Annotated in this window: 425 protein-coding genes, 1 tRNA gene, 1 other RNA gene and 8 pseudogenes (2 of these 435 cut by a window edge); 246 read left to right on the top strand and 189 right to left on the bottom strand. The window is 40.9% G+C overall.

Annotated features, from left to right (window positions below):
* Positions 1-899: the 5' portion of a helix-turn-helix transcriptional regulator gene (locus F946_RS10545; protein WP_004982057.1), read on the bottom strand. Its footprint begins 103 nt before the window's first position; 899 of the gene's 1002 nt are visible here — the first part of the coding sequence; the start codon lies at positions 897-899; its stop codon lies beyond the left edge, outside the window.
* 239 nt (positions 900-1138) lie between these two features.
* Here F946_RS10545 and F946_RS10540 point away from each other — a divergent pair, with 239 nt between their 5' ends.
* From F946_RS10540 to F946_RS10520, 5 genes are read left to right on the top strand one after another with little or no spacing between them, the layout of a single operon-like run.
* Positions 1139-2689: a circularly permuted type 2 ATP-grasp protein gene (locus F946_RS10540; protein WP_004982054.1), complete on the top strand. Its 1551-nt coding sequence runs from the start codon at positions 1139-1141 to the stop codon at positions 2687-2689.
* A gap of 25 nt (positions 2690-2714) precedes the next feature.
* Positions 2715-3317, top strand: a complete 603-nt coding sequence (locus F946_RS10535) for an alpha-E domain-containing protein (protein WP_004982053.1) — start codon at positions 2715-2717, stop codon at positions 3315-3317.
* Complete coding sequence (locus F946_RS10530; RefSeq protein WP_004982050.1) at positions 3314-4093, top strand: transglutaminase family protein; 780 nt, start codon at positions 3314-3316, stop codon at positions 4091-4093. The genes F946_RS10535 and F946_RS10530 overlap by 4 nt, the downstream gene beginning before the upstream one ends.
* 24 nt (positions 4094-4117) lie before the next feature.
* Complete coding sequence (locus F946_RS10525) at positions 4118-4852, top strand: proteasome-type protease (protein WP_004696423.1); 735 nt, start codon at positions 4118-4120, stop codon at positions 4850-4852.
* Between the two features lie 47 nt (positions 4853-4899).
* Positions 4900-5325: a BLUF domain-containing protein gene (locus tag F946_RS10520; protein ID WP_004982048.1), complete on the top strand. Its 426-nt coding sequence runs from the start codon at positions 4900-4902 to the stop codon at positions 5323-5325.
* Positions 5326-5357: 32 nt separating this feature from the next.
* Here the strand turns inward: F946_RS10520 and alr (F946_RS10515) are convergent, their stop codons facing one another.
* From alr (F946_RS10515) to ppsA, 14 genes are all read right to left on the bottom strand, one after another.
* Positions 5358-6428 (bottom strand): alanine racemase, encoded by a 1071-nt coding sequence (alr, locus tag F946_RS10515; RefSeq protein ID WP_004982046.1) that lies wholly within the window; start codon positions 6426-6428, stop codon positions 5358-5360.
* Positions 6429-6475: 47 nt separating this feature from the next.
* Positions 6476-7921 carry a replicative DNA helicase gene (dnaB, locus tag F946_RS10510; RefSeq protein ID WP_004696432.1) on the bottom strand — a complete coding sequence of 482 codons (1446 nt, stop codon included), beginning with the start codon at positions 7919-7921 and terminating at the stop codon, positions 6476-6478.
* A gap of 272 nt (positions 7922-8193) precedes the next feature.
* Positions 8194-8640 (bottom strand): 50S ribosomal protein L9, encoded by a 447-nt coding sequence (rplI, locus tag F946_RS10505; RefSeq protein WP_004696433.1) that lies wholly within the window; start codon positions 8638-8640, stop codon positions 8194-8196.
* Between the two features lie 9 nt (positions 8641-8649).
* Positions 8650-8877, bottom strand: coding sequence for a 30S ribosomal protein S18 (gene rpsR, locus F946_RS10500; RefSeq protein ID WP_004278792.1), 228 nt, complete (start codon positions 8875-8877; stop codon positions 8650-8652).
* Between the two features lie 11 nt (positions 8878-8888).
* The gene (gene rpsF / locus F946_RS10495) at positions 8889-9275 is read right to left on the bottom strand and encodes a 30S ribosomal protein S6 (RefSeq protein ID WP_004696436.1); all 387 of its coding nucleotides are present in this window, start codon (positions 9273-9275) and stop codon (positions 8889-8891) included.
* 144 nt (positions 9276-9419) lie between these two features.
* Complete coding sequence (locus F946_RS10490) at positions 9420-10175, bottom strand: DUF3142 domain-containing protein (RefSeq protein WP_035326723.1); 756 nt, start codon at positions 10173-10175, stop codon at positions 9420-9422.
* 7 nt (positions 10176-10182) lie between these two features.
* Positions 10183-12297, bottom strand: coding sequence for a PA5441 family protein (locus F946_RS10485; protein ID WP_004982039.1), 2115 nt, complete (start codon positions 12295-12297; stop codon positions 10183-10185).
* A 106-nt stretch (positions 12298-12403) separates the two neighbouring features.
* Complete coding sequence (gene cyoE, locus F946_RS10480; RefSeq protein ID WP_004982036.1) at positions 12404-13282, bottom strand: heme o synthase; 879 nt, start codon at positions 13280-13282, stop codon at positions 12404-12406.
* Between the two features lie 10 nt (positions 13283-13292).
* Positions 13293-13622: a cytochrome o ubiquinol oxidase subunit IV gene (locus F946_RS10475; protein ID WP_026056475.1), complete on the bottom strand. Its 330-nt coding sequence runs from the start codon at positions 13620-13622 to the stop codon at positions 13293-13295.
* Complete coding sequence (cyoC, locus tag F946_RS10470; RefSeq protein ID WP_004696446.1) at positions 13619-14239, bottom strand: cytochrome o ubiquinol oxidase subunit III; 621 nt, start codon at positions 14237-14239, stop codon at positions 13619-13621. The genes F946_RS10475 and cyoC overlap by 4 nt, the downstream gene beginning before the upstream one ends.
* A 4-nt stretch (positions 14240-14243) precedes the next feature.
* Positions 14244-16232, bottom strand: coding sequence for a cytochrome o ubiquinol oxidase subunit I (gene cyoB / locus F946_RS10465; RefSeq protein ID WP_004982033.1), 1989 nt, complete (start codon positions 16230-16232; stop codon positions 14244-14246).
* Positions 16233-16235: 3 nt separating this feature from the next.
* Entirely contained in the window at positions 16236-17309 is a 1074-nt protein-coding gene (gene cyoA / locus F946_RS10460) for a ubiquinol oxidase subunit II (protein WP_004696450.1), read from the bottom strand.
* Positions 17310-17610: 301 nt separating this feature from the next.
* Complete coding sequence (locus tag F946_RS10455) at positions 17611-18378, bottom strand: RDD family protein (RefSeq protein ID WP_004982031.1); 768 nt, start codon at positions 18376-18378, stop codon at positions 17611-17613.
* Between the two features lie 342 nt (positions 18379-18720).
* A complete protein-coding gene (gene ppsA / locus F946_RS10450; RefSeq protein ID WP_004982030.1) occupies positions 18721-21099 on the bottom strand; it encodes a phosphoenolpyruvate synthase in 2379 nt (792 codons plus the stop codon).
* A gap of 156 nt (positions 21100-21255) precedes the next feature.
* Between ppsA and ppsR the strand changes: the two genes are divergently transcribed.
* Together ppsR and F946_RS10440 are read left to right on the top strand one after the other, a co-directional pair.
* A complete protein-coding gene (ppsR, locus tag F946_RS10445; protein ID WP_004696455.1) occupies positions 21256-22092 on the top strand; it encodes a posphoenolpyruvate synthetase regulatory kinase/phosphorylase PpsR in 837 nt (278 codons plus the stop codon).
* 78 nt (positions 22093-22170) lie between these two features.
* Positions 22171-22899, top strand: a complete 729-nt coding sequence (locus F946_RS10440; protein WP_004982026.1) for a hypothetical protein — start codon at positions 22171-22173, stop codon at positions 22897-22899.
* Positions 22900-22933: 34 nt separating this feature from the next.
* On the opposite strand, the gene F946_RS10435 is transcribed toward F946_RS10440, so the two are convergent.
* The 4 genes from F946_RS10435 to F946_RS10420 form a co-directional block, all read right to left on the bottom strand.
* Positions 22934-23497 carry an NAD(P)/FAD-dependent oxidoreductase gene (locus tag F946_RS10435; RefSeq protein WP_004982023.1) on the bottom strand — a complete coding sequence of 188 codons (564 nt, stop codon included), beginning with the start codon at positions 23495-23497 and terminating at the stop codon, positions 22934-22936.
* A 243-nt stretch (positions 23498-23740) separates the two neighbouring features.
* Entirely contained in the window at positions 23741-24742 is a 1002-nt protein-coding gene (locus tag F946_RS10430) for an LLM class flavin-dependent oxidoreductase (protein ID WP_004982019.1), read from the bottom strand.
* Positions 24743-25030: 288 nt separating this feature from the next.
* The gene (locus F946_RS10425; RefSeq protein ID WP_004982017.1) at positions 25031-25558 is read right to left on the bottom strand and encodes a hypothetical protein; all 528 of its coding nucleotides are present in this window, start codon (positions 25556-25558) and stop codon (positions 25031-25033) included.
* 224 nt (positions 25559-25782) lie between these two features.
* Positions 25783-26208 (bottom strand): glycine zipper domain-containing protein, encoded by a 426-nt coding sequence (locus F946_RS10420; protein ID WP_004696467.1) that lies wholly within the window; start codon positions 26206-26208, stop codon positions 25783-25785.
* A 461-nt stretch (positions 26209-26669) separates the two neighbouring features.
* Between F946_RS10420 and prfA the strand changes: the two genes are divergently transcribed.
* Positions 26670-27758: a peptide chain release factor 1 gene (gene prfA / locus F946_RS10415; protein ID WP_004982013.1), complete on the top strand. Its 1089-nt coding sequence runs from the start codon at positions 26670-26672 to the stop codon at positions 27756-27758.
* Positions 27758-28576 carry a peptide chain release factor N(5)-glutamine methyltransferase gene (gene prmC, locus F946_RS10410; protein ID WP_004982010.1) on the top strand — a complete coding sequence of 273 codons (819 nt, stop codon included), beginning with the start codon at positions 27758-27760 and terminating at the stop codon, positions 28574-28576. The genes prfA and prmC overlap by 1 nt, the downstream gene beginning before the upstream one ends.
* Before the next feature lie 56 nt (positions 28577-28632).
* On the opposite strand, the gene F946_RS10405 is transcribed toward prmC, so the two are convergent.
* From F946_RS10405 to F946_RS10375, 6 genes are all read right to left on the bottom strand, one after another.
* The gene (locus tag F946_RS10405; RefSeq protein WP_004982007.1) at positions 28633-29454 is read right to left on the bottom strand and encodes an ABC transporter permease; all 822 of its coding nucleotides are present in this window, start codon (positions 29452-29454) and stop codon (positions 28633-28635) included.
* On the bottom strand, positions 29454-30413 hold the full coding sequence (locus tag F946_RS10400) for an aliphatic sulfonate ABC transporter substrate-binding protein (RefSeq protein WP_004982005.1): 960 nt from the start codon (positions 30411-30413) through the stop codon (positions 29454-29456). Before F946_RS10400 ends, F946_RS10405 begins: the two co-directional genes overlap by 1 nt.
* A 289-nt stretch (positions 30414-30702) precedes the next feature.
* On the bottom strand, positions 30703-31056 hold the full coding sequence (locus F946_RS10395) for a hypothetical protein (protein WP_029575052.1): 354 nt from the start codon (positions 31054-31056) through the stop codon (positions 30703-30705).
* 479 nt (positions 31057-31535) lie between these two features.
* Positions 31536-32495, bottom strand: a complete 960-nt coding sequence (locus tag F946_RS10385) for a hypothetical protein (protein WP_004982000.1) — start codon at positions 32493-32495, stop codon at positions 31536-31538.
* A 9-nt stretch (positions 32496-32504) separates the two neighbouring features.
* Positions 32505-33827 (bottom strand): sphingomyelin phosphodiesterase, encoded by a 1323-nt coding sequence (locus F946_RS10380; protein ID WP_228128114.1) that lies wholly within the window; start codon positions 33825-33827, stop codon positions 32505-32507.
* 327 nt (positions 33828-34154) lie between these two features.
* The gene (locus F946_RS10375) at positions 34155-35180 is read right to left on the bottom strand and encodes an AraC family transcriptional regulator (protein WP_004981994.1); all 1026 of its coding nucleotides are present in this window, start codon (positions 35178-35180) and stop codon (positions 34155-34157) included.
* Positions 35181-35323: 143 nt separating this feature from the next.
* Here F946_RS10375 and F946_RS10370 point away from each other — a divergent pair, with 143 nt between their 5' ends.
* From F946_RS10370 to F946_RS10335, 8 genes are all read left to right on the top strand, one after another.
* Positions 35324-36094 carry a 3-hydroxyacyl-CoA dehydrogenase gene (locus tag F946_RS10370; RefSeq protein ID WP_004981992.1) on the top strand — a complete coding sequence of 257 codons (771 nt, stop codon included), beginning with the start codon at positions 35324-35326 and terminating at the stop codon, positions 36092-36094.
* Positions 36095-36339: 245 nt separating this feature from the next.
* Positions 36340-37476, top strand: a complete 1137-nt coding sequence (locus tag F946_RS10365) for an acyl-CoA dehydrogenase family protein (RefSeq protein WP_004981989.1) — start codon at positions 36340-36342, stop codon at positions 37474-37476.
* 260 nt (positions 37477-37736) lie between these two features.
* Entirely contained in the window at positions 37737-39383 is a 1647-nt protein-coding gene (locus F946_RS10360; protein ID WP_004981986.1) for an AMP-binding protein, read from the top strand.
* Between the two features lie 558 nt (positions 39384-39941).
* Complete coding sequence (locus F946_RS10355; protein ID WP_004981985.1) at positions 39942-40712, top strand: HesA/MoeB/ThiF family protein; 771 nt, start codon at positions 39942-39944, stop codon at positions 40710-40712.
* Between the two features lie 57 nt (positions 40713-40769).
* Positions 40770-42068 carry an ABC1 kinase family protein gene (locus F946_RS10350; RefSeq protein ID WP_004981982.1) on the top strand — a complete coding sequence of 433 codons (1299 nt, stop codon included), beginning with the start codon at positions 40770-40772 and terminating at the stop codon, positions 42066-42068.
* 141 nt (positions 42069-42209) lie between these two features.
* Positions 42210-42590: a dihydroneopterin aldolase gene (gene folB, locus F946_RS10345; RefSeq protein ID WP_004981980.1), complete on the top strand. Its 381-nt coding sequence runs from the start codon at positions 42210-42212 to the stop codon at positions 42588-42590.
* Entirely contained in the window at positions 42547-42990 is a 444-nt protein-coding gene (locus F946_RS10340; RefSeq protein WP_004981979.1) for a 2-amino-4-hydroxy-6-hydroxymethyldihydropteridine diphosphokinase, read from the top strand. The genes folB and F946_RS10340 overlap by 44 nt, the downstream gene beginning before the upstream one ends.
* Before the next feature lie 163 nt (positions 42991-43153).
* Entirely contained in the window at positions 43154-43591 is a 438-nt protein-coding gene (locus F946_RS10335) for a hypothetical protein (protein ID WP_051064950.1), read from the top strand.
* Positions 43592-43660: 69 nt separating this feature from the next.
* Here F946_RS10335 and coq7 read toward each other — a convergent pair whose 3' ends face one another.
* Both coq7 and F946_RS10325 read right to left on the bottom strand, forming a co-directional pair.
* Positions 43661-44296 carry a 2-polyprenyl-3-methyl-6-methoxy-1,4-benzoquinone monooxygenase gene (coq7, locus tag F946_RS10330; protein WP_004696505.1) on the bottom strand — a complete coding sequence of 212 codons (636 nt, stop codon included), beginning with the start codon at positions 44294-44296 and terminating at the stop codon, positions 43661-43663.
* Positions 44297-44300: 4 nt separating this feature from the next.
* Positions 44301-45620, bottom strand: a complete 1320-nt coding sequence (locus tag F946_RS10325) for an MFS transporter (RefSeq protein ID WP_004981974.1) — start codon at positions 45618-45620, stop codon at positions 44301-44303.
* A 176-nt stretch (positions 45621-45796) separates the two neighbouring features.
* On the opposite strand from F946_RS10325, the gene F946_RS10320 reads away from it, so the two are divergent.
* The 11 genes from F946_RS10320 (at position 45797) to gltS (ending at position 63464) form a co-directional block, all read left to right on the top strand.
* Entirely contained in the window at positions 45797-48550 is a 2754-nt protein-coding gene (locus F946_RS10320) for an autotransporter assembly complex protein TamA (RefSeq protein WP_004981972.1), read from the top strand.
* 25 nt (positions 48551-48575) lie between these two features.
* Positions 48576-53093 carry a translocation/assembly module TamB domain-containing protein gene (locus tag F946_RS10315; RefSeq protein WP_004981970.1) on the top strand — a complete coding sequence of 1506 codons (4518 nt, stop codon included), beginning with the start codon at positions 48576-48578 and terminating at the stop codon, positions 53091-53093.
* A gap of 207 nt (positions 53094-53300) precedes the next feature.
* Positions 53301-53504: a hypothetical protein gene (locus tag F946_RS10310; RefSeq protein ID WP_004981968.1), complete on the top strand. Its 204-nt coding sequence runs from the start codon at positions 53301-53303 to the stop codon at positions 53502-53504.
* A gap of 145 nt (positions 53505-53649) precedes the next feature.
* Entirely contained in the window at positions 53650-54084 is a 435-nt protein-coding gene (locus tag F946_RS10305; RefSeq protein WP_004981965.1) for an I78 family peptidase inhibitor, read from the top strand.
* A gap of 108 nt (positions 54085-54192) precedes the next feature.
* Positions 54193-54552 carry a hypothetical protein gene (locus tag F946_RS10300; RefSeq protein WP_004981963.1) on the top strand — a complete coding sequence of 120 codons (360 nt, stop codon included), beginning with the start codon at positions 54193-54195 and terminating at the stop codon, positions 54550-54552.
* A 121-nt stretch (positions 54553-54673) separates the two neighbouring features.
* Positions 54674-54943 (top strand): hypothetical protein, encoded by a 270-nt coding sequence (locus F946_RS10295; protein WP_004696516.1) that lies wholly within the window; start codon positions 54674-54676, stop codon positions 54941-54943.
* 294 nt (positions 54944-55237) lie between these two features.
* A complete protein-coding gene (locus F946_RS10290) occupies positions 55238-57877 on the top strand; it encodes a bifunctional aconitate hydratase 2/2-methylisocitrate dehydratase (RefSeq protein ID WP_004981961.1) in 2640 nt (879 codons plus the stop codon).
* A 135-nt stretch (positions 57878-58012) separates the two neighbouring features.
* A complete protein-coding gene (locus F946_RS10285) occupies positions 58013-59005 on the top strand; it encodes a restriction endonuclease (protein ID WP_004981960.1) in 993 nt (330 codons plus the stop codon).
* Between the two features lie 169 nt (positions 59006-59174).
* A complete protein-coding gene (locus F946_RS10280; RefSeq protein WP_004981958.1) occupies positions 59175-59390 on the top strand; it encodes a hypothetical protein in 216 nt (71 codons plus the stop codon).
* Between the two features lie 414 nt (positions 59391-59804).
* Positions 59805-62036, top strand: a complete 2232-nt coding sequence (locus F946_RS10275; protein ID WP_004981957.1) for a TonB-dependent siderophore receptor — start codon at positions 59805-59807, stop codon at positions 62034-62036.
* Positions 62037-62240: 204 nt separating this feature from the next.
* The gene (gene gltS, locus F946_RS10270; RefSeq protein WP_004981956.1) at positions 62241-63464 is read left to right on the top strand and encodes a sodium/glutamate symporter; all 1224 of its coding nucleotides are present in this window, start codon (positions 62241-62243) and stop codon (positions 63462-63464) included.
* A 232-nt stretch (positions 63465-63696) separates the two neighbouring features.
* Here the strand turns inward: gltS and F946_RS10265 are convergent, their stop codons facing one another.
* From F946_RS10265 to F946_RS10255, 3 genes are all read right to left on the bottom strand, one after another.
* The gene (locus F946_RS10265; protein WP_004696532.1) at positions 63697-64182 is read right to left on the bottom strand and encodes an Lrp/AsnC family transcriptional regulator; all 486 of its coding nucleotides are present in this window, start codon (positions 64180-64182) and stop codon (positions 63697-63699) included.
* 216 nt (positions 64183-64398) lie between these two features.
* A complete protein-coding gene (locus F946_RS10260; RefSeq protein WP_004981955.1) occupies positions 64399-65763 on the bottom strand; it encodes an amino acid permease in 1365 nt (454 codons plus the stop codon).
* Between the two features lie 216 nt (positions 65764-65979).
* Positions 65980-66837 carry an alpha/beta hydrolase family protein gene (locus tag F946_RS10255; RefSeq protein WP_004981954.1) on the bottom strand — a complete coding sequence of 286 codons (858 nt, stop codon included), beginning with the start codon at positions 66835-66837 and terminating at the stop codon, positions 65980-65982.
* Between the two features lie 123 nt (positions 66838-66960).
* Between F946_RS10255 and F946_RS10250 the strand changes: the two genes are divergently transcribed.
* The gene (locus tag F946_RS10250) at positions 66961-67419 is read left to right on the top strand and encodes a hypothetical protein (protein WP_004981953.1); all 459 of its coding nucleotides are present in this window, start codon (positions 66961-66963) and stop codon (positions 67417-67419) included.
* A gap of 67 nt (positions 67420-67486) precedes the next feature.
* Here the strand turns inward: F946_RS10250 and F946_RS10245 are convergent, their stop codons facing one another.
* Positions 67487-67723, bottom strand: a complete 237-nt coding sequence (locus tag F946_RS10245; RefSeq protein WP_004696541.1) for a hypothetical protein — start codon at positions 67721-67723, stop codon at positions 67487-67489.
* A gap of 493 nt (positions 67724-68216) precedes the next feature.
* The gene (brnQ, locus tag F946_RS10240) at positions 68217-69503 is read right to left on the bottom strand and encodes a branched-chain amino acid transport system II carrier protein (RefSeq protein ID WP_004981952.1); all 1287 of its coding nucleotides are present in this window, start codon (positions 69501-69503) and stop codon (positions 68217-68219) included.
* A gap of 350 nt (positions 69504-69853) precedes the next feature.
* Between brnQ and map the strand changes: the two genes are divergently transcribed.
* Positions 69854-70648 (top strand): type I methionyl aminopeptidase, encoded by a 795-nt coding sequence (gene map / locus F946_RS10235; RefSeq protein ID WP_004981951.1) that lies wholly within the window; start codon positions 69854-69856, stop codon positions 70646-70648.
* 302 nt (positions 70649-70950) lie between these two features.
* Here map and F946_RS10230 read toward each other — a convergent pair whose 3' ends face one another.
* The gene (locus F946_RS10230) at positions 70951-71859 is read right to left on the bottom strand and encodes a LysR family transcriptional regulator (RefSeq protein WP_004981950.1); all 909 of its coding nucleotides are present in this window, start codon (positions 71857-71859) and stop codon (positions 70951-70953) included.
* Between the two features lie 102 nt (positions 71860-71961).
* Complete coding sequence (locus F946_RS10225) at positions 71962-72402, bottom strand: hypothetical protein (RefSeq protein WP_004981948.1); 441 nt, start codon at positions 72400-72402, stop codon at positions 71962-71964.
* A gap of 62 nt (positions 72403-72464) precedes the next feature.
* Between F946_RS10225 and F946_RS10220 the strand changes: the two genes are divergently transcribed.
* Positions 72465-72791: a hypothetical protein gene (locus F946_RS10220; RefSeq protein ID WP_004981947.1), complete on the top strand. Its 327-nt coding sequence runs from the start codon at positions 72465-72467 to the stop codon at positions 72789-72791.
* Between the two features lie 59 nt (positions 72792-72850).
* On the opposite strand, the gene glnG is transcribed toward F946_RS10220, so the two are convergent.
* Entirely contained in the window at positions 72851-74332 is a 1482-nt protein-coding gene (gene glnG, locus F946_RS10215) for a nitrogen regulation protein NR(I) (RefSeq protein WP_004981946.1), read from the bottom strand.
* Positions 74319-75428, bottom strand: coding sequence for a nitrogen regulation protein NR(II) (gene glnL / locus F946_RS10210; RefSeq protein ID WP_004696555.1), 1110 nt, complete (start codon positions 75426-75428; stop codon positions 74319-74321). The genes glnG and glnL overlap by 14 nt, the downstream gene beginning before the upstream one ends.
* A 351-nt stretch (positions 75429-75779) precedes the next feature.
* Here glnL and rimO point away from each other — a divergent pair, with 351 nt between their 5' ends.
* The 12 genes from rimO to lpxA all read left to right on the top strand — a co-directional run bounded on the left by rimO (position 75780) and on the right by lpxA (position 88109).
* A complete protein-coding gene (gene rimO, locus F946_RS10205) occupies positions 75780-77123 on the top strand; it encodes a 30S ribosomal protein S12 methylthiotransferase RimO (RefSeq protein ID WP_004981943.1) in 1344 nt (447 codons plus the stop codon).
* A gap of 43 nt (positions 77124-77166) precedes the next feature.
* Positions 77167-77895 (top strand): UMP kinase, encoded by a 729-nt coding sequence (gene pyrH / locus F946_RS10200; protein ID WP_004696558.1) that lies wholly within the window; start codon positions 77167-77169, stop codon positions 77893-77895.
* Positions 77896-77974: 79 nt separating this feature from the next.
* Positions 77975-78529: a ribosome recycling factor gene (gene frr, locus F946_RS10195; protein ID WP_004981941.1), complete on the top strand. Its 555-nt coding sequence runs from the start codon at positions 77975-77977 to the stop codon at positions 78527-78529.
* A gap of 8 nt (positions 78530-78537) precedes the next feature.
* Positions 78538-79290, top strand: coding sequence for a polyprenyl diphosphate synthase (gene uppS / locus F946_RS10190; RefSeq protein ID WP_004696563.1), 753 nt, complete (start codon positions 78538-78540; stop codon positions 79288-79290).
* Positions 79291-79293: 3 nt separating this feature from the next.
* Complete coding sequence (locus F946_RS10185) at positions 79294-80118, top strand: phosphatidate cytidylyltransferase (RefSeq protein WP_004981939.1); 825 nt, start codon at positions 79294-79296, stop codon at positions 80116-80118.
* Positions 80119-81315, top strand: coding sequence for a 1-deoxy-D-xylulose-5-phosphate reductoisomerase (gene ispC / locus F946_RS10180; protein ID WP_004981938.1), 1197 nt, complete (start codon positions 80119-80121; stop codon positions 81313-81315). It begins immediately after the preceding gene.
* A gap of 2 nt (positions 81316-81317) precedes the next feature.
* Positions 81318-82673, top strand: coding sequence for an RIP metalloprotease RseP (rseP, locus tag F946_RS10175; protein ID WP_004981935.1), 1356 nt, complete (start codon positions 81318-81320; stop codon positions 82671-82673).
* A 45-nt stretch (positions 82674-82718) separates the two neighbouring features.
* The gene (bamA, locus tag F946_RS10170; protein WP_004981932.1) at positions 82719-85232 is read left to right on the top strand and encodes an outer membrane protein assembly factor BamA; all 2514 of its coding nucleotides are present in this window, start codon (positions 82719-82721) and stop codon (positions 85230-85232) included.
* A 33-nt stretch (positions 85233-85265) separates the two neighbouring features.
* Complete coding sequence (locus F946_RS10165; protein ID WP_010326985.1) at positions 85266-85760, top strand: OmpH/Skp family outer membrane protein; 495 nt, start codon at positions 85266-85268, stop codon at positions 85758-85760.
* A 3-nt stretch (positions 85761-85763) separates the two neighbouring features.
* Positions 85764-86831: a UDP-3-O-(3-hydroxymyristoyl)glucosamine N-acyltransferase gene (gene lpxD, locus F946_RS10160; protein WP_004981927.1), complete on the top strand. Its 1068-nt coding sequence runs from the start codon at positions 85764-85766 to the stop codon at positions 86829-86831.
* 7 nt (positions 86832-86838) lie between these two features.
* Entirely contained in the window at positions 86839-87324 is a 486-nt protein-coding gene (fabZ, locus tag F946_RS10155; RefSeq protein WP_010326983.1) for a 3-hydroxyacyl-ACP dehydratase FabZ, read from the top strand.
* Positions 87321-88109 (top strand): acyl-ACP--UDP-N-acetylglucosamine O-acyltransferase, encoded by a 789-nt coding sequence (gene lpxA / locus F946_RS10150; protein ID WP_004981924.1) that lies wholly within the window; start codon positions 87321-87323, stop codon positions 88107-88109. The genes fabZ and lpxA overlap by 4 nt, the downstream gene beginning before the upstream one ends.
* A gap of 59 nt (positions 88110-88168) precedes the next feature.
* Here lpxA and F946_RS10145 read toward each other — a convergent pair whose 3' ends face one another.
* Positions 88169-89014, bottom strand: coding sequence for a YbgF trimerization domain-containing protein (locus F946_RS10145; protein WP_004981917.1), 846 nt, complete (start codon positions 89012-89014; stop codon positions 88169-88171).
* 274 nt (positions 89015-89288) lie between these two features.
* On the opposite strand from F946_RS10145, the gene ffs reads away from it, so the two are divergent.
* Positions 89289-89385, top strand: an RNA gene (gene ffs / locus F946_RS17065) — signal recognition particle sRNA small type.
* 465 nt (positions 89386-89850) lie between these two features.
* The gene (locus F946_RS10135) at positions 89851-90633 is read left to right on the top strand and encodes a glycosyltransferase family protein (RefSeq protein WP_004981914.1); all 783 of its coding nucleotides are present in this window, start codon (positions 89851-89853) and stop codon (positions 90631-90633) included.
* Positions 90634-90743: 110 nt separating this feature from the next.
* On the opposite strand, the gene F946_RS10130 is transcribed toward F946_RS10135, so the two are convergent.
* From F946_RS10130 to F946_RS10115, 4 genes are all read right to left on the bottom strand, one after another.
* A complete protein-coding gene (locus F946_RS10130) occupies positions 90744-91349 on the bottom strand; it encodes a regulatory protein RecX (RefSeq protein ID WP_004981911.1) in 606 nt (201 codons plus the stop codon).
* A gap of 106 nt (positions 91350-91455) precedes the next feature.
* Positions 91456-92499: a recombinase RecA gene (recA, locus tag F946_RS10125; RefSeq protein ID WP_004981909.1), complete on the bottom strand. Its 1044-nt coding sequence runs from the start codon at positions 92497-92499 to the stop codon at positions 91456-91458.
* A gap of 114 nt (positions 92500-92613) precedes the next feature.
* Positions 92614-93057, bottom strand: coding sequence for an RNA-binding S4 domain-containing protein (locus tag F946_RS10120; protein ID WP_004696588.1), 444 nt, complete (start codon positions 93055-93057; stop codon positions 92614-92616).
* Positions 93050-93724, bottom strand: coding sequence for an HAD-IA family hydrolase (locus tag F946_RS10115; RefSeq protein WP_004981908.1), 675 nt, complete (start codon positions 93722-93724; stop codon positions 93050-93052). Before F946_RS10115 ends, F946_RS10120 begins: the two co-directional genes overlap by 8 nt.
* 670 nt (positions 93725-94394) lie before the next feature.
* Here F946_RS10115 and F946_RS10110 point away from each other — a divergent pair.
* The 4 genes from F946_RS10110 (at position 94395) to F946_RS10095 (ending at position 97347) form a co-directional block, all read left to right on the top strand.
* The gene (locus F946_RS10110; RefSeq protein ID WP_004696593.1) at positions 94395-94640 is read left to right on the top strand and encodes a hypothetical protein; all 246 of its coding nucleotides are present in this window, start codon (positions 94395-94397) and stop codon (positions 94638-94640) included.
* Positions 94641-94959: 319 nt separating this feature from the next.
* Positions 94960-95205, top strand: a complete 246-nt coding sequence (locus F946_RS10105) for a hypothetical protein (protein WP_004696594.1) — start codon at positions 94960-94962, stop codon at positions 95203-95205.
* 501 nt (positions 95206-95706) lie between these two features.
* Positions 95707-96561: a 3'(2'),5'-bisphosphate nucleotidase CysQ family protein gene (locus tag F946_RS10100; RefSeq protein WP_004981898.1), complete on the top strand. Its 855-nt coding sequence runs from the start codon at positions 95707-95709 to the stop codon at positions 96559-96561.
* A gap of 54 nt (positions 96562-96615) precedes the next feature.
* Positions 96616-97347: a histidine phosphatase family protein gene (locus tag F946_RS10095; RefSeq protein ID WP_004696597.1), complete on the top strand. Its 732-nt coding sequence runs from the start codon at positions 96616-96618 to the stop codon at positions 97345-97347.
* A 136-nt stretch (positions 97348-97483) separates the two neighbouring features.
* Here the strand turns inward: F946_RS10095 and F946_RS10090 are convergent, their stop codons facing one another.
* On the bottom strand, positions 97484-97924 hold the full coding sequence (locus F946_RS10090) for a hypothetical protein (RefSeq protein ID WP_004981895.1): 441 nt from the start codon (positions 97922-97924) through the stop codon (positions 97484-97486).
* A 472-nt stretch (positions 97925-98396) separates the two neighbouring features.
* On the opposite strand from F946_RS10090, the gene F946_RS10085 reads away from it, so the two are divergent.
* On the top strand, positions 98397-101021 hold the full coding sequence (locus tag F946_RS10085) for a M66 family metalloprotease (RefSeq protein ID WP_051064949.1): 2625 nt from the start codon (positions 98397-98399) through the stop codon (positions 101019-101021).
* Positions 101022-101256: 235 nt separating this feature from the next.
* Here F946_RS10085 and rpsT read toward each other — a convergent pair whose 3' ends face one another.
* Positions 101257-101523 (bottom strand): 30S ribosomal protein S20, encoded by a 267-nt coding sequence (gene rpsT / locus F946_RS10080; protein ID WP_004696602.1) that lies wholly within the window; start codon positions 101521-101523, stop codon positions 101257-101259.
* A 213-nt stretch (positions 101524-101736) separates the two neighbouring features.
* On the opposite strand from rpsT, the gene F946_RS10075 reads away from it, so the two are divergent.
* Genes F946_RS10075 through F946_RS10065 form a run of 3 tightly spaced genes read left to right on the top strand, consistent with a single transcriptional unit; the run spans position 101737 to position 103752 of the window.
* Positions 101737-102402: a Rossmann-fold NAD(P)-binding domain-containing protein gene (locus F946_RS10075; protein ID WP_004981890.1), complete on the top strand. Its 666-nt coding sequence runs from the start codon at positions 101737-101739 to the stop codon at positions 102400-102402.
* Between the two features lie 8 nt (positions 102403-102410).
* Positions 102411-102923, top strand: coding sequence for a ribonuclease E activity regulator RraA (gene rraA / locus F946_RS10070; RefSeq protein ID WP_004696606.1), 513 nt, complete (start codon positions 102411-102413; stop codon positions 102921-102923).
* Between the two features lie 49 nt (positions 102924-102972).
* Positions 102973-103752 (top strand): glutathione S-transferase N-terminal domain-containing protein, encoded by a 780-nt coding sequence (locus tag F946_RS10065; protein ID WP_004981887.1) that lies wholly within the window; start codon positions 102973-102975, stop codon positions 103750-103752.
* 157 nt (positions 103753-103909) lie between these two features.
* On the opposite strand, the gene F946_RS10060 is transcribed toward F946_RS10065, so the two are convergent.
* Together F946_RS10060 and F946_RS10055 are read right to left on the bottom strand one after the other, a co-directional pair.
* The gene (locus tag F946_RS10060) at positions 103910-104821 is read right to left on the bottom strand and encodes an alpha/beta fold hydrolase (protein ID WP_004981886.1); all 912 of its coding nucleotides are present in this window, start codon (positions 104819-104821) and stop codon (positions 103910-103912) included.
* A gap of 22 nt (positions 104822-104843) precedes the next feature.
* Entirely contained in the window at positions 104844-105383 is a 540-nt protein-coding gene (locus F946_RS10055) for a PadR family transcriptional regulator (protein ID WP_035326948.1), read from the bottom strand.
* 169 nt (positions 105384-105552) lie between these two features.
* Here F946_RS10055 and F946_RS10050 point away from each other — a divergent pair, with 169 nt between their 5' ends.
* The 3 genes from F946_RS10050 to F946_RS10040 all read left to right on the top strand — a co-directional run bounded on the left by F946_RS10050 (position 105553) and on the right by F946_RS10040 (position 109360).
* On the top strand, positions 105553-107577 hold the full coding sequence (locus tag F946_RS10050; RefSeq protein ID WP_004981884.1) for an NADPH-dependent 2,4-dienoyl-CoA reductase: 2025 nt from the start codon (positions 105553-105555) through the stop codon (positions 107575-107577).
* 191 nt (positions 107578-107768) lie between these two features.
* The gene (locus F946_RS10045) at positions 107769-108182 is read left to right on the top strand and encodes a nuclear transport factor 2 family protein (protein ID WP_004981883.1); all 414 of its coding nucleotides are present in this window, start codon (positions 107769-107771) and stop codon (positions 108180-108182) included.
* Positions 108183-108262: 80 nt separating this feature from the next.
* Positions 108263-109360: a YheT family hydrolase gene (locus F946_RS10040; RefSeq protein WP_004981882.1), complete on the top strand. Its 1098-nt coding sequence runs from the start codon at positions 108263-108265 to the stop codon at positions 109358-109360.
* A gap of 60 nt (positions 109361-109420) precedes the next feature.
* On the opposite strand, the gene F946_RS10035 is transcribed toward F946_RS10040, so the two are convergent.
* Together F946_RS10035 and dkgB are read right to left on the bottom strand one after the other, a co-directional pair.
* A complete protein-coding gene (locus tag F946_RS10035; protein WP_004981881.1) occupies positions 109421-110590 on the bottom strand; it encodes an MFS transporter in 1170 nt (389 codons plus the stop codon).
* 8 nt (positions 110591-110598) lie between these two features.
* Complete coding sequence (gene dkgB, locus F946_RS10030) at positions 110599-111405, bottom strand: 2,5-didehydrogluconate reductase DkgB (protein WP_004981878.1); 807 nt, start codon at positions 111403-111405, stop codon at positions 110599-110601.
* Positions 111406-111515: 110 nt separating this feature from the next.
* Between dkgB and F946_RS10025 the strand changes: the two genes are divergently transcribed.
* On the top strand, positions 111516-112406 hold the full coding sequence (locus tag F946_RS10025) for a LysR family transcriptional regulator (RefSeq protein ID WP_004981876.1): 891 nt from the start codon (positions 111516-111518) through the stop codon (positions 112404-112406).
* Between the two features lie 59 nt (positions 112407-112465).
* On the opposite strand, the gene F946_RS10020 is transcribed toward F946_RS10025, so the two are convergent.
* The gene (locus F946_RS10020) at positions 112466-112867 is read right to left on the bottom strand and encodes a hypothetical protein (RefSeq protein WP_004981875.1); all 402 of its coding nucleotides are present in this window, start codon (positions 112865-112867) and stop codon (positions 112466-112468) included.
* 226 nt (positions 112868-113093) lie between these two features.
* Here F946_RS10020 and F946_RS10015 point away from each other — a divergent pair, with 226 nt between their 5' ends.
* From F946_RS10015 to rodA, 6 genes are all read left to right on the top strand, one after another.
* Positions 113094-114734 (top strand): CTP synthase, encoded by a 1641-nt coding sequence (locus F946_RS10015; RefSeq protein WP_004981873.1) that lies wholly within the window; start codon positions 113094-113096, stop codon positions 114732-114734.
* Between the two features lie 31 nt (positions 114735-114765).
* Complete coding sequence (gene kdsA, locus F946_RS10010; RefSeq protein ID WP_004981871.1) at positions 114766-115623, top strand: 3-deoxy-8-phosphooctulonate synthase; 858 nt, start codon at positions 114766-114768, stop codon at positions 115621-115623.
* A 60-nt stretch (positions 115624-115683) separates the two neighbouring features.
* A complete protein-coding gene (gene eno, locus F946_RS10005; protein ID WP_004696631.1) occupies positions 115684-116973 on the top strand; it encodes a phosphopyruvate hydratase in 1290 nt (429 codons plus the stop codon).
* 7 nt (positions 116974-116980) lie between these two features.
* Positions 116981-117382, top strand: a complete 402-nt coding sequence (locus F946_RS10000) for a septum formation initiator family protein (RefSeq protein ID WP_078388790.1) — start codon at positions 116981-116983, stop codon at positions 117380-117382.
* Positions 117342-118061, top strand: coding sequence for a 2-C-methyl-D-erythritol 4-phosphate cytidylyltransferase (gene ispD, locus F946_RS09995; protein WP_004981869.1), 720 nt, complete (start codon positions 117342-117344; stop codon positions 118059-118061). Before F946_RS10000 ends, ispD begins: the two co-directional genes overlap by 41 nt.
* A 113-nt stretch (positions 118062-118174) precedes the next feature.
* Positions 118175-119311, top strand: a complete 1137-nt coding sequence (gene rodA / locus F946_RS09990) for a rod shape-determining protein RodA (protein WP_004696637.1) — start codon at positions 118175-118177, stop codon at positions 119309-119311.
* An 81-nt stretch (positions 119312-119392) separates the two neighbouring features.
* Here rodA and F946_RS09985 read toward each other — a convergent pair whose 3' ends face one another.
* The 6 genes from F946_RS09985 to betI all read right to left on the bottom strand — a co-directional run bounded on the left by F946_RS09985 (position 119393) and on the right by betI (position 127290).
* Positions 119393-119878, bottom strand: coding sequence for a hypothetical protein (locus F946_RS09985; protein WP_004981867.1), 486 nt, complete (start codon positions 119876-119878; stop codon positions 119393-119395).
* A 56-nt stretch (positions 119879-119934) separates the two neighbouring features.
* Positions 119935-121209: an MFS transporter gene (locus tag F946_RS09980; RefSeq protein ID WP_004981865.1), complete on the bottom strand. Its 1275-nt coding sequence runs from the start codon at positions 121207-121209 to the stop codon at positions 119935-119937.
* Positions 121210-121282: 73 nt separating this feature from the next.
* Positions 121283-122917 (bottom strand): malate dehydrogenase (quinone), encoded by a 1635-nt coding sequence (mqo, locus tag F946_RS09975; protein WP_004981864.1) that lies wholly within the window; start codon positions 122915-122917, stop codon positions 121283-121285.
* A 496-nt stretch (positions 122918-123413) separates the two neighbouring features.
* Positions 123414-125078, bottom strand: coding sequence for a choline dehydrogenase (gene betA, locus F946_RS09970; protein WP_004981862.1), 1665 nt, complete (start codon positions 125076-125078; stop codon positions 123414-123416).
* Positions 125079-125198: 120 nt separating this feature from the next.
* A complete protein-coding gene (betB, locus tag F946_RS09965; protein WP_004981860.1) occupies positions 125199-126671 on the bottom strand; it encodes a betaine-aldehyde dehydrogenase in 1473 nt (490 codons plus the stop codon).
* Positions 126664-127290 (bottom strand): transcriptional regulator BetI, encoded by a 627-nt coding sequence (gene betI, locus F946_RS09960; RefSeq protein ID WP_004981856.1) that lies wholly within the window; start codon positions 127288-127290, stop codon positions 126664-126666. The genes betB and betI overlap by 8 nt, the downstream gene beginning before the upstream one ends.
* A 544-nt stretch (positions 127291-127834) precedes the next feature.
* Here betI and F946_RS09955 point away from each other — a divergent pair.
* Both F946_RS09955 and F946_RS09950 read left to right on the top strand, forming a co-directional pair.
* A complete protein-coding gene (locus F946_RS09955) occupies positions 127835-129895 on the top strand; it encodes a choline transporter (protein ID WP_004981853.1) in 2061 nt (686 codons plus the stop codon).
* 12 nt (positions 129896-129907) lie between these two features.
* The gene (locus F946_RS09950; RefSeq protein ID WP_004981851.1) at positions 129908-130522 is read left to right on the top strand and encodes a MarC family protein; all 615 of its coding nucleotides are present in this window, start codon (positions 129908-129910) and stop codon (positions 130520-130522) included.
* A gap of 54 nt (positions 130523-130576) precedes the next feature.
* Here F946_RS09950 and F946_RS09945 read toward each other — a convergent pair whose 3' ends face one another.
* The 8 genes from F946_RS09945 to F946_RS09910 form a co-directional block, all read right to left on the bottom strand.
* Positions 130577-130879: a cyd operon YbgE family protein gene (locus F946_RS09945; protein ID WP_004696655.1), complete on the bottom strand. Its 303-nt coding sequence runs from the start codon at positions 130877-130879 to the stop codon at positions 130577-130579.
* 3 nt (positions 130880-130882) lie between these two features.
* Complete coding sequence (gene cydX, locus F946_RS17060) at positions 130883-130984, bottom strand: cytochrome bd-I oxidase subunit CydX (RefSeq protein WP_002120988.1); 102 nt, start codon at positions 130982-130984, stop codon at positions 130883-130885.
* Between the two features lie 24 nt (positions 130985-131008).
* Entirely contained in the window at positions 131009-132154 is a 1146-nt protein-coding gene (gene cydB, locus F946_RS09935; RefSeq protein WP_004981849.1) for a cytochrome d ubiquinol oxidase subunit II, read from the bottom strand.
* Positions 132151-133731 (bottom strand): cytochrome ubiquinol oxidase subunit I, encoded by a 1581-nt coding sequence (locus F946_RS09930; protein ID WP_004696658.1) that lies wholly within the window; start codon positions 133729-133731, stop codon positions 132151-132153. The genes cydB (F946_RS09935) and F946_RS09930 overlap by 4 nt, the downstream gene beginning before the upstream one ends.
* Positions 133731-133922 (bottom strand): cytochrome oxidase putative small subunit CydP, encoded by a 192-nt coding sequence (gene cydP, locus F946_RS09925; RefSeq protein WP_004696660.1) that lies wholly within the window; start codon positions 133920-133922, stop codon positions 133731-133733. Before cydP ends, F946_RS09930 begins: the two co-directional genes overlap by 1 nt.
* A gap of 703 nt (positions 133923-134625) precedes the next feature.
* Positions 134626-135243 carry an OB-fold-containig protein gene (locus F946_RS09920; protein ID WP_004981845.1) on the bottom strand — a complete coding sequence of 206 codons (618 nt, stop codon included), beginning with the start codon at positions 135241-135243 and terminating at the stop codon, positions 134626-134628.
* 18 nt (positions 135244-135261) lie between these two features.
* Positions 135262-135573, bottom strand: coding sequence for a Rieske (2Fe-2S) protein (locus tag F946_RS09915; RefSeq protein ID WP_171065413.1), 312 nt, complete (start codon positions 135571-135573; stop codon positions 135262-135264).
* Positions 135574-135587: 14 nt separating this feature from the next.
* The gene (locus F946_RS09910) at positions 135588-136592 is read right to left on the bottom strand and encodes an adenosine kinase (RefSeq protein ID WP_035326943.1); all 1005 of its coding nucleotides are present in this window, start codon (positions 136590-136592) and stop codon (positions 135588-135590) included.
* Between the two features lie 139 nt (positions 136593-136731).
* Between F946_RS09910 and F946_RS09905 the strand changes: the two genes are divergently transcribed.
* From F946_RS09905 to F946_RS09895, 3 genes are all read left to right on the top strand, one after another.
* A complete protein-coding gene (locus F946_RS09905; protein ID WP_004696669.1) occupies positions 136732-137181 on the top strand; it encodes a GNAT family N-acetyltransferase in 450 nt (149 codons plus the stop codon).
* A 159-nt stretch (positions 137182-137340) separates the two neighbouring features.
* Positions 137341-140280 (top strand): insulinase family protein, encoded by a 2940-nt coding sequence (locus tag F946_RS09900; protein ID WP_004981837.1) that lies wholly within the window; start codon positions 137341-137343, stop codon positions 140278-140280.
* A gap of 17 nt (positions 140281-140297) precedes the next feature.
* Entirely contained in the window at positions 140298-141437 is a 1140-nt protein-coding gene (locus F946_RS09895; RefSeq protein WP_004981834.1) for a phospholipase A, read from the top strand.
* Positions 141438-141497: 60 nt separating this feature from the next.
* On the opposite strand, the gene F946_RS09890 is transcribed toward F946_RS09895, so the two are convergent.
* Together F946_RS09890 and F946_RS09885 are read right to left on the bottom strand one after the other, a co-directional pair.
* The gene (locus F946_RS09890; RefSeq protein ID WP_004981830.1) at positions 141498-142847 is read right to left on the bottom strand and encodes a TrkH family potassium uptake protein; all 1350 of its coding nucleotides are present in this window, start codon (positions 142845-142847) and stop codon (positions 141498-141500) included.
* Entirely contained in the window at positions 142844-143497 is a 654-nt protein-coding gene (locus tag F946_RS09885) for a potassium channel family protein (protein WP_004981828.1), read from the bottom strand. The genes F946_RS09890 and F946_RS09885 overlap by 4 nt, the downstream gene beginning before the upstream one ends.
* 150 nt (positions 143498-143647) lie before the next feature.
* Here F946_RS09885 and F946_RS09880 point away from each other — a divergent pair, with 150 nt between their 5' ends.
* Positions 143648-144142, top strand: a complete 495-nt coding sequence (locus tag F946_RS09880; protein ID WP_004981827.1) for a hypothetical protein — start codon at positions 143648-143650, stop codon at positions 144140-144142.
* 40 nt (positions 144143-144182) lie between these two features.
* On the opposite strand, the gene ilvA is transcribed toward F946_RS09880, so the two are convergent.
* Positions 144183-145721: a threonine ammonia-lyase, biosynthetic gene (gene ilvA, locus F946_RS09875; protein ID WP_004981822.1), complete on the bottom strand. Its 1539-nt coding sequence runs from the start codon at positions 145719-145721 to the stop codon at positions 144183-144185.
* Between the two features lie 107 nt (positions 145722-145828).
* Between ilvA and rpiA the strand changes: the two genes are divergently transcribed.
* The 8 genes from rpiA (at position 145829) to F946_RS09835 (ending at position 153755) form a co-directional block, all read left to right on the top strand.
* On the top strand, positions 145829-146500 hold the full coding sequence (gene rpiA / locus F946_RS09870; protein WP_004696685.1) for a ribose-5-phosphate isomerase RpiA: 672 nt from the start codon (positions 145829-145831) through the stop codon (positions 146498-146500).
* A gap of 127 nt (positions 146501-146627) precedes the next feature.
* Complete coding sequence (locus F946_RS09865; protein ID WP_004981819.1) at positions 146628-147311, top strand: YgjP family zinc-dependent metalloprotease; 684 nt, start codon at positions 146628-146630, stop codon at positions 147309-147311.
* A gap of 259 nt (positions 147312-147570) precedes the next feature.
* Positions 147571-148605, top strand: a complete 1035-nt coding sequence (locus F946_RS09860) for a GGDEF domain-containing protein (RefSeq protein WP_035326700.1) — start codon at positions 147571-147573, stop codon at positions 148603-148605.
* 107 nt (positions 148606-148712) lie between these two features.
* On the top strand, positions 148713-149768 hold the full coding sequence (gene argC / locus F946_RS09855) for an N-acetyl-gamma-glutamyl-phosphate reductase (RefSeq protein ID WP_171065412.1): 1056 nt from the start codon (positions 148713-148715) through the stop codon (positions 149766-149768).
* A 79-nt stretch (positions 149769-149847) separates the two neighbouring features.
* Positions 149848-150594 (top strand): DUF6776 family protein, encoded by a 747-nt coding sequence (locus F946_RS09850; RefSeq protein ID WP_004696694.1) that lies wholly within the window; start codon positions 149848-149850, stop codon positions 150592-150594.
* A 17-nt stretch (positions 150595-150611) separates the two neighbouring features.
* Complete coding sequence (gene clpS / locus F946_RS09845) at positions 150612-151028, top strand: ATP-dependent Clp protease adapter ClpS (RefSeq protein WP_004981811.1); 417 nt, start codon at positions 150612-150614, stop codon at positions 151026-151028.
* A gap of 9 nt (positions 151029-151037) precedes the next feature.
* Positions 151038-153314: an ATP-dependent Clp protease ATP-binding subunit ClpA gene (gene clpA, locus F946_RS09840; RefSeq protein ID WP_004981809.1), complete on the top strand. Its 2277-nt coding sequence runs from the start codon at positions 151038-151040 to the stop codon at positions 153312-153314.
* Between the two features lie 87 nt (positions 153315-153401).
* Positions 153402-153755 carry a YnfA family protein gene (locus F946_RS09835; protein WP_004981808.1) on the top strand — a complete coding sequence of 118 codons (354 nt, stop codon included), beginning with the start codon at positions 153402-153404 and terminating at the stop codon, positions 153753-153755.
* 27 nt (positions 153756-153782) lie between these two features.
* On the opposite strand, the gene F946_RS09830 is transcribed toward F946_RS09835, so the two are convergent.
* The 3 genes from F946_RS09830 to F946_RS09820 form a co-directional block, all read right to left on the bottom strand.
* Positions 153783-154256: a hypothetical protein gene (locus F946_RS09830; protein ID WP_004981805.1), complete on the bottom strand. Its 474-nt coding sequence runs from the start codon at positions 154254-154256 to the stop codon at positions 153783-153785.
* Between the two features lie 89 nt (positions 154257-154345).
* Positions 154346-155266, bottom strand: coding sequence for an ornithine carbamoyltransferase (gene argF, locus F946_RS09825; protein ID WP_004981801.1), 921 nt, complete (start codon positions 155264-155266; stop codon positions 154346-154348).
* Between the two features lie 121 nt (positions 155267-155387).
* A complete protein-coding gene (locus F946_RS09820; protein WP_004981800.1) occupies positions 155388-156038 on the bottom strand; it encodes a TetR/AcrR family transcriptional regulator in 651 nt (216 codons plus the stop codon).
* 246 nt (positions 156039-156284) lie between these two features.
* Between F946_RS09820 and prpB the strand changes: the two genes are divergently transcribed.
* From prpB to F946_RS09795, 4 genes are all read left to right on the top strand, one after another.
* A complete protein-coding gene (prpB, locus tag F946_RS09815; RefSeq protein ID WP_004696708.1) occupies positions 156285-157169 on the top strand; it encodes a methylisocitrate lyase in 885 nt (294 codons plus the stop codon).
* A gap of 2 nt (positions 157170-157171) precedes the next feature.
* Positions 157172-158308, top strand: coding sequence for a bifunctional 2-methylcitrate synthase/citrate synthase (prpC, locus tag F946_RS09810; protein ID WP_004696709.1), 1137 nt, complete (start codon positions 157172-157174; stop codon positions 158306-158308).
* Between the two features lie 186 nt (positions 158309-158494).
* Complete coding sequence (locus tag F946_RS09805) at positions 158495-158956, top strand: DUF2147 domain-containing protein (protein ID WP_004981798.1); 462 nt, start codon at positions 158495-158497, stop codon at positions 158954-158956.
* Between the two features lie 268 nt (positions 158957-159224).
* Complete coding sequence (locus F946_RS09795) at positions 159225-160151, top strand: alpha/beta hydrolase (RefSeq protein ID WP_035326940.1); 927 nt, start codon at positions 159225-159227, stop codon at positions 160149-160151.
* A gap of 68 nt (positions 160152-160219) precedes the next feature.
* On the opposite strand, the gene F946_RS09790 is transcribed toward F946_RS09795, so the two are convergent.
* Positions 160220-161857 carry a long-chain-fatty-acid--CoA ligase gene (locus F946_RS09790; RefSeq protein WP_004981793.1) on the bottom strand — a complete coding sequence of 546 codons (1638 nt, stop codon included), beginning with the start codon at positions 161855-161857 and terminating at the stop codon, positions 160220-160222.
* A 603-nt stretch (positions 161858-162460) separates the two neighbouring features.
* On the opposite strand from F946_RS09790, the gene F946_RS09780 reads away from it, so the two are divergent.
* Entirely contained in the window at positions 162461-162697 is a 237-nt protein-coding gene (locus F946_RS09780) for a hypothetical protein (protein WP_035326937.1), read from the top strand.
* A gap of 67 nt (positions 162698-162764) precedes the next feature.
* Here F946_RS09780 and bioB read toward each other — a convergent pair whose 3' ends face one another.
* Both bioB and queG read right to left on the bottom strand, forming a co-directional pair.
* Positions 162765-163754, bottom strand: a complete 990-nt coding sequence (gene bioB / locus F946_RS09775) for a biotin synthase BioB (RefSeq protein WP_004981788.1) — start codon at positions 163752-163754, stop codon at positions 162765-162767.
* A gap of 301 nt (positions 163755-164055) precedes the next feature.
* The gene (gene queG / locus F946_RS09770) at positions 164056-165150 is read right to left on the bottom strand and encodes a tRNA epoxyqueuosine(34) reductase QueG (RefSeq protein WP_004981783.1); all 1095 of its coding nucleotides are present in this window, start codon (positions 165148-165150) and stop codon (positions 164056-164058) included.
* Between the two features lie 22 nt (positions 165151-165172).
* Here queG and F946_RS09765 point away from each other — a divergent pair, with 22 nt between their 5' ends.
* Both F946_RS09765 and F946_RS09760 read left to right on the top strand, forming a co-directional pair.
* Positions 165173-166642: a bifunctional ADP-dependent NAD(P)H-hydrate dehydratase/NAD(P)H-hydrate epimerase gene (locus F946_RS09765; RefSeq protein ID WP_004981782.1), complete on the top strand. Its 1470-nt coding sequence runs from the start codon at positions 165173-165175 to the stop codon at positions 166640-166642.
* Entirely contained in the window at positions 166639-166917 is a 279-nt protein-coding gene (locus F946_RS09760) for an acylphosphatase (RefSeq protein WP_004981777.1), read from the top strand. Before F946_RS09765 ends, F946_RS09760 begins: the two co-directional genes overlap by 4 nt.
* A 68-nt stretch (positions 166918-166985) precedes the next feature.
* On the opposite strand, the gene slyD is transcribed toward F946_RS09760, so the two are convergent.
* The 3 genes from slyD to F946_RS09745 form a co-directional block, all read right to left on the bottom strand.
* The gene (slyD, locus tag F946_RS09755) at positions 166986-167468 is read right to left on the bottom strand and encodes a peptidylprolyl isomerase (protein ID WP_004696728.1); all 483 of its coding nucleotides are present in this window, start codon (positions 167466-167468) and stop codon (positions 166986-166988) included.
* 139 nt (positions 167469-167607) lie between these two features.
* The gene (locus tag F946_RS09750) at positions 167608-168909 is read right to left on the bottom strand and encodes an NAD(P)/FAD-dependent oxidoreductase (RefSeq protein ID WP_004981774.1); all 1302 of its coding nucleotides are present in this window, start codon (positions 168907-168909) and stop codon (positions 167608-167610) included.
* 124 nt (positions 168910-169033) lie between these two features.
* The gene (locus F946_RS09745; RefSeq protein ID WP_004981773.1) at positions 169034-170344 is read right to left on the bottom strand and encodes a D-alanyl-D-alanine carboxypeptidase PBP6B; all 1311 of its coding nucleotides are present in this window, start codon (positions 170342-170344) and stop codon (positions 169034-169036) included.
* Between the two features lie 179 nt (positions 170345-170523).
* On the opposite strand from F946_RS09745, the gene F946_RS09740 reads away from it, so the two are divergent.
* Positions 170524-172227, top strand: a complete 1704-nt coding sequence (locus F946_RS09740) for a M61 family metallopeptidase (RefSeq protein WP_004981771.1) — start codon at positions 170524-170526, stop codon at positions 172225-172227.
* 86 nt (positions 172228-172313) lie between these two features.
* Here F946_RS09740 and uraH (F946_RS09735) read toward each other — a convergent pair whose 3' ends face one another.
* Entirely contained in the window at positions 172314-172712 is a 399-nt protein-coding gene (gene uraH, locus F946_RS09735) for a hydroxyisourate hydrolase (protein WP_004981768.1), read from the bottom strand.
* A 513-nt stretch (positions 172713-173225) separates the two neighbouring features.
* Between uraH (F946_RS09735) and F946_RS09730 the strand changes: the two genes are divergently transcribed.
* Complete coding sequence (locus F946_RS09730) at positions 173226-175457, top strand: NADP-dependent isocitrate dehydrogenase (RefSeq protein WP_004981766.1); 2232 nt, start codon at positions 173226-173228, stop codon at positions 175455-175457.
* Between the two features lie 170 nt (positions 175458-175627).
* Positions 175628-176383, top strand: coding sequence for a hypothetical protein (locus F946_RS17325; protein ID WP_004981763.1), 756 nt, complete (start codon positions 175628-175630; stop codon positions 176381-176383).
* Positions 176384-176484: 101 nt separating this feature from the next.
* Here F946_RS17325 and F946_RS09720 read toward each other — a convergent pair whose 3' ends face one another.
* The 3 genes from F946_RS09720 to F946_RS09705 all read right to left on the bottom strand — a co-directional run bounded on the left by F946_RS09720 (position 176485) and on the right by F946_RS09705 (position 178899).
* A complete protein-coding gene (locus F946_RS09720; RefSeq protein WP_004981758.1) occupies positions 176485-177276 on the bottom strand; it encodes a pseudouridine synthase in 792 nt (263 codons plus the stop codon).
* Between the two features lie 106 nt (positions 177277-177382).
* Positions 177383-177586: a helix-turn-helix transcriptional regulator gene (locus tag F946_RS09715; RefSeq protein WP_029575045.1), complete on the bottom strand. Its 204-nt coding sequence runs from the start codon at positions 177584-177586 to the stop codon at positions 177383-177385.
* A gap of 614 nt (positions 177587-178200) precedes the next feature.
* Positions 178201-178899, bottom strand: a complete 699-nt coding sequence (locus tag F946_RS09705; RefSeq protein WP_004981751.1) for a hypothetical protein — start codon at positions 178897-178899, stop codon at positions 178201-178203.
* 586 nt (positions 178900-179485) lie between these two features.
* On the opposite strand from F946_RS09705, the gene F946_RS09700 reads away from it, so the two are divergent.
* Complete coding sequence (locus F946_RS09700; protein ID WP_004981748.1) at positions 179486-180436, top strand: MobA/MobL family protein; 951 nt, start codon at positions 179486-179488, stop codon at positions 180434-180436.
* A 68-nt stretch (positions 180437-180504) separates the two neighbouring features.
* On the opposite strand, the gene F946_RS09695 is transcribed toward F946_RS09700, so the two are convergent.
* On the bottom strand, positions 180505-181353 hold the full coding sequence (locus F946_RS09695) for a hypothetical protein (RefSeq protein ID WP_004981744.1): 849 nt from the start codon (positions 181351-181353) through the stop codon (positions 180505-180507).
* A complete protein-coding gene (locus F946_RS09690; protein ID WP_004981742.1) occupies positions 181340-181681 on the bottom strand; it encodes a hypothetical protein in 342 nt (113 codons plus the stop codon). The genes F946_RS09695 and F946_RS09690 overlap by 14 nt, the downstream gene beginning before the upstream one ends.
* 1091 nt (positions 181682-182772) lie before the next feature.
* On the opposite strand from F946_RS09690, the gene F946_RS09685 reads away from it, so the two are divergent.
* From F946_RS09685 to F946_RS09655, 7 genes are all read left to right on the top strand, one after another.
* Positions 182773-183381 (top strand): hypothetical protein, encoded by a 609-nt coding sequence (locus F946_RS09685; RefSeq protein ID WP_004981740.1) that lies wholly within the window; start codon positions 182773-182775, stop codon positions 183379-183381.
* A gap of 27 nt (positions 183382-183408) precedes the next feature.
* Positions 183409-184779, top strand: a complete 1371-nt coding sequence (locus F946_RS09680) for a CAP domain-containing protein (RefSeq protein WP_004981738.1) — start codon at positions 183409-183411, stop codon at positions 184777-184779.
* Positions 184769-185533 carry a hypothetical protein gene (locus tag F946_RS09675; RefSeq protein ID WP_004981737.1) on the top strand — a complete coding sequence of 255 codons (765 nt, stop codon included), beginning with the start codon at positions 184769-184771 and terminating at the stop codon, positions 185531-185533. The genes F946_RS09680 and F946_RS09675 overlap by 11 nt, the downstream gene beginning before the upstream one ends.
* A 33-nt stretch (positions 185534-185566) precedes the next feature.
* Complete coding sequence (locus F946_RS09670; RefSeq protein ID WP_004981735.1) at positions 185567-185950, top strand: hypothetical protein; 384 nt, start codon at positions 185567-185569, stop codon at positions 185948-185950.
* Positions 185951-186045: 95 nt separating this feature from the next.
* Positions 186046-186291 carry a type II toxin-antitoxin system HicB family antitoxin gene (locus F946_RS09665; RefSeq protein WP_004981734.1) on the top strand — a complete coding sequence of 82 codons (246 nt, stop codon included), beginning with the start codon at positions 186046-186048 and terminating at the stop codon, positions 186289-186291.
* Between the two features lie 32 nt (positions 186292-186323).
* Entirely contained in the window at positions 186324-186605 is a 282-nt protein-coding gene (locus F946_RS09660; RefSeq protein WP_004981732.1) for a hypothetical protein, read from the top strand.
* Between the two features lie 26 nt (positions 186606-186631).
* The gene (locus tag F946_RS09655; RefSeq protein ID WP_004981730.1) at positions 186632-186907 is read left to right on the top strand and encodes a hypothetical protein; all 276 of its coding nucleotides are present in this window, start codon (positions 186632-186634) and stop codon (positions 186905-186907) included.
* A gap of 59 nt (positions 186908-186966) precedes the next feature.
* Here F946_RS09655 and F946_RS09650 read toward each other — a convergent pair whose 3' ends face one another.
* The 10 genes and pseudogenes from F946_RS09650 to F946_RS09605 form a co-directional block, all read right to left on the bottom strand.
* The gene (locus F946_RS09650) at positions 186967-187578 is read right to left on the bottom strand and encodes a hypothetical protein (protein WP_004981728.1); all 612 of its coding nucleotides are present in this window, start codon (positions 187576-187578) and stop codon (positions 186967-186969) included.
* On the bottom strand, positions 187578-187907 hold the full coding sequence (locus F946_RS09645; protein WP_004981725.1) for an STAS-like domain-containing protein: 330 nt from the start codon (positions 187905-187907) through the stop codon (positions 187578-187580). Before F946_RS09645 ends, F946_RS09650 begins: the two co-directional genes overlap by 1 nt.
* Positions 187900-188946: an ATP-binding protein gene (locus F946_RS09640; RefSeq protein WP_004981723.1), complete on the bottom strand. Its 1047-nt coding sequence runs from the start codon at positions 188944-188946 to the stop codon at positions 187900-187902. The genes F946_RS09645 and F946_RS09640 overlap by 8 nt, the downstream gene beginning before the upstream one ends.
* 85 nt (positions 188947-189031) lie before the next feature.
* Positions 189032-190213, bottom strand: a complete 1182-nt coding sequence (locus F946_RS09635; protein WP_004981704.1) for a ComEA family DNA-binding protein — start codon at positions 190211-190213, stop codon at positions 189032-189034.
* Between the two features lie 546 nt (positions 190214-190759).
* A pseudogene (locus F946_RS09630) lies at positions 190760-191690 on the bottom strand (IS5 family transposase).
* A 238-nt stretch (positions 191691-191928) separates the two neighbouring features.
* Positions 191929-192147: a DUF6500 family protein gene (locus F946_RS09625; protein ID WP_004981693.1), complete on the bottom strand. Its 219-nt coding sequence runs from the start codon at positions 192145-192147 to the stop codon at positions 191929-191931.
* 56 nt (positions 192148-192203) lie between these two features.
* Positions 192204-192422, bottom strand: coding sequence for a hypothetical protein (locus tag F946_RS09620; protein ID WP_004981691.1), 219 nt, complete (start codon positions 192420-192422; stop codon positions 192204-192206).
* A gap of 4 nt (positions 192423-192426) precedes the next feature.
* Positions 192427-193722 (bottom strand): Y-family DNA polymerase, encoded by a 1296-nt coding sequence (locus tag F946_RS09615; protein WP_004981689.1) that lies wholly within the window; start codon positions 193720-193722, stop codon positions 192427-192429.
* A gap of 12 nt (positions 193723-193734) precedes the next feature.
* Positions 193735-194370 carry a LexA family protein gene (locus tag F946_RS09610; protein WP_004981688.1) on the bottom strand — a complete coding sequence of 212 codons (636 nt, stop codon included), beginning with the start codon at positions 194368-194370 and terminating at the stop codon, positions 193735-193737.
* 134 nt (positions 194371-194504) lie between these two features.
* Positions 194505-195128 (bottom strand): SOS response-associated peptidase family protein, encoded by a 624-nt coding sequence (locus F946_RS09605; RefSeq protein WP_004981686.1) that lies wholly within the window; start codon positions 195126-195128, stop codon positions 194505-194507.
* A gap of 215 nt (positions 195129-195343) precedes the next feature.
* On the opposite strand from F946_RS09605, the gene F946_RS17280 reads away from it, so the two are divergent.
* Positions 195344-195484: a hypothetical protein gene (locus F946_RS17280; RefSeq protein ID WP_004981682.1), complete on the top strand. Its 141-nt coding sequence runs from the start codon at positions 195344-195346 to the stop codon at positions 195482-195484.
* Between the two features lie 67 nt (positions 195485-195551).
* On the opposite strand, the gene F946_RS09600 is transcribed toward F946_RS17280, so the two are convergent.
* The 4 genes from F946_RS09600 to F946_RS17485 all read right to left on the bottom strand — a co-directional run bounded on the left by F946_RS09600 (position 195552) and on the right by F946_RS17485 (position 199257).
* Positions 195552-197630 carry a catalase gene (locus tag F946_RS09600; protein ID WP_004981680.1) on the bottom strand — a complete coding sequence of 693 codons (2079 nt, stop codon included), beginning with the start codon at positions 197628-197630 and terminating at the stop codon, positions 195552-195554.
* Between the two features lie 290 nt (positions 197631-197920).
* Positions 197921-198604 (bottom strand): DUF421 domain-containing protein, encoded by a 684-nt coding sequence (locus tag F946_RS09595; RefSeq protein ID WP_004981678.1) that lies wholly within the window; start codon positions 198602-198604, stop codon positions 197921-197923.
* A gap of 71 nt (positions 198605-198675) precedes the next feature.
* A complete protein-coding gene (locus tag F946_RS09590; protein ID WP_004981674.1) occupies positions 198676-198972 on the bottom strand; it encodes a hypothetical protein in 297 nt (98 codons plus the stop codon).
* Positions 198973-199125: 153 nt separating this feature from the next.
* On the bottom strand, positions 199126-199257 hold the full coding sequence (locus F946_RS17485; protein WP_004981672.1) for a hypothetical protein: 132 nt from the start codon (positions 199255-199257) through the stop codon (positions 199126-199128).
* A 622-nt stretch (positions 199258-199879) separates the two neighbouring features.
* Between F946_RS17485 and F946_RS09585 the strand changes: the two genes are divergently transcribed.
* A complete protein-coding gene (locus F946_RS09585; protein ID WP_004981668.1) occupies positions 199880-201286 on the top strand; it encodes an iron-containing redox enzyme family protein in 1407 nt (468 codons plus the stop codon).
* A gap of 199 nt (positions 201287-201485) precedes the next feature.
* On the opposite strand, the gene F946_RS09580 is transcribed toward F946_RS09585, so the two are convergent.
* Positions 201486-201719 carry a DUF2171 domain-containing protein gene (locus F946_RS09580; RefSeq protein WP_004981666.1) on the bottom strand — a complete coding sequence of 78 codons (234 nt, stop codon included), beginning with the start codon at positions 201717-201719 and terminating at the stop codon, positions 201486-201488.
* A 264-nt stretch (positions 201720-201983) separates the two neighbouring features.
* Between F946_RS09580 and F946_RS09575 the strand changes: the two are divergent.
* A pseudogene (locus tag F946_RS09575) lies at positions 201984-202538 on the top strand (acyl-CoA dehydrogenase); the annotation flags it as partial.
* Here the strand turns inward: F946_RS09575 and F946_RS17050 are convergent.
* Positions 202530-202959: pseudogene (locus F946_RS17050) on the bottom strand (exodeoxyribonuclease VII large subunit); the annotation flags it as partial. The pseudogenes F946_RS09575 and F946_RS17050 sit on opposite strands and share 9 nt — an antisense overlap.
* A 565-nt stretch (positions 202960-203524) precedes the next feature.
* Here F946_RS17050 and F946_RS09565 point away from each other — a divergent pair.
* From F946_RS09565 to F946_RS17045, 3 genes are all read left to right on the top strand, one after another.
* On the top strand, positions 203525-203752 hold the full coding sequence (locus F946_RS09565) for a hypothetical protein (RefSeq protein WP_035326671.1): 228 nt from the start codon (positions 203525-203527) through the stop codon (positions 203750-203752).
* A 95-nt stretch (positions 203753-203847) separates the two neighbouring features.
* Positions 203848-204117: a hypothetical protein gene (locus tag F946_RS09560; RefSeq protein ID WP_004981656.1), complete on the top strand. Its 270-nt coding sequence runs from the start codon at positions 203848-203850 to the stop codon at positions 204115-204117.
* Positions 204118-204618: 501 nt separating this feature from the next.
* The gene (locus F946_RS17045) at positions 204619-204828 is read left to right on the top strand and encodes a hypothetical protein (RefSeq protein ID WP_004981654.1); all 210 of its coding nucleotides are present in this window, start codon (positions 204619-204621) and stop codon (positions 204826-204828) included.
* Between the two features lie 536 nt (positions 204829-205364).
* Here F946_RS17045 and F946_RS17530 read toward each other — a convergent pair.
* The 4 genes and pseudogenes from F946_RS17530 to F946_RS09545 form a co-directional block, all read right to left on the bottom strand.
* Positions 205365-205544, bottom strand: a pseudogene (locus tag F946_RS17530) (type II toxin-antitoxin system RelE/ParE family toxin); the annotation flags it as partial.
* Between the two features lie 16 nt (positions 205545-205560).
* On the bottom strand, positions 205561-207258 hold the full coding sequence (locus F946_RS09555; protein ID WP_004981653.1) for a DUF4394 domain-containing protein: 1698 nt from the start codon (positions 207256-207258) through the stop codon (positions 205561-205563).
* A 400-nt stretch (positions 207259-207658) separates the two neighbouring features.
* Positions 207659-208590: pseudogene (locus tag F946_RS09550) on the bottom strand (IS5 family transposase).
* 20 nt (positions 208591-208610) lie between these two features.
* The gene (locus F946_RS09545; RefSeq protein WP_004981648.1) at positions 208611-209255 is read right to left on the bottom strand and encodes an HvfX family Cu-binding RiPP maturation protein; all 645 of its coding nucleotides are present in this window, start codon (positions 209253-209255) and stop codon (positions 208611-208613) included.
* A gap of 158 nt (positions 209256-209413) precedes the next feature.
* On the opposite strand from F946_RS09545, the gene F946_RS09540 reads away from it, so the two are divergent.
* The 7 genes from F946_RS09540 (at position 209414) to F946_RS17180 (ending at position 212937) form a co-directional block, all read left to right on the top strand.
* Positions 209414-209722 (top strand): HvfA family oxazolone/thioamide-modified RiPP metallophore, encoded by a 309-nt coding sequence (locus F946_RS09540; protein ID WP_004981646.1) that lies wholly within the window; start codon positions 209414-209416, stop codon positions 209720-209722.
* Between the two features lie 70 nt (positions 209723-209792).
* A complete protein-coding gene (locus F946_RS09535; RefSeq protein WP_004981644.1) occupies positions 209793-210653 on the top strand; it encodes an HvfB family MNIO-type RiPP peptide maturase in 861 nt (286 codons plus the stop codon).
* Positions 210604-211362: an HvfC family RiPP maturation protein gene (locus tag F946_RS09530; protein ID WP_004981642.1), complete on the top strand. Its 759-nt coding sequence runs from the start codon at positions 210604-210606 to the stop codon at positions 211360-211362. Before F946_RS09535 ends, F946_RS09530 begins: the two co-directional genes overlap by 50 nt.
* On the top strand, positions 211359-211979 hold the full coding sequence (locus F946_RS09525) for an RNA polymerase factor sigma-70 (protein ID WP_004981640.1): 621 nt from the start codon (positions 211359-211361) through the stop codon (positions 211977-211979). Before F946_RS09530 ends, F946_RS09525 begins: the two co-directional genes overlap by 4 nt.
* A complete protein-coding gene (locus F946_RS09520; RefSeq protein WP_004981638.1) occupies positions 211973-212158 on the top strand; it encodes a zf-HC2 domain-containing protein in 186 nt (61 codons plus the stop codon). The genes F946_RS09525 and F946_RS09520 overlap by 7 nt, the downstream gene beginning before the upstream one ends.
* 215 nt (positions 212159-212373) lie before the next feature.
* The gene (locus F946_RS09515; protein WP_004981635.1) at positions 212374-212601 is read left to right on the top strand and encodes a hypothetical protein; all 228 of its coding nucleotides are present in this window, start codon (positions 212374-212376) and stop codon (positions 212599-212601) included.
* Positions 212602-212787: 186 nt separating this feature from the next.
* On the top strand, positions 212788-212937 hold the full coding sequence (locus F946_RS17180) for a hypothetical protein (protein ID WP_155118243.1): 150 nt from the start codon (positions 212788-212790) through the stop codon (positions 212935-212937).
* Between the two features lie 52 nt (positions 212938-212989).
* Here F946_RS17180 and F946_RS09510 read toward each other — a convergent pair whose 3' ends face one another.
* On the bottom strand, positions 212990-213958 hold the full coding sequence (locus tag F946_RS09510; protein WP_004981631.1) for a GlxA family transcriptional regulator: 969 nt from the start codon (positions 213956-213958) through the stop codon (positions 212990-212992).
* Positions 213959-214090: 132 nt separating this feature from the next.
* Here F946_RS09510 and F946_RS09505 point away from each other — a divergent pair, with 132 nt between their 5' ends.
* The 8 genes from F946_RS09505 to trxB all read left to right on the top strand — a co-directional run bounded on the left by F946_RS09505 (position 214091) and on the right by trxB (position 219845).
* On the top strand, positions 214091-214975 hold the full coding sequence (locus F946_RS09505; RefSeq protein WP_004981629.1) for an MBL fold metallo-hydrolase: 885 nt from the start codon (positions 214091-214093) through the stop codon (positions 214973-214975).
* Between the two features lie 84 nt (positions 214976-215059).
* On the top strand, positions 215060-215602 hold the full coding sequence (locus F946_RS09500; RefSeq protein ID WP_004981626.1) for a cysteine hydrolase family protein: 543 nt from the start codon (positions 215060-215062) through the stop codon (positions 215600-215602).
* A gap of 193 nt (positions 215603-215795) precedes the next feature.
* Complete coding sequence (arsC, locus tag F946_RS09495; RefSeq protein ID WP_004981624.1) at positions 215796-216230, top strand: arsenate reductase (glutaredoxin); 435 nt, start codon at positions 215796-215798, stop codon at positions 216228-216230.
* A gap of 57 nt (positions 216231-216287) precedes the next feature.
* On the top strand, positions 216288-216608 hold the full coding sequence (locus F946_RS09490; RefSeq protein ID WP_004981615.1) for a metalloregulator ArsR/SmtB family transcription factor: 321 nt from the start codon (positions 216288-216290) through the stop codon (positions 216606-216608).
* Positions 216609-216615: 7 nt separating this feature from the next.
* Complete coding sequence (locus tag F946_RS09485; RefSeq protein ID WP_004981612.1) at positions 216616-217089, top strand: arsenate reductase ArsC; 474 nt, start codon at positions 216616-216618, stop codon at positions 217087-217089.
* A gap of 7 nt (positions 217090-217096) precedes the next feature.
* Positions 217097-218164: an ACR3 family arsenite efflux transporter gene (arsB, locus tag F946_RS09480; protein WP_004981610.1), complete on the top strand. Its 1068-nt coding sequence runs from the start codon at positions 217097-217099 to the stop codon at positions 218162-218164.
* A gap of 5 nt (positions 218165-218169) precedes the next feature.
* Entirely contained in the window at positions 218170-218874 is a 705-nt protein-coding gene (gene arsH / locus F946_RS09475) for an arsenical resistance protein ArsH (protein WP_004981607.1), read from the top strand.
* A gap of 17 nt (positions 218875-218891) precedes the next feature.
* Entirely contained in the window at positions 218892-219845 is a 954-nt protein-coding gene (gene trxB, locus F946_RS09470) for a thioredoxin-disulfide reductase (RefSeq protein WP_004981603.1), read from the top strand.
* A 150-nt stretch (positions 219846-219995) separates the two neighbouring features.
* On the opposite strand, the pseudogene F946_RS09465 reads toward trxB, so the two are convergent.
* Both F946_RS09465 and F946_RS09460 read right to left on the bottom strand, forming a co-directional pair.
* Positions 219996-220928 (bottom strand): annotated as a pseudogene (locus F946_RS09465) (IS5 family transposase).
* A gap of 164 nt (positions 220929-221092) precedes the next feature.
* A complete protein-coding gene (locus tag F946_RS09460; RefSeq protein ID WP_004981593.1) occupies positions 221093-223663 on the bottom strand; it encodes a bifunctional diguanylate cyclase/phosphodiesterase in 2571 nt (856 codons plus the stop codon).
* A 246-nt stretch (positions 223664-223909) separates the two neighbouring features.
* On the opposite strand from F946_RS09460, the gene F946_RS09455 reads away from it, so the two are divergent.
* Positions 223910-224857, top strand: a complete 948-nt coding sequence (locus F946_RS09455; protein WP_004981592.1) for a sensor domain-containing diguanylate cyclase — start codon at positions 223910-223912, stop codon at positions 224855-224857.
* Between the two features lie 55 nt (positions 224858-224912).
* On the opposite strand, the gene F946_RS09450 is transcribed toward F946_RS09455, so the two are convergent.
* Entirely contained in the window at positions 224913-226292 is a 1380-nt protein-coding gene (locus tag F946_RS09450; protein ID WP_035326667.1) for a heavy metal sensor histidine kinase, read from the bottom strand.
* Positions 226289-226960: a heavy metal response regulator transcription factor gene (locus F946_RS09445; protein WP_004981589.1), complete on the bottom strand. Its 672-nt coding sequence runs from the start codon at positions 226958-226960 to the stop codon at positions 226289-226291. Before F946_RS09445 ends, F946_RS09450 begins: the two co-directional genes overlap by 4 nt.
* A 105-nt stretch (positions 226961-227065) precedes the next feature.
* Here F946_RS09445 and F946_RS09440 point away from each other — a divergent pair, with 105 nt between their 5' ends.
* From F946_RS09440 to F946_RS09430, 3 genes are all read left to right on the top strand, one after another.
* On the top strand, positions 227066-227554 hold the full coding sequence (locus F946_RS09440; protein WP_035326664.1) for a GlcG/HbpS family heme-binding protein: 489 nt from the start codon (positions 227066-227068) through the stop codon (positions 227552-227554).
* Between the two features lie 10 nt (positions 227555-227564).
* Complete coding sequence (uraH, locus tag F946_RS09435) at positions 227565-227966, top strand: hydroxyisourate hydrolase (RefSeq protein WP_004981585.1); 402 nt, start codon at positions 227565-227567, stop codon at positions 227964-227966.
* A 179-nt stretch (positions 227967-228145) separates the two neighbouring features.
* The gene (locus F946_RS09430; protein WP_004981583.1) at positions 228146-228400 is read left to right on the top strand and encodes a TIGR03643 family protein; all 255 of its coding nucleotides are present in this window, start codon (positions 228146-228148) and stop codon (positions 228398-228400) included.
* Between the two features lie 14 nt (positions 228401-228414).
* Here F946_RS09430 and F946_RS17040 read toward each other — a convergent pair whose 3' ends face one another.
* Positions 228415-228549: a DUF2256 domain-containing protein gene (locus F946_RS17040; protein ID WP_080632296.1), complete on the bottom strand. Its 135-nt coding sequence runs from the start codon at positions 228547-228549 to the stop codon at positions 228415-228417.
* A gap of 3 nt (positions 228550-228552) precedes the next feature.
* Positions 228553-230076: a cryptochrome/photolyase family protein gene (locus F946_RS09425; RefSeq protein ID WP_004981582.1), complete on the bottom strand. Its 1524-nt coding sequence runs from the start codon at positions 230074-230076 to the stop codon at positions 228553-228555.
* A gap of 383 nt (positions 230077-230459) precedes the next feature.
* Here F946_RS09425 and nudC point away from each other — a divergent pair, with 383 nt between their 5' ends.
* The 9 genes from nudC (at position 230460) to F946_RS09380 (ending at position 239572) form a co-directional block, all read left to right on the top strand.
* Positions 230460-231233 (top strand): NAD(+) diphosphatase, encoded by a 774-nt coding sequence (gene nudC, locus F946_RS09420; RefSeq protein ID WP_004981580.1) that lies wholly within the window; start codon positions 230460-230462, stop codon positions 231231-231233.
* 169 nt (positions 231234-231402) lie between these two features.
* The gene (locus F946_RS09415) at positions 231403-231951 is read left to right on the top strand and encodes a lipocalin family protein (protein ID WP_004981577.1); all 549 of its coding nucleotides are present in this window, start codon (positions 231403-231405) and stop codon (positions 231949-231951) included.
* 134 nt (positions 231952-232085) lie between these two features.
* Complete coding sequence (locus F946_RS09410; protein WP_004981576.1) at positions 232086-233072, top strand: acyl-CoA desaturase; 987 nt, start codon at positions 232086-232088, stop codon at positions 233070-233072.
* Positions 233069-234352, top strand: a complete 1284-nt coding sequence (locus F946_RS09405) for an NAD(P)/FAD-dependent oxidoreductase (RefSeq protein WP_004981575.1) — start codon at positions 233069-233071, stop codon at positions 234350-234352. The genes F946_RS09410 and F946_RS09405 overlap by 4 nt, the downstream gene beginning before the upstream one ends.
* Positions 234353-234361: 9 nt before the next feature.
* Positions 234362-235150 (top strand): DUF1365 domain-containing protein, encoded by a 789-nt coding sequence (locus tag F946_RS09400; protein ID WP_004981574.1) that lies wholly within the window; start codon positions 234362-234364, stop codon positions 235148-235150.
* The gene (locus tag F946_RS09395; protein WP_004981573.1) at positions 235147-236352 is read left to right on the top strand and encodes an SAM-dependent methyltransferase; all 1206 of its coding nucleotides are present in this window, start codon (positions 235147-235149) and stop codon (positions 236350-236352) included. The genes F946_RS09400 and F946_RS09395 overlap by 4 nt, the downstream gene beginning before the upstream one ends.
* Positions 236353-236376: 24 nt before the next feature.
* Complete coding sequence (locus F946_RS09390) at positions 236377-237156, top strand: DUF1295 domain-containing protein (protein WP_004981572.1); 780 nt, start codon at positions 236377-236379, stop codon at positions 237154-237156.
* Positions 237157-237164: 8 nt separating this feature from the next.
* Positions 237165-238214 carry an SAM-dependent methyltransferase gene (locus tag F946_RS09385; protein ID WP_004981571.1) on the top strand — a complete coding sequence of 350 codons (1050 nt, stop codon included), beginning with the start codon at positions 237165-237167 and terminating at the stop codon, positions 238212-238214.
* A gap of 35 nt (positions 238215-238249) precedes the next feature.
* Positions 238250-239572, top strand: coding sequence for a sensor histidine kinase (locus F946_RS09380; protein WP_035326925.1), 1323 nt, complete (start codon positions 238250-238252; stop codon positions 239570-239572).
* 17 nt (positions 239573-239589) lie between these two features.
* Here the strand turns inward: F946_RS09380 and F946_RS09375 are convergent, their stop codons facing one another.
* From F946_RS09375 to F946_RS09360, 4 genes are all read right to left on the bottom strand, one after another.
* Positions 239590-240276: a response regulator transcription factor gene (locus F946_RS09375; protein WP_004981566.1), complete on the bottom strand. Its 687-nt coding sequence runs from the start codon at positions 240274-240276 to the stop codon at positions 239590-239592.
* Positions 240277-240287: 11 nt separating this feature from the next.
* A complete protein-coding gene (locus F946_RS09370; protein ID WP_004981563.1) occupies positions 240288-240785 on the bottom strand; it encodes a chalcone isomerase family protein in 498 nt (165 codons plus the stop codon).
* Positions 240761-241333, bottom strand: coding sequence for a nuclear transport factor 2 family protein (locus tag F946_RS09365; protein ID WP_004981561.1), 573 nt, complete (start codon positions 241331-241333; stop codon positions 240761-240763). The genes F946_RS09370 and F946_RS09365 overlap by 25 nt, the downstream gene beginning before the upstream one ends.
* Before the next feature lie 113 nt (positions 241334-241446).
* Entirely contained in the window at positions 241447-242340 is an 894-nt protein-coding gene (locus F946_RS09360; RefSeq protein WP_004981560.1) for a LysR family transcriptional regulator, read from the bottom strand.
* Between the two features lie 102 nt (positions 242341-242442).
* On the opposite strand from F946_RS09360, the gene trpB reads away from it, so the two are divergent.
* Positions 242443-243654, top strand: a complete 1212-nt coding sequence (gene trpB / locus F946_RS09355) for a tryptophan synthase subunit beta (RefSeq protein ID WP_004981558.1) — start codon at positions 242443-242445, stop codon at positions 243652-243654.
* Entirely contained in the window at positions 243651-244439 is a 789-nt protein-coding gene (gene trpA, locus F946_RS09350; protein WP_004981557.1) for a tryptophan synthase subunit alpha, read from the top strand. Before trpB ends, trpA begins: the two co-directional genes overlap by 4 nt.
* Before the next feature lie 126 nt (positions 244440-244565).
* Here the strand turns inward: trpA and ribA are convergent, their stop codons facing one another.
* Together ribA and F946_RS09340 are read right to left on the bottom strand one after the other, a co-directional pair.
* The gene (ribA, locus tag F946_RS09345) at positions 244566-245168 is read right to left on the bottom strand and encodes a GTP cyclohydrolase II (RefSeq protein WP_004981552.1); all 603 of its coding nucleotides are present in this window, start codon (positions 245166-245168) and stop codon (positions 244566-244568) included.
* A gap of 459 nt (positions 245169-245627) precedes the next feature.
* Positions 245628-246359 carry a Fic family protein gene (locus F946_RS09340; RefSeq protein WP_004981551.1) on the bottom strand — a complete coding sequence of 244 codons (732 nt, stop codon included), beginning with the start codon at positions 246357-246359 and terminating at the stop codon, positions 245628-245630.
* A 147-nt stretch (positions 246360-246506) separates the two neighbouring features.
* Between F946_RS09340 and F946_RS09335 the strand changes: the two genes are divergently transcribed.
* The 4 genes and pseudogenes from F946_RS09335 to wecB all read left to right on the top strand — a co-directional run bounded on the left by F946_RS09335 (position 246507) and on the right by wecB (position 251147).
* Positions 246507-247505, top strand: a complete 999-nt coding sequence (locus F946_RS09335; protein ID WP_004981550.1) for a Fic family protein — start codon at positions 246507-246509, stop codon at positions 247503-247505.
* 444 nt (positions 247506-247949) lie between these two features.
* Positions 247950-248432: pseudogene (locus F946_RS17035) on the top strand (tyrosine-type recombinase/integrase); the annotation flags it as partial.
* A gap of 388 nt (positions 248433-248820) precedes the next feature.
* The gene (locus F946_RS09325; RefSeq protein WP_004981548.1) at positions 248821-249999 is read left to right on the top strand and encodes a tetratricopeptide repeat protein; all 1179 of its coding nucleotides are present in this window, start codon (positions 248821-248823) and stop codon (positions 249997-249999) included.
* Positions 250000-250001: 2 nt separating this feature from the next.
* Positions 250002-251147 carry a non-hydrolyzing UDP-N-acetylglucosamine 2-epimerase gene (wecB, locus tag F946_RS09320; RefSeq protein ID WP_004981547.1) on the top strand — a complete coding sequence of 382 codons (1146 nt, stop codon included), beginning with the start codon at positions 250002-250004 and terminating at the stop codon, positions 251145-251147.
* A gap of 1 nt (position 251148) precedes the next feature.
* Here wecB and F946_RS09315 read toward each other — a convergent pair whose 3' ends face one another.
* From F946_RS09315 to F946_RS09290, 6 genes are all read right to left on the bottom strand, one after another.
* Positions 251149-252018, bottom strand: a complete 870-nt coding sequence (locus tag F946_RS09315; RefSeq protein WP_004981544.1) for an alpha-amylase family protein — start codon at positions 252016-252018, stop codon at positions 251149-251151.
* A 2-nt stretch (positions 252019-252020) separates the two neighbouring features.
* A complete protein-coding gene (locus F946_RS09310; protein WP_004981543.1) occupies positions 252021-253844 on the bottom strand; it encodes a hypothetical protein in 1824 nt (607 codons plus the stop codon).
* Positions 253841-255094: a glycosyltransferase family 2 protein gene (locus F946_RS09305; RefSeq protein WP_004981541.1), complete on the bottom strand. Its 1254-nt coding sequence runs from the start codon at positions 255092-255094 to the stop codon at positions 253841-253843. Before F946_RS09305 ends, F946_RS09310 begins: the two co-directional genes overlap by 4 nt.
* The gene (locus tag F946_RS09300; RefSeq protein WP_004981539.1) at positions 255091-255984 is read right to left on the bottom strand and encodes a hypothetical protein; all 894 of its coding nucleotides are present in this window, start codon (positions 255982-255984) and stop codon (positions 255091-255093) included. The genes F946_RS09305 and F946_RS09300 overlap by 4 nt, the downstream gene beginning before the upstream one ends.
* Positions 255981-256742 (bottom strand): hypothetical protein, encoded by a 762-nt coding sequence (locus F946_RS09295; RefSeq protein ID WP_004981538.1) that lies wholly within the window; start codon positions 256740-256742, stop codon positions 255981-255983. The genes F946_RS09300 and F946_RS09295 overlap by 4 nt, the downstream gene beginning before the upstream one ends.
* A 478-nt stretch (positions 256743-257220) precedes the next feature.
* Complete coding sequence (locus F946_RS09290; RefSeq protein WP_004981537.1) at positions 257221-258021, bottom strand: undecaprenyl-diphosphate phosphatase; 801 nt, start codon at positions 258019-258021, stop codon at positions 257221-257223.
* Between the two features lie 637 nt (positions 258022-258658).
* On the opposite strand from F946_RS09290, the gene kdpA reads away from it, so the two are divergent.
* From kdpA to F946_RS09265, 5 genes are read left to right on the top strand one after another with little or no spacing between them, the layout of a single operon-like run.
* Positions 258659-260356 carry a potassium-transporting ATPase subunit KdpA gene (gene kdpA, locus F946_RS09285; RefSeq protein ID WP_035326659.1) on the top strand — a complete coding sequence of 566 codons (1698 nt, stop codon included), beginning with the start codon at positions 258659-258661 and terminating at the stop codon, positions 260354-260356.
* 16 nt (positions 260357-260372) lie between these two features.
* On the top strand, positions 260373-262385 hold the full coding sequence (kdpB, locus tag F946_RS09280) for a potassium-transporting ATPase subunit KdpB (RefSeq protein ID WP_004981531.1): 2013 nt from the start codon (positions 260373-260375) through the stop codon (positions 262383-262385).
* A 9-nt stretch (positions 262386-262394) separates the two neighbouring features.
* On the top strand, positions 262395-263030 hold the full coding sequence (gene kdpC, locus F946_RS09275) for a potassium-transporting ATPase subunit KdpC (RefSeq protein ID WP_004981529.1): 636 nt from the start codon (positions 262395-262397) through the stop codon (positions 263028-263030).
* A 12-nt stretch (positions 263031-263042) separates the two neighbouring features.
* The gene (locus F946_RS09270) at positions 263043-265691 is read left to right on the top strand and encodes a sensor histidine kinase (protein ID WP_004981527.1); all 2649 of its coding nucleotides are present in this window, start codon (positions 263043-263045) and stop codon (positions 265689-265691) included.
* Between the two features lie 10 nt (positions 265692-265701).
* Positions 265702-266412, top strand: coding sequence for a response regulator (locus F946_RS09265; protein ID WP_004981526.1), 711 nt, complete (start codon positions 265702-265704; stop codon positions 266410-266412).
* Positions 266413-266450: 38 nt separating this feature from the next.
* On the opposite strand, the gene F946_RS09260 is transcribed toward F946_RS09265, so the two are convergent.
* The 3 genes from F946_RS09260 to F946_RS09250 all read right to left on the bottom strand — a co-directional run bounded on the left by F946_RS09260 (position 266451) and on the right by F946_RS09250 (position 270405).
* A complete protein-coding gene (locus F946_RS09260; RefSeq protein ID WP_035326922.1) occupies positions 266451-267341 on the bottom strand; it encodes a DMT family transporter in 891 nt (296 codons plus the stop codon).
* A gap of 75 nt (positions 267342-267416) precedes the next feature.
* Positions 267417-268967, bottom strand: coding sequence for a galactarate dehydratase (gene garD, locus F946_RS09255; RefSeq protein WP_004981521.1), 1551 nt, complete (start codon positions 268965-268967; stop codon positions 267417-267419).
* Positions 268968-269043: 76 nt separating this feature from the next.
* Entirely contained in the window at positions 269044-270405 is a 1362-nt protein-coding gene (locus F946_RS09250; protein ID WP_004981520.1) for an MFS transporter, read from the bottom strand.
* A gap of 480 nt (positions 270406-270885) precedes the next feature.
* Between F946_RS09250 and kdgD the strand changes: the two genes are divergently transcribed.
* The 4 genes from kdgD (at position 270886) to F946_RS09230 (ending at position 274604) form a co-directional block, all read left to right on the top strand.
* Entirely contained in the window at positions 270886-271797 is a 912-nt protein-coding gene (gene kdgD / locus F946_RS09245; protein WP_004981518.1) for a 5-dehydro-4-deoxyglucarate dehydratase, read from the top strand.
* Positions 271798-271827: 30 nt separating this feature from the next.
* Complete coding sequence (locus F946_RS09240; RefSeq protein ID WP_004981517.1) at positions 271828-273414, top strand: aldehyde dehydrogenase (NADP(+)); 1587 nt, start codon at positions 271828-271830, stop codon at positions 273412-273414.
* A gap of 68 nt (positions 273415-273482) precedes the next feature.
* Positions 273483-273674, top strand: coding sequence for a type II toxin-antitoxin system Phd/YefM family antitoxin (locus tag F946_RS09235; RefSeq protein ID WP_004981514.1), 192 nt, complete (start codon positions 273483-273485; stop codon positions 273672-273674).
* 216 nt (positions 273675-273890) lie between these two features.
* Entirely contained in the window at positions 273891-274604 is a 714-nt protein-coding gene (locus F946_RS09230; RefSeq protein WP_004981513.1) for a FadR/GntR family transcriptional regulator, read from the top strand.
* 107 nt (positions 274605-274711) lie between these two features.
* Here F946_RS09230 and F946_RS09225 read toward each other — a convergent pair whose 3' ends face one another.
* Together F946_RS09225 and F946_RS09220 are read right to left on the bottom strand one after the other, a co-directional pair.
* On the bottom strand, positions 274712-275668 hold the full coding sequence (locus F946_RS09225) for an NAD(P)-dependent oxidoreductase (RefSeq protein WP_004981510.1): 957 nt from the start codon (positions 275666-275668) through the stop codon (positions 274712-274714).
* 307 nt (positions 275669-275975) lie between these two features.
* Positions 275976-276644 (bottom strand): GntR family transcriptional regulator, encoded by a 669-nt coding sequence (locus F946_RS09220; protein WP_004981507.1) that lies wholly within the window; start codon positions 276642-276644, stop codon positions 275976-275978.
* A 136-nt stretch (positions 276645-276780) separates the two neighbouring features.
* On the opposite strand from F946_RS09220, the gene madL reads away from it, so the two are divergent.
* From madL to F946_RS09175, 9 genes are all read left to right on the top strand, one after another.
* Positions 276781-277182, top strand: a complete 402-nt coding sequence (madL, locus tag F946_RS09215; RefSeq protein ID WP_004981506.1) for a malonate transporter subunit MadL — start codon at positions 276781-276783, stop codon at positions 277180-277182.
* 63 nt (positions 277183-277245) lie between these two features.
* Positions 277246-278007 (top strand): malonate transporter subunit MadM, encoded by a 762-nt coding sequence (gene madM, locus F946_RS09210; RefSeq protein ID WP_004981504.1) that lies wholly within the window; start codon positions 277246-277248, stop codon positions 278005-278007.
* Between the two features lie 21 nt (positions 278008-278028).
* Positions 278029-279684 (top strand): malonate decarboxylase subunit alpha, encoded by a 1656-nt coding sequence (mdcA, locus tag F946_RS09205; RefSeq protein ID WP_004981501.1) that lies wholly within the window; start codon positions 278029-278031, stop codon positions 279682-279684.
* Between the two features lie 5 nt (positions 279685-279689).
* Entirely contained in the window at positions 279690-279998 is a 309-nt protein-coding gene (gene mdcC / locus F946_RS09200; RefSeq protein WP_016166424.1) for a malonate decarboxylase acyl carrier protein, read from the top strand.
* Between the two features lie 3 nt (positions 279999-280001).
* Complete coding sequence (locus F946_RS09195) at positions 280002-280889, top strand: biotin-independent malonate decarboxylase subunit beta (protein ID WP_004981499.1); 888 nt, start codon at positions 280002-280004, stop codon at positions 280887-280889.
* Between the two features lie 4 nt (positions 280890-280893).
* The gene (mdcE, locus tag F946_RS09190) at positions 280894-281610 is read left to right on the top strand and encodes a biotin-independent malonate decarboxylase subunit gamma (RefSeq protein ID WP_004981496.1); all 717 of its coding nucleotides are present in this window, start codon (positions 280894-280896) and stop codon (positions 281608-281610) included.
* Positions 281611-281620: 10 nt separating this feature from the next.
* Positions 281621-282301: a malonate decarboxylase holo-[acyl-carrier-protein] synthase gene (gene mdcG / locus F946_RS09185; RefSeq protein WP_004981494.1), complete on the top strand. Its 681-nt coding sequence runs from the start codon at positions 281621-281623 to the stop codon at positions 282299-282301.
* Positions 282279-283157, top strand: a complete 879-nt coding sequence (gene mdcB / locus F946_RS09180) for a triphosphoribosyl-dephospho-CoA synthase MdcB (protein ID WP_004981493.1) — start codon at positions 282279-282281, stop codon at positions 283155-283157. Before mdcG ends, mdcB begins: the two co-directional genes overlap by 23 nt.
* Positions 283135-284052, top strand: coding sequence for an ACP S-malonyltransferase (locus F946_RS09175; RefSeq protein ID WP_004981490.1), 918 nt, complete (start codon positions 283135-283137; stop codon positions 284050-284052). Before mdcB ends, F946_RS09175 begins: the two co-directional genes overlap by 23 nt.
* A 127-nt stretch (positions 284053-284179) precedes the next feature.
* On the opposite strand, the gene F946_RS09170 is transcribed toward F946_RS09175, so the two are convergent.
* Positions 284180-284515, bottom strand: coding sequence for a gamma-glutamylcyclotransferase family protein (locus F946_RS09170; RefSeq protein WP_004981486.1), 336 nt, complete (start codon positions 284513-284515; stop codon positions 284180-284182).
* A 13-nt stretch (positions 284516-284528) separates the two neighbouring features.
* Positions 284529-285782 (bottom strand): MFS transporter, encoded by a 1254-nt coding sequence (locus F946_RS09165; RefSeq protein ID WP_004981485.1) that lies wholly within the window; start codon positions 285780-285782, stop codon positions 284529-284531.
* A gap of 96 nt (positions 285783-285878) precedes the next feature.
* Here F946_RS09165 and F946_RS09160 point away from each other — a divergent pair, with 96 nt between their 5' ends.
* Positions 285879-286790, top strand: coding sequence for a LysR family transcriptional regulator (locus F946_RS09160; RefSeq protein ID WP_004981482.1), 912 nt, complete (start codon positions 285879-285881; stop codon positions 286788-286790).
* A gap of 158 nt (positions 286791-286948) precedes the next feature.
* Here F946_RS09160 and rarD read toward each other — a convergent pair whose 3' ends face one another.
* Positions 286949-287854 (bottom strand): EamA family transporter RarD, encoded by a 906-nt coding sequence (gene rarD / locus F946_RS09155; RefSeq protein ID WP_004981479.1) that lies wholly within the window; start codon positions 287852-287854, stop codon positions 286949-286951.
* Between the two features lie 108 nt (positions 287855-287962).
* Between rarD and F946_RS09150 the strand changes: the two genes are divergently transcribed.
* The 7 genes and pseudogenes from F946_RS09150 to F946_RS17415 all read left to right on the top strand — a co-directional run bounded on the left by F946_RS09150 (position 287963) and on the right by F946_RS17415 (position 293327).
* A complete protein-coding gene (locus F946_RS09150; RefSeq protein ID WP_004981477.1) occupies positions 287963-288424 on the top strand; it encodes an Lrp/AsnC family transcriptional regulator in 462 nt (153 codons plus the stop codon).
* A gap of 294 nt (positions 288425-288718) precedes the next feature.
* Positions 288719-289540, top strand: a complete 822-nt coding sequence (locus F946_RS09145) for a hypothetical protein (protein ID WP_004981475.1) — start codon at positions 288719-288721, stop codon at positions 289538-289540.
* 69 nt (positions 289541-289609) lie between these two features.
* Positions 289610-291261: pseudogene (locus F946_RS09140) on the top strand (nitrite/sulfite reductase).
* 1 nt (position 291262) lies between these two features.
* Complete coding sequence (locus F946_RS09135; RefSeq protein WP_004981470.1) at positions 291263-291670, top strand: CidA/LrgA family protein; 408 nt, start codon at positions 291263-291265, stop codon at positions 291668-291670.
* A gap of 1 nt (position 291671) precedes the next feature.
* Positions 291672-292382 carry an LrgB family protein gene (locus tag F946_RS09130; RefSeq protein ID WP_004981467.1) on the top strand — a complete coding sequence of 237 codons (711 nt, stop codon included), beginning with the start codon at positions 291672-291674 and terminating at the stop codon, positions 292380-292382.
* A gap of 18 nt (positions 292383-292400) precedes the next feature.
* Positions 292401-293081, top strand: a complete 681-nt coding sequence (locus F946_RS09125) for an HPP family protein (protein ID WP_004981465.1) — start codon at positions 292401-292403, stop codon at positions 293079-293081.
* A gap of 57 nt (positions 293082-293138) precedes the next feature.
* Positions 293139-293327 (top strand): hypothetical protein, encoded by a 189-nt coding sequence (locus F946_RS17415; protein WP_228128107.1) that lies wholly within the window; start codon positions 293139-293141, stop codon positions 293325-293327.
* Between the two features lie 133 nt (positions 293328-293460).
* Here F946_RS17415 and F946_RS09120 read toward each other — a convergent pair whose 3' ends face one another.
* The 6 genes from F946_RS09120 to F946_RS09100 form a co-directional block, all read right to left on the bottom strand.
* Positions 293461-294867 carry an aminotransferase-like domain-containing protein gene (locus tag F946_RS09120; protein ID WP_004981462.1) on the bottom strand — a complete coding sequence of 469 codons (1407 nt, stop codon included), beginning with the start codon at positions 294865-294867 and terminating at the stop codon, positions 293461-293463.
* 79 nt (positions 294868-294946) lie between these two features.
* Entirely contained in the window at positions 294947-295069 is a 123-nt protein-coding gene (locus tag F946_RS17175; protein WP_004694789.1) for a hypothetical protein, read from the bottom strand.
* 14 nt (positions 295070-295083) lie between these two features.
* The gene (cydB, locus tag F946_RS09115) at positions 295084-296088 is read right to left on the bottom strand and encodes a cytochrome d ubiquinol oxidase subunit II (protein ID WP_004981458.1); all 1005 of its coding nucleotides are present in this window, start codon (positions 296086-296088) and stop codon (positions 295084-295086) included.
* Positions 296081-297541 (bottom strand): cytochrome ubiquinol oxidase subunit I, encoded by a 1461-nt coding sequence (locus F946_RS09110; RefSeq protein ID WP_004981457.1) that lies wholly within the window; start codon positions 297539-297541, stop codon positions 296081-296083. Before F946_RS09110 ends, cydB (F946_RS09115) begins: the two co-directional genes overlap by 8 nt.
* Positions 297542-298092: 551 nt before the next feature.
* Positions 298093-298788 (bottom strand): alpha/beta hydrolase, encoded by a 696-nt coding sequence (locus tag F946_RS09105; RefSeq protein WP_004981456.1) that lies wholly within the window; start codon positions 298786-298788, stop codon positions 298093-298095.
* 314 nt (positions 298789-299102) lie between these two features.
* Positions 299103-299930 (bottom strand): OmpW/AlkL family protein, encoded by an 828-nt coding sequence (locus tag F946_RS09100; protein ID WP_004981454.1) that lies wholly within the window; start codon positions 299928-299930, stop codon positions 299103-299105.
* Between the two features lie 464 nt (positions 299931-300394).
* On the opposite strand from F946_RS09100, the gene F946_RS09095 reads away from it, so the two are divergent.
* Positions 300395-301456 (top strand): heparin lyase I family protein, encoded by a 1062-nt coding sequence (locus F946_RS09095; protein ID WP_004981450.1) that lies wholly within the window; start codon positions 300395-300397, stop codon positions 301454-301456.
* Positions 301457-301736: 280 nt separating this feature from the next.
* Here F946_RS09095 and F946_RS09090 read toward each other — a convergent pair whose 3' ends face one another.
* Both F946_RS09090 and pdxR read right to left on the bottom strand, forming a co-directional pair.
* A complete protein-coding gene (locus F946_RS09090; protein ID WP_004981447.1) occupies positions 301737-303182 on the bottom strand; it encodes an amino acid permease in 1446 nt (481 codons plus the stop codon).
* 414 nt (positions 303183-303596) lie between these two features.
* Positions 303597-305099, bottom strand: a complete 1503-nt coding sequence (gene pdxR, locus F946_RS09085) for a MocR-like pyridoxine biosynthesis transcription factor PdxR (RefSeq protein ID WP_004981445.1) — start codon at positions 305097-305099, stop codon at positions 303597-303599.
* A gap of 576 nt (positions 305100-305675) precedes the next feature.
* On the opposite strand from pdxR, the gene gabT reads away from it, so the two are divergent.
* Positions 305676-306938, top strand: coding sequence for a 4-aminobutyrate--2-oxoglutarate transaminase (gabT, locus tag F946_RS09080; protein ID WP_004981443.1), 1263 nt, complete (start codon positions 305676-305678; stop codon positions 306936-306938).
* A gap of 16 nt (positions 306939-306954) precedes the next feature.
* The gene (locus F946_RS09075; RefSeq protein WP_004981439.1) at positions 306955-308403 is read left to right on the top strand and encodes an NAD-dependent succinate-semialdehyde dehydrogenase; all 1449 of its coding nucleotides are present in this window, start codon (positions 306955-306957) and stop codon (positions 308401-308403) included.
* Between the two features lie 211 nt (positions 308404-308614).
* Here the strand turns inward: F946_RS09075 and F946_RS09070 are convergent, their stop codons facing one another.
* Together F946_RS09070 and F946_RS09065 are read right to left on the bottom strand one after the other, a co-directional pair.
* Positions 308615-309526, bottom strand: a complete 912-nt coding sequence (locus tag F946_RS09070; protein WP_004981438.1) for a hypothetical protein — start codon at positions 309524-309526, stop codon at positions 308615-308617.
* A gap of 50 nt (positions 309527-309576) precedes the next feature.
* A complete protein-coding gene (locus F946_RS09065) occupies positions 309577-309999 on the bottom strand; it encodes an Lrp/AsnC family transcriptional regulator (RefSeq protein ID WP_004981435.1) in 423 nt (140 codons plus the stop codon).
* A 203-nt stretch (positions 310000-310202) separates the two neighbouring features.
* Between F946_RS09065 and F946_RS09060 the strand changes: the two genes are divergently transcribed.
* The 8 genes from F946_RS09060 (at position 310203) to alr (F946_RS09025) (ending at position 320835) form a co-directional block, all read left to right on the top strand.
* Positions 310203-311477 (top strand): Glu/Leu/Phe/Val family dehydrogenase, encoded by a 1275-nt coding sequence (locus tag F946_RS09060; protein ID WP_171065411.1) that lies wholly within the window; start codon positions 310203-310205, stop codon positions 311475-311477.
* A 77-nt stretch (positions 311478-311554) separates the two neighbouring features.
* Positions 311555-312772, top strand: a complete 1218-nt coding sequence (locus F946_RS09055) for an aspartate aminotransferase family protein (RefSeq protein WP_004981428.1) — start codon at positions 311555-311557, stop codon at positions 312770-312772.
* Positions 312773-312785: 13 nt separating this feature from the next.
* On the top strand, positions 312786-313817 hold the full coding sequence (astA, locus tag F946_RS09050) for an arginine N-succinyltransferase (RefSeq protein ID WP_004981426.1): 1032 nt from the start codon (positions 312786-312788) through the stop codon (positions 313815-313817).
* Positions 313817-315286 (top strand): succinylglutamate-semialdehyde dehydrogenase, encoded by a 1470-nt coding sequence (gene astD / locus F946_RS09045; protein WP_004981424.1) that lies wholly within the window; start codon positions 313817-313819, stop codon positions 315284-315286. The genes astA and astD overlap by 1 nt, the downstream gene beginning before the upstream one ends.
* Positions 315287-315309: 23 nt before the next feature.
* Positions 315310-316650 carry an N-succinylarginine dihydrolase gene (gene astB, locus F946_RS09040; protein ID WP_004981422.1) on the top strand — a complete coding sequence of 447 codons (1341 nt, stop codon included), beginning with the start codon at positions 315310-315312 and terminating at the stop codon, positions 316648-316650.
* A 21-nt stretch (positions 316651-316671) separates the two neighbouring features.
* Positions 316672-317649, top strand: coding sequence for a succinylglutamate desuccinylase (gene astE / locus F946_RS09035; protein WP_004981420.1), 978 nt, complete (start codon positions 316672-316674; stop codon positions 317647-317649).
* A gap of 403 nt (positions 317650-318052) precedes the next feature.
* On the top strand, positions 318053-319552 hold the full coding sequence (locus F946_RS09030) for an amino acid permease (RefSeq protein ID WP_004981418.1): 1500 nt from the start codon (positions 318053-318055) through the stop codon (positions 319550-319552).
* A gap of 56 nt (positions 319553-319608) precedes the next feature.
* Complete coding sequence (alr, locus tag F946_RS09025) at positions 319609-320835, top strand: alanine racemase (RefSeq protein ID WP_004981415.1); 1227 nt, start codon at positions 319609-319611, stop codon at positions 320833-320835.
* Positions 320836-320914: 79 nt separating this feature from the next.
* Here alr (F946_RS09025) and pcaU read toward each other — a convergent pair whose 3' ends face one another.
* Positions 320915-321739, bottom strand: a complete 825-nt coding sequence (gene pcaU, locus F946_RS09020; RefSeq protein WP_004981412.1) for an IclR family transcriptional regulator PcaU — start codon at positions 321737-321739, stop codon at positions 320915-320917.
* 280 nt (positions 321740-322019) lie between these two features.
* Between pcaU and F946_RS09015 the strand changes: the two genes are divergently transcribed.
* From F946_RS09015 to F946_RS08950, 14 genes are all read left to right on the top strand, one after another.
* Positions 322020-322700: a 3-oxoacid CoA-transferase subunit A gene (locus F946_RS09015; RefSeq protein WP_004981409.1), complete on the top strand. Its 681-nt coding sequence runs from the start codon at positions 322020-322022 to the stop codon at positions 322698-322700.
* A 13-nt stretch (positions 322701-322713) separates the two neighbouring features.
* Positions 322714-323364 carry a 3-oxoacid CoA-transferase subunit B gene (locus tag F946_RS09010; protein ID WP_004979749.1) on the top strand — a complete coding sequence of 217 codons (651 nt, stop codon included), beginning with the start codon at positions 322714-322716 and terminating at the stop codon, positions 323362-323364.
* A 251-nt stretch (positions 323365-323615) separates the two neighbouring features.
* Positions 323616-324821, top strand: a complete 1206-nt coding sequence (gene pcaF, locus F946_RS09005; RefSeq protein WP_004981405.1) for a 3-oxoadipyl-CoA thiolase — start codon at positions 323616-323618, stop codon at positions 324819-324821.
* 22 nt (positions 324822-324843) lie between these two features.
* Positions 324844-326199, top strand: a complete 1356-nt coding sequence (gene pcaB, locus F946_RS09000) for a 3-carboxy-cis,cis-muconate cycloisomerase (protein ID WP_004981403.1) — start codon at positions 324844-324846, stop codon at positions 326197-326199.
* A gap of 8 nt (positions 326200-326207) precedes the next feature.
* Positions 326208-326984: a 3-oxoadipate enol-lactonase gene (gene pcaD, locus F946_RS08995; RefSeq protein WP_035326919.1), complete on the top strand. Its 777-nt coding sequence runs from the start codon at positions 326208-326210 to the stop codon at positions 326982-326984.
* Positions 326985-327026: 42 nt separating this feature from the next.
* A complete protein-coding gene (locus tag F946_RS08990; RefSeq protein ID WP_004981398.1) occupies positions 327027-328382 on the top strand; it encodes a 4-hydroxybenzoate transporter PcaK in 1356 nt (451 codons plus the stop codon).
* 14 nt (positions 328383-328396) lie between these two features.
* Positions 328397-328831 (top strand): 4-carboxymuconolactone decarboxylase, encoded by a 435-nt coding sequence (gene pcaC, locus F946_RS08985; RefSeq protein ID WP_004981395.1) that lies wholly within the window; start codon positions 328397-328399, stop codon positions 328829-328831.
* Between the two features lie 26 nt (positions 328832-328857).
* Positions 328858-329583 carry a protocatechuate 3,4-dioxygenase subunit beta gene (gene pcaH / locus F946_RS08980; RefSeq protein ID WP_004981392.1) on the top strand — a complete coding sequence of 242 codons (726 nt, stop codon included), beginning with the start codon at positions 328858-328860 and terminating at the stop codon, positions 329581-329583.
* 15 nt (positions 329584-329598) lie between these two features.
* Complete coding sequence (gene pcaG / locus F946_RS08975; RefSeq protein ID WP_004981389.1) at positions 329599-330228, top strand: protocatechuate 3,4-dioxygenase subunit alpha; 630 nt, start codon at positions 329599-329601, stop codon at positions 330226-330228.
* Between the two features lie 156 nt (positions 330229-330384).
* On the top strand, positions 330385-331245 hold the full coding sequence (gene aroD / locus F946_RS08970) for a type I 3-dehydroquinate dehydratase (protein WP_004981388.1): 861 nt from the start codon (positions 330385-330387) through the stop codon (positions 331243-331245).
* Between the two features lie 43 nt (positions 331246-331288).
* The gene (locus F946_RS08965) at positions 331289-332749 is read left to right on the top strand and encodes a right-handed parallel beta-helix repeat-containing protein (protein WP_004981386.1); all 1461 of its coding nucleotides are present in this window, start codon (positions 331289-331291) and stop codon (positions 332747-332749) included.
* Positions 332750-332809: 60 nt separating this feature from the next.
* On the top strand, positions 332810-334132 hold the full coding sequence (locus F946_RS08960; RefSeq protein WP_004981383.1) for a carbohydrate porin: 1323 nt from the start codon (positions 332810-332812) through the stop codon (positions 334130-334132).
* A 445-nt stretch (positions 334133-334577) separates the two neighbouring features.
* Positions 334578-337001 carry a glucose/quinate/shikimate family membrane-bound PQQ-dependent dehydrogenase gene (locus F946_RS08955; protein WP_004981381.1) on the top strand — a complete coding sequence of 808 codons (2424 nt, stop codon included), beginning with the start codon at positions 334578-334580 and terminating at the stop codon, positions 336999-337001.
* 94 nt (positions 337002-337095) lie between these two features.
* Positions 337096-339213 carry a TonB-dependent receptor gene (locus tag F946_RS08950; RefSeq protein ID WP_035326652.1) on the top strand — a complete coding sequence of 706 codons (2118 nt, stop codon included), beginning with the start codon at positions 337096-337098 and terminating at the stop codon, positions 339211-339213.
* A 102-nt stretch (positions 339214-339315) separates the two neighbouring features.
* Here F946_RS08950 and F946_RS08945 read toward each other — a convergent pair whose 3' ends face one another.
* The 4 genes from F946_RS08945 to F946_RS08930 form a co-directional block, all read right to left on the bottom strand.
* Positions 339316-339702 (bottom strand): carboxymuconolactone decarboxylase family protein, encoded by a 387-nt coding sequence (locus F946_RS08945; protein ID WP_004981378.1) that lies wholly within the window; start codon positions 339700-339702, stop codon positions 339316-339318.
* Between the two features lie 254 nt (positions 339703-339956).
* On the bottom strand, positions 339957-340604 hold the full coding sequence (locus F946_RS08940) for a CoA transferase subunit B (protein ID WP_004981375.1): 648 nt from the start codon (positions 340602-340604) through the stop codon (positions 339957-339959).
* A 2-nt stretch (positions 340605-340606) separates the two neighbouring features.
* Positions 340607-341311: a CoA transferase subunit A gene (locus F946_RS08935; protein WP_004981373.1), complete on the bottom strand. Its 705-nt coding sequence runs from the start codon at positions 341309-341311 to the stop codon at positions 340607-340609.
* Positions 341312-341548: 237 nt separating this feature from the next.
* Positions 341549-342430 carry a LysR family transcriptional regulator gene (locus F946_RS08930; RefSeq protein WP_004694708.1) on the bottom strand — a complete coding sequence of 294 codons (882 nt, stop codon included), beginning with the start codon at positions 342428-342430 and terminating at the stop codon, positions 341549-341551.
* Positions 342431-343005: 575 nt separating this feature from the next.
* Between F946_RS08930 and F946_RS08925 the strand changes: the two genes are divergently transcribed.
* Together F946_RS08925 and F946_RS08920 are read left to right on the top strand one after the other, a co-directional pair.
* On the top strand, positions 343006-344430 hold the full coding sequence (locus tag F946_RS08925; protein ID WP_004981369.1) for a GntP family permease: 1425 nt from the start codon (positions 343006-343008) through the stop codon (positions 344428-344430).
* A gap of 37 nt (positions 344431-344467) precedes the next feature.
* On the top strand, positions 344468-345253 hold the full coding sequence (locus tag F946_RS08920) for a 3-hydroxybutyrate dehydrogenase (RefSeq protein ID WP_004981366.1): 786 nt from the start codon (positions 344468-344470) through the stop codon (positions 345251-345253).
* Positions 345254-345710: 457 nt separating this feature from the next.
* On the opposite strand, the gene F946_RS08915 is transcribed toward F946_RS08920, so the two are convergent.
* Complete coding sequence (locus tag F946_RS08915; protein WP_004694700.1) at positions 345711-345905, bottom strand: hypothetical protein; 195 nt, start codon at positions 345903-345905, stop codon at positions 345711-345713.
* 449 nt (positions 345906-346354) lie between these two features.
* Between F946_RS08915 and sbmA the strand changes: the two genes are divergently transcribed.
* From sbmA to F946_RS08890, 5 genes are all read left to right on the top strand, one after another.
* Entirely contained in the window at positions 346355-347551 is a 1197-nt protein-coding gene (gene sbmA, locus F946_RS08910) for a peptide antibiotic transporter SbmA (protein ID WP_004981363.1), read from the top strand.
* A gap of 143 nt (positions 347552-347694) precedes the next feature.
* Complete coding sequence (locus tag F946_RS08905; RefSeq protein WP_004981361.1) at positions 347695-348747, top strand: hypothetical protein; 1053 nt, start codon at positions 347695-347697, stop codon at positions 348745-348747.
* Positions 348748-348806: 59 nt separating this feature from the next.
* Entirely contained in the window at positions 348807-349670 is an 864-nt protein-coding gene (locus F946_RS08900; RefSeq protein ID WP_004981358.1) for a hypothetical protein, read from the top strand.
* A gap of 110 nt (positions 349671-349780) precedes the next feature.
* Entirely contained in the window at positions 349781-350299 is a 519-nt protein-coding gene (locus F946_RS08895) for a hypothetical protein (protein WP_004981356.1), read from the top strand.
* A gap of 147 nt (positions 350300-350446) precedes the next feature.
* Positions 350447-351046 carry a hypothetical protein gene (locus F946_RS08890; RefSeq protein ID WP_004981354.1) on the top strand — a complete coding sequence of 200 codons (600 nt, stop codon included), beginning with the start codon at positions 350447-350449 and terminating at the stop codon, positions 351044-351046.
* Between the two features lie 115 nt (positions 351047-351161).
* Here F946_RS08890 and F946_RS08885 read toward each other — a convergent pair whose 3' ends face one another.
* Together F946_RS08885 and F946_RS08880 are read right to left on the bottom strand one after the other, a co-directional pair.
* The gene (locus tag F946_RS08885; protein ID WP_004981352.1) at positions 351162-351740 is read right to left on the bottom strand and encodes a DJ-1/PfpI family protein; all 579 of its coding nucleotides are present in this window, start codon (positions 351738-351740) and stop codon (positions 351162-351164) included.
* Between the two features lie 224 nt (positions 351741-351964).
* On the bottom strand, positions 351965-352438 hold the full coding sequence (locus F946_RS08880; protein ID WP_004981350.1) for a hypothetical protein: 474 nt from the start codon (positions 352436-352438) through the stop codon (positions 351965-351967).
* 352 nt (positions 352439-352790) lie between these two features.
* Between F946_RS08880 and F946_RS08875 the strand changes: the two genes are divergently transcribed.
* Positions 352791-354209, top strand: coding sequence for an AAA family ATPase (locus F946_RS08875; RefSeq protein ID WP_004981348.1), 1419 nt, complete (start codon positions 352791-352793; stop codon positions 354207-354209).
* Positions 354206-355216, top strand: coding sequence for a hypothetical protein (locus F946_RS08870; RefSeq protein ID WP_004981346.1), 1011 nt, complete (start codon positions 354206-354208; stop codon positions 355214-355216). Before F946_RS08875 ends, F946_RS08870 begins: the two co-directional genes overlap by 4 nt.
* Before the next feature lie 29 nt (positions 355217-355245).
* On the opposite strand, the gene gatB is transcribed toward F946_RS08870, so the two are convergent.
* The 3 genes from gatB to gatC are packed head-to-tail and all read right to left on the bottom strand — an operon-like array spanning position 355246 to position 358567.
* Positions 355246-356721, bottom strand: a complete 1476-nt coding sequence (gene gatB / locus F946_RS08865; RefSeq protein WP_004981344.1) for an Asp-tRNA(Asn)/Glu-tRNA(Gln) amidotransferase subunit GatB — start codon at positions 356719-356721, stop codon at positions 355246-355248.
* The gene (gatA, locus tag F946_RS08860) at positions 356721-358199 is read right to left on the bottom strand and encodes an Asp-tRNA(Asn)/Glu-tRNA(Gln) amidotransferase subunit GatA (protein ID WP_004981342.1); all 1479 of its coding nucleotides are present in this window, start codon (positions 358197-358199) and stop codon (positions 356721-356723) included. Before gatA ends, gatB begins: the two co-directional genes overlap by 1 nt.
* Before the next feature lie 53 nt (positions 358200-358252).
* On the bottom strand, positions 358253-358567 hold the full coding sequence (gatC, locus tag F946_RS08855; protein ID WP_004694671.1) for an Asp-tRNA(Asn)/Glu-tRNA(Gln) amidotransferase subunit GatC: 315 nt from the start codon (positions 358565-358567) through the stop codon (positions 358253-358255).
* Between the two features lie 133 nt (positions 358568-358700).
* Between gatC and F946_RS08850 the strand changes: the two genes are divergently transcribed.
* From F946_RS08850 to F946_RS17275, 6 genes are all read left to right on the top strand, one after another.
* The gene (locus tag F946_RS08850; RefSeq protein ID WP_004694670.1) at positions 358701-359747 is read left to right on the top strand and encodes a rod shape-determining protein; all 1047 of its coding nucleotides are present in this window, start codon (positions 358701-358703) and stop codon (positions 359745-359747) included.
* Between the two features lie 15 nt (positions 359748-359762).
* On the top strand, positions 359763-360620 hold the full coding sequence (mreC, locus tag F946_RS08845) for a rod shape-determining protein MreC (RefSeq protein ID WP_004694667.1): 858 nt from the start codon (positions 359763-359765) through the stop codon (positions 360618-360620).
* Positions 360607-361098: a rod shape-determining protein MreD gene (gene mreD, locus F946_RS08840; protein ID WP_004981340.1), complete on the top strand. Its 492-nt coding sequence runs from the start codon at positions 360607-360609 to the stop codon at positions 361096-361098. Before mreC ends, mreD begins: the two co-directional genes overlap by 14 nt.
* Positions 361086-361652: a Maf family nucleotide pyrophosphatase gene (locus F946_RS08835; RefSeq protein WP_004981338.1), complete on the top strand. Its 567-nt coding sequence runs from the start codon at positions 361086-361088 to the stop codon at positions 361650-361652. The genes mreD and F946_RS08835 overlap by 13 nt, the downstream gene beginning before the upstream one ends.
* Before the next feature lie 38 nt (positions 361653-361690).
* Complete coding sequence (gene rng / locus F946_RS08830; RefSeq protein ID WP_004981336.1) at positions 361691-363145, top strand: ribonuclease G; 1455 nt, start codon at positions 361691-361693, stop codon at positions 363143-363145.
* Positions 363146-363276: 131 nt separating this feature from the next.
* Complete coding sequence (locus F946_RS17275; protein WP_004981331.1) at positions 363277-363450, top strand: PA1571 family protein; 174 nt, start codon at positions 363277-363279, stop codon at positions 363448-363450.
* A 63-nt stretch (positions 363451-363513) separates the two neighbouring features.
* Here F946_RS17275 and F946_RS08825 read toward each other — a convergent pair whose 3' ends face one another.
* Together F946_RS08825 and F946_RS08820 are read right to left on the bottom strand one after the other, a co-directional pair.
* Positions 363514-364893, bottom strand: a complete 1380-nt coding sequence (locus F946_RS08825) for a WS/DGAT/MGAT family O-acyltransferase (protein WP_004981328.1) — start codon at positions 364891-364893, stop codon at positions 363514-363516.
* Positions 364894-365054: 161 nt separating this feature from the next.
* The gene (locus F946_RS08820; protein ID WP_004981327.1) at positions 365055-365789 is read right to left on the bottom strand and encodes a phosphoadenylyl-sulfate reductase; all 735 of its coding nucleotides are present in this window, start codon (positions 365787-365789) and stop codon (positions 365055-365057) included.
* Between the two features lie 202 nt (positions 365790-365991).
* Between F946_RS08820 and thrH the strand changes: the two genes are divergently transcribed.
* Positions 365992-366609 carry a bifunctional phosphoserine phosphatase/homoserine phosphotransferase ThrH gene (thrH, locus tag F946_RS08815; RefSeq protein WP_004981325.1) on the top strand — a complete coding sequence of 206 codons (618 nt, stop codon included), beginning with the start codon at positions 365992-365994 and terminating at the stop codon, positions 366607-366609.
* Between the two features lie 78 nt (positions 366610-366687).
* On the opposite strand, the gene F946_RS08810 is transcribed toward thrH, so the two are convergent.
* Positions 366688-367926, bottom strand: a complete 1239-nt coding sequence (locus F946_RS08810; RefSeq protein ID WP_004981323.1) for an OmpP1/FadL family transporter — start codon at positions 367924-367926, stop codon at positions 366688-366690.
* Between the two features lie 329 nt (positions 367927-368255).
* The gene (locus F946_RS08805) at positions 368256-369587 is read right to left on the bottom strand and encodes an OmpP1/FadL family transporter (RefSeq protein WP_004981322.1); all 1332 of its coding nucleotides are present in this window, start codon (positions 369585-369587) and stop codon (positions 368256-368258) included.
* Positions 369588-370293: 706 nt separating this feature from the next.
* Here F946_RS08805 and F946_RS08800 point away from each other — a divergent pair.
* Entirely contained in the window at positions 370294-371049 is a 756-nt protein-coding gene (locus F946_RS08800) for a hypothetical protein (RefSeq protein WP_004981320.1), read from the top strand.
* Between the two features lie 168 nt (positions 371050-371217).
* Here F946_RS08800 and F946_RS08795 read toward each other — a convergent pair whose 3' ends face one another.
* The gene (locus F946_RS08795) at positions 371218-372237 is read right to left on the bottom strand and encodes an AraC family transcriptional regulator (protein WP_004981319.1); all 1020 of its coding nucleotides are present in this window, start codon (positions 372235-372237) and stop codon (positions 371218-371220) included.
* A 153-nt stretch (positions 372238-372390) separates the two neighbouring features.
* Here F946_RS08795 and F946_RS08790 point away from each other — a divergent pair, with 153 nt between their 5' ends.
* The 8 genes from F946_RS08790 (at position 372391) to F946_RS08755 (ending at position 380453) form a co-directional block, all read left to right on the top strand.
* On the top strand, positions 372391-373836 hold the full coding sequence (locus tag F946_RS08790; protein ID WP_004981316.1) for a coniferyl aldehyde dehydrogenase: 1446 nt from the start codon (positions 372391-372393) through the stop codon (positions 373834-373836).
* Positions 373837-373950: 114 nt separating this feature from the next.
* Positions 373951-375669, top strand: coding sequence for a GMC oxidoreductase (locus F946_RS08785; RefSeq protein ID WP_004981314.1), 1719 nt, complete (start codon positions 373951-373953; stop codon positions 375667-375669).
* A gap of 485 nt (positions 375670-376154) precedes the next feature.
* Entirely contained in the window at positions 376155-376589 is a 435-nt protein-coding gene (gene arsC / locus F946_RS08780) for an arsenate reductase (glutaredoxin) (RefSeq protein WP_004981312.1), read from the top strand.
* A gap of 57 nt (positions 376590-376646) precedes the next feature.
* Positions 376647-376967 carry a metalloregulator ArsR/SmtB family transcription factor gene (locus F946_RS08775; protein WP_004981310.1) on the top strand — a complete coding sequence of 107 codons (321 nt, stop codon included), beginning with the start codon at positions 376647-376649 and terminating at the stop codon, positions 376965-376967.
* 6 nt (positions 376968-376973) lie between these two features.
* A complete protein-coding gene (locus F946_RS08770) occupies positions 376974-377447 on the top strand; it encodes an arsenate reductase ArsC (protein ID WP_004981307.1) in 474 nt (157 codons plus the stop codon).
* A gap of 7 nt (positions 377448-377454) precedes the next feature.
* The gene (gene arsB / locus F946_RS08765; protein ID WP_004981305.1) at positions 377455-378522 is read left to right on the top strand and encodes an ACR3 family arsenite efflux transporter; all 1068 of its coding nucleotides are present in this window, start codon (positions 377455-377457) and stop codon (positions 378520-378522) included.
* A gap of 5 nt (positions 378523-378527) precedes the next feature.
* Positions 378528-379232 (top strand): arsenical resistance protein ArsH, encoded by a 705-nt coding sequence (gene arsH / locus F946_RS08760; protein ID WP_004981302.1) that lies wholly within the window; start codon positions 378528-378530, stop codon positions 379230-379232.
* 153 nt (positions 379233-379385) lie between these two features.
* The gene (locus F946_RS08755) at positions 379386-380453 is read left to right on the top strand and encodes an ArsO family NAD(P)H-dependent flavin-containing monooxygenase (protein WP_004981301.1); all 1068 of its coding nucleotides are present in this window, start codon (positions 379386-379388) and stop codon (positions 380451-380453) included.
* Positions 380454-380692: 239 nt separating this feature from the next.
* On the opposite strand, the gene F946_RS08750 is transcribed toward F946_RS08755, so the two are convergent.
* The 3 genes from F946_RS08750 to fahA are packed head-to-tail and all read right to left on the bottom strand — an operon-like array spanning position 380693 to position 383233.
* The gene (locus tag F946_RS08750) at positions 380693-381268 is read right to left on the bottom strand and encodes a VOC family protein (protein ID WP_004981298.1); all 576 of its coding nucleotides are present in this window, start codon (positions 381266-381268) and stop codon (positions 380693-380695) included.
* 21 nt (positions 381269-381289) lie between these two features.
* Positions 381290-381928 (bottom strand): maleylacetoacetate isomerase, encoded by a 639-nt coding sequence (maiA, locus tag F946_RS08745; protein WP_004981296.1) that lies wholly within the window; start codon positions 381926-381928, stop codon positions 381290-381292.
* A gap of 21 nt (positions 381929-381949) precedes the next feature.
* Positions 381950-383233, bottom strand: a complete 1284-nt coding sequence (fahA, locus tag F946_RS08740) for a fumarylacetoacetase (RefSeq protein WP_004981293.1) — start codon at positions 383231-383233, stop codon at positions 381950-381952.
* Between the two features lie 185 nt (positions 383234-383418).
* Here fahA and F946_RS08735 point away from each other — a divergent pair, with 185 nt between their 5' ends.
* Positions 383419-384240: an IclR family transcriptional regulator gene (locus tag F946_RS08735; RefSeq protein WP_004981292.1), complete on the top strand. Its 822-nt coding sequence runs from the start codon at positions 383419-383421 to the stop codon at positions 384238-384240.
* Between the two features lie 255 nt (positions 384241-384495).
* Here the strand turns inward: F946_RS08735 and F946_RS08730 are convergent, their stop codons facing one another.
* From F946_RS08730 to F946_RS08710, 5 genes are all read right to left on the bottom strand, one after another.
* Complete coding sequence (locus F946_RS08730; RefSeq protein WP_004981290.1) at positions 384496-385722, bottom strand: amino acid aminotransferase; 1227 nt, start codon at positions 385720-385722, stop codon at positions 384496-384498.
* A gap of 29 nt (positions 385723-385751) precedes the next feature.
* Complete coding sequence (locus F946_RS08725; protein ID WP_004981288.1) at positions 385752-387152, bottom strand: amino acid permease; 1401 nt, start codon at positions 387150-387152, stop codon at positions 385752-385754.
* Positions 387153-387316: 164 nt separating this feature from the next.
* A complete protein-coding gene (gene hppD / locus F946_RS08720) occupies positions 387317-388378 on the bottom strand; it encodes a 4-hydroxyphenylpyruvate dioxygenase (RefSeq protein WP_004981286.1) in 1062 nt (353 codons plus the stop codon).
* 677 nt (positions 388379-389055) lie between these two features.
* Positions 389056-389131 (bottom strand) — tRNA-Arg (locus tag F946_RS08715).
* 79 nt (positions 389132-389210) lie between these two features.
* Positions 389211-390563 carry an amino acid permease gene (locus F946_RS08710; RefSeq protein ID WP_004981282.1) on the bottom strand — a complete coding sequence of 451 codons (1353 nt, stop codon included), beginning with the start codon at positions 390561-390563 and terminating at the stop codon, positions 389211-389213.
* Between the two features lie 331 nt (positions 390564-390894).
* Here F946_RS08710 and prpF point away from each other — a divergent pair, with 331 nt between their 5' ends.
* Together prpF and F946_RS08700 are read left to right on the top strand one after the other, a co-directional pair.
* Positions 390895-392085, top strand: a complete 1191-nt coding sequence (prpF, locus tag F946_RS08705) for a 2-methylaconitate cis-trans isomerase PrpF (RefSeq protein WP_004981278.1) — start codon at positions 390895-390897, stop codon at positions 392083-392085.
* 316 nt (positions 392086-392401) lie between these two features.
* Positions 392402-393313, top strand: coding sequence for a polyprenyl synthetase family protein (locus F946_RS08700; RefSeq protein WP_004981275.1), 912 nt, complete (start codon positions 392402-392404; stop codon positions 393311-393313).
* 141 nt (positions 393314-393454) lie between these two features.
* On the opposite strand, the gene F946_RS08695 is transcribed toward F946_RS08700, so the two are convergent.
* The 4 genes from F946_RS08695 to F946_RS08680 all read right to left on the bottom strand — a co-directional run bounded on the left by F946_RS08695 (position 393455) and on the right by F946_RS08680 (position 396511).
* Positions 393455-394312 carry an SPFH domain-containing protein gene (locus tag F946_RS08695; protein WP_004981272.1) on the bottom strand — a complete coding sequence of 286 codons (858 nt, stop codon included), beginning with the start codon at positions 394310-394312 and terminating at the stop codon, positions 393455-393457.
* A gap of 15 nt (positions 394313-394327) precedes the next feature.
* The gene (locus tag F946_RS08690; RefSeq protein ID WP_004981271.1) at positions 394328-394801 is read right to left on the bottom strand and encodes an NfeD family protein; all 474 of its coding nucleotides are present in this window, start codon (positions 394799-394801) and stop codon (positions 394328-394330) included.
* 97 nt (positions 394802-394898) lie between these two features.
* Positions 394899-395816, bottom strand: a complete 918-nt coding sequence (locus tag F946_RS08685) for a patatin-like phospholipase family protein (protein ID WP_004981268.1) — start codon at positions 395814-395816, stop codon at positions 394899-394901.
* A gap of 65 nt (positions 395817-395881) precedes the next feature.
* On the bottom strand, positions 395882-396511 hold the full coding sequence (locus tag F946_RS08680; protein WP_004981263.1) for a 1-acyl-sn-glycerol-3-phosphate acyltransferase: 630 nt from the start codon (positions 396509-396511) through the stop codon (positions 395882-395884).
* A 136-nt stretch (positions 396512-396647) separates the two neighbouring features.
* On the opposite strand from F946_RS08680, the gene F946_RS08675 reads away from it, so the two are divergent.
* The 5 genes from F946_RS08675 to F946_RS08655 all read left to right on the top strand — a co-directional run bounded on the left by F946_RS08675 (position 396648) and on the right by F946_RS08655 (position 403254).
* Positions 396648-397904 carry an MFS transporter gene (locus tag F946_RS08675; RefSeq protein ID WP_004981261.1) on the top strand — a complete coding sequence of 419 codons (1257 nt, stop codon included), beginning with the start codon at positions 396648-396650 and terminating at the stop codon, positions 397902-397904.
* A 141-nt stretch (positions 397905-398045) separates the two neighbouring features.
* Positions 398046-399170, top strand: a complete 1125-nt coding sequence (locus F946_RS08670; RefSeq protein WP_004981258.1) for a porin — start codon at positions 398046-398048, stop codon at positions 399168-399170.
* 422 nt (positions 399171-399592) lie between these two features.
* Positions 399593-401251 carry a phosphoethanolamine transferase gene (locus F946_RS08665; protein WP_004981256.1) on the top strand — a complete coding sequence of 553 codons (1659 nt, stop codon included), beginning with the start codon at positions 399593-399595 and terminating at the stop codon, positions 401249-401251.
* Between the two features lie 3 nt (positions 401252-401254).
* Positions 401255-401935 (top strand): response regulator transcription factor, encoded by a 681-nt coding sequence (locus tag F946_RS08660; RefSeq protein ID WP_004981249.1) that lies wholly within the window; start codon positions 401255-401257, stop codon positions 401933-401935.
* 2 nt (positions 401936-401937) lie between these two features.
* A complete protein-coding gene (locus F946_RS08655; protein ID WP_004981245.1) occupies positions 401938-403254 on the top strand; it encodes an ATP-binding protein in 1317 nt (438 codons plus the stop codon).
* Here F946_RS08655 and F946_RS08650 read toward each other — a convergent pair.
* Positions 403244-403954 carry a phosphatase PAP2 family protein gene (locus F946_RS08650; protein WP_004981243.1) on the bottom strand — a complete coding sequence of 237 codons (711 nt, stop codon included), beginning with the start codon at positions 403952-403954 and terminating at the stop codon, positions 403244-403246. The two genes, F946_RS08655 and F946_RS08650, sit on opposite strands and share 11 nt — an antisense overlap.
* Before the next feature lie 164 nt (positions 403955-404118).
* Between F946_RS08650 and F946_RS08645 the strand changes: the two genes are divergently transcribed.
* Positions 404119-404811 (top strand): HAD family hydrolase, encoded by a 693-nt coding sequence (locus F946_RS08645; protein WP_004981241.1) that lies wholly within the window; start codon positions 404119-404121, stop codon positions 404809-404811.
* Between the two features lie 71 nt (positions 404812-404882).
* Here F946_RS08645 and F946_RS08640 read toward each other — a convergent pair whose 3' ends face one another.
* Entirely contained in the window at positions 404883-406070 is a 1188-nt protein-coding gene (locus F946_RS08640) for an ammonium transporter (protein ID WP_004981238.1), read from the bottom strand.
* 725 nt (positions 406071-406795) lie between these two features.
* Here F946_RS08640 and F946_RS08635 point away from each other — a divergent pair.
* Positions 406796-407518, top strand: coding sequence for a carbonic anhydrase (locus F946_RS08635; protein WP_004981237.1), 723 nt, complete (start codon positions 406796-406798; stop codon positions 407516-407518).
* A gap of 62 nt (positions 407519-407580) precedes the next feature.
* Here F946_RS08635 and F946_RS08630 read toward each other — a convergent pair whose 3' ends face one another.
* From F946_RS08630 to F946_RS08610, 5 genes are all read right to left on the bottom strand, one after another.
* Positions 407581-408306: an amino acid ABC transporter ATP-binding protein gene (locus F946_RS08630; RefSeq protein WP_010326224.1), complete on the bottom strand. Its 726-nt coding sequence runs from the start codon at positions 408304-408306 to the stop codon at positions 407581-407583.
* A gap of 14 nt (positions 408307-408320) precedes the next feature.
* Positions 408321-409004: an ABC transporter permease subunit gene (locus F946_RS08625; RefSeq protein WP_004981235.1), complete on the bottom strand. Its 684-nt coding sequence runs from the start codon at positions 409002-409004 to the stop codon at positions 408321-408323.
* The gene (locus tag F946_RS08620) at positions 409004-409747 is read right to left on the bottom strand and encodes an amino acid ABC transporter permease (RefSeq protein WP_004981232.1); all 744 of its coding nucleotides are present in this window, start codon (positions 409745-409747) and stop codon (positions 409004-409006) included. Before F946_RS08620 ends, F946_RS08625 begins: the two co-directional genes overlap by 1 nt.
* 68 nt (positions 409748-409815) lie before the next feature.
* Positions 409816-410760: a transporter substrate-binding domain-containing protein gene (locus F946_RS08615; RefSeq protein ID WP_004981231.1), complete on the bottom strand. Its 945-nt coding sequence runs from the start codon at positions 410758-410760 to the stop codon at positions 409816-409818.
* Between the two features lie 565 nt (positions 410761-411325).
* A complete protein-coding gene (locus F946_RS08610; RefSeq protein WP_004694572.1) occupies positions 411326-411748 on the bottom strand; it encodes a hypothetical protein in 423 nt (140 codons plus the stop codon).
* A 287-nt stretch (positions 411749-412035) separates the two neighbouring features.
* On the opposite strand from F946_RS08610, the gene F946_RS08605 reads away from it, so the two are divergent.
* The 4 genes from F946_RS08605 (at position 412036) to F946_RS17270 (ending at position 414758) form a co-directional block, all read left to right on the top strand.
* Complete coding sequence (locus tag F946_RS08605; protein ID WP_004981228.1) at positions 412036-412314, top strand: hypothetical protein; 279 nt, start codon at positions 412036-412038, stop codon at positions 412312-412314.
* Positions 412315-412478: 164 nt separating this feature from the next.
* The gene (locus F946_RS08600; RefSeq protein WP_004981226.1) at positions 412479-414185 is read left to right on the top strand and encodes a mechanosensitive ion channel; all 1707 of its coding nucleotides are present in this window, start codon (positions 412479-412481) and stop codon (positions 414183-414185) included.
* Positions 414186-414246: 61 nt separating this feature from the next.
* Positions 414247-414438 carry a hypothetical protein gene (locus F946_RS08595; protein WP_004981225.1) on the top strand — a complete coding sequence of 64 codons (192 nt, stop codon included), beginning with the start codon at positions 414247-414249 and terminating at the stop codon, positions 414436-414438.
* A 167-nt stretch (positions 414439-414605) separates the two neighbouring features.
* Positions 414606-414758, top strand: a complete 153-nt coding sequence (locus tag F946_RS17270) for a hypothetical protein (RefSeq protein ID WP_004981224.1) — start codon at positions 414606-414608, stop codon at positions 414756-414758.
* A 21-nt stretch (positions 414759-414779) separates the two neighbouring features.
* On the opposite strand, the gene F946_RS08590 is transcribed toward F946_RS17270, so the two are convergent.
* From F946_RS08590 to F946_RS08570, 5 genes are all read right to left on the bottom strand, one after another.
* Positions 414780-415979: a BaiN/RdsA family NAD(P)/FAD-dependent oxidoreductase gene (locus F946_RS08590; protein WP_004981223.1), complete on the bottom strand. Its 1200-nt coding sequence runs from the start codon at positions 415977-415979 to the stop codon at positions 414780-414782.
* Between the two features lie 64 nt (positions 415980-416043).
* On the bottom strand, positions 416044-416913 hold the full coding sequence (locus F946_RS08585; protein WP_004981218.1) for a 1-aminocyclopropane-1-carboxylate deaminase/D-cysteine desulfhydrase: 870 nt from the start codon (positions 416911-416913) through the stop codon (positions 416044-416046).
* Positions 416914-416976: 63 nt separating this feature from the next.
* Positions 416977-418137: an HlyD family secretion protein gene (locus tag F946_RS08580; RefSeq protein ID WP_004981217.1), complete on the bottom strand. Its 1161-nt coding sequence runs from the start codon at positions 418135-418137 to the stop codon at positions 416977-416979.
* A gap of 32 nt (positions 418138-418169) precedes the next feature.
* Entirely contained in the window at positions 418170-419819 is a 1650-nt protein-coding gene (locus tag F946_RS08575; protein ID WP_004981215.1) for an MFS transporter, read from the bottom strand.
* Between the two features lie 12 nt (positions 419820-419831).
* Entirely contained in the window at positions 419832-420380 is a 549-nt protein-coding gene (locus F946_RS08570) for a TetR/AcrR family transcriptional regulator (protein WP_004981214.1), read from the bottom strand.
* Positions 420381-420925: 545 nt separating this feature from the next.
* Here F946_RS08570 and F946_RS08565 point away from each other — a divergent pair.
* Positions 420926-421129, top strand: coding sequence for an NF038215 family lipoprotein (locus tag F946_RS08565; RefSeq protein ID WP_004981212.1), 204 nt, complete (start codon positions 420926-420928; stop codon positions 421127-421129).
* A gap of 207 nt (positions 421130-421336) precedes the next feature.
* On the opposite strand, the gene F946_RS08560 is transcribed toward F946_RS08565, so the two are convergent.
* Both F946_RS08560 and F946_RS08555 read right to left on the bottom strand, forming a co-directional pair.
* A complete protein-coding gene (locus F946_RS08560; protein WP_004981209.1) occupies positions 421337-421792 on the bottom strand; it encodes a DIP1984 family protein in 456 nt (151 codons plus the stop codon).
* 470 nt (positions 421793-422262) lie between these two features.
* A complete protein-coding gene (locus tag F946_RS08555) occupies positions 422263-423882 on the bottom strand; it encodes an oleate hydratase (RefSeq protein WP_004981208.1) in 1620 nt (539 codons plus the stop codon).
* A gap of 444 nt (positions 423883-424326) precedes the next feature.
* On the opposite strand from F946_RS08555, the gene F946_RS08550 reads away from it, so the two are divergent.
* The 4 genes from F946_RS08550 to F946_RS08535 all read left to right on the top strand — a co-directional run bounded on the left by F946_RS08550 (position 424327) and on the right by F946_RS08535 (position 426800).
* A complete protein-coding gene (locus tag F946_RS08550) occupies positions 424327-424950 on the top strand; it encodes a LysE family translocator (RefSeq protein ID WP_004981207.1) in 624 nt (207 codons plus the stop codon).
* 110 nt (positions 424951-425060) lie between these two features.
* Positions 425061-425732, top strand: a complete 672-nt coding sequence (locus F946_RS08545) for a CsgG/HfaB family protein (RefSeq protein WP_004981206.1) — start codon at positions 425061-425063, stop codon at positions 425730-425732.
* A gap of 13 nt (positions 425733-425745) precedes the next feature.
* On the top strand, positions 425746-426123 hold the full coding sequence (locus F946_RS08540) for a DUF4810 domain-containing protein (RefSeq protein WP_035326643.1): 378 nt from the start codon (positions 425746-425748) through the stop codon (positions 426121-426123).
* Entirely contained in the window at positions 426120-426800 is a 681-nt protein-coding gene (locus F946_RS08535) for a DUF799 domain-containing protein (protein ID WP_004981203.1), read from the top strand. The genes F946_RS08540 and F946_RS08535 overlap by 4 nt, the downstream gene beginning before the upstream one ends.
* A gap of 106 nt (positions 426801-426906) precedes the next feature.
* Here F946_RS08535 and F946_RS08530 read toward each other — a convergent pair whose 3' ends face one another.
* Positions 426907-427872 (bottom strand): MBL fold metallo-hydrolase, encoded by a 966-nt coding sequence (locus tag F946_RS08530; protein ID WP_035326641.1) that lies wholly within the window; start codon positions 427870-427872, stop codon positions 426907-426909.
* Between the two features lie 107 nt (positions 427873-427979).
* Here F946_RS08530 and F946_RS08525 point away from each other — a divergent pair, with 107 nt between their 5' ends.
* Positions 427980-428828, top strand: coding sequence for a restriction endonuclease (locus F946_RS08525; RefSeq protein ID WP_004981198.1), 849 nt, complete (start codon positions 427980-427982; stop codon positions 428826-428828).
* 66 nt (positions 428829-428894) lie between these two features.
* Here F946_RS08525 and metG read toward each other — a convergent pair whose 3' ends face one another.
* Entirely contained in the window at positions 428895-430964 is a 2070-nt protein-coding gene (gene metG / locus F946_RS08520; RefSeq protein ID WP_004981194.1) for a methionine--tRNA ligase, read from the bottom strand.
* Positions 430965-431314: 350 nt separating this feature from the next.
* Between metG and F946_RS08515 the strand changes: the two genes are divergently transcribed.
* Together F946_RS08515 and F946_RS08510 are read left to right on the top strand one after the other, a co-directional pair.
* A complete protein-coding gene (locus tag F946_RS08515; protein WP_004981191.1) occupies positions 431315-432115 on the top strand; it encodes a hypothetical protein in 801 nt (266 codons plus the stop codon).
* A 149-nt stretch (positions 432116-432264) separates the two neighbouring features.
* Positions 432265-432729: a hypothetical protein gene (locus tag F946_RS08510; protein ID WP_004981189.1), complete on the top strand. Its 465-nt coding sequence runs from the start codon at positions 432265-432267 to the stop codon at positions 432727-432729.
* A 44-nt stretch (positions 432730-432773) separates the two neighbouring features.
* Here the strand turns inward: F946_RS08510 and F946_RS08505 are convergent, their stop codons facing one another.
* Positions 432774-433103, bottom strand: coding sequence for a hypothetical protein (locus tag F946_RS08505; RefSeq protein ID WP_004981187.1), 330 nt, complete (start codon positions 433101-433103; stop codon positions 432774-432776).
* Between the two features lie 316 nt (positions 433104-433419).
* On the opposite strand from F946_RS08505, the gene apbC reads away from it, so the two are divergent.
* The gene (apbC, locus tag F946_RS08500; RefSeq protein ID WP_004981185.1) at positions 433420-434697 is read left to right on the top strand and encodes an iron-sulfur cluster carrier protein ApbC; all 1278 of its coding nucleotides are present in this window, start codon (positions 433420-433422) and stop codon (positions 434695-434697) included.
* A gap of 51 nt (positions 434698-434748) precedes the next feature.
* Here the strand turns inward: apbC and F946_RS08495 are convergent, their stop codons facing one another.
* The 3 genes from F946_RS08495 to F946_RS08485 are packed head-to-tail and all read right to left on the bottom strand — an operon-like array spanning position 434749 to position 438238.
* Complete coding sequence (locus F946_RS08495; protein ID WP_004981183.1) at positions 434749-436761, bottom strand: TRAP transporter permease; 2013 nt, start codon at positions 436759-436761, stop codon at positions 434749-434751.
* Positions 436758-437231: a DUF1850 domain-containing protein gene (locus tag F946_RS08490; protein WP_004981174.1), complete on the bottom strand. Its 474-nt coding sequence runs from the start codon at positions 437229-437231 to the stop codon at positions 436758-436760. Before F946_RS08490 ends, F946_RS08495 begins: the two co-directional genes overlap by 4 nt.
* The gene (locus F946_RS08485) at positions 437228-438238 is read right to left on the bottom strand and encodes a TAXI family TRAP transporter solute-binding subunit (RefSeq protein WP_004981173.1); all 1011 of its coding nucleotides are present in this window, start codon (positions 438236-438238) and stop codon (positions 437228-437230) included. The genes F946_RS08490 and F946_RS08485 overlap by 4 nt, the downstream gene beginning before the upstream one ends.
* A 361-nt stretch (positions 438239-438599) precedes the next feature.
* Here F946_RS08485 and F946_RS08480 point away from each other — a divergent pair, with 361 nt between their 5' ends.
* From F946_RS08480 to F946_RS08455, 6 genes are all read left to right on the top strand, one after another.
* Positions 438600-439193, top strand: a complete 594-nt coding sequence (locus F946_RS08480; RefSeq protein WP_004694517.1) for a LysE family translocator — start codon at positions 438600-438602, stop codon at positions 439191-439193.
* A gap of 113 nt (positions 439194-439306) precedes the next feature.
* Positions 439307-439876, top strand: coding sequence for a dCTP deaminase (dcd, locus tag F946_RS08475; RefSeq protein WP_004694514.1), 570 nt, complete (start codon positions 439307-439309; stop codon positions 439874-439876).
* Positions 439877-440113: 237 nt separating this feature from the next.
* The gene (locus tag F946_RS08470; RefSeq protein ID WP_004981172.1) at positions 440114-441556 is read left to right on the top strand and encodes a hypothetical protein; all 1443 of its coding nucleotides are present in this window, start codon (positions 440114-440116) and stop codon (positions 441554-441556) included.
* 9 nt (positions 441557-441565) lie between these two features.
* Positions 441566-442249, top strand: coding sequence for a hypothetical protein (locus tag F946_RS08465; RefSeq protein WP_004981171.1), 684 nt, complete (start codon positions 441566-441568; stop codon positions 442247-442249).
* A 26-nt stretch (positions 442250-442275) separates the two neighbouring features.
* On the top strand, positions 442276-444561 hold the full coding sequence (locus F946_RS08460) for a DUF6160 family protein (RefSeq protein WP_004981170.1): 2286 nt from the start codon (positions 442276-442278) through the stop codon (positions 444559-444561).
* Between the two features lie 24 nt (positions 444562-444585).
* Positions 444586-445881 carry a hypothetical protein gene (locus F946_RS08455; RefSeq protein WP_004981169.1) on the top strand — a complete coding sequence of 432 codons (1296 nt, stop codon included), beginning with the start codon at positions 444586-444588 and terminating at the stop codon, positions 445879-445881.
* 58 nt (positions 445882-445939) lie between these two features.
* On the opposite strand, the gene F946_RS08450 is transcribed toward F946_RS08455, so the two are convergent.
* The 4 genes from F946_RS08450 to F946_RS08435 all read right to left on the bottom strand — a co-directional run bounded on the left by F946_RS08450 (position 445940) and on the right by F946_RS08435 (position 452702).
* Positions 445940-447658, bottom strand: a complete 1719-nt coding sequence (locus F946_RS08450) for a proline--tRNA ligase (RefSeq protein ID WP_004981167.1) — start codon at positions 447656-447658, stop codon at positions 445940-445942.
* A gap of 95 nt (positions 447659-447753) precedes the next feature.
* Positions 447754-450858: an efflux RND transporter permease subunit gene (locus tag F946_RS08445; protein WP_004981165.1), complete on the bottom strand. Its 3105-nt coding sequence runs from the start codon at positions 450856-450858 to the stop codon at positions 447754-447756.
* Between the two features lie 20 nt (positions 450859-450878).
* Positions 450879-452006, bottom strand: a complete 1128-nt coding sequence (locus F946_RS08440; RefSeq protein ID WP_004981162.1) for an efflux RND transporter periplasmic adaptor subunit — start codon at positions 452004-452006, stop codon at positions 450879-450881.
* A 57-nt stretch (positions 452007-452063) separates the two neighbouring features.
* On the bottom strand, positions 452064-452702 hold the full coding sequence (locus F946_RS08435; protein ID WP_004981161.1) for a hypothetical protein: 639 nt from the start codon (positions 452700-452702) through the stop codon (positions 452064-452066).
* 280 nt (positions 452703-452982) lie between these two features.
* On the opposite strand from F946_RS08435, the gene pilG reads away from it, so the two are divergent.
* The 6 genes from pilG to F946_RS08405 form a co-directional block, all read left to right on the top strand.
* The gene (gene pilG / locus F946_RS08430) at positions 452983-453366 is read left to right on the top strand and encodes a twitching motility response regulator PilG (protein WP_004694493.1); all 384 of its coding nucleotides are present in this window, start codon (positions 452983-452985) and stop codon (positions 453364-453366) included.
* 27 nt (positions 453367-453393) lie between these two features.
* Complete coding sequence (locus F946_RS08425; protein ID WP_004694491.1) at positions 453394-453762, top strand: response regulator; 369 nt, start codon at positions 453394-453396, stop codon at positions 453760-453762.
* A 5-nt stretch (positions 453763-453767) separates the two neighbouring features.
* Positions 453768-454304: a chemotaxis protein CheW gene (locus tag F946_RS08420; RefSeq protein WP_004694490.1), complete on the top strand. Its 537-nt coding sequence runs from the start codon at positions 453768-453770 to the stop codon at positions 454302-454304.
* A 50-nt stretch (positions 454305-454354) separates the two neighbouring features.
* On the top strand, positions 454355-456427 hold the full coding sequence (locus F946_RS08415) for a methyl-accepting chemotaxis protein (RefSeq protein ID WP_004981158.1): 2073 nt from the start codon (positions 454355-454357) through the stop codon (positions 456425-456427).
* A gap of 165 nt (positions 456428-456592) precedes the next feature.
* Positions 456593-461092, top strand: a complete 4500-nt coding sequence (locus tag F946_RS08410) for a hybrid sensor histidine kinase/response regulator (protein WP_004981155.1) — start codon at positions 456593-456595, stop codon at positions 461090-461092.
* Between the two features lie 4 nt (positions 461093-461096).
* Positions 461097-461373: the 5' portion of a hypothetical protein gene (locus F946_RS08405; RefSeq protein WP_004981152.1), read on the top strand. Its footprint extends 179 nt past the window's final position; the window shows 277 of its 456 coding nt (coding positions 1-277); the start codon lies at positions 461097-461099; the stop codon falls past the right edge of the window.

Below are 461373 nucleotides of genomic sequence, written 5' to 3'. Positions count from 1 at the left end.
AAAGGGACGGTCGCATGAACCAAGATTTGCCCATTTTCAAGCGGTTCTAAAACCTGATTGGTACTGAGTTTGGTTTCTTCCAAATACAGTGCATCTATTTCAGTCATAGTCAGGGTAAGTGCAACGGTTTCTGTGGGTTTTGAAAAGTCTACACGGAAACCTAATGCACCCGATTCGATGTATTCATCGATATCAAAATTGACTGGGTGTAAGGCACGTGTGTTTAAAACCGTCGCTGATTTGAAACGGTGCAGTGCAAAGGTTTGAATATCGGTTTTGTCGTGGCGCGTACAAATTAGATAAATAATTGCACCTTTTTGAACCAATGCGAGTGGATTGAGCGTATAGGTTTTTGCTTCAGCCGCTTGGTTTAAACCTTGATAAACGCATTCCAGTTGTTTGTCTTGGAGCAGTCCTTCATAGATGGCTTGCTGTGCTGTTTTCTCCACAATTGGGGGAATCAGCGGTTGTGTCGCAGGCACAATGCGTACGCGGTTAATCCATTGGCGCACATTGTTTTGGGTCGATAGGCTACGACGTGCTAAGTCAAACCATGGATTCATTTCTTCAATTAAGCTGGGTGGAAGAAGATGTTTAAGGTGTTCTTCAACCATCATAAATGTCACCGCTTGAGAGCTGGTCATGTGCGGTAAGCTTTGAATCGGGGCATCAGAACGCCAACGCCAGCCTTGAGGCACAGCCCCATTGTTTTCAATCGGAAAGCGTTGAGAGATTTGGTTTAAATCACGTTGAATGGTCCGTAAAGTAATATCGATGCCTTCACGTTGTAAAATCTCTTGCAGCTCTCGAGTGCCCATCCATTTTCCAGAGGAAAGGCGAGACAAAATTTGCCATTGGCGATAGAGACTATTGGACGTTTCTTTTTCTTGTATAGACATAGTTTAATAAAATATAGGAGTCGAAATTACTTACTTGAATGTGAACACAATAAGAAAACTCATTCGTTTAAGCAAGCTTTGCTTGAAATTTTTCAGTTATATTTTTTGACACAACTTAATGCGAAATAGAATTGAAGCAATGCGTTTTTTATCGATTAATAAACAAAGCATCTTTAGAAATCCATGGCATAGATATTGCTACGTATGGGTTACATATCGATAACAATTGAGAGGTTTGTATGTTTAAAGAAGATAAAGATACAAATGTAAATACGATGTTGGACGGATATAAGCTTAACTCTCCTGTATTAAATCCGATTCACTCTCATGATCGTCTATCGAGCCAGTCTGTTGGATTGTTTCATCAAATGACCTCGAATTTCTTTAATGAAATGACAGATGACCAAGCGATGTCTGGTGAGGCTTGTGCGCGTATTGAGCACTGGTTGTCACAGCATAGTGTAGAAGAACTCGAAGAACTGAACCAAATTGCCAAACAGCATTTTTTATATGAAGGTATTACGTTTACTGTATATGGTGAATCTGAGGGCATTGAGCGCACCATTCCTTATGATTTAATTCCACGTGTGATCGCTAAACAACAATGGAATAAAATCTCCCTTGGCTCTGCACAACGTGTGCGGGCTTTAAATCTATTTTTACATGATATTTACCATCAACAAGACATTCTCAAAGCTAAAATTATTCCAGAACTGCAAGTTTTGACGCATGAAGCTTATCAACCGCATATGTATGAGCACCGTTTAAAAGGTCAGATTTATAGCCAAATTAGTGGAATTGATATTATCCGTGATGGGCAGGGTGAGTTTTATGTGCTCGAAGATAATTTAAGAACGCCGTCGGGCGTGTCTTATATGCTTGAAAGTCGTAAGATTAGTGAAAAACTTATGCCTGATTTGATGCAGAAGAACCATATTTTAGGCATAGAACAATACCCACAATTACTAAAAGAAATCTTGGCTGAAAATGCTTATGTCGATCAGCCTTTCATCGTGGTGTTGACACCGGGACGTTATAATAGTGCCTATTATGAACATGCTTTTTTAGCCCGTGAAATGGATGTGCCTTTGGTGACATCGCGTGATTTGTTTGTAGAGCATGATAAAGTCTATGTCAAAACCATTCGTGGCCGTCAACGAATAGATGTGATTTACCGCCGTTTGGATGATGCTTATCTTGATCCGCTGTGCTTTATGCCGAATAGCACTTTAGGTGTCGCAGGGTTGATGTCCGCTTATTTGAGTCATAACGTGGTTATTGCGAATGCACCAGGCACAGGGGTTGCGGATGATAAATCGATTTATCCTTATGTCGATAAAATGATTCAGTTTTATTTAGGTGAAAAACCTATCTTAAAAAATGTTCCGACATATCAATGCCGTGACAAGCAAGACTTGGCTTATGTACTGGAGAACCTTGAGCAGTTAGTGGTCAAAGAGGCGCAAGGTTCGGGTGGGTATGGTATGCTGATTGGACCGCAAGCCTGTAAAAGCCAAATTGAGCAATTTAGAGATAAGCTCATGGCGACACCGCATTTATATATTGCCCAGCCTACTTTAGAGCTTTCAGTTAGTCCAACCATGACTGAATCGGGTGTGTCTGAACGTCATATTGACCTTAGACCGTTTGTGCTCAGTTCACCGTATCGTACTGAAATTGTCCCTGGCGGTTTAACACGTGTTGCGATGAAAGAAGGTTCGTTGGTGGTCAACTCATCCCAAGGAGGAGGAATTAAAGACACTTGGGTCGTGGAAAACTTACATTCATAAAATAAACAAATATGAGGGTAGAACTATGATTTTATTAAGCACCAATGCTGAAAATATTTTTTGGTTAGGGCGTTATTTAACACGTACTCAATATTTGTGTGCTCAGTTTCCTTTTACCCAAGACCAGCCTGCAATGGATTATGCGCATGCATTTTGTTTGCCTGCTTTTGATGCGTGCTCACTGAATGAGCTGATTTTAAACCCAAACAATCCTGCTTCATTTAATCAGCAATTTCAAAGCGCTAAGAGTAATGTACAAGACTTGCGCGGGATTTTATCTGCAAAGGCATATGCGGAACTGAATCAATTTATCAAAAATGCCACTGAAAACACCGCCTATATTTGTGATGTGGTTGGAGAGTGTCAGGATGTACTTGAGTCTGAAGCCAGTGATGTCTTTTTATTCTTTAGTTTAGGGCAAATGATTGAGCAGCTCGACCGTCAAATTCGCCTGAAACAAGATGCACAAAATACTTTAGTTGAAATAGAAAACATCGTCATGTTGTTAAAAGAAATGGGCTGGCTAAATTTGGCACAGGCTTGGCTAGAGCTCAAATCACAACCTGATGCGATGAATTTTTATCATTTTAGTGATTATATTCAACAATTGTTTGAGGTTGATGTATGAAACTTATGATCAATCACCAAACGCATTATCAATATAGTGAATTGGCGCTGAATAGCATTCAATATATCAAAATGACACCTACGAATAATTCACACCAAAAGGTATGTCATTGGCATGTGAGTGTGCCAGGAGAGCGTGAAGAAAAACGGGATGCCTTCCAAAATATTTGGATTACCAGTTCGCAACGTGAAGCCTATCAACAGCTGACCATAATGGCGCAGGGCATTGTTGAAATTAATAGCTTGGCAGAACATGGCATCCAAGATCGACTGAATCCCAATTTATTTTTACAGCCGACGCTCAATACCCAGTGCAATGCTGAAATGAAGGCATTTGCACATCAGTATGTGCCTGAGTTGAATCGGGAAAATTTGATGAAACTGTCAGAAGCAGTTTTAGTGCATATTCCTTATGTACCTGCCAAAACTTCGGTGTTAACTTCGGCAATTGATGCATTCAATGGGCAACAAGGTGTATGTCAGGATCATAGTCATGTTTTTATTGCTATGTGCAAGCATCTGGGCTTACCGGTACGTTATGTATCGGGGTATTTGCATGTGCCTGAAACTTCACACCTCGCCAGTCACGCGTGGGCCGAGGTGTATATTGATGATGCATGGTATTGTTTTGATACCAGTAATCAATTGTTCAAACCACAGTCACATATCTATGTAGCTATTGGGCGCGATTATTGGGATGTGGCTCCCGTTCGTGGCGTACGTGAAAAAGGTGGAGTGGAATCGATGCATTCCATGGTACAAGTTTTAAGTTGTTAAGGTTTAGCTGAAAAAGGATGTTCTATGACCTATTGTTGTGCACTTCGTCTTCAAGATGGTTTGGTTTTTATAAGTGATACGCGTACGAATGCAGGTGTAGACCATATATCCGTGTTTAGGAAACTGTATACCTTTGGTGTGGAGGGTGAACGTTTTATTGCGATTCAAACCTCAGGAAACTTAGCAACGACCCAAGCGGTGATTGGGCATTTAAAAAATCATCTGGAGTTAAGCCAAGAACCGAATTTATATAGTGTCAATACCATGTTCGAAGCGGCTGAGTTGGTTGGACATACTTTGAAAAAAGTCTTGGCGGATATGGCACCAGACACGCAAGAACAAAGTAATTACTACTGTAGCTTATTGGTCGGTGGCCAAATTAAAGGGGCAGAAATGCAACTTTATAATATTTATCCGCAGGGGAATTTTATTTGTGCGACCAAAGATACGCCGTATTTTCAAATTGGTGAAAGTAAATACGGAAAGCCTATTCTAGATCGTGCATTACGGTATGACATGCCCTTAGATGAAGCAGTGAAGTGTAGTTTGATTTCTTTTGATTCAACCTTACGCTCCAATGTTTCTGTTGGTTTGCCCTTAGATGCTTTGGTGTATACAAGAGATAGTTTACATATTCCAGTGGGTAAGCGGATTGATGAAGAAGATCCGTATTTTTCAAGCATCAGTAAACAATGGTCAGATACTTTAAGAAAAGGATTGCAAGAATTGGCAAAGCCGACGGATGACTATTTAGTATAAATGTACTAAATGCTAAAAATAATGAAATCAATAAATTGGGGAAGTCTATGCAGCAAATTTGCTATGCAAGTACTTCAACTTCGGATCACGTACAGCTTCTTCAAGATGTTCGAGACATTTTAAGCGAAGCACGTGATTTTAATGCAATACATAATATTTCAGGCGTTCTTTATTATGCAGATCAGCATTATTTCCAGTGCTTAGAAGGGGATGACGCTGCTTTAGAATTATTAATGTCGAAATTATTGAAAGACCATAGACATAAAGATATCAAAGTCTTTGAGGCGAAAACCATTCACGCGGCACATTTTAGAGCTTGGGGCATGAAGTATGTGCAACGTATGAGTAGTGTACATACCAAAATGCGTGAAATGGGTTTTGCAAAATTTGAACCACAGAGCATGAGTCAACAACAAATTGATCAGCTGTTGCAAGACCTTTATGATGCCCAGTCTGATGAAAGTCTTGGTTGAAAAAAGCCCAAGTAGAACTTGGGCTTTTTTGGTTAGATTTGCTTACGTGTAGGGCGATTGCTTAACCGACAAAGTAGTTCATAACCAATAGTTCCATTGGCTTCCGCAACATCGTCAACTAAGCGGTTTTCACCCCAGAGCTCAACCTTTGTACCGAGTTTGGCGTTTAACCCCGTCACATCGATCGCAATCATGTCCATCGCAACTCGGCCTACAACAGCTACTGCCTGTTCATTTATAGCAACATAGTTTTGCTTTTGAAATGCACGTGGATAGCCATCACCATAACCAATCGAAACAATGGCCAGTTCAGTTTCTTGGTTCGCGACAAAATGCGAACCATAGCCGACACCTTCACCTGCTTGAATGGTATTTAATGCAATAATTTCCGCCGTGAAGCTCATAACGGGCTTTAAGTCTAAGTCGTGTGCATTTTTATCGGCAAAAGGTGATGCACCGTAAAGCATGATGCCGGGACGAACAAAATCAAAATTAAGTTCTGGCCATTTAAATATAGCAGCTGAGTTACAACATGAAGCTAGGATGGGTGAACAGGCTTCTTTGATGTGTAGAAATTGCGCACGTTGCCGCTCATTGAGTGGGTGATCCGCATCGGCATTGGCAAAGTGCATTGCCAGTACGCATGTAAAGCCTTCTGCTTTTAAAGTGTTGATGACATCAATGATTTCGGCAACTTTAAAGCCTAAACGGTTCATACCGCTGTTGAGTTTGACCCATACTTTGAGCTTTTGATCGATATACGCTGCTTTGTGTGAGATTAACCAATCGACTTGTTGTTGCTGATGAACCACACACTCGATATTTTGCTCAATGACGGTTTGCATTTCATCTGCTGAGAAAACACCTTCAATCAGGGTAATCGGTTGTGTAAAGCCGAGTTCACGAATCTCTAATGCTTCTTCTAAACAGGCGACGCCAAAGGCATCGGTTTCACTTAAGGCTGCTAAACAGTCTTTGACTCCGTGTCCATAAGCATTGGCTTTGACCATGCTGACGATTTTCGCGTTTGGGGCAAGTTGTTTGACACGGTTTAAATTATATTGCAGCGCTTGGCTATCAATATAAACTGTTGCTTGACGCACCCTAATTACTCCTACAGGGTCATGGAAAGGCGACGATGAGGCTTTAATTATTCCTCATCATCGTACTGAGCATAAAACTCAGGGGATAAGTTACTAAAGCGGGTATATTGGCCTTCAAAAGCAAGTCGAACGGTACCAATAGGGCCGTTACGTTGTTTACCAATAATAATTTCGGCAGTGCCCGCTTCTTTGGATTCTTTGTTATAGACTTCATCACGGTAAATAAACATGATCAAGTCGGCGTCCTGCTCGATCGCACCGGATTCACGTAAGTCTGACATCACGGGACGTTTGTTTGGGCGGTTCTCGAGGGAACGGTTAAGCTGCGATAGTGCAATTACAGGGCACATCATTTCTTTGGCAAGAGCTTTTAGGCTTCGTGAAATTTCTGAAATCTCACCTACACGGTTATCACCCATACCTGGTACTTTCATCAGCTGTAAATAATCGACCATGATGCAGCCGAGTTTACCATCGTGCTGTTTGGCAATACGACGTGCGCGAGCACGAACTTCTGTAGGTGGAAGAGCAGAGGAGTCATCGATATAGAGCTTTTTCTCTTGCAGTTGCAAAATGGTGCCCGTAACTTTTGACCATTCATCACCATCGAGTTTACCTGAACGTAAATGTCCCTGATGGACTTTCCCGTAAGATGAAATTAAACGCATGGCGATGGAGTCGGCTGGCATCTCCATGGAGTAAACCAAGGCAGGTAAGTCATTATTAAACAGCACGCTTTCCACTAAATTCATGGCAAAAGTGGTTTTACCCATCGATGGACGCGCTGCAACAATAATCAAATCACCTGCTTGCATGCCCGAGGTTTTATTGTCGAGTTCAAGAAAGCCTGTAGTTAAGCCTGTAATGCTGCCTTCCATTTGCGACAGCTCATTTAGCTTATCAAAGACATCGGCCACAACTGTATTGATGGCTTTAGGCCCTTGAGCTTTGGCGTTGTTATTGTGTTGTTCTGCCAAAGAGAAAATATTGGTTTCGGCCAAATCTAAAATTTCACTGACGTTACGACCTTTGGTGTCATAGGCATTTTGTAAAATTTCAGAGCTGACCTTAATCATACTGCGCAAAGTCGAAAATTCTTTGATCTTAGTAGCATAAGTTTCCATGTTATAGAAACTAGACGGGGAGTCTGCCATCAATTGCATCAGGTACTCTTCACCACCAACCGCATCGAGTAGGTTTTGTGTGGTGAGCCAGTCATGAACTAAAACCGCATCATAGGGTGAGCTGTCTTTGGAGAGTTGCGCAATGGCGCGAAAAATATATTTATGGCGCGTCGCATAAAAGTCATTTTCAGTCAGTACATCGCCAACTTGTTCAAAGGATTCAGCAACCGTCATTAAAGCGGCAAGTACAGCTTGTTCCAATGCTAAGTTATGCGGAGGTGTACGGAATTCTTTCAGTTGCCCTGACTCATTTGGTTTATTGTCTTGTTTCGATGAGCTCTTTTGAGCAGTGGCATTCGCCTGTGACATATAACGCCCTGATTTTTAATACAGTAAGAGGGATAACTTAAGATAAATTTCACTGTAAATTTGGAAAAAATTACAGCCATTTAACTGTATGCACTTTATCAAAAAATGCAGCTGCTGTGTGCTGAATTCAAGGCTTATGGATAAAACCCATAATATTCAAATTTGGCATTTTGAGGGGCAGGCTGATGAATTTTTAAGCTGAGCGAAGAAACTACTTTTTCATAGAGATAAAAAAAGAGCATGCAAAAGCATGCTCTTTTTTTTGCAAGAAATTACTCAGATACGATAGTAACGAGAACTTCAGCAACAACATCATGGTGCAATTGGATTGCGATGTTGAATTCGCCAGTGTGACGAAGTGCACCGTTCGGTAAACGAACTTCTGCACGGTCAACTTCAAGACCAGCATTTGTTAACGCGTCAGCGATATCACGAGTACCGATAGAACCGAATAGTTTACCTTCGTCACCAGCTTTCGCAGTGATTACGATGTTAACTTCGTCTAATTGGCTAGCACGTGCTTGAGCTGCAGCTAAAACATCAGCTTCAGCTTTCTCAAGTTCAGCGCGACGAGCTTCAAAAGCAGCAGTGTTAGCTTCAGTAGCTGCTACTGCTTGACCTTGAGGGATAAGGTAGTTGCGGCCGTAACCAGCTTTAACTGAAACTTTATCGCCTAATTTACCAAGGTTTTTAATGCGTTGTAATAAGATAATATCCACAGCTCAACCTCACTTATGATTGTCAGTGTAAGGGATCAAAGACAAGTAGCGAGCTTGTTTAATAGCAAGCGCTAATTGACGTTGGTAACGAGCTTTAGTACCTGTAATACGGCTAGGAACAATCTTGCCGTTTTCAGTGATGTACTGTTTTAAAGTGTCGATATCTTTGTAGTCGATGTACGTAACGTTCTCAGCTGTAAAGCGGCAGAACTTGCGACGACGGTAAAAACGTGCCATTGATGTTCTCCTTATGCTTCAGCAGAGTCTTGAGCTTGTTGTGCTTCTTCACGTTGAGCTTTACGCGCACGTTTTTCTTCAGCACTCTTAGCCAATAGTGACTCTTCAGTGATAGCGTTCTCACGACGGATGATAAGGCTACGAATAATTGCATCGTTGTAACGGAACAATTCTTCTAACTCATCAAGAGTAGTTTGACCACACTCAACATTCATAAGAATGTAGTGAGCTTTGTGGATCTTGTTAATTGGGTAAGCCAATTGACGACGGCCCCAGTCTTCAAGACGGTGAATTTGACCTTCAGCTTCTTTGATGTGAGTTAGGTAGCGTTCTACCATACCAACGACTTGATCGCTTTGATCAGGGTGTACTAAAAGTACGATTTCGTAATGACGCATTGTCAGCTCCTTACGGTTTAAACAGCCCCTAACAAAAAAGTTGTTAGAAGCAAGGAGTCACAACCAAGGTTGTGTCGCATTAGATGCGAAGGGGGAATTTTAGAGACTTTGCTCGCCAAATTCAAGAACTTCTCTTAAAAAGCCCTAATTATTTTGAGGTTTTGAGCGCAAAAGGAAGACGACATAGCCTTTAAAGTTTGTATCATTTTCAAGCTTGGGCGGTCTACGCCACTGACCGTGTTGAACGATGCCAATTTTATAAGGCAGTTTCAGTGCTGAAACTTTTTTTAGATAAGCTGCATAGTTGGGTATGGTAGTTGAAACTTGATAAGTTTGAATGACCAACTCGTCGATGGTGTTATTCAGGAGGTTTAAAGTCTCCTGATTTGTCACATTGGTCCAGTCCATTAAACCCGTGATACTGAGTTGATAATGTTGAGGTAATTGTTTTCTTAATTGACTTAAGAATAGGGCATATTGGTGAATGTGTTTGGTTTTGGCATCGAAATCAATTTGTATGCCTTGAATATGATTCCCTGCATTTTCCCATTGCTGAACGCGTTTTAAAATGTGTGTAAGCTCTTGGCCTTGCCAGTCTAAATGATAATTACGAAAAACCAGCCACACCTTTTGCTGAGGAATTTTTAAGACGCTTATGCCTTGCGGTATAAGCTTAGAGTGACGTGTTAGGGAGTCTAAACGGATTTCACCTTGTAAAACATAAATTTCTTTAGCCGCATTTAGGTAAGGGGCAGATGAAATATTGCCCCAAATCCAAAATGCATCATAGTCTTCGGCATTTACCCGAGCAGATGTTGAAGCTGACTGACTCGGCTGACAAGCCATGATGCTCAGCATACAGATCAATGTCATAACAACTGAAAAAATCTGCTTCAACATAGACGTCTTACCAGTAATACTTTAAAGATTGTGCCCAAGCGGTAGTTGGATAGTCGCGTTTAATGTGGTCGAACCATTGTTTACGGGTGGATTTTTCAACTTCTGCATCCTGACAGTCATTCATCCCGCTTGGTGAATAACACATGATTGAGCGATAAAGAGCATACGCTTTTAAATCGGGTACAGAACTGGATTTGATGATGTCTTTATACACTTGACCACGGGCAAAAATTGCACCTTGGAAGCTAGAAGTTTCTTTTTCTAAAGCGGTGACATAGCTTATGTTGTAGCCTTGAGTCGTGCGTGCATATTCACCCAAACAAAGTCGGAGTTTTAAATCTTGAGGTGAATTTTCAAGTTTTTGAGTCAGACTGAATAAGTCAGGGCATTGCATTTGTGGCGTGATTTTTGTTCCAGCCCAGATGAAATCACTGAAAGGCGGTTGGTTTTTATAATTTTTATATGTTTCTGAGTCATATTTATACTTCTCGGCATCTTGTGGTAGTAGTACAAAGGCTTGATTAAACAGTTTAAAGTTCTGATGTACCAATGATTTTTGCAAAGTTTTAAATAAAGCTAAATTTTTTTGATCTGTATTCGATGCTTTGCTCTGTACAATTTGCATTAAGCTTTTTTCATTAGCTTCATTTTCAATAAAGCTTTTTTGCAATGAAGCTTGTTTGATTTTAGCATCTGAACCGATAAAGGCGCTGGCATTTTGCTGTTGGGTATAATGTGGATATAGCATCAGTTCAAATAAGCCATGCTGTTCAATGGATTTTGATTGACTCAGCCAACCTTCCCAGTATTGCTGTGCATTTTGAGTTTGTCCGAGTTTCTCTAAAATACGCCCTTTTAACAATATTTGACTGAGTTGAAGGTAACTATCGATTGAATTAGAGGAATGTTCTGGCACATATTTTAAAGCTTCGGCTGGTTTGTTCTGCACAAAGAATAAGTGATTGGCTTGTAGGAATTGGAACAGTTCTGGCTGACTCTTAAATAGTGTTTTTTGGTTGTTGAGTTCAGACCAGCTTAAGACTTTATCTTCTGCTGATGTTGCCTGACGCATTTGCATTAAATCTGAAATGGTCAGAAAGAAGGGATCTTTTAGATTTTTTGGATTGAATGAGTGGCTTTGAAAAACATGGCGATCCATTTCAAAGGCTAGATTATCGAGCTCTAAATTATAGTATTTGGAATCAGGATGATTGATTTGCCATGCGAGTTCGCTGGTCAGGAGTTCGGTATTTCCACTCAGCCAATAACAACGACGTAGTAAACCGCGTGCGCTTGCCGCATATTTTCCCTCAGGGAAGCGTTTGAAGTAGGTAGTGATATGCTCATAGGTATTTTTGAGTAAAGTCTGATTTACTTTATCGATTTTTAAATCACCATATTCACCGATACCCGACTGATAGCTTTCATTGAGGCTGCTACGGATCAACATATATTGCGATGTTTCTTTGATCCAAGACTGATCAACCGTAGTTAATACTGAGTAAATTTTAGTAGCTGTGGAAAAGTTACTATTATAAAAGGCAATGGTTGCATTTAAATAAGACGCATACTGACGTGCTTGTATAGACCAGTTCGGATTGACTTGGATGAGGGCAAGATCACGGTCACAGGCCGAGATATTTTGTCTTTCTTGAATCAGTAAATCTTTTTCCACTTTGCTGAGATTTTGGTCGGCTTTCACCTGTTGGGTAAATTGATCCGCACCATTGTCTAGACTACTGCAATGTTCTTGGTAAGGAGTCTTTTGATTGTTTGGTTTTAATCGGGCATTCGGTCGTTTATTGGTTGCGCTTTCAAACAATGTTTTAGCCGCAAATGGTACGTTGCTATATTCAGTTTCCCAAAGCGGACTATTTGGCTGATTAAAATTCAATTTGGCCAAGCCCATGTCGCTCAGGAGTAGGAGCATATTGGTTTGATTGTCATTGGCGGGCGTGAGCGCAGGCAAATTGTCACAGGCTGTATAGGCATTGGTTTGAATGTTGGTCGATGGGTAGCAAGTAACATCAAAACCAGAAAAACTGTGCGTGCTATAAGCAAGAGTGATAGGGAATAGACTAATAAAAATAGATTTTTTAAAAAATTGTGATGGCATTTTCATTACAGAGTATGAGTTATTGTTGTGTCTGCTATGGTAACAATTTAAAGACTAGACTTAAATATTGAATAAGTTGAAATAAAAAAAAGATAGAGAGAACTCTATCTTTTTAAAACAGCGGCAAATGTGGAGCAGGTGAGACATAGCTAAAACTAAAACTAAAACTTAATGCAGTAATTAAAATCACTGAATATAAGAAATAGCGTTTTGCCCAAACCTGATCATTTTCAGCTTTAAAACCAATGATTGATAAATATACCCAATAAGCACAGAGTGCGTTAAAGGTGATAAGAAAAAACATATTGGTATAGCCAAAACAATACAAACCATTTAACACCGCAGCAAACAGCAAGACATAAATCAAGCTTTCAACTTTCGTGCGGAAAATTGAACGTGCTACAGGTAAAATTGGAATGCCTGCATTTTTATAGTCGTCAAAGCGGTATACCGCAATTCCCCATGAATGAGGCATTTGCCAAAGTGCGTATGCTAAGAAAAGCAACAATGCGGCAACATCAAATTCATTGGTCACAGCTGTATAGCCGATCACTGGTGGACTAGCACCAGAAATACTTCCAATCACGGTTTGGTGAATGGATGTGCGTTTGCTCCATAGACTATAAAAAATCACATAAACCACAAAACCAAGTACAGCAAAGCCAAAGGCATAAGCATTAACAAAGAACCAGAGTAGGGCGAAACCTAATATTCCAAGCGCAGCAGAAAATGCCAAAGCAACGGAAGGACTGATGGTTTTTTTAACTAATGCACGGTTCATCGTCCGTTCCATCTTTTGATCAATATCTTGATCAATGACGTTATTGACGACACAGCCAGAAGCAACAACCAGTGTTGTACCGAGTAGGGTGATGAGAAGGAGGAGGAAATCTACAGACCCCTGAGCGGCTAAAAAGAAGCCGCCCAGAGTGGTAACGAAGTTACCAAAGAGAATTCCTGGTTTAGTCAGGAATAAATACTTTTTCAACATGACGATCAGTTTAGATCATCATGTTGTAGTGTAAGTAGTTCATAATCCATACAGAGCCGACTAGAAGTACAGCAATACAAAGTACTGTATAGATAAATGCAATCACGTTCCAACGTTGCTCTGAAGATGAGTTCATGTGCAAGAAGTAAACTAATTGAACTAGAACCTGAGCAACCGCTGTAATTGCGATAACCGCCATAACAATACCGCGACCAAAACCACCAGCCATTACCATACCGAATGGAATTACGGTCAGGATAACTGAAAGGATAAAGCCGATCGTGTATTGCTTGGTGTTACCGTGTGAAGCACCAGCTGAGTTATGATCGTGACTCATTATAGAACTCCCATCAAGTAAACTACGCTGAATACACAGATCCAAACGATGTCAAGGAAGTGCCAGAACAAGCTTAGGCAAGCAAGACGACGAGTGTTTGGAAGAGTCAAACCATTTTTCTTGATCTGAATCATCAAAATGATCATCCATACCAAACCTGAAGTTACGTGAATACCGTGCGTACCTACTAAAGTAAAGAACGACGATAAAAACGCACTTACGCTTGGACCGTGGCCAGCATGAACTAAGTGATTAAACTCATATAGTTCCATGCCGATGAATGAAGCACCGAATAACCAAGTGATCGCTAACCAAGTTAAAACTTGGTTGACGTTCTTTTTATATGCAGCAAGAACCGCAAAACCAAAAGTTACAGAAGAGATCAAGAGAGCGAAAGTTTCAGTTAAAACGAAACCTAAAGACTCACCGAATAATTCTTTTGCACTTGGTGTGCCCATAGGCACATGGCTACTTAAAACAGCGAATGCAATGAAGAGTGTACCGAATAGAATCAAGTCACTCATCAAATAAGTCCAAAAACCAAAGACGGTGATGTCAGTATCATCGTGGTGATGATGCTCATCGTGTCCGTGGTTTTCGTGATGAAGTACGTCAGCCATTGTCTTAGTCCTTCTTCAAATGTTTTTCAAGAATCGCGTAACGTTCATTTTCAATACGCTCAACTTCAGCAGCAGGAACATAGTAGTCCACTTTCTTCGTAAACGAAGACGCGATGAAGCTGATAATAGCAGCGATGAACATTACAACAACTAACCACCAGATATGCCAGATTAAACCAAAGCCCATAACAGTAATGAACATGGCAATCACAACACCAGCAGCACGATTCGTTGGCATATGAATGTCTTCGTATGAAGTAGGTTTCGCATACGCTACGCCATTCTCTTTGTCATTCCAGAACGTATCAATACCATTGATTGTTGGAAGATGAGCAAAGTTGTAGAACGGAGCAGGAGACGAAGTCGCCCATTCAAGTGTACGACCATCCCATGGATCGCCTGTAAGGTCGAGGTTGTCGTTGCGTTGTAAGTAACCAACAACAATCTGCATAACGAAACATGCAATACCAATCGCGACTAACACAGAACCGAAGAATGCAATAGCAATGTACGGATCCCATTCAGGGTTGTCATATGTATTCAAACGACGAGTCATACCCATGAAACCAAGGATATAAAGTGGCATGAATGCAAAGTAGAAACCGAAGAACCAGAACCAGAACGCAGCTTTACCCCATGCTTCATTGAGCTTCCAACCAAACATTTTCGGCCAGTAGAAGATGATGCCGGCAAACATACCAAACACCACACCACCGATAATTACGTTATGGAAGTGAGCAATCAAGAACAATGAGTTGTGTACAAGGAAGTCCGCAGGTGGAACCGCCATTAATACACCAGTTAAACCGCCAATACCGAATGTTACAAGGAAGCCAAGCGTCCATAACATAGGAGTAGTGAAGGTGATACGACCCTTATACATCGTGAATAACCAAGAGAAGATTTTCACACCTGTAGGAATCGCAATAACCATGGTCATGATACCGAAGAACGCATTCACGTTCGCACCAGCACCCATGGTGAAGAAGTGGTGAAGCCATACTACGAACGCAAGTACTGTGATCGCAATTGTTGCATACACCATTGATTTGTAACCGAACAACGTTTTACGAGAGAACGTTGATACAACTTCAGAGTAAATACCAAATGCTGGTAATACTAAGATGTAAACTTCTGGGTGACCCCATGTCCAAATCAAGTTTACATACAACATTGGGCTACCACCCATGTCATTTGTAAAGAAGTGGAAACCGAAGTAACGGTCAAGCGTTAACATCGCAATTGTTGCTGTTAACACTGGGAATGACGCAATGATCAATACAGCTGTACACAAAGATGTCCAAGTAAAGATCGGCATGTCCATAAGTGACATACCAGGCGCGCGCATTTTAATGATGGTAACGAAGAAGTTAACACCCGTTAATAGCGTACCTAAACCTGAAATCTGAAGTGCCCAGATATAGTAGTCCACACCCACGCCTGGAGAGTATTCGATACCTGAAAGAGGAGGATAAGCCATCCAACCTGTTGCAGCGAATTCACCAATTGCAAGAGATGCCATCATTAAGCCTGCAGCACCAGCAAATAGCCAGAAGCTTAGAGAGTTTAATAATGGGAAGGCAACGTCACGTGCACCAATTTGAAGTGGTACAGAGATATTCATTAAGCCAACAACTAGACCCATTGCTACGAAGAAGATCATGATTACACCGTGTGCGGTGAAGATCTGATCGTAGTGTTCTGGGTGTAAATAACCTTCACCGCCACCTTTTGCAAGGAACAGTTGAAGACGCATCATAATCGCATCGGCGAAACCACGCAAAAGCATGATGATCGATACGAAAAGATACATGATACCAATTTTTTTATGGTCGACTGATGTGAACCATTCGTTCCACAAGTAGCCCCATTTTTTAAAGTAGGTAATACCAGCAACAACTGCGATACCACCTAAGATCATCATTGCAACTGTGACCAGTACAATTGGATCGTGCGGAATAACGTCCGGACCTAACTTACCTAAGAAGCTCATGTCTTATTCCCCTACAACTGATGAAGCAGGTTCAACAGCGGCATGTGCTTCAGATGAAGCAGCCCCGTGAGCACCCGCAGTCGCTGAGTGATCAGCACCGTGATAGTTGCTCATATATTTGCTGATGACTGACTTAAACAAGCCTTCCTCTACAGAAGAGTAGTAAGTCACAGGGTGTGGCTTAGTTGGATAAGGCTTCATTGCCTCAGCAGCAGCCTTCTCTTCAGGAGTTTTTGCTTTTGAAATCAAAACTTCAATTTGGTGTTTACCACGGTTACCGTCACGTAAAGACTCAAATTCAGCTTGATCTAAAATTGTTTTTTGTACAGCTTTAGGATTAATGCTTGTACCGTTACCTGCTTTAACTGCAGCAACCCATTCAGCGAATTGAGCGTCAGTTACAGAGTGAGCACGGAAGCGCATTTGCGAGAAGCCGTAGCCTGAATAGTTTGAAGAGAAACCGCGGTAGCCTTCAGCTGGGCTAGTTCCATCTGCTAACAAATTCAAGTGCGTTTGCATGCCTGCCATTGCATAAATTTGACCACCTAACGCAGGGATGAAGAAAGAGTTCATCGTGAAGTTAGAGGTAATTTTAAGTGCAACTGGAGTTTTTTCAGGGAAACGAATTTCGTTAACCGTCGCAATGTTAAGATCAGGGTAAATGAAGATCCATTTAAACTGTTCTGCAATGACTTGAATATTTACAGGTGCTTTATCAGATTCGAGCGGGCGGTAAGGGTCATACTTGTGTGAACCCCACCAAGTTAACCAAGCCAGAATACCAATAATAATGACAGGAATACCCCAAACTACAATTTCAATTGCAGTAGAGTGTGCCCATGTAGGTTTATAGTCTGCATCTTTATTCGACGCGCGATATTTCCAACCAAACCATAATGCCATTACGACTGATGGAATAACCACCAATAGCATTAAATAGATCGCAGTCATCATTAAGTCAGATTGACCTTGTGCAACTGGACCTTTTGAGTTTAGAAGTACCATATCACCACCACACCCAGTTAAGAGCGCGGCGATCGCAGATAAAGACAATACAGCTAAAATCGTTTGTCTCATTTTACAACCTCGGTGAAGAGTCCCATTCCCTAATAAAATTGGGATAGCGATTAAAGTGTCGCATGATTGAAAAGTTTCTTTTTAAGTCTAAAAACACTTCTCAATCATAAGACACCGCTACGTTGTAGGGCATTATGCCTCATATCGACAAACTAAGCTATACGTAAAGATGCTTTAAATGACTGTTATAAAAACCGATTTTTTTACTCGGAATTTTATAATTTATTTATAGATTTATTTTGAATATCAATAAACTGCGGAAAACTGAGGGACGCCAAACCTCAGCTTAAATATGGTCGAATTACTGCTTAATGACCTTGGTTTTCGCCAGCTTATCGTGCAAAGTTTGACGCTTTGCAGTTAAACCAAAGACGTGATCGATGATGGTAATAAACGGCATGAACAGCATATTGAGCACAATAAAGACAACACTGCGCAATGTGAATACACGCAAAAGGCTGACTTTTTCGTTGGTTTCAACGTCTACAATTTTAATTTTGGTGATTTTTTTGCCAATACTTTGACCATTTTTTGCTAAGAAAAAAGCCTGGATACCGAGCATAATCAGCAGGTAAATGCCCATGGTGGTCCATGCTTCAGTTGGAATCAAACTGAACAGTTGTGCTTGCAGTTCACTGGCCTGTGTTGCTGTAGTAGCCGCTTGCATTTTTTGCTGAATTTCAGTGAGTTCACCAAATTTATCTGCTTGTAAAAAGAACGAGGGAATCGCAGCGGCAGGGAGCCAAAGAAGTAAATCAATGACTTTGGCTAAGACGCGTGTGCCTATTGATGCCAGTTCAGGTTGAGCAACTTTCACCGCTGTACGGTTTGGTTGTGAAAATTGATTTGGCGTATGTATTGGCTCAGGAATAGGGGGCTGAGGTTGATAACCTACAGGTTCATACGCCAGTTTTCCTTGGGTGAGTTCACCTAAAGCTTTCCATTCAGGCATACCCTGATGCCAAACTAAATCCGTCAATAAAACTTGTTGGCTTGCGAGCATTTGATTCAATTGCTCTAAGGTATATGGACCGGCTTGTTGATTATTTCGTGCCAAGTAAATCTGCATATAAACTTAATCTCAAAATATAAGTTGGGATATTCAAATAATAAATGTATTTGTTTTCAGATTAAAAACAAATAAAAAATCTATGGTAAAACATGCGGATAGTCTAGAGAATTTCAAGCTGAAATTAACCAAAACTACACAAAATGCAGGACAGTGTAGCAAGGATTATGCTGCTTCTTCTAGCTTTATCGCAATGGGATCTTTTTTCAATCAAGATGTTGATGCATGAATGCCAAACTTAGTCTAAATTTTTGTATCAATATGCTTGTTTTAGTGCGGATACGTTGAAAGAGTGGACATAAAAAAGACCCTTGAAAGGGTCTTTTTTATCGGATCAAAAAGTTAAGCTTTTTGAACTTTTTCTTCAGCAAGGAAGAACCAAGTGTCTAATACTGAGTCAGGGTTAAGTGATACAGATTCGATACCTTGTTCCATCAGCCATTGCGCAAGATCTGGGTGATCTGATGGGCCTTGACCACAGATACCCACATATTTTCCTGCTTTACGGCATGCATGAATTGCCATAGAAAGAAGCGCTTTTACGGCTGGATCACGTTCATCAAATAGGTGAGATACGATACCAGAGTCACGGTCTAGGCCAAGTGTTAACTGGGTTAAGTCGTTCGAACCGATAGAGAAGCCATCAAAGTGTTCAAGGAACTGTTCAGCCAATAATGCGTTCGTTGGTAACTCACACATCATGATCACTTTCAGACCATTTTCACCACGTTTCAGGCCGTTTAACGCCAATAATTCAATTACACGTTTCGCTTCATGTACAGTACGTACGAAAGGAATCATGATTTGAATATTGGTTAAGCCCATTTCGTCACGTGCTTTTTTCAACGCGCGGCATTCTAATTCGAAACAGTCACGGAAGTTGTCAGACACATAACGGCTTGCACCACGGAAGCCCAACATTGGGTTTTCTTCTTCAGGTTCGTATAACTTACCACCGATCAAGTTTGCGTATTCATTTGACTTAAAGTCAGACATACGAACGATCACAGGTTTGTCTGCAAATGCTGCAGCAAGGGTAGAAATACCTTCAACCAGTTTTTCAACATAGAATTCGATTGGCGATGCATAACCCGCTGTACGCGCCATCACCGCAGCACGTGTTTCACGTGGCAAGCTATCAATGTTCAACAATGCTTTAGGGTGGACACCGATCATACGGTTAATGATGAACTCAAGACGTGCAAGGCCAATCCCTTCATTTGGAATTTGTGCAAAGTCAAATGCGCGGTCAGGGTTACCGACGTTCATCATTACTTTGAACGGAAGCTCTGGCATAGATTCGATTGAATTGGTTTGAATCTCGAAATCTAAAGAACCTTCGTAGATGAAACCTGTATCACCTTCTGCACATGAAACAGTTACTTCTTGGCCGTCTACTAGAACTTCAGTTGCATTACCACAACCGACGATTGCTGGAACACCCAATTCACGCGCAATAATCGCTGCGTGACAAGTACGACCACCACGGTTAGTGACAATTGCAGCCGCACGTTTCATTACTGGTTCCCAGTCTGGGTCAGTCATGTCAGATACAAGCACGTCACCGTCTTGTACTTTGTCCATTTCTTTAATAGACGTAACAATACGGACTTTACCAGAACCGATACGTTGACCGATTGAACGACCTTCACAAATCACAGTGCCTTTTTGTTTTAAAAGGTAGCGTTCCATGGTGCCGACGTTTTCACGGCTCTTCACTGTTTCAGGGCGCGCTTGAACGATATAAATTTGACCGTCATCGCCATCTTTTGCCCACTCGATGTCCATTGGAGAACCATAATGGTTTTCAATGATCAGCGCTTGTTTTGCAAGTTCTTGTAGTTCGTGGTCGTTTAATGCGAATTGTTGACGCTCTTGTTTTTCAACATCAACCACAACAACTGATTTACCTGCAGATGCTTCTTCGCCATAAATCATTTTTTGGTGTTTAGAACCTAGATTACGACGGAGGACAGCGTGCTTGCCTGCATTTAAAAGAGGTTTAGAAAGGTAGAATTCGTCAGGGTTTACTGCACCTTGAACAACCATTTCACCCAAACCATAAGATGCAGTGATGAAGACTACGTCACGGAAACCTGATTCAGTGTCGAGTGTAAACATTACACCTGCTGCACCAGTTTCAGAGCGAACCATACGCTGAATACCAGCAGATAAAGCCACAACATCATGCGCAAAGTTTTGGTGTACGCGGTAAGAAATTGCACGGTCGTTATACAGTGATGCAAATACTTCTTTGATCGCGATCAATACGTTGTCGATACCGCGAATGTTTAAGAAGGTTTCTTGTTGGCCTGCAAAAGAAGCATCTGGTAAATCTTCTGCTGTCGCAGAAGAGCGAACGGCAACCGCGATGTCTGGGTTGCCGTTTGAAAGCTCTGCAAATGCTTTACGAACTTCTTGTTCGAGTTCTGCCGTAAGTGGAGTATCTACAATCCATTGGCGAATTTTCGCGCCTGTTTCAGCAAGAGCATTTACATCATCAACATTGAGGACTTTTAACTCTGCATTGATTTTAGCGTTTAGGCCACTTTGCTCGAGAAATTCACGATATGCTTGAGCTGTAGTAGCAAAGCCACCTGGTACAGATACACCTGCATTTGATAGGTGGCTGATCATTTCACCTAAAGATGAGTTTTTCCCACCTACAAGTTCAACGTCGTGTTTCCCTAATTTTTCTAGACCAATTACGCGCGCTTCCAAAGTTGTTACTCCACTTTTGCAGTATTTAATCACTATCTTGGCATCAGATTATAACAAATCTACTTAGCTTTTTGATTTTACTAAGCGACAGTCATGTAAGATCGGTTTACTATAAAGATTATATAGCACTAAGACAAATTTTTGAGGAGAATTTTAATGTCAGGAAGTAAACAATTTAAGCGGAGTGTTTTTTTTGTATCTGATGGTACTGCGATTACCGCTGAAACCCTTGGGCACTCGCTATTGGCGCAGTTTCCAAATGTTGACTTTGACATTCATATTATTCCTTATATTAGCTCTGAAGAAGCTGCTACAAATGTGGTTGCTGAGATCAATTTAAGGGCACAACAAGACGGACAAAAGCCACTGGTTTTTGACACTTTAGTCGACCCGTACGTGCGTGACATTATTAATACTGCAAATGCTATAAATCTTGATGTATTTGAAGGGCTTATTAGTAAATTGTCTGAAGAGCTAGGAACGCCGCCTACAACTTTAGTCGGACAGACCCATGCGGTGACCGATTCGGCGTCTTATAAAGCACGTATTGATGCGGTGCATTTTGCTTTAGATAACGATGACGGTGCACGCACACGCCACTATGACAAGGCTGACCTGATTCTGATTGGGGTGTCGCGTTCGGGTAAAACACCGACGTCAATTTATTTGTCATTACAGTTTGGGATTCGTGTTGCAAACTATCCTTTAACTGAAGAAGACTTGGATGACAACCGTTTACCTGCGGTACTTCGCGCGCATAAACAGAAGCTTTTTGGTTTGATGATTGATGCGGAACGTCTGGTTGCTATTCGCTCTGAACGTAAAGCCAATAGCCGTTATGCAAGCTTCAGCCAGTGTCAAATGGAGCTTCGCGCAATTGAAGGGATTTATATCTCTGAAGGGATTAAATACTTAAATGTCTCGGAAATGTCGATTGAAGAAATTTCAACCCGTGTACTGCAAATGACGGGCTTAAAACGTCGCATTGGTTGATATTGTCATTACATTATAAAGCGTCATATTGATGATGCTTTATAATGTCGATCAATATAAAAATACAGATTAGATCAAATGAAAATAATATCAAAATGCCTATTAGGTGTATTTTGTTTTGCTCATTTTAATATGGCTTTATATGGGAAAAATATATCAATTCAGCAGGCTGAGCAGGCGATTGATCAAAAATATGCAGCGCTAGATTTTTATGCAGTGAATCAACAGATCGAAAATGATGTGGTTGATTTAATCCGTGAAAATGCAGAAAGTTATGCTTATTCTTTCCCCAAATTGACTGAAAACCTTAGACTAAAGATTAATGCCTCACCGGACCAACTGCTTAAATTCTATACTTTTGATGTAGGTGGTGGCGGTACCATGGGTGAATTTTCATCCTATGTGCAGATGAAATCGAGCAAGTCCACTAAACTTCGGCCTTTAGAAACAGGCTATATTTTAAAGATTGACCAAGTGAAATGGGGTGCACAGCCGATTTATCTGATTCAAAGTTATTACAAAGGCGATAGTTGTCACGGTCTCTATCAAATTCAAGCCTTTAAAATGCATACCCAAGCTTTGACAGCAACACCAGTTTTTCAGACCAAGAACAAGCAACTAAGTTCGATTGAAGTAGATTATGACTGTCATTATGACGAAGAGCAGCGCGGTTCATATATTCGTGTTTCAAAAAGCTTAAACAAGATTGATATCATTTTATTAGATCAAAACAGCCGCCCGACTGGAAAATACTTACGGTATCAGCGCTCAAATACAGGGTATCAATGTACAGGTGTGACGAAATAAACAACGGGTAAGTAGGGAAACTCACCCTATATGGTTAATGATTATAGGTGGTAATGATCACATCGACGGGATATTCGGCGCCATCTAAACTTTGAATATCATGTTCTCGAATTTTGACGATCGGCCAAGTGATTAGCTTACAGTTGTCGCGCTGTAGGGCGTGATAATAATGATCGGACTTGAAAAATTTAAGTTTATCGGCAGCGGAGTTAGGTTTGAGTTGATGTCTAAGCCATGGGTCTTGAACTTGGGTTTCTAAAAAGCGTAGGGCCAGTAGGCATTTGATGCGTGTATTAAATAGGCGTCGGTTCTTAATAACCAAAGGATGTTGGATTAAACGCTGAATTCCGTTCTCTGTTTTTGGCAAGATGAATTGCGGTGCGTTTTGAAAAACACAGACCGATTGAGCGACCTGACAAATCGATTCGAGGGCAGTTACTGTATGCTGGTTGGTACCAATAATGGCGACACGTTGCTCGGCAAAAGTATGTTGTTTAATTTCTGAAGCAGCAATCAGTTGTCCTTTAAAATGCTGAAAATATTCGGGATGGTTTTGAAATAAACCAGATATGTTTTTTGTTGAATGCAAATTGACCATGTTCTATCCTTAATTGTTTTTTATCGTCTTTCCTTAATTTATGATTTTTAGTGCTTTTGCTCTAAAAAGGCAAAGTGATAAATTGTCTGAGCAGTCACGCTAACTTTAGTCTAGACATAACAGCAGTTTTTGCAGGGTTTTAAGGATTTTTTAGATATCGGCTGAGATTTTAGTTATTCATTTATGTATGTCGCCTTATGGGTATGCATTAATACGCATAAGGCGATTAGCTTTTATTTGTACTTAGCTATTTTTGATCTGCATGAGACGTTCAAAGTTTTCTAAACGTTTGTCCGTGTCATAGATGTCACAGGTGAAAATGAACTCATCGACATCATATTCTAAAAGAAGCTGTTTCAAGCCTTCTTTCACCGTGCCATTGGAACCGATTTGGGCCATGGCATAAAAACTATCTACCGACATTTTTTCCGCAGGTGACCATAGACCGTCCATGCTGGCAATTGGTGCTTTTAACTTTAAACTCTGACCGCGCATAAGACCTAAAACACGTTGGTAGGCACTGGTCGCAAGATATTCCGCTTCAGCATCAGTTTCAGCAACGACCGTCGGGACACCCATAGATACATAAGGTTTGGATAAGTATTCTGATGGTTCAAAGTTTTCACGATAGAGCTGAATCGCTTGTTTCAGCATACGCGGTGCAAAGTGTGATGCAAAAGAGTAGGGAAGTCCGAGTTTTGCTGCCAGTTGTGCACTAAATAAACTTGAACCGAGTAGCCATACAGGCACATGTGTCCCTTGCCCTGGAGTTGCAATGATGCGCTGATTCGGCTCAGCGTCTTTAAAGTAATGCAGAATTTCTAAGACATCTTGTGGGAACTGATCTTCAGTTTCTTGACGGCCACGACGAAGTGCGCGCATGGTCACTTGGTCTGTACCCGGCGCTCGGCCTAAACCTAATTCGATCCGGTTTGGATAGAGTGTCGCAAGCGTACCGAATTGCTCCGCTACGATCAGTGGAGCATGGTTCGGGAGCATGATACCGCCAGAACCCACTTTTAAGGTTGAGGTATTTGCGAGTAAATAGCCGAGTAGCACCGCAGTTGCAGAGCTGGCAATACCATCCATATTATGATGTTCTGCAAGCCAAAGTCGGTTATAGCCTAAACGCTCAGCTTGTTGGGCCAACTTTAAGCTATGCTGTAGGGTGAGTTGTACAGTTTGATCTTCGCGGACAGGAGCTAATTCTAAAATAGAAAATTGAGTCTCGGACAACGTGCGCATTCTACTTCTCAGTTTTGTTTTATATATCGAAATAATACGATATAAGTGCTATCTTGTATATCGATTTTATTCGATATTCTGATTGTTTTATAGTAAGGTATTGATTTAAAAATGAAACAAAATTTATATTCAACATTGTTGAACAGCACCAGCCACATATACGTTTAAAACCAAAGTGGTAAGCTGCTCATTCAGTAGAAACGATGCAGTGTCTTTTTTGAGTGTCGGTTGTGAGATAAATAAAAAGCACCGGAAGGTGCTTTTTATTTGAAAATATTTTATAGGTGCTTAACGTTTCCCGTTTTTGTACCAGCCCAAGTGACGGCCATTGTCACCACGATAGTCGCGACCATTATATTTATAATTGCTGTTACGGTAGCCGCGGCTGTCATAACGACGATCATAACGGTCATCGTAACGGCGGTCATATTCGTCATCATAACGACGGTCTTCAGAGACTTTTTTACCTAGAACTGCACCACCCGCTGAACCGAGACCTGCACCAATATATCCACCATTGGTACCGCCCATGTTTTTACCTACGGTATAACCACCTGCACCACCGAGTGCTCCACCAATAATTGCACCATTACGGTCACGTTTGTTGGCTGAAGCGGCTGCACCTGCACCACCACCAATGGCAGAACCAATCATCGCGCCTGTTTGTCCACCCATTTGGTTACCAATCGCGGCACCGACAACACCACCTAACGCAGAAGTCAGTGCGGTATTGGTTGTATTACCTGCATATGTTGTGGTCATCGTTAATGCAGAAGCTGCAATTACGGTACTCATTAAAATTGATTTAATTTTCATTTTTAAACTCCTAAGAGCATGTCTATTTTGTCTTGATTTCACTTTAGCGAAATAAGTTGGAAGAATAATGAAGAGAAATTTTATCGAAACCGTTGCTTTGGTAAGTGCTGTGTAACGACTCTTCGTATTTTCTACCAGTTTGGCTAGAGTGTTATTGCGTCTAAATCTGTGCCATAAAAAAGCACCCGAAGGTGCTTTCAATGACATCTTTAAGATGCAGCTAATTAATGGTGTTTATGTTTTTTCTTCCATTTTTTACCATGGTAAGAATCATATTGTTTGTCTTTTGAGATCTTGTTGCCGAGTGCTGCACCGCCCGCTGCACCTAATGCAGAACCAACGTAGCCACCATTGGTGCCGCCCATGCTTTTACCTACGGTATAGCCCGCACCACCACCGATCGCACCGCCAATAGCAGATTCAGTACGATGACGTTTGTCACTTGCAACTGCTGCACCACCTGCACCACCGAGTGCTGCACCGATGGTTGCACCAGTTGTGCCGCCCATGTTTTTACCAATCGCTGTCCCTGCAACACTACCTAAAGCACTGGCTGCTGCAACGCGAGTTGTGCTGTCTGCATATGCAGTTGCAGTAAACATAGATGCCGTTGCTAATGTTGCTGACATTAAGAGTGTATTAAGTTTCATGTGTTTCTCCATGTCCAACATTGGTTGAACTGTCTTACTTTTTTCGATGTGGCTAATGTAACAAAAAGATTCCAGTTAATTGTGGAGAGTTAAAACTAAATTGAAACCCGTTGGTTTCTTGTTTGTATCAGTTTTATTACAAATGTGAATAAGCAGAATGAAATTTATCCAAAATCATGCAAATGTGGATAAACCTAGGAGTGATGCAGTTCACACTCTGAATTTTGAGCTGAAATGACCTATTAAAAAGGTGTATATGAAATAAGCTGTTTTGCATTTTTTAAGCGTTAGTAAGCGCATAAACACGCTTTAAAAGTGTATCAATCCACTGAGGTGTATAAAGTAAACGTCGCTCAGGATTGAATAAAGATGTTCTTTGCGTGATAGAGCCGTTAAACTAAGCGCAAATTTTTTGGTGCTGTGAAACTGTATTGCAGCCTTTATATTGAGATATTTTCCTAATGAAAGAATCGTTACGTTTACGATTAGATCAACTTTCTGACCGTCACGAAGAATTAACAGCATTACTTGCAGATGTAGAAGTCATTTCGGATAACAAACGCTTTCGTCAGTTGTCACGTGAACATAGTGATTTAAGTGAAATCACAGAAGTTTGGACCAAGTACAAACAAGCAGAAGCTGATATTGAAACGGCTGAAGCGATGCTGTCAGATCCTGATTTTAAGGAAATGGCTGTTGAAGAAATTAAAGAAAATAAAGCCATTATTGCGTCTTTAGAAGCTGATTTAAATATCTTAATGATTCCGAAAGATCCAAATGATGCGAACTCTGCATATTTGGAAATTCGAGCGGGAACAGGCGGTGATGAAGCCGCTATTTTCTCGGGTGACTTATACCGCATGTATACCAAGTACGCTGAATCACAAGGCTGGCGTATTGAAGTGTTGTCTGAGAATGAAGGCGAACACGGTGGTTATAAAGAAATCATTTGCTTGGTGAATGGTGAAGGCGTTTACGGTCGTTTGAAGTTCGAAAGTGGCGCGCACCGTGTGCAACGTGTACCTGCAACAGAGTCTCAGGGTCGTGTACATACTTCGGCGTGTACCGTTGCGATTTTGCCTGAAATTGATGTCGATACAACGGTCGAGATTAATGCATCAGACTTACGTATTGATACTTACCGTGCATCAGGTGCGGGTGGTCAGCACATCAACAAAACCGATTCAGCTGTGCGTATTACCCACATTCCAACAGGAACGGTGGTGGAATGTCAAGAAGAGCGTTCGCAGCATAAAAACAAAGCCAAAGCGATGGCTTTACTTGCTTCACGCTTGGAAAATGCAAAACGTGCAGCAGCTGATGCAGCAACTTCTGAAATGCGCCGTGACTTGGTCGGCTCGGGTGATCGTTCAGAACGTATCCGTACCTATAACTACCCGCAAGGTCGTATGACTGATCACCGTATTAACCTAACTTTATACAAGTTAGATGCGGTTATGGAAGGCGATTTAACTGAACTATTAGATAGTTTGCATCGTGAATATCAAGCAGATCAGCTTGCGATGCTTGCACAGCAGAATGGTGGATAATGAATATTGCCCAAGCTTTGGCTTTACGTGGTGAAGCCGAGAGTTACGAACGTCAAGAGAACGCATGGTTGTTGGAACACATTACCAAAATTGATTCTTTTGATTTGGTTATGAAAAAAGATCAAGTACTGACCAATGAGCAAGAGCAAGCCTATGTTGCTGCCTTGGCACGAATTGAAGCAGGTGAACCTTTGGCCTATGTGACAGGTTCACAGCCCTTTTGGACATTAGATCTGATTGTCACTCCTGACACCTTAGTGCCACGTCCAGATACCGAGGTACTGGTAGAAACTGTATTACGTTTAGACTTACCTGAAGATGCCCGCATTGTCGATTTAGGTACGGGGACGGGTGCGGTTGCACTTTCATTGGCCAGTGAACGGGACACATGGGACATCACGGCTACCGATATTTATGAGCCAACTTTAGCCGTTGCGCAGCAAAATGCAGAAAAGCATGACTTAAATGATGTGACTTTTGTGTGTGGCAGTTGGTTTGCACCGCTAAATCGAAAGTTTTTTGATGTGATTGTCTCGAACCCACCGTACATCGATGCCGATGATGCCCACATGCAAGACTTAGCAACTGAGCCTGAACGTGCCTTAGTTGCGGCAGACCATGGTTTGGCTGACTTAAAAGTCATTATCCAGCAAGGCAAAAAGCATTTAACCCTTGATGGTTGGGTGGTTCTTGAGCATGGTTATGATCAAGGTGATGCTGTACAGAAAATCTTTAAAGAAGCGGGCTATAAACAAGTCCGGACTGTGAAAGATTATGGTGGAAATGACCGCGTTACTTTAGGGCAGTGGACACAATAATTTCTTTGTTCCCTTCAAAATAAAAGCGCATTCGATGCGCTTTTATTTTTTCTACCTTATGTTCCAAATACGTCACGCCAACGCAGTAGCCAAGTCTCGAGGGCTTTCATGATGCTATCACTGAGTTTTCCGAGCACGGCTAAAAGAATAATGGCTAAGATCACAATATCGGGGCGTGAAGTTTCTCGGCCATCACTCAGTAAGTAACCAATGCCTTGTGTCGCTGCAATCAGTTCTGCTGCAATCATAAACATCCATGCCAAACTCAAACTGTTGCGTAGTCCCGTTAAGATACCTGGAGATGCCGCAGGCAAAATAATCTGTTGCACTTGCTGCCAGTACTTCAGCCGATAGACTTGTGCGACTTCGATGAGTTTTCGGTCAACACCTTTAATTGCTGCGACCGTGTTGGTATAGGTCGGAAAAAATGCGCCAATTGCAATCAGGGTAATTTTCGATGCTTCATCAATTCCCAACCACAATAAAAGTAGCGGAATCCACGCTAAGCTTGGGATGGATTTAATCGCTGAAAAACTAGGTTCTAAAAATGCTTCAACCTGTTTGTTGAGTCCGACCAAAATCGCACAAATTAACGCCAGAGCACTGCCAATAAAAAAGCCTAAAAACACCCGCCATGTACTGGTCCAGACATGCATCCATAAATCTGCCTGCCATAAATCTAGAAAGGTTTGCCATAAACTACTGGGTGCAGGCAATAAATAAGGTTCAATAAAACCTGCACGGACCAGATATTCACAAGCAATCAGTAAAAGCACTGGAAGGGTGATCGCTTTGAGAACACGCTTCAATTTCAACTGAAATAAGGAACCCTTTTTCACTTCAACAGGGGTGAAAGAGCTCGCGACTGACTTGGTCATTATTTGCTTACAACCTTTTGTGCATATTGTGGCTTAAACAACTGAGTCACGACTTGATTAACATTGGTACCTTTACGGACTAGGTCTTCTTCATTCAAAATACTGCCAGACTTTTGTAGTGCGGCAATCTGTTTGGCTGACGGAATGTTTTGATCAAAGTTGGTACGGCTTAATTGTAATTTTGCGACATTCAACGGAAGTTTGGACTCGCGTGCCAATAACTCCGCCAGTTTTTCTGGATTGGCTTTGGCCCACTTACGTGCTTGCTCATAAGCTTTAATCACTGCTTCAATGGCTTCGGGACTTTGCTGAGTAAAAGACTCTTTGACACTGAGTACGCTATAGCTGTTAAACCCAATATTTCGATACAACAGTTTTGCGCCAGATTGCACTTGTGCCGATGCCATCAGTGGATCTAGGCCTGCCCAAGCATCGACTTGACCACGTTCTAAAGCCGTTTTGCCATCTGGATGTTGTAAATGAACCAGTTGTACATCGCGTTTATTTAGACCCACTGTATCCAGCGCTTGTAAGGTAAATAGAAATGGATCTGTGCCCTTGGTTGCGGCAATTTTCTTTCCTTTTAAGTCTTTAAGACTTTTAATTTGGGAGTTTTTAGCAACCACTAAGGCGGTCCATTCAGGTTGGCTTTGGATATAAACGGTATTGATTGGACTGCCGTTGGCACGACTGAGTACGGCTGCAAGCCCTGCGGTTGAAGAAAAATCGACACTACCACTATTTAAATATTCCAGTGAACGGTTACTGCCTTGGCTAAACACCCATTTAATTTCAGTTTTAGGTAAGGCTTTTTCTAACAGTTTTTGTTCTTTCACCACGAGGCTGGTTGGTGCGTAGTAGGCATAATCGAGTTTGAGCGTGTTTGGAATAGCGGCATGGGTATAAGTGCCGATCAAACCTAAAATCAGTGAAGTGCTCAGTAGTTTAAAGTTTTTCATGTTGCATCATTTAAATAAGTTCATTTGTGAGTTCTTTTAACCTGATGTATGCGAAAAATAAAAAAAGAAAAATCGATAACAAAATATTAAATTGAAATAAGTAGGTAATCTTGATTTAAGTGTATGAATTTTAATAACTTGATTGAGCTTTGTGTAGTTTTTGGAGTATAGAATAACTTTAAAAAAGCATAGAATAATTTCTTCTTATATGAAGATTGCATAACTAAATCATTCATTTTGAATGTAAAAAAGCGACTGTAATAGTCGCTTTTTTAAAGGGATTGCAAGCTTACATAGGATAGTCTTGTAAGCTGTCAAACACTTCAACTTGCTCTAAAGCATCAGTTTCAAGTGCAAGGCAAAGCGTCACAATTTTCTTTAGATCAGCTAAATATTGCTCATCTTTAAACGATGCACCTAACTGCAGGGCTTGAATACGGTCGGCGCTAATATCCAACGCTTGAGCAGCTTCAATCGCATTAACTTCATTAAAAAATGCAGTAACAGCATGATTTAATTCAAGGTCTGATGCATTGAGAATACCTTGGTCCAGTTGCTCTTCAAATTGTGGGGTAGGAGACTGCAAAGCTTGAGTAAAGTTTTGCACCAGACGTTGATCGAGAACATCAATCATTTTAAGCATGTCATAACCTTTAAAAGAAATAAGGTGATTAAACAGGGGGAGTACAGCCGGAAAATAAGCATTAAAGAATGCTTTAAAATTGGTTGAAAAATAATCCATTTTGGAACTTTTTGCAAATAGATTCCGATAAATGAAAGATGGATTTGTTAAGTAAATGAAAAGATTAAATTTATTAAATTGAGAGCATGTTTACATTTTACACTACTGTTGCAATGGACTCGGATTGATCAAAAAGAAGTATTCAATGCGAAATATTGTGGGGTTTTAATCAAAAAGTTCTTTTATTTTTGCTTAAGATATTAAATTATAATAACTTTATTGAAATTATCATTGCAGTAGTCTTTATTTTACGCTTCACTGATGCGAACTCAAAACATTGTGGAATTGCAATTTATAAGAACATGCTAAAGCAAGATGAGGTATATCATCTTGCTTTAGCTGTCTTTGTTTGATGTGGAGAATGATGAACGTTTAAGCCACTAGTTAAAGTGCTTTTGCCTCAGTTGTTCTAGACGGAGTTGATATTGCTGTTGCCATGCACTTTCAGCTAAGTTTTGTTTTTGCTGGTTCATTTCTTGGTTTAGAGCAGCAAGTTCAGATTGATAACTGGCGATCTGTTGTTGTTGTCGAGCGACTTGTTGTTCGCGTTCAGCCAACTGCGCCGCTTCTTTGCCTGAAAAGTAGCTGTTACGAATTTGTTGGGTAATTTCTTGCTGTTGTATTGGGTCGGTGATGCCAATTAAAGCCAATTTAAGGGCTTTATCATAACCACCACTTTGACCATCAATATTTTTGCTCGGGTTTTTATATTGTTGCTGTAGTTGTGAAAGTTCACTCAGTCGTTGTTGTAAGGTCATGTGCGGTGCGCGGCTCAAGAGCTCACCATAAGCAAACTGATAGCTAGCAAACTCTTTTTCTTCAGCAAAGCCGAGTAGTGTTTCTTGCTTACCTAAAGTCTGTTCGCGTAAGTTCCAAATCTCCTGATAACGCTGTTGCGGTGTCATTTGTGTGGACATGGTTTTAGCTTGCATTTCTTTTTCATACAGTGGCAGGCGTTCTATCAATTGTTTTAAAGTTTGAGCAAACTGCTGATCTGGATATTCGGCCAATACCTGTTTTAATAAGGCCTGACAGTTGGTATCGGGGCAGTTTTGCTGTAACTGGTTTAAGAATTGTGTGATATTGCCTGGATTTTTTTGAAAATATTGAATGATTTGTTGGATGGATTCTTGTTGCTGTTGTTGCTGCATTTTTGACTCGTCATTGTTTGCAGCGGCAAGCTTCTCTTGCAAACTGCTGGGTTGAGCAGTCTCTGTAAGGGACGGTGAGGATGCCTGAGTTTGACCCGATGTGGCATATGATGAGCCAAGGCCCAACCATATCACCACACCGATCACCAATACACTCAGCACCAAAGCGATAAGCCCAAAGCGCTTCATTATTATTCCTTATGGGTTGTATTGGAATTGACCCATTACTGGGAAGTGGTCAGATAAGTCCCAAGTCATAAATAAGGGATCGGCAGACGAACGAAGAATGCGGACATCGTTACGTGCTTGCATAGGCTGACGGTGGTTATTGGATGGCACCACGTAGTCTAAATACTCTACGGTAGAGCCACCCGTAAGTCCTGCACCTGCGAGTTTATTCACACGTGGATCGAAGGTCGATTCGGTATATCCTGTGCTGACTGGTACTGTACCATTCAAGTTAATTTGCATTTGCGCATAATCTTGCGGCCACAGGAGTTTGTTGACATTAAAGTCACCGCCCATGAGCACGGCATCAAATGATGGAATATTTTGCTTATCGACCAAAGCGCGGATTTGCTTAAATTGTTGCTGGCGCATATCACGTGCCGCGTCGGTATCAAACGATGCGGTATGCGTGGAGGTCACATGATAGGCTTTGCCATTCTTGAGAATTTCAGCATAAATCACGCCTTTATCGGCAAAACAGTCAATGCCTGTACAGCTCGGATAAATAAAATGATCTGTTTTTACAATAGGATGGCGACTTGCAACCAATATGCCGCTGTCATAGATATTGAAACCTGAACCGATTGGAATATAGGTTTGGTACGGATATTCCTGCGCTAATTTGGCCAACATGGAGGTACGACCAGAAGCAAAGGTTTCTTGGAACAAGATCGCGTCGTAGCCTTTTAGGTTTTGCGGCAGTTGTTCTAAACGCGAATCAATTTTACTTGCCACTAAAGGAAGAGCATAAATATTGTAGGTTAAAACTTTAAACTCATCGGCACTGTTGGCAACGGGTTCTGATACGGTATTTTGATGGATAGTGTAGTGGAAGTCGTCATAACCACCAGTGTATTCAGCTTTAAAAGCAGTCTGCGCTGCTTTTCCTGCATAATTGGTGTTGAAGCGCTGAATATTACGATCGTTGAACCATGGTGCAGAGAAATCACTGCCAGATGCAGAGTGTTTAATATCACTGCCAGACCAAGTGCCAGTCATAGATTGTTTCAGGGTGACACTTGAACCCCCGCCTGTAATCACGGTATCAAAATTATAGGTTTGACCTGACTTTACCCCAGTATAACGGTTAAAACGCAGTACACGTTTGGTTTCATAAGGTGCAATTTGGGTGGCTTCTTGAGCCCATTGACTCCCTTGAGTTAAGGTGCGTGTACCGTGATGATTAATATTGACGGATACCGTTTCAGGGGTGGTATTGGTCACATAAATGTATGAGTCTGCTATCGCTTGCTGACTGCACAGCAATAATGATAACCATCCGATATTTTTCATTAAGTTTTTATTTAATTGGGTGCTCATGTGTTCCCTCCATGATGTTTTTATTCAATATTGTGTAAAACAATATGTCGAGATCACTATGGCAGGTAATTTTTTTAAGTCAGTGACAAAGTGCGACAGCCCCCTGATTTTCCGATGAATGAGCATCAAAAATTCAATTTAATTTATAAGCTCTGTTGACATTTCATTTGGCAAATCAAAACCAAAGCTAGAACAATAGAATGTTGAGGTTTACTTTAACGAGAGAATGGTATGGGTTGGTTATTTGTTATGTGGAAAGAGCATGCGCGTCTCATTGCCACCTATATCAAACGGTCTAAGTTAAGCGTCCTTATTTTGACGATAAGCGCCAGGGCTGACCCCAGTCCACTTTTTAAAAGCACGATGAAAAGCACTCGGATCATGAAAATTGAGTTCAGTGCTAATGTCTTGTAATGATACTTGGCTATTGCTGAGCAGCTCAATCGCCATATCACGGCGTATATCATTTTTGAGCTGCTGATAACTGAAACCTTCACTTTTCAGTCGTCGCTGAATAGTCGCCTCAGACATATTGAAATGATGGGCAACTTCAGACAGTTCAAGCCACTGGATCGGGGGTTCTTGCATTAAATAGCGACGAATTTGAGAACTTGTTGAATGTGGGTTTTTATAACGGGTCAGTAAAATATGTGGGGTTTGCTGAATAAATTGATACCACGATTTACTGTCCTGTTTTATGGGCATTTTTAGATAATTGGCATCGAACTGAATATAGTTTTCAGCCATTTGATATTGGATATTTTCACAAAAACGAACTTTGTAATCGATGTCATCTGTAGGTGCATCACATTTGAGTTGAATTTGATTCAAAATCACCCGTTGACCCACTAACCAACACATTAGAGCATGAATCAGCATGATGTAAGTTGCGTAACTAAACATGCGCTTGGGCTGTTGTCGTTCATAAATCACAATATAGGCATAATGTTCTTGCACCATGAGTTGGCTACTAAAGTCGTCTAACACCAAATTCATAAATTGCAAAATATGCTGAATGGCTTGGTCCAGCTGGGTGGTGTGTAACAGTGATTTAGATAAAAACTGAAAACTGCCACGGCGCATAGCATGGCGATCCATTCCAAAAAACTCATCATTCATGACATTGGCCAGTTCAGTCCAGAGCTGTGCATATTGATTGACTGAGACCCGTGCTTTTGTCGCACTTAACAATTCGCTATTGATGCCTGCATTTTTCAAAATATCAGCAACTGCATATCCCTGCTTTTCAGCTTCAAACAATGCTTCGTGTACCAAAGCAATTGAAATGGAATCTTTCTGGGCGTTTGCATGTTCCGATGCAGTCATAGTGGCTTCCATATTTTTATTGTGCATTTTGAGCATTGTCCAAAACCATCATGGAAGATGCAATATTTGGAAATTGTACTCAAGTGCTTCTGTGTTTACATTTCTTCTTAAGTCGTAGCATTCAATCATACAAGGAAAAATAAATGAAGATTCAAGGGAAGGTTTTTGTTGTCACGGGTGGAGCATCGGGTTTAGGCGCAGCAACAGCACGTCATTTGATTGAGCAATGTGCGAAAGTCATTTTGGTGGATATGAACCAAGCTTTAGGTGAAGAGCTACAGCGTGAGTTGGGTGAAAATGCTCAGTTTAAAAGCCTCGATGTTACTGATGAGCACGCTGTGCAAAGTTTCTTCCAAGAAGTCGAGGCGGAATATGGGCAATTGAATGGTTTGGTAAACTGTGCGGGTGTAGCGCCTTCAGCCAAAGTGTTGGGCCGTGATGGTATTCATGAGCTGGCATTATTCCAAAAAGTATTAAACATCAATGTCTCAGGTACTTTTAATATGCTGCGTTTTGCTGCGCAGTTAATCGCGAAATATGAACTTCAAGCTGGTGAAGAAGAACGCGGAGTGATTGTGAATACAGCTTCGGTTGCAGCCTATGACGGACAAATTGGCCAGACCGCTTATGCAGCCTCTAAGGGCGCTGTTGTCTCGATGACTTTACCACTGGCACGCGAGCTAGCACGTGAGAAAATTCGAGTGATGACCATTGCTCCAGGCATTATGGAAACGCCAATGTTGAAGGCGATGCCGCAAAATGTACAAGATGCGTTGGGTGAAATGGTGCCATTTCCGAAGCGGTTGGCAAAACCTCAAGAGTTTGCTCAGCTTGTGGGGCATATTTTTGAAAATAGTTATTTGAATGGTGAAGTGATTCGTTTAGATGGCGCGATTCGTATGCAGCCTAAATAAGTTAGATTTTTATAGAAAATGATGATCTGTACAGCTGCAAATTTCTAATCGAATTAAAATAGCGTTGTGTCCGTATTCATTTTCTTTTGAAGGATCAAAAGAAACAAAAATCCTTTTCGAAACTGAAGATACATCCTTGTATCTCAGTTTCGGAGGCGACATCCATGTCGCCGTCACATCTATCCAAATGCTGTAAATAGTAGAAATTTTGAACTGAATATAATTGATATAGAAAAGGATATCTAATGCTTTTAAATGAAGAACAAAAAATGGTTCAGGATATGTTGCGTAGTTATTCGCAAGAAAAACTGAAGCCAACCGCGGCTGCACGTGACAAAACCGCACAGTTTCCTGCGCAAGAACTTAAAGAGTTGGGGGAGTTAGGCGCTTTGGGTATGACTGTTTCACCTGAATGGGGTGGTGCAGGCTTAGATTATATTTCATTGGTGGTGGCACTTGAGGAGATTGCAGCAGGTGACGGTGCGATTTCGACCATTGTCAGTGTACAAAATTCGCTGCCGTGTGGCATTACCCAGCGCTATGGAACTGATGCACAGAAGCAGAAATATTTAAGCAAGCTTGCCACAGGTGAGTGGTTGGGATGTTTTTGTCTCACAGAACCACAAGCAGGCTCAGATGCAGGTGCGTTGGAGTGTAAAGCTGTTCGTGAGGGGGATGAATGGGTGCTGAATGGAACCAAGCAATTCATTACCACAGGTAAGCATGCGCAAGTCGCTTTGGTTTTTGCAGTCACAGATAAAGCTGCGGGTAAGAAAGGTATTTCTTGCTTTTTAGTCCCAACCGATACCGAAGGCTATATCGTCTCTCGTATAGAGGAAAAGATGGGGCAGCACTGTTCAGATACGGCAACCATCGTTTTGGAGAACTGCCGCATTCCAGCAGATCATTTGCTAGGCGCAGAAGGTGAGGGCTATAAAATTGCGCTTTCGAATTTGGAGTCGGGACGTATTGGTATTGCAGCGCAATCAGTGGGTATGGCGCGTGCCGCTTTAGATGCAGCAGTTGAATATGCCAATGACCGTAAAGCCTTTGGTGTTGAAATTGTACAACATCAGGCAGTTGCCTTTCGTTTAGCCGATATGGCGACGCAAATTGAAGCGGCACGTCAGTTAATTTTCCATGCAGCCGCTTTGAAGGATGCAGGATTGCCATGTTTAAAAGAAGCTTCTATGGCCAAATTGTTTGCCTCAACCATGGCGGAGCGTGTTTGTTCTGATGCTATTCAAATTCATGGTGGCTATGGCTATGTTTCAGATTTTCCTGTTGAACGAATTTATCGGGACGTCCGTGTGAGCCAGATTTATGAAGGGGCGTCTGATATCCAGCGTCTTGTCATTGCACGTGAAGTCACCAAGGTTTAAGTCTACTCAGTTTTAGACCTTGGTCGATGTTCAAAGCCTGCACTTTCATTGAGGGATTTGGAAATTGTAGGTGCATTTAAAACATGGTTATCTAGGTACAGCGGTTAAGTACAGTCATTAAATAGAGCAGCTGAGCTGCTCTAGGTTTTCAAACAATATAGGACTGACAATGAGGTCAGTTCAACGCTTAAAACGATAAAGAACATGGACGGCCAAAGTGGATTTGGCCTTAAAAAAATGGATAATACGAGGTTGTCGTGATGAAGACATTAGAACAAGCCCACCAAGAATTTAACTATGAGCAACTGATTCAGGAACAATTGGTCGGCCAACCCAATGCAATAAATGCCTATATTGAGTGCTGTCAGCGTTATGTCGGGTTACAAAAAACAGCACTCATCTGGGAAGGAAAAAATGGTGAGTCAGAGCAATGGAGTTTTGAACAGCTCGATGTTGCCTCAGCACAGTTGGCAAATTATTTTAAAAGTATTGGCATTCAAGTGGGTGACTGTATCGCAGGGCTGTTACCGCGTACGCCTGAACTGCTGATTACGATTTTAGCAACATGGCGGATCGGTGCGATTTATCAGCCTTTGTTTACTGCTTTTGAGTCGAAGGCGATTGAACATCGAGTTTTAACTGCGAACACCAAATTGATCGTGACCAATGCAGAGCAACGTCCAAAGCTAAATCACGTTGAAGTCAAACATATCCTGACTGTGAATGCAGGAACAAACTTAGCTAGCAATGAAGCTGAATTTTGGCAGGAGGTCAAACAACAGTCTGATCAATGTGAAGCTGTTTTACGTAGCTTTGATGATGATTTCCTGATGATGTTTACCTCAGGCACCACAGGTTTGGCCAAATCAGTGCCTGTCCCTTTAAAAGCTGTTTTGGCTTTTAAGGGTTATATGCAACATGCGGTTGATTTAAGAGAAGACGATTCATTTTGGAATTTAGCCGATCCGGGCTGGGCTTATGGGTTGTACTACGGAATCACAGGGCCGCTCAGCTTGGGGCATAGCATCATTATGGATGAGCGCGCATTTAGCGTCGATCATGCGGTTGAAGTCATTAAAAAGTATCGCGTCAGTAATTTAACAGGTTCGCCTACAGCTTTTCGGATGTTCTTTGGTTTTAAAGAAAAGTTTGATCCTTCCATTAAGACCCATTTACGCGCCGTCAGTAGTGCGGGTGAGCCTTTGACCCCAGAAGTGATTCATTGGTTTAATAATGATCTGAACGTCAACATTTATGACCAATATGGACAAACTGAGTTGGGCATGGTGATTGCCAACCATCATGCACTGGAGCATGAGAAAAAAGTCGGGTCGGCAGGCTTTGCCAACCCAGGACACCGCTTTGCTGTGCTGGATGCGAATCACCAAGAAGTGAAGTGCGGTGAAATTGGAACGTTGGCGATAGACTTTAGCCAGTCACCACTGACATGGTTTAAAGGCTATGGTGGCAATAATCGTAAGTCCTTTGTGGGGCAGTATTATTTAACCGGTGATACGGTCAAACTGAATGAAATTGGCGGTATCGACTTTGTTGGGCGTGCTGATGATGTCATTACAACGTCAGGCTATCGAGTTGGGCCTTTTGATGTCGAAAGTACTTTGCTTGAGTGCGAAGAGGTTTTAGAGTCGGCTGTGATTGGTAAGCCTGACCCAGAACGTACTGAAGTGGTGAAAGCTTTTGTGGTGCTGAAACCTCAGTACCAAGCCTCTAAAGAGTTGGATAGCAAACTCCAAGCCTATGTGCGTTCACGTTTATCTAAACATGCGTATCCGAAAGAAATTGAGTTTGTTGAAAGCTTGCCGAAAACGTCGAGTGGCAAAATTCAACGTAATTTACTGAAACAGCAAGAAGTGGCAAAGATACAAACCTTACAAGCTGCAATTTAATTTAAAAATAAAAGGGTCTTAGTGGTAAGTCGAATTCGCAGTAATTGTTGATCTAACCGATTGAAAAAATTATCTTGGCGGAGTTTTATCGAATTTTCATCCAATTTCGTCATTAGCCTGCGGCTCGCCCTACTTTTGTTTCGGCAAAAGTAGGCAAAACCATTGTCACCTGCAAAACCTGTTCTTTTCTTGGATTTATTAAAAGATATCGAAGAAACATTATCTTGCTTAGACCATGCAGGTTGCAGATGACATTTTCGCGTATCATATTTTTTGTTGAACTCTAATTAGAATTAAAGCCAGCCAGTTCTAAATAGGCTGGCTTTTCTTTGATCCATTTATAGCGGATGTGACTTGTGGAACACCGTTCTAAACATGGTTAGAGATATAAATAGCCTAAGTCAAAATAGGCAACTAGTTTGGTTCAATCTCCGTAACTTAAAAATGGAAAAGCTTAGCTATGTAAAACACATAGCATTTATTGAATTTGTGCATAGCTAACCTTGGTTTCATGGTTATAATTCGCCATCAACATTTTCTTTAGCAAAAGGCTGAATCATGGACGAGTTAGATGAAAGTCTAGAACTCAGTAGTGCTGAAATGTATCTCTATAGCCGTCAAATTTTATTGGACGGATGGGATATAGAGGCACAAGAAAAACTAAAGTTGGCCAATGTACTCATTGTGGGCTGTGGCGGAATTGGTTGTATGACTGCAGAGTTATTGGCACGTGCTGGCGTAGGGAAAATCACCTTGATTGATGCTGATACCATCGAAGTGAGCAATCTCCAAAGACAGATTGCCTATGTAGAAAACAATGTCGGTTTTTATAAAGCAGAGGTTTTAGCCCAGCGTTTAAAGCAGATTAATCCCTATATTCAAGTCCATGCACATGCCGTAAAACTTGATACAGCCAATGCATCTAGCTTAATTTTAGGTCAAGATTTAGTTCTTGATGGTTGTGATAATTTTACGACACGGTATTTGGTCAATCAGCAGTGTAAAGCAGCCAATGTTCCACTCATCAGTGCATCGGCCATTGGTTTTCAAGGGCAGCTGTTTATGGTGGAAGGTGAGTCTGCTTGCTATGAATGTTTGTTCCCGAAAGAAGAACATGCGAATGAAAGCCTACGCTGTGCAGATTCGGGCGTTCTCGCCACCACGCCAAACGTGATGGCCAGCCTTCAAGCGCATCATGCACTCTTATATTTGGGTTTAAATGTAACTGCACTCAAACAACGCCTGTTGCTTTGGGACGGCTTAAGTATGAAACAACGTTTGCTTGCTTTCGAAAAAGATACAGATTGTCCAGTTTGTCAGGCAAGATAAGCCTGCAATTTTTTCATTCTTTGATACACTCAATACAATTTATTTTTGACCGATATTATGAAAAACAATATCTTTTTAGATGGACTGCGCTCTGTTGCCCGTGTTGGGGAAACAGCAGTCATTGCAGCACGTGCGGGTATTAAGTACGCAACTGAAAAACCAAGTAATGCCAAACTGATGCGTGAAACCTTTGAGTCTCTGGGTTCAACCTATATCAAGTTGGGGCAGTTTATTGCGAGTACACCTTCACTTTTTCCACGTGAATATGTTGAAGAGTTTCAAGGCTGTTTAGACCAAACGCCATCTTTACCATTTAGTTATGTGCAAGGGGTTTTGGCATCTGAGTTTGAAGGCCGAAACCTGTCTGAGATTTTTGCATCTATTGATGAAACGCCTTTAGCTTCAGCATCTATTGCCCAAGTCCATGCCGCAAAACTGGTGACGGGCGAAGATGTGGTGATTAAAGTACAAAAGCCAGGTGTAGAAACGATTCTCTATACCGACTTAAATGTTCTGCACTGGGCCACCAAGGTTTTAGAAAAAGCAGTGCCTAAAGTCAAATTTGCATCTCTTGCAGACATTGTGGAAGAAATCAAAACCCGCATGGTTCGTGAAGTCGATTTTATTGAAGAAGCCAGTAATCTGGATGACTTTGTGAACTATCTCAATATCACGCAAAACCATAAGGCGATGGCACCTAAAGTCTATCACCAGTATTCGACTCGCCGTGTGCTCACCATGCAGCGTCTTTACGGCGTGCCATTAACAGATTTTGAAGTGGTTAAAAAACGCTGTAAAGATCCTTCACAAGTCCTGATTATTGCTATGAATACATGGTTTGGTAGCCTGATGATGTGTAATAGCTTCCATGCTGATCTACATGCTGGCAATCTGATGCTGCTTGATGATGGTCGCGTGGGTTTTATTGATTTCGGCATTGTGGGGCAGTTGAAACCTGAAGTATGGACAGCTTGCATCGCGTTTATGGATGCCTTACAAAAAACCGATTATGCACTCATGGCGGAAAATATGCTGAAAATGGGCATGACCGCTGTGAAGATTGATACTCAGGTGTTGGCTGCAGATCTTGAGCGTTTATTTAGTGGTGTGTTGTTGGCAGATCCGCAAGAATTGCTTAGTTCAAACCCAGCAGATTTGAATGACATCATGATGGATATGGTCGCAGTGGGCGAGCGCCACGGGATTCGCTTCCCGCGTGATTTTGCCTTGTTATTTAAACAGATGCTGTATTTCGATCGTTTCATGCGCATTCTTGCGCCGTATACCGACATCTATGCTGACCAGCGTTTGCAAATGGTGCAAACTATGGACCCCAATGTGTTATTAAAAAACTAAATTTTTTAAAACATTCACCAAAAAATCCCTTTCAGTCCTTCTTTTGAAAAGAGGGACTGAAAACGCTTTCCTGCTTAAGGAATGAGGAACAAGGTTTCGTAAGGCAGGGATTAAAAGTCAAAATCTGTTAAAGGTAATAATGTGGACGCAATTATCATTGAAGGCTTAAAAGTTGAAACAGTGGTTGGCTGTTTTAACTGGGAACGTCAGATTATTCAGCCTTTAATGTTGGATATGATTATTCAAACAGATTTGGAACAAGCTTCAAACTCAGATGACTTAGACCATACCTTAAATTATGCTGAAATTTGTGAAATTGCAGCAAAGGTCATTCAGGATGCTAAGCCTGAACTGATTGAACATGCGGCAAGATTGGTCATCAACGCACTTTTTTCTACCTTTCATGCGATTGAATCGATTAATATTACCATCCGTAAGCCTGCCATTATCGCGCAAGCAAATTCTGTAGGAATTCGTCTTGAACGCCACCGAAACGATTTTCGCCCTAGCTCTGGCGAGTAATAATAATCCAAAGCAACATTTTTTATATGCCTCTGAGCAACTTGCTAAAATTGGGCAACTGCAATTTTCGAATATTTATTTAATTCCATGCCGTGATGGGGTTGGGGTAGATTATTGGAATGCAGCCTGTTTGCTGAAATCGTCTTTGTCCGTTACCGATATTTCGGTATTGCTGAAAAATATGGAAGCCACATCTGGGCGTATCCGCCCATCGCATCAGATTTCATTGGATGTCGATTTGATTGCATGGGGGAGAGACTTAGAACATATGCAGTTTAATCCCAAAAAATTGCCTTTGGCACTAGACGTTAAAATTCCAATGTTCGATGTGTGGAAGGATAAGGCATTTCAACATCAAGCGCATGTATTTCCAACGGTGAGCTGTTTGGAAGCCAAGTAACATATCGAAGTGTGATTGGCACTTGAACTGGCTTAACATACTTATAAAACACAATTCGCAGCGAGCTATTTTCATGAAAATACAAATTTTTAGCGCTCTTTCTTTAGCAGTGCTTCTAGCGGGCTGTCATTCAACTCCGTCCAAAACGACAGCGACAACTGCTATGGATATAACGAGTATATCTCAAACGACTGAAAAACAAGGGCTAAAACTAGCTGTGCAGGCCTATACCCAAGATCAATCGGATTATCAAACTAGCCTATATGATTTAAACCAAGACGGAATCGATGATGCCGTGGTGTTGTTAAGTGGGATGGAGTGGTGTGGTTCAGGTGGCTGTACGTTGTTGGTCTTTAAAGGTCTTGCAAATGGAAGTTTTCAACCGCATAGCAAAATGACTGTTTCATCTACCCCGATTTATGCTTTAAGTACCCAAACCCAAGGTTGGCGTGATTTATCGGTCTATACCCGAGGTTTAGGGCAAGTTGTACTGAAGTACAATGGGAAAAGCTATCCATCTAATCCATCACTAGCATCAAAATATACGGCGAATTTAAAGCAAGCGGGTAATACCTTATTACTGCCGATATCAGCGGAATAAGCAAATTGGAGTAAATAAAAAAAGCAGTGGTTTTTCCACTGCTTTTTTATTGGGCTAAAGCATGTTTGCTTAAATAAAATAACTGGTCTTGGTCATGAGTTTTGAAATAGCCGTCATGGTAATTTTGACAGGAATTGGCAAATCGACTCCGCCAGCATTCAGTGCTGTATCACGATGGTGTAATTCATCTTCATTCATTTGCACAAGAATATTACGTGAACGGTCATCTTGAGCAGGGAGTTGGCTGATGTGATGCTGTAAGTGCAGGCTCACTTGGCGTTCAGTTTCTGCAACAAAACCTAAGCTATATTTATCACCTGCAATGCCTGCGATTGCACCCATACCAAAGGATAAACCGTACCAAATTGGATTAAGCAGACTGGTATGGCTGTCTAGCTCTTTTAAGCGGTCTTCACACCATGCAAGATGGTCTTGTTCTTCAATCGCGGCTTGTTCCATTTCGCGGCGTACATTTGGCAATTTTGCGGTTAATGCTTGCCCATGATAAAGCGCTTGCGCACAGACTTCACCACTATGGTTGACCCGCATTAAACCTGCAACATGACGCGCTTCACTCACTGCGAGTTGAGTTTCTACCGCCTTGCCTGGGTTTTCACGTTGAGCAGACGTTGTGCCCGGAACTAAGCTGCGCAGGGCTTGATCAAAAGAATTGATAAATTTATCGATGCCAGTGTAATGACGCATAACTTTAGTCCTCTAACTCAGGTTGTACAGTTTTTAGCATGGGTTTGAGTCGATATAACAACCACAGCGTAAAGCCCGCACTCAATACAGCAGTAATGCTGAAAAGTATTTTAATATCAATCTTTAAAACACTTAAAATGATAATCGAAAATATAGCAGAAGACACCATAAACACCGCATTTAATATGTTGTTTGCGGCAACAACACGTGCACGATGTGAACGCGGTGAATAGGCTTGCATCATGGCGTATAGCGGCACAATATAAAAACCGCCACTGATGCCGAGTAAGGTCACCGCAAGCATGACATGGTAATAAATTGCACCGTGGTTAAACATATCCGCGACATTCATCATTGCGCCTGTACGCTCAGGTACAAAAGCCAGACTCAAAGCCAAGTAAAAGGCAAATAGGGTGAGCCCAATCGCACCGATTGGCACCATTTTAATATTCACTTCAGAGCCACCAATTCTACGACACAGCAGGGAGCCGACTCCAATCCCGACAGAAAAGAACGTGAGTAAAAGACTGACGACATTTTCTGATGCATGTAAATTTTGTTGAGTCAACTGTGGAATTTGGGTGAGATAGGTTGCGCCGTAAAACCAATACCACGAATTCCCCAGTAAAATCATAAAGATGAGGGGGAGGCTTTTGGCATATTTGAGTGTTTGAAAACTGGTTCTAAAGAAATTCCAGTCAATTTTTAAGTCAGGTGAGCTGACTGGCTGTTTTGAAATAAATCGACTGGATAGATAACCCAAAACGGCAATGATGACGACAGTGAGGCTGATCCAAATAAGATTGCCTTGAGAAACCGAAATAACTGCGCCACCAAAAATCATCCCAATTAAAATAGCAATCGAGGTGCCCGACTGAAATAGCGCATTGCCCGACATGAGTTCATTCGGTTTTAGAATCTCAGGTAAAATGGCGTATTTAATGGGGCCAAAGAAGGTGGAGTGTGTGCCCATCATAAATAGAGCCAAGAGCAGCAGCCATAAATTGCCCAATAAGAAACCCGCGGAACCGATGAGCATAATCACAATTTCTAGAACTTTGATGCCACGAATAAGTTGTGAGCGCTCAAACTTATCGGCAATTTGTCCTGCGGTTGCAGAAAAAATGAAGTAAGGCAAAATAAATAACAGCGCGGCTAAATTATTTAAGGTACTGACATCCGCGGCTTGTTGATTAATCCATCCATAAGTAATGACTAAAAGCAAAGCTTGTTTATAGACATTGTCGTTTAAAGCACCAAAAAATTGGGTAATAAACATGGGAAGAAAACGACGGGTACTTAATAGATGTTCATTGTTTTTCATGCTTTTTGCACTGCATTAAGTTTTATTAAGAAATGTGACTAATTGCTCAAACGTTCAATAAAATCATGTAAGATATTTAAAACCTGAAATTGGGTAAAATAATCAATAGATTTCAGTTCTTTTGTGACAATTCATTAGAGCAAATCCATAACGATTAAATAAATTTAGAGTTTTTTATGCTTGCCAAAACACAATTTAAAAAGTCGACTCTTTCATTGAGTATGAATTCTTTCATACCGTGGCATCATAACAATAAATATTTGTGTCTGAGTATCTTTTTAACGCTTTTGTCACAAGCGGCTTTGGCTGAAACACCCGTTGCGATTGAACCCAATAACGCACAAGTTGAGCCACAAACTTCTACTCAATTCACTGAAGACATTAAAAAAGAAGCAATTCGCCAAGGTATGAGCAGTGCGGACGAATTAAAAAAAGTTGAAAATTCTGTAGTTCAGCCCACGGTTCCAGACAGTATGCAAATGTTGCAACAGCAGCAGACGGCTTTAAAAAATTTACCTGAATTTGCACCGATTGAGTTTGAAGATCTTGAAGACTTGCCAACTGTGCAAGTTGATCAAGGTATGGCCAATGATATTTATCAGGTGGCTGAGCAAGCGAAAGCAGAAGCTCAAGCTTACCGAAGTGGTCAAACGACCGAGTTGGTGGTGAGTGATGCAACTCAGCAGGAAATGGCGGAAATTAATCAAGCTCCGGTCAATGTTGATCAACTGATGCAAAGCATTCAAGCAGACAGTAAAATTTCAGTAGAAGCCAACACGGAAGGCAATACTTTAGATTTTGGCATGAGTGCTGAAGAGCAAATTGCCAAAGAACCTAATTTCTTTAAACGCATGCTTTATAAAATTCGACCACCAAGAGAACTGGATACTGCAAAGGTGCCGCGGATCAGTGCGGATGTCGAAATCATCAATGCGAAATATGAAGGTGAAATATCCAATAAAGCGTATCAGGCCGCTTTGGTTAATTTAAAAGAAAATATCAAAGGCAAAGTTTCTAGCTTTACCGAAGAGTCTTTTGAAGACTTTCCTTCGGCATTGCCACAGTTGCGTTCACTTTCAAACCAAGCCGCACAAGCTGTCGGTTTTTATAATGCTGAATTTAAGTTTGAAAAAAACAGCAGTAACCGTGTGCGTATTCAGGTGGTACCGAATACCCCTGTGCGGATTGAAGAACAAAACATCGAGTTTAGTGGCGCAGGTCAGTACTTACCGCAGTTCCAAGTGATTAAAGTCTTACCTGAACAAGACGTTGGTGATGTATTGCACCACGGCTTATACGAGTCGACGAAAGCACGAATTAATGAAGCGGCCAGCAATAACGGTTTCTTTGATAGTTACTGGCGCTTACATGATGTGAAAGTTGAACAGCCGCAAAATACCGCAGACATTAACTTACGTTATGAAACAGGTCAACGTTATAAACTCGGCGGTGTTGAGTTTGTGATGAGTGACCCAAGCAAACCACTGCCTATTGATTTAGATGTTTTGCAAAGTTTAGTGACTTGGGAGCCTGGCGCGGACTATACTTTTTGGCGTGTTAATGGTTTGGCTAATAATTTGACCAACTCACGTTATTTTAACTACAGCTTGGTAGATGCAGTTCGTCCTGATCCAGTTGAAGGAATCCGTGAGTTACCGCCTGATTTACAGCAGTTGGTCGATGACCAACAACTTTCTCATCAGGATGTTTTGGTTCAAGAGAAAAAGGAGGTTGCTTCGAATCGTGAAGTGACACAGTCTGTGGTCAGTGAAGCACAGTTTGCCGGTGTCAATGATGCCGAGCAGAATAAAGCACAAGCAGCGCTTCGCACCGCACAAGAAACCAAACAAAGTGAAGAAGAGCGTTTAAAACTTGAAGCTCGGGAAACAAAAGTAATTCCTGTTAAAGTTACTTTAAATGCAGACCAGTTAAATAGTGTAGAAGTCGGGGCAGGTTATGGTAGTGATTCTGGTGCTCGTTTACGTACACAGTATCGCCGTGCGATTGTGAACCAGCGTGGACACTCTTTTGATGCCAACTTAGAACTTTCAGAAATTCGTCAATCTATCGATGGTCGTTATAATATTCCTTATAAACATCCACTAAATGATTATATCAGTCTCGTGGGGGGGTATGAGCGTGAAGAACGAGATGACATCGGACAAGGCGTAAACTTACTCACTGAGTCTGCTGTTGCCGGGGCTGACCGTGTTATTAAAAACCCGATGGGAAATTGGCAACATACTTATGGTGTACGTTACCGTTTAGATCGATTGACGCAAAAGGGTTCAGCGAAAGTAGATGATTTGCCTGATGCATTTATTGCAAATAATGACCCCGAGCAAGAGTCGCTTTTATTGGGTTATGAAATTTCTAGAATTGACAGTGATAAACGTGTAAACCCAAGTAAGGGAATTAAACAAACTTATAAAATTGAACTTGGAAGCGAAAGCCTACTTTCAGATGCAGATATGGCCATCGTAAATGCGGGTTGGCGCTTTATCTATTCATTGGGTGAAAATGACAACCACCAGTTTGTTGGACGTGGCGATCTCGGTTATATCTTTACTGAAGACTTTAATAAAGTTCCTTATAACTTACGTTATTTCACGGGTGGAGACCAAGGTATCCGAGGTTTTGATTATAAGAGTTTGTCACCTGTGGTCGATGGTTTTAAAGTGGGTGGTCAGGCCTTAGCTGTTGGCTCCATGGAATACAATTACCAGTTTAAAGAAGGCTGGCGTGCAGCAGTATTCAGCGACTTTGGTAATGCTTATGATACAGATTTTAGCAATGACACCGAATACAGTGTCGGTCTTGGTGTGCGCTGGGCATCACCGATAGGCCCGATTCGGATTGATGTAGCGTCAGGTATTTCTGATGATAGTCATCCGATACGTGTGCATTTCTTTATTGGCTCATTATTATAAAATTTAACACTTTTTTGGGAAGACTATGGCTGAAGTAGAACAGCAGCAAGAACCAACACCACCTACGCCGCTTGTCAAACAGCGACGTATTTTTAGAAGTGTCATGTTGACGCTGTTGTTGACGCTCATCTTGTTGGTGATATCGCTTGCGGTCATGTTTTCTACCGATAAAGGCAGTAAGTTCTTACTCGACCAAGTTTTACAACGTCAGCAGATTATTCAATATGAATATGAAGGCGGTAATCTGTGGAAAGGCATTATCCTTAAAAATGTGGTGGTCACCTTAAAGCCTGTCGATGTCAAAATTGACCGTGCTGATGTAAGTTTGGGTTGGCGCGCCATCTTAGATAAAGAGATTCATCTACGTGAAGCTGATGTGCGCAATTTGCGCATCATTACCAAAGGTGAACCGAGTGATGAACCCTTTAAGTTCAGCGAAATTAAATTACCCTTTGTTTTACGTTTAGATACAGCAGATGTTGATCATTTAAATATCCGGACTGCATCCGATGCCCAAGTAGATTTTTATGATGTGCATTTAAATAATGCCCTCTGGTCGGGGACAGAACTTGAGTTTGAAGACTCTCGCATGGACATGGGCTATTTAGCAGTTCGTAATGCAACTGGGAAAATGAAATTCTCAGGGAAATATCCACTTGAAGCGACCGCCATTGCCAACTTACCGGCACTGCGTGATAGTTTAAATGTGCATGATATTGCTGTACACGCAACAGGGACATTGGATACTATTCAAGCGGGTTTTGCAACGCGGACGCCTGACCTGTTGACGGGTTGGGCCATTTTGCACCCTGTACGTAAGCATGTACCGATGCAAGGTCAGCTTAAATTTAATCATTACAACTTACCACTCCTGACCGATTACAAACTCTATGCTGAAAAAGGCGTTGCTAAATTTTCAGGTGATATCGAACGTTTAAATATTGACTTAAACACAGATCTAAGTGGTAAAGACATTCCAAAAGGTCAATATACCGCTTTGATGCATACCGATTTGGTTCATCAACTTGATATTGATAACTTAAATGCTCAGTTGATGAAAGGTGCGGTCAATCTGGGTGGTGTGGTGAGTTGGAAAGACCATGTCACATGGGATGTACAAGGTCGTTTAGATAAAATCAATCCTAAAGACGATGTACTGCCACAAGTGGTTTCTGACTTTCTACCGCCGAGTTTGGATGCAAAAATTGCATCTAAAGGCACGCTTGAAAAAGGCTTACACTTAACCGCAGATCTAGACTTTGATCGTTATGAAGCATGGCATCTCGCACTAGACCAAAACCCAGAGAAAAATAACAAAGTCCAGCCAATGTTGATGGATGTCTCTTGGAAAAATATTGACCGTGCCGTGCCTTATATCGGCTGGTTAAGTAGTGCTTCAGGGGATGTAAAACTGGCGTTGGTTGAAGGTCAGCAAGATATTCATGTTGCAACTGTTGTGAGTCAACACGAAAAAGCGACGTTACCTGCGGGTAATTACCTTGCACAGTTAAATTTTAAAAATAATAATTTAAATGTGCCGAGTTTTAGTTATGTAGCAGGTAAGGGAAGCTTAAGTGGTAATGCGGTGGTTGAGCTACCAGATGAGAAACGTCAACTGAAGTGGAAAGCCGCTTTAAACGCGAAAGATTTTAACCCGCAAATGGTGGCAGAGGCTTCACCGGTTAATCTATTGAATGGAAAGCTACAAGCAAGTGGCTATGCCAAACCGAATCAGCAGATCATTCAGCTACAGGGCATTGATCTGACTGGAAAACTGGTGGGCAATAATGAAACGGTTCACTTAACTGGTCAGTCAACCGCGGCACTCCTGTTTAATGATGAAAAAGCTGGTGGTGCTTTCAAAGGCTATGCAGTGAACTACGATGGCGCTTTAAAAGCCAGCCAGTTTGAAGCCAGTCAGGGTACGTTGAACCTAAAACTTTCAGGAACGCCTGAATTTATTAAAGTGACTGAGCTGAAACATAATGGTGTGGCAGGCCAAATTAATGCCAGCGGTTTGGTGCATTTTATTCACGGCATCACTTGGGATGTGAATGCAGCATTCATTCGTTTTAAACCTCAATATTTTGCGTCTAGTGTTAAAGGCGAATTGTCTGGTGTAGTGAAAACCAAAGGTACATGGTCGGATGCTTTAAAACGCATTAACATTGAAAGCTTAAACCTAGCGGGTACGCTGAACAATAAGCCAGTCCGTGGCACAGGTAATTTAGCTTTGGTGCTCAACTCCAGCGAAAAGGGCTTTTTACCGCAACAGTTTGAAGCGAATAACCTACTGTTGGCGTATGCCAAAAACCAAGTACAAGCGACGGGTAATGCACAAAATCTAAAACTGAATATTAATGCACCTGCTCTGTATGAAATTTATGCGGGCTTACGTGGCCGTGCCTACGGCTATTTAAATATCCAATCTCAACCACGTTTAAGAGCTACGGCAAACTTAGCAGTGGATAATTTTGGCTTTAAAGATCTGATTGATATGCGTAAATTACGCATTGTCGGGCAATTGCCGACATCGGAAACAACACCGTCATTATTAACTGCAAAAATGGAAAGCTTAAGAAGTGGTAATCGTGAAATTCAACAAGGTGAAATTTCACTGGCAGGTATTCGTAAAGCCCATTTATTAAAAGTTTCTGCGCAAAACGAAAAGTCGAAATTTTATGTGCAATTGGCAGGTGGTTTTAATGCGCAAAATGATTGGTTAGGCCAAATCCAAAAAGGTGATTTTGACTCTTTGCGTGCACGTTTGGTACAGCGCCAAAGTGCAGCCGTGGTCTATAACAGTGCCAAAGCAGATTTGTTGATTGGTGCGCATTGTTGGATGAGTCAACAAAGTCAGTTGTGTTTTGACCAGCCGATTCGTGTCAGTAAAACACGTGGCAATATTTCATTCGTGACTCAAAACCTCGACCTAAACGACTTTGCTGCCTTTATGCCTGAAGGATTAGCGATTACAGGTAAGTTAAATGGACATGCTAAAGCGGTTTGGGCACAAGGGTCTAAACCAAAAATTGATGCGCGTTTAGTCACCCGAGATGGCGTGATTGGCTTGGCTGCGGATGACCCACAAGATATGGGCTCAACCTTAAAATATGAACAAGTGGCTTTGGTTGCCAAAAGCATCGCGGAAGGTTTACAAATCCGTTTGGATGTCAAAACACCTGAAATTGGTGTGGGCTATGCCAATGTGGTTATTGATCCTTATCGGGACAATATGCCTATGCGCGGTGAAATTGCATTTGATCAGATACAACTCAAAGTCTTTAAACCTTTCATTGCTGATGTACGTTCGATGGGCGGAACACTTTCGTATGCAGGTAAAATTAATGGAACGCTAAAAGCACCACTACTTACAGGCGATGTCCGTCTGAAAGATGGTTCAATTAGTATGATCTCACTTCCAGTCAATTTGACCAATATTCAGCTGTATTCCGCTATACGCCAAGACCAAGCCACCATCAATGGTGCTTTTAACAGTGGTCGTGGTGTGGGGACACTTACAGGGACGGTAGATTGGAAAAATGATCCACGTATTCAGCTTCAGTTGAATGGAGAAAATCTACTGATTCGCCAAGCGCCATTAATTACCGCGCTAGTGACGCCGAAAATCACACTGGATGTTTTACCGTTGAGTAAGAAATTAACCTTAAACGGTGAAATTCAAGTTCCTCGTGCGCTTATTTCGATGCCTGAAGCATCTGTACCTGTGGTGAACGTATCGTCTGATGTACGCGTGGTCAGAGAAGGTCAAAACCAATTGGCGATTTTAAATAGCGCAAAACCTTGGGACATTCGTGCTGATCTGATGGTTGGACTAGGTAATCAAGTTGTCTTCCAAGGGTTTAATAGTCGTATTCCATTGTTAGGACGTTTATATCTGTCGCAGCGTGGTGCAGAAACCGCAATGCGTGCCAATGGTGCAATTGGGGTAAGTCAGAAAGTTAAAATTGAAGCCTATGGGCAGAGTTTGGATTTAAACCGTGCCATTGCACGTTTTAACGGTGTGTTGAGCAACCCAACACTGGATGTTGATGCAAATAAAAATGTACAAGGCAGCACGGTGGGTTTCCGTGTGACGGGTACGGCAACATCACCAAATATTCAGGTCTATAACGATGCAGGGCTGTCTGAGCAAGAAGCTTTGAACGCGTTAATTACAGGCCGCATTAACGAAGGCACAAGCGGTTTAAGTCAAACTGAAGGCTTTAAGTCTGATGTCAATAACACCATTGCTGCCGCAGGGATTAGCTTAGGTTTAGGCGGGACACGCGCCTTTACTAACCAAATTGGACGTACTTTTGGCCTAAGCGGTTTGGCGTTGGATGCGCAAGGTACTGGGGATGACACACAAGTCAGTCTGACGGGTTATATTACACCTGACTTATATATTCGTTATGGCGTGGGTGTCTTTACACCAGTCAATAAACTGACTCTGCGTTATCAAATGAACAAACGTATGTACTTAGAAGCGAGTCAGTCATTAGAGCGTGCCATCGATGTCTTCTATAACTGGAAGTTCTAAAGCTGCTCTTCTGCTAAATAAAGCCTACATCATGTAGGCTTTATTTTTAGGTGTTAAAAAAGCTTAATTCGTCATTTGATAAAATTCTTTATTTGATAGATGAAGAAAACCTATGAATAACAGACACTAGATACTTAAAATCAATTAAACCATAATGAAAGTAGGTGTATAGTAAATGGACTTGCTAAATTTAGAGTGATGATCCCTATGCCGATCAATTTTGTAATACGCTTTGCAGTGATTTTATTTTCAGTTTTAATTTTAGTGGCGCTTGCTATTCAGTTTTTCTTTGATCCGCACTATACCGTGGTCTTTTGGATCTTTGCTATGCCGTTCATTTTAGGTACTCCAATTCTAGCATCTGTAGTTTTAACGAAAAATGAAGAACTTGATATTCACTCAGTCAATTAAAAATGACCTGAAAATATAGCCTTTCAGCATACAAAAGTCCGTCAAATGATGGGCTTTTTTATTAAACCTTAAATTTTGCAAAACTCTCACAATTTTTTTCAAACATATTTGCTATGTTGATCTTTTATTTAAAGAAATATTTTTTATGAAAAAAATCGTAATGCTTGGATTAATGGTTGCTGCTATTTCGGGATGTAGTACTGCGCAAAAGAATGAAACTGAAAAGCCAACTTTAGGTATGGCTAATCCTGCCAGTACATACTGTGTTGAACAGGGTGGTAAATTAGAGATTCGAAAAGAGGCCAATGGTGAAGTAGGCTATTGCCATTTGCCGAATGGTCAAGTCATTGAAGAATGGGCGCTTTTCCGTGCTAGTCAAAGCAAATGTGTTGCTGAGCAAGCGACAGCTTTGATTGGTCAGTCAAATTTAACTGAAGCACAGATTAAGCAAAAAACCAGTGCGAAGATGGTACGCTTAGTACAACCGGGGCAGCCTGTGACTATGGATTATCGCGAAGACCGTGTGACAGTAACAGTCGATACGAAAACCAATAAAGTGGTTCAAGCAAGCTGCGGTTAATTTTTCCAAGTATAAAAGCCCAAATTTGGGCTTTTATACTATTTAAAGTGGGTAATGGTTCTTCATTTGAAAAAGTTTGATTATGATAGGGCGAATAGGAGAGTTGTAATGAAAAAGTTATTCGCTTTGGCTGCTGTGATTGCACTGGTGGGTTGTGCTGAAAAAAAACCGTTAACACCAGAAGAGCAATGGCATGGCTATTGTAAAAGTATTGGTAATGCAGCACGTTCAATTATGTTAGATCGTCAAAATGCCATTGAAAAAGATAAAGCAATTGAGCATGCCAATAAAGTTGAAGACGAAATGACCAAGGCATTTGCGTTAGAAATTATTGAAGATGTTTATGCTTTACCTGAGGCTGAAATTAAGTCCGATATTGAAGGTGCGCGTGAAAAAATTCGTGTGAAATATACTGAAAAATGTATCACAACACCGCATACCGAAATGCCAGATTACAAACCGTTCTAAGGAACGGTTTTTTTATTTTTTGGATAGAACTTTTTGTGACAAAACTCTAAATCATATATATAGCAAAGCATATAAAAATAAAGAATAATGAACATAGAATAAAAAACGAGAGGAGCAGAAAATGGAAGTTGTTGGCTATTTAAATCACGCTGATTTACTCTTGGAAGATGAAAATGGTGTGGCCGTAATTGGCGGTGGTCATTATGTCCTTAGCTTGGGTGACCATGTATACTTCAAACACGCACTTGACCATGAACCTACACGAATTTCAGTACAAATTTCTTTTGCAAGCTCTGCACATCAAAATTTACATGAGGATGAAATTCAGATGAAATTTGAAGGCTGTCGTGAAAGTTTCAAACAATATATTCAAGCGACAACCGTACACTAAGGTTGAATATTTATATTGCGTAAAAAGAGGCAACATAGGTTGCCTTTTTTGTTTTTAAATGGCAGTTCAAAGTTAATGTGAAACAATTCCAAACGATCTGACTATATTGCTGTTTTTATGTGCAATCGATATGAACATCATTTAGTTAGAAAATAATGGGCATCACGAAGAAACACTTGTAGCGCATTAACTTTTAACTGGAATTTTAGTAAAATTAAGCAGTCCATATTATTTACGTAGCTTTATTTAAAGCAGGAATACGTAAATAATTTTTTAAAAAAGAGGAATAACACCGTGCTAGAAGCTTACCGCCAACACGTTGCAGAACGTGCCGCACTCGGAGTCCCACCGAAGCCACTTGACGATGCTCAAACAGCTGCATTAGTTGAATTATTAAAAAACCCACCAGCTGGCGAAGAAGCATTTTTAGTTGATTTACTAGAAAACCGTGTTCCAGCGGGTGTTGACCAAGCTGCATATGTTAAAGCTGCATTCTTAGCTGCTTTGGCAAAAGGTGAAGCGACTTCACCATTAGTTTCTAAAGAACGTGCGGTTTACTTACTAGGTACTATGCTTGGTGGTTATAACGTTGCTCCTTTAGTTGCTCTTCTTGACGATGCTGCACTTGCTGAATTAGCAGCTGAAGCACTTAAGAAAACGCTTCTTGTATTTGATGCGTTCCATGACGTTGCAGACAAAGCAAAAGCGGGTAACGCGAATGCACAAGCGGTTATGCAATCTTGGGCTGACGCTGAATGGTTCACGACTCGTAAAGATGTTCCGACTGAAATCAAACTGACTGTTTTCAAAGTCACTGGCGAAACCAACACTGACGACTTGTCACCTGCACAAGACGCATGGAGCCGCCCAGACATTCCATTGCACGCAAATGCAATGTTGAAAAACGTACGTGACGGTATCAACCCAGAAGTTCCTGGTGAAGTTGGTCCATTAAACCAAATCAAAGACTTGATCGCGAAAGGCAACCAAGTTGCTTACGTAGGTGACGTTGTTGGTACTGGTTCAAGCCGTAAATCAGCAACTAACTCTGTACTTTGGTTCTTCGGTGACGAAATTGCTCACATCCCGAACAAAAAAGACGGTGGTTACTGCTTAGGTTCTAAAATCGCTCCGATTTTCTTCAACACAATGGAAGATGCTGGCGCGTTGCCAATCGAAATTGATGTTGCAAACATGAACATGGGCGATGAAATCGTTCTTAACATTGATCATGCTGCTGCAAAAGTTACTGCAACTAAAGACGGCGCAGTCATTGCTGAAGCTGAACTTAAAACTCCAGTTCTTCTAGACGAAGTACGTGCGGGTGGTCGTATCAACTTAATCGTTGGTCGTGGTTTAACAACTAAAGCGCGTGAAGCTCTTGGTCTTGCTCCATCGACTTTATTCCGTACTCCAGTTCAACCTGCTGCTACTGGCAAAGGTTTCACTCAAGCACAGAAAATGGTTGGTCGCGCATGTGGTCTTCCTGAAGGTCAAGGTGTACTTCCAGGTACTTACTGTGAACCTAAGATGACGACTGTTGGTTCGCAAGATACCACTGGTCCAATGACACGTGACGAATTGAAAGACTTGGCTTGCCTAGGCTTCTCTGCTGACCTTGTTATGCAATCTTTCTGTCACACCGCTGCGTATCCAAAACCAGTTGACGTTCAAATGCAACACTCGCTTCCTGATTTCATCATGAACCGTGGCGGTGTGTCTTTACGTCCAGGTGACGGTATTATTCACTCTTGGTTAAACCGTATGCTTCTTCCAGATACAGTTGGTACTGGTGGTGACTCACATACTCGTTTCCCAATTGGTATTTCATTCCCTGCGGGTTCTGGTCTTGTAGCATTTGCTGCTGCGACTGGTGTTATGCCGCTGGATATGCCTGAATCTGTACTTGTTAAGTTCAAAGGTAAAATGCAACCTGGTATCACACTACGTGACCTTGTACATGCCATTCCTTACGTTGCGATTCAGCAAGGTGACTTAACTGTAGAGAAGAAAGGTAAGAAAAACATCTTCTCTGGTCGTATCCTTGAGATCGACTTAACAGAAATGGAAACAGACCTTACTGTTGAGCAAGCATTCGAACTTTCTGATGCATCTGCTGAACGTTCTGCTGCGGGTTGTTCTATCACTCTTTCTGAAGAGAAAGTTGCTGAATACCTGAAATCAAACATCACTATGTTGAAGTGGATGATTTCTGAAGGTTATGGCGATGCGCGTACTATGGCTCGTCGTGTTGAGAACATGGAAAAATGGTTAGCGAACCCATCACTTCTTAAAGCTGATGCTGACGCTGAATACGCGAAAGTGTATGAAATTGACCTTGCGACAATTACTGAACCAGTTCTTTGCTGCCCGAATGACCCAGATGATGCGAAATTGCTTTCTGATGTTCAAGGCGTGAAAATTGACGAAGTATTCGTTGGTTCATGTATGACGAACATCGGTCACTTCCGTGCAACTGGTAAGTTGTTAGAGAAAGTTCCTGGTGGCGTACTTTCAACTCGTTTGTGGATTGCTCCACCTACGCGTATGGACGAACGTCAATTGATGGAAGAAGGTTTCTACAATACTTATGGTAAAGCTGGCGCGCGTACTGAAATGCCGGGTTGTTCATTATGTATGGGTAACCAAGCACGTGTAGCGCCGAACACTACTTGTGTATCGACTTCTACGCGTAACTTCCCGAACCGTTTAGGTCAAGGTGCGAACGTTTACTTAGCTTCTGCTGAACTTGCATCTGTTGCTGCTGTATTGGGTAAACTACCAACTCCAGAAGAATACCAACAGTATGCAGCTCAAATTGATAGCATGTCTGCTGACATCTACCAATACTTAAGCTTCGACAAAATGGGCGACTATACTGACGCTGCTGCGAATGTTGATACGAAGAAAATTGCTGCTGCTCAATTGACTTAATGAGCTAGGATTAAGAGAAGCCGAAAGGCTTTTCCCTAGTGCAAGAGCAAATTTATGATTTGCTTTGAAAATTAAGGTTAAATGAGTTAAAAATAAGGGCTGAGTAATCAGCCCTTATTTTTTGCGTAGAGAAAAATGAAAAAATATTTAATGGTAAGAAGTCCAGAAGCATTAATAAATGATAATAAAATTGGCTATGGCTGGAAGCAAATAAATTTTGCAAGCCATAACAATATAAACTCTCTAATAAAAGCAATAATTGATACAAATGGTTCAATTGGTCGAATGACTAATCAAGTTAAAAATTATTTTAATTTGAAAAAAGACGATATTGTTATTGTTCCTTTAGGTAAAAATATTGCTATAGCTAAAGTCTTAGGTGAAAAACTTTTTGAATCTTCATTTACTGATGGACATGGAGCCAACCAGATACGTGTAGAGTTTTTTAGAAAAGAGAACAAAATTATTCGTATTCCAAGATCAACATTAAAACAAAATTTAGAAAGTAGATTAAAACTCCGAACAACTATTGGAGATTTATCGCGATTCTCTGAAGAGATTGAACATTTAATTCAGAACTTAAATAGTTATGGTAATTTTGAAGTAGATAATAGTTATCAAGAAAAAGCAGAGTTTTATGAAAGAGAATTTAAAAAAGAATTATTAAATGCATTGTGTAAAGGTAATACAAGATTAAAGGCAGGAGGAAGAGGTTTAGAGGAGTTGGTAAGAGAATTATTAAAAATAGAAGGATATTCTCAGGTCGATATTTTAGATAAGAAAAATGGGGAAGGTATTGCGGATGTTGATATTCAAGCGACTTCCGATAATAACCCATTTTTGAAAGATATTTTAGTGCAGGTAAAGCACCATAATGGTGAAACTAGTGCGCATGCGATTAAGCAACTAATTGCTTATGAAGATGAGGCAAGTTCAAATGCATATAAGTGGGTAGTCACAACTGGAAATATTTCTGATCAGTCGAAATTATTAGCTGAAGAAAATCAGATTAATATTATGGAAGGTGAACAGTTTGTAGATTGGATCTATACAAATTTAAATAAGCTATCTATAAAAACGAAAGCAAACTTAGGAATTGTTGATGTTCCAAAATTAAGTTGGTCTTAAATATAAAACTAACTAATTGGAATTTTGAATTGATTTAATATTTTAGATAAAGCCTCGCGTAGTCTTACTTACTGGTTCCTATACGAGTTTCGTGGGTTCTACTTTACACTCCAACGAATAAATCGTTTAATCCCCACATTGAAAAATGATTTAGAAAGTTGATGTAGTAATGGCTAAACAGTCCCGTTTTTTATGTATTGGTGGTTTCCTCAATGGAACTCAAGTCAAAGACCAAGGCGATAGCTTTGTCTGTGTGGAAAATAGCAAACAGGTGACTTATCGAAAAATGGAAATTTTCCATCAAGATGCGTGGGATCAAGACTACTATGTGTGTGAAACTACGACAGACCAACAAGCCAAAAACTGGGTCTATGGCATCGAGTAAGTCGTCGACAAGACCATGAGTTAAAAATAGACCAAAATACATTTGGTCTATTTTTTTGTTGTCATATTTATAATTATAGAAAAATAGAGCATTATAAATATCCATTGTTTATTTTTACTCAGTTTTCTGTGAAAAGGAACTTATATCGGCAATACAAATACCTTAAATCTAAATTAAAGATGTATTTGCTAATGATAATTAGTATCACTTATATTATTTTTTGTTTATAATTTTTCGAAATGGATTGATATGTAATGACTCAAACCACTGAGATGTTCGAAAAGGATTTTACGAATCTTAGTACTTGTGATGCTACAAAGGTACTTGTTTTACTTAAGCATAGTAGGCACGTGCGGACTTTAAAATTATCAATTCATTGTCTTATTTTTTCTCATTAGCTGTGAATATCCTGATATGTTTATACGTCCTCTGTCTACGCAAAAGCCACTTTATTTGGCGATGCAAATTATTTTCCTGTCTTCAACTGCCATGCTGTCTATGACACATGCAAACACGGTAGAAGAGGATGAGGCGAATGCAACGTCTCAGCCAAATGCACAGTTGGCGACCATTATTCTTACAGCCCAAGATAAAACAGCAGTCACCGAAAATACAGGCAGCTATACGACGAGTAGCACAAATACCGCAACCAAGTTAAATTTATCCCTGCGTGAAACGCCACAAACAGTCAAAGTCTATACCCGTGAATATTTAGAGGACCGAAACATTGAGTCCTTCCAAGATTTGATGAGTAATATTACAGGTGTATCTACTCCGCGTACGGACGAACGTCAACGACCTTATGCACGTGGTTTTGATGTAGATTATTTCCTCATCGATGGAAAGCCAACAACTGCAAACTTAGTGGCAGCTGACCTAGATTTAAGCATTTATGATCGTGTTGAAGTCGTAAAAGGTGCTAATGGTTTAATGACTGGAGCGGGAAGCCCAGCAATGGGTATTAATTTAATCCGTAAGTATGCAAATTCAAGGGAATTTGCTGGATCAGTAAGTGCATCGGCAGGTTCATGGAATAGTTATTCAAGCTCGGCAGATCTATCTGCACCTTTAAATAGTGATGGTTCACTTCGTGGACGTGTCTTCGTAAAACATTCTGATGAAGATTCATTTATGGATTTTTATGAGAAAGAGCGAAATATTGTTTATGGTGCAATTGATTATGATATTAGCGATAAAACGTTATTATCTTTCGCAGCATCTTATCAAGAGTTGAATCGCGATGGAGTGCGTTGGGGAGGCTTACCCGCATTTTATACCGATGGTACTAGAACTAATTTTGATCGATCACTGACAGTCAGTTCTGACTGGACGTATTGGGACGCAAAAACGACTATGCTTTTTGCTGACTTAAAGCATACTTTGTTTAATGATGTAAGTTTAAACGTTTCATATTTATACAGACAAGAAGATTCATCTTCAAACTTGTTGTACACAACAGGGCAAGTGAATAAAGAAACAAATAAACTTCCGGTCTATGATGAGACTACCAAAAAGTATAATGTTTCTGTTTATGCAGATGATCAACGAACCGATGAAAATAATGTCGATGTTTATATCGCAGCACCTTTTATACTTGCTGGCCGTGAGCAAGAGATTGTTGTTGGAGGGGCATGGAATAAATCTGAACTAAAGAAAAATAACTTTGGTGGTTCTTATTATACGGGGGGGAATGTATTAAATGTAGATGCATTAAACTTTAACGATATGAATACCCAAATTGTTGTACCTATAGAAAAAAATCAAAAAGGAGTACTCAATAATACAGTCCAAACCGCAGGTTACATTTCAGGTAAATTCCATATTTTAGATCCTTTAAAAGCCGTTGCAGGTGTTCGTGTTTCAAATTGGGAATACGAAGCAGCAGATGGTAAAGGGAATAGAGAGTTTAAAAATGAGATTACACCTTACTTTGGCCTTATTTATGACGTTGCGCGAGATTATTCAGCGTACGTGAGCTATACCAGTATTTTTAAACCACAAAACAGAAAAGATGTAAGTGGCAATTACCTTGATCCCATTGATGGTAAAAGCTATGAAATGGGTTTGAAAGGTGAATATTTGGATGGAAAGCTAAATGCCGCCTTATCTATCTTTAGGATTGAACAAGATAATGTTGTAGAGCAATTATATGATTCAAATGGAAAAGCAATAAAAGTTAAAGATATCAACGGAATTGATACTGCAGAAAATGCTTATTTCGCTGCTGAGGGTGTAACAAGTAAAGGGGTTGAGTTAAATATTGATGGTGAAATCAATGATAACTGGGGGCTTAGCTTTGGTGTTGCCAATTTTGATGCTAAGGATGCGAAAGGTGATGATTATAATCCTACAAACTCACGTACCACGGCTGATGTTTTTGTAAAATATAAGAATGATTCGTGGTATGCAGGTGCAGGCTTAAACTACTACAGTAAAATTTATATCGGTACAGGTGCTGCGCGAATTGATCGGGGTGATTTGTATCTTGCAAATGCGATGCTAGGTTATAAATTTGATGAAAATATGAGTATGCAAGCAAATGTAAATAATATCTTTGATAAGAAGTATTATGAAGGCATTGGTCCAAATGCTATGGCTTGGGGTGATCCATTAAATGCAACATTAAGCTTTCATTATAAATTTTAATTTTAAAGTTACGTTGCTATAAAAACAAAAAGACCCAATTGGATCTTTTTTGTTTTTTAAGATTATGTAGTTTTAAAATACTGAGCTCAGTTTTAAAACATCATGTAATCTAAAGCATAGAAATTGTACATTGAGAAATTTTAATCTATTCATCACTGACTTATCTGTTTTAGAATTAATGCAATAAGCATCATTGGATATCTCATGAACTATCAATTCGATGCATTTATGACCATTGTTGCAGCAGTTGCTGTACTATTGGTCGGTTATGTATTTGTGAATAAAGTCAGTATTTTAAAAAAATATAACATTCCCGAACCTGTTGCGGGTGGGTTGGTTGCAGCTGTTATCACTTATATCTTATTTAAAAGTTCAAACATAACTGTCAACTTTGATACCAATATTCAGCAAATTTTTATGCTGATGTTTTTCACTTCTGTGGGGTTAAGTGCAAGCTTAGTTAAGCTCAAAGAAGGAGGAAAGTCGCTGCTTATATTTTTGGTCTGCGTTATTGTATTTGTCCTGCTGCAAAATGTGGTTGGTATTAGCCTCGCCACAGTTTTAGGTCTAGATCCGCTGATTGGTTTAATTACTGGTTCGGTCACACTCACAGGTGGTCATGGGACAGCAGGTGCATGGGGCACGATATTTGAACAAGAACATGGTGTGCATGGTGCGATTGTGCTGGGTATGGCAAGTGCAACATTTGGTTTGGTCATTGGTGGAATGATGGGTGGGCCTATCGCTAAATTTCTGATACGTCGCTACCAGCTGGCTGAAGAAATTCCAGCTGCAACAGGGCGTAATGAAGCGCCACCCTCAGCACAAACGGCTCCATTTGAATTTCCTGAAAAAACGCGTCTGATTACGGCAGATGATGCGGTCAAAACCATGGGGATGTTTGCAATTTGCATCAGCTTTGCATACTTCATGACAGCGGCGGCTAAAGGGCAGTGGTTTGAGCTACCAAGTTTTGTTTGGGCGCTAATGTGTGGTGTGGTTTTACGTAATATTTTAGAGCATGGTTTGAAAGTTCAGGTCTTTGACCGCTGCATCGATGTATTTGGCAATGCTTCACTGGCACTGTTTTTAGCCATGGCGTTGATGTCCTTACAGCTTTGGTTGTTGGCAGATTTGGCTGGCCCTCTAGTGATTATCCTGATTGTTCAAACACTGTTCTTAGCACTTTATTTGTACTTTGTGACTTTTCGTGTGATGGGTAAGAACTATGATGCTGCGGTACTTTGTGCAGGCCAATGTGGTGTCAACTTAGGTGCGACACCTACAGCAATTGCCAATATTCAAGCGGTAACCAATACCTATGGACCATCCCATAAAGCCTTTTTGATCATTCCGCTGACGGGCGCATTCTTTGTCGATATTGTGAATGCTTTTGTGATTCAGCTCTCAATTGGTATTTTGGGTTAATATTTTTAGAGATGATATCGTTAATAAAAAAGCACTTTAGGGTGCTTTTTTATTGGTTACGGTTGTGCATTGGAATGATTTTCACTATCTAAAATATCAGTATTCTAAAACGTATAGACATTAAAAAGCCCCATGGTTAGGGGCTAGTCGTATGCACATATAAGGCACATACTGTAAGAGGCTCATCTCATACTGCGTGTATTAAACCACATTTACACAATATTTGCAGCAATCACTCAATCATAATGAGGTCTGATTTATTTTCGAGCTTCAAAGGGCGTAAGGCAAAAATGGAGCGTGTATGTCGTACACCTTTCATTGAGTACAAATTTTTACGCAAAAAGCGTTCATAGTGTTCCGCATTTTTCACTGCAACTTTGAGTAAGTAGTCGTAATCGCCAGTCACTAAATGTGCTTCAACCACTTCAGGCATGTAAGCCAGTGCTTCACTAAATTGTTCTAAGATTTCATCATCATGGCGTTCAAGCGTAATTTCAATAAAAAACAGCTCATTAATCCCAATGGCTTTTGAATTAATCTTTGCTGTATAGCCTTCAATAATATTGAGATTTTCTAGGCGTTTTACACGTGTCCAGCAAGGAGAAGAGGACAGCCCAACTTTCTCAGCCAACTGGGTAACGGTCAGACGGCCATCTTGGCGAAGTTCAGACAAAATACGACGGTCAATTTTATCTAAAACGTAGTGAGCGTCATTCATAACGTATTCCTGCGTATAATTTTCTTTATAAACTACTTTATGTGAAAATATTTCTCAATAAATGCTCAAAATAAGCAAATAAAAGAGAAACACTCTGCATCAGTCATGACTACAATAAAGTGATTGAATCAAAGTCATTTGGGAAATTGGCTTTGATCTGCAAACAGCATCTTTAAAGGGAAGGGTGCCTTTTAATGGCGCTGTTTGCTTACTTATTTATTGTATTTTTTGCGTTTTTGATCTTTGTTTAAACCAGTAAGTTAGGGTTAAGCAGCCAATCCAAAGTGGAATCAGCATCACTGCAATTCGCATATCAGGTGTGAGCCACATCACCACTAAAATACCAAGCATAAATACAATACAGATATAGTTGCTGATAGGGTAAATCAAAGTTGGAAACAAGGTTGATTTTTGCAATGCCAGCATACGTTGCTTGAATTTTAAATGGGTCAACGCCAACATCATCCAGTTAATCACAATGGCAGAAACCACAAGGCTCATTAGCAGCTTAAAGGCTTTTTCTGGGAAGATATAATTCAAGACGACACACAGTAAGGTTACCAATGCAGAGCATAAAATGGCTGCATAAGGAATGCCGCGTTGGTTAATCTTTTTTAAAAACTGTGGGGCATTACCTTGTTCTGCCAGACCTAGCAGCATACGACTCGTGCCATAGCTGGTACCATTATACACCGATATAGCTGCGGTTAAGACCACAAAATTCAGCACAGTTGCAACGCCTTGACTGCCTAAGGAGTCAAAAATCAAAACAAAAGGACTACCGCCTTCTGCGATTTGATTCCATGGAAACAATGAGAGCAGAACAATGATCGTAAGCACGTAAAACAGTAACACACGATAGACAATTTGATTGACCGCTTTAGGAATAGTCGTGGTCGGATTTTTAGTTTCCGCAGCTGCAATACCAACGAGTTCAATCCCGCCAAAGGAAAACATAATGATGGCCATCGCCATGATTAAGCCAGAAATGCCATTGGGAAAGAAACCGCCTAGAGCCCAGAGGTTGGAAATAGAGGCATGTGCACCACCGTGACCACTTGCCAGTAACCAAGCGCCATATCCAATCATACCAATGATTGCGAGAATTTTAATCATGGAGAATAAAAATTCTGTTTCACCAAAGACTTTGACATGTAACAGGTTGATGGCATTGATCAGTACAAAGAAACCAAGCGCTGAAATCCATGTGGGAATTTCAGGCCACCAATACTGGACATAGAGCCCGATGGCACTGAGTTCCGCCATGCAGACCAAGACATTGAGCACCCAATAGTTCCAGCCCGACATAAAGCCGGCAAAAGGGCTCCAAAATTTATAGGCAAAATAACTAAAAGAGCCACTCACTGGTTCTTCAACCACCATTTCACCCAACTGGCGCATCATGAAAAATGCAATTAAGCCCGCCAGTGCGTAGCCTAAAATAACGGAAGGGCCAGCCAGTTTAATGGTTTGCGAAATGCCTAAAAATAGGCCTGTACCAATAGAGCCGCCTAAAGCAATCAGCTGAATATGGCGGTTGCTCAGCCCATGCTTAAGCTGGGGTTGCTGTTGTGCAGACATGATTCATCCATCTCTAGCACATGCGATAGTCATCACATGAACTATGACTTAATAAAAATTCGTGGTGGAAATATAATATTTATTTATCGATTAATGAAATTAAATTTATCAATAGCGTTGGTTTTTATCTGAAAGCTGCAGTTTTGCGGTGAAAATAAAGCCAGTCAAGTAAGTGCTGCTTGAACTGGCGATAGGCTTGGCTTGATATGTACCGCCTTAAGATGAAAGCTGTGCTGCAATTTCAGGCCATAAGTTTTGATGGGAGCGCTTAAACATCGCCATATGTCCAATGACTTTATGACCATAAGCCTGTGGTTTGAGTTCAATTTGATCTGTTTGTGCATTTGGGTAAAGGCTGAGTAAGCCTTTAACATTCACTTGTGTGGCAATTTCATCATCCGAGGACCAAATAGCTGTGATTGGACAGCGAATATCATGGTGGAAGTCATCTTGTACTGTTTTGCCTAAGGCATTAATTACATAACCAGGTTTGCTGCAAAACTGTGCCCAATCGCGTGCCACGTCTTTGGGTAGGTTTTCGCCCATGCCAATGGCATTGGTCGGTCCATAACCTAAGGTATAACGTGCAATAGGAAAGATTAGTTTAAACATCACAGGAGCCAGCAATTTGGTACGACCTTTCAAATCTTTTACGTGGCCTGTTGATCCTGCAACAGCAACGACTTTTGCGACTTTTTCATAGTTTGGGTTAATACCTAAAAGTTGCCCACCTGCACTATGACCGAGCAAGATCACTTGTTCTGCTTGGGTCTTATTCAATAACACCTCCATCGCCGCTGGGATATCCAATTGCCCCCATTGCACGATGCTGGCTTTCGACTTTTTAAGTGGTTCATGCAGAGACTCACCAATACCGCGAAAGTCAAAAACCAAAACGGCATAGCCTTGTTCTGCAAGCCATGATGCAAAATGGTGGTAAAACTGCTGGGTAATACCTGTGGCAGGGCAGATTAAAACAGGTAGGGCTTGTTGTGTACCTTGGGCTGCATAAAAGCGTCCACTGAGTGAATAATGGTCAGAGCAGGTAATAGCTAAAGTTTCGTAATTTTGCATAATTGGTTAAGTATTGAATTTTTTTCTACTCTACCTAAGTTCCAAAAAGAAACTTGTCTAATCTATGACTTTGAAGTCAAGTAGATCTGTATAGAATAGAGTGAAAATAAAAAAGGAAAACACATGCAGTTTGTTGAATTAGATATGTCGGTAAAATTCGCACTTTTGTTTAGTGGGATTTTTCTGTTTGTTGGGATGCTGACAGGGGTATGGAAATATGCACAAATACGCAATGCACCGCAGTTTCGCGCGCACTATTATGTTGATATCGCACACCGCAGCAGTTTGTTATATGCACCTGCAAGTTTAATTATTGCGGTAATGGCCGCAATTTCAGTCTGGCCTGAACCTGTGAATATGCTGTTTGTGGGAATTAATTTATTCTTTTTTAGCTTTTCTATACTGAGCTATATTGTGCATGGGCTATTGCAAGACACCAATAACCAATTTCGTAGTCCGCATGTTTTAGGCAAATGGACTTTGCCCAAATCAATCATGCTGATGGCAATGATGGCATTGGTTGTGGGGGAAATTGTAGCGACGTTGGGTTTGTTGTGGGGAATGTTTTTAGGTTTATTTTAAGTTGTTCTTATAGCTTTTTAATTTTTATACTTTTACAAAGGTGGATGACTAATCATCCACCTGTTTGCTAGTCAATTGACTGTGTGGCCTTTCGGAATTTTTGATCGACGACTGCCCATAAATAAAAGGCAAATGATACGACGATAGCGTAAGCAAAATATTCAGCTTTAAGGTTACCTTGAATTAAGCCATGCATGATCATAATGACCATTAGGGCAATGGTGGTACTTAAATACGTCACCATATTCTTGTTTGCCTTCAGAGCGTTAATGAAGACTTGCTTGTTGAAATGTAATGATAACATCTCCATCCCTCCTTGAGTTTTTGACTAAAAACCAATGTGTTTAGTCGGATTAGTTCTTAATGTTGTACTGCTAAAACTTGCGTTGATCAAGAGCAAAAACAACTATTTTTCAGAGAAATTATGCTATACCAATCAGAAAATATGTATGTAGCATTTTTTTAGTGAATAAATAGTATTTCGTTACGGTATAAGATGACAAATAAATGATGTATGTAAGCTTATACATAGATTGTATAAAGCAATATTGATGCCATGAATGGCTTGCTAGGACAGGCTTTAAAGAATTTTTTATTTTCTAATATTAAATTTATAAGAGATATGAAGGTGTTGATATACGACTTTAGCGGTGTATATGAAATGTGTCAGTATGTACAAAAACTGATGTAGAAAGAAATGAAACAATATGTGTCCATTTGGATAAAATGTGACAAATATTGATCATGCTTAAAATCAGGTTTGGGTAAAACCAGATTTTAACAACATCAGTTTTTGCTTACTTTTTCACTTTGTCGATTACAACAGCAATTACAAAAACCACCAATGATGGGATAAGCCATGCAAGGTTTTGTTCTGCAAGAGGTAAGTGAGTCAGCGCATAAGGCAGTTCAAAGTTCGCAACTTTTAAACCGTCTAGAAGACCAAAGACCAAAGACACTGCTGTAACAGGTGCAATCACTCGGCGAGGATGATTAAAGAATTTCCAGCCAAAGCTCAGCATAATCACCACAATTGCAGGTGGATAAATTGCACTTAAAACAGGCACAGAAAAGGCGATAAGTTTGGTTAAACCTAAGTTTGAAATAATGAAAGAGAAACCAATCAGAATGAAGACCCAAACTTTATAGCCAATTTTAGTGATTGAACTGAAATATTCAGCACATGCACAGGTCAGGCCAATCGCAGTGACCATACAAGCAATAAAAATCATGGCAGAAAGGAAGATAGAACCTAAGTCACCAAATGCATGTTGAACATATGCATGCAGGATCACTGCACCATTGCTCGCATTTGCTGCGACTTCATGGCTTCCAAGGCCAAGTTTAAATAAGCTGAGGTAAACCACAGTTAAACCAATACCAGAAATGATACTCGCAATAACTGCATAACGCGTAATCAGTTTAGGGTTGCTGACACCGCGTGAACGAATGGCTTGAATAATCACAATACCAAAAACTAAAGCACCTAAAGTGTCCATGGTTAAGTAACCATTTACAAAACCTTCAGAAACAGGGCTGTCGACATAATTATTGATGGCCGGCGGAACGAAACCAGTTGGAATCATCATCGCCGCAATGCCAAGGATGGCCAAAGATAAAATCTTCAGTGGCGAGAGTACATAACCAACCGTGTCTAAAATCTTGTTTGGATACAGTGAAATGAGGGTGACTACACTAAAGTAGATTGCACTGTAGATCAGCAAGCTGCTGCTTGATGTTCCAAGATAAGATGAAAAACCAATTTCATAAGAAACGGTTGCAGTACGAGGTGTCGCAAAGAGTGGCCCGACAGTTAGGTAACACGTAATGGTTAAAATGAGGCTGGCTATTTTACCCAAAGGTGAACTTAAAATTTGAATCGAACCTTCGACACGTGACAGCGCAATAATGGTGATTACAGGTAAGCCCACAGCAGTGATTAAGAAACCAAAAGCTGCTAGCCATACATGCTCACCCGCTTGTTGAGCCACAATCGGTGGAAAGATAATGTTGCCCGCACCAATGAAGAGTGCGAAAGTCATAAAACCCAAAGCAACAATATCCCGAGTACGCAGACTTGTCATAAAAGGGAGATCGAGTTGAACAAAGGGGACGATTTTAGTGCATATGTGTTTTTTTGGCTAATTTATTTCATGGGTAGTATTAAATTTTTTTATAAGATGAAAAGTGAATATATCAACTTGTAAAAAATAGGTTGATATATGTGATTGATTATCCATTTTAAAATAGAAAAATTATAAATATGAAAAGCTTGAGACACTGTTTTTCCTAAATTAAAAGTTGTAGTGCAAATGCTTTAAAATTACACAAATTTTTTAAAGGCTGGTGTTTGGAGGCTATCCTAAGATTTAAGTTTGAACAAAAATATTGAGAAAAGGTCTATACTTGCGACTTCATAATTGAGGATATTTCAATGCGTGGCTTAAATGTGAGCATAAAAACTGAACAAGATGTAGAAAAACTTCGTATATCTGGTCGTTTGGCTGCCGAAGTTTTAGCGATGATTGGTGAACATGTAAAGCCGGGTGTTACGACTGAATATCTGGATGATATTTGTCATGACTTCATTGTAAATACCTTAAAAGTGACGCCTGCCAATATTGGTTATCATGGCTATACCAAAACCACTTGTATTTCTCCAAATGAAGTGGTCTGTCACGGTATTCCATCGCCGAATGTTGTACTCAAAGATGGCGATATTATTAATATTGATGTGGCAATTATTAAAGATGGCTACTTTGGTGATACCAGTCGTATGTACTATGTAGGTACAGTGAAACCAGAAGCCAAAAAGCTAGTCGATACGACTTATGAGGCGATGGTTGCAGGTATTCATGCTGTGAAGCAAGGTGCAACGCTTGGTGATATTGGTTATGCCATTCAAACAGTTGCGCACCGTGAAGGTTATAGTGTGGTACGCGAGTATTGTGGTCATGGTATCGGCAAGGTTTATCACGAACAGCCAAGCGTATTGCACTATGGTCAACCAGGTAAGGGGATGCAGCTTAAAGCGGGCATGGTGTTCACGATTGAACCGATGATTAATATGGGCAAAGCGCATGTCAAAGAACTTAAGGATGGTTGGACAGTCGTGACTGCAGATAAGTCTTTAACTGCGCAGTGGGAGCATATGGTACTCGTGACTGAAACAGGTTTTGAGTTACTATCACCTTGGCCTGAAGGTACGGGCGCTTATCCAGAAATTTAAGTTGATGTTTTGTAGGTGGTTGAATTTTAGACTTTGGTCTAGCTTTGTGGTCTAAAAGCTAAATTAAGTCTTAAAAGCAATCACTGATATTTCTGAACCCCTTTATTTATCGGGTTTTTGATTTTATATGATTAAAACTTATACATGCAAGCTATTGGTCTAGACTTCATTTTGTCACTAAAATTGTTTCCAAGATACTCGCTGTAGTTTCTTATTTTGAAAGTTTATGAGCTTATCCACCTCGGTTAAGCTCTTTTTTTTGCCTCATGGATTGGCTCAATGTCATTGAGCATGTGTAGAGTTTAAAGTGATTTATTTGAGCTAAGGTGTTCAATTAAATAGTCAATAAACACGCGGACAGCAGGCAATAAACCACGACGTGAAGGATACACCGCATGAAAAATACCGTGTGGTGCTTTCCAGTCGGGTAGGACACGAACCAGCTCACCACTTTTCACCATATCTTGTACGATGCTGTCTGGAAGTAAGGCAATGCCGCAGTTCTTACGGACCAGTTGAGCCAACATACTCAAATCAGAGCCCATCACTACAGGATTGACGCGTATTTTCTTTTGTTGCTGCGCATCATTATGCACGATGATATGTTGATCTAAATGCTCATCAACCATACTCAGTATATGATGTTGGCTTAAATCTTCAGGTTGTTTCAGTTCGCCAAATTCATTTAAGTAGGCTTGGCTGGCAAATAAATGCTGCTCGATATTTTCAAATTTACGAATTACCAAACTTGGATCATCGTCTAGATTGGAGCGGACGCGAAGGGCAATATCAAAACCTTCGTTGATAATATCCACACGGCGATTGGTTACCATCATTTGCACTTTAATTTCGGGATAGGTTTTTAAGAAACTTGGTAAAATGCGTGCAATTTCGTTTTGTGCAATCGATACTGGCAGGCTGAGTTTAATGACGCCACGCGGTTGTAAACTGAGATGATCGACCAAATCGTGTGCGGCTTGTGCAGCATTCATCATCACTTGCGCATGACGGTAAATATTCATACCAATATCGGTCACTGCGAAATGGCGAGAGCTGCGTTGAATTAGGCGTACACCCAAGCGCTCTTCGAGGTTATACACGCGTCGACTGAGCTTGGATTTAGGAATATCTGTTGCGCGTTCAGCTGCGCTAAAACCACCATGTTCAACCACTTGAGCAAAACAATAAAAATCATCTAAATCGCTTAACATTCACGATGTCCATTTGTGCAACGATAGGCTTAATTAAAAAGTGATCGTTGCAGTTTGTCAATTTTGAAATTGTAGAGATTTAATTGAAAATACTCAGCTATTTTAAGGGTTTCGCTGAGTTTTCGCTTGTTTGAGTATTTCAAGCACCACTTTATATTCTTCAAGTCGTGCAAAGTCGTCTGCTGTTGGATTGTTTATGCGCGTAAGGTTCATATTATCGAGTACATCAACATATTTCACTTGGGTTGCAAGAGGGTTTAATACAGTGCGCTTAGCCGCTTCCAAACGTGATTCACCTGTTTGTTTGGTCAGTGCTTGTATGGATTGAATGATCTCGGCACTAAAGCCAAGCGCTTTTAAGTCTTCAGCAGTCGTTGAGGTGTCTTCCAAAATGTCATGCAATATAGCAATGATTTGTAGGGTGGGATTGGAAAATTGCAACATGAGACGCAGTGGATGCAGGATGTAAGGTTGTCCGCCCTTATCGAGTTGCCCTGCATGTTGGGTTGCAGCCAGTGCAATGGCTTTTTCTAAAGTCGACATGATTATTCTAGGTACTTTATCCTATGCTAAACTTCGCAGCATCTTTGTTTAAAAACTAAATTATGACTTATCAATTGATCCCACTAGACTGTGAAGCGACAGATCCTGTAGCGTGTCCACACTGCCAACAACAGGTAATTGATTGGTCTCAGGAACAATACGTTCAGCCTTGTGAACATACCTTATTTATTGCGATGGACATTGGTTTCGAATATATCACAGATGAATTTGAAGCGACCATGCAGCGCAGTGTTGATGATCTCCATGCACATGATGATCAAGTGATTATGTTTGAAGAGTTAACTCAAGCCAATTACCCAAAATTTATCATGTTAAAAGCACCTCTTGGTGTTGAAGGCTATTCACGCTATTTGGGCTTTACGGCTTAAAAAATAAAAGCGCCATTGCGGCGCTTTTATTTTGAGTTGGCTGTGATTTTGAATCTGCTTTAGTTTTCTAAAGCTTCTTCTTCACTTTCATCATCTGCGGTATCCATACCCAGTTCTTTGAGTTTACGCGTAAGGGTGTTGCGCCCCCAACCGAGCAACTCAGCCGCATGCCGTTTACGGCCACGGGTTTGTTGCAGCGCAGCAATGATCAATGTGCGTTCGAACATTGGGGTGGCGATATCGAGAATTTTCATCTCGCCGTTTTTCAGCTTTTGCACAGCCCATTGACCCAATAACTCGTCCCAATGGTGGACTGCAATACGATCTAAGTTATGCGCGGCTTGTGCATCTTCACCTGAGCGGGTAATTGGAATTTGCTTCAGCTCTGACGGTAGGTCTTCAGGATAAACTTCACGTCCTGTAATCATGACCGTTAACCAGCGGCAGGTGTTCTCGAGTTGACGTACGTTTCCTTGCCAAGGTAACTGTTGCATATATTCTTGCGTTTCAGGGCGAAGGATTTTAGGGCTTACACCTAATTCTTTGCCTGCGCGTGCCAAGAAGTGCTGCGCTAACATTGGGATGTCTTCGCTACGATGCGCCAGTTTTGGAATGTGAATGCGAATTACGTTCAGACGGTGGTATAAGTCTTCACGGAAGCGACCATCATGTACCAATTTTTCTAAGTCTTGGTGCGTTGCCGCGACAATACGTACATCTACTTTTACTGGGATATGCCCACCGACACGGTAAAACTCGCCATCAGCTAGAACACGCAGTAAACGCGTTTGTGTTTCAAAAGGCATATCGCCAATTTCATCTAAAAACAGTGTTCCGCCATTGGCTTGTTCAAAGCGACCTTGGCGTTGGGTATTTGCCCCTGTAAAGGCACCTTTCTCATGACCAAAAAGCTCTGTTTCAATCAGGTCTTTTGGAATCGCGGCCATGTTTAACGCAATAAAAGGTTTACTGCTCCGTGGTGAGTGGCGGTGTAAAGCATGCGCAACCAACTCTTTGCCTGTACCTGATTCACCATTAATCAGCACTGTAATGTGTGACTGAGACAAACGACCAATCGCACGGAAAACTTCCTGCATAGCAGGAGACTCGCCAATGATTTCGGTCGATTGAATCGGTGGTACAGTTTTTGCCGATTCTTGCTGCTGCATTTTGGTAATGTGCAAAATCGCACGATTCACTAAAGCTAAGGCTTCATCAATATCAAAAGGCTTGGGTAAATACTCAAATGCACCTGTTTGATAACTTGAAACAGCAGACTCTAGGTCAGAGTGAGCCGTCATAATAATGACAGGTAGATCAGGATAGTTGGCTTTAACTTTCGCTAAAAAAGTTAAGCCATCGATGCCGGGCATTCGAATGTCGGTCAAAATTACATCGGGTGCATCTAAACTGAGTTGGTCTAAAGCAGATTGAGCTTCTTCAAAACTTGTGACGTCAAAACCTTCTTCTTTGAACGTTTTTTCCAGCACCCAGCGCATGGCGCGATCGTCATCAATTACCCATATTTTATTTCGCGACATGGTTTAACTCCCAAGGTATATATAAGCTAAAAGTTGTTTTTCCGGGAACAGATTGGCATTCAATCATTCCGTTATGTTGATGCATAATATTTTGCGCAATACTTAAACCCAGTCCTGTGCCTTTAGCACGACCCGTGACCAGTGGGTAAAACACGGATTCTAAAATTTCTTCTGGAACGCCCGGACCATTGTCTTCGATATCAATCCGAACTACGGAGCGTTGAAGTACACCATTAATGGTCACTAAACGTTGAATACGGGTGCGTAACATTAGTTCAGGTTGGTGGTCGACAAAGAACTCTTTATTTTCAGTCATGGCTTGCACTGCATTGACGCTAATGTTCAACATGACTTGTATCAACTGATCACGATCGGCCATGACTTCAGGTAATGACAAATCATAATCACGGGTGATCTTAATTTTCTTTTTGGTTTGGTTGGTTATGAGTGAGCGAACGCGCTCTAAAGGCTCATGTACATTGACCAATTCATAACTGGGGAGCTGACGAGAACCAAGCATGGTGTCTGCTAAATTACGTAAGCGATCAACTTCACTAATAATAATGTCGGTGAACTCGCTATATTGCGGATCATTGAGGCTACGCGCTAACAGTTGTGTAGCGCCGCGAATTCCGCCCAACGGATTTTTAATTTCATGTGCAACACCACGAATGAGTTGGCGTGCGACCTGATGTTGTTGTAGGAAATTTTCTTCCTTGGAAATTTTAAGCATCCGATCAATTGGATTGATCTCAATTAAAAGCAAAGGATGATAGGGTTTATTTGAATTCAACTGTGACACGGTATAGTCAACATGAATATCTTTAAAGTTGACCTTAATGATGGCTTCACGACGGGTGTAGTGTTGTCCCGAGTTTAGAGTATTGAGAAGTGCTTCTTCTGTATTGAACTCATCATTGGGTGCATGGAGTAAATTAAGTGCAGGTTGGCCAGAGGCACGTAAAAGACTGATATCAAATAATGCTTCGCAAGAGGAATTTAAGTAAAAAATATTTAATTTACTGTCGACCAATAGAATCGCAGTGGTCAAATTGTCCACTAAAAGGCGATAGTCGATAGAAATAGGGTGATCCATTAGCGAATGTATCCTGTATTAAAATAGCGCAATGGCATCTTGATAAAGCATTAACCGTTCCAAATAGCGGACTGAATTGATGCAAATAAAGCAAAATCCACGCCAACTTTGATTTTGTATAGTGAAATGAGCACACTTTTTTTGCGGAATGCGCTGTAAATGAACGATTAGCTAAAGATATAGCGGATTCTAAAAATCAAGTAAACCGAAAGTGACTTAAAATGGTGCGTTATGTTAATTCTACTACAGTGTTGGTTTTATTTTGGTGCATTAAACAAAGAGTGTGGAATCGATCTGTTTTTATAAACAGAAAAGACATACAATACGCGCATTCTAGTGGAGCGCAGATTCATGAAATCCCCCAAAGTCGGTTTTGTTTCTTTAGGTTGTCCTAAGGCATTGGTTGATTCCGAACGAATTTTAACTCAGTTGAAGACTGAAGGTTATGATGTAGCATCAGATTATGATGGTGCGGATTTAGTTGTTGTAAATACCTGTGGTTTTATTGAATCTGCAGTGCAAGAGTCTTTAGATGCCATTGGCGAAGCCATGAGTGCGAACGGTCGTGTAATCGTTACGGGCTGCCTAGGTAAAGACGAAGACAAAATTCGCCAAATGCACCCAAATGTCTTAAAAGTGACAGGGGCGGCTGCATATCAAGAAGTGATGGAAGCCGTGCACCAATACGTGCCTGAACCACCAAAACACAACCCATTTATTGACCTTGTTCCAGAACAAGGGATTCGTTTAACGCCGAAGCATTATGCGTACTTAAAAATCTCAGAAGGGTGCAACCATCGTTGTACCTTCTGCATTATTCCAAGTATGCGTGGTGACTTAGTGTCTCGCCCAGTCGGTTCTGTTTTAGAAGAAGCGGCTGCGCTTAAACGTGCCGGTGTAAAAGAAGTACTCGTTATCTCCCAAGATACTTCTGCTTACGGCCTCGATACCAAATACAAATTAGACTTTTGGAATGGTCAACCTGTTAAGACGAAGTTCTATGACATGTGTGAGGCCTTAGGTCAACTGGGTATTTGGGTGCGTTTGCACTATGTCTATCCATATCCACATGTGGATGCAGTGATTGACTTGATGGCACAAGGCAAAATTTTACCTTATTTGGATATTCCATTCCAACATGCAAGTCCAAAAGTTTTAAAACTGATGAAACGCCCTGCGCATAGTGAAAATACACTTGAGCGTTTAAAGCTGTGGCGTGAAAAATGTCCTGAATTGGTGATTCGTTCAACCTTCGTTGTGGGTTTCCCGGGCGAAACTGAAGAAGATTTTGAGATCTTGCTTGAGTGGTTGAAAGAAGCACAACTTGATCGCGTAGGCTGCTTTACCTATTCACCTGTTGAAGGTGCGACAGCAAACGACTTGCCAGATCACGTGCCAGAAGAGATTAAGCAACAGCGTTATGAACGCTTTATGGAAGTGCAACAGGCGATTTCTGCTGCAAAACTTCAAAAGCGTGTTGGTCAGAAAATGACGGTGCTGGTCGATGAACTGGATGAAGAATTCCCAGTTGCGATTGCACGTTCATACGCAGATGCTCCTGAAATTGATGGCAATGTCTTTGTGGAAGATATTGATAAAAGCCAGATCAAATCAGGCGATTTGTTAGAAGTCGAAATTACCGATGCAGATGAATATGATCTGTATGCACAATTGATTTCGATTAAATCGAATTAAGACACAAATAAAATTTTAAAATTTAGATATTGGAGTTATTGCGATGTTGGATTCTAAAAAACCACGTTTTGAACGTATCTTACTGAAACTTTCTGGCGAAGCATTGGCTGGAAATAAAGATATGGGTATTGACGCTCAAGTACTTGATCAAATGTCTTTGGCTATTGCGCACTTAGTAGGTTTGGGTGTGCAAGTCGGGATCGTTGTGGGTGGTGGTAACTTATATCGCGGTAGTCAATTACAAAAAGATGGTTTGGTTGGTCGTGTAACCGGTGACCAAATGGGTATGCTTGCAACCGTGATGAATGGCTTGGCATTACGTGATGCTTTGGTACGCCGTAATATCAAAACTCGTTTGATGTCAGCATTGCCAATTGGTGCTGTGGTTGAATCATACTCAAGCCGTGATGCGATTCGTCATCTAACACAAGGTGAAGTTTGTGTGTTTGTCGCAGGTACAGGTAACCCGTTCTTTACCACAGATACAGCAGCATGCTTACGTGGTATCGAGATTGAAGCCAACCTGATCCTAAAAGCAACGAAAGTTGATGGTGTCTACAACAAAGACCCAAGCAAATATGATGATGCCGTTAAATATGACACCTTAACTTTTGACCAAGTGTTAGATGAGAAATTGGGTGTGATGGATTTAACCGCGATTTGCTTGTGTCGTGACCATAATGTGCCGCTTCAAGTCTTTGACATGAATAAAGCAGGTTCATTGCTTTCAGTGGTTATGGGCGAAAAAGAGGGTACTCACGTAACGAACTAATGTACGTGACCTCGAAAGCTCTTTATACTACACCCTATTTTAGAATTTATATCTTTTCGAATTAAGTAAGGAAGATCACATGATTAACGATCTTAAAAAAGACGCAGAAGACCGTATGAACAAGTCACTTGACTCGTTAGAACACGGTTTTGCCAAGGTTCGTACAGGACGCGCGCATCCATCTATCTTAAACGGGGTAATGGTTCCTTACTATGGCTCAGATGTGCCATTAAACCAAGTGGCAAACGTGGGTGTTGAAGACTCGCGTACATTGTTGATTCAGCCATTTGAGCGCACCATGGTTGCGGCAATTGATAAAGCGATTCGTGAATCAGATTTGGGTTTAAACCCGATTACGGCTGATGCGATTCGTGTTCCAATGGCTGCACTGACGGAAGAAACACGTCGTGACATGCAAAAAGTTGCGCGTAACGAAGCTGAAAATGCAAAAGTTGCAGTACGTAATATTCGCCGTGATGTACTGGGCGACATCAAAGCATTGTTGAAAGAAAAAGAAATTTCTGAAGATGATGAACGTCGTGCATCTGATGATATTCAAAAAATCACAGATAAGTTTGTTGCTGAAATCGACAAACGTCTTGCGAATAAAGAAGCTGAGTTGTTGAAGGTCTAATTTGTATAATGACCGATTCAGAAGATAAGCTTACTCTTCCAAAACATGTTGCCATCATCATGGATGGCAACAATCGTTTTGCCAAAAAAAATGCAATGCAAAAGGGTGATGGTCACCGTGAAGGAAAAAATGTCCTTGACCCGATTGTAGAGCATTGTCGAAAAAGAAATATTCAAGCATTAACCGTTTTTGCTTTTTCGAGTGAAAATTGGAAGCGCCCTCAAGCTGAAGTTGATTTGCTCATGAAACTGTTGGAAGACACGATTCATGAACAGTTGCCTCGTATGCATCAATATCAAATGTCTTTACGTTTTATTGGTGATCGTTCTAAATTATCTCCGCAATTGCGTGACTTAATGTTGCATGCCGAACAAGACACTGCTAATTTCGACAAGATGACTTTGACCATCGCAATTAGTTACGGTGGGATGTGGGATATGGCGCATGCGGCTAAGCAGATTGCACTTGCTGTTCAATCTCAAGCGTTAGATCCTGAGCAAATTGATGAACATATTTTTGGCCAATACGTAAGTTTGAGTGATTTACCGGCTGTGGATCTATTGATTCGTACAGGTGGGGATTTTCGTTTATCGAACTTTATGTTGTGGCAAGCAGCTTATGCAGAGCTTTACTTCACTCCGACTCTTTGGCCAGAGTTCAGTGTAGAAGAGTTTGATGACGCCTTGGCTGTATTTGGTGGGCGTGAACGTCGTTTCGGGAAAACGACGGAACAAATTCTACAAGATAAAATTGAGAACTAATAAATGTTAGAGCGGATTATAACCGCATTGGTTTTGGTGGCCGTTGTACTGAGTTGTATGTTTGCAACCCAGTCACACTATCCAATGTTTGTGCTGATGATTATTGCGGCAGGGGTTGCAGGCTATGAGTGGTTTAAACTCATGCCCCGTACAACAAAAAATGTTAATAAACCTCTAGCATGGGGTTTTGGTTTACTCAGTGCTGGCCTTGCTACACTTGCCTTATACTTTAACGATATTGCACTTCTACTTTGGGCTGCCTCTATCCTATGTTGGCTGCTAAGCCTGTATTGGGTTAAATCCTATCCAAATTATGATGCTTGGTATAATTCAACCCTTAAGGTGGTTGGTATTGTTCTGATATCTTCAGCTGTGACCGCTATTTTTGCACTCTGGAAGATGTCTCCATGGTGGCTGATGTACCTGTTTTTATTGGTGTGGGGTGCTGACAGCGGGGCATATTTTGTTGGGCGTAAACTGGGTAAGCGTAAACTTGCACCTGAAGTGAGTCCAAATAAATCGTTGGAAGGTCTCTATGGTGGTGTGATTACGGCCATGATCATCGTGGTTGCTGTTGAAATCCTCTATTTAGACTTAACGTACGCGCAGCATTTATTATTTCTTATCTTATCTGTAGTGACTGTATTTAGCTCGGTGCTCGGTGATTTGTTTGAGTCTATGATTAAACGTCGGGCTGGAATTAAAGACTCGGGTCGTATTTTGCCAGGGCATGGTGGGGTACTGGATCGCATTGACTCACTACTGGCTGCTGCACCTATCTTTGCTGCGGGTGTATATGTGTTAAAACTTATTGGCGTAGATTTGTAAATGTCTCAATCTGTTTGTATTTTGGGTGTTACGGGTTCGATTGGGCAGAGCACCTTAAAAATATTGCAACAACATGCTGAAAGCTACTCTGTGTTTGCTGTTACGGCGCATAGTCGGATGCAAGAACTTGTTGATATCTGTCAGCAGTTTCAACCGAAAATTGCAGTTGTACCTCAAGCAAAAGTAGATGAACTACGCCAGCTACTAGTCGCAGCCAATTTGCAAAGCATTGAAATTTTGGCGGATGAGGTAGGCCTCATCGCAGTTGCTGAGCATCCGGAAGTGGATGTGGTGATGGCGGCTATTGTTGGCGCGGCAGGTTTAATGCCGACGCTAGCAGCGGTAAAAGCAGGAAAGCGTGTCCTTTTGGCAAATAAAGAAGCGTTGGTGATGTCGGGTGACATTATGATGCAGGCTGCTCACGACCATCAGGCTCTTTTGCTTCCTGTGGACTCTGAACATAATGCAATCTTCCAATGCTTACCGCAGACCTATTTACAAGCTGAGCGTCACGGACAGCCGAAACTTGGAGTTTCTGGTATTCTTTTGACTGCATCAGGCGGGCCATTTCTAAAACATAGTTTAGATGAATTACACAATGTAACGCCTGCGCAGGCGTGTAAACATCCTAATTGGTCCATGGGGCAGAAAATTTCGGTTGATTCGGCGACCCTCATGAACAAAGGGTTAGAGCTAATTGAAGCTTGTCATCTTTTTTCAATCGAAGAACATTTTGTTACAGTAGTTGTGCATCCGCAGAGTATTATTCATTCCATGGTGCAATATGTGGATGGTTCAACATTGGCGCAAATGGGAAATCCTGATATGTGTACGCCGATTGCACATGCGTTGGCATGGCCTGAGCGTATTCAAACCCATGTTCCAGCTTTAGATTTATTTAAAAATCATCAGTTGGATTTTCAAGCACCTGATACGCATCGATTCCCCGCATTAAGCTTGGCACGTCAAGCGATGAAAACTGGGGGTACAGCCCCTGCGATTTTAAATGCTGCCAATGAAATTGCGGTTGCTGCATTTTTAAATCAACAGGTGGGGTTTATGGATATTCCTGCTATTGTTGAACACACTTTGAATACCATCCCACATCAAGCAGCAACACAACTTGATGTTATTTTAGAAGCCGATCGAAACGCACGTCATGTTGCTCAGCAATATGTGGTGAATATAGGAATTTAAGCATGAGCGCCTTGTTTATGATTGTTGCGGCAATTTTGCTTTTAGGCCCACTTATTGCAATACATGAGTTTGGGCACTATTTTGTTGCGCGTAAATTGGGCGTAAAAGTTTTAGTTTATTCCATTGGTTTTGGACCAACGGTTTTAAAGTGGACGTCTAAAAAGTCTGGTATTCAATATCAGCTTTCAGCATTGCCCTTGGGTGGTTATGTCAAAATGCTGGATGAGCGTGAAGGTGATGTTGCTGAAGAGGATGTGCCTAAAGCATTTAATCGTCAGTCACCTTGGAAGCGTATCGCAATTGTTGCAGCTGGCCCATTGATTAACTTGGCATTCGCCATTTTACTTTTTTGGATTTTGTTTTTACCTGCACAAGAGCAGTTGAATACACGTGTGGGTAAAGTGTTACCTAATACACCTGCAGCACAAGTTCAAATGCAAGTGGGCGATAAAATTACCGTTGTTGATGGCTTAACGACACCCACTTGGGAAAAGTTGAATTTTGCCTTGGTTGATCGTGTGGGTGAAACGGGATCAATCCAAATTCAGGCCGAACGTGCGGGACAAGTTAAAACGTTTAGTTTACCTATTCAAAACTTTTTGAAAGATCAAACACAGTCTCCGCTTGATGTTCTGGGTTTTACGCCTTATCGACCTAAAATTCCTGCGGTCGTGACTAAGTTGAGCGAAGATGGTGCGGCCATTCGTCAGGGTATGCAGCAAGGTGACAAAATTGTCGCGATTGATGGCATCAAGATGAATGATTGGTTTGATGTGGTTCAAGTGGTTCAAGCCTCACCTGAGAAATTGTTAAAAATTGATGTGCTTCGTCAAAATCAATTGGTACAACTTGAAGTGATGCCGCAAGGTAAGCGTGACAATATGGGCAAGGTTTCTGGTGTCTTAGGTGTACAAAGTGACCCTGGGAAAATCAGTATTCCTACAGAATATAAACAAACGATACAATATAATCCTGCCGAAGCCTTCATGATGGCGGTGGATAAAACCAGTCAACTGTCGAGTATGATTTTGAACTCGATTGTGAAAATGGTGCGAGGTTTGATTGGTCTAGACAACCTATCAGGACCGATCACGATTGCCAAAGTTGCAGGACAAAGTGCGGAAATGGGTTGGCAAACTTTTATCTCATTTATGGCATTGATGAGTGTAAGTTTAGGGATATTAAATTTATTGCCTATTCCTATGCTTGATGGTGGACATTTGGTCTATTATTTTATAGAACTAATACGTGGTAAACCTGTTTCTGAACAAATACAATTGGTTGGTTTAAAAATTGGTATGGTATTGCTCGGAAGTATGATGCTTTTGGCATTATTCAATGATTTTATGCGTTTGTAAAAAAGCGTAGATACGGAATTAAATTTTACATCGGAAAAAACTGGCATGCAGCACACACATTTATTTATGCCTTTGGCACTCATCAGTGCTATGGCAACAGTACAACAAGTATATGCAGCAGAAGATTATATAGTACGTGATATTAAGGTTGATGGACTTGTTCGTTTAACGCCAGCAAATGTCTATGGAATGATTCCGTTGAATAGTGGGGATCGTGTGAGCGATGCAGCACTTGCCAATGCCATTCGTAGTTTATATGCAACAGGTTTGTTTGATGACATTAAAACAGAAAAGCAGGGTGATACGCTGGTTTTCAAAGTTGTCGAACGCCCACTAATTTCTAAAGTTGAATTTAAAGGTAATAAACTCATTCCTAAAGAGGCCTTGGAAGAAGGCTTGAAGAAGATGGGGATTACCGAAGGTGAAGTGCTGAAAAAATCAGCGCTACAGACGGTTGAGTCTGAGCTTGAACAACAGTACATGCAGCAAGGTCGTTATGATGCTGATGTTAAAGTTGTGACAACAGCGAAGCCGAACAACCGTGTAGACCTCACTATTGAGTTTGTTGAAGGTAAGGCTGCAAAAGTTGTAGATATCAATATTATTGGTAATACCGTATTTAAAGAAAGCGAAATTGAACAAGCGTTTGCGGTAAAAGAAAGTGGTTGGACATCCATTATTTCACGTAATGACCGTTATGCACGTGAAAAGATGGCTGCAAGCTTAGAGTCTTTACGTGCACTTTATTTAAACAAAGGCTATATCAACTTTAATATCAATCACTCAAGCTTAAATTTAAGTGAAGATAAAAAGAATATTTTTGTTGAAGTTTCAGTGGATGAAGGCGAACAGTTTAAATTTGGCGAAACCAAATTTTTGGGCGATGCTTTATACACCCCAGCAGAACTGAAAGCTTTACAAATTTATAAAGATGGCGATATCTATTCACAAGAAAAAGTGAATGCGGTTAAACAGTTGCTTCTGCGTAAATACGGTAATGCAGGTTATTACTATGCAGAAGTGAACGTCGTGCCTCAGATTGATAAAGAAACTCATCTGGTGGATTTAAATTATTACGTGAATCCAGGTCAGCAAGTGACTGTGCGTCGTATTAACTTTACCGGCAACACGAAAACTGCGGATGAAGTATTACGTCGTGAAATGCGCCAAATGGAAGGTGCACTCGCAAGTAATGAGAAAATTGATTTATCTAAAGTTCGTTTAGAGCGTACAGGTTTCTTTAAGACTGTCGATATCAAGCCGGCACGTGTTCCGAACACGGCCGACCAAGTTGATTTAAATATTAATGTTGAAGAGCAGCACTCAGGTACCAGTACTTTAGCAGTTGGTTTCTCGCAAAGCGGCGGTATAACCTTCCAAGCGGGTCTAAGTCAAACTAATTTCATGGGTACAGGTAACTCTGTTGCTATTGATTTATCCCGCTCAGAAACACAAGATTACTACAACCTAAGTGTGACCGATCCGTACTTTACGATTGATGGTGTACGTCGTGGTTATAACATGTACTACCGTAAAACCAAGTTGGATGAAGACTATAACGTCAACAACTATGTGACGGATAGTTTTGGTGGTGGTATCAATTTCGGTTATCCCATTGATGAAAACCAAAGCATTAGTGCAGGTTTAAACATTGACCAAACTGAAGTCACCACAGGTCCATATGTCTCGACCTATGTGCGTGATTACTTACTTGCGCATGGCGGTAAAACAAAAAGTACATCGACTTATTGTATGGTGGATTTAGTTCCTGATTCGGAAGGCGTTTATGTTTGCCCAGACGGTCAGACATCTGCTCCTTATGGTTCTGAGTTTACTGGTGACTTCTTAACCTATAACTTAAACTTAGGTTGGTCATATAACACCTTAAACCGTCCAGTATTCCCGACATCGGGTATGTCGCATCGTATTAATGGTGAAATTGCTTTACCAGGCAGTGATGTTGAATATCAAAAGCTGACTTATGATGCTCAGGCGTACTTCCCACTTGCGAAAGACTTTGTATTACGTGGCTATGGTAAGTTGGGTTATGGTAATGACTTACCATTCTATAAAAACTTCTATGCAGGTGGTTTTGGTTCGGTACGTGGTTATGATAACAGTACCTTAGGTCCGAAATACCCAGGCGTAACTTATAGTGAATCAAGATCTAAAGATAATGACTATGAAGAAGTCGGTGGTAATGCATTGATCCAATTTGGTACAGAATTGGCTTTGCCTTTACCATTTAAAGGGGATTGGACACGTCAGGTTCGCCCAGTTATCTTTGCTGAAGGTGCGCAAGTATTTGATACCCAGTGTGATGTTCCATCTGGTCAGTTATATATGACTGGAAGTAAAACGGATGCTGGTGTGGATGCGAAGCAATACTGTAAAGATAACTTCGGTTTCGAGCTTGATAACATGCGCTATAGCGTGGGTGTAGGCTTTACTTGGATTACGATGATTGGTCCATTGTCTCTCAGCTATGCATACCCATTGAATGATAAAGATGGCGATGAAACAAAGAACATTCAATTTGAAATCGGTCGTACCTTCTAAGGTCGACCGTTTCTCTACATGAAAGATATAAATATGAAAAAATTTCTTACAGCTTTAACACTTACAGCATTAACTTCTACAGTGGTGAATGCTGCTGGCTATGGTGTGGTGGATCTTGAGCGTGTTGTTGAAAATAGTAGCTATTTAAAACAGCAAAATTCGAGTTTTCAACAGAAAATTCAACCGCAAAGTACGAAGCTTGATCAACTTAGTAAAGAGCTTCAAGACTTACAACAGCGTTTACAAACAGGTGATAAGCTGAGCGCTGCGGATAAGCAAAAAATGGTGACTCAGTATCAAACCAAAATGAATGAGTTCAATACTTTGCAGCAAACCATGCAAAGCAGTGTGCAAAGCTCTATTCAGCAAGTACGTAGTGTATTTGATGGTCGCGTGAAGCAAGTTGCTGAACAATTGCGTAAAGAAAATCAATTAGATGTTGTTTTGAATAAAAACTCAGCACTTGCCTATGACGCTAAGTATGATTTAACTGATAAAATGATTCAAAAGGTTAACGCAATTAAGTAATCAATGAATCCTCAACAGTATCGCTTAGAAGATCTTGCTCGTTTAGTCCAAGGTGAGTGTGTAGGTCAAGCTGATTTAATCCTTAAGGGATTAGCAAGTCTAGATTCGGCAGAATCTAGACATCTTGCATTTGTAAATGGTGAAAAGTACTTAGAGCAAGCACAGCAGTCTAAAGCTGGAGCATTTATTGTTACAGCAGATTTGAAAGATCACTTGGTTGAACATCAAAACTTTATTGTTGTTGCCAATCCCTATTTAGCCTTTGCAATTTTAACCCATGCTTTTGAGGTTAAACACACTGAACAGGGCATTGAAAACACTGCGCAGATACACCCTTCAGCAATCATCTCAGATACTGCTTATATTGGTCATTATGTGGTCATTGGTGAAAATTGCGTTGTTGGCGATGACACGATTATCCATTCCCATGTCAGCATACATGATGGGGTTGAAATTGGCCGCGGTGGTTTAATTGAATCACATGTAAATTTGATGTCATGCAAAATTGGTGATCGCGTCCGTATTCATGCCAATACTGTGATTGGTAGTGAGGGTTTTGGTTTTGCCCCTTATCAAGGGAAATGGCATCGAATTGCTCAATTGGGTTCGGTCATCATTGGAAATGATGTACGGATTGGTTCAAATTGTAGTATTGATCGCGGTGCATTGGATGACACAATTTTGGAAGATGGTGTCATTATTGATAACCTTGTGCAAATCGCCCATAACGCTAAGATTGGTGCCAATTCGGCTTTTGCCGCCAATACCGCAATTGCGGGTAGTACAACCATTGGCAAAAATTGCATCGTAGGTGGTGGGTCTGCAATTGCAGGGCACCTAAATATTGTTGATAATGTTACGTTAACTGGAATGTCAATGGTCACAAATAATATTTCTGTGGCTGGAACGTATTCTTCAGGAATTGGACTGTTTGAAAATCAAAAGTGGAAACGCACCGTTGTTCGTTTAAGACAATTAGCAGATGTGCCATTGACCCAATTGGTAAAAAAACTTGATCATATGCAGGCTCAAATCGAGTCCCTTGAATCAACAATTAAATTGCGTAAATAGAAATATGATGACTGAGTCGAATTCTACTAGTTTCACGAAACCTGAATTGCCAATGACGATTCAAACTATTCGTGAGTACTTACCACACCGCTATCCTTTTTTATTGGTCGATCGTGTTGTTGATGTGACTGAAAATGGAATTGTGGCGTATAAAAATGTGTCTATTAATGAAGAGTTTCTTCAAGGCCATTTCCCTAATTATCCAATTATGCCTGGTGTTTTGATTGTCGAAGCATTAGCGCAAGTTTCAGGTATTCTTGGTTTCATCATGAATAATGAGAAACCAAGTGAAGGTTCTTTGTTCTTGTTCGCAGGTGCAGAGAAAGTTCGCTTTAAAAAGCAAGTCGTTGCAGGCGACCAATTGGTGTTAAAATCAGAATTGGTTATGCAGAAACGTGGTATTTACAAATATAATTGTATTGCCACCGTTGACGGTGTAGTAGCAGCATCTGCGGAAATTATGGTTTCGCATCAGAAAATAGAGCAATCATGAGCAATAACGAATTTATTCACCCAACAGCAATCATCGATGCATCTGCCGTGATTGCAGCAGATGCAAAGATTGGACCGTATTGTATTATTGGTCCAAATGTCACTATTGGTGCAGGTACGCAGTTACATTCGCATGTAGTGGTCGGTGGTTATACGCGTATTGGAGAACAAAATGAAATTTTCCAATTCGCAAGCGTGGGTGAGGTCTGCCAAGATCTAAAATATGCAGGTGAAGAAACCTGGTTAGAAATTGGTGACCATAATAAAATTCGTGAGCATTGTAGTTTACACCGTGGTACGGTTCAGGATCACGGTATAACCAAGATTGGTAGCCATAATTTATTGATGGTGAATACACATATTGCGCACGACTGCGTGGTCGGTGATCATAATATTTTTGCAAACAATGTCGGCGTAGCTGGTCATGTTCATGTTGGTGACTATGTGATTGTCGGCGGTAACTCGGGTATACACCAATTCTGTAAGATTGACTCTTATAGCATGATTGGTGGTGCATCATTGATTGTAAAAGATGTCCCTGCTTATGTGATGGTTTCTGGTAATCCTGCACATGCTTTTGCGATGAATGTTGAAGGCATGCGTCGTAAGGGTTGGTCTAAAAATGTGATTCAAGGTTTACGTACTGCATTTAAACTGATCTATAAAGAAGGTTTAACGACAGAGCAGGCTTTAGAACGTATCCGTGCAGAAATTTTGCCTGAAGTTGCTGAGGTACAGCTGCTTATTGACTCCTTAGAACAGTCAGAGCGCGGCATTGTGCGTTAAGCTTTTTCCAAATATAAAAAAAGACACTTCGCGTGTCTTTTTTTATATTTATAGGAAAATTACTTTTTAAAGAAAGAGGCTTCTTCAGACTTAGGATATTGCTTAAGGAGTTTGGCTTTGTATTGATTGGCCTGATTCGTGTTTTTATCCACTTCTTTGGCAATATTGTAGAGTTGATAGACGGCTCGAGGCGCGCGCGAAGAGTTAGGATATTGGTTTGCTACAATCCCGTAGTTTTTTTTCGCTTCTGCATAGTTGGTGGGTTCAATCGCTAAATTAAATTCAGCTAACCAGAAATATGCATTGCTGATGTAAACACTGTTGGGGTTGTTTTTAATAAAATTTTGCATGGGTGCAATCGCTTTCTTCGCACCACCTTGCTTATAGGCATCCAATGCGACAGTATACGCGGCTTTTTCTAGCTCAGATGGCTCTGATGTGTTTTGAGTGCTGACCACTACAGGTGCTTTGTTTACTGCGGCCGCGGTTGTGCTATTGCTGGCGTTGGTGATTGTAGTGTTACTGGGAGGAGTATCCTGTTGGTTATCCTCCGTTGTATTGTTCGCTTCAGGGTCTACTTTTTGCTGAAGCAACTCTAAGCGTTGATCTAGGTCAGCGTAACGGTTTTCCAACTCATGTTTGAGTTGAGCGATCTCATTGTCTTGTTCTTCAAGTTTGCCGCGTAAGCTACGCAAATCACTTTCTAATTGTTGATTTTTTTGCATGATTTGCCAATTAATATTGGTCGCTGTTGTGCTGGCGCCCGTGTCTACTGCGATGCTGGTTGGATTTACACTATTGTTCGTTGCTTGACTTAAGCTGCGAGATTCAATTGGAATATTGGCGAAAACAGGCGTTGTGCAAAGTAGGGTGAGGGCACATAGGCTATGCTTCTTTAGCATCATAAAATATCCGTGTTATAAGGCTTTGATGGGGAACACATCAAACGAAATTCATTTACCCCATTAAAAACGGCAACGTTATGAATTGCAATAAGCTTTTACATTGTTGTCGTATATTTAGGTAAGTGAATGTAGCCTAGTCGTTACCAATAATTGAGCGATTTTTCTTAAGGTTGTTTTATAAATAGTCAATTGAATGAAATGCTTATTGAAAAGTCGTTTATAGGCTTGCAACTTAGGGAAAAATCTCTATACTCTGTTCTTGCAATGGTAGCCCTGCCGGTTACTTCGCAATTGTATTCTACGAACCCCGCCAGGACCGGAAGGTAGCAACGGTAGTGGAAATATGATGTGCCGAAGGTTTGCTGGTAGGGTTGCCACCATATTTATAAATATATAAGAATAAAAATGAAAGTTTACTATGGCATTGATGCAGGTCTAGTCGTAAGTATTAAATCCTCTGAAAAAGTGAAAAGTATTCTGATTTTTCTTCTATTTTTTGCAATTACCATTATTTTTATCTATTTCTCAATTCTATATTTTATTTCAAATGGTTTTTTAAATTATATTGCCATAGGTGTTGTTATATCTTGCCTATATGTATTATTTTGCATTTTTTACTTATTGCTTGAAAGTATTAATACTGAAATCATTTTTAATGAAGATCATCTTCTCTATCGTAAAGTTTTTGCAGTCAAAAAGTTATTTATAGTGAAATAAAAGGCTACCAAATCTTACATTTTAAAAAAAGAAGTCGTTTATTATTGGTCGATCAGCATCATCAAGTGGTTCATATTAGTTCAGATTTTGAATCATATACAAGAATTTGTAATATGTTCATGGCGCATTTTGAAGATATTGAGGTTGTTAATAAACGAGAGCAAGAACAAAATTTTATACAAGAACATACAAAAAATATTTCCAGTGAACAGCAACAAAAATATTTAAAATATGCATTAAAATTTAGAAAAATTTTAGATGTATTGACGGTTATTATTTTCTTTTTAGCCCCTATATTTGATTTGTCAGATCTTTTATTTCATGGTATGGCTTTGGTTTATCTATACCTTAGTTATCCAAAGCATCATAATTTTTATATTGTTTATATGCAAAAGGCTAAAATCTCTACGGATGTGTTGGCTTTTCTGATTATGCTTGCATGCAATATTTTATTTCTTAGGGATATTATCGAGCATTACGATTTAGCTTTTTTATTTTATTCATTGATATGTATGAGCTTTCTGCTGTCAGCTCTATATGTTGTATTTAAAAAGAAGTTTGCTCAGAAAATGAAGCGGCAAATGATCATGGTGATCGCACTTGCTATACCTATTGTCGGTATTTATTCTGCAAGTTTGGTGCGTATTGTGAATGGCATAAATGATAACAGTATTTTAAGTGCTCAAGATGTACTGGTCGTAAATAAGGAAAAAAGTGAGAGCAGCAGTAGAAGAAATAGATATGCAAATTATTATTTGGATGTTCGAATGTCTGATGGTGAGGCGCGGCGTCTCAAAGTAAGATCTAGTGAATACTATAATACAAGTGTTGATGGTGGTTATAAGATGACACTACATAAAGGTAACTTAGGCATCACTTGGTCAGCTTATGAGCTGCAGTAAATTAGATTTTTAGCATTTAAGGTTTAATAGCTGATAAGCCTGTTTACGTTTTCTTGATATAGCTAGATGATAGATCAATCATGCGTAGGGTGGGGTAGGTAAATAGTCATTTAATCTTCCACTTTTCTAGAAATCGCTTTCATAATCGCATCCATTTCAAAGCCACGATACATCAAAAAACGTATTTGTTTGGCTTTTAGTTTTGGATCTGTTGCGACCTCAGTTCCATACTTTTTAATTTTGAGTTGATAGGCTTGTTCGACCCAATCCGTTTCTTTCAGTTCTTCTAAAATTAAACCAGTGTCAATTTTTTTAGTTTTAAGCGCCATTTTAATGCGATTAGGGCCTTTGCCTTTACGCTTTTGGCTCGATAGCATGATCTCAGCCACGCGTTGATCACTCTGATAGTTTTGTGCTGAAAGCTCTTCAACCAGTGTAATCACTTCTTCACGGTGCATTGCCCATGTAGCCAGTTTTTCAATCAATTCTGCTTTTGAATATTCCTTACGTGTCAGTACAGAAAATGCATAAGAACGTAGACGAGAACCTGTTAAACCTGTGGGTTTGGGTTGATTCTCTTCATCAAAATCTAAAGCATCAACAGTTTCTTGTGTTACTTGCGTGTGGCCGTATTGAGTAGCAGGAGATTCTTCCTCACCAAACTGTTGTTTGAGAGCGTCATAGTCAAGAAGTTTGGGGAATTTTGAATTAGGCATAATAGGCGATGAAATAGATCTGAATAAACAAAACGCCCCGTAGGGCGTTTCTTAGTGTAAGCCTAAATGTCGTGTAATAACATTTAATCTTTTTCGATACCTTTAATTAAGCATCTAAAAAGTCTGGCTCTTCTTCATTCTCTTCTACAGGCGCAGCATTTGCAGTCGTCAGTAGTTTTTCTCGAATGATTTTCTCAATGGTTTCAGCCAACTGAGGGTTTTCTTCAAGGTGACGGATCACATTGTTTTTACCTTGACCAATTTTATCACCTTGGTATGAATACCAAGCACCTGCTTTTTGTACGATTTCTTGTTGAACAGATAAGTCTACAAGTTCGCCCAAGTGGTTGACGCCTTTACCATATAGGATTTGGAAGAGCGCTTCGCGGAATGGAGGTGCCATTTTGTTTTTGACAACTTTCACTTTGGTTTCAGAACCAACGATTTCATCGCCTTCTTTGACCTGACCTACGCGACGAATGTCTAAACGCACAGACGCATAGAATTTCAACGCATTACCACCAGTCGTGGTTTCAGGGCTACCAAACATTACACCAATTTTCATACGAATTTGGTTAATGAAAATTACCATACAGTTTGAACGTTTTGCATTACCTGTAATTTTACGTAATGCTTGGCTCATTAAACGTGCTTGGAGGCCCATGTGTGAGTCGCCCATTTCACCTTCAATTTCCGCACGTGGTGTCAATGCTGCAACAGAGTCGACAACGATGAGGTCAATGGCACCAGAGCGAACCAGCATGTCTGCAATTTCAAGTGCTTGCTCACCATGGTCAGGCTGAGAAACCAGTAGATTGTCAATATCTACGCCAAGTTTACGCGCATACTGTGGGTCTAAAGCGTGTTCTGCATCGATAAATGCACATGTACCACCTGCTTTTTGACATTCGGCAATCGCTTGTAAAGTCATGGTTGTTTTACCTGAAGATTCAGGACCATAAATCTCAACGATACGACCTTTCGGTAAGCCGCCAATGCCGAGTGCAATATCAAGTGTCAATGAACCTGTAGATACCGCTTCAACGGCTTGTACGGTGTTGTCACCAAGACGCATTACTGTGTTTTTACCAAACTGCTTTTCAATTTGGCTTAGCGCAGCATTGAGCGCCTTGCTTTTATTATCATCCATCTTACAACCTCAAAACGATGTCACGGATATTTACTGAATATGCTCAGTATAGTGACAGATTTAGTCTGTATCTTCTATAAAAGTCAGATCGTGTGCGACACAATATGACGCATGTCATTCATCATCATTATAAGACCAATATTGGTCAAATTGTTGATCATTTTCTTGTCTAAACTTACTGATATCGCGTCGGTCTTTTTTACTTGGACGATGATCAGGTCGAGCTAGATTATGCAACTTTCTTTGGCTTGCAATCAATTCCCGTCGTGTAATACTGACTTCAGTTTCTTCATATAATTTTTGTGCAACAGGAGCGGGGCCACGCACGTCAGAGAGTTCTTTGATCACCACGGTTTTCTTGTCAATACCTTGTTGTATGGTGAGTTCCATTCCAACCCGAACTTCTCTCGACACTTTGACACGTTCGCCATTGTGGTGAACTTTGCCTCCCTCAATTGCATTTTTGGCAATGGAACGCGTTTTAAAAAAACGTGCTGCCCATAACCATTTGTCAATGCGCATGCCTACAGCATCTTCCGCTAAAGTGGATTTACGCATATTTGGCAGTGACCTCAGCTTGCTCTAAATAAGGAATTAAATCGGTGAGCTGATTTAAGATCGGATAAGGGCTGGATGTCTTGCTTTGACCTAGTGATGAGGGTTGAGCAATGGTAAATAGGTTTTGAATACCATAACTTTCAGCACCTTTTAATACTTTTTCAGTGTCATCGATAAAGTAACACTGTGTGGCTGCAAAAGGATGGCGTTCATGGAGATGTTGCCAAAACTCAGTAAACTCTTTGGCATGACCGAGGGTTTCGCTGCTAATAATGACATCGAAATATGAGGCTAGTTTCGTGTGTTCGAGTTTGAACTTGAGTCCCTCACAGTCCGCATTAGTGGCAAGCCAGCAAGGGTAGCCGTTACTTTTTAAATAGTCGAGAAGTTCAAGACAGCCTTCACGTAGGCTAACTTTATGCTTAAATTCCTGCTGCAAAGCGAGCGTATCTACGCCAACTTTAGCTGTCCAAAAGCGCGTAGAATACCAATTGAGTGTATGATTATGGGTTTGATAAAACTGAAACAGGGCCTGAGTACTTTGTTCTAAAGAGCACTGGTGTTGTTCAGCATAACGGATAGGAAGCTGATGATTCCAAATAAAATCATCATAGGCAAGATCCAGTAATGTACCGTCCATATCAAAAATGATAATTGGCTTTTCCACTCAAAAAATCTCCAATATTTCAAAGTTCAGCAATGGCTATAGAAAACAGTTAGCAACTGATTTAGCAGTTTTGCTTTATGCAAATATGACGTAATTATAGCGTATAGATGCATAAGATGACGGATTTGCATAGCCCATTGTCAAAAATTGAAGAATATGGGATCTCAATTTTTTTAAGTAAGAGCATATAAGATGTGTTAATCGCACATTGATCCACAACAATATTGAACTTCAGCATAAGAAATGATTCACCTTATGGAGAAGGAAGAGTTTTTGTAAACATCCGATGAGAACACTTAGAGCTGTCATTATTATCGAAAATCTCCACTGTTGTTGCTGATCTAAATCAGCCATGGATTACAACGGACAGCATCATTGGTTTTGTCAGCTTTTCAGTACTGCTTAACTATTCGGCTCACATGTCTATCTAATCTATTTCATCAAATGTTCATTTTATATCGATACCATTAAAACCACCTAAGGGTAGTTTTTATGTTTGAAGCTAAATTTAAACCACTTCAGCTGACGGAGAAAGATTCGTTGTATCCAGCCCAGCGCAATAAAAGTAAGTTTTCTGACAAAAATAAAAAATAAAGTGGTTTTGCTGGTTATTTAAACAAGAATCGGTTAAAAAAGATGTGGCGAATGAGAATAAAATAGAGAGGAATGGATGAGTGAATTAAATCTAGATTTTTTAGATGAAACCTTAGATAAATATGAAGCAAAAGGTAAGAAAAAGGCCATTAAAAAAATCCGTATTGGTTATATGCTCTATGCAAAATTTATGTCGAATAAAAAATTTGCAGAAAATGTAATGAGTTCATCTTTAGATCCAAATAAGCGGACTTATCGCAATACCAAGATTAAAATTACGCACGATGAATATGAGTTAACCTTTTTACGTAATGATGATTAAGTATTCAATTGTGTTAAAAACACTAAGGTTTCATTTATTTGAAATATTTGGGCTGTAAAGTGTGCGACATAAAGCAATGAAAATATAATGATTAGATGATGTTTGTGCAGTTAAGCCTGTTTATTTGGAGAGAGGTAAACAGGTTTTTTATTATAATAACTTTCTGGTCTGAGTGATTGCAGACAAAAAGCCCGATTTGTTTTTATACTGATCGGGCTTTTATTTTTCTATTGAAATGAAAATAGTGAGAAAGATGATTTCTGACATCTTTTGATCATATTGTTCATGGATAATCTTTTTTATTTTGAGTTGCTTCGATATGTCAATTGTTACTGCAAATGAACTAGACGATATTCTAAAAGAATTAATTTCCAAAAATAAAAAGCCTGAAAAGATTTTGATTGGTTATAAAGCATATAGCGAGCTTATGAATGATCGAAAGTTTTTGCATGAAGTCGCTAGCTCAGCTATGGATCCGAATAAAAGAAAGTATCAAAAGATTAAGATCAAAGTGACGCAGGATGAGTATCAATTAGAAGTGAAGTGTTCAGATAAAAATGAGTAGATGTACCGTAATTTAAAAAAACCGGAGAAAGAGTGTATTTTTAATTGATGTATTTAAAATACAGGTTTATACTGTACTCCAAATTAAAGCGCTGTAGCTTTTCTTGTTTTATATCCCACGCTCCCATGCGTGGGATTTTTTTGCGCGATGATTTTTCATAAAGAAATCACTTGGATGTATAAAGCTGAAAAGAAATTAAGCGTAAGCACAAATTAGAAACGGTCAGCTTGTGACTTTCTCTAGTCTCAATATTTAAGGTGTGGGTAAAGGCAAAGTCAAGTTGATTGGACTACTCAACCCAAAGTCAAAAGAAGAATTGGAATTGAGTGATATTTCCTGAGTGTCTTAGGCGTATAATATTTTTAAGGCAGTGTTGAAAAAGTGTTCGCGTGTTCTCACTTTGAGGTGACAGTATACCGTTGAATACGAGGCGATCAGCATGCTGCTATCCCAATAGATGAACTTCTCGATCTATAACTTAATGAATAATAAGGCGGTCTCATGTTTAAGCCCACAACTGCACCTCAAGATGCACTGATATTGCAACTTGTACCGATTGTGACTCAAGCGTGCGAGATTTTACGAGCAGAGTATCAAGCTTATGTTGCAGGTGGTGATTTTACAGTTGAACGAAAATCCGATCATTCACCCGTCACGCAAGCTGACTATCGTGTCAATCAATTTATTACCGATGCTTTAAACAAAGCCTTTCCTCATTTGCCTGTTCTTTCTGAAGAAGGGCAGCATGCGCATAGACAGCAGTGGCAGTCTTTTTGGATGCTTGATCCTTTAGATGGCACCAAAGAATTTTTGCATCAACGTCCAGAATTCACCATTAATCTCAGTCTTATTGAGGGTGCGCATACAACTTTTGCTGTGCTGGCTATTCCTTGTGAACAGCAAATTTACTTCTGTCCACTACAAGGTCAGCCTTTAAAATACAATATTGAAAAAGACGTATGGTATGTATATGTTCCAGTTGAAAACCACAGTGCTGTTCAAGTCGGCTTAAGTCAAAGTAGTCAGAGCAAACCGCAGTATCAAGTGTATTTAGAGCAGTTGGAAAAATTTACGCCTATTCAAGAGTATCGCGCTGGGAGCGCATATAAGTTCTGTATGGTGTTGGAAGATCGAGTCGATATTTACCCGCGCTTTCACCCGACGAGTGAGTGGGATACTAGTGCTGGACAGTGTTTATTGGAGCGGATCGGTGGAGGTTTGGTTGATTTTCAGGGACGACCATTCGTATATAATCAAAGATTGAGTTTACTGAATGGCGGTTTTATTGCATATCGAAATAACGATATGAAAAAACTGGCATTTCAAGCACTTGAACTAATGCCTTCGTCGGCTTGAGCTAAAAACTGAGCGTGCTATAGTGTTTTTTGAATTATTGAGTTGCTAGTGATTATGGCCTTAGAGTTACTCCCGCCTAGTATGTTGAAGGCAATCGATTTATTGCCAGATGCAAAAACGCCAGTGACGTTGTTTACACGTCATTCCATTCGTGAAGTTGTTACGGGTCAGGGGCTTGCAGGCTATGATTTACAGTTGACGCATCAAGGGCGAGATTTGGCGGAGGCTTGGGGTTCTTATCTGATCGATAATACGGATCGAGTGATACAACACTGTATTTCTAGCCCAATTCAACGTTGTATTGATACCGCTGCGCTAATGATTCAAGGGGCAGATGGACAAACCCTTGAGCCAAATACCCACCGTATTGAAATTATCGAACAAGGTTTATTGGTTGAGCCAGGCAGTTTTGTTTTGGATATTAAGCAAGCTGGGCCTTATTTTCAGCGTCAAGGTGCTCTAGGATTTATTAATAGCTTTGTTAATAATGCCTTACCCGGTATGAAGCATCCGATTCATGGCGTAGTAGATGTATTGGAACTCATATATAACACGCATCCGAACAATCCTTATGGTTTGAGCCTTGCGGTCAGTCATGACACGATTTTAGCTGCGATTTTGGCGGTTATTTCAGGGCGTACGATTGTGACCAAAGAAGACTGGCCGAAAATGATGGAAGGTCTTTTTGTGTGGTTTGAGGGGGATGTGTTTTTGGAATCAAAATTGAAATGGATTTGGCGCGGGGAAATGAATGAGCTGAATATTCATGAGTTTCAAAATCTGTAAGTGCTTTGTTTATTAATAAAAAATCAGCTATAAATCTCGTTCATTCATTTAGGCGTTCGTTTGAACGAGAAAAAGAATATACGAGATTTATAGATCGATCATTCGTCAACCTTATTAAATGCTATATCGCATAAGTTTAAATTTTGGCTTTGAGTCGATTGGGAAAATCGAGCAAGTCGATACTTAGGCCTTCATCATTTAAAGGCCATAATGAGGTATTCACCGCTACGCTGTGCTGATGAATACGATTGTATTTATCTGCAGCAATGAGCGTGGCAATCTCATGATTCGAAAGGGTATAAGCATTGACAACATCAGCTGGATATTGAGTGCGGTCATAAAACTCAGCTTCCGTTTCTCCTTGGTGCAGTGCAAAAATACGTTCAATTGCAGGTAAATAGACGCCATAGCCTAACCACGCGTCAACGCCCTGAGAGGCCTGAATTTCTGCGGTTCCACGCATATTTGAGATGACTTTGGCGAGTATGTCTTTTTCACCTTTGGCATGAAAATACTCAATATATTGTTGTTCTGTCAGTTGGAATTTTTCAAGTGTTGGAAGAAATTTATTAATCATGCTATTCCCCAGTAGAACATTCTATGTGGTTTCATTATAAGAAAACAGAATACCATAATTTATTTATGGGATTTTAATTTTAATCATTTTGGATTTAAAAATTAAAATAAGCTAAGTGCTTACAAAGAAAATTAATTGAAATATCTTTTTTTTAAAAATTAACTGACAAATATTGGCACTATATTGGTGCAAATTCAAATGTATAACTCATCATTATTTTTCATAAATTCAAGCCCTGTCACAGAACTTTTATTTTTCGGACATTAGTTTCAAGACCGATAAAAAATATGTCCTGAAGTGACAAATTATGTAAATTGAATATGTATAGAAAATAGTGTTAAATAATTAAGCTTTTGATTTATATGAATTATTAATGATTTTTTAATTTTTATTTGTGACTATTTTGGGGGAAGATGTGAAAAGTGTGAATGAGTTCTTGTATTGCAAGCTAAGTCTTTGCGTTGTAACACTGATGTTAGCTGCGTGTGGTGGAGGTGGTGGAGAAAGTGGAACCGAAAACTCTACAACGCCTGTAGTGAAAACCTATGCTGAACCTACACAGGATGTGGCTGATGGAAATACATTGGGGTATTTTGACTACGATGCAAACTCAAAAACACGTGTGATACGAAATGATTTAACTGGTAGCTTTGAGGCGATGTTGCAATTTGGTCAGAGTCATGTGGTTGATCCAAATGGTAATGAAAGTAAAAAAATGCCACGTTTAACGATGGAAAAAGAGGCATTGTTATTGGTTACACCCAGTCAAGCAATGGGAACAATCGAGAGGTTGAGTGCAGACATCTATATGAATAACCAATGGTTAAGAACTATTGAATTGGCTGATCCAACACACATTCCTCAGTCTGATCAAACTAATACTGATGACCGTCCGCGTGTGCAATATAGTAAGCGCGCGTGGAGTGCTCGACTCAATTGGGATGAAATACGTCCAGGTTTGCGTATTCAGCTCAAAGATTCTCTTGGACGTCAGGGGCAAATTGCGGAAGACAAAATTGATTTTGCCTCTCCAGGAGAGTTGGTCTTAAACAATATTCGTATCGGTATGTTAACTGCTCCCCCTGTTTCCAATGGTCACTATATGCTGAATGATCCCGTTCGGGCGGGTTCAGATTACTTTCAAACGATTCCAGCTGCTGAAATGACCGTTGCAAAATATGATGATATTCAGTTGGATCGCGTCATGATTGCAGACGGGACGATTTACGATACGGCAAGTGCCAGCCAAGGCGGAGTTTATGAGGGTGACATGCGTGAAAACGTGGGTAAGTCGACATTTAGCGTAGGCATTAATCTAGCAAACTGGGGCATTACCAGTGCTTCGATGGCAAGTCAAAATCAACCACAATTAACCCAAACCGTAGTTGCACACCATAGCCGTGGAAAATATGCCAATGGCGAAAGTAATCATGGTTTAAGTGGTGGTAACGGCATGCTGACGTTGTATGATTCGGTTGGAAACGAGTTTAGTCATGAAATTGGACACCATTATGGACTGGGGCATTATCCTGGGCAGGCGGGTGATAACCAGTTTTGGACTTCACATCATGCAGATAGTGGTTGGGGTTATATTCCGTATCGCAATATGATGCGGGGTAATTTGATTTGGAATAATAAGGATTTATGGGCTGCTTCTACAGGAATTGCAAATTTCTTAGCTTTATATCCACATAGCCGAGATGCAATGTCTGGCGGTTATGCATCAAGCTCAGTTTCACGTTATACCCACTATACGGGCTATAGCACTTATTTAAAAATTCAACCGCACTTTAACCGTTATGTGTGGGACAAGACTTCACCGACGGGTTATAAAAAATGGAATGAAGTCACACGGCAGATGGAAGTGGCTCAACCTACTATGCCAGATTCTGCTGCACCTGTTTGGTATCAACCAAAGCAAAACTATTTACGCCCACGTGTTTTTGGTGAGCCTGTAGTGACTATTTTGGGTGGCTATGACCCTGTTGCAAAGGTTGGGCTACTCTATCCTGCGGCACGTTCAAACTGGGGCAATGTCTATGATTTACCTGCTGCAAATACTGCGGTAAATCAGGATGCATGTTGGTTAAATGTACAGTATCCAAATACAGTAACTAATATTGCGCTGGCTCCGACACGATTAGGTAGTAATGCCAATAAATTGCATGTCAATTTAGCGCTTGCAGATCATCCTCAGAAAGTTGATTTATATTGTAAGCAGGTCAATGCTGCTGCCAAATTATTATCGACGACAGTGATTCCCCAATATGCTACGGCTATTACACCTACTGTTAAGATTGGGAAAGCACAGGGTTATAAAGCCTTACGCGATGTAGAGTTGCCTCTACTTGAGCAAGAGCTACTGAATCAAGCGGCGAACAATATTATTGTTTTGTCACCAAACGGTTTAATGCTTTATCAGGCTTATAAATCGTATAAAAATGAGATGAGTTTAGCTGCACAGCAGGTACTTGAGCGTTATGAAGAGCAAGAAACTAGGTGGATGCGTTTAAATCGTTGGGTAAATGTTTATTATGATGATTTGGCCAAAGATGTACCTGCTGCGATTGATGCACTCAAGGCTTTTATCAAACAGCTGGGTTTACAACAAGATGACCCACTTGCACATAGTGGATTGTTGAAAAATAACAAGAATTGCTTGAAAACAGAGCTGGCATCTAACCAAAAAATGGATGTTTACATTAGTGGCCCGTCGGCTTGTACTGCTGATGAGACCGAGCAGTGGGTTTATGACAGTTTAGGGCGTATCCATAGCAAGGCGACTATGGGGCAGTGTCTAACGGGTAATGGGGGAAGTGCTAAAGTCACCTTGACTGACTGTATGGTGAATAATGCAGCACAAGTGTGGTCAATGGATGCCACGACGTCTGCTATTAAACAATCAGGACAGTGCTTAGATTTAAACTCGGGTAATTTGGTAAATAACCGTCAGATTGCAATTCGATATGGCTGCTCTGGAAATAATAATCAAAGATGGACAATGCTGAACCAAAATACAAGCTTGATTTTAGCTGGGGCAACATCAAGAAATATTGGTATTTTAGTGAAAAACCTGAAAACTCAATCTTTGAATTAAACCACTGCTCATATGGTTAAATGATTGAACATGAAATGAAAACGAGCTCCCTAAAGGGGGGCTTTTTTTGTAAGTAGATGTTCTCATAAGTGCTAGAGAGCGCTTGCTAGATTTTATTTGAGTTTTAAGCTGTATTATTAATTACAGATGTACTGAAAAAGGTGTGCACATTATGAAAGTTCAAAAAATAGATACAAAAAAAGCCCTTTAAAAAGGGCTTTTTTTAATGCATAAATTAGTTAGCTAAAGCTTTAACTTGTGCATTTAAACGGCTCTTATGACGAGCAGCTTTGTTCTTATGGATGATGCCTTTATCAGCCATACGGTCGATTACTGGTACAGCAGTTTTGTATGCTTCAGAAGCAACTGCGTAATCACCAGCAGCGATAGCAGCTACTGTACGTTTGATGTAAGTACGAACCATAGAACGTAAGCTTGCGTTGTGTTTGCGTGCTTTAACGTTTTGACGAGCACGTTTTTTAGCTTGAGCAGAGTTTGCCACTCGTGCACTCCTTGAAATAGATTGGTCTGGGCGGGCTGAAATTCAAACTGAAAACCACATCAGAAGAACAATCACCAGCCCGTAAACAAGTGGCATATTTTGATTAATATACGCAGTGAAGTCAAGTCTTGACATGCTTTGACTATATTTAAGATACATAAAAATTCTAAAGAAAAGGTAAGATTAGCCATCTGCATGGGAGTTTGTATAAAAATGACACAAAATATAGAACAAGCGATTGTGATTGGAGCAACGGGTTTGGTGGGCTTAAACCTGATTCAACAATTACAACAACTGCCAAGTTGTAGCAAAATACTGGCTGTGGTCAGAAAGCATAATGTGCAGCTCGATCACTATGACAAAGTTCAGCAACTGGAGCTGGATGATTTTTTATTACTCAACCATGAGGATGTTCAGGGCTACAGTCATGCTTTTAGTTGTTTGGGGACGACTTTAAAGAAAGCTGGCTCAAAAGAGCAGTTTTATGCCATCGACTATGTGGTGAATGCACATTTTGCTGAATTGTTTGTTTTGACCAAAACCCATTATGTGTTGATCAGTGCCTTGGGCGCGCAAGCCAATTCGAAAATTTTCTATAATCGCGTCAAAGGTGAGCTTGAAGAGACCATTCGTGGACTCGATTTATATAAGGTCAGTATTATGCAGCCATCCTTACTGATCGGACAGCGTAATGAAGGTCGCATGTTGGAAGATATATTCCAAAAGGCTTATACCAAACTATCGCATTTTATACCAAAGCATTTTAAATATAAGCCAGTGACAGCAGAACAAGTGGCTCATACTATGGTCGAGGCTGCCCAAACGCAGACCGAGAAATTTGAAATATATGATAATTTACGCATACAAAAGACAAAATGAGGGGAAGTGTGGTGACGACAGCATTTGTGACATGCGATTTATTGGATGATCATCCTGAACTTGATTTACAAGTGGTCAGCCCATCAATGGATGGTAAGTTCTTTAAGAGCTATGGTGCGCGTAAAACCTTTGGTGGTCAGGTGGTTACGGTTAAATGCTTTGAAGATAACTCTCGGGTGAAAGAGCTGTTAGCAACAGATGGTACGGGTAAAGTATTGGTTGTGGATGGTGGCGCTTCGATGCGCTGTGCCTTGATGGGAGACTTAATTGCAGAGTCAGCAGTCAAAAATCACTGGAATGGTGTGGTGATTTATGGCTGTGTCCGTGATGTAGATGCGATTGCTGAACTAGATTTAGGTGTGCATGCTTTAGCTGCTATTCCACAAAAAAGTAACCGTAAAGGTGTAGGGGAAGTTGATATCAGCTTGCATTTTGGTGGTGTCACCATTCAATCAGGTCATTATCTCTATGCGGATAATAACGGCATTGTCATTGCAAAAGAAAAACTGGTCGATGCATAAGCACCAACCAGACTCATAACAACGTAAACAAAAGATATGGACGTGTAATATGGTGAAGCATCAAATTAAAGTGATTCAGGCTCTTTTTTCTGGGCTTGCGCAAGGTGGACGTGGTGTAACAGGAACGCCGCATCCTAAACAACCTGAGCAACCTTTAAAGCTCTATGAGTTTGAAGGCTCGCCATATTGTCGTCGTGTGCGTGAAGTATTGACTTTGTTGAACTTAGATTATGAAGTGTATCCATGTCCTAAGGGTGGAACTAAATATCGCCCTTTGGTGAAACAGTTGGGTGGGAAAACCCAATTTCCTTTTTTACTTGATGAAAATACAGACACCAAGCTGTACGAGTCTGAAGATATTATTCACTACTTATTTGAACAGTATGGCCGCAGTGGTAAAACACCGAAAAAGTATGCACATTATCCCAAAACACCTTATGTTGCTTATGTTGGGACATTGGTAAATGGAGCGAGTGGAGTGTGGATCAATAAGAACATTAAAGATCGCGTAGCGCCAGAACAGCTGTTACAACTTTGGGGATTTGAAGCCAGTCCTTATACTCGGATTGTCCGTGGTTTGCTGACCGAGTTGGAGCTGCCTTTTAAGTTTCATAATGTGCCTAAAGAACGTTGGCAAGATCAAGGCCCAGCAGTACTACGTTTAAAGCCGGGCAAATATGTGCCTCTGGCAGGTGGAAAGCGTGAGCAAGTTATGCAGGTGATGGGGCGCGATATTCAAGTGCCATATTTGGTTGATCCGAACACTGAAACGGCTTTATTTGAGTCGGCGGATATTGTTGCTTATCTCAAGCAGACCTATGCAGCATAAGAAAAAGGCATCTCTTAGAGATGCCTTTTTTAATTCCTAAACATTGGTGTTTTATCGGGTTGCTCTGATTTTTTGTCATTACAATGGAATGATTAAGTGTATATATATTTAGTTTTTATAAAAATATTCATTATTTGATTGATAATACGACACACATTCAAACATCCGTAGCGTTGAGGAAACGTGTAATTTCTTGGGAGAATTTGCGCGGTTCACTCAATAAAGGCGTATGCCCAGATTTTTTAAAGATCACCATTTTGGCATGCGGTACGCTTGAGGCAATCAGCTTTTGTCCTTGAGCAGGATAAAGTTTTGAGCCTTCACCAATAAAAAATGTAGCCGGTCGGTCAATCTGACTGAGCGCACTGCGATAGTCTTCTTGATGGTCAAGATAATTTTGAATGTACCAAGCCATATAGTCTAAACGCTGGATCGGGAGCATGAATTTTTGTAAGTGTATCTGTTGAAATGCTTTTTGAAATAAAGCCGCAGTTCGAGATGGTGTGGCTTGTAGTTGAATAAAAGCCAACCACTGGTTAACCAGTTCTGTACGCATGGACGCTGTTAAGTCTGAGACCAAACGATACTGCACATTTTGAGCCAATAGGTCTGCAATGTTTTGTAGGATGACTTTGAAATCGGCATGCTTTTCCGCAAATAAACCATGTTGCCAGTCTGCATCGACGCTAATCTTGGGGGTTTGGTCAATGTGTAAATAGCTGCGGATATGGTTTTGAAAGCGACCATACTGCATGCCATGCATGGCTGTCGTGGCGCCCATAGAATAGGCAATCACATGGAATGCTGTATCAGTATATTGTTTTAGAAAGCAGTTTAAATCTTGCCAGTGGCTGGAAATCGCATCCAGTGTGGGAATTTTGCACTGCGCTGAACCACCAAAACCCCGCCAGTCAGGAATGTAAAAACGGTACTTTTTACGGTGTTGATATAAAAAAGGTAGCCATTGCCAACTTTGCATCCCTAAGCCAGATAAAACCAGTACAGGTGTGCCTTGTCCAAATTCTCGAACATAGAGTTTTTCGCCATCTGGCATTAAATAATGTGGCATGGTCAATCCTTTGCGTGGTTTTTTATTTTTCGAAGTTTTTAAGTGCTGGAATCATGGTCTCTAGCCACTCAATCCAACCACATTCTAAATTAATTCCAAGTTGTAAAATCATTTTATGAATATATAAGGTACGATCATTTTCTTCAGCATGACCAAAGTCTTTGGCAAAAATGCTTTGGTAAATTTGTAGTTTTTCTTTGTGTAGTATGAGATGTCGTTCAAGTTCAGGCAAAACCGTGTTGCCGCCAAGCTGAGCCTCAACACGCAGTCTCACCATCAGTTCTTCACGGAGCTGGGCAGGTGGGCTTTGTTTTACCAGCCAGTCGGCAAGTTCTGTACGTCCAAGCTGTTCTGCCTGATAGGTTTTTTTACGCGAGGTTGCACCATCGTCTTCTATCGTTGAAATCCAGCCTTTGCTCTGCATAGCGCTGAGTTCTCTATATATCTGTTGATGTGTTGCATTCCAAAAGAAGCCCATTGAACGGTCAAAACGACGCGCTAACTCAATACCTGTGCTTGGTTTTTCAATCAAACTGGTCAATAAAACATGAGCTAATGACATTTCGGTAATATTTCGCAAATAAAATGGACGTAGAGTCATTATGCAACATGTTGCATAAAAAACAAATCTCGATTATAAAGATAAATATTATGCAACTTGTTGCATTAAATAATTTGATCTAACCTTGTATTTAAAATACCAGCCAGCGAAAGCACGCCAAGGAGTACACATGTCTAATTATCCGCATTTACTTGCGCCTTTAGATTTAGGCTTTACCACATTAAAAAACCGCGTATTAATGGGATCTATGCACGTTGGACTTGAAGAAGTTGAAGGTGGTTATGATCGCATGGCGGCATTTTATGCAGAGCGTGCCGCTGGCGGTGTAGGGCTAATCGTAACAGGTGGTATTTCACCGAATGATCATGGTGTGACTTTTCACGGTGGTTCTAAGTTAGATACTTTAGAAGAAGCGGAAAAGCATAAAGTCATCACACAAGCCGTACATGATGCGGGTGGTAAAATCGCATTACAGATTTTACATACAGGTCGTTATTCTTATCAGGCTGAAAACGTTGCACCTTCTGCAATTCAAGCACCGATTAACCCTGTAAAACCCCATGCTCTTACTTCGGCTGAAGTAAATCAGACTATTGCTGATTTTGCCAATTGTGCAAAATTGTCGCAAATCGCTGGCTATGATGGCGTTGAAATCATGGGTTCAGAAGGCTACTTAATCAATGAATTCATCGCGGCACGTACCAATCATCGTGATGATGAATGGGGCGGAAGCTATGAAAACCGTATTCGTTTTCCGATTGAAATCGTAAAACGAACTCGTGCAGAAGTTGGTGAAAACTTTATTATTATTTACCGTCTTTCAATGTTGGATTTGGTTGAAGGTGGTTCGACTTTAGAAGAAGTGATTCAGCTTGCCAAAGAAATTGAAAAGGCGGGTGCAACCATTATCAATACAGGTATTGGTTGGCATGAAGCGCGTATTCCAACGATTGCAACCAAAGTACCACGTGCGGCATTTACATGGGTGACCAAGAAGCTAAAAGGTTCGGTTCAAATTCCTTTGGTGACGTCTAACCGTATTAATACCCCTGAAATGGCTGAACATGTTTTGGCTCAGGGTGATGCGGATATGGTGTCGATGGCACGCCCAATGCTTGCAGATGCTGAGTTTGTACTCAAAGCAGAACAAGGCCGTAGTGATGAAATCAATACCTGTATTGGTTGTAATCAAGCCTGTTTAGATCAAATTTTCTCCATGCAAATTGCGACGTGTTTAGTTAATCCACGTGCATGTTATGAAACTGAACTGATTTTTAAAGAAAGTGCGGCTAAGAAAAATATTGCGGTGATTGGTGCTGGGCCTGCAGGTTTGAGTTTTGCGACTTATGCCGCTGACCGTGGACATCAGGTGACTGTTTTTGATGCAGCAAGTCAGATTGGTGGTCAGTTTAATATTGCGAAGACTATTCCTGGTAAAGAAGAGTTTTACGAAACACTGCGTTATTTCAAACGTAAAATTGAATTACAACCCAATATCAAATTGGTGCTGAATCATACCGCAACTTATGAGGAACTGAGCGCTGAGAACTATGATGACATCGTGGTTGCAACAGGTGTTACTCCACGTGAGCTGACTATAGAAGGGATTGATCACCCGAAAGTGTTGAGCTATATCGAAGTTCTACGTGAGCGTAAGCCTGTCGGTAAAAAAGTCGCGATTATTGGTGCGGGCGGTATTGGTTTCGATACAGCAGAATACTTAAGCCATGAAGGTGAAAGCGGTAGTTTAAACCCACAAAAATTCTATGATGAGTGGGGAATCGACACCAGCTATGCGCATGTCGGTGGCTTAAAACAGCCAGTCTTGGAGCAATCGGATCGTGAAATTTACCTTCTACAGCGTAAAGTGAAGGCAGTCGGTGCAAGCTTAGGTAAAACCACGGGTTGGATACACCGTACAGGGTTAAAACATCGCGATGTAAAAATGATTGCAGGTGCAAGCTACGACAAAATTGATGATCAAGGTCTCCACATTACAGTGAATGATCAGCCAACGGTTTTAGAGGTTGATCACGTGATTATCTGTGCAGGACAAGAGTCTTATACTGCAATGTACGATCAGTTAAAAGCCGATGGTAAAAATGTGCATTTGATTGGTGGCGCGAAAGAAGCAGGTGAGTTGGATGCGAAGCGTGCGATTCGTCAAGGCGCTGAACTGGCTGCGACCATTTAATCGATAACAATAATTTATCCGCTTAAATTTTGTAATAAAACTCCCTCTCCTGTGAGGAGAGGGTTTGGGAGAGATATTTGCTAAAATATTATCTTTTCCCTCGTGTTGCCTTTTCCATGAAACGTATGTGGTGTAAGAGAAGGTGCCTTTATTGCAGATTTGAGTGGATTCACTTTCATAAGGATATAAGAATGAGTTTAGCAACAACAAAACAAGCCTTGGTACGCTGGCATGATATGGTCACGACTCGTGATATGAGCATCTTAAATGAGCTTTTAGCAGAAGATGTCGTATTCCGTTCACCTGTGGCATTTAATCCTTATCCGGGTAAGCAAGTGGTTTTTTTTATTTTAAGTAATGTGATTCAGGTTTTTGAAAACTTTACTTACCACCGTGAATTTTTTACAGAAGATGGTTTAAGTGTCGTCCTTGAGTTTTCTGCCAATGTCGGCGAAAAGAAACTCAAAGGGATTGACATGATTCGTTTTAATGAGCAAGGTCAAATTGTAGATTTTGAAGTGATGATCCGTCCTAAATCTGGGCTAGAGGCCTTAGCTGTACAAATGGGACAGCGAATGGCAGCTTTTGCACCTCAAGCTGGATGATAAACGTGTGACTTGTTATTTATAGTTAGGCACGAAAATTGATGCATCACCAAGAAAGATAGGAAAAAGAAGGTACTGATATGAATGCTGTGTTCAGTTTGCTAAACCAATTAAGCCAAACGGCGTGGGATCGAGTGACTGGTGCGGAACAACCGAAGCTCTATATTAACCCACAAGGGCAAATTCAAGAGACTGTTGGGGCGCTTACACAGCTTCAAGAAAAGTACCGACCAACGCCGTGGTTATCCAACACACATGCCCATCTTTTGTATTTTGATGTGATTCGCAAGCGTCAGATTCAATTGGAATATGATCATTTTGATCAGTTAGAGATGCAAGACGGTGGGGTCACAGGTATTATGTGGTTTGGTTATGACTTGCCTGAAGCGACGCCAACGGTTGTGGTTATGCATACGATTACAGGCTCTCCTGAAAGTATGCGTGAGGTGGTGCGTGACTTAAATCGCTATACGGGTTGGCGTGTTGCACTGTGCTTACGCCGTGGACATGCAGACCTTCCAATGCCTGTACCCAAAATGAATCTTTTTGGTTCAACCGATGATTTACGTGAACAAATTGCCTTTATTCAAAGCACATTTCCAAATTCAATGTTGTATGCGGTAGGCTCTTCTGCAGGAACGGGGCTTTTGGTGCGTTACCTAGGCGAAGAAGGGAGTCAAACCCCTTTTAAGGCGGCTTTTGCCCTGTGTCCGGGCTATAACACGGAGTTGGGTTTTGTAAATGTGCATCCCTTTTACAGTAAAGTCATGACCAAGAAACTGTTTAAGAAATTTATTTTTCCCTACCAGCAAACGTGGCAACAAACAGCGTCTGTGTCGCAAGTCTTAATGACCAAAACCTTGGCTGAGTTTGAGTCGAGTTATTATGAAATGGCGGGTTTTGTGGACTATGACAGTTATAACCAGGCTACAAATCCAATTTATGTATTTGAAAATGTCACCATTCCATTGCTGATTTTAAATGCAGAGGATGATCCTGTCTGTCACATTAAAAATTTTGAACCGTATAAAGACATGATCCGTCAAATGCCGAATATTGCGGTAGTGACCACCAAAAAAGGCAGCCATTGTGGCTTCTATGAAGGGGCACTCAATACAGAGTCTTGGGCGACCAAGCTGATTGCGGATTTTTTGAAACTGGAACAACAAAAACACTAAGTATAAAAAAGACCTACAGCTGTGTAGGTCTTTTTTTGATTGGTTCAACAGTGTAAAGGTTTAAACGGCTTCACAGGATTTTTTGCTGAGACCGAACTTCATCTGCAGTAAGACCAAGATCAAGGCCATAAAGCTGAGTGCGGCACCTGCATATGAAACCGCTGCATAGCTGAGTTGCATACTCAGTACCGTTGCACCTGCAAAGGCACCTAAGGCATTGCCTAAGTTAAACGCGCCAATGTTAACTGAAGAGGCGAGACCAGGCGCATCTGCTGCGACTGACATGACGCGCATTTGCAGTGGAGGTACTACCGCAAATGCTGCTGCACCCCAAATCACTAAGCCAATCGCTGCCCCAACGGTTGTTTGCGCTAATACTGGGAAAACAAGCATCATCACCATCAAAAGTACAAGGAAGCCTATCAGGGTTTTCTCTAGGGATAGATCGGCAAACTTTCCACCCAAATGATTACCAATGGAGAAACCGATCCCGATTAAAACCAACATTAAGGTGATGGTTTGCGGTGATGCCTGCATAAATACGTGTAGGCTCGGAGCAATGTAGGTATATAACGCAAACATGGCGCCCGCGCTCATGACTGTGGTTAATAAAGCGAGGACGACAGGCGCCTGTGTTAAAACGCGCAATTCTTTTGCTACATTAGGTTTAACCACATCGTGATCCTGCGGGAGTGCTTTCCATAGTGCCAATATGGTCATAATGCCTAAGATTGAAATCGCAGCAAAAGCCATGCGCCAACTGGTATTTTGACTGAGCCACGTTGCAAGTGGCACACCGCCAATATTGGCAATGGTGAGGCCCATAAACATCATGGCGACTGCACTGGCTTGTTTGTCTTTAGGCACAACACTGGCTGCCACCACCGAACCTAAGCCAAAGAATGCACCATGGTTTAAACTGGTAATTAAACGTGCACCCATTAAGCTCATATAATCAGGTGCAACGGTTGCCAACACATTCCCGATCGTAAAAATAGCCATCAATAGGATTAAAGCTGTTTTCTTAGGAAAGCGTGCCAGCCATAAGGTCATGAGCGGAGCTCCAATCATGACGCCTACTGCATAGGCACTAATCAGCAGTCCGGCTTGTGGAATTGAAACGGACAAATCGTTGGCAATTTCAGGCAAAAAGCCCATGGGGGAAAACTCGGTGGTTCCAATGGCAAAAGCACCCACCGCAAGCGCCAAAAGTGGAAAATTAATTTTCATAGCGATGCTCAATCCCAAATCGGTGCTAATCCCTCAGGATTAACTTCACGTTGATTTCGGTCTAATTGCGTAATTGCCATCATTTCTTCAGTCGACAGTTGAATCTCTTGCGCCTTTAAGTTGGATATCAAGTGTTCACGTTTGGTTGAAGAAGGTATGACTGCAAAACCACGTTGTAATGCCCAGGCCAAGCTAATTTGTGCCGTCGATACCTGATGCTGCTGCGCGATGTGCATTAAAACAGGATCATTCAAAACCTTACCGTAAGCTAGTGTCATATATGAAGTGACATCAATGTTTTGAGCTTGGAGGAAATCAACCAGTTGATGGTTTTGTAGGTAGGGACTGAGTTCGATTTGGTTGGTCGCGATGTTTTCTAGCCCAATACTCTCAATCGCCTGTTGCGTCAACTCAATATTGAAGTTAGAAATACCAATGTGTTCAGTCAAACCTTGTTGTTTTGCCTCCAATAGGTTCTGCATGAGTTCTGTAATGCTCACACCTGTACTTGGGGCAGGCCAGTGGATCAAGGTTAAATTTACTGCATCGGTTTTTAGTTTATGCAAACTTTCTTTTAAGCTTGGAATCAATTTTTCTACTGAATAATTTTCCGTCCAGATCTTTGTGGTGAGAAAAAGATCTTGACGATTGATACCACTGAGTTCAATGGCTTGACCAACTTCAGCTTCATTACCATAGATTTGTGCAGTATCGACTGCACGATAACCGACTTCTAGCGCAGTTTTCACAGACTCAATGACAGTGTCACCTGTTAAACGGAAAGTACCTAGGCCGAATTGAGGAATGATATTCATTTCTTACTCGATAATTTGTTTCATGGAATGAGGCTATTTTGTAGAAAAAAGACTTGCTTAAAAACTGGGTAATTTGCAAAATATTATTGACTATTAATCAATAATTACACATGAAATCAAGCATAGAAGAATTAACGGCTTTTGTAAGCATTGTTGATAGTGGCTCTATCGTCAAAGCTGCGCAGCATTTGGATCAGACTACATCGGGTATCAGCCGTGCCTTACAACGTTTAGAGTCAAAGTTGAATGTGACTTTGCTGGAGCGAACGACACGGAAGCTCAAGCTGACCTATGAAGGGCAGCAGTTTTTGACAAAGGCACGTAAAATTTTACTCGACCTGACGGAAGCTGAAGAAAGTCTGCAAAATAATGATGCTGAGGCATCTGGTTTAATTCGGATTGATTCAGCAACGCCTTTTGTGCTGCATGTGATTGTGCCGTTGATTGAAGAGTTTATGCAGCGCTACCCAAAAATTGATATAGAAATTACCAATCACGATCAGGTTATAGACTTACTTGAACATAAAACCGATGTCGCGATTCGGTTTGGTGAGTTAGCGGATTCCAGCTTACATGCCAAGCTGCTTTGTAAAAGTCGGTTATATATTGTGGCTAGTCCTGTTTATGCGCAAAAACATGCTCTACCTAAAAATGCAGCAGAATTAAGCTCACATACTTTGCTTGGTTTTAGTCAGCCTGCACATTTAAATACGTGGCCTATTCAGTTGGAGGATGAACCTTTAACCATTCAGGCCAAAATTAAATGTTCAAATGGAGAAACGGTTCGTCAGTTGGCATTGCAAGGGGCAGGGATTGCGTGTTTGTCACGTTTTATGGTTGAAAAAGATATTCAGGAAGGGCGTTTTGTAGCTTTGTTTGAAAATGAAATAAAAATACATGAACAGAAAATACATGCAGTTTATTATCAGCAAAATTATGTGCCAAAGCGTATTCGCTTGTTTATTGAGTTTCTTGCCGAAAAATTAAAAGCCTACTTATAAACCAGCAATAAAAAAACCCGATATCAATCGGGTTTTTTTAATCATCTAAATAGTGATGATTAGTTTTCTAAAGCTGGTGTCGCTGCTGCAATGGCTGCTGCAACGGCATCGTCTTCAGTTTGTGTATTTGGGTTTGTATTACTTGGACGTGCTTGAGTTGGTTTTTCTTCAGCTTTTGGTGCTTCTGCTTTAGGTGCAGGCTCTGCTGCTGGAGCAGGTACTGGCGTTTCACGACGGATTTCAGTAGTTGTATTCGGTGTTTCTTCGCGAATCACTTCAACTTGCGCTGGAATCTCAGGCTCAGATGCTGCTAAAGGTTGAAGTTCAACAGTTTGTTGTTGCTCTGTAGTGACGACTTCAACTTGTTCTTGTTCATCTTCTTTAGGCGCTTCTTTCTTTACACATGCTGTTAATAGTAAGCCTGCTGCAATGGCACCACAAATTAAAAGTTTTTTATTCATAATTACATAAAATCGAGTGTTTGAAGGATCGCGCCATTATAACAGCAAAATGCAAGATGAAAATCCTATGAACTTAGCTTAATTTTATCTGCCAAATGCTGATAGAATATCCAATTGTTTATTGTTCTATGAATTGATGCGGATTGACTTTGCTTTATTGGTACAAGGTAAAGTAAAATTGCGCAACATTGCAGGCCGAATTAGGCTCGATTGTACGAGAAACCCAATGACCCATTTTATTTTCGTGACTGGTGGTGTAGTTTCATCACTAGGTAAAGGTATTTCAGCTGCTTCAGTTGCTGCGCTTTTAGAAGCCCGTGGATTAAAAGTAACCATGGTAAAAATGGATCCATACATTAATGTCGATCCAGGGACTATGAGCCCGTTCCAACATGGTGAAGTTTTTGTCACAGAGGATGGTGCAGAAACCGATTTAGACTTGGGTTATTACGAACGTTTCTTGCGTCGTGCGAAAATGACCAAGTTAAATAACTTTACTTCTGGTCGCGTATACCAAGACGTTTTAAATAAAGAACGCCGTGGTGACTACCTTGGTGGAACTGTTCAAGTTATTCCACATATTACAGACAACATCAAAGAACGTGTACTTCGCGCAGGCGAAGGTTATGACGTTGCGATTGTTGAAATTGGCGGCACAGTAGGTGACATCGAATCTCTCCCATTCATGGAATCTGTACGTCAACTTATGGTTGAACTAGGTCATAAGCGCACAATGCTTATGCACTTGACTTTGCTTCCATATATCAAATCTGCGGCAGAGTTGAAAACTAAACCAACTCAACACTCGGTAAAAGAATTGTTATCTATTGGTATTCAGCCTGACATTTTAATTTGTCGTACTGAATATGATGTTGATGCAGACACGACCCGCAAAATTGCCTTGTTCACTAACGTAGAAGCACGTGCAGTTGTGGTGTGTAAAGATGCACGCAGCATTTACCAAATTCCACGTACATTCTACGAACAAAACGTTGATGATTTAATTTGTGAACGTTTTGGTTATAACGATCTTCCTGAAGCTGATTTAACAGATTGGGATAATGTTGTAGAAGCATTACTTAACCCTGAATACACAGTACGTGTCGCAATGGTGGGTAAGTATGTTGAACTTCCAGATGCTTACAAATCTGTAAACGAAGCACTTTTACATGCCGGTATTCAAAACCGTGTGAAAGTGCAAATCGACTACGTAAACGCTGAAGAGCTTGAAAGCCAAGATGTAGCAGAAGTATTGAAAGATGCAGATGCAATCTTAGTTCCGGGTGGTTTCGGTGAACGTGGTACTGAAGGGAAAATGCAAGCGATTAAGTTCGCACGTGAAAACGGTGTTCCATTCTTGGGTATCTGTTTAGGTATGCAGTTGGCTGTGATCGAATATGCACGTAATGTCGTGGGTATTAGTGATGCGAGTTCGACTGAATTCAACCGTTCGACTAAGTCTCCATTGATTGGTCTAATCACTGAATGGTTAGATGAACGTGGTGAAGTTCAACAGCGTAATGTTGATTCTGATCTTGGTGGTACGATGCGTCTTGGTGCTCAAAAATCAGAATTGGTTGAAGGCACCAAAACACGTGAAGTGTATGGTTCAGCAGATATTATTGAACGTCACCGTCACCGCTATGAGATGAATAACCGTTTTATTCCAGCGCTTGAAGAAGCGGGCATGAAAATTTCGGGCTATTCACCTGTACAGCACTTAGTAGAAACAGTTGAAATTCCTCAACATCCTTGGTTTATTGCTGTACAATTCCACCCGGAATTTACAAGTTCACCACGTGATGGACACCCATTATTTGCTAGTTTTATTGATGCTGCAAAAGCACAGTACAAAAAAGCGAAGTAATTTGGGTTAAGCAATAAACTAGGAAGTTTAAATGTCACAATTAAAACCACAAGAAATTGTACGTTTAGGCGATATACAAATGGCAAACCACTTGCCATTTGTACTATTCGGCGGCATGAACGTACTTGAGTCTAAAGATTTGGCTTTTGAAATTGCAGAGACCTATGTCGATATCTGCAAGCGTTTGGAGATTCCTTACGTATTTAAAGCCAGTTTTGATAAGGCCAACCGTTCAAGCTTGAACTCGTTTCGAGGGCCAGGCCTAGAAAAAGGGATTGAGTGGTTAGCTGACATTAAAAAACATTTCAATGTACCCATCATTACTGATGTACATGAGCCTTACCAAGCTGCACCTGTAGCGGAAGTTGCGGATATTATTCAACTTCCTGCTTTCCTAAGTCGTCAGACTGATTTGGTTGAAGCGATGGCAAAAACTGATGCCATCATTAACATCAAAAAAGCACAATTCCTTGCACCTCATGAAATGCGCCATATTTTGCATAAGTGTTTAGAGGCAGGGAATGACAAGCTCATTATTTGTGAACGTGGTTCGGCATTTGGTTACAACAATTTGGTTGTAGACATGTTGGGCTTCGACATCATGAAAGAAATGAATGTTCCTGTGTTTTTTGATGTGACCCATGCGCTTCAAACTCCGGGTGGTCGTGCGGATTCTGCGGGCGGTCGTCGCGCGCAAATCACGACACTTGCTCGCGCGGGAATGGCAACAGGTCTAGCAGGTTTATTCTTGGAAGCGCATCCAGACCCAGAAAAAGCCAAGTGTGATGGACCATGCGCGTTGCGTATGTCTCAGCTTGAGCCTTTCTTGGCGCAGCTAAAAGAATTGGATACCTTGGTTAAAGGCTTCCAAAAGCTAGATACACACTAAATTATAAACTCATTGATGCCATCTAAAGCATCTCGTTATTAATCAACTGAGGAATTGTTCATGAGCCAAATCGTTGACATTCGTGCACGTGAAATTTTGGACTCTCGTGGTAACCCAACCATCGAAGCAGACGTAATCTTAGCATCTGGCGTAGTTGGCCGTGCATGTGCACCATCTGGTGCTTCAACTGGTTCTCGTGAAGCTTTAGAACTTCGTGATGGCGACAAAGCACGCTATTTGGGTAAAGGTGTTAAAACTGCGGTTAACAACGTAAACACGATTATCCGTGATGCTTTAGTGGGCAAATCAGTATTTGAACAAAAAGACATCGATAACACGATGATCGAACTTGATGGTACTGAAAACAAAGAAAAATTGGGTGCGAATGCAACTTTAGCGGTATCACTAGCTGCTGCACGTGCTGCTGCTGATGAAAAGAAAATTCCTCTTTTCCAATACATCGCAGACTTACGTGGTCAAACCATTTTGACTATGCCTGTACCGATGATGAACATCATCAATGGTGGTTCGCATGCAGACAACAATGTTGATATTCAAGAGTTCATGATTGAGCCAGTAGGCTTCACTTCATTCTCTGAAGCATTGCGTGCAGGTGCTGAAATCTTCCATTCTCTAAAATCAGTTTTAAACAAAAAAGGTTTAAACACTGCTGTGGGTGATGAAGGTGGTTTTGCACCGAACTTACGTTCAAACGAAGAAGCGATCACTGTTATTCTTGAAGCGATTGGTCAAACTGGTTACAAAGCAGGTTCTGACATTATGCTTGCTCTTGACTGTGCATCTTCAGAATTTTACAAAAATGGTCAGTACATCCTTGCTGGTGAAGGCAATAAAGCATTCACAAGCAACCAGTTCTCTGACTATTTAGCGGGCCTTGTCAACCAATATCCAATTATCTCAATTGAAGATGGTTTAGATGAATCAGATTGGGAAGGCTGGTCTTATTTGACGTCTATCCTTGGTGATAAAATCCAATTGGTGGGTGATGACTTGTTCGTTACAAACCCTAAGATTTTACAACGTGGTATTAATGAGAAAGTAGGTAACTCTATCTTAATCAAATACAACCAAATTGGTACGTTGACTGAAACTCTAGATGCAATCTATCTTGCGAAAGAAAATGGTTACTCTACAGTGATTTCACACCGTTCTGGCGAAACTGAAGATTCTACGATTGCAGATCTTGCGGTGGGTACTGCTGCTGGTCAAATCAAGACAGGTTCACTGTGCCGTTCTGACCGTGTTGCGAAATACAACCAATTGCTTCGTATTGAAGAATTGACAAATGCTGCTTACCGCGGTAAAGCTGAGTTTAAAGGTTTAAACTAAGCGACTGATGTCAATGTTCAATGTATTCGACTCGTTGATGAGTAAAGTACTACTAGGCCTTGCGATCATTTTGATCGCAGGGTTTCAGTATTTATACTGGTTTGGTGAGGGTGGTTATCAAGACCATTTACAACTCACACAAAAAATCCAACAACAAACTGAAATTAATAACGACTTAAAAGAACGTAATCGTGTCTTAGCGGCAGAAGTGTATGATTTGAAAAATGGTATTGAAGCCATTGAAGAGCATGCGCGTCTAGATTTGGGTTTAATCAAACCCCGAGAAACGTTTATTCAAATGAGTACCATTAGTACTCAATATAAGCCTGTTTATATTAATCCTAACGCCCAAATTGATTTGAGAACCAATGAAGACGATGAGCCTGAAACCCCTCCAGCTACCCCATAAATTGTGGGCTATTATTCCTGCTGCTGGCTCGGGTAGTCGCTTTTCTAAAACTGAACTAAAACAATATCAAATGATTGGACAAAAGACCGTACTTGAACATACGGTTTTACGCCTTAATCAATTGCCCTTGCAGGGCTATGTTTTGGCGATTGGTTCAGATGATGATGTCGCTCAAAGTTTGCCTTTTACCAACATGGAAAAAGCACATTTTTGTAAAGGTGGTGCTGAGCGTGTAGACTCAGTGCTCAGTGCGCTCAACTATCTTTCCACAATCGCTGATGCTGACGACTGGGTTTTTGTGCATGATGCAGCACGTCCATGTGTCACGCAGAATTGTTTATTTAAACTGGTTGATACTGCTATTCAGTCCAATAGAGGGGCAATTTTAGCTATTCCTGTTAGAGATACTTTAAAGCGTGTGATCTCAGCGCAAGATATTCAAGAAACGGTTGATCGTTCACAACTTTGGCAGGCACAAACTCCGCAGATTGCTAAACTGGGGGTGCTGAAAAAAGCAATTGAACATGCACTAGAGGCGCAAGCCTTAATTACTGATGAAGCCAGTGCTTTAGAGTTTGTTGGTGAAAAGGTTCAAGTCGTACAAGGGCGCTCCGATAATATTAAAATTACCTATCCAGATGACCTTGAGCTTGCGCGCCTGATTTTGGCGGCACAATAAGAATTATTTAGATTTATTGAGCTAAAACTACAGAAATATGGGTTTGAATGATGTTATCTAAAACACTTTGAACTTATAATTTGCCCTGTCTTTAGCTCATTCAATTTACGCAAATGATACCATCACAGCAGTATCGTTTTTTACGTCAGTCTTTACGTGACGGTAGAAGCATTAAACATGACTCATCTCGCTGGGCTAAATTGCATTTAGATCCATGGCTTTTATGCTTTCTGATTTTAAACGCCGTGTTGGGATTGTTGGTTATTTATAGTGCTTCAGCGCAAGATATGGGCATGGTGTTTCGCCAAGCCACAAGTTTTGCTGTGGGCTTCATTGTGATGATTATCTGTGCACAAATTCCACCCAAAGTCTATCAGGCCATTAGTCCTTATTTTTTCATCTTTGCTGTGATTTTAATGGTATTGGTCTTGGTGGTGGGCGAAACCCGCATGGGAGCTAGACGTTGGATTAGTCTACCGGGTATTGGTAGTATGCAGCCTTCTGAGTTTATGAAGTTTGCCATGCCTTTGATGATGGCGTGGTACTTTGCAGGCCGCGCATTCCCGCCGAAGTTTATGCATATTGTGATTTCGTTGGGTATCATGATGTTGCCGTTTTTATTGGCAGCTTTACAGCCCGACTTAAACCTAGGTCTCTTGATTCCTGGTGTGTGCGTCATTTTCCTCAGCGGTATCTCTTGGCGACTCATTGCTTTGGCCTGTGGGGCATTGGCTGTTGTTGCTCCCTTACTTTGGATGTTCTTTTTACAAGAGTACCAAAAAAAGCGAGTGCTCACTTTATTTGATCCAGAGTCGGATGCATTGGGTGCAGGTTGGAATATTATCCAATCCAAGATTGCCATTGGTTCAGGTGGCTTAATGGGGAAGGGCTTTACAGAAGGTACACAGTCACATTTGGGGTATTTGCCTGAGCACCATACCGACTTCATTATGTCTACGTATGCGGAAGAGTTTGGCTTTATTGGGGTGTTCTTGCTGTTTAGTTTGTTTGCGGCCATTATTATTCGTTGTTTGATTATTGGTATGAACAGCTTCCATAATTTTGGACGTTTATACGCGGGCGCTGTTGGCTTAACGTTCTTCTTCTTTGTATTGTTAAACTCTGGGATGGTGAGCGGGATTTTACCTGTAACAGGTGATCCATTGCCACTGATGAGTTATGGTGGAACCGCGGTGATTACCATGCTGGCGAGCATGGGCATTGTGATGTCGATTCATACTCATCGCTAAAGTTTAAAAGAATCAAGCCAGCGATATTGCTGGCTTTTTTGTGCTTAAAATAAGAAGAAAACGCTAACGGTTGTTTGATCTTTATAAAGCACCATATTGTTGCCATGTTTCGCCTGTATGCAGGCTATCATAATAGTTTTGCAGAGTGTTCAAGTCATGGTATTGCGTATAAGTCAGTATAAAAAGCCAAAAAATTAAAGCCATCTTCAATAGATTTAAACGCAAGTGCTGCTGTGAAAAATAGCCTAAGCTTAGTAAGGTGAGTATGACTGAGGGAAGAATGGCAATACTTTCATGCTGAGAAAGAAACGTCCAATGATTGAGATAAACCAGACTTAAAATGAGTCCAAACAATCCCATATAGATATAGATCTTTTTCTTTGCAGATGCTTTAAAAACAGTAATTGTTTGAAATATTAAAATCAGACTACTGAAAAGGTATGCGCTTTTTCCACCAATAATCACACTATAGATTGCATTGAATAGGCAATAAGCCAACAACACGGATAGTACGAAAGAATAGAGTTTGGCATAGAGTGTGTGTGAAAAGGGGGGGATCAGTTTCATAATTTGCTCTATTGAAAACTCACATCGTATTAAAAGAAGATTTGAAGCTTAACATGCTATTCGATTCTTGTGACGGCGGCATGTTTTTGTTGTGTTGGAGATGGCTTGAGTAAATGTCGCGTACGAGTAGAACTTAGACCACAGATCATTAAACACAGCGTCCCGCCAATAAATACTGCTGGCACTACCGAAAAATAGCGCGTCATTAGGCTTGTGTGTAGGGCACCGAGCTGATTGCCTGAAGTGACTAAGATGCCATTTAAAGCCGCTACACGCCCTAATAGTGCTTTCGGTGGGAGTTGCTGTAATAAAGTTTGTCGAATGACCATGCTGATACTATCAAAGGCACCGATCAAAACAAGGAAGATGACTGAGAGCCAAATATGGGAGGATAGTGCGAAGGCTAAAGTGCATAAAGCAATTGCAAAACTACTATAGAGCATGTTTCTCCATGCATTTTGCATTGGAGAATAACAGGTCAACATCAACATCATGATACAGGCGCCAATGGCTGGTGCTGCTCTGAGTATACCTAGGCCTTCAACGCCGAGATGCAGGATATCGTGTGCAAAAATAGGTAGTAAGATAATGACACTACAAAAAAGCATGGCGCTGAGATCCAACAATATACTCCAAAACATCAGTGGATGTTTAAAAATAAACAAATAGGCTTCTTTCAAACTTTTGCTTAAATGCTGTTTATGTGGGCTAGGGAATTGACGAGGACTTAATCCGAATAAGCAGATGCTACCCATGCAACATAACAGAAAAACAATAAAGAGGGTTTTTTCAAGCCCAATTTGGCCGAGTAAAAGTCCTGCGCATAAAGGCGCTAAAATACCGCCCATTTGCCAAATGAGCGCAGTCCATGTGGCTGCATTGCTATAGGCTGACTCGGGGGTTAGAAAAGGGCGTAATGAATTAAAAGATGGGCTGTAAATGCCTCTAAGTATGCCTAAGCAAAAGATGAGGCTATAAATGCCGCATAAAAGAGTATTTTGTTGAATGTGCTGTTGTTGATACTGAGAAAAAAGAACAATAAATAATAATGGAATTAGAGTGCTACAGCTAAAACTCCACTGCACAATTTTTTGTCGGTTATAGCGGTCAGCCCAGTCGCCACTAATCAGGGAGAGGCAAATAAAGGGAAGTAACTCAATTAATGCAATCATGCCAAGGCTGAGTGGGTTCTGAGTGAGTTGGTAGACGCTATAGGCAATGACGACTTCTTGAATCATGATGGCTAGAATTAAGCACAACTGATTGACACTCAGAAGTGAAAAATCACGTGAACGAAAAGCCAAAAAAGCGTCGGAATGGAAAAGCGACATAAACAGAATAGTTTCAAATATGAATTAAAAAAAGGATGGTGCAAAGTCCATCCTTTTTAGGGTTTAAAGCAGATTACTGTGCTTTTGCTACCGCAACAGTTTCGTCATTTGCAGCCTTAGCCATAGGTGTGTATTTCAAACCTAGGGTTGTGCTGGTGTACTGGCGAACTTGGTCAAGAAGAACAGGATTAGTGCTGAGCTCTTGTTGGTACGATTTTACAATTTCATGTAATTTCGGATTCCATTTACCTTCTACTTGTTGTGGGAATGCTTTTTCAAGCAAGCTCAACATAATATAAGGAGAAGTTGAAGCACCTGGTGAAGCACCTAATAGGGCAGTCACAGCACCGTCTTGTGATGCAAAAATCTCGGTACCAAATTGTAAGCTTGCAGGTTTGCCTGGTTCTTTCTTAATGATTTGAACACGTTGACCACCTTGATTCATGCGCCAGTCTTCTGGTTTTGCATCAGGGTAGTATTTTTTCAATTCATTAAAACGGTCGGCATCGGTCATCATTACTTGGCTCACCAAGTATTTCACCAAATCAAGATTTTCCATACCCACAGCAGTCATTGGTAAAACGTTGTTCTTCGTGGTTGATTTCAATAAATCAAGCTGAGAACCTTGTTTTAAGAACTTGTTTGAATAAGTTGCAAATGGGCCAAATAACACATATTTTTTACCGTCGATATAACGTGTATCAATATGTGGAACAGACATTGGAGGTGCGCCTAACTCAGCACGACCATAAACTTTTGCAGTATGACCTTCAGTGACTTTTGGGTTGTCGGTCATTAAGAACACGCCACCTACAGGGAAGCCAGCATATTGCTTCGCTTCTGGTAAGCCTGTCATTTGTAAAAGCTTAACCGCTGCACCACCTGCACCAATAAAGACAAAGCGCGTTTTCACGTGATCTGTTTTACCTGTAGTGAGGTTTTTAAATGCAACCGTCCACGTTTTATCATCGTTTTGGCTAATGCCAGTCACTTCAGTCGATGTTTGTAGTTTGAAGTTAGATTGTTTTTTAAGGTGATCGACCAATTGAGTGGTGATCGAACCATAGTTCACATCCGAACCGACATCCATGCGTGTTGCAGCTACTTTCTGTGCAGTATCACGGCCATTCATCACTAAAGGCGCCCATTGTTTAATTTCAGCAGGATTCTCAGAGAATTTCATGCCATAGAACATCGGGTTTTTAACCATTGCAGCATAACGTTTTTCTAGGAAATTCACGTTATCGCCCCAAACGAAGGCAATGTGCGGCACAGGATTGATAAAGCTATTTGGTTGACCCAAAACGCCTTCTTTCACCTGATAAGACCAGAACTGTTTTGCAACTTCAAATTGTTCCGCAACGTTCACCGCTTTAGAAATGTCCATTTTTCCATCTTTTTCAGAGGTATAGTTCATTTCCATAAAGCCAGAGTGGCCTGTGCCGGCATTGTTGAAGCCGTTTGAGCTTTCTTGCGCAACATTGTCTAGGCGTTCATACATGCGAATTTGCCAGTTTGGCTCAAGCTCGCTTAGATATGTGCCTAAAGTTGCACTCATGATTCCACCGCCAACTAAGACTGCGTCAACAACAGGCTCATTGCTGGTGGTTTGAATTTTTTTAGACGTGATGGGTCTAAATAAGAAAATTACGACTGCAATAATAAGCAGTACGATCAATACCAAAAGGTATTTTAAAAATTTGTTCATGCGATTATTACCTTGGGGAGCAGGTTTTGGATCGCTTTATAGCGAATAGAATAAAAATAAGAAGAATGATAGAGCTGCTTATAAATGATCAGCTTGGTATAGTTGAAGTAATACTTAAAAGCTGAAAAGCGCACAAAAAATATAAGTTTTGAGCCTATCACACAGTTCTGATTTATGAATATTTTAGACTAAATATGTATTGACTTAGTAATTTTTATTGTAAATGGGTTGGGTTGAACTATAAATATGAGTGATGTGTAAGATTAATCATTGTTTTTATTGGTGTTTATTTTTGTTAGGATTTGATAATTAAGATATTGATGTTGAATATATATACAGGCATTCAATATTTTAAAAGCTAAAATGAATAAATTGGATGCTAATAGAAATAGCACTGTCTGTACAAAACTCAGCATTGTTGTTTAAGAAAAAATGAATAATCACCTGACCTTATTATTTTAAAGCAAATTAAAGTCAGGTGCTGAGCTATTAAAACTTATTCAGTTTCAGCTTGATAAAAAGGTGCATGAGAACGAGATAGGGCTGTGCGGCCACGAATTTGATCCGCGATTTTTTCAGCCATCATAATGGTGGTTGCATTTAAGTTACCTGTGATAATCAGCGGCATAATCGATGCATCCACCACACGTAAACTTTGCAGGCCATGCACACGACCTTGTCCATCGACTACCGCCATATCATCTTCACCCATTTTACAACTACAGGATGGATGATAAGCCGTTTCAGCGTGATTACGCACAAATTCGTCTAATTCAGCATCGCTACTCACATCTTTTCCAGGGCTAATTTCTTCGCCACGGTAAGGATCAAGCGCAGGTTGCTGCATAATTTCACGAGTAATACGGATGGCATCACGAAATTCTTGCCAGTCTTGTTCTGTCGACATGTAGTTAAATAAAATACTTGGATGGTCGAAAGGATTCTTGGATGTCACATGTACTCGACCGCGTGAAGGCGAGCGCATCGAACCGACATGGGCTTGGAAGCCATGCTCTTTGACGGCATTGCTGCCATTATAGTTAATTGCAACAGGCAAGAAGTGGTATTGAATATTTGGCCAAGCAAACTCTTTAGATGATCGAATAAAGCCGCCTGCTTCAAACTGGTTGCTTGCTCCAATCCCTGTTCCGTTAAACAACCACTCTGCACCAATTGCAGGTTGATTTTGCCATTTTAAAGCAGGGTAGAGAGAAACAGGTTGCTTACACTTATATTGTAAGTACATTTCTAAATGGTCTTGCAGGTTTTCACCGACACCCGGTAAGTCATGCACGACTGGAATGTCGAGAGACTGAAGTAAAGTACTTGAACCAACACCCGAACGTTGCAAAATTTGCGGTGATGCAATCGCCCCTGCACAAAGTAGAACTTCCTTATCGGCATAGACCTGAAGCAAGTTGTTTTGATTAGCACCTTGAATATATTCAACACCAATCGCTTGTTTGCCACTGAACAAAATTTGATTGGTCATGGCATGGGTAATAATGGTTAGATTCGCTCGACCTTTGGCCATATCTAAATAGCCACGTGCTGTGCTTGAGCGTCGACCTTTGGGGGTCACGGTTCGATCCATTGGGCCGAAACCTTCTTGTTGATAACCATTTAAGTCATCGGTGCGTGGATAGCCTGCTTGCACACCCGCTTCAACCATGGCGTGGAATAAAACATTATTGTTTGCTTTAGGCGTGGCAACAGAAACAGGGCCAGCATCGCCATGATAATCATTGCCACCAATATCACGAGTTTCGGCTTTTTTGTAATAAGGCAGACAGTCCGCATAGCTCCAGTCTTCAAGACCTTTAAGGCTGGCCCATTGTTCTAAATCCATGGCATTTCCGCGGATATAACACATGCCATTAATGAGGGACGAACCGCCTAAGCCTTTACCACGACCACATTCCATACGACGGTTGTTCATGTGGGGTTCTGGGTTGGTTAAATAGGCCCAGTTATAACGACGCCCTTGTAAGGGATAAGCCAAAGCCGCAGGCATTTGGGTGCGAAAGTCGAGACGATAATCCGGTCCACCTGCTTCGAGTAACAGTACCGAAACATCGGGGTCTTCAGTTAAGCGAGCAGCCAGTACATTACCTGCTGATCCTGCGCCAATAATAATATAATCGTAGTGTTGAGAATGCATAATGATCCTTTTTCTATGGCAGGACCACGTTGCATGAGAACGTGGCCACATGTTGAGTTGAGGATGAAAAAAAGAATAAATAAAAAAGAAGTAAGGATTTAGATAGCTAAAATTCAGACTTTAAAAAATACTTTGGTATGCGTCCAGTTCAACTTGAACCGATTTGATGCGGGTATAGTGTTCAAGTGTGGTGATGCCATTTTCACGTCCAACGCCCGACTGTTTATAACCACCTACAGGCATTTCAGCAGGGGATTCGCCCCAAGTATTGATCCAGCAAATACCAGCCTCAAGCTGATGAATAATGCGATGTGCTTGGGAAATATCTTGTGTGACCACACCCGCAGCTAAACCATAACTGGTGTTGTTGGCACGCTGAACGGCTTTTTCAATACTGTCATAGCTTAAAATGCTCATGACCGGACCAAAGATTTCATCTTGCACAATGTGCATGTCGTCATGACAGTCGGTAAACACAGTCGGTAATACATATGCCCCTTGAGTAAGTGCTGCTTCAGTGGCACGTTGTCCACCAGTCAATAAGATCGCACCTTGTTGTTTGCCTGACTCAATATAAGACAAGACTTTTTCCATATGCGGAAAGCTGACTAAAGGTCCAAAGTTGGTTTCAGCCTGCATCGGGTCACCTATGCGGATACGTTTTACACGCTCAATCACTGCTTGTTCAAATGCAGCCTTGAGGGTTTGTGGTACAAACACACGGGTGCCATTGGTACATACTTGACCTGAGCTAAAGAAGTTCGCCATTACTGCGATATCGGCTGCACGGTCAAGGTTGGCATCGGCACAAATAATCAGAGGTGATTTGCCACCGAGCTCCATGGTGACTTCTTTGAGACTAGAAGCCGCAGCACTGGCCATGACCTTTTTACCCGTTGCCACACCACCTGTGAACGAAATTTTTTGGATATCTGGGTGTTCAGTCAACCATTGACCCACTTCAGCACCAAAACCTTGTACTACGTTGAAAACCCCAGCAGGTACGCCTGCTTCAGTGTAGATCTCTGCCAATTTTAAGGCGGTAAGAGGGGTCACTTCGCTGGGTTTAAAAATCATGGCATTCCCAGCAGCGAGGGCTGGAGCTGATTTCCAAAGTGCAATTTGGATGGGATAATTCCAAGCACCAATGCCTGCCACCACACCTAAAGGTTCACGGCGCGTGTAGAAAAAACTACTTTCACGTAGCGGCACTTGTTCACCTTGAATGGCCGTTGCAAGTCCTGCGTAGTACTCTAAAACGTCTGCACCAGTGACAATATCGACGGTGGATGTTTCACTGAACGCTTTACCTGTATCCAGTGTTTCTAGGCGTGCTAATTCGTCATTACGAGCGCGTAAAATATCGACTGCACGACGTAAAATACGGGCACGTTCGACCGCTGTTTTGGCAGCCCATTCACGTTGCCCTTGTACAGCACTGTGTACGGCTGCATCGACGTCGGCTTTAGAGGCTTGTTGAATGGTGGCAATGACTTGACCTGTGGCAGGATTAATACTGTCAAAGGTTTGACCACTGGTGGCATTGAAATATTGTCCGTGAATATAAAGCGAGTGAAGCTGTACATTATTCATTTTGTTGTTCCTGCCGTATCTGTTGAATTAAGCGAAGTTGCATATCGACATAGTCGTATGCAATAGAACGTGCCAAATCACGATCAAATGCTTGATGACCACTTAAACTTCCACGTAACCATAATCCATCAATCAGTGCTGCTAGCCCTTTAGCGGCTTGGCTTGCTTGAGACTTTGGCATGAGCTGCAAGAAGTGAAACTTCAAATTTGAATAAAGACGTTGGTCATTGATTCGTTGCAGTCGACCTAAGTTGGGTAGGTGCATACTGGCAGACCAAAAATCCAGCCAAACCCGCATAGCAGTGTTGTTGACCTGACTGATGTCAAAGTTGGCATCAATAATGGCTTTGAGCGAATGTTCCGGACTGGGCTGCACCACCTTTGCCTTATAGCTTGCCGTGGTCTCGGCTAAGACATTGAGCATTTGGCGCATGCAACTGTGAATGAGGCCTTGTTTATCACCAAAATAATGACTCACAATGCCCGTAGAAAGCTGTGCTTTTTTCGCAATTTGAGCAATGGTGGTGTTGGATAAGCCCACTTCATAAATGACTGCATAGGCAGCATTAATGATTTCTTCACGGCGCTCATGCTCAGGTTTTACTCTACGTTTATTCATGACAATCCAGAACAATTTGCCTTAAATTTAAAGGCGTTAGATTCAATAACTTACATGGAAAGCATCATAGCATTTTTTTATGATACTTTTTATTGATTGAACGTTCAATCAATAAAAAGTACACTTATGGTTAAATTCAAAGCAAAATATTGCTAAATTGCTTTGAGTATTCGACATAACTTTTTATTTATCAAAAGGATGTGTCATAAGGGTTTAATTGCAGAACATCATTCGGAAAAGTGAGCTTATGAGCTATGAGCTTACGGTTTTATACTTTTTTCGAGTTGAGAAAGCTCATATAGTCATGTTGAAGGGAGATCTACAAGATTCCAATCGGAATATCGATGAACAAGGGAGGCTCACATTTTAAAACTGTGTAGCAAATGCACCTCATAAATGATTTAGACCTTCAGGTTTAAAGAAGATAGCGTTTTTATTTCTGATAAAAATACTGTCGTTTTCGTTAGTCGATTTTTAAGCTCTCGACCACGAGAAGTTTAAAAATTGGCTTTTGTCTTTTTTTATTTACTTTCTTGAGGATTGTATGGCAACAGATAATCCAAGAGCAGTTGATGATCAAACATTAGCGCCTAAAGACCGTTTAAATGGTGTGGTCTTTTATATTTCAGCTCTCATTATTTTAATTTTTTCTATTACCACCATTTTGTTTAATGACTTTGCTAACCGAATCTTAAATACAGTCTTGGCGTGGGTGAGTTCAACTTTTAGTTGGTATTACTTACTCGCAGCGACTTTGTATATGGTCTTTGTCATTTTTATTGCCTGTTCTCGCTATGGCAACATTAAATTAGGCCCCAAACATTCCAAGCCAGAATTTAGCCTTTTAAGTTGGTCTGCAATGTTGTTCTCAGCTGGGATTGGCATCGATTTGATGTTTTTCTCGGTGGCGGAACCTTTATCCCACTATATGCATCCACCCGTAGGTGAGGGGCAGACCCTAGAGGCTGCACGTCAAGGCATGGTGTGGACCCTGTTTCACTATGGTCTAACTGGGTGGTGTATGTATGCCTTGATTGGCATGGCATTGGGATATTTTAGTTATCGCTATAACTTACCACTGACTATTCGCTCTGCTTTATATCCGATCTTTGGCAATAAGATTCATGGGCCGATCGGTCATAGTGTCGATACCGCAGCGGTCATCGGTACTATCTTTGGTATTGCCACGACCTGCGGGATTGGGGTAGTACAGCTGAACTATGGCTTGCATGTGTTGTTCGATTTACCTGAAAACCTCTGGATGCAAACCGCATTAATTGTGGTCGCGGTGGTAATGACCATTATTTCAGTGACTTCAGGGGTGAATAAGGGACTGCGTATTCTCTCCGAAATCAATATTTATGTCTCTGTTGGTTTGATGCTATTTATTTTGTTTTTAGGCAATACCGAATTTCTATTGAATACTTTTGTGCAAAATATTGGGGACTACATTAACCGTTTTCCAAGTATGACTTTGGAAAGTTTTGCCTTTCAACAACCGAAAGAATGGATGAACAGTTGGACATTGTTCTTTTGGGCATGGTGGGTGGCTTGGTCACCATTTGTAGGTTTGTTTTTAGCACGGATTTCACGTGGTCGAACCATTCGTGAGTTTGTTAGCGGAACGCTCATTATTCCTCTGTTTTTCACACTTACGTGGTTATCAATTTTTGGAAATAGTGCACTACATAGTGTGATTTTTGATGGTAATTTAGCCCTTGCACAAAGTGTCATTGCAAATCCTGCACATGGTTTTTATGACTTGCTAGCACAGTATCCATGGTTTCCGTTTATTGCAGGTGTAGCCACAATTACAGGCTTATTGTTTTATGTGACCTCAGCGGACTCTGGTGCACTGGTACTGGGTAATTTCACTACTCAATTTACCAATGTCGATCATGATGCACCGCGATGGTTGAGCGTATTTTGGGCCATAGCGATTGGTTTATTGACCCTTGCAATGTTGATGGCTAACGGGATTACGGCACTACAAAATGCCACGATTATTATGGGGTTGCCGTTTAGTTTTGTGATGTTCTTGGTGATGGCAGGTTTGTATAAATCACTGCGGTTAGAAGACTACCGACAAGCCAGTAGCAGTTTAAATGCCGCACCCGTGGTGGGCAATGTCGACATCCTCAACTGGAAAAAACGGTTGTCCCGAGTCATGCACCATCCAGGAACAACCGATACTCGGCGTATGCTCGATGATATTTGCCGACCTGCGGTGATGGCCGTTGCCGAAGAAATGCAAAAGCGCGGTATTGACATCAGTGTTCAAGAGAATGCGCTTGAAGAAGACCCAAATCTGTATCACTTAGATTTGATGATTCATTTGGAAGAAGAACAAAACTTTGTCTATCAAATTTGGCCAGTACGTTATATCGCGCCGACCTTTAGTGAGCGCGGCAAACTGGGTAAGCGCTTCTATTACCGTCTTGAAACTTATTTGTATGAAGGTTCTCAAGGCAACGACTTAGTCGGTTACACCAAAGAGCAAGTGATTAATGATGTGCTGGATCGTTATGAACGTCACATGACCTTCTTACATATCAATCGAATCAGTCCAGGAAATCGTCCCTTATTTCCAGACCCTCAAGGATAATTAGGAGGAACCATGTTGACCTCATATTTACATGCTTTTGCTTTGTTTTTCTCATTACTGAATCCGTTTTTAATGAGTATTTACATGATTGGCATGATTCGGAACTCCGAAGCTAAAGTGTTTAATAAGGCCTTGATTCAGGGCTGTCTCATTGCCTTTATAGTATTTATGCTGTTTGCATGGGGCGGAGAAGCGATTTTTAGTAAATATTTAAATGTACGCTTTGAAGCCTTTCAAATATTTGGTGGTCTGATCTTCTTGGTGATTGGTTATCGTTACGTGTTTCAGGGGGCAGATACCATTGGTGAAATGCGTGGTGCGCCTGAGCATTTGGCAGGAACTATTGCCATGCCTTTTATGATTGGTCCAGGTACGATTAGTGCTGCTGTGGTGACAGGTATGGCACTGCCAATCAGCGGCGCAGCGATGATTATTTTCCTGACTTTGGCGTTGACCTGTGGCTTGATGATCTTAATGAAATTTGCGCATGACCATTTGCGTTATAAGCATGCCAAATATATTGACCGTTATGTTGATATTGTTGGGCGACTGTCGGCCTTACTGATTGGAACCATTGCGGTAGATATGATTATTAATGGCATTATTGGTGTCATGGCTGAAATGTAGAATCCAAGAAAAACGAACTATAAAAAAGCCCTCAGTCAATGAGGGCTTTTTTATTTAACTGAAGAACCAGGTGTAATAACCCCAGATCATCAGTGGCCACGATAGAAACGGGCTAAATAGCCATTTCCAAATCCAGTGGCGTGGCACGAACCCGACGCCGTGGATAAAGCCACCTGAGATACCAATCATGATATACATCAGTGCACTATGGCTATAGTGACCATTGTCATCCAACATAGCAGCAGGATGCACTAACAACACCGCTGCAAGTGGAAAGGCCAATAGGCAGGAAATTAGCATCGCAAATTTGTTCGGCTTTTTATCTACAGTTTGGTTTTCCATAGCAACGTCTGTCATGGTTTATTCCTCATCAAGGTCTTGATGATGTTCGATATACAAAGCACTGAGTACACCTGCAAAGCAAGCCATCAAAATGCCGAGAATCCATGCAAAATACCACATAATTTGATCTCCTTAGACACAGCCTTAGTAAAGGCTGTGTGAATTCTCTTTAATGTGTGTGTTGGTAATAACACCCCACATTTTGTAGTAACACCAAGTGGTATAGCACAAAATGAGTGGGACAAAGATACATGCCGCAACTGTCATCACAGTTAACGTCGTTTTACTTGAAACGGCATCCCACATGGTCAAGCTTGCAACAGGTTGAATACTTGATGGCATTAAGAATGGGAACAGCGCAAAACCAGCAGTTAAAATTGCACCCACGACCGCTAAACTTGAACCTAAGAAGCTAAAGCCCGCTTTGTTTTTGCCTGCTGCAAGCACCACAATCAAACCACCTAAGATACCTGCGATAGGCGCAATCATGGTAATTGGGTAAGTCGAGTAGTTGTTCATCCAGCCATGGTTGGCATTGGTCAAGACTTCTTTTGCTAATGGGTTAGCAACACCATTGGTGTCAAATGGAGTGACTAAGGTATAACCTTCGATTCCACCAAAGTACAACCAAGCACCAGCGCCTAAGAAACAGATGAGATAAACAATGCCCATAAGTTTTGTTGCTTGTGCTGAGCGTCTGCGTAAGTCACCATCGGTACGAAGCATGAGCCATGCACCGCCGTGTGCACACAGCATCGATAAACTAACTAGGCCGCAGACTAAAGCAAATGGGTTGAGTAGGGCAAAGAAGCTCCCTGTATAAGTTGAGCGGACGGTGTCATCTAAACTAAATGGCACGCCTAAGAACATGTTACCAAATGCCACACCGAAGACCAGTGCAGGCACAGCACCCCCAACTGCTAAACCCCAGTCCCATGACGTACGCCATTTGGTATTTTGCAGTTTAGAGCGGTAGTCAAAGCCGACAGGTCGTAAGAATAGGGCAAACAGCACCAACAGTAGCGCCCAATACATGCCTGAGAATGCTGTTGCATAAACCATTGGCCATGCGGCAAACAATGCACCGCCAGCAGTAATGAACCAAACTTGGTTACCGTCCCAGTGCGGAGCAATGGTGTTGATAGCCGCACGGCGTTCTTCATCTGTTTTGCCCACAAATGGCATGATCGCCATAGAGCCCATATCGAAGCCATCGGTGAGGGCAAAGCCAATCAGCAAGACGCCGACTAAAACCCACCAAATGATTTTGAGTAATTCATATTCGATCATGCTTGAGTCTCCTCATTACGAGCTGCTTCAAGTTTTTCAAAATGGTATTTACCAGTGTGAAGCGAACTTGGACCAAGACGTGAAAATTTGATCATTAAATACATTTCAATAATCAAAAGAACGGTATAGAACGCAGCTAAGGCAGCGATAGAACCCCATACATCACCTGTGCTTAAGCTCGATGCTGACAAGTGTGTAGGTAAAACTTCACCAATCGTCCACGGCTGACGACCTACTTCTGCAACATACCAACCTGTTTGTGCAGCAATCCATGGCAGAGGCAAAGCGAAAAGCGCGAACTTCAGTAACCATGGTTTGTTTTCTGCATTGCGTTTTGCCACGGCAAAGGTTGCTAGCGCAAATAACAACAGCATAAGGAAACCAGATACAACCATGGCACGGAATGCCCAGAATAAGCTTGGTACGTGCGGAATCGTGTCTTTTGCAGCAGATTTGATTTGATCTTCAGATGCATCAACCACATTTGGTGTGTATTTCTTCAAAAGTAAGCCATAGCCCAAGTCTTTCTGGGTTTCTGCAAAGGCAGCTTTTAGCTCTGGAGAAGTATCACCCGCGCGTAGTTTTTCCAGTTGTGAGTAAGCCACCATACCGTTACGAATACGATCTTCGTGTTGTACGATCAAATCTTTAATGCCTGTCACTTCTTTGTCTAAAGAACGTGTTGCAATAAGACCCATCACATATGGAATTTTCACTGCATAATCTGTAGTCATGGTTTCTTTATTTGGAATACCAAACAAAGTAAAGGGTGCCGGTGCAGGGTGAGTATCCCATTCTGCTTCAATGGCCGCGAGTTTAGTTTTCTGAACATCACCCAGTTCATAACCTGACTCATCGCCCAGTAAAATCACTGAAAGTGTTGAAGCTAAACCAAAAATTGCGGCAATGGCAAATGAACGACGCGCAAACGGAATATCACGTTTTTTCAGTAAGTAGTAGCTTGAAATAGCCAGAACGAAAATAGCACCTGTCACATAACCCGCAGACACGGTATGTACAAATTTTACCTGTGCAACTGGGTTAAAAATGAGAGCACCAAAATCTACCAGTTCCATGCGCATGGTTTCATAGTTAAATACAGAACCGACAGGGTTTTGCATCCAACCATTTGCAACCAAAATCCATAAGGCAGACATATTAGAACCGAGTGCAACCAGCCATGTCACACATAAGTGCTGCACTTTGGATAAGCGATCCCATCCAAAGAAGAACAGACCGATGAATGTCGATTCTAAGAAGAATGCCATTAATCCTTCAATGGCTAATGGAGCACCGAAAATATCCCCCACATAGTGTGAGTAATATGCCCAGTTAGTCCCGAACTGGAACTCCATGGTTAAGCCAGTAGTGACCCCTAAAGCGAAGTTAATACCGAAGAGTTTCCCCCAAAACTTGGTCATGTCTTTATAAATTTCTTTACCTGAAATCACATAGGTGGTTTCCATAATGGCAAGAATAAAGGCAAGCCCCAGTGTAAGTGGAACAAAAATAAAGTGATACATCGCGGTCATAGCGAACTGGAACCGCGAAAGATCGACCACGCTTTCAGATATCATCAACGTGTCTCCTTGATTGGGGATGGATTGCCTGCAATACGCTCAGCAACTTGATTGTCAAAATTTTTAGGAATAGTCGGGGCGTCAAACCAGATGTTCTTAATGACCATTAAAATAATCACTTTAATGATTAAAATGGCCACAATCTCTCTGGTGACTTTTTGATTGAGATTTTTGGGGACTAAGCTCATTTCACAAAGCCTATTTTTTAACTTGCTTTATATTATTAAACAAAAACATACAAAAGATAAATAGTCTTTAAACTTAAATAAAAAATATATTATTAAGTCTTTTAAATACATGTACTTAAAATAATGATGTGATGAAAAATAAACTACTTTTTTTGTATTTTAAAGTTGACCAAATTACTTATGTTTATATTTAAATACCTGACTAAAATACTTGTATATATTTATTTTAAATCCGACTAAAACACTTATATTTAACGTTCATCGTTATTTTATTGATAATTCGTCTTAAGATTATAGAAGTGATAGGGCTTTTAAATGATGGATTTTAACTGATATGAATCAAGGATGGTTTGATCTGTTGCATACATCACAAGGAAATTAGGAATTGAAAATCGAATTAATATTTAAAAAGTCTTTTATTGTGTCATATAAGCTTGAAGGCAGATGCGGGGAGTAAAATTCTCATTCTGAGCTTAATTTTTGCGCAAATATTTTTAAATTCTAGAAAGCTGGATTGTGAATGAAAGATTACTTTAAAAAGATTGAGCAAGAAGATGAGGCAAGGCTTTGATTTAAACAGAGCATTGTGATGCTTTGTTGGCGGTTGAACCTGTATTAAGATCACTTGGTAGGGAGCATGGCAAAGGATAAACATGCTCATACAGACGTACAGCGTTGAAATAGGATTGGATTTGGTGCTTGTTTAGCGCGTACTTTCGCCGTTAAAAAGTTGATTGGATTTTGAAATTTTCTTTGCTATGTAATGGGACTTTTTTAGACGAATGAGAATAATTTGTGACTGAAATTCAAGTTCACCAAACTCAGGTTCAACTTGCACATAATGGAGTTGACCATATTCATCGCGAACGCGAGCTTGAGCCGAAAAACCAGGACGTGCATTACCGCTGGAGATGGTCGCCAGACGACCCAGTAAGTTGGTTTGTTTTTTATCCGGTCTTGGTTTAATAACTTGATCCAAACAGTGGATCATAAAAACGGTAAAGAAAATTGCAATAATCAGTGCGGGCAAGATTAGATAGTAAGCCGAAGTAAACGTTTGTTCTTTGGCATAGATGCAGAACTGAAGGAAATAACCTGCAACACTAAAATTAAGTAAGAGAAAAACCACAATCAGCACTTTAGAAAACTTAACGTCTAGCAGTGGAGATTCAGTCAGTTTTTGTGGCGAGAGCCTTTTGAGGAAATGACTTGGGCGGGATTTAAAAAAGTAGCCTAAGGTTTCCACCATGCTGAGTATGACTAAAGTCAATAAGCTGAAATGAAAGAGCATCAAGTCAGGGTGATGTAGCAACTCATACATGGTGAACGTCCAATTTCATTATTCTTCTGTGAGATAAATCCCACCGTCAGAATGCACGGTAATCGCTACTTTTTCAAGTGTTTCGCCTTGGCATGGGCCAGAAATGCATTCACCTGTTTCCACCATAAACAGCGCACCATGGGTCGAACATTCAATAAATTCTTGGTCGCGGTCTAAAAACTGGTTTTCCAAAAATTCAAGTTCAACTTGCAAATGCGGGCAAATGTTTTGGTAAGCAAAGAAGGCACCGTCACGTTGGGTGATAAAAATCGTATCCCCTTTAGGTGTTTCAAAAGAACGCGCTTCGCGTTCCGGGATGTCTTCTGTCATGCAAATTTTTTGCATCATGCACATTCCTTTTGCAGTTGTTGGAACAATTCAGAGTAATCTGCCACAGCCAAACGAGGGCCAAACTGTGACACCACTTCACTTGAAATCAAAATTGCAAGTTGCGCAGCTGTATGTAAGCCTAAGCCCGCATTCACTGCATAAAGGAAGGCACCAGCAAAGGCATCGCCTGCGCCATTGGCATCGATAGCGTGTACTTTACGGCCTGCAACATTAAATGTTTCTTGTGCATTTGAAATAAGTGCACCTTCAGCTGAAAGCGTAATCACCACATGCTGGCTCAGTGTTTTAAGTTTTGCTAAAGCCGCCTCAACTGTTTCAGTTTCAGTGTACATCATGGCTTCTTGCTGGTTACAGAACAATAAGTCCACACCATCCGCTATCATTTCATCTAGACCATGACGCGCGTATTGCACCATTGCAGGGTCAGATAGGGTTAATGCAATTTTAACACCATGAGCTTTGGCAATTTCACGAGCCTGCTTAACAGCTAAACGTGCGCTATCGCTGGTTGAAAGATAACCTTCGATATAGAGCCATTTCGCTGTTTTTAAGGGTTCAAAGTCAATCTGTTGTTCAGTTAACTCGGCTGTAATACCTAAATAGGTATGCATAGTCCGTTCAGAGTCTTCGCTGACCAAAACCATACACGTGCCTGTGACACCTTCACTGATTGATTTTTCAGTGTTTTTAATGCCTGCTTCGTGCAAACCGTTGAGGTAAGTTTGTCCTAGCTCATCATTACCCACGCGGCATGCGTAAAATGCTGAACCACCCAAGGCACTAAAGGCAACGGTGGTGTTGGCTGCTGAACCACCTGAAGCTTGACCTTTATAGCTTTGTGTTTCTTTTAATTTTTTATAAAGATCTGCTTGTGTTTCACCATCAGTTAACTGCATAGTGCCTTTTTGCAAATGTTGTTGAATAAGGAAGTCGTCAGAGACTTTAAATTCTTGGTCGATTAGTGCATTACCAATTGCAAAAAGATCAACAGTTGCCATGTCTTTTTTCGTCACGTATTGAAAATAAAGCGACATTTTACACCAATGCTCAAGATTGCTGTAGTTTGTTGAGGAAAATTCATTTTATTTACGTGGCAAATGTAGTGAAATGGCTTTGCTCATATTCAAGGAAGTTTAGATGGAAATTTTAATTCAAGCGGCAGAACAATTACCTCCTCAAATACAAGCTTTAGCACAACTTGCGGCAAAAGAAGGATATGAACCGTTGACCCGCTTGATCGAAGAATATCAAAGCGGAAAAAATCGTTTTGATCAAAAGGGTGAAGTGTTGTTATTGGCCTACGATCAGGACCAATTGATTGCCTGTGGCGGTTTAAATCAGCAATGGGGTGAAAATGAAATCGAGGCGCGTATTGGGCGCGTACGCCGTTTTTATGTACATCCTAAATACCGTAAGAGCGGTGTGGGTCGTCAGTTGTTGGCACATTTAGAAAAATGTGCACGTCCGAACTTTTCTGCGCTGTGTTTAAATACCGCGGATTTGTCCGCAGCCAGTTTCTATCAGAAGCAAAACTATGTTTTTGTAGAGAATCACCCGAACTATAATTATTTTAAATATCTCATCTAGTTGTACTTTCTGAGAACGCTTCCCTCAAAAAGACTGAAATTTGGAAAGCAGTGAGATGCTTTTCAAATTTCCAGCAAATTACTCGGGTTTTCAGCGTGAAATCTTTTGACAACTAAAGCTATAATGCAGGCAGTGTATTAATTATTGTTAGGAGATCACATGACTGTAGATGTCACTGAAACCATTTCTCAAACTGTACATCCTGCGTTTCAGTTGGTACGTCAACACCATGTTGAAGCTTTAGACATTTTAGTGTCTGAATATAAACATAAAGTCACTGGGGCAGTGCATTATCACTTGGCCACCAATCACGATGAAAATGTTTTCTTGGTGGCTTTTCGCACCCAACCTATGGATTCAAAAGGCGAAGCGCATATTTTAGAACACACAGCACTGTGTGGTTCGGAAAAATTTCCTGTTCGTGATCCGTTCTTTTTAATGATTCGGCGTTCATTGAATACTTTTATGAACGCCTTTACTGCGGCGGACTGGACAGCGTATCCATTTGCGACTCAGAATAAAAAAGATTTCCAAAATTTACTTGAAGTATATTTAGATGCGGCTTTTGCAGCCAATTTGAATCCGCTGGATTTTGCCCAAGAAGGGATTCGCATTGAGCTTGAAAACGGTGAGCCTGTTTATAAAGGTGTGGTTTTCAACGAAATGAAAGGGGCAATGAGTTCGCCTTCAGACCAGTTGTATCATCAGTTAGCGCATCACTTATTCCCTGAAACCACTTATCACTACAACTCAGGTGGCGACCCTAAAGATATTCCAGACTTGACTTACCCTGAGTTGGTGGATTTCTACAAGTCGCATTATCACCCAAGTAATGCAGTTTTCATGACCTTTGGTAATGAGCCTGCTTACAATCTACAAGAGCAGTTTGAAACTTTAGCCTTGGCGAAGTTTTCAAAAGGTGAAACGCTCTTTTCTAAAGAAGAGCGACGTCTGACTGCGCCGCTAGAAGTGACTGAAACCTATGCGGTAGATGCAGAAGATTTAAAAGACAAAACTTATCACATCATTTCATGGTTATTGCCTAAAGCCAGTGAGATCAAACTACGCTTAGGTATGCGCCTTGTCGAAGGTGTATTGTTAGAAGATTCGGCTTCTCCGTTACGTCATTACCTTGAGACCTGTGGTTATGCACAGTCTACTGGCCCGATTATGGGCGTAGATGACTCTAACTATGAAATGACATTCTACTGTGGCGTACAAGGTTCAAATCCTGAACATACAGCTGAGTTTAAAGCGGGTGTGTTTAAGGTTTTAGAAGACGTTGCTTCAAAACCTGTCGACCAAAACATGGTGGATGCGATTTTACATCAAATTGAATTGCACCAACGTGAAATCAATGGTGATGGCATGCCTTATGGTCTAAGCCTGATTTTAAATGGTTTGGGTAGTGCGATTCACCACAGCGATCCAGTCACTGTATGGGATGTAGACTCAGCCATTGCTGCGGTAAAAGAAGAACTGAAAGATCCAATGTGGTTGTCAAACTTAATCAAAACCTATTTGATTGATAACCCGCACCGTATACAAATGACTTTGGTGCCTGATGCTAATAAGTCTGCAGTGGAAGCGGCGGCAGAAAAAGCACGTTTAGCCGAAATTGGTGCGCAGCTAACAGAAGCTGAAAAAGCAGAAATTGAAGCACAAACTGAAGCACTTAAAGTCCGGCAAGATACCCCAGATGACCTTAACCTTCTGCCAAAAGTGGGCTTGGAAGATGTGCCTGCTGAACTGCAAATTGTACAAGGGCAGTTGCGTGAGATTATCTCAAATCGTATCGATTATCCGTTGAATCTTTATCATGCGGGTACGAATGGTATTTACTACAACCAAGTGCTGATTCAGATTCCGCAAGATGTAGTGCAGTCACCTTACTTTAACTTGCTATCCATTTTGATGGGTGAAGTTGGTGCAGGTCAATATGACTATCTAGAACTACAACAACTGCAAACTGCGGTGAGTGGTGGTTTAGGTATGGGTGCCTCTTTACGTTCTCAAGTAAATGACAAAAATCAAATCAGTGCATGGTTAACGCTGACCACAAAATCGTTGGTGAGTAATTTTGACAGTATCGCTTTGTTGAAACTGGCATTTGAACAACTGCGTTTTGACGAAAAAGATCGAATTGTTGAGTTATTGCAACAACGTAAAACGCGTTGGGCATCTCGTCTGTCAGGTTCAGGACACAGTTATGCCATGCAAATTGCAGGACGTAACCACAGTGCTTTGGCAAAACGTGATTATCACAACACAGGCTTGGGTGCATTAAACTGGTTAGGTGATTTAGTCAGCCGTATTGAAAAAGATGCAGCAGCTTATGATGATTTGATCAATGAATTAAAAGCGATTCATTTGAAACTTTTACAAGCACCAAAACAGTTCTTACTGGTTTGTGAAGAACATCAGTCAGACCGTTTGGTTGAAGAAGTTAAAAATGTGTGGGACAAGTTAGCCATTCCTGAGCAAACTGTGAGTTTGAAAACGGCTGAGCAGATCGATACCGATGCAGATGAGGCGTGGTTAATTCAAGCCAATGTTCAATTCTGTTCATCGGCTTATCAAGCCGTTGAGGTGTCACATCCAGATGCTGCACCGCTGATGGTACTGGCAGCGTACTTGCGTAATGGTTTCTTACACAGTGCAATTCGTGAAAAAGGTGGGGCTTATGGTGGTGGCGCAAGCTATGACGGCAACGCATGTTCATTCCGCTTCTATAGCTACCGTGACCCGCGTTTGGCTGAAACTTTCAATGACTTTGAAGCCAGTGTGCAATGGTTGCTCAATACTGAGCAAAAACCTCATCAGCTTGAAGAAGCAATTTTAGGTTTGATTGCGGGTATGGACAAACCAGGTTCACCAGCGGGTGAAGCGATTACGGCATGTTATGCACTTTTACATGCACGTACACCAGCCTTCCGTAAGCAGTTACGTAGCCGTCTTTTGGCTGTGGGTTTAGAGGACTTGCAACGTGTGGCGGTACAATACTTGCTTGAACAAAAACCAACGAAAGCCGTGGTTGCACCTATGGCGAAGCGTGATACTTTAATTGAGTTAGGTTTTAGTATTCAACAAGTTCAGTAAAACAATAAGAGGGTCGTATGGCGTTCAAATCATTTGAGCGTTCAACTTTAGTACTGAGCATGACTGTGCTCAGTACTTTGGGTGTCGCTAAAACACATGCACAAATTTCCGAAGTACCTGCAGCTCCTGCAACAGCCGAAGCATGTGTTGCATTGGCATCGAATGCAGACCGTTTGGCTTGTTATGATGCATTATTTAAAATTCCTGAAGCAGTAAAACCACATATTGTTTCTGAGCAACGTGCAGCCATGGAAATTGCACCAGAACCTGAAAATATCACAGGGAAGATTGCACAAAGTGTAAGCTCTGTCTTTGCTTCGGAAGGCCCTAAAATATCCCCAAATTTATCTTTAATGGATAGTCGTTGGGAGCTTTCACCAGAAAGCAAACTGGGAACTTGGAATATTCGTGCCTACCAACCAGTGTATTTAATGCCTGGTTTTTGGACGACAGATAAAAATGAATATCCACAAAGTCCAAATCCGACCAATACGGTGGATGAAGATCAGAACCTAAAGTCAATGGAAGCGAAATTCCAACTGTCTTTAAAAACTAAAGCTGTGGAAAACCTATTTGGGGACAATGGTGATGTTTGGTTGGGTTATACCCAGTCTTCTCGTTGGCAGCTTTATAATAGTGATGAATCACGTCCGTTCCGTGAAACGAACTATGAGCCTGAAGCCAGTTTGGTTTTCCGCACCAATTATGAATTGTTGGGTTTAAATGGTCGCTTACTGGGATTAACTTTCAACCATCAGTCTAATGGTCGTTCCGATCCGCTGTCACGTAGTTGGAATCGTGTCATGTTGAATGTGGGTTTTGAAAGAGACAACTTTGCGCTCATGCTGCGCCCTTGGTACCGTCTAGACGAAGATGCAGGTGATGATAATAACCCTGATATTAAGGATTATGTCGGACGGGGTGACTTAACAGCATTCTACCGCTGGAATGAACATGATTTTTCACTCATGCTACGTCATAGTTTAAAAGGTGGTGATGATTCACGTGGTGCTGCACAGTTTGACTGGGCTTTTCCTATTTCAGGGAAGTTGCGTGGCCATTTCCAGTTGTTTGATGGTTATGGCGAAAGCTTAATTGATTATAACCACCGAGCGACTTATGTGGGCTTGGGCGTGTCCTTAATGAATTGGTACTAATTTAGAAACATAAAAAACCACGTTTGATACGTGGTTTTTTTATGTCTAAGTTTTAGTGTTTTAACCAATTTGAATATCGGCAGTTGGGTGCTTTAGACGGCTCTTTTTCGGCGTTGCTATCAGGTAGGCCAGCGTTAAAGGGCCTAAACGACCTGCGAACATCAAGAGCATCAGGATAAATAAACTGGCAGGTTGAAGCTCACCGGTGATGCCACGTGACAAACCGACAGTACAAGCAGCGGAAATAGCTTCAAATAACAAATCCATAAACTGATGATTAGGTTCGATTAAAGATAAACTAAAGATGCCTAAGAAAATAAGTGCTGCGGTAATAGAGACGACAGCCATCGCCTTAAAAGAGGTTTTTTGAGAAACAGAGTGATTGAACACACGAATTTCATCTTCACGTCTAAGGAAGCTAATCACGCTGAGTAAAACAATAATAAAAGTACCTACTTTAATCCCGCCTGCGGTACTCATCGAGCCGCCCCCAATGAACATCAGTAACATGGTCACGAGGGTCGAGGCATCTTTCATTTGTGCCAAATCGAGGCTGTTAAAACCCGATGAACGAGGCACTGTGGCATGGAACCATGCATTTAAAGCTTGGTCACCTAAGCTCATTGGCGCTAAGGTGAGGGGATTGTTCGATTCAATTGCCCATAAAAGAACAAAAGCAATCAGGTTCAAACCTGCAATCGTGGATAAAATCAGTTTGCTATTGGTACTTAAACCTTTCCAACGTTTGCTGCGTTTAATGTCCATTAACACCACAAAACCTGTCCCACCAATGATGTATAGCATACTGATGGTAAAGGTAATGAGATACTGGCCCGAGAAGCTCATTAGACTGTTGGGAAACAGTGAAAAGCCACCATTGTTAAATGCAGATACACTATAAAAAGCCGCATAAAACAGAGCTTGATTGAAGTTGTAATCTTCTAACCATGCAATGGTCAAAATAACCGTGCCGATCGCTTCAAAAAATAAGGAATACAGCAGTACCCCTTTAATGGTGAAGGATACTTTGGATAAGCTGGTTTGGCCAATGGTCTCTTGCGCCATGATTTGTTGCTTTAAACCGAGTTTGGTCGACAGACTCAGTGCGGCTAAAATTGCAAAAGTCATAAAGCCTAAGCCACCAATTTGAATCAGTAGCATGATGATGATTTTACCTGTTACGGTAAAAGTTTCACCGACATTCACCACAGACAGTCCCGTAATGGTGACTGCTGAGCTGGCGGTGAACAAAGAGTGAACCCAACTGAGTTCACCGTGGTGTGAAATGGGTAGCTTTAATAACAGGGTCCCAATAATAATAAAACTCAAAAACCCTAAAGCCAGCAGGCTGGGCGGGCTTAAATTAATGGTGCTGTTTTTTGGGGGTTGCCATTCTTTGACTTTTTTCATGATTTGAACCGTGCTGAAAGACGACGTAATGTTTCAACTAAACCTTCAACAACTAGAATATCACCCACTTGTAAAATTAAATTGGGGTCAATGCTGTACAAAACGTTTTTTCCGCGTTTATGGAGTAATGTTTTCACATCAGGTGCTTGATCCATCAGTTGGTGGAAGCGAGTCCCTTGTAGTTTTTCATCAATTTCAATTTTGACAATATAGTGATTATCTTCAAGCGCCATATAGCGACTGACCATGGGGTAGCATAAAGACTGCGCAATCCGCACGCCCATGTCCTCTTCAGGGTGAATAATTTTACTAATCCCTAAATGGCTTAAAATCATATGGTGCGACTTTGATTTGGCTTTGACCCAAATTTTTTCAACCCCAATATTTTTGAGGTGCAGTACACACAAAATACTGGCTTCAATATTTTCACCAATTGCGACCACCACGGCATCGCAGTTTTTAATATTTAATTCATCGAGGACATGTTCATCTGTTGCGTCGGCGATGACAGCATGGGTCACCTGCTCAGAAATATTTTCAACATATTTTTTTTCACTATCGATACCAATGACATCATGTCCCAGTTCAATGAGTTGAGTTGCAACTGTGGCTCCAAAGCTTCCTAAACCAATCACTGCAAATTGTGCCATGTCATCTTTCCTTTAAATTTTTTTATACGTCGATTGTTAACGAATGTTGTGCCAAATTTCACAAGATGTCATCTTTATACAGACACGCTATTTTCGATCAACCGCGCTTTGCCTTATACCAATATATCACTCATCCAAAGGAGTATATAAATGCGGAAGACACTGTATGAATCCCTCAGGATCGCATTTCCAGAATTGAATGATACCGCAATTCCAGAAGAACAAGATGAGTTCGAGCACTTTGTACGTTGGTTGAATAGCTATTATTCAAACATTCAAAAAATAGAACTCGATGATTTTCGACAAAATGGTATTGATGAATGCCATCGACTCCAGCAGTTAGGTATTGACTTAGACGAGCTGAAAAACCAAATTAATGATGATATGGCGTCTTTTTATCAAATGTATGACAGTGAGGAAGAAGAAACCTCAGACATGCATGGTTATGATTTTGAATTTAGTTTTGATGTTATTTTTAATCACATTAAAATTTTTATTGAGCCTTATGAACTCAGTTTATTGGTTATTGAGCGGGAAAACCCTTATTGGCTATTGGTACCGCATAATGATGAGCTGATCGATAGAATTATTGTTACGTATAACCACACGTTTGGTGATGAAGAGCCGATGCAGCTCATAGAATAAAACCGCCTCGAAGGGCGGTTTTATGTATGTATTGAATCTTTTATTTTAAGAAACGTTGATAACCTAGGTTATTGGTAATTTCTTCATATGGATACGAAATACTTTCTAAAGTTTCAATCAAACCATCTGGGTTTTGTTTCGCATCACTTGCCTCTAAACCAACGAGGACGCGACCTTCCGCCGCACCATGGTTACGGTAGTGGAATAGGGTAATGTTGTGCGTAGGGCCAAGGCGTTCGAGGAACATTAACAGTGCACCTGGGCGTTCAGGGAACTCAACACGGAACAAACGCTCATTTTCAAGGTCTGCATGACCACCAATTAGGTAGCGAATATGCAATTTTGCTACTTCATCATCAGACAAGTCATCGACATCGAACTGAGTTTTGAGTGCTTCAAAAATATCGTGACGCTCTTTTTCACCGCCTTTTAAGCTAATGCCGACAAAGACTTGCGCTGCACTGGCATCACTCGCACGGTAGTTAAACTCGGTGATATTACGGCCCTGTAGCGCTCGGCAGAAATTCAGGAATGAACCTTTTTTCTCTGGAATGGTCACAGCAAAAATAGCTTCTTTACGTTCACCCAATTCAGTGCGTTCTGCAATATAGCGTAAACGGTCAAAGTTCATGTTTGCACCACATACAATTGAGACGATGTTTTGCCCAATCAGCTCGTGAGTTTCAACATATTTTTTAATCCCTGCCAAGGCCATCGCACCCGATGGTTCAACGATGCTACGACATTCATCATAGGTGTCTTTAATGGCGGCACAAATTTCGTCGGTATTGACTAAAACCACTTCACGCTCAACAATCGGGCCTGAGTTATCCGACTTTTGTAGTTGAATCACTTCAAATGGTTTTTCACCAATTTGTGCGACAGCCGTACCGTCGGCAAATAAGCCGACTTGAGGCAGTACAACTCGTTCACCAGCTTCAAATGCGGCTTTTAAACAAGCAGATTCGTCATATTCAACAGGAATGACTTTGACATGTGGTGCAACATCGCCTAAGTAGGCTGCTACACCAGCAATTAAACCGCCACCACCAACAGCGACGAAGACATAGTCGACATCGCGCCATTGGCGCAAAATTTCATTGCCAATCGTGCCTTGACCTGCCATCACCAGTTCATCGTCATAGGGTGGAATAAAGCTCATACCATCTTCTGCAGCACGTTGAATTGCGTATTTGTTTGCAACATCAAAAGAGTCGCCATGGAGAACCACTTCACCGCCTAAGCGTTTGACTGCCTGAACTTTAATATCTGGGGTGGTTTTTGGCATCACAATAATGGCACGAATCCCGAGTTTTTTACCTGACAGTGCTACGCCTTGGGCATGGTTGCCAGCAGATGCGGTAATCACGCCACGTTCAAGTTGAGCTCTAGGAAGTTGGCTAATGCGGTTATAGGCACCGCGCAGCTTAAATGAAAAGACTGGTTGTAAGTCTTCGCGCTTAAAACGAATGTTGTTATTGAGTTTCTCACTAATTCGAGGTGCCGCTTCGAGTGGAGTTTCGATTGCAACATCGTAGACTGTTGCTTGTAATATTTGTCGAACCAAACGAGACAGCATGTTAATTTCCCATTTAACAGTTTAAAATAGAGGATCATTGTAACAAACCCCTGTACATTTGGGCTGTAAAATCAGCAACAAATGTCAAAAAATAGTTGAGCCAAATTATGAGTCTGTATGCTACCCAAGATGAAAAAAAGCAAGCTGCTGCAAAAGCTGCCTTAAAGCACTTACCTAAAGGTGGCATTTTAGGGGTGGGTACAGGCAGTACCGTCAATTTCTTAATTGAGCTTTTACCAGAACTTCAGCTTGAGGCGGCTGTGGCAAGTTCAGAAGCAACGGCTGAGCGCTTAAAGAAATTAGGCATTGAAGTCGTTGATATGAACTCTGTGGGCGGTTTAGATGCCTATGTAGATGGCGCAGACGAAATTGACCGTCATATGCATATGATCAAAGGTGGTGGGGCTGCACTTACTCGCGAGAAAATCGTGGCTTCAATTGCGAGAAAATTTGTTTGTATCGTTGATGACTCTAAGTGGGTAGATCAATTGGGGCGTGACTTCCCACTTCCGATTGAAGTGATTCCAATGGCTCGTTCAGCTGTGGCACGTAAAATTGTAGCGCTCGGTGGTGATCCTGCTTACCGTGAAGGCGTGGTGACGGATAACGGTAACGTGATTTTAGACGTCTATAACCTGAACATCTTAAATGCGCTTGAGCTTGAAAAAACCATTAACGACATTCCAGGTGTGGTGTGTAATGGTATTTTTGCAATCAATAAAGCAGATGTGGCAGTTGTTGCAACAGACAGCGGTATTGAAGAACGTACCGCGGTTTAATTTTAAATCTCCCCAAACCTCTCTTTGAAAATAAGAGGCTAAAAGCAAAAACATTTTTATCTTATGTTTTTCTCCCTCCTTTCAAAAGGAGGGCCGGGGAGGATGATTCAATAAAAGAATAATATTAATGACCTTAGCAGACCTACCTGAAATTCAAATCACCCATCATGCACGTGCGACCCGGTTACGACTTCGTGTTGAACCAACTCAAATTCGTTTAACCGTGCCTAAGTTTTGTAGCAAACGGCAAATTCAGGATTTTTTAAATCAATCTGAACAGTGGATGGTTGAAACTTGGCAGAAGCAACAAGCCAGTCTGGTACAGATAGATCGAACCCTTCCCACAGAGTTGCGGTTATTTAATCGCCAAAATGCTTTAACGGTGAGCTATAAAACACAAAAAAATGCGTATATTTTGGATAAGGATAATCACCAGCTTTGGATCAGTGACCGTCAGCCCGAAAGTTATTTAAAATCTTTTGTAATTGCATATGCCAAACAGCACTTGCCTGTTTATTTGCAACAGATTAGTCATGAAACTGGTTTAAAATTTGCACAATGCTCAATTCGTCAGCCCAAGACCCGCTGGGGGAGTTGTAGTGCCAAACATGACATCATGCTTAACAGTGCTTTAGTGTTGTTTACTGAAGCCATTACCCGTTATGTCTGTGTGCATGAACTCGCACATACGCAACATTTTGATCATAGTGCACGTTTTTGGGCGGAAGTTGCCAAATATGATGCTGCTTTTCAACAGCATCGAAAAACCTTAAAAACAACCGCATTGCCGCATTGGTGGGCAAGCGCTTAAAGTTAATTTTACGTGCAGAATTTAAAAATAATTTCTTCTGATTGATTGAGCGTTAGCCAAAAAATGCTCTAAACTTCATGATCTAAGGTAAACATTCCTCAATTTCAGTCCAAAGACCTCAAATGTGAATTTTACAGATATCCACTATTTTATATTAATTGTTCCAGCTTGCCTGATTTTAATGGGAAGCTTGCTTTTAATATGTCATTTTGCTTTTAGGGCTCCCTCATATTTATTGTGGCTCGGGCTTGGATATATTGTGCCTTCGTTTTCTGTGGCGGCACAAAGTTTTATGTCGAATAAGCAGTTGGCTTTGTCGGCACCCATTTTAGGCAGTATGTATTTGTTTGGCGCATGGGCCAGCGCTTATGCCATGGGCTTAAGAAAGAACGCCAATGCACGTTCATATTGGTGTCTGGCCTTGGTCGTGATGGCTTTACTTTCACTCAGTTATTATTCCTATGTAGATGATCAACTGTGGATCAGGATGCTGATTCTGAACATTTCAATTGCATTGGTTGAGTCTTTGGTTTTGTTTTCAATGTTTAAACATTATCAAGGGATTGATTTGCTCAATAAAATAGTCGACTTTTCTTACTTGTTTATTGTGCTGTATACCTTTGTTCGCGGAATCATTATTTTTCTCTTTTTAAGAAATATCGAAGCAGACATGCTGGCAAATTCAGTTTGGTGGCTGATGATGCTTGCTGCGAGCATTATCTTGAGTATGTGGTTTGCAATAGTGCTGCTCGGAACCTTGGTACGCGATATTATCCATCAACTCAATGATGAGCGGCTAAGAGATCCGCTAACGCATTTATTCAATCGACGTGGCTTTAACGAAGCCGCTAAACGGAAGTTGCATCAGCTCTCTAAACAGCCTTATTTCTTGCTCATGTGTGATATTGACCATTTTAAGAAAATAAATGATACCTATGGGCATTTGGTGGGTGATCAAATTTTACAACAAGTCGGTCACATTATTGGGCAAAATGTCCGTGAGCACGACTTGGTGGGGCGTTTTGGCGGGGAAGAATTCATTGTCTTATTGCAAATTGATGACCCCACGCTGGCTTATAACATTGCCAATCGTATTCGTTTAGGTATTGCCGATGCACGATTATCCTCAAAAAGTATTGCCGTGACAGCAAGTTTTGGACTGGCGGCAGTACATCAACCCAACTTAAAATATGCCATACATGCTGCCGATCAATTGTTATATCAGGCGAAACATTCGGGACGAAATCAGATTGGTTGTGAGCCTGCACAGAGTATATTGGATGTGTCTCATTAGGTGTCGATAGCACTAAAAACGCATAAATTCCAAGTAAAACAGTTTAGAAAGCAGAAACTTCCTGTCATACTAGGCAGTTACGAAATGGACAGTTTAAGTTTGAGGTAATACACGTGATTTCAGTTGGTATTGTCGGCGGTACAGGTTATACAGGCGTTGAATTGTTGCGTCTTTTACTACGACACCCAAATGTGCAAGTAAGCGTATTAACATCGCGTACAGAAGACGGTCGCCGTGTAGATGATATGTTCCCAAGCCTACGTGGACATACCGAACTTAAATATTCAGATTTGAATATCGATGAACTGAAAAAATGTGATGTGGTGTTCTTTGCGACACCGCATGGCGTTGCCATGAAACATGCCGAAGAATTGGTGGCTGCCAATACCAAAGTGATTGACCTTGCCGCAGACTTCCGTTTACAAGACTTAGAGCAGTTTGAAAAATGGTATGGCATGCAACATGCGTGTCCTGAACTGTTGAAAGACTCAGTTTATGGTTTGTCAGAATTAAACCGTGAGCAGATTAAACAAGCCAATGTCATTGGTAACCCTGGTTGTTATCCAACAACAGTACAACTGGGTTTAGCGCCATTATTTAAGCAAAACGACACATTAGTTAAACCTGAGAGTATTATTATTGATGCAAAATCGGGTGTGTCTGGTGCAGGCCGTAAAGCCAGCCTTGGGATGATCTATTCTGAAAATGCAGATAATTTCAAAGCTTATGGTGTTGCAGGTCACCGTCATCATCCTGAAATTGTGGAAGCGTTGGAAAATATTTCATGCTTAAAAGAGGTGTTTAACTACATTTTATTTGTCCCACATTTGGTACCAATGATTCGTGGAATGCTTAGCACGATTTATGTGGACTTAACCGATGCGGGTGAAGCTGCTGATGTGCAAAGTTTATATGAACAGTTTTATGCCAATGAAGCTTTTGTCGATGTGATGCCTGCGGGAAGCTCACCAGAGACACGTTCTGTGCGGGGTGCAAATCAACTACGTATTGCGCTGTATAAACCGCAACCGAAAAAGTTGGTGGTCATTTCTGTACAAGACAATTTGGTTAAAGGGGCAGCAGGTCAGGCCGTTCAAAACATGAACTTAATGTTTGGATTTGCTGAAACTGCGGGCCTAGATGGAATTGGTTTATTACCATAAAAAACGTTTTAAAACTTCACACACATTTAGATTTCGATTTAAATGTGTGTTTTGAATTGAATCAAAATAAGAGATGACGATGCCGAACACTGACACAAATATGACGTCACAACAGCCTGAACCTGCAAAGCCGTTTTTACAGACCAATAAGCCCTTGGCAATTGGTGCTGCAATATTGATGGTTGCAAGTGGGGTATTGGGCTATACCGTCGGACATCGTCAGGGTTTAACGGTGGTAGGTTTTGATGCAGATGCTGAGCAACTGGTCGAAGTGGTACAAAAGCAAAAGACCAGTCTGGATGCTTTAAATAAAAACTACAATGCTGCTGTTCAAGAGCGTGATGTTGCTGTGACCAATTCAAATGAGCTGTATTTGTCATTGCAAAAAGCTTTGGATCAACAAGCGCAATCTGAAACCACAGCTGTGATTTACCGTGAGGTTTTGCGTCAACGCGGTGGTATTCCACTGGCTGTGCAGCATATTGCGATTAAACCTTTGCCTGAAAATGCATTTGAATATCAACTCGATTTGGTTCAAGTCAGTCCATCTAAACGTGCAGCTTCAGGTACAGTTGAACTCCGACTCATTCGTGGTACAGAGGTTTTAGTTGTACCTCTTGAAGACAAAAACTTTAACTTTGAAAACTATGAGCGTTTAACAGGGCGTTGGACGATGCCTAAAGGCTTTACGCCACAGTTTATCGAAGTCCGTTTAACAGGTAGCACACCAGTGACACGACGCTTTAGTTGGTCACGTGGTGAAGCCGTAGAAAGTCAATCAGCATTTGTCTCTGAAATTCCTCAGGCTGAGGCGAATGCACAATAATTGTGAATTGTAAGTTTATGGGTATCTCTAAGCGTTCAACGTGTTTAAATGAAATCAAGCAGTCTTTTCATGAATCTGGCTATGTCGATTGGCATATCAGCCCGCGCTTGAGCAATGATGAACCGCATGAAGAAGAAAATGGGGATGTCGCTGTCCAAACCGCGCCACCAGAACTTAAGCGTCCTCCACTCTATGCTGTCGTTTTAATGAACGATGACTACACCCCAATGGACTTTGTTATTGAAATTTTACAACAATACTTTGCTTTGAATCTTGACCAAGCCACTCAAGTAATGCTAACTGTACATTATGAAGGAAAAGGTGTTGCAGGCGTTTACCCGAGAGACATCGCGGAAACAAAAGCAAACCAAGTCAATAATTACGCTCGGTCTCAAGGTCATCCTTTACTTTGTCAGATTGAGCCGAAAGATTAAGGGGGTTCCATGCTCAGTCGTCAATTAGAAGTATCCTTACGTTTGGCTGTTAGTATGGCTCGACAAAAGAGACATGAATTCCTAACCGTTGAACATTTATTATTGGCTTTACTTGATAATGATTCGGCCGTAAATGCATTGAAAGCCTGTGGTGCAGATATTATTGTGCTTCGCAAAGAGCTTGAAGAATATGTAGAGCAGCACACCCCTAAGCTGGGCGAAAACAGTGATCAAGCCCCGCATCCAACTGAAAGTTTTGACCGTATTTTACAACGTGCAATTTTCCATGTGCAATCAAGCGGTGGTGATCGTACAGTTGAAGGCGCAGACATTTTAGTGGCGATGTACTCTGAGCGTGACTCTTTTGCAGTCTACCTCTTGAAACGCCATCAAATTAACCGTTTAACACTGACACAATACTTGGCCCACGGCACACGTAAAGACGAAGTGCAAGTGGAAGAAGAAATTGAAGATCTTGATGGTGAATCGACCAGTTCAAGCAACGCAGGCCCTTTAGAGCTGTATACAACCAACTTAAATGTTGAGGCACAAAAGGGTAAAACAGATCCTTTAATTGGTCGTGAAAAAGAAATTGAGCGCGCAGCACAAATTCTATGCCGTCGTCGTAAAAATAACCCGTTATTGGTCGGTGATCCTGGCGTCGGTAAAACATCGATTGCTGAAGGCTTAGCTTGGCTCATTGTTAATGGTAAAGCACCGAAACCATTGGCAAATGCTGAAGTGTATAGCTTGGACATTGGTGCTTTGGTAGCAGGAACCAAATACCGTGGTGACTTTGAAAAACGTTTAAAACAGCTTTTAAACGCGTTGAAAAAGAAACCAGAAGCAGTTTTGTTTATTGATGAAATCCACATGATTATTGGTGCAGGTTCAAGTATGGGCAGCACGATGGATGCGTCAAACTTGATTAAACCCGCATTGGCTAATGGTTCATTGCGCTGCATAGGCTCAACCACGTTCCAAGAATACCGCCAAGTCTTTGAAAAAGATCATGCATTGTCACGTCGTTTCCAAAAAATTGATGTCAATGAACCATCTATTTCAGAAACGATTGATATTCTACGTGGTTTGAAGAGCAAGTTTGAAGATTTCCATCATGTTAAATATGATGACAAAGCTTTAATTTCTGCGGTTGAGCTGTCTGCGAAGTTTATTAATGACCGTTTCTTGCCGGATAAAGCCATTGATGTCATTGATGAAGCAGGGGCACAACGTCGTCTGAAAGCTGAGCAAGATGACACCTTGATTACAGTGGAAAATATTGAAGATATCGTGTCAAAAATTGCACGTATTCCACCAAAAACAGTATCTAAAGATGACAAGACCGTTCTTGAAAATCTTGAACGTGATTTAAAACGTGTGGTCTTTGGCCAAGATGAAGCCATCGAAGCTTTAGGCTCAGCAATTAAACTGTCGCGTGCAGGCTTAAAATCACCAGATAAACCTGTGGGTAGTTTTGTTTTTGCAGGCCCAACGGGGGTAGGTAAAACAGAAGTCACCAAGCAGCTTGCGAAATTACTGGGTGTTGAGCTGGTTCGCTTCGATATGTCAGAGTATATGGAACGCCATGCGGTTTCACGTTTGATCGGTGCGCCTCCAGGTTATGTCGGCTTTGATCAAGGTGGTCTGTTGACCGATGCGATTCATAAAAATCCGCACTGTGTATTATTGCTAGATGAGATTGAAAAAGCGCATCCAGACGTGTTCAACTTATTGCTACAAATCATGGATCATGGTTCATTGACCGATAACAATGGTCGTAAATCAGACTTCCGTAATGTGGTGTTGGTCCTGACCACAAATATTGGCGCGGAAAGTATTTCTCGCGTGAGTATTGGTTTTATGGATCAAGACAATAGCAATGATAACCAAGATGCGATGAAAAAAGCATTTTCTCCAGAGTTCCGTAACCGTTTAGACAGCGTGATTCAGTTTAAAGCTTTACCAACGACAGTAATTGAAAATGTAGTGGATAAATTCTTAACTGAACTCCAAGCGCAACTGGATGAGAAAAAAGTCATTCTAGAAGTGGATCAAAGTGCACGTGAGTGGATGGCTGAAAATGGCTATGACCGTTTAATGGGCGCTCGCCCAATGCAACGACTCATCCAAGAGCATTTGAAAAAGCCACTGGCTGAAATGATTCTATTTGGTGAGCTTGCAGAACATGGTGGTAATGTTGCGGTCTCTGTGAAGAACGAAAATGGTAAAGCGGTTGGCTTAAAACTTGAAGTTTTTGAAGACCAAACGGCTGAACCTGCTTAAAGATCGCTACATAATAAAAAACCCGTGTTTGCACGGGTTTTTTATTGAAAAAGTATTTAACAGTTAGAAGTCATAAAAGTAGGTTGCATGGATATTCAATTGACGAAAGTCTTAAGTACATTTGTACTATTTTTGGTAACCGCTGTGATAGAAATATTAGGCTGTTATTTCCCTTATTTGATTTTAAATCAGGGAAGAAGTCATTGGTTGTGGATTCCTACAGCTTTAGCGCTAGGCGCTTTTGTGTGGTTGTTGACTTTACATCCGGCTGCGTCAGGACGTATTTATGCCGCTTATGGCGGAATTTATATTTTTACCGCATTGCTATGGTTGCGTTATGTCGATCAAGTTTATTTGTCCCGTTGGGATATAATGGGCGGGGCAGTGGTATTGATTGGTGCGGCCATGATTATCTTACAACCGCAAGGATTGGTTCGCTAAAGTAGGGAACCAATCGCTAAAAAGGTACTATTTGATGCCACAATCTTTTTGCTTTAATTCTAAATCGTAGCTATTTTTCTCAGAGCTGAGCTGTAATTTGACAATGTAGGGGTTATGGCGTTGATATTGATGCTCGAAGAAAGTATTACAGTTTTGCACAACATTCTTTTTAATCACTTTTTGAACTTCTTTTGTGCCTAAATCTTGTTCAAACTGCGCGAAATCAGGGGTAATGATCAAACCCTTAAGCTCGGTACGGTCTGCATATAGGTTAAATTGTTCAATGATGGTGTTGTTATCAATTTCAATTGGGAGGGTTCGAGAATCTTCTGCGGTTAATACCGTTAATATTTCATTCAACGTTTCTGGTTGCTTAATTTTAAAATTTTGATCAATGATTTGTTTGGATTGTAAGTAGTCATCAAACTCTGAGGCTTGAACCTGAAAAAAAGTAGAGCTTAGAATTGTAGCAAGGCACAGGCCAGTTTTTTTGAAATGCATGGAAAGTGTCGCTTATAAAAATTATGTTCCGATTATAGCTTTGCCCGTATAAAAAAAGCACCCTTAGGTGCTTTTCGTTGGAAAATTAATTAATCTTTCTTGGTATTTTCATTGATTAAAAACTCAACCAGTGCTTTTTGAGCATGTAAGCGGTTTTCAGCTTCATCCCAAACTACAGCATTTTTATGGTCGAGCATCTTTTCAGAAATTTCTTCGCCGCGATGCGCAGGTAAGCAGTGCATAAATAAACAATCAGGATGAGCAAGATCCATAAGACGTTCATTCACTTGATAGTCTGCAAAAGCAGCTTCACGAATTTTTTGCTCTTCTTCTTGGCCCATGCTTGCCCATACATCAGTCACGATGAGGTTTGCATTTACGGCAGCATCTTCAGCTGAGTTAACCAGTTCTGCACAATGCGCAAATTCACTTAAAAATTCTGCTTTGGGTTCATAACCTTTAGGCGCAGCAATTTTTAACTTGAAGCCCCACATATGTGCAGCTTCAATATATGAATTACACATGTTGTTGCCATCACCAATCCAGGCTACCGTTTTGCCTGCAATAGGCCCACGGTGTTCAACAAAAGTTTGAACATCTGCAAGCAATTGACAAGGGTGGTGATCATCGGTTAAAGCATTAATCACAGGAACTTTTGAATAAGAGGCAAAACGTTCAACAATGTCATGTCCAAAAGTACGGATCATCACAATATCCAACATGCTTGAAATCACGCGTGCTGAATCTTCAATCGGTTCACCACGACCCAATTGGGTGTCTCGTGGAGAGAGGAAAATTGCACTGCCACCAAACTGGCTCATGCCTGCTTCGAACGATACACGGGTACGGGTGCTCGATTTTTCAAAAATCATACCCATGACTTTACCAACAAACGGTTGGAATACTTCGCTGTTGTGCTGTTTACGCTTTAGTTCGATACCGCGTTGCACAACTTGGTTCAGTTCTAAAGTAGATAAATCGCGTAAGGTAAGAAAGTGACGTAGAGCCATTGTTACTCCACAATAATTGCTGAAAACCGAAATAGGTACAGAACAACAATTAGTTGTTGGTTGGTGAAAAGAAAAAAGAGAGTCGATTAATATACTATATGCAAAGGAAATTGCAAAAAAACTAGACTTTTTGATGACCTGCTAAGAAACGATCTACACAATAATGAACATATTCTAGATTTTCTTTTTCATTTTCTTCAACATAGATGTTCATGAGTACTCGCCACTCTAATTCACGCACAATACCAAAAAAAAGCTGTGCAGAATAATTTGGATGTTCACATCGAATAATGCCTATTTCATCTGCTTTGCTTAAAACACAAGCCACGGCATCTTCAATATGTTTAGGCCCTTGTTTGTGAATATGAAAGGCTAACTGTGGATTACGTTGTACTTGTTCCATAATGAGTCTTAAAAAAGAGGCATTTTCTGGAAGCACAAGATGCGTTTGAATATTTAAAATGGTTTGTATTAAATAAACGCGCAAATTGTCCTTAGTGAAATCAAAAGGCATACAAATATCTTTAAAAAACAGTTCACGACGGTAGTCGCAAATTGCTGTAAAAAGACCGTCTTTATTTCCAAAATATTTGTAAATCGATGCTTTTGAACCACCCGCATGATTGACAATATCATCAAGTGAAACTGCATCGTAGCCATGTTGCAAAAACAACTCGTTTGCACTTAATAAAAATGCAAGACAGCGTTCATGACCTCGTTTTGTGTGAGGTATGTCACGTGTAAGGGGTTCTAGTTGAACTGAGTCGTGCATATAACTAACAACAGCCTAATAAATGTGGATCTCTAGTTGCTATCATAGCAAAAATATGCACACATTGTTGTTTTGGGGCTTATCTGTTTACCACTAAAGCCCAATGCATGGAAGAAAATTACACAATAAAAACGTGAACCATGGGACTAAAGTTTTAGAGTGATCATTCTAAAATGTCATAGCCAATTCAGTCATTATGGCTATACTCAAAACTCGAAAATTAAAGTAAATGCCGTGGAAAGGACGATGACAGAACAAAGATCTGCAGGCTTAAGATTTAGACAAGCACTGGAAGTGGAAAAACCATTACAAATTATCGGTACAGTCAATGCTTATGCAGCAATGATGGCGAAACAGGTGGGCTACAAGGCCATCTACCTTTCGGGTGCTGGTGTAGCCAACTACTCTTATGGATTGCCTGACTTAGGCATGACCAGTCTGGATAATGTTTTGGAAGATGTACGCCGCATTACCGAACGTGTAGACACCCCGTTACTGGTCGATATCGACACCGGTTGGGGTGGGGCATTTAACATTGCCCGCACTGTGAAACAAATGATTGCCGCAGGGGCAGCCGCAGTGCACATCGAAGACCAAGTAGCACAAAAACGCTGTGGCCACCGCCCAAACAAAGAAATCGTCACTCAACAAGAAATGGTTGACCGCGTAAAAGCTGCAGTCGATGCCAAAACCGATGCAAACTTTGTGGTGATGGCACGTACCGATGCCCTACAAAAAGAAGGCCTACAAGCGGTAATTGATCGTGCCTGTGCTTGTGTAGAAGCCGGTGCCGATGCGATCTTTGCTGAAGCAATGACTGACATTACCATGTACAAAACCGTCTGCGATGCAGTCGGTGTTCCAGTACTGGCGAACATTACCGAATTTGGCGATACCCCGTACTACACCAAAGAACAACTGGCAGAACAAGGCATCTCGATGGTGCTCTACCCACTGTCACCGACTCGTGCCATGCAAAAGGCAGCACTTGAAGTCATGCATGCCATTCGCAATGATGGTACCCAAGTTAACGTCCTCGACAAAATGCAACAGCGCAAAGAACTCTACGAATTTCTGGATTATCACACCTTTGAAAACACATTAGACAAGCTGTTTAAACAGGAGAATTAAAAATGGCTGAAGGAAAAGTCCTCACAGGCGCAGGATTGCGCGGACAAGTCGCAGGAAAGACAGCACTATCAACCGTAGGTAAAAGCGGAGCAGGTCTAACCTACCGTGGTTATGACGTCCAAGACCTCGCTGAAAACTGCCAGTTTGAAGAAGTGGCTTACCTGATCTTCTTTGGTGAACTACCAACAGCAGCACAGCTCACCGCGTATAAAGCTAAACTCAAATCACTGCGCCAACTGCCACAAGCACTCAAAGAAGTACTTGAGCGTATCCCAGCAGATTCACACCCAATGGATGTGATGCGCACGGGCGTATCAATGCTGGGCAACCTAGAAACAGAACAATCTTTTGCAGAACAACAAGATGTTGCAGACCGCATTCTTGCAACCCTTCCAGCGATCATTTGCTACTGGTACCGCTTTAGCCATGATGGCGTACGTATTGAAGAAAATACCGATGACGACTCAATCGGTGCTCAATTCTTACACCTGCTGCGTGGTGAAAAGCCAAATGAACTGCATGAACAAGTGATGAACGTATCACTGATCCTTTATGCAGAGCATGAATTCAACGCATCGACTTTCACCGCACGTGTATGCGCATCAACATTATCGGATATGCATTCATGTATTACCGGTGCAATTGGTTCACTACGTGGTCCATTGCACGGTGGAGCAAACGAAGCTGCGATGGAAATGATTGAAAACTGGACGTCACCTGAAGAAGCTGAGCGAGAAATGCTGGGCAAATTAGAACGTAAAGAAAAGATCATGGGCTTTGGACATGCAATCTACAAAGACAATGACCCACGTAATGGCATCATTAAAATCTGGTCAGAGCGCTTAGCCAAAGATGTCGGTGACACGGTCCTGTACCCAGTTTCAGTACGCTGTGAAGAAGTGATGTGGCGTGAGAAGAAATTATTCTGTAACGCAGACTTCTTCCATGCATCGGCATACCACTTCATGGATATTGCGACCAAGTTATTCACACCAATCTTTGTGATGAGCCGTGTGACAGGTTGGGCAGCGCATGTGATGGAACAACGTGCAGACAACCGTATTATTCGCCCAAGTGCGGACTATACGGGGCCTGAACTGCGTAAAGTAGTGCCAATTGAAGAACGTTCAGCGGCTTAAAATAAAGCTCTGATACATTATAAAAAAGCCTCTTCGGAGGCTTTTTTATATGCAATTTTTTTGTTGATGTTTCGCACAGCTTAATTCATATAAATATTTAATTTTAATGAAATAATAGATAATTAAAAGAATAGAGTTGCTATAATCTCGACCGTTTATTTCTTCATTTTTATTGTAATTTATTTTATGAAACATAAGTTTTTGTGTGTATCAGCACTATTTTTGGGGTTGTCTCATTCTGCTTTCGCCATGCCATTTGACCCGCTTATTGGAACATGGAAAGTGATTGATGATCGGACTGGGTATTATATTTCAGATATTGTGATTCGTAAGAATTCTAAAACATCACAATATAGTGCAGTAGTGACCAAGTACTATCCTTTGGCTGGAGCGCCTGTGAGTGATGTATGTAGTAAGTGTCAGGGTGGGCTTAAGGATAAACCGATTTTTGGTATGCAAGTGCTGAATGGTTTAATGGGTGATGCAACAGGTCAAAAATTCGCAAAAGGCCAATGGTTGAATCCTCAAGATGGCCGTGTGTATAACATCAATATTGCGCAGCTCAATGCAGGTAAAGATCAGATGAAGGTACAAGCCACAGCAAAAGATACGAAAGGTTTGAGCAACATGACATGGAAAAAGCTTTAAGTCTTTTGATTGTGTCGATAAAGCCATTGCACTGTCATAGTGCGGTGGCTTTTTTATGGATAAAAAAGCTGGAAGGGTATTTGCTAGACTTGTTGAATCCGTATAAAAAGGAAAAATCATCTTTCGGAGTGCTTGGTCAAAGAAAATGTAGTCTTTTAATCGATGAGATGTACGTCATGACAGAGAGATGATTAAGATTTACTTAATTGATAATGATAACTATTATTATATGTTAAGCTTCAGCATCTCATGGCTGTGTATACGAAAAATGACTCATCTTTATAGAAAGATTTTTACTTCTCTGCTTTCGCGAATTTTTGGCTCGTTGTTGATCTTGGGTGCCAGTTTAAGTATTTATGCGAAACCTGAAATGAAACCTTTACCTGCAAATATTGCAGAAATAGGCTCGGCTTATTACAGTTTTAAAGTCAAAGAGTTTGCAACTACAGATCCAAATAAAAGCTATAGCGTTTGGTTAGGTATTCCAAAGACAGTACAGAAGACGCAGGACGCATATGCATCGGTCTTTATGCTGGATGGGAACGCTGCGATGTCCCATCTGAATGAAAAAATACTCAAGTCTTTGTATGAAAATGATGCCCCTGTATTGGTTGCTATTGGCTATAAAACCAATTTGCCATTTGCCACAGCTTTTCGTTCACTTGACTATACTCCAGCAGATTTATTAACTGGAAAACCCGCCCAAGATCCACGAAATCCAGAGCGAATGAGCGGGGGAAGTGCTGATTTTAGAAATGTGATTTTGAAGGACATCGCTCCTTGGGTTGAGCAGAATGTAAAGCTGGATGCGCAAAAAAGAGCGTTATGGGGGCATTCCTATGGAGGGCTTTTTGTGCTTGATAGCTTGCTCGATGGTCGTTATTTCAGCCATTTCTTTGCTGCAAGTCCATCACTTTCTTGGGCAGGTGAGCGCATGATGCAAAAAATTAGAGCCGTAAAATTAGTCAAAGAGCCACAAAAACATGTATGGCTGATGGAAGGTGATCTTTTAATAAATACTGGCGCACAGCAAAGCGCTAATTTTGATGCAAATGGCATCAATAAAAATAGAGAAATTTTGTCTATATTCGATCAGCAGGGCGTAGAGTCTAAATTTTTAATCTATCCAAATCTAAAGCATGGTGAGGTGTTTAAAGCATCTTTATTGGATGTGCTTTCAAATAAATTGTATTGATGGTATTTAAATTATCCGAACATAAATAAAAGCCTGACCATATGATCAGGCTTTTATTTTACACAACCTTAAACAGGATTTTGTTCCAGTAGTACTTGGCCATATTGGGCGCGGAGTTCACGTTTTAGCATTTTACCCGTACCGCTCAGTGGAATACTGTCGACAAAGATCACACGGTCAGGGATCTGCCATTTCGCAATTTTGTCCGTATAGTAGTCTAAGACACCTTGTTCAGTGACCGTGCTATCGGGTTTCTTCACAGCTATGACAATAGGACGCTCATCCCATTTTGGATGTTCAGCTGCAATAACGGCTGCCATAAGAATGTCTGAATGTCCCATCGCAAGGTTTTCAAGTTCAACCGATGAAATCCATTCGCCGCCAGACTTAATTAAATCTTTAGAGCGGTCACTGATGCATAAGAAGCCGTCTTCATCTAAGGTTGCAATATCACCTGTGTCAAACCAGCCATCGGTCGTGAGTGCAGAGTCATCTTTACCAAAGTAACTGTCAATAATCCAGTGCCCTTTAATTTGTAGATTTCCAATCTGCTCACCATCGCGGGCAATTTCATGGCTGCCTTTTTCTTCATCGGTAAGACGTAAATCCACGCCAAAAGGCGGACGGCCTTGAGATAGGCGCAGCTGGAAACGCTCCTGTTCAGAGAGCTGTTGATGTTTGGCTTTAAGTTGGTTGGCAGAGCCTAGAGGGCTGGTTTCGGTCATGCCCCATGCATGGATGGTGTCGCAGTTATAGTCATTTTTAAAGGCCGCTAACATGGATGGTGGACATGCAGAACCACCGACAACGTTACGGTTCATACTTGCCAGTTGACTGCCTGTTTGTTTAGCTGCTGCCAGTAAACCTTGCCAAATTGTGGGTACACCCAAAGCCACAGTGACTTTATACGTATCAATCATGTTCACTAAACTTGGCCCATCTAAGCCTGGCCCTGGCAATACAACGGTACAACCGACCATAGCCGCTGCATAAGGCGTACCCCAAGCATTGACATGGAACATTGGCACTACAGGCAACATAATGTCATTTGCAGACAGATTAAGAGAATCGGGTAGGCTGATGGCAAAACTATGCAAAATGGTGGAGCGGTGGCTATATAGCACACCTTTTGGATTTCCAGTTGTGCCTGAGGTATAGCACAAAGAGCTTGCGGTTTGCTCATCAAAGCTTGGCCATGTGAACTGTTCAGACTCTTTGCTGAGCAAGTCATCATAAAATTTTACATCGGCAATTTTCTCTGTAATAGCGTCATCTGCAGCATCTAAACAAATAAAGTGCTCTACATGGGGTAAATGGGCTTTCACCGCAGCAATGAGTGGCGCAAAGGTTTTATCAAATAACACCACACGGTCTTGGGCATCATTGATAATAAAAATCAGTTGTTCTGGAAATAAACGTGGGTTGATGGTATGGCAAATATAGCCACTGCCAGAGATCGCATACCAAGATTCTAGGTGACGATGATTGTTCCATGCGATGGTCGCCACGCGGTCACTTTGTGAAAGTCGTAAGCCTTTGAGTACATTGGCAAATCGCTTAGAGTTGGCTGCTACTTTGGCCCAGTTGGTTTCAGTGATACTGCCGTCTGTATTTTTAGAAATAATAGCTGTATCCGCATGGTAGCGTTCTGCGTGATCAATAAGATTGCTAATTAATAGCGGTTGAAACATCATACGTCCAAGCATGTATAAATATCCTTATCGTTGCTTTTTTATCAAACTCTTTATTGGTTGCTCGAAACATCTGTTTTGAGCATTGATTGTATTTTTATCCTAGCTTGATCCAAATTTAAATCAAGCATTGTTTCATTCTCAGCCGCATTTTTAAAAGCGATGTGAAGCAGAACGATAAGTAAATAAAAAGCATCATTTAAAAAAGTAAATGACCATTTATCACTTTATGTTGTTATTCGACAAAAGGCACTTGAAATTTATAAAAAGTATGTTTAAAACTGTGTATAGCTCATGAGATATGAGTTGTGGGTATTTCAGGAAGATATACCTATTTTAAGAAGCGAATTTTTAAAAAATCATTTACAGGAGTTAAAAATGCTTCAGTTGTTTAAAAAATTATTTTGCATCCACGTTTATGAATATGAACAAATGACTGAAATAGGGGAGCATATGGAATGCCGAAAGTGCGGTGATTCTAAAACCGACTAATCATCTTAAGGAAAAGTGAGCGTAGGCTCACTTTTTAATGTCTATCATTTTTTATGGCTTGGTTTGACTGAATTGACTCAGAACGGCTTACAATAGCCGAGTAACAGTATTTAGCGTATTCGGATGATGACTAAAAATTTTCAAGCACAGACTTATATTGTTGATGATAATCTGACTGATACCTTAAGCTGGCTGTGTCAGCATCAAGAGTGTTTTGATTCTTTTCACTATGATGCGCTTCGCCAAACGTTAATAGTACGGCATGCCAATGGTGAAGATGAGATCTTCCAAGGTGATTATCTGAATGCTAGTTACGGTATTTTAATTACTGCGCATAATTTTGCTCGGTCGCCTGAAGGTTAAATCGATATACATTAAAAAAGCCCCATACTGAATAAGGGGCTTTTTTGTGCTTAGCAAATCTTGGAAATTAGCTTGCCATGGCATCTAGGCTGAGGTCTGCTACTGTTGGTTTTGGCTTTTCTGCCACTAAACCTAATTTGGTGAACAGTTGACGATCTTTACCTTCGCCTGCATTTGGCGTGGTCAGTAGTTTCTCACCCGAGAACAATGAGTTTGCACCCGCCATAAATGCAAGTGCTTGGTCTGAGTCAGAAAGTGCTTCACGACCTGCAGATAGGCGGATATAGCTGTGCGGCATGATAATGCGCGCAACAGCAATGGTACGAATCCATTCCGTCACATCGAGTTTTTCAACATCTGCCAGTGGCGTGCCTTCAATTGGAACCAACATGTTGATTGGTACCGATTCTGGGTGAATTGGCATCGTTGCAAGCTCTTGCAATAAACCAATACGGTCTTCTTTCTTTTCACCTAGACCAACGATACCACCGCTACATACTTTCATGCCTGCTTGACGGACATATTCTAAGGTATTTAAACGGTCATCAAAGGTACGTGTACTAATAATATGTGAATAATACTCGCGTGAAGTGTCGAGGTTATGGTTGTAATAATCTAAACCTGCATCTTTTAAACGCCCAGCTTGAGACTCATTCAGCATCCCTAAAGTCATGCAAGTCTCTAAACCAAGTGCTTTCACCTCTTTAACCATTTCTAGTACATACGGCATGTCACGTTCATGTGGGTTACGCCAAGCTGCGCCCATACAAAAACGAGATGAGCCTGAGGCTAAAGCTTCTTTGGCTTCTGAAATCACTTTGTCTACAGCAATTCGCTTTTCGGCTTCAAGTTTTGAGTCATAACGTGCTGACTGAGAACAGTACTTACAGTCTTCAGGACATTTTCCTGTTTTAATCGACAGTAAAGTACTGACTTGAATTGTGTTGGCTTGGAAATGTTGGCGATGTACGGTCTGCGCTTGAAAGACGAGATCAAGAAAGGGCTGATCATACAAAGCTTCGATTTCTTCACGCGTCCAATCATTGCGTAGGTTCATAATGGCGATCCATTTTTAATTCTAACTTGTATACATCATACATTTAACGTGCCAACTTAAAAGGCATTATTGCTCAGTTTTAATAGTATCTCCCGATTATGTTTTTAATTTTATCTTTTTATGAGATTGTAAAAATAGTTGCAAAGTTGAACGTTTTTTCGGAAATTTGGCCGCAAAATTCTATTTATTTGGATTTTGAGTTACACTGAAAATGCAGCTAAATAGATAAAATAAATAAAATTATGCAAGCAAATGGTTATTTGATTGAACTTTTATTGATTGAGTCTGTTTGAAGCAAGTTTTAGTGCTTTTTCATCAGTTGCTCTTGGATGGCCCAGTCAATATGGACTTGCACAATATCGTTAAGCTCTGGGCGAGAAGCTTGTAATTGCTGCAATATTTCATCTGAAAATGGTGCATTACCTAGACCAATCGCGACGTTACGCATAAAGCTTTGGTAGCCTGTACGACGTAGGGGACTCCCTTCTGTATTTGCCATAAAAGTGTTTTCATCCCATTGCCAAAGGTCAATTAGTTGAATGTCATCCAAACCATGACGCGGGTTAAAATCATCAATTGGTGTGGTTTTGGCAAAGCTATTCCACGGGCAAATGAGCTGGCAGTCATCGCAACCAAACACACGGTTACCAATACCGCGGCGTAGTTCTTCAGGAATAATGCCTTGAAACTCAATAGTTAAATAGGCAATGCATTTACGCGCATCTAATAAATAAGGCTCAACAATGGCTTGGGTCGGGCAAATATCAATACAAGCGCTACATGAACCACAGTGTTTGGTGGTGGCTTGGTCAAAAGGTAGCTCTAAAGAGGTAAAGAGCTCACCCAAAACAAAAAATGAGCCTGATGTTTTATGAATGAGTAAGGTGTGTTTACCGACCCATCCCATCCCTGCATTTTCAGCCAATGATTTTTCAAAAATGGGTGCCGAGTCTGCAAATGGGCGAGATTCAAAATCGCCAACTTTGGCTTTGATTTTCTGAGAAAGGGTCTTTAAACGCCCACGCATGACTTTGTGATAGTCACGACCGCGTGCATAACGCGCAATGATGGCGCTATTTGGTGCAAAAGGCACAAGACGTGGTTCAGGAACGGCAACCAAATAATCCATACGCACACAAATAATGCTTTTGGTGCCCGGAACAAGTAGGGTTGGATCTGTGCGTTTTTCTAAGTTTTCAGCAAGAAAATGCATGTCACCATGATAACCAAGTTCTAAATATTTTTTAAAACGCGGCAATTCAACTTGAGCATCTGGTTTGGCGATGACACAATCAGAAAATCCTAAAGCCAATGCTTCAGCTTTAATCCAAGCCTTAAGCTGCTCTGGATCATATTGATCTACAGGGATTTTTGAGGAAGATGTGGATGTTGTCATAACCAAGAACAAAGGAAAAATCATGCATCAGCAAGTGTACCACAGCAGCGAGATTCAAGCATGGGAAGGGCGTTGGTTCGCGCAGCAAAATAGTGCTTATGGGCTGATGCAACAAGTCGCATGGGCAACAACTGAACAGGTGCTGCCTAGGCTTAAACAGCAGCAGGTCAAAAGCGTTGCGGTGTGTTGTGGTCAAGGCAACAATGCAGGTGATGGTTACTTGATTGCATCGTATCTAGCCGCGCAAGGTTATGACGTTGAAATTTATGCAGCTGCTTTGGGAGAGTCTGTATCACTACAACAAGCACATGCAGCGGTCGTGAAAAAGGGAATAATGATTCATACCGGTTTTGTTTTTCAACGCCCTTATGATGCGTATATTGATGCTTTGTTTGGCATTGGGTTAAACCGTGAACTCAGTTCAGACTGGCAAGCGGTTATTCGACAGATCAATAGACAAACAGGCTTAAAAATTGCGGTTGATATTCCAAGTGGTTTACAGGCCAACACAGGGCAAGCTTTACCTTGTGCAGTTATCGCCGATTATACTTTTACGGCTCTCGGCCTAAAGGCGGGTTTATTTACTGGGCAGGGTAAAGCTTATGCAGGAGTCGTTGAGCTTATTTCGGTACTTCCCGTAGACAGTGCTTTAAAACCTTTAGCTTCGCTTGCTCCACAGCATATGCAGCTTGTACCGCGTCAAGCCTTTGGACATAAAGGAAGCTATGGGCACGTACTGGTGATTGGGGGACATGCACAGATGGGTGGTGCGGTGATGTTAGCCGCTGAAGCTGCCTTTCATGCGGGTGCTGGCAAGGTGACCGTGGTATGTGATGCAAAACACCATACTGCAATTTTAGCTCGTGCACCCAATATTATGCTGCGCGATATTAACCAAATGTCGCTCCAAGAGCGTGAAGCGTTGGTGGCACATGTGGATGCAGTCAGTTTTGGTATGGGCTTGGGAAGAGACTCGTGGGCTCAGCAGCAGTTTGATGCATGGTTTCCACTCATTCAAACCAGTACTTTAAAGGTGGTATTGGATGCGGATGCTTTATGGTTTTTGGCTTCAACGCCAGTAAAACTCGGTAAACAGGTGTACGCAACACCGCATCCTGGGGAGGCCGCGACTTTGCTCGGTATCAGTACCTCAGTGGTGGAGTCCGACCGTATTGCAGCTATTTATGCTTTACAAAAAAAATATGCAGGACAATGGGTGCTTAAGGGTTCGGGAAGCTTGATTTTAGATACGCAACTTTGGATTTGTACCGCAGGTAATCCGGGAATGGGAACAGGTGGAATGGGTGATGTATTGGCAGGCATGATTGCCAGTTTAAAAGCACAGTTGCAAGATGACATTGCGTTACATCAAATTGTGACCTTACATGCCCAAGCAGGCGATCTTTTGGCTCAACAAGGTGAGCGTGGTTTACAAGCGCAGCAAATGAGTCAGGCTATTTATACGGTCGTGAACCGAGAGCATACAGTATGAAAGTAGTAAAACTGACCATATCGGGAAAAGTTCAGGGTGTTGGATATCGACGCTGGTTTGCACAATATGCTGTTGCTTTAGGTTTAAAGGGTTATGTACAGAATCTGGCTTCAGGTGCAGTTGAAGCGTTGCTTTTGGGTGGTGATGGTATGGTTGCCGAACTGGTGAATCTCGCTAAAGTCGGGCCAACTCATGCGGTAGTCACTGATGTGGTCATCGTAGAACTTGCTTCAGAACAGCAAAGATTTACAGATTTTCAAATACGTCGCGAATGATCAAGTATGCAAAAATAAAAAAAAGGGCGGAAGTTAAACTTTCGCCCTTTTTTTAAGATTGTTAAATCTTAGTGGTGGTGACCACCAGCACCGTGCGCATGGCCGTGCTGTAATTCTTCTTCAGTTGCGTCGCGGATTTCTACGATTTCAACTTCGAAAGTTAAGTCTTGACCAGCAAGTGGGAAGTTCGCATCAACAATTACGTTTTCGCCTTCAACTGCTTTTACAGTTACGATTTGAACGCCATCATCAGTTTGAGCTTGGAACTGCATACCCGCTTGGATGTTGTCTACGCCTTGGAACATTTGCGCTGGAACTTCTTGAACGAGTTCAGGGTTGTATTCGCCATAACCTTCAGCAGCAGGAACAGTAACAGTGAATTTTTCACCTACAGTTTTGCCTAGCAATGCATTTTCTAAACCTGGGATGATGTTACCTGCGCCGTGCAAATATGCAAGTGGTTCACCTTGTGATTGGTCTAGCGTTTCGCCTTCAGCGTTAGTCAATTTGTAGTTGAAAGAAACCACGTGATCATTTGCGATAGCAGTCATGTTTTTCGTCCATTCATTTAGAATTTAAGGGGTATATCATAAAGTGAAAAGCAGCTTTTGTAGACTAAATTTAGCAAAAAAACTGCATTTTCCACGTTCTTATGGCGTTTTTTTATTAGTGGGGACGCATTTTTAGATTTCAATGCAATTTTATTTTCGGACCGACTTTTTTATTCATCAGGTCTTTTGCGGTCATCAGCCCAGCTTGGGTATAGCCATGTAAGGTGGCCTGATGGAGTCGATATAAAGAAACATACATGGTTTTTGCCAGCACGCCTTGCACATTGACTTGGCCCAGTAGTTCGCCGACAGCTTTGTATTGACTGAGGGAAACCAAAGAACCTTTGTCAGAAAATTTAAACATCGGCAAAGACTGACCACGAATGCGCGCTTTGAGCGCTCGAACCAAAAAGGCCGCTTGTTGACTGGCCACTTGAGCGCGTGGGCCAAGGACTGGTTCATCGGCTGCGGGCTGGCAGTGAGCGCAATCACCAAAGGCAAAAATGTTGGGGTCGGAACGGGTTTGCAAAGTCGCATAGACGTTAAGGCGTCCAATCGCATCTTTTTCAAAGCCTTCAAGCGCATTTAAAACGACAGGTGCTTTGATGCCCGCTGCCCAAACTTTTAGATCGGCATCGATTTGTGAGCCGTCGGCAAAATAGACATGGTCTTTATCTAACTTGGCAACACGGTGATGGGTGAGGACTTCAACGCCAAGCTTTTCCAATTGAGTATGTGTGTGTGTTGCCATTTTAGTGGATAGGGCGGGAAGAATACGATCCGCTGCTTCAATCAAGGTCACTTTGACTTTATTTGGGTCAATTTTATTGAGACCGTATTTAAAAAAAGTACTTTTCGCATGGACCAATTCGGCTGCAAGCTCGACTCCTGTGGCACCTGCACCAATAATCGCAATATTGAGTGCGCGTGTTTCGGGGCGGTTTTGTGCATCCAAATACAAATGTAGAAGGTCTTGCTGGAAAATTTCAGCTTGCTGGCGACTGTCGAGGAAGTGGCAGTAATGTTTAGCGCCTTCGGTCGCAAAGTCGTTAGAGGTCGAGCCGACGGCTAGGACTAAGGTGTCGTAGTTGAGTTCAAACTGTGTGGTTTCAGTGCTTTGTTTGGCATATTGGCGTGCTTCAAGTTTTACTTGTTTATGTTCTTGGTCTAAGCCGACAAAACGACCTAAAACAAACTCATAGTGATGTTTAGACGCATGTGCAAAATAATTAATTTCTTCAACACTTGGATTGAGTGTACCTGCCGCAATTTCGTGGAGTAAGGGTTTCCAGATGTGAGTGAGGTTTTGATCGACGAGGGTGATTTTCACCCACTTGGATTTTGCGAAGCTGTCACCGAGTTGCGTTGCTAACTCTAGACCACCAGCACCACCGCCAATAATAACAATATGGTGTGGCACTTGTTCTGTTTGTACAGCCATATGAAGCAACCTATTTATTATTAAAAAAAGAAGATGACATTGAATATGCCATCTTCTTGATTTATTGATAATTAGATTGTCTTACAAGTTACATAAAGTATAAAACTCGGGATCCTGCTCGAACTTAACCGAGTGTGTAGGTTTTTGCTTTAGGTTCATCGCTTGATAAAAATGGAAACAAGCTTTTGAACCAAAACATTAGTCGCTGGAAAATATTGGCTTCTTCAATTTGTACATCTTCTTCAATGGTAAACGTTTGAATGAGCTGATTGTTTTGATAGACCTGCACTTTCGCCAGTTGCATCACTTCAGCCAGCGGAGCGGTCAGCTTGTTTTGCAACACTTCAATATTGAAATGCGTTTTTGTAGACTCTAATGGATCAATGCGTTGAAGAGTGCCATTGCCTGTATTGAGCATAATGCGTTGGTTGGTCTGGTCGAAGGCATGTAAGTCAATGGCATAGGGTTGCTCGTACAATGATGTGGTCACAATTTTCGGTTGCTTACTTTCCACTTTGAACATTTTCAATGTCGATTTGACTACAGGCAGTTCTGCGATAATTTGCTTATCTTTCAGCGCAACTTCGTTACGAGTATAGGTATAAGACAAATTCATGAGGTTATGTGCAACTTCAGCACGCTTTGCTGCACTTTCTGTACCCAAAACAATGACCACCAAGCGACGGTTTGGATTATCTGGATTCATGGTCGGGCGGTTTGCTGTCAGCGCTAAATTGTATCCCGCTGCTTTGGTATAACCTGTTTTTAAGCCATCAACTGTCGGGTCTTTTTTTAACAGAATATTGGTTGCACGGTGAAAGCGTTGGTTGTAGCTAAAACTTTGCTGTTTTGAATAGTATAAATAGTCTGGCGTTTCATTCACCAAGGCTTGGCCTAATAGCGCTAAATCATGTGCGGTTGAATAGTGCTCTGGCATGGTGATACCCGCAGGGTTTTGAAAATGCGTTTCAGTCATTCCCAGTGCTTTGGCTTCTTGGTTCATTCGTGCAACAAAGTTTGGAATATCACCCGAGATGCGTTCCGCTAAAGTCACTGCTGCGTCGTTGGCAGACATGACCACTAAACCCGCTAAAAGCTGATCCACAGAAATCTGTTCACCTTGTTTTAAGTACATTTGGGACTCATCCCACATCACCGTACTGACCACAGGTGTTGCGGTAAGAATTTCGCTCTTATTGAGCTTCCCTGCATTAATTTCTTTGAGTGCAATATAAGCCACCATCATTTTGGTGAGCGAAGCGGGCGCACGTTGAACATGACTATTATGCTCTGCAATGACTTGCCCCGATTGGCTGTCAAAAACGGTCCAAGCTTGAGCTTCAACTGTTTCAGGAACAATGTTGAGCAATGCCGCTTGAGTGAAACTTGAACATAAGGCGAAGAGTGTAGCGATGAAGTAGATGACAGCTTTCAATGAAATTCCCTAACCAAGCCATTCCGTGACTTTTAAACCTAAAACAGCTGCAAATGCTATGCCTTTTTTACTTCAATGACCAGTCAAAAATGCAGACAAATGTGACTGCGACGCAAAACTGGCGTAAATAATGCTAAGCTAAGTTATAACTCATTTCATTTTATTTTGTATCGCCCATTATGTTGCATTATCAGATCGAATTTGACGATTATCGTCAGCACCTTATACACGTGACTTTACGCTTTGTAGCAGACCCAACACAGGTACTTTCATTACCAACTTGGATTCCGGGTAGTTACCTTATTCGCGAGTTTTCAAAGCATATTGAATCGGTTCGTGCTTATGATGAAGAAGGGCGTTTGTTAGAAATTCAAAAATTTGAAAAGAATAAATGGCGTCTTTTTAATACCGATCATGAATTGATTACGGTTGAGTATGATGTCTATGCCTATGATCTGTCGGTGCGCGGTGCGTATGTAGATCAAACCCGTTTATATGTAAATCCTGCATGTGCTTGCTTAGGTTTGGAGGGTCAAGAGGACAAAGCAGTTGAAGTTGAACTGTTCCTTCCTGATGAGCTAAAACACTTCCAATTGGCTACTGGTATGGCTTCAAAAAGCCTCGTTAAAGGTCGTTTTACCTTAAAAGCCAAAAACTATGCCGAGTTGATTGATGCACCATTTGAGTTGGCTGAACAGACTCGGTTTGGTTTTGAAGCCAATGGTATTCCGCACGAGTTTGTGGTGTCAGGTAAACATGTTATGAATGCTGCACGTATGCAGCAAGACATTGAAAAAATCTGTGCAACAGAAATTTCAATGTTCGGCTCAGCGCCATTTTCAAACTACACCTTTATGACGATGGCGACAGCAAATAGTTATGGCGGTTTGGAGCACCCAAATTCAACCAGCTTGATTAGTCCACGTGAAGACTTACCAAAAGCCAATGAGCCTGAAGAGCCGTCTGAAGACTATCAACGTTTCTTAGGTTTATGTAGCCATGAATACTTCCACTCATGGTTGGTTAAATTCATTCGTCCTGAAAACTTTGTCAATTATGATCTAAATAAAGAAGGCTATACCTCTTTGCTTTGGATTTTTGAAGGTTTCACATCTTATTATGATGACCTGATTTTGCTACGTAGTGGTGTGATTTCCCAAGCCTCATATATCAAACTACTCAAAACTCAGATTGATCGCTATTTGCAAAATCCGGGTCGTTTTGTTCAGTCTGTGTCTGAATCTAGCTTCGATGCATGGGTGAAATTTTACCGTCAGGATGAAAATTCGAACAATGCAGGCACCAGCTATTACAACAAAGGTTGTTTGGTTGCACTATGCTTAGATTTAGGTTTGCGCTTACGTGGTTCAAGCCTGGACGCGCTTATGCGTAAACTTTATGAGAACGCGCAAAAGGGTATACAAGTACATGAGCGTACGATTGTTGAGCTGTGTAATGAGTTGACGGGTGATAACTGGATTGAGCAAATCAATCACTTAATTAACACCACCGATGAGTTGCCGCTGGATCAACTTTTCCCTGAATTTGGTTTAAGTTATAGCCTGAAAAATGATAAGTCATTACCGTTAGGTTTAAAGCTTGTAGATAAGCCAGAAGGCGTGTTGGTGCAAAGCGCACGTCGTGATGGTGCTGCTGCTCAAGCTGGCCTTTCTGCCCATGATGTGATCATTGCGATTGATGGTCTCAAAGCAACGGTGAAACTGGTAGAAAAGTATGCCAAGCAAGAAGGTATATATAGCATTTTGGCATTCCGCCGTGATGAGTTGATGAGCTTTGACGTAAAAGCTGCTGGCTTAGAGCTGACTGAAGTTGAATTGAAAGTTGAAGACCAAGTAAAAGCAGAGAAGTGGTTCAAGGCTTAGTCCCTAAGCCACTTTATTTGTCATTCTGTTGAGATAGAAAACCGATGCCTAGGCATCGGTTTTCTATATGTGCTTATTTGTGAGCATTAACTACCACGATAAGTGGAATAGCCATATGGGCTAATTAACAGCGGGATATGGTAATGATCCAATGAGCCATCAATTACAAACACCACGGGCACTTCTGGAAAGAATGAGCGCTGATTATTTTGGCGAAACCAATCACCCGTTTTAAAGGTAACTTTGTATACACCTTTTTGTAAGGTCGTATCTTTGGGATATAAATCATTGATTCGACCTTGGTCATCGGTCGTGCTTGAGCTGATTTCTGTCCATTTATCATTTTGTTGGGCTTCAAGTGTCACTTTGACATTGGCAGAAGGGAGACCATTTTCCAAATTCAGCACATGGACGCTCAATGGATTTTGAGCAAAACACCAAGAAGAAAAACCAAGTCCAATGAGCGGAAGCAGCATTTTTAGCATTGAATTGACCCTTACCGTTGCAGGAAAAAGATTCAGTTTAACCAACCATATAAAAATCATAGGTTTAAAAATGTAAAAATTGAGGAGTACGCGTAGAGGGTTTATTTATCAATATTTAAGCTGCGGCATGTTGAATGGCTCTGCCGATTTAAATTTAGCGGTGAGAAAAGCTATTTTTATGGATATATGGCTACAAGACTGTAAAACGATTTGAAGACTGTATTATGTGAAAACTATCTGTTGTTGTGGCTTAAATGAGGTAAATAACACATTTCGCTAAAAAATTTGTTTATTTGCTAAGCAAAAGCTAAAGCCTTGTGGAAAGACGTGATTTTGAAAAACGAAGGCTGTAGTGGTATTTTCTGGCGAAATGTCGTTATCACTGGATATTACGTTGACTGGAAAGCCCTGAGGGACGATACTTTCAGGGTTTTATTCAAGCACATCGGTTCGCAGGGGTTGAGCCAGAAGCTCATCACCCTAAAAAACTCAATCTAACGCAAGGGGCTATATATGGCTGGTGGAAAGTCAACCATCATTTACACACTGACCGACGAGGCGCCATTGCTAGCGACTTATTCGCTACTGCCGATCATTGAGACCTTTACTAAACCTGCTGGTGTAGAGATCATTAAAACTGATATCTCTGTTGCCGCACGTGTTCTCGCAGAATTCTCTGAATACCTAAAAGAAGAGCAAAAAGTCCCAGACAATCTTGCAGAACTAGGTCGTCTTACCCAAGATCCAGATACTAATATCATCAAACTCCCGAATATTAGTGCCTCTGTTGCTCAGTTAACAGCATGTATCAAAGAGCTTCAATCAAAAGGCTACGCGATTCCTGACTATCCTGAAAACCCAACCACTGAAGACGAAAAAGCGCTTAAAGCACGCTATGGCAAATGTCTTGGTTCAGCTGTAAACCCTGTATTGCGTGAAGGTAACTCTGACCGTCGTGCACCAGCTGCAGTGAAAAACTATGCGAAAAAACACCCGCACTCTATGAGCGAGTGGAAGCAATGGTCTCAAACTCACGTTTCTCACATGGATGAAGGCGACTTCTACCATGGTGAAAAATCGATGACTTTAGACCGCGCACGTAATGTGAAAATGGAACTCATCACCAAGTCTGGTGAAACGATTGTTCTGAAGTCAAAAGTTGCACTCCAAGACGGCGAAATCATCGACTCAATGTTCATGAGCAAGAAAGCGCTTTGCGATTTCTATGAAAAAGAACTTGATGATTGTAAAGAAGCGGGCATTTTGTTCTCTTTACACGTTAAAGCAACCATGATGAAAGTTTCACACCCGATCGTTTTCGGTCACTGTGTGAAAATTTACTACAAAGATGCTTTTGAAAAACACGGTAAATTGTTCGATGAGCTAGGCATTAACGTAAACAACGGTATGGCTGGTCTTTACGAGAAGATCGCAACTTTACCGACATCTTTACGTGAAGAAATCATTGAAGACTTACACGCTTGCCAAGAACACCGTCCTGCACTTGCAATGGTTGATTCGGCGAAAGGCATCACAAACTTCCATTCACCAAACGACGTAATTGTAGATGCTTCAATGCCTGCAATGATTCGTGGTGGCGGTAAAATGTGGGGCGCTGACGGCAAACCTTATGACTGCAAAGCAGTAATGCCTGAGTCAACTTTTGCACGTATTTACCAAGAAATGATCAATTTCTGTAAGTGGAACGGTAACTTCGATCCACGTACGATGGGTACTGTGCCTAACGTTGGTTTGATGGCGCAGAAAGCTGAAGAATACGGTTCGCACGACAAAACTTTCGAAATGTCTGAAGCGGGTGTTGCAAACATCACTGACCTAGAAACTGGTGAAGTGTTGATGACTCAAAATGTTGAGGAAGGCGACATCTGGCGTATGTGTCAGGTGAAAGATGCACCGATTCAAGATTGGGTAAAACTTGCAGTAAACCGTGCTCGTAACTCGGGTATGCCAGCAATCTTCTGGTTAGACCCATACCGTCCGCACGAAAATGAAGTGATCAAGAAAGTACAAAAATACTTGAAAGACCACGACACTGCTGGTTTAGATATTCAGATCATGTCTCAAGTACGTGCAATGCGTTATACACTTGAACGTGTAGCGCGTGGCCTAGATACGATTTCTGTAACGGGTAACATCCTACGTGACTACCTGACTGACTTGTTCCCAATTATGGAATTGGGTACTTCAGCGAAAATGTTGTCTATCGTTCCGTTAATGGCGGGCGGTGGTATGTACGAAACTGGTGCGGGTGGTTCAGCACCTAAACACGTACAGCAGCTTGTAGAAGAAAACCACTTACGTTGGGATTCTTTAGGTGAGTTCTTGGCGTTAGCGGTTTCTTTAGAAGAGCTAGGTATTAAAGAAGATAACGCTCAGGCGAAACTTCTTGCGAAGACTTTAGACCAAGCGACTGGCAAATTACTTGATAACGACAAGTCTCCATCACGTCGTACTGGCGAGTTAGATAACCGTGGCAGCCACTTCTATTTAGCGAAGTTCTGGGCTGAAGCGCTTACTGCACAAGATGAAGATGCTGAGTTGAAAGCGAAGTTTGCTCCACTTGCGAAAGCACTTGCTGAAAACGAAGACAAGATCATTGCTGAACTTGCTCAAGTTCAAGGTCAAGCTGCTGACATCGGTGGTTACTATGCTGTAGATACAGCTAAAGTTAATGCTGTAATGCGTCCAAGCGAGACTTTGAAAGCTGCACTTGAAGCGATCTAAGTCAAAACTAAATTGGTAAATTTACCGATGAAGTGAAAAAAGCCGATGCATATGCGTCGGCTTTTTTTATAGTACTTTATGCTTTCTATTTAAAAATTTGATGATGTTTTTTAATATCAGATGTTTGTTATAACTATAAATTAATAATGCTTGAGTGATCTAATTGAGATATGAATAAAAAGAGTTTAATTTTTGGGATATTAGTGACAGCTATTTGGTTCATTGGAATTTATGGTTTTACTAAAAGTAATGGCTATAGTTTGCCAATAGAATTAAATGCTTTGGGTGATTTTCTTGCTGGTATTTTCGCACCTGTTGCTTTCTTCTGGTTAATTCTAGGGTATGTTCAGCAAGGTAAGCAGTTAGATCAAAATACGAAAGTTCTAGAACAACAAGAAAAAGCGTTGCAACTTCAAATTGATGAGATGAGATCAGGTATTCGACAACAGGGTGAGCTAACAAGGTTACAACTAGAACAACTTAGAATGACAAATAATGCATCTAACCCTTATCTAGAGCTTTCATCTCAAGAAATGAAAATTCATGAGGTGAGAGATTTGTTGAGTAATAAAATGGAGATGCTTGGTTCTTTAGAGTTTAATGTGTGTTCAAAAGTTAATGAATTTAGATTTGTTTTACTCATGACAACTGATAATACAATCTATCAACGAATAGTGAAGATAGGGGTTGATGATGTTGTAAAATTTACTTTACGATTGGATTGTTTAAATGACAGCTTAATTAATGATTTTTTAAAAAAGAAAATTGATGATACTAGTATTCAATTTAAGATCAGATTTCAAAATATTTATGGATTAGAAACAGAGAATATTTATTCATATCGGATGTTTAGACATTCAACAGGGGAGATTCAGGTTTTAAAGCCAAGATTGAGAGATTCATTAATGAAAAGTACGGTTTTATAAAGGTTGAGAAATAAATATAGAAAAACATTTATTTATATTTAAAGCGTTTCTGAGTTGAGCAAGAAAAAGCCCACTTTCGTGGGCTTTAAAATACTTAATTTTTAACGACCATTATTACGTCCACGACCACGTGGTGCTTTCGTATTTGGACGAGTAGTACCATTGGTTTTACGCTTTGGTTTCTCACTATCATCCATTTGCCAAATACGCTTTGTACCTGACTTTTTCACGGAACCATCTTTGTTCTTACGAACCATAGGCTTACCACCTGTACCACCCGGTTTTTTCACATAAGAGCGCGAACGGTAAGGTTCTTCCGCAGGAATGTTTTGAAAGTCAGGGTATAAAAGTGGCTCGATTTCTTTGGATTCACCTGGTTGTAAACCCATTTGAACCAAATCAATTGCACCAATTTTAGTACGGATTAAACGTAAAGTTGGAAAACCTACAGCAGCAGTCATGCGACGTACTTGACGGTTACGGCCTTCACAAATTGAAATTTCGACCCAAGAAGTCGGCACAGACGCACGGAAACGTACAGGAGGATCACGTTCCCATAACCACTCAGGTTGTTCAACTTTAGATGCTTCAGCAGGTAAAGTCATACCATCTTTCAATTCCACACCTTTACGCAACTGCTCAAGGGCTTCTTCAGTGACATCACCATCGACCTGAACCAAATACGTTTTAAATTTTTTATTGGCAGGGTTTGTGATGTATTGGTTCAAACCACCATGGTCGGTTAAAAATACCAAGCCTTCAGAGTCCATATCCAAACGACCAGCCAAGCGCAAAGTAGAGTCACTGACAAAGTCAGACATCGTCATATGTGCTTCATCTTTACGGAACTGGGAGAGGACGTCATAGGGCTTATTCAGGATGACGATTTTCATTATAACCTACTAGAATATATAAATTAATTTTGATGTGGTTTCCTACTTACCCGTTTAAGTACCCGCTCTGGGAGAGATAGCGGAGAAATTAGGAATAAAATGACCACTAATTGTGGGGTACTATATCAGATTTAGGCTTATGCTCCTCAACTTTATTCTTAACGTACGAGGAATACCAAAAAACATCTTTATCAGAAAGTCTAATTGGTTGCTGAATATCCCCAGTATTAATCATGTTATAGAATTTATCTTTTCCAATGGATAGGAGTTGCATAAATTCTTTAGCTCGAATTCTGCGATCAATCTCAATCATCTTGCATCCTCTGTGCTCATCCCACCACCTTCATATCTAGAGGATAAGACTCTTGGTGATTCATGTATTCTTCATCAAATGACGGGTAAACTGTATTAGCTTTTAAATTGTGCTTTTTAAATATAAATCTAAGTGAATTTTTCGTACTGTTACCAGAAAAAGTGCAGCTACCATTAGCTTGTACTTTTTTTACATATTCAGATAATTCAAACCGAATTTTGAAGTTCATCGATCCTCCCGTAAATTGATAAATTTTGAATAAAAATTTCAACCCAATATCTTGAGGTTTTGGAAATTTTTCATTTTCAGGGTGAGCTGGTAATTAAATGAAAAACCGAATATGCACATTATCAAAATATTTAAAAAAAAGATGAGAAAAGTTTAAAAAACAAAAAAAAGGTTTATTTTTTAATTTATTATATCAGTAAAATAATCTTAAGTTTATTTAGATGGTATTTTGTAAAATGTATAATTCTGTTTTGTAAAGTGATTTGTTAGAAAAATTATTATTAAATAAGAGTTTTGAATTTTTAGAAACGCACACGACTTAACCGACCTTGAAAAAAAGGTCGGCTATTAACGCATACTGCTTTTTCTGTTAGTTTTTTAATTTACTCATCGTAAATTTTAAATGGGTTATTTAAGTTGAGAAAAATTGAATTCTTTTTGTTGTTAAATTCTCTTCCACCTTCTGAAATATTAAACTCATTTATCTCTTTATCTGAGAATATTTCTTTGTTGAAGTAGTCTTGCATTAGATAAAGCTTCATGATCTTAAACAATATCTCAAGTTGATCATCATCAATATTATTTGATTTAAGTAGCGACAGTAATGTTCCACCAATAAAAAATTTTTGATGATTATCCTTATTTCTCTTTTTAATATTTTGTTTCTTTTCTAAAGCATCATCAGTATCTAAGATATTTTGATGAATTTTTATTTTTAAATCATCAGGTAATTTTGACATATAATTATCTAACATTTTCTCAGCTAAAAAATAATGTTCTAGAACAGGAGGAACATCTTCTCCGAAGTAACTATAATCTAAAATATCGCGTTCTATTTTTGTGATCGAGTTTGGATCTTTTTTGGATATAAAATGAAGTTTATTATCATACGTCTTTCTTTTTTTTGTATATAGATACGTTTTTCTGATTAATTGTTTTTCTTTATCACTCAGTTCCCCTAATTTTTTTTGTTCGAGTAATTGAATGACATCATAATGTGAACTTTCGAACGCAGGATTATTCATTGCAAAATATTCTATTGAATAAATGTGATCTTGTGTTGTTAATGCTGTACGACTCATCTTGATATTTTCTCACTAAAAAAATAAAAAATGTATATCACATGTCAATTTTAAAACTTGAGAAAAGTTGAAATATTCAAAAAAAAGTTCTACTTTTTTTCTGCTCTCTGTTAGTCCTGCTAGTTTGGCTGTTAGTTTGGGCTGTTAGTGATGAGCGATAAAAATCATTTTTTGCGAATGCAAAAAAAGATTTTTATCTCGTCTCCGTGTTCATTAAAATTTTCTTTCAGAAAATTTTAATGAACACTACTACTTCGTCCTGCGGAGCACTTTTAGTTATTTAAGTGATTGTATTTAAATGATATTAATATTTTAGGATTCGAAAATTTACTTGAATTGACTAAAAATTGCACAAACGTCTGTTACACGTTAAAAATTGGGGGTGTTACATGTTTTTTTGCTTAAAGTTTGATCGGTGTTACACGTTAAAACTGGGCGGTGTTACACGTTAAAAGTACATACATTTATGATGCTGATATATTTTCTATAAAAAAATCGCATTATTTTTCATTTTCTGCATCAAACGAATAAAATTTTTAAATAATTTTATATGATCCATTTTCTTTATTTGGACTTGGATTTGTATATGTATTATTTTGATTTACGCCATAATGTGAAAAAGCTAAAAACTCAGCATAAAAATTTGCGTAGAAACAAATTCAGGCATTCTTCAGAACTCGGTTATCACTACATTACGCGAACATTACATTTCTCAACACATAAACAAGATACTGAAGAACTTGAATATAAAGAAACAGCCAATATGCCAGCATGGGCAACTGATAGCCCCGAAGTATTTTGGAATGCAGCCGATCAATATGAAAGTATGAATGGGCGAACATCCACACATATTACCGTGGCCTTGCCCAAAGAACTCAATTATATGCAGCGGATAGATTTATCAAATCAACTTATACATGAGTTCTGCGGTCAATATCAGATGCCCTATAGTTTTGCAATTCATAATCATGTTTCATCACTCGATCGGCGCTATGAACAACCGCATTTGCATTTATTATATTCTGAGCGAAGTATTTATGACGGTATTGAACGAACACCAGAACTGTATTTTCAAAGACACTGTCCAAAAAATCCGGAACGAGGAGGTGCTAAGAAACTAACCGCAGATGTACTTAAGCTAGGTCGTCATCAAATTAATCATTATCGAAAAATTACAGAAAATGTCATAAATAAATATTTAGAACAATATGCACCGGTTAAAGAAGTGGAGATTTATGGTGTGAAACTACAGGTTGAAAATAAGGTCTCATGTTTATCGAATGAGGATTATAATAAAAAATATGGGACCAATTTAATAGATGTTCCGCAAATACCTCGACACTATCTTCATAGTGAAGATCATGAGATTCAAGAAAAACTCAACATATTTAGACAAACAGTTAAAGAGATTCGAGAAGCGAATTTATATGAATTGCATCAAGCAGAGTATCAGCTTGAATTGTCCAGAAGAAATCAATATCAATATGAAAATCATGATATTGCTCAGAAGCCTAAATCTAATGATTTCGACTTTTAATTTATTTTGATTCTCAGAGTAAGGGTAGTTTCTAATAAGCAAGTTCAATCTGGATAAGATGAACTTGCTCACTTGATTAAATAGCTGTCGATTTGTAATTGCTCAAGTGCATACCACTTGTAGCGATTTTGGCCTGAAAAATGCTGTTTAATATAAGCAATATGTCGAATCACGTGTTTCTGCTGTTTGACTAAATGCTGAATACGCTGATCTGCATAATGAATATCAACGCGCTGCTGCAACAGCGCTTGATAAAAATGACGATAATCAGGGTTCATATTTTTCAAAATTTCATGTGATGCAATTGGAGAGAGCGGCTGATTCAATCCTTGTGCCATCGTATGTTCTGAGATTACAAGGTTTGGCTGTACGGAACCTTTCGCTGATTTTAAGGACTGCGTTGGTGTATCTGTCTGATCTTTGAGAGTGTGAAACGCGTTTTGAATCGACTGCGTTAGTATATCAGCTTGTGTATTTTTCGCAGGACGTACGTTGTTAGCTGGTTTTGTATCTGTTGTCCTCGTTGTTTGAGTAGACGATTGCGCCTGAGCTTGAGTTTCAGTATGCGGCTGGATCAATTGTTTTAACTTTTTATAGTTAATTGAATAAAAATTGGTTTGGAGCCATTTATTTTTTGAGAGCTTTTTAATCACTAAAATCTCTGCCTGTTTTAATTTAGCGACGATCCGTTTAATGGTTGAGACACTATAGATCCCGAGGGTTTGTTGCCATTGCTCATAGCTATGAAACCAATACTTTTTTCCTTTGTGGACTTGAGCATCACTTTTTTCTAAGCAGTAATGCAGCTTTTGTAAAAAAGTCGCGGCTGCGACGCCATACGCTTTTGCAAGCGTAGGCGAAGCAATTAAAGGGTAGTCCGAGGGAGCCAGCAGAATATGCTGATTATCCTTGGACATAACGTGCTCCCAAAAGACGCTCAGCACGTTCAATCAGGTTTTGACGCTGATGGGTACGGAATGCCCAGAGCGAAGGGGTATGATTATTTTGATTGAGTTTAGCGACTTCAGCGATTTGTTCATCATTCATCTGACGCATGCATTGACGAATAATTTGGTGCGCATGTTCAAGCTCGGTCAGCATGGAGTCTGCAGTATCAAGTGCTTGATAAAGATGGGTTAAGCTTTGACGCTGGGGATTTGAAATGCTTTTGCCAAGTTCAACAATCAGTTGAGAGGCTTGTTTTTTAGATGTGCAAGTGTATGCACCATGAAAAGTAGCGTTCATAGCAGTGGTCCTAGATAAGTTTTAAATACTTACCAGCATTACTTCTCACGGTAATGGTGGCAGCGAGACAGGGGTGAGAATACTGAATCTAGGATCAGCCAACCTTACGGTTGCCCTATCAAGCTGCCATAACGACTGCTAAAACAGTAGGCAAAAAAATAGCCGCGAGTGCGACATTAATTTGCACCTAGATTGTATCAGGTTCTCACGCCTGAACACAGATTTTGCTGTGTCCTATAAGCTTATCTGCGTATCCCGTGAGCTGTCAACGTTATATTTGATTATTTTTACAAAACGCAACATTTCATTAATTCATTGATTAAACTTTAGTTATTTTCGAAGTCTGACGGCTGGGTCTACCTATGATGAACAGGAAGGTATCGTTTGACGAAGTAGAGTTTTTCTTCAGATCCACTTAAAAAAGTGAATGTTTGGCGAAGATCTATTCAATCATTTTATTCATTTATTTTATTACAGAAGAGCAGTTCATTTTAGACCGATCCATAGCATCAAAATGAGCCCATCGATGGTTTTAATTTGAGCTGATGGGCGAAATCAACAACTTAACTGAATTTATTCAAGCCGATCATGTGAATTTTATCGTATCGCAAAATTGACTAAAGCGCTGGATAAATCTAATATGAGCTCGCTGGCCTACATTGCCAGTCGGTTTTAGCAGACCGTCCAACACAAGAGCATTAAAGGACTTGTCCTTTAGTGTTTATCCCCTCGTGCCCCTCTGCGGTGGAACGGGAGGGGGACGTCTTTGACGTGCTGGATTCTTGTGTTCCAGTCTGCTAACCCGCTCTCGTTCTGCCACCATTATTTAGCAGTAATTTGGTAGAACTTCTTTAACACAAGGAGCTTCTCATGCTGTATCCATCTATTCTTTATTGTGCCTCCGCACCTGTTCAACCTTGTTGTGTCATTCAACAGGGCATACAGCACTGATTTTAATTTTTAAGCTGTATTAAAAAAACATTTTTACACGAACAATCTCTAAGGTGGATGGCTCAATCACGCCTATAAAAAATACTTATTTTTATATCCCCTTGTGATTGTCAATTGCATTGAACATGCGGGGAACAATGATGTCTGAATTCACTCAACCAAAAATCATTCCAATCGAAAATCGCCCACCAAAATCCAAAGTCTTTGTAAAGTGCATCGTGGTGCCAATCGTCATCTTTTTAATTATTGCTAAAGTGTTTTCCTTTAGCTGGTTTGGTTCTCTATTCTTTGGCATCTGGCTGTTATGGTTTGTGATTGTTTATTACTTCTATACATATGGCAATACCTACTTTGCAGGTATGACGGAGCAACTGACCCGTCAAGGTGAACAGTTTAATTATCACAATCGTGGGGTCTGGATTAACAGTCAGGATAAAACCATCATCCTGTTCGATGAACCTGAACAGCGTTTAGTGAAATACCCATTTGACTACATTACGTCGGTCGGTCACTTCAACTTAGTTGAAGACAAAGTCTCTTATTCCAGCACAATCACCAGCAATCCGATGACGGGAACGCATATCCGCCATCACGAACATCGCAGCCCAGTCAAAAGAGAATACCAAGTCAATATTGGGACACGCGATCAATTCAAACCACATTACCGCCTTAAAGTGTTGTTTCCTTGGCGTAGCCCCAAAATGGCCAGTGAAATCCGCCAACTGCTATCAGCTGATCATTACCAATAAAAACCAAGCATAAGAGGGGGTAATAATATGATGAGACGTTCAAAAACGGGGATACCATCGATTAGAACCAGCATCTTGATGCTGGCCATCAGTATGGCGATGGTTGGATGTGGTGGTGGTTCAGGCGGAAACACTGGTTCCAATAGTGGTGGAACGGATGGGGCAAACGATGGTGGTACTTCACCTCAACCAGTCACGTGTTCTGAAACGCAATATCTACAAGAAGGAATTTGTAAAAACAAGACAGCACAACGCTTTGAACCTTTACAGATCCATCGCTTTCTCAAAGGTCAGGCCTATCAGTTGAACCTGAAGACGGATCAAGATCTGACCCTCAGTTTTAGCAGTCAGAGTCCAAGTATTTGTGACTTCGAACAAGGGGAGCTCAAAGCCTTAGATTTGGGCGAATGTAGTTTAAAACTGACACAGGCAGGAACCTCACAGCTTCTGCCTGTGAATAGCACAATGGTGGTGGATGTCATTGAGAATGATGCAGAGGATCTTAAGGATCTGAATGCCTGTCAGGCAGGGAGGCCCAGTGAGGCGGAGCGTCAGCTGTTTATCAATACCTTGAATGAGATCCGTGCCTTACACCATCTGCCGAAAGTTCGCTATGACCAAGCCTATGAAGATCAGATGATGCAAGCCTCTATGTTACTGGCGGTGAATGAAAAGACCTCACATTATCCGGATCGTACGTGGCGCTGCTTTAGTGATATTGGTTATCAAGGGACTTCGACATCGAACTTGAATTTTGTTCAAGCCTATCAGCCTTTAGCCAGCTACGGTGCAGATACCCATGTGATTAATTGGTTGATTGAAAAAAACTCGGTCAGCATTGGTCATCGACGTCATCTCTTAAGTCCCTTCCTGAGCAAAACTGCCTATGGCGAAGTCTCTAATACTGAGGCTAAAAGCGTAGCGACCATCTTAGGCGCTGCCATGAAAGTGGTCTATCCCTATGCATCGCAAACCCTAAGCACCACGATGCCGAAAGGGGTGATTGCCTATCCGTATCATGTGTATCCGAAGAAATTCTTTTCAAAAACTGAACCTTTATCCCTGTCGATATTAGTCAATCCACTGAATGCCTATGCCAATAATCAAGTCGATTTTTCACAGGCGAAGCTCACAGTGACGAGACGGGATAATCAGCAAGCTCAAACGATCAGCAACATCCAGTATGACAATATCAGCTATGGTTTATTGGCCAATAACCTGCAATTTCATTTTAGCGCAATGCAATACAACGTGATCTATGACGTTAATGTGCAGCATGTGATGGTAGATGGAAAAGCTGAGGACTATACCTACTGGTTTAAAGTTGATGATCAGTCCGGTGAACAACGCTTATCAGGAGAACAACGCTCAGCAGGAGAATCATCCAATGAGATTTAAGCTGAGATCATTTTTACTCGCCAGCGCTTCATTATTGGCATTGCAGACTGTGGTGGCACAGCCGGTTTCTACTTCCAATGCAGTGACTTTAGAGCAGGGCTTAAATTGTTTGGATTGGGCCAAGCAAGAACAGTCTTTTAGCAATCAATTGGCCACAGGAGATTGGACGCATACCGCAGCCTCTAATCTAACGACTCTGCAACAACAATTTAAGCAGCACTACACCCAGCAAAAATCAAGCGTTGTGGATGATCCAGACGATGAAAACTACTGTGAGGATTGTCCTGAAATAGAAGTCTATTTGCCCAAAGATAAAAGCAATCCGATCCAACGGATTGAGGCTTTGATGCAGGTCAGTGTGGCTGGGGCAAGTACTTCGATTTATCGCAATGATGACATGGCTCAGACCAAACAGAAGCTAGAGGAAGGGTTAAAGATTCAGTTCAGTCCCTATAGCGGGCAGCAATATAAACACTTTAAACAGCAATGGGATCAAGCCTCAGCACATGACAATGAGAAACGAACCAAGACCCATCAGGTCTTTCAACAGTATCCGCATTTAAAGGTGTTTAACGGAGAGGTTTTCCAAAACGAAAAGCGTTACAGCCCTAAACGGATTTACATCTATACCCAGCATTACAAACGGGATCTTTCTGATCTGACCGATATGATTGCTTATATCAGTCTGTATGACCATCCAATAGATCCATCACAGCACATTTTACAGTGTGGCTTTATTGATAATATGTTCTAAATCACTTCAACTGAATAAATAAAGAGTAACGACATGAAAAAAATATTTTTAACGGGTTTATGTCTCAGTCTTTCAACCTTAGCCTTTGCGGGCGCCAAAGAAAGCCTGATCGGAAAACGTCTGGTGATGGACATCCCTGAGGTTCATTGTGCCGGATTGTCCTTCTCCAAAAATGGGAAAGATGCGGCGATGTATGCAGAACTGGGGCAGTGTCAGGACCCAATGCCACTTAGAGTCAGATGGTTGGATGACAAGACCTTTATCTTAATTGAAAAAGTACGCCTCAATGAGACCTCTCCACCCCGTAGCTATTTATACAAGGTCAAAAGCATCAATCCGGATTATGTAGAACTCACTCAGATCTGGACAGGGTGGGGAGACTCAAAAGACGATACGTGGGGTTATTACTTTAGATAACAAGAGTGTACTAGTGAGCAAGAGAAGCCTCTGCTGAGGTAGGGGCTTTTAAAACAAGAAAGAATGGTTCGATCAGTATTTATAGGAATTCGATCATGAGGTGTAGTCCAGTGTTTTATCCAGCAAAATTCGAACAAGAAGGCCAAGCGTACAACGTTTCATTTCGGGATATTCCAGAGGCAATTACCTGCGGTGACAATTTCGAGGATGCCCTACACATGGCCAAAGATGCGCTGTTCACCAGTGTGGACTTCTATCGTGAAGAGGATCGGACTTTACCTCCACCCAGTGAATGCCAAGAGGGTGAGATCCTGATTGCTTTGGATCTGGCACTGACATAAATCTCACAAGCATCAAAAGTGAGGAGGCAAATGTGGAAAGCAAAGAACAGGAAGCTTTAGAAGAATACAACCACCTAGAGCAAACGAAAGATATTTTATGTGACGTTTGTCAGGAGTTCACTCAACTGAACTATGCAGTCCTATCCGCCAATTGGGGCAATGGGTCGAAGCATGATGGAGAACAGTATGAACTGCATTTATGTGAGGCATGTTTCTTCGCTACTGTCGCAACGTTAAAAAGAGAACATCGGGTGAAGCAGATGTTTAATGAGGATTTTAATGAAGCTGCCTTAGAAAAATTTGGTCGGAAATAAGGATGACTCGATGATGAGTTTTGGCTATGGATGACAATATTAAAAGACGATTGGCCACTGAATTGAAAAACTTAGCAGCAGGCTCAGTGTTTTCTGTTCAAGATATCAGTGTTGCTCTTTCTAAGAAGCAGCTATTAAGCTTTTTATCTCCTTATCTGGATCAAGGGGAGGTCAGTAGGGTTGTGCCTAACATTTACTATAAAGTTAAATTCTCAAATCATTTTAATCCGCCGAGAGCATTTGGGTCAATTACTGAAGCACAAGAAGCTCATTGGAATGCGGAGATTGAACCACTCATGTAAAGGATTGCGAATCCGATTAATGAGTGGTTAGGAGGGGAAGTAATTGGATTTAAATAAAGTTAAAGGATTTTTCGAGTGTTGTCTTCAAGGTTTTCTAAGAGTGCTCGGCTAGTTGAAACAATCTTATCAATAACGACTTGATCCAGTTTGAGTGTATGGTCATCCAATAATTTTAATTTCTTATCTTCAATAAACTCTTTCTCAAGACTTAAAACTGTATCATTCAAAATCAATTCTTGATAAGTAAATTCCAAGTCATCAATAGTTTTTTTGGGTTTAGGAAATAAGTAATGCTTAAATAATAAAAAGTACACATGATTGAGTGGGCCGCCGTAAGGGAAGCCATGGATATATTCTTGTGTATAAATGATATGCGCATTGATTTTGTTTTTTAATGCATTGAGTTCAGATATGGTTTTTGCTTCAATTTCAGTATCTGGCTCAATAACATCTAATTTAGAAATAAATTCGATCACAAAATCATTAATTTTTACGAGTTCGTCACTAATGGCTTTAAATGCACGTTGTTGGGTCTGACTATGTACTCGCTGAAAAAAAACATAAGCGGCAGGGACTCCGACAATGACCTTTAATATGAGTGACGAAGTTAAAAAATTAAAAAAGCCAATAAAAATATTGGCTATAAAGTGAGTAATTTCAAAAAAAATCATTAAGCTTCTTTGATATAAGTTTCAATACGATCTTTAATAATTGGGCGTCTAGGGCTTCTAATCACTAGAACTTTTTGCAGAAAATCTTTTGAAAATTTTCCTTTACGAACTAAACCACCAAAAGCTTCTTCGAGAAAAGAAGAACCTGCCATAGTTACGCCAGTAAAATCAATAATAAGATGACCGTTTGAAGCACTTTGAAGTTCTTCAAGTTTAGGAGTAAGAACTTTATCTCTAAAAGTTTCACCAGTATATTCACCATCTGCTGAAAAACGACCAGCAGGGCGAGGGTAAAAGTCTGTAGCGATGTTAATAATCATGTCACTCATGTCCATCTCCCACTTCATTAGAGCCGATGCTCTGTATTGCCAAAGGAGAATTTAAGGGCAATTTCCAGAAAATGATTGTACCATCTATTTCATCTTTGTAATTGACCATTTTTTTATAATCTTGACCATTACTCATCCATATTCCTTTTCTACTATAGACGATTAAAGTTGAATTTTTAACATTTTTACAAACTTCTAACATATCACCAAAGCCTTTGCCGCGGTGTCTTTCCTCTGTATTAGATCGTCTAAACTCACTTGCAATATCAATAAGTTGAGCGTCATCCATTCCTAACAAATTAGTTGTGTTAAAGATATTGCTTAGACGATTCAAGATATGATCATCTATTCTATCTGGCACAGTTACAGGAATACTTTTACCAAGATCTGTAATGGCTAAACTCAAATATTCTTCAGTAACTCGTAACGATACTTTCCAGCCTAAAGAGCGTTGATGAGTTTCATATGCATGATTTAATACATTACTGACTGCCTCAGAGATTGCATCATTTACGATTAAGAAAGTTTCTTCATCTAACTTTTCCGCTAAGACTTCTTCGATTTCATCATAATCACTACCAAAAGTTAGATCTGTTCCACTAAATGTAAACCAGTCAACCATGTCGTGATTGGAATAACACGACTGTAGTCCAAGACGCTCATGTATCCCAAGTTTAGTGAACATTGCTCTTACAATGTTACTTGTGTTTGAAGCTCTACTTAAGATTTTTTGGGTAGGGAATTGTTCTAATACGTGTGAAAAATAAATTGTCGCTGGAGCAATCAGAAGACCAACTTTATTAAAATCTAAATAAAGTGGTTCATCCGATTTCACTTCTTGAGGATAACGAATTTTATTAATAGCATTTAAAAGTGTTTTTCGACATTTAGCATCTTGAAAACTTAATGCATGTGGAAAAACAATACTCTTACCTTGATTAAAGGCACTAGTTTTTTTCTTCTTACGTAACTTACAAGCTATTTCCCGACGTATAGATATAGCTTGATTCGTATACCATTTTTCACTTAATTTTTTCATGTATTAATTAACTTTAAAATTGAAGTTAGAACAATAACTTGTATAAATTTTACGAAGTATAAATCATTATTGAAGTTTATATAAATCAAAACTCAAAAACTTCTTTCGCAGTAGCCACGGTCTTAGGACCTACACCTTTTACTTCTGCAAGTTGCTCAATAGTTAAGCCGCTATTTTTGACGCGTGCAATAACAATTGCTTTAGCAACATCACGCTTTACATTAAGTAGAGCTTCAATTTCATCGAGTGTCACATCAGTAATTTTAGGCTTAGTAGTCTTAGAAACAGCAGATGGATCTAGATAGTCCAGTAGATCAGCAAGCATCAAATAAATATGAAAAACTGCTTTAGTTGCTTCGAGTTGAGAGACTTCGTCATGTACGCCTTTATTCGTAATTTTATTGGCTTTTTCCAACCATGAACCAAGATAGTTAACATGCATTTGAGCCAAATCACGATTGCTGTCAGATTCAATAGTATCATTCATAAATTGCCATAAGCGATTTACGAACTGGTTTTGTTTAAAAGTCCGCTTACCAATTACTAAGTCGCTGGCAGGATAAAGTTTGTCAGCAAGACTTTCTAATAATCTTCTGCATGTTGTTAGCGCATGCGACCATTCTTCTTTACTGTCAGATGAGACAGATTTAAAAGCTAACATTAGTTGTTCTGCAATTTCAGGGTCTAAATCGAGAAGACGGTCATCAACTGCATCTTTCAGTAAGTCAAAACTCGATGAAATTGTTCCAGAAAACTTTAGCTTGTCATGTAACTCTGTTAAATATTCGAAGGTGTATTTTTTGATATATGCTAAGTGTGATTGCAAGGGATTCTTGTAGTGAGAGCCGTCGTTACCTTTCTTTTCTCTTATTAATACATTTAATTTATTTTCTATGAAATCAACTGATGAAAAACCTGCAGCTTCCGAATTATTTTTATAACGGACAATTTCATTAATATCAAATAGAGGAATTTTTAGTTTATTAATATTTTCAATCTCTTCCTTGTATTTTTTATCAAAGATATTTTGAGTTTTATTCTCTTTCTCATACTCTGTAGAAAGCTTTTTACAGAGCTTGCCCAAAGCATTAGTATATTTTGTATTACCCAACTGGACTTGACACCATGTCCAAACTTCTTCGTTGTCTAGAAGTTTTGCTGCACGTGAAAGCTTCTGAACACCAACAGTTACGCTACCTTTTGTAGACTCTAACTCTTTTAAACCTTCCTCAACAATCTTCAAAGCTTCAGCTTTCTTATCTGCCACAACTAACCCCAAACTATAATTATTAAAAAGAAATTTGTGTTAACTATATAGCATTTCTGACATATTGTGAGTATCTAAGGTACGAACAATATGTCAAAGAGTATGGCTTAAGTTTTAGGAGGTGTTAAAGCCTTGATAACTTTGGCTGATGACTTCGCAACTTCAGTAGAGTTCTTCAACTGTTCACTAACAATATTTCCGATTTCATTTAAAGTTGAATTGTCATTACTTTTACCAAAGTATTTTGATGCAAGGTCTTTTCTTAAGTTTGTTGCATCTTTAGCTTCAAGATCTGCTAAATATGAAGGCAGTGCTTTGAGTTATAACATAGTACGTTCAGCTTCATCCTTTTTCTTCTGATAATGTGTTGCTTGCTTGATTAAGAAGGTAATAACAGTAATAAAAATAAATATTGCCGAAATTTTAATTGTCCAGTAATCATATATATCCATTCCAGATCCTGTTAAATCTGATTTTTATTTTATTATATAAAGGGCTTTGTTGCATAAAGCCTTTGACGGCAGAGCTTTCCTAAGTTGCTCAAATTTAGGTTACAACTTGGGTATGAGGTCGGCCGAGCTCCGTAAACTTATTTAAGATGGCTATACGGGCATGTACCTCGTTGACTTGGCTTTGAAAGTGCGTAGCATTGAGTTTATCTCCCAATAATTTGATGCAATGCATCTTGGTTTCTACCAAACTTCGGCGATGATAGCCTGACCATTTTTCCATAGTGTCCTGCCTAAGTGTTTAACTGTTCGAAGTAATTCACTTCGCTCTAGCGAATGAACTTTTTTATCTTTCCAAGGCTTGGCATTCTTTCTTGGTGGAATCACTGCATGCGCTTGCCTATCTGCAATGACCTGACGGCATTGTTTTGTGTCATAAGCCCCGTCTGTATAGACTGAATCAATCTGTTCATCCGACGGAATTTGATCAAGTAAATCACCAAGTACCTGTGAATCACTTACGTTGTTGGTTGTAAGCTGAACAACGCGTATTTGTAGGGTTTTAGCATCTATACCAATATGTAATTTACGCCATTGGCGACGATATTCAGGCTGATGTTTCTTACGTTTCCATTCTCCTTCACCTAGAAACTTTAAACCGGTAGAGTCGACGAGTAGATGAAGCCTATCATTACTTTTTTGATAGCTAATTTGAATATCAATATACTTTTGTCTTCTACAAAGCGTCGTGAAGTCTGGAGCTGTCCAATCTAATCCGCAAAGTTTAATTAAGCTTTGAACAAAACCAGTAACCATGCGTAAAGTGAGTCTAAATAGAGATTTGATCATCAAACAGCATTGAATCGCTATGTCGGAGTAGGTTTGACTCGACCTTGTTTTCCTTGTGGTTCTGCATACCATTGTGTTTTTGGATCGAAGCAAATGGCAATATTCCCACGATTAATGAGAGCTCGGTTATATGCGGGCCAATTGGTTGTGCGGTAGATTTTGTGTGTAGGCTTCTTCATTTGGAAATTATATTGCCGAAGAAGCCCTTAAGAACAGCTTTGTGCAACAAAGCCCCTTTAAATTAATAATTCACCTTAAATTTTTTCAATTTAGAAAATATGTCTTAGGTTAAACTGTTCTAGTATGGAGTAAGCTAGAACAGTTTATTATTTATTTTTATTGATGAAATTTAAGTGCTTAGATCTTTAGCTTTCTCAACCATCCATGTTTCGGTTGGTGTAATGCAATAAATCGTAATTAGGATTCACTTAAAACAAGCTGCCTAACCTTAACTGCTTTCTCAAAGTGATCTAGTTTGTGTTGTAGGATCCACCATTGAGCAGCCTCCATCAATAGTTCTGGATTATCATTTTTATTCTTGAAGAAAGCATAAAAGGATAGTCCTACGTTATCTCCTTTCTTCTCAATTTTTTCGTTACATCCACGAATAAAAATCTCTTTTAATTCATCTCTCATTTTTTGACCTTTGTTAATTATTCAATATTTCTAAACCCACATAACTGTAGATAGATTTAATTCACCGTTCCCAATACAGGAATCATCCGTGGTCCAGCCTGTCTAGCCTTACTAATGATCTCTACCAACTCATCATAAGTAAGTTCAAACTTATCCTCACTGTCAAAGACGTAGACCATATTCTTGTCTTTAAATTCCTGTGGTGTCGGTGGTACAAAACGCTTAGGAATTAAGAGTTGTGCCAATTGCTCATTTGTAAGTTTAAATATATGCATAGTCTTATCTCACTCTAAAGAGTTCATTCCATTCTGTTAAATAGTTCGGGGATTTGCGTTCTTGATTCATTTGCCAGTGCTCATCTTTGCGCCCGCATAAACCCAAGGACAGCGTGTTCTTGCCATATTTATGAGTGATGTGATCTAAGGCGTCTGAGAGTTTGGCTCGCTTAATCTGTAGCGAATAATCGGTAAATAGGTCAGGGGAGAATTTAGCTTTCGGGATGATCTCCATCAGGATGATTCCCGCCTTTTTATACTTAAAGCCGGGTTTGAATATTTCATCAATGGCCTGCATGGCTATACGGGTAATTTCTAAAACATCGTCGGAGTGCTCGGGCAGCTGCATAATCACGTAAGGTGTGTATTTTGCACATTTATCAAAGCGACCTGTCTGAATAAACACCCCAATCATCTTGCATAAGGACATATCATCACGAAGTCTTGAGACAGCTCTCTGCACGTATAAGCGCACTGAAGATTTGATGTTTTCAATGTCGTAAATGGGTTGGCCATAAGATTGGCTGCTGATGATTTGCTTTTTAGCAGGGGCATCACTCTCCAAATCGATGCATGAGATCCCATTCAGCTCACGTACCGTCTTTTCCATAACAATGCTGAACTGCTTTTTAATTTCTGCTGGGTGCGCTTGAACTAAATCCATTACAGTACGGATATTCATTGCATTGAGCTTTTTACAATTCTGCCGCCCAACACCCCAAACCTCTCCAACGTCGACTTGGGCAAGCATGGCTTCAGTTGAGCAAGGGTCCATATCGACCAGATTGCATACCCCATTAAAAAACTTATTCTTCTTAGCGAGGTGATTAGCAATTTTTGCTTCAGTTTTTGAACGGCCAATACCCACGCAGCAGGGTAAGGTGAGCCACTGCCAAGCAGTCTTACGAATGTCTTGGGCATAGTCGGTTAAATCAAATAAATGCTCATAGCTAGTGAGATCCAAGAAGCATTCATCGACTGAATAAATCTCTTGCTCTCCTGGTGCAACATACATCCCCAGTAAAGTCATAAAACGACGAGACATAGCGCCATATAGAGCAAAGTTGCTGGAGAATACCTGAACATCATGCTTCTTGATGATGTCTTGAATCTGGAATACCGGTACACCCATTTTAATGCCAATGTCTTTGGCTTCTTGGGAGCGCGCCACGGCACAACCATCATTACTCGAGAGAACAATGACCGGACGATTATTGAGGGACGGATTAAAAATACGCTCACAACTGACGTAGCAGTTATTCACGTCCACTAACGCGAATATACGATTTTCAGCTTTCATTTTTTATACTTCTTATTTGCTGGTCGAGCGTCTATAAAATTGCTTGAGATTGAAGGTCACAACCCCTTGGATAGAGATAGACTGGCTGTCTTTAGGAATAATATGCTCGTAAGCTGGGTTTTCAGCTCTCAGCCAAATAGGGGGAAGTTCATAGTCTTCATCCCCAAACATTTCTTTGATTTCTTGTTTTGACATCTTAGCGGTCATCATTAACCGCTTTAACGTTATTTCACGCTCATCGATGAGGGCTAAAACGATATCTCTATGCTGTGCTGTAATGCTTTTATCGACCAAGAAAGGGTCATCGATTTCAAAGCCAGCATAAAGCATAGACTCACTATCAACCCGCCCCATGAACGTCGATATTGGGTTAAAAATAAGGAAGTCATTTAAGTCGATCGACTTATCGATATGGTCTTTTGTGCCAAAAGCAGGACCTGCAGAAAACCGCTCCAGTGCGGAAGGAATTTCGAGGCGGGTTTTAATTGAAATTTCTTTAAGATCAAACTTAGAACCTAGCTCATGCTCTTTTTGTATTTTTTCAAATACAGCATTAACTGTAGGACTTGGAGCACCATCTGGGCCCATAAGTGTTTGAAGGAATGACCAGACGTCATCCGAGAAATAGATCGGTAGTTTCTTTGACATGTTTGACTCCTACGCTACGAGGCGTGTTTGGAACTGAACTCTTTTTTTAGGATAGTCGGTGGCAAATTAAATTTCAAATTTAAAAGCTGTGGATAATCAAAGGGCCTTCAAATTAAATTAGGTTGAGCACCATTTTAGGATAAGCGGGATTTAGGGAAGGAGATGTACTCATCCTGCATTTCAAAGAAGAATTCATGCGCCTCTTTAAAGCTGCAATTCAGCCACTCTTCGCGGTATTTATCAGGGATAACGATGATCGAGCGCTTCTCATCTTTAGGCTTATGGAATTGCTTCATGAAAGGGTGTTTATCGGCATTGATGGTGAGCATACTCATCGATCGGATTTGCTTTCCATCAATGACAGCATTCTCGTATATGGCTGCCACGGTAAAAGGCATACCATCCTCACGTGCAATCCCATACCAGTGAGATTTACCGTCAATGTATTTTGGTTCAAAGATGGTTTCGACAGGAATTAAACCAAATTGAGACTTATGCCAAGCCTCCCTAAAACTGGGTTTTTCAGCGACCGTTTCAGTCCGGGCATTGTATGTGTACTTGCCGAAGGTCTTTTCTTTGGCCCACTTAGGAATCATTCCAAAATTAACTGATCTCCATTGGATATTACCATCATTGGAAAAGATCAAAGGAGCAGGGTAGTTCGGAAATATGTCTTCAGGAAACTCCAATTGATCTGGCTCAGGGAGGTCTAGTAGAAATGCACGATTCTTTCTGATCGCTTCAAAGTTTGCGCACATAGACTTATCCCTTTTTATTCTTTATGGTCATCGCTCAAATAATAACCCAACTAAGAATAAAATGATTTCAAAACAATTTAGTATCGTCAACGCAGTGCTCACATAAGAATTTGCAGTATTAAACCTAAAAACAGTGAGTTTTACATATCTATAATTGATACTCAGCTCTACAAGTCATATTTATTTATATAAGCTATACTGGTGATGGAATCGCTATGACTAATAAACAAACGCAAGAGTCCAATCCTCAAAAAGAATCAAACGATGACAAGGGTGATCAGAAAACCTATCAGAATCCAGATCCTCAGAAAAAACCAAATGAAGAGCCTGAGAATCCACTTAAAGAGCAAAAGTAGATCAAAAAGCCCTCGACGAGGGCTTTTTGAAATCAAATGCTTACACTACTTTTAATCTCAAATAAATTCATACTGGAATAGCTGTGACAACTTTTTCTCTATCCCACAAACGGTGATTTTGAATAGCTTGTTTGAATTGATCTTGGATCTCTTTAAAATTTTGAGTAGAGAATAGAGCTGCATCCTTAGTGAGCTGAAACTCATCTATTAAAGCGCATTTATCACCCAGGAAAACAATAGGCTTGAGATGTTTATATGTCTCTAATACATAATGTTTAGAAACTCCATCAGCCTTAAATACTTCTAAATTATTCCCATCAATCACGATTACGGCATCATAAATCACTGAAGGCTCGCCATTTTGTCTTCCATCTACTGGTATTTCATTGCCATCACTAGATTTAACAGGGGCTGCGTTCGGTGCTAAAGTTTCCACAATAGCTTTTTCTGCTTCAGCCCATATTTTAATATCATCGATTGATGACGCATTTACACCGTCATGAACGAGCAAGGCAATTTTTCGCTGTTTAATATCAGATGCAGGAAAAGATGAGGTACTTAATCTTTTCGAAGATGCAATTACGGGTTGGTGCAGACTATCTTGCTGTTTAGGGGGAGTTTTAATACCTAACTCTTTCGCAACATATTCAGCTAAGTCCAAGTCAATATTAGCTAAGACAGCGTAAACTACACGTCTGCGGATATCTTCCGATTTAACCTTAGATAATTCAAAAGAATATGCATCCTTAATATGCTGTTGTTCATGTTTTTCCAAACTATGGTAGTGCATTGTGGCTTGCGAGAAATGATCAGCGAAACTTTCTGGTCGAACTCTTAGTTTGCTGCCTTGTACTTCTTCAGGATGTGTCTTGAAGGCACCACTGTCATTAGGTGATTCTCTTGGCCAATTTTCATCAACAGAATTAGGTTCATAATTTGCCTTTCCTTTATAAACTTCGTGATTAGCATAACCACCTCGTCTATTCGTATGAAAAGGACAAACGGGTTTGTTAATTGGAATTTGATTAAAATTTACCGTACCTAGTCTGTGTAAGTGAGTATCCGTATAGCTAAATAGCCGTCCTTGTAAAAGGGGATCGTTACTAAAATCTATACCTGAGACAATATTTGCAGGACTAAAAGCAACTTGTTCTGTCTCTGCGAAAAAATCATCTGTATTTTTGTTTAGAACAAATTTACCTAGTGGAGTGACAGGTACAAGTTCTTCTGGGATTAATTTTGTAGCATCTAAGACATCAAAGTCCCATTGTTTTGCATCTTCTTCAGAGAAAATTTGTGCGCCTAATTCCCATTCCGGGTAATTGCCACGCGCAATAGCATCCCACAGATCACGTCTGTGAAAATCGGGATCTTTGCCATTAATTTTTAGGGCTTCATCCCAGACGACTTGAGCTACACCTTGCTTTGGAGTCCAATGGAATTTCACTAAGAATGCTTCATTATTCTTATTAATCAATCTAAATGTATGAACGCCAAAACCTTGTATAGAGCGTAGATTTCTTGGAATTGCTCTATCTGACATTATCCAAGTAGTCATATGTGATGCTTCGGTATTTAAAGAAATAAAATCCCAGAAAGTATCATGGGCAGATTGACCAGTTGGAACTTCATTGGCATCTTCTGGTTTTACTGCATGAACAAAGTCCGGAAATTTAATAGCATCCTGAATGAAGAAGACAGGGATATTATTCCCCACCAAATCATAATTTCCTTCTTCAGTATAAAATTTTATAGAAAAACCTCGTACATCTCGAACGACATCAGCCGAACCTCGCCCACCTTGAACTGTAGAAATACGGACAAAGATAGGGGTTTGATTATTTGTGTCCGTTAGGAACTTGGCTTTAGTCCATTTTTCATTACCGGTATAAGCTTGAAAGTAACCATGGGCACCGACCCCTCGAGCATGTACAACACGTTCTGGAATACGCTCACGATCAAAATGAATAAGTTTATCCCTTAGAAGAAAGTCCTCGAGAAGAGTAGGGCCTTTCTCATTAATTTTTAGACTATTTTGATTATCAGCTACGGGAACACCTAAAGAAGTGGTAAGAGTTTTACCTATAGGATCCACGTATGCTTCCTCAGAAAGCTGGTCAATTTTTGGTGTATTTGGTTCTTTCATATCACATTCTCTTATACATTTGCTTTATAACGTTTTATGAAAATAAGTATTTATTTTCACGTAAGTTAATGGCTTATTTGTTGACGGATATTTTGTGCTTATACAATTTAATAGGTTATCTACAATCGAATATGAGTTACTTGCCAGAAAACTCTTTTTTGGATCAAAGATACCCATATAAACTTTAAGTATTTACTCTTTGAGTAAGGTAAAGAAATGTGTATTTTTTGTTCGCTTAAACTATTCATTTTAAATAATATTGAATTAATCTAAGTCAAAACAAAACCTTATTAATTTTGATATTCCTCGCAATATAAACAGGATTTAGCCCATTTTGTATTTTGACAGCGAGGGCATTCTTCATTTAAATGATTTAAACGTTGGGTTTGACCACACAACATACAAGAATAAAAGTGATCGACATTATGATGATCTGCGATTTGGTATTCATCGGGAAACAGAGGAAGGCCCCATTTTATATTTTCTTTAGAATATGGGATCACGCTTAGGCAGCCATCAGTCTCAAGCAGTGCCATTTTAACTTGTCCAAGATGCTCTATTTTCTTTTGGCGCATTTCAGCAAAGAACTCATCATATGAATACTTTTCTTGCTTAATATCCTCAACAATCAGTAAACCATTTTTGACGATGTATATTGGTCGACCTTCCAATACGGTCTCAATAGCATCGGATTTCATCATTAAATAAGTTGTTAAGCGATATAAAGCCATAATTACTGCAAAAACGATGACAGCATGTATGATCGGAACTTCTTCATAGAACATAGCATCGCCAGCAGCAGATCCTAAACTAAGAATAATTGCGATTTCAAAGATGGAAAGTTGCCTAACACCACGTTTACCAGAAAATCTTAAAACTAAGATAATCAGGAAGTACATCAAGACACTACGAAGTACAATTTCTGCTGCAAAAGTGAATGTAGTATCAGCTAATAGTATTTTTATAAAGTCCATTTTACACCTATTTAATTATTATTTAGATGTGCTGATAATGAGCCTAAAAGGCTCATTATCATTATATTGGCTTACATTTTGTCCCATGCATCTTTAATAGCATGTTTGGCTTGTTCCCACTTTAAGCGTGATTCAGCCTTTAATTCTTCCCATTTTACTTTTAGATCACTTTCTGAATCCTCAAATCGTGCATCAGTACCACGCTCATTTCGGGCATGCTGACCTAATTCATAGGCTGAACGAAGATCACGGTCATAATCTACATCAGGAAGTTCTCGTTGGATATCGCCGTAATATGGGCGGTTTGAATAATCTGTACGCCAATCATGCTTGATTGGGTTTTCGTCTTGATGGTCATTGATAGTCATAATGAACTCCAATTCTATCCAACTAAGAATTCAAAAAAAAATTCTTAGTTGGATTTAATTAATGAATGAGTTTTAGAATTTAATAATATTATTCAACATGAAAAAATATTATTTCTGTTGAAAGTGTTGGTCATTTTGCTGGTTTTGGTTCGGTTATTTTTGCTGATTCGGATTTTTTTGCGGTTGGTCTGGTTGCTGTTGCTGTTGTTGCTGATCTGGCTTTTTTTGCGGTTGATTTGGCTGCTGCTGTTGCTGATTTTTCTGCTGTTGATTTTGATTAGTCATTTTACTGAACCTCATAAGATTAGAATTAATCTACATTAATTAATCAGTAGATTTATTATTAATATCATAATTTGTGTTTTAAAAAACATCAGAGGTGTTACATTTTAATTTTTGAGTTAAATTGTGTTTGTTTTAAAAGTTTAGGTATTGATAATAAATGGAAATATATATTTTTTTTTTACAAAAGGCTAACAATGTTTAATTTTATTCTTAATTCAGATTTATATCTTTTTGATTGGAGTTGTGTTTGTAATTTATTGATTTTTTTTTTAATTTTAAAAACAAGAAAAATCCGTGTAGGATATCAACTGAATAACGACAGAAATAATAGCAGTGCTTGTACTTTCAATAAATACAGTTAACAATTTTATAAATTAGATAAAATGCTTTTTCACTAATTTTAAGCACCATATTTTTTTAATTTTAATGAATGTGATTGAAATCACATATAGTGAAATGTTTCTTTATTTCAAATATTATAATTATTTACTTAAATTTTTGTATTTTAAAACTAAATAAACTAAAGGATTACATTTGTTAACGTTTCTTTTCAAAGTTGCTAATTAATTAAGTATAAGTGTCAATTATGTTGGTATAAGTTATTTACCGCGAGAGAATTATAATGCCTACTGCAGTAAAAGAGAGAATTTTAAATTTAATAACCGATGCCCATCAGAAATATTTTGAAATAACACAATTTTTCTTAGATCCATCAGTGTCGCATTCTGAAAAAGAGTTGAAAGCTTATCATTTCCTAGAAAACGAAATACTTCATTTGGATAGTGATTTCTCTGATTTTCCTACTAATGTTGATCAATTGGCAGTCTGGATGCAGAAACAAAATAAAACACAATGCTTGCATTACAAAGAGTACTTAGAAAGGCGTGAAAATGGGAGTGCAAGGGAGTTTTTTGGAACTACAAGTAAAGCTTATGAATTTTTATACAAAGTAGCACCGACCAAACGTGTAGACGGTGCTTGGCTTTATAGCTTTACACAGTACTGGAATGATCCAGCTTTTAGAGACTTTATACAGATATATGTTGAGGAGTTGGGGTTAGGTTCCAGTCAAAGTAACCATGTAAAACTTTTCAATAAATTACTTCTATCACTTGGTCTTCATCAATTTTCAATGAATTTGCCTGATGAATATTATCACCAGTCAGCAATACAATTGGCTTTAGCTTATGCTCCATCAGATTTTATACCCGAGATTGCAGGTTTTAATTTTGGATACGAACAACTACCACTTCATTTACTGATTACAAATTATGAACTTAAAGAGTTAGGTATTGATTCCAAATATTTTAACCTACACATTACAATTGATAACTTTGATAATGGACATGCTCAATTAGCTACAAATGCGATTAAATGTTTAGCCAAACGCTACCCAAATCAATCCGAATTTATTCGTAAATTAAAGATAGGCTTTTTATTGAATAATCGGGGAGTTAGCTCAGTTCAAATAATAAAGAACCTAAATACTGAGCGAGTGGTTCTGGACATTTTCAAGAGCAAAGCTTTGGTTGGAAAGCACATGCATAATGAGAAATGCAAGTTTAATAATAAGTCTGTAAATTCATGGCTATCAGAAGAAGATCAGGTTGAGGAATTCATTATTGAGCTAATAAAAATAGGATGGATTAAGCTTAACGAAGATCCAGAACATAGCCGATTTTGGAAGCTGATCAATGAAGAAGATGGGAAAATGTTTGGAGTTTTCTCTGCTGCAGAAAAAGCTTTTATTTATGATTGGATTGCTGGTGCTAATTTAAGTAGACGCATTAACCCAGTAAATACAGAATATATAAAAAACTTTATAGAACTAAATGATTTTAGTTATTTGTCAGAAAAGGAATTATTGCTCTTACAGCAGCAAATTCAGATATCTGCAAATACTGGGCATAAAATTAGCAAATTGATGCCATATTTAGCTCCACATCAACATCACCAAGAGATTGGTTTATGGGCTACGCAAAAAGTGGTTGAGTATATTTTCCCATTCTTAGGAAGTAATTTTAAATGATAGTAGGCTAACCTATTAATTTATATAAAATAGATGTAGTCTATGACAAATAGATTCCATCTACCTATTTTTACAAGTAAGAAATGAAACACCTTTTATTCAACGGACATTGCGACGGATTCGCGCTTCTTTGAAATTACTTACAAAGAAATAAAAGAGTACGACCAAAATCTAGTCGTACTCTTTATTTTAGAATAATTTAAATAGCTTGCCATTGTTGCTTAACTTCTTCTGAATTTTTAATCAGAACTATTTTGTCATCTTTGACTTCACCAATCCATGCCGTTGGGATCAGATGATGTTGATCATTTTCATCACGAGTCAATTTGAGTTGGTTATCACCTTCGAGATGATCAACTGTTCCGACTTTGGAACCACAAGAAGCAATTACATCTGAATGTTTTTTAATATCTTGAATATTTAAAGTACTCATTTCTTAAACCTCTTTTATAAACTTAACAACACGGAAGCCTTTAAACTACTGCATATTTCCTTATAATTATTGGATTTTAAATAATCCTTACATGATGATTTTATAGATACACCTAAACATACTATTTGGTTAACAATGAAACAAAACGAAATAAATAGTTAAATAACTATGAATAATTATCTTTTTATTACAAATTATCTATTTAAACAAACAGAATATTTCACCTGTTATTTAAATTAATTGACTTGAATTAATATTTTAAGAATGAATAGCAAAATATTTATAAAAAGCTCAACTTTAGAGATATTAAATCGCTTTGAGCATTACTCAGCTGAAGAAAAACTAAATCAACGTCCAATTGTGTTGAAACAGTTGATTCATTCTGTTGGAAGGTTGCCTGAACCTGCTTCGTGGCAAACCTATCAGCGTTGGCAAATTTTTGCTCAGATAGCTGGCTTTGACCTAAGTTTAGCCAAGCTTTTTGAGTCACATTTTGATGCTTTAAGTATTTTGCATGAACTCGGTTATGAAAAAGAAATCGATGAGGAGACATGGGCTGTTTGGGCTGCCGATGGTGGACCAGCGCCGTTACAGGTCAAAAATGGGCTTTGTCATGGAGTTAAGCAGTGGTGTTCAGGTGCTGAATTGATTCATAAAGCATTAATCAGTTTTAAAGATCAACAAGGGAAATCTCAGCTCTGCATTATTGACTTAAACCCATCATCGATCTCGATTGATTCAGCTCACTGGCAAGCTGTAGGCATGCAAGGAACACAGACCGCCAGAGTCAATTTTCAGGAGACCGCAGTCGAGTTTGTTTTTATTTAATAAGCCTTCAGAGGTAAGTCTTTCTAAAATTTGTTGATAGCGCCGTGCAATGTCTCCAAGGGTATAGCTTGAATTAATATCTTCAACATTCACTGAAAAGCCATACTGAGGATCAAACTTGGCTCTGACTTTTACCAAGACATTTAAACCCTTTGAAAGTTCTACACCACTTTCTCTTTCAAACTTAAGCACACATTTTCTGTGCTGTAAATTTCCAAATGGTGCCTTTACAACTTGCTATAACTTTATCGGTGTTTTCATCCTTTTCAGCTAACTCAAGATAGTAATGTCCACCCTTAATATTGAGATTGCGGATCTCAGCTTTCACCCATACAGGCTCATTGAAAGTAATTTGAATTACTTCCTGTACTGTAGATAGGTAATCACTAAGAGAAAACTGAGGTTCAGACATTAGATCAATTATTTTAATTGCTTAAGTGAATAGTATTAAAGCAAAGCTAGAAGTGCAAATTGAGAATATTCTAACTTGACCTTGATCAAGGTATATGTCGTATTTCTGCTATAGTGGACGAAGTTATAGAAATTCACTTAATTACCGCAAAAAGTTCATCATTTGAAGGACTTTTTTTTGTTGCTAGATAATTTGGAATAAAATGTAAATGAGATCTCAATATAAACCGAGTATATTACTTGGTATTAAGTTCTCCATGATAGTTAATATCAGTTTTCTACCTGCACCTTCCCCAAGTTGCAGGTTTTTTTTGCTTCATTTTTTATTCGATTAATGATTTAATTATTTTGTTGTAAATAAAAACGACGATTCCTTGTTTCGGCGCAAAAGACCAAGGGGAAAGCTCTACAGAAATGTAGAGCTTTTTTAATGGTAGCTTAATTTAATCGTATTGGTATGAATTTTAATTTTTCATCAGATACTTAGTAGATAAAGTGCTTTCAGATAATTGCGCTTTTTCGTTTGTGATATAGTTTAATCATTGCTTACAACAATAAGAATAGAAATGAATATCTGTATCGGTGGTGATTTGGATGGCAGGGTAATAGTGCTTGATAAACCATGTTTTAATGCTAAAGAAGTAAACAAGCCAAAATCAATAAACTACATTAAGCAAATGTATGTCATAGATGGTGACGTCTACTATTTTTGGCGTGATGCTGAGCTTAAATTGTGGGAAATTACTCAACGAATAGAGATATTACTAGCAAAGGCTAAGCGAAAATCTATTTAAATGTCCCTGAGAGTAGGTTTTTTATTGTCTTTATCCGTAAAAGAAATTAGTTTAAATTAAACCAATTGTTAAAATAATTATGAGAACGGAAAACAATGAATAGAAAATTTGAACTACATGTGATTAGCCAGATCTATGACTTTTTAGTTGAAAGAGAGGGGTTTACCTCACTAAACCTTGATCGGAAGGTTACGGAGTTTTTTCGGGAAGTACATGTAGGGCAAGAAGAAGATTTTACAATTCTTGAATCAAATAAAATCTCAGGAAACTTTGGCGAAGTTTCCTATATCAATTTATTGAATGTCCCTCATTTCAACGATAAAGATAAATTTCTGAAATGGGCACATAAAGCTTTAAATCTATAAGTTGTAATAACTCAGTGTAATTTGATAGGAATTGTTTCATTATTTAATAAATTCAATTACATAAATAATAATGTGGTTACATTATGAACAGTAATTCATCAGAAGGCGGTTAGATAGATACAAATCACAATGATATGTTTGAATCAAAAGTTCTACACGGATGGAATTAAAGATGAAAATATTAACTTTGGTGGGCATAGGTGTGGTAGCAAGTTTCTGTTTATTGTCAAAGCGTCACACTACTGAAAATTCATTTCATTCAAACTTCGATAAAGTTGTTCGAAATGCTGTCTTACAGGGATTCATATAAATATAGATGCCTAAGACATATACCTTTTAAGTAGTTAAAGGAGGAATAAGATGATCAGATTATTAATGTGTATATTTGGCCTTCATGGTGCTAGAGAGATTGATTACACCAATGACCATAAAGAAATTTGTGTATTCCGCGAGTGCTTGAAGAAAGTCAAGAGTCCTCATGATTAGGTATAATTTCTTTTTATGAAAAGACTGTCTAAAAAACCTGAGCATATAACCTCAAATTGGTCAACCGAGCAAGATAGTTTCTTAATTGAAAATAGTGTTATGGTGATTGAGGAGCTTATTAATCATCTGCCTTTTACTGAAGATGAAATTATTAAGCGTAAAGAGGTACTAGGTCTCACTAGAAGACATAGACAGATGCGTAAATTTTTAAGCAATCCATCTTAAGAGAGTTTTAAGCCTCTATTTTTTAAAATGGATCAGACATAAAAAAAACCGTTCGATATCTATTATTCTCGGAGGTTGTTTCTCTTTTATGAGATGTTGTTATACAACTTTATATACTTAATTAACGTCATAGTTACTTTTATAAAATCTCTTACAAATCAATCCCTGAATAGCCACCGATTTTGGAACTATCCCTATTTAATTATTGGGGATTCTAGATAGCACGTCTGGTGTTACCCCCCTCTCAGACTGGACGAATCGTGTAGCGGATAACTTGAAATATGCTGCTCAGGATAACTAACCACATGTTGCTGTGCATTCTACTTTCGGACTGCACAGCGCATTCGATTTCGACAAAGGTGCACATGTCACTGTTTGTGTGCAGTGTGTTAATTGAGAAAACCCTCTGAGTGAGGGCTGTTTCGAGTAAGCTCTATTATGTTCAATTGACAATAATTTGATGGAAAATTTAAATATTGGGAATTACGCATAAGAGATTTATATTAAATAAAATCAAGTAGATTTGGGAACGTTTGTAAGAAAATAATAACCCTTTGCCCTTGCTTGCAATAATAAATCCTATAGCTTGGTCCAAAAAAGAAACTTAATTCAGAGATACCTTCACTGACTGGTTCAGTATCTCCAAAGTTTCCATTTGCAACCCTATCAATTCGGACCTATATGCGTCTTTTTGACTATTGGTCTTTTAACTTGGTAAGCGCACTCTTTAAACTATTTGAAAAGTATCGCTAAATCAATCAAGGCGGGCGTGGTGTTTGAACCAATCATTGAGCTCATAACACTAGGCGTACCACTGACAGAAATTGCGGGACGTGCACGTGGAGTTGTTAGTGTTGTATCGCTATTTAGATCTATACGGTATAGGACAGAAGCACCATTATTGTTGTTTATTGCCGCTAGAGCCAATCCATTATCACCACCAGCAATATCAAAACCATCATTCAAGCCTAAGTTCACGCCAAGACTACCTAATCTCACCAATGTTCCATCATTGGGTGGAACTTGCTTCGTCAGTAACTGATTGGTCTGATCTAGATTAAATAATTCGGTGCTAAGTGCTGAAATAGGTGTTTGAAAACTGTTGGTATATGCAGCAGCGCTAATCACGGCATTGGTGATCCCATTGATTTTGCCATCTTGAATGGTTTCACCTGTATCGACATTGATTCGCAGATTTTGCCCCGAATTACTGATGACTCTTAAACGGTCAGCCGTTGGATTGAAGTCAACAGCAAACTCTGTACCGTCTAGAGCACTAAAGTTACTACCTGTACCGGCTTTAAGCGCAGTCACAAGTGTTGCAGCACCAGAATTTGGATTAATAGTATACAGGTTTGCTTGGTCAGTTAAACCATATAGCGTATTGGTTTTATCGGTAGCAGTACGTAATCTAAAATCAATACCTACGAATTTTTCATTGACCAATACGCCTGTGATTTTTTGTTCAGTCGTATCATTTGGACGATTGATTTCAAATCGAATTAAAGCATTATTGTTAGTCAGCCCGATTCCTTTTGAGGTGGTATCTTCTGCTCGATTAAGTGCAACCCCACGAATGGAGGTTTGACGATATTCGCTAGGCAAGTCGCTCGTCTCAAAAATAGCGTTACTGGTCGTTCCTACATGAGCAAGATTAACTCTAAATAATTTATATGCACCTGAGACTTGTAATGCGGCAAAACCAATATTATTCATTGGGTCTATATCAAAACCACCGTTATTCGATACATCCTGACCTAAGGGTGCAGAGATACCTAATGTTCCGGCATTTGCATTTTGCAGATAAATGCGATCTGTCGCAGAATCGATACTGTATAATTTTGTACTTGCCGTTCCAGCAAAAGCATTGGTATAAGCTGCGGCACTGACTTCAGTTGTAGCATCACCAACCCGACTGATTTCTCCGTCGGTGATAGTGAGACCTGTATCAACATTGACTCTTAGGTTTTGACCATCTTGACCAATAATTCTTAGACGATCCGCAGCAGGGTTGAAATTCACGCTAAGCGCATCGTGATTGGCAGTAATTTTACTAAAAGCTGCATTACCATCGGTCGTATCTGCTGGATCAGCTGTTATCTTAATGACGAATTTTGCCACGCCAGAGCTTGGATTTAACGTGTAAATATTACCCAACAAACCTACTGCATATAACTTTCCATCACTTGGACGATGGTCCATTCCAACCAGTTGATCCCCAGAAACTAAACCTGAAATTTTAATATTTGAAATCAGTGAACCAGGTTTGTCATGATTGAGTGAACTAATCATACCGTTACTGGTCAGTACCAAGAGATTACCGGTAGCATTTGTTGGAGGAATAGGCTCAGATGAATTTGAATCATTACATCCAACTAATCCGATGCCACCGAGTGCGGTGAGAGTACAGATGAGTGTTTTGAGTTCCATGTATAATTTTCCTTAATTATTGATATTTGATTTCGAAGAACTTTTGATTACACGGTTAAATTTGTAAAACAACTTAGCTTTGCTGAGAAACACGTCGAGGTATATTTAGACTTGAAAAGGATCATTTTCTATTGTTAAGCGTGTAGAATGCATAGAAATGAAGATATTTAAGTTCAATGTTTGTCGCATGTTAATTAACCATATGTCTTTATTGTTTTTTAGTAAATATATGTTTTATGGATATTATTTTGTATTGTTATATCTATTTGGTAATGCTTCACAGATTGTTCACATCAAGTACGAGACTAAATGCAAAATTAAACTGCATTTCAACATCTAGATCTGAATGGCTTTGTTGCATAAAGATTTTAAAGATAGAGCTTTCCTTAGTCGCTCAAATTTAAGTGACAACTTGGGTATGAGGTCGGCCTATTTCTGTAAATTTATTTAAGACCGCTACACGAGCATGAATTTCATTCACCTGACTAGGAAAGCTTCTTGCCATTAATTTATCGCCTAATAATTTGATGCAGTGCATCTTGGTTTCAACCAAACTGCGTCGATGATAGCCTGACCATTTTTTCCATAGTGTCCTGCCTAAAGTTTAACAATACGAAGTAATTCATTTCGCTCTAGCGAATGAACTTTTGTATCCTTCCAAGGCTTCGCATTTTTTCTTGACGGAATCACCGCATGCGCTTGTCGATCTGCAATAACCTGACGGCATTGTTTTGTGTCATAAGCCCCATCTATATAGACTGAATCAATCTGTTCATCTGGTGGAATTTGATCAAGTAAATTACCAAGTACTTGTGAATCACTGACATTATTCGTCGTGAGCTGAACTGCCCGTATTTGCAGCGTTTTAGCATCTATACCAATATGCAGTTTACGCGATTGCCGACGGTATTCAGGTTGATGTTTCTTGCGTTTCCATTCACCTTCACCTAAAAACTTCAGGCCAGTTGAATCTACATGTAGATGTAGTTCACCATGACTTTGCCGATAGCTTATCGCAATATCAATTTGCTTTTGTCTTCTGCAGAGTGTGGAATAATCTGGTGCCGTCCAACTTAAACCACAGAGTTGAATAAGGCTTTGCACAAAGCCCGTGACCAGACGTAAAGAAAGTCGAAATAGAGATTTGATCATCAAACAGCATTGAATTGCTCTATCTGAGTAGGTTTGATTTCGTCCTTGTTTACCTTGAAATTGAGCATACCATTGAGTCTGAGGATCTAACCAAATCGAAATATTTCCACGATTAATTGAAGCTTTATTGTAGGTGGGCCAGTTGGTTGTACGATAGATTTTAGGTATAGACTTATTCATCTCAGAATTATATTGCTGAATCAGAGCTTACGAACAGCTTTGTGCAACAAAGCCCTTTTGATATTTAAAAATATAGGCTTCAGCCAGTAATCAAAACTTAGGTAGCGCCCACCACCGAGTACCAATAAAGCTAACAGCATGACTAAGTAAGTTACTGCAAACTCAATACCATTATTTAAGATGACAAATGATCCACTTGAAGTTAACCAGTCATAATTTCCATACGTCTCTAATATCTGACGAGCCTTTTCTAACTTTTCAGATGAAGCAATCACCTGAGCACTAGCAAATGGCGCATTGGGATCAGCAATTGCTTGCCATCCATTCGGTAAATGTACCGTAACGATAGCAACTAACATGGTGATAATGAGTGGAATGCTGATAAAGCGGGTTAATAAGCCTAACGCTAACAGAATAGCCCCCATAATTTCAGTCGAAGTTGCGAGTGCAGCCAGCAGTGTAGGAAATGGTAGACCTAAACCCCAATCAGTATCACCGAACCATTCGACTGTATCTTGAAAATGGGTAAATTTATTTGTACCCGCCATCCAGAATATCGGAACTAAATAAAGTCTTAGTGCAAGTGCTGCAATACCATCACCATGTTTTATGACACTACAAAATTTTTGGAATTTTTCTGATAAAAGATAGATAACGTTGTTCATGATAAATTCACACCCAATGCGATTGAATAGTCATTAGTCGGGTGATAACGGTATTTCTTACATAATTTTTAATTTGGACTGTAATAAATGTCAGTTTAAGTCGTCTAACAACATGTACCTAAGTACAAACCGAGAAATTATCTTAAAGGAATAGAAAAATGAACAAACTAAACTCAATCACATCAGTCGCAGCACTATTAGCTTTATCTGTAGTTGGTGTAACTCAAGTATCCGCAGCAACAACTACTCATGCGACAGAAACACATGCAAGTAAAGCGGCTGATGGCAAATGTGGTGAAGCTAAGTGTGGTGCAAATAAAATGCATAAACACGAAAAGACCACTGAAGCAAAATGTGGCGCTGATAAAAAAGCAGCAGATGGTAAATGTGGTGCAACCAAGAAAGCAGCAGATGCGAAATGTGGTGCTGATAAAAAAGTTGCTGATGGCAAATGTGGCGCTAAATAGTCAATCAGTTAGAAAATGATGTCGCTATGGATCACATAGTCGGCATCACTTCCAAAATTGGAGTATCACTATGGTTGATTTAGCTGGTGTAGGGCTTGGGCTGAGAAGGGATTTTATAGATGAATTTCTTAGTGCTGAAAAAGCGCCGGACTTTATAGAGATTGCACCTGAAAATTGGATGGGTTTTGGTGGTCGGCATGCAAAGCTATTAGCACGATGCGTAGAAAAAGCACCATTAATATGTCATGGACTATCATTATCGATTGGAGGACCTCATCCGCTCAATATTGAATTTATTCAACAGATTAAAAGTTTCTTAGCAGATTATCATGTCCCGATTTATTCTGAACATTTAAGCTATACATATGATAGTGGCTACTTATACGACTTGATGCCGATTCCAATGACAGAGACTGCGGTCAAATATGTGGCTGAACGTATTTTACGTGTCCAAGATATTTTAGGAAAAAGGTTGGTGGTTGAAAATGTCTCAACCTATTTAATGCCAAATGCTGAGATGAGTGAATCCGATTTTGTTTCTGAAGTACTTCAGCAAGCTGACTGTGAATTACTACTTGATGTGAATAATGTCTATGTAAACAGTATAAATCATGGCAGTGATGGCTACGCTTTTATTCGAGCAATGCCAAAAGAGCGGATTCGTTATATACATATTGCGGGACATGAACAAGTTGAACATGATCTATTGATTGATACGCATGGCGCAGAAGTGTGTGATTCTGTTTGGCAATTACTGCAATATACGTATCAAGTCTGCGGTGTAAAGCCAACCTTACTTGAGCGTGATTTTAATATTCCATCGTGGAAAGCGTTACAAGATGAAATGACCAAAATTACAATAATGCAGCAGGAGGGCGGTAATGAAAATAGAGCAAATATCTTTCCACGCGACGCAGCAGCAGTTTTGTAACTGGATTCGTTCTCCTCAATCTGAATTACCGAAAGCACTTCCTGCGGAAAGAATGCAGATTTATCGAGATTTACTTTTTAATAATGTTTGTTCTTTTATTAACTTGGTTTATCCAGTAACTCGAGCAATCTTGCCTGAGTTAAAGTGGCAAAAGCTATTAAATGAATTCTTTCAAAAAGCGCAATGCGATTCACCGTTTTATAATGATATTTCCCTACAATTTAGAGAGTATCTGACAGACTGTCACCATCCTATTTTAAAAGAATATCCTTGGTTATCTGAGCTCTTACAGTATGAGTGGCTTGAACTCTATTTAGATACCATTGAAATTGCAAAAAAAAAGGTGACTTTGCAGGATAAATGGCAATTAAAAACCCAAGTCTGGGTGCTCGTTTATCAATATCCAGTCTATCAATGGTCGTCACGTATGAGCATTTCTGAAATTGAGCATATGCCGAGTGTCATCATGGTATGGCGAAATGATCAAGATCATATCTGCATAGAAACCTTATCTGCTTTATTTGCAGTGGTCATTGAACAACTCAATCAACAAGAGTTAGTTGAACAAGACATTAAGAATTTAATAAAAGCGACATTCCCTGATTTTTCTAATACCCAGATCCAAACACAGATCTATGGGTTAAAAGAGTTATTAACCCGATTGAAATTGTTAGATGCTCCCAATAACAATGATGAGGAAAAGGGATGAGCGTAGAACCAGCAAATAGGGATGAGGAAATATTGCAACAACTGCAAAGCCCAGCCTTTTTAATCGAACTCAGACAACAAATGTTGAAGTTTGCCATTTTACAATTGTCCTCATTTCAACTTGCTGAAGATGCTGTTCAAGAAGCATTAGCCAGTGCATACCAACATATTAGTTCTTTTACTGGTCGGGCAGCTTTTAAAACATGGGTGTTTGCTATTTTAAAAAACAAAATTATTGATTTAATTCGACAAAAATCTCGTTTGATGACAATGAGCGAGTTGTTTAATGATGAGGAAAGCGAATTAAGTATAGATGCGTTATTTGATGCGTCTGGACATTGGCATAAATATGAAGCACCTCAAGCTTGGCCTAGTCCAGAAGAGATGTTGGAGCAACATGATTTTTGGATCATTTTTAATGCCTGTTTGAATCACTTACCAGCCAAATATGCACAAGTTTTTATGCTTAGAGAAATGATTGAACTGAGTTCAGATGAAATTTGTGAAAAGCTCGGAATTACTGTTACTAACTTAAATGTACTTATGTATAGAAGTCGAACAAGATTACGTGAATGCTTAGAAAATAAATGGTTATTGAAGGAGGATTGCTCATGCTAACGTGTCTCCAAGCCACCCAATTATTATCTGAAAGATTAGACAGACCCCTTCTGTTTCTAGAACAGACTAATTTACAAATTCATTTGTTGGCATGCCGTTCATGTCGTCGTTATGGAAAGCAAGTCAAAACACTTAGTCAGCTTTCCAAAGAGTTTAAAAATTTTGATGAGGGTAAGTAGCTCGTATCTGCTTTTTCCAAATACAAAGTCCTCAGGCTAAGTTGATGTGAGTAATATAAAATAACTATTAATTCGATTTTGAGAATTTGTACGTGAATGCTTATGTTTGTTTTATAAAATCTATTTTTTTTAAAGGAAAATATTTTATATCAGTTTCTTTATTTGTGATTATTCTGTACATTTATTAGTCAAATTTGCGTTGTGAAGAGGGCGGTATGTATAACTTTTCTGTAAGTGATTTAGACCAAATAATTGAAAACACACTGAAAGAAAATAAAAAGATCAGTAAAGTATTGATGGGATATAAGCTATTTCATGAGTTAATGAATGATCCTAAGTTTCATGCAGAAGTGACCAATTCAGCGTTAAGTGCGACGAAAAGAAAATATAAGCGTTTAAAAATCAAAATCACGACGGATGAATACCAGCTTCACTTTGAGTAAAATCATCTACTTGAATAAAAAAATTTGAAGTCTAAGTGCAATATTAAAATTAAGAGTACCCACTTTTCTACTGTGAAAAAATTCGATAAGATAATAATCCATTATTTTTTTGTGCTCTATATGCGCCCCCGAATACGTAAGTTCTTACATTCCTTTTATTCAACACCAAATTCAAAAGTTCTTGAGATGAAATATAACTTAAGTAGTTATAGTGATTTGGACTTACTCAAAAAAATTCAAAAATCTAGCTGCCAAAATCTTAGAGCAGCCATTTGCAGCATCCTTTATGAGCGTGGTTATACCCCTGCTGAAATCACGCTATTAACCAATGAATAGCCTTAACGTAAAGGCCATCCATGCTGAACTGTTAAAATTACAAATATTTTACTTAGAGCTGCAGATCTTTAGTGTTGATCCCAAAAGCTTTTCTCCATGCCTGAGGGCTGGTGCTATATTTTTCACGAAAATTTTTTCTAAATGACACTGTATTATTAAAACCTGAAAGCTCGGTTATCTTTTCAATCGACAAGTTTGTCGTTTCTAAGAGTTCACAACTTAATCTGATTCTTTCAGTATTCAGCCAATCGACTAAGGTCATACCTGTAGCCTTCTTAAAATGCCGTGTGAACGTCCTACGTGTCATATGTGTTCGTTCAGCTAGGCTTTCAATATTATGTTGTACAGCTAAATTCGTTCTTAAAAAATCAAGTAATAGGTTAATTTGTGCATCTTGGCTCGATTCTGCTACTGGCTGTTCAATAAACTGAGCTTGCCCACCTTCACGGTGAGGCGGAATTACCATTACTCTAGAGACTCTATTCGCAATTTGTGCATTATAGATTTCACGTACCAAGTACAAACAGCAGTCTAACGCTGCGCCTGTTCCAGCAGAGGTTACGATCCTTTGGTCTTCTACATACAAGGCATCATGATCAAGCTGAACCTGTGGAAATCGCTCACTGAAATCTTGTTCAGCCATCCAGTGCGTAGCTGCTTTTTTATGGTCAAGTAAGCCAGCATATGCTAATGCATAAGTTCCATAGCATAACCCTACAATTCTAATTCCAGTCTGATATGCACAATTTAGGGCATCGATAAGTACTTGTTCAGGCTCGTGATTAAAATCATCCCACCCAGGAATAATAATAAGATCCGACTCTTTAATAAGTTCGATCCCACCATCAGGCATAATCACCATGGATTGTTCTGTTTTTACAGGCTGGCCATCTATAGAAAAAATTTTAAGGTCAAATAAGGACTTATCTTCAATTTGGATATTGAAGATAATGTGGGGAATAGAGAAGTGAAATGGATTTATATTGGGATAGACGAACAATCCAATCACTGGTATAGCCATTCAACCAACCTCTCTAAAATAATGAATATAGCATATTGTCCCAATAGTTTCGATGATTGTCCTTAAGGACAGTTTTTTTGTTTGATGATTTCTATCATGATCCAAGTATGACTAAATGATTGGATCTGTAACATGAATCAAATTTTAAGTAGTTCTCTTATTACACTCTCTCTGGCAATGGCTTCAGTCAATTTATATGCGAATGATAAAGTAGTTCAGCGAGATACCTCTAAAGTGACGCATATACAAGAAATTCGCAATGCAACGATTAAAGTAACCTATGCTGATACAACTTTTTTAATTGACCCAATGTTTGCGAAAAAAGGCTTCTATGAAGGCTTTCCTGATACTCATCGTAGCTATTTACGTAACCCATTAGTCGATTTGCCCATCAAGCCTGAAACGATTTTAGAAGGTGTAGATGCGGTGATCGTGACCCATACACATTTAGATCATTGGGATGATGCAGCACAAGCGACTATTCCAAAAAATATGCCTTTGTTTGTACAGAATAAAGAAGACCAAAAAGTCATCCAGTCACAGGGTTTTAAAGATGTTCGTGTATTAACACAAACAACGTTTGAAGGCATTAAACTCACTAAAATTGGTGGTCAACACGGTACTGATGCTATGTACCGTATTCCTAAACTCAAAGCTGGATTAGGTGAAGCAATGGGTATGGTATTTGAAGCTAATGGCCATGAAACGGTTTATGTGGCTGGTGATACCATTTGGCGTCCTGAAGTTGATCAAGCAATTCAATCTTTTAAACCGGATGTGATTGTATTAAATACAGGTAACGCTTTAGTTAATGGCTTTAAAGAATCCATTATTATGGGCAAAGAAGATACTTACCGAGCAACTCAGAAAGCGCCAAATGCCAAAGTTATTGCTGTTCACATGGATGCCATTAACCACATGTCGGTAACACGTGCTCAGCTTGCAGAATATGTAAAAGACAAAGGAATCCAAGATAAGGTTTTAATTCCTATCGATGGTGAAACGCTTTCTTTCTAAAGTAACTTAAAGAAGTGGAATGCTCCCACTTCTTTAAAATCCTAAGTAGAGCAAAATAAATGTTAGTTAAATAAAGGAAAAGATATGTCAAAATCAGCTTTATTAGTGATCGACTTACAAAATGAATATCTACCTACAGGTAAATTACCATTGGTAAATATTGAACAAGCTGCTGCTAATGCAGTGAAAGTAATTACGAAAGCACGTCAAGACGGTACTCAAGTGATTCATGTCCAGCATATTGCGAATGCTGAATCGCCTATATTTCAACCTGACTCAATTGGTATTGAATTTCAGGACACAGTTAAGCCACAAGCAGATGAAACTGTGGTCATTAAAAATCACATCAACGCGTTCTTAAATACGAATCTCAAAGAAATTTTAGATAGCAATCACGTGACTGAGCTAGTCGTGATTGGTGCTATGAGCCATATGTGTGTTGATGCTGCTGTTCGTGCTGCTTCTGACTTTGGTTATAAGGTAAGGGTTATTCATGATGCTTGTGCAACGCTAGACCTAGAATTTAATGGCGTTAAAGTACCTGCTGGTCATGTTCATGCAACATTAATGGCCGCTTTTGAATTTGCATATGCTCAAGTGATATCAACTGAAGATTATGTTAGCTAAAGATTAAGATTTTCTAAAATTAACTTTATGCTAAATCTAAAATTAGACAATAAAAAGCCTGATTATTTATCAGGCTTTTTATTGTCTGCTCATTGTGCTGGACAAAATGGTAATGCTTTAAAGTAAAATATGGAATTGCATATATGTTTATTCATATATAAATATATGTAAAGATTCGATTGAGTTTTAGCAAATGACTGCTACTCCAAAAGTGAAGATCTATCACAATCCTGAATGTGGTACATCACGTAATACATTGGCATTAATTCGTAATGCCAATATTGAACCTGAAGTGATTGAGTACCTTGTAACACCTCCATCTAAAAATGAACTGATTCAAATGATCGCGGATGCAGGTTTAACGGTGCGAGAGGCGATTCGTAAGAATGTTGATCCATATATAGATTTAGGAATTGACAATGAAGACTGGACCGAAGACCAATTATTGTGCTTTATGCTTCAGTATCCAATTTTAATTAACCGTCCATTCGTGGTCACTGAACGAGGAACTCGTTTAAGTCGTCCTTCTGAAATTGTGCTGGAGATTTTGCCTTTACCGCAAAAGGGTGCTTTCACTAAAGAAGACGGTGAGCAAGTGATTGATGCGAATGGGCAGAGATTGAAATAAAAATTTCATGGATATATGTGAATATTGATATATCCATATGTTTGAGTGAGTAAAAATATGGATCAAATCAATTTCTTTAAATGTTTGGCTGATGAAACGCGATTCAACATTGTTATGTTGGTTCTTGGGAATAATGAACAGTGTGTTTGTGATTTGACTGAAAAATTACAGCTGAGCCAACCCAAGATTTCACGGCATTTAGCCTTACTGCGTTCTTCGGGTCTCTTACAAGATCGACGTCAAGGGCAATGGGTTTATTACAGTCTCAATCCCAATTTACCCACTTGGTGCGTAGACGTACTTAACACCCTTAACAATACCGATATACAGCCAAAAGTTGCACCATCCTTTCAGCAAATCAATAGTTATTGCGAGTAGTAAAAATATGAAATTTCTTTTTTTATGTACTGGAAATAGTTGCCGTAGCATCCTGTCAGAAGTGCTGTTTAATAGTCGTGCGCCTGAAGGGTGGAAAGCTTACAGTGCAGGTAGCAAACCATCTGGACAGGTGCATCCATTGACCATTGAAACTCTGGAAAACTTAGGTCTTTCAACCGAAGGTTTGTGGAGTAAAACCATTGATGACTGCGAACAATACCAACCTGACGTTGTGATTACCGTCTGTGATTCGGCAGCTCAAGAAGCATGCCCGCTGTATTTAGGTGGTGCAATTAAAGCACATTGGGGTTTGGTCGATCCTTCACATTTGGATTTACCGAAAGAAGAAAAGCTCAAAGCATTCCAAGTCACTGTTGATCATATCAACCGTCGCTTAGACGCTTTATTGGCACTCGATACAGCGCATATGTCTCGCCCAGATTTGATTGCCGCAATCAATCAAATTTCGCATATTGAATGAGAACATCATGGCTCAACAAAGATTATCTTTTTTAGATCGTAACCTGACGCTATGGATTTTTATTGCTATGGCGTTGGGAATTGCGATAGGCGTGTTCTTTCCGCAAGCTTCTGTCGCTTTGGACAAAATGAGTGTGGATTCAGTCAATATCCCGATTGCGATTGCGATTGCGATTGCGATTGCGATTGGTTTGATTTTGATGATGTACCCACCATTAGCCAAAGTGGATTATGCAGCGCTACCACAAGTGTTTAAAGACAAAAAAACCTTAACTTTGTCTTTGGTGCAGAACTGGCTGATAGCACCTGTTCTGATGTTTGCCTTAGCCATCATTTTTCTACACAGCTATCCAGAGTATATGACAGGCTTAATCCTGATAGGACTGGCTCGTTGTATTGCGATGGTCTTGGTGTGGAACGGTTTGGCCTGTGGGGATAACCAATATGTTGCTGCATTGGTGGCATTTAACAGTATCTTCCAAATTTTATTTTTCAGTACCTATGCTTGGTTGTTCTTGACCTTCTTACCACCTTATTTTGGTGTTGCAGGGCAAGTGATCAATGTCGATTTCTGGACGATTACCCATGCGGTACTGGTGTATTTGGGAATTCCATTTTTCCTTGGCTTTATGACGCGATTCACTCTAGTGAAAGCTAAAGGTCTGGATTGGTATCAAAATGTCTTCTTACCTAAGATCAGTCCACTGAGTTTGTTGGCTTTATTATTCACGATTGTGGCGATGTTTAGTCTCAAAGGGAACGACGTAGTGAGCTTACCGATGGATGTCTTGCGTATTGCGATTCCATTGACCATTTACTTTATCGTGATGTTCTTCATCAGCTTCTTCATGAGCAAATGGATGGGGAACGATTATCCTAAAACCACAGCCATTTCTTTTACTGCTGCGGGAAATAATTTTGAATTGGCGCTGGCCGTCGCGATTGCGACTTTTGGTTTAGCTTCACCTGTGGCGTTTACTACTGTAATTGGTCCACTGGTTGAAGTACCAGTGCTGATTGCTTTAGTCAGTGTGTCTTTGTGGCTTAGAAAAAAGTTTTTTAAAGCAGAGGTGTAATTTCTATGACTCTCCCAAATGTAGATATGAATCTCTTGGATCAACCGACTTTAGAAAAAGTACAGGCCAAAGCGCTAGATCATCCACCGCGTATTTTACTGCTGTATGGTTCTAACCGTGAGCGTTCATACAGCCGATTGGCGGTGATGGAAGCAGGGCGTATCTTGGAGCAGTTTGGTGCCGAAGTAAAAATTTTTCATCCTAAAGGTCTACCTTTACCTGAAGATGTGGACATTGAGCATCCAAAGGTTAAAGAATTGCATGATTTACTCGCTTGGGCAGAAGGGATGGTGTGGTGTTCACCTGAGCGTCATGGCTCTATGAGTTCAATCTTTAAATCGCAAATTGACTGGATACCATTGGCAGGTGGTGCAATTCGTGCAACCCAAGGCAAGACTTTGGCGCTCATGCAAGTCAGTGGTGGATCGCAGTCCTTTAACAGTTTAAATCAGATGCGTATTCTAGGTCGTTGGATGCGGATGATCACCATTCCAAACCAATCGTCTATTCCCAAAGCTTTTTTAGAGTTTGAAGATGATGGACGGATGAAACCTTCAGCCTTCTATGATCGGATTGTGGATGTGATGGAAGAATTATATAAATTCACCCTACTCACCCGCGGGCAAAGTCAGTACCTCACAAATCGTTATTCAGAGCGCAAAGAGTCTGCTGAAGAATTATCCAAGCGTGTCAATCAACGTAGTTTATAAACTCTAGGTGATCAGAAATGCAAAAGAGACATTCTAAATTTGTGATCTTAGGTTCAGGACCTGCGGGTTATAGTGCTGCTGTGTATGCCGCACGTGCAAACTTAAAACCGACATTAATTGCGGGGTTACAACTTGGTGGTCAATTAACCACGACCACTGAGGTAGATAATTGGCCGGGCGACCCAGAAGGTTTAACTGGTCCCGCACTTATGGAGCGAATGCAAGTCCATGCTGAACGCTTTGGCACAGAGATTGTGTATGACCACATCAATGAAGTCGATTTAAGCGTCCGTCCATTTGTACTTAAAGGCGACATGGAAGAGTTCACCTGTGATGCACTGATTATTGCCACAGGTGCGACAGCACAATACTTGGGTCTTGAATCTGAAGCTAAATTCATGGGTCAAGGTGTCAGTGCATGTGCAACTTGTGATGGTTTCTTCTATAAGAACCAAAAAGTCATGGTCGTTGGTGGTGGTAACACAGCAGTTGAAGAAGCGCTTTATCTTTCTAATATTGCAGAACATGTCACCTTAGTTCACCGTAGAGATAGTTTACGTTCAGAGAAAATTCTACAAGATCAACTTTTTGGCAAAGAAAAAGAAGGCAAAATTAGTATTCTTTGGAACAATCAAGTTGATGAAGTTTTGGGTGATAATACTGGTGTCACGTCAGTCCGCTTGAAGTCAACTTTGGACGAAAGCATACAAGACGTTGAAGTTCATGGCTTATTTCTTGCTATTGGTCACAAACCAAATACAGGTATGTTTGACGGTCAACTCAACCTACGTGATGGCTACATTCAAGTACAAAGTGGTACTTCAGGCAATGCAACAGCAACTTCTGTGGCAGGGGTATTTGCTGCGGGTGACGTTGCGGACAGCATTTATCGCCAAGCAATTACTTCGGCAGGCTCAGGCTGTATGGCAGCTTTGGATGCCGAAAAGTATCTTGCTCAATTGATCAATTGATCAATTGAGCAATTGAAAGGCTCATTTAAACGCTTGAAAATTGCATGAAATACGCCCAGTCTGTTGAGCGGACTGGGCGTTATTTTGATTATGACAAGGCTTTGTTGCACAAAGATTTAAAAGACAGAACTCTGCTCACTTGAGCAGAACTCAAGTGAGAATTTGGGTATGAGGACGACCTAATTCTGTAAATTTATTCAATACAGCTATGCGTGCATGAATCTCACTTACCTGACTAAGAAAACTCCTTGCTGTTAATTTATCGCCCAATAATTTGATGGAATGCATCTTGGTTTCGACCAAACTTCGACGATGATAACCTGACCATTTTTTCCAAAGCGTTCTTCCTAAACGTTTCACTGTTTTTAGTAATTCATTCCGCTCTAAAGATCTCAATTTCTGATCTTTCCATGGTTTTGCATTTTTTCTTGGCGGAATGACCGCATATGCATCTCGATCTAAAATGACTTGTCTGCAGTGCTTCGTGTCATAAGCACCATCGGTATAGACTGAGTCAATTCGTTCATCTAAAGGAATTTGAGCAAGTAAATCACCGAGTACTTGCGAATCACTTACATTATTTGTAGTAAGTTGTACTGCACGTATTTGCAGCGTTTCAGCAGCAATACCAATATGCAGCTTACGCCATTGGCGACGATATTCAGGTCCATGTTTTTTACATTTCCATTCACCTTCACCTAGAAACTTCAAGTCAGTTGAGTCCACAAGTAGATGTAACCCATCGCTACTTTTTTGATAGCTAATCGCAATATCAATATGTTTTTGTCTTCGACAAAGCGTGCTGTAATCTGGCGCAGTCCAATTTAATCCACACAGTTTAATCAGACTTTAAACAAAACCCGTGACCATTCGTAAAGAGAGTCTGAATAAGGATTTGATCATTAAACAGCATTGAATAGCGGTATCAGAGTAAGTTTGATTTCTAACTTGTTTGCCGTGTGATTGTGCATACCATTGAGTGTTTGGATCAAACCAAATGGAAATATTACCCCGGTTAATGAGGGCACGATTGTAGGAAGACCAGTTAGTTGTACGATAGATTTTAGGAGTAGGCTTATTCATATTGAAATTATAGGACTGAATAAACCTTCTAGGCTAGGTTTGTGCAACAAAGCCCATCTACTATAGGAACTGAACCGCTTATAGATATTGCTTTATTACTTAATAAGTTTTAGTTTTGAAGTAACATTATTTGTAGATTTTAACTTTTAGCTAAAATCTACAATTTAACATTCTTCTAGTGAGTAGTATTTAAAAATTAGGTTATTCAGTTCAACTGGCTTCGTGTAAAAATATCCTTGCAAGAGATCACAATTTTGATAATGAAGTATTTTTGCTTGTTCTAGTGTTTCTACTCCTTCTGCAACAACCTCAAGATTAAGCTGATGAGCTAAATGAATTATAGATTGAACTATAGATGCATCTTGAGAATTATTTGTCAAATTATCTATAAACTCACGATCTAATTTAATTTGATTAATTGGTAATCGACGTAAATAGCTAAGACTTGAATAACCTGTTCCAAAATCATCAATTGAAACTTTTACTCCTAGCTCACGAACTGACTTTAATATCTCAATTGCTCTATCTGCACCATTAATAATCACGCCTTCTGTAATTTCGATTTTAAGAAGATTAGCTGGTAGTTTACTTTTAATCAGTACACTTTCCAAGCAACTAAGGAAATTACTGCGACCGAATTGAAGAGGAGAAATATTGACAGAGACCGAAATTGTAGCGTTATTTTTTCCATTTATATGGGCAATATCAAAACACGCTTGTTCAAGAACCCACTGACCAATTGCGACAATTTGACCAGTTCTTTCGGCTAATGGAATGAAAGTATCAGGAAAAATAAAGCCTTTTTGAGGATGATGCCAGCGAATCAGTGCTTCTACACTGTGAACTTTTCCTGTTCGTGGATCCACCAAAGGTTGATAAAATAATCTAAATTGTTTTTCCTTTAGTGCAGTCATAAGTTCTAATCGCAAAAGAGCATAATCTTTCTCTGGGAAAAATTTGTTTGGATTTCTTTTATATAAATACCACGTGTTTCTTCCTTGTTTTTTTGCTTCTTTCAGGGCATTCATGGATTCATATAATAGCTCTGAAGAATATCGAGTATTAGAGTTTCTTACGGCAATTCCAATGCTAGCTGTTAAATGTAGAGTTTTATTTTCAATCTGAAAGTTTTGAGAAATAAGGTCAAGTATACTTTCTGCCAAAGTAACTAATTGGTTATGATTTTTCGATTTTTTTACTAACAAAATAAATTTATCTTCAATATATCGACTCAGTAAACCATCTTTTTTTAATAAGTCCTGTAAACGTGAGCCGATATCTCTAATTATTTTATCACCGATCAAATAGCCTAGACTTTCATTCATAGATCTAAAATCATCAAGATCAATGTAAAATAATGCCAGACTAGCTGGGGATTGATTTTTTTGTTCAAATTCTTTTTCTAAAAATTTATCAAATGTTCTCTGATTTGGCAAACCAGTGATTGAGTCACGGGTATGTTGATACTTAATATAACTTCTGTTCTTTTCATCCTCAGTTATATCTTCAATATTACCTAAGAAGTGAGTACAAATATTATTTTGATCGAATACAGGTCCAAACATTAAACGACACCAAAACCAAGTTCCATTTCTACGGTACTTTTTTAATTTCACTGTTGTTTCTTTTAGTTCCTTTATTCCTGTTTTGATTTTTTCTACCTGAATTAAATCAGTTTCAGGTCCTGACAAGAAGTTATAACTTTTGCCTAAAATTTCTTCTGGGCTATATCCAGTTATAGATGTAAATGAGGGGTTAACAAAAACTATTTCTAAATTATCAGAGATGTCAGTTATGAAGATCCCATTTGGACTCGCATCTACTCCGCGCTTTAATAAGCGCAGGCTTTCTTCATTTTTTAAACGTGTAGAAATATCACGTGCGATGGCAAATACACCAGTGACTTTTTGATTTTGAATAATGGGTAAATTTGTAAGATCAAGCCAAATGAGTTTGCCAGAAGCATGATATGCAGGAATTTTATAATGTTTAGCAATACCTTTTAATGCATCTTTAAATGCTAAGTTAATAAGTTTATGATATTTAGTTGGTATAAAAGTCCAAAAATGTTTTCCTAATATCTGTTTTTCTGAGAATCCAAGAATTTTATTACAAGTAATATTTGAATTTAAAATATAACCATTAAGGTCAATTTCAATAATTAAATCAGGATGATGCGTATAAAAAGAGCTATATTTTTCATTAATAGCTAGTCTCTGTTTGTATTCATTTTCTCTTTCAATTGCTAACGCAATTAATGATACCGCTTGATTTATAAATTCAAAGTGCTCTGATCTGGGCGTCTTCTCTTCACGATAGTAGGTGCCAAAAGTTCCATATAAGATACCTTTAGCACTTATAATAGGTACAGACCAACAACTAATAATATTTTCTTCTCTAACAAACTCTAAATAATTTTTCCAATTAGGATCAAGTATCAAATTACGACTAATAATAGTTTTTCTAGAAAAAGCAGCTGTACCACAAGATCCATTCTTATCCTTAACTTTTAAAGGACTGATTGAACGACAATATTTAGAAGAAAAGTGATGTTCCCCATTTACAAGTGTTAATGTTTGCTCCACTTCTGAATAAAGCATAATTGTGACTAAAGCATCTGTAATATTTGATTCAAGCCAAGAACATATCGAGTTAAGTATAAGTTGAAGATCTGTACTTTTATCAATAGAATTTAAAACATACTCAATATTTAGCTTTCTAAGATCACTCTTCACTTTTCAGACCCTCCTTGGCTCCAATACATTTTATGCGAAATAAAAGTAATTTTTTATTTAATTTAAGTATCAATAGTCTATATTGAAAAACATTGTAAAGTAAAAACAACTTTATGAAAAATATGTTTTTTTTGTGTATATTAATTTAGCTGCTTTTATATGTTTTTTAATTTTGATATAAGAATGTATGTTTAGGATCAAAAGTTTCACCGAAAGATGGCTAGTATACAACCAAGGACTACTTTAATGAATAAACAAAAGTTTAAAAATTTTGAAGATGCAGGAAGAGAAATTTTAAATTTTTTACATCAGAGGTTTGGATTTGACTTATGTATGATTACTCGGGTAGAAGGTGATGATTGGATAGTATTACAAACAGAAGACCATGGATACCATATTAAACCAGGTCAAGTTTTCAAATGGGCTGATTCATTTTGTTGCCATATGGTTAAAGGAAATGGTCCAAAAATTGCTCCTGCCTCAGAAAAAATTGAACTATATGCAAGTGCACCAATTAATAATCAGGTAAGTATTAAATCATATATTGGCCAACCTATAACTAATGAGGATGGTAGCTTATTTGGAACATTATGTGCTATTCACCCTCAAACAAAATCTGAAAATATAAGTCAAGATATAGCTATAATAGAATTATTAGGAGATTTACTTAGTAGAATACTTCAAGCTGAATTACGTCAATTTAAGCATATTAATGAGTTTAAAAGTTTAAGAAAAAAAGTATTTAAAGATGATTTGACTGGTCTGTACAATAGAAGAGCTTGGGAAGAATTCTTAGAAAAGGAAGAAGAGCGATGTAAACGGTATGGCCATCCAGCAGCAATTTTTTTTATTGATATAAACGATTTGAAACAAGTTAATGATAGTTTGGGGCATTCGGCTGGCGATCATTTAATACAGTGCGCTGCAAATGTGCTTGTGAATACAGTGCGCAGTAATGATATTATTGCTAGATTAGGTGGAGATGAATTTGTAATATTAAGTATGGAAAACAACTCAGTAGGGGCTGAAATACTTTTAAAAAGAATTCTAGATGCTTTTTGTGAGGTTGATATTAGTATAGCTATTGGTTTTTCAATGAGAGTCCCAAATAAAGGTTTATTATTTGCAGCAGAACAAGCTGATAAAAAAATGTATATGCATAAGAAAAAATTAAAGTCTAAATTAATTTTTTAATATAACGTAAATATTTACTTTACTGATGTCCTAATACATACATTTAAATTTAAGACTATTTAGGAAAACACAATTCAAAGCATATACCTTCTGCTCTATTGACTGCCTGATACATTCCCTGATGAAGCGTTAAAATGGATGCAACAATCGATAGGCCTAAACCACCCGTTTGATGAGGACTTTGTCTGCTGGAGTTGCACTGATAAAAACGCTCAAAGAGATGAGGCAAATGCTCAGGGGCAACTTCCAAACCACTGGTGATTACAGATAATGTAATCATCTGCATATTATTAATGATCTTCCGGTGGCTAAGCACATAAATAGTTCGGTGATTGCCGCCGTGAACGAGCGCATTTGATATCAGATTATACAGCACTTGTTGTAACAGTTCAGGATCTGCCGATAGCTCAGTCGCCTCAAGACTTAAAACAAAATTGCAGTGTTGTTCTTCGGCTTGATACTCGAAAATACTGAATATATCTTCTATAAATGATTGAAGTTGAATCTTCTGTTTGTTTAAGCAAACTTTGTGCGCATCTGCGCGTGCTAGAAATAACATGCTGTCAATCATTCGTTTTAAACGTTGATAGTCCTCTAAGTTGGAAATCAAGAGTTCCTGATACTGTGCGGGACTACGTTTACTCATGAGTAAAATTTCGGTTTGCCCGATTAAATTATTCAAAGGTGTTCTGAATTCATGAGCAATGTCTTCGGAAAAACGATTCAGTTGGCTATATCCTAGTGCAATACGGTCAAGCATGGCGTTAATATCGGAGGCTAGTTGTTCGATCTCTTGAGGAGGATGATTTAGATTAAGTCTCTGTTCAAGTTTGTGAATACTAATAGCATGAGTTTGTTTACGTAGTGTTCTTAATGCGTTCAATCCGAAACGGCTGGCAATCGCGCAAAGTATGAAAATGGCTAGAATGCCGCTAAATACATAGATAAATAGACGTTTTTTAAAAGGCGAGATAATCGCTAAACGTTCCGACCACTGCTTGCCTGCAATTAATAGATAGGGTTGTCGATTAATTTGAATAGTTTTCCATGCAATACGGGTGGGATAAGTATAAGCCGATAAATCACGGAATTGAATCTGGGGCTGGTGGGTAAATTCAGGCAGTGGAATGCCAAGAGGATTAATGTTGATCAGAGCCTGATTCCCTTTAAGCAATACAAATAGATTGTCCTGATTGCCGAGCATATTTTGATACAGCTTCGGCTGCGCAATAATCTGCTCAATATTGCGACTGTCCTGCAATAAAATTTCCAGACGTTCAATACGTTCAACCAAAGCCCGATCTTGCTGTGTAATTAGAATCTGGTTGATGCCAAGATAAGTCATCAACGCCACAGTACACAGAACCATCGCAGCACAAGTGGTAGCTAGTAGTGTTAATCGTAGTTCTAGCGAACGAATGGGGTTAAACATTATTTGTCTACCGAAATTTTATAGCCCAAACCGCGAACAGTATGAATTAACTTTATATCATGTCCCTCATCAATTTTACTGCGTAAACGCCGCACAGCTACATCAATAAAATTAGTATCGGTATCAAAATTGATCTGCCAGACTTCAGACGCTATTTGCCTGCGCGTAATAATTTCATTCGGATGGCGAAGTAAGAAGCGCAAAAGATTGAATTCTTTTTTACTGAGTTCTACAGGCTGTTGGTTACGCCAGACTTTATGATGGATTAAATCCAATTTTAAATTTGCAATTTCTAATTGATTTTCCTCTACATACTGCTGACGTCTAAGTAGACTTTTAATTCGGGCCAGTAATTCAATATAAGAAAAAGGCTTGGCTAGATAATCATCGGCGCCTAGTTCCAAACCTTTGACCCGATCAATCACTTGGTCTTTTGCGGTAAGAAAAATTACTGGAATCTTAGAAAATTGTCGCAATACTGTCAGGACTGCCCAGCCATCTATATCGGGCAACATCACATCTAATATAACCAGACTATATGCATGCATTTTTAACTTTTCCAAGCCTTCTAGCCCTGAATGGACACATTGCGCCTCATAGCCAGATTCATTTAACCCTTTAACTAGATATGAGGCGATTTTCACTTCATCTTCGATAATTAGAATACACATTTTGTTCAGGCTCATTTTGAAGATGACAACTTTGTAATGTGATTGTCATCATCCAAATCATTCAGATTGTATAAGATTTTTAAAACTTAATTCAGGGCAATCATGATGAACAAACTCAAAGGGCTTATTGCAACAGTAATGCTGATGAGTAGCAGTACTTTTGCACAATCCGTTCAATTGAATCAAGTTTATTCACTTGATTCTCAGACAGCACAAACTCTTATTGATGCTGCTGTGACCGTATGTCAAAAAATACAGCACAATATTGCCGTGGTGGTGGTAGATCGGGGAGGAAATACCTTGATTTCAAAGAGACATGAAACTGTCGGGCCACATAATTTAGGCGCAGCCGAAAAGAAAGCCTATACCGCTTTATCCACCAAAATGGCGACCATGTTGTTAAGTCAAAATGCCCACGAAAATAAGGATGCAAAAAATTTAACCACTTTATCAAATTTACTATTGTTAGGTGGCGGCGTACCTGTGCGTTATGAGAGTCAAGTGGTCGGCGCCATTGGCGTTGCCGGAGCAGGGGGCGCAAAAAATGACCATTACTGCGCTGAAACAGCTGTTAAGTCTATTTTCAATCCTTAAGGAATTCATCATGTTTAAAAAATTATTGCCACTCTCAACACTATTGTTGACCTCAATGACTTTTGCACAAACTAACCCCTTAAGTGTGCATGTGTTGAATCTAGAAAATGGTCTGCCTTCCGCTCAAGTCGAGGTGGTACTCGAAAAAAGTACCGGGAATAAATGGGTGAAATTAAATCAGCAATATACTGGCCCTAATGGCCGTATTACTGGATTGTTTCCTGAAAATCAGAAGCTTGAAGCTGGTATTTATAAAGTTACCTTTAAAACCGAGGACTGGTTTAAAAAAAATAAGCAAGATACCTTCTTTCCTGAAGTTCCTGTAATTTTTAAGGTAGATGGAAGTGTCAGCCATTATCATATTCCTCTACTTCTAAGTCCTTATGGATATTCGACTTATAGAGGCAACTAAGATTTAAAAGGGCTAGTCTAACTAGCCCTATTATTTGTGCTGAGTCCGTAAACTAGAGAAAATCACAAAAAATTCATGATCGTATTATTATGCTTTTAGTTGAATTAAAGTTGACTCAAGTTATGTAAATGAGTTGATAGAACTTATTGAAGCTTCATAGTAATTAAAATGAGAATGGCATGAACCAATTTTCTGAAGAAGACTTATCCAGAATTATCGAAATGGCCTGGGAGGATCGAACCCCATTTGAAGCCATTCAATGTGAGTTTGGTTTGAACGAAGCGGCAGTGATCCGCTTGATGCGGCAAAATATGAAACCCAGTAGCTTTAAAATGTGGCGTGCACGTGTGACAGGCCGAAAAACCAAGCATCTGCAGCTGCGTTTACCTGATGTGATACGGGCCTATTGTTCACGCCAATACAAGCGTTCCTAAGTGTTTGATTTTGATTACCGTCTGGACTCACGTTTACATCGTTCAGAACAATATTGTACTTCCTCCCAGCAGCGGTACCATTTCTTGCGCCAAGTAAAAGGGCGCAAACAGTGGATACAGATTTTTTCAGGGAGATGCTGTTTTTTCATCGTTTATAACTCATTGATCTGGCTAAGAAGTTGCTGGGCATGGCTGATAATCTGATGCCGATCTTTAAGTTTATCTAGCTGTCGATAGATCATGCCCATACGTGGATGAGTACGAAATTTCGCCTCATTCCGGATCATAAAATACCAGTACAGGCTATTGAACGGACAGCTATCTAGCTCTGTGCGAGTTTTGACATTGTAGCTACAGTGCTTACAGTAATCGGACATCTTATGGATGTAATTGCCCGAGGCCGCATAGGGTTTGCTGGCCATCAAGCCGCTATCGGCATGCATCACCATACCCAGCGTGTTCGGTAGTTCTACCCATTCATAGGCATCGGCATAGACTGCCAGATACCACTCGCTGATCTGCTGCGGGTCTACACCAGTTAATAAGGCAAAATTTCCAGTCACCATCAAACGCTGGATATGATGTGCATAGGCATGCTGAAAAGTATTACGGAAACACTCAGCCATACAGTTCATCCGAGTACGGCCAGTCCAGTAAAATTGTGGCAATGGTGCTGAGTGCTGCAGTGCATTGCGGCTGGCATATTCTGGCATGTACAGCCAGTAAATTCCGCGAACATATTCGCGCCAGCCGAGAATTTGTCGGATAAAGCCTTCCACTGCATTCAGTGGTGCATGACCGGCATGGTATGCAGCTTCTGCCGCATCACAGACTTCTTTAGGTAGTAGCAGACCACAGTTCAGATAAGGTGAGAGCAGGCTGTGAAACAGCATGTCTGAGTCTTGAACCATGGCATCTTGATAATCGCCAAAATGTGGCAAACTGTGGGTAATGAAATGCTCCAGTGCAAGCAGAGCATTGCTACGTGTGGTGCCCCAGCGGAAGTTGTCAAGGCTGCCAGAGTGACGGGAAAATTCACGTTCAACCAATTCAAGCACATCCAGATCAATCTGATCGTGTTCAAAGTGAAGTGGTGCAGGCAAAGGGGGATTGCCAGCCCAGGCCTTACGATTGGCGCTGTCATAGTTCCACTGTTCTCCAAACGGCTGCTGTCCTTGCATCAAGTAACCGGTCTGCTTGCGCATTTCCCGGTAAAAATATTCCATACGCAGTGTCTGGTAGCGACTGGCCCAGTGCCGGAACTGCTCCGGACTACAGAAAAAACGTTCATCATTCAGGCATTGTACTGGCAATTGCAGCTGCTGGCTCCAATACTGTTCAATCTGCTGCTGTAAACGATATTCCCCGCAGTGCGTAATGACCAGTTCTGTGACTGGTAAGAGTTGCTGCTGTGACTCTACGAAATCCAGCAGGCTACGAATCGGACTATCAGATTTAAAAGCATGGTAACGTACACGCCAGCCTTCTGCTTTGAGTTCTTTGGCAAAATGACGCATGGCGCTAAAAATCAGGGCAATTTTCTGCGGATGATGGGCGACATAAGTGGCTTCCTCAACAACTTCGGCCATCAGGATCACATCCCTGATACGATCCAGCGCTTTGAGCGTAGCAAGCTGATGATGAAGCTGGTCACCCAGAATTAAACCGAAACGCATAGCCATTCCAGACCCTATGAAAGATAGCGCAGTGTAAGTCAAGACAGTTCAATTTTTTGTGAAAATAAAGATCATCCTGCATGTTGAATCAATCCAACTCGACCAGATGGCCCGCTGACATCGCACAGAAATGATGAGTACTGCTATAACAAAATATTCATCCCTACAATGCTAAAGCCAGTTGATGAAACTCGCTTTACATGATTTCTTAATACATGAATAGTGTGAAAATTATGTGATTTTAATCAAAAAGATACAAATTATTATGGTTGTAATTCAAGTAGCTCACGCCTAGTATCTGGCTTGAAGTTACTCCATGTGAGCTTCCTTAGTTTTGTCCCATACACCCCTCTGTATGGGATTTTTTTAATCAGGGAATTGTCATGAGCATGCATTCAAAAGCGTATATTTTTAGACAGCAGCAATTACTAGTAGATGAGCATTTTCAGTTGCCGCAGGTAGAAAGACTGCAGCACGACCTAAACCTGTCGGAAAATTGCGAGATCATTGCTCGTGACCTGAAAGAAGACGAACCGGTGCCGGAAGGTTATCAGCTGGTTCCAATCCGGCAACTGGTGCAAGTCTGGAGCAGACCGCAGTTTGAACAGGCCAGCCGTGCGGTACAGTTACTGGAATGGCGCCGTAACCACCGCTTTTGCAGTAAATGTGGTCACGTCACCCAGCAGCATGTCAGCCAGTATGCCATGATCTGTCCATCCTGTGGCTATAACCAGTATCCGCGGGTGAATCCCTGTGTGATTACCATCATTACCCGAGGTACAGATGAAATTCTGCTGGCAAAAAATGCTCGCAACAAAACCCAGATGTACAGCCTGATTGCAGGCTTTGTTGAAGTTGGAGAAACCCTGGAAGAGGCAGTAAGCCGTGAAACGCTGGAAGAAGTGGGACTACAAATCAAAAATATTCAATATCTAGCCAGTCAGCCGTGGCCGTTTCCCAGCAATCTGATGATGGCCTTCAAGGCAGAATATCAGGGAGGGGAAATTCAGATTCAAGAAAATGAACTCAGCGATGCGCAATTTTTTAAATTTGATCAGTTACCCGAGATTCCGTTTAAGGGCAGTATAGCCTATACCATGATTCAGCATGTGATACATGGAACGCCTGTTGCAGATGACAGCAAAAAATGGCTTTGAAAAAGTAATCTTGTTTGGGTCTCTCAAATAAACTGCAATAACGCATTAGGTAGTGAATATTCAGATGGCATTTCCTGATCTGGAGAAACTGAATCGCATCATTTGATCTTCACGCTTTGTTCACATCTAGCTGGGTTATCTTAATCCTGAGATCCAACAAGGCTAAAAAATGAAGATGCGATTTAAGTCTGCTTTTGCAGCGATAGCACTGTCTATCATCAGCTTAAATACAACAACTCAAGCAGAAACTGCTGCGCCTCAGGCAGTTGATCGGGTAGATATACAGAAGTATGCCGGTAAATGGTATGAAATTGCGCATTTACCGATGTATTTTCAGCGTAAATGTATAGCTAATATCACGGCACAATATAGCGTCAATGCCGATCAAACTATCGGGGTATTGAATAGCTGCCGAATTGCCAATGGCGAGATAATTAGCTCTGAAGGTGTTGCGTATTCGCAAAATCAGGGGAACAGCAAACTGAAGGTCAGCTTTTTGCCTAAAGGTTTAAGATGGATACCCTTTACTAAAGGTCATTACTGGGTATTACGAGTAGACCCGGAATATAAAGTGGCACTGGTGGGTGGCCCAAGTAATAAATACCTATGGATTTTGTCACGTGAACCGCAACTAGATGAAGCAACTTATCAGTCATATATAGACACTGCGAAAGATTATGGCTATGACGTGACAAAACTTATCAAATTGCCTCATTAATCTGCTAACCTTTTGCCGAACTGATAAATCTCTCAACAGTTCGGTTTTTTTATTTACTTCACATAAAATTCATACCTGACTGATTACACTCATCAAATAGAATAAATACAATCGCTCGAAAGTAGGATGAGTCCATGTTGAAAACTCTGATGCGATGGATAGACAGCTGGTCCACACCCACAGCGCCCGAAACACTGACGGCTGAAAACAGCAAGATTCAGTGGCAGCGGATTTTACCCTTTATTCTGTTGCATCTGGCTTGTCTAGCAGTGTTCTGGGTGGGAGTGTCGTGGTTTGCAGTGGGCTTTATGCTGCTGTTCTACCTGATTCGTATGTTTTCCATTACGGCTTTTTTTCATCGCTATTTATCGCATAAAACCTTTCAGACCTCGCGTGCAGTGCAGTTCCTATTTGTATTACTAGGTACCATGAGTGCACAGCGTGGCCCCTTATGGTGGGCAGCCCATCATCGTTATCACCACCGCTATACAGATTCGTCACAAGACCCGCATTCATCTACCCACGGTTTTTGGTATAGCCATGTGGGTTGGTTTCTGAATGAATATAACTTTGCCACGCGTAAAGAAGTCATCAAAGACTGGCTGAAATATCCGGAATTAATCTGGCTAGACCGATTTAGTCTAATTGTTGTGTTGTTGACCGCGGGTGGGATTTATGTACTAGGAGAATGGCTGGCAATAGCATGGCCGCAACTGGGGACTTCCGGCTTGCAATTACTAGTCTGGGGATTTGTGGTGTCCACCGTGTTGCTGATCCATGCGACCTTATGTATCAATTCACTTGCGCATCATTACGGTAGCCGTGATTTTGACACTGATGATCAAAGCCGTAACAATTTATTCTTGTCTATCATTACTTTGGGCGAAGGCTGGCACAACAATCACCATTATTATGCAGGCAGTACCCGACAGGGCTTTTACTGGTGGCAGATTGATGTGACCTATTACCTACTAAAAATTATGTCTTGGCTCGGGATAGTTTGGGACTTAAAGCCAATTCCAGCGCGGGTCTACGACGTCAGTAAAATTGCACAAGCTCGAAAACAGAGAAAAGCGGCCAAAACAGGCGCTCCTACTATTCATTCTAAGGAATCACCATGAAAATTGCGATTATTGGTTCAGGTATTTCCGGTTTGTATGCGGCCTGGAAATTAAGCAAAGCACATGAGGTCACGGTCTTTGAAAAGAATAACTACTTTGGCGGCCATACCGATACCCATCAGTTGAATATAGATGGCGAACAGGTCGCGGTGGACAGTGGCTTTATTGTATTTAATGAGCATAACTATCCACTGTTCTGTGCAATGCTCAAAGAACTCGGGATTCAATCGCAAAGCAGTGACATGGGCTTTTCGGTGAACAATCAGGTCACTGGCTTGCAGTACAATCTTTCAAAAAAATTCTCGCTGTTGTTCCGACCGCAAAACTTCTTTAACGCTGATTTTCGCGTGATGTTGTCGGATCTGTTTCGTTTCTATGCGGCGAATAAAGATATTGATATTGAACAGGTCGATGCACAGCTCAGTATTGATGCATATCTCAATCGACATGACTATTCCGAAGCCTTTCGTCAGGAACATCTCTATCCGATGTGCGGGGCGCTATGGTCCTGTCCAGTAGAGCAAGCTGGACAGATTCCGTATAAATTTGTGGTGAGCTTTTTTCAGCACCATCGTATGTTGCAGCTGAAAGAGCGACCTTCGTGGCTTACGCTCAAGGGTGGATCAGCTCGTTATGTTCGTGCCATTCAGGCCCAATCGAATATGACTTTCCGCAAGACAGGTGTGATTCATGTATCCCGTAGTGCCAATGATGTAGTGATTGAAACTGGACAGGGCAGTGAACGTTTTGACTGGGTCATTTTTGCCAGCCATGCTGATGATAGCTTGAATTTACTTACAGACCCGTCAGCGCAAGAGCGGGAAGTACTTGGCAAGTTTCGTTATCAGGATAACCATATGGTGGTGCATTCCGATACTCATATCATGCCCAAATCCAGACGCCAATGGGCCAGCTGGCATGTACATGTGACACCTAGTCGTGCAACCGAATCAACTCCATTACAGCATAGTGGCATGCATTATGGTTTCAGTTACTGGATGAACCAGTTGCAAAACCTGAATTGTAAAACCCAAATCTTTGCCACACTCAATCCTAACTTTAACCTCGATCCGAAAAAAATATGGGTAGAACGATATTATCGTCATCCAGTATTTGATGCTGCCGCGATTGAGGCACAACAACGTTGGGCTGAGGTTAATGGTCAGAACCGGACGTCATACTGTGGTGCCTACTGGGGCTGGGGCTTTCATGAAGATGGAGCGCGTAGTGCTTCATGGGTTGTAAATCAGTTGCTGCAACACACTGAGCAAGCGGCTTAGGAGTACAGAATGCAAATGTATCCACTGGCTATCGCTTCTACCGAAATTCGCCATCGTCGCTATTTGCCCAAATCACATGCTTTTGAGGTGAAGCTTAGCTATTTATGCTTTGATCCGGATCAACTGGCAAATTTTACCCAAAAATCTTGGTTCTGGTCTTCTAGTCGCTGGAATTTATTGACCTTGGATGAACGTGACTTTCTAAACATGGAATATGGCTCGATTCGGCAGAAAGTTGCACGGTTACTGATCAAGCACGAAAACTATCATTTACCACATGCTGCATCTATTCGTGTACTGGCTTTACCACGCACACTGGGTTTTCGTTTTAATTCTGTGGTGTTTTATTTGATCTTTGATACGACCGATCAACTGATTTTTATACTGAGTGAAATCACCAATACACCGTGGAATGAACGTCAGGTGTACATTCACGATTGTCGGCACAATGTAACTAAACATACGCCTTACCAGAGCCACCAGTTTGACTTTAAAAAGGCCTTTCATGTGTCACCATTCATGCCGATGTCACTGGATTATCGTTGGCATTTTAGCTTTTCAGAACAGCAAAATGTGATTCACATGCAGCTGTTTGAACAAGAAATATTGCAATTTGATGCCACGATGAAATTTAAGCTGCAAGCCATCACACTTCCTTCACAGCAACATCGATATGCTGTATTAAAAGTTCTTGAGCCCTTTAGGATGGTGAGCGGGATTTATCTACATGCTTTGCGCTTATGGAAAAAGAAAATTCCGTTTTATCGGCATCCTAAAAAAGAAAAAGGAAAGACATGACTATGAAAACACTGTTAATGGGAGAGCATACCGAACTGCCGATAGTCCTACGCCATATGCTGAAATTGCGTCATGGTCAGCTAATATTTAAAGGTATCTGGAATGGTCTGGTCGGGGAAAATTACAGTGACTTGCATGCAGTAATTCAAGTTCACGACCAACGCCTTATCGATTTGCTGTTCCGTAATGGTGTACTGGGGGCAGCAGAAGGCTTTATTCGTGGTTACTGGAGCAGTGAAGATCTGGTCAACGTAATTCGTATTCTAGCACGTAATCGTGATGTGCTTGATCGGATGAATCAAAATGTAGTGGCAAAAGCCAGCCAGTTGGTACTCAAGGCTTGGTATAAATCCCGCAAGAATTCGATTGATGGTAGTCGTCAGAATATTGCTGAGCATTATGACTTGAGCAATGATTTTTTTAAATTGTTCTTAGATTCCAGCATGATGTATTCCAGTGCGGTGTTTAAAGAACCCTGTATGAGCTTGGAACAAGCTTCAGATTATAAAAAAGAACTGATCTGCCAAAAACTTCAATTGCAACCGATGGACCATTTGGTTGAAATTGGCAGCGGCTGGGGAGGCTTTGCCATTTATGCGGCTCAGCATTATGGCTGTAAGGTGACCACCATTACCATTTCCAAAGCTCAGTACGATGAAGCACTCGCCCGAGTTGCTGAAGCAGGGCTGTCTCATCGGGTGTCTGTACAGCTTCAGGACTACCGTTTACTCGAGGGTAAATACGACAAATTGGTGTCCATTGAAATGATTGAAGCAGTTGGTGAGCAATATTTACCAACTTATTTCCGAAAATGCCGAGAGCTCCTCAAGCCGAATGGTCTAGCCTTGATACAGGCGATTACGATTGAAGATGCACGCTATGTTAAAGCTTTAAATACGGTAGATTACATTAAGCGTTATATTTTCCCCGGTAGTTTTATTCCATGTATCAGTGTGATGACGCAAACGGCTTCTGAGCAAAAACTTCGTCTCAAACATCTGGAAGATATTGGTCAAAGCTATGCACAAACCCTGAAGTGTTGGCGCCAGCGTTTTCTGGAGCAGCGTGATCAAGTACTGCAACTTGATTTTGATGAGCGTTTTATACGTATGTGGGATTTTTATCTGTGTTATTGCGAAGGTGGTTTTAGGGAGGGTGTGATCAGTGATGTTCATTTGCTGTTTGAAGCCAGTGCTTACTAAGCAGAAATAAAACAGGAGGGCGACATGCTGCTAGATTTATTTTTGCTCAATGTCTTCATCATGCTCTGTAGCTGGGTGTTGGTGACCTATAACCGCAGAGCAGGGCTAGTCGATGTCGCTTGGAGTTTCAGTATTGCCCTTAATGTGATTATTGCCGCTTGGGTGATTGACAGTGCGCCGATGTTGGTTCGGTTATTTCTGGGACTGGCGAGTGGGATCTGGTTTTCACGGCTGACTTGGCATCTGTTACGGCGCTATGCCAATGAAACCCAAGAAGACACGCGTTATGCCAACATGCGCCGAGCGATGGGGGATTATCAGCATCTTGGTTTTCTGGTGTTTTTTATATTCCAGGCAGGTTTGGCTCTACTGTTTTCTTACCCAATACTGAAGTTGTTAAGTATCTCGACCGAGCAATGGAATGACTGGACTTTGGTCACTGTGATTGTGGCGGGCATGATCATGCTCTCGGCTTTGATAGGTGAAAGCACTGCAGATCAGCAACTTTACCGTTTTAAGCTAGATCCACAGAATCAAGGTAAAACCCTGGATCAGGGCTTGTGGAAATATTCGCGCCATCCGAATTATTTTTTTGAATGGCTACATTGGTTTGCCTATCCAGTGCTCGGTCTGGCAGTAGGATGCTATGAATTATGGATTTATCCGCTGCTGATGTGGCTATTCCTGTACTACCTTACGGGTATTCCTTTTAGTGAAAAACAGGCGCTCACCCACCGTGGTGACAACTATAAAGACTATCAACGACGAACTTCAATGTTTATTCCGTGGCCACCCAAAGAGTAGGTAAATACATGGACTTTATGATTCAAAAATCCTTAGAACTGATCGAAAATGGTAAGGTGCCAGACCCAGTGATTCGTGCTGGTATTAAAATATTGAGCAAAAAACGTTTGGCACAAGAAGGTCGGTTTAACCCCGCATTGGCAGCGCAGCGCTATATGGATGTGCTGACCATGCTGAAAAACAGCGAAATTGCCATTGAGACAGACAAAGCCAATGAGCAGCATTATGAACTGCCGACCGCATTTTTTCAGGCAGTACTCGGTAAGCGTTTGAAATATAGCGCGAGTCTATTTAAACATGCCGATATGACGCTAGACCAAGCCGAAGAAGCTGCCCTTGCATGCTATTGCCAGCGAGCACAACTGAAAGACGGGCAGGATATTTTGGAAATTGGCTGCGGTTGGGGTTCTTTAAGTCTATATATGGCCGAGCATTATCCAACGGCCCGTATTACAGTCGTGTCAAATTCTTCAACGCAGCGCGAGTATATTCAGGAACAAGCTCGTTTAAAAAAACTGGATAACCTTAATGTGATCACTTGTGATGTCAATGTGTTGCAACTTGAACCTGCGTCATTTGACCGTGTGGTATCGGTGGAGATGTTTGAGCATGTACGCAACTATCAAAAACTATTTGAAAATATTAGTATTTGGCTCAAACCAGATGGCTTATTGTGGTGTCATATTTTCTGTCATCGTTTCTTGCATTACCCGTTTGAAGTCAAAAATGAGTTTGACTGGATGTCGCAATATTTCTTTAGTGGTGGTTTGATGCCAGCAGCCTCAACTTTCCTACATTTTCAGCAGCATTTACAGCTAGAACAGCACTGGCAATGGGCGGGTACGCAGTATGAACGTACCGCAAATGCTTGGCTAGAAAATATGGATGGTAAACATGCCGAGCTAAAGCCCTTATTTGAAAAAACTTATGGCGCGGATGCCGCAATCTGGTGGCAGCGCTGGCGGATTTTCTTTATGGCCTGTGCCGAGCTATTTGGTTATGACCATGGACGCGAGTGGGTCATTGGCCACTTTCTGTTAAAGAAGAAAGCCGTATAATTGAACAATGGGATTGGCCAGCGGGGAATGCATCAATGTTAAAGCTGTTTAGGGACAAACGTGATCATCCTCTGGGTGAGGTGTTTAACCGCTACTACTGGCTGCAAATCGGATTCATTGCCCTGTCTGTTGTGATTGGGATTGGCTTCAGTGCCTGGGTGATTAAAGGTTCTTTGCTCAGAACGGCGCTAGAACAGGAGATGTCACACTACTGGCAGCGATTAGAACGTAATCCTGCCGCAGAATTGCCCGATACCAAAAACCTGTATGGTTACCGCTGGAACACTGTGCCACCCTCCCAATTTAAGAATATGTCACTTGAGCAAGGGGTGAATCGGCATTTTGTCGATGGCAAGGAACGGATGACCGTTTATGGTGAAAAAGACGGGCAGCATGTGCTGTTGGTTTTTGGCGAAAGCAATGTCAATAAACTGGTCTGGCTGTTTGGTCTGGCACCACTGATGGTCAGCTTGTTTGTACTTTATAGTATGTTATGGTGGTGGAACCGTCGTGCCCGGCGCTATTTTTCTCCCATTACAAGGCTTGCCAACGCACTGGAACATATTGATTGGGAAGATTATAAAAATCAGGCTTCACCATTTCATGACATACGGACTGATTCAAATCTGGAAGCGGAATATCTGAAGCAGGCGCTAGAAAAATATCATCAGGTATTAAGCGAGTTTATTCAGCGTGAACGTGAATTTACTGGTGATGTCAGTCATGAGCTTCGCACACCACTTACCATCTTAAAAGGCAATGTGCAGTTGTGTCAGGCACGCTATGGGGACAATAAATCATTTACTCGCTTGAACAACACCATTGAAGACATGCAACTATTAGTTGACACACTACTGGCTATCGCCCGCAATACCACCAATACTTTAACCGCTGAATCGACTATGCTTTCAGAATGTCTGGAAAATCTAGTTCAGGATCTGGATAGTGTTAGCCATAACAAAGGCATGCGGATAAATTTTCAAAAAGATCTAAACGAACAGCCACGTAAACTTTACCCGTCGATGACCAAAATGGTATTTGGCAATATTTTGCGGAATGCACTGAATTATTCACAAGGCACAGAAATTGATGTCATTTTGCAAAAAAATACAGTATTGATTGCAGATAATGGTGTCGGCATTCCTTTACCGAATAACTCAAAGGTGCAAGAACTGTCGGGGCAGCAATTGCAATTAGAGATCAAAGGTCATGGCATTGGACTGCAATTGGTACAGAAGTTGTGCAAGCAGCTTGGCTGGCGAGTGGAATTGTTTGATCGGCAGTATTATCTCAATACCCATCAGGATGTTGATCTGGCGATGACGACTGGACTGATTGTCGTCGTGTATTTAAATTAAGGCTGGGCTTCTAGAGCTTAAGCTTCTAAAGTGATCTTTAACCCTACACCAGATATGGTGTGAATTAGTTTTTGCTCAAAAGGCTTATCGACCATTTTACGCAAATTATAAATATGACTACGCAGGGCATCGCTTTCAGGCTCTTGATCCCCCCAAAGCTCTATCATAATTTCCTGTTTAGTCAGAACTTTAGGCGAATGACGCATCAGTAGTTTGAGCAGTTTGAATTGAATGGGGGGCAGTTCGATGGTTTGTCCTCCACGAGTCAGTTGCTGTGTTGCAGGGTCCAGAATAAGATCATGAATTTGAAGACGGCTAGAGGAGACTTCACCCTGTGAACGCTTGATCAGAGCTTTGACTCGAACCACCAGCTCATTAAAGTCAAATGGCTTGACTAGATAATCATCCGTTCCTGAATTAAAACCTTTAAGTTTGTCATTCAGCGTATCGCGTGCGGTGAGCATCAGCACAGGGAGGTCCATACCTTCTTTATTTCGCAGCCATTCACATAGTTCATAACCCGAACCATCAGGTAAGTTAATATCTAAAAGTAAAATATGATAGCGTTGCTGCTTGAGCAATTGGCGTGCAGCATTTAGGTTTCGAGCATGATCGACCACAAAACCATGCTCTTCTAGAAACTCGCATAAGGTAGATGCCAGTTCGTAATGATCTTCAACCATCAAAATAAAATGTTTAGACATAACTGTAGAGACTACTTTATTAATTGCTGTTTTAATTTAGCACTAAATGGCTGAGGACCTAGCCATATATTAAAATATTGCTGGGCTAATGGGTTCTGGAGTTGTCCCAGCAGTTTCTGGTTTAAGTATAGGCTTAATGTGTGTGTGGCATGGCTATATTTTAGTTGGTATAGATCTCCTGAGTTCACTGGACGATACAGATCGGTGATTGGATTGAAAACAGCCTGAATCTTTTGATCTTTGATATTACGTTGAAGTAGATGTCTGGCTGCACGTTTGAATGCCCATTCTGGAATATTCTGCGTATAGGTAAAATCCATCTGCATGTTTTGGCCTTGCCAAGGCTGATTACAGTTTTGCGCAAAGTAACTGGCCACACCGACCTGTTTTTGTCCCACCATGAGTGGGCCATTACCACATTTATTTAAGCTCTGTGCATGCGCCCACGAACCGAAACTCCCGAGCATCAGTACAGTGGTTATGGCTACTTTTTGAAAGGCAGTACCCATGAATAGGTTCCTCCTACATAAGGCAAAGAACGATACAGACCATTGGCCGGATCCCAGAAATCTTGTTGGAAAATAATCTGATGGTTTGGGTTGACCTTTATTTCACTGATTCCAAATGAATCCATTGTTCGTGTCTTGCCGAACATTTTAAAATCATAAACCATATGCCAATGTACATAGGCAGAGTCTTGATGATATGAAGTATTTAATAGACTGACAGTTACATTACTCACCCGCTGGTTCATACCTTGAAAATGTTCAAGCAGTTTTTTACGCGATGAAAATTGCGACAGAGTATCGTTAATAAAAAGCTGATCTGCATACAGTGCTCCAGCATTTTCAACGAATTTAGGTGTGCCCAAGGTATTAAATGCCGAAGTGAAGCGGGTACCGATTTCTAGTGCTTTTGCATCATCTAAGGGTATTCCCTGAATACTCGCTCTGGCATTTGCATAATCAGAGGAATAACGAGGAACACTTTTACATCCTGACAGGAAAAGCACTGGTAAGGATAAGGCAATTGCCATTAACGTTTTGACTTGATTCATATTCACTGTCCATCTTCACAGTTTATCCTCCCACTTTAGAGAGGCTAAAGTGAACAGAATGTGAAGATAGATACTAAAGACAGTACATTGAATAGAATTTTGATGATTAAGGATTAAATTTCACTTTCTCTTTTTTCTTCAGTCATTAGCCAATGAATGATATTCATGACATCACGATTTTCGTTATTTTTTCTGACCATTGCATAAAAATTATAGTCACAATAGATAAAACCAAAAGGGGCAATGACCCTTCCATTTAATATTTCTTTTTCTACTAAAATTTGAGGCGCTATCGCAATTCCTAACCCAGACACAGCAGCTTCTATCATCAAATTGAGACGATCAAAATAACGATCATTCGCTTTTGGGGAAAAGTTAATTTTGGACTGATCAAACCATGTATGCCATGCACTTTTATTTGAGTGGGTATGAAGTAATGGATAATCTAAAAGATCATGTTTTGTATGGAGAGGATTTATTTCCCGATTACAAATAGGCCCCATGTTATCGGGAAATAAAAGATATTTATTCAAAAAGTTGGAAAGTATATGATTCTCACTGATGCTATTGATAAATATGTCAACTTTCTCTTTTTCTAACAATTTTAAGTCATTACATGTCATTAATTTGATATGGATATTGGGATAAATGACTTCGAGCTTTTCTAATCGAGGAATCAGCCAATTTGCCATAAAACTATGAGAAGCACCTATTACCACCTCTACCTCTGACGTTTTATTTGTTAACTCAAAGACGCATTGTTCTAAACGATTAAAAAGCTGCGTACAAACGAGCGATAATTCTTCTGCGTCCGCCGTCAGAGAGATGGTCGAGGAATGTCGAATAAACAATTTTTTATCTAACCATTCTTCTAGCTGTTTTATTTGATGGCTAATCGCACTATGGGTGACACACAATTCTTCCGCAGCTAAGCTGAAACTTTTACTTCTGGCGACGGCTTCAAATGCTTTTAAAGCATTAAGGGGAGGTAATGTTCTGCGTTTCATGTTGTAAAATTTTCTAACATCATCAGCTCAAAATATATCAATTATCAGAAAAATGAAAATATTTTAAGATCAAACAAATTTTGATAGTAAAAGAGATATGAGATGACAACCCCTTATACAGGTAATGGTCCTGATGACTTGGGATTTTTTGGTAAGTTTGGCGGATGTTACATGCCAGAGAGCTTAATGCCAGCACTTCGAGAATTAGAGCAAGCCTTTAATACTGTTCGGCACAAACCTGAATTTTGGGCTGAATATCAGCAGATTTTAACGGACTTTGTTGGTCGTCCTAGTCCTCTTTTTTATGCAAAAAACCTAACAGCTTATGCGGGAGGTGCTCGAATATATCTCAAGCGAGAAGATTTGAACCATACTGGTGCGCATAAAATCAATAATTGTGTTGGGCAAATCTTATTAGCCAAATTTATGGGGAAAACTAGAATCATTGCAGAAACTGGTGCTGGACAACATGGTGTTGCAACAGCAACTGTTTGTGCACTGTTTAAGATGAAATGTACCATTTTTATGGGAGAAACAGACATTCAGCGCCAACAAGTGAATGTTGAACGCATGAAATTACTCGGTGCTGAAGTCAGAAGTGTTCAAAAAGGTCGTAGGACTTTAAAAGATGCGATGAACGAAGCATTACGTGACTGGATTAGTCATGTTGATACAACCTATTATCTGTTGGGTACTGGTGCAGGTCCTCATCCATATCCCATCATGGTCAGAGAATTTCAAAAAATTATTGGTCTAGAAGCCAGAAACCAAATACTCCTCAAAGAAAATAAACTGCCTGATGCTTTAGTTGCTTGCGTTGGTGGTGGATCAAATGCATTAGGGTTGATGCATCCTTTTCTAGAAGACCTGAATGTCAAAATGTTTGGCGTTGAGGCAGGTGGAAAAGGAACAAATAGCGGTGAACATGCGGCCTCTATTTGCAAAGGTCAAGTCGGTGTGCTACATGGTAATTTAACCTATTTATTACAAGATTTAGATGGACAGATTTTAGAGGGGCACTCTATATCAGCTGGCTTAGATTATCCTGGTGTCGGCCCTGAACATGGCCTTCTGTTTGAAACAGGACGTGTGACATATACGGCTATAACCGATCAAGACGCTGTAAATGCATTTCAGCTTTTAAGCCAACAGGAGGGCATTATTCCTGCTCTTGAGAGTTCTCATGCGATTGCATATGCGATTCAACTTGCTCAAGAAATGCAGCCAGAACAGATCATTATTGTCAATTTAAGTGGCAGAGGTGACAAAGACTTAAACACGGTAAAAAAATATCTTGCAGGAGCTACAGCATGAACCGTCTAGATCAAAAATTAGAGCAATTAAAACTGGAAAATCGAAGCGGTCTGGTCTGTTATTTTACTGCTGGAGATCCTAATTTCGCAGAAAGTTACCGTCTGTTAAGCCAATTGGGTCAAGCTGGAGCTGACATTATCGAAGTTGGCATTCCTTTTTCAGATCCAGTGGCAGATGGTGAGATCATTCAGGCAGCACATCTTAGGGCATTAAGTGCAGGTCAAACGGTAAAACAAACCATTGAGTTGGTAAAAGCAATCAGGCTACATGATGAAAAAACACCAATAATTTTCATGACTTATTTAAATCCGATTATGCAATATGGTTTTGAGACACTTATCGCCGAAACAGAAAATCTTATAGATGGAATATTGATTTTAGATGCTCCATATGGATATCGAGAAAACTTTGAAATGCAATTAAATGAAAAAAATATGCATTTAATTGCAATGACAGCGCCGACTACCCCAATTGAAAGGTTAGAGCAAATTTCAGCGCGTGCGACAGGTTTTTTATATCATGTTGCAGAAAATGGTTTAACAGGGGGAGACTTCAATCTGCTTAATCTTGAGAAAAAGATTGCTGAAATTAAGCCTATTTTTAATATTCCTGTTGCAATTGGCTTTGGGATCAAAAATGAAAACCACGTTAAAGCACTAGCCAATAAAGTAGATCTTATTATCATTGGCTCAGCGCTTGTCGATACTTTTTTTAATAAGGGAATGAATGCGACTTTAGAAAAAGTGACGGTTTTTGCACAGATACTGAGACAAAATAAAGAATAGTCAGGCACCTTTCATAAAACTTATTTAAAACTATAATTGAATATAAAACAATATTTTATCTTGGCCTTCTCCCGTGAGGGAGATGGAACTTTTTATGTGGATTTTTTTACTGAAAGTAATCGCTTTTTAAAAATCACTATTATCATACAGATGTGACATACGTTTTTGCTTTGTCTCTAGATAAGCTTTGTTAAAGCTATTTAAGCCAACTTTTAAAGGAATACGTTCAACAATATTAATTCCTAAATCGGTCAAAGATTTGATTTTAAATGGATTGTTTGTAATGAGTTTTACATTCTTTATTTTTAAATAATCGAGCATAATGGTACACATATCATACTTGCGAGCATCCGCTGGCAGGTTTAATAATAAATTAGCATCAAGGGTATCATGTCCTTGGTCTTGAAGTGCGTAGGCTCGAATTTTATTGGTTAGTCCTATGCCACGGCCTTCTTGGCGTAAGTATAAAATGACTCCTTGACCTGCATCATTAATCATTTTCATGGTTGAGTGTAATTGTGGACCACAATCACATTTGAGTGATCCAAAAGCATCACCTGTTAAGCATTCTGAATGTATTCTGACAAGTACAGGTTGATTGGGAGCGGCATTCATCCCTTTAGCAAGAGCGATATGTTCTTCACCAGTACTTTGATCTTGAAATGCTATAATTTCAAAATCGCCAAATGCAGTAGGTAACTTTGATTTGGAAACAAATTCTATAGCCACGGAAGAATACACCTATATAAATTTATATTTGATACAATTTACTTAATCTATCTTAAAAGCATCGGCCGAATTTTTTGCAGTTATAAATTTCAGCGTTTTACTTCCAATTAAAGAGTATGCATCTGATAGTGAATTTTATGTGAAATGTTATTTAGAATATTTTTATTAGCGTTCTGCTTTGTTGCAAAAACACTCAAAAGCTGAGGCTTGCCTAAACCATCAATATTTAAGATAAGTTGGGTTTTTTGTATAGTTAATTGAATTTATTGAATAAGTTAATAAAGGTAGGGTTGTGGTAAGGTCAATTCTTTGTATGATAGGTTCTATGTGTAGGCTTCTTCATTCTGAAATTATATTGCTGAACAATTTTTTGAGAACAGCTTTAGGCAACAAGGCTCTAATAAACTAAAATGTCCTTAGCAGCAGTACAAATAAAGAAACATGTAAATTGGAGTAACTCTAAATTCCTAAAATTATCTGATATGGTTTAAATCCTTCGATCACCGCTTCAGAAATCAACTGGATAAAAGCTTCAGTTTTGTCATAAGCCATCCATTGATCTAAAGCTTTATAATAAGCTAAACGATTCTCTACAGTAATCACGCATGGTGGATAACCAGCTTTCATTAGTTCCAAGTTCATTAGTAGACGTGATGTACGGCCATTACCATCAATAAAGGGATGAATACCAACGAAATCAGCAAGTACTTTGACTGCACGTTCAATGGGATGAAATGTATGGGCGGCACTATTATACCAATCAACTAAATGAGCCATTTTGTCATTTAACAGAGTGTAATCAGGTGGCATAGTTGTAGTACAGGAGATTAAGACATTTTGTTGGCGATATTGACCTGCATTTTCATCATCGATATTTCTTAGAATAAGTTGGTGTATATTTCTTATCTGGCACTCTGAAAACGATTCTTCCTTACGAATAATTTTTTCAACGTAGTAGATTGCATTTCTATGATTAATTACTTCGAAGTGATCTTTTAATTTTTTACCGCCGACAGTAATACCTTCTAATACGACTTTGGTTTCTAATAGGCTGAGTCTATTTCCTGAGATAGCATTTGAGTGAAAGATCCAGCGAAGAAAAAGATCATTTTCAATGTTTCTTGAAGTAAAGTCTGACAAAGACCTGCTTTGATCAAGTTTATTCTTAAGACTATCAATAATTGCAAACAAATGGATAACCTCTCAGTATTTACGACTAGAATTGATTGCTCTTTTGGTCAGTAAAAAAATATATATGAATGACTTATGTTTTAAGTTTTGAGAAATTGATATTTTAGAGTTTAATTAACTAGAACCTTTATGTTATTTAGGAATGGCATGAAATATCAACCGCCTTATACAATCACCTCTAAAATTATTCACTTGATTGCACAAATTAGTGAATCAATAGGGCGTTTGACTGCATTAACCCAAATTCAAGATAGTCTTAAATTGCGAAAAGCCAATCGTATTCGAACGATTCAAGGGTCTTTAGCGATTGAAGGGAATACCTTGAGTACAGAGCAAATCACAGCGATCCTGAATGGCAAGACCATTATCGCTCCACCTAAAGAAGTTCAAGAGGTACGTAACGCCCTAAAGGCATATGAAGAAATTCAAGATTGGAATCCTGATCAAGAATCGCATTTGCTTAAAGCACATCAAATATTGATGACAGGATTGATTGATGAGGTTGGACAGTATCGTCATGGTGGTGTTGGTGTGATGTCAGGGGATCAAGTCGTGCATATGGCTCCGCCTGCAAATCAAGTCCACCGTTTAATGGGAGAATTATTGCAGTGGTTGGCTGAAGGCAATGAGCACCCATTAATTCAGAGTTCAGTATTTCATTATGAGTTTGAGTTTATACATCCATTTGCTGATGGCAATGGGCGTATGGGGCGTTTATGGCAAACTTTAATCTTAAGCCAGTGGAATCCAATTTTTCTCAATATCCCTGTAGAAAGCTTGATTTATCAAAACCAAAAAGCTTATTACTATGCATTGCAAGCGAGCACAGATCGTTCAGATTCTGCACCTTTTATTGAGTTTATTTTGCAGATGATTCTAGATGCAATACTCAGTTCTGATGCCAGCGATCAAGATACCGCTCAAGCTAGCGTACAAGTTAGCGATCAAGTTAAACGTCTCATCCAGAATATGGAGCAGAAGGAATATAGCCTAACTCAGCTGATGGCTCTATTAGACTTGTCCCACCGAGCAACATTCCAAAAAAATTATTTAACTCCAGCATTAGAAGCAGGTGTGGTTGAACGCACTCTTCCTGATAAGCCTAAGAGTCCTAAGCAAAAATACAAATTAAAAATTGAGTTATAATGAGGTTAAGGGATTATTTGTACTATAAGAAAATAATTGAAATGATATAATATTGTAATTATTTTCAAATATAGTGTTCTGCTATAATGCTGCATACCATTTCAAATCCTGAATTTGGATTTGAACAAGATATTAAAGCGATTCAATGCACTAAATCTAAGTTGGGTCAAAATTGGGTCAATGAAATATATTTTTTGTTATAAATTACATAAAAACAGTTGCTTGGGTTTTGAGTTCAATTGACGCCACCCCAAAATTCCCGATTAAAGATGATCGCTAATGATCAGATTTAATCAAAAAAGTGAATAAAAGCCTTGGTTTAGAAATAAACCAGGGCTTTTTTTCTGCCTGTTGTTTATCAGCGTCCGTTATTGTAAGTCATTGATAATTGCTTTCTATCAAATATACTTGTGACACAATAGTGACACGCGTGTAACAACAAGAATGCTTACAGACATCCAAGTTAAAAGTCTTAAACCAAAAGAAAAGCGATATTCAATGGCAGATGGGGAAGGGCTTTCTATTGAGGTTTTTCCTACTGGGAAAAAGAAATGGGTGCTTTCATATCGAATTGAAGGAAAGTAGACCAGAAAACAACTGGGTGAATATCCCGAAGTAGGCTGTAAAGAAATAAGAAAAGTTGCACGGGACTTTAAAGCCGAGGTTTCAGGTAAATCAAAAGCCTCCCATCATTTAAAACAAGTGTGTGATGAATGGTTTGAATTAATGAGTCCGCAGTGGTCTAGTGAAAAATATATCAGCACGGTTAAATACCATTTGGACTACATCACTGAAGATTTTTTAGATCTACCTTTAGATGAAATCACTCGTTTTCAGGTTTCATCCAAAGTAAAAGAAATTGTGGCCAAAGGAACACTCGAAAAGGCCACACGTTGTCTGCGTTTAATCAATGTGGTTTTTAACTTTTAAATTTTTGTGCAACAAAGCTAAATTAAAGTATGTAATCTGGTGGATTTATTTAAAATTAATTTTAATTTAATAGTTAGGATGGATAAATAAAATTATACGTGAATTTCTAATCTATATGTAATGCAGGGTTAATATAATTTTAAAATAGAATGAAATATTTTTTATTTATAATGGTGGATGGTTTTTAATTTTTTTTATAATTTAAAGATAATATGTGAATGATGGTTGTTGGTTTAATTGAAACTGGAGAAATTGAAATTTTATGCTTTTTGAAGTTATTTTTTATAAAGAATATATGTAGTTTGGTAACCAATATTAACTATCTCAAACTTAAAAAAAAATTGCTGATATATTGTTCTAGAGACCGCTAATTTTACTATTTAGAATGAAAAATTTACATATAGTTTCAAGTGCTTGTGTGTTAGTTGTGAGTTCCTTTGTACACGCTCAAGTAGAAGTTACGCCTGAAGCATATGCCTTATGGAGTGAATATTATCAAATAGAAAATAATGACTTAGAAAAAGCGAATGAAATTTTACAAAAATTAAGCTTGAAAACTCCTCAAGATTCGAAAGTTTGGAAAACATGGGCATATTTAGAACTACGAAAAGAAAATAATTCCCAAGCTTTAACTTACATAGATCGTGCTCTAACGCTTAATCTAGAAGATGAAGAATTATTACTACAAAAAGCTTATTTGTTAAATGCTGCTCAACGTGACCCAGAAGCTTTAGAGATATTTAAAAGATTACAACACTCTTCAAATCCAGAAACTGTTGAGAAAGCTCAACAAGCAGTAAAAAATTTGAGTGGAACTGAAAGAAGTTCACCTAAAACAAGTTTCTCAGATATTTACTTTTCGCCTTCTTTTGAAGGTCGTTACGACACAGCTATTTTACCTCTAAAACTACGGTATGGGCGATATTGGGGGGAAGAAAACCGTGGGCAGGTTTATGGTTTTGCTAATGTCAACCGTGATACACGTTCAACAGGTGGAGCCCGTCCTGAAATTATTGATCAGAATGCCGCTATTTTAGGTGTTGGAGCGAATTATCGTCCTTGGGAATGGCCAATTTATTTATATTTGGAAGTAGGGGGAAGTTATGACCTGATTGATTTAAATCGGGATAAATTCAGAGAAAGCATTAACTTTGGTCTAGCGGGTTATCAGGAATGGTATTGGCACAATGCTGAAACCACACACACACCAAGTCTGAACCAAAATCAATATTTTGCTGAACTATATGGTAATGCTGCAAGCTATTCCCGTGAAGATTATAACGTAATTGGTGATCTGCGCTTACGTACAGGTTGGAACATGAATCGTGATCATTTCGGTAATGTACAGGCCTATTTAAAATTACACAGCATTAACGACTCTAATAACGAGTTTTATAACAATTTGGCTGAGCTAGGGCCAGGAGTTGCTTGGCAACCTGAAAATTTTCCTATCAAATTACGGGTTGAGCAGATGTATGGCAAATATATCAGTGGTGCACCTGTATCAGGGAAAAGAACTTTTGATAATACACGAGTTGAACTGACCTATTACTGGAGCTTTTAACGATGCCGATTTATCTTTCTTTTATTTTTGGTACACGCCCTGAGCTGATTAAACTGGCACCCGTAATTTTAAAAGCTAGACAAGATTCACGTTTTGAGGTGAATGTTGTATTCACAGGCCAGCATTTGGAGTTGGTGCAAGATGCAATTGAATTTTTTCAGATCGAAATTGACCATCATTTGCAAATTATGCAACCTGGAAAAAGCATAAATATCTTATTAAGTAAGGCATTGAGCGAGCTCGATCAGGTCTATCGTGAAATGCCAAAATGTGACGTAATTGTGGTGCAAGGTGATACAACAACCGTACTCGCTGGTGCTTTGGTGGCTTTTAATCTGAATATTCATTTGGCACATGTCGAAGCGGGATTACGTTCTTTTGACTTGATGCATCCTTTTCCAGAAGAAGGGAATCGGCAGTTGGTTTCGCGTTTAGCGCGTTGGCATTTTGCGCCAACTCAACTTTCTGCTGAAAATTTATACCAAGAAAATATTTCCAAACAGCAAATTTTTATTACAGGAAATACGGTCGTTGATGCGATTCATTATGCACGTGAGTTGATAGAGTCTTCTTCACAGCAGTCCCAACAAAGATTAGAAAGATTGGGGCTGAATTTGAGCGGGCAGCATCAACTGGTTTTGTTGACAGCGCATCGACGCGAGAACTTTGGTGAGGGTATTCAGAATATCTGTGCAGTGATTCATGAATTATGCCAGCGTTATCCGGAGCTACATTTCGCTTGGCCTGTGCATCTTAATCCTCAGGTTCATGACATTGCCTATAAAGAGTTTTCGAAGCATCCCCAAGTCCATTTATTAAAACCCTTGGATTATCCAGACTTACTCGCAATCTTGCAGGCGGCTCATTTTATTATGACGGATTCAGGTGGAATCCAAGAAGAAAGTCCAACTTATCAGAAGCCGGTACTTATTCTGCGGGACGTAACTGAGCGGCCTGAAGTGGTTGAAGCTGGCTGTGGGATACTGGTAGGTACAGATAAAGCCAAAATTATTAAAGCGTTTTCTCAGTTGATGGATGATTCTGTCTATTATCAACAGCATGCAGAAGTGGAAAATCCATTTGGTGATGGGCACGCCTCAGAACGTATCCTTGAGCAAATAGTACAAGACTTAAAGGTAGCAGAATAAATTAGTAATTGATTTTCATCCATAGATAAAGCCAGAACACACTGGCTTTATCTAAATAATGTGGCCCATCAAAAATATATATTCGTTGCCCAGCATAAGCTCTCAGTTGCTTAGCAATTTCCCAGGGATATGCTGCACGAAAACTTCCATCAGGTTTAGGCCGAAAAGCCTCTAAAATAATTACTACTCGGTTTTCACCAAACTCATTCTTAAGATTTTTATAAATGAGAGCAGCTTCTTCTGGACTGCGCGTGCCTACTCCTACACCATCTTGAAAGAAAACTTGAGCATTGTCTGGCAGCCAGCTTTCTAACCAATAATGTAAAAAAGGTGATTTACGATCAGCACTATAAACACTAATCCAGACAGGGCGTTTAAACTCGGAAACATGATGTGCTAGATTGGCAACCCCATGCCAGCTTGGATCTGCTTCTACTGGGAAATAATAACCAGCAGGTTGTACAGGCAGCTTAGTATGGATTATTTGCTGGGATTGTAAAAAAAGCTGGTCTATATTTTCACGAGCTATTGGTTCCTGATAATTTCCAGCTAAACCTAAAATAACCTTTTCTGCCCAAGGTTGTTCAGAAATTGAGCTCCATTTAGGTTGATGCTCCCATTGTTGTGTAGGAATTTCCTTAAAAAAGGAATGTCCATCAACAATACTCCATTGGGTTACAAATGTATCAATCCCCAAGAGATGCCAGTTTCCAGAAGGGTGGCTGATTTGATCGACTTGCCAGAATATACCTTCAATTTTAGGGGGAATAGATTGTGCATCTGCTCGAGTCATGAGCAATACCGAGCTAGTCACAGCTAAAGTGGGAAGAGCTAGGAGCACAAACAAACCTAAAATGAGGTATTTTTTCATCTTTATTCTTCTTTATTCTTATGCGCTTTACGGTTCCTGCGCCAGATGAGTAGGCTAATAATTAAAACAATCAGAACACCTAGGATAATAGCAATAGTTTGTAGAGAAATCTGCTCAATAATCGGTGGTTTTGCTTTTTCAACCATGTTTTGATTCAAAACAGTGATTTGCCCTTGTGCGGAAATAAATAATGCTGTGGTGTTGTTGGGTATTTTCTGCTGAATTTCGGGCCAGAATCGTGCAAAATTTTCTGCTCCCAAGTTATTATCACTATAGATCCAGAAGTTTCCATTTTTGACTGTAATCAGGCCACCATTTTCTGTGGTCGGTAAATAGAGAGTTTGGCCATATTTTTGCAATTCGGATTGATAACGTTGAGCATCAAGCTGGATATTAATGGCTTTAGGGGCATTTAATGTGAGTGGCGTGATATTTAAACCGATGGGGTCATTACTCAACAACATTTTCTTGGCAACTTGCGCCAAGCTAATAGCGATTGGGGTCGCGGCTGGAGTATTGACAGCAATTTCAGGCGTACTGCTAAACGTGCTAGAAAGCGTGATTACACCCTTTTTCATCTGATGCGGTAGATTCAGCTTAGTTTTTTTCGTATCTATCCATAAGGCATTTCCTGCATTTGGGAGGCAGTAATTGTTATTTAACTGGGTATTGCTGACCATCATGTTAAAGCTAGTGGTATAAGGATAGTCGGCACTTATAAAGTCAAACTGACGTTCCACTGGGCTTGAATCTAGCTTAGCTAGGCTGGTGCTCCCCGCCAAACCATCATTTAACCAGACTTGTAAAGTAGATCCCTGTAATAGTCCACTTTGAGAGCGAAAACTAAGTTGCCCATTTAAAATATCAGTTGCTTCCCAAACAGCTGGAAAGATCAGTGAAAGGTTTTTAGGGGAATTATCGAGCTTAAAATCGGTAACACCTAAATCCGCTAGGCTCTCGAATTTGCGTAAACTAGCCCATGTCGGTCTTGCAACAGGTCCATTTAATGATGCTGTTGGGGTATTGAGCTGTTCTAGATATTGGCGGTTGAGTAGAGCATTGATAGCCATCAGCAATTGCGATTCTGTCTCATATTCAATATTTAGAGTGGGCGTTTGGTTTTCCTGACTCAGACTAATTTGTGCATTCGGTAGTGATTTGGTTGAACGCTGAATACTGATAATGAAGTCGGGTACTACCCCCGTATTTGCAGTCAGTTTCCATTGTATGGGTGTAGCAAAGTTCCAAGCCGTGGTGAGTCGGCCGATCATGCTAGCTTCCATGAAATTTGTAGTATCAAAGCGCAGTAACGCCTGTATAGGTTCTGCGCGGTTGAGCTGGCTATTAAACAATGCATCTGGTAGCTGATTGAGCTGTAGGGTTTTACGCTGTGGCTGATAGCTCAGATTTGCCTGTGTGAGTGCCGTATAGAGATTACTAGATTCTAAGCACATATTTTCAGTGCTTTGTGCTTCAGTAGAGGGCTTTTGTAAAATACTAATATCGAGTCGGTGGAAGCCGCTTTGGGATGGTTGAAGGTTGAAACTTAATGTGCCTTTACCACTTAAGTTCTGCTGATGGATGAGCTGGTTGTCATAACGTACAATAATTGTACTATTACCCTGTACATTAAACTGACTATTGAACAGGACGTTTTGCCAGCTTTCCCCTTTAGCCACGTAAAAGAAATAAGGCGTACTTTGCTCAATGTTCTGTGAGATGAAATCATCTAGCTTCCATGTATCTGCATGGACATGTGCGCTACATGCAAGAAATAGGAGCGATGACATTAATGTAAAAGGAGCTGTTTTTATCTGTAAGGTCATTTTTTTTCCTTCTTCCGTTCTGTCTTGTACCAAGTAATTCCTTCACCTTTGATTTTTCCTTTCAGCATATCCCAAGCGGCTTTGAAAACAATCAACAGAAAGACTTGTGAATAAGTGAAATAGGCAATAAAAGCATAGAAATAAAATCTTTTCGGTACTTCTTTTTCAAGGCTAAGTGTGAACCAAATTTGTATTAAATAAAGGATAAAGGCCAGAATGAACAGTAGGGTGAATGGGCCTGGAATAGTAGTACCATCAATACCCAACAAGCCAATGATCATGGTCAAGTGACTTAAGAACAGGGCTGGAACAAACATGATGTAGCACATAATATTATTTCCGATTTCCATTCCAATTGGAAAAGGGTGTCGAATAGCTGTTCTTAAATATTTGCGTGTTACATAGAAGTTACCTTGAGTCCATCTAGAGCGTTGTTTGATGAAAATGCCTAGGTCACCAGGATCTTGCTGCCAGCCCACGGCATAAGGTACCCATTTAATTCGTTTATGACCTAAAAAAATCCGATAACTCATTTCTGTATCATCAACTAGAGATTTCTCATCAAAGCCACCCAAAATATCCAATGCGTCTCGCCAGATGACATAATTGGTGCCCATTAATGTCGATAGACGGAAGCGTAGCCAACGTCCGCCTTGAAAAATCCATTGAAAATAAATAAATTCAATTGCAATAAATGTACTGAGAGCACTGTCTTTCCAGTTACGTGTGCGTACTTTTCCATTGACAGCGACAAGGCTGGAATCTGCCAATAGAGTTTGCGCAATTAAACGCACACAATCGGGCTCAGGTGTACTATCTGCATCATAAACGGCAATCAGCTCGCCTTGAGCATACTTGAGGCCGTTATTTAAGGTTCTAGATTTTCCTTTACCACCTTGGCCTTTAGGGACATTAACTACACGAATGACAGGAAAATCGGCAGCCATGCGATCCGCAATTTCCTGTGTATCATCTTTGGAGGCATCATTAATCAGGAGTACCTCATAGCTTTCAGCAGGATAGTCCTGTGCGGCTAATGCACGTAAGGTATCCTCAATCACCAGCCCTTCATTATAAGCAGGAATCAATACACTGAGCATGGGCCAGCGTGGAGGTACTGGGAGGTTGGCCAGTTCTTTGCTGGCTTGAATAGAGTAGCGCCAAGCAGAAAAGCTAAGCCAAGCCCAAAAAGCTTGAGGAATCCAGATCCCAATAAATCCGATAATAAAAAGAATATCGATAGTGCTCATGATTTTTTAAACCTCCTCCATAGCATAGTAGAGAGAAGAATGAGCATTAAAATAATGATTACAAATACAGATACCCAAGAGGTAGATGTACCCCAAAAGCTTAGTAACCCTGGGTAATGAGTAGAGAGCACAAGGTGAAAAGGTAAAATCACTAAACCAGCTGAAAGTAATACATATCCGATCGGATTGGTGTGAATCCGGTCTTGCTGGCTATTAAAATGCAAATTTAAAAAATTCCAAGAAATTCCCAAGTCAGGATATGCAATATCACTTTCTGCAAGGCTGAGCTGCGGGTTTAAAACGATTCCAGTGCCATTAAAAGGTGAGTGAGTGTAAGCCGTATAAAAGAGCTGTTGGCCTGATTGGATACGCCGTGCAGGTAAAGGGAGTTGGTCAGGATTCGCTTGAACAACATATAAGCCACTTGGTAAGACCTTCAAGTTTGGATTCCAGCCTTCTTGAATATAGGCCCCCATAGGACGTAAGCCTGCACTGGTTGCCAAAGTTGCTAGACCAGGGAAGTGCTGCGGTTCAACACTACTTAGATCGAGTAGTGGGATTGCTCCTTCAGAAACTTCCTGTTTGACCTTAAAATAAATGGCAGGTCTCATGAAATTTTGAGGAATAAGTAGGCCAGATTTAATCCCTTGGCTCTTCATTTTTTTATAGCTTTCAGAGTCAAGTTGATCAACTGTAAAAACAGGCCATAATTTTTTAGTTGCTGAAAAATGTTCAGGAATTTTGCTGTTATCAGAGATCCCTTTTTGTTGGGTTGAAGTGGCCTTTTCCAAACGGCAGTGGTAATACTGCTGATAATAAGAGGAAAGGATTAAATCGGGCTGTGTATGGACTGAAATCAATAATCCGCAGGCGAAAATCATGCTACTCATAGGCTTTCCTCTGAAAAAGAAGTTTGCCCTTTGACATGCGAATGATGGGTGATTTTCGTTTTGATTAGTTCAATCTGTTTAATTCTGTCAATCAACTGCTTAGATGCCACAGAGTCTTGATCGGCAATCGTAATCACATAGAGCATCGAAAGTCGCGTATCAGTAAAAGAAAAATGTGGGGTCTCAAAATTATTTTCTAGTACATTGATAATTTTCTGCTGTAGGTGTTTTAGCTCATCCACCTGCAACATATCTCTTAATAAATTATGGTTGGTAATTTCTATATGAATTTCATTGTATTGAGGAATAAGGCCTTGGTTCAACATGTGTTGTACTTGATCATGCGTATAATGATAGGTACTGATAGGAAGTGTTTTATATATTAAATTTTTACGGTACGTATCAAGTAAGTCATTGGTCTGTCGATTGGTCGACATCATTTCATAATAAATACTCAATAGCATAGGTGCTACAGGGAAAACGAAAAGCTGCAATAATTTGGTATTGGTGTCGATTGTATTGACTTGGATATCAAACAAAATGTAAATAAAGAAGACAATAAAAATAAAAATACTCAGAATCATTGCTTGAATTAAATTTAAGAATCGCCCCAGTAAAATAAAAGCAATCAAAAGTACCCAGCTGCCTACAAGCTCTGTACGTAACCACTCGTATCCAACGATTCCTATAAAAAGGGTAATCAGCATAGGAATGAAGGTGATGGTTTGATTTGTTCTTACTAACCAATTCTTTTGCATTAAAATTACTTTTTAAGAAGTGTAATGATGTAAATAACTGTTAATTTTCATTTAAATTATTACATAAAGCATTGTAAATAAATTGTGTAAAAAGGATGTAAAATTATTATATTAGCCTGAAGACGGTTGACTTTTATTTAGAAATCTTAACTTTAATGACTTTATTAAATTTTCTTCTTGGGAGGTGTACAGAGTATTGATTTCAGTAAAATTTGATTGAGGGAAAGATTGGTATTAATTCTGTTTAAGATTCCTAATAGCTAAATTTATTCAATGAGGGATAGGTCAATAGCATCCGTAAATATCGTCCCAAAAACTCTGATAATGCTTGAAGAAGTGGTAATGAAGTATGACATATTAAAATTTTAAATATGGTGTCTAGTATAGTTTGGAGCAGAAAGGCTTAAAAGACTGAGAAAAATGATTTTTTGAATAAGACTCCATTTTAAACAAAGTCTTACTCATTTGAATTTTTCAATTATAAGAATACAATTAATAAAATCACACCTAAAACGACGCGATACCAAGCAAACACTCTTAACGTATGTTTTTCTACAAATTTCACTAAAGTTTTTACAACAATTAATGCCGCAATAAAGGCTGCGACAAAGCCAACAGAAATATTCAGTAAATTATCCGAGGTTAGTACACTTGCATTGCGAATTAGGTCATAGGTGGCTGCACCGAGCATAGTCGGCATGGCTAGAAAGAAAGAAAATTCCGTTGCTGCTTTACGAGAAAGCCCCGATAACATACCCCCAATGATGGTTGCACCTGAACGCGAAGTGCCTGGAATCATTGCGACGCATTGTGCAAAGCCAACGATAATGGCCTGTTTGATGGTAATATCCGTTGCTTCAATAGTTTTAGGCTCAATTTTTCGAGCTTCTACTGCAAAAATAATCAATCCCCCGATAATCAGTGCACATGCCACTACCAGCGGGCTAAATAGTACTTGTTTAATAAAATCAACCGCTAGCACCCCAATGACCACTGCAGGAATGAAGGCCAAAATGACATTGATGGCAAAACGTCGCGCGTGTTGGTCGCCAGAAAAAAAGCCACGAACCAGTTCAATAATTTTGTGTCGGTATAACCAGCAAACAGCCAAAATAGCACCGAGCTGAATTACAACTTCAAATGCACGTCCCGCATCGGATTGGAAATCAATGAGATGACCAAAAAGAATCAAATGCCCTGTACTGGAAATCGGTAGAAACTCCGTTAATCCTTCGATAAGCCCTAAGAATAAGGCTTTAAGTAATTCCAAGTTGTGCATAAATAAAAAAGTTAATAATTAAAAATTGGAATCTGTTTTAAGGTATTTCGTGCAACTTTGAAATGGGGAGGAGAAAGTTTTTTAGTTTTTTTTATGTCATAGGTCTTGGGATGGATCGAGTATTCATGTGCTGTATGTGTATTTACGGTCGTGGCGGATGTTTTTTGAATGAAGAAAATGATGAAGACCGTAGAATGGTGCATCCAAACGAAAATATTCTAAAATCATATTCTATTCAGCGATAAAAACGCTGTAATCCTATTCAACGCTCTAAATGAATGGTTTTGAATTTTTTGTCATCACTCTTGTGTATACCTTGGATTATTCTTTGCTTAGATGAAAAAAATTGCATGGAAATCGAAATGAGCCCAACAATTTCTAGATCTAACTGATGCTGTTTAAAGAGCACGTGATCAAAAGTTCAGTTATCTAAAGAGCAAGCCAATCATTGTTTCACTTTTTTTGACTGAGTTGTCATCGGAATTAGAGAAGTTGAAATAAGAAGAAGAAAAAGATGCTTATTTAATTTTAAATAGAATAATTTACGCAAAGTTTACGCCATCCGCATTTTTGAATATAGAGAATTTACGCCCTCAATTTCCATACTTACGCTGACCTATTTTAAATGGCTTTTGCTATGTGGGAATTTATTACTGTATTTGTATTTTCATTGCTGTTGGCCTATCCGCTAGGACACTATCTTGCGGATGTGATACAAACCAAACCAATGAAAAGTGACAGCTTCTTTAAGTGGATTGAGCAACCGATTTATGCTGTGCTCGGTGTCAAGCGCAGCGGGATGAACTGGCGACAATATTTGGGTGCCTTTGTTCTGAGTAATGTTTTACTGCTTGGGGCGAGTGTCACTATTTTAATGACACAGGCATGGTTACCATTGAATCCTGATCATATTCCGAATATGAATTGGGACTTGGCTTTACATACCACCATTTCATTCCTGACCAATACCAACCAACAACACTATTCTGGACAGGCTCAACTGTCTTATCTATCGCAAATGACCGTGATTGTGGGATTGCAATATTTTTCTCCAATCATGGGGCTTGCCTTATTGGTTGCCATGTTAAGAGCATTATTTTTACAATCAGCTCAACAACAAGACCTAGATCAAAACAAATGGAATCGCATTAATCTGGGTAATTATTGGATGGATATCATTCGACCACTATTTCGATTTTTCATTCCTTTGGGATTTATTTTTTCTTTACTGCTCACTTTTCAAGGTGTGCCAGCAACCTTATCTGCGGGGCCAACAGCGCAAGTTTTAGAGCAAAGCACAGAAGTCAAAACTCAACATATTCCACTGGGCCCTGTTGCACCGATGGTGGCAATTAAACAACTGGGCAGTAATGGGGGTGGCTGGTATGGCCCCAACAGCACTGTGCCTTTAGAAAATCCAACACCATTGTCCAATGTGATTGAGATGATTGCGATTTTACTGATTCCACTTTCTGCGGTGTTTATGGTTGGGCGTTTTATTCAACGTAAAAAACTGATGTGGATGATTTTTGGCAGCATGTTGTTAATGTCACTTTCTTCAACGCTATTGACCCTGTGGGCTGAAAAATCTTCGCTCACTCCAAATACTGCTTTGATGGAAGGGAAGGAAATGCGTTTCGGTGCTGAAGCATCGGCATTGTGGGGAAGTTTGACCACACAAGTGAATAACGGCTCTGTGAATATGATGCATGACTCTGCCTCACCCCTAACGGGATTGGTTGAACTGTGCAATATGTTGATCAATGCCATTTGGGGCGGCATAGGGTGTGGTTTATTACAGTTCTTCATTTATCTGTTTTTAGCGGTATTTATCGCAGGTTTGATGACAGGGCGTACCCCTGAATTATTTGGGCGAAAAGTTGAAGTCACTGAAATTAAGTTATTAGCGCTGGTGATTCTTTTACAACCTGTGGTGATTCTTGGTCTGACTGCGATTGCAATTGCATTCCCATCGATGACAGGAAATTCTAATCCAGATTTTCACGGTATTAGCCAAGTGTTTTATGAGTATGTCTCTGCTTATGCCAACAATGGTTCGGGTTTTGAAGGCTTAGGCGATAACACGTTATGGTGGAATCTGAGTGCCAGTGTCGCTTTACTGGCAGGGCGTTATAGCGTGTTGATCATTCCAGTCTTAATTGCAGTCAGTTTAGCAACCAAACCGCAAGCAGCCGAAAGCAAAGGTTCTTTACATATTGAGTCACCGACATTTGCACTGACCTTAATCGGAATCGTGTTGATTCTCACCTTATTGCAATTCATGCCCGTGTTGGTGATTGGGCCAATTGCTGACTATTTATCGATAAAAGTTTAAGCGTGGAGCAAGCACAATGAAACATTCAAATGCGACACAACAGATGGATATCTTGAATAAAGAAATTATTCAGCAAACTTTCCATAAATTGCTGCCTCAACACGCGTTTAAAAATCCAGTGATGGCATGTGTGTGGGTGGGAACAGTTTTAACCCTTGTTGCCACTTTGATGGGAAATGCCAGTTTAGGTTTTGGTTTAGTCCTAAGCTTGATTTTATTGGTCACGGTCTTATTTGCCAATTATGCCGAGGCGGTGGCAGAAGCCAAAGGACGTGGGCAAGCAGCATCTTTACGTCAGGCGCGTGAAAATTTAACTGCAAATCGTATTCTCGATTTAAATGCCATCCCGACAGTGATTTCTGCAAACCTACTCAAAAAGGATGATTTAGTCATCGTCAAAGCAGGTGAAATTGTTCCAGCGGATGGTGAAATTATTCAGGGTTTTGCGACCATCAATGAATCAGCCGTTACAGGTGAATCTGCACCCGTACTGCGTGAAGCCAATACCGACCGTTCAGGTGTGATTGGCGGCACTAAGGTTTTGTCCGATGAAATTATTATTCGAGTCAGTAATGAAGCAGGGCATAGTTTCCTAGACCGTATGATTGCCTTGGTGGAAGGTGCCAACCGTCAAAAGACACCGAATGAGGTTGCACTCAGTATCTTGCTGAATATCATGACTATCACCTTTATTGTGGTGGTGCTGACTTTACCTGTTATTGGTTCAATGGTCGGGATCAAAATCAGTATGGTCTTGCTGATTGCCCTATTGGTGTGTTTGATTCCAACTACGATTGGCGGCTTGCTGCCTGCAATCGGTATCGCAGGGATGAACCGCGCTTTAAAAGCCAATGTCTTAGCAAAATCAGGGAAAGCGGTTGAAGTTGCGGGTGATATTGATGTGTTGCTCTTGGATAAAACAGGCACGATCACCTATGGAGATCGCCAAGCCACTGCTTTTTATCCATTGGCAGGTGTGACCCCAAGTGAGTTACGCCAAGCGGCAATGCTCACTTCTTTTGCTGATCCGACGCCTGAAGGGAAGTCGATCATCAGTCTTGGGAAAGAGTTAGGTGAAAGCATCCAAGAACCGAAAGATGCTGAGTTCATTCAATTTAGTGCCTCAACACGTTTATCGGGTGTGGACTTGGCTACGGGACAAACGATTCGTAAAGGTGCTGTCGATGCCATTCTTAAATTTACCCATCAAGAAATCAAAGACAACATTGAGCTTAAAACCCGTGTAGAGCAAGTGGCTTCTAAAGGTGCAACACCACTTGTGGTGGCTTTGGATCACAATATTTTAGGTGTGATTGAACTCTCAGATGTGATCAAGCAAGGCATTAAAGAACGCTTTGCGCTGCTACGTGAGATGGGCATAAAAACTATTATGGTCACGGGAGACAATCCATTGACTGCGGCTGCGATTGCTGCCGAAGCAGGGGTGGATGACTATATTGCGGAAGCGAGACCTGAGGACAAATTGGCGTGTATTCGTAATGAGCAAGCAGCAGGAAAATTGGTGGCAATGGTGGGGGACGGAACCAATGATGCGCCAGCTTTGGCTCAAGCTGATATTGGTTTAGCCATGAATTCGGGTACGCAAGCAGCCAAGGAAGCAGGCAATATGGTGGACTTGGATTCAGATCCAACCAAATTGCTAGATGTAGTGGAAATTGGCAAGCAGCAATTGATAACCCGTGGGGCTTTAACCACTTTTTCGTTGGCAAATGACGTGTCAAAGTACTTTGTGATTTTACCTGCATTATTCGCCGTGGCGATTCCACAACTTGGGGTATTGAATATTTTGCAATTGGGTAGTCCGAGCAGTGCGGTGATTTCCGCTTTGATCTTTAATGCCTTGATTATCCCGATGCTGATTCCATTGGCATTGAGAGGTGTGCAATTCAAACCAGTCAGTGCTTTGCAATTGTTACGCCGTAATATGTTGATCTATGGGGCCGGTGGGGTGATCTTTCCGTTTATTGTGATCAAGCTGATTGATCTTGTTGTGTCCTTGTGGATTTAGGAGTTGGAAATGAATACTTTATTGAGTCATGAGCAATTGAATCAACAGGACTTGGCATTATCTAGTCAAGGACATTCAGTCCTACGTCCGAGTCTTGGTCTGATTGTGGTTGGTTTTTTGATTGCAGGTATGTTGTACGCTACAGCAAGTGTCTCGATTGCGCAGTTGATCTTTCCCAAACAAGCCAATGGTAGTGTCATTGAACTGAATGGTAAAATTATTGGTTCAAGTTTGGTAGGGCAAAACTTTGTTAGTGAACAATATTTTCATGGACGACCAAGTGCGGTAAGTTACAATGTCGATGGCATGGCAGGCAGTAATTTGGCAATCTCTAATCCTGATTTACAAAAACAAATTAAAGGGCGAACAGTGCAATTTGCCCAGAATAATCATATTACTGAGCAACACGTGCCGAATGAGATGGTGACAGCATCCGGCAGTGGGATTGATCCTGATATTTCACCTGAGAGTGCATTATTGCAGGTGAAACGCGTGGCACAGCAACACCATTTGCCTGAGCAGCGAGTGCGTGATTTGGTACAACAACAAATTCAGCCTGCACAATTCGGCGTCTATGGGCAAGCGCGAGTCAATGTGTTGCAGTTAAATTTAGCCTTAGATCAATTGTCATCGACCACACGTTGATAGAGCGTAATTATGCAGATCGACCGTAATAACAAAGCAGATGCATGGTTGGCACATAGTCAACGTGAACAATCTGGACGTTTGACCATTTTCTTGGGTGCAGCACCTGGGGTAGGGAAAACCTATGCCATGCTGACCCGAGCGCATGAATTGATGCAACAAGGGCAGCATGTGGTGGTCGGCGTGGTGGAAACTCACGGTCGATCTGATACCGAACGTTTGATTCAAGGGCTGAATGTTATTCCAAGGAAGCCTGTGGAATATCAGGGGCGAATGTTGGACGAGATGGATCTCGACCAAATTCTTAAATTAAAGCCTCAAATTGTGCTTGTTGATGAACTTGCCCATCGCAATGTACCCAATAGTCGGCATGAATATCGTTGGCAAGATGTCAATGAGTTGTTGGATGCAGGCATTGATGTCTATAGCACCTTAAATATTCAGCATTTGGAAAGCCTCAATGATGTGGTTTTTCAAATTACGGGGATTCGGGTAACTGAAACTGTCCCCGATGCACTACTTAAACGTTTGAAAGATATTCGACTGGTTGATTTACCTGTTCCTGAATTATTAGAACGGATGAATCATGGCAAGATTTATTTCGCCGATGTTGCCCCCTATGCATTACAAGGTTTTTTTAAAGCTGCAAATTTGACAGCATTACGTGATCTGGCAATTCAAACTGTTGCAGGGCAGGTCGATATTGATTATCGAGAAAAATTTGTTGCGCAAGGGCAGATTATTCCGATTCAAAATCATGTGATGTTGGCGATAGATGGTTCTGAGTTTTCAGAAGATTTGGTACGCCGTGCCCATCGGATTGCGGAAAGGCGCAATGCAACGTGGAGCGTCATTTCGATTCAAAAAAGTAAGGTTGAAACGACCCAAGCCTTTGCAGTGACTAAAGCCTTTAATCTAGCACGTAAGCTTGGTGCAGATACCTATTTGCTGTATAGCAATCATATTGCATCGACCATTTTACAAGCGGCTTATGATTATGGTGCATCTAATATTTTACTCGGCAAAAGCCCTCAAAAATCGTTATGGCAGCGCCTATTCTCAGATCATATTGCCGATCAACTGTTAGAGAAACAGCATCCTTTTGAAATCACCTTTGTTCAGCCTTTGAAAGCCAAAAATAATGAAAAGCGTTTGCAGAAAGATGTGGCTCATTCATCTTGGCTGGAACAAGGCTTGGTATTTAATCAACGTGAAGTGTTTGAAAGTATTATCATTGTATTGCTAGGACTGATTGTGGCAGCAATCAGTGATCATTTTATTGGGTATAGTGATTTAGCTTTGATTTTTATTGTGACTGTATTATTGGTTGCGATACGTGCCCGCATGTTGATTACAATTATCAGCGTATTTGTCTGTTTTTTACTCTACAACTACTTTTTTATCGAACCTCGCTTTACCTTTATGATTAGTGCTGAACGTGGGGTGATTACCATTATCACGTTCATTGTCTCAGCCTTACTGGTTGGGCGTTTAGCCAACCAATTACGCGCTCAGGTGCTTAGCCTACGTGCTGCAAACTCAGTGTCGTTACAGTTACAAGAATTAGAGCGCAAGCTATCGACCTGTGTAGATATTGAACAGGTGTTAAATGTCGCCAAACAACATTTGGAAACTTCATTAAATGCCACGGTCTGGTTAAAAGTTGAAAATCAGTCTTTAGGTGATCCATCTGTCTTAAATGAAAAAGATCAAATTGCCGCAGATTGGACGCAGAAAAATGCGAAACCCTGTGGACGTTTTACCAATACGCTGACCAATTCTGATTGGTGGTTTATTCCACTGAATTTAGTGAAAGAATATGGCGTGATTGCAATTCGCTTTTATCAAAGTGCTCAAACCATTAGCTTTGAATTGCAGCGTTTAACTGAGTTGATGATTGAGGATATCGCACAAACTGTTGCTCGGGTTCAACTCTCGTTACAGTTAGAAAATTCTCGTGTGGTGGCTGAAACGGAAAAGCTCCGCTCTGCTTTACTTTCTTCGGTATCGCATGATTTACGTTCACCCTTAGCCGCGATGATTGGTTCGGCAGATACGCTCAAATATTATGGTGAACAGATGCCTGAAAGCGATCGCCATGAATTATTAGACACCATTCATATCGAGGGCGAACGACTGGATCGCTATATTCAAAACCTGTTGGACATGACTCGTTTAGGTCATCAGGGTTTGACTTTGAGTCGTGCTTGGATCGGTGTGGATGAACTGATTGGCTCGGCAACGCAACGACTGAAACGCTATCAGCCTGAGGTGAAAATTGAGATTGCTTTGGCGGAAGAACTTCCGCAATTGTATGTGCATCCTGCTTTAATTGAACAAGCCATTTTTAATGTCTTAGAAAATGCCGCCAAGTTTTCACCAGAGAATGTTCCAATTGAAATCAAGATTCAGCAAGAGGGACACTTCTTACAAATTGACATTACCGATCAAGGGATTGGTATTCCCGAAGATGAACGTGAACAAATTTTTGATATGTTCTATACCATGCAGCGTGGCGATCGCGGTAAAACAGGAACAGGTTTAGGGTTGGCGATTGTCAAAGCAATTATTGGCGCACATATGGGTAGTATCGAAGCTTTTGCTAGAACAGATGGTCAAGGCACCTTAATTCGCATACGATTACCGTTACATCAGGACTAAAAACATTTTTATGCCGCAAACAATTCATCCGAATGCATCAATTCTGATTATTGATGATGAGCCTCAAATCCGAAAATTTTTGGACATTGCTTTACGTGCGCAAGGTTATCAGGTGCATGTTGCTGAAAGTGGCATGAAAGGCTTAGAAATTTTGGCAACACGAGGTGCGGATTTACTGATTTTAGATTTGGGTTTACCTGATATGGAAGGGCAGCAGGTGTTGACCGAGATGAGACAGTGGTCAGATATTCCTGTGATTGTGTTATCTGCACGCCCTGATGAAAATCAAAAAATTAAATTGCTCGATGCAGGCGCAAACGACTATGTGACCAAACCGTTTAGCATTCAGGAATTATGCGCTCGTATTCGAGTGATGTTTCGCAATAAACCACAACAGTCTGAACAGAATGTTGTATTTGATGATGGTCAATTATCTGTGGATGTGGCTGAACATGTGGTGACATTTGCTCAGGAAGAAATTGTACTCAGCAAAAAAGAATTTCAACTGTTAGCACTCTTGATTCGTCATCAAGGTAAGATCGTCACACAAAAACAAATCATGACCGAGTTATGGGGCATTAGTCATGAAGAGGATACTCATTATCTTCGAATCTTGGTGAAAAAACTCCGCAGCAAAATTGGAGATTCTGCGGTCACTCCAAAATATATTTTTACCATTGCAGGCGTGGGGTTACGTTTCGATGCAGCAAACCGCACATAGTAAAAAGCTCAATTTTTTTATAATCGATTTTGGCTAACTTAGAGTTTCAAAAGATGCCTAATTTTATTCGTAATCATAGGATTACAAGCCAAAATTGCAATTAAGATAATAGATATACCGAGAATACTGAACATATCAGGAATCTCATGCCAAAAAATAAAGCCCCAAATCCCTGCAAATACAATCGCAATATAATTCATCGGCCCAATTTGCCCAGCAGGGGCTAAACTATAGGCATAAGACATAAACAACTGGCTGATGTTGGCTAAGAGCCCTGCGGTAATGAGTAAGGCCAATTCTTTGAGTGTGAAGATACGCCAGTGCCAAAACATTGGAATAGATGAAATGAGCGTGCCAAAAATACAAAAATAGAAAACGATCCGTTCAGGTGGCTCAGTACTGGTCAGTGCACGTACAGTGACAAAGGCCATTGCAGATAAGAAACAAGCACCTAGACCAATCACAGACAACGCATTAAACATCCCTTGATCAGGTTTTGCCACCAACAGCACTCCGATTAAACCGACAACTGCCGCGATAATCATGCCAAGGCTTATTTTTTCTTTGAGAAAGAAGTAGGCAATCAGTGGAATAAAAATCGGTGAGGAGTAACTAAACACCATCGCATTGGACAGTTTTAGATGTGCAATAGCATAGAAAAAACCATACATTGCAGCTAAACCGACTACACTGCGCCAAGTATGCATCCACAATTTATCGGTTTTAATAAAACTTAAACCCTGCTTAAACAGCATAGGAATAAAAATAAATAATCCGACAGCATTCCTAAAAAAGACCACTGTCGGATTATCTACCGTTTCAGATGCAAAACGAATGCACACGCCCATAATCGAAAACAGTAAGGCTGAAGTCATTAAACAGAGCAGTGCTTTACTCACAGCCGTTGAGGGAGATGATGTGTTTTGCATCATAAAATTGTGTTTCCGAGTACATAAACAGGTAAATAGAAGAATCAGCCGATTCCTCTACCTACCTTATAAAGTTTAGGTCACAGGGGCAGGGTTAAAGACTGCAAGTGAATTATGAATTCCCCAGTGATCTGACCAAGTTTTCTTTTCACCGCTTGCAACTTGCAAAATGAGTTCAAATAATTCCCAACCCACTTGTTCAATGCTGCGTTTACCAATCGCGATATCACCCGCGCTAATATCAATCAGGTCATACCAACGGTTGGCAATGGTGTTACGGCTCGCCATTTTAATCACAGGAACTGCGGCTAAACCGTAAGGCGTGCCACGACCTGTGGTAAAGACTTGTACTGTAATGCCAGAAGCCATTTGTTGTGTACCACAAATAAAGTCGCTAGATGGCGTTGCAGCAAAAATCAGCCCTTTCTTGGTTGGTTTTTGTCCCGGTGCCAAGACTTCAACAATTGCGGAGCTGCCAGACTTAGCAATCGAGCCCATGGCTTTTTCCACAATATTGTTTAACCCCCCCTTTTTGTTACCTGGGGTGGTATTGGCACTGCGGTCTACTTTACCTGCGGCGAGGTAGTCATCATACCATTGCATTTCACGAATGAGGTCTTTTGCAACTTGCTCATTTTCAGCACGAGGGGTCAATAAATGAATGCCGTCACGTACTTCAGTCACTTCTGAGAACATCACTGTACCGCCGCAACGGACAATGAGGTCAGAAGCAAAGCCTACAGCAGGGTTAGAGGTCATACCTGAAAAGGCATCACTGCCACCACATTGCATGCCCACCACCAAATGTGATGCAGACACTTCTTCACGTTGACGTTGATTGAGTTTTTCTAAATGGTGTTCCGCCACCGCCAAAATGTGGTCAACCATACTCTGAAAGCCATTATGACGTTCATCTTGCAGTTGAATGATATCTTGGTCTTCGACAGGAATACGTTTGTTTTCAGCAGGAATATTCAGCAAGCGTTCAGGTTGCATTTTTTCACAGCCTAAGCTGACCACCATCACTTCGCCACCAAAGTTTGGATTCAGCGCTAAGTTATGAATGGTACGAATCGGCACAATCGCAGCAGGTGCATCAATCGCGACACCACAGCCATATAAGTGGTTGAGTCCGACAATACCATCGACATTTGGGTATTTATGTAGTAATTCACGTTCTACGATTTTAACCACATGATCGACAATCCCTTCAACGCAGTTCACGCTGGTGGTAATTGCCAATAAATTTTTGGTTCCAACAGAACCATCTTTGTTTTTATAACCTTTAAAAGTGTAACCAGTGAGTGGTTCAAGTACTGGGGCAGGACGAGTTGCGAGTTCTAAAGAGTCTAAGGTCGGTGCTTCAGGCATTAGTGTAACCGCTTCATTGACCCATGAGCCTGCGTTTAACGCTTTATTTGCATATCCAATAATTTCACCGTAGCGTACAATCGGATCATTTTCTTTCAATGTTGTTAATAAGACTTTGTGCCCTTGAGGGACAGCTTCAACCAAAGTGATGTCTTGTGCTTCAACATACGTACCTTGCGCAAGACCACCATCGTTCACCACGATCGCGACGTTGTCTTGCGGATTAATTTTGATGAGTAGTGGTCTTTGTTGCATGATCGTTCCTTGTATTTAGTGGCAAACAGAGCTAGCTAGAAGATAGCTAGCTCTGGTAAAGCATGAAGCGGATGAATTAAGGTGCAGTAGTTTTCAGTTGGAAACGCTCGATTTTGCCAACCATGAATAGATAACACAGCAGTGCAATCACGGCATGGATACCCACAAAGACTAAAGCATTATTGAATGAACCTGTTGAGCTGATGATGTAACCAATCACGATTGGAATCACGATACCTGCAGTATTACCAAAGGTATTGAATAGACCGCCAGATAGACCAATCATTTCTTTTGGTGCGACGTCCGACATCACCGCCCAACCTAAAGAACCAAAGCCTTTGCCGAAGAAAGCCAATGACATAAAGAAGATGATGGCAGTATGTGATTCCACATGGTTACAGATCACAATACTGGTTGATAAGAACAGACCTAAAATAATTGGCAACTTACGTGCGAAAGTCACTGAATGATTCATTTTGATAAGACGGTCTGATACCAAACCGCCCAAAATACCGCCAATAAAACCACAGAGTGCTGGTGCAACTGCAGCAAAACCAGCTTGTAAAATGGTCATATGACGTTCTTTAACTAAGTACACAGGGAACCATGTTAAGAAGAAATAGGTTAAACAGTTAATACAATATTGCGCGATGAAAATTCCCAATAACATGCGTGAAGAAAGAAGCTGTTTAATATCGGCAAAAGAGGTCTTTTTCTTTTGCTGAGTATTATTTTTATCTTCCCCCATGAGGACTAAACCACCACCTTGTTTGATGTATTCAAGCTCTGATGGATTGATACTTGGATGGTTGACTGGGCTATAAATCACTTTTAGCCAAATAAACGATACGACAATACCAAGGCCACCCATAATCCAGAAAATAGATTGCCAGTGAACTTGAGCAACTAACCAGCCCATAAATGGAGCAAAGATCACGGTTGCAAAATACTGTGCAGAGTTAAAGATGGCGGCTGCTGTACCGCGTTCTTTGGTGGGGAACCATGCTGCCACAATTTGGCTATTGCCTGGGAAAGCAGGGCTTTCAGATAAGCCAACAAGGAAACGCAATAAAAACAGGACACTAATAACAGCGCCAGTACTGCCGAAAATATCCGAAAAACCAATTAAAATCGTGAAGAATGACCATAAAAAAATACTGGCAAAATAAACTTTTCGCGCACCGTATTTATCGAGTAGCCAGCCTCCAGGAATCTGACCAATCACATAGGCCCATGCGAATGCAGAAAAAATATAGCCCATGGTCACAGAGTCAATACCTAACTCTTGTGTCATTGGTGAAGCAGCCATAGAAAGGGTGGCACGATCACCATAATTGAGTGAGGTGACAATAAAGATCATCGCTAAAATTAAGTAGCGGGTCTTGGTATGTTTGGCCGTTGCAACTGTAGCGGCGCTTTGCGTTTGTAAGTTTTCCATACACAAACTCTTCTATCCGTGACCTAATTTGTGCGCATTCAAATTAGAGTGACTTCATGTCTATTTAACGAAATAGGTACTCTAGCATCATGAGCAAATACACTATTTCTTCCCAAATGCTCTAAGCAATTCTTCAAAGATGTATGACATCTTATGATTATTTTTGAATTGTTTGCAATTTGTTTTTTTGGATTTTAATGGGTTTTTATTAAGTTATTGAATATTAATAATTTAAAAAAATAAAGAGGTATGATGACTTGCTCGTTTGCCTAAGAGAAACTTATTTATACGCATAAAACATCATATTTTATTCTTTTTAAAAGAGGAACTAAATCAGCAATTAGTTGAAAAAGTATAAGATTTTTTGCCTATTATTTAACTCTCGAGCAATTTTTTGGGCTTTTTTAGAAAAAATATTGGATATTGAAAATTTATGTTGTAGGATGTCAGACAACTTATAGATGACTATGGAGAGTTACAATGGAAGCAGTTGAGTTAAAGAGCATTATTTCTGATGGTTTACTTTCTTTTCCAGTAACTGACTTTGATCAGAATGGTGATTTTAATAAAGCGACTTATCAAAAGCGCTTAGAGTGGTTAGCACCTTACGGAGCAAGTGCACTCTTTGCTGCGGGTGGTACAGGTGAGTTTTTCTCATTAACGGGCAATGAATACTCTGAAGTGATTAAGACCGCGGTTGATACCTGTAAAGGCAGCGTGCCAATTATTGCAGGTGCAGGTGGTCCAACACGTCAAGCGATTGCACAAGCGCAAGAAGCAGAACGTCTAGGTGCTCAAGGTATTCTTTTAATGCCACACTATTTAACGGAAGCGAGCCAAGAAGGTTTGATCGAACACGTTAAACAAGTATGTAACTCTGTAGACTTCGGTGTCATTTTCTATAACCGTAGTGTATCTCTTCTAACTCTTGATTCATTACAACAGCTAACCGCTGCTTGCCCGAACTTGATCGGCTTTAAAGACAGTTCTGGTCAAATTGATATGATGACAGGTATTACTCAAACTGTCGGTGATCGTTTATCTTACTTAGGTGGTTTACCAACTGCAGAAGTATTTGCTGCACCGTACAAAGCACTCGGTTGCCCAGTGTATTCATCTGCAGTGTTTAACTTCATTCCAAAAACTGCCATGGAGTTCTACCACGCAATTCGTGCCAACGATACAGCAACGACTGATCGTTTAATCAAGGATTTCTTTTTGCCGTTAATCCAAATCCGTGACCGTAAAGCGGGTTATGGCGTAAGTATGATTAAAGCGGGTGCCAAGATTGTGGGTTATGATGCGGGTCCTGTTCGTCCACCATTAAGTGACTTAACGCCGAAAGACTTCGAAGATTTGGCTGCATTAATTGCAACTTTAGGTCCGCAATAAGTTTAGAAATTTAGGCATTGGAGTTTATTCATGGCATTGAATATAGGTAAGCAATTTATCAAGGGTCAGCGTGTAGCAGTACATGCACCTGCACTTGAAAGTATTAATGCAACAGACTATCAACCTACGGGCTACCTCTTTAGTCAAGCGAGTATTGAAGAAGTTGATGCTGCAGCTCAAGCCGCAGAAGCTGCTTTTGTGTTGTACAGCCAAACTTCGCAAGAGCAACGAGCAGGTTTCTTAGATGAAATTGCCATTGAAATTGAAGCTTTAGGTGCATCACTACAAGAGGTTGCTTCTTTAGAAACGGGTCTCCCTTTGGCGCGTTTGCAAGGTGAAACAGGGCGCATTACAGGTCAGTTGCGTTTATTTGCTCAGTTGTTACGTCGTGGTGATTTTTATGCTGCACGTATTGATCCTGCATTGCCAGATCGTAAGCCGATGCCTCGTGTTGACCTACGTCAGTATAAAGTTGGTTTAGGTCCTGTTGCCGTGTTTGGTGCGAGTAATTTCCCACTGGCATTTTCAACCGCGGGTGGCGACACCGTTGCTGCTTTGGCTGCGGGCTGTACTGTGGTATTTAAGGCACACTCAGGGCATATGGCAACTGCTGAATTGGTGGCTGAAGCCATTGAAAAAGCTGTCGTAAAATGTGGCATGCCCGCTGGTACTTTCAATATGATCTTTGGTGGACGTATTGGTGCAGATTTGGTGGCACATCCTTTAATTCAAGCTGTGGGTTTTACTGGTTCTTTGGAAGGTGGTATGGCGCTGTATAACATTGCGCAAAACCGTCCACAACCAATTCCTGTCTTTGCTGAAATGTCGAGTGTGAATCCATTGGTGGTGATGCCACAAGCATTGGCTGCTCGTGGCGCGCAAATTGCACAAGATACCGTGGCGTCATTCAACATGGGCTGTGGTCAATTCTGTACCAAACCAGGTCTGATTTTAGGCGTGAAAAGTCCTGAATTTGATCGTTTTGTTGAAGGTTTGGTTGCCCATACCGAGCAAGCCGCTCCACAAGTGATGTTAAATTCGGGTACGTTGAAAAGCTATCAACAGGGTGTGGCTGCACTCAATGCAGAGACAGGTTTTGAGCAGATTGCTCAAGGTCAAGCAGCGACGTTGATTTCACAAGCATCGGCTAACTTGTTCCAAGCAGACCAAAGCGTTTTGTTGGCAGGTAATGCCAAGCTACAACATGAAGTGTTTGGTCCAATGTCGATTGTTGTTGCAGTAGACGACGAAGCAACCTTATTACAAGGTCTTGAACAATTGGCAGGGCAATTGACTGCAACCATTATTGGTGAAGATGCTGAATTGGCGACGGCACAAGCATTATTAACACTGTTCACGCGTAAAGCAGGGCGTGTGTTATTTAATGGCTTCCCAACGGGGGTAGAAGTGTCTGATGCGATGGTGCATGGCGGTCCATTCCCTGCAACAAGTGATGCGCGTGGTACATCGGTAGGTACGGGTGCAATTGAGCGTTTCATGCGTCCAGTATGTTATCAAAACACACCACAAGCTCTGTTGCCAGATGCACTTAAAAATGAAAACCCTTTGCAGATTAACCGCTTGATTAATGGTGAGTTGACCAAAGCAGCACTATAAGTCAATCCAATTTTTTCTGAGCCACGCTGTGATTCGTCATCGCGTGGCTTTCTTAAGGATGGTAGGGTATGGAAAGTTTTAACTGTAGTAATGCCAAAGCGCTGTTGTCTATGATTATGGATAAAGCAGTCGCGGGTGATCCCGTCGAAATCACCAGAAAAGGCCGTGAATCTGCGGTCATGATCAGCAAGGCCTCCTATGAGGCTTATAAAAAAGCAGAATTTGAGGCGAAATTTCCAAAACAGTCCGAATCTTACTGAAGGTTTTGGGCTTCAAAATGTAGTGCACGAGCATGTCAGGCGAGTATTTCCTTTTTTGAATAAACAGTGTTAGTTTGAATGACACGATCAGACTGATATGATGTATCACCACTCCCGATAACAACTGAAGTCCAAACAACTTACTATAGGGCTATTGGGTTGGGTTATAGTAAACTAAGTCTCTAATTTTCCAATATTTGGTGAGTCTCTTTCATTATGTCTAGTGCGATTAAATCTAGATCAACAAAAAAATTAAGCCAAATCATCGTCGCGCAATTGATTGAAAAAATTCAATCCGGAGACTTTAAGGTTGGAGAAAAAATTCCGACAGAACTTGAACTGATTGAACAGTTTGAAGTGAGTCGTTCGGTTATTCGAGAGGCTATTACCGAATTACGTTCTCTCGGTTATGTCGAGACCCGTCATGGCATTGGTACTTTTGTCAAAGAACATTCTATCGAACAAAATTTTTTACTTTCAAATGCCAGTTTAGAAACCATCAATGACATTGTGGCATTACTGGAATTGCGGATCAGTTTAGAGTCGGAAGCCGTATTTTTGGCATCTGAACGTCGTAAACAAGTACATATTGATCAGATGAAAGCGGCATTAAATGATTTTGAAATGCATATTTCATCGGGTGAAAATGATGGCACCGTCAAAGCCGATTATGACTTTCATATTGCGATTGCTGAGGCCTCTGCCAACCAATATTTTGTGGACTTTTTGAAGTACTTGGGTGAGAAAATTATCCCGCGTGCACGGGTGAAGTCGATTGAACAAAGTCCAGAAAATCGTGAAGAGTATTTAAAAGCGGTACATCATGACCATGTTAATATTTTCAATGCCATTGTGGATCAAGATGGACTTTTGGCGCGTCAAATGATGCGTGCTCATCTCTCAAAAAGCATTAAAAAGTTTAAGCAATAGTTTTCGGATTTAACGACGATTAAAGTTCTGATATAAAAAAGCAGCATGACTTAATTCGAGTCTGCTGCTTTTTTTATTGATGCAAAGTCTATTGAAGCATGATGTATTTAAACAAGGTTTTGCTTAACACCTTGCATATTTTGATTGATATTACTTTGTAAAATGTCAAACAAACGTTGCTGTGCTTCGTCTGTACCCCAAGCAATATGTCCAGTAATCATGACATTGGCATGCTGGCGTTGTAATTGGAGTAGCGGGTGATCATCGGCAGGCGGTTCCTGATTCAATACATCAGCACCAAAGCCCGCAATTTTTTTGCTTTCAATTGCTGCAATCAGGTCGGCATCATGCACTAAGCCACCACGTCCAACATTAATCAGAATACTTTTTTCTTTCATGCGTTCAAAGACTGAAGCGTCGATCATGTGTTGGGTTTCAGCATTTAACTCACAGTGCAAAGACAGAATGTCTGCTTGCTCAACTGCTTGTTCAAAAGGGATATAACCGTCACGGCAGGCAGGTGCATTTTTACGTTCGCTAAAGATCACCTTCATTCCAAAGGCTTGCGCTTTTTGTGCAAGCGATAAACCAATTTCACCTTTGCCAACAATAGTTAGTGTTTTATTTTTGAGTTCACCCATTGGAGCAGCTAAAAAGAATGAGCTGTTGCCCGTTGACCACAATCCTTGTTTAACGCCATCAACCTGTTGAGGAAAATTTTTAATTAAATTAATCATTAAGGTGAACGCATGTTCAGCAACGGCATCGCCTGCATAGCCACGGATATTACAGACTTGAACGCCATGTTGTTTGAGCAGAGGCAGATTGACGTGGTTAAAGCCAGTTGAGCAGAGTGCGAGGAGCTTTAGATTGGGATTGTTGGCTAAAACTTGTTCATTAACATTTAAATCACTAATGATAATGACATCTTGATCATGGACTTGTGTTTGAAACTGCTCTTGATCGAGTTGCTGGAATTCGCTGTATTGCACAGGAAAATCGAATTGAAATGCTTGATCAATTAAGACATATTTTTCGGCACAGGTTACTTTGAGAGTCGACATAAGAAAGTATTCAACATAAAACTAGAGGATATAAGACATCATATGTCATCTAAGTGCTGATTTCTATATCACATCATCATACGCAGGGCAGTTGCGCATCGTTCAAGCCATTTCTTGATTTTAAATCGATGAGTTTCTAGGAAGGAGATGCATCTGATACTGCTCTAATCAAGGCACTCATCAAGAAAAAATACCAAGAAATCGATACGTATTTCTTGGTATTTATCTTCGTTACATGAATGGTCTGAAACATGAAGCTAAACATCAAAAGCATGAACAACTCAGCTCAAACAAGTCCAGATTCTAGTTAAGTATTTAAATGCTCTAAGGTTGAAATAAAGTCCGTAAATTTCTCACCTTGAATCACCACATGCGCTTTCAGCAAAGCCTCAGCTTCTTGTTCATCCCCTGAAAAAATGGCCTCTAAAATTGCGCTATGCTCTGAAAATGAATGATTCATTCGATGGTTAACACGGAGTTGTAGGCGGCGGTAGGGGTGCAAACGTTTGTGCAAGGTACAGGCTTGTTCAATTAGAAAGGCATTATGACTAGCTTGATAAATGGCAAAGTGAAATAAACGGTTGGCCTCATAATAATTTTCTGAGTCGTTCTGATTTAAATAGTCCTGACATAACTGATGTAAGCGCTGTAATTCTTGCTTTTCTTCAGGTTGAATGCGCCGTGCTGCTAAACGTCCACACATAGCTTCTAATTCAGCCATCACCTCGAACATTTCACAAAGGGTAAGTGAATTAATGGCTGGAATAATTGCACCACGACGTGGGCGAATTTCAACTAAACCTTCAGCGGCCAATAGCTTTAATGCCTCACGAATCGGAGTGCGTGAAGCACCATAGCGTTCGCAAAGCTCTTGTTCATCTAGCTTAGTCCCAGGTAGGAAAAAGCCATAAATAATATCATCCTCTAACTTTTTACTAATTTGAATAGAAAGAGGAAGTTCCGCAATTGAAGTCATACATCACCAAAAATTGTATACAATTTATGTTTATTTGAGTACAAAATATTGTACACTGGATACAGATAAGCTATAACTATAGCAAATTATAAGTCATATTATTAGAAGCGCTGCATGATCCAGGGAGGATTCAGCAATGATTATTTACGGAACAGCCATATTGGCAGTCTGCCATTTACTTGGTGTTTATCTAGGCAATGTTCTCGGAGTTGCACTCGGTGTCCAAGCCAATGTAGGTGGTGTGGCCATCGCCATGATTTTATTAATTCTATCGAAGGAACTGTTAGCTAAACGTGGGCACTTACCGCAAGTGACTCAATTTGGTGTGTTGTACTGGTCAGGTATGTATATCCCGATTGTGGTTGCCATGTCGGCAGGCCAAAACGTAGTTGCTGCTATGTCGGGCGGGATGTTGGGGCTTGTTGTTTCGGTTGCCTCGCTTATCGGTACGGTATTGGTGATTCGTTGGTTGAATAAATCCAGTGGTGACTACGAAAGCTACGAATGGGCTGTAGAGCCGACTGAAAAAACCGCTTAAGGACAAGGGTGTTGTCTTAACACGAAATAACAATCAGTTATACGGTTACAAGGAAGAAACGCAATGGAAGAAATAATTACGGTTTTTACCAAAAATGCCCTCGTCGCGGCGCTCGCAGTGACTGGTTTGATGATGTATGTGTCGCATCTTTTGTCGAAATACCTCACCAAAGGGAAGTTACAAAGCTCAGCCATCGCCATCACCATGGGGCTAGTCTTGGCATATTTTGCAGGGATTTATACTCAAGGTGAAAAGGGCATTTCAGATATCGCCATTTTCTCAGGTTTTGCTTTACTCGGTGGCGCCATGATTCGTGACTTGGCCATTGCATCAACGGCGTTTGAAGTTGACGTCAAAGAAGTGAAAAAAGCAGGAAAGGTGGGTTTGATCGCACTTGCACTTGGCTGCGTGATTCCGTTTGTGATTGGTGCAATGGTGGCCTGGTTGATGGGCTATAAAGACCCCGTTTCGATGACCACGATTGGCGCAGGTGCGATGACTTATATCGTTGGACCAGTAACGGGTTCTGCCATTGGTGCAAGCTCAGAAGTGATTGCACTATCGATTGCGATTGGCTTAATTAAGTCAGTGTTCTTTATGGTGGGTACACCAATCTTTGCAAAATTTATGTATCTCAAAAGTCCACGTTCTGCCATGGTTTTTGGTGGAATGGCGGGAACGACCAGTGGTACAGCAGCAGGTTTGGCAGGAACTGATGTGCGTTTAGTACCCTATGGTGCATTGGTCGCAACCTTCTATACCGGTCTTGGTTGCTTACTTGGACCCTCTGTATTTTTTCTCACAATTAATGCCATCTTCGGCTAAGCACAGCATAAAGGTGACCCCATGAACCAAATGGTTAAGACGCGCTTATGGGATAAGCAGCGCACCCGTAGACAAGAAAAGTTGAATCTTGCCAAAGAAAAAGGCTTTGCAAAACAAGTTGAGCATGCTCGGGTGATTGAACTTTTGGAAACGGTAATTTCCAGTGGTGATCGCGTTTGTTTGGAAGGTAATAACCAAAAGCAGGCCGACTTTTTGTCAAAGAGTTTAAGTCAGTGTAATCCAGAGGTAGTTCATGACTTACATATCGTACAGTCGGTATTGGCTTTACCGAGTCATATTGATGTCTTTGAAAAAGGCATTGCCTCTAAGGTCGATTTTTCCTTTGCAGGCCCACAAAGTTTACGTCTAGCGCAATTGGTTCAGCAGCAAAAAATCAGTATTGGTTCGATCCATACTTACCTCGAGCTATATGGGCGATACTTTATTGATCTGACGCCAAATGTCTGCTTGATTACGGCACATGCAGCTGACCGTGAGGGCAACCTTTATACGGGTGCGAATACCGAAGATACACCCGCGATTATTGAAGCGACAGCATTTAAAAGCGGTATTGTGATTGTGCAGGTTAATGAAATTGTCGATAAGTTACCGCGTGTCGATGTACCTGCGGATTGGGTCGATTTTTATATCGAAAGTCCCAAGTACAACTATATAGAACCGTTGTTTACCCGTGATCCTGCACAAATTACTGAAGTGCAAATTTTAATGGCGATGATGGTCATTAAAGGCATCTATGCGCCGTATCAAATTCAACGTTTAAATCATGGTATTGGTTTTGATACCGCGGCGATTGAATTGTTACTGCCTACGTATGGGGCATCCTTAGGACTAAAGGGACAGATCTGTACCAATTGGGCTTTGAATCCACACCCAACTTTAATTCCTGCGATTGAAAGTGGTTTTGTCGAATCGATTCATAGCTTTGGTTCTGAAGTGGGGATGGAAGATTATATTAAAGAACGTCCAGATGTGTTCTTTACGGGTAGTGACGGCAGCATGCGCTCCAATCGTGCTTTTAGTCAAACTGCGGGTTTATATGCCTGCGATCTGTTCATTGGTTCGACTTTACAGATTGATTTACAAGGCAACAGTTCAACCGCAACCGTAGACCGTATTTCGGGTTTTGGCGGAGCGCCGAATATGGGCTCTGACCCGCATGGACGCCGGCATGCCAGTTATGCCTATACCAAAGCAGGCCGTGAAGCGGTCGACGGCAAACTGATCAAAGGGCGTAAGTTGGTGGTGCAATTGGTCGAAACATACCGTGAGCATATGCATCCCGTTTTTGTCGAAGAACTTGATGCGTGGCAATTGCAAGAAAAAATGGACAGCAAACTGCCACCTATCATGATTTATGGTGAAGATGTCACACACATTGTGACGGAGGAAGGGATTGCCAACCTGTTGTTGTGTCGTACACCAGAAGAACGCGAGCAAGCCATCCGTGGTGTTGCAGGTTATACCCCTGTTGGCATGAAACGCGATACGGCCAAAGTGGAAGAGCTACGTCAGCGCGCCATTATTCAACGCCCAGAAGATTTAGGCATTGATCCCACCCAAGTCAACCGTGATTTGTTGGCAGCAAAATCAGTAAAAGATTTAGTTAAATGGTCAGGTGGTTTATACAACCCGCCAAGCCGTTTCAGAAATTGGTGATCGATATGGAAAAGTTAAAATTTGAATTGCAATCCGCACCGCTGAGCGCTGAACAAGCGGCGGTCATTTGTGGTGTGGTCGGTTCTGGAAATTTAGAAGTATTGGTTTCACAGCATGATCAGGCGGATATTTGTCAGATTGAAGTCACGACATCAGCCGTCGGTTTTCAACATGTTTGGCAGTCTGTACTGAACGAGTTTGCACAACGTCATGCGGTAGCAGGGCTTAAATTTCAGTTAAATGATATGGGCGCGACCCCAGCGGTGGTGAACCTGCGCTTAAGCCAAGCAATATCTATGTTTAAGGGAGTATAGAACATGGATCAAGTGATGCTCAAAAATAGTTTTTATGAAAAAACCGCACGTGCGCGTATTCAAGCAGTCGTCGATGCTCAGAGTTTTCATGAGATTTTAAAGCCGACGGAGGTGGAGGTTAGCCCACACCTCTCTGCTTTGGATATTCCAGGTAGTTTTGATGATGGCGTGATTATTGGTACAGCGCGTTTAAACGGAACACCAGTGCATATTATGGCTCAAGAAGGCCAGTTTATGGGGGGGGCTGTGGGTGAAATCCACGGGGCGAAAATTGTCGGTCTCTTACATAAAGCCATTCAAGATCAAGCGCAAGCAGTACTGTTTTTTGTCGACTCAGGCGGCGTGCGTTTGCATGAAGCCAATGCTGGTCTCATCGCCATTTCCGAAATTATGCGCGCGATGTTGCAGGTACGAAATGCTGGGATTCCCATTATTACCGTGATTGGCGGCACCTGTGGCGCTTTCGGTGGGATGGGCATCAGTGCGTGTTTAAGTAGTGCCATCATCATGACGGAAGAAGGGCGTTTGGCACTGTCTGGGCCAGAAGTGATTGAAACAGTGAAAGGCGTCGAAGAGTTTGATTCGAAAGATCGTGCTTTGGTTTGGCGCGTTACAGGCGGTAAACATCGTTATTTACTGAGCCATGTACAGGCTTTGGTTGAGGATGATATTGCCGATATTCGTGATGCGATTTGGGCGCAGTTGAATCAGGCAGTTCCACCGCTTGATTTGCAGCAATTGCTACTAAAGCAACAGCAGCTTGAACAGCAACAACAGCGCTGGTTTGGTAAAAATGATGGTTTACAGATTTGGCATGACATGGGAATTTCACAGCCAGAAAAAATTCCGATGTTGTCTGCCCATGAAGTTGTGTTGTTAAAGCAAGGATGAGCTCATGAATACAGAATTACTTTTACAACAGTTGTTTCCGCGTCAACTGGATTATCAGATCGAAGGTTATGTGATTAAGGGCAATGCTCAGACGGACGCAGGTCCAGTACGGATTTTGGGTACAGTTAATGCAGCACCTATTAATCAAGACATTGCCATTCAATTATCCTCAGAAATTTTGAATTTGGTACAACAAGGCAACAAAACTCCCGTGGTCTTTATTGTGGATACGCAAGGTCAAGATCTTTCCCGTGCCGATGAGTTATTGTGCTTAAACCGTACCTTCGCGCATTTGGCATCTTGTGTTGATCTATTGCGTAGAAGTGGGCATGCCAATCTCGCGATAATTTTCGGTCAAGCGGTCAGTGGCGGCTTTCTCTCTTATGGACTCATGGCAAACGAAGTTTATGCACTCAGTGATTCGCAAGTGAAAGTCATGGACTTAAACGCGATGGCACGGGTTACTAAAATTCCAGTCGAAAAGTTAAAAGAACTTTCCCAAAGCTCAGCTATTTTTGCCCCAGGGGCAGAAAACTTTTACAAAATGGGCGCAATCAATGCCATTTGGCCAGATTTGGAGACCGATTGGGTCAGCCAAGCACTGTTAAATCAACAACAACATCTTGAGGTTTATCTGACAGATCAACGCCGTGTGGTGGGGCAGCAGCGTCAAGGGCGTGTGCTATGTAGTACCATTATTGAGAAAGTTGTCCACAGTTAAGGAAGCAGATATGGATCGTCATGATTTAGCTTATCTTCGTGATTCAGTAACCTTACATTTTTTAGATGTTTCTTTACCAGAAACAGTGAAACACAAGGTGTATCAGCTGCTGAGCCAATATATTCCAATGACCGTTTGTCGGCAGGAAGATGTGGATGTGGGACAAGTGAAGCTGGCGATCAACTGCTTGCTTGAGGGTTATAAATATCGTGTGGCGTGCTTAGTAGAGAAACACGAGATCGAGCAGATTACTCGACCGCTTTCTCTACATGCTTTGTTAGAAGCTGACTCGCAGCTCCTACAACCTAAAGTGTGGAGTGATTTTGCAGACAACTTAGAACGATTGGGCTGCAAAGTATATGTTTACGGTTCATATGCCTATCAGTCTCTCACGCAGGAGACTTATGTCAGGCCGACTTCAGACTTAGATCTGTTGTTGTATCCACAGCATCAACATGATGTACCAGAAATTTTACAGTTCATTCAACAAGTCAAAACCCAGAGTTCTATCCGTTTAGATGGCGAGATTCAAATCCATCAAGATTGGCATGTGTCATTTAATGAATTAATTGCTGTTTTTCCTGAAATGAACCAGCAAGTGATTGTCAAAGGAATTCAGCGTGTCGAGATGCTGAGATTAGAACAATTATTCGAAGGGAAGCTTGAATATGCAAATGCTACAACCGCATGAAGTTTTATGTCCGAACATTGTCAATACTGCTGAAACATTAGACCATTTGGCATGTATGGCGTTATTGGATGAAGCCAGTTTAGAACATAAGCCCGGTTTGGTTTGTCCAAGTTCGCAGGGCAGCCATAGTGATATGGACTTTAGCTTGTTCCAGTGTAGTGTGGATGCTTTACAGGGCTATTTTCAGGCGCAATGTTTGAATGGCTATCGTGATGTCAATTTTGAAGAGATTCGACAATGTGGCATTTTAGCTGAACAAAAAATGATGGCTGCAACTCAGCAGATCAATACGCATAAAGGGGCAATTTTTAATTTGGGTTTTGCCAGCGCGGCAGTAGGGCAATGTCTAGCAACTGATAGTTCGTTGAATGCAGGCTCAATCAGTCAAAAAATTCAAAGCATTTGGCAGGATGAACTGTTACATCATTTAGAGCGAAATCCCAACAGTCATGGGCAACGCATACGGAGTCAATATGGCATCACTGGGGCGATTGAAGAAGTGGCTTCAGGTTTTAAAACGGTGATGGATGTTGCCTTGCCTACGTATATCGACATTTATGCCAAAACGGTCAATGCACAGCAGGCTGCAATTCAGACCTTATTCAGTCTGATGGCCTATGTACAAGATACCAATATTGTTTGGCGCGGTGGTTTATCTGCCTTATATATTGTGCAGGATCTAGCCAAGCAGTTTTTGGTCCGTGGCGGTGTGCTACAACACAATTGGATGCAAGAGGTGGCTAAAGTGGAAGATTATTTCGTTCAGCATCGCTTAAGTCCGGGGGGGAGTGCTGATTTATTGGGGGTGACTTTATTCATGCTGAAGGTGGAACATGAATTTTGCAATCATATTTAGTGGGCAAGGACTCCAAAGCTTAGCCCATGTTCAAGAGCTACTCACTCTGGCAGATGAGCTTCATGTATCAGATATTTTAAAGCAGCATTTGCCGAAGCTATTTTGTTCCGATTTAACCGAAGCGGATCTGTATCAGAATGAGTTCGCGCAGCCTTTTATTTTTGCTTTGCAATGGTGTCGTTGGCAAAAGTTAAAACCTGAGATTGAAGACCTTATGAGCTTCTCAGGTTATTCGCTCGGAGAGTTAAGTGCACTCATTTGTGCAACACAAACTGGTTTGGAGCAAGGCCTGTATTTAGCCCAGCAGCGTGCCTCGTTGATGTCTTCAGCCACTCAGCACGCAAGTGGCTTAATGGCTATTCAGGGTATCAATCTCAATACACTTGAAGCGTTGTTGACTGAAACCTCAACCGCACTTTCCATTAAGCTCAGTGATAGTAGTTTTGTTGTGGGGGGGGATGATGCTAATTTACAGCAGCTTGATCAGCAACTCGAATTGCGAGGAACACGTTTTGTTAAACGCTTGAATGTTACTATTGCATCGCATACCGTATGTATGGATGCTGCGGTTCAGCCGTATCGGCAAGTTTTACAGCAGCAAGATTTTGCTCGTTTATGCACGGCCATGATTAGTGGTTCGGGTGGACATAAGTTTTTTAAGACCACAGACGCAGTGAACGAGCTAATTCACCAAATGAATCATGCGATTAATTGGGATGCCTGTTTAAGTGCAATACAAGAAAATCAGCCTGATGTCGTGTTAGAAATTGGGCCGGGCAGCGCCTTAAGTAAAATGCTATTAGAACGCAATCCAAATTGTATCGTACGTGCGGTGGATGATTTTAAAAGTTGGTCTGGATTGCAGGCATGGTTAGAAAAACAGAACTTTGCATGAGTTTGATAATGCATATCAAGGATTCAAAAATTAGCGGTACTTGAATATTAGGAATAACATTCAAATACCGCATAAGTTTTCGATGTATGCACAACCTTTATACGCTAACGATATGATGTCATGCTTTTTATGTATTTGGGTTTAACGCATAAACATAGGCCTGTTGCGTCTGCCCATTCTCTAAACAAACCTCAGTTAAAACACGCTGATATTCACTTCCTTCAAACTCATCCAAGCTGTTCCACAGCGTATTTAATTGCTCTGAACTAAACATATATCCATCAATAGTTTGTCCAGCTGGATTCAGCATTAGCCCAGGAAAACCAAGTTCTGCTCCCCAACCCGCTTTCTTAAGCAAACCTTTCACAGAGCCTTTGCTCCATGTACCGCCAATCACTTCTAAAATATGAGCATTCGGTTTGTTTGGCCCTAAGGTGCCATAGGCAAATAAGTGTTGTTGCATAATGTAAATGTTCCTAATGGGTAACAGATGGAGAATGAAGTGGTTTTATTGAAAAAATAACGATGAGTGCAATTAGAATCAGAAAAATATTTAATATAACGATGCCATTCCAGCCATGGCTTTGCCAGATATTTCCACCATACGCACCCACAATGCTTGAACCTAAATAATAAAAAAGCAGATACAAGGAGGTGGCATGACCTTTATTGGATGTTGCGAGTTCTCCAACACGACTGCTGGCAATGGCATGGGCAATGAAAAAACCAGTGGTCACACAGCCAATCCCGAGAATAATCAAAAACAACGAGGCAGAAAGAGTGAGTAGTACACCTAAGAGCATGCACAAAAAGCCCAAGATCATCACCTGCTTTTTGCCTATTCGGTCTGCGATATTGCCTGCAATCGAAGAGGAAATAATACCCAAACTATAAGATAAAAAAATGAGGCTTATTTGAGTTTGGCTTAAATGATAGGGTGCTGCAAAGAGTCTGAAGGTCACATAATTAAACAGCGTGACAAATACACTGGTGAGTAAAAAGCCAATCCCATAGATTTTTAGCAGGCGGATATGACTCAAGTGTGCATACCATGCATGTAGATGGAACTTAAAAGAGAGACCTTGCTGGGCAATGAAATTTCGTGAATTGGGTAAGAGTTTCAAAAAACCAAACGCACAGAACAGACAGATGCCGCCAAGAATGGCCATGGAAATACGCCATGAGAAAAACTCGGTCAAAATGCCCATGCCAACACGTCCCATCATGCCGCCAAATGCTGTACCTGCAATATACAGCCCCATGGTTTTACTTAAATTTTTAGGACTAATTTCTTCTGCAATCCAAGCCATGGCAACAGCGGGAACTCCACCTAGGACAAAACCTTCTAAGCTTCTTGAAACCATGAGCACATGCCAACTCGGTGAAACCGCGCATACCACATTGAGTATAGAAGCCAAAAGCATAGAGAAAAACATGAGGCCTTTTCTGCCCAATGTTTGTGAAAAGGCACTGGATAGCACGATCGATATAGCCAAAAAGCCTGTGGTTAACGACAGTGCTAGCGCACTTGCACTGGGTGCAATATGGAAACTCTGACTTAAGTTGGGCAGTAAGGGTTGTACGCAATAGATCAGTGAAAAACTGGCAAAGCCCAACAAAAACAGCGCCATGCCCGCTCTTTTATACTCAACTGTACCTTGGCTGATGGTCTGCGGAATCGGCTGTTGAGGGGTAGACCAATCTGCTTCTAATGAAGAGCTCAGTTTCATGACTTGGCTGATTTAAAATGGAGAGAAGCTTTATTTTAAGAATTATACTTGTATATGTATAATATATATAACTCAATAATGGTATAGCTTTAACATATGGAGCTGCGCAATATTCAATATTTTATTGCTATCGCGGAAGAGCAAAGTTTCTCTAAAGCTGCCTTGCGTCTTGGCATAAGTCAGCCGCCGTTGAGTATGCAAATTAAAAAATTGGAAAGGGAAATCGGTGTTGAACTTTTTTATCGCTACTCTCATGGCGTAGCTCTGACACCAGCAGGAGAAACTTTTCTTAAAATGGTTTTGCCTGTTCAGAACCAACTGAAAAATGCGGTGAAATTGACCCAGAGTGCAGCAAATGGTGAATTGGGAGAACTACGGCTCGGTTTTACAGGCACCTCAATTCTAAACTCTTTAATTCCAACAGCCATTCAAGCATTTCAACAGCAATACCCTCATGTGAATTTGGTATTAAAAGAAGCCAATTCTTTGATTTTGATTGAGAGTTTATTGAATAATGAATTAGACATTGCGATTGTACGACCACCTGCGCAGTATCCTAAAGCCATTACGATTCGTAATTTGATCGATGAAAAATTGATTGCTGCCTTGCCGATTCAATATCCCGCAGAAGATGAGGTGATAGATTTGGCAGAGTTTAAGTATGAAAGCTTTATTGTCTCACCACCAGAGGTGAGTGCGGGGCTGTATGCCGCGATTTTAAATAGCTGCCAACAGCATGGGTTCACGCCTAAAATTGGACAGCAAGCCCCTCAGATTGTTTCGATTTTATCGTTGGTTGCGGCGAATTTGGGCATTTCTTTGGTGCCTGAGTCCACCCAACAGCTCAAAATTGAAGGGATTAAATATAAATACCTGAAGAATAAGACCGCTACGATTGGACTCGGTATTGCATTCAAGGCGGATTTGCATAGCCAACCTGCAATCAACTTTTCCAGTTTATTGAATAGTATTGTGAGGCAGCATCATCATTTAAAAGGTTCGCTGTAATTCACTCTATGTCGTTTTAAATATGAATTGTCAGCACGTCACTCACTGAGTCAAATAGCCATTTAAATACGATCAGAAAGTCAGTTCTCGATTCAGCACCAACTAGTTTCTAGACAAATAAACTTAAGCGATCTAGATGAAAATATGCATAAAAATGCCTATGTCGCTAATTTACGATTCTTTTTAAAGCTGCGTAATCCTTCAAGCATGAGGGTAAAAACTGCGAGCCAAATGGCGATATAGGTTGGCCATTCTGCTGAAGTAATGCTTTCCCCTAAGGCGATTGAAACGGCCACTAACAATATCGGTTCAACATAAACCAACAGTCCAAACAGGCTTAAGTTTAAATGCGGGGCAGACAAGGACTGAAACGCCAAAGCCAGTGCACTGATTAGTCCAAGTCCTGAAATGAGCCAAAGCATATGTGAACTTTTAGATAGGCTTTCTGTGACAATACTGCCTTGCAGGATAAAGAAAATACAAACTGGGAGACTCAGCATCATGTCAAACCAAAGTCCACCTATATTATTCGTCTTCGTTTTTTGTCTGAGCCAAAAATAGATCGGGTAACCTAAGCAAATCAGCAGAGTAGGCCAACTCAGTGTTTGAGAAATCGCCAAGAGGTTCAAGATCCCCAGAACTGCAAAAATACAGGACAGTTGCTGAAAGCGTGACATCCGCTCTTTAAATGCGATGCGACCGACAATCACCATGCTAATCGGCATCATAAAATAACCGAGTGAAACATCCAATCCATAGCCATGATTGGGTGCCCACATAAACAGCCACAACTGAATTCCAATAAAAAATGAAGATAAAATTCGCGTTAAAAAGAAAAAGCGCTCTTGGTAGAAACGACGATAAATAACAACCACCTGAGACCAATTGCCTTTGAGCCAAATAAAAAGTGTTAGACATGGAATAGTCAATACAATGCGCCAGCCGTAAATTTCTGTACCTGCCAGTGTGCCCAAAAGTGAGGTATAGGCAAACATTAAAGCAAATAATACCGAGGCCGTGACATTTAAGCTAATGCCAAGTGCTGTATTGGGATGCGTAGACATAGGCGGTTCTTAAGCTGTATCAATGGATGATATTTTATTGCAATACTCTTGATAAAATGGCTTGTAATTATTATTTTGAATGAGAAAATTTCTCGCAGGAAGCTGCTCATGCAATTGGATAAATTTGATTTCGCTTTATTGGAGCATCTGCAAAAAGATTGCTTAACGCCACTTCGAGAATTGGCCGATTTAGTGCATTTATCAACGGCCTCGGTACAACGTCGCATTCAAAAATTAAGAGACAATGGCTATATTATTGGTAATACAGCGGTGCTTGATCCAGACAAATTGGGACAAGTGATTACGATTTTTGTCGAGGTCCGCGTCAACCAAACCCACGTGACTGACCTCGACGAGTTGAAAGCAAGTTTTTCAATTCCAGAAGTACAGCAGTGCTATTACGTAACAGGCGAGGCGGATTTTATGTTGGTACTCTTGGTGCCAAGTATGAGTCGATTTCAAGCCTTATGTGATCAGCTTTTTCATCATAATGCGAATGTGCAATGGTTTAAAACTACCGTTGTATTAGAGCGTATCAAAACAACTTTAGAGGTGTCTTGTCAGCCATAACTTTTATTCTCTTTTCTATATTCCACCTTATATTCAATGGCTAAAGGGGCTGCTTGAAATAGGAAAAGAGAAAAGTCGTTTCTGAATTTTTAGGTACTCAAAATAACGCCATGATGGGATTGGCTTCTATTTAAATAGCGAATTTATTTTCTAATTTTGATGGTTTTGTACCCATAAAACTTGGGAAGGAGGCACGCTGTTATAGTTTTTTCAAGCCTTACTGTAGCTACTCATTCGCACCAAACTAGCTGAAAATTTGATTCAAGAAGGGATCACAATCTTGATGGTGGCGTAATGTTTATAACACAGCAACTGAATACAATTTCTGAATTGGTTGAGGGGCAGGGTCTTTCAGATCAACTGCAACATCTACTTGCTCAGCAGTATTTAAACTTAGAAGCGACTTTGTTACGCGCTAAAGTTTTACGTGATTTTTCAAGCGCTAAAGTTCAGTATATTGTGCAATCTGCCATTCAAGCAGAACATGCCGAGGTCGCATTTTTATTTGCGCCTTTTATCTTGGCAAATTTGAACCATCCTGTGATTTATAGCAGTCCTGCAACGCCAACCGTACTCAATATCCTCAATCGTTATTATCAAGCAGAGCAAAAACAAAACCTAAAAATAGATGATGTGCTTGAGGCGCTCAATATTTATTTAGATTTGAGTGATAGCGTATTTAATGATGTCGATTTTTTCTATTTTTCATTGATCAAAGCGCTATGTCGAACTGATGTCTCGCAGATTTTTTTGGTGACATCATTAGTGCTCAATACACAAAAACTCGCAGAGCTGGAACAGTTTTTTAAAGTCAAAATCAACTATATTTCTACCCATCCACAAGATGTCATCATCGACAGTAGTGAATGGAATATGCGGAAATTGTTCTTTAAAAACAAAGATCAGCAATATATCGATTTATGTGAAAAATTCGCCACATTGAATGCGCAGTTATTGTTGAGTTATGGCAGTTATAACCAGCAGCAAGCGACCCAGTTGGTTGAAGATATGTTCTATGCGGAGCATATTTATGAAAAGTTATCGGTCTATGCCGAGTATATGCAGACCTGTCTACAACATGGCGTGTCCCGAAAGCAGGCGACTTTTTTCGCCTAACTTGCATTTTTGATCTCCCATTCAAAACAGCTTTTCTTTCATATTGATGCATATACCTAGGTCATCCCCATGTTTTTATATACAGACTTTGATCAAAATTTATTAAATGAACGTGTCGCACAGTTTCGCGACCAAACCCAGCGTTATTTAGAGGGAAAACTGACTGAAGAAGAATATCGTCCCTTACGCTTACAAAATGGTTTATATGTTCAACGCTATGCTCCCATGCTACGTTTGGCAGTGCCTTATGGCTTAATGAACTCAGCACAACTGCGGAAGGTGGCTGAGGTTGCACAGAAGTATGACCGTGGTTATGCGCACATTTCTACGCGCCAAAATATTCAATTGAATTGGCCGCAGCTTGCAGATGTCCCCGATATTTTGCAGGAACTCGCTACAGTACACATGCATTCTATTCAGACCAGTGGCAACTGTATTCGAAACACCACCACAGACCAATATGCAGGTGTAGTTGAGGGCGAGCTCACAGACCCGCGCCCCACCTGTGAACTAATTCGCCAGTGGAGTACTTTCCATCCAGAGTTTTCATTCCTTCCGCGTAAATTCAAAATTGCAGTTTGTGCACACCCTGAACAAGACCGTGCTGCCACGACTTTTCATGATATTGGGGTCTATTTGGTAGAAAATGAAGCGGGGGAGTTGGGTTATCAAATTAAAGTCGGTGGTGGGCTTGGACGCACCCCTTTAGCGGGACATGTCATTAAGCCATTTTTAGCCCGTGAAGATTTAATTGCTTATTTAGATGCCATCATGCGCGTATATAACTTGCATGGTCGCCGTGATAATAAATACAAAGCGCGTATTAAAATTTTAGTGAAAGCCCTCACTCCAGCGGGCTTTGCGGAAAAAGTTGAAGCTGAGTTTGCACATACTCAACACTGCTCAAAGTTCAGCCTAGTGTTTTAGCGCAAATGGATGCAGTATTTCGACCGTTTGCCTATGAAGCTTTAGATGCAGAAAATTTTGGGGCGTTGTTCCAACAGTATCCGAAGTTTAAACACTGGTTCAATATCAATACCCATGCACATAAAGTCGCGGGCTACCGCATCGTTACGATCAGCTTAAAACGGGCGGGTGTGGCTCCGGGGGATATGACTTCCGATGAAATGTGTTTAATTGCAGATTTGGCTGACCAATATACCTTTGGTGAGCTGCGAACCACGCATGAGCAAAATATTGCCTTAACCGATGTACGCCAAAAGGATCTGTTTGAACTGTGGCAAGTCTTAGATCGTGGCAATTTGGCTCGTGCGCATATTGGCTTTTTGACTGATATGATTTGCTGTCCGGGCGGCGATTTTTGCTCCTTGGCAAATGCCAAATCCATTCCAGTGTATGAAGCAATTGCTCGCCGTTTTGATGATTTGGATGCTTTATATCATTTAGGCAAGCTCGATCTGAACATTTCAGGCTGTATGAATGCGTGTGGACACCACCATGTCGGCAATATTGGCATTCTAGGTGTCGATAAAAAAGGCGCTGAATATTACCAAATTAGCTTAGGCGGTAACTCAGATCATGATGCATCCATCGGTGATATTTTAGGGCCATCATTTCCTGCAGAAGATATTCCCGATGTGCTCGAAGAAATTCTAAATACTTATCTGGATTTGCGTTTAGAGCATGAATCTTTTTTAGAAACCTACAAACGTGTCTCGATTCAGCCGTTTAAAGAGCGGGCTTATGCGGACATAAATTGAGATGTTGGACGACCGAACTCGGCTGAAGAAGTTAAAAACTGCGAGCTACCAAATCATCATTATTTTGGCCGTTTGGAGCTGTGCTGATGTCTTACAAAAGTTGCTGAATTTGCCTGTGGCATCAGGGGTACTTGGGTTTTTTCTGCTGTTGTTTTTACTTGAAATGAAATGGTTGAAATTAGCCCACGTTGAACACGGTGCCGATCTGTTACTGGCAGAATTACTGCTGTTTTTCATTCCGCCGGTGGTTGGCGTGATTCAATATCAGGATTTATTGATCGCCAGTGGTTGGAAAATTTTGCTGGTGATTTTAATCAGCACTGCTTTGGTGATGATGGTTTCTGTATATAGCGTGCGGTTGTTGTTAAAGCAGCCAGTGCTAAATCAAGAATCAAAACTGGAAGATTAGTATGACTGAATTCTGGGGAATTTTTTACTTGGTTTGGACTGTGCTGTGCTATTTCATGGCAAAGCAATTTTTTGTTCGAACACAAAAAATCTATTTATCTCCGATTATTGTCGTTCCTGTTTTAAGCATCGTACTGATCTTTCTTTTACAGCATCAGTTCCAAGACTATTACTTTTATACCCAATATTTGGTGGCCATGCTCGGTCCAATCACAGTGGCTTTTGCGATTCCTGTATTTCGTTATCGCCGCATGATTCAGCAACATTTTAAAGTGTTGCTCTTCAGTTCTAGCCTCGCCATGTTGGTGGGTATTTTCAGCAGTTGGTTTTTGGCGAGCCTATTGGACTTTGATGACATCGTTAAAAATAGCCTGTTGGCGCGTTCCATTTCGATTCCTTTTGCTTTGGTGCTCACCGCAAAAGTGGGGGGCTCTATCAGCCTGATTCCACTCTTTACTGTGATTACAGGTTTGGTCGGTATGTTGTTGGGAGATCTCCTCTTGCTTTGGATCAAATATAAAAATCACCTTGCCTCGGGCGCAGCACTAGGTAATGCCGCACATGCTATGGGCATAGCTCGGGCAAGACAGCGGCATGAATTGGAAGGCGTCATTGCCAGTCTTTCGATGATTATTTCAGGAATCATTATGGTGCTATTTGCGCCATCGCTGATAGCAGTGACGAAGTATTTACTTGGCTTTATATCTTTTTAAATCAATAAGGAATCCAATATGAATCCTATGTCACATGCAAAGACAATCTTAAGCCCCAAAAGCTATCTTGCGGCCTTTGTCTTTATAGTACTCATGGTGGCGGCTGCCTATGGACTGAATGATCGTGAAATTATTCTGCCTGAAATGGCGGCGATGGCCGTTGGGCTGTGGGTCTATCGAGATAAACAGTGGCTGAATCAGCCAGATAAAATTTTTATTTTACCCAGTTTGACCGCTGTTATAGGCTTCTGTATTAACTTAATGCCAATTTCATATCTATTCAAACTAGTTTTAGTTCTCTGTGCCATGTTGCTCGTGATGCGGATGTTTAACTATATATTGCCGCCCGCACTGGCCACGGGTTTCTTGCCGATTGTGACCCAAGCCTATGAAATATCGTTTTTGATTTCGATTTTTGCCACCAGTTTTATCCTAATGTTGGGTGTTGTGCTCTTTAAATTGAACCAAGGTGTAGAACGGAAAGGCAATTTTGATCGACGAAAAATAGGTGTATATGCCAGTATTACTTTAATTGGTTTTGCACTTGCTGCTATTTTCAAGATTGAAGCGATGGCACTGATTCCACCGATTACAGTGGTGGTCTATGAATCATTAAATATGATGATGTATTCGTTGAAAATGTGTCTTAAGCAGGTTGCTATGTTGACACTGTCGATTTCAATGGCCGTGCTTATGTAGTTGTGGATCCAAGATTGGATACTGCTCACTCTCATATATATGCCCTTGATGTTTCTTTTGCTCAAGCTCTTTGATATGCGCATTCCTGCGGTATATGCCTTTCCATTTTTGGTTTTTGTCTTTCCACAAGACAGTGTGATGCATTTACCTATGGCATCTGGCCTGATGGCTGGTTTTTCACTTGGTTGTGTCTATATCTATCGCACCTATTTTCAGAATATGAGTGCTGAGAAATCCTATACCTAGCTTGAGAGGAATGACATGATCAGGTCTGATCATGTCATTTTATCTCTGGGATGGTGATATTTGCAGTATGGGCAGTGAGTCTCTTCAAATCAAAAGATGCTTTAAATCAGTCTGGATTTAAAGCATTCAACTTTTACTCAAAGGCTTCTGGGTAAATACATTGGATCAAGGCATCTAAGGCATTTTGAATACGCTCATTGATTTCAAATGAACAATTGATCCGAATATGATGTGGGACATTGTCGGTTTGATAAAATAATGAACCGGGCGCAATGCTGATATTTTTCTCTAAAAGTTGCTCATAAATTAAATTGCCATTGATCTGCTCGGGCAAAGTAATCCATAAGAAATAGCCCGATGGATAATAATGAATTTGATAATCTTCTGACAAATGTTCAGATAAATAAGTGTAATACTGATTCTTGAGGCGCTTTAAGATGTTGCGTAAGGTTTTTAAGTGCTTTTCATAGTGTCGATGCGATAAATAATCGACCAAGGCATTTTGAATAAATGAGTTGACGGAAAGCGTGCTCATCAGCTGTAAATGCTGGATATGCTCCGAAAATTTACCCGCATAAACCCAACCAATCCGAAAACCCGCACCTAAAGTTTTTGAAAAAGAAGAGCAGTGTAAAACCAAATTTTTTTGATCAAAGTATTTCATCGACAGCGGTTTTTTATGATCAAAATAAAGCTCTTCATACACATCGTCTTCAATTAAATAAATATCGCGTTCATACAGTAGCTTTGCCAGTTGGTATTTGATGTCGTCACTGACCGTAAAACCAATTGGATTGTGACTGTTGAGCATCAGTAAACAGACTTTAATGGGGTAACGTTCAATTGCATCTTTAAAAGCCTCAAGGTCAATACCGTGTTCCTCATGTTCAGGAATACTAATGACTTTCAGGCCCAAATGTTCAGCCGCTTGCCAAGCGCCATAAAATATTGTTTTTTGAAGTAAAATATAGTCACCCGGTTGGGTCATGGCTTGTAAGGAGAGGTTTAAAGCATCTAACCCGCCCGAGGTGATTACGATATCGGACGGGTCTGTTGGAATCCCTTGCATACAGTAGCGCTGCGCAATCAGTTTCCGCAGCTCAAAGTTTCCGGGAGGTAAACTTGGCATCTGTTCATAACTGAGACGGTGTTTGGCACGTTGTCCCAACGTTTGCATCAGCTTGGCAGAGTAGAGTAGTTGGCTGTTGGGAAAGGCAATGCCAAAGGGAACCATTTGTTCAGATTGGATCGATTTTAAATATCTGAAAATTTTAGAGTTGATTTCAATTTTTTCGTTGAGGATGACACTATTGGAGTTGCTTTCTGAGCGCGCATCGCCTGTCACAAAGTAACCGAGTTTTTCTTGTGAATAAATCAGACCTTGCGCTTCGAGTTCCTGATAGGCATTCATCACCGTCATCAGGCTAAAACCCGATGTTTCAGCTTGTTGACGTAGTGAAGGTAGTTTATCGTTGGCTTTCCAAAAACCACTTTCAATCAAATGTTTCAGGCTGAGCGCAAGTTTTTCTGATTTATACATATGGGTTCGCTGCAATTAAAAGGCACAGGACATGTATTGAAAGTCCCGTGCCTAATTCATAAAAAATGCTTGGCTGGTTTTAGTAAGCAAAACTCAGCAACAGCTTAAAGAAACCCGCAATCAGTGCGAGAGAAATAAAGCCAAAGCACCACAATAAAATAAACCATAATCGTGGGCTGAGTCGATCAACAAATTTTTTCATGTCTATCTCCTCAATTAATGATAACCCTGATCCCCTATACGTACTTTGTCACGGAACACCCAATAGGACAAGAAGGTATAGGCAATGATGATTGGGATTAAAATTGCAGCTCCCACCAAGGTGAACTTTAAACTTGACTCAGGTGCAGCGGCCTGCCAAATAGTGACCGATGGCGGAATAATATTGGGCCATAAGCTGATGACGAAGCCAGTAAAAGCCAAAAAGACTAAAGCCAAAGTATAGATAAACGGTTTTAGTTCATGCTGCTTTTTGCATGAGGATAGAATCAAGCCAACAAACAGTAAGACTAAAATTGGCACTGGGCTAAAATAGTATAGATTCGGTAGAGAGAACCAACGCTGCGCAATTTCAGGATGGGTCAGTGGCGTATATAAACTCACGGCACCGAAGATGATGAGCAAAGCAATAATCAGCCTAGGCATCAGATGATACATCCGTTGCTGTATCTCTTTTTCGGTTTTCCAAATGAGCCAGCCACAGCCTAAAGTGGCGTACATGACCACGACACCTAGACCGGTAAAACATGTAAATGGTGTGAACCAGTCCCATCCACCACCGCTGTAAATACCATTGGTGGTCTGAATACCTTGGATATAAGCCCCTAAAATCACGCCTTGGAAAAAGCTCGATAAGATAGAGCCCCAGATAAACGCGAGATCCCAGAGGTATTTGGTGCGCGTGGCTTTAAAGCGGAACTCGAACGCTACGCCGCGGAAAATCAAGGCAACTACCATAAAGATAATGGGTAAATACAGTGCCGATAAAACGGTTGAATAGACCAAAGGAAATGCAGCGAATAAGCCAGCACCACCTAGGACCATCCATGTTTCATTACCGTCCCAAACAGGCGCGACGGTATTCATCATCACATCACGTTCTTGCGTTCCTTTCATAAAGGGAAACAGAATGCCAATGCCTAAGTCGAAACCATCCATAACCACATAGATGAGTACCCCGAGCCCGATAATACCGACCCAAACCAAAGCGAGATCAATCATGTGGTTTCTCCTTACTATTTTGAGCAGAAGGATCAGTGGTCTCGATAGATTCTTCAACAGCACTGAGTGGACGTAAAGGGGTTTTAAAATGCCCCGGGCCAGTGTCTTGCACGGCATCTAAAGGCGTAGAAAAAGCAGGGCCTAATTTGATCAAGCGCAGCATGTAGTAAATACCCGCGCCAAAGACGACGGTATAGACCAGAACAAAAATAATCAGGCTCAAGCCGACTTGATCTGCGGTGACTGTATGCGATAAACCATCTTTAGTTCGAATCACACCATACACCACCCAAGGCTGACGGCCAACTTCTGTTGTGACCCAACCTGCTAGGAGTGCGATATAACCTGTAGGCCCCATGATGAGGGCAAATTTATGAAACCAACTGCTTTCGTATAGAGAGCCTTTTTTACGTAGCCACAGTGCTGTTAATGAGAGTAAAACCATTAACATGCCCAAGCCGACCATGACTCGGAAACTCCAAAACACAATCAGTGCATTCGGACGGTCTTCAGCTGCGAAGTCTTTTAAACCAGTGACCTGACCCTCTAGGGAATGCGTCAGAATCAAACTGCCCAGATTGGGAATACCAATCTCAAAATCATTCGACTCTGTTTCCATATTCGGTAAAGCGAACAGTAATAAAGGCATGCCATGATCACGATTGGTTTCCCAATGGCCTTCAATGGCTGCCAATTTTGCAGGTTGATGTTTTAAGGTATTTAAACCGTGGTTATCCCCAATCACAACTTGTAAGCAAGATGTGACCAGTACCATCCATAAGCCCATAGAAAAAGACTTTTTCACCAACGCATCACGACGACCTTTCAGCAAATGCCATGCTGCAGTGCCAACTACTAAAAGTGATGAGACAAGGAAGGCCGCTGCTGCCATATGGGCAAATCGGTAGGGGAAGGATGGGTTAAACACAATTGCCCACCAATCTGTGGGGACAATAATGCCATTTTCGATGGCAAAGCCTTGAGGTGTCTGCATCCAACTGTTGGAAGATAGAATCCAGAACATGGAAATACAGGTACCGATGGCGACCATTAAGGTGGCAAAAAAGTGGGCTTTGGGGCTGACCCGTCCCCAACCAAATAGCATAATGCCCAAGAAACCCGCCTCTAAAAAGAAGGCGCTCATGACTTCATACGTGAGCAGTGGCCCTGTGACGCTGCCTGCGATGCGTGAAAATTCACTCCAGTTAGTCCCAAACTGGTAGGCCATGACAATGCCCGAAACAACCCCCATAGCAAATGCCACGGCAAAAATCTTAATCCAGTACTTAAATAAGTCTTTATAAATTGGATTTTGGGTGCGCAGCCACTTCCATTCCAGCATGGCAAGAAAGCAGGCTAAACCAATAGAGGTTGCAGGAAAAATAATATGAAAAGAAACAGTAAAGGCAAATTGAATTCTTGCCAACTCAAGTGCGGTTAATCCGAGGCTCATTGCATCCTCCATGACTGGCAGGAATATCGACAGTTCGATACCCAATTGCTGTCTAAATCGGAATGATAAAAAAACATAGATCGTTTCATTAAAAACTACCTACTTAAAATACTGATGATGATCTTGCATCAGGATGCCTAGAAGATATAGGTACAAGAATTGGAGAGAAAAAATATAACAAAATAGAAAATTGCACTTAGTCTGTTATATTTTTTGAACTGTTTTTATGATCTATTCATTTTTATTGCTTAATTAAAATATACAGAAAGTTTTGATGCTGAGTTAGTTAAAAAATGTTATTCAAAATTCGTATAACACATGGTTTGAAATAGCGTAGTTTAAATAAAACTTTTAACGAGGAAACTTCATTATGAATGATAAGGTCAGTAGTAAAAGCTGAGGTCTAGCTGACAGCCATCGAACCAAGTATGTGCGAATATTTACACCAATAGGATAATGATATTGCGCTATCTATTGTGATTCGAAAGTCGTTTGATACTTAAAATAGCTCTAAAAAAGGGAGTCTGTAGACTCCCTTCAATATAGATAGTTTAATGCGCAAGGAAAGTTGCGGCTTCATCAATTAAATCAGCAACGGCTTTGGGTTGAGATGCGAGTGAAGCATGACTGGCATTTAAAGAAATGACTTTTTGAGCATTTAAGCGTGAAGACATCATGGCTTGGTTTTCAGGGTGAATCATGCGGTCTTCAGTTGAAATTTGGTACCAAGATGGTTTGTTTTTCCATGCTGGGTTTGAAATGGTATCGCCAAAAGTACTGGCAACAGGGGCTTTCTGGGTGATGCCCATGACCAGTCCTTCATCATTCGTTAAGTCCTGACAGAAGCTTTCATGGTATTTATCGGCTTTGACCCAAAGGTATCCGTCACTGTCGGGTTCTAAGTTGGGTGCGCCAACGGGTAAATGTTGCTGAGTAATGCCACCTGGACTTTCACCAGCATCGGGTGCAAAAGCTGCAATATAGACTAGACCCACAACATTGGGTTGATTACCCACTTCGGTAATGACCGCCCCCCCATAGGAGTGGCCAACTAAAAGTACATCTCCTTGTACTTGTGCAATCATTTTACGGGTTCGTTCAACATCATCAGCCAAAGAGGTGAGAGGTAGTTCAACGGCACGAAGGGCTTCGTAACCTCGGTGAGATAGGTCAGTAATGACTTTAGACCAATGGGCAGCGCCGCCCCAAAATCCATGTACTAAAATAATTGTTGGCTTCTTATTCATCTTCTTATCCCTAGAGTAAAAATATCATCTTATAGTTAAAAAAGTGGTCATGCTAGGTTGGGCTAATGATTATCGATGCAAGTTAATTTAACTAATTGTAAGTTAAAAAAATATAGATAAAAGACTGCAAAAAATGCCAATTACATTAAAAAGTGGGCATTTTGTGTGATTAATATTTTGTTTTTCTATTGGTTTTATTGATGAAGTGAAGTTTTTGGGTGAGGGGGTTTTTATAGGTGAAGCAGGTGTTTTAAAAGGCTACCCTGTCGCCAGAGTAACCTCAATAAATATCAGCTTGGATAGATATTCAAATCTTAGAAACGGTAGCCAATCCCTAAATAAGTCACAATTGGGTTAATTTCAATTTTACTTTCACCTTTAAGAATGCTATCACGCGGACTGTTCGGATTAAATAATTCAGTATTACCGATGACGTTTAACTCGGCTTTGGTGGAAAGATGGGCATAACTTACAGAGGCAGTAGCAAACCAGTCTTGATTAATATTGTAATCTAAACCAGCAATCACCACAGGTGCAAAAGCATCGTCAACCTTAATTTTTCCAAGCTCAGGTTTTAGTAACGCCAAGAGTGGATCGCTATTCAATTCAGCATTCACATTTGGATCTGCTTTAACATCACTAAAATGTGCATACATGACCCCAGCACCGACATATGGGCGAAATTTATTGCTGATTGCCCCAAAATGATATTTGGCTAAAAAGGTCGGGGTATAGGCATCTGTGGTCGCAATTTTATCAAATTTATCTAAATTAGCGGCGGTACGTTCTGTACCAAAAATAGGAATGGTAATACGTCCTTTTCCAGAAAGTTCCATTTCTGGTGGCGCACCTAAAACCAACTCTAGAGAAACATTATCATTCACAAAATAATCGAGCATCAAACCTGCGGTGTCGGCATCTTGTACTTCAAAACCAGCTTGAGGGGATGACGCAGGTGTATTTGGAATTAACGGTGTTTTCTCTGTCGTACTGCCATATACACCCTGTTTTTCACTTTGAGGCATTACATGTAACCAGCCTGCTGAAACGCCCCATGTTTTCCCGTCAGAGGTGGCAGCTTGCGCAGTTGGAATCGCGCAAATCAAGGCAATTGGTAAAGCAGTTTTTAAAGTTAAATTCATGATAATACATTCCTTTCTTAATTTTTTTTCTAAATTTCCTAAAATCCTATAGGAAATCTGTTTTAGATGTTATTTACTGTTTGGTATAAAATACATATCAAGATACAAAAAATAACATATTGATTTTAAAGCAGTGTTTTTGCTTTTTCTTACTTCTGTTTTTGGTTTTTATAAAGTATTTATCAATGATAATCATTTTTTGTGGTGTTCAGTTTTCAAAAAAAGCAGAGTTGAATTTCCATAATGTTATAAGATCAACAGGCTGCGTTGAAAGATTGATTTTGGGGAAAATTGATCTTTTATCAATAACTAAAGCAGCACGTTTCATTGTTTCAAATGAAGCTCGTTTTTAGGGTTTTAAAAATTGAATTTGGCGATGTTCCACTGGTCACTCATCTCAACGAGAAATGGGTGAGGTGAGGTACATGGCTGATTTTGGGTGGGGATAAATAGAGTGCATTTGCATGAAAAAAATTAGATATTTTTTAGTTTTAACTACAGTTTTGGGGATGAGTGCTTGCGGGGGCGGTGAAGGTGACCAGTCAACAACAGCAACGGTGAAAGATGTTCAAAATGAAGTGCCTGTAGCCGTAATTCAGTCAACGCAAGACAGCGCTATGGTTGGGGATAGTATACTTTTAGATGGTTCTGAAAGTACTGATGATAGTGCGACCACATTGAACTATCGTTGGGCGGTTATTAAAAAGCCAGAAAATAGCTTTCCCAGTCTGGGTGCCAGTACAGATAAAGTATTTCATTTTATTCCAGACCGTGCAGGAGATTATGAACTGAGTTTAATGGTGAATGATGGTCAACAAGACAGTCAAACCACCACGGTCAAACTACAAGTCTTCGCAAGAAATACAGAACAAGTTGTCAATCCATCTGATGTGATACCAGACCCAAAAAATGATGATGTATTGGTCGACAATACAGAAGAAAAGGGTAAGGTCATTTTTCGTGATGGCTTTGAGACGGGGACGGTTCGTGTCGATAAATACAGCAATGATCTGTCGACGTGGAATGCAATGGCTCTCCACTTTGAAAATCGTAGTTCAACAACGATAGTTAAAGATCCAGCTGGTATAGTGCAGAATGTTGCCAAATTTGTCGTGCCTGATGATGGTCAATGTTATCGCGCAGAAATACAACGAAAGCAATTTGGTTGGGGTCATTACAACTATTCTTTTTCTCATTATATTCCTTCAACATGGCCAGCCTTTCAGTATGGAACAATACTGGCGCAGTGGCATGGTTTTAACCTAAATGGAAAGGATTTGAATCCTCCAATAGCCTTGGTGCTTTCAGGTCTAAAACCTGAATGGCAGTTACATTTGTATGAGTTGAAGCCAATGACCTCACCATTGGCGGTTCCAGAAACGCTTTTGAAGCGTTATGTCTTAGATGTGCCCGTGGAATATAACCAGTGGAATGATTGGAATTTTGATATCCAATGGTCAGAACTTGATGCATATAATCAACTGATTCTTAGGAAAGTGGCGGTAAAACACAATGGAAAAAAGTAGCCAACATCAGTGGGGTCAATAATTACCATCAAAAGTGGTCGCCTTATTTCCAAATGGGTATTTACCGTTCAAGTTGGCGTGCAGGGGCACTGAAGAACCGTGTAATCGTGGGGTAGCCTGTAGAGGCGTACCATAAAAACGTGGTAATTAATGATCTCAACTAAGATTTTGAGTTTCATCTAAGTGGTTATTTCGTATCATTAAAAAACCGATGGCTCTCACTTGAAAACCATCGGTTTAACTTGGTATGACCTTAGATTATTACCACATTATTTTAAAATTAAAGGTTATTGCTCAAATCGACTTGAGTGTTCATCGGCTTATCTTGAGCATGCTTTCCCCAGTTAAACTTCTGTGCACAGATGCCCAATCCAACAATAAACAGAGCAAGTAAACTGGTGTAAGTCACTTCTTTGAAGTAGGTGCCTTCCACAAGCATGGTAATGAGCGCGCCAATGATAAATGCGATGGCAAGATAAGTGAGCCAAGGGAATAACCACATTTTAAAGTCAATCACTTGTCCTTCGGCTTCTAATTTCTTACGCATACGTAATTGTGAGAAGGCAATGGTCAGGTAGACATACAATGCTGCTGTACCTGTTGCTAACATAAAGATGTCATAGACATTCATACTTTCAGTTGCAGTAAGGTACGTTGCCACCAGGGCAAATAATGACGACACTAGAACGCCCATCCACGGACTACCATTACGGTTGATTGAACCGAAGCTTTTCGGTGCATCGCCACGTTTTGACAGTGAAAATAACATCCGTGAACAGGTATAAAGTGCCGAGTTAAAGCAGCTACATACCGAGGTCAGGACTACAAAGTTTACAATGTGTTTTGCTTCTGGAATGCCAAGTGCTGACAAAGTCACACTATAGGTTCCCCAAGTTGGATCTTTTAACAGTGGATTGTTATGTGGAATTAGGCATACGGTAATAAACATTGAACCGACATAGAACAACATAATCCGCCAAACCACAGAGTTAGATGCTTTACGGATTTCACGGGCAGGATTTTCTGATTCTGCCGCCGCAACCGTAACAATTTCAGCACCAATGTAGGCAAACATAACCCCAAGTAAGGCGGTGATCACTGCCGAGAAACCGTTCGGCATGAAGCCGTCTGCAGTTAAGTGCGTGATTCCTGAGGCAGTTGCTTGACCCCATGGCCATAAATGCATGATAGCCAAGCTACCAATTACTAAGAAAATCACAATCGCAATTACTTTGATGAGTGCAAACCAAAACTCAAATTCACCATAGTTTTTGACATTTTGTAAGTTAACCAAAACTAAGGACACAATTACGACCAACATGTAACCCCAGATCGGGATAAAGGGAAACCAACTGTTGAGAATTTTACCTGCGACATAGGCTTCCCAACCCATCAGCAAAGCCCAAGAACACCAATACAGCCAGCCAATGGTAAAACCAGCCCAACGCCCAATGGCACGATCTGCATAGGTTGAAAACGACCCACTATCTGGATTGAGAACAGCCATTTCACCTAGCATACGCATGATTAACAGAATGAGTAATCCACCAAACGCATAGGCCAAAACTGCAGCAGGGCCTGCCGAATAGATAACATTTCCTGAGCCGATGAACAGTGAACCACCAATGACACCCGCAATCGAGATCATGGTGAGATGACGCGACTTAAGTCCATTTTTTAAGCCTTGAGATGCATCCGGCACAGCGCTTTGTTTAGGTGCTTCCATATAATTTTCCTTAATCTTAAGGAGGTAGCTTCAAAAGGGGGCAAAGCCTTTTTCGGACTACTCATCCTTTAAAACTGTAACCGAATGATCAGAGGCTTTATCATTATTAAGGCAAAAATGAATAAATCTGATATTTCTGTCAAAGCGTGAAAAATCACACTTTGGCTACAAAACGGTTACATGTTGTTTATGTATGCACCTAATCTCTCTTTTTTGTTCTCAGTAAACGAGAGCCATTTTTTAGCATTTGGAAGGAGCCAATTGCAGCTAAAATGTGAAAAGCTGGGGAGCCAATGTTTACTCTCATCTCAATAATTTATAGAATGAAGCAGCAAAACTTAGCTTTGTAACTGCTGCTTTAGTCGCAAGTCGAATGGTTTTAAAAAAACTTAAGTATCTAATTTATAAAAATAATCAACTCAGCGTACGAACTCCTGCATTTCGCAGACATTTGAGTAACACACCAAAAGCCACCAATATTTCTTGTTCACGGACACAGGCAAAGCCCAATAGCAGTCCTTTCTGCCGTGTTGAATAATGCTTGGTATAGTATTGTGACAGCGCTCGAACTTTTACGCCTTGATCAAGTGCATTGCTGGCAATCAACACATCATCCATGTTGCTCGGCAGCTTTAAAATCAAATGTAAACCAGCAGCGGTATTGTATTCATGCAGGAAGTCTGCCCCAAGATGACGTGTAATCAGATCGATTAAAAAGGCGTGACGCTTGCTATAGAGTAAACGCATACGACGAATATGTGCTTCATAATGGCCCTCACGGATAAACTCTGCCAAGACTTTTTGATCCAGTAAATGCCCACCTCGATACAACTCCGATGCCACAATACGCAGTGGTGAAAACAACTTTTTAGGGACCACCAAATAGCCAATGCGCAACGCAGGGTAGATGGTCTTACTGAAGGTTCCCATATAAATGACCGGTGCATCAGGCTCCAAACCTTGCAAAGAAGGGAAGGGCTGACCCGAAAAGCGGAATTCACTGTCATAGTCATCTTCCACAATCCAACTTTTATGCTGGCGCGCGATGGCAATCAGTTGTTTACGACGTTCTAAACTTAAGTGAGAGCCTAAAGGGTACTGATGTGAAGGCGTCACAAAAATCAGTTTAGGCGGGGTTTTTGGGACTAGGTCAGGAATAATACCTTCTTGATCGACAGGCAAGGAGCGTAGATTCACGCCATTAATGCGTAAAATATTACGTGCCCCCCAATAAGCAGGATCTTCAATCCAGACCTCATCGCCTGGGTCACTTAAGGTCCGTGAAACCAAATCAATCGCCTGATGTGTCCCTTCGGTAATAATGATTTGGTCTGCATCGCATTGCACCGAACGCGCAATTTTGAGGTATTCCGCCAGTTCTTGGCGCAGCTCTAAACAACCGCCCGCATTGCTATAAATGAGACTGTTGATTTCGGGTTCACGGCTGAGGCGGGTCTGAATACGGCTAAAAATATGGTGCGGAAATTCTGTGACATCAGGTGCACCGGGCACAAACGCGCCCCATTGGTAAGGTGATGCAGCTGAATAGCCGATGAGATAGGAACCGCGTTGCGACAAATTATAATTCTGCTGGGTCTTTTTTTCTTGAGCTTGACTATTGGTATTTTCAGCTTTGACCAAAAAGGATTCAGGCAGTTTTTCAGCGACCCAAGTGCCTTGGCCTGTACGTGCTTCAACATAGCCTTGCGCTTGTAATTGTTCATATGCACTGAGTACAGTATTGCGTGAGACTTTAATTTCTTTGGCTAAGTCACGCGATGCAGGTAGGCGAGTTTTGGGTGCGAGTACACTGTCAATAATGGCGTTGCGTAAGCAGCGAAACAACCGCAATTGTAGGGTTCCGTCAATATCTTGCTGTAATCGTTGCAGTAAATAATCTCCAAGCAAGCTACGCAATTGGCTCTCTCCTACAATATTAAAATGGCTTTCGTGAGCGATTACCATAAATGCAAATTATCTCGTCAGGCAGCCGTTGTAAAGCATTTCGCTTGTAGACGTTGGGAGCAAATGCCCGCGACTAAGGGGCTGGAAATATACACAAGTCGCATCCAAAGCAAAAGTTTTTTTAGATGATTTACATAATCGAATACAACGGCTTGAAAATACAATTAGAAAAGCCTAAAGAAGGACATAAGTGGTTTCTAGGTTGGCATAGTCATTTGCTGAATTTTGGGCTTCTTTAGCATTTTGGGTGATTCGGTTGAATACCGTAATGGCTCTCTTGAATAAGTATGTCTTTTTTTAATGGATATTTTTTAAGTTATTAATTTTTATAAAATAAATATTTTATCTGGAAAATAACTATAAAGGGATAGGGTAAATTGGCTCCATCTGTCTGATGAAAAGTGGCTCTCGTCTAGTGCCAATAAAAGCGCAAAATGCAATAAACCCCACGTCCTTTGTATATCAGCAAAAAGCATGATCGGGACGCTGAAATTTTATAAATGTATGAATCAAGAATGAGGATACAAAATGGACAGTAAACACTCTGCACTGAACGCACGTAAACTAAAAGCGACTCCTCGTGGCGTTGGTGTCATGTGTCAATGGTATGCGGAGAAAGCAGAAAATTCCACCATTTGGGATGCTGAAGGGAATCAATATACTGACTTCGCGGGTGGTATTGCGGTACTGAACACAGGTCACCGTCATCCTAAAATTATTGCTGCTGTTACTGAACAATTGACTAAATTCACCCATACAGCGTACCAAGTTGTACCGTATGAAATTTATGTTTCTTTGGCTGAACGTATTAATGCACGTGCGCCAATTGCGGGTGAAGCGAAAACAACATTCTTCTCTACTGGTGCTGAAGCTGTAGAAAATGCAGTGAAAATCGCACGTTCTTACACAGGTCGTCACGGTATTGTGACTTTTGGTAACGGTTTCCACGGTCGTTCATTTATGACCATGGCAATGACGGGTAAAACTGCACCGTACAAACGTGACTTTGGTGTGATGCCTTCAGGTGTGTTCCATGCACGCTACCCAGTAGAGTCAAAAGGCATTACTGTCGATGCTGCGATTGAAAGCATTGAAGACATTTTTGCAGAAGATATTGCGGCACATGATGTAGCCGCTATTGTGCTTGAACCTGTTCAAGGTGAAGGCGGTTTCAATGTTGTTCCGGCTGAATTCTTAAAACGTTTACGTGCGCTGTGTGATCAACACGGTATTTTGATTATTGCAGATGAAGTACAGACAGGTTTTGCACGTACTGGTAAGTTATTTGCCATGGATCACTATGAAACCAAAGCCGATTTAATCACTATGGCGAAAAGTCTTGGCGGTGGTTTCCCAATCTCTGGTGTGGTTGGCCGTGCTGAAGTAATGGATGCACCAAACCCAGGTGGCCTAGGTGGTACTTATGCAGGTAACCCAGTGGCTGTGGCTTCTGCACATGCAGTACTGGACGTGATTGAAGAAGAAGGTCTTTGCGAACGTGCAAATGTATTGGGCGCAGAGTTGGTTGAGGTTCTGAATGAACTCAAACAGTCTTCGTCTACAGTCCAAGAAATTCGTGCGTTGGGTTCAATGGTCGCGATTGAGTTGGAAACGGCGGATCAAGCGAAAGCAATTCAAAACTATGCAATGCAAAATGGCTTGCTTATTTTGACCTGTGGTCGTTATGGTAATGTGATCCGTTTCTTATATCCTTTAACGATTCCTGCAGAACAATTCCGTGCTGGCTTAAACATTTTAAAACAAGGTTTTGCACTTTCTGCTGCAGCATAATTGAAGAGTAATGACTATGCTTCAAGCGCAATATAAAGATTTATTACAGCATCCAGATATTCGTTTTGATCAGCCTGAAAATGGTGGTTATATCGAAGTCAAAGATGCCGCAACACATGACACCTTGGCATGGGTGAAATCCCATGACCGCGCGTCAGTTGAGCAAGTGATCGCTCGCTCTCAAAAGGCACAAACTGCGTGGAAAGCGCAAACAGCTCTACAACGCGCTGATGTACTTTGGGCTTGGTTTGATTTGATGCAGGAAAATAAAGAGTCATTGGCTCAGATTTTGACTGCTGAACAAGGCAAGCCTTTAGCTGAAGCATGCGGTGAAATTGGCTATGCTGCTTCATTTATTCGTTGGTTTGCTGAACAAGCACGTCGTATCGATGGTGAAGTGTTGATGCCAACGGTTGCTACTCAGCGTTTGTTGGTGATCAAACAGGCGATTGGGGTGACGGCTGCGATTACGCCGTGGAACTTCCCAGCGGCGATGATCACACGTAAAGCAGCACCTGCAATTGCAGCAGGGTGCTCAATGATCGTGAAGCCTGCTGAGCAGACGCCTTTAACCGCTTATGCTTTAGAAGTATTAGCGCTACGTGCGGGTTTGCCACAAGACGTGTTATTACACATCAGCGGTGTCTCAAGCGAAGTGGGTAAAGCCTTGTGTGAAAGCGACACGGTGAAAAAGTTGAGCTTCACAGGTTCAACTCAAGTTGGTCGTATCTTGATGCAACAATGTGCGCCAACCATCAAAAAACTGTCTTTAGAGTTGGGTGGTAATGCTCCTGTACTTGTGTTTGATGATGCCAATCTTGAGCAAGCGGTACAAGGTATTATGGCCAGCAAGTTCCGCAATAGCGGACAGACCTGTGTATGTGCCAACCGTATTTATGTACAAGACGGTATTTACGATGCTTTGGTTGAAAAACTGGCAGTTGCTGTAGCGAACTTAAAAGTGGGTGATGGCCGAGTTGAGACTTCAACCCAAGGGCCGCTGATCGATGAAGCTGCGATTGAAAAAGTACAGTCGCATATCGCCGATGCCATCAGTAAAGGTGCGCAGGTTAAAACCGGTGGTCAACGCTCAAGCCTAGGTGGAACTTTCTTTGAACCGACACTTTTAACCGAAGTGACGCAAGAGATGAAAGTCGCGAAAGAAGAAACCTTTGGTCCATTAGCACCGTTGTTCCGTTTTAAAACGGAAGAAGAAGCAGTGCAAATGGCCAATGACACCGAGTTTGGTCTGGCAACTTACTTGTTTACCCAAAACACAGCACGTCAGTGGCGTGTTGGTGAAGCGCTTGAGTACGGTATGGTCGGCATCAACACAGGTGCGATTTCAAACGAAGTGGCTCCATTTGGTGGTGTGAAGCAGTCAGGCTTAGGTCGTGAAGGCTCTAAATTTGGTATCGACGAATATCTTGAAATGAAATATATGTGTGTGGACTTATCTGTTTAAATTAGTCCAGTAACCAGCAGTTAAAAAATCAGCCTTGCCCATTCAAGGCTGATTTTTTATGGGTGTATATTGGGGAAGAGTCGATCTATTTTAAAATATTGCAAGGTCTAATATTGGTCTGACCCTGAAACTTATAGTTATGTGAGATAATATTGGATCAACCCAATAAGATCACTTTTTTGATTTATGAAAGATATTTAATCTAATTAATTCATTTTATTTTAGAAATTTTCCCACAACTTGAGATCAACATATTTGTAAAACGTGGATATGTATCTCCCTTCAAACTTGCCACATTCCAAAATAATCCATATTTTTGTACAATTTCTGGTTTATAGAAACTTATGCTACCAAACAATTGCATAACATAAACACTATCCCTATATTTACCATCTATTCTATCTGGGTTTAAAGCAAATATTTCACTATAATCTAATTTGATCTGTTCCGCTGTTTTTTTTTGAGTACTCCTATTAGTTTGTCCTGTCATCTCTTCAATCATTTCATTATCACAACAAAATTTATAAATTGAATAGTATGACATTGTATAGCTTTTTTCTTTTTCCTTTACAATACTTGATAATGGATATATCAATACATTATCCCCCCCCTTCACACTAATAATTATCGAATACCTTGTGCTAAGGCTTTTTAAATATTCAACATCAACTGTATTATCATTTTTCCACAACGCTCGCAGGCTATTTTTAGACTTACTATAATCATTACAATTTTTATTATTTTCTAAACATGATCGTCTACTAATATATTCAGATACTGTTCCTGCAGCAATTATCCCAAAATTTTCTTCAAATGATTTATTAATATTGGATTTTTTCATTAAATTAATAATCTTTTCTTTATCACTTAAGTCATATTCAGAAATAAAAACTCTAGAATAATATTCTCCTTCCGTATCTTTAATCCATTTTTCTAAAGCTTGAACAACTATATCTGCTTTCAAATTTTCCAATTTTTCTTCTTCTGAAAGATATTTTCCTTCTGCTGTACAGTAACCACGTCTCTCATTATATGCCTCATATTGCCAAAGAAAAATTCTTACAACTAAATAACCCATTAATAATAAAGCCACCAAAAGAGCTGTTTTATATGATAATTTCATTAAAAATCCTTTTTAAATTCAGCAATTTACGTGGTCTCACTTTATCGACTTTAAACTTTATAGGTAGAAAGTAAAATGCTGGTTTCAGTATTGTAAATACCTGAAATATTGCGAATTCTCTCTAAAATTCGATCAAAATTCTCTAAGCTGTCAGATTTCAATTCTACTAACAGATCCCACTTGCCATTGGTGCTATGCAAGGTATGCACGGCAGGGTCGATTCGGAGCTCTTTGACCACCGCACTGGTCTTGGTGCCTTCGACCATAATATTCATCCATGCACGGATACTATTTTTCTCAGTCCCCGGTTTAATCCGCACCGTATAGCCTGTAATGACGCCACTGGTTTCCAAATATTCAATACGCTTTTGTACCGTATTTCGAGAGATACGAAGCTTGTTGGCAATCTCGGTAATCGAGATACGTGCATTGTCTTGCAGTAAGCCGAGGATTTGACTGTCCGTATCATTCATTTTGATTTTTCCTGTTATCAATTTGATGAAATTTATTTCATTTTAATCAAAATTACAACTTTTTCGGCGCAGTTTGATTTTTCATACTATGCATATTGAGCAGTATTCACATGAACGTTACATCGAGCTGAGGCGATGTGTTCTGCGGGTGATGTCTCATATCTATTTAATGGATTTGATTCACCAAATTTTCAAAGGGAAACATCATGTCTTTGTCATATGAAATGGACAATAGTGGCGCTTGGCAGACCTATCTTGCACAGATTAACCGTGTTGCGCCATATCTGGAAGACGACTTAATTCCATTCATCGATACTTTAAAGCGTCCTAAGCGCGCTTTGATTGTTGATGTACCAATCGTGATGGACGATGGTTCGATCCAGCACTTCGAAGGTTATCGTGTACAGCACAATTTGTCGCGTGGACCGGGTAAAGGTGGTATTCGTTATCATCCAGACGTAGAACTCAATGAAGTCATGGCACTCTCAGCGTGGATGACGATTAAAACTGCGGTATTAAACTTACCGTATGGCGGCGCTAAAGGTGGTGTTCGTGTAGACCCTCGCAAATTGTCTCCACGTGAACTTGAACGCCTGACACGCCGTTTTACTAGCGAAATTAGCCTAGTGATTGGCCCACAGGTCGATATTCCAGCTCCAGATGTAGGCACCAATGCAGACATTATGGGTTGGATGATGGATACCTATTCAAGTATCAAAGGTCATACCGTAACAGGTGTTGTGACAGGTAAGCCTGTGCACTTGGGTGGCTCTTTAGGCCGTGTGCGTGCAACAGGTCGTGGCGTATTTGTTACTGGTTTAGAAGTTGCTAAGAAAATCAATCTTGCACTTGAAGGCAGCCGTGTAGCGATCCAAGGTTTCGGTAACGTGGGTAGCGAAGCGGGTTACTTATTCCATAAAGCCAATGCGAAAGTGGTGTGTGTACAAGACCATACAGGCACGATCTTTAATGCTGAAGGCATGGACGTTAAGCAGTTACAAGACTACGTTGCGATTCATAAAGGTGTAGCAGGCTTCCCAGATGCGACTTTAATTGAAGACGAAGCGTTCTGGTCGGTTGAAATGGATATTTTAATTCCAGCGGCTTTAGAAGGTCAGATTACGCCTGAACGTGCGCAAAAATTGACTGCAAAATTAGTCTTGGAAGGTGCGAACGGTCCAACGTATCCAGACGCTGAAGACATTCTGTTAGAACGTCAAATCACGATTGTACCTGACGTACTGTGTAACGCAGGCGGTGTAACCGTGAGTTACTTCGAATGGGTTCAAGACATGGCGAGCTACTTCTGGACAGAAGAAGAAATTAACCAACGTTTAGACAAACTCATGATGTCAGCAGTTGAAGACGTTTGGTTTACTGCAAGTGAAAAGCAGTGCAGCCTCCGCACAGCGGCATATATCTTGGCGTGTAAACGTATCTTAAAAGCACGTAAAGAACGAGGAATTTTCCCAGGTTAAGAGGAAGTTCCGTGCCCTTCGGGGCACACCACATTATTAGAAAGAACAACATCAGATTTATTAAGGACGAACAAACCATGAACCAGAATAGTCAACCAAATCGCCAAGATTTTAATCAGTACATGGTGCCAGTTTTTGCACCCGCTCAGTTTATTCCTGTGCGTGGCGAAGGTTCTCGTTTATGGGATCAGCAAGGTAAGGAATATATCGATTTTGCAGGTGGTATTGCGGTCAATGCGCTTGGACATGCTCACCCTGTGGCGGTTAAAGCTTTGGTCGAACAAGGTCAAAAGCTTTGGCACATTGGCAATGGTTATACCAATGAGCCTGTACTTGAGCTTGCAAAACAATTAGTTGATAACACCTTTGCAGATAAAGTGTTCTTCTGTAACTCTGGTGCAGAAGCCAATGAAGCGGCTTTGAAACTTGCGCGCAAAGTGGGCCTACTTTCAGGCTCTGCACGCAAAAATAAAATTATTGCATTTAAAAATGCTTTCCACGGTCGTACTTTATTTACTGTTACGGCAGGTGGTCAACCGAAATATTCACAAGATTTTGCACCACTTCCAGAAGGTATCCACCATTTACCATTCAATGATTTAGACGCAGTACGTGAAGCGATTGATGCAGACACGTGTGCGGTGATTGTTGAGCCGATTCAAGGTGAAGGTGGTGTAATTACGGCAAGTCCTGAATTTTTAAAAGGCTTACGTGAGCTGTGTGACCAACATGGTGCGGTACTGATTTTTGATGAAGTGCAAACAGGTGTCGGTCGTACAGGTGCTTTATATGCATATATGAATACTGATGTGATCCCAGACATTTTAACTACAGCCAAAGCACTAGGCGGTGGGTTCCCAATTGGTGCCATGATCACAACAGATAAGTTTGCCAACATGTTTGTGGTGGGTGACCATGGTACGACTTATGGTGGTAACCCATTGGCGTCTGCTGTAGCCAATGCCGTATTTGGTTTGATCAATACCCCAGAAGTGTTGAATGGTGTACGCACACGTGCGCAAATTTTTGCCGACGGTTTAAACCAGTTAAATGCACGATATGGCCTATTTGAAGAAGTCCGTGGTCAAGGTTTATTAATCGGCTGTGTACTGAAAGCTGAATATGCAGGCAAAGCCAAAGACATCGTGACTTTAGCGGGCGAAGAAGGCTTATTGGCGCTGGTTGCAGGTCCAAATGTCGTTCGTTTCACGCCATCATTAATTATTCCAGAAGCAGATATCGAAGCAGGTTTACAACGCTTTGAACGTGCGCTCGCGCGCTTTGTTGGCGCGTGATAGGCCACTGGTTATGATGATTGTTAGACATGCAGAGCATCGAGATTTAGATGATATCTACATTCTGGCGGGGAAGTCTGGCATTGGCCTGACTTCTTTACCCCAAAATAAAGAGATCTTATCGGCTCGTATTGCACGCACGCAAAAGACCTTAGTGGGTCAGGCAACACCGAGTGAGCAGGGTTATTTATTTGTCTTAGAAGACACCTTGTTACAACGTGTGGTTGGCGTCAGTGCAATTGAAGTTTCAGTGGGTTTAACTGAGCCTTTCTATAACTACCATGTGGGTAAACAAGTCCATGCCTCACAAACTCTGAATGTTTATAAAACCTTAAATACGCTGTTTTTAAGCAATGACCATACTGGTTGTAGCGAACTCTGCACGCTGTTTTTGGACCCAGAGTACCGCAAAGACCAAAATGGAAAACTGCTGTCAAAGATCCGGTTTCTGTTTATCGCTGCTTTCAAACAGGCTTTTCAAAATAAGCTGATTGCAGAAATGCGTGGTTATTCGGATGAAAATGGCCGTTCGCCATTTTGGGATGCCTTAGGCCATCACTTTTTCAATATGGACTTCTCGACTGCGGATTATCTCAGTGGTATTGGGCAAAAAGTCTTTATTGCGGAGTTGATGCCACGTTTTCCTGTGTATATCGACTTACTGCCGATAGCCGCGCAACAAGTGATTGCACAGGTGCATCCTCAGACTGTTCCTGCCTCTCGTGTGTTGGAGTCGGAAGGGCTGTGTTACCAAGGTTATGTCGATATTTTTGATGCAGGCCCGACGCTTGAAGCTGAAGTCAGTAGCCTGCGTGCAGTCAAAGAAAGTCACACTTGTGCCGTCAAAATCGTCGATAGCGTTCCAGAAGGCGCAGGGCGTTATTTGGTGGCGAATGATCGCTATCAAGACTATCGCGCGATTTTAATTCAGCATGCGGCTGAGTCTGACAGTTTAAGTTTAACGGTAGAACAAGCGCATGCCCTTGGTGTGCAAGCAGGGCAAAGCATTCGTATGTTGCCTTTAGATAAGATGGAGCAAAAATAATGTCACAAGGGAATTTATATATAAACGGGACATGGTCTCCAGCGCAAGGTGCAGTATGGGACAAACTCGATCCAGTTACGCAAGACACAATTTGGCACGGTGCAGAAGCGACGGCTGAGCAAGTTGAACAGGCTTGTCAGTCTGCACGTGCAGCCTTTTCCGCTTGGGCACGCCGTCCTTTAGCTGAGCGCCTTGAAATTATTCAACGATTTGCCAGCCTGTTAGAACAAAACAAACAACAGCTTGCAACGATTATTAGTCGTGAAACCAGTAAGCCGATTTGGGAAACGTTGACTGAAGTCCAGTCAATGATTGGCAAAGTGGCGATTTCAGTACGTGCTTATCACGAGCGTACAGGTGAAAGTCTGACGGAAATGCCAGATGGTGCAGCGTCTTTACGTCACCGTCCGCATGGTGTGTTGGCTGTATTCGGCCCGTATAACTTCCCAGGTCACTTACCGAATGGTCACATTGTTCCAGCCTTAATCGCGGGCAATACCCTTGTATTTAAACCAAGTGAACTCACGCCGTGGACCGCAGAAGAAACCGTGAAGTTGTGGCAAGAAGCAGGCTTGCCTGCGGGTGTGTTGAACTTGGTGCAAGGTGGTCGTAGCACAGGTGAGGCACTTGCGCAGTCGCATGAGATTGATGGCTTGTTGTTCACAGGCAGTGCCAATACGGGTTACCAGCTGCATAAACAATTGGCTGGTGCTCCAGAAAAAATTCTTGCTCTAGAAATGGGCGGTAACAACGCATTAATTATCGATGAAATTACCGATATTGATGCAGTAGTGAATTTAACCATCCAATCTGCCTTTATTTCTGCAGGTCAGCGCTGTACTTGTGCACGTCGTTTAATCATTAAAAATGGTGCTGTAGGTGATGCTTTCATTCAACGTTTGGTTGAGGTCAGCCGTAACTTGGTGGTGGGTCAGTGGGATGCTCAGCCACAACCGTTTATGGGGGGGGTGATTTCATTGCATGCTGCACAGCAAATTTTACAAGCGCAACAACGCCTGATCGATTTAGGTGCTCAGGTGTTATTACCTGTCACTCAAGCAGATGCCAACAGTAGTTTATTAAGTCCGGGTCTATTGGAAGTCACAGGCGTTAACAATGTGCCAGATGAAGAATATTTTGGCCCATTGAGCTGTATCTATCGTTATGACCATTTCGATGAAGCTTTGGCACTAGCGAATGGCACTCGATTCGGTTTGTCGGTGGGTCTAGTTTCACCTGACCGTGAACTGTTTGATCGCTTATTGATTGAAGCACGTGCAGGTATTGTGAACTGGAATAAACCATTAACAGGCGCGTCAAGTGCTGCACCCTTTGGTGGTGTTGGTGCATCAGGAAACCATCGTGCCAGTGCCTTCTATGCCGCAGATTACTGCGCATGGCCAATGGCATCACTGGAAAGTCAGCAGGTAAGTTTACCTGAAAAATTATCGCCAGGCATTGTGCTGTAATTCGACAAAAAGGGAGTTTAGAAATGTCAGGCTATGAAATTAATTTTGATGGTTTAGTCGGTCCAACGCATCACTATGCGGGATTGTCATTCGGAAACGAAGCATCAACCAAAAACCAAAATAATCTTTCCAACCCGAAGTTGGCTGCCAAGCAAGGTCTGTTAAAGATGAAAGCTTTGGCCGACATGGGCTTAAAGCAAGGTGTATTTGCACCGCAAGAACGCCCACATGTCCCGACTTTGCGCAAATTGGGTTTCCGTGGGGATGATCACAGTGTCATTGAACAAGCCATGCGAACTTCGCCTGCGTTATTGTCACCGTTGAGTTCAGCATCGTGTATGTGGACTGCCAATGCGGCAACGGTTTCACCGTCGGCGGACAGTGCGGATGGTCGTGTACATTTTACTGCGGCAAACTTGAACAACAAATTCCACCGTTCGATTGAGCACGACACCACGTCTCGTGTGATGGCGGCAATGTTTAAGGATGAGCGCCACTTTGCTCATCATGAAGCTTTACCACCAGTGGCATTGTTTGGTGATGAAGGTGCCGCGAACCATAACCGTTTAGGCGGTGCTTATGATCAAGCCAGCGTACAAGTGTTTGTCTATGGTCAGCAGTTCCTCGGCGGTGGTATTGGCCCAAAACACTATCCTGCACGCCAGTCGCGTGAGGCGAGTGAAGCAGTGGCACGTTTACACCAACTCAAAGCGGAACAAACGGTGTTTGTACAGCAGCATCCCGATGTGATTGACCAAGGCGTCTTCCACAACGACGTGATTGCGGTGAGTAACCAAAACGTCCTGTTTCACCATCAGCATGCATTTTTGAATCAATCTGAAGCGTTGTCAGAAATTCGTGAAAAAATGGCGCGCTTGGGTCAAGAATTCGTGTCCATTGAAGTGCCTGATCATCGTGTTTCAGTGAAAGATGCAGTAAATACCTATTTGTTCAATAGCCAATTGCTCACGCGTGCCGATGGCGGGATGAGCATTGTGGTGCCTGAAGAATCACGTCAAAACCCAGCAGTATGGGGTTACTTAAACGACATGATCCAAATGGGTACGCCGATCGATGACATTAAGGTGTTCGACCTACGTGAAAGTATGCGTAATGGCGGTGGTCCTGCATGTTTACGTTTACGTGTGGCGGTGAATGAAGCAGAACTGAACGCCATCAATCCAAACCTGTTTATGAATGATGCCTTGTTTACCCGTTTAAATACGTGGGTGGATCAGTACTACCGCGACCAGCTGGCGCAGCAAGATTTGGCTGATCCGCAATTACTGATTGAAAGCCGTACTGCGTTAGATGAACTGACGCAAATTTTGAACTTAGGTTCGGTGTATCACTTCCAACGTTAAGCAATCGTGCAGGGAAAGCAGATGATAAATTTTCTAGGTGATGTTTTAGCACAACGTGTCCCGACTGTAGCGCATGGCGTACAGCATGATTTTTGTTGGGAATGGTTGGCTGAAGGTGTTTTATCTTTTACGCCGAAACAGGCTTATGAAAAAGCGGTCGTGCTTTCCGCGGGTGTGCATGGCAATGAAACTGCGCCAATCGAGTTGTTGGCGCAGCTGAGTCAAGATTTGTTTGCAGGGGCATTAGAGCTCAAGGTTAAGTTATTACTGATTTTAGGTAACCCTATCGCGATTCGCACAGGGCAACGTTATGTTGAAAATGATATGAACCGCATGTTCTGCGGGGCCTATCAACAATTTACCGATACAGTTGAAGCGCAACGGGTGGCGGTCTTAGAACAGATCGTCACCGCTTTTTTTAATGATAGCTCAGCTCAAGTACGGCGCTATCATTACGATTTGCACACTGCGATTCGCCCATCGTTGTTGCCGACTTTTGCCTTATTTCCTTATCAAATCCATGACTATGATGTTGCGATGTTGGACAGCCTAAAAGCTGCGGAACTGGATGCCGTGGTGTATCACAATGCAGTAGGCAATACCTTTACGCACTTTAGCAGCGCTCAGTTTCAAGCAGCCAGTTCGACGCTCGAACTTGGTCATGCCAAACCCTTTGGACAAAATGATCTGGCAGCTTTCGCCGCGATTAATCATGTGCTTCGCGCCGTGGTGAGTGAGCAGGCCTTACCTATCCGTCAAAAACAAGCAATTCAAACTTTTCGAGTCGTTGATTCGATCATCAAAACTGAAGATGACTTCCAGCTTAATTTGGCAGATTCTGCGCCTAATTTTTCCGTGTTCGAAACTGATGCCGTGATTGCTCTGCAACAGGGCAAACCGTATGTGACTGCACCTGAGCAGGTTCGAATTTTATTTCCGAATACTCAAGTGAAAAAGGGATTAAGAGCAGGGCTAATATTAACTGAGGTTCATCCTTGATGATTTCAGTCAATTTATTAAATGTGATGATGGTGGTTTATCGAACTTAAGTCGTTAAATTAATTTTCAATGGAATTGAATATATGGATATTGAGAAAAATATTAATTCAATATTTTCATCTGTCGATCATAAGGGTACTTGTAATCGATGGATGATTTTGCGTTGTGTTTTTATTAAGTTATTGTTTTTTAATATTAAATAATTAAATTGGGCATGGGTTTTGCAGCCTGTGTGAGTATTATTTTGCCGCCATAAATAGATAAATAGTGTGGTGCTGAATAATAAAAATTAATGTTATTGAAAAATAATATGTAGCTTAATTTTGGACTGAGATGAAATAAGGAATTATCTAAATCTGAGTCCCATATTTACACTCATTGGGTTGTAAATTGGAGTAAAAACATGATGAATGGAAAACAGACCCATCAACAAAAAGAGCCTTTAGAAGGTGATTTACTGGGTGGACATCATTACGAGTCAGTTGAGGAAGAACAACTGCAACGCTCATTGACCAATCGTCATATTCAGATGATTGCGATTGGTGGTGCGATTGGTACAGGTCTTTTTATGGGGTCGGGCAAGACACTCGCTGTGTCAGGTACTTCGATCATCTTAACTTACCTCATTATTGGCTTCTTCTTCTTCTTCGTTATGCGTGCGATGGGGGAGTTACTGCTTTCTAATACCAATTACAAATCTTTTGCGGACTTTGCAACGGCTTATTTGGGACCGTGGGCAGGGTTCTTTTTAGGTTGGTCGTACTGGCTCAGTTGGATTGTCACCGCAATTGCGGATGTGATTGTGATTGGAGGCTATGCACAGTTTTGGTATCCCGATCTCCCCGCATGGATACCCGCCTTCACCTCCATTGCCATTTTGACTTTATTGAACTTTGTTGCGGTAAAACTGTTTGGTGAAGTGGAGTTCTGGTTTGCTTTAATTAAAATTATCGCGATCATTATGTTCCTGTTGGTCGGTGTCTATCTGATTACGATTGGTTTTGTCTCTCCAGATGGTGTGAAAGCGTCTTTAGCACATGTGGTCGAGAAAGAGTCGCTGTTCCCTTATGGTTTAACGGGCTTCTTGGCTGGTTTCCAAATTGCGGTATTTGCCTTCGTTGGCATTGAATTGGTGGGAACCACAGCAGCAGAAACCAAAGATCCGCATCATGCTTTACCACGCGCGATTAACTCAATTCCATTACGTATTTTATTGTTCTATATCGGTGCTTTGGTTTGTATTATCGCAGTCACTTCTTGGTCGCAGATTTCTCCCGACAAAAGTCCATTTGTTGAAATGTTTACTTTAATTGGCTTGCCTGCAGCAGCCAGTATTGTCAACTTTGTCGTGGCAACCTCTGCCATGTCTTCAGCGAACAGCGGCGTGTTTGCCACCAGTCGTATGTTGTTTGGTTTGGCGGTAGAAAAAGATGCACCGAAAAGTTTTGCTCGACTGTCGAAAAGCAAAGTACCAGTACTGAGCTTAATGTTCTCGATGTTCTGTGTGGTGGTAGGTACTTCAATTTTGTTCATTGTGCCTGATGTCATGACGGCATTTATCATCATTTCAGCCTTCACTTCGATTTTGTGTATTTTCACCTTTGCTATGATTATTTTGTCGTACTTGGCTTATCGCAAAAAAGCGCCTGAACTGCATGAACAGTCAGCGTATAAAATGCCGGGTGGGCGTTTTATGGCATGGTTTACCTTATTGTTCTTAATCTTTGTGGTGGCGATTTTGGCGCTCGATCATGACACCATGATTTCTTTGGCGTTCTCTCCACTTTGGTTTATTGGACTGGGTATTGCTTATTACTATAAAACGAAAAAATATGCTGAGCGTAACTGGATTTTGACCCATGGTCGCCGCATTGAACAGGATGAAATGCCAGAAAATAATTAAGGAGCAAAGGGGGAATATTCCCCCTTTATTTTTATCGCAAAACAGAGGGATTTATTTTGAAAAAAGCAACACTTTGGGCATGCATGTTGGGTGCAGGATTACTACATATACAGAGCAGTTTTGCCGCACCGTTATTGACGTCACAACTTTCAGCGACACAAGTGGCAGCACCACAGGCCAATGCATGGGTCGAAATTAATGTGCAGACCTTTGAGCAGAATATTCAGACCTTACAACAGCAGCTACAGGACAAAAGCCAGATTTGTGCGGTTATGAAAGCCGATGCTTATGGTCACGGGATTGAACTGTTGATGCCGAGTATTATTAAGCTCAATGTGCCCTGTGTTGGCATTACCAGTAATGCTGAAGCCGCGATGGTGCGCAAGTCTGGTTATCAGGGAAGGCTGTTAAGACTACGTGCTGCGACTGACCAAGAAATCCAAAATGCTGCTTCCTTAAACATGGAAGAGTTGTTGGGGAACTATGAACAAGCACAGCGCCTGTCAGAATGGGCAAAACAACAAGGTTTAACCCTTGCGTATCATTTGGGTTTAAATGCAGGGGGGATGGATCGAAACGGTTTAGAGCTGAACAGTGCACTAGGTAAACAGCAAGCGCTACGCATGACCAAACTGCCAAATTTAAAGCTGGTGGGCATCATGACGCATTATGCTGTGGAAGATGAACAATATGTGCGTGAACGTTTGGCTGTCTTTAACCAGCAAACGGATTGGATAATTAAAAAAGCCAAATTAAAGCGAGAAGCACTGACTTTACATACCGCAAATTCTTTTGCGACCTTGACGGTTCCAGAGTCACACCTAGATATGGTACGTGCAGGCGGTGTGATTTATGGTGACAGCCTTCCAGATCGAGTTGAATATAAAAAGCTGATGACCTTTAAAACTCAAGTGGCAACAGTCAATGCCTATTTGAAAGGCACAACAGTTGGCTATGACCAAACGTATACTTTGAAGCGTGATTCACTATTGGCGAACTTACCACTTGGTTATTCAGATGGTTATCGACGGGCGTTTAGTAATAAAGCCTATGTATTGATTCGAGGGCATAAAGTGCCTGTAGTCGGGCGCACCTCCATGAATACTACTATGGTGGATGTCACTGATTTTCCAGATATTCGTGCCAATGATGAAGTGGTCTTGTTTGGCGAACAAGGGGGGGCAACAGTGAAGCAAAGTGATTTGGAAGAATACAATGGCGCTTTGCTGGCAGATGTATACATCATGTGGGGTAACTCTAATCCAAAAGTTGTGGTGAAATAATATTTTCAACAGAAAATGCTGTACGTGCTGAAGTGTGTACAGCATGAAATTAAATAAAGTTATGCCGAAGGTGGAACAGTTAAAGAATATTACGTAATTCGCGTGCGGTTTCTTGTAGTAACGGCAGTATGTGTTGAATCAAATACTCTTTGGTTGTGCGCATGGTAGGGGAAACAATATTTAAGGCTGCAACCACTTTTAACTGTTGCCCATAAATCGGAACGGCAAGGGCATGTACGCCCAATTCATGTTCCTCGCATGAATAACACCAACCTTGCTCTCGAATTTCATGCAATAAGGCCAGAAATGTTTCATTGTTGGTATGGGTATATTTGGTTAGGCGTTGTAGTGGATACTGATTCAGCCATTCATATTGTTCCTGATCATCTAGATAGGCCAGTAAAATTTTGCCTGCCGATGTTGCATGTGCAGGTAAGCGATTTCCCAAATGTAGACCATAAGGATTGACACGATCCGTTTGCTGGTGCGCGGCACTGCGTGCAATGGTAATGGCTTCATAACCATCTAGAACCATAACGGAAAAAATGAGTGAGGTTTGATTGGTGAGCAAGTTTAGCAAAGGCTGAGAAATTTTGGGAAGATGTGCTCCACCCAAGTAAGACCCTGAAAACTTAAGAATTTTAGGAGTTAAATAAAAATAATGACCATCAGATTCTAAATAGCCTAAATATTCAAGGGTGAGTAAATGGCGTCGCGCTGCGGCACGGGTCATGCCTGTGCGTTCTGCTGCCATAGTGATATTTAAACGATGTCGGTCAGTACCAAAGCTGTCGAGAATGGCCATACCTTTACTGATCCCTGCGACAAAATCTTCATGTCGAATGGTTTTTTTATTGTCTTTGTGTTGAAGACACTTTTCTCTTGTCTCAGTTGCTTCTTCCATCGTGTTCCCTTTATCCATTTTTATTTCTTCATTATTTTTACTATAACGTGAAATCAGAGTGAAATAATCAGGTTTTGTTCGATATATAGGTATTTTGTTCGATCATCGAACAAAACCTGTGGTCACTATCTATCCCAAAGCGGAGAAATTATAAAAAATGAACAGATAAGGAAATCGAACTAAAAAACTAGGGAATGTGGTTTTAGCTGAATCATACCTCCAGTATAAGTTAGTTTTCCGCGCCTTTTCAAATTTGCATGATGCACAATGGAGTTATCTAATGATAGATAAAAGCGTGGCATCCCTCGCGGAAGTGCTCTCCCAAATCACCGACGGCTCAACCATCATGATTGGTGGTTTTGGTACAGCAGGACAACCTGCTGAACTGATCGATGGCTTAATTCAACTTGGCATTAAAGACCTAACCATCGTCAGCAACAATGCTGGCAATGGCGACTATGGTTTAGCCAAGCTGCTCAAAGCTGGTACCGTGAAAAAAGTCATCTGTTCGTTCCCACGTCAGTCCGACTCTTGGGTCTTCGATGAACTCTATCGTGCAGGCAAAATCGAATTGGAACTGGTGCCTCAAGGCAATTTGGCCTGTCGTATTCAAGCCGCAGGTATGGGACTTGGTGCTGTGTTTACCCCAACTGGCTACGGCACATTATTAGCCGAAGGCAAAGAAACCCGTCACATCGACGGTAAAGATTATGTACTGGAATATCCAATCAAAGCTGACTTCGCTTTGATTAAAGCGCAGCAAGGCGACCGTTGGGGTAACTTGGTCTACCGCAAATCGGCACGTAACTTCGGCCCGATTATGGCGATGGCCGCAGGCGTGACCATTGCCCAAGTGTCTGAAGTGGTGGACTTAGGAGCTTTAGACCCTGAACACATCATCACCGCAGGTATTTTTGTTCAACACGTGGTGCAGGTTCAACCTGAACCTGTTGCTGTGTAATCGGGAGAACATCATGAGCTATCAAAAACTCAGCCGTAACCAAATTGCAGAACGTGTGGCACAAGATATTCCAGATGGTGCGTATGTCAATCTTGGGATTGGCTTACCGACCAAGATTGCCAGCTACCTGCCTTCAGACAAAGACGTTTTCTTACATTCTGAAAATGGCTTATTGGCTTTTGGTCCACCACCTGAAAAAGGTCAGGAAGATCCTGAGTTGATCAATGCGGGTAAAGAATATGTGACTATGCTCGAAGGCGGTGCCTTTTTCCATCATGGAGACTCTTTTGCCATGATGCGTGGTGGTCACTTAGATATTGCAGTCTTGGGTGCCTTTCAAGTGGCAGCTAATGGTGACTTGGCCAATTGGCACACGGGTGCCCCTGATGCAATTCCTGCGGTCGGCGGTGCAATGGACTTAGCTGTCGGTGCCAAGAAAGTCTTTATCACCACCGACCATGTGACCAAACAAGGTGAACCAAAGATCGTAGCTGAATTGAGCTATCCCGCAACAGGTTTGAAGTGTGTCGATCGTATTTATACCGACCTGTGTGTGATTGATGTCACCGCAGACGGTTTAAAAGTGATTGAAAAAGTCGACGGTCTAAGCTTTGTAGAATTGCAGGCCATGACGGGTGCAACTTTAGTGGATGCGACACAGTAAATTTCAGAAAAATTTGCTAGAGCTTATAGTCATCAACAACCTGTCGAGCGCTTTAAAAATATTGTTTTTGCAACAGCAGTGGAAAATTGCTGTGAGTGAACAGGTTTTGTTGATGACAAAGTTTTTGGTCACTTTTTTAAAAAAGGGACGAGAATGAGTTACTGCTATTTGACTGAACACGATAAGACTCCGTCGTGAATAGATACAGTTGATCTATCAGCAGAGTCCCGTTTTAAAGGACAAGATTAAACATGAAAGACGCATATATTATCGATGCCATTCGTACTCCATTCGGACGTTATGCAGGTGGACTCGCTCCGATCCGTGCCGATGACTTGGGTGCAGTGCCAATTCAAGCCTTAATGCAACGTAATCCAAGTGTAGATTGGACCCAAGTCGATGACGTGATTTATGGTTGTGCCAACCAAGCGGGTGAAGATAACCGTAATGTGGGGCGTATGTCAGCACTGCTTGCAGGTTTACCCGTTGAAGTTCCTGCCACGACTGTGAATCGCTTATGTGGTTCATCCCTAGATGCCATTGCGATGGCAGCCCGTGCAATTAAAGCCGGCGAAGCAGATTTAATCATCGCAGGTGGCGTCGAAAGTATGTCTCGTGCACCTTTTGTGATGGGGAAATCAGAAACAGCTTATGGCCGTAGTCAAAAGATTGAAGACACCACTATGGGCTGGCGTTTTATCAATCCTAAGCTCAAAGCGATGTATGGTGTAGACACCATGCCGCAAACCGCGGAGAACGTGGCACAACAATTTAATATTGATCGCGCAGATCAAGACCAGTTTGCCTTGGCGAGTCAACAGCGCACCGCAACCGCGCAAGCTCAAGGCTTTTTTACACATGAGATCATCCCTGTGAATATTCCACAGCGTAAGGGTGATCCGATTGTGATCGATACCGATGAACATCCACGTGCATCGACCACCTTAGAAGGTTTAACCAAACTCAAGCCAGTCGTGACAGCAGAAGGCACCGTCACTGCGGGGAATGCATCAGGCATCAATGACGGTGCAGCTGCTGTACTGATTGCTTCGGAACAAGCGATTCAGCAGTACCAACTTAAACCGCGTGCCAAAATCATTGCTTCAACAGCAGTGGGGGTTGAACCACGCATCATGGGCTTTGCCCCAGCACCTGCGATTAAGAAGCTTCTTAAACAAGCCAATCTGACATTAGAGCAGATGGATGTGATTGAGCTGAATGAAGCCTTTGCTGCACAAGCTTTAGCCGTAACCCGTGACCTTGGTCTGGTAGATGACACCACACAAGTGAATCCAAATGGTGGTGCAATTGCGATTGGTCATCCGTTGGGTGCATCGGGTGCGCGTTTGGTCACGACTGCACTGAACCAATTGGAGCAAACAGGTGGAACCTATGCGCTATGTTCGATGTGTATTGGTGTCGGTCAAGGCATTGCAATGATTATTCAGCGCGTTTAAAGCAGAGTTAAGGATAGCGATCATGAGCCAGTTATATGCCAGCTTATTTTACCAAAACGAGGTGACTGAAATTTTCAGTGATCGCGCATTGGTGTCATACATGATTGAGGCTGAAGTTGCCTTGGCACAAGCGCAGGCTCAGGTCGGTGTCATTCCAGAATCTGCAGCAACAGCAATTTCCCAAGTTGCCCAGACTGCGATTGATCAGATTGACTTTGATGCATTAGCGATTGCAACAGGTTTGGCGGGCAATATCGCGATTCCTTTTGTGAAGCAATTAACTGCGATTGTGAAGCAAAACGATGAAGATGCTGCGCGTTATGTGCATTGGGGCGCAACCAGTCAAGACATTTTAGACACTGCCTGTATTTTGCAATGCCGTGCTGCAATGACACATGTTGAAGCTTTAATTCACCAATGTTACCGCACAGCTTTGGCTCAAGCTGAACAGTATCGTGCACAAGTGATGATTGGACGCACATGGTTGCAGCAAGGGTTGCCGATTACATTGGGGCATAAATTCGCGCGTTGGGCCTCGGCATTTTATCGTGATTTAGCCCGTATTGAAGCCATGAAAGCACGTGTTTTTACTGCTCAATTAGGCGGTGCCGTTGGTTCATTGGCTTCATTGCAATCTCAAGGAACAGCGGTAGTTCAAGCATTTGCAGCGCAGTTACAACTTTCTGTTCCAAGCTGTACTTGGCATGGTGAGCGCGACCGTATTGTTGAAATCGCGAGCATCTTAGCAATGGTGACAGGTAGTTTGGGCAAAATGGCACGTGACTGGTCGTTGATGATGCAAACTGAAATTGCAGAAGTATTTGAGCCAGCAGCGAAAGGGCGTGGGGGATCATCGACGATGCCACACAAGCGTAATCCTGTTGCTGCGGCATCCGTTTTGGCAGCAGCCAATCGTGTGCCTGTGCTGATGTCAAGTTTGTACCAAAGCATGGTGCAGGAACATGAGCGTAGTCTAGGTGGATGGCATGCAGAATGGTTGGCATTGCCTGAAATTTTCCAACTCTGTGCGGGTGCTTTAGAGCGGACTTTAGACGTATTACAAGGCATGCAAGTCAATGCTGAAAATATGCAACGCAATTTGGATTGCACGCAGGGTTTGATCATGGCGGAAGCGGTCATGATGGCATTGGCACCACATATGGGGCGCTTACAGGCGCACCATGTGGTGGAAGCAGCATGTAAAACAGCCGTTGAAAAAGGTGTTCACTTAAAAGAGATCATGACTGAGCTCGATCCAGTCAAAACCTATTTTAGTGCAGCTCAGATTTCAGAAATTTTTAAACCCGCGTCATATCTTGGCAATATTCAAGACCAGATTGATGCGGTGTTGCAAGAAGCAAAAGGAGAGGCAAAGTGAATATCACGATGACCAATCGTCAAGGCAAGACTTTATCTGTTGCAATCAGTGGGCAAGACCATGCACCTGTGATTGTATTTTCAAACTCATTGGGTACAGATAAAGGCATGTGGCAGCCGCAAGTTGCTGCCTTCGAACAGCAGTTCAAAGTGGTGACTTATGACACGCGTGGTCATGGGCAAAGTGATGTGATTGAGCAGACCACTGTACAAAACCTTGCAGAAGATGTGATTGATATTCTGAACGGTTTAAACATTGAAAAAGCGCATTTTTGCGGGATTTCAATGGGCGGCATGACGGCTTTGTGGCTCGGTATTCACCATGCAAATCGTTTTCATAGCATCACTGTAGCGAATTCAGCAGCCAAAATTTGGACGGAAGAGGGTTGGAATGCGCGTGCAGATGCTGTGGCAGCCAATGGCTTAGCAGATTTGGTCGTGACTACACATACACGCTGGTTTAGTGAGCAGTTTGATTATCAACACGATGCTTTGGCACAGCGCACTATTCAATCTTTAGCGACTATGCCAGCACTGGGCTATGCAGAATCTTGCCGAGCGCTCGCGCAAGCAGATCTATCTACTCAAATTCAACAGATTCAGATTCCAACTTTAGTGATTGCAGGTGCATTTGACCCAGTCACGACTGTGGCAGATGGCATCTTTATGCAACAACAGATTCAAAAGAGTGAACTCGCGGTGATTGATGCATCGCATCTTTCTAATATTGAGCAACCTGAGCTGTTTAACCAAACTCTCAGTCAGTTCATTGGATCGATTCAATAGTTTAAGGATTTTTAAAAGGACTTTCAGCCCAAGGAGGCAGGTATGGCGTCTCAGGAATACGCTACTCAAAAAACGAGTATAGACGCACAAGCACTGATTAATGATGCACCGATTAGCAAATATCAGTGGTTGATCGCAATTGTATGTTTTCTCATTGTTTTTGTTGACGGTATTGATACTGCGGCAATGGGTTTTATTGCTCCAGCCTTGGCACAAGACTGGGGAATAGACCGCTCGCAATTGGGTCCAGTCATGAGTGCGGCTTTAGGCGGCATGATTATTGGTGCTTTGGTGTCAGGTCCAACTGCTGACCGCTTTGGGCGAAAGATTGTTTTAAGTGTTTCGATGCTGATTTTCGGTGGCTTTACTTTGGCATCGGCATATGCGGCTGATTTAAATACCTTGGTGGTACTGCGCTTTTTAACCGGTATTGGTTTGGGTGCAGCGATGCCGAATGCAACCACGCTATTTTCTGAATATTGCCCACAACGCTCTCGCTCGCTACTCGTGACCTGTATGTTCTGTGGTTACAACTTGGGTATGGCAACAGGTGGTTTTATTAGCAGTTGGTTGATCCCAACTTTTGGTTGGCACAGCTTATTTTTACTGGGCGGTTGGTCGCCACTGATTTTGATGATCTTGGTGATTTTCTTCTTACCTGAATCTTATCGTTTCTTGATTGTGAAAGGTCGTGACCCCGAAAAAGTTCGCAAAATCCTAACGCGTATTGCACCGACGCAAGTACAGGGTGTTACTGAGTTTCATGTACCTGAAGAAAAAACTGAAGGTGCCGAGAAGAAAGGTGTGTTTGGCATGCTGTTCTCTCAGAAATATGTCAAAGGTACGGTTTTATTGTGGCTCACCTATTTCATGGGTTTGGTGATGATTTATCTACTCACCAGTTGGTTACCAACCTTAATGCGTGAAACTGGCGCAACTATGGAACGTGCTGCATTTATCGGTGGTTTATTCCAGTTTGGCGGTGTACTCAGTGCTTTATTTATTGGCTGGGCAATGGACCGTTTCAATCCGAACCGCATTATTGCAGGCTTCTACTTTGTCGCTGGGATCTTTGCCTTTGCTGTTGGTCAGAGCTTAGCAAATCCAACCTTACTTGCCATTTTAGTGCTTTGTGCAGGTGTTGCAATTAATGGTGCACAGTCGGCAATGCCAGCACTGAGTGCTCGTTTTTATCCAACCCAATGCCGTGCAACAGGTGTGGCGTGGATGTCTGGGATTGGACGTTTTGGTGCGGTATTTGGTGCATGGATCGGCGCAGTTTTACTGGGCAATGACTGGTCGTTTACTGCCATTTTAAGCCTGCTGTTAATTCCAGCAACGGCAGCAGCAGTCGCTATTTTTGTTAAATCACTGGTTGCACATACCGATGCAATCTAATTGAGGTTTCTCCCATGAATGATGAACAACGTTATGAACAAGGAATCACCGTACGCACCGAAGTGCTGGGTGAAAAGCATGTCGGTCGTTCACTTGAGAACTTGAATGATTTCAATGCCGACTTTCAAAATTTTATTAGCCGTTTTGCGTGGGGCGAAGTCTGGTCTAGACCAGGCATGCCGCGCCATACCCGTAGCTTAGTCACCATTGCCGTTTTATTGGCACTGGGCCGTGAAGACGAACTACGTATGCATTTACGTGCTTGTTTTAACAATGGTGTGACCAAGGACGATTTAAAAGAGTTGATTTTGCACTGTTCACTGTATGCAGGTTTACCCGCAGCCAATGCAGCTATGCACATGGCAGAAGAAGTTTTTGCAGATTTGGGCATTGCCCCGCAAAAACTGAGCGAACAGCAGCTTAGCCAAGAACAAACCAACCAAGAGTAATGGAACAAGATTAAGAGGGACGTCACATGTCGCAACTTATTTTAGGTGCTTATGCACAACGTAATACCGAAGATCATCCGCCAGCATACGCACCTGGCTATAAAACCAGTGTGTTACGCTCGCCAAAAAATGCGTTGATCTCAATTGCCGAAACCTTAACTGAAGTGACTTCACCACAATTTAGTGCGGAGCAGTTTGGGCCTAAAGATAACGATTTGATTTTGAACTATGCTAAAGAAGGTTTGCCGATTGGCGAGCGCATTATTGTGCATGGCTATGTGCGTGATCAGTTCGGTCGTCCAGTCAAAAATGCCTTACTTGAAGTGTGGCAAGCCAATGCTTCAGGTCGTTATCGCCATCCAAATGATCAGTTTATTGGTGCGATGGATCCGAACTTTGGTGGTTGTGGCCGCATGATGACCGATGCCAATGGCTATTTTGTGTTCCGTACCATTAAGCCGGGCCCGTACCCTTGGCGTAACCGTATTAACGAATGGCGTCCAGCGCATATCCATTTTTCTTTACTTGCCGATGGTTGGGCGCAGCGCCTCATTTCGCAGTTCTATTTTGAAGGCGATACGCTGATTGATTCGTGTCCAATTATTAAAACCATTCCTTCGGAAGAACAACGTCGAGCATTGATTGCCTTGGAAGACAAGAGCAACTTCATTGAAGCAGACAGCCGTTGTTACCGCTTTGACATCACTTTACGTGGTCGTCGTGCGACTTATTTCGAAAATGATTTGACTTAATTCAGGGAGAACAACATGAACCATTGGAACTTTCAAGAATTGCATGAAACTCCATCTCAAACAGGTGGACCATATGTACACATTGGTTTGTTACCACAACAAGCCAACATCAAAGTGTTTGAAAATAACTTTAATAACCAGCTGGTTAAAGAAAACACTTTAGGTGAACGCATTCGCTTAGAAGGTCAAGTCTTTGATGGTTTAGGTTTGCCATTACGTGACGTGCTCATCGAGATCTGGCAGGCGGATGCCAACGGTGTGTATCCAAGTGCGGCTGATATTCAAGGCAAAGCGGTTGATCCAAACTTCCTCGGTTGGGGACGTACAGGCGCAGACTTTGAAACTGGTTTTTGGAGTTTTAATACCATTAAACCGGGTGCGGTTCCGGGCCGTAAAGGCACAACTCAAGCTCCGCATATTGCACTGATTATTTTTGCTCGCGGGATTAACATTGGCTTGAATACCCGTGTGTATTTTGAAGATGAAGCTGAAGCCAATGCTCAAGATCCTGTACTGAAAGGTATTGAGTGGGCACCTCGTCGTCAAACCCTCATTGCAAAACGTGAAGAGCGTGATGGTGAAGTGGTGTATCGCTTTGACATTCGTATTCAAGGTGAAGATGAAACGGTCTTCTTAGACATCTAATTGTCAGAATTGGCAAGAGCAGCTATTTGATTGCTGCTCTTGCTGCAATGATCCAAGTTTATACGTGGTGATGGTATGACCCATTTCATTCATCCCACGTATGTTTACGGCTGATGATAAAAGTCAGGCAATAGTTTGAAAATACAAGGAAATGTAATGATGACAATCAAAAAATTAGCAATGCAACTCTGCTTAAGCAGTGCTGTTATCGCAGCAATGCCATCTGCATTTGCAGCTGAATCGGCTCAATCAAGCGCACAACACTATATGGTGAAAAACCTCAATATTGGTGACTTACCTGTCAAAACTATTGTGCCGATTACCGCAAAGACAGCAGAGCAAGCACTTGCACAAGCCAAAGTCATTGCCAGTAATCCAGATGTCGATTTGGCTGAGTTTCGCATCGACTTATTAGAATTTTCTGCTGACACCAAAAAAGTAATTGCATTGGGTCAGCAGCTGAATCAAATTTTAAAAGATAAACCGTTGATCGCGACCATTCGTACCCATAACGAAGGCGGTAAAATGACGGTGTCTGATCAAGACTATGAAAAGATTTATCGTGAATACCTGAAAAAGCCGTTTATGCAATTGTTGGATATCGAAATGTTCCGTGATGCAGGCAGTGTAGCGAAATTAACCAAATTGGCACATGAAAAGAACGTGTTGGTGATCATGTCAAATCATGATTTTGCCAAAACCCCCGAACAACAAGAAATTGAAAACCGTCTGCTAAAACAAGATCAGATGGGTGCCGACATTCTAAAAATTGCGGTGATGCCAAAGTCAAAACAAGATGTCTTTACCCTCATGAATGCCACGTTGGCGGTCAGCCAAAAAAGTCAGAAACCACTGCTAACCATGTCGATGGGGCAGTTGGGTACGATTTCACGTGTCGCGACTGCCAACATGGGCGGCAGCTTAAGTTTCGGCATGATTGGTGAAGCCTCTGCACCGGGTCAAATTGATGTGACTCAACTCAAACAGTTGCTGAAAACAGTACAACCGACCCCTTAATGCACTGTGTTATTCATCTTCAAGGATAGAAAGGATTTAAAATATGAAACCATCAACTTTACGTTTGACCACATTGGTTTTGAGTTTAGCGGCATCAGGTTTTGCCAGTGCAGAAACTTATATTGTGGATCGTTATCAGGACGATACTGCAAAAGGCTCACTGCGTTGGGCGATTGAACAATCGAATGCCAATGCGACACAAGAAAATGAAATTCAAATCCAAGCTGTGGGCAAAGCACCCTATGTAATTAAACTGAATCAAGCTTTACCGCCAATTAAGTCGTCAGTGAAGATCATTGGGACGCAATGGGACAAAACAGGCGAGTTTATCGCAATTGATGGTTCAAACTATATTAAAGGTGAAGGCGCTAAAGCTTGCCCAGGGGCAAACCCTGAACAATATGGTACCAATGTCCGTACTACGACTTTACCGGGTTTAGTTCTGCAAGATGTGAATGGTGTGACCTTAAAAGGTCTCGATATTCATCGGTTCTGTATTGGTGTTTTGGTGAACCGTTCAAGCAATAACTTGATTCAACATAACCGTATCAGTAATAACTACGGTGGCTCAGGCGTGATGTTGACGGGTGATGACGGTAAGGGCAATCCGACCTCGACCACCACTAATAACAACAAAGTCTTGAACAACGTGTTTGTCGATAATGGTGATGGTTTAGAGCTGACGCGTGGCGCGGCATTTAACCTTGTGGCCAACAACTTATTTACTTCAACCAAAGCCAATCCAGAGCCGTCTCAGGGGATTGAAATTCTGTGGGGCAATGACAATGCCGTGGTCGGGAATAAATTTGAAAACTATTCTGATGGTTTGCAAATCAACTGGGGTAAGCGCAATTACATCGCTTATAACGAACTGACCAACAATTCGATAGGCTTTAACCTCACGGGTGATGGCAACATTTTTGACAGTAACAGAGTTCATGGTAACCGTCTTGGCATTGCCATTCGTTCAGAAAAAGATGCCAATGCCCGTACCACCCTGACCAAAAACCTAATTTGGGGCAATGGCAAAGATATTAAACGCTGTGGAGCGGGTGGCTCGTGTGTACCTAATCAGCGTTTAGGTGCCATTGTGTTTGCTGTGCCTGCGCTTGAACATGCTGGCTTTGTCGGTTCTCGTGGTGGCGGCGTAGTCATTGAAGCGGCCAAACTGCAAAAAACCTGCACACAGCCAAATGAACAAGGCTGTAACGCGATACCAAACCAAAATATCCAAGCACCGCGTTTAATTTATAGCAAAGGTCAAGTCACAGCAGAAGTGCAAGCGCAACCAAATCAACGCTATCAGGTTGAGTTCTTTGCTAATCGTCAAGCGACGAGTCAAGAAGCAGAGCAGTATTTAGGGATGCAAGTTGTAACAACCAATGCACAAGGTCAGGGTCAAGCAACATGGAAAGTGGCAAGTGATGTGGCCAATGTCACCGCCAATGTGACCGACCACTTGGGTGCAACTTCTGAACTGAGTCCAGCCGTTCGCATTAAATAATAAAAACCGCATGGAAAGCTCACCTGAGTTGAGCTTTCCTCACTAAAAAGGATGTTTGGTATGCAACAACAATTATTAAGAATCGGCACACTTTCATTGGCATTATTTGGTTGCCAATTGGCTTCAGCCAATGAATTTTATTCAGCAGACCGTCAATGGTTATTCGGTGATTGGAACGGTGAGCGGAAGCAACTGGAAGATCAAGGCTATAAATTTACAGCTTCGATTATGAGCCAAGCAGCGACCAATTTGGCGGGTGGTTATAACGATGACAGAAGTTTTGACAATGCCGCGCAGCTCACACTGGGTGCTAATTTTGATTTAAATAAAATTGCAGGTTGGGAAAATACCACAGCCGGCTTAATGATTACCAAACGTGATGGTAACGCCCTAACGCTTGAACGAATTAAAGACCCTCGTGCCAGTACCTTGGGCAACAGCCAAGAAATTTATGGTCGTGGCAAAATTTGGCGTTTGACCCAAGCATGGATCAAAACAGGATTTGACGACAACCGTGTCCAATTCAAAATTGGTCGTATGGGCATGTCTGATGACTTTAACAGCTCGCAATGTGAGTTTCAGAACTTACTTTTGTGTGGTGGACAGTTAGGTAAGTCCATCGGTTCGATTTGGTATAACTGGCCTGTCAGCTTATGGGGCACCAATGTGAAATACCAATTTGCACCAGACTGGTCACTTGGTGTTGGGGTCTATGAAGTCAACCCAGACAATGTCAAAACAGACTCAGACAGTGATGGCTTTAACCTCGATATGGACAATGTCGAAGGGGCGACCATTCCAGTTGAACTGGCATGGAAACCAAAACTTGCCACATTTAATGGTTTACCGGGCGAATATAAACTCGGTGCACTGTATTCCACAGCAGAAGCTAAAGATGTGGGTACATCAGGAGAAATCCACGATGGTAAATATAGTTTCTGGTTGAATGCACAACAACAACTGACCCAACACGGGACTGATCCGAAGCGCGGTTTATATATCAGTTTCAATGGGGTCATCAATGACCGAGACACGACCGCTGTAGAAAGTACGCAGCAGTTGGCGCTTTGGTACAAAGGTCCTTTTGATAGCCGCCCTAATGATTCCATCGGTTTTGGCTTAGCCAATTATGTCGTGAATGATCGTGCGACGGACAAGCAAATCGCCATCAATGAAGGTCGTGGTTATTACAGTTACGATGCAGTTGCGAGTGACTATGTCCCGATCCAACATGACGAACTCAATGTTGAGTTGAACTATACCTATCAGTGGTCACCTGCGGTGATGCTCAGACCCAACCTACAATATATCTATCAACCTTCTGGTGTGAAAGAAGTAGATGATGCTTGGGTAGCGGGTCTTAGCGTTAAGGTGAATTTTTAATCGTATTTAAAGTAAAAGAGTGTTTAAAATGTAAGCAATACTGTTGCTGAGCCAGGGGCTGTTGACACTTCATCTATGCTTGCGACAACGAGTATTTTTTAGATGATACTAGGCGCGAAATACGCAATTTAGTCATTCTAAATAAGTGGTTCGCAACAACGTAGCATCAAAAAATACTCTAGTCCTAAAAGGTTGTGGCTAAAATCTTCACAGACATCGTTATGAAACTTGAAAATAGTCCCACTATTGTCATCGTTCCATGCCTTGCCTGCTCAATTTTAGCCTACAACGCAAGCCATTTATGAAATATCAACGGCCCCTAAACACTCTTTTTTCATTGTTGAAGCAAGTTAATTGTGGATGCTCAAAGTTTGGATGTGGTGTGAATGATGCTCAAAACAAAGTAGGCGAGATCATTTAAAACACAGCATTTGGAGTAAAAAGTATGTCCGAAGCGCAATCTCAACCCATATTTAAAATATGGTGCTTTATATTAGGCTTAGCTTTATTGCTGACTGGCTTATTTTATTTAATCGGTGGTGGAAAACTGATTAGTCTAGGTGGTTCATGGTACTTCCTCATTGCAGGTTTATTGACCACCATTTCCGCAATATTTATTTTTAGAAAAAAAGCATTGGGTGTCTGGATTTTTGCACTGGTTTTTCTTGGAACTGTGGTTTGGGCACTGTTTGATGCAGGTTGGGACTTTTGGGCACTTCATTCACGGTTAATGTTTCCGGCGGGTTTATTTGCCGCACTCTGTTTTACCTTACCTGCTATTCGTAAGTACCAATTTCAAATTTCGCCTTCGGCACCCGCTTATGCCTTAGGTGGTTTGACGGTATTAGGTATGCTCGGTGGTTTGTATGGCATGTTTATTCCACATCCAACGGTGAAAGCCAGTGGTGAAGAGCTACCCCTAGTGCCTGTAACAGCTCAAACCCAACAAGTGAATTGGTCGCACTATGGTAATGATGCTGGTGGAAGTCGTTTTGCTGCGTTGGATCAGATCAACCGCAATAATGTATCTAAGTTAAAGGAAGCATGGCGCTTTCAAACAGGCGATATGACTACAGGTACGGGTAATGGCGCAGAAGACCAGCTCACGCCTTTACAGGTCGGTGATAAAGTCTTTTTATGTACACCGCATAACAACATCATTGCTTTAGATGCAGATACAGGTAAACAAGTCTGGAAGGCTGAAGTGAACTCTAAAGCCGATGCTTGGGAGCGTTGCCGTGGTGTGGGTTACTTTGACTCGACCCAAGTCTTGGTACAACCGACTTTAGCAGGTGCAAGTGCGGTGACAGCGGTGGCAAACAATACCGCATGTCCACGTCGTGTTTATACCAATACACCTGATGGTCGTTTAATTGCAGTCAATGCCGATACAGGCGAACGCTGTAAAGACTTTGGTGTCGATGGAACGGTGAACTTACTGGAAGGTTTAGGTGCGGGCACGCAAGCACCTCGTTTTGAAGTGACTTCGGCGCCAACCATTGCGGGAACTAGCATCATTGTCGGGAGTCGTATTGCTGATAACTTTGCAGCGGATATGCCAGGTGGCGTGATTCGTGCTTATGATGTGATTACTGGGCAGCTACGCTGGGCTTTTGATCCACGTAACCCAAATCCAAATTATGTCCTGAAACCGGGTGAAATCTATAAACGTAGCTCGGCAAACTCTTGGGCGGCAATGTCCTACGACCCGCAAATGAACACGGTGTTCTTACCGATGGGAAGTTCGTCGGTTGATGTCTGGGGTGGGAACCGTCAACCTGTCGATCATAAGTATAATTCTTCTGTTTTGGCTTTAGATGCAACCACAGGTCAAGAGAAGTGGGTTTATCAAACTGTTCACAATGACCTCTGGGACTTCGATTTACCCATGCAGCCAAGCTTGGTCGATTTTCCAATGCAAAATGGGCAAACCAAACCTGCTGTTGTCATTGGCACCAAGTCAGGGCAGTTCTTTGTACTCGACCGTGTGACAGGCAAGCCTTTAACCAAAGTCATTGAACAGCCTGTAAAAGCTGCAGATATTCCTGATGAGCAATACAGTGCAACCCAACCACGTTCAGTTGAAATGCCACAAATTGGCAATCAAACTTTGACTGAATCGGACATGTGGGGTGCAACGCCATTTGACCAGTTGATGTGTCGCATTAACTTTAAATCGATGCGTTATGACGGTCTCTTTACAGCACCGGGTTCTGATATATCTTTAAGTTTTCCGGGGTCGCTGGGTGGGATGAACTGGGGCAGTATCGCATTTGACCCAACGCATCGTTATATGTTTGTCAACGACATGCGCCTAGGTCTGTGGATTCAGCTGATTAAACAAACGCCTGAAGACTTAAAACTTGAAGCCAGTGGCGGAGAGAAGGTCAACACAGGTATGGGTGCAGTGCCAATGAAAGGTACACCGTATAAAGTGAATAAAAACCGCTTTATGTCGGTATTGGGCATTCCATGTCAAAAACCACCTTTCGGAACTATGACAGCGATTGATATGAAAACCCGTCAAGTGGCTTGGCAGGTGCCTTTAGGTACGGTTGAAGATACTGGTCCAATGGGTATTAAAATGGGCTTAAAAGCGCCGATTGGTATGCCAACCATTGGTGGTCCAATGGCGACTCAAGGTGGTTTAGTGTTTTTTGCTGCAACACAAGACTTCTACTTGCGCGCCTTCAATTCATCTAATGGTGAAGAGTTGTGGAAAGCGCGTTTACCCGTAGGTAGCCAAGGTACACCGATGAGCTACATTTCTCCAAAAACAGGCAAGCAATATGTAGTCATTTCCGCAGGTGGGGCACGTCAGTCACCTGATCATGGTGATTATGTGGTTGCGTATAGCTTAGCCGATTAAAACGTTTTATTGTATCGGAAGCCTGTCGAGATGATAGGCTTCCCATTTTTATGCTAATAACAAGCAAGGAAATATTGTGCGATTAACTTATTTGATGCCTGCGCCTTTTAAACAAGCCTTATTGACTGCGGTTATTTTACAATCTATGCATGCTTATGCAGAAACGACAGAATATCAACTTCCTGTCATCACCGTCCAAGCGGTACATACCGATAGCGAGTTGTTATCGACTTCTGCATCCATTCAAAAAGTCCAAGCAGCTACAGTACAAAACAATGCCAATGTGAACCTATCTGAAGTTTTACAAGGGGTTGCAGGCTTACAAATTAATAACCGCGAAAACTATGCGCAAGACTTACAGATTTCGATGCGTGGCTTTGGCGCTCGTTCAACTTTTGGCGTGCGTGGCATTCGGATGTATGTGGATGGTATTCCTGCGACCATGCCTGATGGTCAAGGGCAAAGTTCCAATATTGACCTCAATAGTTTAGATCACATCGAAGTACTGACAGGGCCATTTTCATCTTTATATGGTAACTCATCAGGGGGAACCATCTTGGCTGAGACCAAAGAAGGGCAAGGCAAAGACTCAATCCAAGTGGGACTCAATGCAGGCAGCCATCATAAGCAACAAGCCAATATCCAATTACAAGGGGGGGCCGAACAGGCCAATCAACCCGCTTATGTGATTAGTTCCTCTTATTTTGATACCGATGGTTTTCGAGATCATAGTGCAGCACAAAAAGTATTGAATAATGCCAAACTGACGTGGAACTTAGAGGATGGCAGTAAAATCAACTGGGTGATGAACCGAGTCGATATTGATGCCGACGACCCACAAGGTCTCAGTCGTGAGCAGTGGAAAGCTAATCCGAAACAAGTGAATGACCGTACCAATACTTATAATGTGCGTAAAGAAATTGAACAAACCCAAACAGGACTGACGTGGACTAAACCACTGAATGACCAGCAAGAGTTGTATAGCATGTTCTATTTGGGCAACCGACAAGTTGTACAATATCAGTCGATTCCAAAAGAGTTTCAAGAGAATGATCGCCATGCAGGTGGCGTGATTGATTTTGATCGGGATTATTATGGTGCAGACTTCCGTTGGACGGGGAAAGAGGTTTTACCGAATACAACTTTAGTTGCCGGTGTGGCTTTAGACCGGATGGTTGAAGACCGGAAAGGCTATAAAAATTATGATAATGAAAGTAACTTTGGTGTAAAAGGTGCATTACGCCGTAATGAAAATAATACCCTGTGGAATTTAGATCCATATGTGCAGGCCTCATGGCAGTTCTTACCTACGTGGCATCTTGATACAGGCTTACGCTATAGCAATGTGCATTATGAGTCCGATGATCATTACATTGTAGCTGGCAATGGTGATGACAGTGGTTCAACGGATTATCAAAAATTATTGCCGTCCGTGGCGTTAGGCTGGGAAATTTTACCTGAACTTTATGCCTATGCCAGTTATGGCAAAGGCTTTGAAACCCCAACCTTTACTGAAATGGCTTATAACACTGATCCTTCGAAATCAGGCATGAATTTCACTTTAAAACCTGCTAGTAGTGATAATTACGAGCTAGGTTTAAAGTCGCAGAATCCATTTGGGTTCTTCACTTTTGCTGTTTTCCAAACAGATACAGAAAACGATATAGTGACAGCGGGAACACGTGATGGTCGTGCGACTTTTCGTAATGCAGATCAAACCACGCGACAAGGGTTAGAGCTTTCATGGCAACAAACGATTTGGAAAGAACTCAACATACAATCGAGCTTTAGTTATATTGATGCTGAATTTGATAGTTATACAGCAGAACTAAAGGATTCAAAAAAACTTTATGCAAAAGCTATTGATAAAGGAAATAAGATTCCCGGAATTGCCAAAAACCAAGTGTTTACCCGTATTGCATGGCAACCTGAACAGGGCTTCCAAGCAGGCTTAGAAGCACGTTATATGGATAAAATTTATGTCGATGATATCAACTCAGATACTGCGCCAAGTTATACCGTCGTGGCTGCAAATGTCGGCTATTTATGGGTAAATCGTGACTGGAAAGTAAACAGCTATGCCCGAGTTGATAACCTGTTTGACCGTAACTATGTTGGCTCAGTGATTGTGAATGACGGCAATAGTCGCTTCTTTGAACCTGCCGATGGTCGAAACTTTAACGTTGGCATGAGTGTGACCAAAGCCTTTTAATGGAAATGGTTTGGCTAGGCAAATAGTGCTGCTGCATAGCCAAACCAAATGAATCGCGCCATACGACTGCAAAAGACGCTTTTGTATGGGTGCTCAATCTATTTATGAGTTGCTTTGATATTCCTGAATCACTTCCAGCGCAGCACGGAAAGCCTCTTGAGTCGCAGGTGCGCCGCAATAAGGCAAACTGTGTAAAAGGACTTCTTGAATTTCTTCAACCGTTGCACCGTTATTCAACGCACCACGAACGTGACCTTTCAGCTCAGTTGGACTTTTTTGTGCCGTCAAAAATGCAATGGTAATTAACGAGCGATATTTACGTGGTAAGACACCTTCACGTTGCCATGTTGAGCCCCAAGCATGTTCATTAATCCAGTCCTGCAAAGGTTGGGTGAAAGGTACAGTATTGTCCTGAGCACGTTTAACAAAAGATTCGCCCATGACTTCTGTGCGAACTTTTAAACCATTTTCATAATCTTGTTGTGACATGGAAACCTCTGAATGTGGAGTGCAAATATAGTAGCCGAGCGGTTTGGTTTTTCATCAGGTATTTGGGTTGAAAAGATGTGCGCGGGAGTCATCATTCGCTAAATTCGGGAGTATAAAGATACTCTTAATCAAGCTGATGATGGTTTTTATGCTTGATTCAAAGGCTATAAAGAAGTCTCTTTCTAACTGAAAATCTTTTTGATTGAGCCCAATAAGAAAGCAGCCGAAGCTGCTTTGAATGATGTCGTTTTGTACTAAGCGGCTTTAAAGTCATTGATGATGAGTTCTAATCCAGTCATTTTTTGGATTTGTTCTAGGTTCACATCGCGTGCCAGTTCAACCAGTTTTATACCTTCAGCAGTGATATCCATCACGCCTAAGTCAGTAATGATACGGCTGACGACAGCTTTACCCGTGAGTGGTAGGGTACATTGGGGCACGATTTTTGGCGTGCCATCTTTGGCGCAGTGTTCCATCAGAACCACAACTTTTTGTACACCAGAGACCAAGTCCATTGCACCGCCCATGCCTTTGACTTTTTTACCCGGAATCATCCAGTTTGCCAAGTCGCCTGTTTCAGAGACTTCCATTGCGCCTAAAATAGCAATATTGACATGACCACCCCGAATCATGGCAAAAGATTCTGAGCTTGAGAAAAATGCAGCTCCTTTACGTGCGGTGACGGTTTGTTTTCCTGCATTAATCAAGTCTGCATCGACGGCATCACGGGTTGGAAATTCATCAATACCGAGCAAGCCATTTTCTGACTGTAACCAAACATTGATCCCTTCTGGCAGATAATTGGCCACTAAAGTCGGCAAGCCAATACCTAAGTTGACATAAAAACCATCTTCGAGTTCAAGGGCAGCACGCTGCGCCATTTCATTACGTGTCCAAGCCATGATTAAGCTTCCTCTGCTTTAATGGTCAGTTGTTCGATCTGCTTTTTTGGGGTGGCGTTCAGTACCACACGGTTGATGTAGATACCCGGTAAATGGATGTCATCTGGATCGATTTCACCAATTTCAACCACCTGTTCAACTTCGGCAATGGTGAATTTGCCTGCCATGGCACAGTCAGGGTTAAAGTTACGAGCTGTTTTACGGAACACTAAGTTCCCTGCTTTATCGGCTTTGTAGGCTTTCACTAAAGCAATGTCCGCAGTAAGGGACATTTCTAAAATATGCGGACGACCATTAAAGTCGCGGACTTCTTTACCTTCGGCAATGAGGGTGCCTACACCTGTTTGGGTGAAAAATGCAGGAATACCTGCGCCACCTGAACGTAGTTTTTCTGCGAGTGTACCTTGTGGAGTAAGCTCAACTTCAAGTTCGCCATTGAGATACTGTCGCTCAAACTCTTTATTTTCACCGACATAAGAGGCAATCATTTTTTTAATTTGTTTGGTTTCTAATAATTTACCTAAACCGAAGCCATCCACACCTGCATTATTCGAAATACAGGTTAAACCTGTGACACCTGTATCTTTTAAGGCATCAATTAATGCTTCTGGAATACCACAGAGGCCAAAACCACCCACGGCAACCGTTTGATTATTGGCAACTACATCAGCTAATGCTTCGGCTGCATTTGCGACGACTTTATTCATGTTTTATTTCCTGATCTTCCTTGCTTGTTATTTTTTTAGCATTGCGCTGTACTTTTTAGAAATTGAATCTTTCTAACGTATAATAAGAAAAACTCATTAATGTAGAATATTTACGAAGAAAAATAAATAAAAGAAGAGTCAAAGCATGTGGTAAAGCCATGCAAATAATCATACGGCTTATTCTGAGCTATCAAGGTTTAGCTTCAGTTTCGCCCAGAGAAGGGGGGAGAGCTTAGCTTAGAAATGATGCCAAAGTGTGGTTTCAATAAATTGAGACGACATGTTAGACAGTTCATAATCTTTTTTATAAATAATGCCCACCGCGAGTTGCGCTTGGTTGTCCTCAATTTCAACCAACACATTTTTTTCAAGATCGATGAATTTTTGGAAGTGTCGTGGAATAGCACTCACGCCCATACCGTAGGCAACAAAATGTGAAAGCGAACTGATTTGGTGGCATTCGACTTTCAAGTCCAACACCACTTGAAGCGCAGCACAATGTTCCTCAATCACATGGCGAATAATCGAGGGGTTTTGTAAGGTCACAAATGGACAAGAGCAGAGTTCAAGCCATGTCACGCTTTTTTGTTTGGCTAAGACGTGGTGTTTGGGCAAGAGAGCTAAAAAGTCTTCATTGAATATAGGCTGAAAAATCAGTTGGTCATTGGCCTTGGGTTCAAAACAAATGCCAATCTCAAAAATGCCTTCTTGAACTTTTTCAATGATTTTTTCATTGGTGATGTCATGGATTGAAAAACTGATGTTGGGGTGCTGCTGTGCAAAATCATGCATCACTTCGGGGAGTACCGCATGAGTGGCAAAGGGCATTGAGGCAATATTTAAAGTGCCACGGTTGAGTTTAAAGCGCTGTTTGACATCTTTTTCCATATCCTCCCAGTTGGCCAAGAGTTTTTTGGCATAGGGAATGAGGGACTGACCTTCAGTGGTGATTTCTACTCGGCGCGTGTTGCGTTTAAACAGTTTTCCACCCAGTTCTTCTTCTAATGTTTTAATGCTTAAGCTAAGAGCGGATTGGCTCAGACACAGTTCATTGGCTGCATTGGCATAATTAAGCGTACGTGCAAGGACCAAAAAGGCTTTTAATTGTTTGAGTGTCATGAGCTTCCCTGAGCAATGATGCAACACGATGTTGAAAGAAAATAAACGTGCTGTTCTCAAATGGTTTACATGAAAAATACAACAGACGGTCAAAACAGATCAAGTGATGGAAGTGGGTGCATTTTTATCAAGTCGTCAAAGCAGTATAAGTCGAAGAGCATGATAGTCTGTAAAAATATGTTTTAACTGAATGAAAAATATAAAAATTGGTCATTTCGTGCGATTTTGAAATTTTACCTTTAACTTGATGCAATTAGTTTTATCAGTCTTGCTAGGGCTTGGATATTAATCAATTTTTCTTCTTACTCAATGATTATTTTTAAACAATGCGTGGGTTTATATGCATTATAGTCTGACCCATAAGCTGAAATATTAATGCTCTGATGGATAAATATAGTACATAGATCAGAGTGCAAATAGACATCTCGTCATGAGGGAAAATAGACGGTCTATGAATGCGTATTCGGTCTTTCCGCACAGGCTGATTGCACTGTGACTCAACTAGATTTGACATCATTCGCCATTAATATCACAGCACATCAAGACATATTTTCTTTAAGGATGGAGTAAAAAATATGTGGGATTTGGGTGTAATTTTATTGTCTCTTGGGCTACTGATGTATACAGCCTACAGAGGTTTTTCTGTAATTCTTATGGCACCGATTTGTGCCCTGTTGGCAGTTTTACTGATTAACCCTGCTAACGTTTTGCCTTTTTATTCAGGCGTATTTATGCCCAAAATGGTTGGGTTCATTAAAGATTATTTCTTGGTGTTTTTACTCGGTGCCATCTTCGGTAAAGTGGTTGAAATGTCAGGGATTGCAGAATCCATTGCCAAAACCATTGTGAACCTGATTGGCTCTAAAAATGCAATGTTAACCGTTGTGCTTTTAGGGGCGATTTTAACCTATAGCGGTGTCAGTCTCTTTGTGGTGGTCTTTGCAGTTTATCCATTTGCAAATCAACTTTTTAGACAAGCCAACATTCCAAAGCGTTTGATTCCGGGAACCATTGCCCTTGGTGCATTTACCTTTACCATGGATGCCTTGCCGGGAACCCCGCAGATTCAAAACGTTATTCCGACGACCTTTTTTGGTACAGATATTTATGCAGCGCCGTTTCTTGGTTTGATTGGTGCGGTATTTGTTCTTGCTACAGGTTTGAGCTATTTGGAATGGCGTCGCCGTGTAGCTGCTCGAAATGGCGATGGTTATGCCACAGGCATTGAGCTGACAGAAGCTGAGCAACAACAACTGAAGCAAAACTTAGATACAACCTCGAATGGTACTACCGCACGTCAATGGTTGGCTTTTGTACCCCTCATTTTAGTTGCCGTGACCAATAAGTATTTATCCACTGCAATTAAAGAATGGTATCCAAACGGTTTTGATTTCAATGCCATTGGACTTGCAGCTTACACCGTCGATGTTGCGAAAACCTCTGCCATTTGGGCCGTGGGTTTAGCCTTAATTGTGGGCATTATCGCGGCAATTTCATTTGACTTCCGTCGTGTCTATACGGGCTTCAAAGATGGTGTCAATGCCAGTATTGGCGGGTCTTTACTTGCCGTGATGAATACCGCATCTGAATATGGTTTTGGTGCGATTATTGCGGCCTTACCGGGCTTTGCGATTATTAGCCATGCATTGGGCAATACTTTTACCAATCCACTGGTCAATGGTGCGGTTACCACGACAGTCTTAGCGGGTGTGACTGGTTCAGCCTCTGGCGGTATGAGTATCGCTTTAAGTGCGATGGCGGATCAGTACAATGCTGCGATTTTAGCCATGGGTATTCCACCTGAAGTGATGCACCGTATTGTTGCGATGGCATCTGGTGGTATGGATACCTTACCGCATAACGGCGCCGTGATTACCTTACTTGCGGTCACAGGTTTAACCCATAAACAATCTTATAAAGATATTTTTGCCATCACGATTATTAAAACCATCGCGGTATTTGTTGCCATTGCTGCCTTTACTTGGTTTGGTATTGTTTAAGACTTTGGAATGAAAAAAGAAGACAACGGAGTACATCATGAGTCAACTGTTAAAAGATAAAGTTGCATTTATTACCGGTTCAGCCAGTGGTATTGGACATGAAATTGCAAAGAAATTTGCCAGTGAAGGTGCAAAAGTTGTCATTTCTGATATGAATGCAGAGAAGTGTGCTGAAACGGTGGCGGCACTTCAAAAGCAAGGCTTTGAAGCATTGTCTGCGCCTTGCGATGTGACCAATGAAGAGGCATATAAAACAGCAATTGAACTGACTCAGAAAACCTATGGGCGGTTGGACATCCTCATCAATAATGCGGGTTTTCAGCATGTTGCAGTGATTGAAGACTTTCCAACTGCAGTCTATCAAAAGCTGATTAATGTCATGTTGGTGGGGTCGTTCATTGGCATTAAGTACGTATTTCCAATCATGAAAGCGCAGCAGTTTGGTCGCGTGATTAATATGGCTTCGATTAACGGTCTGATCGGTTTTGCTGGCAAGGCCGGCTATAACAGTGCTAAGCATGGTGTAATTGGTTTGACCAAAGTTGCGGCTTTAGAGTGCGCGCGCGATGGCATCACCGTGAATGCTCTGTGTCCGGGCTATGTCGATACGCCGTTGGTACGTGGTCAAATTCATGACTTGGCTAAAACCCGAAATGTCAGTGAGCAAAGTGCATTAGAAGATGTGATTTTGGCGATGGTGCCGCAAAAACGCTTACTCAGTGTAGAAGAAATTGCGGATTATGCAATCTTCCTTGCCAGTGATAAGGCGGGCGGTATAACTGGTCAAGCCGTGGTGATGGATGGTGGTTATACCGCGCAATAACTTAGCTCAGCATAGATTTAAAAATTGAGAAGCCTTGGATGTTCGTATCTGGGGCTTTTTTTATAGCGATAGATTTTGCAGAAAGACCTAGGTTTAAATAAGTGGTGAGCTTGATGAATGAGTCGGTAAATATAGATTTATAGACTGAAGATTTTCAAATCCTTTCTCTTTTTCTGATTTATAGTTCAATGTTTTAAATACTAAGGATGAAAGACTTAGTGTAGAGTAATTAAATCAATAGATTAAGGAGAAAATGAATGCATAACGATGCTACAAATGAGCCCTAGAAATCACAAAATCAATAGGTACAGAAAACTCTCAGTACGGTATTCATTTGCTGATTCGGTATAAAAAATTAAATTTTAATAAAAATAATCAGTTTTAAATCAATAAAAAAAGATGGATTTTATTTTTATCTTATTGAATGGATTATTCTTTTATTAAAGAGCATTGCAAATTACAGCTTCTGCCATACTTGATTTTCATCATCAAAAGACACCGTAAAATTAAAACGAGAGTCCGCCGTTACCAAGTAACCTGTAGGTGTTTTCATGAGAACTTTGAGCACAGTGCCTTCTTCAAAGTTAATGGGTGGAAAGTCTTCTTTTGTCAGTGTGAGTGGTTTGATCAGTTCAAGTACTAGGGTTTCCATGTCATAGATCCAATAGTTTTTAATGAAAAGATAGTAGCATGAAGTCATTTTAAAATGTGCAAACTTCATTCTTTTATACATAAAATCAACAAGTAATCGTATGGTTGTCAGAGAAATACCGTCATTGCACTCGCTTTAAATCCTAAGCAATTTTTCAGTTTGAAACCCAAAAGTTATAAGCAATAAAATATTATTTTAAATCTGGGGCCAAGTCCTTTCCTATTTTCATAAGTTATTGAAATAATTTATTTTGATTGTGATGTGACTGATCAAGTCGGAAAATAATGTCCTGAGCTCTTGTGAAGGGGCATACAAATCAAATAACGTATAACCAAATAAGGATAAGTAAAGTGTACAAACTTGCTGTAATGCGATTTTACTAAATTAAGAAATAAGGATTAGTATGCACGGATTGCATACCTGAAATATAAAAGGGATATATATCGTTCATGTTTAAGTCATTTTTCCCAAACCCTAGATGGTTTTTTATCTCATTGATTGTGTGGTTTATTGTCAATCTTTCTTTATGGTATTCGGGTGGCAGTGGATGGGGTAGTTGGATTGGCTTTCCTGCAGGTTATGCTGAAGCTGATTTAGTCATTGGAGTAAGCCGTTTTTGGTCGCCCGCTTTTTTATGGTTTTATTTGTGGTTCTTTGTTTCGACCTGCTTGTTTGCCTTATTTTGGCGTTTTTTTTCTGACAATAAATGGCAGCGTTGGTCGGTATGGGGATCAGCATTCATCTTGTTTAACATTTGGTTTGGTGTACAGGTCAGTGTCGTTGTAAATGCTTGGTATAACCCTTTTTATGACTTAATCCAAGAAATGTTGAGTAATGGGGGCGGAGACGTCAACACCCTTTATACAGGTGTCCTGACCTTTTTGTATGTGGCAATGGTGGCCGTGACTTTAATGGTGCTAAATTTATTTTTCGTCAGCCATTATGTGTTCCGTTGGCGTACTGCAATGAATGAATATTACACTGAGCATTGGGAAAAACTACGACACATTGAGGGGGCATCACAGCGTATTCAAGAAGACACCATGCGCTTTGCCAAAACCACTGAAAGTTTGGGGGTGAACTTGGTTGAAGCGTTAATGACTCTCATTGCATTTTTACCTGTGTTATTTAGCTTATCTATGCATGTCAAAGCTTTGCCTGTGGTAGGTGAAATTCCGCATGCATTGGTTTGGGCGGCAGTAGGTTGGGCTGTGTTTGGTACAGTTGTGCTGATGGTCGTTGGTGCTAAATTACCAGGTTTAGAGTTTAATAATCAAAAAGTCGAAGCAGCATATCGAAAAGAGTTGGTGTATGGCGAAGATCATGCTGAACGTGCTGATCCAGTGAGTTTAAAAGAGCTGTTTAGCAAAGTACGTCTTAACTATTTCCGCCTATATTTCCACTATGCTTATTTTAACTTAGTGCGTATTTGGTATATGCAACTTGACAATATTTATGGTTTATTTGTTTTATTTCCAAGTATTGCCGCGGGTGCGATCACCTTAGGTTTGATGATGCAAATCGCAAATGTTTTTGGCAAAGTCCGAGAGTCATTTCAGTATTTGATTGCATCATGGCCAACTATTATCGAACTGCTCTCGATTTATAAGCGTCTGAAAGCTTTTGAAGCGACTTTGGATGACTAAATATTTTTGATGTATTTAACCTGCCTTTAACGGCAGGTTTTTTATGTGCTCAAGCATCGTTTTGTCTGTAACTTTTGTTGTGTGGTTCAAATTAAATTTATGTAATGTTGTTGAGGTTATCATAAAACAAAGCAGAATGATGTGTGCGTCAAACTAAAATAAATAATAAAAACAGTTATTTAAGTTTGTTATTTTATGAGCTTTCCGCTAATGTTTTTATGCGGGTGTTTAAGAGTAAAGTCGTAGTGAATTATAAAATTTTATGTGTATTTGGAGTTTTGGGGAGTGTATTGCAGGGCTGTACCAGTCTGGGAAATATAGCACAAGCACCTTTTAAAAATATTGCATCACCACAAGAACTAATCGTAGAACGAAAAATTAATGATAGCGATAAAAACAGCAAAGAATACGTGTATCACACGGTAGGCGTAAAAAATGAAAAAGATATCGAGGCGTTATACCCACGGAGCATGTTTAGTCAGTATTGCCAAGCACATGGCGGCCGTTTTAGTCAGACACAAAAAAGTAGTTTCAGCTTAGTGAAAGATCCGTGGGCGAAAAAGTTACTTCGCACCTATAACAGTTTAAAACAGGGAACGGGTACTTTTCGTTGCCAACTCAATAATGGTGAACAGTGGTTGGTGAGTATTGAGGCATTGTCTGAACGCAAACTGCCTAACTCAAATGATACTCGTGTGGTTAATCTACAAAGCAAAGTACTGACTGAGCCAGCACCACGGAGTATGACCCCTATTACGCCAAGCAAAAAAGCGGTGACGAAGGCACCTGTGATCAAGGCAGAGGTGAAGAAAGAGGAAGAAAGCAAAAAAGAAGTAGAGCTTAAAAAAGAAAACAAAGTAGAAGTACCACCTAAAGCCGCCAAAGCTGTAGAAACACCGCAGCAGCAACAGGCCAAACTGTATGTGTCTGCACGCCGTGATATTAACAGTGGACGCAACCAAGTCGCTGCCTGTAACAGTGCACAACGCGCATATAACTATGGTCGTTTGCCGGGGTCGGATGCCTCAAATGTCTATACCGAATCGGGCATATTAGTTGCACGTTGTTTAACGGGTATTCCAAGTTATAGCAGTCGTTTTTCCAACCCTAAAGGGCAGGCAAAATATGTTTTGCAGAACTTAGCCAAAAACCATAACCACACAGGTGCTAAAAATATGCTCAAGCAAATGAAGTAAGATTTTCGACTGTTTGCGACCCAACTTCATGTGAGCACCTCAATCAAAGGAATAACATCATGAGTAATGTCCAAACACCAGCCACATATTTTACTGCGCCTTTGCTGGATCAGACCGTGCAAGAAATAGACGTTGATATTTCAGCTCAGCCTTATTTTTACAACAATGACGGAATGCCTGAGTATTTAGCCGAAGTATCAGATGCTATTGAGTTGATTCAAGTATCCTCAACCAACGCCCATATGAGTATGGGACATGTCTATGATGTACCTAAAGAAATTGCGACGGTCCAAACCCATTGGGGAGAGCAGACCCAATTAGCGTTCGCAGGAGACTCTTTTGAGTTTATGCCACTCAAAGCCACGCCTGAAACAGCTGCTGCATTTGGTATGACTTTGGTGAAAGCTGGACAGGCGATAGAGGTACAGGCTACACGGAAAAAGTTGTCTCAAATTGAATATCAATATGGCATGTTGGCGGGTCATTTTTTTCCTTATGACCCAACTCAAATCAATCTAGATGCAAAAACCTTATATCCCTTTGTCGTCACAGACCTAGAGCATCATGACTTTCCGCATGTATTTGCTTCGACCGATCCAAATAAACTACCTTTAGTAATTTCAGCAGGACGATATTTTCCAAAAGACCGAAAAATTTACTTGGCTGATTTGTGGGTAGAACATGGTGACGCACTTTACATTCCTGAAATGCCGAAGCAAGTCGCTCCTGAATTTATCGATTTACATAATAACCGTAATGCTGCTTTAGCGTGTTGGAAGGGCGAAAGTAATCAGTCTACGATTCAGATGCATACTTTGCTTGATCCCAAAGGTTATTTTTATTGGTTTTGGAATGGCTGTCCGACCATACACCCACAGCTCATTGCATTTGAAACTGCTGAGTTAGATAGGGAAATCGCTTGAATTGGGCGATTTAATTTTCTCCAACTACATGGTAATTTTACAGTTCCATAACAGGCTGATAGACGGGCTTTGTGATACAAAGAATGCAATTGTTGATTGGAGTTGAGTTTATGTCACAGCCTGTTTTAAGCATTTTACGTGGTCGGTCTTCTGCTATTTTTCGTCATGTCCTTTTGGCGGCAGCCTTGTGTGGTTCAGTTCAAGTTGCCACGGCCAGTACTACAGTAGACCAATTGAGTAATTGTTTGGTGAAGTCAACGACAGTAACAGATAAAACCACTGTGTTGCAGTGGACGTTTGCGGCACTGGCCGCACATCCAGATCTGAAGGTGTATAGCAATGTCACCGATGCACAGCGGACACAGCTAGATAAAAATCTCGCACAAGTCTTACAACGCATTTTGGTAGAGCAATGTTCAGCACAGACCAAAGCAGTGATTCAAGCTGAAGGCTTACAAGCGGTTGGAGATAGTTTTCAGGAACTTGGACAGATTACGGGTGAGGAAATTTTAAAGAACCCTGAAGTGAAAGGGCAGTTGCAAGGCGTACTGCGCTATGTGGATTTGAATAAATTGGTTACGACTTTTTTAACCCCAGAAATTTGGAATAAGTTGGGCGTGACGAGGTAGTTGTATTTAAATCATAAAAGCCTCTCTTTTGAGAGGTTTTTATATCCAGATGATCAAAATATCATTTCTAAATAAGAATTACAGGTTGTGCAACCTATTATATTTGCTAGTATTTGATGCAAATTTTTAATTGATTTTTACAAGTAGATGAAAAAAATAGTGATTGGCTTTTTAGTCTTGGGATTAGCTGGTTGTAGCGCAGGAATGGTGAATCAATCAAAAAAAATGTTGGGTCTTAAGTTATATCAAGACTCTAATGCTGAGCATACAGCAAAGCTTCGGATTGAAAATAAAAATAACTTTGGAGTACGTTTATACCCAAATGGATGCATGACATCAATGCAGCCAAACTTCCAAATGTTACCCGAAGTCGAAAGTATGGGATCATTTAAAGAACGAATGCAAAGCAGTCAGATTAAGTACAAACAAAAATTATTAGACATGCCTTTTCCGCCAGCTAAAATTAATTTTGCCGAGTTTAGAGTACCTGCTGAACGCTTTTTAGCAATTAGTGCATATAAGAGTTACCACAATGGTGTGGAGTTGCGTGGTTGTAGTGTTGATGCCGTTTATAAGTTTGCGACAAATAAAAATTATGAGTTATTGGATAACGCTGGCGGAATGCAATGTTCTTTGGCAATCAATGAAATCATGCCCACTGGTGAAAGGATTGAACTAAAACCACTTAGATCTTTAAATTATGTAAATGAATGGGCGGGATGTGATGCCCAACTCGAAGGTTTGTAGTACTTTAAAAAGAACAGCGATTAAAAAAGCTCCTTAAATCGAAGGAGCTTTTTTATTTTTGAATCTAAAGGCTGATAGACCATGTTATAAAAGATTCACTTGAGGAACAACACAATTAAATCGTTACAGTCGCCCCTAAAGCTTTAATAAACTGCGCCATCCAAGCAGGGTGGGCAGGCCAAGCCGGCGCTGTGATCAAGTGCCCATCGGTTACAGCTTCCGTCACTTCAATGTCCGCATAAGTTCCACCTGCTAGTTTCACCTCGGCTGCGCATGCAGGGTAGGCTGAACAAGTACGGCCTTCGAGTACATCGGCTGCCGCAAGAATTTGAGCACCATGACAAACAGATGCAATTGGTTTTTTCGCAGTATCAAACTCACGTACGATTTCAAGGATACGTTCATTCATACGTAAATATTCGGGCGCACGACCACCGGGAATCACTAAACCGACATAGTCCGCAGTGTGTACCGCTTCAAAGTTGTAGTTGATGGCAAAGTTATGACCACGTTTTTCACTATAGGTTTGCTCGCCTTCAAAGTCATGAATGGCTGTGGCGATGCTTTCACCTTCATTTTTATCGGGGCAGACGGCGTGTACGGTATAACCGAGACCTGTTAAAAACTGAAAAGGCACCATAGTTTCATAGTCCTCGGCATAGTCACCGACGAGCATTAAAATTTGTTTTGACATCTTTAAACCCTCTTTATTGTTTGTGCATATTTATGTTCACTTTTGATCTAAATTAGCACAGTTACGATGTCGTTTTTAAGTCATTCAGTGCTCTTTAGTCGTATAACTGAATTCATTTTTTATAAAAAAGCCCCAAGTAATTGAGGCACTTTAACTGTATAGAAAAGCATGATAAATCAATCAGTTTATATATTCATTGATATGAAATTTACTATGCTGAGGTGTTAATAGTCCAATGTGCAGGCTTTGCCGTTATATTCATAACGGCTGACATCATATTTTTGACCATTCCAGTGGTAAACAGCAAAACAAATTCCAGGGCCACCATTTTCAATATCTGGCCAGCCGTCTTTTCCTTTGGTTTTTAGAAAAGTAGGGATGCCCATGTTTTCAAAAATGAGTTTCCAATTTCCAGTTTTTTGCTGAGCAACGATATGGTAGCCGACACCTGTGTTGCCATAGCACATGGTGCTGTAGTCTGAAAGGACTGCGTCTTTTAGGCCGTCACCATTGAGGTCTTTATATGTGGTGATTTCACCTGTGTCGCAGCTACCCTCCCAGCCATGTTTTGTTGTTGAAAAGCCTGCTGCTTTAAAAATTTGGCTAGCTTCTTTGGTAGGAACATTGGGTTTGGTTTCTGCAAAGGTAGTGGTGCTGAGAAAGACAAGGGTAGAAAGTGTGAGAATGGTTATTTTCATTTTTGTCCTTTGATTTTTTGCAAGTGGTTAATTTTTAAAAATAGAATGTGGTTAGTGTAGTGGATCTTGGAAATTAAAAATTACTTAATGTAAAATCCTCTCCCTAGCCCTCTCCTTTGTCAAAGGAAGGGTACACATATCAAACTAATCACGTGACAAAGTCACCCTATTTAAAAGGAGATTTAGAAACTACTTATAAATAATAATTTTGATGATTGAATTCAGTCTAAGTCTTCGAGTTTGGTGTTGGAAGATATTATTAAAAAAGATTGTATTTTTGATAAGAAGTGTATATCTAAGTTGCTGAATGTAATATATAATAATTTAAAATTTTAATTTTTATACATGATTTATGATTACTAATTATTCTATTGAAAATTTTAAAGTATTCTCTGAAAAAAACAGCTTCAAATTTGCTCCAATAACATTAATATATGGACCAAACTCATCAGGAAAATCATCAATAATTCAATCATTAATTGTGCTCAAGGAAAGTGTTTTAAAAAATACTCATATAAATGGTTTAAGATCAAATAATAGCTTTTTTGAATTAGGTAGTTATGCCTCGGTTGTTAATAATCATGATGTCAAAAAAAGTATAAAATTTGAGATATCTAATGAAGATGATTATTTTGCATTTGAGTATGGGTTTAAATATTTGGCCGAAAAAAGTTTTTCGTATGTTAATGGTATAACTATATGTGAAAGGAAGAATGATTTAAAAAAATGGTCTCTATTACCTAAACACTCTGAAAATCAGGTTGGATTGCAACAATTTACTGTGGATTTTGATAAGGAGTTATTAAATTTTTATGCTAAAAATAATGAATCAGTAAAATATTTTTATAGAACATTTGAAAATGAAGATTTAAAAAATTCTGTTAATAATGAGAATATATATAAATTTATTAAAAAACTAAATCTGTCTAAAAAGATTTTTGCTTTGCCATATTTATTTAGAGACTCTGTAAACACTAAAGAAGGCGATTCAATGGAGCAAAAAATTGAAAGTTTTTATTTAAATAGTTTTACAGAAGCCCTATCATCAGATTTGAGAAAAAAAGATAGATCTTTATATGATACGCTGAATAGAATTTCATATATAGGTCCGTTAAGACCCCATCCTAAGCGGGTATATCAGCTAGATGATGTATTAACATCGACAGTAGGGCAAAAAGGAGAAAACTTTTTATCTTTTTTAGCTAGAGATGATAAATATGTTAGAGATGTTAATAAAGTCTTAGAAAGCTTTAATATTAAATATGATATTGAAATATTTAGAACAAATAATGAAGTAATAGGTGATACAGTTTCAATATTACTCGTAGATAGAGCGACAGGACTAAAAACGACTTTAGTTGATGTTGGATTTGGTATTGGTCAAGTTTTACCAATTATTTTAGAAGGGTTAGTAAAAAGAAAAAGTACGATTTGTATAGAACAACCTGAAATACATTTACATCCAAAATTACAAGCAGATTTAGCTAACTTTTTTGCAAAAGATATTAATTCATCAAAAGCTAATCAGTGGATTATTGAAACTCATAGCGAAGCATTACTTTTAAGATTTCAAAGGCTAATTAGACATAAAGTACTTCGTCCTAATGATATATCTATTATTTATGTTGATCCTACGGAAGATGGTGTGAGGACAATTTCTATCCCTTTAGATGAAGATGGTGATTTTACAGTAGGTTGGCCAAATGGATTCTTTGAAGAGAGACTTGATGAAATTTTTGGTGGAAATCCTTTAGAGGATAATAAGCTGTGATTACACCATTTATTTTTGATAAGGAAATTTTTAATTGTACAAAGTTTAAGGAAAACCTTTTAGTCAGTGATTCCTTAATTGAAGATTGGGAGCGTTTTGGTATTTTATTATTTCCTAGTACTGCTCAAATCTTAGAGTTGACAAAAAAAATACAGCAAGATTTTCCCATAAAGTATCAAAAAAGATGGACAACAGCACTAACATATTTTCCAAAATATATTATCAATAAGGATATTGTTTCCGACTTTTCTTTAAGTAATAATGATTTACCAAGATTATTAGAAGTTTTTGAGCATGCTGAAACGATATTAGTAAGTTCGGAAAACTATCAATTGATTAAAGAAAACCTCGATATTTCTGAAATTGATGAAGGTTGTGAATTATTAGATTATCAATTTATTAAACGTTCTAAGAATTTTGAGTTATCAAAAATTCACTCTATCAAGCAAATTGATTATAGAGAGAACAATCAGCAAGTTTTTAAAAGATTAAAAAATATTTTTAAATATACAAAGGAATTAACCATTGTTGATAGATATTTATTCAAAAATGATTTTTCCTCTGCATATGATCCTGCAATAGGAACGACTGCTTTAAAAAAAATATTTAAATATTTATCTGATCAAAATTTGCATATTACTAATTTTTTGATTGTGTCTAGTAATAAGGATGTGACTCAAGAAAATATAACGCAATTGTTAAAGGATATTCTTTCAACTAACTCAAAATTTTATGAATGTTTTTCAGAACTAAAAATTATTATGAGAGACGATAGGCAATTTTCTAATATTTTTCATGATCGAATACTCAGAACAACTTATCATTATCTTGAATTCGGTGCTGGTATGGTAGATGCATTGGGTCCATCTAGTACAGAAAGATTCATGACTTTTAATTGTAAAAGTAGAACTCAAGTGGATTATCAAAAATATTTTAATGACATTTCTTTAAACCAAATGCAAAGAAATGAATGTTCATTTGTCATTTCAAAAGAAAACCCGCTCTAAAGCGGGTTTTCTTTTGAATTTAGATCAGATCAACCAATCAATTTCTTCATCAACTCATTCACTTGAGCAGGGTTAGCTTTACCCTTAGACGCTTTCATCACTTGACCGACAAGACCGTTGAAAGCTTTCTCTTTACCAGACTTATACTCTTCAACCATCTTCTCATTGGCAGCAAGAACGTCTTTGATAATCGCTTCAATCGCACCTGTATCAGTTTCCTGCTTCAAGCCTTTTTCCGCAATAATTTCGTCCGCAGTTTTGCCTTCATCCCACATAAAGCCGAATACTTGCTTCGCAATCTTGCCGCTAATGGTGTTATCCACGATACGTTCAACCATGCCGCCCAGTTTTTCAGCAGAAACAGGAGAGTCTGCTAGTTCTAAGCCCGCTTTGTTTAAAGCACCAGAGAATTCGCCCATGACCCAGTTTGCAGACACTTTACCTTGAGCCGCGCCACCAGCAGCAGCCACAACCACTTCATAAAAGTCTGACATTTCACGGGTCAACGTCAACACATGCGCATCGTACTCAGTGACACCAAAGTCCGCTACGAAACGCTCACGACGTGCCGCAGGAAGTTCGGGCAACGCAGCACGAGCAGTTTCAATTTGCGCATCTGAAATAATCACAGGCAACAAGTCAGGGTCTGGGAAGTAGCGATAGTCGTTCGCTTCTTCTTTCGAACGCATTGAACGTGTTTCCATCTTGACAGGGTCGAATAGACGCGTTTCTTGGTCAATCGTGCCATCCCATTCCAAAATTTCCATTTGGCGTTCAATTTCAACATTGATCGCTTGTTCAATGAAACGGAATGAGTTGAGGTTTTTTAACTCACAACGTGTGCCGAACGGTTGACCCGGACGACGTAACGATACGTTACAGTCAGCACGGAATGAACCTTCTGCCATGTTACCGTCAGAAATACCCAACCAACGCACTAAAGTGTGAATCGACTTGATATAAGCCACAGCTTCTTCAACCGAACGCATATCGGGTTCAGACACGATTTCAAGTAAAGGTGTGCCTGCACGGTTTAAGTCGATGCCTGACATACCTTCAAACTGGTCATGGATCGATTTACCTGCATCTTCTTCAAGGTGAGCACGCGTTACGCCAATGCGCTTTACCGTACCATCTTCAAGTTGAATGTCGATATGACCCAAGCCCACAATCGGGTTATCCATCTGGCTGATTTGGTAGCCTTTTGGAGAGTCTGGGTAGAAGTAGTTTTTACGTGCAAACACAGACGCTTGGTCGATGTAAGCATCAATACCCAAACCAAAGCGAATGGCTAAATCGACCACTTCTTTGTTTAATACAGGCAGTACGCCCGGCATCGCCAAGTCAACGAGGCTGGCTTGTGTGTTTGGGTCTTGACCAAATTCAGTCGAAGAACCTGAGAAGATTTTAGATTGGGTCGCAAGCTGAGTATGAATCTCAATCCCGATCACAACTTCCCAACCATCAATCAATAATGATTTTGGTTTCTTTTGAGCTTGAGCCATTATGCATTCTCCTCAGCAATTGCCGCACGTTTCGTATGCCAATCCGTCGCTTGTTGGTACTGATGTACCACAGACAACAGTTGAGATTCTGACCAATAGTTACCAATCAGCTGTAAGCCCACAGGTAAGTTGTCTTTGTCAAAACCAACAGGTGCGTTAATCGCAGGAAGACCCGCAAGGTTAACTGCGATGGTGTAAATGTCGCCCAAGTACATTTCAACTGGAGACAGATTCGCACCAATTTTATAAGCCGTGGTTGGAGCAGCAGGTGCAGCAATCACATCAACCGATTCAAACGCTTTTAAGAAGTCTTGTTGAATCAGACGACGGACTTTTTGAGCTTTCACGTAGTACGCATCGTAGTAACCTGCAGACAACGCATACGTACCAATCAAGATACGACGTTGCACTTCTGCACCAAAACCTTCAGAACGTGAACGTTTGTATAAGTCCATCAGGTCAACAGGGTTCTCTGCACGGTAGCCATAACGTACGCCATCGTAACGAGACAAGTTTGATGATGCTTCAGCAGGCGCAATCAAGTAATAGGTCGGAACATAAGCTTCAGTCATGTTGAGATCAATCTCAACCAAGGTCGCGCCCATGTCTTCTAACTTTTTCAATGATTCTTCAACGCGTGCTTTTACGTCTGCGTCTAAACCAGCGACATTGAAGTATTGCTTTGGAATACCAATACGTAGACCTTGAACCGCTGTGCCATTTAGGTTCGCCACATAGTCATCAACGTCTTTTTCAACGGATGTTGAGTCTTTTGCGTCATGACCTGCCATCACATTCATGAGGTAGGCACAGTCTTCAGCCGAACGTGCCATTGGCCCGCCTTGATCCAGCGATGATGCATACGCAATCATACCGAAGCGCGAGACACGGCCATAAGTTGGCTTAAGACCCGTTAAGCCACAGAACGATGCAGGTTGGCGAATTGAACCACCTGTGTCTGTACCTGTGGCAAATGGAGCAAGGTCCGCTGCAACCGCTGCCGCAGACCCACCTGAAGAACCACCTGGTACATGACCTAAGTTCCAAGGGTTTGCTGTAGCGCCGTAGAATGAATTCTCAGAGGTTGAACCCATTGCAAATTCGTCCATGTTCACTTTACCTAAAGTGACTAGACCAGCGGCTTTACCTTTCGCTACAACGGTAGCGTCGTAAGGAGAGATAAAGTTATCCAACATTTTTGAGCCCGCAGTGGTTTTAATGCCTTGGGTGCAAAAAATGTCTTTGTGTGCAATTGGCACACCTGTCAATGCGGTTGCTGTGCCTGCTTTAATTGCAGCATCGGCAGCATCGGCTTGTGCAAGCGCTTGTTCTGCAGTCACGGTTACATAAGATTTAACTTGTGTATCCAGTTTTGCAATGCGCTTTAAATAATGTTCAGTCAGTTCGCGAGATGAAAATTTAGCCCCAGCTAAACCCTCAGAGAGTTCACGAATCGATAAGCGATGTAAATCTGTCATGAGAAATGTCTTTACGTTAATTTTTACAAAATAATGGTTTAACTGAATAGAAATTATTCAATCACGCGAGGAACTAGGTACAAACCGTCTTGCACTTGCGGTGCAATGGCTTGATATTCATCACGATGATTGGTTTCTGAAACCACATCTTCACGTAAGGGTTGTGGGTGATCAAATGGGCTTTTAAGCGGCTCAACACCATCGGTGTCGATGCCTTTTAAGGTTTCCATCATGCCTAAAATTTTATTTAGACTTTGAGCATATTCAGCAGATTGCGTATCATCTAGCGACAATCGAGCAAGATTGGCGATTGCTGAAACTGTTTGTGCATTTAAATCTGCAGAATGCTGTGCATCCGATGTAGACATAACATCACCTGAGTCAGTATTAAAAAATTTCAAAATATCGTGCGTTATAATAAGCGATTGACTTGTTCAAATCATCACATTTAGTTAAAGTTGCCACCTTGCGTCCACATAAAGTTTAATCGAGAACGTCTCCGTGATTCTAAAAAGACTAATTGGCTTGTTTTCGCCCGATCTAGCCATTGATTTAGGTACAGCAAATACACTTATTTATGCACCAGGACGAGGCATTATATTAAATGAACCGACAGTTGTGGCAATTCGTCACAGTGGTTCACAAAAAATCGTTGCCGCGGTAGGTCTTGATGCAAAGCAAATGCTGGGCCGTACACCTGCAAATATCTCTGCCATTCGTCCAATGAAGGATGGCGTGATTGCCGATTTTGAAGTGACCGAAACCATGCTGAACCAATTTATTGGTAAAGTACATGAAAAACGTCTGTTCCCACCTGCACCTCGTGTTGTGGTGTGTGTGCCTTGCAAATCAACTTTGGTTGAGCGTCGTGCTATTCGTGAAGCTGTATTTAATGCAGGCGCGCGTGATGTTCGTTTGATTGAAGAACCAATGGCTGCTGCAATTGGTGCAGGTATGCCAGTTGAACAAGCATGCGGCTCTATGGTGGTCGATGTTGGTGGCGGTACAACTGAAATTGCGATTATTTCGCTGCAAGGTTGTGTCTATGCTGACTCACTACGTATTGGTGGTGATGTATTTGATGAACAAATCATTAACTACGTACGTAAAGCACATGGTTGCGTGATTGGTGAAACTACTGCTGAAATTATCAAGAAAGAAGTGGGTATGGCTTTACCAGAAGCCGATGCCAAAGCACTTGAAATTGAAGTTCGCGGCCGTAACCTTGCTGAAGGTGTGCCACGTGCGATCACTGTGACTTCGGACGAAATTACGCAAGCGATTTCTGATCCATTACAAAGTATTGTTTCAGCTGTGAAATCTGCACTTGAGCAAACGCCTCCTGAGCTGTCTTCAGACATCGCTGAGCGCGGTATAGTGTTGACTGGTGGTGGTGCATTACTGCGTAACCTCGATAAACTTCTTGCGCAAGAAACAGGCTTACCTGTGGTGGTTGCAGAAGATCCTCTAACTTGTGTCACTCGTGGTGGTGGTAAAGTTTTAGAATTCTTCGATAATCCAAATCACGACATGTTATTTGTAGGCTAATAAAGGAATCGGCGGGTGCAAACAAATCTGTTTTCCAGACAACCGCCATCTTTTCGCTCATTTATCATTGCAGTGATCACATGTTTGGTCGTGCTGTTTTTTAACTGGCGCATGCCGCATGTGATTCAACCTGCAAGAGATGTCTTGTATGCCGCTTATAATCCAATTTATGCCGTAGCAAGTTATCCCGTGTTATCGCGAGAGTGGCTGAATCAACAAACCAAGTCTGAAGCTCAATTGCGTCGTGAAAATACCGCGATGCAAGCTGAGTTATTGCAGGCGCAGGTGCGTTTACAAAAATTATCTGAATTATCTGCGGAAAATACGCGTTTACGCGGTTTGTTAGATACCCCGTTGATCATTGATGGTCGTATGGAGATTGCAGAAGTCATAGGGACAGATGCCGATCCACTGCGTCATATTATTGTGGTAAACCGTGGTGCCAATAGTCAGTTAAAAGTCGGGCAAACCGTGCTCGATGACAAAGGTATTATGGGACAGATTATTAATGTCTATCCGCATAGTAGTCGCGTCATGTTGCTTTCAGATAAAGAACATTCTCTTTCGGTTCGCTTAGAGCGGTCTGGAATGCGTGCCATTGTTTCAGGGACTGGAGATTTGGGGCATTTGAAAATGGAATACGTGCCGACCAGTGCCGAAATCAAAGTGGGTGAAAAAGTGTATAGCTCTGGTTTAGGTGAGCATTTTCCAGCAGGTTATCTGGTGGGCACCATTTCAAAAATCAGTCGTCATAATTCAGGCGAGTTTGCTCAAATTGATGTTGTTCCTGCTGCGCAGTTAGCGGGTGGGCATCATGTCGTTGTGTTATTTTCCGATTCTTTAGCGATGGAGCAACCGCATGCCGATCGCTAAACTTCGTGCTGCCAAACAGCGTGACCCGTTATTTCCGATCATTTTTTCGGTGATCATTGCTTCAGTGTTGATGGTTTATCCCTTGTCTTATGCGATCTCTGGTTGGCGTCCACTGTTTATGATGATGGTGATGCTGTTTTGGGTGTTGTGCCAACCGACATGGAGCGGAATCTGGTTTGCCTTTGCAGTCGGGATTTTCACCGATTTACTGCTCGATACACCTTTGGGCTTAAACGCGCTCAGCTTTGTCCTGATTACATTTGTGTCCCGTTTTTTAACGCGTGAACGTCGAATTATGACCTTTGCTAATATTTGGGTCATCGCCACCTTGGCTGTGGTCGCGCATCTGTTTATTACGTGGATCGCACAAATTATGATTGGGGCACAGTTTTCCCTTGCACGTCATTGGCAACCGCTATTGAGTAGTGTGCTGACTTTCCCGATGGTCTATTTCATGTTGAAGAAATGGCGCGTTTAATTTTAGCGTCCAGTTCGCCCCGTCGCCGTGAGCTGCTTGAGCAGCTCGGTCTAGTCTTTGATATCTATAGTCCAGATATTGATGAATCTGTACAAGCAGGCGAGTCGGTAGCTCATTATGTGGAGCGACTGGCATGTGCCAAAGCTGAGGCAGTGCAGCTTCAATATCCTGATGCAATTGTGATTGCTGCCGATACCAGTTTAGGGGTTGATCAAGAGATTTTAGGAAAACCTGAATCTAAGCAGCATGCATTTGAAATGTGGGAAAAAATTTCTGGCCGTAAGCATGATGTATATACTGCGGTTTGTGTCCGTACAAATACGCAAATTTCAAGTATAGTAGTTCGTACTGAAGTCGAATTTCAGCATTTGAGCCTGAATGATATGGAAGCATATTGGGCTACATCTGAACCTCTTGGCAAGGCGGGAGCCTACGCCATACAAGGCATTGCAGCACGTTATATTCCACGTATAGAGGGAAGCTATAGCAATGTCGTGGGGCTACCGTTGCATGAAACGGTACAGTTATTACAGGCAGTTAAGGCACTAAATTAACTGTCTCAAAAGATTTTTTATAATGTTTTGAGTTTGTTATGTCTGACGAGTTATTAATTAACGTCACGCCTATGGAATGTCGCGTCGCGTTAATTGAAAACGGCACGGTCAATGAATTATTTATTGAGCGTACGGTGAAACGTGGTTTAGTAGGCAATATTTATAAAGGTAAAGTGGTGCGTGTTCTTCCGGGAATGCAGGCTGCTTTTGTTGATATTGGACTGTCACGAACTGCTTTTTTACATATTAATGATATGGTTTGGTCACGTAATCAACCCACCCCGAATGTTTTTGAGCTCTTACAGCCAGGACAAATTCTTACTGTTCAAGTCATGAAGGACATGCTGGGCACCAAAGGGGCTCGGCTTTCAACTGATCTTTCCATTCCTTCGCGCTATTTAGTGATGATGCCTTATGGCAATCATACGGGTGTGTCTCAACGCATTGAGTCTGAAGCCGAGCGTGATCGTTTACGTTCGATGATTGAGCGTATTCAAGCGGAACATAAACTTCCGGGTTCAGTGATTGTTCGTACAGCCGCTGATGGGATTGCGGAAGCTGCCATTGCGCAAGACATGGCTTATTTGGCAAAACTTTGGGAATTTATTCAGCGCAAGCAGATCAGTATTGCAGTGCCATCGTTAATTTTTGAAGAACTGCCTTTACCCCAGCGCATTATTCGCGATCTTGCGAGTGAAAAGACCGCTAAAATTTCAGTCGACTCGCGTGAAATACATGGCAAGCTCCAAGAGTTTGTAGAAGAATTTGTCCCGAATATCAAAGAACGTCTCATTCACTATCCGGGTGAGCGCCCAATTTTTGACTTGTATAATGTCGAAGAAGACATTCAAAGAGCATTGCAGACGCGTGTTGCGTTGAAGTCCGGTGGTTATTTGATGATTGACCAGACTGAAGCTATGACGACTATTGATGTCAATACAGGCTCATATGTGGGTGGTCGCTCTTTAGAAGACACCGTGTTTAAAACCAATATGGAAGCGACACAGGTCATTGCGCGTCAGCTGAGACTACGCAATTTAGGCGGTATTATTATTATCGACTTTATTGACATGCAAGAGCAGGAGCATCGAACTGAGGTCATGACTCAGTTTGAACGGATGCTTGAGCAGGACCATGCAAAAACCAAAATTACACAGGTTTCTGAGTTAGGTTTAGTCGAAATGACGCGTAAACGTACACGTGAATCATTAGAGCACTTATTATGTGAATCTTGTCCGACCTGTCAGGGACGGGGTTATGTGAAAACAGCTGAGTCTGTATGTTACGAAATCTTTCGAGAAATCATGAGATATACACGTGCGTATCAATCTCAGACTGGCTTTACTGTCGTTGCGCATCCATCAGTGATTGACCGTTTGTTAACTGCAGAAGCCCCAGCAGTCGCTGATTTAGAGCATTTCATTGGTCGTGTGATTAAATTTCAGGTGGAAAATTTATATACGCAAGAGCAATACGATATCATTCTGAGCTGAAATTGTAACAATATATAGTTAAATAGTTGTTACAACTGAAATTTTACTTTCGATCTTAGATTTTTAATACTAGAAACACGGAAATAGCCAAAGCTTATTCTCCCAAATAGGTTTAGCAAATGAGGTGTGATATGGGTGTTAGAGAAGCAATTATTCAACCTAGTTTGAAACATTTATTAGATACGAAAGTAACGCATAATGCGTATATCGTGGATGATCAGGGTAAAGAAGTACAAATTACAACTGCCATGATTCGTACTGCGTGTCATCAATTATTAAAACAATGTCGTAGCATTAAAAACTAAGGGGCTTATCGAAGCCCCTTAGTTTTATTGACTATTCTTGTATTTCTGATTCGTTCTGCGGTATCAACTGACCGCTTGCAACTTTGGGCCTTCGACGCCCACAATCGCTTCAAAGCGTTGAATCTCTTCTTCTAAATGTGTAAGTAGATTCTGCATCTTCGGCAGTGCATTTCGACAAGCCGTCAAACCAACTTCAAGTTTATCTAAATAACTGGTCATGGTGATGTTGAGTGCCTGACCATCCAAAATGATTGAGGCAGGGTATAGTGCATCGAGTCGTGCACCATTCCAATACAATGGCTCACGTGGGCCTGGGACATTTGAAATCACCAGATTAAACGCTTGGCGTTTAGGCAGTAAGCCTGAGGCAATGTTGAGCCCAGCTGCACTATAAACAAAGGCACTATAGTTCAAAATTTGGTTTGAATTCATGCGTTTAAATTTTTCTTTGGCATTTTGCACACTACGACGAACAATTGCGAGGCGCTCTAATGGATCTTCTTTATGCGTGCCTAAATTTGCCAAAATCATGGTGATACGATTTGACATAGATGAATCGTCATCGCGAACAGAGGCAGGTACCATCGCAATTAAAGGCTTTTTAGGAAGTGCGTCTTGGGACAACAAATATTCGCGTAATGCACCTGAACAAATTGCCAGTACGATGTCATTAATCGTGACTCCCAAACTTTTAGAAATATGACGTAAACGGTCAAACTCAAAAGATTGTGCTGCAAAACGACGCGAAGAGCTAACCCGCTGGTTAAGAATAGAGCTAGGCGCTTGGAAGCTTGAAACATAATCAGGATTACGTCCCATATCTTTCATGATTGTTTGTGACAACTCATACATGACACGTGGTGTCGACTCAAGTTGCCCCATTACGCCATTCATAATTTTCTTAAAGCGACTGACGTTGGGTTCTTTTAAGCGTTTCGCACGAGGACCTTCAACACACCATGGTGGCACAATACTCTTTGCATTTGGATCTTGTGATAATGATTTTTCCACCAAACGCATACCTGCAATACCATCCACCATCGCATGGTGAATTTTAAAGTACATGGCAAAACGATTCCCTTCAATCCCTTCAATGATATGACAGGTCCATAATGGTTTAGCGCGGTCAATTAAACTACTGTGTTCTTGTGAAATATAGGTGAGCAGTTCAAGAATACGCCCCGGTTGTGGGAGTGCGATATGACGAAAATGGTGATCAAGATCAAACTCTTCATCTTCATCCCAAAATAAACCGTTGAGTTTGTTGTTAAATGGAGGAATAGGAATGGATTTTGAATTACGAATATCAGCAACTAAATTTTGAATGAAGCTGGAAGGTGCATTTTCAGGAATCTGGAATAGGAATAATCCACCGACATGCATGGGTTGCTGGCGTTTTTCAAGTGATAAAAAAATAAAGTCAATCGGATGTAATGGACGCATAGTCTGGATTGCCTCACTGCAATATCTGACCGCTCCTATATGAGCAATCTTGTTAGAATTATAGAACTTACCGTTAGTATATCGATTTTTTTTAACAATGGGAGCGCTTTGTGTGTATCCATTGGTTGCGAAAAACCACTGCTTTGCAGTGGTTTTAGTCTTTACTTTTTCAAATTACCTGCATGCAGGCCACATTCTTTGTGAGTCGCTTCCTCCCACCACCAACGTCCTTCACGTTCATGTTGGTTTGGTAACACTGGACGCGTACATGGTTCACAGCCAATAGAAATAAAACCGCGCTCATGCAATGGATTATAAGGTACCTCCATCATGCGGATGTAACTCCACACATCGGCACTTGACCAGTTGGCAAGGGGATTGTATTTAATTAACTGTTTACCTTCTCCTGAAAAACCAACATCTGACTGAACAACTGGAATTTCAGTTCGTGTGCCCGGACTTTGGTCTTTACGCTGTCCCGTAATCCAACCATCTAAAGTCGCCAATTTTTTACGTAAAGGCTGAACTTTACGGATACCACAACACTCTTTATGATCATCTTGATAAAAGCTGAATAAACCTTTTTCATTGACCAGTTGTTGAACGGCGTCTGCTTCTGGGAAACAAATTTCGATATTAATGTTGTAGTGTTTACGTACAGTCTCGATAAATTGATAGGTTTCTGCATGTAAACGTCCAGTGTCTAAGCTAAAGACACGAAAGGGTTTACCTAAGTTAGCAGCCATATCAATAAGTACGACATCTTCTGCACCTGAAAACGAGATGGCAATTTCGCCAGCTTGATTTAGTGCAAGTGCTAAAATTTCACTTGGAGATTTATCAGCATATTCAGCTGCGAGAGCATCAACAAGATCAATAGTTGGAATGGTTGTCATGAGTATCCTGGCAATAGGCTTGGAATCTAACAAGACCTATATTACGTTATTTGCTGCGTATTTTAATAGAGTTGAAATAAGCCACTTATCACTAAAAAATAAATGCTTATGAAAAAAATAGATTTAAAAAACAGCAATGCATTAGACAAATATTAAGCTATGATAGTTCAAAATTTTTCCACGTAAATAAAAGGGAGTATTCATGGAAGTTGTTTGCCTTGATCTAGAAGGGGTGTTAGTTCCAGAGATTTGGATTAACTTTGCTAAAAAAACAGGCATTAAAGCGCTTGAAGCAACCACACGTGATATTCCTGATTATGATGTGCTCATGACACAGCGTTTGAATATATTAAAAGAACATGGTTTAGGTTTAAATGATATTCAAGAAGTGATTGCTGAAATGGGCCCATTTCCAGGCGCAAAAGAATTTGTTGAATGGTTACGTACACACTTTCAGCTGATTATTTTATCAGATACTTTCTATGAGTTTGCACATCCATTAATGAAACAACTGGGCTGGCCAACGATTTTTTGCCATAAGTTAGAAACTGATGAAAAGGGTATGATTACAGCCTATAAGCTGCGCCAACCTGACCAAAAACGTGAAGCAGTTAAAGGATTGCATGGACTAAATTACCGTGTTATTGCCGCAGGTGATTCTTATAATGACACCACTATGCTGGGTGAGGCGGATAAAGGCTTTTTGTTTGATGCACCAGAAAATGTGATTAAAGAATTCCCACAATTCCCTGCAATTTATGGTTATGAAGCTTTAAAAGAGGCAATTCGTAATGCCTCAGTTCGTGATATTCCGGCTTAAAACAAACAGCTATATCTACGAAAACATAAAGGCGCATCTCAATAGATGCGCCTTTTTTATTGGATATTATGCTACGGTTTAGAATTTATAACCGATATTTAAACCATAAGCGATCGCATCGTTATTAGTGAATTTTCCAGCATTCGAGTGGGCACCTGTTACAGCATCAGCATCGCCTAACCAAAAGTACTTCACGCCAGCGCCAATAAAGTAGTTTTCTGCTGGAGAAAAACGAACACCTGTACCTACACTCCAAAAACCTTCTGTTGGGCCAAGTGTTGTCACCGGGTTACCTGCACCAGAATCCCAACCTACTGACACATTGCCACCCCAGCGCTCGTTAAATTTGCGACCTACACCAACGGTTGCAGAAATTTGATCTTCTTTATAGTCAATCAGATTAAAGCCATTTGGTTTATTAATCGTTGGGTTTTGGCCAACGACTTTTGAAAGCTTAGCAAAGTTATACGGTTGTACTTTGAAGTTTGACCAATCGACCCAACGTATATTTGCGAAAGCAACGGTATTGGCCATAATACCGGTTTGGAAATCAATATTGACAGATTGTGGCGTGGTTAACTTAGTTTCGCCAGATGATGCATTTAAGGCTGTCATTAATTGATTGAGTTGAGCAGATTGGCCAGGTGCGCCAGGGATTGAAATATATCCAGCTGCGCCAAAATTTTCTGAAGCATTCATTTTATGCTCGATTTCTGAGCGATAAGTTACTGATGCTTTAAGCGCGATTTCTGGAATTTGATACGCAACACCTGCTAACCAACCTACAGATTCATCTTCGCCAGTTCTAAAGTCGTAACCGTTGAATACGCTATAAGTTGTACCGCGAAGTAAAACTGTACCATCTACAGTTTGGTATACCGCACCTGCATAAAGATTCCAGTTTTCGTTCGGTTGATATCCAAAAAGTAAATTCAAGTTCTGAGTATCGACAGTAACAGATGTCCCACCTTGAAATGGAACTGGGCGGTTTTCTACAAAAGTGCTATTACCTGAGTATTCTGCGTCTGCACCGAAAGGTTGATCGTAAATCAGACCAACAGAGAAATGATCCGTTGCTTGAATTTTTAGAGCAGCGTGAGGGAAGTAGTAGTCACTTGCCATGTCACCCGTTTGGTTGCCACTTGTATCTTTTCCTTTTACTTCAGGGTCAAGGACTGAAATACCTGCTTCAAAATAATTGCCGGGTTGAAGGAAAGCAGCAATAGATTGGCCTGAGCGATCAAGGCCTGCAGCAAATACTGAAGTTGTTGGGATTAAGCTGAGCAAAATAGCCGAGCGAAGAGCTGTAAGCTTCATAGGGAACATTCCTTGTTGTAGCTTTATGTAAGTGATTGGCACGAAAAGTAACATAAATACAAAAAGAGTAAATGCTCAACTACGGTTGTAAAATGAACTGAAAAGTTAAAAAATATACTTGTGTAGAGTAAAAACACTAAAAAAAAATATTAATTTTATGATTTATATAGATTTATTTTTAGCTGCTGAGTGGCTGATTGAATATTATGCAAAATGTTTAAGTGTTTATTTGTTGCACAAATGAATCACAAGTGTATAAAAAAGAGTGTAGATGTCATTGTTGAAAATGAAAAAACCATCTTTACAGATGGTTTTTTCAGTATTAATAATTAGAACTTGTAACCGATTTTTAAGCCATAAGCTAAAGCATTGTTATCTTCAAACTCTGCTACATAATCAGAGCCACCTGCTTGAGCACCAGTTTGAGCTTTAGCATCGCCTAACCAGAAGTATTTTACACCGCCGGCGATGAAGGTTGCTGGCGTTGGGCTATATTGAACACCCAAACCAACGTTCCAATAGCCTTCTGTTGGACCAAGCGTTGATACAGGGTTACCTGCGCCAGAGTCCCAACCTACAGAAACGTTACCCGCCCATTGGTCATTTAATTTACGACCTACACCTACGTTTGCAGACCATTGGTCATCGGTATATTCTACTAGAGAAAAACCATTTGGACGATTGACCAAAGGTCCAACAGCTTCAGCAGCTTTTCCAAATTTATAAGGTGTGATTGAGAAGTCTTTCCAATTTACCCAGCGTACATTTGCAAATGCTACAGTATTCGCCATGATGCCTGTTTGGAAGTCTAGATTCACAGATTGAGGTGTTGTAATTTTAGTTTTGCCATCAGCTGAATTAGCTGCTGCAAAACCACCAATTGCTTGTGAAATAGCAGGTAATAATGCAGGTGGTACAATACCACCCAACATTGGTGCTGCATTTGCTAATGGCGTTGCTAAACTCAGATTTTCATTCGCAACAAATTCATGATCAATTTCAGAACGGTATGTTACAGAAGCTTTTAATGCAATTTCAGGAATCTGAAATGCTGCACCAGCTAACCAACCTGCGGCAGAATCTTCTTTAATGTTCGCATCATAACCATTGAACACGCTATAAGCTGAACCACGTAATGAAACATGACCTTTAATTGTTTGATATACACCACCACCATAAATATTAAAGTTTTCAGTAGGCTGGAAACCAAAAATCATAGAAATGTTTTGTGTATCCACTTCAACTGAAGTACTACCTGTAGTGGTACCACCAATCATTGATGTTGTAACAGGTAGTGAGCTTAGTACTCGATCTGTTGGAGCTGCAACAAAATTATTAGTGCCAGTATATTCAGCATCTGCACCAAAAGGTTGGTCGTAAAGCAGACCAAAAGAGAATTTATCAGTAAGTTGGAATTTTAGTGCGGCACTAGGGAAATAGTAATCGCCCGCCATATCACCAATTTGACGATTTGTTGTGCTTGTGCCAGCTTCCTGTCCAGATACATCTGGATCTAATACAGAAATACCTGCTTCAAAGTAATTACCAGGTTGCAAGAATGCAGAGATTGACTGACCTGAACGATCTAGAGCAGCGGCAAATGCCCCGGTCATTGGTACAGTTGCTAAAATCATTGCTGTCGTTAATGTCTTTAATTTCATTCTACGTCTTTCCTTGAGGTGCAAATGCAAATGTTTGTTGCTCATTTTGTGTTTATGTTTTTTGGCTTTTGGAGAAGTCGGTTAACCGAAATCATTTGTTACTCCGTGTCACAAAAATAGCACAATTAAAATAAGAGTAAATGCTCTAGATATAACTAATCAGTTCAAAAAGTAATCACAATAGAGTTTTTATACTAAAAAAATACGTTTTTATAACTTAAGTTAATGAAAAATATAAGTATATAATTTGAAATATAAAATTTATTTTTTGGTTAAAAATTACTCAATTAAGCATGGGAATAAATCCTTTTTGTGATGCGTATCACTGTTTTTCTTTGCTGTTTTATAATACAAAATTATATTTTGTAGATCATTTATCGATTATTTTTATTTAGAAGATCAAGTTATTGTTTTTTACATGATTAATATTGTCTACAGCAACAATGATAATTGTTGCGGTTATATTGCGTTGTGTTATAAAAAACATATAAAAGTTGAATTAAATATTAAGAGCAAAAATCCTTAGTTTTAAATACGGATGAACGAGGTGCGATAGGCATTAAGCTGTGTAATCAGCTCCCAATCTTGACTTAAATAAGCTGTAGTCTTGTTATACCGTTAAAGCATAATTTATTAAAAAATTAGAGTTTTAGTTTGCTATCGCTCTACTGTGAACCATAAATGATTATAAGGATGCGATGAATATATGAATAATTTTAATCTCAAGCATAGACCAATAAAAAGCTTACTTTCTCTGAGTGTTTTGGGGCTTTTAGGGATATCTCAGGCTTATGCCGACGATGGTGCAGATTTGGCCCAACAGTTATCAAATCCTGTCGCGAACTTGGTCAGTGTGCCATTTCAATTAAATTATGATGAAAACATTGGTGCGGCTGAAAACATAGAGCGTTACCAACTCAATATTCAGCCCGTTATCCCGATTGAGTTAAATGAAAATTGGAATCTGATCTCTCGTACTGTATTACCTGTAAATTATCAAATTTATAATGAAGACGGGCGTGATGATGATTGGGGCGTGGGTGACATTGTACAAAATTTATTCTTTTCTCCTTCAAAAACATCGGACAGTGGGATTACATGGGGCGTAGGTCCTGCCTTTCTATTTCCAACCGCTTCTGAAAAGGCCTTGGGTGCGGATCAATACGGTGCTGGCCCGACTTTTGTCGTTTTGAAGCAAAGTCACGGTTGGACATTTGGTGCATTGGCAAACCATATTTGGGGAGTAGAGCATGAAGATGATGCTGAGGCGATCAGTAGTACCTTTGTGCAACCTTTTATTAGTTACACTTATCCAAATAGTACGACGGTGGCATTGAATACTGAAACGACATATGACTGGAATGCAGAAGAAGCCACAGTTCCTGTCAATCTGACTGTGACCAAAGTGATTCGCCTAAATGGTCAGGCGATTAGTGGGTGGTGGTGCTCGATATTGGGTTGATGATACTGACGGCAGCCCGAAAGGTTGGGGGGCGCGTTTGGTTGCATCCTTTGTTTTCCCGAAATAATCAATTGAGTCTGTATTGATTAGAGTGACATTCAACGGATTTAAACTATATGCTTGAATCCGTTGAGTACTTTTTCTTTAACAAAGTAGTAAAAGCAGAAGTCATACAATATGGCTTCGACTTTTGTCTCTTAACTCGGTTGGAGGAACGCCAAACCAGCTTTTAAAGTTGCGACTGAAAATAGATAACTCTGCATAGCCCAACTGTAGAGCAATATCCGTCAAATTCACATTGCCTGCATCAAGCATACGAAGTGCTTCTTTTTTTCGGACATTTTCGAGTATATCTCGATAGGTTGTTCCTTGCATTTTTAAAGCGCGCTGAAGCTTTTTCGGATGCATGCCCATACACAGCGCGATATTTTCAATGCTGCAGTCTCCTGTCGCCATTAGCATGCGGACTGAACTCTCTATCAGTGCGGTATTGTTTTCAGTTTTGGTGCTGCTTTGTGTTTCAAGCTGCTGTACGATTAGTTGATTAATGGCATCTTCATTAAAGTTATAGGGTTTATAGCTTAAAAAGCTTGCGGGAAAATAAAGCGCATCCTCATCGGTTTCAAATTCCACTGGACATGAAAAATGTGCTTGGAACGTTTGGGCACCTTTTTGTGGTGCTTTTTGCTTGAAGCAAATTTTTTCTGCATGCCACTGTGGACCAATCAAATCTTTTAAAATATTCGCGACAAGGCAAATGGCCAGTTGTGATTTTTGTGGTACATCGGTGTTGTATTCACTTAATCGAACAAAGTTCAGCTTACAGAGCAGAGCATTATGTTGCGAGACGTGGAAGACAATGCCTTCAGCATGTAAATAGACATATTTTTGCGCCACGCTTAAGGCTTCAAGTATGGTCGTTTGTCGGGACATGTAGACGCCAATCAAACCGATTGTGCTAATATTTTGGAGTGCACCGAGTTTTAAACCGAAGCAATCATCCTGACAGGCTAAGGCCGCTTTTTCCAATAAATTTAAATAATGATCGTAATGAATAAATGAATCTGGATCACGGAGTAAAGCAGGTAAAATCCCGATCTCTTTCAAGATTTCTATAGGGTTGATGCCATAACTACGGACTAAGTCTTCAAAACCGCCGAGGCTGGCTGCACGAATATAACTTCCCATCACAACATTCCGTGTTGTCCTAAAAGATCAATTTAGTGTCCTAAAAAGTCAAGCATAATTCAAGCCATTTGTTAAAGTAGGATAAGAGATTATCTCAACCAACATAGAAAAGAAGTATTAAATCACCATTTTTAGCCGTGAAAGGAAAAGCATATGCAACTTACGGTTCAGCCTCATGTCGAGCAAGCAGTAATAGAACAGACACTACATGATTGTTTTCAATTGCAGCGCAAAAGCTTTCATCAACAAGGCATTGAAACGATTGCCCAACGCAAGCAACATTTACTGAATTTAAAAGCGCTGATTAATGATCACCGTGAAGCAATTATTGAAGCCCTGAGTCGCGATTATGGCAATCGTTCACGCCATGAAACCTTACTGGCAGAAATTATTACGGTCACAGATGATATTAACGGCAGCATCAAACACTTGAAACAGTGGACTAAAGTACAAAAAAGACATGTCGATCATAGCTTGTATTTTGGTGCGAAGAACCGCGTAATTCCTCAGCCACTGGGGGTGATTGGAATTATTGTGCCGTGGAATTTCCCCATCAATTTGATGTTTTCACAGTTGTCAGCCGTGTTTGCTGCGGGAAATACCGCTATGGTCAAAATGTCTGAAAATTCAAGACATTTGGCTGAATTGCTAATTGAGTTAAGTCCAAAATACTTCAAAGCGGAAAAATTACAGATTTTCGATGAGACTGGTGAAGTGGGCATCGCGTTTTCAAAACTACCGTTTGATCACTTGATGTTTACTGGCTCTGGTGCGACAGGGCGTAAAGTCATGGCTGCCGCAGCACAAAACTTGACGCCAGTGACTTTAGAGTTGGGTGGTAAATCTCCTGCGGTGATTGACCCTGAATACCCTATTGAGAAAGCTGTAGAACGCATTATGTTTGTGAAACAGTTTAATGCGGGACAGATTTGTACCAATGTCGATTATTTATTTGTACATGAGTCGAAGTTACAAGCGTTTATTCAAGCGTCAGCAGCGTGGGTTCAGGAACATGTACCTGATATTCATAGCAAAGATTATACTTCTGTGATTGATGAGCGTGCATTTCAGCGCTTAGTGCATAGCTTGGCAGATGCTGAAGCCAAAGGGGCCAGTTTGATTAATTTAAATCAGCAAGAGCCTGATGCGGCGACACGAAAATTTCCACTGACTTTGGTGTTGAACAGTAATGATGAGATGGAAATTGATACGCGTGAAACCTTTGGCCCGATCTTAATGGTCAAAACCTACCAGAAGCCTGAAGAGGTAGTGGACTATATTGTGCAGCGTGATCGTCCATTGGCCTTTTATCCATTTAGCAATAACAAAAGCCTAGTTGAATTTTATATCAGCAGAGTTATGTCCGGCGGGGTTTCGGTCAATGATGCCTTATTTCATGTCGGGCAACATGACTTACCATTTGGTGGGGTCGGTGCCAGCGGGATGGGGCACTATCATGGTTATGAAGGCTTTTTGACTTTTTCCAAAATGCGTCCTGTGTTTTATCAGGCGGGTTTTTCGAGCTTGAAGTTTCTCACGCCGCCTTACGGAAAATTTGCCAATTGGCTGTTGAATTTATTGATCCGCATAAAGTCATAAGTGCCTAAATTTTAAAACCTCAACATCACTTTTCACTTCAAGATGGATATTTTGAAGTGAAGGGGTTGGTGTATTTAAAAACAGAAAAATAAGACTATTAAAGGAGTTAGTAGGATGAATAATAAAGATTTTGATTATGATCAAATCGTGATTGGCTCAGGCTTTGGGGGATCGGTCAGTGCGTTACGTCTCAGTGAAAAAGGCTATAAAGTCCTGATTTTGGAGAAAGGCTTACGCCGTGAAGACAAGGATTTTCCAACCACCAATTTAGACACCAAAAACTATTTGTGGCGTCCTGAACTGGGATTCAGAGGTACGATGCAATTTACTTTCACCAGTAAAACCACCATTTTGCATGGGGTAGGCGTTGGTGGGGGCTCACAAATTTATGCCAATGTACATTTAATTCCACCGGATGCAGTTTTTGAGTCCGAGGCATGGACCAAGATTCGTAAAGACTGGAAAGAAACCTTAAAGCCGTTTTATGGTCTCGCTCAACGTATGTTGGGTACAGCGAATAATACTTATACCAATATTGCAGACGACACGTTAAAAGAAGTTGCGAGTGAAATTGGATATGCAAATTCATTTAAAACGGTGAATACGGGGGTCTTCTTTTCGCAAGTAGCTGGTCAAGAAGGACAAATAGCGAAAGATCCGTATTTCAATGGAGATGGACCAGATCGTAACTCCTGTATTTATTGTGGCAGCTGTATGTTGGGCTGTCGTAATAATGCCAAAAATACCCTCATGAAAAATTACCTGTATTTTGCTGAGCGTAATGGCGTTGAAATTCGTCCAAGTTCAGAAGTGGTGAAAATTACACCATTGAATGAAGATGGTCGCGCAGGTTACGAAGTAATAGTCAAAGAAACCCTTGGGAAACAAGTTCGTCAGTATAGTTTGCGCAGTCGTGGGGTGGTGTTATCTGCAGGGGTGATGGGTACAGTGCCATTGCTATTAAAAATGCGTGATCAGCATAAGACTTTACCCAATATTTCTTCATTGCTGGGACAGGAAGTTCGGACGAATTCGGAAACCCTGACCACAGTAAACAACACAGGAAAAAAACTGGATGATGGGGTGGCAATCAGCTCTTTTATTTCAGTCGATGCAGATACCAATATTGAGGTCACACGTTTCCCTGAAGGTGCAGATGCTTCATGGATTTATATTCCATATGTGCCGATGGTGACTGGTCAGGGCTTTATGCGCTTTATGAAGTTTGTATTCACTACACTGTTGCATCCCTTAAAAACCTTTAAAGTACTGCGTTATAAGGGTAAAGCCAAAGATTCGATCATTTTATTGGTAATGCAGAAGTCTGAAGCATTCATTCATTTTGAATGGCGTAGAAAGTGGTATCGATTATTCCAGAATAGTATCACTGCCGTGCAAAAAGAAGGGGACACGCCACTCACCGTTTCATTCCCTGCGGCTGAAGAAGCCACTAAAATGATTGCACAAAAGTTAGGTGGAGAACCGGGTTCTGCACTCACCGAAATTTTACTGGGAACGCCAACGACAGCACATATTATGAGTGGTGTTGCGATGGGCAATGACAAGTCGAATGGCGTTGTGGACTTCACTGGTCAAGTCTTTGGTTATCAAAATTTACGCGTATTAGATGGTTCGATTGTACCTGGAAATTTAGGTGTGAATCCCTCACTGACCATTACCGCACTGTCTGAATTTGCGATGAGTCAAATCCCAGTGTTCTCCGCAGAGCGGGCAGCAAAGATTCAGCGTATCGAATTTAGTCAGCCTTTGGACGGACAGGTGTCTGACTTGAAGGGTACTGGTGATTTAGCCAGTGCATTAAGTAATGCTTAAAAAAGTGGATATGGTTTGGGCTGGTGATGGTGCCTAATACGGCAAATTTGACATCCGAAGCAATACAATCTTGAGATCATTATCCCTCTAACGCTGTATGACAGTGTTAGAGGGCGTTGCTGATTTGATGGGCTATAATTCAGAAATTCCTAAGCTAAGAAGAGAGCAAAAGCTGTCTTACCTTTTTTACCGATCAATGAGTAATTGGCGGGCATTACTGAGTCTATTCGTAAACCCAAAAGCCATAGTTTATTTTTTCTTGTTATAAAATATGACTAGTAAAATCAAAATAATAACTAAGATCAAAGTAATCATGACTGTTTCCATAGTTTGACCTCTAAATCTTATATTTTATCTAATTTTAACATGCTCATTTGATCACTATATATTCAAAATAGATCATTTTTCATTCTTTAAATATGGAGTTGCATATATATGATTATTCATATATAAATATATGTAAAGATTCCATTGAGTTTGAGTAAATGACTGCTACTCCAAAAGTGAAGATCTATCACAATCCTGAATGTGGTACATCACGTAATACATTGGCGTTAATTCTTAATGCCAATATTGAACCTGAAGTGATTGAGTACCTTGTAACACCTCCATCTAAAAATGAACTGATTCAAATGATCGCGGATGCAGGTTTAACGGTGCGAGAGGCGATTCGTAAGAATGTTGATCCATATATAGATTTAGGAATTGACAATGAAGACTGGACCGAAGACCAATTATTGTGCTTTATGCTTCAGTATCCAATTTTAATTAACCGTCCATTCGTGGTCACTGAACGAGGAACTCGTTTAAGTCGTCCTTCTGAAATTGTGCTGGAGATTTTGCCTTTACCGCAAAAGGGTGCTTTCACTAAAGAAGACGGTGAGCAAGTGATTGATGCGAATGGGCAGAGATTGAAATAAAAATTTCATGGATATATGTGAATATTGATATATCCATATGTTTGAGTGAGTAAAAATATGGATCAAATCAATTTCTTTAAATGTTTGGCTGATGAAACGCGATTCAACATTGTTATGTTGGTTCTTGGGAATAATGAACAGTGTGTTTGTGATTTGACTGAAAAATTACAGCTGAGCCAACCCAAGATTTCACGGCATTTAGCCTTACTGCGTTCTTCGGGTCTCTTACAAGATCGACGTCAAGGACAATGGGTCTATTACAGTCTCAATCCCAATTTACCTACTTGGTGTATAGACGTACTTAACACCCTTAAAAATGCTGATTTACAGCCAAAAGTTGCTCCATCATTTCAACAAATCAATAGTTATTGCGAGTAGAACAATATGAAATTCCTTTTTTTGTGTACTGGAAATAGTTGCCGTAGCATTTTATCTGAAGTGCTTTTTAACAGCCGTGCGCCTGAAGGTTGGAAAGCTTACAGTGCAGGTAGCAAACCATCTGGACAGGTGCATCCACTGACGATTGAAACCTTGGAAAACCTAGGTCTTTCAACTGAAGGTTTGTGGAGTAAAACGATTGATGACTGCGAACAATACCAACCTGACGTTGTGATTACCGTCTGTGATTCGGCAGCACAAGAAGCATGTCCACTGTATTTAGGTGGTGCAATCAAAGCACATTGGGGGTTGGCTGATCCTTCACATTTGGATTTACCTAAAGAAGAAAAGCTCAAAGCATTCCAAGTGACTGTAGACCATATCAATCGTCGCTTAGATGCGTTATTTGCACTGGATACAGCGCACATGTCTCGTCCTGAATTGATTGCTGCAATCAATCACATCTCAGATATTGAATGAGAACATCATGGCTCAACAAAGATTATCTTTTTTAGATCGTAACCTGACGCTATGGATTTTTATTGCTATGGCGTTGGGAATTGCGATAGGCGTGTTCTTTCCGCAAGCTTCTGTCGCTTTGGACAAAATGAGTGTGGATTCAGTCAATATCCCGATTGCGATTGCGATTGCGATTGCGATTGCGATTGGTTTGATTTTGATGATGTACCCACCATTAGCCAAAGTGGATTATGCAGCGCTACCACAAGTGTTTAAAGACAAAAAAACCTTAACTTTGTCTTTGGTGCAGAACTGGCTGATAGCACCTGTTCTGATGTTTGCCTTAGCCATCATTTTTCTACACAGCTATCCAGAGTATATGACAGGCTTAATCCTGATAGGACTGGCTCGTTGTATTGCGATGGTCTTGGTGTGGAACGGTTTGGCCTGTGGGGATAACCAATATGTTGCTGCATTGGTGGCATTTAACAGTATCTTCCAAATTTTATTTTTCAGTACCTATGCTTGGTTGTTCTTGACCTTCTTACCACCTTATTTCGGTGTTGCAGGGCAAGTGATTAATGTCGATTTCTGGACCATTACCCATGCGGTACTGGTGTACTTAGGGATTCCATTTTTCTTTGGCTTTATGACGCGATTCACTCTAGTAAAAGCTAAAGGTCTGGATTGGTATCAAAATGTCTTCTTACCTAAGATCAGTCCACTGAGTTTGTTGGCTTTATTATTCACGATTGTGGCGATGTTTAGTCTCAAAGGGAATGATGTGGTGAGCTTGCCACTCGATGTCTTGCGTATTGCCATTCCATTGACCATTTACTTTATCGTGATGTTCTTCATCAGCTTTTTTATGAGCAAGTGGATGGGGAATGACTATCCTAAAACCACAGCAATTTCTTTTACTGCTGCGGGGAATAACTTTGAATTGGCGCTGGCTGTCGCGATTGCAACCTTTGGTTTAGCTTCACCTGTGGCGTTTACCACGGTAATCGGGCCATTGGTTGAAGTACCAGTGTTGATTGCTTTAGTCAGTGTGTCTTTGTGGCTTAGAAAAAAGCTTTTTAAAGCAGAGGTGTAATTTCTATGACTCTCCCAAATGTAGATATGAATCTTCTCGATCAACCGACTTTAGAAAAAGTACAGGCCAAAGGACTGGATCATCCACCCCGTATTTTGCTGCTGTATGGTTCTAACCGTGAGCGTTCATACAGCCGATTGGCGGTGATGGAAGCAGGGCGTATCTTGGAGCAGTTTGGTGCCGAAGTAAAAATTTTTCATCCTAAGGGCTTGCCCTTACCTGAAGATGCGGATATGGAACATCCAAAAGCCAAAGAACTACATGAGCTTTTGGCTTGGGCAGAAGGGATGGTGTGGTGCTCGCCTGAGCGTCATGGCTCCATGAGTTCAATCTTTAAATCGCAAATTGACTGGATACCATTGGCAGGTGGTGCAATTCGTGCAACCCAAGGCAAGACTTTGGCGCTCATGCAAGTCAGTGGTGGATCGCAGTCCTTTAACAGCCTAAACCAGATGCGTATTTTAGGTCGTTGGATGCGGATGATCACCATTCCAAACCAATCGTCTATTCCCAAAGCTTTTTTAGAGTTTGAAGAAGATGGCAGGATGAAACCTTCAGCCTTTTATGATCGAATTGTCGATGTCATGGAGGAGCTGTATAAATTCACGCTACTGACGCGTGGGCAAAGTCAGTACCTCACAGACCGTTATTCAGAGCGAAAAGAGTCGGCAGAAGAATTATCTAAGCGTGTCAATCAACGGAGTTTATAAATTCTAGATGATCAAAGATGTTGAAAAGCAGCTTGAGCAATTGAAAAGCCCAATTACAGATTTGATCAATTTTTAAAATTCGCTCAGTTTGTTGAATAGACTGGGCTTTTTAATTTTGAATATGGCTTAACTATAGCAAATGGGAGAGTGGCTTTGGCACAACTACAAGCACAAGTCGATGTGATTATTATTGGTGGTGGTCAGTCGGCACTTGCTACAGCTTATTTCCTCAAACGTAAAAAAGTGCCATTTGTGATTTTAGATGATCAAACGCAGGCAGGTGGAGCATGGCTGCATGCTTGGCAGTCGCTACGCCTTTTTTCACCGCATACATGGAGTTCGTTGTCAGGTTGGATGATGCCAACGACTGAACACACCTACCCAACGCGAAATGAAGTGATCGAGTATTTGTCGGCATACGAGCAACGCTATCAATTTCCGACCATTCGGCCAGTCCATGTCGATCATATTGAACAAGAAGATGACTATTTAGATGTGTATGCTGGAGATCAATATTGGCGGGCAAAGGCTGTGGTCAGTGCAACAGGTACATGGAGCCAGCCTCATATTCCTAATGATATTGGACGTGAGAAATTTAAAGGAATACAGCTTCATTCAGCGGACTATGTCAATGCAAAACCTTTTAAGAATAAGAAAGTCATCGTTGTAGGTGGAGGAAACTCAGGCGCACAAATTCTTGCCGAAGTTTCAAAAGTGGCAGAAACGACTTGGGTCACGACGACAGCACCAGCATTTTTATCGGATGAGGTGGATGGGCGAGTCTTGTTTCTTCGGGCAACGGAGCGTTTAAAAGCACAACAGAAAGGTCGGAGTTTAGAACAGCTCGCAGGTGGATTTGGAGATATTGTCATGATTGACAGTGTCAAAGAGGCAAGAACACGAGGAGTTTTGCACAGTCGAGAGCCTTTTGTAGCATTTACTGAGCATTCAGTTGTTTGGGCTGATGGTTCAACTCAAGCGGTAGATGCTGTCATTTGGTGTACAGGATTTAACCCTGCACTTAATCATTTAAGAGGTCTTGGTGTGGTAGAGCCTGATCAAACGGTTGCTGTTCATAATGGGCGTTCAATGAAAGTAAATAACTTATGGTTGGTTGGCTATAGTGAGTGGACAGGCATGGCATCGGCGACTTTAATTGGAGTGTCCAGAACAGCAAGAGCTGCGGCAGATGAAATTGCTGCCTATTTGACTGGTGCTTAAACCTATAAGTTTAAAGGGATGCATAGACAGGTTTCATGCATGAACAATTCGATTCGATTCGATACGGATGAGGACTGAGATAGGATTCGCCGTGCAATTAAGTTATTCTAAGTTTCTAATTAAAATAAGAAAACCTATCTATTTACATCAGAAAAGCAGCCGAGGCTGCTTTGAGTTTTTTATATCATGGTTGAAGTTGCTTCTAAAGGCACTCCCCATCAGCGCAACTTCCGCCAGACTTAAGCGTCTGCTTTGGCAGTACGAGAGTTATGGCTTAATTCATCTGCATGTAGGAAATGCGTATGCTGCGGTGCGCGTTTGGTTTTGCTCCATTCTTCCAGCATGTCATATTTCATTTGTTCAGTAATCATGGCAATTTTTTGTGGCGCTTTTTCATCGTCATAGGCCAGTTCCAAGCGATGGCCATTTGGATCAAAGAAATAAATTGAGTGGAAAATACCATGATTGGTAATGCCCAGAACTTCTATGCCATTGGCTTCTAGGTGTTCTTTAGCATCAATCAGTGCCTGACGGTCTTTGACTTTGAGTGCAATGTGCTGCACCCATTTTGGGGTGTTTTCATCGCGGCCCATTTCAGGCTGGGTTGGCAGTTCAAAGAAAGCCAGAACATTACCATTTCCTGCGTCTAGGAATAGGTGCATATAGGGATCAAAGGCTTTGGTTGAAGGTACATGGTCTTCAGCAAAGGCGAGAATGAAATCCATATTTAGGTTTTTTTTGTACCATTCCACCGTTTCTTTGGCATCTTTACAACGGTAGGCCACGTGGTGGATTTTTTCAATTTGAATGGTCATTTTTATATCCTTATAAAAAACTTAAGCGGCTTCAGGCTGCATTTCAGGTGCAGCGTGTTGAAAGGCTTCTAAAGTGTTGCAATGGGTGTAAATCGAACAAATTTTTGGATAGTCCGATAAATCAAGATTAAAACGTAGAGCGTTATAGACTTGTGGAATCAGGCAGCAGTCCGCTAGGGTAGGCTGATTGCCAAAACAGAATTTACCATTTGACTGTTCCAGTTGTGCTTCAAGGGCTTTAAAGCCCGTTAAAACCCAATGTTTATACCAAGCCGTTTTCTGCGTATCACTTATTTCCAATGTACCCGTCAGATACTGAAGTACCCGTAGGTTGTTGAGCGGATGGATATCGCAGGCAATACTTAAACTAAATGCACGGATCAAAGAACGCTGCTGCAAGTCTTGAGGGAGCAGGGCTATGTCTGGGAATTTTTCTTCTAAATATTCAAGAATACTTAGCGATTGAGTCAGAACAAAATCTTGCTCTACCCATGTGGGCACCAGCTCACTAGGATTGAGCTGACGGTAGCTTTCACTATGCTGCTCGCCGCCATTATTGACTAAGTGCACAGGTACATGTTCAGCAGCCAGACCTTTTAAATTCAAGGCAATACGAACTCGGTAAGCCGCAGAACTACGAAAATAGGTATACAGTTTCATCGGCAACATCCTGATCTGCAATTATTGGGTAAAACCAAAATCCAGTGCTGGCAGAATTTTGCCGCTGACTTTACCAAAGCCAATCCGTAGGTCATCTTTTTCACAATAGCCTTTCATAATGACGGTATCACCGTCTTGAATGAAGTTACGCTGTTCGCCATTTGATAGCGTTAAAGGTTTGGTGGCATTCCATGTGATTTCGAGCAATGAACCATAAGAATCTGGGGTTGGTCCTGAAATGGTCCCTGAACCCATCAAATCACCGACCTGCAAGTTACAGCCCGCAATTGTATGATGTGTGAGCTGCTGAGCCATGGACCAGTACATATATTTAAAGTTGGTTGTGCAGATTACATCGCTCTGGTCGTCATTCTCAGGCTGAATTTCAACCGAAAGATGAATGTCATAGCTGTTGCTGCTGTTGTCTTCACGCAGATAAGCCAAAGGTTTCGGTTCTTGTTCAGGTGAACTGGTTTTAAATGGCTCAAGTGCTTCCAGCGTCACAATCCAAGGTGAAATAGACGACGCAAAAGTTTTGGCATTAAACGGGCCAAGTGGCACATATTCCCATTGTTGCAAGTCACGTGCAGACCAGTCATTAAACAGCACCATACCAAAAATATGATCCCAAGCATTTTCAATTGGAACAGGTTGGCCCAGTTGACTTGACTTGCCTACGATAAAACCAGTTTCCAGTTCAAAGTCGAGTTTACGACAAGCAGAAAATACAGGGCGTTCAGAATCTGGCAGCTTGATTTGTCCTGATGGACGGACAATGTCAGTGCCGCTCACAATAACTGAGCTGGCACGACCGTTATAACCAACAGGGAGTTCTGACCAGTTGGGCAGCAGCGCATTTTTCGGGTCACGGAACATGCAACCGACATTGGTGGCATGTTCTTTAGATGAATAGAAATCGGTATAGCCTGAAATGTGTACAGGCATATGCATTTTGACGTCTGATTGTTTGAAGAAAACTTGATCACGCAGGGCCTGATTGTCACGAAGTTCAGGATTATCTGCGGACAACAAAGCTTGTAATTCTGCGCGGACCTTAGACCAATTGGCTTTACCTGATTCAATAAACGTGTTCAATGTCGGTTGATTAAAGAGCAGTTTGCCATCTGCCTGTTTGCAATAACCATGCGCTTCCAGTACCGCCAGATCAACCACCCATTCTCCCAGTGCTACGCCAGCACGGGCCTGCGAATTGTGTTTTTCACTAAAAATGCCATAAGGCAGGTTTTCTAGTGGGAAATCTGAATGTGCAGCAATTTCAACAAATGACTTCAAGCGTTTGCTCATGGATATTGATCCTTTCCGTGGAAAATTTAAGTTCTAGATAGAATCATACTTATATTTTAAAATTACGCAATAAATAATTTATTTATGAATAGTGTAAATTGTTAGGCTGTACTACTCTGAATGAGAGAGTCAGGTTTAGATGGCTCACATTTTTGATTTAAGTAGTACAATTCACCAATGGAGTTATGACAACTAATGCAGCTATGCAGGGTAAAGCGATGAGTGTTGAGGAAGAAAAAATACAGGGAGGGGTTCAGTCTCTGGAAGTTGGATTAACCGTATTAGATGCATTAACCGCACATAATGCACCGATGATGTTAAAAGAGCTGTCCGAAGTTTTATCCATGCATCCGGCCAAAGTACACCGTTATGTGGTGAGCTTGATTCGTAAAGGTTATGCTCAGCAATTAACGGATGGGCGTTATAGTTTAGGTGAGCGCGCACATGCTTTTGGGGTGAATGCACTCAAGCGAACAGATATGCTGGAATTAAGCCAGCGTTATATTCAGGACATTCAGCAACGTCTGAATTGCAGTATTCATGTGAGTAAATGGTTTGCCGATGGTGCGGTCGTGGTTCAGTCTCTAGAATCTAACCATGTTTTTAATATTATTACCCGAGTCGGTTCACGCATGCCGCTGCTGAAATCTGCGACAGGGCGCTTGCATGCCTGCTATCAGCCTGAGCACATCATCAGGCCATTATTGGAAAAAGAATGGGAAAGTAGCGCTAAACCAGAACAGTATCCTGCAAATTGGGAAGATTTTTTAGAGCTGAAAGTGAAAATCCTGAGTCAAGGTTATGCTTCAGTCACAGGAGATATGATGGCTGGGATCAATGCGATTAGTATTCCAGTCTTTAATTTCACACAGCAACTGGATCATGTCATTACTTGTATTGGCACAGAAGATCAGTTACCCGAAGGACAAATGCAGCAGGCAATTGATTATGTACTTGGCGTACAGCGACAGATCGATGCTTTATTTCATCCAGCTGCTGCCATATAAAAGCATCGATTACATTGAAAAGATGAATTAAGTTTTAAATCCACCCTCTGGTGGATTTTTTATGGGATGCAGTCGCGCTAGACAGTATAAATATTTCATTTTCTGCCACGCTGCTAAAGGAAAAGGGGAAATTAGGAACTAGATAGTGAAGCTGAAACCCGTAGACTTAGGTTGTCTTGATTCAAGTTCCGAATAATAACGATAAAAAAAGGCTTCTGACCCTAGAGTGAGAAGCCTAGGTGAACATGATATATCTTAAGCAAGCACAGACTCAGTGGAACTTGCCGCTTTAAGCACAGTTGCCATCGACTCGGCCACATAATCAATATTGTTTAAATTCAGGCCAGCAGTACACATACGGCCGCTGCGGACTAAATAAATACCATAATCTTGTTTCAGCAAATCGACCTGTTCTGCATTTAAGCCTGTATAACTAAACATGCCTTGTTGCTGGGTCAGATAGCTAAAGTCCATATCTGGTAGCGCTGGACTGAGTTTGTCTTCAAGTAAGCGACGCATCTGTAAAATGCGCTGACGCATTTCTTCTAATTCAGACTGCCATAGCTGAGACAATGCTGTGTCATTCAATACCTGACTCACCAATAACGCACCGTTGGCTGCTGGGCTAGAATAAATGCGACGGACTGTCGCTTTAAGCTGACCCAATACATTTTGGGCAATGTTTGCGTCATCACAGACAAAGCTTAAGCTACCAACGCGCTCGCCATATAGGGAGAAAATCTTGGAAAAAGAATGGCTGACAATAAAGTTCATACCAGACCGATCTAGCGCATGGATCGCATAAGCATCTTGCTCCAAGCCCTGACCAAAGCCTTGATAGGCCATGTCCAAGAAAGGAATCAAGACATTTGCTTTTAGAACCTCAATCACTTGATCCCATTCATGTGGTTCTAAATCTGCACCTGTCGGGTTATGACAGCAAGGATGCAGTAGTACGATACTTTGAGCAGGTAGCTGCTTTAAGGTATCTAGCATCGCATTTAGATTTACGGCATGGGTGTCCGCATCGTAATACGGATAGAAATGGGTCTGAACACCCGCGCCATTAAAGATCGCGATATGGTTTTCCCAAGTCGGCTGACTGACCCAGATCTCGGACTGCGGAAAATATTTGTTTAAGAAGTCTGCACCTACTTTGAGTGCACCAGAACCACCCAAAGTCTGAATGGTGACGACACGCCCTTGCTGACGAGCAGGGCTCGCCTGACCGAAAATGAGTTCTTGTGCAGCCTGATTAAAGCTCTTGAGCCCATCCATCGGCAAATAGACTCGGACTTTGTCATAGTCAGGAATTAAATGAGTATAGGCTTTTTGAACCGACTGTAGCTGCGGCACAATATTATCTTCATTATAATAAAGTCCGATACTGAGATTGACCTTATTCTGGCGCGTATCTTTACTGAATTCCTCCATCAGAGAGAGAATGGGGTCACCTGCATAGGCATCAATATGTTGAAACATGAATACATCCTAATATGATAAATACGATATTACGCTTCTGGTAAGGAAGTGATTTTACTTTTTTCAAGCAACGCAACATGATCTTCTTGCTTCCGTTTAAAGAGGTAAGCTGTCAGTAAAATCGCGATCCAGACTGGAATCATGAGAACTGCAATTTGCATATCTGGGCTACGACTCATAATGAGCAGAATACTCGCCATGAAGGCAATACATAAATAATTGGTAAATGGATAGGCCACACTTGGGAAGTGAGTTTTTACCTGCATGCGATTCATGGCTTTTTTAAACTTTAAATGTGTATAAGAAATCACGACCCAGTTAATCACAATAGCCGCTACGACCAGCATCATGAGCAGGTTAAATGCTTTTTCAGGAAATAAATAGTTAATCAGAACACATATTAAAGTAAAGAAAGCTGAAACCATAATGGCATTTACAGGAATACCACGTGGATTAATTTTGCTTAAAAATTTTGGGGCATTGCCTTGTTGTGCCAGGCCAAGCAGCATTCGGCTGGTACAGTAATTGGTGCTGTTATAGACAGAAACAGCCGCAGTCAAAACCACAAAATTCAAAACAGCGGCCACGGTCTGGCTGCCCAACGAATCGAAAATCAATACAAAAGGACTACCGCCTTCAGCCATCATATTCCATGGATAAAGTGACAAAATTACGACTAGGCTTAAGATATAAAATAACAAGACGCGATAAACAATTTGATTGACGGCTTTTGGGAGAGTTTTTTGAGGATTATCTGTCTCTGCTGCTGCAATGCCCACCAGTTCAATTCCACCGAAAGCAAACATAATCATGGCCATAGCCATCACTAAACCTGTAATACCATTGGGGAAGAAGCCACCGAGTTGCCATAAATTTTGTAAGCTAGACTGGCTATGACCACTACCGCTGGCCAACAAGTAACTACCAAAAGCAATCATGGCAATAATTGCCACAACCTTAATGATGGCTAACCAAAACTCCATTTCACCAAATAATTTCACGTGCAGTAAATTAATGACATTAATAAAAATAAAGAAACCCAAAGCAGAAACCCACGTTGGAATATCAGGCCACCAGTAATGGATATAGAGGCCGACAGCACTGAGTTCAGCCATACATACTAAAATATTCAGTACCCAATAATTCCAGCCAGACATAAAGCCCGCAAATTTGCCCCAGTATTTATAAGCAAAATGACTAAAAGAACCACTCACGGGTTCATGCACAATCATTTCACCGAGCTGGCGCATCATGAGGAAGGCAATGAGGCCTGCGATGGCATAGCCTAAAATAACAGAAGGTCCTGCGAGTTTGATGGTTTGTGAAATACCGAGGAAGAGCCCTGTGCCGATAGAACCACCGAGGGCGATGAGCTGAATATGACGATTACTTAAACCTTTTTTCAGGTTTCCTTGTTCAATGTGCTGCATTTTTATTCTTCATCCATGTGAGATAAAGCCTTGAACCATGATGATGTTTCGTTATTTTTATATTGTCATCGGAGCAGACTTTAATTTTACGAGTATAGTTCTTGCATAAAAGTTAAATTTCCCTGTACATAAAACTATATGTACAGGGAAATTCTAGAAATCGTTTAAGCTTTAGATACATCTAAAACGCCACGTTTAATTTGGTCGCGTTCAATCGACTCAAATAGCGCTTTAAAGTTGCCTTCACCAAAACCGTTGTCATCTTTACGTTGAATAAATTCAAAGAAGACAGGGCCTAGCATATTTTGGGAGAAAATTTGCAACAAGAGGCGTTTATTACCGTCTTTAGTATTGCCATCCAGCAAAATGCCCCGTTTTTGTAGTTCATCAGCAGGTTCACCGTGGTTAGGCAAACGCTCATCTAGCATTTCATAATAGGTATTTGGCGGAGGTGTCATGAACTTGGCACCTAAAGCTTTTAACTTGTCCCAAGTGCTAATCAGGTCATCACAAATGAAGGCAATATGCTGAATGCCTTCACCGTTAAACTCATTGAGGAATTCGGCAATCTGACCATTTCCTTTATCCGAATCTTCATTGAGCGGAATACGGATTTTGCCATCTGGCGCCGTGAGTGCCTTGGACGTCAGGCCAGTATATTCACCTTTAATATCGAAGTAGCGAATTTCTTGGAAGTTAAAAATCTTTTCATAGAAATCAGACCAATACTGCATACGGCCTTTATACACATTGTGGGTCAAATGGTCGATTTCATATAAACCTGTGCCGACAGGATGAGAGGGTACATCATCAAAGAAAATGAAGTCATTTTGGTAAATGTCACAATCGACGAGGAAAATAGGAGAGCCGCCAATCCCTTTAATTGCTGGGATATTCAGCTCCATCGGGCCAATTTGATTGTAAATTGGTTCTGCACCAATTTCTATTGCCTTTTTAAATGCCTTTGCCGCATTCTTGGTGCGGAAACCCATTGCACAGGCAGAAGGGCCGTGTTCTTTATAGAAATAAGCTGCATACGATTCAGGCTGATAATTTAGAATGATATTAATTTTGCCCTGACGCCATAAATACGCATTTTTAGACTTATGCTTTGCCACTTTGCTGAACCCAATGGTTTCAAACACCGCATCTAGCTGACCATCTTTAGAAACAAATTCAATAAATTCGAATCCACACAGTTCTAATGGGTTGGCTAATTCATTCATACAACGTCCTCATTTCTTTTTTAAGCAATCCTATTGCTTATCTTTTTAACGATTCCTTTCAGAGCTAACGGACTGGTCGCTACAATTCTAGAGCGAGAGAGACAAATCCGTTTGTCTGACATGTGGCACCTGTTCAGCAACATTCTCAATGTTGAGTGAACAAGTGTAGAAGTTTTAATTCATCATACTTGATCTAAATTATTATTCAATACGTAATTTAATTACGTAATAAATAAAATTGGTAAACGATTGACCTATAAATTAAATTAATATTATTCATAAAAATATTTTTTAAAACAGGGAGGCTTTGTTATACCAAGATTTCAGGATGAAATCAGTGCTATAGGACTAAAATAGAAGGGAAAAATTGGGTATGAAATTTGGCTCATTCAGTGCATCTATTGAGAACAGCTATTTTAAACAGCCAACCAACTGATTCGAGCACGAAAATTAATTGTAAAGTGTCAAGAATAGTTTGACTTAGTTAGACCTGACTTGAAAACCCAGATGTAGGGTGTCGCAACGAGCGAGTTTCTTCACGCTGAATTTTTTGCATCAGCTTGAGGGGCTGTTGGATCGGAGTCCAAGTTTGAGGGGGATTATTAGTATCTGGGCGCGATGAATCGAATTTTTAGTGTTTATGATTAGGCTTAGAGAGTTTGAAAACAACCATAAAGTGGTGCGCTCTGCGGGACTCGAACCCACGTCGGTCGCTTAGGAGGCAACTGCTCTATCCAGTTAAGCTAAGAGCGCAAAAGTGCGGTTAATGTAGCTGATTTTACTCAAAAAAAATAGTTATTGCCGAAACAATAACTATTTAAAAATGAAAATTTTATGCTTTTCTAAACAGAATTTTGTATAGAACGAACATTAATACGATCCAGACGGGGATCATAATCACAGCGCCGCTTAAACCTTGTGTCCACATGATGTAAAGCACTACAGCGATAAATCCAAGAACAAGGTAGTTACTGAAAGGCGACCAAAGTGCAGGAAATAAGGGTTTTTTCGCTTCGCTTTTCATGGCCTTCATAAATTGAAGATGAGTTAAGCTGATCATGGCCCAGTTCAATACCAAAGCGCCAACAACGATGTAAATTAAGTTGCTGAGTGCATCTTCTGGCGCAAAATAGTTCAACAGTACACAACCGAAAATCAGTAAAGCAGAGAACAAGACTGCTGGAATTGGCACACCTTGCTTATTGGTTTTACTGAATATTTTAGGTGCATTACCTTGCTGTGCTAAACCAAACAGCATGCGGCTGTTAGCATACATACCGCTGTTATATACAGAAAGTGCTGCAGTCAAGATAATAAAATTCAGTAAATGTGCAGCCCAACCAATACCTAATTGACTGAAGATCATTACAAATGGGCTCTTATCTAAGCCGCCAAGTTGTAATTCATTCCAAGGTACAAGCGATAACAAAATGGTTAATGAACCCACATAGAAAATGAGGATACGGAATACCACTTGGTTGATTGCTTTAGGAATTGATTTTTGTGGATTATCAGCTTCTGCTGCAGCCATACCAATCAATTCAATACCGCCAAAGGCAAACATGAGGAAGGCAAGCATATAGAATAGACCTTCAACGCCATGCGGGAAGAAGCCGCCATGAGACCAAAGGTTGCTGAATGAAGCCGTGGAATCTGCGCCTGCCGTAGCCAAAAGATAAAGACCAAATACAATCATGGCGACGACGGCTGTGACTTTGATGATAGCTAACCAGAACTCTGATTCACCGTAAAATTTCACATTACCTAAATTGACTAAGGTAATGATCACAAAGAAGGTGAGAACAGATGCCCATGCAGGAATATGAGGCCACCAGTAGTTGATATACTTCGCAACAGCGGTCAGCTCGGTCATGGCCACCAGAACATATAGAATCCAGTAGTTCCAACCAGCCAAAAAGCCTGCAAATTTGCCCCAGTATTTGTTTGCAAAATGACTAAAAGAACCTGCTACAGGTTCCTCAACGATCATTTCCCCGAGTTGACGCATGATTAGAAATGCAATTAAACCACCAATTGCATAGCCCAAAATAATGGATGGGCCAGCAGATTCAATCACATGTGCGGAACCTAAAAATAAGCCAGTACCAATTGCGCCGCCCATGGCAATCAATTGAATATGACGGTTCTTTAAGCCACGCTGAAGTTGAGACGACTCTTTATTCAAGTTATTTCAGCCCGACAATGGATAAGTGTTTCCGATTGTAATAGATCGCGAAGAAATCGCATAGTAGCTCAAAATTCATGAAAAAAAGTTATTATTCATATGAAAAATAATGTGTAATGAATTGTAAATAAAAAACATATGAATCAATATATTAATTTTATTTAAATTATCAAATCAGGAATTTTATTTGGAAACCGGACGTTCACAAATGATGTTTTTTTAGACTTAAGTCTGTATTTTACGTAGGCATAGGGAAAAAAGGTATGATGAGCCTAAGTTAAATCAGATCTTTTGACTTAACACAATGATAAATATGAAGGATTCAATAAAAATGAGTTTTGCACCGCAAATCAAAATTCCAGCAACGTATATGCGTGGAGGGACCAGTAAGGGCGTATTCTTTAAATTAGATGATCTCCCAGAAGCCGCGCAACAGGCTGGACGCGTTCGAGATCAGTTATTGCTCCGTGTAATTGGTAGCCCCGATCCTTATGCAAAGCAGATTGATGGTATGGGTGGTGCAACATCGAGTACCAGTAAAACGGTGATTTTAGCGAAGAGCCAACAGCCCGAACATGATGTCGACTATTTATTTGGGCAGGTGTCGATTGATCAGCCTTTTGTCGACTGGAGCGGAAACTGCGGTAACTTAACCGCTGCGGTGGGTTCATTTGCAATTTCAAATGGTTTGGTCGATGCTGCACGTATTCCAGAAAATGGCATCTGCACAGTCCGCATTTGGCAGGTGAATATTCAAAAAACCATTATTGCACACGTACCTATTACGCAGGGGCAAGTTCAAGAAACAGGTGATTTTGAACTTGATGGTGTGACATTCCCAGCGGCAGAAGTGCAAATTGAATTTTTAGATCCAGCCGATGATGGTGAAGATGGGGGTGCAATGTTCCCAACAGGGAATTTGGTTGACACTTTAGAGGTTCCAGAGATTGGTCGCTTTCAAGCAACGTTTATCAATGCAGGTATTCCGACCATTTTCTTAAATGCAGAAGACATTGGCTACACGGGGAGTGAATTACAAGACGCAATTAATGGCGATGCTAAAGCTTTAGCGCGTTTTGAAACCATTCGTGCCTATGGTGCAAAACAGATGGGGCTGATTCAAGACATTTCTGAAGCTGCCAGTCGTCAACACACGCCTAAAATTGCTTTTGTTTCTAAGCCAAAACAATATGTCTCGTCGAGTGGTAAAATCATTATAGAGCAAGACACCGATTTATTGGTTCGTGCACTTTCTATGGGTAAATTACACCATGCGATGATGGGGACAGCAGCTGTTGCCATTGGTACCGCAGCAGCGATACCAGGAACCTTGGTCAATTTGGCCGCGGGTGGTGGAGCACGTGAAGCCGTTCGTTTTGGTCATCCTTCAGGGACCTTACGTGTAGGAGCGCAAGCGATACAAGAAAAGGGTCAGTGGGTAGTGAAAAAAGCTGTCATGAGTCGTAGTGCTCGCGTGTTGATGGAAGGTTGGGTGCGTATTCCAGCGGAAAGCTTGGATTAACGCGATGTAAAAAGCCTCTTTCTGTAGAGGCTTTTTTATGTCAACTCTAGGTCTGTGATAAGAAGGCTAAAAATAACTAAGACCATGAGCAGTGAATTTTAGAGCTTGATTGCTTGTGTAATGGTTGCTTGAAATAGTAGAAAAGTCATTCTTATCACCTCGTCTGCAAAAATTAATAGAATACTGTGCCTTGTTTGTGCTTTTGGCATAGAGAAAGCGGGCAGAAAGCAGTATCATGCCAACAGATCATTTCAAATGATCGGCTCAGGCAAACTGAGTACCAGATTAATTTATCCTATTGTTATTCGAGGCGAATGTGTCAGCACTAACCGACGTATCAGCAAATGCACTCCAACAGGCTCAACAACGTATTCACGATGATTTATTGACGGCACTTGATGCTTTTTCAATTCCGGAACCGTTAAAGAGTGCTGTGCATCATGCGGTCATGTTAGGTGGCAAACGTGTGCGTCCTGCGCTGTGCTATGCCACGGCACATTTAAATCCAAACAATAATGCAGCAGCCGTGCGCCGTGCCGCTGTGGCTGTGGAGTTGATTCATTGTTACTCTTTGGCACATGATGATTTGCCGTGTATGGACAATGATCTTTTGCGTCGTGGTCAGCCGACCTGTCACGTGGCTTATGGTGAAGATACAGCGTTACTTGCGGGCGATATCTTGCAGTCTATGGCGTTTGAAATTTTAGGTAGTCGACTGTTTGATGCTGGCCCAGTGGTTGATCAGGGTATTGTACTGAAGCAGATGCAAATTTTAGCGACAGCGAGTTCTAAAATGGTGTGTGGACAAGTCCTTGACCTACAAGCCGAAGGTAAACGTGTCGATCAGGCTGCACTTGAAAATATCCACCGAAATAAAACGGGTGCATTAATCTCTGCTGCGGTGATGATGGCCGCGGTGACTGTATTTGACGGTTGCGATCAAGCGATTCCAAAGTTACGCGAATATGCGCAGGCAATTGGTTTAGCTTTTCAGGTGCAAGACGATATTTTAGATATCATTTCAAATACAGATGTACTGGGTAAAACCGCAGGGAAGGATGAGCAAGTCGAAAAATCGACTTATCCAGCCTTGATGGGACTTGAGGCTGCACAAGAGTATGCCAAGACTTTGCATAATCAAGCCTTTGCTGCTCTGGCTTATTTCCCAACGGATGCGGCGGCAGAACTTAATCAGATTTCACAGTTTTTATTGGCTCGCCAAAGCTAAGTTTCAGTGTTTAGATTAAAAAAAGAGGATATAGCCTGTCCTCTTTTTTAATACTTATTTCTTAGAGGCTTGAGTTTTTCCTCAACCACAATAAAAAAGACAGCCCGAAAGCTGTCCTCATTTAATCAAACCAAGCATCAGTTAGATGTCTTTACGTCCCATAACACCACGGATGGTACTTAAAATATCGGCTGGCAATACCACTGTTTTAGCATTGTTCGATTTAGACATGTCTTGCATCGCTTTGACATATTGTTCACCCAATAAGTAAGCCACAGGAATTTCCTTGTCGCCCACAGCCGAAGTGACCATTTCAATGGCACGTTGAGAAGACTCTGCTAAGACCACTTGTGCTTCTGCGTCACGACGAGACGCTTCTAAACGGCCGTCTGCCTCTAAAATCGCTGCTTGTTTTTCACCGTCTGCTTTGGTCACGGTCGCACGACGTTGACGCTCAGCCGCCGCTTGAGCTTCCATTGCTGCTTGCATGGTTGAAGAGGGTTGAATATCTTGAATTTCAACGGTTTTGAGGGTGATGCCCCAGTCTGAAATATCATCCGAAATGGCTGCTTTAAGTTTGGCTTTAATGTGATCACGAGACGATAGCGCATCATCGAGATCCATTTCACCAACGATTGAACGCAGTGACGTTTGCACTAAGTTTTGAATGGCCCATGTATAGTTTTCAATTCCATAGACAGCATTTACAGGCGTGGTGATGTTGATATAGGCCACTGCATTCATGAGCAAAACGGCATTATCGCGGGTAATCACTTCTTGAGAGGGAATGTCTAATACAATGTCTTTGGTCGTCACTTTATAAGCCACTTCATCGACATAAGGAATCACAAAGTTGAGACCTGGATTCAACGTGGTATGGTATTTACCCAGACGTTGCACGATCCATTTATAACCTTGTGGAACAATACGGACACCTTTAAAAATGGTGACAGCGGCAAAAGCCAAAATTGCTAAAACGACAATAAATCCACCAGACATATGCTTAACTCACTTTTATCTATTTTCGTTGGTTGAGAGATGTGCTTTGACCATTAAATCATTGCCCAGTATTTCAACGACACGTACTCGGTCGCCGACGTGGACTTTATCTAAAGTACGACAGTTCCATTCATCTGAACCGAGTACTGGAATGGGAAAGCGAACGCGAATGTGTTCATTTTCAGGACTCGCTTGAATCACCATGCCAATTTGACCGATGGTTGCTTCGCGAGACAGTCCTGCTTTGGTTTTGTCAGTCGAAAGCGGTTTAATAAATTTAAACCAAAGTAAAGTGCATAAAATCGACAAAATAATCCACGTCACAAACTGCGTGGTAACACCCATCATGGGGAACATCCAGTACAAAATACCGACCATAATGGCCGCAATACCGAACCACAATGCGGCAAAAGCAGGCAGAATCAGCTCTGATAACATTAACAGAACGCCCAATACAAACCAGTGCCAAGGTTCAAAAGCAAATTCCATACATCTACTCATATATTCGTTATAGGGATATAGATGCAGAAGCATCTATATCAATTTAGCAGATGAATAAGTCTTTGAATATTAAAAATCAAATTTTTTAGAATTTGGCTTTAGGGGCTGGTTTAAAGGCAGCAGGGGTCTTTTTAAAATCGACAATGGCTTTTTCGATCGATTTAATTTTGAGCTGTGCGGCTTTTTCACCTTCTAAAATAGATTGATTGCTGGCTTTTAAGTCCAAAGTACCCAAGTGTCCGACTTTGGGTTGAATCACCACAGTCGCTTGGCTCAATTCTTCATTGATGCTTTGCTGCCCCATAATATTAATGGTCTGGTCGAGCAAGCCCCACATATTGAGGGGTTTGTTGCCGACAGGGCGGGCTGAAATATCAATCGCGATCACAATATCCGCGCCCATGTCCTTGGCTGTTTTGACTGGAATTGGGCTGACCAGACCGCCATCAACATACTTGGTTCCACCAATCACTGCAGGGACAAAAACGTTCGGAATACTGCATGAAGCACGTACTGCTTGGCCCGCATTGCCTTTGATAAAGTCGGCTTTACGTCCAGTGTCAAGACGGGTCGCCACTGCAGCAAAGCGGATAGGGAACTGTTGAATCGGTTTGTTGCCAACGTGTTTGTTGACATAGTCTTGCAGCTTTTGACCTTGAACAAACCCTTGGGAGTTGAGGGTTAAGTCTCGAATGTCCGATTCTTTTAAGGTCAACGCAATTTGCTGAAGCTGGAAAGGCGTTTTACCACTGGCATAGATACTGCCCACAAAACTTCCCGCACTGGTTCCCGTGACAATTTTAGGTTTAATACCATGCGACTCTAAAACTTTAAGCACCCCAATGTGTGCAAAACCTTTGGCACCGCCACCGCCGAGTGCAATCGCAATGACAGGTTCACGAGCTTGAATGGGAGTTGTGGTTGGTGTTTTCTTTGATGCAAGATCACATCCTGCCATAGTCAGTGTGAGTGCACCAATCAGAGATAAACGAGCAAAATTCATGGTCAAAAGTACTAAAACGTAAAACAAATAATGGTGCACATCTCAGCAGATTCGACCTTGATTTACTAGCTATTTTTTAAGCGTTTTTGTAAAGGCTTGGCTAACCATTTTGGGTTCTTGGCTGAAAATTTGCCGATATACAGATCTAAAATATGCTCTAGGTCTTGCTCAAAATGCCCAGTAGGATGAAATACGCCCAAGCAGTGAATAGTTTTTTGCGCATAGTCAAAGGAAAACATCACAATTGGAATCTGTGCACCATACGCAATGCGATAAAAGCCACTACGGATGGCTTCGGCTTGTTTACGTGTGCCTTCAGGCGCCATACCGACCCAAATTTTTTCTTTACTGTGAATAATATCGATAATATTTTGGGTTAACCCTTGAGCATGGGTACGATTGATTGGAATGACGCCAATCCACTCAAGTAAAGGTTTCAGTGGGGTATGAAACAAACTGTTCTTGCTAAAAATGGTGATTTGCAGGCCTAAGCCCAATAGAGCCGTAAAGCCATGCCATGCATCGATATTGGAGGTATGCGGTGAAATAATTGCTACCGCTTTAGGTAGATTGGGAAATTCGCCAACAAAGCGCCAACCTTGCGCCAAATAAAGCTGCTTAAAAATAGCGCGAGTGAATGCAGATGAGTTACGACTTGGAACTTGATCTGGTAGCTCTGGAAAATATTGGTTCATTGTTATTATACTCAATCGACCAAGATGTATATCCTCTCATCATAAGCACTGATCGGCTTGAATTCATTGGCAAAAAAAGTGAATGGGTACCGATCTAAGATGAACATTTTGACCAATCCATGTATATAGGAACAGCATGCTACAGACTCGCAATGTATATATTTTGCTGTTTTCATTGTATTGGGCGCAGGGCTTACCCGTTGGGTTTATGACCCATGCCTTGCCTGTCATTTTAAGAGCTCAGGGTGTTTCATTGGCACAGATTGGGGGCTTCGGGCTGCTGATGTTGCCGTGGTCGGTCAAAGTGTTTTGGGCACCAGTATTAGATCGTTTTGGAATCACCCGTTTTGGCCACTATCGGAGTTGGATTATTCCATTGCAGTTCCTTACGGTTCTGGTGCTGATTGGACTATCTTTCCTTCCGATTGATGGATTAAATCAACCTATTTATTTATGGGCTTTCTTTGTGAGCCTCCTTAGTATGAATTTCCTAGGGGCAACGCAAGATATTGCAACCGATGGATTGGCGATCAATATTTTAAAAGGGGAACAACAGCACTGGGGTAATACCTTTCAGGTGATTGGATCGCGTCTTGGTTTTATAGTCGGTGGTGGTGCAATCTTGTGGGCACTAGATTGGCTGAGCTGGCAGAGCACTTTTTTGATGCTGGCGGCAATGGTCTTTATAAACACGCTGCCGATTTTAATTTATCCAGAGCCAAAGCATCGAGCTGTTTCAGAAGCTCAGCCTACACCTTTCAACCTCCAACAGATCAAAAACTATTTGGCTTATTTTGTCCAGAGTCCTTTGCTTGCAGCATGGTTGGCCGTGCTGTTGAGCTTTAAAATTGCTGATGGTTTAGCAGGGCCACTTTTGAAGCCTTTAATGGTCGATTTGGGTCTGAGTTTTTCTCAGATAGGGCTTTATGTCACCATGCTAGGTGCATGTTCCGCCTTAATAGGTGCAGGACTTGCGGGCTATAGTTTGAAGTTGATTCGCCGTGCCACGGCTTTATTGCTGTATTCGGTGCTTAAAATATTTAGTCTGGCGGCTTATACATGGTTAGCCTTTCAATATGAAAACCAGCACAGTATTCAGCCGTGGCTGATTTATCTGATCAATGCCTTTGAAGATATGACTTCATCGATGCTGTTGGTGGTCATGCTCACCCTAGTGATGCAGTACAGTCGTAAACAGCTGGCAGGCACGGACTTTACTTTTCAAGTGGCGCTGATGGCTACTGTCAGTGGCGGTTTGTATAGTGTGAGCGGTCTATTGGGAGATTGGCTCGGCTATTTTAATTATCTGTGTATGATTGTAGTCATTGCGATGTTGAGCCTGTGGTTTATCTTCAAATGGCGTAGCATTGCGATGCATTCAGACCTTTCATAATTCATTCATAAATAAATCATAAAAAGTGCTAAATAGTGACGTAAACAATTAAAAAATATAACTAAATAATTTTTTAATTGTTCTGTCATATATGTCTGAACGGTAATATTTGTAACAAATTTACTGTAGGATATTTTGATAATGAAAACACAAATTGCAGCCGCAATCGCTTTAAGTTTAGTGGCAGGGGTAACATTCGCAGCACCTACTTTTTATGGTGAAATTGATGTTACGGCCGATTATTTACCTGAAGACAATACTTCACCAAATAAAGACCGCGATGTGGTCGAGCTGAACTCTAACAACTCCTTTTTGGGGTTAAAGGGCGAAGAGAAGCTAACAGATCGCTTAAATGCACTATACCAAGCTGAATTTACCTTCTATGTGGACAATGGTGGTAGCACGGATACTTTCGTTCCGCGTAATTTACTCGTTGGCTTACAAGACCAGAAACTTGGCACATTGAAAGTCGGTAAAATTGATACCCCCGTTAAACAACTGTCTTCAGTGGTAGATACCTTTAATAACTATGTGGCCAACAAAGCCGATGTGGCGGGGATTTTCACGGGTGAAAACCGAGTCGATAACGTGCTGGTCTATGAAACACCTGCTTGGGGAGTGGGCGCAGGTAAACTGAAAGCTGCGGCACTGTTAGCAACAGGTGAAGCTGGTGGTATTGAAAAATCTAAAGGCGGTGCAAAAGTTGCAGGGCGTGGTCTGGGCGATGCATGGTCAGCATCAGTAGTCTATGACAGTAAAAAGTTTGTTGCAGGGATTGGTTATGATAAGGCCATTCCGTCAACCTTTGCAGGACGTGGCACTTTGAATGCTTCAGCGCCTGAGGTGACTGGCGGGGTGGCTGGCAGTGCTTTTGCCGCAGCTGATACTTTGCGTGCCATTGGTCGAGTAAATCTGAATAATGGTTTGGCATTGAAAGCCTTATATCAAACTTCTGAAGTGGCGGATGTACAAGGCAATGATGCTGCTGCGGCTGCCATAGACGACGCACAAGGCTGGTTGGTTGGGGCTGAATATAACTTACCGACTGCCAAAGCTTGGACAGTGAAAGCGCAGTACAGTCAAAACTCAACCAGCTTTAAAACATCTAAAGATGACTTTGATGCGCAGCAGTTTATTGCAGGTGCTGATTATGCCTTTACCAAGCAAGTTAAAGCTTATGGTTACGCAGGGATTTTGACGCTTGAACAAGCATCATTTGAAACCAAACAACCTGTAGTAGGCACGGGGATTGAATACAAATTTTAATGTTTAAGTGATAGAAAGGGCAAAGTCTCTAAAGATTAATGCGAATGAGTTAAGGAGTTTTATAGAAACTCCTTAATTTTTTGTCGTTCACGATGGAATCTTCGTATTTTAAAATTCAATATTTGGAGCTCGTCCGTTCTTCGGTTGAGCCAAAAGAACCAAAAACATTTGTCTTCCGCAAAACCTTTTTCTTTTCTGCATTTAAATGATCATTTTGCCAAAACATTCCTTTTAAATGGACATGCAGGTTTCGGATGACGTTTCCGCGTATTAAATAATATTGTGGGCTCAAAAAGGGCATCTGATTGCTTAACTGATCGGTATGACTTTATATATTTGGCCACAGCGCCTTTTTTATTTAAGCGAGTTTTAAGTTTAGAAAACTACATTGGGGACATCCGCTCAGCAAGACATGATTTAAAATGTTCAATTTGCAGTCTATTTTTAAAGAAGTTTCACTTTCGCGCTTTAACGTATATTTGGCGCTGTGGTTAGCCGTGGTTTTAAATGTGATGTTCTATAAGCAAGTTCAGTTGCTTACGCCCTATCACGGTTTCAAAGCTTATGCCTTTATCGGTGCTACCGTTTTGGTGGTGTTGGCTTTTTATCATTTAGTTTTTCAACTGTTACAGTGGCGACCGATGGCTAAAGGGTTGGCTGCGTTATTGATCATCATTGGTGGAATGAGTGCGTATTTTGTTAACAGTTTAGGCATTTCGATCACACCAGATCAGATCCAAAACATGATGCAAACCGATGGCAATGAAGTGCGCGACTTGTTGTCATGGCGTCTTGTGCTGTGGATTGGGGCGATGGTAGTACTACCTTTAGTGGTTTTATTTAAGGTCAAAATCCGCTGTGATCCTTTTAAAACCGTGTTATTGCACAAGCTCTTCGGCAGTGCAGTTTCTATTTTGCTGATTGCAGGCATGTTGTTTATTTTCTTTGTTGATTATGCCGCGATTTTCCGTGAGCATCGTGATCTCAAAGGGATGATTTCACCGCAAAATGCGATCAGTTCAACGCTGTCATATTATAAAAAAAATCGACCACAGCAGCATTTACCGTTGGTGACTTATGGTGAAGATGCCCATTTGGTGAAGCAAGTCGGACAGCAAAACTTGCCGAAATTGATGGTTTTGGTGGTCGGTGAAACGGCACGTGCAGAAAGTTTTTCTTTAAATGGCTATGCGAAAAAGACTAACCCTGAGCTGGAAAAACTCAATGTCATCAACTTTAATCAAGTCAGTTCTTGTGGGACAGCCACTGCAGTTTCAGTGCCTTGTATGTTTTCAGGCATGCCACGTGAAAACTACGATGCACAGTTAGCGCACCACCGTGAAGGTTTATTAGACCTTGCACAGCGTGCTGGTTACAAAGTGACATGGATTGACAATAACTCTGGCTGTAAAGGCGTTTGTGATCGGGTTGAGCAGTATAAAATTCCTGAACCGATACAAAAAAAATGGTGTTCAGCCGATGGTGAATGTAGCGATGAAATTTTGGTGGATAGCTTAAAAGCGTATATGGCTGGTATTGCGGCTGATGATAAAACGCCACGTTTAATTGTATTACACCAAATGGGCAGTCATGGACCAGCTTACTATAAGCGTTCAACGCCTAAGTTTCAGCCCTTCCAACCAATGTGCGAAACCAATGCCATTCAAGCCTGCACACCTGAACAGCTGAAAAATAGTTATGACAACTCCATTGTTTATACCGACCATGTGTTGAGTCAACTGATCGGTGTATTGAAGCAAAACTCAAACTTTGAAACAGGTTTTTGGTATTTATCTGACCATGGTGAGTCGACTGGTGAACACGGGCTGTATTTACATGGTTCACCTTATGCTATTGCACCGAGCCAACAGACCCACGTGCCGATGCTGATGTGGTTTTCAGAAACATGGCAAAAGCAGAATCCGCAACAAATCGCTTGCTTAGGGCAACAAAAAAGCCAAGAATTAAGCCAAGATCATTTGTTCCCAAGCTTATTGAGTTTACTTGGGGTAAAAAGTACGGTGATTGATTCAAAAAATAATATGTTAGAACACTGTACTGCGACCAAAGCGAGCGCTTAGACCATGTCAAAAATATTGATTATTGAAGATGATTTTATGATTGCAGAGTCCACACAAACGCTGCTGCGTTATCAGCAGTTTGATGTGGTGTGGGTCAACAATGGTTTTGATGGTTTAAAGCAATTGCAACAATATCCATTTGATGTGGTGTTGTTGGATTTGGGCCTACCGATGATGGATGGGATGCAAGTCCTAAAAAATATTCGCTCGCTTTATCCGACTTTGCCAGTGCTGATTATTTCGGCACGAGATCAGTTGCAAAACCGAGTCGATGGTTTAAACCAAGGCGCGGATGATTACTTAATCAAACCTTATGAGTTTGATGAATTGCTGGCACGTATTCATGCGCTATTACGTCGTAGCGGAGCGTTAAAACAGCAAAAGCAAAGCCAGACTTTGAGTTATGCAGGTCTAGAGTTAGATGAAGATTTGCATTTAGCCAAGTACAAAGGGCAGACCATTGATTTGTCGAACCGTGAATGGGCTATTTTAATTCCTCTGGTCAGTCATCCCAATAAAATTTTTTCCAAAACCAATTTGGAAGAAAAGCTCTATGACCTTGACTCGGAAATTAACAGTAATACCATTGAAGTTTATATTCACCATTTACGTGCCAAACTTGGCAAAGACTTTATCCGTACCATTCGAGGTTTAGGCTATCGTTTGGGGCAGGTTGAAGCATAACGATGGCGAAGTCGACTCCTGTTTCTTTAAAGCGTCAACTGATTACCTATACCTCTTTATTTAGTATTGTGATGGGGTGTTTGTTAGTGATTGCAGCGTATCGCATTGCACTTGAAGAGACCAATGAGATCCTCGATGCGCAAATGCGTAATTTGGCTGAGCGTGTTGCAGCGCATGATCCCGCTCCAATTAAGAGTGAGTTTGAAGCGGACAGACACTATCACGAAGAAGATTTATTTGTAGATGTCTGGTCGTATGGACTGCCTGAACAACGGCAACATGAGTTTGATTTATTAATACAACCTGTCAAAAAAGCGGGATTTTATACTCACCATACAGCACAAGGCTTATGGAATACCTATGTGCTGCCAACAGAAAAGTATCAAATTCAAGTCAGCCAGCAGCGCAGTGTAAGACAAAAGCTGGCTTTAGAGCTGGCGGCCAATATGTTGATTCCGTATTTACTGTTTATGCCTTTGGCTTTATGGGGGCTGAGTTGGATTATTGGACGCAGCCTAAAGCCCTTGGATGAGTTTAAAGCGGAACTTGCACAGCGTGAACCATATGAACTGAGTGAGATTCGTCCAGACGGTTATCCACTGGAAATTCTGCCGACCATTAATGAAATGAATCGTTTATTTGAACGAATTTCGCTGTCGCAACAAGAACAAAAGCAATTCATTGCCGATGCCGCGCATGAGCTCAGAACCCCAATTACAGCACTGAATTTGCAAATGAAAATTTTGCTGCATGAATTTCCAGAACACCAAGCGTTAAAAAACCTAAGTCTAGGCTTAATTCGGACTCAACATTTGGTGTCACAACTGCTCAATTTGGCAAAACAGGATGCTTCCGTACCAAGTTTAGAGCCGACACAAAGACTAGGGCTAAGTGATATAGCAGTTGAATGTATGGAGCAACTGATGGAGCTGGCGCTAGCGAAAAACATCGATTTGGGCTTGGAACAGCATGAAGCACTTTGGCTAGAAACTCAAAGTTCAGCCTTACATTCTATTGTCTATAATCTCTTGGATAATGCGATTAAATATACGCCTGAACAGGGCGTGATTAATGTCTCTATTTATCAGCAAGATCAGCAAGCCATTGTTCAAATTGAAGACAGTGGGCCGGGCATTGCGCCAGAACTTTATGATCATATTTTAAAGCGCTTCTATCGTGTACATCATCATCTGGAAGTCGGCAGTGGACTGGGCTTATCCATTGTCGATAAAGCCGCAGAAAAAATTGGCGCCAAACTGCACTTTGGACAAAGTACAGGATTGGGCGGCTTACAAGTTCAAGTGATCTTTAAGCTGTAGTTTGGGTTTGATTTGGGCTGGACGGTGTAAACTGCTTATAACACAGCGCATATACCAGTACATTGACCAGCCAAATCACCCATGCCGTCCATAAATTGTGACTGAGGAAATGTGCGCCCCGCATCATTTGCGCCCAACCCATGACAAAGCCTAAAATCAGGGCAGCAAGCAAATAAAACCACGCGCGTTTGGGTTCATTTAGACGGTATACGAAATATCCCACAAAGAGCGAAAAACCTGTCGCAGCATGTCCTCCAGGGAAACAATGTCCTGCGCTGGCTGATAAGTCCCAAAAGAAATCATGTGTCGTGGCCAGAGTCATGTCCCATGGGCAGGCATGTGCGGATTGTGATTTTAAAATCCCAATGAAGCTGGTACTGATGAGGACTAAGCCAATGAAATAGCCATTTTGCCAACGCTGGGGTTTTAACGCAGCCCATTTATATGAAGCGAGCCATTTCAGCAAATAAATCACATACACCGCGATGATGATGTCTTTGACATAACGGTGATTCAGTTCTGCTAAGGCCCAGTCGCGCTTTAGTGGAAAATGACCAGTTTGATCCATAAAGGGGTGAATCAGTTGTAAGTCGATGGTGCCCGCTACAGGGAAGAGCAGCCACAATACGGCAAAACCCAGCGTCAAAATAAAAAACTGAAGGATGAAAAAACGTTGCTGATCCGACACAAGTGAGGCCATGTTCTGAAAATAAGCGCTATTCCAACAGCGTCAGCTTAAACGAGGCTTAACATAAACGCTGTTTCATCGGCTTTAGCATGATCTGTACTTTGGTTATCGCTTTAAGGCGAATACAAAGTGTCGGTTCAGTGTTACATTTGCTCTCAAACACATGAGGTTGAAACATGTCGATACGTGCTGTTCTATTTGATTTGGATAATACCTTGACGCATCGTGGGCGAAGTGTTGCGGCCTTTAGTCAAGATCTTGCCGATACTTATCAAAGCCAACTTAACTGCGTTGATGTGGAGCAGATTGAGTCGATTGTGAATCGGATTGATAATGGTGGTTATCCCTTAAAAGAGTATTTAACTCATCCCAGCATCGGTGCTTCAGTGGCTTATGCGTTGCTACAGGAGTTAAACTGGCAGGCGCCTCCGCATTTAGAAGCGTTAAGCAATTTCTGGTTTGAACAGTTTGGTTGCAGTGCTGTGGCGATGCCTGAGGCTGAACAAACGCTGACCCGTCTAAAGCAAGCAGGATATAAACTCGCCATTATTTCAAATGGTGGTCATGCCACACGGCTGTCTATATTAAATGGCTTGGGCTTTCAGCATTATTTTGATGTGATTAATAGCTCTGGATTGTTTGGTCAAGCCAAACCCCAAGCCGATATTTTTATAGATACCGCACAGCAGTTGGCTGTTGAGGTGGAGCAGTGCTTATTTATCGGTGATCATCCTATTAATGATATACAAGGTGCACAGCAGGCAGGAATGCAAGCACTGTGGTTATCAGGCTTTCATGTTCCTTCAGTACAGATGACTGCACCGAGTATCGCGGCATTGTCTGAGATTTTTGATTATTTAGAACGCTAAAAGGCTCTTATAATGTTCAATACGAATAAAAAAAAGCGGCCCATGTGAGCCGCATTAAAATGGAAATGTGCTTAGAACATACTGTCATCTGAGTTGGCAGAGATTTTATGAATGGATAAATCGGCACCGCGAAATTCATCTTCTTGACTTAAACGGATGCCCATCGTGGCTTTTAAAGCGCCATAGACCACCAATCCACCAATAACAGCAATACCAATAGCCAATAGCGTACCAATCAGCTGTGACATCATCGCAACACCGCCCAAACCACCGAGCCATTTTTGACCAAAGATCCCGACTGCAAGCCCACCAAAGGCACCACATACGCCGTGCAAAGGCCATACACCGAGTACATCATCGACTTTTAGCTTGTTTTGGGTGTAGGTGAAAAGTTTGACAAAAATCAGTCCAGCAATGGCACCAATCACCAATGCCCCAATCGGGTGTACGACATCTGAACCTGCACAAATTGCAACGAGACCAGCTAAAGGGCCATTGTGTAAGAAACCCGGGTCATTTTTTCCTGCGAAGTTGGCTGCCAAGGTTCCGCCGACCATGGCCATAAGTGAGTTAATCGCGACCAGTCCTGAAATGGCATCCAAACGCTGTGCACTCATCACGTTAAAGCCGAACCAACCGACAATTAAAATCCATGAACCTAAAGCCAAGAATGGAATAGACGAAGGGGGATGCGCACTGATACGACCATCTTTCTTGTAGCGACCATCACGTGCACCGAGTAGAACCACCGCAGCCAGAGCTATCCAGCCTCCCATAGCATGTACGACCACTGAACCTGCGAAGTCATGGAAACTTGCACCGAAAGTGTCTTGTAGCCACTGCTGTAAACCAAAGTTGCCATTCCATGCGATCCCTTCAAAAAAAGGATAAACTAAAGCTACCAATAACACGGTTGCAATCGCTTGTGAGCGCATTTTGGCACGCTCGGCAATACCGCCTGAAATAATGGCTGGAATTGCGGCCGCAAAAGTAAGCAGGAAAAAACAGCGCATCAGGTTATAACCATGATCCGCCGCTAAGGTATCCCCGATATGGAAAAAATGGTGTCCATAGGAAATGTAATAACCTACAAAGAAGTAGGCAATTGCGGAAAGTGAAAAGTCCGTTAAAATTTTGCTTAAAGCGTTGACTTGGTTTTTATGACGAACTGTCCCTAGTTCTAAAAAAGCAAAGCCCGCATGCATGGCAAGGACTAAAACCGCACCAAGAAGAAGAAAAAGTAAGTCAATATTTTGCATGTTTAGGTTCCATTTGAGTGCAAAATTTTGCAAAAAGAAACTCAGTATACTGATGCCTGTAATTTCGTGAAGATCTCAGCAAAAAGGAAATATTGATTAAGTTTTGCTTAAAAATAACAAGACTCGATATAAAGCAAAAGTATGCACCATGATGGTGTTTGTGCATTGCAGTGGTGCATGGGTTAAAATATAAATTAATATTAAGTTTATGAATATATTATGTTTATCTAATTTTCTTTATTTTAAATATACAGGTGTATATTTTATCTTTTGAGTGAAACTCAAAAAGTAGCAACACAAAAAAATGATAAAAAAATTCGGTTAGCAGCTATTGTGAGCTGAGTCTCTGTTGCTTTGTTCTCTTTTGGAACGCTCATGCCATGAAATGTGCGTGCTGATTGTGCATCAGTGAAAGTTTTTAAACATGATTGTATTTTCTCATTCTTATTTTAATCTATTGAAGATAAAACATGAATAATCACATAACTATATGTAATTAATTGTAATTATTGTCATATATGATCAGTCCTATTTCATCGTTTTACATCTAAAACGAGACAAAATAGTCGGGCAATATTGGCTTTTTGCTGAAAAGTTATGATTACAGAGTTTGCACAAAAAACAAAGACAAGCAGGCAGAATTGGCATTTTAGGTTTTGCTGCTTGAGCGTGATTTCTTAGAGGATATTGGGGCGTTTTAAACTGATATTTTTTGATGGATTATGATGAAAAAAAAACTAATAGCAACATTGTTTGGTCTCCCATGTGTGATGGCTTGGGCCAGTAGTGAAGTAACTTCGGATTGGGGTTATCAAGCACAAACAGCACCGCAGTATTGGAGCCAGCTCAATAGCAAATACCAAACTTGTGCGGGGCATAATCAATCGCCCATTAATATTGAGCATGTTATTTCAGCAGACCTTGCGCCACTTGATTTTGATTATAAAACGGCTGCAACGAGTATCGTGAAGCTCCCTCATACTTTACAAGCCAATTTTCATCAAGGCAGTTATTTAAGTTTAGAGGGAGAACGATTTCAATTATTACAAATGCATTTACATAGCCCTTCTGAAAATACGATTCACGGCAAAAGTTTTCCGATGGAATTACATTTAGTCCATGCTTCTGAAAAAGGAGAGCTGACTGTGGTTGCGGTGATGTATGAACAAGGGAAAAAGAATCAAGCACTTGATGGATTATGGCGGCAGCACAGGCAATCTAAAAAAGGACTTAATTTAAACGCAGATCAATTTCTGCCGGCTCATCGCGAGTACTACCGTTTTAATGGTTCGCTCACGACACCACCGTGTACTGAAGGTGTACGTTGGGTGGTCTTAAAAGATATTCAGCAGGCATCAGCACAGCAAATCGCAAACTTCGCTGCACTGATGGGGTATCCGAATAACCGTCCTGTTCAAGCCACCAATGCACGCTTGGTTTTAGACTAGAGCGTAAATTAAAAAAGCAGATCGTGTGATCTGCTTTTTTAATGTGGGATAACCCGTCTGTGCTAGTGCAAGATCTTGTCTAAGAACTGTTGAGCACGATCGCCACGTTTGGTGTTAAAGAAATCATCTTTGCTACAGTCTTCGACAATTTTACCTTGATCCATAAACAACACACGGTTGGCCACTTGGCGGGCAAAGCCCATTTCATGGGTGACACACATCATGGTCATGCCTTCATGTGCCAACTCGACCATTACATCCAGAACTTCATTAATCATTTCAGGGTCAAGCGCCGATGTCGGCTCATCAAACAACATGGCAATCGGATCCATGCTTAATGCACGGGCAATTGCGACACGTTGTTGTTGTCCACCTGAAAGTTGTGCTGGAAATTTATGTGCATGTGCACTCAGCCCAACCCGTTCTAAATAGCCTAAGCCTTTCTTTTTCGCTTCAGCTTCAGAGCGTCCCAATACTTTAATTTGGGCAATGGTTAAATTTTCAGTAATGCTGAGATGTGGAAACAACTCGAAATGCTGAAACACCATGCCTACGCGACTGCGTAATTTGGTCAAATCTGTTTTCGGGTCTTTGATGGGAATGCCATCGACCGTGATTTGACCTTGTTGGAAAGCTTCCAGTCCATTAACTGTTTTAATCAGGGTCGATTTGCCTGAGCCGGATGGACCACAGACCACCACCACTTCACCTTGGCAAATTTGTGTGGTGCAATCGGTTAAGACTTGAAAATCGCCATACCATTTACTGACATTTTGGAGGTCAATCATTACTTTTTGGTCGCTCATACGCTTAACCTCCTTTGTAATCGTTTTACTGCATATGTGGCTAGCATACTGATGCTGAAATACACTAGGCCTGCAAATAAAATATATTGCGTTAATAGAGACATCAAATCGCCCCGCACGTAGTTGGTGCGGAAAAAGTCGAGTAGGCCAATGGCGTACACCATGGTCGAGTCTTGGAACAAAATGATGGTTTGCTGTAACAGCAGTGGCGTCATTTTACGAAAGGCTTGCGGCAAAATGATTAAACGCATGGATTGACCATAGGTCATGCCTAGTGCATAAGCCGCGGCAGACTGTCCTTTAGGAATTGATTGAATCCCTGCACGTACAATTTCCGAGAAATAAGCCGCTTCAAACAACATGAAGGCCACAATACTTGAGACCAAAGCGGTATCAATGGTCAGGTAATTTCCCGTGACTGTGGTGTAGATAAACGGTACAGCAAAGTAGAACCACATCAATACCAACAGCAGAGGAATCGAGCGAAATAAATTGACATAGCCTTGGGCAATTAAATTCAAGATGCGAATTGAAGACAAACGCATTAGTGCCAACAGCGTGCCAATGAAAATACCACCAATGGTGGCGATGATGACCACTTTTAAAGTGATACTTAAACCATGCCATAGGGCGGGTGCAGATAACTGCAAATCATGGGTAAATGCGGTGAGCCATTCCATTATTTAGCTCCTGCAATTAAACCTGGGACACGTAAACGTTTTTCAAGCAGCGTCATTAATGTAATTAAGCACACGTTGATAACGATGAAAATAATCGTGACATAGGTATAGATTTCGATGGTGTTCTGCGTATATTCGCTGATGGTTTTCATCTGAGAAATAATCTCGGAGACCCCAACTAAAGAGGCTACAGAAGTATTTTTGACGCAGTTGGTCAACTCTGAGCTCAGAGGCGGCAAAATCGTACGGAAGGACTGCGGTAAAATGACATAGCGGTATAGTTGTGCGGTACTAAACCCCATGGCATAACCTGCATTGACCTGTCCTGTAGGTAAGGCTTCAATGCCTGTACGGACTTGTTCGCAGACACGTGCTGCGGTAAACAGTCCAAGACCGATACTGGCTGAAATCAGTGCTGTTGTTCCTGCACTTAAATCATTAATCCACCATGACTTAATCGGACCAGGTAAGAAATTCGGCACCACATAAAACCAAATAAATAATTGGATCAGTAGCGGTACATTACGAAAAATGGTGACGTAGCCAGTGCCGATAGCACGTGCGGTTTTATTGGGAAGCGTGCGCATAATGCCGAGAATACTTCCGAGCACCATTGCAATGCTCCAAGCCACAATGGCAATAACAACCAGCCAGCCTAAACCAATTAAAATCCAACTGAGATAGGTACTATCTCCGACGCCTGTGGATTGCCAAAGGACGCCCCAGTTCCAGGTATAATTCATGACAATCCCCTAAAATAGGTCAGGCAAAGAAACTTTGCCTGAGTGAACATTAATCTTTCCTTTATCGTTTACTGATCACGGTCATGTGGGTTTGCAATTAAGGCTTTAAGTTGGTCTGACATAGCAAAGTTCAGGTTAACGTTTTTCGGTGGAATCGGTTGTTCAAACCATTTGTTGTACATCTTGTTAATTTCACCTGAGCTATAAGTGGCTTTAATTGCATCATCAACCACTTGCTTAAAGCCAGTATCGCCTTTACGCAACATACAGCCATAAACTTCTTGAATTGGTGCTGTACCGACAATGTGCCACTTGTTTGGATCTTTGGCTTTCGATTTTTCTCCAGCAAGTAAAATGTCATCCATCATAAACGCAGCAGCACGACCGCTTTGGAGCATCAAGAATGATTCAGCATGGTCTTTAGCAGAAATCACTTCACCAATACCAAGTTCTTTTTCATGCTGGCGGATATAGCGTTCAGAAGTTGTTCCTGCTGTCGTTACTAATTTTTTGCCTTTTAAGTCAGCAAAATCCTTCACACCTGAATCGGTTGCAGTAAGTAAACGTGAACCCACTTCAAAGAAGCCCACAGAAAAATCAACTTGTTGCTGGCGTTCTTTGTTGTTTGTAGTTGAACCACATTCAAGATCGACTGTACCATTTGAAACCAATGGAATACGGTTTTGGCTGGTGACTAAGTTATAGCGAACTTTTAAATCAGGCATATTCAGCTTTTGTTTAACAGCCTCAACCACTTTGAGCTGTAAATCATGTGCATAACCGACAGGTTGATTTGGGTTGTCTGCGATATAGGAGAATGGAATAGAGGAGTCACGGTAACCTAAAACAATGGTTCCTGATTTTTTAATCTTATCTAAAGTGCCTGACTGTGAAGCATCTGCGCCAGTGCTAGCTGCATCCGTTGCAGGTGCTTTGTTGTCGCTACATGCACTGAGGCTCAGCGCAAGTGCACTTGCACAAAATAGGGCAGAAAGATTACGTTGCATGGTCATGTACAAACTCCTTTTGTTTGCAGCATCAATTGCATTGTTTTTATCAAAAACGTCAGAATTGGGTTAAAGCTTTATTCTGTGCAAAAGATGTTCTTTTTATGGTATTTTTTTACAGCTTAGTCTGCATCTTAATCGAGATTGCTTTTGCTGCTCAAGAGGGATTTTTAATATTTTGTTAATAATGCTTTAAATAAGTGCATCGCTATATTCCTCTGATATTAAAAAGAAAATTATGCATAATGCGTGCCATTTCAAGTTTTCTAATTCATTTTATTAGGCTAATGTCTAATGCCGCAGGGTTGGCTATGCGTTTCGTTATGGATGCATGACAGAATGGATTTTGTTCGTGTAGAACATGCTAAAACTGAAAGAGCAAAGAAAAGTGCTTTATTTTGAAGATGATCCGTTTTATGACGCAGTATAAAAGATCAGTTAAATTTGAGTTGCTGTCCTACGTTTTCCGCAGAGGATTAAAAACTAAAAAATAAAGCGACTGTACGTTATGAACAAATGACGGGGCACAATCGCAGGGGGAGGAGATGAGCAGGCGTGTATCAAGAAGTGCTTAGTGCACAAACATATCCATATATTCACGAATTTCAGAAATAGCCGTTTCAATATCCGTCGTCAGCCATGTTGGCTCAAACAGTCCAATATAGTGATCTAAACGGTCTTGAGGGACAACTAAACGCACAGGACATTCTTCTTCCAGTAAGCGCCAAGGAATGATGGGTGTTTCATTGTCTAAAAAGGCTTGCACATTTCGAATGTCAATAATCATGGCATTGACACATTCAGGAAAAGGCATCACTGAAAACTCTTCAGTACGACGACGGAAAAACTCCAGATCGCCCCATTTTAGAATATAACTAGGCTTAGAAAATTCAATAATACCAATAAGATGTTGGTCTCGCGTGTAGTGCAAATGACATTGGTGCGTAACATCAGTGTCTAAATCAAGCGTTACACTTTGTTGACGATATGCCATAAAGTCCAAAAACAGCTAAAACAAGGTGCATAATTATAGCGCAAATTCAGTTGAAGAGCGCTGTTCGCTAGACTCTTTTTGTCCATGCCTAGGTGAAATACTTTTTATATGACTTTTAACACTGAATTGACAGAAGATTGACTGTTTTTAAAACCTTAAAAAATAATAACTTATCTTAAGATAAATCGTTTGTTTACTATCTCACTATGCTTTGAAACACAATGCTACACAAGCAGTTGTTAGTATAAAAATTCGACAACTTGATAATAGAAAATTGAGGGGGAGCTATGACACATGATTTCAATAAACCGCCCCATGTACAAACGCCAGAGGAGCGGCAAAAGAAAAAACGCGTGCCTGTGTATATGTTGGCATTGGTCGGAATTTTCTTAATCGCATTATTACTTTATATGTTTGCAGATACCAAGCCAAATCCGACTGAGGCGCCTCCAGGCCATCCGAATCCGAGCGCAGAGCCTGCAACACCGAATAATAGCACCACTGCAACAGCAGGTGACGAAGCGGTAGCCACCGATAGCAATACGGCGACTGCAACTGACCGCTAAATGTGACTAAAGCCCTTGTAATGTACAGGGGTTTTTTCTTTAGCAGTCATCAAAAAGGTATTCCATTTCTCATTCATACCTCATGGCAGACAATCACTTCAAAACTAAAATCTGTATTTGAGCAAAGGTCGCTGTGAGGTAGACATAACAAGAGGGAGAACAAAATGAATGATTATGTAGGGCATCAGGGTCGATTTGATGCGATGTATTATTGGGACCAGTTTCACCCGATCCTGTCCGCAATCGCCATCCTGATCATTGGTTGGATTATTGCATTATTGATTGCAGGTGCTGTGAAAAAGGTTTTAACCAAACTCGGGACCAACCAAAAACTTTCCAGTGCTACCGGCCATCGCTCAAATATTGAAAATATTATCTCTCGAGTTGTGTTTTGGCTCATCTTGATTATTGCGGTGATTGGTGCACTCAATGTTCTCAATCTCACCAGTGTAAGTGGGCCATTTAGTAATATGGTTCAACAGTTCTTGTTGTTTATTCCACAACTGTTGGCTGCAGTTGCTGTGGGTTTCATTGGCTGGATTGTGGCGAATCTGGTCAAAGTGGGATTACAAAAAGGATTGGATCGGACTCAGCTAGATGAAAAACTCAGTCAGGATGTAGGAGTCAGTACGCTGAGTCAAAATATTAGTGAAATCGTCTATTGGCTGATTTTATTACTATTCTTACCCATTGTTTTGTCGATACTCGGTCTGACTGGGCTGCTCTTTCCGATCCAAAATATGGTCAATGAAGCCGTACTATATCTGCCAAATATCTTTATTGCGGGTGTAATAGTTTTTGCAGGTTATATTCTAGCAAAAATTGTACGGGGCATTATTGAGGGCTTATTGAGAAGCCTAGATGTACAAAAACAGGTTGAAAAAGTAGGACTGTTTAAAAACTCAGATTTGGCCAAAGTGCTCGGATCTTTTGTTTTTGCAATCGTCATTATCACAGCGCTGATTATTGCGTTTGAAGCTTTAGGCATTGATGCAATTTCTCAACCAGCGACGGCCATGCTGTATGAAATCATGAATGCGATTCCGCACATCATTGCAGCGGCATTAATTTTAATTTTGGCCTATGTGGTGTCACGTTTTGTCGCAAGTCTTGTGGTTGAAGTCTTGTCGGGAACAGGTGTAGATGACATTCCAAACAAAGTTGGCTTGCAACGTTTCTTAGGAAACACCAAAGCATCTTGCGTTGTGGGTTACTTTATTGTGTTCTTTACCATGCTATTTGCGGTCTCTGAAGCAGCAAATCGACTCGGCTTTGAACAGATCAGTGGTTTGATTGCGATGTTTATCCAGTTTGGTGCAAACATTCTATTGGGTGCAGTCATTCTGGGCGTGGGCTTCTGGCTGGCGAACTTGGTTGCTCAGGTGATTGAGCGTGGTGAATACAACAGCTCTCGTTGGATGGCGAACATTGTTCGTGTCTTGATCATTGGCTTAGTGTTGGCGATGGGCTTGCGTGCAATGGGTATCGCAGATTCGATCGTAAACTTGGCCTTTGGTTTAACGCTTGGGGCGGTTGCCATTGCTTTTGCACTGGCTTTTGGTCTCGGTGGGCGTCAACCTGCGGAACGGGTTTTGACCGATTTGTTAGATAAAGCTAAAAAAGAAGGTACGCAACCGAATCCACTTTATCAGGCCAAAGCTGAAAGGACGCAACCCGCACAAGGCAAAGAAGAGCATGCCTCACTGAAAGAGCAAATGGATACGCCAACGGTTGCAGAGGAATATCAACATGCAGATGATATTCCAACTACAGCAGAGGTCGATCCTGCGCATAAACCTTTAAATAAACCTTTTGGTTCAACGGGTGAGGCTGAACAAGATATTGACGTTCACCCCAAAGATCCAGACTAAATTAATCACACTAAACACCGACCGCTGATGGCGGTTGGTGTTTTTTTATTGGAGTAAACAGATGTCAAAAAAAGCCCCAAATAAATATTTTGCCCCAATCATCATCGCGGGTATTACGGTTGGATTTTTTGTGAGTGCTTATAAATTTGTATTTGCAAAACCGAAAATCGATACAACAACACACGCTAATGCTGAAAGAATGCCGACTGCGGCAACTGAAGGTCGTGATGCGGATGAATCTGATGAAAAATAATACAAAAGTCTATAGTGTGGAATGAAATTTAATTTGGTATGTTTGATGCATGTGGAATATGGATATTTCATAAATTAGAAATACTTACATGCCTATACTTTTATTATAGCTGCATGGAAATTTCACGATTTATTTTTATAAATTGCAGTTTAAAAAGGAAAAAACAGATGATGCAAATATTAAAAAAAACATTGATGACGAAACGTTCAGTGATCCAGCCGAGCCATGTCCATATTGCCATTGCGAAAATGGACTTAGCACTTGCCCGTCAGCAGAAGCAAAAGCAGTGCGTACTGCTACGCACTGATTATTTAGAATAATTTATCATTTAAGCAGATGGCTTAGACATATTCTGATGCGGCATGTGCAGATGACCATGCCCATTGGAAGTTAAATCCGCCCAAATGTCCTGTAACATCCAGTATTTCACCGACAAAGTACAAGCCTTTTTGCTTTTTACTTTCCATGGTTTTCGATGAAACTTCAGTGGTGTCTACGCCACCTAAAGTCACCTCAGCAGTACGGTAGCCTTCGGTTCCTGATGGTTTGACTTCAAACGCATGCAAGCGCGTTGCAATGTGCTCCAGTTTTTCATCCGACAGTTGGCCAATCGCTGTTTCAGCCAGCTCAGGCCAAATCAGATTTTGCAGTTCAACCACCACACTTTTCGGGAAATGTTCACCCAGTAAAGTACGCAGTAGGGCTTTGGGTTGACTGTGTTTCTTGGCTTTTAAATAGTCGTGCAAATCCACACTTGGCAAGAAGTCAATTTTGAAGCTTTGTCCTACATCCCAATAATTCGACAGTTGTAGCGAGCTTGGCCCACTGAGCCCACGATGAGTAAATAAAAGGGCTTCGGTGAAAGCGTTTAAGTCATTCGATAAAGTCGCATCGACCGCGTTGCCACTTAAGCGTGTGGTCACTTCTTTGAAGCTATCTGAAAAGGTAAAAGGCACTAAACCTGCACGAGTTGGATATACATGGTGCCCAAATTGTTTGGCAATTTCATAACCAATGCCAGAACCACCTAAAGTTGGAATGGATAAACCACCTGATGCAACCACGACAGATTCAGCTTCAAAATAACCCAGTGTCGTGGCAATTTGAAAACCTTGCTCATCGAGTGCGGTGATGGCTTTTACTTCACAGTCGGTTTTAATGTCGACCAAACCTGTTTTTTCACACTCGCTCAATAGCATGGCTAAAATTTCTTTGGCACCTTTTAGGGTGAACAGCTGACCGTGTTTACGCTCTTCATATTCAATGCCGTACTCACAAACCATCCCAATAAAGTCCCAATTGGTATAACGAGTGAGGGCTGAAATTACAAAGTGCGGATTATGTGAAATAAAGTTGCTTGGCTCGACATAGAGGTTGGTAAAGTTACATTTACCCCCACCCGACATGAGAATTTTTTTGCCGACTTTATTGGCTTTTTCTACCACCACCACTTTACGTCCGCGTTGAGCTGCCATATAGGCTGTCATTAAGCCAGATGCACCTGCACCTAAAACTAAGACATCATATTGATTTGCGGACATGACACACTCACGGGAGAATAAAGCAGGGCATTATAGACCATCTTTTTTGCTTTTTCAGGACTATCTAAAGCGCGGCTAATCGACCTTGTAGCCCACCTGAATGAATCACCAAAATACGATGATCTTTGGGGAATGTACCTTGTTGAATTAAATCGCTTAAGCCCAACAGTATTTTTCCAGTGTAAATCTGTTCCAGTGGAATGTCATATTGCTGTTCAAAAGCATGGATAAACTGCAATAACTCAGTATTAGTTTTAGCATAACCACCACAGCAATATTGATCGGTAATTTGCCAATTTCGTTTTTCAGTCAGTTGCTGGATCTCTCGGCTCAAAAAATCGCCCTTGAGTGCAGAGAAACCCAAAACTTGCTGCTGTGAATGACTCGCTTCAATAAGACCCGCAATGGTGCCACCCGTCCCCACGGCACAGCAAATCAGATCGTAATTTTCACGATCCTGTGCATTCAAAATTTCTTGGCAGCCCTGAATCGCGAGGGGATTAGTGCCTCCCTCAGGAATGACATAATAATCTGGGTAGTCCTGCTGTAGTTGAGCTAAATAGGTTGGGCTTTGCTTTTGCCGATAGGCTTCCCGTGTCACAAACTGCAACTGCATACCAAATTGTTGCGCCGTATTTAGAGTGGGGTTTAAGGGTTTGCTGGCTAGTTCTTCGCCTCGAATAATGCCTAGACTCTCAAAACCAAATAACTGCGCTGCATAAGCCGTTGCGGCAATATGATTGGAATAGGCACCGCCAAAAGTCAGCAGTTTCTTATAGCCTTGTTGCTGCGCCGCCAGCAAATTGTATTTGAGTTTAAAAAATTTATTGCCTGAAATATGTGGATGGACCAAGTCTAGACGTTTGATGCTGATATTGATCCCGTCAATGCTGATGTGCTGATAGGGAATGGACTGTGCAATCTGTTCAAACATAGGACTTTTATCCATCAGGTTAAGTGCTTAGTGTAAGTGAAAAATGGCATTTTTTTTACAGTATTAATCCTTTGCTGCATGCGTATCGACCGAACTAATCACGGACATACCTGGGCGTAGGTTTTCAATTCCTGTCTGATTCGGATCAATTGCAATCCGTACCGCAATGCGTTGCACCACTTTGGTAAAGTTACCCGTAGCATTATCAGCTTTAAGCACACTGAACTCTGAGCCCGCTGCTGGGGAAATTTGCTCGACATGACCTGTAAATTTCTGATGATTGAGGGCATCCACCGTGAACCATGCTTTTTGCCCAATTTTCATGTTGGCAATTTGAGTTTCTTTAAAGTTTGCTGTGACCCACGTTTGCTGCGGAATCAGATAGAGCAACTGTGTACCTGCTGCCACATATTGTCCCACACGTGGATTGACTTCACCCAGTTGCCCATCCATCGGGGCGATAATGCTGCTGTAGTTTTTGGTGGTTTTTGCTTGATCCAGTTGGGCTGCGGCATTGGTCACTTGTGCTTTAAGTCCTGTTTCAGCCACTTGTGCTGTTTTGAGCGCTTCTTTTGCCACCAATACATTGGCCTGTACTTGTTGCAGTAATGCTAAATTATTTTGGGTATCGGCAAAGGCTTTGTCTTGTTCCGATTTAGACGCTGCGCCAGAGTCTCCCAACTGTTGATAGCGCTGCTGTTGTGCCAATGATAGTTGGTAGGCTGCTCGTGCTTGTTCGACTTTGGCTTGTGCCGCTACAATATCGGCTTTACGCTGTGCAATATTTTGGCTTTGATTGGACAGTGCATTCTGCGCCTGATCGACGCCTGCTTCTGCTTGGGTGACTTTTTGGTCATAAGTCGTGGCATCAATATGCATCAACACCTGTCCTTTTTTGACGTGATCAAAATCACTGACCAATACATCTTTGACATAGCCATTAATTTGCGAAGAAAGCACTGTAGTTTTGCCTTTGACATAGCTGTTGTCAGTGGACTCAACGGCACTGTCAAATGGCCCAATTTTCCATGCCCACAAGATGATGCCAATACCGATGATCAGTACTAAAAACATCAAAATCAAGGTCCGTTTTGCTGTTGGAATCAGTTTACTTGAAGGCGGCGTAATCGGTGTTGTTGCTGTCACGGGTTGTTCAGGCTGAGAGGCATCTTCAGAAGTTGCAGTTGTTTCAGCGGGAGCTATTGGTTTTTGATCTTCAGACATAACAATTTCTCAATAAATAGGGAGCAGTGGCATTAGGCAGGGCCAATTTTCGCTTGTTGCCGCAGTTGATATTGATTTCGTGCAATCAGGAATGTCCCCCACAACAACAGCAGCATGGCCACGACGCCATTGAAGCTAATCACATCGTTATAGGCACGCACTTGAGCTTCTCGAGTCACCACTTGATTTAAGTTTTTTAGGGCTTGTTGTTGTTCTAATTGCTGATCGAGCGTGTAACTATGCGAACTTTGTTGATACGCTAAAAGGCGCTGTGCAATCAATGGATTGGTTTCAGAGAGTTGTTGAATCATCTCAGCACGATAGTTTTGGGTTCGGACTTGTTGATAGGTAGAGTAAAACGATGAACCGACTAAGCCACCAAATGTTTGAGTCGCTGAAAATAAAACAATAAACGTGACAATATGAGTGGGGCCTTTTTGCATGGCGCTTAAGATACCCGTGATCAATAGTGGACCAATAAACACACCACTGGCAAAGCCCACCAAAAACTGACTGCCGTAGAAGTTGGAAGGCCGAATATCGCTGGTGAGATGAAAATCTAGCCCGCAAGCAATTAATACCAAAACTTCTGCTAATAGTAGGTGCCAAATAATCCGTTCACGTGAAAAAGTGATGGCACTAAATAAGGTACCAGACACAATGCCTAAAAAGATCACCACATAGAACGGAACAAATTGATCGGGGCCCATGCCCATAGTTTTGAGAAAACTCACGGCAGCATAACTTTGCTCCGACATTAAGAAGCGAATTGCAAACGCACCGATGATAAAACGAAGCGTGGACGATGTCCCCAGCCAACGCGTCATAATCAGTGGATTGACCCGATAATGCTCGTAGACCAAACCAATCACAATCAGGCTGAACCCTGCAATTAAAAGGTATGCCAACCATTTTACTTCAAACCACCATAAGATAGGCCCTTGGGTCAGCACAATACACAAAAAAGCAAAACCGGGCGCAAGCAGGGCAAAGGTGAAGAAGTCTTGCTTTTCAAAAACAGCAATTCTTAAACTACGGGGGAGCTTAAGAGACACCACCATTGCGAAACAGCACAGCGCTAAACCAATTTCAAAGGTATACAGGACATTCCAGTTATTCACGTCAATGAGATACGGAGAAATGATCCATGCCAAAGGAATACCGAGCTGCTGAAAGCCTAAAGCCAAATAAATACTGCGACCAAAATTTTCCCGCTTAAAGGCCTGCATAATGTAATACATGCCCAAAGAGCTAAGTGGTGCTGCAACCATGCCGCTAATAAAACGTACCAATACCGCCATTTCAAAGGTATGCACAAAGACGTGTAGAACCAAAACCACAATAAAAATCAGTAGGCCAATTTCAGAAAATAGACGTAGACCGTATTGCTGGCGGGCTTTAAACAGAATCAGGTTCGCACTGACATTGGCCATGACATAGGCCGCAGGAATCAATGCCACCTCAGAGGGTGTTAGTCCATATTCGCCCTGAATTAAGGGCAAATTGGCGGTAATAAAACCATTACTGAGACTTGCAGACAGTGCGACAAACAAACCAATAAAAAAATACACGAAGCGCTTAGGCGTGGAGTGCGCAATCACGGCAGGAGAGCCGGGCAAGGTTGGTTTTTCTTCAGCTGTCCAGTTTGGCGCGGGTTCGAGTAAACGCGGTGGCTGTGTCATGAGTGGTGACCTTTATGCCCGAATACCATTGAGTAAGAGCTCAATCGCACGCTGTGCAAGTTGTTGTTGCTCTATATCGGTCAGCCCTTGAAATGAAGTCCTTAAAATGGCCGTAATCATGGCGTAATCTTGGGTGGTCAAATCAGGGCGACATACGCCGTGTCGAATGGCTCGATCAATCAAAGGTTGTAAAATCGCATCGCGGCGCGCATAGATATCGACCATGACGGGGTCATTCCGCTCAATCACCCGCCAATATTCCATCAGCGCAGTTAAATACGGTAAGTTATAGACATGGTTTTCAATTAAACGAATAAAACCATCGTCATACTGAGAAAATGCTTCTGCACGAACTGCAAGACGTTCCAACGCTTGCTCCATGAGAGCAATCACCAACGCACGACGGTCAGCAAAATTACGATAAAACGTCGCCCGCCCGACATTGGCGGCATCAATTACCTGCTGTAAGGGTGCATTGATCCCGTGTGTGCGAAAAACCTGAACTGCGGCTTCGAGCAATTCCTCACGGTTTTGTGCAGCACGCTGTTGACGACTGGTCATGGTGATTATTTCATTTAATTTGGAAGTGCTATTATTTAACGGACAAAAGTGTCCGTTGTAAATATTCAATCCTGTAAGATTTTGTAAATTACTTTGCGTTTTTCTAATTTAATCTAATTTCGATAAGAAATATGCTACTCGAAAACGTCATCTGCAACCTGCATGGTATAAATAAGATAATGTTTTATTCGCTATATTTTAATGGATCCAAGAAATGAACAGGTTTTGCAGATGACAATGGTTTTGCCTACTTTTGCCTAAACAAAAGTAGGGCGAGCCGCAGGCTGATGAAGAAATTGAATAAAACAAGATAAGACTCCGCCAAGATAGTTTTTTAAATATGTCGAATAAATATTTAGATCGAATTTTGGTTAACTTAAATCATTCATGTTATTGTTTTATCTATGAATGATTGATATTTATTTTATAAAGAAAATTCGTATAGAACCCTCATGTAGATGGATAAGAGTTGTAACAAAGTCGATAGGATTGGAAAAATAAAAGTGCTATGCTGAAAGCACAATAATGATAAATGAGGGGATATGATGAAAACTTTATCTACCCTAGTATTGGTTTTATTGCTCACTCAACTGACCGCGTGTGATGCAAAAAAGGATTTGAACCAGCCTAGAACTGAGGCTCGTACCATGATTATTGGTGGTGTTCCTGTGCATGATCGTGACTATAAACTTCCATCAAAAGAAATGGCTTTTAATCAGAAAAAGCCTCCACAGGCTGATGCCTACTAATAGGTAAAAATAGGGAGGCATATTGTCAGTACATGGTGGTGCAAGGTGCGATGTGCAGTATAAAAGATGCATTGTGCTACGCCAGATTTGTGAAAATGTGAAGTAGACGTCTTACTTCCTGCAAACGTTTGTTGAATTAAAGCCTTACAAACGTATAAAAGGCCTTGTACTCGCCCAATATGCCCAAACTGTTGTGGCTCAAATTGGCTAGATCAGTTCGATTTGCCAATTTGAAGCTTGAATCTCTAAGTTATTTTGCCTGAGTTGCTGGCTAATTGCATCCGCTTGTTTTTGCAAGTCTGCAACCGCAATGGTTTTAACCCAGCGAATTTCACTCGAACTATAACGACCATTTTCACGTCGTGAGCTGTCGATGGCCTGTTGAATAATGCGATGCTGTTGTGTCAGTAAATCACGTGTGTTTAAAACACTGAGCATGGATTGACCCGTGCTAGTTTTAGCTTGAGCATTGGTCGCATGAATCTTTGCAATCAGATGATGTAACTCTGTATTTACACTAAAGGCCTCACCCATCAGCGCATTAGGGTCTTCACTCAGTTCATCGCCTTCTTGGATTAGCACATTATTGTTGATGCGTTGTTGTAAAGAGGCAAGTTTGGTTTGTAAATCACTACGCAATAAAAGTGCTTCTGCTAGTTTCATAGATTTATTTTTAAAGTTTTAGATGAGTCTTATGCTGCATCTGTACAGTCAAAGCTTCAAGTGAGTTTTGTAATTTTTATGAAATCTAAAATCATGAGAAAACGATAGAAAAGCACTTAGTCAGTTTCGGTATTTTATTTAAAACGTGGAGTGTTTTTCCTATGTTGATTAGTCAATTTATTTACTAATGAGGTATAAAGTTTTATCTAATTTTTCTTTTTATCCAATTTAAAATTAGGTGCGTACACGGCCTCAACTTTCAATAAAGTATAAAAGGTGTTTGTGTAGGCAATACCCTTACTTTTGATAGGCCAAAAGTAAGCAAAAGCCTTTGTTATCCATACATAACATCCCTATTATGATGGATAACGTGTGGCATCCCTGCCACACTCGCGTATCCAAACGTTGCTTAAATTAAACTATGTAATAGTAGCGACATAAAGGTGCTCTTATCGCTATAGATTAAAAGCCTAGTGGAACACGGTTTCCAAAGCTTTCAAACCGACTTTCGGATCAAGCAGACCGTTGTAAATTTCAGGGATTTCACGTTCGACCCCAAAGAATTCATAAATGGCAAGCATCGCTCCACGAACTGAATATTCCACAGTAAAGACCACATCTTCTTCAATTTCCACAAACTGTCCAAGGAAAGCAAAGTTTTGTGAGCCTTGTGGAATTACCTGTGGACGATCCCCCGGTTTACGGCAGGCGAATAGGGCAGAGGCATATGGCATCATGGCAGTGGTTACATTGGTGGTTGCCAAAACATGATCTAAAATGTCGTCAAAACCGAGCTGTTTAATCAGTTCTGTTATGATTTCTTGCCCTGTGGCCTCAGACATTGGTTTCTTGATGTAATCGCCTATATGGTCAATTTGGAAACCGTAGCCCCATAGAGTATACAGGCCTTCAGGTAAGTCGGCAAAGTGTGGCTGTGCAGGAACCACAATGGATAAATGCCAACCCGACTCATACCAAGTCATCAGTGCGCCAGTGCCTGGTTCATTTCCCGTATAGTCAATAATGCGTTTAAGCAGCACATCATCTTTCATGGTCAGGGTGAAAGACTCCCACTTATGTTCATCGACATTGCCATAAAAGGTCATTGGACGGCCAAAGTCTGGGGCTTTTTGTGCCAAAGTTTCCCAAAGTGTCCAGCCATGATCTTCTCGATGACGAATGAGGGCAGGCACGTCATGATTGCCACCATAACGCGAGTCTGCGGTAATAGAGCCTAAAGTGAAAATAGCTAAATCATTGGCTTTCAGATTAATTTGCTCTGAGCCTTCAGGCAATTGTACATATAGTCGCGAGGCATGGCGCTCTTGAGTTTCAGCATTGGTAATGAAGTCCGCATCTGTGACATAGTGTCCAAAACGTACATCTACACCTTGTGCGACTAGCCAACGCTGTAAGGGCAGGATCATTGAATCATATTGATTGTACTTGGTACGTTTCACACCCGCTAAGGTATGAATGCGTGGTAATTCTTGAATAAAACGCAAGAAATAGCGTCTTAACTCGGCTGCACTGTGCCATTTTTGAAAAGCGAAAGTTGTGCGCCACATGCGCCAGAAATTGGTTTCAAAAAAGGCTTCATCAAAAAACTCATCAATGCGGCGACTGCCAATTTTTTCTTCTTTTGAAGCCAATAGGCGCAGCATCTGCGCACGATGTAGTGTATTCAGACCAAGCTTTGCCGCATCCGCAATGACATGTTCGGCATCAATTAAACGCGCATTGGCGTGGGTTTTCACTTTTTCATTAAACTCACGACATTCTTCACGCACAGAAATGTCTGGGTTTTCCAAAGATGGAATACTGGAAAATAAGTCCCATAGGCACAAATAAGTTTCATCGGTCAGCATCCGCCCACCACGTGTTACCCAAGCTTGCGCGGCATGCGGTGTATGTCCGCCATCCATCGAGCCACCTGAAATATCGAGTTCTTCTAAAATATGGATATTTTTGGCAGGGACTTTGGCATCACGGATCGCAAATGCAGCAGCAGCCATACCTGCAATACCACCACCAATGATCCAAAGATGGGTCTGTTGCGCGTCTAATGGGGTGCGCTTCTTATTTTGCATGGTTCACCTTTAATTATGATGTTAAAAATTATGAAGTTAAAAATGTGGTTTTTAGAAATAAAACCTTATAAATAGTAAGTCTTTTATATATGAAAAATGTATGAAAAGGGAAGCAATCCCCCTATTATATTTTGTAATCAAAAATAAGCATATGATGGCTATTTTTAATACACATTTGTCTTTTTATTAAAATTTAATATGATCTAAATATCTGATTTTGAATTTTATTGTTGAGCAATTGCTCTATTATTGTTTTCACTATGCCCTATGCCAAATTTCCTTAAAATAGGCTTTTTTATTTATCATTAAAAAATATAATAGACGTACATGCTGCGGCTTGATCACGATATAAATGTGAAAAATAACTGATAAAGTGAATATCGTAAAAACTTTGTTTAGCGTAAAATCGCAGCTGATCAAATTCTCTCAATTTAGAGGTCACTCTTGGAATCATTTTGGATTTTGGGCTCGATTGCCTTTGCATTAATGTTAGGCGCAATGAGCCCTGGACCGACGTCGATTTATGTAGCAAAAAATTCGATTGCGATTTCTCGAAAGCATGGCCTCTTTACCGCATTGGGGACCGGAACAGGCGCAGCTGTTTTTGGTCTGTTGGCTGTACTTGGTTTACAAGCCTTTTTGTTGGCAGTGCCGTCAGCGTATTTGGCTTTAAAAATTTGTGGTGGGATCTATTTGCTTTGGCTCGCGTTTAAAATTATTAAACACGCCAAAGAGCCAATTGAGGCAGATCATTCCAGCTCAAAAGCAATGACTTTACGCCGTGCCTTCATGACTGGTTTAATTACCCAGCTCTCCAACCCTAAAATTGCGATTGTTCTAGCCAGTATTTTTACTGCACTTTTACCCAAAGAAATCCCAACCTATTACTATTATGTACTGCCTATCCTATGTTTCTTTATTGATGCGGGTTGGTGTTCGTTGGTTGCAGTGGCGTTGTCTGCTGAAAAGCCGCGCCGCGTGTATTTGAAGTTTAAAGCCGTATTTGACCGCGCAGCAGGGACGGTGATGACAGTGTTAGGTTTAAAACTTATTTTTGGAATGAAGTGATAAGGTTGACAACAACAAAACTGGATTTTGTATAGGTAACGAAAAGCTAAATGGTTATAATCCCTTTGATTTTTTAATGATTTTTAAATTAAAGATTTGAGGGATAAATTTTGAATAAATCTATATTTTTGGCCGTTTTGAGTGGCTTAGCATTATCTGCATGTTCAACAACAGAAACGTCAAAAACAATTCAATCACCGCAAGTAACAGCGGCAGTGGCGACCGTTAAATACGCTGGCGCTAAAACGCCTGTTTCTGTAGGAAAATTTGACAACCGCTCGAGTTACATGCGTGGCATTTTCTCAGACAATGTTGACCGTTTAGGTGGTCAAGCAAAAACTATTTTAGAAACGCATTTACAGCAATCGGGCTATTTCTCTGTCCTAAACCGTGACAACCTTGCTGAATTACAACAAGAAGCAGGTTTTACCAAATCCTCTCAAGCCATCAAAGGCGCACGTTATGTCTTAACGGGCGACGTATCTGAATTTGGCCGTAAAGAAGTTGGTGATCACCAGCTATTTGGCATATTGGGCCGTGGTAAAACCCAAATTGCTTATGCCAAAGTGAACTTAAATATTGTCGATGTAAAAACAGCAGAAATTGTTCACTCTGTGCAAGGCGCAGGCGAGTATGCACTCAGTGAACGTGAAATTTTAGGTTTTGGTTCTACCGCTTCTTATGACTCAACTTTAAATGGTAAAGTTCTAGATTTGGCTGTACGCGAAGCGGTTAATAATTTGGTGTTGGATATTCAAACCAATAAGTGGTCTGCGCAGTAATTGGTTTGAATCAATGAAAAAAATCGTATTGGTTTTAGGTGCAATCTGCACCATGACTTTTGTGGGCTGTGTTTCAGCGCCAAAATCGTTATATAGCTGGGGCGAATATCCACAGCAAACTTATTTGATGTTGAGTCTGCCAGAAAAGACTTCTCCACAAGAGCAGATTGGCAAACTTGAAAAAGATATTGAAAAAGCCAAAGCCAAAAATGCAGCAGTGCCTCCGGGCTTGTATGCACATTTGGGTTTATTGAATTTAAATATCAATAACGGGCCACGTGCCGTTCAGTATTTTGAACTTGAACGCCAAACTTACCCAGAGTCGACAGTATTAATGGATCGTCTTTTGAAAAAAATGACGGCTCAGTCTGCGGCAGGGAGTGTGAAGTGAAACATTTCAAAAAACTATGTGTACTTGGCCTTGCTGTGACACTCTTCACAGGTTGTGCTACGACACCAAAAAGCAATCGTGACTTATCTGCATATCATGCCAATATGCCAAAATCCATTTTGGTGTTGCCGCCTGTGAATGAGTCACCCGATACACGGGCAACCTATGGGTATTGGTCTACCGTGACTTTACCTGTAGCAGAAGCGGGCTATTATGTGTTCCCCATTTCTGTGGTCGATACGCTATTTAAAGAAAACGGCGTAACCAATGGCTATGATGCGCAGCAAATTCCAATTCAGAAACTCAATGAAATTTTTGGAGCGGATGCCGCACTGTATGTCAAAGTTAAAGAATATGGTTCTAAGTATCAGGTGATTCAATCCGTTTCGACCGTTGCCGTAGAGGCAAAATTGGTGGATTTAAAAACCGGAGCATTATTATGGGAAGGTCAGGAAAAAATCCAACAAGCCAATAATAATAGCAATGCCGGTCTGGTCGGGATGTTAGTCGGTGCTTTGATTGACCAAATTTCCAATCACTTATCGGACAAAGCCTATGTACTGTCTAACAGTGTGAGTACGCAGTTGTATGCTCCGCAGTTGATGCAGCAAAAAGGGTTGCTATATGGACCTCGTTCTCCGCATTTTGTACAAAATTCGATGAGTCCACAGCAGTAAAAAAAATCCCCTCAAATGAGGGGATTTTTTATGATTTAACAAACTTATGTTTGGGGGGAGCTGACTTTTAAATCTCAGGCAAAAGAAGAGATAATTTTCGTATAAATTAATCCTTAAAATGCACAGGAATCCATTGATAGCTTTTCCCATCTGCGGAATAGATATGTCCAATCGCAGGGAATGGCAAGTGTGGTGCTGCAATGGTTTGTCCGCCTTTTGCATATTCAGCAAATTGCTTTAAGCGGGTTTGCACTGCTTTTTTCGGGTCGATATCATAATCGATTGCGGTTTCTGGTTTGTCGAATTGCACAGTATGAGAGTGCACAATGTCACCAATAAAGACCACCGTTTCATCTTTGGTTTTTAACTCATAGCTAAAATGTCCGGGTGTATGCCCCGCGGTATTAATGACTTTAAAACCTTGAACTTGATCGCCCAGTTGATACGTTTTGAAGCGTTGTTTGGCTTGATAGGGCGCAATCGCTTGTTTAATTTTTTCAACAGTTCCTAAGTAGCCAGCTTGTTTTTCTTTCGGGAGCTTTTCGACCTGTTTCGGGTTTAGCCAATAGTTTGCTTCATCGCTCGAAACATAAACCGTTGCATTGGGAAAGTTTGCCACGTCATTTTGGCTAATACCACACACATGGTCTGGGTGTAGATGCGTCAGTAAGATGGTATCGACTTGCTCTGGTTGATAGCCTGATGCTTTTAAGTTGCTTAACACTGAACCCAAATGTGCGCCAAAACAGCTCGCAGCGCCGCTATCTACCAAAACTAGTGAATGACCTGTATTCACGAGGAAGGCATTGACTGAGGTTTGTACGCCTTTGGCTTGGTCGGCAGCGTATTTCTTTAAAATTTCATGCACTTCTTTTTCTGGAGTGTTTTGAAATAGTTTGGGTGACATGAAATTGGTGCCATCGAGCAGGGCTGTAATTTGTACATCACCCGCTTGGTATTGGTAATAACCTGAAACTTGTTTTTGTTGTGGGATGGTGGATTCGGCAGCTTGGGTGGTGATGGCTGTTGTGTTTAGCGCTAGTGCTATGAATAGGGGTTTTAAAGTCTTCATAAGTTTCTTATAAGTTTTAAAGGGATAGGTTGTTTCTATCATGATAGAATTTTTTGTGTTGGGTTAATAGATCAATTGATACAATATATAAATAATTGAAATTTGATATGAATAATGACGTTATGGAAAAAGATTGGTTCAATTTTCAGGAAAAAATTGCAGAACATTTTAGAAGTTTAGGTGTGCAAGCTGAAACAAACAAAACAATCAGAGGCGTAAGGACAGAACATGATTTAGATGTTTATGTAACTTCAAAATATTTAGGGACTAATATTAAGTGGGTGATAGAAGCTAAATATTGGCAGACAAAAATTCCAAAAGAAAAAGTATTAGCTTTAAGAACAATTGTTGATGATATTGGGGCAGATAAAGGATTTATTATTTCACAAGTTGGATTTCAGTCTGGAGCAATTGAGGCATGTCAAAATACAAATATTCAACTATATACGTTTGAGGAGTTTGTCACTCTTAGTAAGAATTATATTCAGAACGAAATTCTTGATACTTATGTTCGTAGAGCAAGATTGCTGCATATCAGGTATTTCTCACATAAAAAAAGAATCCGAAAAGATTATGGTTTAAGAGGTGAACTTGGTGAAGTTGCATGCTTTTCAGGTGCTTGGTTGTTAACAACAGTATTCGATGTATTGGAGGAAGCTAGAACTCAAAAATATCCAATTGATTTACAAACTCATATGGTAGAAAAAGTTGGAAATGATTTAGCTGAGGATTTTATTGAATTAGTTCAATGGTTAAATCTAAACCTTAATTGGTTAGATGAGAAAATTTTAAAGGCGGAATATCAAATGATGCAAGATGGCGTATTTGAACCTAATTTAATTGATCCTGATCTTAATCAAAAAACTTGGAATGAAATTGCTCAATCGATGAAAGGTGTAGAAGATAAAAGTTTTCAACAAATCATTCAAGATTTTCTAAAATTACGTTCAAAATAAGCTATCTATTTAAAATTAAAAAAGCCCCTACAACGTAGAGGCTTTTCTTGTCTAGCATTTAAAATATTAAGAAACTTTATCACCAGCTTTAGCACCAGCTTCAGGTGAAATCACCCAAACACCTTCGCCACTCCCTGCTGCAAGTACCATACCGTTTGAAATACCAAAACGCATTTTACGTGGTGCAAGATTAGCCACCATCACCACCAATTTACCTTTAAGGTCTTCTGGTTGGTAAAACTCACGAATACCACTGAATACATTGCGCGGTTCAGCTTCACCAACATTTAAAGTCAGTTGCAGAAGTTTGTCTGAACCTTCTACCGTTGCAGCTTCTAAAACTTCAGCGACTCGTAGTTCAACTTTCATAAAGTCGTCAATGCCAATGGTGCTTGTGTTAAGAGCAGCTTCGCCAACTTTAGGTTCAGCTTTCTTCTCTTTGGATTTCTCTTTTTTCTTTTCCACTTTTACAGGTTCAGCCGCAGCCGCTAAAGAGTCTTTAGATGCATCGACCATTGCCGCAACAGCTTTCGGGTCTACACGTTGCATTAAAGGTTGGAACAATGCAATTTCATGATCAACCAATGCAGTTTGAGCAGAAGCAAAGTCAAAGCGGTCTAGTTTTAAGAACTCTTGCACTTGAGCCGCTAAGGTTGGAAGGACTGGTGCTAAATACACTGCCAATTGACGGAATAGGTTAATTCCTACCGAACAAACATTGTGTACTTGTTGCTCTTCGCCTTCAACTTTCGCTAAAGCCCAAGGTTTTTTCTCATCAATATATTGGTTGGCTTTATCTGCAAGTGCCATGATTTCACGAATGGCAGCAGAGAATTCACGTGCTTCATAGGCTTTCGCAATTGAGTCACCGGCATCAATAAAGCTTTGTACCAATTCAGGCTCTGCACAAGTTGCTGATAATTTATTTTCAAACTTGGTGTTGATGAATTTTGCACAACGGCTGGCAATATTCACTACTTTACCAACCAAATCAGAGTTTACTTTCTGAACGAAATCATCCAAGTTTAAATCAGAGTCTTCAACTTTATCTGACAGTTTAGACGCGAAGTAGTAACGTAAATATTCAGGGTTTAAGTGCTCTAAATACGTTTCAGCTTTGATGAATGTCCCGCGAGATTTCGACATCTTCTGACCGTTTACAGTCAAGAAACCATTGACGAATAAACCTGATGGCGTACGGTAGTTTGCACCTTCAAGCATTGCAGGCCAGAACAACGCATGGAAGTAAACGATGTCTTTACCAATGAAGTGATAGACTTCTTTGTCAGAGTCTTTCTTCCAAAAGTCGTCAAAACTTAAATCAGGACGTTTAGCTTTGATATAGTTTTCAAAACTCGACATATAACCAATCGGTGCATCTACCCAAACATAGAAATATTTGTTGGGTGCATCTGGAATTTCAAAACCGAAATACGGTGCATCACGTGAAATATCCCAATCCGATAAACCCGCTTCAAACCATTCATCCAGTTTGTTGGCAATTGAAACAGGTAAGCGACCTTGGTCACGCGTCCATTTTTGTAAATATTCTGAGAAATTCGGTAGTTTAAAGAAGTAATGATCTGAAGATTTCTCTACAGGCGTCGCACCACTTAAAGTCGATTTCGGGTTTAAAAGCTCAGTCGCATTGTATGTTGTACCGCAGACTTCACACGCATCGCCGTATTGATCTTCCGACTTACATTTCGGGCACGTGCCTTTAATGAAACGATCCGATAAGAACATGCCTTTTTCAGGGTCAAAAAGCTGGTTGACAGGACGAATTGCAATATTGCCTGCTTCACGGTTTTTCACATAAATTTCAGAAGCACGAGAGCGGTTTTCATCACTATGGGTTGAATCATAATGGTCGAAATGCACGCCAAAACCGTCAAAATCACGGATGTGTTCTTTTTGCACATTGGCGATTTGATCTTCAGGTGAAATACCATTCGCTTCGGCACGGAGCATGATCGCTGTGCCGTGAGCATCATCCGCACATACATAAGTCACATCGTGTCCCATTGCACGCATGGCACGAACCCAAATATCTGCTTGGATATAACCGAGTAAGTGTCCCATATGGATGGGGCCATTGGCGTATGGTAGGGCGTTAGTGACTAAAATATTACGCACGGATATGACTCTCTCATTCGTATTTTATATAAGGTCAACGATTTTACCTTAGATAGCCGCGACTTGCACAAGTGAATCGGTGAAAAGTTTTCAAATGAGACTAAAGCCCATAGGAATTGATCGCTAGATTGAGCATCAATCGCTAATTTGAGCAAGATACTGAAAAAATCATGGGAAATGCCTTTACTAAAACGGCATAAAGCAGCTTGTTCATCTTTTAATGAAAGATTGAATGGATTGCTCAAAACTCAAATGATGGAACTTAAAACTAATGCGTATTTTCGCTATATTCATGCGCCATTAACAGCGATAATACGTGCATTCAGCCCGTTTTTAAGAGTATGCCGTCCATGATCGATGATGATTTTGATTTCGACCAACCCGTGACCCGAATTCCGCAAAATCCAAAAGCGACTAAACTACTGGGCAATCGACTTTTACAACAAGCTGAACAATATCTTGCTTCAATGGGTAGTCGACCACATGCACAATTGGTCGAGTCGCTCCGTCAGCTCGAGTTGGAAGATCCGTACTTTGCAGTCATGGCCGATCAGCTTGAGTATGAAAGTGATGAACCAATCGCCAATGACGTGCTCAATCTGTTGTTTTTCTGGCAAATGGCCAATGAAAAAGAAGCGGATATGGCTGAGTTTCAATTGCCTAATTTAATCCAAACAGACTATTTCCAAGCGACTTTGCTTGACGCTTACGACGCGATGGATTTGGGGGTATTCCAAGCTCAGCGCCGCAGCGTGATTGAAGAAACTTTAAAACTGTATCAACAGCAGTGTTATGCAGGTTGTATTACGGTTCTTTATGGTCAAATTGAAGGGATTTTGACGGATGCGCTGATTGAACATGGCTATTTACAGCAAAATCAGACCAAGTTTGTTGATGTGTATAAAATCGTGCCAGGTTTGAAAGGCCATGAAGTCAAAAGCCTATGGCATAAAGTTAAAATTGCCAGTGAAATCAATCCGTATTTTCTGAGCCTTGAAGCATTGAAAATGGATGCGAGTTCGAGTGTCACGGCCAGCCGTCATAATATGGTACATGGCGCAGATGTAACCCATTTCACGCAAGCACGCAGTTTCATTTTGTTTATTTGGCTGTTTGCAGTTATTAGCTTTATCAGTACCGTAAAGCGTTAGTCTCTTCCGTTTAGTGGTACAGGATGGCGTTTAAATTGATGCATCCTGTACAGCTATTGTTTCCAAATGATGCAAATGACGTCAGCACTTAAAAAGCAAGGTATAACTCTGAGTTAAGCAAAATTTTAAATACGAAAGAGGGCTGTGACATGACGAATGACAATAAACTCGATGATTTAAAAACCAAAGCGACTGAGTTAGGTGAAGACTTGAAGTTGAAAGCTCAAGCAGCAAAACTGGAAGGCGAGAAAGTGCTGGAAGATGTTAAGCATCAGGCCACTGAAGCCAAACTTGATGCTGAAAAGCAGCTGACCGACTTAAAGCAGAACGCAGCAGAAAGTAAAGCCGAAGGTGATGCCGCTTTTGAGCAAAAGTTGGAGTCTGCACAAGCCAAAGCTGAGCACGCGAAACAAGTTGCGCAGGAGAAATTGGATCATTTTAAAGTTGAAGCAGGGCATAAACTGGATGAGGCAAAACTTAAAGCCACTGAGTTAAAGCATGAGGCCGAAATTAAACTGGAAGAATTTAAGGTGCAAGCCACTGAAAAATTTGACGAGTTGAAAAAGAAAGCCACAGAAACACTGCAAAAGTTTAAAAAAGACGACCAAGCTTAATCCGTCTGAAACGGCGAATGTCGATTTTTCCGAATTTGCGAATACTATGGCGTAGACTGTGTACTGAGTGCAGGGTCTGCGTCTAAGTTAAACCACATGATGCTCTGAATTTGATTGTTCACGGTGCGAATGGTGTAACGATAGTTCGCAATTTCATATACATATACCGTCTCAAGTGGGCTATTCGGCGCACTGCTGATTGGGGTAGAGGACATAGAAATTGGCGATAAATCGATTTTTTTCTGCATGTCTTGAACTTGATCACCGATTGTCACCGTTTGACCCGTAGGGGTTTTAAATGAATTGGTTGAGGTGTCTGCAAAACTAAAGCTGGATATTGTGCAAGCCAAAACAACCAAGGCCCAAAGTTTCATTTTTTTCTCCCCAAATCGCATAAAGATAGAACAACAGAATATAGATATTTTGCTATGCAATAACATCACCTTAATTAGGGAGATTGGATTGTACTTACAATTCTTTACGTTCAAATTTGATCCAATTCACCGATTTTATTTTTTCAGTTAGCTTAAGCGACTAAGCTTCGTCCTTTGATATTCAGTCTATAAAACCAACTAAAAAGCTAGGAATACTAAATTTCATGGCATAATCCATAAATACTGAACTTAACCTAAGTTCGTTTTGTGGTTAAACTATAGCATTCAGCTGAATACTCGAATTTGGAGTACATATATGTCGTGGCTTTCTTCTCTTAAATCAGTTTTTTCTCCTGCGCAGGAGGTAAAGGAAGAAGAAATCCAAACAGTACTGCAAAACTATATCTTGCCCAATTCAAACCATGCGTTGAAAGACCGTATTACTCAAGTGAATGTGCAGGGCAATATTCTGCAAATTACCATCAATACTTTTCCTGCTGAAGCCAACGATTTACAACAGATTCATGATGATTTGGCAGTTGCGCTTGAAGCATGCGGTATCAAAGAATTAAACATGCATGTGATTCAGCAAAAAATGGGACATAAAGAAAAGTCAGGTGGCTGTGGACATCAGCATGCTGAAGGTGAAAGCTGTTCAAGCCAAGCCAAAGAATCAGCACCGAAAAGCAATTTACCCCCAGTGATTGATGCTTCAGGCTCAGCACCCCAAGCTGCTGCACAACCCGTTGAAACTGATCCAAACAATCCACCCATCCAAAAAGCAGCGCCACAACAACGTGATGTGCCGAAGCATCCGCGTATTCAAAATGTCATTTTGGTGTCCTCGGGTAAGGGCGGCGTGGGCAAATCTACCACTACGGTAAACCTTGCACTTGCTTTGCAAAAGCTCGGCTTAAAAGTTGGGGTCTTAGATGCGGACATTTATGGTCCAAGTATACCAACCATGTTGGGCAATGCGGGCAAAACGCCGATGATTGAAGCGGAAAATTTTGTACCCTTAGATGCCTATGGTTTGGCAGTGTTATCGATTGGGCATTTAACAGGTGATCATAATACTCCTGTGGCTTGGCGTGGGCCGAAAGCGACAGGGGCGTTGATGCAGCTGTTCAATCAAACCTTATGGCCTGACTTAGATGTCTTGATGATTGATATGCCACCAGGTACAGGCGATATTCAGTTGACGCTTGCGCAACGTATTCCTGTGACAGGTGCGGTGATTGTCACCACACCGCAAAACGTGGCACTTATGGATGCGACTAAAGGCATTGAGTTATTTAACCGCGTACATATTCCAGTTATGGGTGTTGTGGAAAATATGTCGACCCATATTTGCTCAAATTGTGGATTTGAAGAGCAAATTTTTGGTACGGGCGGCGGTGATCAACTGTCGGAGCAATATGCTATTCCGCTGTTGGGACGTTTGCCTTTAAATGTACAAATCCGTGAAAATGCGGATGCGGGTAAGCCTTCTGTTTTAGTGGAAGACAGTGCAGCAGACAGCTATATGCAGATTGCTGAAAAAATTGCAGCCGCACTGCCTCAGGCTGAAAAAGATCAGACTCGTATTTTCTAAATCAGCCAAAAAAAAGCCCAACCTGTTGAGTTGGGCTTTTTTTTTGCTTTTTTAGGACAGTGAATAGGACTGATTTTGTTTTTTGGCTTGCATAAGATTAATGCTGATGGCGATCACCACCATCACAATCCCGATAATATCAGTCACAGTTTCAGGGATAATCATACATAAAGCACCTGCACCTAAGAAAATCCGCCAGAACCAATTCAAACCAACTTTAAAGTAACCTTCAACTGCTGCACCCAGTGCCAAAATCCCAACCACTGAGGTAAAGACAATACTCACAATAGTTGTCCATGCAGGAAAGGCAAACTCACGTGCATTGACTGCGACATTGGCTGTATCAATCATCAGCATGGCAGGGTTATAGACGAACAGGAACGGGACAATGAAGCCCGCTAAAGAAAGCTTCAAGGCTTGAAAACCTGTGCGCATTGGGTCGCCCCCTGCGATTCCCGCACCTGCAAAGGCGGCTAAGGCGACAGGGGGAGTAATATTGGCAAAAAGACCAAAGTAGAACACAAACATATGTGCCACCAGCGTGGGAATATCAAAGTTTGCCAAAGCAGGTGCAGCCATAGTCGCGGTAATGATATAGGCTGGAATCGAAGGAAGTCCCATGCCTAAAATCATTGATGCAATCATGGTAAAGAACAGCGTTAAAAATAGGCTGCCTGCACCGATGCTCATAATTGAGGAGGTCATGACAGAGCCAAAGCTGGTCAGGCTCACTACACCAATAATAATCCCCACCACAGCACAGGCTGCCATGACCGAAAGGGATTGTTTTGCACCATCGGCGAGCGCTTCTAATATTTCTTTGAAGCCCATACGGGTCGATTTGCGGAAACTCGCCACAATCACAGTTAAGACAATGGTGTAGACCGCGGCATAACTGACAGGAATGGATTGAAAGAGGAAAAACACCAAAGCTACGATCGGAATAAGCAAGTGTCCTCGTTCCTTTAGGACATCTTTAACCCGTGGCAAATCCGCTTTCGGGACACCTTTTAAATTGTCTTTACCAGCACGGAAATGAACCTGCGCCATCACACCTAAATAGTAGAGTAAAGCTGGAAGGGTGGCTGCAAGGGCAATGGTGCCATAACTGACACCCGTGGTTTCAGCCATAATGAAGGCACTGGCTCCCATCACCGGGGGTAAAATTTGTCCACCTACAGAGGCACTGGCTTCAACAGCACCTGCAAAATTTTTGTGGTAGCCAATTTTTTTCATCAGGGGAATGGTGAATGAACCGGTCCCTACGACATTGGCCACCGCTGTGCCATTAATACTGCCCATAAATCCACTGGAAATGACGGCAACTTTTGCAGGACCACCTTGTTTATGTCCCGCAAGTGCCATCGCAAGATCATTAAACAATTTGCCCATGCCTGATTTCGCCAGAAAAGCACCAAACAAAATAAACAGGAAAATAAAAGTGACTGAAGCGCCAATAGCGGAAGAATAAAGCCCTTCGGTTTTTAAATACATTTGCCCGAAAATATCACTAATACTATATGAACGCGTCAATAAACGATCTGGGACCCAGTCATAGTGGCTAAAAAACGGGTAAGACAGAAAGACTAAACCTAAAATAGGCAGCATCCATCCCATGACCCGCCGAGCACCTTCAACCACCAGAACCACGGCTAAAATGGCAAAAACAATATCTAAAGTGTTTGGAATACCCCCACGCGTGGTCATAATGGCTTGATATTCTTTCCAAAGGTATAAAAAGGTTGCTAAAGCGGTTAAGGCAAGTAACCAATCCAACCAAGGGATGCTTTGTCGTGAACTGGACTGACGCGCAGGATAAAGTAGAAAGATCAAAACTAAACCAATAGCGACATGGGCGGAACGTTGGATCAGTTCGGGTAGTGGATTAAAGGTAATAAATAAATGAAATAAGGAATAGAAAATAGCAATCGCCGCTATGAACCATGCTACAGACTTGTTGCTTGGGGAACGAGTCACTGACTCACGATCAAATTTTTCTAAAATGGCTTGTTGTTGCTGCTCGTCTAATTGTTCAGGGGCAACTTTTTCTTCATTTTGAGTCATCGGCATTCTCCGATCTGCCATGCTTTCCACAAGGGCTGTTGTTGTGCTGTAATTTGCACCAAGGTGTAATCTGGATATTGTTGAAAAATAGGCCAGACGCGCTGGTGAATGATGATACTGCCTTGCATATTCTTGGAAATGATCCAGTTGATTTGATCAATTCGCCGATTAACTTTCATTCTGACTATACCGTCTTTTTGAAAGATGATGGGATAGTCATTCGGTGTGCCTGCACCGAAAGAAATCAGGTCGGTGTAGCGCAATATAAAGTGCTGTTGCTCCCGTTGATAGTTTTCAATCCAACGGGTTTTTTCGACTGAATGTTTCCACTGCAAACTAAATTGTGCTGTTGAAATTCGGCACTGCATGTGAGCAACAGTCACTTCGCTATAGCGAACAGGTAAGAACAACAGCCCGCATAAACCGAGTAGAAAAAGTGCAGTAAACACTGCACTTTTTTTCAGCTTCATTTTTTCGCTGCGAGTTCGTCGTAATAACGCTTAGCCCCAGGGTGTAGCGGAGCAACCACGCCTTTTTGGGCCGTTTCCAGATTAATTTCTGTCGCTGCCTGATGTGAGTTGGCCAACTGTCCTAAACTATCAAAGAAGGTTTTAGTCAGTTTATAGACATCATCTTCAGAAAGATCGGAACGGACCACTAAAGCATTCATAATGGCCGCAGTTGGAATATCTTCTGCATTACCATAAGTACCTTTCGGAATATTCAGAGATAGGAAATAAGTTTGGTTTTTGGCGATTTGTTTCACTTTCTCAGGATCGATCCCGACCAGTTGTAAATCGAAACCTTGTTGCAGTTCCATCAAGGATGAGTTGGGGATACCACTGGTTAAGAATGCAGCGTCAATTTTTCCACCCTTTAAAGCATCCGCGGCTTCTGCATAGCCTAGATAATCGACCTTCACGTCATTATAAGTAATACCAAAACCATTTAAGAGGGTGCGCGCATTAACTTCAACCCCTGAGTTTTGGGCACCGACGGCAATGCGTTTACCTTTTAAGTCTTCAAGCTTTTTAATGCCTGATTTTTTTGATGCCACAATTTGCACATAGTTGGGGTAAAGTGCCGCCACTTGTTGGACATTATCAATTTTCCCACTGGCAAAACTACCTGTGCCATTTAGTGCTTCGGTTAAGCTATCACTCATGACAAAAGCCATTTCAACTTTTTTCTGTTTGAGTAAGTTAAGATTTTCTACTGATGCGCCTGTGGTTTGAGTTTTTGAATTTACACCATAGGTTTTATTATAAATTTCAGCCAAACTGGTGCCAATCACGTTATACGGCCCAGATGCGCCACCTGTTGCTATGTTGACAAATTTACTTTGGAGCTTGTCGGATGCTTGTGCACTAGTTTCAGTTTGAACATCGCCTGAAGTCGTGGTTTTATTGTCACTTGAGCATGCTCCTAGACCCGCAAGTGCAATTGAAAGTAGCGTGAGTTGAGTCCATTTTTTCATATACTTTTCCTCGTTTTATTATCTTAAAAGCCATTCACTTGGCTCTTTTATCCTTGACTTAGCGTGATCAGATTGATGAATAAAAATACGCATGTTTTAAAAAGTAACTGATTAAAAATCATTTGAATAGTTTTTTTTCATTAGGCATGTCTATTTGATTTATAAAATCATTGATTTGAAAAAAGAATAAAGCATGTGGCGTCATTTTTATGAATGCTAGATTGGGTAAGGGTCTTATACGTTATTTATGTTAAGTATTGAATGAAAATTAAAAAAACTGTTATCACGGTTCACTAAATTTGATTGCTTTCAGCATGGCAAGTCATTACGCTTATAGCTATATATATGTGGGTCTGTGAATATGGTCACTTGGTTTTTTATTGGTTTAGTGATAACCATTCTTTTAACTCCAGGACCAACCAATACCTTACTTGCCTCTTCGGGCATTCAAGTCGGTATTCGTAAATCTTTGCGTCTCATTCCAGCAGAAGCTTTTGGCTATCTCATTTCAATCACGGCATGGGGCTTCCTTATTGGAAAAGTGTCCGTACACTTGCCCTTATTGCCGACTATTTTAAAACTATTCAGTGCAAGCTATATCATTTATTTGGCCATCAAATTATGGCGTACAGCCGATGCTGAAGTGAGTTTTAATCAACCGACTATTCGGGCACGTGAACTGTTTTTGGCAACACTATTGAACCCTAAAGCATTATTGTTTGCTTCAGCCATTTTTCCGACTATTGCGTGGACAAAACTGGATTATTATCTGTCACATATGTCGCTGTTTTTGGTTTTGATTGTTCCAATTGCTTTCTTTTGGACTTTTATCGGGTCAATTTTAGCGAGCAATAAAATTCGTTGGCTGAACCAATCTAACCTGCAAAAAACAGCATCGCTGGTTTTGATGAGTTTTTCGATTCCGCTGAGCTATTCTGCGATTTTAAGTTTTTAATTTAGTAATTAAAGACAGAAATTTTGCGAACTTAAACGCGCTTATTTTCATTGAAAGCGATTTCAGTTAAAGTACAACGCAATTATTGAAATTAAGCTTTTTGGAAAGAATAAATGGCTATTAAGTCCGATCGTTGGATTCGCGAAATGAGCGAAAAACACGGCATGATCGAACCGTATGCAGAAAACCAAGTTCGTTTAGATGAAAATGGTCAAAAACTCATTTCTTATGGCGTGTCGAGCTATGGTTATGATGTTCGTTGTGCACGTGAGTTTAAAGTTTTTACCAATGTTCACTCGGCAATTGTAGATCCAAAAAACTTTGATGATAAAAGTTTTATCGACATTGAAGCTGATGTTTGTATTATTCCACCAAACTCATTTGCTTTAGCACGTACCGTTGAGTATTTCCGTATTCCACGTAATGTGTTGACTGTGTGTTTGGGTAAATCGACCTATGCACGTTGCGGTATTATCGTAAACGTCACACCACTTGAGCCTGAGTGGGAAGGTCATGTTACTTTAGAGTTCTCGAACACAACCAATCTTCCTGCACGTATTTATGCAGGTGAGGGTGTTGCACAAATGTTGTTCTTCGAATCTGACGAAGTGTGTGAAACATCGTATAAAGACCGTGGTGGTAAGTACCAAGGTCAAACAGGTGTAACTTTACCGAAGACCTAAGTTTTTGATATTTAAGAAAGCGGATCATTGATCCGCTTTTTTTATGTCAATTCATTCATCGGAAAATAAATATTATCGGACAGTTGGTTTTGCATTTGTGCTGAGTTTCAGCATAATCAATTATGAAATAGAGTGCTTTGGTTGACGCAAATAAAAATTATAGTGCGCAGAGTCGAATGCCAAGCAAAGGATGCAGTACATAAAGATGCGGAGCATCGAATAATAAGGATGGTCGAGATGACGAATCGTATATATCCCGCAGGATTGAAAAAATCCTGTTTAGCTAGTCTTGTCGGACTCATGCTTGCGCAGTCTACATTTGCCCTTGAGTCACTTTCCGATGAATATCTAGCGGATACTACGGGTGAAGGCATTGCTTTACTTCCTGAAAACTTCAAGATGGTGTTCCAAGGGGCCAATGATCTCTCCACGGCTTCTAGCTACAACCGTGGCGTGGCCAATCCACAACAATACGACACGGGTTTCATTCGTATTATTCCTGTGGGTGAGAACTACTCCAAATATACCGATGCTGATGATCTGAGTGCGAAACGAACCAAAGCGGACATCTTTATTTATGGTTTAGCGCTTTCGCGGTCTGATAATGATGCCAATAGCCGTTTCAGTAATCAGGGCTTCACATGGGGCAGCGATGTTAATCCTTGGTTATTTCGCGCTGGCACAGCCACGGGGATTAAACAGTTTCATCAGTCGAATGCAAGTTCAGATGTAAGTTTTCTAGGGCTGGAAGCGCCTTTAGCAGCGGTTGTAGCGAGTGACACAGATAATAATATTAAATTAGGTCTATGGTGGGATGCTTTTTCACGTAGCTGGAACTCTCAGAATAAAGTGGACCCTATCACTGGTGCACCGACAACAACCAACGCGGCTGCGGATCCTGATTTAAGTTTAAATCAAAGAATACGTTTACAGGCGGTTGCCAATGGATTGAGTTTAAATGGCTCACAGGTTCGTATGTTTCAAACTCAAGCATCTACCTTAGACCAGCAAAATAAAACCTTTGGGATGGCAGCCTTACTTCGGATCAATACCAATGGTGATCCATCTGGATTGGTCTATGCCAATGATGACGCAAATAAAGCGCTATTAAATACTAAAGTTCTTCGACTGAGCACAGCTGCGACCAACGATGGTACGGCAGTCACACCCGCATTAGATCGTTCATTGGCTCCAATTTTTGATGCGAGTGAGGGGCTTTATTTATATAGCCCAAATATTAACTTGGCCTTGGGCAATATGTATCAGCCTTTTGTTGTCGGTTCGGAAGGACGCAATATTATTCTTGAAGTCACGCGTATTCCGAATGTGCCTGAGATTTATAAGCAGATTTATACCTACTATCCAGATGTACAAGGTGGAAGCAGCACTGACTATAAAGGATCAACTTGTAATGTGGCCTATTGCGGTTCGAATTTTGTTCAAACTGGGGCAGGAAGTACCGCGATTCAGTACCAAGGGAATAACGCAACACATAGCAGTATTTCGATTGGTAGTGTGACACGGGATCCAATCACCAATACGCTCAAAGCCAATACGGCGACACAATCTACTGGTGTGGTATTCCGTGGGACTGGAACAGCAGTTCCTGTAAATCTCGGTTCAGTTGCTATAGATGGTGTATTGATCCAACACTTAAAAATTAAGACCACAGGCTTATAGGATACTGACATGATGAAAAAATTATGTGTAACCATGTTGATGTCGCTATCCATGTTGTCTCAAGCGGGTTTGGTAGATTTGGATAATAAGGAACTGGTCGGTGTGACTGGACAGGGGGGTGCAGATTTGAGCTTAACCCTATCGATCAACCACCAATATGCCAATGATATGAGTCTAAATACTATTTCTAGGACCAATGGTGTAGATGCAAACGGTCGAGCTATTGTCACTGAAGCCTATTATCAAATGCGCGCAAATCAAGACTGCACTTTATTAGAACTGTGTCGTATTGCCATTTCTCCAAATAATCATAAGGAAAATGGGCAACGAAAATGGCTGGTGTTTAAGCAGTTTCAAGGCACCATGCAAATTGATAAATTTTCGCTGGAAGGCACCACAATTCTGAATAAAGAAGGTAAGCCACAAACTGCGATGCTGTTAAAATTTTTCGATGATAAACCCCTTAAAATTCGTAACTTAGGTTTTGCTAGCCTTTCAGTAGAAAGTGGTGAAAATGGATATTTCAATACCTCAACGTATAACAGTTATGGTACGAGTAAAACTGTACCCACTTTTGATAAAGGTCAAGAACAAGGTTTTATGGGCTTAAATGTTCACGGAAACTTACATCTGGATGGAAATCTAAAAATCTTTAGCTATAACTGCTCGGGCACTGCGGGTAGCCGCTGTTAGACACATAGTTTCAAAAGGATATTGAGATGCATAAAATAATAAAACTAAACCTTCTGACACTGTGTATCTGTGCAGCGAATCAAAGTTATGCATTACAAGCTTTGAATGATCAGATTTTAAGTGATGTAACGGGTCAAGATGGTATTTCAATTACCCATGAAGCTTCAAAAGTTGACATTAAACAACTGAATTGGGTTGATCCAGCGGAAGTCGGAAAAACACCGATTAAACTGGGTTTACATGATATTGAAGTAAAAACGGCGACTGGTTATAACAACATTAAAACCAAACTCGATTTTGATGTGGGAACAACACAATTAGCCAATGGTACGCAAGGGGTTGGTATTCAGCTCTCTGCAAGTGTGTCACCTTTTACCGCAACGGCTGCCCAAATCATGCTGATGTGTTCACCAAATTGTGCAACGGGTGAAACGGATCAAAATTTAGGAAGTTTTAAGCTTTCAACTATTTCACCTTTTGAAGTGTACTTAGCAACGACGAATGGTCTGTTTAACCGCGACTCAAAGGTGCATTTAGATTTTAAATTACAGAATGCCAGTATTAGTTATGGACAGAATAATCAAGATTTAACCTTAAAAGATTTCAACTTCAATTTATCTGCTGATGGATATCTTTATATCGATGAAACGGAAGGTGTGGTTCTCACCTCAAAGGGTAGTGTTGGCGATAATATTGTTGTTTTAGGTCGAGTGGAAGATAAGACAGATGTACATGACAGCCGTGTAGGCAATGCCACAAATCCGGGGTTAAACGTCGATTTACGTTATGGCTCAGCAAACTCGACTCACCGGAACTTAATTCGGATAGGGGCATCGGGTGCATTAACCAATGGCAAGATCGCGTTAAATGCTGACCAGACTGGTGTTGCTAAGTTTAATACGGTCAACCGTGTTAACGGTAATGTTCAAGAAAATGAGGTGGTTGCATCTGCAGGTTATGGTTTTAAGAATGCTGGCGGCTTACATTTAAATGTATCGGCTGACTTTACCCGTGCAGGGAATAGTTTGCTTGGTGCTAGCACACCAACAACGTTTGAATTAGGACACACTGGTACAGGCAGTTACGCCATCGAGTTTTCAAATTTATCACCGCTCAATGTACGTACTTCCACTGACCCCAATTCAGCAATAAACAGTCAAAATGCCTATATTGATTTTGGCCAGATTTATATCAATAACATTCGCACTAACTCAATGGGTTTTGTGGTCAATGACCAAATTAAGACGATATTGGGTGCACAAAACTATGAGCTGATTTATAACCCATCACCAACGGGCAATGCTTCAAATATGGCTTTTATTGCTGTACGTGGGCTCGATTTTCAAGCCATTGCACGCAAAGCCCGCTTTATTTCAGATAATTCGATTGCAGTAAACAATACTAACGAAGGGACATGGGGCTTAGGTATTCCGATTTATAACCTGAATGCCAATGCTGCATTTTTTGCCAAGAAATACACCAATACCGCTGGAACGGTGAAGGATGGCTTGGGCTATGATATCGCGGTATCAACCGATGGTTATGGTGAAGATAGTCAAGGCAACCCGAAAACAACGTCGATTATCGTCATTGATGGTGCGATGAGTAAGCATGGCGAAGAAGTTAACTACTATACAGGCTTACGTAATATTGACTCATATTTTAAAGCCAATGGTGTGATTGGTTTTAATGAAAATGAAATCTATATCAAAGCCGATAGCTTATTGTTTGCTGCGAATGCGGAAATCGCAATCGGGCAGCTTCCAGGTGCACTATATAACTGTCCAGCAGGGGTAAATAGTTGTGCCAAAGAAGTCGTACCGATTAATAACTTTGCCAAAAAAGATGATGTTCTCGCATCGATTGCTTTTATGTTGGATGGTAAAGGTGAACTCTTTATTATTCCAGGACTTGAGGCTGTAGGCGGAACACCGCAAAGCAATTATCTGTCATTTAAATCCAATTTTGAGTTTAATACGTTGAGTAGTACAGACCTGAGTAATGAAAGTAAAAAAGGCAGTTTTATTAGCCTCAGTAATACCGATAGCAATGGAACAACAACAAAAACCTCAAGTTTTAACTTGAACAAAATGCAAGGTCACTTAGGTTTGAATGGCAAAATTCATATGCAAAAGGACTCAGTGGTCATAGATAATCAAGTGCAATTTAACTATAAGGCATTAGCAGGTGGACAAGGAGCAGCCTTTAGGACGGAGGTCGCATTGTCTCCAACAGGTACCATGCAGAAGGTTGCCGATATTGCTATTACGGGTGGGGCTATGCGTAGCACATTAGGGATTACACCGCGCTAAAAAGGATGACAAGGAATAAATAAAATGAATAAGTCTTTAATTTCAATTTTAATCACAGCGACTTTAGGTTTGAGTCAAAGTTATGCGATGACCGCTTTAAATGATGAGGAGTTGTCAGAAGTTGAAGGTCAGTCTTTGATGAACCTAGAGTTCCAGCAGGGGACAAATACAACCGATGCACAAGGGAAAACATATAACCAATCAAACATTGGTTTTTATAAGTTAGCTCTAAGTGCCGAATTGGAGTTGAATGCCAATATTAAAAAGCTTCAGTTGGGATGTGGTGGCGACAACAATTCCATTCGAGCCAACAGTTGTGATATTGATATCGATCATATTTCTTTAAGTGGACTACCTGATGATGCGAACTACACATCGGATCAGCGTGCAGCAACTTCGGCATTAATCACAAATCCATTTATTCAGTTTGCGATTAAAAATCCGACTTCAGCTGCAACACGTGAGGTGTTAGGCTTTCGTGTGAGTGCTGAAAAGATTAAAGGTTTAATGACCCTTGGTACAGAGAATACTTCTACGCCAAACGGCATTAATACCTTTAGTGGTTATATGAAAACTAAAACAGCTTCAGGTACTGCTGTAACAGAAGCTCGTACTATGACGTATGCGGATACGGGTTTACAAATTAAAGGGAAGGTTACAGGAACAATTTTATTTATTCCGACAACATTGGATTACACATCCGATAATTATAATTTAACCCTGAGTTCAACCACAGCACCTTTTACTATCAATTCGACAATTGTGTCAGGAACTCGAATGAAAGATGTAACTTTAAAAGGAAGTGGTACTGTTGGACAAATCAATTTCTCAGGTCCTCTTACTGCAACAGTACTCGGCGGCGTGCCTCTGAATAAACAGGTAACAGGGAATATCACGGGATTAAAAACCGATATCACTGTGAATCAGAGTTTAGGTTTAATTCATGCGCTGTATTTAAACAACCCTGCATCACTATCTTTGCAATCACAAGATATCCTATGGACGGGGGCTGCAGTTGGTGCGAATAAAGGATGGTGGCTAGCGATGGAGGATGAAGTCGAGCTAGGTAGCTTAAGCCCAACCACTAAAGTAGCAATTACCAATGAAGTCTTAAAACAAACCATTGCGGGCATTAATAAAGATTTAACTGAGCATCCACGGCCATGTGGAGATTTACTTTTTCAGTGTGCTTTGGGGAGTGACTTAGCAGTTGGTAATGTTCCAATGAATTCTACAACTTTAGATTTCCCACTGACTAATTTAAGCTTACAAGGGCAAAACTTTCGATCGAACTGCTACGGTGGATTAAAGTTCTGTTAAATATATAACGTTATAAAAAATCCCGCGATATACGCGGGATTTTTTATTCTAAAATGAATTATTTTGCAATTTTCGCCAATAACTCTTCTTTAGAAATGTTTATAGATTCAGCATCACGACGGCCTTTATATTCAAAAGTACCTGCATCTAAGCCTTTCTCACCAATCACAATACGGTGAGGAATACCTGTAAGCTCTAGGTCAGAGAATTTCACGCCTGGACGTTCGTTACGATCATCCAGTAATACATCATAACCTGCTGCCGTAAGTTCAGCGTACAGTGCTTCAGCTGCGTCTAAAGTACGTGGAGACTTATGTGCATTCATCGGCACAATGGCAACTTCAAATGGTGCAATTGCCGCAGGCCAAATAATGCCTTTTTCGTCAAAGTTTTGCTCAATTGCAGAGGCAACCACGCGTGTTACACCAATACCGTAACAACCCATGGTTACCGTAAATGGCTTACCATCTTCACCTAAAACTTTACAGCCCAAAGCTTCTGAATACTTTTGACCCAGTTGGAAAATATGCCCAACTTCGATACCACGTTTAATTTGCAGCGTACCTTTACCGTCTGGAGATGGATCACCCTCAACCACATTACGTAAGTCATAAACTTCGGTGAACTGTGCATCACGTTCCCAGTTTAGACCAGTCACGTGTTTATCAATCTCATTTGCACCCGCAACAAAGTCAGACAGTACCGATGCAGCACGGTCGACAATGACCGTTAAGCCTTTTTCAACTAAGCCTTGTGGTCCACAGAAACCAGCGGTTAAACCCAGTGCAGCAAGTTGTTCTTCTGTTGCAAAAGTTAATGGTGATGCGATACGTGGATGTTTCTCCGCTTTAATTTCATTCAGCTCATGATCGCCACGTAAGAACAATGCCACTACCGGTGTTGCTTGGCCTTCTTCGGCTGCAATACCTTGTACTAACAAGGCTTTTACAGAGTGTGCAGGATCAGATTTTAAGAAGTTTGATACATCTGCAATGGTTTTTTGATTTGGTGTATCGACAACTTCTAATGCTTTGGTTGGCGCTGCACGTTCACCGACCAAAACGGCCTCAGCCATTTCAATATTTGCCGCATAGTCAGATTCAGTCGAGAAGGCGATATCATCTTCACCACTTGATGCTAACACGTGGAATTCATGTGAGCCTGAACCACCAATTGAACCTGTATCGGCTTGTACTGGACGGAAATCTAAACCTAAACGGCTAAAGATTTTGCAGTACGCGCCATACATGATGTCATAGGTTTCTTGCAGTGATTCTTGGTTTGCGTGGAAAGAATAAGCATCTTTCATAATAAATTCACGTGAACGCATTACACCAAAACGTGGACGAATTTCATCACGGAATTTGGTTTGTACTTGATAGAAGTTTGCAGGCAATTGTTTATAGCTTTTGAGTTCATTGCGCGCAAGATCGGTAATAACTTCTTCGTGTGTAGGACCAAGTACGAAAGGGTTGCCATGGCGGTCTTTGAAACGAAGCAGTTCAGGGCCATATTGGACGTATCGACCAGATTCTTCCCATAAAGACGCTGGCTGAGTTACGGGCATCAGGACTTCGAGTGAACCCGCATTGTTCATTTCTTCATGAACGATCGCTGCAACTTTATTTAATACGCGAACGCCCATCGGCAGCCAAGTATATAAACCTGAAGCCAATTTACGAATCATCCCAGCACGTAGCATTAGTTGATGTGAAATCACTTCTGCGTCATTTGGGGTTTCTCTTAACGTTGCAAATAAAAAGCGACTCGCGCGCATGGAAACTGTCCTAAAATTTTAAACTTTGAAAGTCAAAGATTATACGATAAAAAATGAGGAGGCATGTCGACACCGCCTCAGAAAAATGTTGATTATTATGACATGGTTTTACGTACTTGACGCAGCATAAAGTTCTTAAAGTCATCTAAATAGGTGAAGATCACAGGAACCACCACCAAGGTCAGCAGTGTCGATGTAATGACACCGCCGATCACTGCATGTGCCATAGGTGCGCTTTGTTCCCCCCCTTCACCTAGCCCTAAAGCCAGAGGCACCATGCCCATCACCATGGCACTTGTGGTCATCAGAATAGGGCGTAGACGTGTTTTACCCGCATCAATAATCGCTTGATAACGATCAACGCCGTGATCCATGGCTTTTTTAATGAAATCGATCAATAGAATTGCATTTTTGGTCACCAGCCCCATCAACATGATAATACCGATAATAGAAAACAAGTTCATAGTGGAGTTAAATAAGAAGAGCGCTAAAAATACTCCTATCAGCGATAACGGAAGGGAAGCCATAATCGCCGCAGGGTGAATAAAGCTATTGAACTGCGAACCTAGCACAATATAAATAAACACGATTGATAAGGTGATTGCGGTCATGGCATAGCCTGCGGATTCAGCCATGTCTTTGTTTGAACCTTGCGTGTCAAAGCTATAACCTGCTGGAAGGTCAAAGTTGTCTTCAATTTTTTTAATATCGGCGCCAATATCGCCTGCAGGGCGACCTGCGGTGTTGGCTTCGACTAAGACCTCCCGTGCTAGATCGCGACGATTAATCTGCGATGCCCCCAGACTTTCTTCTAAATGCGCAACGCTAGAAAGGGGAATCAATAAAGCTTGACCATTGGCATCCGTTTTTTGCGATGTGAGGTAAAGGTTTTGTAAATCACTAGGTAAGCTACGTGCAGTTTCAGTTAGACGTAGGTTAACGTCATAAGTTTCGCCTTTGTTGTCTTGCCATGTAGTGACATCATCGCCTGCAATTAGTGGGCGAATGACATTGGCAATTTGGTTGACCGATAGTCCTAAATCGCTGGCTAAGACCCGATTAATATGCACGCCTAAAGTCGGTTTAGGGGCTTTAAGTGAGCTTTCTAAGTCAACGATGCCTTTGACTTGTGCAATTTCAGCCATAAAGCGGTCTGATATCTTCTGGAGTTCGGCTAAGTCAGGACCTTTGATGGAAATCATTACGGGCTTTTGTCCGCCCGATACCGTTTCATCTGCCGAGGCAATTGAGGTCACAGTAATGCCACCTACTTGTTGTAGGCGTTGGCGGAACTCATTGTTTAAGTCGGTTAAGCTTTTCTTACGCTCTGTGCGTGGCGTAACGGTTACGCGAATACTGACATGGTTTTTACCACGATCCGTAACGCCATTAATCACCGCATAAGTTGCTCGAACGTCAGGGTGCTGCTGAATAATTTTATCGACTTGCAGCAGTTTGGCTTGTGAATATTCCAAAGATGCATCGACAGGTGTTTCAAACTTAATCCGAATCTCACCTTTATCTGGAACAGGGACAAACTCTGTTCCAATTAGTTTAGATAAGCCTAATGCGCCGAATAGCGAAGCCACAGCAATCATGAGGGTGATGAATCGGAAGCGCAGAGCAAGCTTGAGTAATTTCTCATAGCCATGACTGAGATTATTTAGTTTGCCAGAAATCCAATTGAAGAAACGTTTGACTCGATTGGGTGGTTTATGTGGATTATGCTTTTCAGCCCAATGTGCAGATAGCATTGGATCTAAAGTAAAGCTGACAAACATGGAGATCAGCACAGCAGTACTGACGGTTACGCCAAACTGATAGAAAAAGCGACCAATAATACCGCCCATAAATGCCACAGGTAAGAACACCGCAATAATGGTTAATGTAGTGGCTAAAACAGCGAGTCCAATTTCTTTGGTCCCATCAAGGGCTGCTGTAACAGGGTCTTTGCCCATGTCTGCATGTCGCACAATATTTTCACGGACCACAATCGCATCATCAATCAGTAGACCAATACTGAGTGATAGTGCCAGTAAGGTCATCATATTGATGCTAAAGCCAAAGATCCAAATAAACGTCAGAGTGCCAAGGAGGGCAATCGGCAACGTCATGCCTGTAATGGCTGTGGAACGGAATGAACCTAAAAACAGCAAGACAATCAAAACGGCTAGTGCTGCACCTTCAATAATGGTACGTGCAACATCGGTGATGCTGTTACGAATGCCTTTGGATGAATCTACCACGACTTTTGCTGTGGTGCCTTCAGGTAACTGTTTTTGAATATCTGCTAAGGTCTCATAAGCACTATCGACCACATCAATCACATTTGAATCGGAACTGCGTAAAATATCAATCGCAACTGCGGTTTTACCGTCTAAATAGGCACTCGACTCAAGTTCGGCTTGGCTGTCTGAAATGCTTGCAACTTGGCGCAAATAAATCGGTGTACCATTTTTATTGGCAATCACTAAATCGCCGAAGGCTAAAGGATGAATCACTTTAGACTTGATTTCGACCACAAGTTCACTATTACCATGTTTCAATGTTCCACCCGGAACCTCGACATTTTCAGCTTTTAGCGTGTTGATGATCTGGTCAATACCAATCCCAAAACTTTGTAGTTTGTGGGGTTCAATCTGTATGCGAATTTGTCGCTTGGCATCACCCAATAAGTTGACTGTCCCGACACCAGAAACGGTTCTAAACTGCGGAACGATGCGCTGATCCAAATAAGAACTGAGGTCTTTCAGTGACATGTTTTGTGATTCAAATACAATTGACATCACGGCATTGGCAGAAGGATCGTAACGTTCAACAATTGGGTCTTGAATTTCGTCTCGAAACTCAGCGGTGACCGGTGCAATTTTATCGCGGACATCTTGCGCGGCTATAGCAGAAGAAACATCGAGATCAAACTCAGCAATAATGGTCGATAAGCCTTCGCTAGATTGTGAAATGACCTGTTTTAAACCTGAAATGGTATTGATTTGATCTTCCATTTTCTTGGTAATTTCAGACTCAACTGTTTCAGGCGATGCTCCTGGATATGTGGTATACACCACCACGAAGGGGAAATCGACATCAGGAAACTCCTCAACTCCCATTCTTTGCCAAGAGGCTAAGCCTAAAACCATCAGACAAAACATCATCATGATGGTAAAAACAGGATATTTCACACTAATACGGGTTAACCACATAGCAACAACCTTTTCTTATTTTATGGATTGATTGTCACCATTTGATGCAAATCTTTTTCATTAAACTTTATACGACTGATGCGGTCGCCAGTTTGTAGTCCCTGAACCACAGCACTGTTGTTGCTATAGCGTTGTTCCAATACTTTTATGTGAATACGTTCAATTTTATTGTGGCGAATCACCCAAACATAAGGCGAATTTTGTATATCTTGAATGGTATCGAGCGGGATAATTTGCCCTGAGATGGACTGTGAACCAAGTATGTCGCCCTCCACAAAGGTCCCGATACTCAATGAATTAATACTTTCAATTGGCTGAGCAAAGAACTCAATTTGACGGCTTGCGGGATCTGCAATCGGGGAAATACGAGTAAGTTTGGCTGTCAGTTTTTGGGGATTGCCTTGCAGTTGATATTCAATTTTTTCTCCCAAACTTAAAGCGGCTTGTAGATCACTTGGAATTTTGGCCTGTATTTCTAAATGATTCGGGTCAATGATTTCAAATAGGGTTTGTCCTGCGGATACTGTTTGTCCAGGTTCTACCTGACGTTGAGTAATAAACCCTGAAATCGGGCTTACAATAGTGCCATCGCGATCTGCTTTTTCGGCTATATCGACATTGGCTTGTTGTGCGCGAACACTTTCTAATTGAGCTTGATAGTCTACAAGGCTTTGTTCATATTCCACTTTAGAAATAAAGCCCTGATCGAGTAAACGTTTTTTCCTTTGAACCATGCTTTTTGCAAGATTGGCTTGGGCTAGGGTTGATGCAAGATTGGCTTGAGCTTGGGCAAGACGCGCAGCATTATCTTGATTATTCAATCGAACCAGTACTTGGCCTTTTTGAACGGCTTGTCCAACTTGAGCGGAGACGGCGGTGGCTGTCGCTGTCACTTGAGCCTGAATGGAACTTTGATTGACGGCTCGAATAGTACCAGTAAAGGCTGTACGTTGGATAGAAGGCCCTTCTTGGAACTGGACCAAGTCTTGTGCTATCAGCTCGATTTTAGCTGTAGACGAAGTAGGGGAGGTGACTTCGTCTTGTTTTTGGCAGGCAGAGAGGAGTAAGCACAAACACAGCGGACTGAGTTTAAAAATAGGGAGCACTTGGCGGCTTAATTTAGTTTTTATACATGGTGCAGCCTGCATTGAGTCAAATCCTTTGGTCTAGCGGCGAAAGTCAGCACACTGTAAATAAGACGCAGATTATTCAAGTGTTTTTAAACGAGCAATAATTCTGTCGTATTCAGCCTTGGTATTACGATAGTGACTTTGTAACGATTGTATTTGCTCTTTTTTCATCACAATATTTTTGGAATTATAATCAATCATATCTTGGAGCGGTTTCGGATTGCTTTTGCCTTTACGCATGTTTTCTTTTTCTTGGCGTAAGAATCCAATACGGTCATTCTGTAATTGTTTTAATTCATCTTGCTGGAACTTAATCTGCTTTAAGATATAGGAAAGGGTAGTATTGCGTTTTTGAGTGGCGACCTGGCTGTTGGTATAAGCGCGTTTTAATTTAAGATCTGACTCGCGTTGCTTGGCCGCAGCTGCGCGTTGTGGCGCATATTGCGCATCTTTTTCTGCGTTGTATGGACGAGCCCGTTGAATCACTTGCATGTTGCTATCGAGTGCTTCATAACCATAACGAATATGGTTGGGAGTGACACTGCTACTGACGTTTGCGATGCCTTTACTGTCGTAATATCGATACCAGACCGCTTTAGGTGGATCGGCCATAATCGAGATGGTCTGTAAACTTAGCAAAGCCAGCAAAATGACTTTCGCAGTCATCCTTTTTTTCACGATCAAAGCAAGTTTGTGATTAAACTCCCTAAGCATCGATACCCCCAGTTTAAAGTTGACTAAATTACTTATTTACAAGCAATAAATAGTGCTATATTAGTCCTAAATTTAGGAATAAAAAATATAATCAGTCAAAAAAAAATCGACGGGTATAGGAAAGTGTGAAGCCGTTCTTAAAAAGAAGATGAAGTGTGGTTTTATGCGGAAACTGTTCGTTGAAAATATAAGTAAATATATGTTAAAAGTGTACGTAACTTGTAAAGCGTCTACGAATCTGTTTCTACAAACATTCTAAAAATGGGAAGGGTCATATTAAATGGACGATAAATTCCAGAATCTAAAAGTAATGGTCATTGATGATTCAAAAACCATTCGTCGCACAGCTGAAACATTATTGCAACGTGAAGGTTGTGAAGTGGTGACTGCAGTCGATGGTTTTGACGCATTGTCAAAAATTGCTCAAGCCAATCCTGATATCGTATTTGTCGACATTATGATGCCACGACTAGATGGTTATCAAACGTGTGCATTAATCAAAAATTCACAAAATTATCAAAATATTCCTGTCGTAATGCTCTCTAGCAAAGATGGTCTATTTGACCAAGCCAAAGGGCGTGTTGTCGGTTCAGATGAATATTTAACAAAGCCGTTTAGTAAAGATGAATTATTAAATGCGATTCGTAATCACGTTTCAGCATAAATAATATAAGTGTAATTGGGGGAAATTATGGCGCGTATTTTAATTGTGGATGACTCACCTACAGAGACATTCCGCTTTAAAGAAATTTTGGGGAAACACGGTTTTGAAGTGATTGAAGCGTCGAATGGTGCCGATGGTGTAACCATGGCTCAAGCTGAACTTCCTGATCTTGTTTTGATGGATGTGGTGATGCCAGGCGTTAATGGCTTCCAAGCAACCCGTCAAATTGCGCGTGGCGCAACAACAAAACACATTCCCGTAGTGATCGTCAGTACTAAAGATCAGGCTACAGACCGTGTATGGGGTAAGCGTCAAGGTGCATGTGATTATTTAACCAAGCCTGTTGATGAAAACCAACTGATTGATGTGATTAAGCAACACCTGAACGCAGGATAAGCTCTATGGCAGCAAATGGATTTATCGAATTACTTCGACTTGCTAAACGTGGTAATAAAAACTACGTTTCAAACGAAAATGAGGTAAACCGCTGGTCGGGCATTGCTTTTGAGATGATGGGGCAATATTTCGTTGCGCCATTAGGTGAAGTTGCAGAGGTAATTTATCCTCCGAAATATACCTTAGTGCCAAATACTCAGCCTTGGGTTGTGGGTTTGGCCAATATTCGAGGACGTTTACTTTCTGTTGCCGATTTAGCGCACTATGTATCAGGGCATCGCAGTGCGTATTCACCAACTCAAAAAGTACTCTGTATTAGTCACAATGACCACTATGTCGGTTTAGTTGTAGATCAGGTTCTGGGGATTCAGCACTTTAATAAGAAGAGTTTCTTTTCTAAACATGAAGATTTAGATCGGAATTTAAAAGAATATTGCCAAGGGTATTTTCACCAACACAACCAACAATGGCATGTTTTCTTATTCAGTCGCTTATTAGACAATCCAAAGTATATGAACGCATCTATAAAATTTATAAATTAATATCATTGTCGCGCGCGAAATTATAAGGGCGTAAATCGGGGAGAAGCTGCATGGGCTTTAAACTTAAAAAGAAAAATACGGATGGAAGCAGTAACCGCTCAGGTGGAAATGCTTTAGTAGCAAAACTTCAATCACAGACGGAACAGTTTTCACGTGTATTTGGTGATAGTGAAAAGTCCAAGCCATTAATTTTGGGTGCGGCATTTTGTATCGTACTGGCAATTTTCTTACTGTTGTACCTATTCTATAGCGTACCTCGAAATAACGAATTCACCCGTAGCTTGGGTGACTTACGTCTTTTATCGCAAACGATTTCGCGTCAGGCAACTGAAGCAACAGCATCAGGTACACCTGAAGCGATTAAAAAACTGACAGAATCACAAAAGTCTTTTGCTGAAAACTTAGAAACTGTAAAAGATATTCACGCGAGTACAGATGCACTGCGTGAAGTAGATGCACAGTGGAAAAAAGTTTCTGAAAATATTGATTTAATTGCATCTCAACAAAAAATCATTAACCAACTTTACGATACCAACATTGCGATTAGTGAAAGTATTCCGGGGATTCAGGCCGAATATAACTTAATGGTTGACCAAATGGCACGTCAAAATGTGCCAGCCAACCAAGTCGTGATTGCAAAAAACCAAGTATTCATTGCAGAACGTATTTTACGTTCAATTGGTTCGGTATTAACGGGTTCAGCCAACTCGCGTGAGTCTGCGGATGACTTTAGCTCAGATACAGAAACCTTCGCGTCATACCTAAACGCACAGTTAAATGGTAGTGCGGACTTAGGTGTAGAGCGTATTAATGACCCTGAAATGCGTGACTCTTTAACCAGTATTCAATCTGAATATGATGATGTACTGAAGTCAGCAGCAGCAACCGTCTTAAAGAACTCATCACAAATCGTTAAAGTACGCCAAGCGTCATCATCGATTTTTGAACAGTCAGATGCTTTGTTAAGCAATTTAAATAAATTATCTGGTGGTACAGGCTTAGCGATTGCGATCCCTGCATTAGGTCTAATTCTAGCCCTGATTGCCTTCTTATTCTGTGTATTTAAATTACTCGTACTTCGTGGTGAATCAGATAAAAAACGTGTATCTCGTCTACAAGATGAATATGACCGTAACCAAAACGCGATTTTACGTTTACTGGATGAGATTGCCGATCTTGCAGATGGTGATTTACGTTCATATGCAACGGTATCTGAAGACTTCACGGGTGCAATTGCCGACTCGATTAACTTCGCAATTGACCAATTACGAGACCTTGTTTCGCGTATTACCGAAACTTCTCAAGAGGTTGCACAATATACGGCAAGTACGCAGGGGATTACCAACCAGTTAGCCGAAGCATCTGAACACCAAGCGCAAGAAATTGCGGGTGCATCTGCCGCGATTAACGAAATGGCAATGTCAATTGACCAAGTATCTTCAAACGCTGAAGAATCAGCGGTGGTAGCAGAACGTTCAGTAAAAATTGCTGCAAATGGCGCGAACGTTGTAAACCGTTCAATTGAAGGTATGGATATCATTCGTGAGCAGATTCAAGAAACCTCTAAACGTATTAAACGTTTGGGTGAATCTTCACAAGAGATTGGTAACATCGTTGCCTTGATTAACGATATTGCCGACCAAACGAACATCTTGGCTTTAAACGCAGCGATCCAAGCATCGATGGCAGGTGAAGCAGGTCGTGGTTTCGCCGTGGTTGCAGATGAAGTACAGCGTCTTGCAGAGCGTTCAGCTTCAGCAACCAAGCAGATTGAAACACTGGTAAAAACTATTCAGACCGATACCAACGAAGCTGTAATTTCGATGGAACAAACTACGTCTGAGGTTGTACGTGGTGCGAACTTATCTAAAGATGCGGGTGTTGCACTGGATGAGATTCAAAACGTATCGGGTAATTTGGCGAAATTGATTGCAAACATTTCGGATGCAGCAAAGCTACAGTCAGCATCTGCGGGTCATATTGCAACTACGATGAACGTTGTACAAGAAATTACCTCACAAACCACCACTGCGACGTTCGATACAGCACGTTCAGTCTCTGAACTTGCGAACATGGCGGAAGCGTTACGTGAGTCTGTAACAGACTTTAAACTGCCTGATTAAGCACTTGCTTTGGGGAGGGTATGCCACTCATCGCTTGAGTAGCATACCAAAATCAGGATACACATCAACCCAATTAGCTTGAGCAAAAAGACTGGTTTGGGATGATGGTTATAATGAAGTTTATGCACCTTTTTTGGGTAGCTGACAACGCAAGAAGCCTTAGCTATGAAAGAAATATTAAAACATTTAGTTGAAACGACAACGCTTCCGGAAGATAGTTATCTAGATCAAGATGCAGAAATTCTTGAAATTTTTGTTGAAGAAATTGAAGAAATCTTCGTTGAGTTAGATCCATTATTTGAAAAGTGGTACGCTGAACCGACACATCAAGACACTTTGTTGAGCATACGTCGTCACTTCCATACCTTAAAAGGTTCTGGTCGTATGGTGGGGGCAAAGTCAGCAGGTGAAACAGCATGGGCCGTTGAAGACACCTTAAATCGTGTGATTTCAGGGGCTGTACCGCTTACGGCAACGGTTCAAAAATTTGCTAAAACAGTATTCAAACTGTTTCAATTTAAACTGTATCCGATTTTCAAAGCGGTGCAGGAAATTGATATTGACCTTCGTCCATTGGTTTTAATTGGACAACAATTACAACAAAATCAAAGTTTAGAACCTGCTCTAGAAGAGTTGCTACAACTGTCTAATCATCTAAATAGTAATGATGTCGTGACAGGATTAGAGCTGAGCGATATTGAAGTGGTTGACTCTGAGCCACAAGTTGCAGACGTTTCTGAGCAGGATGGTCAAGTGCATGATGTCCTAGAAGAAACTTTAGCGATCTTCATTGAAGAGGCGGAAGATCATTTAGCGACTATCGACCACTTCTTAAATGCAGATGAAGCCAAAGTACAAGATTACAATGGTTTAATCCGTGCTTTACATACATTGCGCGGTAGTTCGTCTATGGCGCAAATTGAGCATGTCTTTAATGCCAGCTCAAAAGTTGAAAATCTATTTAAAACCTTGGTACAAGAAGAGATTGTTTCCACCTCGAAAGAGATCTCTTTACTCACCCAATATGCTGAATTTGTACGTGATTATTTACACGTGCTTGGGCGTGGTACGAACGAACAGCTTGACGTGATTTACGCCACGTTCACTACGGCTTGGGATAACTATGGTTTCAGTATTGAAGACGTAGCTGATGAGCTAAACCCACAAGGTATGGTCTCGAAGCTGATCGAGTTAAATATTGACCTGTTGCTTGATGCCGAGTTTGAGTTTGATCAGCGTGCTAAGGTTGAATATCCAGACTATATTCAGCACTTAGGTGAACAAGCAAAACAATTGCTGGAATTCACCAATAACCGTGCTGCTCAAGGAATTCATGATTTTACTTTTGAGCTATATGCAGGTTATCAAGCCTTACTGGAAAAGCCTGAATTACTCAATGTAGATTATGCATACGAGTTATTTGGTCAGGCACATCAAGAATTTATCCATTTATTTGATACTTTAGCTGCGGGTCAGCGTGTCATTCTGACTGAAGAAGTGCATAAAGTTCTGAATGAATTAATGGCCTTCGTACAGCAAGATGTTGAATCGACTTCGACGACGGTAACTGAACCTGTTGCTGAGGCTATTGTTTCTAGAAATACTTTACAACCAAGCCTTGATCTTGCGCAGATTTCGCAGCAAATTGCATCGGATCATCAGTACAAGCAATCGAATACGGCCAATACCAATTTTGATGATGATTTGCTTGATATCTTCTTGGAAGAAGCTGAAGAATTATTGATGGGGATGGATCAGGATCTTAATACTTGGTCTAAAAATGGCAATGATACCGCGGCACTCAATAATTTAATGCGTTATTTGCACACCTTAAAAGGTGGTGCCAATATGATTTCTGCACCTTTTATTGGTTCGATTGCACACGAATTAGAGTCTATTTATGAGCGTGTGATTCGTCAGCAAATAGCCACAACGCCACAGTTGATCAGCATCATACGTTTAGTACAGGATGACGTCGCAGACCGAATTCAGGTCATTCGCACCGAGAAGGTTGATTATCCAGCAACAGCAACCATCAAGGTACTGCATAACATTCAGAGCTTAGTTGAGGGTACGACTGTTATAACTACAGTATCTGAGCCTTTGGTTGAGGCGGTTGTCGCAGCAATTGAAGAGACTCAACCTCCAGTTCAAGAACCTTTATCTAATGTAGATAGAACGATTGAAGCTGAGGCAGCTGCGGTTGAGTCAGCAACTGCGATTGAAGAGCCGAGTGTAGTTGATAACACGGACGTTACTGTCGTTGAACAGCTGGATACTCCGTCACTTGTCCAAGAAGAAGCAGTCAGCGCTGTTGAAGAAGCAGCCAGTCTTTTATCAATTGTTGAAGAAACCTTCTTGGAAGAAGCTGAAGAAATTTTAGCGACTACGGATAGCTTACTGAAACAGTGGACTGAACAACGTAGTGACCGTAGTGTGTTACTACAATTGCAACGTGCCGCGCACAGTTTAAAAGGCGGCGCACGAATGGCTGAGAATGAACCCGTTGGTGCGATTGCTTATGAATTAGAAACCACATTTGAGCAATTTGCTGTACATAATTTCAGTTCAAACGTGTATGACCCATTATTGCAAACCGCATTTGAATGGTTAAAACAAGCCATCTTCAAACGTGATTTCAGTAATTATGATGGTCTGAAAAACAGTTTAGCATCTATTGATTATGTGGATGTGATTGCGCAATTACCAACGCGTGTAACACAAATTGATTTACTCAATGCTGTACCAAGTTTTGAGTTTGTACAGGGTGATGGTACTGAGCCGCCAGCAATGCTGGGTGAGTGGAAAGAAACGACTCACTTGGATGGCGGTAATGAGATGATCCGTATTTCAGCTGATTTGGTTGAAAAAATGATCGACCTATCTGGTGAAAATGCAATTAACCGTTCACGTATCGAGATGGACTTAGGTCAACTCGGCAATACTTTGAACGAGATGGAGCTTGCAATTAAGCGTTTGGCGGATCAGTTACGTCGAATGGAAGGCGAGCTTGAGAGTCAAATTATTGCGAAGCATGGTTCTGAAAACTCGCGCTACGCAGACTTTGACCCCTTAGAAATGGACCAATATTCATCGCTAAATCAATTGTCTAAATCCTTAGCCGAATCAGCTTCGGATTTGGTCGACTTCAAGAGCACTTTGGCTGAGAAAATTCGTGATGCGGAAGGCTTGTTATTACAACAATCTCGTATTCAAGCGGAGATTCAAGAAAGCTTAATGCGGACACGTTTGGTACCGTTCTCACGTATGTTGCCACGTTTACAGCGTATTGTACGTCAGACCGCATCAACCTTGAACCGTCCCACGGAACTGGTCGTCCACAATACCGAAGGTGAATTGGACCGTACGATTCTTGAACGTTTGGTTACACCGTTTGAGCATATGCTACGTAACGCAATCGACCACGGTATTGAAGATACGGAACAACGTGGCGCTGCGAAAAAATCAGCGACAGGCCAAATTGAACTAAACATTAGCCGTCAAGGTACAGATGTTATCGTCAGCTTTAAAGATGATGGTAAGGGTATTGATGAAAGCACGATTAAAGCGAAAGCGCTAAATTTAGGTTTAATTAAAGCCGATCAAGTACTAGATAAACAGGAAATTTTACAGTTTATTTTCCATCCAGGTTTTAGTACGGCCAAAGAAGTGACGCAAATTTCTGGACGTGGTGTAGGCCTTGATGTGGTGCAAAGTGAAATTAAAGCACTGGGTGGACATGTCACGGTTGAATCGGAAATTGGACTCGGCACGACCTTCATTATTCGCGTACCGACTACGGTAGCGGTGAGCGATGCCTTGATGGTGAAAGCCGGTGATCAACAATATGCGATTCCATTGGCGCAGATTGATCGTATTGTGCGTATTGCTCCAACAGCATTGGATCAGTATTTCCACAGCAAAGATGACCAATTCAAAATTGATGGTGTGAGTTATAAACTGCGCTATTTATCTGAGTTTTTATCTAATCAGCCGATTCCACGTTTGAGTAATATTGGACATTCATTGCCAGTGTTGTTGATTAAAGGCAACAGTGGACAAACCATTGCATTATTAGTCGATCAGCTCATCGGTTCACGTGCGCAAATTGTAGTGAAGCCAGTTGGACAACAGTTTGCCAGCATTGGTGCAATTGCGGGCGCAACGATTTTGGGTGATGGTCATGTGTGCTTGATTTTAGATGGTCAGAACATTGCACGTCAGATTTTAAGCACCAAGCGTGTGACGCATGCTGCTGATCACCGTGACTTTGGTCGTCATCAGGATACGCGTCGTTTAGTGATGATTGTGGATGACTCGGTTACGGTACGTAAGGTCACATCGCGCTTATTAGAGCGCCAAGGCTTTGATATTGTGACTGCAAAAGACGGTGTCGATGCGATGGAGCAGCTTGAGAGCGTTAAACCAGACTTGATGTTGCTGGATATTGAAATGCCACGTATGGATGGTTTCGAAGTAACGAACTTGGTTCGTCACCACGAAATTCACCAGAACTTGCCGATTATTATGATTACATCGCGTACGGGTGAAAAACACCGTGAACGTGCTTTCAGCTTGGGTGTGACGCACTACATGGGCAAACCATTCCAAGAGGCAGAATTACTTGCCAACATTCAGCAGCTATTGGCTGAAAAGCAGGGGTAAATAAATGAATGCAAATGTTTCAAAGAGCATGAATGAGCAAATCAGTCAGCAAGAATTGCAATATCTGATTACAGTATCAACGGGTTTTATTGATGCTTATATCATTGAATGCCATGGAAAAAATGCCATGCTCTTGCCGCAAAATATTGTTCTGTCTGCGCTTGATAGTGATACACAGGTGAAAACGGTGGAATGGCATGATCTTCATCTGCCTGTCTATGCCATCAACCGCCCAGACCAAACGGAAGGGGTGGCACTGGTGATTGAAGGGGATGATGCTT

The organism is Acinetobacter johnsonii ANC 3681, assembly GCF_000368805.1.
GTDB classification, from domain to species: Bacteria; Pseudomonadota; Gammaproteobacteria; order Pseudomonadales; family Moraxellaceae; genus Acinetobacter; species Acinetobacter johnsonii.
The sequence above is the reverse complement of the archived record's forward strand: the minus strand, read 5'-3'. Positions and strand labels throughout refer to the sequence as shown.

Coding starts and splice junctions, on each gene's coding strand:
- F946_RS09515 (WP_004981635.1), top strand. CDS start 212,374: ATGTATAACTTTTCTGTAAGTGATTTAGACCAAATAATTGAAAACACA.
- F946_RS09585 (WP_004981668.1), top strand. CDS start 199,880: ATGCCTACTGCAGTAAAAGAGAGAATTTTAAATTTAATAACCGATGCC.
- mdcA (WP_004981501.1), top strand. CDS start 278,029: ATGAACCAAATGGTTAAGACGCGCTTATGGGATAAGCAGCGCACCCGT.
- F946_RS08635 (WP_004981237.1), top strand. CDS start 406,796: ATGAAAAAAAAACTAATAGCAACATTGTTTGGTCTCCCATGTGTGATG.
- pilG (WP_004694493.1), top strand. CDS start 452,983: ATGGACGATAAATTCCAGAATCTAAAAGTAATGGTCATTGATGATTCA.
- F946_RS09895 (WP_004981834.1), top strand. CDS start 140,298: ATGGCGTTCAAATCATTTGAGCGTTCAACTTTAGTACTGAGCATGACT.
- F946_RS09110 (WP_004981457.1), bottom strand. CDS start 297,541: ATGAGCCTCGGATTAACCGCACTTGAGTTGGCAAGAATTCAATTTGCC.
- F946_RS09645 (WP_004981725.1), bottom strand. CDS start 187,907: ATGAGTGACATGATTATTAACATCGCTACAGACTTTTACCCTCGCCCT.
- mqo (WP_004981864.1), bottom strand. CDS start 122,917: ATGAACAAATTTTTAAAATACCTTTTGGTATTGATCGTACTGCTTATT.
- F946_RS10165 (WP_010326985.1), top strand. CDS start 85,266: ATGAAAAAATTTCTTACAGCTTTAACACTTACAGCATTAACTTCTACA.
- F946_RS08590 (WP_004981223.1), bottom strand. CDS start 415,979: ATGTCCGCAAATCAATATGATGTCTTAGTTTTAGGTGCAGGTGCATCT.
- madL (WP_004981506.1), top strand. CDS start 276,781: ATGATTATTTACGGAACAGCCATATTGGCAGTCTGCCATTTACTTGGT.
- mdcB (WP_004981493.1), top strand. CDS start 282,279: ATGCAAATGCTACAACCGCATGAAGTTTTATGTCCGAACATTGTCAAT.
- F946_RS09065 (WP_004981435.1), bottom strand. CDS start 309,999: ATGAATGATACGGACAGTCAAATCCTCGGCTTACTGCAAGACAATGCA.
- maiA (WP_004981296.1), bottom strand. CDS start 381,928: ATGAAACTGTATACCTATTTTCGTAGTTCTGCGGCTTACCGAGTTCGT.
- F946_RS10305 (WP_004981965.1), top strand. CDS start 53,650: ATGAAAAAAATCGTAATGCTTGGATTAATGGTTGCTGCTATTTCGGGA.
- F946_RS10315 (WP_004981970.1), top strand. CDS start 48,576: ATGGCTGAAGTAGAACAGCAGCAAGAACCAACACCACCTACGCCGCTT.
- F946_RS09760 (WP_004981777.1), top strand. CDS start 166,639: ATGAAAGTAGTAAAACTGACCATATCGGGAAAAGTTCAGGGTGTTGGA.
- F946_RS10535 (WP_004982053.1), top strand. CDS start 2,715: ATGATTTTATTAAGCACCAATGCTGAAAATATTTTTTGGTTAGGGCGT.
- glnL (WP_004696555.1), bottom strand. CDS start 75,428: ATGGATCACCCTATTTCTATCGACTATCGCCTTTTAGTGGACAATTTG.
- F946_RS09175 (WP_004981490.1), top strand. CDS start 283,135: ATGAATTTTGCAATCATATTTAGTGGGCAAGGACTCCAAAGCTTAGCC.
- F946_RS10060 (WP_004981886.1), bottom strand. CDS start 104,821: ATGCCACATTATTTAATGCCAGATGGCGAAAAACTCTATGTTCGAGAA.
- F946_RS08730 (WP_004981290.1), bottom strand. CDS start 385,722: ATGTTTCAACATATTGATGCCTATGCAGGTGACCCCATTCTCTCTCTG.
- slyD (WP_004696728.1), bottom strand. CDS start 167,468: ATGACTGCTATCGCAAATGATCACGTGGTTTCTTTCAACTACAAATTG.
- F946_RS08900 (WP_004981358.1), top strand. CDS start 348,807: ATGAGTAATGTCCAAACACCAGCCACATATTTTACTGCGCCTTTGCTG.
- F946_RS08875 (WP_004981348.1), top strand. CDS start 352,791: ATGATTACTAATTATTCTATTGAAAATTTTAAAGTATTCTCTGAAAAA.
- F946_RS09375 (WP_004981566.1), bottom strand. CDS start 240,276: ATGTCTAAACATTTTATTTTGATGGTTGAAGATCATTACGAACTGGCA.
- F946_RS08555 (WP_004981208.1), bottom strand. CDS start 423,882: ATGCAAAATAAGAAGCGCACCCCATTAGACGCGCAACAGACCCATCTT.
- F946_RS08895 (WP_004981356.1), top strand. CDS start 349,781: ATGTCACAGCCTGTTTTAAGCATTTTACGTGGTCGGTCTTCTGCTATT.
- F946_RS09830 (WP_004981805.1), bottom strand. CDS start 154,256: ATGCATTTCAAAAAAACTGGCCTGTGCCTTGCTACAATTCTAAGCTCT.
- F946_RS08890 (WP_004981354.1), top strand. CDS start 350,447: ATGAAAAAAATAGTGATTGGCTTTTTAGTCTTGGGATTAGCTGGTTGT.
- F946_RS09260 (WP_035326922.1), bottom strand. CDS start 267,341: ATGCAAAACACATCATCTCCCTCAACGGCTGTGAGTAAAGCACTGCTC.
- F946_RS09325 (WP_004981548.1), top strand. CDS start 248,821: ATGAAAAATTTACATATAGTTTCAAGTGCTTGTGTGTTAGTTGTGAGT.
- F946_RS09305 (WP_004981541.1), bottom strand. CDS start 255,094: ATGAGCACTATCGATATTCTTTTTATTATCGGATTTATTGGGATCTGG.
- pcaG (WP_004981389.1), top strand. CDS start 329,599: ATGAACCATTGGAACTTTCAAGAATTGCATGAAACTCCATCTCAAACA.
- F946_RS08695 (WP_004981272.1), bottom strand. CDS start 394,312: ATGTCTGGTGGATTTATTGTCGTTTTAGCAATTTTGGCTTTTGCCGCT.
- pcaU (WP_004981412.1), bottom strand. CDS start 321,739: ATGGAAGAAGCAACTGAGACAAGAGAAAAGTGTCTTCAACACAAAGAC.
- F946_RS09985 (WP_004981867.1), bottom strand. CDS start 119,878: ATGAAACTGATCCCCCCCTTTTCACACACACTCTATGCCAAACTCTAT.
- dcd (WP_004694514.1), top strand. CDS start 439,307: ATGGCTATTAAGTCCGATCGTTGGATTCGCGAAATGAGCGAAAAACAC.
- F946_RS10255 (WP_004981954.1), bottom strand. CDS start 66,837: ATGCAAAATTACGAAACTTTAGCTATTACCTGCTCTGACCATTATTCA.
- F946_RS08470 (WP_004981172.1), top strand. CDS start 440,114: ATGACGAATCGTATATATCCCGCAGGATTGAAAAAATCCTGTTTAGCT.
- F946_RS08825 (WP_004981328.1), bottom strand. CDS start 364,893: ATGCGTCCATTACATCCGATTGACTTTATTTTTTTATCACTTGAAAAA.
- F946_RS08525 (WP_004981198.1), top strand. CDS start 427,980: ATGAATAATGACGTTATGGAAAAAGATTGGTTCAATTTTCAGGAAAAA.
- F946_RS10425 (WP_004982017.1), bottom strand. CDS start 25,558: ATGAAAATTAAATCAATTTTAATGAGTACCGTAATTGCAGCTTCTGCA.
- F946_RS09850 (WP_004696694.1), top strand. CDS start 149,848: ATGCCGAACACTGACACAAATATGACGTCACAACAGCCTGAACCTGCA.
- F946_RS09665 (WP_004981734.1), top strand. CDS start 186,046: ATGAGGTGTAGTCCAGTGTTTTATCCAGCAAAATTCGAACAAGAAGGC.
- F946_RS08940 (WP_004981375.1), bottom strand. CDS start 340,604: ATGGCTTGGACACGTAATGAAATGGCGCAGCGTGCTGCCCTTGAACTC.
- F946_RS09440 (WP_035326664.1), top strand. CDS start 227,066: ATGAACAAACTCAAAGGGCTTATTGCAACAGTAATGCTGATGAGTAGC.
- F946_RS10090 (WP_004981895.1), bottom strand. CDS start 97,924: ATGATTAATAAATTTCTTCCAACACTTGAAAAATTCCAACTGACAGAA.
- F946_RS10360 (WP_004981986.1), top strand. CDS start 37,737: ATGAAGACATTAGAACAAGCCCACCAAGAATTTAACTATGAGCAACTG.
- ispD (WP_004981869.1), top strand. CDS start 117,342: ATGAAGACGATGAGCCTGAAACCCCTCCAGCTACCCCATAAATTGTGG.
- prpC (WP_004696709.1), top strand. CDS start 157,172: ATGGCTGAAGGAAAAGTCCTCACAGGCGCAGGATTGCGCGGACAAGTC.
- F946_RS08455 (WP_004981169.1), top strand. CDS start 444,586: ATGAATAAGTCTTTAATTTCAATTTTAATCACAGCGACTTTAGGTTTG.
- F946_RS09885 (WP_004981828.1), bottom strand. CDS start 143,497: ATGGCACAATTTGCAGTGATTGGTTTAGGAAGCTTTGGAGCCACAGTT.
- F946_RS10350 (WP_004981982.1), top strand. CDS start 40,770: ATGAAAAACAATATCTTTTTAGATGGACTGCGCTCTGTTGCCCGTGTT.
- F946_RS09930 (WP_004696658.1), bottom strand. CDS start 133,731: ATGATATCTGAAAGCGTGGTCGATCTTTCGCGGTTCCAGTTCGCTATG.
- F946_RS09890 (WP_004981830.1), bottom strand. CDS start 142,847: ATGAAAAAAGTCAAAGAATGGCAACCCCCAAAAAACAGCACCATTAAT.
- rng (WP_004981336.1), top strand. CDS start 361,691: ATGTCTGACGAGTTATTAATTAACGTCACGCCTATGGAATGTCGCGTC.
- F946_RS08665 (WP_004981256.1), top strand. CDS start 399,593: ATGTTCAATTTGCAGTCTATTTTTAAAGAAGTTTCACTTTCGCGCTTT.
- F946_RS09615 (WP_004981689.1), bottom strand. CDS start 193,722: ATGAAAGCTGAAAATCGTATATTCGCGTTAGTGGACGTGAATAACTGC.
- F946_RS09530 (WP_004981642.1), top strand. CDS start 210,604: ATGAAAATAGAGCAAATATCTTTCCACGCGACGCAGCAGCAGTTTTGT.
- F946_RS08655 (WP_004981245.1), top strand. CDS start 401,938: ATGGCGAAGTCGACTCCTGTTTCTTTAAAGCGTCAACTGATTACCTAT.
- F946_RS10250 (WP_004981953.1), top strand. CDS start 66,961: ATGCAGTTTGTTGAATTAGATATGTCGGTAAAATTCGCACTTTTGTTT.
- cyoB (WP_004982033.1), bottom strand. CDS start 16,232: ATGAGCTTCTTAGGTAAGTTAGGTCCGGACGTTATTCCGCACGATCCA.
- F946_RS09625 (WP_004981693.1), bottom strand. CDS start 192,147: ATGAGAGATGAATTAAAAGAGATTTTTATTCGTGGATGTAACGAAAAA.
- F946_RS10245 (WP_004696541.1), bottom strand. CDS start 67,723: ATGTTATCATTACATTTCAACAAGCAAGTCTTCATTAACGCTCTGAAG.
- F946_RS09945 (WP_004696655.1), bottom strand. CDS start 130,879: ATGACAGACGTTGCTATGGAAAACCAAACTGTAGATAAAAAGCCGAAC.
- F946_RS09195 (WP_004981499.1), top strand. CDS start 280,002: ATGGATCAAGTGATGCTCAAAAATAGTTTTTATGAAAAAACCGCACGT.
- F946_RS09605 (WP_004981686.1), bottom strand. CDS start 195,128: ATGTGCGCAAACTTTGAAGCGATCAGAAAGAATCGTGCATTTCTACTA.
- pcaC (WP_004981395.1), top strand. CDS start 328,397: ATGAATGATGAACAACGTTATGAACAAGGAATCACCGTACGCACCGAA.
- F946_RS08670 (WP_004981258.1), top strand. CDS start 398,046: ATGAAAACACAAATTGCAGCCGCAATCGCTTTAAGTTTAGTGGCAGGG.
- rarD (WP_004981479.1), bottom strand. CDS start 287,854: ATGTCTACGCATCCCAATACAGCACTTGGCATTAGCTTAAATGTCACG.
- F946_RS09295 (WP_004981538.1), bottom strand. CDS start 256,742: ATGCAAAAGAATTGGTTAGTAAGAACAAATCAAACCATCACCTTCATT.
- F946_RS09425 (WP_004981582.1), bottom strand. CDS start 230,076: ATGCGTTTCGGTTTAATTCTGGGTGACCAGCTTCATCATCAGCTTGCT.
- mdcG (WP_004981494.1), top strand. CDS start 281,621: ATGGATCGTCATGATTTAGCTTATCTTCGTGATTCAGTAACCTTACAT.
- F946_RS08415 (WP_004981158.1), top strand. CDS start 454,355: ATGGGCTTTAAACTTAAAAAGAAAAATACGGATGGAAGCAGTAACCGC.
- F946_RS09390 (WP_004981572.1), top strand. CDS start 236,377: ATGCTGCTAGATTTATTTTTGCTCAATGTCTTCATCATGCTCTGTAGC.
- F946_RS09765 (WP_004981782.1), top strand. CDS start 165,173: ATGCATCAGCAAGTGTACCACAGCAGCGAGATTCAAGCATGGGAAGGG.
- garD (WP_004981521.1), bottom strand. CDS start 268,967: ATGCAACAAAGACCACTACTCATCAAAATTAATCCGCAAGACAACGTC.
- F946_RS08800 (WP_004981320.1), top strand. CDS start 370,294: ATGAATAATTTTAATCTCAAGCATAGACCAATAAAAAGCTTACTTTCT.
- F946_RS08640 (WP_004981238.1), bottom strand. CDS start 406,070: ATGCAAAATATTGACTTACTTTTTCTTCTTCTTGGTGCGGTTTTAGTC.
- F946_RS09685 (WP_004981740.1), top strand. CDS start 182,773: ATGTCTGAATTCACTCAACCAAAAATCATTCCAATCGAAAATCGCCCA.
- F946_RS08515 (WP_004981191.1), top strand. CDS start 431,315: ATGATCGATGATGATTTTGATTTCGACCAACCCGTGACCCGAATTCCG.
- F946_RS08775 (WP_004981310.1), top strand. CDS start 376,647: ATGGATCAAATCAATTTCTTTAAATGTTTGGCTGATGAAACGCGATTC.
- F946_RS10145 (WP_004981917.1), bottom strand. CDS start 89,014: ATGATGCTAAAGAAGCATAGCCTATGTGCCCTCACCCTACTTTGCACA.
- F946_RS09395 (WP_004981573.1), top strand. CDS start 235,147: ATGACTATGAAAACACTGTTAATGGGAGAGCATACCGAACTGCCGATA.
- F946_RS10260 (WP_004981955.1), bottom strand. CDS start 65,763: ATGTCTGCACAACAGCAACCCCAGCTTAAGCATGGGCTGAGCAACCGC.
- ilvA (WP_004981822.1), bottom strand. CDS start 145,721: ATGCTGTCTCGTTTGGTTCGACAAATATTACAAGCAACAGTCTACGAT.
- pcaF (WP_004981405.1), top strand. CDS start 323,616: ATGAAAGACGCATATATTATCGATGCCATTCGTACTCCATTCGGACGT.
- F946_RS10050 (WP_004981884.1), top strand. CDS start 105,553: ATGTCTAATTATCCGCATTTACTTGCGCCTTTAGATTTAGGCTTTACC.
- F946_RS10320 (WP_004981972.1), top strand. CDS start 45,797: ATGCTTGCCAAAACACAATTTAAAAAGTCGACTCTTTCATTGAGTATG.
- bamA (WP_004981932.1), top strand. CDS start 82,719: ATGCAGCACACACATTTATTTATGCCTTTGGCACTCATCAGTGCTATG.
- F946_RS08420 (WP_004694490.1), top strand. CDS start 453,768: ATGGCAGCAAATGGATTTATCGAATTACTTCGACTTGCTAAACGTGGT.
- F946_RS10285 (WP_004981960.1), top strand. CDS start 58,013: ATGAAAAAATATTTAATGGTAAGAAGTCCAGAAGCATTAATAAATGAT.
- trpA (WP_004981557.1), top strand. CDS start 243,651: ATGAACCGTCTAGATCAAAAATTAGAGCAATTAAAACTGGAAAATCGA.
- F946_RS17040 (WP_080632296.1), bottom strand. CDS start 228,549: ATGAAAAAACAGCATCTCCCTGAAAAAATCTGTATCCACTGTTTGCGC.
- cydB (WP_004981849.1), bottom strand. CDS start 132,154: ATGATCGAATATGAATTACTCAAAATCATTTGGTGGGTTTTAGTCGGC.
- uppS (WP_004696563.1), top strand. CDS start 78,538: ATGACCGATTCAGAAGATAAGCTTACTCTTCCAAAACATGTTGCCATC.
- F946_RS09300 (WP_004981539.1), bottom strand. CDS start 255,984: ATGAGTAGCATGATTTTCGCCTGCGGATTATTGATTTCAGTCCATACA.
- kdgD (WP_004981518.1), top strand. CDS start 270,886: ATGGAAGCAGTTGAGTTAAAGAGCATTATTTCTGATGGTTTACTTTCT.
- F946_RS08450 (WP_004981167.1), bottom strand. CDS start 447,658: ATGCGCGCGAGTCGCTTTTTATTTGCAACGTTAAGAGAAACCCCAAAT.
- F946_RS09225 (WP_004981510.1), bottom strand. CDS start 275,668: ATGTCGACTCTCAAAGTAACCTGTGCCGAAAAATATGTCTTAATTGAT.
- F946_RS09955 (WP_004981853.1), top strand. CDS start 127,835: ATGGCAACAGATAATCCAAGAGCAGTTGATGATCAAACATTAGCGCCT.
- rodA (WP_004696637.1), top strand. CDS start 118,175: ATGATACCATCACAGCAGTATCGTTTTTTACGTCAGTCTTTACGTGAC.
- F946_RS09805 (WP_004981798.1), top strand. CDS start 158,495: ATGAAACATAAGTTTTTGTGTGTATCAGCACTATTTTTGGGGTTGTCT.
- F946_RS08580 (WP_004981217.1), bottom strand. CDS start 418,137: ATGTCTGAAGATCAAAAACCAATAGCTCCCGCTGAAACAACTGCAACT.
- F946_RS09510 (WP_004981631.1), bottom strand. CDS start 213,958: ATGGCTATACCAGTGATTGGATTGTTCGTCTATCCCAATATAAATCCA.
- F946_RS10220 (WP_004981947.1), top strand. CDS start 72,465: ATGACTTATCAATTGATCCCACTAGACTGTGAAGCGACAGATCCTGTA.
- F946_RS10045 (WP_004981883.1), top strand. CDS start 107,769: ATGAGTTTAGCAACAACAAAACAAGCCTTGGTACGCTGGCATGATATG.
- F946_RS09780 (WP_035326937.1), top strand. CDS start 162,461: ATGACTAAAAATTTTCAAGCACAGACTTATATTGTTGATGATAATCTG.
- F946_RS10485 (WP_004982039.1), bottom strand. CDS start 12,297: ATGAAAATGCCATCACAATTTTTTAAAAAATCTATTTTTATTAGTCTA.
- F946_RS09015 (WP_004981409.1), top strand. CDS start 322,020: ATGATAGATAAAAGCGTGGCATCCCTCGCGGAAGTGCTCTCCCAAATC.
- cyoA (WP_004696450.1), bottom strand. CDS start 17,309: ATGAGACAAACGATTTTAGCTGTATTGTCTTTATCTGCGATCGCCGCG.
- ispC (WP_004981938.1), top strand. CDS start 80,119: ATGTCTCAATCTGTTTGTATTTTGGGTGTTACGGGTTCGATTGGGCAG.
- F946_RS10395 (WP_029575052.1), bottom strand. CDS start 31,056: ATGCTTAAAATGATTGATGTTCTCGATCAACGTCTGGTGCAAAACTTT.
- F946_RS08650 (WP_004981243.1), bottom strand. CDS start 403,954: ATGGCCTCACTTGTGTCGGATCAGCAACGTTTTTTCATCCTTCAGTTT.
- F946_RS08510 (WP_004981189.1), top strand. CDS start 432,265: ATGACGAATGACAATAAACTCGATGATTTAAAAACCAAAGCGACTGAG.
- F946_RS10025 (WP_004981876.1), top strand. CDS start 111,516: ATGAAATCAAGCATAGAAGAATTAACGGCTTTTGTAAGCATTGTTGAT.
- F946_RS09310 (WP_004981543.1), bottom strand. CDS start 253,844: ATGACCTTACAGATAAAAACAGCTCCTTTTACATTAATGTCATCGCTC.
- pcaD (WP_035326919.1), top strand. CDS start 326,208: ATGACCAATCGTCAAGGCAAGACTTTATCTGTTGCAATCAGTGGGCAA.
- F946_RS09485 (WP_004981612.1), top strand. CDS start 216,616: ATGAAATTTCTTTTTTTATGTACTGGAAATAGTTGCCGTAGCATCCTG.
- F946_RS10280 (WP_004981958.1), top strand. CDS start 59,175: ATGGCTAAACAGTCCCGTTTTTTATGTATTGGTGGTTTCCTCAATGGA.
- F946_RS10015 (WP_004981873.1), top strand. CDS start 113,094: ATGACCCATTTTATTTTCGTGACTGGTGGTGTAGTTTCATCACTAGGT.
- F946_RS10400 (WP_004982005.1), bottom strand. CDS start 30,413: ATGAAAAACTTTAAACTACTGAGCACTTCACTGATTTTAGGTTTGATC.
- F946_RS09265 (WP_004981526.1), top strand. CDS start 265,702: ATGCCGCAAACAATTCATCCGAATGCATCAATTCTGATTATTGATGAT.
- fahA (WP_004981293.1), bottom strand. CDS start 383,233: ATGAGCAAACGCTTGAAGTCATTTGTTGAAATTGCTGCACATTCAGAT.
- kdpA (WP_035326659.1), top strand. CDS start 258,659: ATGTGGGAATTTATTACTGTATTTGTATTTTCATTGCTGTTGGCCTAT.
- F946_RS08485 (WP_004981173.1), bottom strand. CDS start 438,238: ATGAAAAAATGGACTCAACTCACGCTACTTTCAATTGCACTTGCGGGT.
- F946_RS09545 (WP_004981648.1), bottom strand. CDS start 209,255: ATGAACAACGTTATCTATCTTTTATCAGAAAAATTCCAAAAATTTTGT.
- F946_RS10095 (WP_004696597.1), top strand. CDS start 96,616: ATGGCCTTAGAGTTACTCCCGCCTAGTATGTTGAAGGCAATCGATTTA.
- pyrH (WP_004696558.1), top strand. CDS start 77,167: ATGTTGGATTCTAAAAAACCACGTTTTGAACGTATCTTACTGAAACTT.
- F946_RS09835 (WP_004981808.1), top strand. CDS start 153,402: ATGGATATTCAATTGACGAAAGTCTTAAGTACATTTGTACTATTTTTG.
- F946_RS10530 (WP_004982050.1), top strand. CDS start 3,314: ATGAAACTTATGATCAATCACCAAACGCATTATCAATATAGTGAATTG.
- F946_RS09655 (WP_004981730.1), top strand. CDS start 186,632: ATGGATGACAATATTAAAAGACGATTGGCCACTGAATTGAAAAACTTA.
- F946_RS09490 (WP_004981615.1), top strand. CDS start 216,288: ATGGATCAAATCAATTTCTTTAAATGTTTGGCTGATGAAACGCGATTC.
- coq7 (WP_004696505.1), bottom strand. CDS start 44,296: ATGCGTCATTACACTGGCATCGATAAATTTATCAATTCTTTTGATCAA.
- F946_RS09365 (WP_004981561.1), bottom strand. CDS start 241,333: ATGAATCAAGTCAAAACGTTAATGGCAATTGCCTTATCCTTACCAGTG.
- F946_RS09580 (WP_004981666.1), bottom strand. CDS start 201,719: ATGAGTACTTTAAATATTCAAGATATTAAAAAACATTCAGATGTAATT.
- F946_RS10440 (WP_004982026.1), top strand. CDS start 22,171: ATGAAAATAATATCAAAATGCCTATTAGGTGTATTTTGTTTTGCTCAT.
- wecB (WP_004981547.1), top strand. CDS start 250,002: ATGCCGATTTATCTTTCTTTTATTTTTGGTACACGCCCTGAGCTGATT.
- F946_RS08445 (WP_004981165.1), bottom strand. CDS start 450,858: ATGTGGTTAACCCGTATTAGTGTGAAATATCCTGTTTTTACCATCATG.
- map (WP_004981951.1), top strand. CDS start 69,854: ATGCGTGGCTTAAATGTGAGCATAAAAACTGAACAAGATGTAGAAAAA.
- F946_RS08820 (WP_004981327.1), bottom strand. CDS start 365,789: ATGACAACCATTCCAACTATTGATCTTGTTGATGCTCTCGCAGCTGAA.
- prpB (WP_004696708.1), top strand. CDS start 156,285: ATGACAGAACAAAGATCTGCAGGCTTAAGATTTAGACAAGCACTGGAA.
- F946_RS08610 (WP_004694572.1), bottom strand. CDS start 411,748: ATGGCATATCGTCAACAAAGTGTAACGCTTGATTTAGACACTGATGTT.
- hppD (WP_004981286.1), bottom strand. CDS start 388,378: ATGAATGAATTAGCCAACCCATTAGAACTGTGTGGATTCGAATTTATT.
- F946_RS09555 (WP_004981653.1), bottom strand. CDS start 207,258: ATGGAACTCAAAACACTCATCTGTACTCTCACCGCACTCGGTGGCATC.
- F946_RS10040 (WP_004981882.1), top strand. CDS start 108,263: ATGAATGCTGTGTTCAGTTTGCTAAACCAATTAAGCCAAACGGCGTGG.
- F946_RS08630 (WP_010326224.1), bottom strand. CDS start 408,306: ATGATTGACCTCCAAAATGTCAGTAAATGGTATGGCGATTTTCAAGTC.
- F946_RS09680 (WP_004981738.1), top strand. CDS start 183,409: ATGATGAGACGTTCAAAAACGGGGATACCATCGATTAGAACCAGCATC.
- F946_RS09415 (WP_004981577.1), top strand. CDS start 231,403: ATGAAGATGCGATTTAAGTCTGCTTTTGCAGCGATAGCACTGTCTATC.
- kdsA (WP_004981871.1), top strand. CDS start 114,766: ATGTCACAATTAAAACCACAAGAAATTGTACGTTTAGGCGATATACAA.
- F946_RS10000 (WP_078388790.1), top strand. CDS start 116,981: ATGTCAATGTTCAATGTATTCGACTCGTTGATGAGTAAAGTACTACTA.
- F946_RS10430 (WP_004982019.1), bottom strand. CDS start 24,742: ATGCGCACGTTGTCCGAGACTCAATTTTCTATTTTAGAATTAGCTCCT.
- F946_RS09385 (WP_004981571.1), top strand. CDS start 237,165: ATGGACTTTATGATTCAAAAATCCTTAGAACTGATCGAAAATGGTAAG.
- F946_RS09230 (WP_004981513.1), top strand. CDS start 273,891: ATGTCTAGTGCGATTAAATCTAGATCAACAAAAAAATTAAGCCAAATC.
- F946_RS09240 (WP_004981517.1), top strand. CDS start 271,828: ATGGCATTGAATATAGGTAAGCAATTTATCAAGGGTCAGCGTGTAGCA.
- F946_RS10435 (WP_004982023.1), bottom strand. CDS start 23,497: ATGGTCAATTTGCATTCAACAAAAAACATATCTGGTTTATTTCAAAAC.
- F946_RS09620 (WP_004981691.1), bottom strand. CDS start 192,422: ATGCATATATTTAAACTTACAAATGAGCAATTGGCACAACTCTTAATT.
- F946_RS08410 (WP_004981155.1), top strand. CDS start 456,593: ATGAAAGAAATATTAAAACATTTAGTTGAAACGACAACGCTTCCGGAA.
- F946_RS09250 (WP_004981520.1), bottom strand. CDS start 270,405: ATGGAAAACTTACAAACGCAAAGCGCCGCTACAGTTGCAACGGCCAAA.
- F946_RS08540 (WP_035326643.1), top strand. CDS start 425,746: ATGAAAAAAATCGTATTGGTTTTAGGTGCAATCTGCACCATGACTTTT.
- F946_RS09055 (WP_004981428.1), top strand. CDS start 311,555: ATGAACCAGAATAGTCAACCAAATCGCCAAGATTTTAATCAGTACATG.
- F946_RS09090 (WP_004981447.1), bottom strand. CDS start 303,182: ATGGAAGCACCTAAACAAAGCGCTGTGCCGGATGCATCTCAAGGCTTA.
- nudC (WP_004981580.1), top strand. CDS start 230,460: ATGAGCATGCATTCAAAAGCGTATATTTTTAGACAGCAGCAATTACTA.
- trpB (WP_004981558.1), top strand. CDS start 242,443: ATGACAACCCCTTATACAGGTAATGGTCCTGATGACTTGGGATTTTTT.
- F946_RS09235 (WP_004981514.1), top strand. CDS start 273,483: ATGGAAAGTTTTAACTGTAGTAATGCCAAAGCGCTGTTGTCTATGATT.
- F946_RS09160 (WP_004981482.1), top strand. CDS start 285,879: ATGGAGCTGCGCAATATTCAATATTTTATTGCTATCGCGGAAGAGCAA.
- dkgB (WP_004981878.1), bottom strand. CDS start 111,405: ATGAATATCATTCCTCAATTCGGCCTAGGTACTTTCCGTTTAACAGGT.
- betI (WP_004981856.1), bottom strand. CDS start 127,290: ATGAATAAACGTAGAGTAAAACCTGAGCATGAGCGCCGTGAAGAAATC.
- F946_RS09820 (WP_004981800.1), bottom strand. CDS start 156,038: ATGCACGACTCAGTTCAACTAGAACCCCTTACACGTGACATACCTCAC.
- F946_RS17485 (WP_004981672.1), bottom strand. CDS start 199,257: ATGACTAATCAAAATCAACAGCAGAAAAATCAGCAACAGCAGCAGCCA.
- F946_RS08505 (WP_004981187.1), bottom strand. CDS start 433,103: ATGAAACTTTGGGCCTTGGTTGTTTTGGCTTGCACAATATCCAGCTTT.
- F946_RS10375 (WP_004981994.1), bottom strand. CDS start 35,180: ATGACTGCATCGGAACATGCAAACGCCCAGAAAGATTCCATTTCAATT.
- F946_RS10035 (WP_004981881.1), bottom strand. CDS start 110,590: ATGAAAATTAATTTTCCACTTTTGGCGCTTGCGGTGGGTGCTTTTGCC.
- arsC (WP_004981312.1), top strand. CDS start 376,155: ATGACTGCTACTCCAAAAGTGAAGATCTATCACAATCCTGAATGTGGT.
- F946_RS10325 (WP_004981974.1), bottom strand. CDS start 45,620: ATGAAAAACAATGAACATCTATTAAGTACCCGTCGTTTTCTTCCCATG.
- F946_RS09595 (WP_004981678.1), bottom strand. CDS start 198,604: ATGGACTTTATAAAAATACTATTAGCTGATACTACATTCACTTTTGCA.
- F946_RS10265 (WP_004696532.1), bottom strand. CDS start 64,182: ATGAATGACGCTCACTACGTTTTAGATAAAATTGACCGTCGTATTTTG.
- lpxA (WP_004981924.1), top strand. CDS start 87,321: ATGAGCAATAACGAATTTATTCACCCAACAGCAATCATCGATGCATCT.
- gltS (WP_004981956.1), top strand. CDS start 62,241: ATGAACTATCAATTCGATGCATTTATGACCATTGTTGCAGCAGTTGCT.
- cydX (WP_002120988.1), bottom strand. CDS start 130,984: ATGTGGTATTTTGCATGGATTCTCGGCATTTTGATGGCTTGCTTTGCA.
- F946_RS09400 (WP_004981574.1), top strand. CDS start 234,362: ATGCAAATGTATCCACTGGCTATCGCTTCTACCGAAATTCGCCATCGT.
- F946_RS09540 (WP_004981646.1), top strand. CDS start 209,414: ATGAACAAACTAAACTCAATCACATCAGTCGCAGCACTATTAGCTTTA.
- F946_RS09075 (WP_004981439.1), top strand. CDS start 306,955: ATGCTTCAAGCGCAATATAAAGATTTATTACAGCATCCAGATATTCGT.
- F946_RS10520 (WP_004982048.1), top strand. CDS start 4,900: ATGCAGCAAATTTGCTATGCAAGTACTTCAACTTCGGATCACGTACAG.
- ppsR (WP_004696455.1), top strand. CDS start 21,256: ATGTCAGGAAGTAAACAATTTAAGCGGAGTGTTTTTTTTGTATCTGAT.
- F946_RS09880 (WP_004981827.1), top strand. CDS start 143,648: ATGCGGAAGACACTGTATGAATCCCTCAGGATCGCATTTCCAGAATTG.
- F946_RS09030 (WP_004981418.1), top strand. CDS start 318,053: ATGATGAATGGAAAACAGACCCATCAACAAAAAGAGCCTTTAGAAGGT.
- gatA (WP_004981342.1), bottom strand. CDS start 358,199: ATGACAGATTTACATCGCTTATCGATTCGTGAACTCTCTGAGGGTTTA.
- madM (WP_004981504.1), top strand. CDS start 277,246: ATGGAAGAAATAATTACGGTTTTTACCAAAAATGCCCTCGTCGCGGCG.
- F946_RS08645 (WP_004981241.1), top strand. CDS start 404,119: ATGTCGATACGTGCTGTTCTATTTGATTTGGATAATACCTTGACGCAT.
- F946_RS10225 (WP_004981948.1), bottom strand. CDS start 72,402: ATGTCGACTTTAGAAAAAGCCATTGCACTGGCTGCAACCCAACATGCA.
- F946_RS08625 (WP_004981235.1), bottom strand. CDS start 409,004: ATGGAATGGCTCACCGCATTTACCCATGATTTGCAGTTATCTGCACCC.
- F946_RS08930 (WP_004694708.1), bottom strand. CDS start 342,430: ATGACACTCAAACAATTAAAAGCCTTTTTGGTCCTTGCACGTACGCTT.
- F946_RS09950 (WP_004981851.1), top strand. CDS start 129,908: ATGTTGACCTCATATTTACATGCTTTTGCTTTGTTTTTCTCATTACTG.
- clpA (WP_004981809.1), top strand. CDS start 151,038: ATGCTCAGTCGTCAATTAGAAGTATCCTTACGTTTGGCTGTTAGTATG.
- F946_RS08425 (WP_004694491.1), top strand. CDS start 453,394: ATGGCGCGTATTTTAATTGTGGATGACTCACCTACAGAGACATTCCGC.
- F946_RS08465 (WP_004981171.1), top strand. CDS start 441,566: ATGATGAAAAAATTATGTGTAACCATGTTGATGTCGCTATCCATGTTG.
- F946_RS08690 (WP_004981271.1), bottom strand. CDS start 394,801: ATGGAATTTGCTTTTGAACCTTGGCACTGGTTTGTATTGGGCGTTCTG.
- F946_RS09750 (WP_004981774.1), bottom strand. CDS start 168,909: ATGGCTGTACAAACAGAACAAGTGCCACACCATATTGTTATTATTGGC.
- rpsR (WP_004278792.1), bottom strand. CDS start 8,877: ATGGCACGTTTTTACCGTCGTCGCAAGTTCTGCCGCTTTACAGCTGAG.
- F946_RS08955 (WP_004981381.1), top strand. CDS start 334,578: ATGTCCGAAGCGCAATCTCAACCCATATTTAAAATATGGTGCTTTATA.
- mdcE (WP_004981496.1), top strand. CDS start 280,894: ATGAATACAGAATTACTTTTACAACAGTTGTTTCCGCGTCAACTGGAT.
- prmC (WP_004982010.1), top strand. CDS start 27,758: ATGAATATTGCCCAAGCTTTGGCTTTACGTGGTGAAGCCGAGAGTTAC.
- prfA (WP_004982013.1), top strand. CDS start 26,670: ATGAAAGAATCGTTACGTTTACGATTAGATCAACTTTCTGACCGTCAC.
- F946_RS08925 (WP_004981369.1), top strand. CDS start 343,006: ATGTGGGATTTGGGTGTAATTTTATTGTCTCTTGGGCTACTGATGTAT.
- F946_RS08790 (WP_004981316.1), top strand. CDS start 372,391: ATGCAACTTACGGTTCAGCCTCATGTCGAGCAAGCAGTAATAGAACAG.
- F946_RS08805 (WP_004981322.1), bottom strand. CDS start 369,587: ATGAAATTAAAGACATTAACGACAGCAATGATTTTAGCAACTGTACCA.
- bioB (WP_004981788.1), bottom strand. CDS start 163,754: ATGAACCTACGCAATGATTGGACGCGTGAAGAAATCGAAGCTTTGTAT.
- F946_RS08685 (WP_004981268.1), bottom strand. CDS start 395,816: ATGAATTTTGCTCGTTTATCTCTGATTGGTGCACTCACACTGACTATG.
- F946_RS08935 (WP_004981373.1), bottom strand. CDS start 341,311: ATGAATAAAGTCGTCGCAAATGCAGCCGAAGCATTAGCTGATGTAGTT.
- prpF (WP_004981278.1), top strand. CDS start 390,895: ATGAGTTTTGCACCGCAAATCAAAATTCCAGCAACGTATATGCGTGGA.
- rpiA (WP_004696685.1), top strand. CDS start 145,829: ATGAGTCTGTATGCTACCCAAGATGAAAAAAAGCAAGCTGCTGCAAAA.
- F946_RS09675 (WP_004981737.1), top strand. CDS start 184,769: ATGAGATTTAAGCTGAGATCATTTTTACTCGCCAGCGCTTCATTATTG.
- F946_RS09695 (WP_004981744.1), bottom strand. CDS start 181,353: ATGTCCAAGGATAATCAGCATATTCTGCTGGCTCCCTCGGACTACCCT.
- F946_RS08750 (WP_004981298.1), bottom strand. CDS start 381,268: ATGACCATTCAAATTGAAAAAATCCACCACGTGGCCTACCGTTGTAAA.
- F946_RS09120 (WP_004981462.1), bottom strand. CDS start 294,867: ATGTATAAATCAGAAAAACTTGCGCTCAGCCTGAAACATTTGATTGAA.
- gabT (WP_004981443.1), top strand. CDS start 305,676: ATGGACAGTAAACACTCTGCACTGAACGCACGTAAACTAAAAGCGACT.
- F946_RS17325 (WP_004981763.1), top strand. CDS start 175,628: ATGAATAAAAAGAGTTTAATTTTTGGGATATTAGTGACAGCTATTTGG.
- gatC (WP_004694671.1), bottom strand. CDS start 358,567: ATGTCTACATCGGATGCACAGCATTCTGCAGATTTAAATGCACAAACA.
- F946_RS08565 (WP_004981212.1), top strand. CDS start 420,926: ATGAAAACTTTATCTACCCTAGTATTGGTTTTATTGCTCACTCAACTG.
- thrH (WP_004981325.1), top strand. CDS start 365,992: ATGGAAGTTGTTTGCCTTGATCTAGAAGGGGTGTTAGTTCCAGAGATT.
- mreD (WP_004981340.1), top strand. CDS start 360,607: ATGCCGATCGCTAAACTTCGTGCTGCCAAACAGCGTGACCCGTTATTT.
- F946_RS09535 (WP_004981644.1), top strand. CDS start 209,793: ATGGTTGATTTAGCTGGTGTAGGGCTTGGGCTGAGAAGGGATTTTATA.
- F946_RS09405 (WP_004981575.1), top strand. CDS start 233,069: ATGAAAATTGCGATTATTGGTTCAGGTATTTCCGGTTTGTATGCGGCC.
- F946_RS08990 (WP_004981398.1), top strand. CDS start 327,027: ATGGCGTCTCAGGAATACGCTACTCAAAAAACGAGTATAGACGCACAA.
- cyoC (WP_004696446.1), bottom strand. CDS start 14,239: ATGGCTGACGTACTTCATCACGAAAACCACGGACACGATGAGCATCAT.
- arsB (WP_004981305.1), top strand. CDS start 377,455: ATGGCTCAACAAAGATTATCTTTTTTAGATCGTAACCTGACGCTATGG.
- F946_RS10135 (WP_004981914.1), top strand. CDS start 89,851: ATGGCGCATTTTGAAGATATTGAGGTTGTTAATAAACGAGAGCAAGAA.
- F946_RS08530 (WP_035326641.1), bottom strand. CDS start 427,872: ATGAAGACTTTAAAACCCCTATTCATAGCACTAGCGCTAAACACAACA.
- F946_RS09500 (WP_004981626.1), top strand. CDS start 215,060: ATGTCAAAATCAGCTTTATTAGTGATCGACTTACAAAATGAATATCTA.
- F946_RS10295 (WP_004696516.1), top strand. CDS start 54,674: ATGGAAGTTGTTGGCTATTTAAATCACGCTGATTTACTCTTGGAAGAT.
- F946_RS08920 (WP_004981366.1), top strand. CDS start 344,468: ATGAGTCAACTGTTAAAAGATAAAGTTGCATTTATTACCGGTTCAGCC.
- F946_RS09360 (WP_004981560.1), bottom strand. CDS start 242,340: ATGAAACGCAGAACATTACCTCCCCTTAATGCTTTAAAAGCATTTGAA.
- arsC (WP_004981624.1), top strand. CDS start 215,796: ATGACTGCTACTCCAAAAGTGAAGATCTATCACAATCCTGAATGTGGT.
- F946_RS10310 (WP_004981968.1), top strand. CDS start 53,301: ATGCCGATCAATTTTGTAATACGCTTTGCAGTGATTTTATTTTCAGTT.
- pcaB (WP_004981403.1), top strand. CDS start 324,844: ATGAGCCAGTTATATGCCAGCTTATTTTACCAAAACGAGGTGACTGAA.
- F946_RS08950 (WP_035326652.1), top strand. CDS start 337,096: ATGCCTGCGCCTTTTAAACAAGCCTTATTGACTGCGGTTATTTTACAA.
- F946_RS10355 (WP_004981985.1), top strand. CDS start 39,942: ATGGACGAGTTAGATGAAAGTCTAGAACTCAGTAGTGCTGAAATGTAT.
- F946_RS08725 (WP_004981288.1), bottom strand. CDS start 387,152: ATGCAGCACATTGAACAAGGAAACCTGAAAAAAGGTTTAAGTAATCGT.
- F946_RS09795 (WP_035326940.1), top strand. CDS start 159,225: ATGACTCATCTTTATAGAAAGATTTTTACTTCTCTGCTTTCGCGAATT.
- F946_RS08560 (WP_004981209.1), bottom strand. CDS start 421,792: ATGAAACTAGCAGAAGCACTTTTATTGCGTAGTGATTTACAAACCAAA.
- argF (WP_004981801.1), bottom strand. CDS start 155,266: ATGGCTCTACGTCACTTTCTTACCTTACGCGATTTATCTACTTTAGAA.
- F946_RS09430 (WP_004981583.1), top strand. CDS start 228,146: ATGAACCAATTTTCTGAAGAAGACTTATCCAGAATTATCGAAATGGCC.
- F946_RS09315 (WP_004981544.1), bottom strand. CDS start 252,018: ATGAAAAAATACCTCATTTTAGGTTTGTTTGTGCTCCTAGCTCTTCCC.
- arsB (WP_004981610.1), top strand. CDS start 217,097: ATGGCTCAACAAAGATTATCTTTTTTAGATCGTAACCTGACGCTATGG.
- astD (WP_004981424.1), top strand. CDS start 313,817: ATGTCACAAGGGAATTTATATATAAACGGGACATGGTCTCCAGCGCAA.
- F946_RS08810 (WP_004981323.1), bottom strand. CDS start 367,926: ATGAAGCTTACAGCTCTTCGCTCGGCTATTTTGCTCAGCTTAATCCCA.
- F946_RS08570 (WP_004981214.1), bottom strand. CDS start 420,380: ATGACCAGTCGTCAACAGCGTGCTGCACAAAACCGTGAGGAATTGCTC.
- F946_RS08965 (WP_004981386.1), top strand. CDS start 331,289: ATGAAACCATCAACTTTACGTTTGACCACATTGGTTTTGAGTTTAGCG.
- F946_RS10055 (WP_035326948.1), bottom strand. CDS start 105,383: ATGTCATTAGCTCATGTTTTATTGACCAGTTTGATTGAAAAACCAAGC.
- F946_RS10405 (WP_004982007.1), bottom strand. CDS start 29,454: ATGACCAAGTCAGTCGCGAGCTCTTTCACCCCTGTTGAAGTGAAAAAG.
- F946_RS09150 (WP_004981477.1), top strand. CDS start 287,963: ATGCAATTGGATAAATTTGATTTCGCTTTATTGGAGCATCTGCAAAAA.
- F946_RS10300 (WP_004981963.1), top strand. CDS start 54,193: ATGAAAAAGTTATTCGCTTTGGCTGCTGTGATTGCACTGGTGGGTTGT.
- F946_RS10540 (WP_004982054.1), top strand. CDS start 1,139: ATGTTTAAAGAAGATAAAGATACAAATGTAAATACGATGTTGGACGGA.
- F946_RS10100 (WP_004981898.1), top strand. CDS start 95,707: ATGTTTAAGCCCACAACTGCACCTCAAGATGCACTGATATTGCAACTT.
- F946_RS09145 (WP_004981475.1), top strand. CDS start 288,719: ATGTTTATAACACAGCAACTGAATACAATTTCTGAATTGGTTGAGGGG.
- mdcC (WP_016166424.1), top strand. CDS start 279,690: ATGGAAAAGTTAAAATTTGAATTGCAATCCGCACCGCTGAGCGCTGAA.
- F946_RS09290 (WP_004981537.1), bottom strand. CDS start 258,021: ATGCACAACTTGGAATTACTTAAAGCCTTATTCTTAGGGCTTATCGAA.
- F946_RS10455 (WP_004982031.1), bottom strand. CDS start 18,378: ATGCAGATTTACTTGGCACGAAATAATCAACAAGCCGGTCCATATACC.
- F946_RS08915 (WP_004694700.1), bottom strand. CDS start 345,905: ATGGAAACCCTAGTACTTGAACTGATCAAACCACTCACACTGACAAAA.
- F946_RS09520 (WP_004981638.1), top strand. CDS start 211,973: ATGCTAACGTGTCTCCAAGCCACCCAATTATTATCTGAAAGATTAGAC.
- apbC (WP_004981185.1), top strand. CDS start 433,420: ATGTCGTGGCTTTCTTCTCTTAAATCAGTTTTTTCTCCTGCGCAGGAG.
- F946_RS09525 (WP_004981640.1), top strand. CDS start 211,359: ATGAGCGTAGAACCAGCAAATAGGGATGAGGAAATATTGCAACAACTG.
- F946_RS09270 (WP_004981527.1), top strand. CDS start 263,043: ATGCAGATCGACCGTAATAACAAAGCAGATGCATGGTTGGCACATAGT.
- F946_RS09410 (WP_004981576.1), top strand. CDS start 232,086: ATGTTGAAAACTCTGATGCGATGGATAGACAGCTGGTCCACACCCACA.
- uraH (WP_004981585.1), top strand. CDS start 227,565: ATGTTTAAAAAATTATTGCCACTCTCAACACTATTGTTGACCTCAATG.
- rseP (WP_004981935.1), top strand. CDS start 81,318: ATGAGCGCCTTGTTTATGATTGTTGCGGCAATTTTGCTTTTAGGCCCA.
- F946_RS10370 (WP_004981992.1), top strand. CDS start 35,324: ATGAAGATTCAAGGGAAGGTTTTTGTTGTCACGGGTGGAGCATCGGGT.
- F946_RS08490 (WP_004981174.1), bottom strand. CDS start 437,231: ATGAAGCTGAAAAAAAGTGCAGTGTTTACTGCACTTTTTCTACTCGGT.
- cyoE (WP_004982036.1), bottom strand. CDS start 13,282: ATGTTGAAAAAGTATTTATTCCTGACTAAACCAGGAATTCTCTTTGGT.
- rpsF (WP_004696436.1), bottom strand. CDS start 9,275: ATGCGTCATTACGAAATCGTACTTTTAGTACACCCTGATCAAAGCGAT.
- F946_RS08735 (WP_004981292.1), top strand. CDS start 383,419: ATGACAACTAATGCAGCTATGCAGGGTAAAGCGATGAGTGTTGAGGAA.
- F946_RS10105 (WP_004696594.1), top strand. CDS start 94,960: ATGTCAATTGTTACTGCAAATGAACTAGACGATATTCTAAAAGAATTA.
- astE (WP_004981420.1), top strand. CDS start 316,672: ATGATAAATTTTCTAGGTGATGTTTTAGCACAACGTGTCCCGACTGTA.
- F946_RS09125 (WP_004981465.1), top strand. CDS start 292,401: ATGAATCCTATGTCACATGCAAAGACAATCTTAAGCCCCAAAAGCTAT.
- F946_RS08945 (WP_004981378.1), bottom strand. CDS start 339,702: ATGTCACAACAAGATTATGAAAATGGTTTAAAAGTTCGCACAGAAGTC.
- F946_RS08885 (WP_004981352.1), bottom strand. CDS start 351,740: ATGTCAAAACAAATTTTAATGCTCGTCGGTGACTATGCCGAGGACTAT.
- F946_RS09505 (WP_004981629.1), top strand. CDS start 214,091: ATGAATCAAATTTTAAGTAGTTCTCTTATTACACTCTCTCTGGCAATG.
- F946_RS17180 (WP_155118243.1), top strand. CDS start 212,788: ATGAAATATAACTTAAGTAGTTATAGTGATTTGGACTTACTCAAAAAA.
- recA (WP_004981909.1), bottom strand. CDS start 92,499: ATGGATGATAATAAAAGCAAGGCGCTCAATGCTGCGCTAAGCCAAATT.
- F946_RS08435 (WP_004981161.1), bottom strand. CDS start 452,702: ATGCTTAGGGAGTTTAATCACAAACTTGCTTTGATCGTGAAAAAAAGG.
- F946_RS08660 (WP_004981249.1), top strand. CDS start 401,255: ATGTCAAAAATATTGATTATTGAAGATGATTTTATGATTGCAGAGTCC.
- F946_RS09165 (WP_004981485.1), bottom strand. CDS start 285,782: ATGAAACTGAGCTCTTCATTAGAAGCAGATTGGTCTACCCCTCAACAG.
- F946_RS10020 (WP_004981875.1), bottom strand. CDS start 112,867: ATGAATAAAAAACTTTTAATTTGTGGTGCCATTGCAGCAGGCTTACTA.
- F946_RS09370 (WP_004981563.1), bottom strand. CDS start 240,785: ATGGGTACTGCCTTTCAAAAAGTAGCCATAACCACTGTACTGATGCTC.
- F946_RS08440 (WP_004981162.1), bottom strand. CDS start 452,006: ATGCAGGCTGCACCATGTATAAAAACTAAATTAAGCCGCCAAGTGCTC.
- cydP (WP_004696660.1), bottom strand. CDS start 133,922: ATGAGCTTAGTCCCCAAAAATCTCAATCAAAAAGTCACCAGAGAGATT.
- F946_RS08495 (WP_004981183.1), bottom strand. CDS start 436,761: ATGACTCAAAATGAAGAAAAAGTTGCCCCTGAACAATTAGACGAGCAG.
- uraH (WP_004981768.1), bottom strand. CDS start 172,712: ATGCTAAAAATGCTGCTTCCGCTCATTGGACTTGGTTTTTCTTCTTGG.
- F946_RS09220 (WP_004981507.1), bottom strand. CDS start 276,644: ATGACTTCAATTGCGGAACTTCCTCTTTCTATTCAAATTAGTAAAAAG.
- F946_RS08575 (WP_004981215.1), bottom strand. CDS start 419,819: ATGACACAGCCACCGCGTTTACTCGAACCCGCGCCAAACTGGACAGCT.
- fabZ (WP_010326983.1), top strand. CDS start 86,839: ATGACTGAGTCGAATTCTACTAGTTTCACGAAACCTGAATTGCCAATG.
- F946_RS08960 (WP_004981383.1), top strand. CDS start 332,810: ATGCAACAACAATTATTAAGAATCGGCACACTTTCATTGGCATTATTT.
- F946_RS09730 (WP_004981766.1), top strand. CDS start 173,226: ATGGCTGGTGGAAAGTCAACCATCATTTACACACTGACCGACGAGGCG.
- F946_RS17175 (WP_004694789.1), bottom strand. CDS start 295,069: ATGAAAAAATTTGTTGATCGACTCAGCCCACGATTATGGTTTATTTTA.
- F946_RS09590 (WP_004981674.1), bottom strand. CDS start 198,972: ATGACTATCAATGACCATCAAGACGAAAACCCAATCAAGCATGATTGG.
- F946_RS09010 (WP_004979749.1), top strand. CDS start 322,714: ATGAGCTATCAAAAACTCAGCCGTAACCAAATTGCAGAACGTGTGGCA.
- F946_RS09865 (WP_004981819.1), top strand. CDS start 146,628: ATGACCTTAGCAGACCTACCTGAAATTCAAATCACCCATCATGCACGT.
- trxB (WP_004981603.1), top strand. CDS start 218,892: ATGCAAAAGAGACATTCTAAATTTGTGATCTTAGGTTCAGGACCTGCG.
- cydB (WP_004981458.1), bottom strand. CDS start 296,088: ATGATTGATCTCGCTTTGGTTTGGGTCGGTATTATCGGGCTCGGGGTA.
- F946_RS17045 (WP_004981654.1), top strand. CDS start 204,619: ATGAAAAGACTGTCTAAAAAACCTGAGCATATAACCTCAAATTGGTCA.
- F946_RS08770 (WP_004981307.1), top strand. CDS start 376,974: ATGAAATTCCTTTTTTTGTGTACTGGAAATAGTTGCCGTAGCATTTTA.
- F946_RS09705 (WP_004981751.1), bottom strand. CDS start 178,899: ATGAGTCGTACAGCATTAACAACACAAGATCACATTTATTCAATAGAA.
- F946_RS09790 (WP_004981793.1), bottom strand. CDS start 161,857: ATGCTTGGACGTATGATGTTTCAACCGCTATTAATTAGCAATCTTATT.
- F946_RS09740 (WP_004981771.1), top strand. CDS start 170,524: ATGTTGCATTATCAGATCGAATTTGACGATTATCGTCAGCACCTTATA.
- F946_RS09900 (WP_004981837.1), top strand. CDS start 137,341: ATGACTGTAGATGTCACTGAAACCATTTCTCAAACTGTACATCCTGCG.
- astB (WP_004981422.1), top strand. CDS start 315,310: ATGTCAGGCTATGAAATTAATTTTGATGGTTTAGTCGGTCCAACGCAT.
- F946_RS08585 (WP_004981218.1), bottom strand. CDS start 416,913: ATGTTTGAACAGATTGCACAGTCCATTCCCTATCAGCACATCAGCATT.
- F946_RS09600 (WP_004981680.1), bottom strand. CDS start 197,630: ATGAAAGAACCAAATACACCAAAAATTGACCAGCTTTCTGAGGAAGCA.
- F946_RS09610 (WP_004981688.1), bottom strand. CDS start 194,370: ATGTCAAAGAAACTACCGATCTATTTCTCGGATGACGTCTGGTCATTC.
- F946_RS08795 (WP_004981319.1), bottom strand. CDS start 372,237: ATGGGAAGTTATATTCGTGCAGCCAGCCTCGGCGGTTTTGAAGACTTA.
- F946_RS08595 (WP_004981225.1), top strand. CDS start 414,247: ATGTCAAAAAAAGCCCCAAATAAATATTTTGCCCCAATCATCATCGCG.
- F946_RS17280 (WP_004981682.1), top strand. CDS start 195,344: ATGACTAATAAACAAACGCAAGAGTCCAATCCTCAAAAAGAATCAAAC.
- F946_RS08480 (WP_004694517.1), top strand. CDS start 438,600: ATGGTCACTTGGTTTTTTATTGGTTTAGTGATAACCATTCTTTTAACT.
- F946_RS10365 (WP_004981989.1), top strand. CDS start 36,340: ATGCTTTTAAATGAAGAACAAAAAATGGTTCAGGATATGTTGCGTAGT.
- F946_RS09455 (WP_004981592.1), top strand. CDS start 223,910: ATGAATAAACAAAAGTTTAAAAATTTTGAAGATGCAGGAAGAGAAATT.
- brnQ (WP_004981952.1), bottom strand. CDS start 69,503: ATGACAAGTCTGCGTACTCGGGATATTGTTGCTTTGGGTTTTATGACT.
- lpxD (WP_004981927.1), top strand. CDS start 85,764: ATGAATCCTCAACAGTATCGCTTAGAAGATCTTGCTCGTTTAGTCCAA.
- F946_RS09560 (WP_004981656.1), top strand. CDS start 203,848: ATGAATAGAAAATTTGAACTACATGTGATTAGCCAGATCTATGACTTT.
- sbmA (WP_004981363.1), top strand. CDS start 346,355: ATGTTTAAGTCATTTTTCCCAAACCCTAGATGGTTTTTTATCTCATTG.
- F946_RS08620 (WP_004981232.1), bottom strand. CDS start 409,747: ATGAATTATACCTGGAACTGGGGCGTCCTTTGGCAATCCACAGGCGTC.
- F946_RS10385 (WP_004982000.1), bottom strand. CDS start 32,495: ATGAAGCGCTTTGGGCTTATCGCTTTGGTGCTGAGTGTATTGGTGATC.
- F946_RS09170 (WP_004981486.1), bottom strand. CDS start 284,515: ATGCAACAACACTTATTTGCCTATGGCACCTTAGGGCCAAACAAACCG.
- F946_RS09105 (WP_004981456.1), bottom strand. CDS start 298,788: ATGAATAAGAAGCCAACAATTATTTTAGTACATGGATTTTGGGGCGGC.
- F946_RS17275 (WP_004981331.1), top strand. CDS start 363,277: ATGGGTGTTAGAGAAGCAATTATTCAACCTAGTTTGAAACATTTATTA.
- F946_RS10335 (WP_051064950.1), top strand. CDS start 43,154: ATGGATATAACGAGTATATCTCAAACGACTGAAAAACAAGGGCTAAAA.
- F946_RS10525 (WP_004696423.1), top strand. CDS start 4,118: ATGACCTATTGTTGTGCACTTCGTCTTCAAGATGGTTTGGTTTTTATA.
- F946_RS08605 (WP_004981228.1), top strand. CDS start 412,036: ATGACACATGATTTCAATAAACCGCCCCATGTACAAACGCCAGAGGAG.
- F946_RS09650 (WP_004981728.1), bottom strand. CDS start 187,578: ATGATTTTTTTTGAAATTACTCACTTTATAGCCAATATTTTTATTGGC.
- F946_RS09980 (WP_004981865.1), bottom strand. CDS start 121,209: ATGTCGCTTTTCCATTCCGACGCTTTTTTGGCTTTTCGTTCACGTGAT.
- F946_RS10085 (WP_051064949.1), top strand. CDS start 98,397: ATGTTAGCTGCGTGTGGTGGAGGTGGTGGAGAAAGTGGAACCGAAAAC.
- rimO (WP_004981943.1), top strand. CDS start 75,780: ATGAAATCCCCCAAAGTCGGTTTTGTTTCTTTAGGTTGTCCTAAGGCA.
- betB (WP_004981860.1), bottom strand. CDS start 126,671: ATGAATAATGTACAGCTTCACTCGCTTTATATTCACGGACAATATTTC.
- F946_RS10130 (WP_004981911.1), bottom strand. CDS start 91,349: ATGCCTAATTCAAAATTCCCCAAACTTCTTGACTATGACGCTCTCAAA.
- F946_RS10185 (WP_004981939.1), top strand. CDS start 79,294: ATGTTAGAGCGGATTATAACCGCATTGGTTTTGGTGGCCGTTGTACTG.
- F946_RS08835 (WP_004981338.1), top strand. CDS start 361,086: ATGGCGCGTTTAATTTTAGCGTCCAGTTCGCCCCGTCGCCGTGAGCTG.
- F946_RS09700 (WP_004981748.1), top strand. CDS start 179,486: ATGTATTATTTTGATTTACGCCATAATGTGAAAAAGCTAAAAACTCAG.
- F946_RS09565 (WP_035326671.1), top strand. CDS start 203,525: ATGAATATCTGTATCGGTGGTGATTTGGATGGCAGGGTAATAGTGCTT.
- F946_RS09135 (WP_004981470.1), top strand. CDS start 291,263: ATGTTGGACGACCGAACTCGGCTGAAGAAGTTAAAAACTGCGAGCTAC.
- F946_RS09915 (WP_171065413.1), bottom strand. CDS start 135,573: ATGACAGAAGACATCCCGGAACGCGAAGCGCGTTCTTTTGAAACACCT.
- F946_RS09335 (WP_004981550.1), top strand. CDS start 246,507: ATGAAATATCAACCGCCTTATACAATCACCTCTAAAATTATTCACTTG.
- F946_RS09640 (WP_004981723.1), bottom strand. CDS start 188,946: ATGAAAAAATTAAGTGAAAAATGGTATACGAATCAAGCTATATCTATA.
- F946_RS09445 (WP_004981589.1), bottom strand. CDS start 226,960: ATGTGTATTCTAATTATCGAAGATGAAGTGAAAATCGCCTCATATCTA.
- F946_RS10075 (WP_004981890.1), top strand. CDS start 101,737: ATGACACAAAATATAGAACAAGCGATTGTGATTGGAGCAACGGGTTTG.
- astA (WP_004981426.1), top strand. CDS start 312,786: ATGATGATTGTTAGACATGCAGAGCATCGAGATTTAGATGATATCTAC.
- F946_RS08600 (WP_004981226.1), top strand. CDS start 412,479: ATGAATGATTATGTAGGGCATCAGGGTCGATTTGATGCGATGTATTAT.
- arsH (WP_004981302.1), top strand. CDS start 378,528: ATGACTCTCCCAAATGTAGATATGAATCTTCTCGATCAACCGACTTTA.
- gatB (WP_004981344.1), bottom strand. CDS start 356,721: ATGGCTCAAGCTCAAAAGAAACCAAAATCATTATTGATTGATGGTTGG.
- F946_RS08615 (WP_004981231.1), bottom strand. CDS start 410,760: ATGACCATGCAACGTAATCTTTCTGCCCTATTTTGTGCAAGTGCACTT.
- queG (WP_004981783.1), bottom strand. CDS start 165,150: ATGACAACATCCACATCTTCCTCAAAAATCCCTGTAGATCAATATGAT.
- F946_RS10490 (WP_035326723.1), bottom strand. CDS start 10,175: ATGTTGAAGCAGATTTTTTCAGTTGTTATGACATTGATCTGTATGCTG.
- F946_RS10110 (WP_004696593.1), top strand. CDS start 94,395: ATGAGTGAATTAAATCTAGATTTTTTAGATGAAACCTTAGATAAATAT.
- F946_RS08460 (WP_004981170.1), top strand. CDS start 442,276: ATGCATAAAATAATAAAACTAAACCTTCTGACACTGTGTATCTGTGCA.
- F946_RS09910 (WP_035326943.1), bottom strand. CDS start 136,592: ATGGCAACTGTTGATCTTTTTGCAATTGGTAATGCACTAATCGACCAA.
- F946_RS09100 (WP_004981454.1), bottom strand. CDS start 299,930: ATGAATTTAACTTTAAAAACTGCTTTACCAATTGCCTTGATTTGCGCG.
- F946_RS10275 (WP_004981957.1), top strand. CDS start 59,805: ATGTTTATACGTCCTCTGTCTACGCAAAAGCCACTTTATTTGGCGATG.
- arsH (WP_004981607.1), top strand. CDS start 218,170: ATGACTCTCCCAAATGTAGATATGAATCTCTTGGATCAACCGACTTTA.
- dnaB (WP_004696432.1), bottom strand. CDS start 7,921: ATGTCACAGGCGAATGCCACTGCTCAAAAGAGCTCATCGAAACAAGAC.
- betA (WP_004981862.1), bottom strand. CDS start 125,078: ATGCATTCTCAACACTACGATTATATTATTATTGGCGCAGGATCAGCA.
- F946_RS08880 (WP_004981350.1), bottom strand. CDS start 352,438: ATGAAAATAACCATTCTCACACTTTCTACCCTTGTCTTTCTCAGCACC.
- F946_RS10420 (WP_004696467.1), bottom strand. CDS start 26,208: ATGAAACTTAATACACTCTTAATGTCAGCAACATTAGCAACGGCATCT.
- F946_RS10380 (WP_228128114.1), bottom strand. CDS start 33,827: ATGAAAAATATCGGATGGTTATCATTATTGCTGTGCAGTCAGCAAGCG.
- F946_RS09920 (WP_004981845.1), bottom strand. CDS start 135,243: ATGTATGAGTTGCTACATCACCCTGACTTGATGCTCTTTCATTTCAGC.
- F946_RS09690 (WP_004981742.1), bottom strand. CDS start 181,681: ATGAACGCTACTTTTCATGGTGCATACACTTGCACATCTAAAAAACAA.
- F946_RS08680 (WP_004981263.1), bottom strand. CDS start 396,511: ATGAACCAATATTTTCCAGAGCTACCAGATCAAGTTCCAAGTCGTAAC.
- kdpC (WP_004981529.1), top strand. CDS start 262,395: ATGAATACTTTATTGAGTCATGAGCAATTGAATCAACAGGACTTGGCA.
- eno (WP_004696631.1), top strand. CDS start 115,684: ATGAGCCAAATCGTTGACATTCGTGCACGTGAAATTTTGGACTCTCGT.
- glnG (WP_004981946.1), bottom strand. CDS start 74,332: ATGTCGCGAAATAAAATATGGGTAATTGATGACGATCGCGCCATGCGC.
- F946_RS09905 (WP_004696669.1), top strand. CDS start 136,732: ATGGAAATTTTAATTCAAGCGGCAGAACAATTACCTCCTCAAATACAA.
- clpS (WP_004981811.1), top strand. CDS start 150,612: ATGGGTATCTCTAAGCGTTCAACGTGTTTAAATGAAATCAAGCAGTCT.
- kdpB (WP_004981531.1), top strand. CDS start 260,373: ATGAAACATTCAAATGCGACACAACAGATGGATATCTTGAATAAAGAA.
- F946_RS09670 (WP_004981735.1), top strand. CDS start 185,567: ATGAAAAAAATATTTTTAACGGGTTTATGTCTCAGTCTTTCAACCTTA.
- aroD (WP_004981388.1), top strand. CDS start 330,385: ATGATGACAATCAAAAAATTAGCAATGCAACTCTGCTTAAGCAGTGCT.
- F946_RS09380 (WP_035326925.1), top strand. CDS start 238,250: ATGTTAAAGCTGTTTAGGGACAAACGTGATCATCCTCTGGGTGAGGTG.
- F946_RS09720 (WP_004981758.1), bottom strand. CDS start 177,276: ATGAAAATCGTCATCCTGAATAAGCCCTATGACGTCCTCTCCCAGTTC.
- F946_RS17270 (WP_004981224.1), top strand. CDS start 414,606: ATGATGCAAATATTAAAAAAAACATTGATGACGAAACGTTCAGTGATC.
- pcaH (WP_004981392.1), top strand. CDS start 328,858: ATGTCGCAACTTATTTTAGGTGCTTATGCACAACGTAATACCGAAGAT.
- F946_RS08785 (WP_004981314.1), top strand. CDS start 373,951: ATGAATAATAAAGATTTTGATTATGATCAAATCGTGATTGGCTCAGGC.
- F946_RS10120 (WP_004696588.1), bottom strand. CDS start 93,057: ATGCGTAAATCCACTTTAGCGGAAGATGCTGTAGGCATGCGCATTGAC.
- frr (WP_004981941.1), top strand. CDS start 77,975: ATGATTAACGATCTTAAAAAAGACGCAGAAGACCGTATGAACAAGTCA.
- F946_RS09130 (WP_004981467.1), top strand. CDS start 291,672: ATGACTGAATTCTGGGGAATTTTTTACTTGGTTTGGACTGTGCTGTGC.
- F946_RS10230 (WP_004981950.1), bottom strand. CDS start 71,859: ATGTTAAGCGATTTAGATGATTTTTATTGTTTTGCTCAAGTGGTTGAA.
- F946_RS09095 (WP_004981450.1), top strand. CDS start 300,395: ATGAAAAAAATTAGATATTTTTTAGTTTTAACTACAGTTTTGGGGATG.
- F946_RS09070 (WP_004981438.1), bottom strand. CDS start 309,526: ATGAAATTATCATATAAAACAGCTCTTTTGGTGGCTTTATTATTAATG.
- F946_RS10065 (WP_004981887.1), top strand. CDS start 102,973: ATGGTGAAGCATCAAATTAAAGTGATTCAGGCTCTTTTTTCTGGGCTT.
- F946_RS08675 (WP_004981261.1), top strand. CDS start 396,648: ATGCTACAGACTCGCAATGTATATATTTTGCTGTTTTCATTGTATTGG.